The following is a 461,373-nucleotide window of genomic DNA, read 5'->3' as shown; positions in this document are numbered from 1 at the left end:
AAGGACCATTTTTTGCTCAAAGGCATTGAGGTTTTAGAGTCAAAAAGCGAAGTTATACCCAATAGGCATCCAGAAAAAATAAAATTGCTATTTACAAAACTGTTTAGAGATTACATCGACTTTAAAAGGGCCTATGTTTTGTCTGCAAACAAGTTTGATTTTTTGTTTAATAATGAAAAATTTAAGGATGTAAAAAGAATTCTTAAAGAGATTGGCCTGTTGGATAAATTTAATAAAGTTGAAAATTTTAACCAAGTTATATTGGGCGATCCGCTGGAATATTATGTTTATATCTTAGCAAAGGAGCTTGGCTTTGACGATGTTAGGGTGGGTTTAAGAATAGAAAACGAGGGTGTTGAAAATGAGTTTGATGTTTTACTAATGAAGGATAATCATTTGCATGTTATAGAGTGCAAGAATAGAAGACCGACAAGTTGGCGTAACCAATATGGCGTGAATTTAGAAAGCCTGCTTTTTAAGTATGCGACGCTTAAATCTATTATAGACGATGAGGGTAGGGGGGCCGTCGTTATAACAGGTAGATTAAGCGATATAAGATACGAAACCATAAAAAGGGGCTCGATTCACAACATAACCTTTATGAGCACCAATAGGTATTTAAAGGACAACATGAAGAGATTTTTCCTTGAGGGTGTGAATGATATTTACCAGGGAGAATTTAAAAAGAGTTTCTTTAAAAAGAGAAATACATTTACCAGAAAAGGAAATAGAGAACCTATTTAGAGCTCTCCAAAATTCTACTTATATACCAGAACCCCCTCAAAAAATAGAGTTAAAAAAACACGATAAGATAAGACCCATAACAATAGCCTCAAAAAAGGATAAAATCGTACAGGCATTGCTTCACGAATATCTAACAGAACTGTTTGATTCTTCATTTTCAGATAAATCCTATGCTTACAGGCCAAACAAAGGACCACTAAAGGCGGTTAATAGAACCTTTGACTACATAAAAAGGGGCGAAAAATATGTGCTTAAAACAGATATAAAAGATTTCTTTGAGACAATTGACCACTCCCTTTTGATTTGCATGCTTAAAGAGAAAATAAAAGATGATAGTCTGATAGATTTGATTATGATGTATATAAAAATTGGAACTGTTAAGAATTTGGAATATGAGGATCATAATCTTGGTGTTCATCAGGGCAATATAATATCTCCCATACTTTCAAATATATATCTTGATAGGATGGACAAGTTTTTAGAGAGACACGGATTTAATTTTGTTAGATTTGCCGATGATTTTGTTGTTTTTGCAAAGACGCACGATAGAATTGAACTCATCCACAGAAACCTAAAGAGATTTCTAAAGGTTTATAAACTGGGTCTGAATGAGGAAAAGACATATATAACCACAACCGACTCCGGCTTTGCTTTTTTAGGAGCCTATTTTACAAACAGATTCAGGACAATTGATAAAGAAAGAGTAAAAAGAATCCAACAGAAACTTCAAGACTACTCCCGTTTACCGTTTGATGAGTATGTAGAGAAGATGAACACATACTTTACAGCTTTAAAAAATTATTACCTAAGAATCTCACCAGATAACAAATTCATTAAATCTGCCGTTATTGAGTCTCTTACAAACGCTATGATTATTTCAAAAACGAAAGGGTTTGTAGCATCAAAGAGCAAACTCAGAGAGAAATCTAAAAATATTCTATTTTTGAACATGTTTACAAATAAACAAGGCGTAATAAATCTATGTTTGAAAAAAGCCCACAATAAACTCATAACGGTAGATCAGAAGATAAAAAAGAAGAAGGTTGAAACCCAGAAAAGGCTCCTTGCCTCATCCGTAATCCATGTCAATAGATTTGGCGTTATGCTGGGTGTTAGTAGGAATAAGCTTGTTTTGAAGAAAAACAGGAGAGTGGTAAAATCCTTTCCTATTAAAAAGGTCGAAAGGATAATTTTTGAAGGAAGGGGTTTTCTTTTAAGTAGCGATGTCATTTATCGATGTGCAAAAGAGAAGATTTTTTTGGATTTTATTGATAAAAAGCACTTTCCTTATGCAAGTATTAGCTACTACAAGGCTTCAACGCATCAAAATATACACAAGCAAGCAATTATTTTAGGAACACCGAAGCAACTTGAGATTGCAAAATCCTTTGTTTTAGGAAAACTCAAAAATCAGAAAAACTATTTGAAGTACCTAAACAAATACCACGATATATTGGACATAGAAATAAATGGGCTCAGCCAATCTATAAAAAAGGCTGAAAAAGCAAGAGATATAAACTCTTTAATGGGTATAGAAGGCGGCGGCTCAAATCTTTATTGGAAGGCCATCTCAAAAGTCATAAAAAGGGATTTCTCAAGGATAACAAAGGATGCGAAGGATGAAATTAACTCAGCCTTAAATTACGGCTATGCCATACTATACGGCAAAATAAGGCAGGCTTTAATCTATGCTGGCCTTTCTCTTCATATTTCATACCTACATACTCTTGATTCTACCAAACCAACGCTGGTATTCGATTTGATTGAGGAATTTAGAACTTACATAGTTGATAGAACCATTTTTTCCATGATTAATAAAAACGAAAAAATAGAGGTTGATTTGGAGGGTAAGCTTACACTGGAGTCAAAAAAGAACATCTCAAAAAACATTTACGAACGCCTTGCAAGTTATACTATCTACAGAAAGGAGCAAAGAAAGTTGGAAAATGTCATATTTATGCAGGCTTTAAGGCTCAAGGATGCTATTTTAAAAGATAAAAAATACAGGCCCTTTATTGGAAGGTATTGATGTTTTTTCTTATTGCTTACGATATAGACGATGACAAAAGAAGAAAAAAGGTCGCTTCAATACTTGAAGGCTATGGTATCAGGGTAAACTTCTCTGTTTTTGAGGTTGAGCTTAACAAGACGCAACTAAAAGAGCTTGTGAGGGAGCTAAAAAGCGTTAGCAAAAGAAGAGATAATATTAGGTTTTACCACATCTGCAAAAGCTGTGTTGAAAAATCATTTTTACTTCATTCTAATGGCGGTGTTTTCTGTGGTTTTGATGGTTTTGTATAACGGTTTCGATTCTCCAACTTTTTTACCCCTTATTTTTTACATAATTTCGTTATCGCTTCAAAAAAGTTGGAGAATCCCATATTTTTGTCTTTCTGAAAATCGATTCTCCAACTTTTTGATTTTTGCGATTTTTGGATGTTGATTTGACGCCATTTTCTAAGGGGTGTTTTTGCAAAAGTTGGAGAATCGAGGGTTATTTTGTATCTTACAAGGTGATTCTCTAACTTTTTCAAAAGTTAATTTGTTGTCAAAACGCCAATATCTGAAAATGACATGCCCAGAATGCAGGGTTTGAAAATGAATTTAGGCATACATTCTCCAACTTTTTTCTATCACTGCATAGAAACAACAAGAACCATTGATTTGAAAAAATCGGCAATTTGCATTATGCTTAGTTATAACACCAGTCGACTGGGGAGTATGTTAAATGGTGATTTCGAGACTTTTTTAATAAAATCAATAAATCTTTGTCTCGAGATCTCGTCGACTGGGGAGTATGTTAAATGGTGATTTCGAGACGTCTAACGGCCTCATTCAAAACACCTCCTTTAGTTTATTTTGTCGACTGGGGAGTATGTTAAATGGTGATTTCGAGACGGATTGTTGTTATAGCAGTACCCACGTAGAATCCATATTGTCGACTGGGGAGTATGTTAAATGGTGATTTCGAGACTTCGTTTCCTCGTCCAGCTCTGTGGATCCAATAATGGCTCCGAACAGTCGACTGGGGAGTATGTTAAATGGTGATTTCGAGACAATACAACAATTTGTTTAATAACATTACAACATCATCAACTTTTGTCGACTGGGGAGTATGTTAAATGGTGATTTCGAGACTCGATCCTACGAAGCAAATATTTCAACTCTATCAAGATTGTTGGTCGACTGGGGAGTATGTTAAATGGTGATTTCGAGACTTGCTATAATCCCGTAAGGGACTTCACCAAGTGTTTTCTTCGTCGACTGGGGAGTATGTTAAATGGTGATTTCGAGACACTTGGGTGATTTTAGGGATAATATACATAGCAATCATTGTCGACTGGGGAGTATGTTAAATGGTGATTTCGAGACACCACGTCTGTATAGTGTTCCTCTTTGACTTTTTGCAGTTGACCCGTCGACTGGGGAGTATGTTAAATGGTGATTTCGAGACAGATGTAACAACTCCTACATAGAACCCTGTCTTGAACCATTTCTGTCGACTGGGGAGTATGTTAAATGGTGATTTCGAGACTTGATATGCTCTCTCCCAATCCATATTGAGGAATCCGTTAGAGTCGACTGGGGAGTATGTTAAATGGTGATTTCGAGACATATCAGGAGGCAATTTGTCAGTGGTAACAAGAACTTTGTCGACTGAGGAGTATGTTGAATGGTGATTTCGAGACAAGTTGACCAAATCCCCCAGATGCTCAAACTCCTTGCTCCAGGTCGACTGAGGAGTATGTTGAATGGTGATTTCGAGACAAGTCTCAGCATCCGTAAACTGTGGAGCAGTTCTTCGAATGAAAGTCGACTGAGGAGTATGTTAAATGGTGATTTCGAGACCTCAATCCTATCCCCGAGAAGGCTTGAGTCCTTCTCAAGGGTTTGTCGACTGAGGAGTATGTTGAATGGTGAATTCGAGACAGTTTTTGAAGTCCAAGTAAGAAATCCTCTGCTCTAGAAGTCGACTGAGGAGTATGTTGAATGGTGATTTCGAGACGTGTCTGGACGGTCGATATTTGTCAACTCGTCCAGAAAGAGCAGTCGACTGAGGAGTATGTTGAATGGTGATTTCGAGACTTTTCTCAAACTAAGTAAGAAATCCTCTGGTCCAGAATACATGTCGACTGGGGAGTATGTTAAATGGTGATTTCGAGACGAATTCACCATTCTGACACCTCCTCTAAAATTTTATTCGAGTCGACTGGGGAGTATGTTAAATGGTGATTTCGAGACATAAAACCTATTTTTATAAAGAGGAGCCTCAAAGAAGACAGCGGGTCGACTGGGGAGTATGTTAAATGGTGATTTCGAGATGGTTGAAGCAATGTGCTGTTCAGCCACAAGTATTCATAGGAGGTGCAAAATGAAGACTGCTGTGAAGATAGCAATTATTGTGACTGGTGTTGCCGGTCTGATACTTTTTAGAATTAAATATCCTGGTGCAAAATCACCAATTATGATGTAGCGTAGACTAAAGAGTACATTGAATGGTGGTTTATCAGCTATACCCCAATTTTCACATACGGAAAGAAATTAGAATACTTGAGTGTTTTGTTATATTGATTGAGGGAGAAATAATAAAAAAGGAAGGAGTGGAAAACAATGGGCTATCCCGTGTTTTCCACCTATTTTATCGAGGTAACTCTGACTATTTGAATTTTATTTCGAGCTCTATTTGAGTTTCTCCTTTTCTGCCGATAATAGATTCAACATTAGTTATAACCCTACACTTTTAAGACAATCTATTCTACTTGTTACTTCGTTCTTTTCACTTTTTAGTGATAAAATTTCAGTCTCGAGCTGCTCTTCTATAGGTCCGTAAGATTCATTTATAGCTTCCTCAATAAACGACTTCAAATTATTTTCAATCTCATTGGTTATCTCTCTTGCTAAACTATTAGCTCTAATCATATTTTCTCTTAATTCTTTCTCCATGTCCATTTGCTTTTTGATTGAAATACCAATTTCCACAATAGAAAAAATTACTACCAAGCGCTGGGCCCATTTTCCTGCCCATTTAGTAAGCGTTCTTTTCCACCTTCCTTTAATTCCAGGTACTTTAAATTCTCTTAGTTTTAAAAGAAGAGAATATAGGCCTTTTTGGGTTACTTCTTTGTTTTTTAGCACTTTCAAGCCACTCTCAATGTACTCTCCTATTCCAGAGTCTTCTCCACCTAATTGGTTTTCTAATTCCTCTAATTTTTTAATGGTTAGATTTACCTCGCCCAGAATAAATTCGGATGATTGTTGTAATTTATTGGAAATTTCATTCTGTATTTCCAATATTTCTTTTCTAATGTAGTTTTCTAAAGTGTAAGAATCCGTATTTTCTAACAACAAGCTTCTAATCTTTTCCCTCATATCTATGATTTTCTTCTCAATTAAAGCAAAAGCCTCGTATTTCACCCTTTCCTTTCCTTTTCTTATGCTTAATGGCACCCTTTCTTTTTCTTTTAATACTGCATCTTCTATTTGATTGCTTAGAGATTCTATCTTATCACTAATAAAATTAGAAATGAGGTTTTCTACGGTCGTCAATATATTTTCTTTAGATTGCATAGCTGCCTTTACTATGGCTTGTTCAAGGGTCCTTATCCCGCTTTTCTCTAATAATAATTCCTTGTTCTCTTTTTTTGCTTTTAAAGCGCTTTTTAGGTTAACAAAATAACTTTCTATATTATCAGACTTAAAACCCGTTTCGTTCATTACTTTAATTAAGTTTCCCTCGATTCTATTAAGCATTCTTTGTCCTTCTTTGTTATCAACACCACTTTTGTTGTTTAGAACAATTATGACCTTCTTATTCATCTTTAAAATTTCTATTATTTTCTCATAAACTTTTCTCTCTTCAAAAGAGGCATCACTGCTCATCACAAAAAGCACTACTTCGCATTTTTTTAGATGTTCTTCTGTTACCCTCTCATGTTCTATAGGTGCATCGATTCCTGGCGTATCATAAATGATAACACCGTTAATTTCATATTTCTGCACCTTATCAGTTTTTGGCACATCATCTACCTCGGCCACATCTCTTCCAAAAAGGGCGTTTATTAATGTGCTTTTTCCAGAATTATATATGCCGTAGACCATTAAATAAGGTCTGAATTCCTCAAGTTTCTCTCTAACCTTTTTTTCTAATTCGAGAACATCAGAATCTCCTGGCAAACATTTTTTTATACTTTCGATTTTTTCAAGATAGTAGTTTTTGTTTATCAAGCCATTTTCCATACTTCACCCCCTTATTTCTTGCAATAACCTATTCATTTCATTTTCAAAATTCTCTATCAACTCATGTATTTTGAGTGTCGCTTTATCAATTTCGTACAAAAAGCTCTCCAAAATATAGTCATAAGCACCTTGAACCTCTTCAGTTTTGGTTTTGATAAGATCCTCTCTTAGTTTTGCCAGCGTTTCTTCTTTTGTATCACCGATTTTTATTGTTTCTACCTTTGTTGTGGAAACAGCTTTACCAGCTTGCATTCCCATGATTAAACCTACTACGCCACCAATTATTGTGCCTATTGGCCCTGCTTCTGATCCCACAATAGCTCCTTCTATGGCTCCACCAATAACTCCACCAATAGCTCCACCAATAACTCCACCTACATCCTTGTATACTTTTTCTCTTGAAATCTCTATCTTCTCATGCTTTTCTTTTATCTTGTATTTTTCTGGATCGAGATTGATACTAAAATTGAGCAATGCTTGATCGAACTCATCAAAAACACTTTTTAAATTATCTATCGTAAAACCTTTAATTTCATCGTTAACCTCTTTAACTATCTCTTTTACCTTTAACTTGATATTCGTAGATTCTATTTCTCCTCTCTTTTTAGCTACAACAAAGTTTACAATTTGATAAACATCGTTTACCGAATCGCTCTTTAGTCTCTCAAGTTTTTTTCTTATTTCCGCCTTTTTCTCATCGAGAAAAGTGAGCTGTTTTTTTAGATTGCTTATGTTTTCAAGTACGGTATTTTCTATAAATCCTCCTATTCTTTCTTCTCTTGAGCTTTTTTTAACAAATTCGGCCTTTTTAACCAGTTTTTCATTCATAAGATGATAGAATTCTTTTATATTGCTCCCCTCGAACAACTCTTCGTTGTTTTCTTCAAGCCCTTTCTTTGCAGTTAAAACAGAGATAGATATTATATTTTTCAATATCTCATCCTTTACATCATTTATCTCTTCCTTAAGCCTTTTTCTTACATCTTCTTCTTGGGCCTTGCGTGTGCTTGGACTTTTGTTGACGATTATCTTAACAATTTCACCATCCTTTTCGTCTTCTTCAAATGTGTCTGATTTTGTAATCACAATATAGAAGACCTTGTTGTACTCTATTAGCTCGCCTATTTCTTTCATTTCTGTTCTTTGCATAGGCGAATCAGAAGAAGTAGGAAAGATTATAAAATCGGCTGCGTTTATATACTGTTTGGCCAGTTCGCCGTTTTCCTTATTCATAGACGCTAAACCAGGCGTATCAATCCAAGCTAACCCATCAAGCTTAAAACCCTGTATTTCCGAAGTACATTCCAAAGTGTCCGTCTTAAATCCTGAGTCATCCTTTATTTCCTGTAGCTCTTCTATACTTTGTTTATTACCCGCTTTGTCGTAAACAAAAAAGAACGGCTTTTTATTAAGTTTTTTGCTGATTGGGTTTTTGGCTACAAAATTGCCAAGCGTGCTTTTCCCTGCTTTCACTTTACCATAGATTATAACAACAAATTCATTTCTAAGCTCCTCCCTGAGCTTTTCCTCTTTGATTAATTTGTTTATTTCTGCATTCCAAGCATTTACACCGTTTTTTATATTCTCTAAAACATTGGTTGCCAGTTCGTACATGTCCCTATTTTTTCTTAAACTGCGCGCTATATCAGTTGCTTCCACTTTTTTGGAGAAACCTTCCAGTATCTTATTTATCCTCTCAAGAAATGCCTGGGAATCCTTTGAATGAACACTTATTTCCTCTATTCCCCTATAAAATTTCTCCATTACCTCAGTGTTCATCCCTGCATACTCCTTTTAATTTTTTCTAATTCATTAATCGCTTCAACTATCCTCTTTAACTCGCTTTCCTTTTGTTCTATCTCATAACAAAGGTTTTTATATTGTTCTCCTGCAGACACCAGAAAAACATTTTTAAAGTCTATACGTTTAGAGCCTAACTCATGGATATCCGACCCACTGGGCTCAAAGTTTATTGTAACTCCATATTTGTTTTTCATGAATATAGCAGATTGGCTTTTGTATGAGTTCAACTCCCTGCTTAATATATATCTTCGCCTCTCCTCTTCCTGTTTTTTTCTTTTTAAATACTCGCTCTCGTCTTTCTTTCTATAGGCATGAGATGGCGGTGTTGGCGTTGGCTCAGGGTCAACTAATTCTTTTATTTGATTATAAATGTATTCAACTAAATCATATATAATAAACATACGATCCTCCACTTATAAAGCTTTCTTGTACTCTTCTATTGTAGAATTTATTAGCCACAATTCCTCAAAAATGTCTGACTCAAATTTTTGCTTTTCTTGTGTTAGAATATTTACTTCTTTATACAGTTTTTTAGCTCTTCTGTTTAAATTAGATATTATAGAATCTATGGTTTTTATAACTTTCTCTTTTTTAGAAGCCATCATTTTGTCAGCATTTAATCTAATTATAGTAAAAATCGCATCCATCAAGGAAACTATACCACTTTTTTCAATAAAAATATTTTTGTTTTCCTTTACACCCTTAAAATACCTTTTGGCCGACACCTCTTTTATGTAAATATCAGCTCCTAAGTATTCCTTTATTTGGCTTTTTATTTTATTTTTTACCCTTTCAACCTCACCCTCTTCCAATTCATCTATACGAGACAACACAAAAATCGTTCTATCTGCAAATTCTCTAACATCCTTAAAACTCTTTCTAATCAGATGTAAAAACTCCACTTCTTTGCTTGCAAGCTCACCTGTTGAAGGGTTATGAACAAAAAGTATAGCATCAATATCCATGACAGCGTCTAAAACCCTTCTGTCGTCGTCTTCCCTTGCATCTATACCAGGTGTATCCATGTATACAAAATCATCCATATCTTTTATTTCTATTCTCTTTGTTTCTCTTTTGTCGGCTACTTTGAAAGTTCTGTTATCTAAATCGTCAATCAAAGCGTTTAATATTGAGCTCTTGCCGTGGTTATATAAACCTATAGCGGCAACTACAGGCTTTCTGTTTTTTTCCATATTCTCCAACAAATGTTTCAGTTTTTTTAGGTCTTCCGATGCTATTGGGACAAGTCTTTCTATTTCTATGATTTTTTCCATTGCATCCATTTCTTCACTCCTCTAAAGTGTTATTAGAGTTTCACCTTGAATATAGAGTGAAACATAAGCTTTAGAAAAATTATAAAGCAAAATTAATAGCTTTGGGTCTATTTCAAAATAATTAATAACTTTTTTCAACAGTTCATTCTCTTCAATACTCATATAATCATCAATTAAAGCAAGGCTAAACAGCTCAACAACTACAATGTTTTTAGAAATTTTCCTTTTAAAATTAGACAGAACATCATATAAATCAAACTCTTCCTCGTTAAAACCAGGGTCTTCCATATTCATTTCTCTCAAAAAAGAAGAGACAATATCCTTTTCTTCCTTTGAAAACCTTTTGTCTATTTTCGCCAGGTAATAAGCAAGTTTAATAAAAGCTTTTTTTTCGTCATCAGTGAGTTTATTCAGAAACACATTACACCTCCTAAAATTGTGTTTTTACTAAATTCTAATCCCATAAACTAACCCTGTCAAATACTATCCCCACCTCTGTTGATTCTCCAACTTTTTTACCCCTTATTTTTTACATAATTTCGTTATCGCTTCAAAAAAGTTGGAGAATCCCATATTTTTGTCTTTCTGAAAATCGATTCTCCAACTTTTCGATTTTTGCGATTTTTGGATGTTAATTTGACGCCATTTTCTAAGGGGTGTTTTTGCAAAAGTTGGAGAATCGAGGGTTGTTTTGTATTTTACAAGGTGATTCTCTAACTTTTTCAAAAGTTAATTTGTTGTCATGACGCCAATATATGGAAATGACATGCCCAGAATGCAAGGTTTGAAAATGAATTTAGGCATACATTCTCCAACTTTTTTGCATCACTGCATAGAAACAACAAGAGATATTGATTTGAAAAAATCGGTAATTTGCATTATGCTTAGTTATAACATCAGTCGACTGAGGAGTATGTTAAATGGTGATTTCGAGACTTTTGCAGTTGACCCTCGAATGTCATCATAACTCACCTGTCGACTGAGGAGTATGTTAAATGGTGATTTCGAGACATAAAATGTATGTTTCCAGCTTTCGCTCTGACATTCTGATAAGTCGACTGAGGAGTATGTTAAATGGTGATTTCGAGACATTAGATACAAAATAAAACCGAATGAAATGATTATAATAAGTCGACTGAGGAGTATGTTAAATGGTGATTTCGAGACTCCATCCAGTCCTCTACTTTCGGAGCGTCTACTTCAAATGTGGTCGACTGAGGAGTATGTTAAATGGTGATTTCGAGACATTCTTTTTTAAGTTCCTATAGAGTGTGAGAATAGAAGTTGTCGACTGAGGAGTATGTTAAATGGTGATTTCGAGACATAATCAAGCCGCTGCAGAACCCATATTTGAACCAGTCGACTGAGGAGTATGTTAAATGGTGATTTCGAGACCTTTCTCTATATAGTTATCTGGTTTGTCTTTCAGTAGTAGTGTCGACTGAGGAGTATGTTAAATGGTGATTTCGAGACGAAATACTCGTTGGGTTTATCTTTTAGCAATAACTTCGACAGAACGTCGACTGAGGAGTATGTTAAATGGTGATTTCGAGACCTGCGTTGCTATACATCGGAGCTGTTCGCTTAATAAAATTGACAAGTCGACTGAGGAGTATGTTAAATGGTGATTTCGAGACGAGATATTTCGCCTCAACGAGCAGTGTTCCGACGATTAGACCGGAGTCGACTGGGGAGTATGTTAAATGGTGATTTCGAGACGAATGCCACATAATCTAGATGATGTCCATTCAACTCGTATTCAACTGTCGACTGAGGAGTATGTTGAATGGTGATTTCGAGACGTGTACTGAGGAGCAGACCTTTTTATGAAATTGATTAGTCTCGTCGACTGAGGAGTATGTTGAATGGTGATTTCGAGACATCTTTAAACCATTTCCTTAGCTGTTGCGCAACAAACTGTCGACTGAGGAGTATGTTGAATGGTGATTTCGAGACATTCCATCATCCCAGAAATATACGTTAATCTTAGTCTTGTCGACTGGGGAGTATGTTGAATGGTGATTTAATTACTCCCCGATTTTGATATTTGTGAGATCTATTGACTATTGGGATTGAGTATGCAAAATAGTGATATGGTTTTCCTATTAGGTGGCAGAGATTTGGAGATGTGCGCCATAAAGAGGATACTAAAAAAGCATGGCGTTAAGTTTATCGACAAAAACCTTGAGTGGGGCGCAAAGATTAGTGCATACAAGTCAGAGCTTGAGCAGTTCAAAAACCAAACAATTTATGCCGTAGAGCTTGAAAACGACCTTAACATAAAAAACGGCAATGTTGTTTTTATAGACCACCACAACGATAATTCAGATAAACCCTCAAGTATTGAGCAGGTAGCAGTGATTTTAAATCATAAATTAAGCAGATTTGAATATGCAGTTGCGTTGAATGATAAGGCTTATATTAAGGCCTTAATGAACGAGGGATTTGGCATGGCTGATATAGAAAGAATAAGAAGGCTGGATAGACTGTGCCAGGGTGTGTCAGAGCAAGAAGAAGAAGCGTCAAAGAGTGTGGAATTAAAGAGAATTATTTACTTTAACTATGAGCGCTTCTCCCCGCTTTGCGATAGGATTTTCTTTGAAAAGCCGTGGATGGAGTTTATTGTCTATAATGATAGGCTTGCGATGTTTTATGGCTTTGATGTGGAGGATTTACAAAACTATCTTGAAAAAATTGGGATTAAGGCCGATTTTTGGGGAGGCGGCGAAAGAGGGTTTTTGGGCGTTAATAAAAAAATAGATAAAAATGTGCTAAAGAGGGTTCTAATGGCTGTTGGTAGACCTGTTAGTACACATACCTTTATGTTTCCTTTTGTGATCAAGGATTACGATAAATTCAGAGATGCGCTCAATAAATGTGAATTTGGAGAGTGGCGGGAAGCTAAAACAGAATTGAACTCTGCTGGGCTTTATAACGAGTTTTCTTATTTTTATCCGCATATAAGAAAAGTGCTTTTTCCAAGAACTGGTGAAAATTCTCTAAGTGAGACAAAAGAGTTAATCGCTGAAGAAGGATCTGTTTATAAAATCAAAATCAAAATGAAAAAAGAAGAGAATGAGTTTTCTTTGATTTTAGAGAAGCTTACGCTTTATGTGTTCGATAAAAGTATTGGCATTTTATCGTTTCATCTTAAAAACTACGAATACAACGAAAATGAGATACTCAAGATAAACGACTTTGGAAGAAGGATATATCCGCAATTTTTGAAAAAAAATAATGATTTTGTGGAAGCAGCGAAAGATGCTTTTTTGGCGGATAGGATAGAACTTAAGATAAACGGTCATACTGTTGTTGAAGACTTTTCTAATTTTAAAAGCTTGGATGGTGAGATTGCCAAGTTGGATAGGGTTGAATCAAAGATGATACCGTCGTTTATCAAAAAGATAGTCGGAGATGCGGTTCTGCCTATAATTGACGATAGGATGTTTGTTGTCAGCTTTCATTTGGATGAGAAGAAAAGGGTTTTAAATAGGCTTATGAAGTTCGATAGTGGTGAGTATGGTTATGTTGATGACGATTGGTGGTATAAGTTTCTGTTTGTTGATGGAAAAGATAAATCATGTGCCAATAGGGTTTTTTGTAAGGAGGTCGTGAAAGAGTCAACTTACGATAGATGGATTGATTGGGGCACTTTATGGGGTATAACGAGATATTCGTTTGTGGGCATAAGCAGCGCGGATTTTATCATGGAGCATGCAAATAGCATGTATTTCGATATGGTTATTCTTCTATTGTCTTATAAGGCCTATCTTGTTTATCTGAATACACAGGTGCAAAAAATGGTGCAATTGATAAGCGAAAAAGAGAGTTTTGATAATATATCAGAAGAGGCAAAGGGGATTTATGAAAAATACTTAAGTTTTCTAAACGGCATATATTTCAAGGAAATAACACCCCAGGATCAGGGTATTGAAATTTACAGGAAGGCCTTTGCTGTGATGGGCATAGAGGGTTTGCTAAAGGATTTTGATAGGGAGATTGAAGAGCTGAACAACTATATCAATTTCAGGGTTGAGAGTAAAAGGAATATGGAGCTGGATAGCCTGAATAAGCTGGGCTATCTTTTGCTGCCTCCATCTTTAATTGCAGGAATCTTGGGTATGAATGTGGGTAATTTCGATAAATGCAACAATTTTTTAGGAATAGTGTTAGGTATCTTCGCCCTTGTTTTATCGTTTGTTGCGGGCTTTCTTGGACTTAAACAAGGCAAATACACAAAACTTTCTGGCCTAATACTATTTCTTATCTCCTTTGCAATTGTAATATTATTGAGTTTCGGATGTTTTTATTTTTCCGGGTAATACTAATTCAGCTTTATAGAGGTGCAAAACCAGCACCCCAACTCACCATTCCCAACCCAAAATCCAAAATCCTTCATTCCCCGCCCCCCCTTTTTTGCACCTCGTAGATGGAAAAAAGGGAATTCCCCATCCACCCATTTACCCATCTACTCATTCACCCATCCACCCTCTCAACTTCCCACTGGCTAATATTCCTCTCCTTTGAGTCAAACACCATACCAATGAGGTATATCTCTTTGTTCTCATTCAGGTATTTCTCGTAGTATCTTCTCTCTTTTATCTGCTTTATCGGCTGCTCTTTTGCATCAACCTTGAACTCAACAATCAGTATCTTATCCTCTGTCTTAACTGCTAAATCAATCCTTCCCCTGTTTGTTATATCCTCAGGTATCACATCATAGCCCAAAGCCATCAGGTAGACAAAAACAACGCTGCTGTAATAACCCTCGTAGTTTGATATTACATTGTTTACATAGTTTGTGTATGGAATAGAGGCAAAGATCTTCTTAAACAGTTCAACAAAACCGTTGATGTCGTTTCTGTTTAAATAGTTGAACATATCAAGGCGGTATCTGGCCTTCTGTTGTCTTTGGTTGGTTAGATAATCTATGAGGAGCTGGTTTAGTGAGATTCTCACCTCTGTGTTTGGTACCCTGAGTGTGTAGGTGTATCCCCCAAGGTTGTCTGCTATCCTTTTGTCAAATGTCAAATAACCTGTTTGCCAAAGAAGTGCCCTTAGGTCAATGTAGTCAACATCAAACGCATTCAGTATCTCTTCTGTAACCTCTGAGTATTCAAGCTCAGGGATATAGTAATCATCCTCTTTTAGTAATTCTATCAGAAACGATGGGTTTCCTGTCTGCCACCAGTAGTTGCGGAATGTGCCGTTGTTTGAGAGAAACAGAAGTATGTCAAATGGGTTGTATAGGGGTTTGCCAAAGTAGTTGTAGCCATTATACCACCTCTTGACCAACTCTAAGTCTATACCCTCTATTCTGTCTTTGAAGACGGTCAACAGATCATCATGTGTATAACCACAGATCTCTGCAAACTCTTCATTGAGGGTGATGTCCTCTAAGTTGTTCAAACCACTGAAGAGGTTGAGCTTTGAGAACTTGCTTACTCCAGTGATAAAGACAAACCTGATATATCTGTCGCTGTCCTTTATCACAGAGTAGAAGTTCTTTAGAATGTTTCTTGCCCTTTTTGCCATATCCTTGTTTGTGATGTTGTCAAGGATGGGTTTGTCGTATTCGTCTATGAGGATGACGACTCGTTGGGAGTGTTTAAGATAGGCTTCTTTTATGAGTTGTCTGAAACAGTCTTTGAAGTCATTTAGGTCTTTACACTCTAAACCCAGAGTCTCCAAGTTGTCCTCTAATATGTACTTTATCTCATTGATCGTCTGGCTCTCATCCAAAGAGTAATCCCCGCTGCCAAATGATATCCTTATAACAGGGTGGGGCTTGAAGTCATACTTGTCATAGATGTATAGTCCTTTGAATAGCTCCTTGTGTCCTAAGAATATCTCTGCCAATGTGTCAAGGAAGAGTGATTTGCCGAAGCGTCTGGGGCGGGAGAGGAAGTAATACTTGCCCTTTGTCAAGAGCTTGTATGCAAACTCTGTTTTGTCAACATAGTAATAACCTTCTTGTATGATCTCGCTAAAGGTCTGGATGCCTATTGGGAGTTTTTTCATAGCACTTGCACTCTAATAGGTGTAAGATTTAAATACAGGGTTAAAATTTAGCCCTCCCGTTGAGCTTTTCGAAATTTTATTACCGTAAGGCGATGTTGTCAATTGTTAATTCTTTTGGTCTGTTATTTTTCCTCTTGACTAATCGGGGTAAGATGAGTATATTCATTGGCGAGTGGGCCGCTAGCTCAGCTGGTAGAGCAACGGACTCTTAATCCGTCGGTCGTAGGTTCGATCCCTACGCGGCTCACCATTTTTCTTTTTTTATTTTCCTTATGGTGAGTATAGCTCAGTTGGCAGAGCACCAGGTTGTGGCCCTGGTGGCCGTGGGTTCAAGTCCCACTACTCACCCCATCTTTTTTAAAGGTAATCGCTGAATGATAATCATAAGCGAGAAAGAAGCAAATCCTGCTATAGCGCTCCTTAAAGCCGGCGGTGTGATAGTTTGCCCTGCTTTTACGATTTACGGTTTTAGCGCTTTTCTGTTCAGTGGAGCGGCAAACAAGAAGATCTATCTTTTCAAGAAAAGGAGCATGCATAAACCCTTTATTGTCATAGCCCATAAGGAATTCATATGGGATGTGGCAGGTGATGTCGATAAGGATAAGCTAAACTTCCTTTTGGATAGCGGCTTTAGCGTTGTGATTAAAACAAGGATTGATCTGCCGTGGTGGGCATCCTTTCTTCATAAGACCGCCTTCAGGCTTGCCAATACGGAGTTTCTTAAAAAGGTATGCTCTATTGAACCTATCACATCAACAAGTGCTAATATCTCCAATGCAAAGGAGGTAAACCTGCCCATTCAACTTATAAGGCTTTACAAAAATCGAGTGGATGGTATAGTTCTCGGTAAGGTTAAGGGCGTAAGCTCAACAATTGTAGAGCTTGAAGGGGGGAGGGTTAATATTCTAAGAAAAGGCTTTAATATAGAAAAGCTGAGAATGATGGGAGGTTGATTATGGTTAAGTTAGCAGATAGGATAAAACAACTGCCGCCTTATCTGTTTGCAGAAATCGATAGGCTCAAGGAAGAGGTAGCAAAAAGGGGCGTGGATATTATCGATCTTGGTGTAGGCGATCCGGATATACCCACACCAAAGGAAATTGTTGAGGTTGCAAAGAAGGCTATAGAGGATCCAGCAAACCATCAATACCCCAGCTATGTGGGTATGTTGAAATTCAGGGAGGCTGTTGCTAATTGGTATAAAAGGAGGTTTGGCGTTGAGCTTGACCCCGAAAGCGAGGTGGTAAGCCTTATAGGTTCTAAGGAGGGTATCGCCCATCTCCCCTTGGCCTATATAAATCCTTCCGATTATGCGCTTGTTCCTGATCCGGGGTATCCTGTATATCCGGTGGCGGTGATGTTTGCCGGCGGAGAGGTTTATAAGATGCCCTTAAAGGAGGAGAACGGCTTTTTAATTGACCTTGATAGCATCGATGAGGATGTTCTTAAAAAGACAAAGTTGATGTTTTTGGGCTATCCCAATAATCCCACTTCAGCCGTTGCCGATGAGGGTTTTTATAAAAGGGTTGTTGAGCTTGCAAAGGAGTATGATTTTATTGTTGCAAGCGACAATGCCTATTCTGAGATCTGCTATGACGGCTATAAACCCATCAGCTTTTTAGAGGTCGAAGGGGCAAAGGATGTGGGCATAGAGTTTCACTCGCTTTCAAAGACATTCAACATGACCGGCTGGAGGATAGGCTTTGCTGTGGGCAATAGGGATGTCATTGCTGCCCTGGGTAAGGTGAAAACCAATATAGACTCAGGCATATTTCAGGCCATTCAGGTTGCAGGTGCGTATGCGCTGGATAATGCAGAGCGCCTGAACTCTGAGATAATAAAGATATTCCAGAAAAGAAGGGATCAGATGGCAGAGGCCCTAAACAAGGCCGGTTTTGAGTTTAACACACCAAAGGCGACATTCTATTTCTGGGTTAAGGTGCCAGAGGGCTTTAGCTCTGCTGAATTCACCAAGAAGCTTCTGCAGGAAAAAGGCATCGTTGTAACGCCTGGAAACGGCTTCGGCGATGCGGGTGAGGGCTATTTTAGGATAAGCATAACCAATCCAAGGATAGAAGAGGCCGTTGAGAGGATAAGGAGTGCGGCCGTTTAATCGGTGGGTCTATCTGTCGATAGGGAGTAATGTGGGCAACAGAAAGAAAAACTTAAGATTGGCCGTTGCCTATTTGAAAAGGCGCCTCTCAGTGGTGGCCTGCTCTAAATTTTACAATAGCGAACCGTGGGGGTATGAGAGGCAAAAGAATTTTTGCAACATGGCGTTAAAGGTTAATACACATTTAAAACCTTATGAATTACTTAGGCTTGCTAAACAGATAGAAAAGAAATTAGGCAGAAATAAGAAATTTAAATGGGGACCGCGCACCGTTGATGTTGACATAGTTGCCTATCGCAATATAATGCTAAAAACCAAGCAGCTGTGGCTTCCCCATAGGTGGGCGGCCGAGAGGCTTTTTGTGATCGTGCCTCTTTTGGATTTGGGGGCGCATCTAAGGCTTAACGGTTTGAGCTTGGAAGAACTCAAGGGCAGGCTTGAAGGCAATCAGCACCTCAAGACCTGCTAAAAGGGGTATCTTATTTGTTGTTAATAGGCAGAAGACCCCAGATCGGGGCTTTGAGCCACCATAAAAGCGATTCAAATGGCCTGAAGATGCACCGGGTGGGTGTATTTTCAGGCTTTTTTTATTTGTAAAAAGGGGGTTTTTTTATGGCTATTACCGTTCCTAAGATTAAGGAGATGAAGGCAAAAGAGAAGATCACCATGATAACGGCATACGATTATACATCTGCTCGAATTGCAGATGAGGCCGGTATCGATATTATACTGGTGGGCGATTCCCTGGCTATGGTTATGCAGGGTAAGAACTCAACCATACCTGTGACGGTTGATGAGATGATTTACCATGCAAAGATGGTGCGCCAGGGGGTAAGGAATGCGTTAATCGTTGTGGATATGCCGTTTATGAGTTATCAGGCTGACTATGTTGAGGCTGTAAGGAACGCTGGCAGAATATTAAAGGAGACCGGCTGCGATGCGGTTAAGCTTGAAGGTGGAAGGGAGTTTGTGCCTACAATAAACAGCATTGTGGCAGCAGGTATACCCGTGATGGGTCATCTGGGATTGACACCGCAGTCGATAAACATTTTTGGTTCATACAAGGCCAGGGGCAAGGATGAGGCTGAAGCAAATAAGATCAAGGAGGATGCAAGGTTCTTGCAAGAGGCCGGCGTCTTTTCGATAGTGCTTGAGTCTGTTCCAAAACAGCTTGCCAGAGAGATTACAGAATCCGTCAAGGTGCCAACCATTGGCATAGGCGCGGGCGTTCATACAGATGGGCAGGTGCTGGTATTCCACGATATGCTGGGCCTGTTTGATGATTTCAAGCCGAAGTTCGTAAAGAGGTATGCCCATCTCAAAAAGGACGCTGTTGATGGTATAAAAGAATACATAAAAGAGGTCAAAAACGGAGAGTTTCCGACCGATGAACATTCTTACCTATGAGGTGCTAATATGAGGGTGGTTCATTCTGCCTTAGAGATGCAGGCCATTGCCAATAAATACAGGGAATGGGGCAAAAGGATAGGCTTTGTGCCTACGATGGGCTATCTGCATGAGGGCCATTTGTCGCTTGTTAGGAGGGCCAAAGAGGACAACGATGTGGTGTTTGTCAGTATATTTGTAAATCCGCTTCAGTTTGCGCCCAATGAGGATCTGGATAGGTATCCGAGGGATATAGAAAGGGATGAGGCTCTGCTGGAGGGGGAAGGGGTTGATTTTGTCTTTTATCCTTCCGTGGAGGATATGTATCCCGATGGATTCCAGACCTATGTGGAGGTCGATAAGCTAACCAGGGTGCTTGAGGGCAAGAGCAGGCCGACGCACTTTAGGGGGGTTACGACCGTCGTTGCAAAGCTGTTTAATATAACAAAACCCCACAGGGCGTATTTCGGCAAAAAGGATGCCCAGCAGTTGATAGTCATAAAGAGGATGGTCAAGGACCTCAATATGGATATAGAGATAGTGGGTATGCCCATTGTAAGGGAGAGCGATGGGCTTGCGTTGAGTTCCCGTAATAAATACCTCAATGAAGAGGAAAGAAGGCAGGCGGTGTGTTTGTATAGAGCCCTGTTGAGGGCCAAAGAGCTTATAGAGAATGGAGAAAAGGATGCGCAGGCAATCAAAAATGAGATGGAAAGGGTTATAAAAGAGTATCCGCTTGCGAGGATAGATTACATAAGCGTAAATAGCTTAAGCAGTCTTGAGCCTATAAATGAGGTCAAGGATGGCGATACGCTTGTCTCTTTGGCTGTATTTTTGGGTTCAACAAGACTCATTGATAACATGTGGTTTTGAAAAAAGTGTTTGGAGGTTTGAATAGATGTTGAGGGAAGTTTTGATTGGTAAGATTCACAGGGCAACGGTGACAGAGGCCGATTTAAACTATGTTGGCAGCATAACGATCGATGAGGATCTGATGGAAGCTGCCAATATGAGGGAGTTTGAGCTGGTTCATATCTGGAACATAGACAACGGTGAGCGCTTTCAGACCTATACGATAAAGGGCAAGCGCGGCAGCGGTGTTATATGTCTAAACGGTGCGGCTGCAAGGAAGGTGGCCGTGGGTGACAAGATAATCATAGCCGCCTTTGGCATGATGGAGGAAGAAAAGCTTGATGGGTATCAGCCACACATTGTTATAGTGGATGACAACAACAGGATAGTTGAGCAACATAGAGGTATGTAAATGCTGAAAGCGCTCTCTTTGATGGGGCAGTTGGGTTATGGCTATAACAAGGAGTCCTTTGATAGGGCTATAGCAGAGGATATCGATTATATCGGTGTGGATGCAGGTTCTATCGATTCAGGTCCGTTCTTTCTGGGTTCTGGGAGCATGAAGGCCAACTATCAGGCAACCCGCAACGATTTAGAGTATCCATTGATTGAGGCTTCAAAAAGGGGAATCCCCTTTATTGTTGGTTCTGCTGGCTATGCAGGGGCCGATGTTCACCTTGATGGGTTTATGGAGGTTGTTAGGGACATAGCAAGGGACAACAATCTCCATCTTAAGGTGGCAGTAATACATTCTGAGCTTGATAAGGAGTATGTGCTATCACTTTTAAGAGAGGGTAAGATTAAAAGCTATGAGGGCAATCCAGAACTCAATGAGGAGGATATACTCTCCTCAACACACATAGTTGCCCAGATGGGTGTTTCTAAGTTTATTGAGGCCTTGAAGATGGGGGCGGATTTGATTGTTGCAGGCAGGGCGACGGATGCATCCATCTATGCTGCATATCCACTCCTTAAGGGTTATGATCCTGCTTTGGTGTGGCATATGTCAAAGATTATCGAATGTGGGGCTTTATGCGCAAAACCGGCAAGCCCGTCTGATGCCCTTTTAGGTTTTGTTGATGATGATGCCTTCTATTTAAGGCCGCCCAATCCAGTTAGGAGATGCACACCGTCGTCGGCTTTAGCACATTCGCTTTATGAAAACACAGACCCGTATGTTATAGAGGAGCCAGATGGGACGCTATTTTTGAACAATGCCGTTTATGAGGAGTATGACCAAAGGACGGTTAGGATTTACGGTGCAGAATGGAAGGAAAAGAGCAAAAAGAGCTTTAAGCTTGAGGGTGCCAGGTTCTCTGGATATAGAACGATAGCCATAATGGGCATAAGAAACCCCGATATGATAGCTCAGCTTGATGGTATACTTGATGATGTTAGGGATAGGGCGGCAAGTGAGTTTGGTGATGGATTTAGCTTAACCTTTAGGCAATACGGCAAAAACGGCGTCTTGGGGAGCTTTGAGTTTGATAGTAATCTTCATGAGGTAGGCTTGATTGTGGATGTTGTTGCTGAGGATCAGAGGTTTGCCCATAGGGTCTGTTCCGTTGTGAAGGCCCATCTGCAGCATTATGATTACAAGGGCAGGATAGCAACAGGCGCCAATGTGGCTTTTCCGTATTCGCCGGCTGAGATAGATGTGGGCGGTGTGTATGAATTTAGTGTGTATCATATAGCAGAGGATGAGAAGATTGAGGATAGGTTTTATATAGAGGAGATAGAGCTTTGAGGTTGAAAGAGGCTGTAAGTGTTTTAAGGAGCAAGAATGCCGGTGTTTGGCATATAACGATAGATATTGTATTTAAGGACGAAGAGGTTTACAAAAAGGCCAAACTCAAGCTGAATGAGGATTTCTTCAAAAGGCTTTACAATAGGGATGATTTGAGGTATTTTGAGTGCGACGGTATTAATACCCTAAAGGTGTCGTTCTTGAGGGATTCGGCTGCAGGTTCTTTGACGGATACGGATTGTTTGGGCGCTAATTTCTATATACCCCTATTGGATGTAGAGATATGAGGTTTTTGGTTATAGGCAGCGGCGGTGTGGGATTGGGTCTTTCTGCATTCCTGTTGAATGCAGGTCAGGATGTGTGCCTGTTTTCCACAAAAAGGAGTTTTGATTACCTGCAAAGGGGCTTTAAGGTAAACGGCATATTCGGCGAGTTTGCCTTTGGGCGTGGTCAATACGATTTAATTAAGGGATTTGATGAGATAGATGATTCGTTCGATTGGGTTTTGATAACGACAAAAACCTATGTAAACGATAGGGTGGCTTTTGAGCTGTGCAGGGTTAAGGATAGGCTTAAAAATACCCGCCTGCTCGTTGTTCAAAATGGATGGGGCAATGCCGAGCGATTTGAGGGGTGTTTTTTTAAGGAGAGGGTTTTTTCAGCTCGTATAATCACCGGTTTTTACAGGAAATCGCCCAATGAGGTTGAAATTACAGTGCATGCAGATAAGATGGTTTTGGGCAACATCTTTAAAAAAGAGCTATCAAGTCAGACCCAGGGGGTTGTTGATGCCCTGAATAGGGGCGGATTCGATGCTGTGGTTTCTGAGGAGGTGGATAAGCATCTGTGGGCAAAACTCCTTTACAACTGTGCCTTAAACCCGTTGGGTGCTATCTTGAGGACAGAATATGGAAAATTGGCCGAAAAGCCCCAGACAAAGAGGATCATGGACAGAATCATCGATGAGATATTTGATGTTATGCATGCTTACGGCTATGAGACATTCTTCAAAAGCGCTGCCGAATATAAGGATGTGTTTTACTCAAAGCTGATACCCTTAACATACACCCATCGTTCATCCATGTTGCAGGATATAGAGAATTTGCAAAAGACCGAGATAGATTCGCTAAACGGTATTGTGGTTAGACTTGGAAAGGATAAGGGCATTCCAACGCCTTATAATGAGTTTATTGTTGAGCTTATCAAGGCTATAGAGCCTTAGCTTTTCTTGTAAATTAAACCGTTTGGTTATATATTCTCTTCGATGAAGAAGTTTAGATGGTCTGTTTTTTTATCTATAGCGTTTTCCGTTTTTCTCCATGCCGCTTTGTTTTTTGTTTTATTTATGCTTTTAAAACCGAAAGAACTCCCGATTCCAAAGCCGCCTGAGCAGGTGTTTGTTGATGTTGTTAGCCTGCCAGAGCCCAAAAAGGCAGTAAAACAGAAGAGTCAGAGCCAAGAAAAACACAAGATAGCGGCGAATATACAACGCAAGGGTGTGGCGCGGGTCTATTCGAAACAGGAGAAAATACCGCTTGGCCAGGCAAAGTCCCGATCCGTAAAACCCAGGGTATCAAAAAATAGGATAGAACATAAGACAGTTTTTAAGAAACCATCAAGGCAAAAAAAGGAATCCTCTGGCATAAATAGGCAGAAAAAGAGCAATATCGTAAAGATAAAGGGCGGCCTGTTTAGAGAGGGTGTATTAAACAAGAAGAGTGGTTTTGCTTCGGGCACATCCAGCCAGTATGAATACAAAAACGCCAAAAGAGAGGCCACAATAAGTATAGGAACGCAACAGCTAAAGTATGCATCCTATATGGCAAAGCTGAAAAACAAGATACAGGCTGTCTGGGTGTATCCCAATAAAGCCATTCAGACAGGCCAGCAGGGCGCCTTATTGATTCTGTTTAGCATAGATAAAAACGGTCGGTTGGTTAGATTAAAGCTTATACGCTCAAGCGGCTATCCCGTGCTTGATGATGCCGCATTGCAGGCTGTTAGGGATGCATCGCCGTTTGCGCCTTTGCCAAAACGGTTGGGCATAGATGTCTTAAACATCTATGCCACCTTTGAATACAAACTGAGCAACTATTTCATCTATTGATCTCTGAGTATGTGGCTTTTGCCTTGAGGGATTCGTATACAGAGACCCTTGATGGCTTGCAGTCTTTGCCAGTTAGGGCTTTCTTTAACTCATCGAATATGTATTTTGCTATCATCTCCGATGTCGGGTTTGTGCTTTTGAATGGTTCTAATTCGTTTAGGTATCTGTGGTCTAATTTAGACAGTATCCCTTTTGTAATGGCCTTTAGTTCTTTGAAATCTATGGCTATGTAGGCCTTGTCGAGTTTGTCGCATACAACACTTACCTCAACAATGAAGTTGTGGCCATGCAGATTCTCGCAGGCCCCGTTGTAATTGTTTAACCTGTGCGCCGCTGCAAAATCGTCTGTTATGGTGATTTCAAACATCAAGGCACCCCTCAATGCTTCTAAAGTGATACCCCACAAGGCCTGAGGGTATCTTTGGATAGAAGAATGTCGATTTCTGCGGGACGGTCAGGCCTTCTTCTGTGATTTTTACGAGCTGTTCGAAACTCATGGGTTTTAGAATAAAACCCACCTTTGCCTTCTGTTTGTCCACAAGCTCTATGAGTTCTTCCTCTGAATGGGCATAGCCGGATACGGTTTGATTCTTTATATCCTCATCGGTCAGTTTCAGTATGCCCTTATAGACTACATCCTCAAAGACCTTTGAATCGAGGCTGTTTAGTATCCCCTTTTGTCTTTTGCCCTTCAGTGTCAGGGAATAGAACCTCTTGTCTGTATACATGATGAAATCGGCAGAGGGGTTTCTGCCTTCTTCTATCTGGAAATACTCCTTAAGTTTCCCTATAAACGAGTCTAAATCGTTTAGTTTCTTTATCAATCTGTGTATAGCCCCGAGGCTCAATCCGCCATCCTCTGCCTCAACAAGCAGTATCATTATGTAATCAAATCCGCCCTCCTTGATGCCCTGCTCGTTGTAATGCTTTTTGATCATCAACGCCGTTTCGTATCTGTGGTGCCCGTCTGCGATGATAACTATCTTGTTGGAGAAGTCCTCTTCTATGGCCTTTATTGCCTCTTTGTCTGTAATCTTGAACAACCTGTGGAGCTGGCCTTCAAATGTGGCTTCAAATATAGGCTTTTTGCTTGAGGCCTTGCTTAGATGCTCCCTTATGGTATGGCTTTTGTCATACAAACCCATAATAGGGCAGAAGCTCGCATTTGTGGTTGTTATGAGGTTGAATCTGTCGATCTTGGGCCCTTTAAGCGTTTTCTCGTGTGGCCTTATGTGTTTTCCAAACTCCTCAAGCTTGAGTGCTGCAAGTATGCCTTTAAGCTGCCTCTTTTTGCCGTCAAATTCATAATCGCAGGTATAGCCGTAAAAGCAACAGTCGCTGTCAAACTTAAGTATCCCCTCATCGAGCCAATTATCTAAATACTCTTTTGCCTTGTCGTATACCTCAGGAAGCGTCAATCTAACCACATTGTATGGATTGTTTTTGTTAAGCTTGGCTCTGTACTCATCGCTTATAACATCGTAAGGCGGCGCCATTACGGATGCCTTTCTTAAGTCTTCCTTGTATAGAATACCCTTAAACGGATAGATATTTGCCATACAAACTCCTTCAATAGATGGGGTTTAGGTTTATCAGGTCAACTTCTTCGGCATAATCCTTTATACTGTGAATATATCTTGTCTTTGGTGTTAACCTCTCGTCGTTTGTCCTTACAACGGGCAGGTCTGTTTTATAGGCCTCCTCTTCCCTTATCCGTTGTTTTTGGCAGTTGAGTCTTACGGGCTTTCCATCTTCCCGAACATAATCGCAAAAGTAAAGGAGTGATGAGAATGTCTCGCTTACAACCCTGAATCTTGAGCCTTCGTATGCGGCTGCTGTAAGGTCCATGGCGTTTATTCTGTATGCTTTTACATTCTTTGAAAAGAACAGCCCTTTTAGGGTCGAGATAACCACACGCAATGAGGTGTGTCTGCCCGGGCCTGCAACGCAGTAAACCTCTCCAACATCATCGAGTGTGTTGTTAGTATAATACAGGGCATCATCCACAAGCTTTATCAATATGCGGGAGAAGGTCTTACCTCCTTTTAAGAAAGAGGTGTATAGCAATTCCCCACTCTCAAATATGGAGAGGTCTAAGAAGGTATTGCTTCCATCTATTATCAGGTTTATCATCCCTTAATTTTGCTGCTGCGGTGGTGTGAACTGAATCGGCGGTATAATCACCGGTGCAAGACCCATCCTCAAAAGCGAATTCTGAACAAGCTCCCTGAAGTAAGGCCAGCTATCTATCAGAACGGTTGATTCTGAGAATATGTTGAATATCTCATCGTCTATCGGACCGCCAACCTGAAAATCGAGCAAAAAGGTCGTTTCTATCTTTACAAACACATCGTTCTCGTCCTCTTTGTTGGCGATCTTTAGCGTATAATCCTGAAATACCCTTACGAAGTTATCTGCAAGAACCTGATAATAGGAATTCTTGTTGATATAGACCTTTTGCGTCTCGGGCGGTACATCCAACTTTTCATCGTCAAACTCACAACTCAGCTTTTTCATCCTTATGTTTACCAATGCCAGGCCGTTGTTAAACTGATTGTACCTTTCCTCTAAAGTAGCCATTCCTTACCTCCATTTAGATTGCACTTAGATTTCTATCCTTTTCTAAGATCTTCTTTATTCCGTTTTTTAGGAAATTAACCACAAGCAACTGACCGTCCTTGCTTAAAACCACGCCCTCGCCGTATACGGCATGCTTTATTCTATCGCCCCTTTTTAAAGAGGTGGGTTTTTGGGCTTGTTTTATCTCTAACAGGAATCTCGATGGTTTTGATGGCTGATACTCCATGCCCCTTTTTCTTGCCGATGCGTGGGTTATAAAGAGGTTGGTTTTGGCCCTTGTTATGGCCACATAGAACAGCCTGCGTTCCTCTTCTATATCCATCTCATCCCTTTTTAGGTTTTCGTTGGGGAAAAGCCCCTCCTCAACCCCCACTATAAAGACCGTGTTGAACTCCAGACCCTTCGATGCGTGTATTGTCATCAGCCTTACGCTTTCCTTCTGCTCTTCTAATTCGTTTGAGTAATCCAGAAGGGAGAGATCCTCCAAAAAGGCCTCTAAGCTGTCTAAATTACCCGCATTCTTAAGCTCCATGATGTTGGCTATTCTATCAAAATCGCCCGTTTGTTCAAGATGATTTTTAAAGCCGCTTCTGTCTATGATTGCATCTATGATCCTATCCACGCTCTGCTTGGTGTCTATTGTGAATATCTCTAAGAACTGTTTTAGTGCGTTTGTCTGCCTTGGGGTTAGCCTGTTATTTTCCAATAGCCACTGCGATGCCTCAAACATCGAGGTATCGAGGTCATCGCTTGTTTTTGAGATGGTTTGTATGAGCTTTGCCCCTATACCACGGGGGTGGGAGCCTATGGCCCTTAAGAATGCCAGATTGTCGCTTGGGTTAATCAAAAGCTTCAGATAGGCGATTACATCCTTAATCTCTTTTCTTTCCAAAAACCTCTTTGAGCCTATGATGTTGTATGGTATGCCGTATCTTATTAAGGCCTCCTCGATCGTTCTTGATTGGAAGTTTGTTCTGTACAATACGGCAATATCGGATAGGCTCTCGCCGTTGTATTGGAGCTTTTGTATTTGTTCTGCCACAAATGAGGCCTCTTCGTTTTCGTTTGCCAAATTTACTATGCTTATTCTGCCACCGATCTTGTCCGAATAGAGCCTCTTTTCCTTTCTGAGGCTGTTTTTTGATATCAATGTGTTTGCTATGTTGAGTATCTCCTGTGCCGAGCGGTAATTCTTCTCAAGCTTTATGACCTTGCAGTTATCGTATTCCTTGTCGAACTTGAGTATATTGTCTATCTGCGCTCCCCTGAAGCCGTATATGGACTGATCCTCATCCCCCACGGCGCAGACTATATTGGATTTGTTGTACAGCAGGCGGACAAATAGGTATTGTGGATAGTTTGTATCCTGGTATTCGTCTATGAATATGTATTTAAACCTGTTTGAGTATTTCTCTCTGATTCGCTGGTTTTCTTCTAAAAGCTCGATTGCTTTGAGGATTATGTTGTCAAAGTCAACGGCGTTTGCCTTGTTTAGCTCCTCCTCATACAGCTTATAGACGCTTTTTAGGTATTTTTCAAAGGGTGAACTTACCTTTAGGCCATCGGGTTTTGTTAGTTTGAGTTTCAATGATGAGATGGAGGCACAAAAAGACTTAGGTGTGTATTTTTTGGGATCTATGTTGAGCTTTTTTAGTATCTCCTTTATGAGGTTTTCCTGATCCTTTGAGTCATAAATGGTGGGCCTAAAGCCCTCATGTCTTAGTATTCTCAGCGCTATGGAGTGGAATGTGCCGATCCACATATCGGATGCCTGGCTGCCTATGAGCTTTTCGATCCTTTCCCTCATCTCGCCTGCTGCTTTGTTGGTGAAGGTTAAGGCTAAAATCTGGTGGGGCTTTGCCAGGCCTTCGTTGAGTATGAAGGCTATCTTATGCGTGATGGTCTTTGTTTTTCCGCTGCCTGCCCCTGCCAATATGAGCAGGTTGCAGCTGTTTTCCAATACCGCCTGCTTCTGCTGCGGATTGAGTTCATCTATTATGTAATTTTTCTGTTGCATCGTTATACGCCTTTATAATGTCCTTTCTTGTTATTATGCCTATAACCTTACCCTCATCATCAACAACGGGTATGGTGTTTATCTCCCTAAAGCCTATCTTGTGCATAAGCGTGTTGAGGTTCTCTTCTTTTGTTGTTGTTATGACATCTTTGTTGGCCACATCCTCAGCCACAAGGAAATCGGCCAGCTCGCCCTCGCCCAGTATGGATTTAAGCACATGCAGGGTTACTATGCCCTGAAGCTTGTTTGAGTTGTCTATGATGGGTATATCTGTCTGCTTTGCCTCTGAGAGTATCTCGAATATCTTTGCAAGGCTCGTTGAGTTTGAAACGCTTACGAAGTCCTTTTTCATTAGTTCTTTTACCTTTATGCCCTCCAATACATCCCTGACAAACTCGTACTTGTGTATGGGGGAGTGCGCCCTGTTTTTGACCTGGTGTTTCTCTATGCTGTATCTGGTTGTTAAAAGGAAGCTTATGGCAACGACCCACATGGAGGGCACTATAAGCTCATAGTTCCCCGTAATCTCTGCAACGACTATTATAATGGAAAGCGGCGTCTTGTTTGTAGCGGCAAAGAAGCCGGCCATTCCCACTATGGCAAATGATGCGGGGTTGTCAACCATCATGGGGAATATGCTTTTTATTAGTCCACCTATGCCGCCACCGATTGCCGTCCCTATAACGAGTGTTGGTGCAAATAGACCAACGGAGTTGCCGCTGCCCAATGTTATGGATGTTGTAAACATCCTGACAAGCCCCAACATCAGAAGCATCTGAAAGCCCGTTTCGTTTAAGAATGCACTCTGCATTATGCCGTATCCCATGCCGGCGCTGTCGGGTATGAACATGGCGAATAAACCAACCAGGAATCCGCCCAGGGCTGTTTTTATGTAAAGCGGTGATTTTATCCTTGAGAACATGTTGGATGAGGCGTTGAATATGTTTATAAACGCTATGGCGCTTAAGGCACAGACAACAGCTAAGACTGTGTATGATGCAAACTCCCTTAGGTTGTGAAAGGCCAGTGGTGGTGTTGAGAACATATGAACCCAGCCGAATTTTGCTGAGAATATGGAGTATGCGATAATGGATGATATGGCAGCAGGAAGAAGCGCCTCGTATTCGAAGTCTATATCCTTATACAACACCTCAACGGCGTATATAGCAGCCCCCATGGGGCTTCTGAATATAGCACCCACACCCCCGGCAAGACCGGCTATCATCAATATCCTCTTCTCTTTATCCGTTAATTTTAAGAAGTTTCCAAACTGATAGCCAAAACCCGCACCGATCTGGGCTGCAGGGCCCTCTCTACCGCCTGCACCGCCTACGCCTAACGATATGACAGATACGATGAGCTTTACAAACGGCACCCTTTTCCTTATTGGCTGGTTGTTATGATAGGCCTTTACAACCTCACCGGTGCCGCCGCCCTTTGTTTCCTCAGCCAACAGGTGTATGAGCAGTCCGCTTATAAAGCCACCAATTGTGATGATTATGAGAAATGCTATGCGGTTGAATGGTTTGTGTATAAGCGGTATGAGCGGTTCTTCGTTTGTCGGGTGGCTTATGGGGAATCCTGCTATGTGGTTTAGCAGGGTCACCGATGTCAAATCCAATAACACAAAGAACACAATTGCACCCACGCCGGCCAGCACGCCCACAATGGATGCGTATATCAACATCTTGCTGGTCTGGGAATGTTTTAGGCTTTTTATGATAAACATCAACTCTGAGATTGGTGATACCTTCATTCTACCGTTACACTCTTTGCAAGGTTTCTGGGTTGATCTATGTCATAACCCAAAAATAGGGCCATGTAATAGGCAAACAGCTGCAGTGGAATCACATAGATAAAGGGCAAAAACTCATAATCCACAATCGGCACCTCTATTGTTTGATCAACTATGGATGCGGGTTTGTCGCTTATTAGTATGATTTTTCCGTCTCTTGATTTTATCTCCTCGCAGTTCGATAGGCTTTTGGAATAAAGCGGTTCTTTTTGGTGTGCGATAACCACCGTTGGCGTGTTTTCGTCGATTAACGCTATAGGGCCGTGCTTCATCTCACCGGCTGGATAGCCTTCAGCATGTATGTATGAGATCTCCTTAAGCTTTAATGCCCCCTCCAAAGCCAAAGGGTAGCAAAGCCCCCTGCCTAAATAGAGGAAGTTTCTGTATCTATGGTATGTCTCTGCCAGCTCTTTTGTCGTTTGGTTTGTGGCGTTGAATGTCTCCTTTATGAGTTTTGGCATGCTTAGGAGTATCCTTGAGCGCTCTGTATTGTCTTTACCCTTTTTTTGGCCGATATAGAAGGCCAGCATGTACAAAACGGCCAGCTGACTTACAAAGGCTTTGGTTGATGCCACGCTGATCTCTGGACCTGCTAAGGTGTATATGCATGAGTCTGCCATGCGTGCAATGGCCGATTCCTTAACATTAACGATGGAAAGCGTCTTTATGCCCTTGTTCTTTGCCATGCGGAGGGGTTCTTTTGTATCTGCTGTCTCGCCGGATTGTGATATGGCGACAAAGAGGTTGTTTTTAGAATATGGATAGTCGTAATACCTAAACTCGCTGCCTATCTCGACATCCACCTTGACGCCTGTGTATTTTTCCAATATTGGTTTTGCGGTTAGTCCTGCATAGAAACTTGTGCCGCATGCCACAATGGTTATCCTGTCTATGTTCTTTATAAACTTCTCATCTATTGTTATCTCATCATCCAGCAGTATCCTTCCATCCTCTGATATCCTTGACTGTATGGTGTTTCTAACGGCCTCGTCCTCTTCTGCGATCTCCTTTAGCATGAAGTGTTTGTATCCGCCCTTCTGGGCTGTCTGTTTAGACCAATTTATGGTGGTTGGCTGCCTGTTTACTATTTTGCCATTTTTATCCCAGATAACTATCTTTTCATTAGATATTTTGGCTATATCTCCATCCTCTAAGAATATGAAGCTGTTTGTGTGCTCTATCATGGCGGATACATCGCTTGCTATGAATGTCTGGTTTTTGGATAAACCTATAACAAGCGGGCTTTCGTGTTTTGCCGCCATGATGAAGTTCTCATCCTTTGATATGGCTGCAATGGCGAAGCTGCCCTTTAGTAGTTTTACGGCCTCCTTAAACGCCTCCTCGAATGGCTTGTCTTTTAAAAAGAAGTCTATGAGTAAGGCTATGATCTCCGTATCCGTCTGGGTCTTTCTCTTTATGCCGTTTTGGTTTAGAAGCGCCTCTAATTCCCTGTAGTTCTCTATTATGCCGTTGTGGACAACCGATACCCTCTCTGTAAAGTGCGGATGGGCGTTCTCTGAGCTGGGTATACCGTGTGTTGCCCATCTGGTATGACCTATCCCTATTGAGGCCTGCGTGTTTATGGAACTGTTGGCTATCAATGTTATCAGGTCAATTACCTTGCCTTTGGTTTTAACCGTCTCTATGGTATTGCCCGATTTGAGCGATATGCCTGCCGAATCGTATCCCCTGTATTCTAAGGCCTGAAGCCCAGAAAGCAGCACCTTTAAGGCTTCCTGTTTGCCGCAATAACCAACGATACCGCACATAACCTACCTCTTATAGCACCTATTTTATTTTTTTTCAAACACTCCTGTTTATCTTTTGTGTTATTTCGTTGTATATCCTTATGATGTCGCTTCTTTTTACGACACCCAATACCCTTGTCGGATCGTTTTCATCTACCACCGGTATGAGGTTTATATCCTTAAGCCCTATCTTGTGCATGAGGTTGTGGAGGTTTTCGTTGGGTGTTGTTGTTATGAGTTTTGTGTTGGCCACATCGTCTGCAATCAAGATGGGTGGGAGTTGCTTTTCTGCAAGGAGCGATTTTAAGACCCTTAGCGTAATAATACCCTTCAATTTGCCGTTTGTGTCCAGCACCAATATATCGTCGTCGTTGATTGTTGAGAATATTCTAAATATCTCCTGAAGGGATGTAAACGGACTGACGCTTGCAAAGTCCTTTTTCATTATGTCCTTTATAAGGATCTCCTCAAGCAGATCCCGTTTGTATTCCAGCAGATGGGCCGGTGAGTTTTTCCTGTTTTTTACCTGTTTTTCGTATATCGTCCACTTCTGGGCCACTATATAGCTAATGGTTGCCGTCCAGATAGCAGGCACTATTAGATGATAGCTGCCCGTCATCTCTGTAACCATAACGATTGTCGATAGGGGCGTGTTGGCCGCAGCACTGAAGAAACCCACCATACCCACCAACACAAACGAGGCCGGCTGACTGACCAGCGATGGTGATATGTTGTGCAAAAGCAGGCCTATAGCACCCCCCAACGATCCGCCTATGACCATAGACGGTCCGAATACACCGGCCGAGCCGCCGCTGGATATGGTGAAGGATGTTGCCAGAACCTTCAATACAGCCACAAGCAGGAGGAGCTTTATGGGTGCTGTCCCATCGATAGCCCTCTGAAGCAGACCGTATCCGCTTGAGATGGCATCCGGTATGAATATGCCGATTAGGCCAACTATAAACCCGCCGATGGCCGGTTTTATGTGTGGTATGAGCCTTATCCTTTTGAATAGATCCCTGATACCGTAAAAGACCTTTATATAGAATACGGAAAATAAGCCGACGCTAAAGGCCAATACGGTGTACGATAATAACTCGATGGGGTTTGTAAACCGAAATACAGGCGTATAGAACAACGGTTTCCATCCAAAAAACAGGGAGAATGTGGAGTATGCGACGATGGATGCCACAACCGTGTATATAAAAACCTCCCCCTCCATCTCAGGTTCTTTGTATAGCACCTCGCTTGCAAAAATAGCACCAGCCATAGGGGCATGGAATATAGCCCCCACGCCTGCCCCCATACCGCTTGCAAGGAGTATCCTCCTCTGTCTGGGCGTTAGGTTGAGTTTTGTTGCAAAGAAGGAGCCAAAACCCGCACCGATCTGCGCTATAGGGCCTTCCCTGCCGCCTGAGCCGCCGCTGCCCAGCGTAATGGCGCTTGCTATCATTTTTACTATTGGAACGGTTGGCCTTATGAGACCATCTTTTCTGTGGTATGCGTCGATAGCCCCGTCTGTGCCGTGGCCTTCTGCCTCTGGTGCAAATGTATAGACCAATATTCCAGACAATAGGCCACCTATGGTTGTTATCACAACTAACAAGACGGGATTGAACTGCTTGTTTAGCTTTTCAAATAGCTCTGGCTCGCCCCTGGGTTCGACTAAGGGATAGCCTGCTATGTTGTGGAGGATATAGACGCTGAAGAAGTGCGTTGCCACAAGGAACGCCACAGCGCCCAATCCGGTTATTACACCGACCACACCTGCATAGGATAGCAGTTTGCCCTCTTCTATGACATCGTCGGTCGGCTTAAAGATAGCCATTAATTACTTGGCCTTTTTCTCCTCTTTGAGCTTTTTCTCCATCGATTGCCTGTATTTTTTTACCCATCCTTCCTTGTTAACCTGTGGCACCCTCGATATGGCCAGGGAGAAATCCTCAACATCCTTGGTAACGGTTGTGCCTGCGGCTATCAATACATCGTTTCCTATCCTTACAGGTGCAACAAGCTGGACATCAGAGCCTATAAAGACCCTGTCGCCTATAATGGTTTCATTCTTTCTGTATCCATCGTAATTGCATGTTATTGTGCCGCATCCCACATTGACATCGCTGCCTAATGTTGCATCGCCTAAGTATGTCAGGTGGCTTGCTTTGGTGTTTCTGCCGATTCTAACCTTCTTTGTCTCGACAAAGTTGCCTATCCTTACATTCTCAGACAGCTCGCTGTGGGGCCTTAGGTGGGCAAATGGACCGATCTCGCAGTTGTTCTTTATGGTGCTTTCCTCTATGACGCAGTACGGTTTTATATGGACATTGTCCTTGATGACGGAGTTTTCTATGACCGAGCCGTTTTCTATTATGCAGTTTCTGCCTATGGTGGTTTTGCCCCTTAGATGGACATTGGGATATATAACCGTATCCTCGCCAATCTCGACATCATAGTTGATATAGGTGTTTTCGGAGTCTATGAATGTGACATCGTCAAATTTATCAATTATCCTCCTCTGCATAATGTTTCTTACCTCTGAAAGCTGCTTGCGTGTATTTACACCGAGTATGTGCTGCGGATTGACCCTCACAGCCTCAACGCCCTTGAGTAGGGGTATGATGTCTGTTAGGTAATACTCGTTGCTTACAGCATCCCTTTCAATCTTAGGGAGTGCCTCTTTTACAGACTCCGTTTTGAATATATAGATGCCGGAGTTGATCTCCTTTATCTTTCTTGTATTCTCGTCGGCGTTTTTTTCCTCTATTATCCTTATGCAGCCATTATCCCTGATGATCCTGCCGTATCCTTTGGGGTCATCCAACTCTGCTGTCAAAAGAACGCAATCCAACCCCCTGCTTTTTAGTATGCCGTATGCACTCTCTATGTCATTTGGGTCTATCAATGGCATATCCGCATTTACAACGATGAATGTGTCCTCTTTTATATAGTCGATGGCACAGGCCACAGCATCGGCTGTTCCTTTTTGCTCTTTCTGTATGTGTATAGTGGCCTGGGGGAATAGCTCTTTTAGTGTATCATTTGTCTGTGTGTTTGATACTATATGGATCTTGTATCGCCTTAGCGCCTCGACCACATAGAAAATCATCGGTTTTCCACAGATATTGTGGAAGATCTTGCTGGTTTTTGATTTCATCCTTGTGGATTTGCCGGCAGCCAGTATTACAGCTTCCATGCTTGACTCCTTTTAATGTCTAAAGTGTCTTATGTGTGTAAACAGAAGTGGTATGCCGTATTCATCTGCAGCCTCTATGACCTCCTTATCCCTTATGGAACCCCCCGGCTCGACAATGGCCTTAACACCCGCCTTAGCCGCCTCATCGACGCTATCCCTGAAAGGGAAGAAGCCGTCTGATGCCATTACGCAACCGTTTAGATCTATGTTCAGTTCATTTGCCCTTGCTATGGCGAATTTAGCCGAGTCCACTCTCGATGTTTGCCCCCCACCGATGGCAAGGGTCTTGCCGCCTTTTGCATAGACGATGGCATTGGACTTTACGAATTTTGCCACCTTGAATGCAAATGCCAAATCTTTCAGCTGCTCTTGCGTTGGCTTTGATTTGGAGACAACCTCATACCTAAACTCACTCTCATAGTCGTTTTGTTGTATCAAATATCCGCCCAATACAGTTTTTATCTCAAAGAAGCTGTAATTGGTCTTTGGCAGTTTTATAACCCTTAGATTCTTCTTACTCTTTAGGATTTCAACTGCTTCATCCTCAAAATCAAAGGCGACGACAACCTCATAGAACCTCTCGGCTATAGCCTCAGCAACATCCTTTTTCAGTGTGGAATTTATACCTATTATGCCGCCGAATGCACTGATTGGGTCACACTCCAAGGCCCCCTGGTAGGCTTCTAACTGGTCATCGGATATAGCAGCACCGCACGGTGTGTTGTGTTTTACTATAACGCATAAACCCTCATCAAACTCAACCATCATGCGGTAAACCACATCTATGTCCAGTATGTTGTTGTATGAAAGCTCCTTGCCGTTTAGCTGAACAAGATCGGATATACCCATCTTAAATGGGGATCTTGCAAAGTATGCCTCCTGATGCGGATTTTCACCATATCTGAGCTTGCTGTGTATCTTGAGCGATACGGCCTTCTCCTTTAGCGCCCATTCGTTGGATAGTTTTTCGACGATCAAACCGTCATAATACGATGTCTTTGCAAACGCCTTTAGGGCATACTCCTTTCTCTTGTTTTCGTCGATTGAGTCGAATTCATCCATTACGCTTCTGTAATCATCCGGATCGCAGACTATCAATACATCCTTGTAATTCTTGGCTGCAGCCCTGATAAGGGTTGGCCCACCTATGTCTATATTTTCTATCAATTCCTCCTCGTTATCTGTCTTTAGGGCTGTTTGCTCAAAGGGATAGAGGTTAACCACCACTATGTCTATGGAGTATATGCCTAACTGTTTTATAGTATCTAAATGGCTTTTTAGGTCTCTTCTGTATAGGATTCCACCGTGGATTTTGGGATGAAGCGTCTTTACCCTGCCATCAAGCATCTCTTTGGCGTTTGTGTAATCCTCCACAAATTCCACATCAATGCCGTTTTCCTTCAATAGTTTACCTGTTGAGCCTGTGGATAGTATTCTATAACCCTTATCCACAAGGAACCTTGAGAACTCAACAATCCCCCTTTTGTCTGAAACGCTAATTAAAGCGGCTTTTTCCATCTTACCTCCCCAGCTTATGTTTAACTGTAATGTATTTTAATTAAACTTCTTTGTCAAGTCGGCGGCTATGTGGTAAAATTCGGCATGCGTTTGGTGTTGACTGTATTATTGTTGTGTGTGGCCGTTGCCTCTTACGCCCTTGATATAGACTCAATTGCTTACAAGCTGAACAAGCAATACTCTATCCCCATAGATTACACAAGGGGCATACTTTCAAGGGCCAGGGTTGTGGAGGATGTTAGATCGTTTATCTATAGGGTTGAGAACTCGCCTGAGAAGACCTATCCGTTTGGTGAGTTTGTTAAGCTTTTTGTAAACAAAAGGCGCATCGAAGACGGCGTTGATTACTATCTTAAACATAGGGAACTGCTTGAAAGGATTTACAAAAGATTTGGCGTAAATCCGTGTATCGTTGTGGCCATCTTGAGTATAGAGACCGATCTGGGCAGGATAAAACCCAAAACCAACGCCCTAAATGCGCTCTATACGCTTTCTATCTATTCAAGAAGAAGGTCTTATTTTCTCTCTGAGCTTGAAAGCTTCATAGTCTATACCTATCGTCATAAATTGAACCCATTTACCATTAAGGGCTCGCTCACCGCAGCCATGGGTATGCCGCAATTTATGCCGTCCAACATAGATAGATACGGTGTCGATTTCAACGGCAACGGCCTGAATTTAGACGAAGAACCTGACGCCTTTGCCAGTATTGCCAACTATCTGATTAAGCACGGATGGAAGAGATCTGAAAGGGTCGTTGAGTATCTCTCATCTGATAAAGGCTACTGCCTCAAGATGAAGGGTAAAAGGCTCAAGGGTGGAAGGGTTGTTGTGTTTTCGTATAAACAGGGGGTTAAGTGTTTCTTGGCCTTTAAGAACTTCTGGGCATTGAAGAGATATAACGGAACAAAGAACTATGCAATGGCGGCCTATAGATTGTCTGAAGAGATATGTAAAAGAATTCGCTAATTAAATCTTTATTTGTTGTTGCAATATGATTAAATTCTTTTTAAAATGTGTAATGATAATAAGATAATTGTTAAGGAGGTTCCCGATGGAGTTTAAAAAGGTTACCAAGGAGCAGTGGGAAGAATTGGCAAAAAAGGAATTAAAGGGTCGGGATATAGGTGATTTGGTATGGCATTCACCAGAAGGAATAGATGTTTATCCGCTCTATACAGCAGAGGATATAGAAAAGCTTGAATATTTAGATACATTCCCCGGTTTTCCACCGTTTATCAGGGGTCCAAGGGCCACAATGTACACGGTGAAACCGTGGACGATCAGGCAGTATGCGGGTTTTTCAACGGCTGAGGAGTCCAACGCTTTTTATAGAAAGGCTTTGGCTCTTGGTCAGCAGGGATTGTCCGTGGCCTTCGACCTTGCAACGCACAGGGGATACGATTCGGATCATCCGCGCGTTGTGGGTGATGTGGGTAAGGCTGGCGTTGCCATAGATACCGTTGAGGATATGAAGATATTGTTCGATGACATTCCTCTGGATAAGGTCTCTGTTTCGATGACGATGAACGGTGCTGTAATTCCCGTCATGGCGTTTTATATCGTTGCTGCAGAGGAGCAGGGTGTAAAACAGGAGCAGCTCTCTGGCACGATCCAGAACGATATTCTGAAGGAGTTTATGGTTAGAAATACATACATCTATCCGCCTCAGCCGTCCATGCGCATTGTGGCTGATATTATCGAATACACAAGCAAATACATGCCCAAGTTCAACTCAATCAGTATCAGCGGTTATCACATTCAAGAGGCGGGCGCCAACGCCGTTTTGGAGCTTGCATTTACACTGGCCGATGGCCTTGAGTATGTGAAGACCGCTTTGGCGCGGGGTTTGGATATAGACTCATTTGCCCCGAGGTTGTCGTTCTTCTTTGGCATCGGCATGAACTTCTTTACAGAGGTTGCAAAGCTCAGGGCTGCAAGGTTCTTGTGGGCAAAGCTTATGAGTCAGTTCAACCCGAAAAATCCACGCTCCATGGCCTTAAGAACCCACTGCCAGACATCCGGTTGGAGCTTAACGGCTCAGCAGCCTTACAACAACATCATAAGGACAACCATTGAGGCTTTAGCTGCTGTTTTGGGTGGCACACAGTCCTTGCATACAAACGCTTTGGATGAGGCTATAGCCCTGCCGACTGAGTTTTCTGCACGCATTGCAAGGAATACGCAGCTGATATTACAGGAGGAGAGTAATGTCTGCAGGACTGTTGATCCACTGGCCGGCTCCTATTTTATAGAGTCCCTGACACACGCCCTGATTAGGGAGGCAGAAAAGATCATAAACGAGATAGAAGAGATGGGTGGCATGACCAAGGCCATCGAAACCGGCATGCCTAAGTTGAGGATTGAGGAGTCTGCAGCCAAAAGACAGGCCATGATCGACAAGGGCGAGTATGTGATAGTGGGTGTGAACAAGTATGTAATACCAGAGGAGGAGGATGAGCCGGTTGAGGTGCTGGATATAGACAATACGGCCGTCAGGAATAAACAGATCGAAAGGATCAAAAAGATAAAGGAGACCAGGGATAACGATAAGGTTCAGAAGGCTTTAGATAAAATAACCAAGGTTGCAGAAGAGGGTGGAAACCTATTGGAGGCTGCCGTTGAGGCTGCAAGGTTGAGGGCCACCCTGGGTGAGATTTCTTATGCAATGGAGAAGGTATTTGGCAGATACCAGCCCGAGATCAAGCTTGTCAGCGGTGCATACGGAAGCCTCTTTGAGGATGACGATGAGTTTAAAGAAATCCAGAAGGAGATAGAGGAGTTTGAAAAGCAAGAGGGCAGAAGGCCGAGGATCTTGATTGTTAAGATGGGTCAGGATGGCCACGACAGGGGCGCAAAGGTTGTGGCCACAGGCTATGCCGATATGGGCTTTGATGTGGATGTTGGGCCTATGTTCCAGACGCCTGAGGAGGCCGCCAAGATGGCCGTTGAGAACGATGTTCATGCAATAGGCGCATCGAGCCTTGCAGCAGGGCACAACACATTGGTGCCACAGCTTATAGAGGAGCTTAAAAGGTTAGAAGCCGATGATGATATAGTGGTCACTGTTGGTGGCGTCATACCGAAGAAGGATTACGAATTCCTCTATTCCAAGGGTGTTGCGGCTGTCTTTGGCCCGGGCACATCACTGCTTAAATCGGCCAAAGAACTGCTTAAGGCTATAAAAGAAAAAAGAACACCAAGAAGGATTTTAGAGGGTAAATAGTGGATATACAAAAACTAAAGGAAGACCTGTTAAAGGGGAAAAGAAGGGCTTTGGCCAAAGCCATTACGCTTATTGAGAGCAAAAATCCCCACCATAAGGAGCTTGCCAGAAAGCTTTTAGAGGGCATACTCCCCTATACGGGCAATTCTGTTAGGATTGGTATAAGCGGCGTTCCTGGGGTGGGTAAGAGCACCTTCATAGAGGTTTTTGGCCTTTATCTGATTGAGAGGGGGCATAGGGTGGCCGTTTTGGCCGTCGACCCTTCATCACAGATAACGGGTGGCTCGGTTTTGGGTGATAAGACCAGGATGGAGGAGCTCTCACGGAGGGAGGAGGCGTTTATCAGGCCTTCCCCTTCGGGTGATTCACTCGGCGGTGTGGCAAGGAGAACCAGGGAGAGCATATTTTTATGCGAGGCTGCGGGTTATGATATGATTATCATCGAGACGGTTGGTGTGGGGCAGTCTGAGATAAGTGTTGCCTCTATGGTTGATATGTTCTTGTTGATGCAACTGCCCAATGCCGGCGATGAACTGCAGGGTATCAAGCGCGGCGTAATGGAGGTTGCCGACGCCATCATAATAAATAAAGCCGATTCAGATAACATCAAACGGGCGGAGCTGGCAAAGAAACAGCTTGAGAATGCCCTTGGTATCTTAAAGAGGCAGGATAAGGATTGGCAGACACCTGTGATACTTGTCAGTGCAAGAGAGAAGAGGGGTATAGATGAGGTCTTTTCAACGATAGATAGATATGTTAAAATGAGAAAATCAAGCGGTGCGTTTGAGAAAAAGAGAAAGAAGCAGTCTGTGGATTGGATGTGGTCTGTTGTTATGGAGGGTTTAAAGTCACTTTTGGAGAGCAATGAGAAGATATCGTCCATTGCCAGGGATATGGAGAATGCTGTCATCAACCAGATGACAACGCCTTCTCTTGCTGCTGAATATATACTGTCCCGTTTTAAAGAGAGTTTGTGTGAAGGGGGTGCTCCATGGAGAGGTTGAGGGGTTTTGTTGTTTTGATTTTACTATTTGCGTTTTTGGGTATGTCTGTTTCTTCCTGTACAACAGAGAGTGAGAGTGTGGCTTTAGGGACGGCCGTTGGTGCCGGTATAGGTGCAGCAACAACAAAGAACAAATGGAAGGGTGTCGTTATCGGAGGGATATTGGGTGCTGTTGCCGGTGAGGCTATGTATCAGATTCAACAGAGGGCTATAAATGAGGCTATAGCCAATCAAAAGCCTGTAGCCTATCAGAGGCAGACATCAAACGGCGGTTGGGAGAGGGTTGAGGCCACGCCTGTCGGTGAGCCGGTTGTGAATCCCAATGAGCATACCAAATGCCAGAAGGTTCATGTAAGGGAATACAGAAACGGAAAGATAATAAAAGACACGATAAAAGAGGTCTGCAAGGGTTATAAAGAAACAAACACATATTAGGGGTGGGTTATGATTAAAAGGATAGATCACATAGGCGTTGCCGTTAAGGATCTAAATAAGGCTATATCGCTTTATAGGGATGTATTGGGTTTTGAGCTTTTGGAGATAGAGGAGGTCGAATCACAAGGCGTTAGGGTTGCCAAGTTTGATATAAACGGTGTTCATATAGAGTTTTTAGAGCCCACATCGCAGGATAGCCCGATTTATAAATACATCGAAAAGAAGGGGGAGGGGCTCCACCATATAGCCTATTTTACCGACGATATAGATGGTGAGCTGGATAGATTGAAGGAAAATGGGATTCAACTGATAAACCAGCAACCCGTTGAGGGTTCGTCCAACACAAGAATAGCCTTTATTCATCCAAAATCCTCTATAGTGTTAACAGAGCTTGTATCTAAGGGGGAGTAAATGGAAAGACCGCTTAAGGTTGTTGTTATCGGTGGTGATGCTGCTGGTATGAGTGCGGCCAGCCAGATAAAGAGGAGGATAAAAACCGCAGAGGTCATAGTGGTTGAAAAGGGCAGGGATGTTTCATATGGAGCTTGTGGCATGCCCTATAATATCGGCTATAAGGGGGATATTGATGACCTTGTTGTGTTGACCGCCGATGAGTTTAAAAGCAAAAGGGGAATAGATGTCAGGTTGTTGAGTGAGGCGATAGGCGTCGATTTTAACTCTAAAAAGGTTAAGGTTAAAAGCATTGCAAGCGATAGGGAGTATGAGCTTGTTTATGATAAGCTGTTTATAGGCAGTGGTGCTGAGGCCTTTTTGCCCCCTATAAAGGGCATAACCAACGAGGGTGTGTTTAAGCTTAAGGTGCTGGATGATGCCAGAAGGATAAAGGCTTATATTGATGATAAAAAACCCAAAAAGGCCGTTTTGATAGGTGCAGGTTTTATAAACCTTGAACTTGCAGAAAACCTAAAAAGGCTCGGCATGGATGTGGTGATTTTAGAGAAGCTTGACGGAATACTGCTAAACTTTGAGGATGAGCTTGTTGATAGCGTTAAAGAGGAGCTATCAAGAAACGGCGTTGAGCTTGTTGTTGGTGTTGATGTGAAAAGGATAGATGAATCCTTAAGGGTTGAAACGGATAAGGGCGTATTTGAGGCAGACTTTGTTAATGTAGCTGCCGGTGTTAAACCCAATACCGATTTTTTGAAAAACACACCCATTGAGCTTGAAAACGGAGCTATTGTCGTTGATAGGTATTTTAGAACAAACATGGATGGTGTCTATGCCGGTGGCGATTGTGCCTTGATATACCACAGGATACTGGATAGGAATGTTTACATGCCGCTTGGCACAAACGCAAATAAGGCAGGCAGGATCGGCGGTGCCAATATGGCAGGGGCCAATGAGGAATTTGCCGGTATTGTTGGTACTATCCTGTTTAGGGTTTTTGATAAGGGTGTTGCCAAGACCGGTCTATCGTTGAAAGAGGCTCAGGATAACGGTTTTGATGCCTTTAAGACAACTATAGAGGCGCCAACAACAGCACACGGTTTCCACCATCAGGGTAAGGTTAAGGTCTGCCTGGTGGCTGAGAAGGGTTCAGGCAGGTTGTTGGGCGGTCAGATCGTGGGCGATGCCGAGGGTGTATGGAGGGTGGATGTATTGGCTGCAGCCCTGTATGCCAATATGACCATAAAGGATATTCAGGGCCTTGATTTGGCATATTCCCCACCGTTTGCTCCTGTGTGGGATCCGATATTGGTATGCGCAAATCAGGCGATAAAGAGGGTATAGCCATGAGATACAAAAGCACCAGAGGGGGTGTTGGGGATCTCAGCTTTATAGATGCTTTTCTTATGGGGCTTGCGACGGATGGTGGTTTGATTGTGCCTTGCCATATACCCTCCGTTGACCTGGATGCACTTAAGGATTTGAGCTATAAAGAGCTTGCGTTTGAGATATTTAAGCTGTTTGTTGATGATATACCCGATGGCGACCTTAAAGGCCTTATAGAGAAGAGCTATTCCACATTCGACACAGACCAGATAACACCGCTTGTAAGAAGGGACGGTGTGTTTGTTTTAGAGTTGTTCCACGGCCCGACATTTGCCTTTAAGGATGTGGCTTTGCAGTTTTTGGGCAATCTGTTTGAGTATGTGTTGAAAAAGAGGCATACTTATGTCAATGTGCTTGGGGCAACAAGCGGTGATACGGGAAGCGCTGCTATATATGGCCTAAAGGGCAAGGAGAATGTCAATATATTCATCCTCCATCCCCACAACAAGGTTAGCCCAGTTCAGGAGTTGCAGATGACGACGGTGGAGGATGGTAATGTTTTCAATCTGGCCGTGGAGGGGACATTTGACGACTGTCAGGCCATCGTCAAGACCATATTCAACGATCTGGAGTTTAAGGAGAGGTATCATCTGGCGGCCGTGAACTCCATCAATTGGGCGAGGATATTGGCTCAGATTGTCTATTACTTCTATGCTTACTTTAGAAGCGGTCTCGATGAGGTCTATTTCAGTGTTCCAACAGGCAATTTTGGTGATATATTTGCCGGTTATATGGCAAAGCGGATGGGCTTGCCCATAAAAAGGCTTATACTTGCAACAAACTCCAACGATATACTGTATAGGTTTGTAAACTTCGGTGATTATTCAACAGGTGAGGTGGTCAAGACACTTTCTCCGTCGATGGATATACAGGTGGCAAGCAACTTTGAGCGGTATCTGTATTATCTGTTTGGCAGCGAAGAGAGGGTAAAGCAGTTGATGGATGAGTTTTCAAGAAAGAAGAAGCTGAGCTTCGATGGGGATATTCTTAAAAAGGTTAGGGAGGATTTTGAGTCCTATAAGGCCGATGAGGAGAATACGCTTAACACCATTAAGTCGTTTTATGAGAAGACGGGCTATATCATTGACCCTCATACGGCGGCGGGTGTCTTTGCAGCAGAGCAGTCTGGCCATGAGGATGTTATATGTCTTTCGACAGCGCACCCTGCTAAGTTCCCCGAGGCCATAAAGATGGCTATAGGGATTTATCCGCCTCAGCCTGAGGCTATAGCCAATCTGAAGAACAAAAAGAAGCGCATGTGGGTGGTTGACAACAGCGTTGAAGAGGTTAAAAATTTTATAGAGAAAAATTTGGAAAAGGGTTAAAATTTTGTTGACAAGCAAGACTTAAATGTGTATTATCACTCTCGCAAATTTGAGGCTGCCTTAAAAAGAGGTACCTCAAGAGGCGTGGGTCGTTAGCTCAGTCGGTAGAGCAGTAGCCTTTTAAGCTATTGGCCGCAGGTTCGATTCCTGCACGACCCACCATGTTTTAAAAGTCCCCATCGTCTAGTAGGCCAAGGACACCGCCCTTTCACGGCGGTAACGTGGGTTCAAATCCCGCTGGGGACGCCATTTTAAAAATGGAGGGAGTTTATGACAAAGGCTGAGCTAATAGAAAAGGTAGCAGAGAAGACAGGGGCTACCAAGAGCCAGACAAAGAAGATCATTGATGCAGCCTTGGAAACCATCATGGAAGCTGTGGCAGCAGGTGAGAAGGTTGGTTTTGCGGGATTTGGTACTTTCTATGTAAGTAAGAGATCAGCAAGGATGGGCAGGAACCCCAGAACGGGTGAGAAGCTTCAGATAGAGGCTTTCAACTTGCCGAGCTTTAAGTGCGGCAGGATCTTTAAGGAAAAGGTCAACAAGTAATAGCTTAAGGATAGGGCGCATAGCTCAGCTGGAAGAGCACCTGCCTTACAAGCAGGGGGTCGTAGGTTCAAGTCCTGCTGCGCCCACCATTGAGACCCTTGCGGAGCCGTAGTTCAGCTGGTTAGAACGCTGGCCTGTCACGCCAGAGGTCGCGAGTTCAAGTCTCGTCGGCTCCGCCATTTCTTTTTTAGATGCTTAAATCAGCGGTAATAGCCATAGGCAAGGAGATTATCTCAGGGATAACCCAGGATAGCAATTCTTTCTATATAGCCTCGAATCTATCCAGGATTGGTATATACAACCGCTTTATAATGGCTTGTGATGATAAGGCCCAGGATATAGTCGATGTTGTAAACTTTTGCCTTGAAAGGGTGGATGTTGTCATTACCACCGGGGGGCTTGGCCCCACATTCGACGATATAACCATAGAGTCGGTAGCTATTGCCTTAAACAGGAAGCTGTATTTAGATACCGATGCCTTGAGGTTTATACACGATTTCTATAGCCGACTGCATAAGGAGGGCAAGATAGAAAGTGGCGGTATAAACCAGAAGAGAATGAAGATGGCCTATCTCATAGAGGGGTGCAAACCCCTAAAAAACAGCGTGGGGGCTGCCTGGGGCGTCTATGTTGAGCAGAATGGTAAGCATGTATTTTGCCTGCCTGGTGTCCCTAAAGAGATGAAGCCGATGTTCGAAGGTGAGGTTTTGCCGATTTTGAAGGATTTAAGCGACTCTTCAATGGTGGTTGAGAATTTTGAGGTCGATATAAACGATGAGAGCGTGTTGGGCGAGCTAATCGATAGGGTTATGGGTAAATATCCCGTTTATATAAAATCACTTCCTGTCGGTTTTGACTCATCCAGGATGGGTGTGAGGATAACGGCGTATGCCCAGACGCAAGAGCAGGCCAAGCAGAGGATAGAAGAGGCCAAAAGGGAGCTGATTAATCTTCTAAACAATCTCTGATATTTTAGCTGTCTATTTGTTTTATAAAGTTATCCTTTATTATCTATAACATTAACAAATGGTATTGATAAATGCGGCGGAGTTTTGTATAGTTGCTATAACTTTTGATGGGTAGAAGGAGAGTGTTATGACTCAGATAGAAGCCGCAAGAAAGGGTATTATAACGCCCGAGATGGAAGAGGTGGCCAAAGCGGAAAACAGACCCGTTGAGTTCATAATGGAGGGGCTGAAGAAGGGAACAATAGTAATCCCCAAAAACAAGAATCACGATATAAAGGCTGTAGGTATAGGCGAGGGTTTAAGAACGAAGGTTAATGCCAACATAGGCACATCCTCCGATATAGCCCAGCTGGAGAATGAGCTTAAAAAATTGGATGCGGCTGTTGAGGCAAAGGCCGATTCTGTAATGGATCTATCCACAGGGGGCGATCTGGATTACATAAGGAGGGAGATCTTAAAGCGGTCCCCTATTGTTGTAGGTAATGTTCCGATATACCAGACGGCTGTTGAGGTTGCCCAGAAGAAGGGCTCTATCGTCTATATGAGTGAGGATGATATATTCAGGACAATAGAAAAGCAGGCAGAGGATGGCATAGATTACATGACGCTCCATTGCGGTGTCACGCTTGAGAGCCTGGAGAGGCTGATAAGACAGGGCAGGGTGGAGGATATTGTATCAAGGGGCGGCTCATTTTTGAGTGTGTGGATGCTCCATAACAAAAAACAAAACCCCCTGTTTGAGCATTTTGATAGGATTTTGGAGATAGCTAAAGAGTATGATGTTACGCTATCGTTGGGCGATGGCTTTAGGCCCGGTGCTATTGTTGATGCAACCGATAGGGCCCAGATCCATGAGCTGATACTGCTTGGCGAGTTGCACAAGAGGGCTTTGGATGCCGGCGTCCAGTCGATGATAGAGGGGCCTGGACATGTGCCTATAGATGAGGTGATTACCAATGCGAAGATAGAGAAGAGCTTGTGCGACGGGGCTCCCTTCTATGTATTGGGGCCTGTTGTTACCGACATCGCTCCGGGTTATGATCATATAACAAGTGCCATAGGCGGGGCGTTGATGGCCGCATACGGGGCAGATTTTCTATGTTATGTGACCAGGGCTGAGCATGTCAGGCTGCCCACACCTGAGGATGTGAGGGAGGGTGTAATCGTTACACGCATTGCAGCCCATGCCGCAGACATAGCCAAAAAGATCCCCGGGGCCATTGAGTGGGATTTGAAGATGAGTAAGGCCAGAAAGGCCTTGAATTGGGAGGAGATGATAAACCTCTCAATCGATCCTGAGTTTACAAGAAGGGAAAGGGAATCCTCACCCCCGGATGAGGATGATGTCTGTACTATGTGTGGGAAGTTCTGTGCAATCAAACTATTAAATAAAGCGTTAAGGAATCAGAGATGAACAGTATAATATTGGATGAGTTGTATAAGAATTTGGGTAAGTATGTAACCAGCGATAAGATGTGCAAGAGGCTGGGTATCAGCAGGATAGCTGTGTGGAACAGGATTAAGAACCTGCAGAAGTTAGGTTATAAGATTGAGGGTAAGCGCAGCGTGGGTTATATCTTAAAGGAGGAAGCTAAGGATATACTCATACCGTATGAGATCAAGCGCAGGCTGAATACGGAGATGTTCGGCAAGCGAATAGAGTACTTCAGGCTTACATCATCGACGATGGATGAGGCTGAATACCTGATAGAGAGGGATGAGAATGTAGATGGGACGATAATCGTGGCGGAGGAGCAGACATCCGGCAGGGGCAGACAGAAGAGGAAGTGGCTCTCTCCGCAGGGTGAGAACATCTATGTTTCTTTGATCTTTAAGCCGAACAACATGAATGTGTCCGATTCTATTGCCTTGATGTTTGCCATATCAATAGCCATAAGGGAGGCCTTGAGCGATTTCGGTGTTGAGGATGCTAAGATAAAATGGCCAAACGATGTAATGGTTGGTGATAAGAAGATTGCAGGTGTCTTGGTGGAGACAAAGAGCGAATCGGGCGTTTTGAATTATGCTATCATAGGCTTTGGCATAAATGTTAATATGAGCCAGATGCCTGAGGAGCTAAAAGATAAGGCAACAAGCATAAAGATAGAGACCAATACCCATATAGACAGGGCAACGCTTTTGTCCAATATACTTTACTATTTTGAAAACCTGGTGAAGATGTTGACCAAACAGGGCAGGAGGTCTATTTTTGATCTGTGGAGGAAATACAACAACACCCTGGGCAGGAGGGTTGAGGTTATAACCGATAAGGATAAGTTTGAGGGTGTTGCCAAGGACATAGATGAGAACGGCTTTTTGCTGGTCGATACGGGGGATGATGTGAAAAAGGTTATAACGGCAAATAGCGTGAGGTTCCTTCAATGAGCATGAAAAACGAATCCGAAAAACTGTCGGCTATCATAAAGGAGGCGCTTTACAGGGCGACCAAGAGGAACATGGTATTAACCCCGTTTAACTATTACAAGGTCTTTACCGAGGTGGCATTGGAATATGGCCTCGATGAGGCAGAGATCCATAAGATGCTATACGGCATGGCGGATGTATCTGCTGCAGAACTTGAGGAACTCAAAAAGAGGGTATTGGAGATCGCCACCAATGTCAAGGATGTTACGGTTAATGTCGAAAAGTCCATTACAGAAAGTGAAAATACATACGATATGACCATAAGGAATATCGATGAATACAAAAGCAGGATAGATGACAGCATAGCGTCCGAGCTTGAAAAGATCAAATACATAAACGCATCCCTGAAGGCTGAGCTTGAGGCTGCAAGGCAGGTATTAGAGAAACAGAAGATGGCCATTGAAAACATTAAGGAGCTTTCGCTTAAAGACCATCTGACAGGGTTGTATTTAAGAAAATACATGAACGAGGTATTGGACACAGCTCTTTACAATTACAACAGGTATTCAAAGGTGTTCAGTATAATAATGCTTGATTTAGACGACTTTAAGAAGATAAACGATACATACGGCCATTTAGCGGGCGATGAGGTGTTGAAGGTTATAGGTTCTATATTGAAGAGGATTACAAGGAGGAGCGATATACCCATCAGATACGGCGGCGATGAGTTTATAGTCGTATTGCCAGAGACAAAGCTTGAGGATGCCATTACCGTTGCCAAGAAGATCCGTGATAAGATAGCATCGGTAACCTTTAAGAAGGATAAGATGGAGTTTAAATGCACCGCCTCGATAGGTGTAACCCAGGTGAAGGATGGGGATACGGTGGAATCGCTGCTTGAGAGGGTGGATAAGGCCCTTTATCAGACCAAACACAGCCAGAAAGGCGAAATAAGCGTTGTGGAGTGAGATCTATGTTTGTTGAGGAGTATATAGAAAGGCTGAAGCCCTATGAGGGCGGCAAGCCGATAGAGGAGTTGAAGAGGCAGTTGGGTATTAAGGGTGAGATAATAAAGCTCGCTTCGAATGAGAATCCGCTTGGCCCATCAAGAAGGGCTGTAGAGGCTATAAGGAGCGTGGCGGAAAGCGTCAACTTCTATCCGGATGGTGATTGTTATTATTTAAAGGAGAGGTTGGCGGATAAGCTTGGTGTGTCAAGGGATAACCTCATATTCGGTAACGGCTCGGATGAGTTGCTTGAGCTGATCTTTAGGACATTTGCAACCAGGGATGAGGATGAGATCCTATACTGCTATCCGTCTTTTGTTGAGTATAAGATCATAGGCAGTTCGTTTAACAAGAGGCTTGTTGAGATACCGCTTAAGGGGTTTGAATACGATATAGATGCCCTGATTGATGCAATAAACGGCAATACGAGGGTTATCTTTCTCAACACACCCAACAACCCCACAGGGACGATTATAAAAAGGAGTGATATAGAGAGGGTAATAGAGGCTTCAGATAAGGATAAAACGCTTGTTGTTATAGATGAGGCATATTATGAGTATGCCATCGCTGAGGATGATTATGAGGAGCTGTTGGATCTGTATAAAAACGACAATGTCATAATACTAAGAACATTCTCCAAAGCCTATGGTCTTGCGGGTTTAAGGATCGGCTATGGGATTGCAAGCCCGCAGATAGTGGATTATCTAAACAGGGTGCGCCCGCCGTTCAATGTCAATATAGTTGCTCAACATGCCGCTTTGGCTGCATTGGATGACGATGAGCATATAAAAAGGAGCGTTGAGACCAACAGGATTGGCAAGGAGTATCTCTATTCAGAATTTGACAGGATGGGGATAACATATATAAAAACCTATGCGAATTTTATTCTATTCGATGCCAAAAGGGATGCCTCTTATGTGTATGAGGAACTGCTAAAAAGGGGCATCATAATACGATCAATGGCCGGCTATGGTTATAAAACCATGTTGAGGGTGACAATCGGAACCAAGAGGCAGAATGAGATATTTATCAAGAACTTAAAAGAAGTGCTGAATGTTTAATACCATAGGAATAGTAGGCGTTGGCCTGATCGGCGGAAGCATCGCCTTAGATGCAAAATCACTTGGCTTAACCGATAGGGTTTTGGGTTTTGATAGGGATGGGGCTGCTCTTGATAAAGCCCTGCAGCTTGGCGTTATTGATAAGAAGGGTGCAGGCCTTGATGTGGGTGAGTGCGACCTTGTGGTTGTTTCCACCCCTGTAAGGAGCATACCCGATGTTTTGAGGGGGGTCTTTGAGAGGGCAAAAGACGGTGCTATAGTCATAGATGTGGGCAGCGTTAAGGGTGCAATTGTTGAAGGCGTTATGGATTTTTTAAGGGATGGCGTCTATTATGTGCCTGTTCACCCTATAGCTGGCATTGAAAAATTCGGGGTTGATGCCGCCGTTAAAGGTCTGTTTAGGAATGCCTATTGCATAATAACCCCCTATGATGGAATGGATCAAAACAAGGCGGGGGCGGTTTGCCGCTTTTTAGAGGGTTTGGGCATGAGGATTAAGTTTATGGATCCTGGGCTGCACGATGAGGTGTTTGGTTTTGTCAGCCACCTGCCGCATGCCATAGCGTATGCTTTGGTTGGTTTGGCTTCAAGGAAGGGGGATAATTACAGATTCATAGGCGGGGGGTTTAGGGATTATACCCGCATTGCGGCATCCTCTGAGAAGATGTGGAGCGACATATTCTTGATGAATAGAACAAACCTGATATCCTCCATAGACGGTTTTGTGGATGAATTGTTGAGGCTTAAAGGGATGATAGAAGAGGGGGATTACGACGGTTTAATGGATTATTTGAAGAAAGCCCGCCTGTTTAAGGAGAGCTTGGATGGGTAGGTTTATTATAACCATAGACGGGCCTGCAGGTAGCGGCAAAAGCTCTATAGCTGAACTCTTAAGCAAAAGAGACGGTTTTATCCACATAAACAGCGGGGCATTTTATCGAAGCATTGCCTTTATTCTGGGTGATGAGCCCAAAAAGGAGGAGCTTGAGAGACTTAAGCTGGATGTTAGGGTCAAAGATGGCAGAATGCTCATATTTCACAACAGTGAGAGGATAGACGATAAACTGCAGGCTGAGGCTATAGGAAGGATTGCTTCCAGGATTGCAAGGATAGGCTTTGTAAGGGATTTTGTCAACTCCACAATAAGAAGCGCTGCAAAAGAGGGTAGGTTTGTGGTGGATGGCAGGGATTGCGGCAGTGTGATGTTTAAGGATGCAGACCTTAAGATATACCTCACAGCGTCTGCTGAGGAGAGGGCAAGAAGGAGGTCAAAACAGACCGGTGAGGATTTTGCGTTTGTTTTTAAAGAGATAAAGGAGAGGGATGAGCAGGATAGAAACAGGGATATTGCACCCCTTATAAAGCCTGAGGGTGCTTTTGAGATAGATTCAAGCAATATGGATATAGAAGGTGTCTATAAAAAGATAAAGTCTTTAATGGAGAGTAGGTGATGAAGATAGAAATAGCCGAGAATGCCGGTTTTTGTTATGGCGTTATGAGGGCTATAGAGATAGCCGATAAAGCGCTTAGGGAGTATAAGAGCTTATGCTCGTTTGGGCCTATAATTCACAACCCCCAGGTGGTTGAGGAGTATCAGAAGAAGGGTCTAAAGGTGATTGAGAGCCTCGATGAGGCGGATGGGCCTGTTCTTGTCAGATCGCACGGTGTTCCACCGAAGGTTTATGAGGAGATAGAGAAGAGGGGCTTGAAGGTTATAGATGCGACATGCCCGTTTGTAAAGGAAGCGCAGCGGTATGCAAGGCAATTGTATGAGGAGGGCTATAAGGTTGTTATATTTGGTGATAATGAGCATCCTGAGGTTAAGGCGCATTTGGGGTATACCGATTATACGGCCTCTGTCATAAACTCACCCGAATCTGCAAGCTCCATCAAGGCATCAAGGGTCGGCGTTGTGTGCCAGACCACACAGTCCGTTGAAAGGTTTGGCCTAACGATAGGCGAGCTTGCAAAGAGGATCAGGGAACTTAAGGTATTCAATACCATCTGTGATGCAACGGAGAAGAGGCAGAAGGCCGCAAGGGAGCTTGCTCGTCGTTCGGATGTGATGATAGTGATAGGCGGTAAGAACTCAGCAAACACCAGGAAGCTGTATGAGATATGTAAGGAAAACTCAAAGAGGGCATACCATATCGAAACGGAAAGGGAGTTAGAAAGGGATTGGTTTGAGAATGCCGAAAATATAGGCATTACAGCAGGGGCATCCACACCGTCCTACATTATAGAAAGGGTGTATGAATCGATAAGGGATATGGTAAATGGATGAGTGGATAGAGATATTTAGATTTATAGGCAAGCAGGTTTTGGATCAAATAAGGGGCATTGTAGGAACATCAAAGGCCAAAAGGAGACTGGGCAAGGGTGAGTTTGGTGATAATACGGTCTTTATAGATAAACTTGCAGAGGATATAGTGATAGATGCCCTGTGCAATACCAAGAGGAGTTGTTCTATTTTGACAGAAGAGAAGGGCTGGGTCAGGCTGGGCGATAGGTTTCCTCTGATAATAGTTGATCCGATTGACGGCAGTCTCAACGCCAAAAGGGGCATTCCATATTATGCCTTATCCATTGGCCTTGCTGAAGGGGATTCTGTGAATGACCTTGTATGCGGCTATGTGGTGAATTTAGCCAACGGTGATGAGTTCTGGGCCTTGAGGGGTAAGGGTGCGTTTTTTAACGGAAGAAGGATTAAAAACACCGCTTCAGAGGCCAATGTTGTGGCTGTTGAGGGCATAAAAAGGGAAAGCAGCGGTGATGAAATTTTAAAGATAGCCAGATCTTTTTACAGGGTCAGGCAGAACGGTTCGACGGCTCTGGATATGTGCTATACGGCAACAGGCGGGTTCGATGCGTTTCTGCATTTAGATGATGCCAGGGTTATTGATTATGCGGCTGGTAAGGTTATATTAGAAGAAGCGGGCGGTGGCCTGTTTGAGTGGCTTGAGGATAAGCCGTTTGGGTGTGGTATATCCACACAAAAGACCCGAAGGTTTATAGGGGTTGGTAATAGGGATGTGCTAAAGGTTGTTATTGAGAGGTTGGGATAGATGAAAAGGATTGCACTCTTTGTTTTGGTTTTGGTTTTTGTCGGTATAGATGCGTTTGCCGATTTAAATGTCTCAACCAGCATTTATATTCTCTCCTCTTTGGTTAAGCAGATAGGAGGGGATAGGGTGCATGTTTCGTATGTTATACCCTCATCTTCCAATCCGCATGTCTTCTCTCCAAAGCCCAAGGATCTTATAGATTTTGAGAAGGCGGATCTGTTTATTGGCGTCGGATTTGGTTTTGAAAGCTGGTATGACAGGGTGGCTTTTTTAAGGGGCAAGAAAAGGAGCATCTTTTTAAGCGATGTCTATATCCATCCGTTGAATGCAAAGAAGGTAGGCAAAAAAACCATAGCCAATCCCCATATCTGGCTGGATGTGGATTTTATGAGAAATCGTGGCATACCGTATATAGTTCAAACCATGTGCGGTCTGGATAAGAAGAATTGCGACTTTTATAGATCCAATGCATCTTTGTTGATGGAATCGCTAAAGGGCTTTAGCAATGCATTGGCCGACCTTAGGGGCAACTGCATAGTCGATGTAAAACCGGCCTTTGAGTATTTCTTTAAAAGCTTGGGCCTTGAAAGCTGCAGTGTTGTTATAGAAAAGGGCAATCGCTCACCGACGGTTGGCGATCTTAAGAGGTTGTTTAGAAACTGCAGGTGTAAGAAGGGTGTTGTTGTGTATGTATCCAATGGGCAGCTTGCAAAGAGCCTATCCGACAGGTTGGGTTATTCAACGGTTTGTTTGAACCCATTGGGGTCTTCAAAGAATCCAGAGACGAACACATACATAAAACTCATAAAACACAATATAGACCTGCTTAGGCAGTCGCTTAAATGATAGAGGTTAAGGATTTAACGATAAGGATAGGTGATAAGTCCATACTGGACCGTGTCTGCTTCAATGTTGAAAGGGGCGAGTTTGTTGCCATAATAGGCCCCAATGGTGCTGGTAAGACCACGCTTGTTAAGACGATATTGGGATTGATCAGGCCGACCGAGGGTTTTGTTAAGATAGACGGATTAAATCCCCTTGAATATATCAAATTCAGAAGGAACATAGGGTATCTGCCGCAGAAGGCCATAGTGAACTGGAGCATGCCCCTAAGGGTTTTAGATGTTGTGTTAATTGAAAGGGTTAGGTTGTTTGGCCTGTTTAGGGGGTGGAGTGAGGATGAGCTTAAAAAGGCCCACTATTGGCTCGATAGATTTGGCGTTGATGATAGGGCTTATTCATATATAAAGGACCTGTCGGGCGGACAGCAGCAGAGGGTATCGCTTGCAAGGTGCATGATGAGCGATCCAGAGATTCTAATCCTGGATGAACCAAATACGGCCATAGATGCCGTTTACAACTCCATGATATACGAGCTTCTAAGGGAGTTAAGCAGTAAGGATAACATCACAATAATCATGGTAACGCACGATATAGGGGCTGTGAGCCGATATGTGGATGAGGTTATGTGCTTGAATGTAAAACTGCACTGCCACGGTAAGCCGTCCACTATAGATTATGCCGAGATGCTCAGAAGCGTTTACGGTGAGGGTATGAATATAATGTTGCACTCTGAGGCGTGCAGGAATTGCAAGTGGGGTGGCAATGGTTGAGGAGATCCTGATTAGGGCTGCGGCCGTTGGTATCTTGATAGCTATACCCTTATCTGTTATGTCCTATTTTGTTGTGATGAGGAAGATGACATTTGCCGGTGTCGGCATTGCCCATTCTGCTTTTGGTGGTGTTGCTTTGAATTTCCTGTTTGGCCTTAGCAGTTTTGTCTTTCCCGTTGTGTTTTGCCTTGTGGCATCCCTTTTTATCGGTTTTATGTATAGAAAGGGTGGATTCAGTGAGGATAGCGTGATCGATGTTATATTTGTTTTTTCTATGGCCTTTGGTGTCTTTGTCTTGAGTCTATCTGAGGGGTATTCTGCAAACATATTGGGTATTCTCTTTGGCGATATACTCTCAGTGGGAAGGAATGACCTATTTGCCGCTGTTGGTGTCTTTCTGCTTGGTGTTGCGTTTGTTTCGCTGTTCTTCTCCCATCTGCAGCTATCCACATACAACGAGGAGCTGGCAAGGATTAGGGGTATAAACACATCCCTGCTTTACTATGCTTTTTTGGCCGTTTTATCGCTAACGGTGGTCTTTTCCATAAAGCTAATAGGCATAATCCTGGTTAACGCCTTTTTGGTCTTGCCGACCCTGGTGGGTTTGAATCTATCGAGGAATTACAGAGGGATAATCGCCATTGCGGTTATCTCATCGATTGTAAGCATAAGTGGGGGCGTTCTGCTCTCCTATTTCTTCAACGCCCCCACCGGTGCCACCATTGTCCTTGTTTATGTCTTTCTATGGATGGTTAGCTTTGCTTTTCGGGTGGTTAGATAGTGTTAGCACTTCATCTCGATGTATTTCTGTGCGCAGGAGGCGGCTATCGCACCGTCTGCAGCAGCCGTTAGAACCTGCCTCAGCGGTGTTACCCTGATATCGCCTGCTGCAAAGATCCCCGGTATGTTCGTCTCCATCCTGTCGTTGGTGATAATATAGCCCTCTTCGTCCAGCTTTATCAGATCCGATACAAACTCCGTGTTGGGTGTTAGGCCGACATAGATGAAGACGCCGTCCACCTCAACCCTGGACAACTCACCCGTCTTTACATTTTCTATGAGTATGCCGTTTACGAATTTATCGCCCTGAATCTCCTTTACCACATGGTTGAATATAAATTCGATCTTTTTATTCTCAAACGCCCTATCCTGGAGTATCTTGACGGCCCTGAGTTGATCCCTTCTGTGAATGATATACACCTTTGATGCTAAATTGGCCAGATAGAGGGCCTCTTCTATGGCGGAATCTCCGCCACCTATGACGGCAACGGGCTTTCCTCTAAAGAACGCACCGTCGCATGTTGCGCAATAGGAAACACCCCTGCCTGTAAACTTCTTCTCGCCGGGGCAGTTTAGTTTGTTTGGTGATGCCCCTGCTGCTATTATGATTGTTTTTGTGGAGAGTTTTGTGCCGTTTGAGAGTGTTACACACTTGGTTTTGCCTTCATCCTCTATGCTCTTTACGCCGTCATAGTTCATCTCAACGCCGAATTTTTCGGCCTGCTTGATGAACTGATCCATCAATTCCATACCGCTGATGCCCTTAGGAAAGCCCGGATAGTTTTCCACCTCATACGACATTACTATCTGGCCGCCAAAGACCTTCTCTTCACAGATTATGGTCTTTAGGCCACCCCTGGCGGCGTATATGCCTGCAGCCAATCCAGCCGGACCCCCACCTATTATAACGACATCGTACATCTATTCCTCCAGTTTCTATTTGGGTTATGGTGAAGCTGCTTTGGAATTATAAAACCTGTTGCAACTTCTCTACTATATACTCCTTTGGCACTGCGCCGATGATCTGGTCAACAACCTCACCGTCTTTAAAGATCATAAGGGTGGGTATGCTCATGATGCCGTATCTAACGGCTATATTTGGCTCATCATCGGTGTTGAGCTTTCCTACCTTTAGTTTTCCTGCATATTCCTCTGCAATCTCGGCAACTACCGGTGCAACCATTCTGCAGGGTCCGCACCACGGAGCCCAGAAGTCAACTAAAACAGGGACATCGGAATTCAAAACCTCGCTTTCCCAATTGGCTTCGGTCAACTGTATTTCTGCCATTGTTCCCTCCCTTTTACATCTTAAATTTGCCTTTGAATAATAGGTATGTTTGAGGGTTTTGTCAAGAATAAGAAAGTAAGAGGGAGCTAAATTACCTCTTCCATGCCATCTTCAGCATCAAGCTGCTCCAATGCAAACAGTACAGCCTTCTTGACATCCTCTTTGTTGGTGGCGTTTATCCTTATTACGGGTATATCCTCGGGCAACTCCTGCAGGATCTCCTTTATTGTCTCTTCAGGCACCTTGTTGTCTAAATCGTTTTTTGTAAGGGCAACCACCGTAGGTATGCGCTTTAGCGTGATGAATTTTTTAAAGTAATGGGGGATGGCCCTTAACGATTTTTCATCTGTAATGTCGCCCAAAATGATCAAGGCCAAGGCGTTTTTTACCAGCAACGGATAGATGAAATCGAAGCGCTCCTGACCGGGGGTTGCATACAGATGTATTACAAGGTCGTTATCGATTGTGAGCCTTCCAAAATCCATTGCCACCGTTGTGAAGGCCTTGATTTCCTTTAGCTCCTTCTCGCTTACAGGTTTATCCGTCGTGATTGGGTCTATCTCGCTGATCTGTTTTATGAATTCCGTTTTTCCTGCATTAAAGCTCCCGGTAATTATGATTTTGAATATCATCACAAACCCCTTATTTTATCTATAATTTTTTTCAGAAAACTCTTTTTTATCTTTACATCGAATTTCTTATTTGCTGAAGGTTCTTTTAACTCTATCATGTTCAAAAGATACATACAGACGACAGCCTTTGCCTTTGAGAGGTTTGAACCGTTCTCTGTTATCTCCCTTACGCTTACAGAATCCTCCTTGGATGCTATTCTGTCTATGTCTAAGTTGTCCGTTATGAGGTCTATCTGTTTTAGTATGTATGCCGGCGCTTTTAGCCTTATGTGGTGGTCTAAATCGGGCAGAAAAGACAGAAGTAAATCTTTGTCGTTTATCTTGTCGATCGCCTTGACCACAAACTCCCTTAGGTTTGTTTTGAATACCTTGTTGGATAAGGGCATCGATAGGAATTCATTGAGGTTTAAGGGTTCCGATGCTATCTCCACATTTTTGAGGCCTATTATGTCATACGGTTCTTCTAAATCAGATGAGACAATATAGAGGTCTGTCCCCATGGTTAGGCCGTATAGTTTGGATTCACCGTTTTTTATTATGAATTTGGTGTTGCCCTTTAGACTCTTCAGGAAGTTGAATATGTCGCATTCCCTATATATCGGGTTGCCTATGAAGCTGTCTAAGTCGATCTCGTCTAAGTTGTAATTGGTCTGTATCTCTATGCCTTCTTTGTTTAGCGTTCTTATGATCTCCTCGGCGAATGTGGGTTTCGGTATGGGGGTCATGTAAAACTCTTTAGGAACCACCTCGCCGGGTTCTTTGAATATTATGATGTGGGGTTTCTGCATGGCCTTGGAGTATAGGATCTCGGCCAATTTGGGCTTAACAATAGTGCCTTTGTTTTTTCCTATGACGACAACAGGGAAGTTTGAGTTTTCGATCTTTGTCACCGCATCCTTGGGGTTGTCCACCACCTCGGCCCTGTATGAGAGTTTTTCAAAGAAGAACCGAATGATGTCGTTCAAAATAGGATCATCACATACGACTAACGCTCTTTTTTCCATTGGCACTCCATAACTAACCAAAAGATTTAATTGTAATATACTAATCTTAGTTAGATAGTCAAGAAAAAAATCACTGTTGTAGACAAGCGGGGCTTGCTAAATTTTACCTTTTTAAGTTTTTTGCTTGACATCCGATATAGTAATTAGGTAAAAGTGGGTAATTGTGGGTGAAAGTGGATGTTCAGGGGAAGATTTGAATACGCTCTGGATGATAAGGGAAGGGTAAAGATACCCCCCAAATTTAAGGATATCCTCAAGGATAAGCACCAAAACAGCCTGGTATTAACCGTCTTCGATGAGTGTATATACGCATACCCATACGATGTATGGGAGGAGCTTGAAAGAAAGGCGGTGAACTTGCCGTTAACGAACAAGGCCGCAAGAAGGTTTAAGAGGATGTTTTTCTCATCGGCTCAGGATGTCTCCATAGATAAACAGGGCAGGATACTAATCCCCTCTGTGCTGAGGGAGGATGCTGCCATAGAGAAGGATGTGGTGATATTGGGCAATTTAGACCACATAGAGATATGGTCTAAACAGAAGTGGGATGAGGAATCGAAGGCCTTGAGGGAATCTGAAGAGGAATTGGCAGAAGAGATCGAGAAGTTGGGGATATTCTAAATGAAGCACAAAAGCGTCCTTTTGAATAGGATAATTGAAATCATACAACCAAAAAGCGGCGGGGTGTATGTGGATATGACCTTAGGCGCTGCAGGGCATACACAGGAGTTGCTCAAATTATCCTCGCCGGATGGTATTGTTGTGGCCTTTGATAAGGATATTGAGGCTATTAATCACGCACAGGAAAAGCTAAAGGAGACCTATGGAGAGAGGTTGATTCTGATAAACGACGATTATGCCAGAATCTCTGAATACCTCAAGGATCTGGGTATTGATGGAGTTGACGGTGTGGTTATGGATTTGGGCGTTTCGCTTGATCAGCTAAAATCCGATAGGGGTTTTTCCTTTAGTATAGATGCGCCGTTGGATATGAGGATGGACAAAAGAAAACCCTTAACGGCAGAAAAGATCGTAAACCACTGGGATCTTGAGGAGATAGAGAAAATCTTAAGGTTGTATGGGGAGGAGAACTTCTCAAGAAGGATTGCAAAGGCCATAGTGAAAAACAGACCCATCCAGACAACAAGGCAGTTGGCCGAGATTGTGGAGTTGGCCGTTCCAAAGAACATCTCAAGGAGGATACACCCGGCCACAAGGACATTCCAGGCCTTAAGGATCGTGGTAAACGATGAGCTTGAGAGTCTGCAGATAGGGTTGAAATCGGCCATTGAGGCGCTAAAGCCCGGTGGCATTATTTGTGCTATATCCTTTCACTCCTTGGAAGACAGGATTGTAAAGAACATCTTTAGGGAGAATAAGCAGAACGGTGTTTTGAGGCTGATAAACAAAAAACCCATCAGGCCGACGCCCCAGGAGGTTAAAGGCAACAAGCAGGCAAGGTCTGCCAAGTTAAGGTGCGCCCAGAAATTGAATAAGGAGGGGGACGATGCTTGATTATGCCGATGTGAGGGCTGTAGATTCTAAAGAGGTTTTAGTCAAACAGAAAGAGACCTTATACCCCTTAAGGATAAATCTCCTATATCTGTTTGTGTCCATTATGGTTGGCATGTTGATATATATGGTGGGGTATCAAAATATCAGCATTGCCCAGCTAAATCACGACATAAGCCTTAAACAGGCCAAGATAAGAGACTTAAAGCTTAAAGAGCAGCAACTAATGAAGAAGCAGCAGCAGATCTTTAATTACTATTCCGTTATCAGGGATGGCAAACTCCAATACGCCACGGGCAATAGCATTAAGATAATCCATTGAACAGGGTTCGATTTAGTTTTGTTGTATCCCTTATATTCGCCTCCTTCCTTATCGTTGTAATAAAATCGTTCTATATACAGCTTATAAAGGGCAAGGCCTATAAAGAGGAGTATGTAAAAAAGCTTGTTAAAACTATTACGGTTTCAGGCAGAAGGGGATTGATTTACGATGAAAAGGGCAGGCCGCTTGCCCTGAATTACCCCGTTTTTGATCTGTTTGTTGACCCGTATTATCTGTTTCAGTTGCGTAAGGTATACAAAACCGACGAGTATTACAGGCAGCGTGAGGAGTTGTTTGTTGAGGATTTGAGCAACATCCTCCATATAAGCAAGAATCGGCTCTGGTCGTTGATAAATAGCAATAGAAGCAGGCGGTATGTGGTGATTAAAAAGAACCTATCCTTGGATGATTACAATAGAATCAGAAACGACGATAACTTCATAAGGGCGTTTGGTTTTATCAAGAGGTTTAGGAGGTTTTATCCGGATGGTGAGTTTTCTGCCCATGTGGTCGGTTTCTGTTATTCGAATAACAGGGGGGCTGAGGGGCTTGAGAGGTATTACGATAAATACCTGTCGGGTTTGAGTATAAAGGAGGATATCGCATACGATATATACAAAAGACGCACGGCAGCCAACCCGATTGACGGTGTAAATCTAAAGATCTCTTTAAATAGGGATATTCAGGATTTTGTGCATGAGCAACTGAGGAATACGGTTTTGAAGCATGAAGCGGATAAGGGCGTTGTGGTTGTTATGGATCCATACACAGGCGAGGTTGTAGCGATGGATTCCTATCCCTTCTATGACAACAACCACTTCTGGCATTACAGTTATGTTTATGTGAAGAATAGGGCTGTTAGCGATGCCTTTGAACCGGGCAGTGTCTTTAAACTTTTAACCATGGCGGCTGCCTTAGATAGCGGTATATTTAAGGGCAATGAGAGGATTTATTGTCAGAACGGCAGATGGAGGCTGCACGGTAAGGTGATACACGATGTTCATAGGTTCAAGATGCTAAGGTTTAGGGATGTGTTTGTTTATTCCAGCAATATAGGGAGTGCAAAGATCGCCCTGAAGCTTGGCAAAAAAGTGTTTTATAGCTATTTGAATAGATTTGGTTTGGGCAGAAAAACAGGTATTGATACCATCTCGGAGACAAAAGGCATAGTGAAGGATATATTCAATGTGGGCGATGTGGATTTAGCCAATATGGCCTTCGGTCAGGGTATCAGTGTTAGCGAGATTCAGCTGTCTGTTATGTATAGTGTCATAGCAAACGGGGGATACTGGGTTAGACCGCATTTTATGGTTAAAACATTTAAGGATAATTCAACACAGGGCTATACCGTTTTTAAAAAGCGAATACTAAAGCCCTCAACGGTTGAAAAGATAAAGGGTATTTTGAGGGATGTTGTTGTCTATGGCACAGGCAAGAATGCCGCTTTGGATGATTATGCTGTGGCGGGCAAGACCGGAACAGCCCAGATAGCAAAGCACGGTAAGTATCAGAAGCAGTATGTAGCCTCTTTTGTCGGATTCGCTCCGTTCTCACATCCTAAGTTTGTGGTTGCCGTTTCTATATTCAACCCCAAAAAAGGGGGGTTCTATGGCGGAGAGGTGGCAGCCCCCCTATTTGCCAGGGTTATGGAGTTTGTTTTGCACTATTACGGTGTAATGCCGGATAAAGATTAACTAAAAAATGAAGTAGCACTTGATATTTCACGCCGTTGAATATATTATTGTTTTAGTCTAATAAAAAATTAAGGGAGGTGCCTATGCCGAAGGTAACATGGATAGGTCAGGCTGCAGTGTTGGTTGAAGGAAATAACACTAAGTTTATTATCGATCCTTTCATTACAGGGAATCCTGATGTAAAAGAGGGGACATTCAAACCTGAGGATGTTAATGTGGATTATATCCTTTTAACACACGGCCACTGGGATCATTTAGGTGATGCCATAGATATAGCAAAAAGAACGAAGGCCACAATCGTTGCCCCCTTTGAGCTTGTGGATTACTGCTCCAAAAAGGGTGTTGAGAATGTTCACCCCATGCACATAGGAGGGGCTCACAGGTTCAGCGATGATTTTTGGGTAAAGCTCACCATAGCACACCACGGAAGCGCCGTTATAAACGATGAGGACGGTGTTGTATATACGGGCAATCCGTGCGGATTCTTGGTAGAGATCGATGGCAAGGTGATATACCATGCGGGTGATACGGGTCTGTTTTTGGATATGCAGCTTATAGGTCAGATGAGGGATATCGATTTGGCCATCCTGCCGATAGGTGATAACTTCACTATGGGGCCTGAGGATGCGGCCAAGGCGGTTGAGTTCTTGAAGCCGAAGATGGTTATGCCCATACACTATCTGGCCTGGGATTTGATAAAACAGGATCCAAACGAATTTGCTAAGCTTGTGGGCGACAAGGCAGCTGTTAAGGCCATAATGCCGGGCGAAAGCTTGGATATTTAGACCCAAGGGGCTTTTGCCCCTTTTTTCTTGTTAAAAACGCATAGAGATGGTAAAGTTCCACCTGTTATGGTGGAGCTTTTAAGTCCTGCCGGGAATTTAGAGAAACTCAAGTTTGCCATTGAATACGGTGCTGATGCCGTGTATACGGCGCTTAAGAGCTTCTCTTTGCGCTCCCGTGCCTCCAATTTGAGCCCTGATGAGTACAAAGAGGCGATAGAGTTTGTAAAGTCCCGCTCAAAGAGGCTCTATCTGACGCTGAATTCATATATCTTCGATAGAGAGTTAGACGATCTAAAAAGGGTGCTGGATTTTCTAAACAGATACCCACCCGATGCCGTTATAGTTTCCGATTTGGGTGTTTTGTCTTTGGTTAATAGGTATACCGATATACCCGTGCATATAAGCACACAGGCCAATATAACCAATTCGGCCGCCGCAAACCTTCTGAAAGATTTTAATGTGGAGAGGGTTGTGCTTGCAAGGGAGTTAACGCTTGAGGATATAAAGGAGTTTAAGAAGAACAGCAATGTGGAGCTTGAGGCCTTTGTTCACGGTGCTATGTGTATGTCGTATTCTGGCAGGTGTTTTTTAAGCGCCTATCTTACAGGAAGAAGCGCAAATCGTGGGGATTGTGCGCAAAGCTGCAGGTGGAGGTATAAGATCATTGAGCAGAAAAGACCCAATGAGGTGTTTGAGGTTGAGGAGCATCCCGAGGGCAGCTTTATATTCAACTCATACGATATGTGCGCCCTGCCCATATTGGATAGGTTGATAGATGCCGGTGTTAGCTCTTTTAAGATTGAGGGGAGAATGAAGAGTCTCTATTATGTGGCCGTAACCACCGCCGTTTACAGGGATGCTATAGATACGATATTAAGCGGAGGGGATTTTAAATCGAAGATACCGTTCTATATGGAGGAGCTTAAAAAGGTTAGCCACAGGCCCTATTCGTTTGGCTTCTATCTTGCCCATCCCAAGCAGTATATAGAAAGCTCAGGATACATAAGGAAGTGTAGATTTTCTGCTGTGGTGCTAAAAAGGGATAAAGACAGCTATCTCATAGGCGTAAGGGATAGGATGGAGAGTGGATACTATGAGGTTTTTTCGTCCAGCTTACAGATAAAGAGGGTTTACATAGACGGTTTTATGGATGAGAATGGTTGCAAAAAAAAGTGTGGAAATCCCAATGAAATTTTGTATATTAGGATACCTGAAGATTTAGAGGAGCTTAGTCTATTGAGAAGGTGCGATGAGGATAATAGCCGGTAAGTTAAAATATAAGAAACTTTATTATAAGAAGAACCAATTCCTGAGACCCACAAGGAGCATAGTCAGGAAATCTTTTTTTGATACGATGAGGGATGTGATAGAGGGCAGCGTATTTGTCGATCTGTTTGCAGGCAGCGGTTCTATAGGCATGGAGGCCCTCTCAAGGGGTGCAAAAAGGGTTATTTTTGTGGATAGTGCCAAAGAGAGCGTTGATTTGATAAGAAAAAACACCAGGGATATGGACAATGTCGATGTGCTTAAAATGGATGCGTTTAGATTCTTAGATGAACCCATCTTAAAAAGGGCCGATGTCATCTATGTGGATCCGCCTTATTCGTTTGAGATCGACGGTTTCTTGATGGGATTGTTCGATATGGTTAATAGGGATGCAATAGTGTGCGTTGAGCACGATAAGAAATCGCCCATAAACAGTGAGTTTGGGCAGTTTAGGCGTTTTAAGAGCAGGAGTTTTGGCAAGAATACTTTAGATTATTTTGGGGTGATAGATGAGTGAGGTTATAGCTTTGGTGCCTGGAACCTTTGATCCTATCACAAACGGACATATCGACATAATCAAAAGGGCCAAGAAGATATTTGATAAGATCATAGTGGCGGTGGCCACCAATGCCGGTAAAATGCCGTTGTTTAGCTTTGAGGAGAGGGTTGAGCTTACAAAGAAGGTCGTTGAGACCGATAGGGAGCTATGGGGTGTTGAGGTTGAGGGTGTAAAGGGTCTGCTTGTGGATTTTGCCAAAAGGGAGAATGCAAAGGTTGTGGTAAGGGGCTTGAGGGCTGTTTCTGATTTTGAGTATGAGCTGCAGATGGCCTTTATGAATAGGCGCTTAAATGAAGAGGTTGAGATGATTTACATGATGCCATATATAAAGTACTCCTTCTTGAGTTCATCCATAGTTAAGGATGTCTTTTTTAATGGCGGCGATATATCAAAGTTTGTGCCTGAGGTTGTAATAGAGGCTATGAGAAAAAAATTATCCGAAAGGAGAGGTTAGATGAGTAAAGCAAAGCTTAATGCAAGGATCAACAGGATTGAGCCTTCCATGACCATTGGTATCAGCGCAAAGGCAAAGGAGCTGTGCGCTGCTGGGCTGGATGTCTTGAGCTTTTCTGCGGGGGAGCCGGATTTTGATACGCCCGACAACATAAAGATTGCCGCCATCAAAGCAACGGTCGATGGGTTTACCAAGTATACTGCAGCAGGTGGAATAAACGAACTCAGGGATGCTGTGGTTGAGAAGCAGAAAAGGAGAAACGGCCTGGATTACAAAAGGGAGAATGTCTGTATATCCGTTGGCGCAAAACATGCACTATTCAACATAGCCGCTGTTATGCTTGAGGAAGGCGATGAGATAATCATACCTGCGCCTTACTGGGTTACCTATGAGGCGATAGCAAAGTATGTTGGTGCAAAGCCTGTTATTATAGAGACAAAAGAGGAGAATGGGTTTATACCGACACCTGAGGATTGGGAGAAGGCCATTACACCAAATACAAAGATGATCCTTTTGAACAACCCGTCCAATCCGACCGGGGCAACATACGAAAAGGAGGATCTGGAGTTTATTGCCAAGCTGGCCGAAAAACACGATCTCTGGATAATTTCTGATGAGATCTATGAGGATATTGTTTTTGATGGATACGATCCTATCAGTATAGCAAGACTCTCCGATTACGCATACGAGAGAACGCTGGTTGTAAACGGTATAAGCAAAACATACTCCATGACAGGTTGGAGAATCGGATATACCTGCGGCGATAAGGATGTTATAGCGGCTATGATAAAGTTGCAATCCCAGAGCACCTCAAATCCCACATCTATAGCCCAGATGGCCGCCTTAGAGGCTTTAAGGGGTCCTCAGGATAGCGTCGAGAAGATGAGGGTTAAGTTTGAGGAGAGGAGAAACTTTATAGTTGAGGCCTTAAACAACATAGATGGTATAACCTGCTTCAAACCCAAGGGCGCCTTCTATGTATTCCCCAACATCTCGGCCTTCTTTGGAAGGGAGTATGAGGGTGAAAAGATTACGGGTTCTATGAAGTTTGCAGAGCTTCTGTTGGAGCATGCTCTAATAGCCGTTGTGCCGGGTATTGCCTTCGGTGATGATAGGTTTATGAGGTTCTCTTTTGCCACAAGTCTGGACAACCTCAAAGAGGGCGTAAAGAGGTTGGAGGAGTTTGTTAAGAAGATTAAATAATTATGGCTGATGAAGACAAGCTAAAGGAAGAGAACCAGACAGATAGTGATGAAGAGGTTATAATAATTGAGGATGAGGAAGAGAGTCAGGAGACTGAGCAGCCGCCTCAAGAGGAAGAGGTTGAACAGGATTTAGAAGGGGAAGAACAAGAGCAACAAGAGGAAGAGCAAGGGCCTAAGAAGAGTAAACTTCTGCTTTATGGGGGTGCTATAGCGGCCGTTGTGGTTGTGGTCGCTTTAGCACTCTTTTTTGTTTTTCACAAAAAGAGCCCGCCAAAACAGAAAAAAATAGAAAAAAAGATAGAACAACCAAAACCCAAACCAAAGCCTAAGCCCAAACCCAAGCCCAAGGGCCCTGTTGCATACAACCCCATCGTTGATGTCCATTTCATCAATGCAATGAGGCTGCAACAGGAGGGTAAATACAAAGAAGCCTTGAAACAGCTAAAGCAGGCGACGGTTGATTTGTATATATCGTATTACGGCATGGCTTACATATATCTGCAGATGGGTGAGGTTGAAAAGGCGAAGGAGTATCTGTTTGATAAAACCAGAAACTATCTAATATTGGCCATACACAACAATCCCAATTACATAAACGGTTATGTAAACCTGTTCAGGATCTATATGGCGCAGAAGGAATACGATAAGGCCTTGGATATGATAAACACCCTAAAGAGCAAAGGGCTCGATGATGAAGATGTGGTTCTTATGAAGGCCTATTACGACTTTGTAAAGAACAACGATGCAACGGCGGCTTTGGGTTTATTAAACAGGTATCCAGATTCGCCCCTGCTTTTATCCTTAGCAGGCGACTATTACCTAAAAAACAATCAGCCCGAAAAGGCCCTGATGTACTTTTCTAAAGCCTTAAGGCTCTATCCAATGGGCAGTGTATATTACAACACATCGCTAATCTATACACAGAATAGTCAATACAAATCAGCCCTAAAGCTCATACCCAAGATGTATTACATGGACATAGAGCGGATACCGTGTAAGAACTATCTGGCGTTCTTTCTTTTATTTAGGGATTCGAAGTTTGATGCGGCAAGCAGGTTTTTATCGCTCAATAAGGATTATTTTGAGGCCTGCTATAGGCGTTTTGAGATAATCCCATCCATATCTTCACCGCTAAATATAAAGAGCTTCTCTATCCGATCGAACTTCAACTTTATGATGGCTGCAGAGGTTCTCAATATGTATCTAAAGCCTGTGGGGCTTCTGCCTGAGAAGGCAAATCCAAATATAAAGCTGGGATTGGTATATCAGAGCCTCGGTCTGACTGAGGATGCAGCCAAGGAGTTCTCCAAGGCCGCCTCGTTCTCTGAGGCTGTGCTTTTAAGTCAGTATGCGAGTAAGTATTACGCTGTAGGTGATTATGCAAAATCCCTTAAGTATTACAAGATGGCCTTAAAAAAATCCCCGACAAACCCCCTGCTTATATACGATGTTGCCATAATGAGCCTAAAAAACCACGATTTGGCCACAGCCAAGGATATGCTGATTCAGCTGACATCGGGCTATCCGATGTTCCCATTGCCCTATTTGGGTATGTTCATAATTAAGCAGATGGAAGGCAAACATATGGATGCAATGAAGTATCTCAACAGCTTCTCACAGAGGCTTAAGTCGCTGGACTATCAGGCGCAGGATAAGTTGAAAGACCTTTCGCTGTTTGCCGACTATATCATAGACAGACTGAATTTCAATAGGGAGAGGCTTAAGCAGCTGAGCGAGTCTCAGAAGAGGGTCTTTTTGTTGTTTGAGGCCTCCTTAAATGAGGATCTGGATTACCTGTCCATAGAAAAGCCCTTTGAAAGGAGTATACACCTAAACTGGGATACCGACAGCCTGGTTGGCGTATGCGAGTATTTCTTTAAGCATTACGACAATGATTACATGAAGAGGCTTATGGCCACCATGTATCTTTTGAACAACGAGCCGTCTAAGGCCTATAAGGCGATGTATAACATAAAGGTGTATACGGCTGAGGATTATTACAAATTGGGCATAGCCTATCTTTTGAGTGGCTATCCGGAGATTGCCGACAACTTCTTTACCAAATCGATTCTAAAAGGGGCCAACTTCTATAACGCTTATGTGGCCAAGGCTATCATACAGGCCTTTAAGGGGAGCCTGGTTGGTGTAAAATACTACCTGAAGATAATACTCAAAAAGAAGGCCAAGCTTGCCTGGTTTAATACGGATGTGTTCTTATCTTACGATATAAGGTTGAAAAGATGAGGGGATTCTTTAAAGCCGTCTTTAAGCTGTTTTTGGGTTTGATATCTGCGGTCATACTTATAGGTCTGGTTGCGGGTTTTGTCTATTTCGGGTCGGTCTATATGAGCGTTAAAAAGGATTTCAATAAGGCCATTAGTGTAAAGATGCTGCCCTTGCCTACCAAGGTTTACTCTGCCGATGGTAAGCTCATAGCCAAGTTTGGACTGCAAAACAGGATTCCCGTGAAGCTTAAGGATGTTTCCCCCTGGATGAGGTATGCCATTTTAGCTGCAGAGGATGCAAGGTTCTATGAGCATGGAGCAATAGATTTGGTTGGTATTGCAAGGGCTTTGATTGTTGATGTGGTAAAGGGCAAAATAGTTCAGGGTGGAAGCACCATAACGCAGCAGCTTGTCAAGAATGTATATTTGACGCCAGCAAGAACCATTGATAGAAAGGTTAAGGAGATAATATTGGCATACAGGATAGAAAAGGAGATGAGTAAAGATGAGATTCTTCAGCTTTATCTAAATACGGTCTATTTTGGCGATGGCGCCTGGGGCGTTGAGGCAGCAGCACGAACATACTTCGATAAGCACGCAAAGGATTTAACAATAAGCGAATCTGCCATGCTTGCAGGCCTTGTGGCTGCACCGAGTTATTACAATCCATACAAACACCCCAAAAGGGCAAGAAAAAGAACGATATATGTTCTAAGAAGGATGTATGAGAACCATTTTATAAACCTCTCTCAATATAAAAGGGCTATGAATGCGAAGATAGTCTTAAGGAAGCCCTCTGCCAATCTGTTTGGTCTTATCGTTGCCCCGTATTTTACCGATTACATCAGGAGTTGGTTGATAGATAAATACGGTGAGGAGATCGTTTACAAAAGCGGACTGAATGTGTATACAACCCTGGATACAAATCTGCAGCGTTTTGCGTTCATAGCCGTAAAGAGCGGTATATTATCCATAAAGAAGAGATACGACGGCCTGCAGGCGGCCTTGATCGCTATGGATCCTAAAACCGGATACATTAAGGCGTTAATTGGCGGTTTTGATTACTCAAAGAGTCAATTCAACAGGGCGTTGCAGGCAAGAAGGCAGCCCGGCAGTTCCTTTAAACCGATAATTTACCTGACCGCTTTGACCGAAGGGTATCTGCCCGATGATACCATTGCCGATATGCCTATTGTATTCAGGTTTAATGGTAAGGAGTGGAGGCCGCAGAACTATGAGAGGGTTTTCCATGGCACCGTAACGCTTAAGTATGCATTGGCGCATTCGGTTAATGTGGCAACCATAAACCTATTGAATAGTGTCGGGATAGGTAATGTCATAAGCATGGCGCATCAGCTGGGCATAAGAGAGAAGATACCGCACAATTTATCCATAGCGTTGGGCTCTTTGAGTGTAAAACCCATAGAGATGGTAAGGGCCTATGCTGCTTTTGATAATTACGGCCTCCTTCCAGAGCCTATATTTATAACCAAGATAGTTGATAAATACGGAAGGGTTATATACAGGGCAAAGCCCAGGCTGAGAAGGGTTTTTGACGATGTGGATGGGTATATCCTAACCGGCATGCTTAGAAATGTTATACTCTATGGCACAGGCAGGGCGGCAAGGGTGATAAAAAGGCCGTTAGCTGGCAAAACCGGCACAACGAACAATTACAGGGATGCGTGGTTTATAGGTTATTCCCCCGATCTTGTCTGTGGTGTTTGGGTGGGTTATGACGATAATCGCATGATATTTAAGGGTGCCACCGGAGCCAGGGCGGCTCTGCCTATATGGATAAAGTTTATGTCCAATGCCTTAGAGGGAGAGCCCGTTAAGGATTTCCCTATACCTAAAGGCATAACAAAGGATATTGTCGATATGGTTAACTCACCGCCAGAAAATCCCGAAGAACTACAGACCACCAAACCAACCATTCAACAGCTCTATGAAAATGCAATCCAATGAGATATACATCGAAAGAATCGAAGGGGTTTACCTCAATCAGAGGATAGATAAGGTTATCTCGGATATTTTAGACATACCCAGAAACCAGATACAGAATTACATAAAGGAAGGGCTAATAAGGGTATGTGATAGGGTTGTTCCTAAAAGCTATAGGTTGAAGGCAAACGATTGTCTGAGCATAACCATACCCCCGCCAAGGGATAATAGAATAGAGCCCAAGGATGCCCCTATAAACATCTTGTTCGAGGATGACGATATCGTTGTGGTTGAAAAACCCGCAGGTATCGTTGTGCATCCGGGGGCTGGGTGTGAGGATGTTAGCGTTGTCTCTGCTTTGAGGTATAAGGGGGTGGGTCTGTCCAATATAGGTGCACCGTTGAGGGGTGGTGTGGTGCACAGGATAGATAAGGACACAAGCGGTGTTATAGTGCTTGCCAAAAACGATAAGGCGCACTTCTTCCTTGCCAGGCAGTTCTTTGAGCACTACATCGAAAGGAGGTATATAGGCGTTGTGAGTTGCCACTTAAAAGAGGGCAGTGGCAGGATAGAAAAGCCCATAGGCAGGCACCCTAAGAATAGAAAGCTGTTTGCTGTGGTTGAGAAGGGTAAAGAGGCGATTACATTTTACAAGCTCTTAAAAAGACTTGAAAACTATGATGTGGTTATGTTTAAATTACAAACAGGCAGGACACATCAGATAAGGGTTCATATGAAATACTTGGCTTGTCCGCTTGTGGGAGATGCCGTTTATGGTGGAGCTTTAAGGGGAATCAAAAGACAGGCCCTCCATGCTTTTGTTTTGGGCTTTAGACATCCAAAAAGCGGTAAGTTTTTGAGGTTTTATTCTAAACTGCCCGAAGACATGAGGGCTTTGATTGGAGGTTAGTATGAAAAGGGTGTTGTTGTTCTTGTTGGTTTTCGTTTTTATGTGGGGGTGTATACCTAAAACCAAACAGACCGTTATAACATCGCTTCCGATGGTTGAGGGGCTTAAAACCCACAGCGGCATCAGGAGCATCGGCTTGAGCTGGAAGCCCGTTTTGGATAAGAGGGTGAAGGGCTATGTTATATTCAGGTCATCCTCAAGCTCGGGTGGGTTTGAAGAGATAGCCAAGATACCCAACAGACTCAAAAGCAGCTATGAGGATACGGGTGGATTTCTAAAACACCTTGAGGATAACGCCGTTTACTATTACAAGATTGCTGTCTATTCCGATAACGGCATAGGCCCATCGAGTCAAATTGTTCAGGGGAAAACGCTGCCTCCACCTCAATCACCAACGCAGATCGAGGCAACATCATTCCTTCCACGAATGGTGGTTATAAAGTGGCAACCTCCAAAGGATGAGACGGTTGTGGCATACAACATATACAGATCCCAAAACCCCAAGGGCCCATTTAAGAAGGTCGGCAGGGCAAATGGATATGTCAATACCATTTACATAGACAGGGGTCTGAAGGATGGAACGACCTATTACTATTCGGTTGTTTCTGTCAATTACAAGGGTGTTGAGGGGGATATTCTGGCCGTTGCAAAGGCGACCACAAAATTCAAGCCGGCACCACCAAGGAGCTTGACGGCCAAGCCCAGCGGTGCGGGTAAGCTTACCATCTATTGGTGGCCAAGCATTACGGCCGATGTGGTAAAATACAGGATATACAGGGGCTCTTCGAAGGATTCGTTGGGTCTTGTTGGTGAGGTTCCATCGGATAATTTGAGCTATACCGACTCCGGTTTGAGTCCGGGTAAGACATATTACTATTACCTAACCAGCGTCGACAAAGACGGCATAGAGAGTCTTCCAACAAAGGTCTATGCCTTTAAGACAAAGCCCCTGCCAAGACCACCCACCGGTATATCTGTAAAGCAGGTGGGGCATGCGGTTGTTATAAGTTGGTCAAAGGCATCGCCCGATACTGTTAAGTATGAGGTTTTTAGAAGGCATTTTGTCATACTTACACGCAAGATAGCAGAGACAGAGAATACATACTACACCGATAACGATGTATCGCCCAATACCACATATTACTATTATATCAAGGCCGTTGATAAATACGGCCAGGAAAGCCCTGCATCACCCGAGGTGAAGATAAAGGTTCGCTGATGTTTGTTAAGCTAAAAGGCGCCCTTGTTGTGGGGATTGAAGCAAGACCCATTACCGTTGAGATAGACGCAACAAGGGGGCTGCCTTCCTTAAACATCATAGGTCTTGCCCAAGGTGCAGCAAAGGAGAGTAAGGATAGGGCGATACATGCACTCTCAAACAGCGACATAAAGCTTCCGCCAAAGAAGATTACCATCAACCTGGCGCCTGCGGATCTGAAAAAAGAGGGTTCCGGGTTTGATTTGCCCATAGCCGTTGGCCTTTCGGCAATATCTTTAGGGCTTAAGCTTCCTGTGGATAATTATCTATTTGCTGCTGAGCTTTCTTTGGATGGCAGGCTTAAGGGTATAAACGGCATATTCCCCATAGGCGTATTTGCCAGGAAGATGGGTTTGAAGCTTGTTGTTAGTAGAAAGAATGCGAAGGAGGCGGCCCTCACGAAGGCCTCCGTTTTTGGATTTGACCATCTGCTTGAGGTTTTATCCTTTCTAAAGGGTGAGATAGAAAAGGAGCCCGAAAGGGCTGATATAGATTTTGTCGATAGCTATGATGATGGTCTTGATTTCTCGTCGGTTAAGGGTCAATTGAAGGTCAAAAGGGCTGTTGTTATAGCTGTAAGCGGTTTTCATAACATACTGCTTGTTGGCCCACCGGGTGTGGGAAAGAGTATGATAGCCAAGAGAATCCCATCTATAATGCCAAGGATGAATGAAAAGGAGATATTGGAGACCACCAAGATCTATAGCGTCTGTGGCCTGCTGGATAGGGATAGACCGCTGATGTTGAAGCGCCCTTTTAGATCGCCCCATACAGGCGCAAGCGATGTCAGTCTAATTGGTGGTGGGGCAAAGGCCACCCCCGGCGAGATAACGCTTGCGCACAACGGCGTTCTGTTTTTGGATGAGTTTGCCGAATTTAAGCGTAATGTTATAGAGTCGTTAAGGCAGCCACTTGAGGATGGCAAGATAACCGTCTCAAGGGCAACGGCAAAGGTCACATATCCTGCCCGATTTTTGCTTGTTGCCGCCATGAATCCCTGCCCGTGCGGGTATTACGGTTCAAAGAGAAAAACCTGCTCATGCACCATTAATCAGATAAAGAAATACAGATCAAAGCTCTCGGGCCCTATCTTGGATAGGATAGACCTTCAGGTAAATGTGCCTGAGGTGGATTACGATAAGCTGGTCTTTAAAAGCGATGATATGGACTCTGCATCCATGAGGGAGATAGTCGAGCGGGTTGTGGATATTCAAAAGGATAGGTTTAAGGATGAGCCGATAGATTACAACTCCCAGATGGAGCAGAATCATTTGGAGAGGTTTTGCCGATTGGATGATGAGTCCCACCGTATATTGAATGTGGCCTTGCAGCGGTTTGGCTTTTCTGCAAGGAGCTATTCGAAGATATTGAAGATTGCAAGGACAATAGCCGATATTGAGCAGGAGGATAAGATAAAGCCGTCGCATATCAAGGAGGCCATCTCCTATCGCATACTCGACTGGGATGTCTAATGCTTGTAATGAGCTTATCTTTATGCTAAAAATAGGGTTAGTTTTTATTTTGGGGGTAGAAGGTGAGATACGGAGAAGAGGAGATTGAAAAGGCGCAGCTTGAGGTTTGGCCTAACAACCATCCTGAAAATGATTACAGTATAAGCATTGAGTTTCCTGAGTTTACCTGTAAATGTCCACGCAGCGGTTATCCAGACTTTGCAACGATCAAGATAGAGTATGTGCCGGATAAGTATGTAATTGAGCTTAAGTCTTTAAAGCTGTTCTTAAACAAATACAGGGATAGATACATTTCGCATGAAGATGCGACGAATGAGATATTCAACGCCTTGAAAGAGGCCTTGAAACCTAAGCACCTTGAGGTTGTAGGCGATTTTACGCCCCGTGGCAATGTAAAGACGGTAATAAGAATAGCGTTTTAGGAGTTTGTTATGGACTTGAAGCTAATAAAGAAGATGGTAAGCGGTAATGAGGCTATTTCCATAGGTGCCTATAAGGGTAATGCCCGTTTTGCAAGCGGCTATCCAGGCACCCCATCCAGTGAGATACTCGAGCATTTCAAGAACTATCCCGATGTTATAGCCCAGTGGGCACCCAATGAGAAGGCTGGTTTTGAAGCAGCCCTTGGTGCATCCATTGCGGGTGTAAGAAGCTTTGCAACCATGAAGCATGTGGGCTTGAATGTGGCAGCAGACCCGCTAATGACGGCATCCTATACCGGTGTTAATGCCGGTTTTGTTGTTGTTAGTGCTGACGATCCTGGCATGCATTCATCCCAGAACGAGCAGGACAACAGGCGCTATGCCAAGTTTGCAAAGATACCTTTAATAGAGCCCACAGACCCGTTTGAGGCTATGGGCTATATGCAGTATGCCTTTGTGGTTAGCGAGAAGTTCGACACACCGGTTTTGTTTAGGTCCACCACCAGAATTTCCCATTCATTGGGCGTTGTTCAATTTGACCCCAGGACATTGGACAACGAAAGAGAGCTTTCTTTAGACAAAAACTTCAGAAAGTATGTAATGTTACCTGCAAACGCCATACAGAGGCATAAAACCGTTTTGGAGAGGCTTGAAAGACTAAAGGCGTTTAGCGAGGAGACGCCTATCAATAGAATAGAGAAGGGCTCTATAAATGTTGGTATAATTACAGCCGGCATGGCTTACAACTATGTTAAGGAGCTTTTGCCCGAGGCACATTTCTTTAAAATCGGCTTTAGCTATCCCCTGCCCATAAACAAGCTTAGGGAGTTTGTGAAGGACTTTGATAGGGTTTTGGTTGTCGAGGAGCTTGAGCCGTTTATGGAGGAGGAGCTAAAGATAGCAGGCATTAGCGTTGAGGGTAAAAAGTATTTCCCTTACGATGGTGAATTCAACCTTGATGTGGTGGAAGAGGGGCTTTACAAGGCAGGGGTTTTGAAGGATAAGACGGCGGCTATCTTTACAGAGGAGTTTGAGCTGCCCAAAAGGCCACCGGCTTTATGTCCTGGTTGTCCGCACAGGCCAATCTTTGACATACTGCATTCAAGAAAGGATGTGTTTATCACGGGTGATATAGGTTGCTATACGCTGGGTGCCTTGCCACCGCTTTCTGCTATGCATACAACCATCTGTATGGGTGCAAGCATATCCGTTGCTGTTGGTATGGCAAAGGCTCAAGATAAGGAGAAGATCGTGGCCGTTATAGGCGATTCGACCTTTTTCCATACGGGTATCCAGCCGCTTATAGATGCCTATGTTAACAAGGCCAATATGACGGTGATTATACTGGATAACAGAATCACGGCTATGACCGGCGGTCAGCCAGACCCATCCACCGGGTTCTCTTTATCCGGCGATGAATTTGAACCTGTGGATATTGTAAGATTTGCAAAGGCTCTGGGTATAGAGCGTGTCTTTGAGGTTGACCAATACGACTATAATGCCACAAAGGAGATTATAAACCAGCAAATCGATACAGATGGTCTGAGTGTTATTGTGGCAAAGAGACCCTGTGTTCTTGCACCCAAGAAGATCAAGGATACGCCGCTTGTGGTTGTGCCTGATAAGTGCATCGGTTGTAAGAGGTGTTTGCGCATAGCCTGTCCAGCTATAGACTTTAAGGATAACAAGGCTATCATAAATGAGGTATTGTGCACGGGCTGTGAGGTGTGCAAGAATGTCTGCCCCGTTGAGGGTGCTATCGTGGTTAAGGAGGAGAAATGAACATTCAAAGCGTGCTGTTTGTTGGTGTTGGAGGAGACGGTATAATCACAGCTTCCAATATAGTGGCGCAGGCGTGCATGCTTGCCGGTTTTGATGTTAAAAAAAGTGAGATTCACGGCATGAGCCAGAGGGGCGGATCTGTTAGCGCCTCGGTAAGGTTTGGTGAGAGGGTTTACTCACCAACGGATAAAAGGGGTCAGGTGCCCTTTATGTTTGCAACCGAAAAGGTGGAGATGTTAAGATGGGTTGGTTATCTAAATCCATCCTCTGTTGTGATAGTGAACGACAGGATTATGCCCATAATAAATCAGGTGATTGATGAGGAAAAGATAGACAGCATGATGGAGACGGTTAAGGTAAAGAAGCTCATAAAGAGAAGGTTTTTGGATGATGCTATAAAACTTGGCAACGATAAGATCACAAATACCGTGATGTTGGGTGTTTTGTCTGTATTTTTGGATGTGGATGAGAAGTATTTTTTGCAGGCCATAGATGATGTTTTGCCGGAAAAACTCAGAACGATAAACGCCATGGCTTTTAACTATGGAAGAAAACTATCAGAAGAATTAGCATAAGAAGGGGTGAGGCAATGGATGAAACGAAGTATTCGCCGTCATTTGAGACAAAGTGGTATGAATTTTGGGAGAAGAACGGTTATTTTCAACCCACCGATAGGGAAGGTAAAGAGAATTTTAGCATAGTTATACCTCCACCGAATGTCACGGGGGCTTTGCATATAGGCCATGCACTAAACGGCACCCTGCAGGATATCGTGGTCAGGTATAAGAGGATGAAGGGTTATAATGTGCTGTGGGTGCCAGGAACGGATCATGCCGGCATTGCCACCCAGAATATGGTGGAGAAGGATTTAGCAAGCAAGGGCATAAAGAAAGAGGAGTTAGGAAGGGAGAAGTTTGTTGAAAAGGTCTGGGAATGGAAAGAAAAATACGGCAATAGGATTGTTAATCAGATAAAGAGGCTCGGTTTGAGTTGCGACTGGTCTCGATTGCGTTTTACGATGGATGAGCAGCTTTCAAAGGCCGTTAGGAAGGTTTTTGTTCAGTTTTACAAAGAGGGCTTGATCTATAAAGACAAATACATCATTAATTGGTGTCCCAGATGCCATACGGCACTAAGCGACCTGGAGGTTGAGCACAAAGACGAAACGGGAAAGCTCTATTACATAGAGTATCCGTTTGAGGATGGATCGGGCGGTGTTGTGGTTGCAACAACAAGGCCTGAGACGATGTTTGGTGATACGGCTGTGGCGGTCAATCCGAACGATGACAGATATAAGGATGTTATTGGCAAGAATGTTGTTTTGCCCATCAAAAACAAGGTCATTCCCATTATAGCCGATGAATATGTCGATATGGAGTTTGGAACGGGTGTTGTAAAGATTACACCGGCACACGATCCAAATGACTTTGAGGTTGGTAGAAGGCACAATTTAGATTTGGTTGTGGCGATCGATGATTACGGAAGGATGACCGAAGAGGCCCTGCACTATAAGGGTATGGATAGATTTGAATGCCGCTCAAAGCTTGTGGCTGAGCTTGAGAGTAAGGGTTTCATTAAGAATGTTGCAGAGATAAAGCACGCTGTGGGTCAGTGCTATAGATGCCATACGACTATTGAGCCTTATGTCTCTGAGCAGTGGTTTGTTAAAACCAAACCTTTGGCAGAGCCTGCGATAGAGGCAGTAAAGAGCGGTAATACACGCTTTGTGCCCAAGAATTGGGAGAAGACCTATTTTGAGTGGATGTATAACATTAAGGATTGGTGCATATCGAGGCAGCTGTGGTGGGGTCATAGGATACCCGTATGGAAGTGTGAGGATTGCGGTGAGTATACGGTGTCTGAGGATGAGCCTAAGGTTTGTGAGCATTGCGGAAGTGCACGATTGATTCAGGAAGAGGATGTTTTGGATACATGGTTTTCATCTGCCCTTTGGCCCATGTCCACACTGGGATGGCCCAACCAGACGGATGATTTGAAGCGCTTTTATCCGACGAGCCTGCTTGTTACCGGATTTGATATCATCTTTTTCTGGGTTGCCCGCATGATGATGATGGGGCTGCATTTTATGAAGGATGTGCCGTTTAGGGATGTCTATATACACGCCCTTGTCAGGGATCAGTATGGTCAAAAGATGAGTAAGACAAAGGGAAATGTTATTGACCCGTTAGAGGTTGTTGAAAAGTATGGTGCCGATTCGTTGAGATTCACGCTTGCGATTCTGGCAGCCCAAGGTAGGGATATTAAGCTCTCTGAGGATAAAATCGAGGGCTATAAGCGTTTCATGAATAAGATCTGGAATGCATACAGGTTTATAAAAATAAACACCGAGGGTATGGAGTTTGAAGAAAAGCCCAAAAAGCTCTCACCGGCCTCCATCTGGATAAAATCCAGACTGGCCAAGGCCATAAAGAGGGTTGAGCAGGGGCTGGCTGAGTATAAGTTTAACGAGGCTGCAAGCGCCATCTATCAGTTTATCTGGCATGAGTTCTGTGATTACTATATAGAGATGAGTAAGGTTCACATGGATGATGAGTTTTCATACTCCATAAAGTATACACTGCTGGAGGTTTTTGAGACGATTTTGAGACTGTTGCACCCATTCAGCCCGTTTATAACGGAGGAGTTGTGGCAGAGGCTGCCCAATAAGAAGGGTGAATCTATAATGATAGCCGAGTATCCTGAATATAAGGAATCGATGATTTCTGAGGATATAGAGGCCTCAATGGATGTTGTTCTGGATACAATTCGCTCTATAAGGAATCTAAGGAGCGAGAATAACATTCCACCGTCAAAGAAGATAAAGGTCTATATGAAGGTTGAGGATGAGAAGACCCAATCGATAATCATAAACTTTAAGAATTACATCTATGCGTTAGCCGGTGTGGATAATCTCATAATAACGCACAAGCCGGACGAGGAATGCATTGTGCAGTCGACTATTTACGGCGATATATTCTTGCCTGTTGAGGGTAATATAGATGTTAAAAAGGAGATAGAGAGGCTTACAAAGCTTCTAAAGAAACAGGAAAAATCGCTGTCGTTTTTGAATAGCAAGCTAAACAACCAGGCGTTTCTTGAGAAGGCCCCGAAGGAGTTGATAGAGCAAAAGAAGGCCGAGTTTGAGGATGTTAGCAGGTTGTATCAAAAAACCAAGAGCAGGTTAGAACAGTTAAAGGGGTTGGTTTAATGAAGAAGATAGCCGTTGCGTTGATTTTGATGTTCTTTGCCATAAATAGCTATGCCTTTGAGGTTTTTAATCAGCTGAGCAGGGATATTCTCTCATCTTCTGAGGGTGTAATAAAGGGCAGGATTATAGGGATAAATGAGAAGACCAATACGGTCGTTCTTGATAAGGGTCTAAACGATGGCCTTTTGAAGGGGAGTTTTGTTTACATATACAGAAACGAGGGGGTGTTTGTGTCCCCTTCGGGCAAAAGCGTCTCTTTGAAAAAGGGCATAGCTTACGCAACGGTTTTTAGGGTGTTTCCCCATAAGGCTGAAGCTAAAATAACCCAGGGGGTTGAGAGGCAGAAGAAGTATCTTATAGGTCTGGGTATCATACCAAACGGTGAAAGGGAGATATTTGGCAAGCCGAGGATGGGTGATAACTGGGTTTGCGGCAAGGCTTCATACAGGATAGCCGTTATAGTCAGGAATCCATTTTTGTATGAGCAGATTAAGAAGGCTTTGGAAGAGACGGGAAGGTTCTATGTCATAAACCCCGATGTTATCCAGACGGCTATTGTCGATAACAGGATCAACTCCTTGTATGAGAGGGAGGCTGTAAAGAGGCTGGCCAATGTTATAGATGCCGATTATGTGTTATTTGTCTCCACTATAAAGCACAAGCAGCTTAAGTATAGGCTTCTAAACGGTTATGGCGGTGTGGTTATAAAAAGCGGTCTTCTGCAAATGGATTCCAAAACCATAGCAGCCATCAACTCATCACCGTCGTATGATATACCGCCAAACAACATCGTTGCATCCAATCTGAGGTTATCAGAAAGGCTTACCTTCTGGGAGTCTATATTGAACAAGGTCGGGCTTTACAGCCCATACACCAATGTTGATATGTCTTCTAACTCTTACAAGGTTGTGCTGTATAAGGATATTGGCCACGATACGACGGCGTTCTATTACGGAGATTTAGATGGCAAGGATAGGATAGCCATAGCACAAGGGTCGAATGTTTTGGTGTTTAGATTCGACATAGATAGCTTTGAGAAGCTTTATGAATTCTCATACGGCGATACGATTATAAACATCGACTCTGCAAAGGTTAATGGAAAGACGCTTGTTTTGATCACCAATATCAACAGATACGGAGCCTTATCGTCGGCCATTGGATACATAAAGAACAAGAAATTTCATATCATAAAGGGTGATTTGCCTTATCATCTGAGGTTTTACGATAAGTTGAGTTCCCATCCTGTTATTTTGGCTCAGAAGGCCAGCATAAGCAGACTCTTTTATGGTGATATATATCAGCTAAATCTTGATACATTTAGGGTATCTAAGTTTAGATTACCCGTAAGGCCACACAGCTTCTATGAGTTCTTTAAGGTGGGGGATAGGATAGTCTATTTAGATGATGCCTCTCAGCTAAAGGTTTATAACCTCGCAACGGGTAAGGTTAAACAGATCACATCATACGGCTTTGGTGGCGGTGAAAGGCTTATACAAAGATATCCCATTATGGATAACAACAAAGAGGCCGATATAAAGGAGCTAATAGAGAAGAACAGTGTTGTTGTTCCAAAGGCCATAAGTGTGTTTGAAGAAAACGGCAAGGTCTATCTGCTTGGCATAAGGAACTATATGTCCCATCATATAACAATAGCAAAACAACACTACAACGCTTACAACATAAAGCTGTTTGATATAGGCAATACAGGGATAAAGATGGTTTACAGCTCAGGCGATGTGAAGGGAAGGGTTGTCGGCGCAGCAAAAGAGGGCGAATTCATAATATCTGTTATAGGTCTGCCAACAGGCTTCTTTGATAGGTTCATCAGGGGCATATATGAGGCAGACAGATTAACAGCAGCAAGAATGGAATATTGAAGCCGTTAATAGCTCTTTTGTCTTAAAATATAAAAGGGGTGATATACAATGAGGGTTTTAAAAGAATTAAGGATTAACGATAAGGTCGTGAAGGTTGTTCAGGGCGATATAACGGAAGAGGATACAGAGGCGATTGTAAATGCGGCCAATTCTCATCTAAAGCACGGCGGTGGTGTTGCTGGTGCTATTGTAAGAAAGGGTGGTTATGAGATACAGGAAGAGAGTGATAAAATTGGCTATGTTCCAACAGGATCTGCTGCCATTACAGGCGCTGGTAGGCTGAAGGCTAAATATGTGATACATGCCGTTGGCCCTGTTTGGGGTGAAGGTGATGAAGATAACAAGCTTAAGAGTGCCGTCTTGAGTGCATTGAAGTTGGCTGAGGAGAAGGGAATAAAAAGTGTATCTTTACCAGCCATAAGCTCAGGTATCTTCGGCTTTCCAAAGGAGAGGGCTGCGCATATCATCTTTACCACTGCCGTTGAGTTTTTAAGGGATGCTAAAAATATAGAGGAGATCCATTTTTGCAACATAGACGATTTGACCGCTGAACTGTTTAAGAAAGAGGCGGAAGATTTGGAGGATACGCTATAGAAACCTTTATTCAATACACGATAAACGGCATAATAACGGGTTTAATATACGCCCTTGTTGCCATAGGTTTTAACATAATTTACTCATCGGTAAAGATAGTGAACTTTGCCCAGGGCGAATTTATAATGCTGGGCGGTGTTGTTGAATTCTATCTTTTGGGCCTGGGGTGGCCTGTTGTTTTATCCTTAATAGCTTCATCGGTGTTTGTCGGTATTGTTGGTATTTTAATCTATTTTATTTTCATAAAGAACACAAGGAAGCCCACTGAGCTTTCCTTGATAATATTGACCATAGGCATATCGGTTCTCATCAGGGGCATAACGATGGTGGTTTTTGGTAAAAACGCCTATCCTGTTAAGAACTTCCTACCCTTCGAAAGCGTAAGTGTTGCTGGTTTGACATTCTCAAGCCAGTATGTAATTGTTTTGTCTGTCGTTGTTGTATTGGTTGGGTTGTTGTTCTGGTTTTTTTCTAAAACCTTAACGGGCAAGCTGTTTGTGGCAAGCTCGCTCAACCCACTGGCCTGCAGGCTATTTGGCGTCAATGTATCGAATTTAGGTGGCATGAGTTTTTTTATAAGCGGCCTGGTTGGTGCCATTGGCGGGGCTGTGGTTGCCCCTATTAGCTTTGTTAAATACGACATGGGTTTGATGTTTGGTCTTAAGGGTTTTGCAGCCAGCGTGGTTGGCGGTTTTGGGAACAACATAGGAGCTGTGGTCGGAGGTCTGGTTATAGGGATCAGTGAATCATTGGCAGCCGGGTATGTCTCATCCTCCTATAAGGACATGGTTGCCTTTGTGGTTATGATAGCCGTGCTTTTTGTTGCACCTGAAGGTATATTTGGTTCTAAGGATGTTGAGAGGGTGTAATGAAGGAGTTTAGCGCCATCTGTGTCTTTGTGGCAGTAATGTTGCTTATTGGGGTTGTTGAGAGCAATCCGTTTGTCCTGAATATGCTTTCGGTTGCAGCCATAAGCTCTATAGTTGTTATGGGTTTGAATATACTCTCAGGTTTTGCCGGTCAGATATCGTTGGGTCATGCGGGCTTTGTGGGGCTTGGTGCATACATATCGGCCATTATCTCTATCAAGTTTGGCATATCACCATGGATTTCTATGTTTATAACGGCTTTTGTTGTGGGTTTGATTTCCCTATTTGTGGCCTATCCCACACTGAAGCTAAAGGGGCATTATCTGGCTATGGCCACACTGGCTATAGGCGAGATTATCTATATGCTTGCCAATAATTTGAATTGGATAACCGGTGGGCATCAGGGTTTGGTTGGCATACCGATGCTTTCTGTTGGCGATTTTGTATTCGATAGCGAGAAGAAGTTTTACTTCTTTATCTGGATTTTGGTATTTGTGTTTGCCTTTATTGCCAAGAATATCACATCATCGGCCTTCGGCAGGGCGCTTAAGAGCACAAGCCTGGCAGAGCAGGCTGCCCTCTCATTTGGCATAAATACGCATAAATACAAGATCATAGCCTTTGTTATAAGCTGTATCTATGCCTCATTTGCAGGTTCGCTTTTTGCATTTTACATAGGCTTTATCTCGCCCACATCGTTTAGTCTTTTGAAGTCGATAAACTATGTGGTCATGATGTTTGTTGGCGGAATGGGCAGTATATTTGGCGGGCTTGTTATGGCTGTATTCTTGGAGGTGATTCCCAACCTGATCACCTCGCTTCAGGATTACTGGCCGATATTCAACGGTCTTCTGCTTATTGTTATGGTTATGTTTATGCCTAAGGGTTTAGGTGGTTTTATTCGATGGAAAAAGCACCAATACTAAGTGTTTTGAATGTATCCAAATCTTTTGGCGGCATAAGGGCTGTTGATGGTGTCAGCTTCGATGTTAAGCAAAAGCAGATAAAGGCCTTAATCGGGCCAAACGGGGCGGGCAAGACAACGCTTTTTAATATAATTACCGGTCTGTATAAGCCAGACAGCGGAAAGATTCGGTTTTTGAATAAGGAGCTGACCAGACTAAAACCGTTTGAACTTGCCCCTTTGGGTATAACCAGAACATTTCAGAATATTAGGCTCGTTGATAGCCTGACTATTGCTGAGAATATAGCGGTGGGTTTGCATATAGAGGGTGAGTTTAATCCTTTTAAGGTTATGCTTGGTATAACAGGAAAAAGGGAGAAGGCCATATTTGAGAAGGTTGAGCGCTCCATGCGTTTCTTAAAGATAGAGGATTATGCTTACAAGATGCCCTCTGAGGTTCCTTTTGGCATAAAGCGGCTCGTTGAGCTTGCAAGGGCTATGGTGGCACAGCCAAAACTCATCCTGCTTGATGAGCCTGCTGCAGGCCTCAATGAGAGCGAGACCGATAAGCTGCTCAATGCCATATTCAGGATTTGGGAAGGGGGCGTGTCGATCCTCCTTATTGAGCATGACATTGAATTTGTGGCCAACTGTTCTCACTCTGTTGTGGTGATGGATAGTGGTAAAAAGATTGCAGAGGGGTTGCCGAGTGAGATAACCAACGACGATAGGGTGATTAAGGCGTATTTGGGTGGGTAATGCTAAAGGCTGAGGATATTCGGGTTTCATACGGAAAGGCTCAAGCGTTAAAGGGCGTCTCTATAGAGGTTAAAGAGGGTGAGGCTGTTGCCGTGATAGGCTCAAACGGCAGCGGCAAGACAACGCTCTTGAATGCAATTGTAAATATTGTGAGCAAAAGCGGCAGGGTTGTATTCTTGGGTGAGGATATAACCCATTCAAAGACATATAAGATAATGAGGATGGGTATGGCCTATCTTCCCGATAAACGCACGGTCTTTGCCGATTTGAGTGTTTATGATAACCTTGCCATAGCGGCATTCAATAGGATAAAGAGGGAATCGTGGGACTATTTTAAAAGGGAGAGTGATAAGGTTTTTGATATTTTCCCCAATCTTAAGAATAAGCTTTATTTAAAGGCCGGTCTGTTAAGCGGTGGGGAGCAGCAGATGCTGTCTATAGCTCAACTGCTTCTGAGGAGGCCCAAGTTTGTTATGCTGGATGAGCCTTCGGCCGGTTTGTCGCCCAAGCTTGTTAAGGAGCTGTTTAATATCATAGTGTTTATGAAGGAGAGCGGCTTTACCGTTTTGGTGGTTGAACAGAATGTGAACAAAACCATAAAGGTGGCAGATAGGGTGTATGTTTTGAAAAACGGTGTTATAACAGATGAGGGAAGGGCTTGCGATTTTCAGGATGAGCTGAGAATAAAAAGGGCTTATTTTGGAGGATAGATGCTTAAAAAGATTGGTGTTATAGCCAAGACCAAGGTTGAGAATATAGACAAGATAATAAAGCAGCTTGTCGATTACCTGAATGGTTTGGGTGTTAATGTATTGTTGGGGCAGGAGGCCGCCTCTGTGTTGAATAAGGAGGGTATAGAAAGGCATAAGCTTGCCGCCTATGTTGATATGATCCTGGTTTTGGGTGGAGATGGCACATTTATCTCTGCTGCACGCTCTGTAAATGAATCCAAGAGGGATATACCGATTTTAGGTGTCAATTTAGGCAGAATGGGCTTTTTGACCGAGGTGCCCTTATCTGAAATGTATGCCGTTTTGGATAATGTGTTCATTAAGGGCGAGTATCACATAGAAGAGAGGATGATGTTGGATGTGGAGCTATACGATGGCGGTGATTTGATAACAAAGAAAACCGTCTTTAACGATGCTGTCGTAAACAAAGGGGCTTTGGCCAGGATAGTGCCGTTGAGGGTTGAAGCAAGGATAGGCTCAAACATTTACCATGTGGCTGTCTATCATGCCGATGGTCTAATCATATCGACGCCCTCTGGCTCAACGGCTTACAATTTGGCTGCCGGTGGCCCCATTGTCTATCCGACGATGGATTGTATTATCATAACGCCCATTTGCCCCCATACACTTTCAAACAGGCCGCTTGTTCTGCCTGTTGATGTTGAGTTGACGGTGATGATGGATGAGGAGATAGACGATGTTATGGCCACACTGGATGGGCAGATTGGCTATAAGATAACAAAGAACCACAGGATGGTCGTGGGTAAATCCAAAAGAAAGATAAAGATAATAACCCAGAAGGGCAAGAATTACTTTGATGTCTTAAGAACAAAACTCAACTGGGAGGAGAGGAAGGTCAGAAGCCTGAAATGCTAAAGAGCATAGAGATAGAGAACTTTCTGACCATAGAGAGATGCACGATTGAGCCATCCGAGGGCTTAACCGCCATAGTGGGTGAGTCGGGAAGCGGCAAATCGTTGATCTTAAAGGCTATAGATAGTGTATTTTCGAACAGGGTTGATACAGGTCTTATCGGTAATTTTAGCGATAATGCTGTGGTTAAGCTGCTGTTTAAGTTGAACAGTGCTCAAAAGACCCAATTGGAGGTGTTTGGTATCGATGATGATGAGATCCTGCTCACCAGAACGATAAAGAGAGGTAAATCCAGACTGCTTTTAAATCATGAGCCTATAACATCCAGGGTGGTCTCAACGATTAAGGATCTCCTGATTGGCGTTGTTTCATACGATTACAGGGCTGAGGCCTTTTCATCAAAATCGCTGCTTGAGGTCATTGATAGCCTGATTGATAGCAAAATCAAGGAGGCATTTAGATCGGATTTCAGGCAGTTTGTGGATTTTTCTGAAAAGATAAAGGCTATAAGGGATAGAATTGATGAAATAGAGAGGCTCCATCCTGAAGTCCTGCTTGATGCCATAGAGAGGGTTGACCCCAAAGAGGGGGAGTATGAAAAGCTTTTAAACCTCTCCAGACAGATAAAGGCCATATCCATGGCTAAAGACTATGTATCGAGCATCATAGATGGGGTTTATGCAGCCGACAATGGCGTGGTGGATATATTGAGCAGAAGCGTTAATATGCTTGAAAAGCTAAGAAACAACGGTTTTGAGATTGAATCTGTTGATCTGTTCAGTGAAGCCTTAGAAAAGCTCAATGTCGCACGGTATGAACTTGAGGAGATCCTGCAGAGGAGCTATCAGGATGAGGATATAGACAGGGTTCAATCGAGGCTATTCGAGCTTGAAAAGCTGCAGAGGAAGTTTTCAAAACCGCTGAATGAGATTATAAGGCAGGCAGAAAGCCTTAGAGGTCTGTTGAGGGAGAAAGAGGAGCTTCTGTATGAGCTTGAGACTGCTCAAAAGAGGATGGATGAGATAGAAAGACAGGTTTTAAACAGTGCTGAGGTTTTAAGCAGGGAAAGGGCAAAGGAGGCTAAGAGGCTGAAACAGCTAATAGGAAAGTATTTGGGTGAGCTTTTGCTTGATAAGGCCGTTGTGTCTATAGATTTTGATAGGGTTAAGCTATCCTCGCAGGGGTTTGATAGCGTCTCTATAGCCTTTAGCGCAAACCCAGACCTAAAACCTGCCCCGATAGACAAGGTGGCAAGCGGCGGTGAGCGGTCCCGTTTTATCTTGGCGCTTAAAAGGGCGATTGCCGATATAAAATCCACACACCAGTCTTTGCTTTTGGATGAGATAGAAACGGGTGTTAGTGGCAAAACCCTAAGGGCCGTTCTCAGACTGATTAGGGATTATGCAGACAGGAATCAGGTTATAATGATAACCCATAGCGATGAGGCCAAATCGATAGCCGATAAGGTCTATAGGGTTGAAAAGGTCTTTGATAGCCAGAGAACCAAGAGTATTGTTGGTGAAGAATGAAGAATGTGGTTTTAACCGGTGGCGGAACGGGCGGCCATCTATTTGCAGCTTTGGAGTTTGCCTATTTTTTGAAGAAAAGGGGCTATAATCCAATCATTATAGGGTCTGTTTACGGTATAGAGAATAGGGTTTTAAAGAAATACCCGTTTGAATATGTGCTTTTAAGATCCAAAGGTATGATGGGCAAGGGTTTGAAGGAAAAGCTGTTAAACAGTTTTGCCAATGCAGGAGCCCTTCTTCGCTCGATAGGTATAGTAAAAAGGGTCAAACCTGATTTTTGCGTGGGTTTTGGTGGCTATGTGAGCCTGCCGGTTATGCTGGCCTGTGTGGTTTTGAAGAAAAGGAGTGCAATACTTGAGCAGAACTCCATACCCGGCAAGGCCAACAGGCTATTGTCCAGATTGGTTGATTTGGTGTTTGTGAATTTTGATTATACGCAGCGGTTTTTGATGAATTCTATAGTGGTGGGCAACCCCACAAGAATAAAAACAAAGAGGATAGAAAGGTCGTTTGAAGGCAGGCTGAGGATAGGTGTTGTAGGCGGCAGCAGGGGCTCAAGGAGTATTAATAATGCCATGATTGAGCTATCCAAGTTTGATATAGATATAGATGTTATCCACCAGACGGGCATTGAGGATTACAAAAGGGTTAAAGAGGCTTATGGTAAAAATGGCAAGGATTGGAGGGTTGTGGATTTTATAGAAGATATGGAATCCTTCTATAGCAACATAGATTTTATTATCTGCAGGGCGGGGGCATCAACCTTGAGTGAGATCGCCTGCGCCGGTTTGGGGTCTATTCTGGTTCCGTATCCCTATGCGATCTATGACCACCAATACCATAACGCTAAGTATTTTTTAGATAATAAAGCGTCAATTATAATTAAGGACGAAGATTTAAGTGGAAAAACGCTCCACACTTTTATATCATCTTTAACGGCTGACAGATTAAAGGCTATGTCTGAGAACGCTTTTGGGTTGTGTAGAAGGGATGCTTGTGAAAAAATGCTTGGCTATCTTGAGATGGTGAGAAGATGAGAACTATAGCTATTACCAATCAGAAGGGTGGGGTGGGCAAAACCACAACGGCTATTAATCTGGGCGCATCGCTGGCCGTTTTTGGCAAGAAGGTCTTGATAATAGACATGGATCCCCAGGGCAATGCCACAAGTGGCTTGGGTATTGAGAAGGATATATGTGTTTATCATGCACTTATTGGTAAGAGAACACTTAAATCGCTGATTACGCCCACCGAGATGGAGAATCTCTTTATAGTGCCGTCAAACATATCGCTGATAGGCGCTGAGGTGGAGTTGTCGCATAAGAAGAACAAGGAGCGAATACTTAAGGAGTTGATCAGGGATATCAAGGACTTTGATTACATCCTGATAGACTGCCCCCCTTCTTTGGGCTTTTTAACGATAAACGCTTTGGTTGCTGCCAATTCTGTGTTGGTGCCTGTTCAGTGTGAGTATTTTGCCATGGAGGGGCTTGCTCAGCTTTTGCATACGATAAACCTGGTGAAAAAGACCTTTAATCCGTCGTTAAGGATCGAGGGTATACTGCTTACGATGCACGATAAGAGGAATAATCTGTCCAAACAGGTTGAGATGGAGCTCAAAAGGCATTTCCCCAAATACATATTCAAGACACTTATTCCAAGGAATGTGAGGCTGTCTGAGGCTCCAAGCTTCGGTAAATCTGCCATTACATACGATATAAAGTGCCCAGGCAGCAAAAGCTATCTATCTTTGGCTAAAGAGGTTTTGAGGTATGCCTAAAAAGACGGGACTTGGAAGGGGAATTGAGGCTATATTTGGCGATGTCAGCATAGACGATGAGGATAGGATCTCTATTTTGGAGCTGGATCTAATCCAAAAGAGCCCTTTTCAGCCGAGGGAGGAGTTTGACCAGGAAAAACTCAAGGAGCTTGCAGACTCTATAAAAGAGAAGGGCGTCATACAGCCGATAATAGTCAGAGAGATAGAGGGCAGATACCAGATAGTTGCCGGTGAGCGCAGGTTCTTGGCGGCCAAGATGGCGGGGTTAAGCTCTATTCCGGCTATAGTTAGAGAGCTATCCGATGAAGAGGCTGCAGAGATCGCCCTTATAGAGAACATCCAGAGAAAGGATCTCAATCCGATTGAGGAGGCTTTGGCCTATAAGCGGTTGATGGATAGCTTTGGCTATACACAAGAGGAGCTTTCGAGGAGGATAGGCAAGGATAGAACAACGATTGCCAACACGCTGAGACTTTTAAAACTCCCCGAAAGGGTAATAGAGATGATAAAAAACTCCCAGATCAGCGCAGGGCATGCCAGGGCGCTGTTGGCATTGAAGGATGAAGATGAGCAGGTACGCTTGGCAGAAAGGATAAAGAAAGAAAAGCTAAGTGTCAGGGATACCGAGAAGGCGGTTTACGATTCCAAACAGATAGAGCAGCTAAGGGAGATAGAAGAGAGGCTGAAGGGTGCTGTTGGTCATTCTGTTAAGGTGAGGTTTAAGAACAATAGATACAAGGTGGAGTTTGTCCTGAATGATTTGAATGAGCTGGATGAATTTTTAAGGAGGGTAGGCGGGTGAAAAGACTCCTTTTGTTTGCTGTATTGTTTGTTTTTGTCGGTTTGGCTGTAGCTGATGCTGCCACACTCAGGGTGGGGGGTATACTCAAAAACGAACACGGTGTCGGTATAGACGGTGTGGATGTTGAGATTATTTACAACCACAAGGTTATAGCAAAGACAGAAACAACGGATAAGGGCACATACTTTGTTGAGACCGAGATAGGAAACAGGATCAACCCCAAGGATGTGTATATAAGGTTTGATAAGACCACATACAAGACCGTTGAAAAACCGATAGAGAACATACTCCATTCGAAGCTCAAAGACGGCAGCGATATATACATATCCTCGGTAAATGAGACCCTATACAGGGCTATAACGCCGGCTTTCTGGATAGCCCTGGGCGTGCTGGTTATGACATTTGTTCTGATTTCACTTGAGATACTCCACAGAACCGTTGCGGCCCTATTTGGTGCGAGCTTGCTTTTGTTTGTCTCATACACCCTTGGAACCTTCAATGAAAACTATTTTATTTTGTCGTTTGAGGAGGCTGTTAAGGGTATTGACTTCAATGTTATCCTGCTTCTTATGAGCATGATGATAATAGTAGGCGTTATGAAGAAGACCGGTGTTTTTCAATGGCTGGCCTACAAATCATATGCATTGAGCAAGGGCAATGTGTTTAAGTTGTCCGTTATATTGATGTTCGTTACCGCCGTGGTCTCTGCTTTTTTGGACAATGTTACAACGATGCTTTTAATTGCGCCGGTTTCTATTGAGATAGCGTTGATGTTGAATATAAACCCCTTAAGCCTGTTGATACCAGAGGTTATAGCCTCCAACATGGGCGGCACTGCAACATTGATAGGCGACCCTCCGAATATCATGATAGGTTCTTATGCCCACCTTACATTCAATCAGTTCCTTATAAACCTTGCCGATGTTATTGCGATTATACTTGTTGTAAATGTGTTTGTTATGAAGTTTTTTTACGGCAAGGAGTATAAAAAGGGCAAGATAGACAATGTTGATGAGTTGCTGGAGAAGCTCAAAGAGGAATACAGGATTACCGATGCAAAGCTTTTGAGGTATTGCCTGTTTGTTTTGGGTCTTGTTATATTGCTGTTTATAACCCACGGATTTTTGCATATGGAGCCATCCATTGCAGCCATGATAGGTGCATCGTTGATACTGTTGTTTAGCGGTGTGGATATTACAGAGATGATGGAGCATGAGGTTGAATGGACCACCCTTGTTTTCTTTATGATGCTGTTTGTTATTGTTGAGGCAAGCGTTCAAACCGGTGTTATAATGATGGTTGCCAACTGGGTTAAGGATTTGGCCGGCAACAGCCTGCCTTTGGCTATTATCTTGATAATCTGGGTGGCTGCCATAGCATCCGCCATTGTGGATAATATACCGTTTACCGCCACTATGTTGCCTGTGGTTGCTTACCTTACAAAGACCATACCGGATGCAGGTAATACACTGTGGTGGGCTTTGGCTTTGGGTGCGTGTTTGGGCGGAAACGGAACGCTTATTGGTGCCAGTGCCAATGTTGTGACGGCTGGAATCTCAGAGAGGGCAGGTTACCCCATAACATTTAAGGAATTTTTGAAAGTCGGAGTTCCAGCAACGGCCATATCTGTTGCTATAGGTATGGTCTGGTTGTTGTTAGGAGGTTGATAGATGGCTAAATACGGGCTTGTTGTTGTGGCAAAAGGGTCGGAAAAAGGCGTTGAGGCTGCAAGGAGTGCAGCCAGGATAGCCCGCAAGAACAACAAAGACAAAGTACATTTGTTGTTTATTAACGATACCGATTTCTATTCAGGCGAGGGTTTGGGTTTTGTTAAGGATGATTTAAGAAAGAGCATGGAGAATATAGGCGATGCCATAATGAGAAAGCTTGAACATGAGATCAAAAAGGAGTACCCCGAGGTTGAGGTTGAACGAATCGAGCTGGAGGGGAAGACAGCAGAAGAGCTGATGAGGTTTCTAAAGGAGCATGATATTGAGGTTTTAATAATACCAAAAGAGGAGAGAGGGCCTATAGAGAGATCTTTAACAGGTGGTGATATTGAACCATTTTTTAATGAAATACAACAGAGGGTTAAGTGTATCCTTATAGAATAGCCATCTATTAGTTGACATCAAATCTTGCTTATGGTATTTTAAGCCGAAAATTTTTTACACACTGGGTTGGTTGGAGGTTTGGAAATGATAAATATCGATTCTACGCTCTTTATGCAGATGGTGGCTTTTGGGGTTGTTCTGGTTTTGCTTAATGCCATTCTCTATAAGCCACTATTGGAGAAGATCAGGGAGAGGCTTTCTGTTATTGATGAGTTTACCAAAACGGCTGAGAGTTTAAGACAGCAGGCCGAAAAGAACGAGCAGGAATACTCCTCAAGACTCGATGAGGCGGAAAAACAGGCCAAGGCCTCATACAGCAAAATCGTAAACGAGGCCTTAAAGGAGAAGGAGGAGACCTTAAGCTCAGAGAGCAGGAAGGCCTTTGAGGAGATAGGTAAGTTCGAGGAAGAGGTTAAAAAGGAGATCGAGATCGAGCTTGCATCCTCAAAGGATTATAGTATAGAGTTGTCCAATAAGATTTACAAACAACTTGTAGGGTAGGGGGTTGGAATGGTTAACGGATTATTAAGATGGGCATTTGGTTTTGTTTTGGTTTTGGTTCTGCCTGCTTTGGGTTTTGCCTCCGAAGAGGGTGCGGCTATGGAGCCACATATGTTGTGGAGGGTTATAGACTTTGTTCTATTTGCCGCTATTCTCTATTACTTCTTAAGAAAGCCTATAGCTGAATTCTTCAGAAACAGAAAAGAGTCCATAGTAGGCGAGTTTGAGCAGGCGAAGAGGGCAAAGGAGGACGCAGAGAGAATCTTAAAGGAGACAGAGGAGAAGCTCAAGGCCTTAGAGGATGAGATTAAGAGGATCATAGAGACATTTGAGTCCATGGCGGAGAACGAGAAGCAGAGGATTTTAGCTGAGCTTGAGCTGGCTATCAAAAGAATAAGGGCCTCCATAGAGGAGGAGAAGACCTCCATCCTCTCAAAGGCCAAGATGGAGCTTTTAAAGAACTTGAGTGAGGAAACAATCAAGAACTTAAGGGAGAGGTTCTCAAACCTAACCCCTGAGGAGCATGCCAAGATCAACGACAAATTTATAAGGAGTTTGCAGCAATGATTGATAGAAAGGTTTCCATTAGATACGCAAGGGCCCTGTTGGGTATCTGTATTGACAAAGGGCTTGATGAGGATGAGGTTTTGAGGGCATTGAAGGAGCTTGATGCCTTCTTTGGTGAAAATCCTCAAACCCTTCAATATCTGGCCACCTATGTTGTTCCTTTTGAAAACAAGGAGAGGGTTATAGATCAGCTGTTGGATGATGATACCTTGAGGGAATTTTTGAAGTATGTTGTTAAGAAGGGAAGATTCGCCCTATTTAGGCAGATAGTGGAGATATTCGAAGAGCTTGTCGATGAGAGGAAGGGTAGGGTTAAGGCTATAGTTAAGAGCGCTGTTGAGCTTAACCAGCAGCAGAAGGAGGCATTAAAGGAACAACTGAGCAAGAAGCTCAACAAGGATGTGGAATTTGAGTTCTTCATCGATAGGGATTTGATTGCCGGGGTTATTGTTCAGGTTAAGGATGTGGTCTATGATGGCAGTATGAAGACCTATCTTTCCAATTTAGAACAGAGATTATTAAGACTTTCAGTTTAGATAAAGGAGGAAGGGGTAGATGCAGATCAAGGCAAGTGAAGTCAGTGAAGTCATCAAAAAAGAGATAGAGAACGCCAAAGAGTTTATCGATATAAGCGAAACCGGCACCGTTCTGAGTGTGGGTGATGGTATTGCAAGGGTTTACGGTCTTTCCAATGTCATGGCTAACGAGCTTGTTCAATTCGAAAACGGTGTCATAGGTATGGCATTGAACCTTGAGGAAGACAATGTCGGTGTTGTTGTTCTGGGTGATGATAAGGATATAAAAGAGGGCGATAAGGTTAAAAGGACAAAGAGGATCTCCCAGGTTCCTGTGGGTAAGGCCCTTGTTGGAAGGGTTGTCAACGCCTTGGGTGAGCCTATAGACGGAAAGGGCCCTATAGAGAGTGAGCATCACAGAAGGATAGAGGTTAAAGCCCCTGGAATCGTTCAGAGGCAATCGGTTAAGGAGCCTCTCCAGACGGGTATTAAGGCAATAGACGCCATGATCCCGATCGGAAGGGGCCAGAGGGAGCTTATCATCGGCGATAGGCAGATTGGTAAGACGCAGATTGCCTTAGATACGATAATCAACCAGAAGGATACCGATGTTTACTGCATCTATGTTGCTATAGGTCAGAAAAGGTCAACGGTTGCAAGGATCTGGAAGAAGCTCGAAGAGATGGGAGCTATGGAATACACAACGATTGTTGCTGCAACGGCATCGGATCCTGCACCGCTTCAGTACATAGCCCCTTATGCTGGCGTTGCTATGGGTGAATATTTCAGGGATAACGGAATGCATGCACTTATAATATACGACGATTTGACAAAGCACGCCCAGGCTTACAGGCAGGTTTCACTCCTTCTGAGGAGGCCACCCGGCAGGGAGGCATACCCAGGAGATGTTTTCTATCTCCACTCAAGACTGCTTGAGCGTGCAGCAAAACTCTCAGATGAACTGGGCGGTGGTTCTTTAACCGCTTTGCCTATTATTGAAACACAGGCTGGAGATGTCTCTGCCTACATACCGACCAATGTTATCTCCATTACGGATGGTCAGATATACTTAGAAAGCGACCTGTTCTACGGCGGAATCAGGCCTGCAGTTAACGCCGGTATCTCGGTTTCGAGGGTCGGTGGTGCAGCCCAGATCAAGGCAATGAAGCAGGTTGCAGGAATGTTGAGACTTGCTTTGGCTCAGTATAGGGAGTTGGCTGCGTTTGCCCAGTTCGGTTCGGATTTGGATAAGGTTACGCAGCAGCAGCTAAACAGAGGAGCAAGGCTGACAGAGATCCTAAAACAGCCACCCTATGAGCCGTTGCCCGTTGAGAAGCAGATCTTGATAATCTATGCCGGAAACAACGGTTATCTGGATGATGTTGCAGTTGAGGATGTCCAGAAGTTTGAGGCCGAGTTGTATAAATTCGTTGAGGCCAAGCATCCAGATGTATTGAGCGACATAAAGGAGAAGAAGAAGATAGATGATGATTTGAAGGCCAAAATGGATAAGGCTTTAGAGGAATTCAAGAAGGTTTTTAAACCCTAAGAGGGGAGCAGAACTATGGCTGTTAGCATGCGAGATATAAAAAGAAAGATAACCAGCATTCAGAAGACGCAACAGATAACAAAGGCCATGAAGATGGTCGCCGCCGCAAAGTTGAGAAAAACGCAAGAGGCGGCGTTGATGTTTAGGCCATACAGGAATAGGCTTGAGCAGATGATTGGATCATTGGTCAGCTCTTCATCGCACCTGGATAACAAGCTGTTGCGCTTCAGGGATGTCAAAAGCGTCGATCTGATCGTCCTTACATCCGATAGGGGGTTGTGCGGCGCCTTTAACCACAATGTTCTTAAGGAGACCGAAAAACTTATAAAAACCAAGTTTGCCTCAAAGAATGTTAACCTGATATTGGTAGGCAGATTTGCCCATACATACTTTAAGTTCAGGGGGATACAGCCCAAAGAGGCATACAGCGACATCTTAAAGGATAAAGCCGATTTTTCCGTTGCAAGCGATATAATGGAGAAGGTCATTGCCGATTTTACCGATGAGAAGAGCGACGAGGTTTATATTGTTTACAACAGGTTTGTCAATGTATTGGTTCAAAAGGTTACGGTAAAGAGGGTGTTGCCTGTTTACATAGGCGATAAGGTGCCGACAAGCGAACAGATGGTTGAGAAATTCTCCTTTGAGCCGGATAAGGAGACCGTATTAAACGAGCTTCTGCCTAAATATGTGAAGATGGAGCTATACGGCAGTATGCTTGAGTCTTTGGCGGGTGAGTATGCTGCAAGGATGACTGCTATGGATGCTGCAACGAACAACGCCGGTGAGATGATTAAGAATCTGACACTTGAATTCAACAAGGCAAGGCAGGCATCGATTACAAAAGAGCTTATTGAGATAACAACAAGTATTGAAGCTATGAAACAATAAAAGGAGAAGGAGAGAAGACTATGGCAGAAAAGGGTAGGATAGTTCAGGTAATTGGACCTGTGGTGGATGTTGAGTTTGAGAGTAGTGAGTTGCCACCTATATATACGGCTTTAAAGATAAAGAAGGAAGACATTGAAGGGGCCACGGCCGATTTGATCTTAGAGGTTCAGCAGCATTTGGGCGAAAAGAGGGTTAGAACCATAGCTATGGACTCAACCGACGGACTCGTTAGGGGCACTGAGGTTGAAAATACAGGCGATTACATAACAACACCTGTCGGTGAGCCTGTGCTTGGAAGGATAATGAATGTTGTTGGTGAGCCTGTGGATGAGATGGGGCCGATAGAGTCTTCTGTCAGATGGCCTATACACAGGGATGCGCCGCCTTTGGATGAGCAGTCCACAAGCTCTGAGATGTTTGAAACGGGCATTAAGGTTATTGATCTTCTGTGTCCGTATGCCAAGGGTGGTAAGACGGGTCTGTTTGGCGGTGCTGGTGTCGGTAAAACGGTTCTCATTATGGAGCTTATACACAATGTTGCTATGCACCACGGTGGATACTCCGTCTTCTGCGGTGTTGGTGAGAGGACAAGGGAAGGAAACGACCTGTGGAACGAGATGAAGGAATCTGGCGTTTTGGATAAGGCTGCCTTGATATATGGTCAGATGAATGAGCCGCCCGGAGCAAGGGCAAGGGTCGGTTTAACAGGCCTTACCGTTGCTGAATACTTCAGGGATGAGAAACACTTGGATGTGTTGATCTTTATCGATAACATATTCCGCTTCACCCAGGCCGGTTCTGAGGTTTCCGCACTGCTGGGAAGGATTCCATCTGCTGTTGGTTATCAGCCAACATTGGGAACGGATATGGGCGAGCTGCAGGAGAGGATTACCTCAACAAAGAAGGGTTCTATTACATCTGTTCAGGCCATTTATGTGCCTGCAGACGACCTGACAGACCCTGCACCTGCAACAACATTCTCTCACTTAGATGCCACAACGGTTCTTTCAAGGAAGCTTGCAGAGCTTGGAATCTATCCTGCTGTTGACCCGCTTGATTCAACATCGAGGATCTTGGATCCTGCTGTTGTTGGCAAGGAGCATTACGAAACGGCAAGGCAGGTTCAGGAGATTCTACAGAGATACAAAGAGCTTCAAGACATAATCGCCATATTGGGTATGGAGGAGCTTTCTGAGGAGGATAAGGTTATAGTCAGCAGGGCAAGGAAGATACAGAGATTCTTGTCCCAGCCGTTCTTCGTTGCAGAGCAGTTTACTGGAATGAGTGGTAAATATGTGCCGATTCAGGAGACCATAAAGGGCTTTAGAGAGATAATAGATGGTAAGCACGACGACATACCGGAGCAGGCGTTCTATATGGTTGGCACTATTGAGGAGGCGTTAGAAAAGGCTAAAACACTTGTATAGGAGGATGAAGTGCCGTTGAACTGCAGTATCGTTACGCCGTCTAAGAGTGTATATGAGGGGGAGATTGAATACATATCCGCACCGGGTAAAGAGGGTGAGTTCGGCGTATTGCCGGGTCATGAGAGTTTTATTACGGTGTTGGATGTGGGTTTGGTGGATGTCCATATCAATGACAACAACAAGAAGAGGTTTCTCATCGTAGGCGGGTATTTTGAGATAACCGAGGATAATATAGTTGTGATAGCCGATGAGGTTTTATCGAAAGAGGAGATAGATGAGGCTGAGGCTAAAGAAAAGCTGCAGAAATACAAAAGCGAGCTTGCCTCGATGAAGCCGGATAGTGCCAATTATGAGCTAATAAAGAGAAAGGTTAAAACATACGAAAAAATGGTGGAGTTGGTATCTAAATGAATAGCGTTTACTTTGGGTTTTCCCATGTGGGCGGGATTGCCATAGCGGTAATTGTTGTCCTTGCGGTGATGTCTTTGTTTTCGTGGGCTTTTATGTTTTACAAATGGCTGCAACTGAAGGGTATAGACAAAAAAAATAGGGTCTTTCTGTCTAAATTTATAGAGACCAGGGATAAGGCCTCTTTGGAGGCCTTTGCCAAGGCTTCCGATTCGGTGGCGGGGAAGCTATACCTGCTCTATAAGGAGTCTTCCTCGTCCGCCTTCACCTTCTTTGAGGTTCTATCCAGGCAGCTTGAGGGTGGTTTTTCGTGGTTGGCCTCTGTCGGTTCAACAGCACCGTTTGTGGGCCTGTTTGGAACCGTATGGGGTATAATCAACGCCTTTAACAACATAGGCAATGTTCAGAGCGTAACCATAGCCACGGTTGCACCTGGCATATCTGAGGCCTTGATTACGACGGCCGCGGGTATATTTGTGGCTGTTCCTGCCGTTATAGGATACAACATCCTCCATAACAGGCTAACCGCTATACTCAACGAGCTGGATGGCTTTTTAGAGGCTTTGTCTAAAAGATGAGAAAGAGGCTCAATAGAGGCACATTTAGCGATATCAATATTACACCCTTAGTGGATGTTATGTTGGTATTGCTTGTTATATTCATGGTGACAACACCCATGCTTGTTAAAGGCATAAAAGTAAACTTACCCAAGACCAAATCCGGCGCAACAAAGATAGAGAAGAAGAATATAATTATCTCTATTGATAAGCAGGGGCGTTATTTTTTGGATAAGCTCCCTATTACCATGGATGCCCTGGCCGATTTTTTGAAGGCTCACAAGGATAGAAGCGTTATCATTAAGGCCGATAGAGATGTCAGTTATGGTCTTGTGGTTCACTTGATAGATCTCATCAAGACTGTTGGTATATCAAGGATAGGGCTTGCCACTCAACCTCGACAATGAAGTTTTTTAGTTTTCTTTTTTCCGTTGTCATTCACCTGATTTTCATCCTTATCTTCGTTCTGTTTATAAAAAACCATCCTGTGGTTGTAAAAAAGACAAGGATTTATACGGTTGATATTGTCAAGATAAAAAAGGAGACACATAGATCGAATAAGGCCAATGCGCCAAAAACCAAGCCTCAAAAGCCAAAGCCCAAGCCAAAGCCAAAACCTAAACCTAAATCTAAGCCTAAGCCTAAACCTAAACCCAGGCCCAAGCCCAAACCAAAACCTAAACCAGAAAAGAAACAACCGGCAATTGATATTGAAAAGAAGGTTAGGATATTGAGGCAACAGGCCAGGGTGGAGCAGTTGAGGGAGAGGCTTTTGAGGATGAAGATTGAAAATCTCAAGAAGCGCATACTGACTCAGCAGCAGGCCCAGATGGAATACAAAAAGGCCCTCTCGCAGGGGTATAGGGATATAATCACAAGCTCCATTTATAACCATTGGGGGGTTTCAAAGGCCATTATAGGCGATAGGGTTTTTGAGGCTGTGGTAAAAATAAAACTTGATTACATGGGAAATTTGATTAACCTAAAGATGATAAAGAGTTCGGGTAATGCTTACTTTGATTCGACGGTGATTGATGCTATCAAGTCGGCAGAACCCTTTGCAAAGCCGCCAAAGGATATACTAACAGATGGCGTTGTGGTGTTTGAAATAACATTTAACAGTAAGGAGAAGCAATGAGAAGGATTATAGGTATTGTTGTGATAATGGGCTTTTTGTTGAGTTTTACAGCCAGAGCGGATCTGTTCAAGATAGAGATCTCCAATCCGAAGCACAAGCCCATAGGTATAGGCCTGTGGGGTTTTGTGAAGAACACAGAGCCTGATATCTCTGGTAGGTTTTTAACAGCACTGAAGAGGGATTTGAGGATCTCCGGGTTGTTTAGCTGGGATGAAAGCCAACATTTTTCCTATGATGCGCCTTTTAATGTTGTAAACGGTATAGCCAAGATGGATAATCTCAACTATGTTATATACGGTGATGCGCATGCAGAAGGAAGGAGCATATATGTCAATATAAGAATCACCGATGTGATGAGGGGGTCTGTTGTTCTGGATAAGACATACACCACAAATAGCTATTCTTTGGGCTGGCTTGCCAACAGGGTGGTGGATGAGCTTATAGGGTATATAACGGGGGAGTATGGCCCGTTTGAGAGTAAGATTGCTTTTGCTATGGGGAATGGGAGGATAAGCGATATATATGTGTGCGATTTCAATGGCAAGAATCTGGTTAGGATAACCAACTGGCATAGCTTTAACATATTGCCAAAATGGGTCTCTGAGGATGCCCTAACATTCCTTTCTTACAGATACGGCAAACCGGCTCTGTTTTTATTCAATGTCTTTAGCGGCAGGCTGACCAAGCTTTTTAGCAACTCCAATCTCAGCATATCAGCTGTCAGGTATATGGGTTATTTTGCTATTCCTTTTAATAGATATGGCAGTGTTAACATATATGTGGTAAACGGTAGAGGAAGGGTTTTAAAGAAACTGACAAACGACCCCAGTATAAATGTTTCACCCTCCTTTACTCCAGATTTCTCCAAGATGGTTTTTGTCTCAAATAGGGACGGCAATCCGCAGATATACATAAAGGGTCTAAACCCACAGACGCAGCCTCAAAGATTGACCTTTAGTGGTAAGTATAACTCAAGCCCTTCTGTATCACCGGATGGTAAAAAGATTGCATACATATCTATAGACAATGGAACGACCTATCTTAAGGTTATGAACATAGACGGCAGTAATGACAGGGTTATTATGAAGGGTAATAGCTTAGATTCGCCCAGCTGGGCTTACGATTCCAGGTATGTGGCCTTAACAGGCAGGATAGGTAATAAGAATGCCATATTTATAGTTAATACCATAAACGGTAATTACGCTGTTGCAATAGAGAGTAAGTTAATATATAATGGGCTGAGCGTGAGCTCTAAATTGCAGTAAAGAGGTGTAAAATGAGGCGAGTTTTAACCGTTTTGATTGTGATGGTGGGTCTGTTTATCTATGGCTGTTCCTCATCGCCTAAGTATGTAAAAGGGCAGGGGGGTTCTGCCAATCAGGTAAAAAACCCAGAGGTTAAATCGACAACACTGAAATACCCATCATTAAACACCATAGAGGGTGAGTTTGGTTCCTTTGAGCAGGCCAAAAAGAGCTTTGAAAGGATCGCCTCCGATATTCACTTTAAGTTCAATAGCTTTGAGATTGAGCCGATAAATCAGTTTGGTATAGATGAAGACCCAACCGTTATCCTGGATAGGATCGCCGATTTTATGCTCAAGCACCCCAGCGTAAGGATCAGGATAGAGGGCAACTGCGATGAGAGGGGCACTGTTGAGTACAACCTGGCATTGGGTCAGAAGAGGGCATTGGCTGCAAAGAAATACCTGATTTCAAAGGGTGTAAGCCCAGACAGGATAGATATCATCTCTTACGGTGAGAGCAGGCCTCTTGACCCTGCACACAACGAGTATGCCTGGGCTAAAAACAGAAGGGATCACTTTGTTATATTAGAAAAATAAATGTTGGAGGTGAAGAAAATGAAGGGAAAGGCAAAACTTGCAGGCGCTTCTTTGATAGGTGTGGCATTCTTGATGAGTGGTTGTATGTGTATGAATAAGGGCGTGCAGAATGCACCCAAGAAGGTCGTTGTGGAGAAACCGGCTACATCCACAAAAGAGGCCAAACAGGTGGATGTAAAATCCATTTTCACAGATATCCATTTCAACTTTGACAAGTATGATCTGACCTATATCAACAAGTGGGGCATTAAACAGAATGTTCCTGCTGTATTGGACGGTATTGCCCAGTACATGCTCAAGCACCCCAGCGTAAGGATCAGGATAGAGGGCAACTGCGATGAGAGGGGCACTGTTGAGTACAACCTGGCATTGGGTCAGAAGAGGGCATTGGCTGCAAAGAAATACCTGATTTCAAAGGGTGTAAGCCCAGACAGGATAGATATCATCTCTTACGGTGAGAGCAGGCCTCTTGACCCTGCACACAACGAGTATGCCTGGGCTAAAAACAGAAGGGATCACTTTGTTATCCTTTCTAAGTAAGGGATGAGGGAATGAAAAGGGTATTGTTGGCGATACTTACCGTATGCCTTTTGTGGGGTGGTTCTGCCTTGGGGCAGAACGAGAACCCCTATTCTTTGGAGGTTAGGGTCATAAAGAACGAGCAGGCTATAAAGTTGTTGCAGCAGCAGCAGGCACAACTCTATCTTAAGATGGAAAACCTGTTGGTTAAATACGGTGAGATAAAGGGGCAGTTGGATACGGTTGTTCATCAATTGCAGACGCTGCAGAACCAGATAAACCAACTGATGCTTAAACAATCCAGCCAACAACAGATAGCTCTCCCCAAGCCCCCGACTGAGCCTGCAAAGCCCAGTGTGCCTGAGGCTGAACAACCCAAACCGCCAGTTCAAAAGGATGTTTCAACCCAAAGCCAGGCAGAGCAGGGCAAGCCAAAGGTTCAACTTAAAGAGGACGAGGTGGCCTTTAAAGGGGCGTTGGATCTGTTTAAGAAGAAGAAATACGATGCGGCTATTGATGCCTTTAAGGCATTCAAGAACAAATACAAGCAATCCAAATGGATTGATGATGCTGTGTTCTATCTGGCAGAGTGCTATTTTAATAAGGGTCAGTACGATAGGGCTATAATCAATTACGACTATCTTGTAAATACATACCCAAAGAGCGATAAGGTGGCTGCTGCAACGCTTAAAGAGGGTATAGCCTTCATAAGGATGGGCGATAAGGTTGACGGCAACTACCTGCTTCAGAAGGTTATAAAGCAGTTCCCCAATACGCCCGAGGCTAAAGAGGCTAAGAAAATCCTGAAGAAGGGTGGGAAATAATCTTGTTGTTGGAAAAGGTTAATTATCCATCTGATATTAGGAAGTTTTCGATTAATGAACTTAAGGTTTTAGCTGAGGAGATAAGGGAATATATAATAAAGACGGTATCACAAACGGGGGGGCATCTGGCCTCCTCTTTGGGTGCTGTTGAGTTGACGCTGGCTCTCCATTATGTATTTGAGACGCCAGAGGATAAGCTTGTCTGGGATGTTGGGCATCAGACCTATGCCCATAAGATAATCACAGGCAGGAAGGATAGGTTTCCCACCTTAAGGCAGTATAGGGGTTTAAGCGGTTTCCCAAAAAGGGAGGAGAGCTCTTACGATGTCTTCAATGTAGGGCATGCCGGCACATCCATCTCGGCCGCTTTGGGTATTGCATTGGCAAGGGATCTGCTGTCTCAAGATGAGGATGTCGTTGCCATTATAGGTGATGGTTCGCTATCCTGCGGTATAGCCTATGAGGGGCTGGATAATGCCGGTTATATAGATACGGATTTGATTGTGATTGTCAACGATAACAACATGTCTATCTCTCCCTCGTTGGGGTCTCTGTCTGCCTATTTGTCGAAAAAGATGAGCGGCCCCATCTACAACAAGTTGAGGGATGAGATTGAGAAGATCATAAACACACTGCCATTGCCCAGCGAGCCTACATTGAGGCTGGCAAGGAAGATCGAGGAGTCGTTTAAGTTTTTCTCGCCCGGTTTGTTGTTTGAGGAGCTGGGTTTTAAATACTTTGGGCCCTTGAACGGCCACAATCTTGAGGATCTGATAAAGATATTCCGCAATGTAAAAAAACTCAAAGGCCCCATTCTTATCCATGTGTTAACCACAAAGGGTAAGGGATATGCCCCTGCAGAGAAGGATCCGTCGCTATTTCATGGTATCGGTAGGTTTAATATAGAAACAGGAGAGCCGATAAAGTCCAAAACAGCTAAGAAAAGCTGCTCGTCGGTCTTTGGGGATAAGGTTGTTGATATAATGAGAAAGAGAAAGGATGTCGTTGCCATAACGGCTGCTATGCTTTTGGGCACGGGTCTTCAGAAGGCCAAGGATGAGTTTCCAGATAGGGTCTTCGATGTGGGCATAGCAGAGCAACACGCCGTTACCATGGCTGGCGGTCTGACGATAAAGGGCATAAAGCCGATTGTTGCCATATATTCAACATTCTTGCAGAGGGCCTATGATCAGATAATCCACGATATAGCCCTGCAGAATCTGCCCGTGGTTTTTGCCATTGATAGGGCCGGCATTGTTGGTGATGACGGTGAGACGCATCAGGGTGTGTTCGACATATCCTATTTGAGGGCAGTGCCCAACATGACCATAATGGCGCCAAAGGATGCCTATGAATTGGAGAGGGCTTTGGAGTTTGCTGTCGATTATGATAAAGGGCCTATCGCTATCAGATACCCCAGGGGCGTGTGCGCTGTTGTAGGCGATGAATATAGGATAGACAGGATAGAGTTGGGTAAGTGGCAGACGCTAAAGGAGTCATCCTCCAGGGATGTTGCGATTTTGGCTGTGGGTAATTGCAATGAGACGGCCCTTAAGGTCGGTGCTGAGTTAGAAAAAAGCGGTGTTGGTTCAACCCTGATTAACGCCTTGTTTGTTAAGCCTATGGATTATGACCTTCTTCAGAGCCTCTCTGAGTATAGGGCTGTTATAACGATCGAGGAGAATGTGAAGCTTGGTGGTTTTGGTGAGGCTGTTGCTTCCTTCTTTATGGAAAATGGCATGGGTGTTAGGTTTAAGTCCTTTGCTCTGCCGGATCTATTTATAGAACACGGCAGCCAGGAGATCCTGAGAGATAAATACGGCCTGTCTGTAGAGGAGATCTCAAAAGGGGTATTGGATATACTCTCTTAAAATTTAAATCGACGGCTCTAATTCCTTTAAAACGATAGGCGGTTTGAACTCTATATAGTCTTTTGATGCGAGCTTGGCCTCTATTAATATAAAGGGTGAATCTTTGCTGAGTTTTCCATAAACGGGCTGGATTGCCTTTAGGCCGAAATTGTTGGAGTTTAGTGTATATACCAGCTCAACAAGGGCTGATGGGTGGAATGTAAACCTCAATGTGCCTTTGTTTTTCAATAGCCGCCTTGCCTCGGCCACAAACATATTTGACCCGCCTGTTTCGAACTTCTCGTTAGGGTATTTTACAGATGGTCTGAACTTCCCTTTTTTAAAATAAGGTGGATTGCTTATAAAGTAATCTATGGTGTTGGGTGGAATGCTCTTTGCATCTTCTAAGACCACTACATTGCTTATGTTGTTTATTCTGAGGTTTTTCTCTATTATCTTTATGTATTCTGGGTTTTTCTCAATTGCATAGATAAACGAATCTGGGTTTTTTAAGGCTGTTATGATGGCTATTATGCCGCAACCGCTGCCAAAATCGACAACCTTTTTAGGTGTTTTGAACTCCAATCCGTTGGTTAGGACAAAGGGTTCTGCCGAGAAACGGTAGCCGTATTTTGGTTGATATATATCAAATCCCTTGAATCTATTGAGGGTTAATTCCATATGTATTTGGGTGTTTTAGATTGGTTCCGATAAGTTATATTATGTAAACTTTTTTACATTCCCTCATTGGCAGTCCAGACTAAAGACCCAACAACCCTTTCCCTGTATGGGTTGCCTACAACCTCGTATGCCTCTTTGTCTGCAATCAGCTTTCTTATCAATCTATTGTTGAGGTCGTGTCCGGATTTAAACGCCAGGTATTTGCCCTTGATGTCATATCCCAATATGGACAGATCGCCTATAGCATCGAGTATCTTATGCCTGACAAACTCATCCTTATATCTTAATGGATCCTCGTTTACAATCCCGTATTCATCAACTACTATGGCGTTGTCTAAACTTCCACCCAATGCAAGGTTTTGTGATTGTAAAAACTCTATATCCTTTAACAAGCCGAATGTCCTGGCCTTGCTTATATCCCTTATGAATGTGCGCTCGTTTATCGTCAGGCTTAGCTTTTGCTTGCCTATAAAGGCATTATCGAAGTGGATTGAGTAATGAATCTCAAACTCCTTAGATGGTATAAGGGCTACGAATTTGCCCTTCTCCTTAATGGTTATGGGTTTTTTGATTATTATCTCTTTCTTGTATGCCTTCTGCTCCACTATGCCTGCGGTCTTTATCAGATAGACCCAGGGTGCCGCAGAGCCGTCCATTATGGGCACTTCCTCGCCCCAAAGCCTGATAAAGACATTATCTATGTGAAGACCAAACAGCGTGGCAAGTAAGTGCTCAACGGTTTTTATGAATACACCGTTTTTGCCCAGCGTCGTTGCAAGTGTCGTATCAACGACATTCTCCTGCTTAACCTCTATGGTCTGCCCCTTATCCTCTCTATAAAATACAATACCGCTGTTTTCCTCTGCAGGATTAAGTTCTATCTCCACCTTTTTGCCTGTATGCAAACCTATTCCCGATGCCTTTATGGCCTGCTTAATTGTTCTCTGTTTTCTCACTTAAACACCTCTCTTTTTAAGAGAATTCTTTAACCATCTCGGCGAATTCCTCGAAGATCCCTTCAGCATCGTGCGGACCTGGAGAAGCCTCAGGATGAAACTGCACCGACATTATGGGCAGCTCTGTGTGTTTCATACCCTCCACACTGCCGTCGTTAAGGTTTTTATATGTTATTTTGAATCCTTTTTCAAGTAAACTCTTCTCATTTGCTGCATAATTGTGGTTTTGAGCCGTTACGAATATCCTATCCTTTTCTATCTGTTTAACCGGATGGTTGCCGCCGTGATGGCCAAACTTCATCTTATATATATCGATGCCAAACGATCGTGCAATGATTTGATGCCCAAAGCATATACCAAAGCTGGGGTATTCAGCTAACATCTTTCTATATTCAGCTATCCATTTCTCATCTATACCCCTTGGGTCGCCAGGCCCATTTGATAGAAAGATGGCATCCGGATTGTGGGATTTTACCTTCTCAAACGAGGAATAGGCGCTTACAACAACCACCTCGAATCCCACTTCCACTAAATATCTTAGTATGTTCTTCTTTGTGCCAAAATCCAAAACCACAACCCTTTTGTTGTCAACTACCCTGTTTGTTCTTTTTTTCTCATATCCCAACCTGAACAAACCCTCGTTGAATATATATGGCTCCTTTGTGCTTACAAACTGCACCAGATCCCTGTTTACAATCTGAAACTCCTCGATGGCTTTTTTGAGCGAATCCACATCGGATTCCGTTGTTATACCACCTTTTAGGGAGCCCTTTACCCTTAAGAGTTTTGTTAGCCTTCTTGTGTCTATCTGGGAGATGCCTACTATCGAGTATCTCCTTAGGTATTCATTTAGCGTCTCTTTGGCTCTGAAATTTGAGTGTATGGCCGACGCCTCTTTTACTATGAATCCCTCAACCCACGGCCTGTCTGACTCATTATCGTCATCGTTTAGTCCATAGTTGCCTATCTGCGTATAGGTCATGTTTACGATTTGCCCTTTGTATGAGGGGTCTGTCAATATCTCCTGATATCCGCTCATGGCCGTGTTAAAGATCACCTCACCTATCGTGGTGCCTTCTGAGCCTATACTAACACCCTCGAATATATCGCCCGTCTCTAAAACCAAAACGGCCCTTTTCATTTCAACAACCTTCTGCTCATTTCCTCTTCATAGGCTTTGTTAAAAGCCACCTTCCACTCCATGCTGCCGGGTATCAGCTTCTTGCTTCTCTTTTGCAACTCCTCCACGACCTTGTTGTAAACCTCATCCTCTATGGAAAAGTATTTCTCCATCGTCTCTGAGATGGTGTTTATTACGAGTTTTTCTGTTGTTGTAATCTCTATGATGCCCTCCTCTGTTGCCCTTTTTACTATCTTTTTTGCCAGATGCCTTATCCTTGCGCTGCTGTATCTCATAGCAAGAACCCTTCCTGTTTTGCTACCTTCTTCTTGGCCATTATGAAGAGCTTGGATGTATCGGCCCCTTCTTTTTCGATCTCTGAGGAGTATTCCTTTAAGAGTTCTTTGGTTTTTAGGTCGATCTCCCTCTCCTTTTGTGCGTCTTCCTCTAATACTTCCTTTGCTATGGTTTTTAGGAGGGATATATCCTTGTTTAGCTTTATGTTGCCGTCTTTGATGAGGTTTACCGTTATCTTGTCTGCCAAAAGCTCAATCTCTCTCTTGTTTAACGCCATAAGCCACGACCTTTATACACAATTATTTGTAAAAACTCAAATATTTATCTTACTCTCCTGTCTGGAAAATAGCCTTGCGATGTTTTCCCTATGTCTAATTAACATTAGACCATACAACACTATAAAGAGAATCCTAACCAAATAGTCGTTGCTGCTTATTGCAACAAGCGTTGAAATCCCAAATGACACTATGGCTGCCAAGGATGAGTATTTGCTCAACAGTAATATGGCAATCCATATGGCCATACCGGAAACTGAGGCTAAGGGATATATTATCAGGGTGGCGCCATAGGTTGTTGCCACGCCCTTGCCTCCCTTGAATTTAAGAAATACGCTGAAATCATGGCCTAAAACAACGCCAAGAGCACTAAGATAGGGGATGTATGCGTTGTTTTTATAGACTAAGGAGAAGACCGTTACAGCCAAAGTGCCCTTCAGAAGGTCAAGCAGAAGGGTTAAGGCCCCTTCCTTTTTTCCAACGACCCTATAGACATTCGTTGCGCCTATGTTGCCGCTGCCCTTCTTTTTTACATCAATGCCCTTAAGCTTGGCAATGATCCATCCAAACGGTATGCTGCCCAGGAGGAATGAACCCAGCAGAGCGATAGCATACTCTATCAATTTTCGACCCTTTTCCTTCTTATGTATGCCGGTATATCCCTCTCATCATCTATCGGGATAGCCGTCTCCTTCTTAATCTCGTTTAGTGTTTTGGAATCCAGCTTTCTATACCCCGGCCTGTTTATTATATTTCTGCTCTGCTGCTGAGCTGTTGCTTCGCTGAAACCGGTTGCTATGATGGTTATCCTTACCCTTTCTCCCATGCTTTCATCCAGAACAAATCCGTGCTTGAATAGGGCTTTTGGGTTCATGTTCTGCTCGATTATAGAGGTTGCCTCGTTAAACTCATCCAGGCCGAAGTTCTTTCCGGCTGTTATGTTCATTAAGATACCCTTTGCGCCCTTGATGGATGTATTTTCCAGTAGCGGGTTGGATATGGCCATCTCTGTGGCCCTTTTTACCCTGTTTTCACCGTTTTCTGAGGATGCCTCACCAACGCCCATCAAGGCGACGCCCTTTTCTTTCATTACAGAAACAACATCTGCAAAGTCTATGTTCATGATGATCTGTGAATTCGGCTGTTTGTATATAAGCTCCACGATGCTCTGCACGGCCTGCCTGAGTATATCGTCTGCCTTTTTGAAGGCCTCAAGCAGTGGCAGGTTCTTGTATATGTCCATAAGCTTCTGGTTGGGTATGACGATTATACTATCAACAATGCCTTTGAGCTCCTCAATGCCCTTTAGGGCTATTTCCTTCTTTATCTTGCCTTCCATGTCAAATGGCTTGGTTACAACGGCTATGGTAAGAGCGCCTATATCCTTTGCAACCTTGGCTATAACGGGTGATGCCCCCGTGCCTGTGCCGCCACCCATACCGGCTGCTATAAAGACCATATCGGAGCCGGCCAGTGCGTTTTCTATCTCCTCTATACTCTCTTCTGCCGCCCTTCTGCCCTTCTCTGGGTCGCTTCCAGCACCCAGGCCCCTTGTTAGCTTTTTACCCAATTGGAGCTTTGTTTGGGCAAGCGATACGCCCAATGCCTGTATATCGGTGTTTGCGCTGATAAACTCCACATTCTTTATACCGTGGGTAATCATGGTATTAACGGCATTGCTGCCGCCGCCGCCAACGCCCACAACCTTTATTATCGCACCTATAGAATAGTCCAACTTTTCCTGCTTAGCCATTTATGCCTCCATTAAAACATTTCTTTAACCCAGCTTTTCATCTTTTTGAGGATAACCGAAAAGAGGCTATCGTCATCCCTGCCCTTGCCTATCTCTAAATTCAGATCCTCTTCCTCTTCTTCCTTTGTAAATCCGTAAATTACAAGCCCAACGCCTGTTGCATACATCGGGTTGTCAACGGCGTCTTTTAATCCAACTATACCTCGGGGCTTACCCAGCCTTATCGGGAGCTCAAATTGCCTTTCGGCCAACTCCAAAGCCCCGCTCATTAAGGCAGAGCCCCCTGTTATGACAATACCGCCGGCAAGAAGCGGCATGAGGTTTCTCTTTTCTAAATCTTCCCTGACTAAGGAGTATATCTCCTCCATTCTCGGTTCTATAATTTCGCTTAGGAGTTTTTTGGGTATCTGCCTGGATTTTCTGTCGCCTATACCCGGTATCTCTATGATTTCATCCTCAGACACCATATCCGATAAGGCGCAGCCGTATTTTTTCTTTATCTCCTCAGCCTCTTTAAACGGGGTTCTTAGGCCTATGGCTATGTCGTTTGTCACATGGTCGCCACCTATGGCTAAAACCGATGTGTGTTTTATGGCATTGGAGGCGAATATAGCCACATCCGTTGTTCCTCCACCAATATCTATCAAACCTACACCAAGGTCTTTCTCCTCTGGAAGGAGAATGGAATAGCTCGATGCGATGGGTTGTAAGACGATGTTTTTTACCCTAAGCCCGCTCCTGTTGCAGCACTTGATTATGTTCTGCACATTTGTGACAGATCCGGTTACTATGTGGACCTTAACCTCTAACCTTGTTCCGTTCATCCCTCTGGGGTCTCTGATGCCGCTTTGGTCGTCCACTATAAATTCCTGCGGTATGATATGGATTATCTCCTTATCGGGTGGTATCGCAACGGCTTTGGCCGCATCTATAACCCTTCTTATGTCGGATTCAGATACCTCCATGTTCTTTATGGCGACCACGCCGTTTGAGTTGTATGAGCGGATATGACCGCCTGCGATGCCTGTCCATACGCTGTCTATTTTTATGCCACTCATTCTTTCTGCATAGGCCACAGCCCTCTTTATGGATAGGACAGCCTCGTCTATGTTGATAACCACTCCCTTTCTAAGGCCCTTTGACGGTGTCTGACCTATGCCTATGATCTTTATCTGACCCTCAGGGGTCTTCTTGCCAACAATAGCGCATACCTTTGTTGTGCCTATGTCTAACCCTACAACAATATCCCTCTGGTTTACCTCGTTCACCTTTTAACTCCTTTTTTCCACCTTAAAACGAATTTGTTGTCGAAACAAATACTGACACTGTCCAATCTATCTTTTAAAGAATACAGATAACTCCACTTTTCCTTCAATCTCACTATGGCTTTTTCAGGACAATCAAAGCTGTTAACGGCGACATTCAAACCACCTTTAAAGTGAACCAGCTGATAGCTATTAGACACTATTTCAATATAATTTATTTTTTCCACTTTGTCTAATTTTTCATATATATTCATTACGGATCTTAGCAGGGTTTTGTTGTTTAAGAACGACTTTTTGTCTATGGTGATCTTCTTCAAAGACGGCAGCCTTAAATACGGTTTGTATGTGTCTATAACAGAGCCGTTTTCGTCTATGATGTATGTGGTTTTGTTAAAGATCAGCATGCCTTTGGGCTCTTTTTCTTTGATTTTTATATACATCGTATCGGGGAATATCTTGGCCAGGTGGGCCTCTTTTATCCATGGATTGGATATGAGGTTTAGGTATATTAAATCCTCTCTGTATTCTTTAAGCTTGAGGGATTTTCCCTTTGTTGTCAGGCTGCTTATTAGTTTTTTGGGCAATACACTATTGCCCTCTATGACGATGTATCTGAGTTTTGCGAACCTGGATGAGTATTGGTTGTATCCATAAGCCAACAGAACAAAAAAGCCCCCTAATGCGACAAGGCTTACGGTTAGTTTTGCTATGTTGATAAGGAATTTTATGTCTATGCCCCTTTTTTGCTTTGTTGTTTCGTTTTTAAGGTCTTTGTAATCTAACATGCCCCTTCCACAATCAGTTTTACCAGCTCCTCAAATGTTATGCCTGAAGCCTGAGCCGCCTTGGGAAGCAGGCTTGTGGGTGTCATACCGGGTATGGTGTTTATCTCAAGCACATACGGCACATTCCCTTCCAATATCATATCAACCCTGGCATACCCTTTGCAACCTATTGCATAAAACGCCCTTTTTGCTATCTGCTTTGTTAGGTTTGTGATGTTCTCAGGCAGGGGTGCAGGCACTATATAGTCTGTTGCTCCTTGAGTGTATTTGTTTTTGTAATCATAAAAACCCTTCTTGGGTCTTATCTCTATAACCTCTAACGGTTTGCCAAATAGAATGCCTACGGTTAGCTCCTTACCGTTGAGTTTCTTCTCCACCAAAATCTCGCCGTATTTGTTGAGCAGCTTTTCTGCTATTGTTGTTGCTTGTTCCCTTGTATCTGCAAAATTCACATCCACGCTTGAGCCCTCTGCATTGGGCTTTAAGCAGATGGGATAGAAATCGACCTGCTGGAGTTCCTCTAAGCTTCTTACCAGCTTAAAGGGTGATGTGGGGATGTTCATGCTTTTGAGTATGGATTTTGTGGCAAACTTGTTCATGGCTATGTTGCTTTCGCTAAAGGAGCAGCCGGTGTATTTTATGCCCAACGATTCAAATGTGGCCTGAATCTGGCCGTTTTCTCCAAATCCACCGTGAAGGGCAACAAAAACCACAGATGCGTTGCTCTTTAGCACCTTATTTATGCAATCCTTGGCTGTATCGCATACGATACACTCCGCCTCGAAGTTCTTAAGCAGGCCGTTATAGACGGCATTGCCCGTGATTATGGATACTTCCCTCTCTGAGGAGTTTCCCCCACAAATTACAGCCACCTTCATAGTATTACCACCTCTTCTGAGAGTTCAATGCCAAAGGTTTTCAAAACCCTCTCTTTGGCCATATCTATCAAATAGAGTATATCATCTATCCTTGCCCTGCCCAACCCCAGGATATAATTTGCATGCTTTGGCGATATCATGGCGGTGTTTTTCTTAAAACCCTTTAGCCCTACCCTTTCGATTAGCCACCCTGCCGGTTTTTCCTGCGGGTTTTTGAATACGCTGCCAAAGGTGTTTTTTATGTGAGCGGATTTTAACCTTCTTTTTATAACATTCTCCATTTTGCTCTTTATCAGGCCCCTATCTTTGCGTTTTAGCTTTAAGGCCGCCTCAAGTATGATGCCGTCTATGTTGGTGTTTCTGTAAGAAAAGCGTATGCCGTTGACAAGTTTAGAAGCTTTCTCTTTTAAATCAAATACCCTTATATAATCAACAATATCGCCCATCTGGTCGCCAAAGGCCCCTGCGTTCATATACACAACACCCCCCAAGGAGGCAGGGACACCCGTTAAGAACTCCATACCGGTTAATCCGTTTGCAAGGCAGTATCTAAGTATTTGCCTTATCGGCGTTGCCCCGCCGACGAGTAATCTGTCGCCCTGTTGTTTTATGTAATTAAACCGCTCTGAGAGCTTATACACCTCCCTGGCCTGCTTAATGAGCAGGTTGCTTCCATGGCCAATCACCATTTCGGCCATCTTGCAATCGTCCTCTGTTTCTATATGGTGCACCCAAATAGAACCGTCTTGTCTTATTGTCGTTATCTTCTCAAGCGGCAGAAGTTTTGTAATCATCGGTTATTTTTCTTATTATCTTGCTCACGCTGCCGGCACCCAAAGCCACCAAAACGCCCTCTTCGTCTATTTGATTCAAATGTTTCTTTAGCATCTCCTCGTTTGTTATATAGACGGCATTTGCCGATATCTCGTTTACCTTCTGGGTTAGCACCTGCGAGTCTATACCGTCCATTGGCGGCTCGGCTGCTGCGTATATGTCCAGGATGAAGACCCTCTTTACATTCTTAAAGCTATTTGCAAACTCATCCATCAGATAAGCCGTTCGTGAAAACCGATGTGGTTGAAAAACGGCATAGATGTTCTTGCTTATGAGGTTTGCTGCTTTCAGGGTCGCCTTTATCTCTGTTGGATGGTGGGCATAGTCATCGAACACCTTTAGCTTATTATAATCGCCTATATAGGTAAACCTTCTATCCACGCCCTCAAACTGCATCAGCGTGTGTCTTACTATCTCCTCATCAATACCCAAAATCTCTGCAAGGCCGATAACCGCTAAGGCATTGGATATGTTGTGCTGGCCTATGATCTTTAGGTTCAGATCCTCTATTCTCTTTGATGGTGTCTTTACGCTGAATCTGCTCCCCAATGCTGTGGCTTCTATGTCGTATGCATACACGCAGGCCTTTTTTGATTTTATGCTATAGGTTATAAGATCGCTCTTCTTCTGCGGATTTTTCCACTGTTTTATGATGGGGTCATCTAAGTTTATTATGAGTTTCTCCGAATTCTCCATAAAGTCGAAGAACGCCAGTTTTTCGTTGTCAAAATTTCCATAAAATCCCAGATGGTCGTTGTCTATGTTGGTGACTATGCCTATTCTTGGATTCAGAAGTAAAAACCCGCCGTCGCTTTCGTCTGCCTCAACGATTAGATGATCGCCGTTTCCTATTATGACATTGTTGTTTATGTTTCTTAGCTTGCCGCCTATTATGGCCGTTGGGTCTAAGCCTGCATTCTTTAGAAGCGATGCGCAGAGCGATGTTGTGGTGGTCTTGCCGTGAGACCCTGCAACGGCTATGGAGTTTGAGTTGTTTACAAGATACGCCAGCAGCTGATACCTCTTTACGGTGGGTATGTTGAGCTTGTCGGCCTGAACGAGCTCTATGTTGTCGTTTTTTACGGCTGAGGATGCAACAACTAAATCCACATCCTCTTCTATATTGCTCAGTGAGTGTCCGATATAGATTTTTACGCCCTGGCTTTTTAGCTTCTCCACATAGGAATTTTCCTCTATATCCGAGCCCGTTATGGTATATCCCTTGGACAGAAGGTATTGTGCGATTGAGCTCATGCCCACACCACCAATACCGACGAAGTGGATCTTCTTTGCGTTATCTATTGCCTCTTTAAACACCTTACTATCTCCTTTTCAAGATCTATGGAAAGCAGGAGCTTATCCGTATCCATATCTGATTCGTTAGTGGCCAATACATCAACGAATGACATCTCTTTTATCTTTGATAGCTCATCAAGGCTCTCTATGAACGGTATCGGCAATATGCCCATCGAATTGGCGATGAATATTATCTTTTCGGCGGTTTTCTCATTCAGCGGTTTTAAGGGGAATACTATCGCATCGGTTTGGTATATCCTGTGGAGGTAAACCTGATATTCCTCAAGTATTATGTCATAGACGATGACGCCCAACTCTGGCTTTATGGATTTATTTGAGGCTATGGTGTCCAATTCTGAGGAGTAAGGCATATCCCTGATGTCTATCAATACGGTATCTGCTTTTGAATTTTCCAGGTTGTCCAATTTTATTAGCTCTATCTGCTTGCCCTCTTCTATTCTATCTATGATCTCTTTGGGCTCTATAAAGAGCATATTCAACCCCATCTCCAAGACATGGGGAGGCACTTCGTCTTTTTTCTGTTTTATTAATCTTTTCTTCTCATCTATGCTTATCATAATTCCACCTTCTATATAGTTCTATAGCAGAAACAACAATCATGGACAGACACAGCCACTGCCCCATCGTTAGCTTCCATATGAAGCCTATCTGTGGGTCGGGTTCTCTTGTGAACTCTATAAAAAACCTGAAAAAACCATACAAAAAGACAAACAGCCAGAACATTACCCCCTTTTTCTCAATAAGCCTATCCCTGAAAAATATCATGATAGAGAATAGAACAACCCCTTCAAAGAACGCCTCATACAGCTGAGAGGGATGGCGTGGTATAAACCCACCCGATGGGAATGCCACACCCCAGGGCAGATCGGTCGGTCTCCCCCATAACTCATCGTTTATGAAGTTTGCTATCCTTCCTAAAAACAACCCTATCGGCGCCACAACGACAGCCTCATCGGCCAGTGTATAGAAGTCTATGTTGTATTTCTTCGATAGAAGAAGACCTGCTATTGCCACACCCACCAGGCCACCATGAAAGCTCATGCCTCCATGCCATATATAGAGGATCTCCTGCGGGTGTTTTATGTAATACCCGAGGTTGTAAATCAACACATAACCCAATCTTCCCCCAAGTATGACGCCCAAAACGGCATACAAAAGGACATCGTCCATCAAACCCTTTATGTTTAGCTTCTTAAGCCTTCTGTTTAAGTAAGCGTATCCTGCAACAAAACCCAATGCATAGGCCAGTCCATACCACCTTAGGTGAAGCCCGCCAATGGTGATTATGTTGGGGTTTATATTAGGATACTTTATCATACTTCTTGATTATCGGCGTATAGTTCAGATGGAGCTGTTTCTTTATCTGTTTGGCCTCAACTTTGGCCGCCTCATACCCCTCTATGGGCCCAACCATTACCCTTGTGTATTTCTTGCCGTTTACCTCTATCTCCTTTGTAAAGGCCTTATAGCCACACTTTCTTAGCTTTATAACCGTTAACAGCGCAAGCTTTCTGTTGCTGTTTGATGAGACCTGGAGTATGTATTTTTTTAGATGCTTTTTGCTATGGGTGTGTTTTGTTTTGGTGTGTGCTATGACTGTTTTGTGGGGTTTGGTCTTTTTGGGTATAGAGCGTTCTGTTTTGGGTTTGTTGTGGCTTACCTGGGTCTGTTTTGTTTGCTTTTGTATGGTTTCTGTTTGTGGTTTTGATTGCTTGTTGGCTGTTTGTTGTTGGGTTTTTGTTGTGTTTATGATTTGTGGACCTTCCTCCTGCTGAGGTATTGACTCTGTCTGGGCTGCCTTCTCTGATGGGCTTTCTGTTTGTATGGGCTCCTGTATTGCTTCTGGTTGCTGCTGTTCGGCCTCTTGTTGCGGTTGGTTTTGCGTGTATGTGGGTTCGACCTGCGATGGTATGTTCTCCTCTATGTGGGCATACTCAGGCTGTGATGGTGGAGAGAGTATCTTAAAAAGCGCATAACCCACGCCTGCACCGATAACCAGGATTACAGCAATCCCAACTATCAACTCAACGGCTGAGAACTTCTTGCTATGCCCCTCCAATATCTCTTTGATTTTATCCTTATCGGGCTCTGGCATCTCTTCCTCCTGTCTTTACATCTTGTTTTTGGCTTCAACACCAATTAGGTTTAGACCTGTTCTCAATACCTCCCTTACAACCCATACCAGCAATACCCTTGCTCTTTTTAGGTTTTCGTCCTCTATTATTACCCTATGTTTGTTGTAAAACCTGTGGAGTTTTTCTGCTAAATCCAAAAGCCCCTTTACAACAAAATAGGGCTCTGTCTGTATGCAGGCTTTCTCCAATAGCTCCTTGAATCTGATTATGGATTTGATCAGGTCGATCTCCTCTTTTTCCTTCAGAAGTGATGTATCTGCGTTCTTGTCCACCCCTTCATTTAGCTGTTCGAGGATGGAGCTTATCCTTGCATGCGCATACTGCACATAATAGACGGGGTTTTCGTTGCTCTGTTTCTTTGCCAGATCCAGATCGAAGTCTAAATGGGAGTCTATGCTCCTGGATAGAAACATAAACCTTGCTGCATCAACGCCCACCTCTTTCATCACATCCCTGAGTTCTACGAATTGAGCTTTTCTTGTTGACATGGAGATCTTCTCTCCACCTTTTAGAAGGTTTACTATCTGAACCAAAACCACCTTAAGCCTTTCTGGGTCTATACCCATTGCCTCAATGGCGGCCTTGACCCGTTTTACATAGCCGTGGTGGTCAGAACCCCAAACATCTATTACCTCGGAGAAGTTCCTCTTTAAAAACTTATTTCTATGGTATGCCACATCGCTTGCAAAGTATGTATATGCGCCGTTGCTGCGCCTTATGACCCTATCCTTGTCATCCCCAAATTGACTGCTTCTAAACCATAGCGCCCCGCCCTCTTCATACAAGGCACCCTTTTGCTTTAGAAGGGATATGCTTTCCTCTATCTCCTTGTTTTCGTATAGCTTCTTCTCGTTGAAGACCTTATCGTATTCCACCCTGAATTCCCTTAGTGTTTCCATGATGTCGTTTAGTATTGTATCGCCTGCCTTTTTTGCACATATCTGGATGGCCTCATCCTCATCCTTGTTGAGCAGGTTTTCGCCGTATTCCACGATAAGCTGTTTTGCTATATCTATAAGGTATTCGCCCTTGTATCCCTCTTCTGGTAACGCCTCATCAATGCCGAGCAGTTGTTTGTATCTGACCAGGGTGGAAAGCCCAAGCAGCTGCATCTGAAGACCCGCATCGTTTATGTAATACTCCTTTTCAACCTTGTATCCGCAGAAGGAGAGTATCCTTGCTATGGAATCACCAATTGCAGCCCCCCTGCCGTGTCCAACATGGAGAGGGCCTGTTGGGTTGGCACTGACAAATTCGACCTGAATCTTTTTTGTTGATTTCAGCTGTGGCTTAAGATAGGCTTCGACATCGCAGGCTATGTTTCTTAACTGTTGGCTGAATGCCGATCTGTTTATATAGAAGTTTATAAAGCCTGGCCCTGCTATCTCTATCTTCTCAAATAGACCATCTGATTTGTTTAGGGCAAAATCGACGAACTCTTTGGCTATCTCTTTGGGGTTTCTCTTCAGCTTTGAGGCCAGTATCATGGCCATATTTGTGGAATAGTCCCCGAATTTTTCTTCCTTTGGGTATTCTATGGTGTAATTTACCTCTTGCTTGTGTTCTTTTAGGAAATCCTCAACAATCTCAACTATTCTTTCCTTCATAGCCGTTTTATTCCTTATCCTGCGGTTTTTCCTCTTCGATCTCCTTCTTTGAATCGTTCTCGTCGATATCCTTCATGGATTTTTTGAATTCCTTTATTCCCTTACCCAGACCGGCACCTATCTCCGGCAGCTTCCTGGCTCCGAATATGATTATAAGCAGTATTAAAATAGGCGCAAGCTCCTGCATACTTGGCAACACCTTAACCACCTCCAACTCTTTTGCCACAGTGTATTTATAAAGCCTTAAAAAGTCAACATATAAGAGGTGTTGATTGGTGTAGGTTTTTGGTAAAACAGCCTTTATGCACATCTCACCTGATATATCCACTAAGTTTGTCTTTAAAGGCAATGGCAATATAACACAAGTAATTTTACCTGCCCTTTCTCTTGATTTTTTGTGCATTTTGAACATATACTCTTCGTATGAGTGGAGACCTAAAACAGCTCAACTGCTGTTGCACTGGCTTTGAGTGGAATGAGGGCAATATGAAAAGCATTGAGGAAGCCATTGAGTTTATAGAATCTTTGCCAAAAGAAGACTTTTACAAGCTGAGAGACTGGATACTTGAAAGAGACTGGGAGAAGTGGGATAGAGAGATTGAAGAAGACAGTAAAAGCGGGAGGCTTGATTTTTTGATTAAACAGGCTTTAGATGAGAAGAAAAAAGGTTTCTGAGCTAAAATACCCTACTCCTATCCCTTCCCTCATTCTTAGCCTCATACAGGGCTTTATCCGCCTTCTTCAAAGCACTGTCTAATGTATCGTCCTCTTCTATTTCTGCTATGCCGAAGCTTACGGTTATATTAAAGCCCTCCTCAAATACATAGCTTTTTATATCTTTCCTTATTTCTTCTGCTATGTGGTATGCCTTGTTCTTATCGGCCCCGGCAAGCATTATTACAAATTCCTCTCCTCCTATCCTAAACAGAAAATCCTCTTTCCTTATGTGTTTTTCTGCTATCTCCACGACCTTCTTTAGCACCTTATCCCCAACATCATGCCCGTATGTGTCGTTTACCTTTTTGAAAAAGTCTATATCAAACATTATCAGCGATATTTTATACTTCTTGTCTTTGGCTTTTTTGAGCTCTGCAGAGAATAGGCTCTTTAGGTATCTTCTGTTAAAGGCCCCCGTTAACTCATCCTTTATGGATTGGTTGTATAGTTTCTCCTGGTTCTCTTTCTTCTCTGTTATGTCTATTATAATGCAGACATAACCCGATAGCTCGTTTTTGTATTGTAGGGGTGATATATACATCTCAAAGGATTTGATGCCGTCTTCAAGCTGTAGTTCTATCTCTATGTTCTCCGGTATCTCTGTATGCTCTTTCTTTGATTTCTTGAGTATTTCTTTAAGTTTATCCTCAATTCTTCTTAGGCTATCTTGAGGGATGTTGCAGTTGTCTTTTTCGTCTAAACCAAACAGCTCCTTAAAATCCTCGTTGCATTCTAATATATTGCCCTGCTCATCTGAGAAGAACATGGGATTGGGTATCATGTATATAAGTTTCTGTTTGAATCTATCGTCTTCTTCTATCCTCTTTATGTATTGATTTATTCTATTTAAGAAAAGCAATATCAAGTAAATGAATATGGATATTATAAGGCCAAAGGACAGGATGAGGGCAGCTAAAAACCACTTATTCCTTTTAGATACTATTGCCATTAACTCTTTATCTTTGCTTTTTAGTTTATTCTCAAAAACCGTTATATAGAAGCCTGTTCCTATCATCCAGTGCCAGGGCTTGTAATACCTGACAAAGGATATCTTCTTTGCTATCTTGTTTGTTCCTATGATTTTAAAATAATACTCTGGACCTGCTACAATCCTGTATACACCAAGTTAGTGCATATGATACACTAACTTAAGGAGGTAGTTTTTATGAAACCAAGGAGAAGGTTTTCAAATGAATTCAAGTTGGATGCAGTCCTCCTTACTCTTCAAGGAGACAGGACTGTCAAAGAGGTATCAGAGGAGATGGATATCCCCTATGCTCTCCTTTGCAAATGGAGAACAAAATACAAAAAGTTGGGAGAGAAGGCCTTTGTTGGCAAAGGAAACATCTCAGAGGATAGAAAAGACATAAAGGCTTTAGAAAGAGAGTTGAGAATTGTGAGGCAGGAGAGAGACATATTAAAAAAAGCACTCGCCATCTTCTCAACTCATCAGAACAAAAATACAGATTTATAGAGATGTTCAGAAATGAATTTCCAGTTGAGAGGATGGCAAAAGTACTGGATATTACAAGGGATAGCTACTACAAATGGCTAAGAAGAAGACAAAGCAAAAGAAAACAGGAAAATGAGTTTCTACTTTCGAGAATACGACACATATTCTATCTCCACAAGAAAAGGTACGGCTCAAGCAGAATCCATGCAGAACTTAAAAAAGAAAACATAACCTGCTCAAGAAGAAGAGTAGCGAAGCTAATGAAGTCAGCCAATCTTATCAGCATAAGATACAAAAGACACAGATACCCAGAAAATAAAAACAGTGAAAAAATAGATAAATATCCGCCCAATCTGTTGAATCAGGACTTTACTGTTGACTCACCCAACAAGGTCTGGGTATCTGATATAACCTATATCCCAACCAAAGAGGGTTGGCTCTATTTAACCACAATAATAGACCTGTTCAACAGAGAGGTAGTGGGTGAGAGCAGGTCATACAACCTAAAAACGGAGAATACCGTCATAAAAGCCCTATATGAGGCAATGAGAAAGAGGAAACCAAAAGAAAAACTCATATTCCACTCAGACAAAGGCGTTCAATACCACTCCAAAGAATTCAGAAACATACTCAAAGCTTTCAATATCACACAAAGCACAAGCGGAAAGGGCAACTGCTATGATAATGCTGTCGCTGAGAGCTTCTTTAAAACCCTAAAGAGTGAGCTTCTATCAAATGGGGCTTTCAAAACAAAAAGAGAAGCTAAAATCAAGGTTTTTGAGTATATAGAGTTGTACTACAACAAGAAAAGGATCCACTCCTCACTGAATTGGTGTACTCCTGAGGAGTATTTGGAGAACTACTACAGAAATACTGACAAAAGAGAAGAAGAAACACAACAAGTAGAGCAGAAAGAGGCAGTGTGATTAAAAAAGAGGGGGGGTTTTTTAAAAAACATGACTAATTGGGTGTATAAAAAAAGGTTGACAGACCACATCTTTTTAAATCGTTTTCAAATTTCTCATAGTCTGCAACTGCTCCTATTATCCATCCCTTTGGTTTGTATAGCCTGTGTATTGAGATGAATCTTGGATTATCTCCCTTCAATAAGGCCTTTTCAGTTATGCCTAAGCATGGCTTCACTATAAATTTCTTTGTTTTCTCATCAATCACGAATATCCTTATATGCCTTCCGCAGAGTCCCTTGTTTATGCTGTCTAAGACGGCAACTATCTTTTTATTATTGCTGTTGCCCCTTAGGCTGTCTATAATATCTTCGGTGATCTTCATATAGTTTTCTATCTCTGCTTTTATTTTAACTTTTAGATTCTTTCTCTTTAAATCTATGTCGTTATACACATGATTCACCAAATCCATTAAATGATCCTTTCGTGTGTCTATGTATACCGATAGGTATTCGTTAAGGATTTCGTCTTTTAACATGTAAATATTCCGCTCATATGTAAAGTAAACCACTATGATAAGTATTACTGGAAACAAGATGGAGACAGCAACGATGCTTCTCTTGAAGTTGTTTTCCATTCTAAAATTTTACATATTTAAATCCTAAAGTAAAGTTTATTTTTTAATTCAACTTCCTGTTAACTGCATATACAAGATGTATCTTATATTAACTATCTTTTAAATAATATACTGAGTATGTAAAAAATGTAAATATAGAGTAAATAAATAATACATTGCATTTAAAAATAAATAGTGATATTAAAATTAAAAGCAAGGTAAATGCTGGTGAAGCTTGAGCTTCTATTTTTAAAGAAAGGAGATTTTGTGCGTAAAACCTCAAAATTCCGTTCCCCCCCCCCAACACATTATCTGTAAAATTATATAAAAATTTTTTAGGAGGTTGATATGAAAGATATACCGCTTCGTAAACTGTTTTTTTATTCTATCCTAATAGTTGTTTTGGTTTCTTTAGCCTCTTTGGTTTTTAATTTCTTCTTCTCTTTGGACAACTCAAGGAGAATAGAAGGGTTAGAAAAACAAGAGATGACACTCCTTATATCCTTAGAGAGCGTGAAGTATGATATATCACAGATGGTGTCATACTTCAAAAAGGCTGCCCTTACTTTTAATCAAAGAGATTTCTCAAAGGCAGACATGTATATGGCCAAAGCAGAGAACGGTATAAAAAAGAGTTTGTCCATTACCAGTGCAAATTCCAATCTCGCAAAACAGCTAACAGGCCTAAAACAGCAATTAAGGGATACATACAACACAAGCAAAGACATGGCTAATGGGCATAAGAGCGGATTAAGCAAAGAGAAATTAAAGAATCTACTTGAAATGAGTGATGAAAAGGTAAGAGAAATAACAAGACAGATGGATGACATAATCAGACAACAAAGGAATATAGTAAAAGATGTTGCTAAAAAGATTAAAAAGCACAACAAAGCCATTATAATAATTGCCTTGTTGTCTCAGCTCTTTATCATAGCACTCATGATAGTTTTGTATTTTGTTATAAGCTCATACATCATTAGCCCACTTATAAATGCAGTAAAGAAAACCGAATACTTAGCCCAGGGGGATCTTACAAAGAAGTTTGAGGTTATTACAGGCAACGAGATAGGGATACTAAAAAGCGGTATAAACAGGGTAATAGACGGCATACGCAATATTGTATTGCAGCTTAGGCAGAATGCAGAGGAATTAAGCGGACAGTCCACCACACTTGCCTCCACTGCTACACAGATTTCTGCAACAACAGAGCAAACCACACGCAACATGGAAGAAATGGCCAATGCCGTTAAGGACACGGTGGAGGCTATACACAATGTTGCCCAGGCTGCTGAGAATGTAAACATGCTTGCTCAGGAGGTTGGAGAGGTCAACAACTATATGCTTGAGGATATAGAGGAAAGAGTCAAAAGAATGAGAGAAAACGCCAAACTTGCAAAAGAGGCGATAGAACAGATATCTCAAGTTGGCCAGGCAAGTAAAGAGATAGGGCAAATAGTAGGAGTAATTAACGAAATAGCAGACCAGACCAACCTGCTTGCGCTAAATGCTGCCATTGAGGCGGCAAGGGCTGGAGAGGCAGGACGGGGCTTTGCCGTTGTTGCCGATGAGGTTAGAAAGCTGGCTGAGAAGACTCAGAGGGCAACAGAAGAGATAAGAAACATGATCTCTAAGGTGCAGACTAATACTAAACTTGCCGTGGAAAAGACCAACCTTGCAAGCGAGATGATTTTAGAAGAAGAAAGAAAAGCAGAAGAGGACAAAAGGCATGTGGAAGAGGTGGTTGGCAAGGCAAATAGCGTAATAGATGAGTTGAATACAACATCGGCTGCAACAGAAGAGCTTTCAGCCACGGTAGCCCAGATTGAAGCACAAGTTAAAGATGTAGTAGAGGCAGCAAAAGAGAATGCAAGAGCAGTTGAAGATATAGCAAGGATATCGGAAGAGATAAAGGATATGTCTGATAAGGTTACAGAGCTTGTAAGGGTATTTAAGGTTTAAAACTATTATTATGGAGGATTATCGGTATATGGCTGATACAATACTGAAATCCTTAAACAAGGAAGATTTATATAGACTTGGAAAAGCCATAATAGACTCCAAGAAAATAGGCTTTGCTTTATACAGAGAAAAGATAATTTATGCTAACGATCACTTATGCGAGCTCTTTGGCTATAAAAAGGAAGAGCTTGAAGGCATGCCTATAGTAAGCTTGGTTCACAAAAACCTAAGGGATAAGTTCAAAAAGATCCTATCCGAAAGAATATCAGGCAAAAGAGGTCAAAGTCATTACAGGAATGTGATGTGTATTAGAAAGGATGGCAGTTATCTGTTTCTAAACTTCACCGCAGATACCGTAATGTATGAAGGAAAGCCTACAGGCTTTATGATTATAGCAGATAGCACAATGGAAAAACGAATGCTTGTGTTCTATTCTGCCTTGAAAGACATTAATCACATAATAACGGAGTCTGTAGATGTTTTTAGTCTTTATAGCAATGTGTGCAAGACATTCGTTGACAAATACGGAATGAAGCTTGCATGGGTAGGAGAGGTGGATGATAAAGGCTCTTTAAGACCTGTTTTTGTGTATGGGGATGAGAAAGAATATGTGGATGAGCTTTTTGTCATCAATGCTCAGGATTATGAGATTTCATCTATGTGCATAAAAAGCAATGAGCTAAAAATAGTAGAAGATGTCAATAAGTGTCCATTTATCAATGAGGTTGTAAGAAACCTGATGCAGAAACACTCCCTTGTTTCTGCCTGCTCCATGCCTCTTGAGAAGAAAACTAAAAGCAAAGCTGTGCTTTCTCTATACACAGACAAAAATTTTATAAACAACAGTGCTTATGATGTATTGAAAGAAATACAGGGGGATCTTTCTTTCTCTTTGGGAAGAGTAGATGAGGTTCAAAAGAGTATAACCTTCTATGAAGCCGCTAAATCATCAGACTGGTGGTTTCTAATGACTGATATCGACGGAAAGATACTCTTTATCAATGAGGCTGTTGAAAAGATAAGCGGTTATAGCAGGGATGAGATTATAGGTCAGAATCCAAGGATATTCAAATCCGGGCTGCATGATAAAGGCTTTTACAAAGACCTATGGGATAGGCTCCTAAAGGGAGAGACGGTAGAGGTGGTAATAGCAAACAGAAGAAAAGACGGAACTATATTCCATATACAGGATAAGATAATACCGGTCGTATTACCAGGCAACATAAAGAGGTTTATAGCCATAGGAAGGGATATAACCAAAGAAAAGGAACTATCAAGAGAAGCCCAGAAGCTTAAGTTTGAGGATGCATTAACGGGTCTTTTAAATCTTAACGGCTTTATATATACGGTGGAGGGGAAACTCAGAAGCACAGATCTGGGTGCTCTTATATTGGTCGACATCTCCAACTTTAGCTATATAAACAGGGCTCACGGATTTGAGTTTGGGGATAAACTCCTGAAAGCTGTTGCAAAACGACTTAAAGAGGAATTCCCCCTGGTCAGCTGCGTAGCGAGGATAGGAGGAGACGATTTTGGATTATTTGTGGATGCGTTTGATGAGAAAAACAACATAGCTGTTCTGCCTGCTAAATTAATGGAAACATTCGAGAGTCCATTTAAGATAAACAGCACTGAAATATCTTTGTCTGCCAATGCAGGCATTGCCATATATCCTACAGACGGAAGAGACATTAGAGAACTAATGGAGAAAGCATCCATCACGCTTAACAGGTCATCCAAAAAAGGCAAGAACATTGCTTTATTCTATAGCCCTATAGCTGATGAGAATGTGCAAAGATATATATTTGCCGAATCACTTGTCGATAGAGCCGTTAGGAACTCTCTCTTTTTCCTTCATTATCAACCTTACTTTGACTCATGGGACAATAGCATATTTGGTGCAGAGGCATTAGTGAGAATAAAAGATGAAGATGGAAATATTTACTATCCTAACTCTTTTATAGACTATCTCGAAACAAGCAGGTTCTTAAGACCATTTGAGATGTGGCTTCTCCATGAGGTAAAAGAGAAGATAAAGGAATGGAAAAAACATGTATCCATAAACATATCTGCATCAAGCTTTAAGGATGAGGAGTTTATAAATGAGATAATAAGGGTATGTTCTGAGACGGGGAGTTATTTGACTATAGAGATAACGGAAAGAACTCTAATGAGCGATGTGAAAAAAAGCAGAAAGATTATAGACAAGCTAAAGAACATCGAGCATCCTCCAATGATATCTATAGATGATTTCGGAACGGGATACGCCTCCTTGAGCATGCTTAAAGAATTTCCTATAGACATAGTTAAGATAGATATGTCTTTTGTAAGAAACATACACAACAATAGAAAGAATATGTCTATAGTCATAGCAATAATACAACTCACAAAATCCTTAGAAATAAAAACTATAGCAGAGGGAGTGGAAACGGAAGAGGAATACAACGCTCTTAGAACCATGGGAGCAGATTACATACAGGGGTATTACTTTGCAAAACCCATGCCTGAGGTGATGTTTGAGGAAAAGCTCAAAGATCACCTTAAATAACATCTTAAAAACTAATCTTAGGAGATATAGCGTGGATTTTAAGAATATTTTTTGTCCGGTCAATGCATCCAGTATTGTTAGAGAGGCCCTTTATAGGGCAGCTCAAAAAAATGTATTGCTTACACCATTCAATTACTACAAAATATTCATAAAAACAGCCCTTGATATGGGTGCAAGTGAAAAAGAGATACGCAGATGTATATACGGCTATGATAGCGTTAGCATAGATCAGAAAAAATTAGAAAAACTCAAGTCTGCCGTATTGGACATTACCAAAAAAATAGAAGATGCAATAAAGAAGGCAGAAAACAGCGTAGAAGAGGGAAACGAGGCCTACAAAGAAGCCTTGGAATCTCTGGACTCCCATAAAAACAATACACCGCCTGAAATAATAGAAGATCTAAAAAACACATTACACACAAACATTAAACTGCTAAATGAACTTGAAGAGGCTATAAAGAAACTTAAAAAGCAAGAAGAAATCCTAAAAACCACCAAAGAGCTCTCAAACATAGATCAGCTTACAGGCCTTTACACAAGAAGATACATGGAGAAGGTTTTAAACAACGCAATCTATGAGTTTTACAGATACTCAAGGATCTTTAGTGTGATAATGGTAGACATAAATGGCTTTAAAAAGATAAACGATACATACAGCCACATCATGGGGGATGTAATACTTCAGGCTATAGCAAGGAGCATACTCGATGATGTAAGAAAATCAGACACAGCTGTTAGGTATGGAGGGGATGAATTTATAATAATACTTCCAGATACAAAAGCAGAGCAGGCAAAAAACATAGCCAAAAGGATGATAGAAAAAATAGAGGCTTTGACATTCGATAAAGATGGCATTACAGACCTATCATGCTCTGCTTCTGTTGGAATAACACAAATAAGAAAGGACGATGATATAAACAGCATATTATCAAGAGTAGATAGGGCTCTGTATAAGGCTAAGGAAAAAGGTAGAGGAGAAGTAGTTATATTGTAAGTCTTTAGCCCAAGAAAAGATTAGATTGCCGGTCGCCTTACCTTCTTGACAACTCCCGTAAAAGGTGTATTCTGATATATAATACCAAAAAATAAAGAGGTATGCTATGCAAGAAATGAAAGCCGTTGTTATGGCAGGTGGATTTGGAACAAGGATGCAACCCTTAACCCATTCCATACCAAAGCCCATGCTCCCTGTGGTCAATCGGCCCATGATGGAGTATGTAATCAGGGCGTTGGCCTCTGTTGGTATAACGGATATAGTGGTTTTGCTGTACTTCAAGCCCGATGTCATAAGGGATTATTTTAAAGACGGCTCAAAGTGGCATGTCAACATACACTATGTATTGCCCGATGGTGATTACGGCACTGCGGGTGCTGTAAAGCAGGCAAGGGAGTTTTTGGATACGCCGTTTATAGTGATGAGTGGGGATGTGGTGAGCGATTTTGATTTAAGGGGTATGGTTGAGTTTCATAAAAGCAGAGACTCAAAGATAACCATAGGCCTGACATCGGTGGATAACCCCTTGCAATTTGGCGTTGTTATTGCCGATGAGGATGGAAAGATAGAGAGATTTGTTGAGAAACCCAGCTGGGGTGAGGTTATAAGCGATACTATAAACACCGGCATATATGTCATAGAGCCTGAGATTTTGGATTATATCCCCTCAAAGAGCGCCTTTGATTTTGCCAAGAATCTGTTTCCGCTGCTTATGAGGGAAGGTGTGGATATTATGGGGTATAACTTTGATGGGTATTGGAGGGATGTGGGCAATCCAGACAGCTATAGGTTTGTCCATAGGGACATCTTCTCAAAGAAACTCAATTTTCCATTCCTATTTGAGCAGATACCCCAGAAAGAGGGCGTTTTGTATATAGATGGTGATGTGGAGTTAGAAGATGGTGTTAGGATTTTAGAGACTGCCGTTTTGGCTGATGGTGTTAAGGTAGGCAAAGGGAGCCTGCTTAGCAATGTGGCTGTTGGCAAGAATACCAGGATTGGCCCTGATTGTGTTATAAGGAATTCGATAATCTGGGATAATGTCGAGATAGACAGGGGTGTTTTTTTAGATAATGCGGTGGTATGCAACGGCGTTGTTGTTGGTAAAAATGTCGTGGCCAAGGCCGGCGTGATACTCTCTGAGGGGTGTGAGGTTGGGCCATTTAGTGTTTTTGAGCAGGATGTGGTTGTATGGCCCGATAAAAAGATAGATGCCGCATCGATTGTTAACAACAATGTCATCTGGGGTGATAGATACAGAAATACGCTATTTGAGAACGGAGTCATCTCGGGCAAGGTCAATGTCGAGATTAGCTGTGATGTGGCGTGCAAGATCGGTGAGGCCTTCGGTTCTCAGCTGCCCGTGGGTTCTAAAGTTATCGTCGGAAGGGATTACGATAAGGCCCCCAGGATGATAAAGAGGGCGTTTGTTGGAGGCCTGTTGTCTGTGGGGATTCAGGTGATTGACTTAAGGGTTGTGCCCCCAACGGTTTTGAGGTATGCCATAGCCTCGGATAGCTCTATCATGGGGGGTGTTTATTTTAAGAGGAATCCGTCGGATCCTGCCGGTATGGAGATACTCCTGTTTAACGAGCACGGCTTAAAGCTTGAATCCTCAAGCAGTAAGGCTGTGGATAAATCCTTTTTCAAAGAGGATTTCAGGCGGGTTGACCACACCCAGATAGGCAGTATCACCGACAACGAGATGATAATAGAGGAGCGTTATAACAGGTATGTAAGCAGGGTAAGTCAGCTGATAGACAGCAAGGCCATAAACGACTCCGGCATAAGGGCGGTGTTTGATTTGATGTATGGCATAGGCAAAGAGATTGTGCCCAAGGTGTTATCTGCGCTCCAGATAGAAAACATCATCCTCAATGCCCACTTTGACGAGATTAAGCTGTCCAATTTGGAGTATTATGAGAAAAAATCGAAAGAGGATGTTTCTAAGATTGTCTCATCCTTAGGGTTGGATGTGGGTTTTTTGATATATCCCCATACCCAGAGGAGGCTATTGATTGATGATAAGGGAAGGGTTCTGGACAGGATGGAGAGTATAAATGCAGTGTTGGAGCTTATGGATATACAGGCAGGCAGACTGAACAAGAGGTTTAATGTGCTCCTTCCGAGCTGGTCGCCCGATTTAAATGACGGCTATTTTAAGCATCTCAATATCAGAAGGGGTAAATACAACGACTTTACCATAGAGGAGCTAAAAGGTTTTGACCTCATATCAAAGGTCGACGGAAACTGCTCGTTTCCTGAGTTTTCCCTATACAGGGATGCCCTCTTTGCCTCTTTGAAACTGCTTGAGTTGCTGGCTAAAAACGGCGTTAAATTGTCCCAGCTTGGTGGTGGTATACGCCATTTCTTTTACAGCGAGTTTTACATCCCATGCCCTCAGCTTAAAAAAGGCAGGATAATGAAGCGGTTTTTGGAGCTTGCAAAGACCAAGCGGTATTCCACCGTGGATGGCATAAAGATGTGGGAGGATAGCATAAACTGGATATTCATCATGCCCAACCCGTATAAGGAGCAGTTAGATGTCTGCATACAGGCAAACGACGAGAAGACGGGCATGAGTATGTTTAAGTACTATTCCGACCTGATTAAGGAATGGATAGAGGAAGTATGAAGCGTATAGGTTTTTTGTGGCACATGCATCAGCCGTGCTATCAGACTACTGATGGCGTATTCAGGATGCCGTGGGTGTTTCTTCATACCATAAAGGATTACTTTGATATGCCCTATTTGGCTGCACAACACAACATAAAGGCAACATTCAATATCACACCAACCCTGATAAACCAGATCAATACATACCAGAAAAAGAAGGAAAAGGCCGATCTGTTCTTGGGTCTATGGATGAAGGAGCCTATATACCTATCCGAGGATGAAAGAAGATTTGTTGTGAAGATATGCAAAAGCCCACCGTATAAAACGATGGTGAAACCATTGAAAAGATTTGATGAGCTGTATGGGCAGGCATCTTACACAGACAGCGAGCTGTTGGATTTAGAAGTCGTTTTTATGCTTGCCTTCTGCGGCAACTATTTAAGGGAAAACGATGCCGTTGTGGCTGAGCTGCTTCAGAAAGGAAGGGGTTTTAGTCAGACGGATAAGTATAGGTTGATGGGCAGTCTTTTGGCCTTTCTGCCGAAGGTGCTTAATATTTACTCCGATCTTGCTAAGCAGAAGAAGATAGGGCTATCCACAACGCCGTTTGCCCATCCCATACTGCCTCTGCTTATTGATGCCTCTGTTGCAAGAAAGGCGGATGAGTCTATTGAGCTGCCCAAGAACATCCTTTCACTTAAAGACGATGCAAGGCTCCATGTGGAGAGGGCTATTGGCCTGTTTGAGGAGACATTTGGCTTTAAGCCCAAGGGGCTGTGGCCTGCAGAGGGTGCTATCTGCAAGGATAGCCTTATGATGTATAGGGATTTTTCTGTCGAGTGGGTTGCAACAGATGAGGATATACTAAAGAGGAGTTTGGGTATACAGGATAGGGATTGTATCTATAAGGCCTATGAGTATAACGGTGTTAGGATATTCTTCAGAGACAGGTATTTAAGCGACGGTATTGGCTTTAGGTATCATTCCATGGATATTGATGCTGCTCTATCTGATTTCTTAAGTGGTTTAAAATCTGATGGTATTGCCTTTGTTATCCTCGATGGTGAAAACGCCTGGGAGTATTACGACAAAAACGGCAAACCGTTCCTTGAGGCCCTCTATGATAAAATAAACGAAAGCGGCATACAGACCGTATTGCTCGATGATGTTGAGGCTTTGGATTCGCTTGATGATATAAAGCCCGGATCGTGGATATTCTCAAACTTCAACACCTGGATAGGCGATAAGCAGAAGAACAGGGCTTGGGAGCTTTTATTCAATACGAAGAGGGATTATTTGAGGCATAAGGATAAACTAAAAGAAGAGACAATAAAGCAGGCGGAGTCTCTATTTTTGAGGTCTGAAGCCTCGGATTGGTTTTGGTGGTATGGCAAGGGGCATCACAGTGAGCACGAGGCCGAGTTTGATAGCCTGTTTAGGGAAAATCTCATAGAGATTTATAGGCTTATGGGCATACAGCCGCCCCCTGCCCTATTGGAGCCTATAGTTGATGAATCCTCCCTTGATGCATTGGTTGTTGAGCCTAAAAACTTTATCTGTCCCGTCATAGATGGCAAGATCACATCCTTCTTTGAATGGCTCGGCAGCGGTATGATCAACGAAACAGCCACATTCAGCGTTATGGATACATCCCTAAAGCCGATACATAAGCTCTTTTACGGTCAGAACGATGAATGGGTCTTTTTTAGGTTTGATGGCAATATCGATTGGCTGAAGAGGGTGGCTGTGATTAAGGTTTATTGCAGCTGCTTAAAAAAGCCCATAAAATTGAGGATTTCTAAGGCTATATTCAATAAATACATCCAGCTTGCAACCTATGAGATTGTCGAGCTTGCCGTATCCAAGACATTAATGGCCGATAGCGAGGTCTATTTCCGTTTTGAGTTTGAGATAGATGGAAGGGTTATACAGATTCTGCCAGGCCTTGTTGAGCTTAAGGTGAGGCTCGATAGGGACTTTTCCTACAACTGGTTCGTATAAAAAAGGGGGATTTTTATGTTGCTTTTTGGCTTTCATATGCACCAGCCGGTGGATAACTTTTCAGAAGCCGTAGATGAAGCCTGCAGGCTTTGCTATATGCCGTTTTTTGAGATGGTGGAGGGGTTTGATTACTTTAGGTTTTCGCTTCACTGCAGTGGCTGGCTTTTGGAGAAGATAAGAAACGACTATCCTGAGATGTATGAAATCATACAGAGGCTTGTTTTGAAAGGACAGGTTGAGCTGTTTAGCGGTGGCTTTTATGAGCCCGTATTGCCCGCCATTCCTTCGGATGATAGGGTATCCCAGATAAAGAAACTAAACTCCACCCTGAAGAGATACTTCAACTTCGACCCAAAGGGCCTGTGGTTGGCCGAAAGGGTTTGGGATGATGCAATTATCGGGGATCTAAAAAAATGCGGCATTGAGTATTTGGCCTTAGATGATTATCATTTTATCCTGGCCGGACTGGATAGCAGCAGGCTTAATGGGTACTATTTAACGGAGTTTAACGGTGAGAGCATAGGCGTCTTTCCCATATCGAGAAAGCTGAGGTATGCCCTGCCCTTCTTTGAACCCGATAAGGCGCTGGATTTGATTGAGTCTTTGGATGTTGGTGTTGTTTTTGATGATCTTGAGAAGTTTGGATTGTGGCCTAAAACCCATCAATGGGTCTATGAAAGCGGCTGGCTTGAGGCCTTTTTAGAGGGTATAGGCGAAAGGAACATAAAGATGCTCCATTTCGGCGAATTCTTCAATAACAATAGACCAAAAGGGCTTGTATATCTGCCGACTGCCTCGTATGTGGAGATGGGTCAGTGGAGCCTTCTTTATGAGGAATCGCTTGAGGTGGAAGGGATTAGAAGATTGCTTAATGAAAATGGTTTTAATCCAGATAGGTTTATAAAGAGCGGCTTATGGAAGAACTTTTTTGTGAAGTATTACGAATCGAACAGGCTTCATAAGAGGATGATAGAGGCCTCAAGGAACAAGAAACGCACAAGGTCTTATCTTGAAAACCTTTATAAACTGCAGACAAACGATGTGTATTGGCACGGCATCTTTGGCGGTCTTTATCTGCCCAACCTCAGGGATAATGCCTATAGGTATCTGATTGGCTGCGAGAACATAAGATACAACAGGGATACCGTTGAGGTTGGCGATATAAATTTGGATGGCTATGAAGAGGTAAAGGTCGTAAGAAGCGATATTGTGGCTGTTTTTGATAGCAGATACGGCGGTCAGTTAGTGGAGCTTGACGATAAGAGGTCTATGTTTAACTTTCAGAATGCCCTGACAAGATACAGAGAGGTCTATCACCATACGGTCAATGTTCAAAACCATGAGGGTGCTATCGATACGATACACTCAAGGCATGATGAGCTTAACGAGGAGCTAAAAGGCGTGCTGTTTTACGATTGGTATATAAAAAACTCATTTATTGACCATATATCGGATGATACATTCAATTCCGATACGCTGTTTCAATGCAGCTTCAGGGAGTATGGCGATTTTGCCAACCAGCCTTTTGAATGCTTTGTGGATGGCGATACGGTGGTTTTTGAAAGAAGGGGCGGCATATACGATAAAGAAAAATACGAAACGACGCTTAAAAAGGTCTATTATACTGCTGATAACGGGTTTGACTTTGAGATAGAGCTCAACAGCGAAGCCCCCAGGCCCTATCTTTACGCCCTTGAGCTTAATCTCCATTTTGCACAGCCAGAGAACATCAAGATAAACGGCCACGATTTTGAGAAAAGATTTGAGGATAAGATGTTGAAGGCGTTTGTTATTGAGGATGGTTATACAGAGAGGTTTTTGAGGTTTAATTTAGATACATTCTTTGGTCTTTATGGTGTTCCTTTGTATACCGTATCCAAAAGCGAAAGGGGGTTTGATTTAACTATTCAGGGTATCAGTTTTGCCGTGGTTGTGGGATTCGAAAGGCAGTTAAAATTAACAGGAAGATTCAGGGTGGAAGATGTCTGAGATAAGGTATGATTTGATACACGATGAGTATGCCTTGATAGCGCCTGAGAGGTTGCACAGACCAAACTATTACGCAGGTGTTGTGGAGACAAAGATAAACCAGACTATGGAGTCCTGCCCTTTTTGTGAGGGCAAGGAGCATTTGACGCCGCCTGAGATATTCGCCATCAGGAACAACAAACCCAATATGCCGGGGTGGAAGGTAAGGGTTATACCAAACCTCTATAAGGCCGTTCAGATTGAGACGCCTTACGGCACAAAGGAGGCCGGCCTGTATGAGTTGCATAACGGTTTTGGCGCCCACGAGGTTGTAATAGACACACCGAGGCATCTGCTTAGGCTTGATAAGATGAGCAAGGATGAGTATTTCAACTGGCTTTATACATTGAGATTGAGGCTGGCCGATTTAAGAAACGATAAGCGAATGGTCTATTTCTCCATCTTTAAGAATCAGGGCTTTTCTGCATCGGCGACACAGGTTCATCCGCATACCCAGCTTATAGCCTTGCCTGTTGTGCCAAAGAGTAAGCTTGAGGATTACAACAGGGCTTTTGAGTATTACTTAAAGAACAACAGGTCGTTGTTTGACAGTGTTATACAGAGGGAGCAGGAGGAAGGCAGGAGGGTCATTTGCAGCGATGAGGATTTCTTGGTGTTTGCGCCGTTTGCATCCCGCTTTGCCTTTGAGGTCTCCATAATAAGCAAACAGCCCCATATTGTTAGCCTTATAGATTTAAGCGATAAAAAGCTCAATACCCTTGCAAGGCTTCTTATGAGGGTGCTCAATGCTATGTATAAGCAGCTGGGCAACTTTGACTTCAATTTAATATTCAATACACCTCCCATGCAGAAGATTTATTCAACCGAGCGGTTCTTTGATAGATTGGGGGAGTTCTGGCGATTTCAGATTAGCATCACACCGAGACTATTCGGGCTTGGCGGTTTTGAGATAGATAGCTGTGTCTATATCAATCCCGTATTGCCTGAGGATGCAGCAGAATTTTTAAGGAGGGTGTTTGAATAATGAAGGTGCTGTTGGCCTCTGCAGAGCTGCTTGGTTATGCCAAAGCGGGCGGTCTTGCCGATATTACTTACGGTTTGGCAGCTGCATTAAGCAGAATGGGCGTTAAATTATCGGTGGTTGTGCCGTTGTATGGTTTTGCTAAAAACATAGAGGCCTTTGAGGAGATTAGTCTTGGCGGTATCACATTTCTGCATGCTGAATTCGATGGGCTGGATGTGTATTTTGTAAAGGATGAGGTGTTTAACGGAGACTGCATTTATTGTTCTGCCTCTGGAGTTTTTGAGGGTGTACACCTTAGATTTGCCTTTTTTAGCAGGGCTATTCTTCATCTTGCGCAGAGTATGGGGTTTGATGTTGTTCATCTGAATGATTGGCATACGGCGCTTGCTGCCTATTATCTTAAGGCTAATGGTTTTGGTGGCAGGGTCGTTCTTAGCATACACAACCTATCGTATCAGGGCATATTCGATGTTTCACCTGAGGAGGTGGGTATACCAAAGGAGTATTTCAACCCCGATTATTTTGAGTTTTACGGCAAGTTGAATATCCTAAAAGGTGGCATAGCCTTTGCCGACAGGATTGTTTTTGTTAGCGATGCTTATCTAAAGGAGGCCCTTGCCGGCGTGTTTGATTTTGGTTTAGCCGGTTTTCTGAATAGACATAAGGATAAGCTGAGTGCAATCTTAAACGGTATAGACTATGGTAAGTTTGATCCGAAAAATGACATATACATCTATGAACCGTATACAGCAGGCAATCTAAGGGGTAAATTTCGCAACAAACAGCGTTTTACAAAGGAGTTGGGTTTAAGCTGCTCAAAGGGCGCCCTCTTCTCCTTCATTGGCAGGTTGGTTGAGCAGAAGGGTGTCGATTTGATTTTAGAGAGCCTGCAGGATATATTGAGCAGGGATCTAAACTTCGTTGTTTTGGGCGATGGAGATAGGGACATTTGCAATAGGTTTGAGTCGTTTAATGCCTTTAATTTTAAGATTTTGTGCGGATACAATGAGCAGATGGCAAGGAGAATCTATGCCGCAAGCGATTTTATAGTCGTTCCGTCTGTCTTTGAGCCGTGCGGACTTGTGCAGTTGATAGGGTTTAGATACGGGTGCATACCAGTTGTTCACGGCGTTGGAGGGCTGAAGCAGACGGTTCACGACATCAATGATAAGGAGTGCGGGTTGGGTTTTGTGTATGAGAGTCAGACAAAAGATGGATTGTTGAGCCGAATCGATGCCGCATTGGATTTATACAAAAACAAACAGAGGCTTGGTAAGATCAGGCGGTTCAATATGTCCTGCGATTTTGGCGTTGAAAGGACAGCAAGGGAGTATCTGTCTGTTTATGGCTTTGTTGGCGGTTGATATTGGTGGCAGCTATCTTAGATACATAGTAATCGACAATGAAGATACATTTGAAGGCAAGACGGCCGCATCGGGGCTTGATATAGTGGGTTTTCTGTCTGTCTTGATAGAAAGATACGGCATTGAGAGGATGGCTGTATCGCTTGCGGGTCAGGTTTTGAACGGTGTTGTTGTTGCATCGCCCAATATAGACTTACCCGACGGTTTTGATTTAGGGGGTTATTTTTATTCCAAATACGGCTTGGATGTTTTGCTTGAGAATGACTTAAATTGCGCTGCCATTGCCGAGGCTAAATACTTCAGTTCAAAGAACCTCGCAGCGGTGTATTCTGGCAGCGGTCTTGGAGCCGGTGTAATTGACAACGGTAGAATAGTAAGGGGTTTTAGGAATATGGCCTCAGAGCTTGGTCATATACCGTATAAGAAGGCACCGTTTAGGTGTGGCTGTGGCAAGGACAACTGCTTGGAGCTTTTTGCATCATCAAGCGGTATAAAGAAGTGGTTGAGGCTAAAGGGGGCGGATGAGGATCTTTCGCTTGATGAGATTTCATCAAACCCCGAGCTTGAATGGATAGCAACACAATACAAAGAGGCTTTGGTTTTTGGTGTTTCCGTTGTTATAACGCTGTTTAACCCGGAGATTGTTGTTCTTGGAGGAGGGGTTATCAAATCAAACATATGGCTTGTTGATTACATAAGGAATGGGTTGAGGGGATCTGCGCTTGATGTTAGTCTTGAGTCTGCAAGGATAGAGCCATCGCTGCTTCAAAACGGCTCACTTGAGGGTGCTGTTATTCTGCTAAAAGGTGGGTTTGATGGGGTTTGATGTTCTGTTTTTGATAAGCGAGGTTGCTGGATTTGCAAAGACCGGTGGCCTTGCCGATGTAGGCTATGCTTTTCCTAAGGCTTTGGCTGAATATGGCCATAATGTCGTTGTGGTTATGCCACGCTATTATGTGATAGATAGGAATAACCTTGAGCATATACCAAGGAGCCTGTCTGTTCGTCTCGGTAAGGATACCTTATGGTTTGGTGTTTTTAGGTCAAAATTGCCAGGAAGCGAGGTTGATATATACTTTGTGGACTATGAGGCCTTTTTCGGCAGAAAGGGTCTGTATGATGACGGTTTTGTGCCTTACAACGACAACGCCGAGCGGTTTATATTCTTCTCTAAAGCTGCGCTTGAGGTCTCAAGGTCTATAGGCTTTAGACCCGATGTGGTGCACCTAAACGATTGGCAGACATCGCCAGCAAGCATCGTTCTTAAATATAATGATTACTTTAGGGATTCTGTTGTTGTTTTAACCATACACAACCTGCAGCACCAGGGTTTTTTTGGTAAAGAGAAGTTTGAGCTTTTAAATGTCGATTCTAAACATTTCAATCCGTTCGAATTTGAGGCCTTAGGCGGGTTGAATCTTCTAAAGGGTGCTATAGCCGTATCGGATGCAATAACAACGGTGAGCAGAAGGTATGCTAAGGAGATAGAAACACCCGAGTATGGCTTCGGCCTGCATGAGCATATAAAGGCTCATAGTTTTAAGCTTTTTGGCATATTAAACGGTGTCGATTACAATCAATGGAATCCCCAGACAGATAGGTTTATAAAGTGCCGTTACGATATTGACTCATTGGAGAATAAAAAGGAATGCAGAGAGGAGTTGATTTCTCTATTTGGTTTAAAGATAGGGGACGATGAGCCGTTGATAGGTTTCATCGGCAGATTGGTAAAGCAAAAGGGTATTGAATTGCTTGCTGCCTCGATAGAGGGCATGCTTAAGGATTTGAGAGTGGGGTTTGTTTTACTTGGGTCTGGAGAGCGGTGGGCTGAGAATTTTTTTTCAAGTCTTGCCTCTAAATACCCCGATAGATTTGGCTGTTTCATTGGGTATTCCGATGAGCTTGCCCATAAGATCGAGGCCGGATGCGATATGTTTTTAATGCCCTCTCTGTTTGAGCCGTGTGGTCTGAATCAGATATATTCGCTTAGGTATGGCACGCTACCCATCGTCAGGGCTGTTGGCGGACTCGACGATACGGTGAGAAATTACGACCCAGAAACAAAGGAGGGGTGGGGTTTTAAGTTCTGGGATGCCAACCCCGAGGCGCTGTTTAATACGATAGCCTGGGCGATAGATGTCTTTAGAAACGACAAGGAGGGATTTAGGGTTATGCAGAAAAGGGCCATGCGGTTGAGGTTTGATTGGTCTGCCTCATCAAAAGACTATTCGGATGTATACACCTGGGCAAGGATATACAAGAGGTTGAAGGGTGGCTAAAACATCGCTGTTTACCGATTACGATATATACCTGTTCAAGGAAGGGACACACGCCAAGATATACGAAAAGCTGGGTTGTCATCTGTTTGAGGATGGGGCATACTTTGCCGTCTGGGCACCCAATGCCGAATATGTCAGCGTTGTTGGTGATTTTAACGGTTATGATAAGGGTAAGGATCCGCTTTCTCTAAGGGGTGATGGCTCTGGTATCTGGGAAGGGTTTGTAAAGGGGGTGAAAAAGGGGCAAACCTATAAGTTTTACATAGGCTCTAAATTTGGCGGTGGGTTTTTAAAGGCAGATCCTGTGGCCTTTTATTATGAGACTCCACCAAAGTCCGCCTCGGTTGTCTGGGATCTTGAATACCGCTGGCATGATGATGATTGGATGAAAAGCAGGTCGTCGAAGAATAGATTTGACTCTCCCATATCTATATACGAGGTCCATTTGGGCTCGTTTATGCGCAAGGTTGAGGAGAACAACAGGTGGCTCACCTATAAGGAATTGGCAGGCGTTCTCTTGGATTATGTTAAGGATATGGGTTTTACGCATATTGAGCTGTTGCCCATAACGGAACACCCGTTTGACGGATCTTGGGGGTATCAAACCATAGGCTATTTTGCACCGACATCACGATACGGCTGCCCTCAAGACTTTATGGAATTTGTCGATACTATGCATCAAGGGGGCATAGGCGTAATTTTGGACTGGGTGCCATCACATTTTGCCACAGACGGCCACGGCCTTTTGAGCTTTGACGGGACATGCCTGTATGAGCATGAAGACCCCCGTCTTGGCTATCATCCTCAATGGAGGAGCGCTATATTCAATTACGGGCGCAATGAGGTTAGGGAGTTTCTCATAAGCAGTGCGGTTTTCTGGTTTGATAAATACCATATAGACGGCCTGAGGGTTGATGGCGTTGCAAGCATGCTCTATAGGGATTTTGCCAGGAAAGACGGTGAGTGGATACCCAACAAATACGGCGGCAGGGAGAACCTTGAGGCCATAGATTTCCTGAAGCAGTTGAATAGGACTGTCTATTCCATGTTCGACGGTGTTATGACCATAGCCGAGGAGTCAACCTCTTTTCCTAAGGTTAGCTGGCCTGTCCATGAGGGAGGCCTGGGTTTTGGCTTTAAATGGAATATGGGGTGGATGCACGACACATTAAATTACTTTAAAACAGACCCTATATTCAGGCAATACCACCACAACGAGCTGACATTTAGCATCTGGTATGCCTTTAGTGAAAACTTTGTCTTGCCATTGAGCCACGATGAGGTGGTTCACATGAAGGGTTCGCTAATCAACAAGATGCCCGGTGGATATGAGGAAAAATTTGCAAACCTTAGGGCTTTGTTTGCCTATATGATGGCGCATCCGGGTAAAAAGCTGTTGTTTATGGGTGGTGAGTTTGCCCAGTTTAGCGAGTGGAATTACGCCCAGAGTTTGGATTGGCATCTGCTTGACTATCCGCACCATAAGGGGGTTCAGGATTTAATACGGGATCTCAATAAAATCTATAAGAATAACCCGGCTTTCTGGAAATACGACAACGAGAATAGGGGTTTTAAGTGGATAGATGTCAACAATGCCCCGCAGAACATCATAGCCTTTCTAAGGAAGGCATCCAATAGGGAGCAAACCGTTGTTGTGGTATGTAATTTTTCGGGCAGGATGTGGGATAACTACCCCTTGAGGGTGCCCTTTGGCGGCAGATGGGTTGAGATATTCAACAGCCAGGATAGAAAATACAACGGCTTTGGCAGAGGAGATGGCTCAGATTACAATGCCCAGCCTTGTAATGATTGCTCAGGTTTTAACTATTTCATATCCGTGGATTTATCCCCTTTGAGTGTTTCGTTTTTTGTGCCTGAATCAAGCCCGAACTTATAAAGCTTTTCGTAATACTCATCCACCATTCTTGATGAGTCAAAATACGCCATCACATCGGTCATGCTGGTTTTTACTATATTGAGCCACTGCTTTTCGTCGTTGTAATACATGGGCAGTATGATATTCTCTAACTTCTCCATCATGCTTAGATAGTCCTGTCTATCCTGCTCTTCTGTGGGCAGGTTGGGGTCTGCATGGAAGATCGTGAAGCAGTTTATGCCGTCTTTCTGGAATTCCGCATGCCAGCCGTCATCCACGGAGAAATGAATCGCCGCATTTGCCGCAGCCGTCATGCCGCTTGTTCCGCTTGCCTCCCTACCCCACCTGGGCGTGTTTAACCATACATCGGCACCCTGCTTCAAAAGCTTTGATAGTTTCAACTCATATCCCGTTAAAACGGCAACATTCTTAAACTCCTTACTCATCATGACTATCTCGTTGAACATGCTTATGCCTCTATAGTCGTTGGGATGGGGTTTGCCGGCCCATATTATCTGAATGGGGTAATCCTTGTTGTTTATAAGCCTTCTGAATCTTTCCATGTCATAAATCAAAAGCCACGGCCGTTTGTATTCAACGAATCTGCGTGCCCATACGACCGTTAATATGTTGGGGTCAAATATCTTGCCCGTTTGGTCGGCTACCTCTTCAAAGAGTATGTGTTTTAGGTGTTTCTTATACGCAGTAAGCTGATAATCCTCATGCTCCTGCAGGTATGTAAGCAGGTGTTTATCTGCCCAATAGTGCATGTTCTGGGCGTTTGTTATGCTTATTATCTGGCACCTATCCTCGACAAACGACCACATCTTGTTCGATACGCCGTGGTGTATCTTTGATACTGCATTGGCCCTTTTGGATAGCTTTAGGGCTGCCACAGTTAACGAGAAGTTTTCATCGTAATAGTTTAGCTTTTCCTGAATTTGCCTTGCATCAAAATCGCCAAAAAAGCCCATCTCGTTTAATAAATTTATGTTGTGTTCCTCATTGCCCGCCTTTTCTGGTGTGTGGGTTGTAAAGACTATGTGTTTTTTAAGCTCCTCTAAATCGGGGTAATCCTTCATTAGCTCAAAGGCCAAAGGCAGGGCGTGGCCTTCGTTTAGATGATACACATCTATATCGATGCCCAACTCCTTCAAGACTCTAACACCGCCAATACCTAAAACAATCTCCTGTGCTATCCGTGTTTTCTCGTTTGCATCGTATAGCTTATAGCTTATGGTTCTTGAGAGGAAATCGTTTTCCAGCGTGTCGGTTGTAAGAAGCAAAATGGGTGCTGTCTCAAACACATTGGCGGGCAACAGATATGCCTTTACGGTGATGGGCTTTCCGTTTATGTTGACCTTAACCCTTACGCCCGTATCCTCAATAAAATAGTAAAACTTCCTTCTAAATTCCACCTTCATGGTGTTGTCTTCGTTTCTGGTTTGGTCGTAATAACCGAAACTCCAGAGCATCCCAACGCCTATGGTTGCCTGCTTTTTGTGGTTGGCGCTTCTCATGTGAGAGCCTGCTAAAAAACCCAGACCCCCTGAGTATGTCTTAAGCGCCTGATCGATGGCAAATTCCATGGAAAAGTATGCGACCCTTAGGGAGTATTTTTCGTCTATTAAATATGGAAACAGCCCTTCCATCTATTAACCTCCGTTTTGGTTTTATTGAAATATATTGCCTCCATCCCGGGCAGTCAAGTTATTTGCACGGCTTGTTTAGCCTGCATGCGCTGCCGTTTTGTTGTATGAGGTCTTCTGTGTTGAATATGTCTACGCTTTGTTTTTTGGTCTCAAGATTGAGTTTTTCCTCTATCGGTTTGTCGCCTATGGTTATAGATAGACCGTCTTTTTCTCTTTCTATCAATACTGGAACCTCGTTGATATTCAACGACTTCAGGATGTTTGAGAGCTTTGATGCCTCTATCATCTTGATCTTTAAGTTACTCAAGTTTAGCGTCTTTATAAGTCTCATGCAGTGTGGGCAGTGGCTTGAGTATATGAGGATTTTGTCTTCTTTGGGCAGGATAGGCAACTGCTGGTTGGGTTTTACCATCCAGAGCATCATCAATAGGGCTAAAAAGGATAGAAAGCCTGCAGTTATTCTTAAGCTCTGCTGTATCCTTATTAAAGAGAGTATGATGATTGTTATAAAGACACCGAAGCAGAAATAGCATATATCGCCTATCCAGAATAGCTGATACCCCACAAGGAAGCCCTCGCATGCAAGTGCAGCAATTAGCATAGCATCCAGAAGAAGCCCCTTTGTCTTCTCATTCTTTACAAAGCTAACGATTAATAGGATTAGAAAGAAAGCCTCACCGATAAAGAGCATGACTATCTCGCCGAATCTAACATGCCTTGCAACCAACAGGCAACCTGAGGAGTGGCAGATGGTATAGTTAAACAGCAGTCTCAATGCTATCTCAAGGCCGACACCCAAAATAGCAACCGCATTGAAAAACCTGAACAACCCCATCTTTACCACCTATTTAAATTTGTTTCTCAGCGGCAGCTATTATTCATTTTCCTTGCATTTTGTCAACTTTTATGAGATAATCCAAAACTTTAAGTTTTTTGGAGGATTTTTGATGAAGGTTGAGACTGGTAGGACAGTGCAGATGCACTATGTCGGAAAGCTTGAGGACGGTACGGTTTTTGACTCAAGCGAGAACAGGGAGCCGTTGAGCTTCGTGTTTGGAGAGGGTAGTATTATTCCTGCCTTAGAGGCCGAATTGGAAGGTATGGAAGAGGGTCAGAAGAAGACCGTTAAGGTAAAAGCCGATGATGCTTACGGTCAGAGGGATCCCAACGCCATACAGAAAGTGCCGAGAACTCAATTGCCCGAAAACATAGAGCCGAAGGTGGGTATGCAGCTATTGGCCCAGATGCAAAACGGCAGTATTCCTGTAACTATAGTTGAGGTGGATGAGGAAAGCGTAACCATAGATTTCAACCATCCACTTGCCGGTAGGGATCTCATCTTTGATGTTGAGATTGTGAAGGTAAGCTAACACTGAAGAAAAGCAAACAGGCGGGGCGGAAGCCCTGCCCTTCTTTTTTATCCGAGGTTATGCAAGAATATATCATCCTTCGTTATGTATTTACCCTCGCATAGAACAACAGCCCTTTCGATGACATTCTGCAACTCCCTGATGTTGCCTGGCCACGGATAGTTGTTGAGAATCTTTAAAGCCTCCTCCTCTATCCCCTCTATCTGTTTATCAAATTGAGCAGAAAACCTCTCTATGAAGAAATCTATTAGATGCGGTATTTCGTCCTTTCTTTCCCTTAAGGGTGGTATTCTTATAGGAAAGACGCTAATCCTGTAATACAGATCCTCCCTGAATTTACCCTCTTTTACCTCTTCTTCTATGTTTCTGTTGGTGGTGCATATAATCCTTACATCAACCTTAATGGACGATGTAGAGCCTATTCTGTCAACCGTTTTCTCCTGAATAACCCGAAGGAGCTTTGCCTGAAGCTCTAAAGGCATCTCGCTTATCTCATCCAAGAGTATTGTTCCGCCGTTTGCCTGCTCAAACTTGCCCGGATGTGCCTTCGTTGCCCCGCTGAATGCGCCCTTTTCGTACCCAAACATCTCGCTTTCTAATAAATTCTGGGGGATTGCAGCGCAGTTTACAGCCACAAAGCTTCCCTTTGACCTGTTGCTTATTGAGTGTATATAGCGTGCCAGAACCTCTTTACCCGTCCCGCTTTCACCAATCAGCAGAACCGTTGCATCCGTCTGGGCCACCTTTTGTGCAAGGGTTATGATATTCTCCATAGCCTTGCTTTTGAATACGAAACCCTCTTTTTGCTTTGTAGTTGCTGGCTTGTTCTGGATGGTCTGTTTTATGGATGTATGCGATATGGCCATCTCTATAATCTTTTTTAGTGCATCCTGGGAAAACGGCTTTAGTATAAAGTCAAATGCCCCCAATTTCATCGTCTCAACAGCCGTTTTTATATCGCCAAAGGCCGTTATCATAACAAACGGTATATGGGGCTTTAGGTCTTTTACCTCTTTTAGGAATTCAACGCCGTCCATCTTTGGCATCTTCAAATCACTCAATATCAAATCGTAATCGTGTTTTTTTAGTAGTTTTAAGGCCTCTTTGGCGTCCTTTGATAGCGTTGGCTGATATCCCAGATGCTCTAATGTGGCCCTTAAGGCCACCCTCATCTGCTCATCGTCATCAACAACCAATACCCTATACATTTTCCTTTGCCAACCTCACAGCCTCTATTGCATCCTTCGCATACATATCGGCGCCTATCTTCTTGGCAAAATCCTCACTAACAGCGGCGCCACCCACCATTATCTTCACATTTAAGCCCTTCATCTTGATCTTATCTATAACATTCTTCATGTTGACCATCGTTGTGGTCATCAAGGCCGATAATCCAACGGCGTCTGCGTGGTGCTCCTCTATGGCTTTTAGAATGGTCTCATCATCCACATTCTTACCCAAATCCACAACCTCAAATCCGTTTGTCTCAAGCAATAGCGAGACGATGTTTTTGCCTATATCGTGTATGTCGCCCTTGACCGTTGCCATTATGATGGTTTTGCCTGTTTTTTGCTTTGTTGCCCTTTTTTTTATCTCTTCCTTTAGTATGTTAAAGGCCTTTTTCATGGCGTTTGCCGATTTTATCATCTGTGGTAAGAAGTATATCCCCTTATCATAGAGTTTGCCCACCACATCGAGTGCAGGTATGAGTATTTCGTTGCTAATCTGGAGCGGTTCTTTGCTTTTTAGGGCATCCTGTGTTAGGGGGACTATCTCCTCCTCGTTGCCCTCTATCACGCACATAAATAATCTATCCTCTAAGCTACCCTTTTCAAACGGTGATTTTATCAGTTCTAATTTTGCCTTTGATGTTGATCTGTTTTCCAGCGTGATGTCGTTTGAATTGTTTATGTAGATTGAGGCGTCCTTATCCCTGTCCACGATCAGGTCACTTGCATACTTTATCTGCCATAGCAGTTCATCATACGGGTTGACTATGGCGCTATCCAGACCGTTGTATATGGCCATAGCCATGAAGGATGAGTTGATGAGCTTTCTATTTGGCAGGCCAAACGATACATTGCTCAAACCCAAGATGGTTGTTATGCCGTATTTCTCCTTTATGAGTTTTATGGTTCTCAGGGTTTCAAGCGCCCTCTCTTTGTCGCTGCCTATGGTTAAGGCCAATGCATCGGCCACTATGTCTTCTTCTCTTATGCCGAATCTTTTGGCGTTCTCAACGATCCTGTCGAGTATCTTCAACCTCTCTTCTGCTGTGTCTGGAATACCGGTCTCATCTAACAGTAGCGCCAGTATGGCTGCCCCGTATTTTTTAGCAAGCGGTAAGACCGCCTCCATGCTCTCTTTGGAGCCGTTCACGGAGTTGATTAAAACCTTTCCGTCTGCAGCCTTCAGGCCGGCCTCTATGGCCTCTATGTTTGATGAGTCTATAACCAAAGGCACAGAAACCACGCTCTCCACGGCCAGTACGCATTTCTTCATCATGGCGGGCTCATCTATCATCGGAACGCCCACATTTATATCCAGTGCCATCGCCCCGTGCTCTGTCTGTTCTATGGCCTCTTTTCTGTATAGGCCGGTTTTGCCCTCTTTTAGCTGTTCTTTTAAGTGTTTCTTGCCTGTGGGGTTGAGTCTTTCGCCTATGAATACCACAGGTCTTGAATACCCTATCTCGATAAGCTGGCTTCTGCTTGTTAGGACGGTGGCCTTCTCTGGCGTCCTTTTTTTCGCAGGCTGGCCCTTGAGTTTTTTGGCAAGGAGCCTTATGTGGTCTGGGCCTGTGCCGCAGCATCCAGCGACGATTGCTGCATACTCCTTGAAATCATCCGCATAACTTGCAAACTCCTCAGGCCCAACGGGGAATATCGTCTTGCCGTCCACAAGCCTCGGAATGCCTGCATTTGGCTGTATGATAAGCGGCATATCGCTAACCTTTGCCATCTTCTTTACAAATTCGTTCAGTAAATCTGGGCCTACAGAGCAGTTTGCGCCTATTACATCAACATCCATAACCTCTATAGTTTTTGCAAATACCTCAGGCGATGTGCCGAGTATGGTTCTTCCGTCTTCTGCGAAGGTCATCATGGCTATTATGGGCTTGTCTGTTATCTCCCTTATGGCTATTATGGCGGCCTTTAGCTCCTTTATATCCATGAATGTTTCCAATGAGAATAGATCCACATCGGCATCGACCGCAGGTTGAACCTGTTTTTTGAATACCTCCTTTATGTAATCAAAATCCGCCTCTCCGACGGGTTCTAAGAATTTGCCGGTTGGCCCTATGGATAGGGAGACAAACCCCTTATCACCAACAACATCCTTTGCTATTCTTACGGCCTCGTAATTGATTTTATAAACCTCTTCTTGTAAGCCAAACTCTTCGAGTTTTATGGGATTTGCACCAAATGTGTTGGTTACTATTATGTCTGCACCGGCATCTAAATACGATTTATGTATCTCGGCTATCTCTTTAGGATGTGTTACATTCAGATAATCCGGGCATGTGCCGGTTGCAAGGATACCTTTTTCCTGAAGCTGGGTGCCCATAGCACCGTCCAATATCAAAATCCCTTTTCCCAATTCTTCCCTAAAATTTCTCATCTATTTCACCCCAAAAATGCCCAGTGGCAACATGATCGTCCTTTTTAGCACATCGGCTATTCCCTTTGCAAGGCTTTTAAAGGGAATAGGTTTTATCGAGGGATTATTTATATCCCCTTTTACATGAAAACTCAAGCCTGTAAAGCTCTTCTCCTTGCCCCCTATGATCCACCCCACAACGGGAATCTTGGAAACCAGCTTGTTTATGGTGGAGAATGTTATGAAGGTTATATAGGCATCGATATTCTTCGATATTATATTGTATTTACCGTATCCGAATATCTCTATGTTGCCATCTAATATTATGGGATTTTTATCGGTTGCCTTCAATATACCGTTATTTAAGGATAACTCGCCCTTTATGTATTTGTAATCTATCCTGTCCTGGGTGTTTAGCTTTGTGGTTAGGTTTTTAAATGGGTTTAGAATTATGCTGAATAGATTTAGGGATGATGAGCCCATCTTGATACAGCCGTTTCGTGATGTAAGGTTGATCTTGCCCCTGAGTGTTTTTATGTTTAATTCGTTGTCTTTTGGTGATGTTAAGGCGGCTTTTATGTTTATGGATGAGTGCTTTGCTTTGCATTGGGTAAAGAATTCCCATAGCGCACTGTCTGATATGTTGATTTTCAGTCGTTTTTTTCTGAATGTGGCTGTTATCTTGGTTGGAAGGCTGAATATGTTTATATCGAGACTTTTGGGTGTTATGGCGCAGTTTAGCGTTGTTGCACCGATATCCTTTGTTTGCTTGTTGTCCTTTAGGTTGAGCTTTAGTATGTTTGCCTTTATCTTTAGGCTAAAATGGGGAAGCTTAACAGTTGTGTTGTTTTGCGTCTTTTTGGGTTTTATCAGCTGCTTTACATTTAGGTTTACAACATCGCCAAAAATACTCAAATCCCCGCTTTTGGTGTTTAGGTTGTATCTGCCATAGGACAATAGTTGATTGTTTAAGAGGTTGAAGCTGCAATTTGTCATATACAGCATACTACCGTCTGAGTTTATGTCTGCCGATATGTTGTCTATCGCCTTGAATTTGCCGTCTGTTATGGATATGCTGCCCTTGTTTAGGAAGAATTTACCGTTTTGTTTGTTTAGGCTGATTTTGCCGTCTATTGTTCCCTTGATGTCCGGTATTGTGTTGATTATTGAGGCAATGGTTTCTATTTTTAGCTTTTTGAATGTTGCAGAGAGGCTTGTTATATTTAGCCTCTTCATATCTATGTTGCCGCTGAATGAGATGTTGCCTATGCTTTTTAGGGTTAATGCTTCTATCTTTAGCAGGGGGGCGTTGAATATACCCTTTGCCTTTAGGTTTAGCGGTATGTTGTTTATGGATGAGGCCGTTGAGATATCTGTGTTGAATGAGAACCTCGATGGACTTCCGTTGATAGTGGCCTTTATGTGTGCCTTTTTTATGTTGAATGGGAGATTTTTGTGGCTGAATTTGGTCAGGAAGAAGTTTAGATCTTCTTTGGATATGTTTAGATTGAAGCTACCATTCAGGAGCAGTTTGGGTTTTATATCCAGAACAAACAGACCAGTCTTTAGGTTGGAGGTTTTTGTTGTGGCATTTAAATCTTTGAAGGTTAACATGAGCCTTTTTACCACTCCGCCGTCTGTAATTCTTTGAATCCTTAAAAAGCCCCTTACCTTGACCCATCCGCCGGGGATATTTGAGTTTTCAAACTCCACTGTTTTTGGGTATAGCTTAACATCAAAATCGAAATACGGCCTGGGTCTCCTTTTGTATTCGTATATGTCTATGTCTGCCCTTATCAGGCCTTTTAGGTTCTTTGTTTTGCCCAATACATCCAGATCGTCCTTTGAGAAGATGTTTTCCTCTAAAAACACCCTGACATATTCATTGGCATTACCCTGCAGATGCAGGTGCATCTCCATGGGATAGTCCTTCTTTCGATACACTATAAACTCAGAGCCGTCCGTTGTTATCCCTTCAAAATTGCCCTTGGCAAGAGCAATCAATTTGTTTTCCTCTATCTCTATATTTGCGCTTTTTATGTGGAATATGGAGCTTTTTAGGTCTATTCTAAAGGCAGCCTCTTTGATGTCGATCTTACCTGTTTTTATCGATGCGGGGTTTAGCAGATTGCCGTCTATTTCTATGTTTTTTAGCTTGATGAAGCCCGATAGTATGAATCGTTTAAGATGGGGGCTCAAAAGAGACCTAAACGGGGTTATGTCTAAATACGGTGTTGTTATGTTTGCTCTGATATTTGGTGTTTCTCCCTTTAGGCTGATCTTTGAGTCTATGTCGAATCCAGAGGGGTTTTTTACCTGTAGGGTTAAGGTTTTGTTTGTTTTGTCTATCTCTGCTTTGGCGGTCAGGTTGTTGAGTGTTAGGTATGGTGTTGTAAGAGAATGGGTTTTTAGAGATAACCTTATATCCTTGTTTAGAAACAACTCGATTGTGGGTTTTTTCAGTTTTAGTTTGATATTGCCTGCGTTTATGGATATGAGGCTTGCATTTATTACACCTGCGTATGTTCCGTATACCAGCTTGGATATTAAAGCCTTTGGTATGGATATGGTGTCTTTAACATTGAAGCCATAGGCTTCTAACCCATTCTGGCTAAAGGCAACCGTCTTTGCCTCTATGGTGATGTATGGAAAGTGTTTCCTTACATTTAGACCCTTTAGCCTTACCTCTATGCCACTTTTTTTGAGTTTTTGGGTTTGTGATTTTATCAGTGAATAGAAAAAGGCGGCATCCAGCTTTTTCCAGATGACGAACGATGCCGCCGATGTCAGAAGAACTGCTATTACAACAATAAAGAAAAGATAGCTTAGCAGTCTTCTCATTCTTACTTAATGTATTCCTCTATGTTGGATAGGCCAACGATTACATAACCTTTCTGTTTTGTTTTGGGTATAACTATTCCAGGCGTTCCCTCTATACCGTTTTTGAATGCGGCCTTGGCTATTTTGTCCATTACAGAGCCGTATTTTTTGAGGAGTTTGTCTATATCTTTTTCCTTTTTGACCATATCCTTGACCTGGTTAAACTCCGCACCCTCTATCTTGTCGATTGCCGCCTTTAGGCCGTCTTTCTCCACTATGTTTAAAAAGATGGCGCTGGCCTTCTTGGCCTCTTCCCCATGGACATTAAACGGCAATACATAGAGCTTTATCTTGTTTTCTTCTGCCAGCTTTATAAGCTTGGATAGCTCCCTTTTGCAGAATGGACATAGCGGATCGCTGAATAGGTAAACCTCGGTTTTGCCATTGCCGATAGATTTTAGTATGCTCTTGGGCAGCTCTTTCTTTAAGTTATAAAACCAGCTTATGTCTGTTTCTATCCTCTCCATTACCTTCTGGGGGGTTGCCCTTTTGAGTTGACCGTCTTTTAGCTTCAGTATAACCGGCACTATTGTTGTTTTATCCTTTGATATCCAGATGTATCTGTGATAAATCGTGCCTGTCTTTTTATTTTCTATGCCCACATTTATCTGGTCAAAACCCTTAAGAATGCTATCCTTCTCAACGGTTGCTGTGTAATTGATTCTTGATGGGATGATTTTTTTTAAGACATCGTCGTATTTTGTCTTGGCCGATGCCGACATAGAACCTATAAGCACAAAAGACGATACTATAGCCAAACCCTTAAGAGCCTTCATTAAACACCTCCAAAATCCAATTTATTTGTTGATTATATACTTTTGGTGGGAAAATACAATAACTCTTTTCTATAAGTTGACAAGGCAGGGGATATCATTTAAAATTCTCACACTGGGAGGTAAAATGTTCCGTTTTGTTTTCATAATTGCACTTGCGGCTTTTGTTTTAAGCTCGTGTGGCTTTGATAACAACTCCATTATAATGAAACGGCTGAATCTAATAGAAAGCAGGGTGGATTTTAACTCAAAAAGGATAGAGGAAAACTCAAAAAAGATCGATGAGATAGAATTAAAGCTTCAACAGATCAAGCAGAGATTGGCAAAGGAGAGGCAGGAGGATATTCTGGCCAACATCCCACCGGCTTCTGTGGTGGATAATCTAAGTTCTACTGAATCTTTTTCGGATTCTCATCAGGCTAAGGATAACCCGCAGCCACAGAAAGACAGTGAGATAGAAAAGAAGGCAAACCGCATACTCAGCTATATAACCCAATCCACAAAAAAAGAAGAAAGGGATAATGCCTCTTTGGGTTTCATACCACCGCCCCCCAAGACTAAGACCATAATAAAAAAGCCATCTAATAAGCCACAGGTTGATACAAAAGACTATAAGGCCCTTTATAGGGAGGCGTTGGGCTATTACAAAAAAGGTGATTACTCAAAGGCAAAAGAGCTGTTTGAGCGGTTTATAGGTGAGTATAAGAACACAGACCTGTTTGATAATGCCCTCTTCTGGCTTGCCTATACGCACATACACTTGGGCAATATAGATAAAGCGACGCAGTTGTTGAAAAGAATAATAGAGGAATTTCCCCAAGCATCCGTTGATAAGGGTGGTAAGACCGATGCGGCCATATTTGCCCTGATAAAGATATACAAAAAGCAGAACGATAAAAAGCTTGAGGTGTATTATAGGGATCTGTTGATCAAGAGGTTTCCCTATAGCAATTATGTAAACCTCATAAAGAGAAGGAGGAAGGGATGAGAAGATGGTTATTGGCCTTGTTTTTTATTTTTGTTTCCCTAAATGTTGCTTATGGATACGGTGAGCTTTACATCGTTAAGCCTCACGATACGCTGTGGAGTATATCAAAGAGGTTTTATAAAAATCCATTCCTCTGGGGTAAATTGTGGTACAACAACACATACATCAATGACCCCAATCTCATATTCCCAGGTGAGATACTGAAGATCACAGAACACGGGCTTGAGATTGCAACGCTCTCTAAAAAGAAACCCGATCACAAACAGCCGGAAAAGGTTAGATACCTGTCTGCTATATGGTATGACGGTGCTAAGTTTTACTCAACATGTCAACAGGGTGAGTGTGTATGGCATAAGGATGAGTTCAGGATTGCCACCATAAGCTTTGATACCTATACCAACATAGAACCAAGGCAGGGCGATGTTGTCTATCTGCATACGAGCAAACCGAAACTGCCAAAAAAACTATACATATACAGAAACCTTAAGAATTATCTGGATTTGAAGCTATGCGACCACGATTTTGAGGCCTATATGCCTATAGGAGAGATAGATGTTGAGAGCAAAATAAAGGATGGGGTCTATAAGGGCAGGATAGCTAAATGCTCAACGGAGGTTGCAGAAGACGATGTTATAAGTACTGTGTATCCGTATCAACAGATAAGCTCAAAACCGCAAGAGGTTAAATTGGGTGGTATAGGCATCAGGCAGCTGTTTGTTGCCCAGAATGAACTCCAGAGCGGTCTTGGATTTTTCTTCTTCTTTAAGGCCGACAAACCCATTCAGAAAGACATTGTTGGTAAGGCTGTTGTTATCGAGAGGCTAAATAAGGGTTCAGCAGAGCCTATACCCATCGGCCGTGGTATTGTTAGCAGTCAATACAAGTATTACTTAAGCATATTCTTTCCATCAAGCGAGGGCTTGGAGGAGATTCCAGACAGAACACAAAAATATATCTTGAGGTGATGGATAGATGTTGAAGATTTACAACACTATGGGCAGGAAGCTTGAGGAATTTAAGCCCTTAAGAGAGGGCAAGGTTGGTATGTATGTCTGCGGGGTTACCGTGTATGATAATTGCCACATAGGACATGCCCGCAGCGCTGTTGCCTTTGATATCATCTATAGATACCTGAAGTATAAGGGTTATGATGTGGTCTTTGTTAAAAACTTCACCGATGTTGATGATAAGATCATAAACAGGGCCAACGAGGAGGGTTTAGGCTTTAGTGAGGTGGCGAATAAATACATAGACGAATATTACAAGGACATGTCAAAACTCAACATAGCAAAACCGGAGTTTGAACCCAAAGCCACAGAGCATATAAAAGAGATTATAGATTTGGTTAAGAGATTGCAGCAGAAGGGCTATGCTTATGAGGTTGACGGCGATGTTTACTATAGGGTGGATAGGTTTAAAGAATACGGCAAGCTTTCCGGTAAGAATATCGATGAACTTAAGAGTGGCGCCAGGGTTGATGTAAATGACAAAAAGGAAAACCCGCTTGATTTTGCCCTCTGGAAGAAGTCAAAGGAGAACGAACCCAAATGGGACTCTCCGTGGGGTGAGGGAAGACCCGGGTGGCATATAGAGTGTTCTGCTATGAGTATGAAGTATTTAGGCGAATCCTTCGATATACACGGGGGCGGTGAGGATCTGATTTTCCCACATCATGAGAATGAGATAGCCCAGTCTGAGGCAGCAACAGGCAAGCCGTTTGCTAAGTATTGGATTCACAACGGTTTTGTAAGGATAAACAAGGAGAAGATGAGCAAATCGCTCGGCAACTTCTTTACCATAAAGGATATACTAAAGAAATACGATGGTCAGACATTGAGGTATTTCTTGCTTCTTACGCATTACAGAAGTCCCATTGATTTTTCCTTTGAGGGCTTGGATGCAGCCAAAGAGGCGCTAAACAGGTATTACAACTTCATCCAGAGGCTTGAAGAGACAGATTTTGATAAAAAGGGCAAGCTGGATGAGCAGCTTAAGCAGAGGTTGGATAGCCTGCTTGAGAGGTTTGAGGAGGCTATGGATGATGATTTCAATGCGCCAAAGGCCATTGGTGAGGTTTTCTCCACGATAAAGGCGTTTAATCAGTATCTGGATAGTATAAAGGGCGATGAGAAACCCAATAAGGCCTATAAAGAGGGCTTTTTGGAGTCTATGAATAAGATAAAATCCGTTTTGGGTGTGTTTGATACATCCTCTGCAAGCTGGTTTATCCCCGATGGCATAGATGTTGAGTGGGTGGAGGAGAAGATAAAGGAAAGGGCTTTGGCAAGGAAGAAAAAGGACTATGCAACTGCCGATAGAATAAGGGATGAGCTCAGCCAGAAGGGCATTATACTTGAAGATGCAAAGGAATATACCAGATGGAAAGTGAAAAGATAGATAAAAACGATCAGTTTCTGCTCGATGAGGAAGCCGATTTAGCAGAAAGCAGCGCCTTATCGAGCTATCTAAAAGAGATATCCCAAATACCTGTTTTGTCCCAAGAAGAGGAGAAGGAGTTAGGTTATAGGATAAGAAAGGGGGATAAAGAAGCCTTAAAGAAGCTGGTTAAACACAACTTGAGGTTTGTTGTCAGTGTTGCAAAGAGATATAAGAATTTAGGCATTCCCCTGTTGGATTTGATCAATGAGGGCAATTTAGGCCTGATAAAGGCAGCAAAGAAGTTCGATCCAGATAGAAACACAAAGTTTATATCCTATGCAGCATGGTGGATAAAACAGTCCATTATGAAGTATATAACCGAGCAGAGCACCCCTATAAGGATACCGTTAAAGGCAAAAAGCAGGATCAGCAAAATAGACTCGATCAAGGAGGATTATAAACAGAAGTTCGATGAGGAGCCGTTGGACGATGAGCTTTCCGAGATCTCTGAGCTTAGCGAGAAGGAGATAAAGAACGCAGAGATGGCCAGATTTTACTTTGATTCGCTGGACGACTATGTGAACGATGATAAGGATATTGTAAAGGGGGATCTGATTAGTTTGGAGGAGCAGTCGGTTGAGGAGGAGCACATACAGAAATCCCTAATTGAGGAGGTTAATAAGTTTCTGTCTGAGCTTCCGCAAAGGGAGCAGGATATCATAAAGTTGAGGTATGGTTTGTATGATGGCAAGCCGAGAACATTGAGGGAGATAGGTGAAAAATACGGTATCAGCAAGGAGAGGGTCAGACAGCTTGAGAATAACATAATAAACAAACTCAAGAGGCGGTTTAAGGAGTATAGGTGAATGGATCCTTATGAGGTTTTGGGTGTTGATTCCAATATAAGCGAGAACGAGCTGAGAAGGGTGTTTTTAAGGCTTGCCAAGGAGTATCATCCCGATACGGCAACAACTGAGGAGGAGAGGATCCAGAAGGAGAGTAGATTCAAAGAATTAACCTATGCCTATAATCTGATAAAGTCTAAGGAATTCTCCAAGGGCGCAAGCGATCAGAAAACAACAAAAACCACCACAGGCAGGGATATATTGATCAAAAAGGCGCATGCCTATATATCGCAGAACAACTTTAATGCGGCTATTGAGGCCTTAAACCAGATTAAGGGTAATGTGGATGACGATTATGAGGTTAACCTGTTGTATGGCATAGCCTTCCTCAGGAAAAAGAGGTTTCATCAGGCGATTAAATACTTCCAGAAGGCCGTTAAGCTAAACCCGTGGAAGTTGGAGGGGTATCTTTATTTGGGGGAGGTCTATGAAGCCATATCCCTTAAGGAGTCTGCAAGAAAATTCTATCAAGAGGCATTAAAGATAGACCCGTCAAGCAAAAAGGCTCAAGAGGCCCTTGATCGGCTGAGTTCAAATTCTGTGGCCATTGGTTCTTTGTTCAGAAAATTCCTGAAAAGGTAAATAGATTTGAAGAAGGTTTCTTACAGGCAGCTTTTACGCAATCTCATCTCCCTTGATGATAGCCCCCATAAGATAGCAATGTCCTTTGCCGTTGGCGTGTTTATATCCATATCACCGTTTTTTGGTCTTCACACGGTATTGGCTGTTGTTTTGTCTGTGTTGTTTAAGCTTAATAAGCTTGCGGCCATTACCGGCTCATGGATAAACAATCCCTGGACGACGCCGCTTGTCTATTACCTTGATTACAAGATAGGGGCGTTCATTCTAAACGATAAAACAAACTTCAATCTAAAACCCTTCACCTTTGAGCACTATATACACGATGGGAAAAATGCCTTCTGGGATATATTGATAGGCAGCGTGGTGTTTGGATTAGCCGCTTCTGTTGTCTGTTATTTTTTGATAAAATACGCCGTTGGAAAATATAGAGGCAAAAAAGGAGTAATGGATGTTTCCACTTAAGGACAATAACCCGTCCTATACAAGGCCTGTTGTCAACATATTCTTGATAGTTGTGAATGTCTTGGTGTTCTTCTATGAGCTGTCTCAGCCGAATATAATGAGGTTTATGTATAACCATGCGTTTATACCCGCCATGCTATTTGACTATCATTACATATTTTCATCCCTCATAAGGGCCTTTAATTCCATGTTTCTTCACGGCGGTTTTATGCACATAATCGGGAACATGTGGTTTTTGTGGGTTTTTGGCGACAATGTGGAGGATAGGCTGGGTCATGTGAATTATCTGCTTTTCTATCTTGCCGGCGGTTATGCCTCTATGATCGTTCAGGGAGCCATAACGCCTCATTCCACCGTGCCGCTAATCGGTGCAAGCGGAGCTGTATCTGCCGTGCTTGGGGCTTATTTGGTTTTCTTTCCCCATGCTTCGGTGCTTACGCTTCTGCCCATTTTGATATTCATAACATTTGTTTGGATTCCAGCCTGGCTTTACATAATCTTGTGGTTCTTCATGCAGTATTTAAACGGCATGTTCTCCATTGTATCAAAATCCATGGGGGGTGTTGCCTGGTTTGCCCATATCGGCGGTTTTATCTTTGGGTTGATCGTGGCAAGGATTAAGATAAAAAAAGAATACCTATGAAGTGTTTGTTCGTCTCTGATGTCCACTATCCAAAGAGCCGTGCTATAGTGGATTTTCTATACGATACACATGCAAATTACGATGCCATATACATATTGGGGGATCTGTTTGAGTTTTACTATGGGTATGGTGGTTTTGTCTATCCTCACCACTTTAGTTTGATTAACCTGCTTGCCTGTATAGGCAGAAGCAGAAGGCTTGTGCTGTTTGAGGGCAATCACGAATACAGGCTTGAGGCTATAAAGAGGTATGTAAATGCAGAGATTGTTAAGGGTTTTCTGTATGAGAATATCGATAATCTTAGGGTTATACTCTCCCACGGCGATACGATAGACAAAAAGGATCTCTTCTATAGGCTGTTTAGGGGGTTTTTGAAGAGCCGCCCTACCCTTTCGTTTATAAACGCCTTGCCGGCTGGCCTTCTGCTTGAGCTATCCAAGAAGGCCTCAAGCTTTAGCAAAAAAAGGATAAAGTCCAAAAGATACAGGGGGACGGAGGCAGCGTGTCTTGAGTATGCTGAAGGTATGCTAAGGCAGGATGCAGATGTTGTTATTTTAGCCCATACCCACACACCCGTATTTAAAAAAATCAATAATGGATTATACATAAATACAGGCGATTTCTTTGAAAACTTTACCTATGTCGAATACGAAACGGATAGAGGGTTTTCTTTGAAGAGGTGGAACGATGGATAAAAAAGAGGCAAAAAAGAGGATAGAGGAGTTAAGAAAACAGCTCCACTATCACAATTACCGCTATTATGTATTGGACGATCCTGTAATCTCCGATTCAGAATACGATAAGCTAATGTATGAACTGAAGCAGCTTGAAAAGGCCTATCCTGAGTTTTACGATGAGAATTCGCCCACTGTAAAGGTCGGCGGTGCTCCGCTTAATAGGTTTGAGAAGGTTGAGCATAGAATACCGATGCTGTCGCTTGAGGATGGCTTTGATGATAACGACATAAGGGAGTTTGATAGAAGGGTTAAAAGGTTTTTAAAGTTGCCTGAGGATGAGAAGATAGCATACAGCGTTGAGCCTAAATTTGACGGGTTGTCTATAGATTTGATCTATGAGAATGGAAGGCTTACAGTTGCATCAACCAGGGGCGATGGCTATGTCGGTGAGAATGTGACCCAAAACATAAAGACCATACGCAATGTTCCCCTTGTTTTGCCTGTTGATGACCCACCTGAATACCTCGATGTGCAGGGGGAGGTTCTTTTAACCAAGGAGGAGTTTGAAAGGATCAACAAGGAACGGCTAAAGAATGGCTTGAGCGTATTTGCCAATCCCAGGAATGCCGCTGCAGGCTCAGTTAGGCAACTCGACCCGAAAGAGACGGCAAAGAGGAACCTCATAATGGTGATGTATTACATCAGGCAGATAGAGGGATACAAAAAAGACATTAACTCACAGCATGAGGCTTTGGAGAGCCTTAAAAAGATGGGTTTTCCCACAAGTGATTTAAATAGGCTGGTTGTTGGCATAGAGGATGCCATTGAATACAAAAGGAAGCTTGAATCGATGAGGGATAGCCTGCCCTATGAGTTGGACGGTGTCGTCATAAAGGTGGACGATTTTGGGCTTCAGAAGGCCTTGGGTGCAACGACGAAGTCTCCCCGTTGGGCCATAGCCTTCAAATTCCCTGCACAACAGGCCACCACCAGGATAAAGGATATTCAGGTGAATGTGGGAAGGACCGGTATCTTGACACCGGTGGCTATATTGGAGCCTGTAAATATAGGCGGGGTTGTTGTATCGAGGGCAAGCCTCCATACCATGGATGAGATAGAGAAGAAGGATATAAGGATTGGCGATGTTGTGTTTGTTCAGAGGGCTGGTGATGTAATACCGGAGGTGGTAAAGCCGGTTAAGGATTTGAGGGATGGGAGTGAAAGAAGGTTTGTAATGCCCAAACAGTGCCCCGTATGCGGTTCCAAGGTGGTAAAGGACGGGGCTTACTATCGCTGCTCAAACATAAACTGCCCCAAGGTGCTGAAGGAGTCCATAAAACACTTCGTCTCAAGGAAGGCCATGAATATAGATGGATTTGGCGATAAATTGATTGAGCAGCTGGTGGATAGGGGTATAGTTAGGGATATTTCAGACATCTATAGGCTTGATAAAGAGACCCTTATGGGGTTGGATAGGGTTGGCGAGAAGTTGGCAGAAAACCTCATCTCATCCATTCAACGCTCAAAAGGCACGACATTTGCTAAATTCATTTATGCATTGGGGATTCGACATGTGGGTGAGTTTGTTGCAAGACTGCTAACGGAGAGGTTTAGGAATTTGGATGCTTTAAAGAACGCCACAAAGGACGAGCTTTTGGGTATCGATGGAATAGGTGAAGAGATAGCAGAAAGCGTTGTCTCTTTCTTTTCTGAGCCTAAAAACATCCAGACCATACAGAGGCTGTTGGATTACGGCATACACTTTGAGGATGAGAAGAAGAAGCAGTCTAAGATTGCAGGCAAGAGCTTTGTGTTTACAGGAACGCTGTCAAGACCGAGGGAGTATTTCAAGCAGCTTATAGAAGAGAATGGCGGCATAGTGAGAAATAGCGTTAGTAAGAATCTGGATTATCTGGTTGTGGGTGAAAACCCTGGATCGAAGCTAAAGAAGGCTCAAGAGGCAGGGGTGTCTATCATAAACGAGGAAGAGTTGATGCGTTTGTTGGAGGGGTAATTGGAAAAGAGCGAGTTTTTGCTTGACCCTAAGTGGATTTCCTCTTTCTATGCCATAGTTGCAACCGCTGTCTGCACCCTGTTTTTTACCTATAAGGGGTTGGATTTCTTTGATGCATTTGTTAAGACATTCTTCACCGCTATTTCATTTTATCTGTTTGGTGTTGCCACTGCTGCTGCTGTTAACTTCTATTACCTTGAGTTTATAAAACCCAAAGAAGAGGAGCAGCAAGAAGAGGAAGAGGAAGGGGAAGAGACAGAAGAGGAAGAAGGGGAATCCTTGAAGGCCGATGAGGGTGAGAATCAACAGGATACAAATGCCGAAGAGGCAAACGCATAGTTAACCCATGATCGATAGGGATGAGATAATACAGGCTTACTATCCCATAGTCAGAAGGATCGTTAAAAAAACAGTGGTCAGGATGCCTGAAGGGTATGATGAGGAGGATTTTGTTCAAATAGGCATGATGGGGCTGCTTAAGGCTTTGGACAACTGGGATGAAAAAAGGAGCCTGTCTGAGTTTAAATCATATGCAAATACAAAGATCAGGGGATACATACTCGATAAACTCAGAAGCATAGATCCGGTGTCTCGCTATGCCAGGGACAAGCTCAAAAGGATAAACGCTGCTTATAGGGAATTGATGGGTGAGGGTAAATACAACCCCTCAGACGATGAGGTGGCAAAGAGGGCCAATATGGATATAGACGAGTTCAATGAGCTTCTGTATAAGCAGTCCAACTCCACGATGCTTAGCATAGACGAGGCCGTTAGCGGTGAAGATGGAGACATGGTGTTACTTGAGTCCATTGAAAACAAGGCATCCAAAAGTCCCATTGCCATTTTAGAGGAAGAGGAGCTTCAAGATTTGGTGAAGGAGGCCTTAAGCAGCATCTTAAATGAAGTTGAGCTAACCGTTTTGAGTCTGTATTATTATGAGGATTTAAACATGAAAGAGATAGCATCCATCATAGGCAAGACCGAATCCAGGGTGTCTCAGATCAAGACAAAGGCGCTTATGAAGATTAGAGCTTATGTGGAGAGTAAAACAGAGGTGAGGTGAGGTTTATGGATGTCGTAAGAGAGGCTTTGGGCGTGGTTTCGAAGCTGTTGCTTGTTGATGCCATAACGGCGCCAAAGAGCGTTGGAAGGGACGATTTGGTGATTGACCTTATCGATGATAGCAAAACCAAATCGAAGATATTGGAGAGAATGAAGCAGATCACAGACAGAGGCGGCAAGAGCTTCTATAAAAGGGACGCCATTAATATCGAAAACATAGACTTTATCATACTCATAGGTTTTAAGCTGTTCTATCACGGCTTTGATTGCGGTTTTTGCGGCTTTTCGGGGTGTGCTGAGTGCGAAAGCAAGGGCGGAGTCTGCGCTGTAAGTGCCACGGATTGTGGTATTGCAATAGGCAGTGTTGTAAAGCTTGCATCGGTTTTTGGTATTGACAACCGTATTATGATATCCATCGGCCAGGCGGCCAAAGAGGTGGGCTATTTTAAGGAAAGGATTGGTGGCGCCTACGGTATACCACTTTCAGCAACCACCAAGAATCCGTTTTTCGATAGGAAGATAAAGGTTTAGTGAACGGCTTTTACCACCTTGTTGGATTTTAGGCACTGGGTGCATACATTCATTCTCTTTACCTTGCCATCCACATAGACCTTAACCCTCTGTATGTTGGGGTTCCACTTCTTCTTTGTCCTGATGTGGGAGTGGCTTATCTTATATCCCACCTGCGCCCTCTTTCCACATATTTCACATCTTCTTGCCATTTCTAACCTCCGTTTTCTTTAATGCCAAATGCTTATACCAAAAAATCGACCGATTCTCAAGTATTTGTGTTTATACCTAAAAGGTCATAGAAGATGCACTTCTTTGATATGCCCGTTATGAGCAGAATGCAGCCTGCGGCCTTTATCCAGTGGTTTTTTGTTAAGCACCCAATGGTCGTTAAGGCTGCACCGGATAGAAGCCTGATCTCCCTGTCTTTTCCGCCGATATTTGCCTCTTTTGTGATTTTCATACAAGCCCCTCCTTTATTCGATTTCTATATTTGTTTATGTAATCAAACAGAGCAATTATTACTAAGAATGCGGTTATAAAAACGCTTATTCTAAAAACAGCATGGTTTCTGTAAATACCGAACAGATCCAGAAATACCAGCACGACAACGACAACCTGAAAGAATGTGGACACCTTGCCCCAGATGGAAGCCTTTATTTTTAAGTTCTTTATGCTCTTTGCGCTTAGAACCTCTATCACGCTGCCCGTTATCAGGGTTAGGTCTTTAAATAGAACCACAGAAAGCAGAAACAGCGGTATTAACCCCTTGATGGATAAAACCAGGAAGGTATAGTTGAGCAGAAGCTTATCCGCCAGTGGATCCAGAATAGCACCGAGCTTGGTTGCCTGATTGAAGCGTCTTGCTATAAAGCCGTCTATTATATCGCTTGCTGCTGCAACACCAAACAGCCACACAGCCCAGCCAAACAGCCCCTCTATCAGAAGCAGTGTTATTGGCAGAACCAGTATGATCCTGAATATGGTTATTGCGTTTGCCGTGTTTATTGGCATATCAGTGAATAAGCCTAAAGAACCTGTTGAGCCTTACCTCAAACGGGGAGAATGTCCACGAACCGTAAATTATGAAGGCCTTGCCCACTATGTTTCTCTCAGGCACAAAACCCCAATACCGTGAATCGTAAGAGTTGTCCCTGTTGTCCCCCATCATGAAGTATTCACCCTTCGGCACCTTAATGGGCCCCCAGTTGTCTCGAGACCCCCACAGCGTCTTGAATGTCGATATGTCTGTATCCTTTGGATATATGTTTGGATCCCTGTGAACGACATAGGGTTCGTTAACCCTTTTACCGTTTCTGTATAGTATCTTGTTTTTCATCTGAAGCGTATCACCCGGAATGCCAACGCACCGCTTGATAAAATAGATAGACCTATCCTTTGGCCACCTAAAGATTACAACATCCCCTCTCTGGGGGTGCTTTATCGGTATTATCATCTTGCCCGTTATAGGCACCTTTATACCGTATATCAGCCTGTTTGCCAGCACATGGTCACCAACAAGGAGCGTTGGCTCCATAGACGATGATGGAATCTTAAACGCCTCAACAAAAAACGCCCTTATAAATAGGGCGATTATGAGGGCTATGATTATGGATTTTACCCATTCACCCAATTTGCTCTGGTTCTTTTCCTTCATCAATCCCCCTTGATTTCAACAAGCTTAATAAAGGCCTCCTTGGATATGCTGACATTGCCCAGTTGTTTTAGTCTCTTTTTGCCCTCTTTCTGTTTCTCCAATAGCTTCTTTTTCCTTGTTATATCACCACCATAACATTTTGCAAGAACATCCTTCCTCAACGCCCCTATGGTCTCCTTTGCGATTATCTTGCCGCCAACCTTGGCCTGAAGCCTCACCTCAAACAACTGCTTCGGTATGTATTGCTTTAGGTTTTTCAAGACCTCCCTTGCAATCCTGTAAGCCTTTTGTTTTGGCACGATCAACGAAAATGAATCGACCTCTTTGGAGTTGATCAAAACAATGAGCTTGGTTAGATCCGATGCCTCAAAGCCTATAAACTCATAGTCGAATGAGGCATAACCCCTCGATAGGGATTTAAGCTTATCATAGAAGTCCACAAGGATCTCTGCAAGCGGCACCTTGTATTTTATCAATACCCTATCTGTTGCTATATAAAGGATCTCCTTCTGCTGCCCCCTTTTGTCCTGAAGCAGCTTTATGATGTTGCCCACAAATTCAGCCGGCGTTATTATCTCCGTTTCGACCATCGGTTCGTAGATAGCCTTGATCTTTGTGGGCTGGGGCAGTTCGGATGGATTGGATATCTCTATTGTCTCACCGTTTGTCAACTCGACCTTGTAAAGAACGCTGGGGGTTGTCATAACAACATCCAGACCAAACTCACCCTCTATCCTTTCCCGGGTTATATTCATGCTCAAGACCCCCAAAAAGCCGCATCTGAAGCCAAACCCCAGGCTTTCGGATTTCTCCTTCTCCACTGTTAAGGATGCATCGTTTAACTGAAGCTTATCCAGTGCCTCAGCCAGATCATCATAATCCTCTGGGTTTAGCGGATATAACCCTGCAAACACGAACGGCTTGGGCTTTTGAAACCCCTCAAAGGGTTTGTCCGTTGGATTGCTGGCCAGTGTTATTGTATCACCGACGGTTGCATCTTGAATGTTCTTTATGTTTGCTATGACATACCCAACCTCTCCCGTTGAAAGCTTGTCGGTTTTTTTGGATTTTGGGGTAAAGAAGCCCAACTCCTCAACCTCGTATTCCTTTTTTGTTGAATAGACTAAAATCCTATCACCCACATTGAGCTCACCATCAAACACCCTAACAATAAAGACCACGCCCCTGTAATTGTCATACCACGAATCAACAACAAGCGCCCTTAGGGGGCTATCCTTTTTGCCGTTTGGCGGGGGAATCCTCTCTATTATCGCATCAATTACCTTATCCACATTAAATCCGGTCTTTGCCGATATCTCTATGGCGTCTTTTGCATCGATACCCAATGCGTCTTCTATCTCGGATTTGGTTTTTTCGACATCTGCGCTGGGCAGGTCTATCTTGTTGATTACCGGTATTATCTCAAGGTCGTTATCAATAGCCAGGTATGCGTTTGCTATGGTCTGGGCCTCCACCCCCTGGGTTGCATCGACCACAAGCAGGCATCCCTCGCACGCCTTCAGGCTCTTTGATACCTCATAGCCAAAATCCACATGCCCGGGTGTATCTATCATGTTTAGCGTGTATTTCTGGCCGTTTTTTTCGTATTCCAGGCGGGCTGTTTGGGCCTTAACCGTAATTCCGTGTTTTCTTTCCACCTCTAAGCTGTCCAGTATCTGCTCCTTCATCTCCCGCTTGTCTAAAGCCCCGGTAAGCTCTATCAACCTATCGGCCAATGTGCTCTTTCCGTGGTCTATGTGTGCTATTATGGAGAAGTTTCTTATGTATCTTTGCTCATTCATTGTTCTTTAGTCTCTCCAATAGGATTTTTTCGATCTCATAGCTTCTGTATCGTAAGGCTTTGATCCTCAACGATGTTTCTGGGTCTATAATTTTAAAGGCCTCCTCAAGCACCCTTAAGGACTCCTCTGCCCTCTTCATATTGGCTTTGGCAATATCCTTGATGCTGTTCCTTGAAAGCTCAATCTCGCTGTTTAGCTTCTTGCCTTTATCGTTTTCTGTGTCCCTTAGATGGGTAAAGTCAAACCGCGATTCTATTTTACCTATATCAGACCTTAGGTTTTTTAGCCCTTCCGTTAATCCCCCATCGTTTAACACAAACCGTGCTATATCCTCAACGACCCTGACACCCTCCCTCAATCGGTTGAAGTTGGCATCTATCATCCGTTTTATCTTAGCATGCTCCTCTTCCATAGATATTCAAACTCCTTCTCATAGACATTTGCAATATCTCTCCTGTTTATGATTATTACATTCTCATCGTTCATCCTGAAGGCGCTTGCCGTCCAGTTGGCAGAACCGGTAATAACCATCCTTTTGTCGATGATGGCAAACTTGTTGTGCATAAGCCCTTCCCTATCCCAGGCTATGTGTGGTATGGCAAGCCTGACATCTATGCCTGCGCTCCTTAAAAAATCCTTCTTGCTGTATTTATTTTGGTTTGCCTTTCTATCGAGCAATACCCTTATCTTAACGCCCCTTTCTTTGGCCTTGACTATAGCCCTTGCAAGCGGGCGTGATGTGAAATCATACACAGCCACATCGATGGAGCTTTTAGCCGAATTTATCGCAGAAATTATGGCATCCAGCGCTGCGTATGATGGTGTGAAGTATACATATATCTGGCGGCCAAATGAAGGTATGGCGATAGTAATGAGTATTATCGCAACAATTATTCTCCTAAACATTGTAATTGGGCGGCTCCTTTGTCATGACAATATCGTGAACATGGCTTTCCCTCAATGAGGCCTCTGTAATTTGTATAAATGTTGCCTTCTTCTGAAGCTCATCTATCGTTCTTGCACCCAAGTATCCCATACCGGACTTCAGTCCACCTATAAGCTGATACAACACATCGCCAACCTCACCCTTATAGGGCACCCTGCCCTCCACGCCTTCTGGCACCAATTTTTCAGGCTCGACCTCATCCTGGAAGTATCTATCCTTGCTGCCCTTCTTCATAGCCTCGATTGAGCCCATGCCCCTGTAAATCTTATACTTTCTGCCCTGATAGATGATGCTCTCTCCGGGTGATTCCTCTGTTCCTGCAAGGAGGTTTCCTATCATTACGGCAGCAGCACCGGCAGCTAAGGCCTTGACGATGTCGCCTGAGAATTTTATTCCGCCGTCTGCTATGATTTTTCTATCGTTTAGGGCCGCTTCCTCTGAGCATTCACTGATGGCTGTAATCTGCGGCACGCCCACGCCTGCAACGACCCTCGTTGTGCAGATTGAGCCTGGCCCGATACCGACCTTAACAACATCGGCTCCAGCGTTTATTAAATCCTTTGTGCCCTCTTTTGTTGCGACATTTCCGCCTATAACAACAACATTGGGGAATGCGCTCTTTATCTTCTCGACGGTATTTAGCACATAAATGGAATGCCCGTGGGCCGAATCGACCACTATCACATCTGCTCCTGCCTCTATTAAGGCCTTTGCTCGCTCAAAGCCATCCCTCACACCAACTGCAGCACCCACCATGAGCCTTCCGTGTATGTCTTTGCTTGCTTTGGGGTATTCCTTCTTCTTTCTTATATCCTTTATTGTTATCAGGCCCTTGATTTTGAAGTCCTTATCCACTATAGGGAGTTTTTCCACCTTGAACTGCTTTAGGTATTCCTCTGCCTCATGCAGCGTTATGCCCTCTTTAGCCGTTATGAGGTTGTCTTTTGTCATGACCTCTTTTACCGGTTTTGTGTAATCCTTTTCAAACTGAACATCCCTGTTTGTTATTATGCCCACAAGCGTGCCATCCTCAAGCGTTACGGGAATGCCCGATATGTGGAATTGCTTCATCAGGGATAGGGCCTCGTTTATGGTGGCATCCGGCCTTATAGTAATTGGGTCTATTATCATACCGCTTTCGGACTTCTTAACACGCCTAACCTGCCTAACCTGCTCTTCGATAGACATGTTCTTATGGATTATCCCCAATCCACCGTGTCGTGCCATTGCTATGGCCATTCTGTATTCTGTAACTGTATCCATAGCTGCAGAGATGATGGGGGTTTTGAGTATAAGCCTTTCTGTTAGGGATGCTGAAACATCGACATCCTTTGGCAGGATCTCCGATTTGTTGGGCAAAAGCAATACATCGTCAAATGTTAAACCATAACCACTCTTCAATCTCATAGTTAAATCTCCAAAAATTTAAAGTTTGCTATGTTTAGAACAATCCTTCTCAATCTATTTAGAAGCGAAAGCCTGTTGTTCTTTATCCTCTCATCCTTATCCATAACCATGACCTTATCAAAGAAGTTGTCTATGGCATCCTTATTGGACGCTATCCTGTCAAGCAGGCCTGAATAGTCCTTCTTTGATATGTATTCTTCCTCAACAGCCTCCAGCTGCTTTATCCTATCAAAAAGCACCCTCTCCTCATCCTGAGTAAATAGCGATTCATCGACGCTATTGCCTTCAAAATCCTTTAATATGTTGAAGACCCTCTTGATGGCAAACTGCTTCTCTTTGCTGTTGTCCGATTTTACAAACGCATTTAAAGCCTTAAGCCTTAGGTATGCATCATACACATCGTCAAACTTGAAGGTTATTGCCTCAACGACATCGTGGGGATAGCTATCAAAGTAATTCTTAAACCTTACTATGAAGAACTCTATGATCTGATCAAAATCGACTCTCCTTTGGTATAGTTGAGCGGATTTTTCTAATGCCTCCTTAAGGTTTAAAAACAGCTCGTTTTCTATGAGCGTTCTTATTATGCCCAATGCCGCCCTTCTTAGTCCGTATGGGTCTTTTGCCCCTGTGGGTTTTAGGCCTGCAAAGAACCCTCCCACTATGATGTCTAACTTATCGGCTATGGATAGGCAGATGCCTGATGGGGTTTTGGGTATCTCATCCTCTTTGGGCAGATACTGCTCATATATGGCGGTTGCAACCTCTTCATCCTCCGAACTCAACAGGGCATACTCCCTGCCCATTACGCCCTGAAGCTCGGGGAACTCATAAACCATCTGCGTTAAAAGGTCGGCCTTTGATAGGTATGCGGCCCTCTTTGCCTTGGCCTTGTCAAAACCCAGCCTTTCTGCCAAAAACCCGGCTAATTCTTCCAATCTTTCTGTTCTTTCCAGCTGACTGCCAAGTTTTTCATGGAACATCATCTGGCTGAGCTTTGGCACAAACTCCTCGAGCTTATGCTTTTTATCCTCTTCGAAGAAGAACTCAGCATCAGAGAACCTTGCCCTTAGCACCCTTTCGTATCCCTCTCTGATTAGATCCATGTTGTCCGTCTTTATGTTGGATATGGCTGCAAACTCGTTTAGGAGTTTATCGCCCTTTGTGAACGCAAAATACCTTTGGTGGTCCTTCATCGATGTTATCAAGACCTCCTTAGGCAGCTTTAAGAATTTTTCCTCAAACCTGCCTATAACCATAACGGGATATTCGACTAAGTTTACCACCTCGTTTAGCAGATCCTCATCGTAAACCAGCTCAGCATCCCTGTTTTTGGCATGTTCTTTCAGTTGATTTAGTATAAGGTCCTTCCTTTTGTTCTGATCAACGATTACAAAGTTCTCTTCAAGCACATCTTCATAGCTGTTATAGCCGACCCTTAAGCTGCCCGATGATAAAAATCTATGCCCGTATGTTGTATTGGAGGCCTTCTTGCCCATAAACTCAAAATCGACGATTTCATCATCTATCAAAAAAACAACACTGTGAACGGGCCTTATGAACTCAAATTCACCATTGCCCCACCGCATCTGTTTGTTGAAGTGGATGTTCTTTAGGATCTGCTCTATAGCCTCTATGACAACAGGCTTTGCCTGTATCTTTTTGCCCTTTATGATGACGGCTATGTATTCTCCCTTTTTTGTCTTTTCCTCAACGATGTCGTCCATTGTTGCGTTGTTTTTCTTTAAGAAACCCTCCAATGCCTTTGTGGGTTTGCCGTCTTTGAAGCAGACGCTCTTTGGCGGTCCCAAAACCTTTCTATCCTCAACCTTTATGAATTCATCAAACTCAAACTTAAGCGCCATCCTGCGGGGCGAGAGATAGAATGTCAAATCTTTAAATTCTATGTTTTTATCTTTAAGTATTCTATTTGCCGTTTCTAAGAAATCCCCCTCCAAATGCTCCATTTCGCTTGTTGGGAGCTCTTCTGTAAATAGCTCAAATAACAGCCTCATACCTCACCCTCCACATAGAGACGGGCAACCTTTGCCACCATCTCCCTGACTTTTTTGATAAAGGATGCCCTTTCGGTCACGCTTATGGCGTTTCTTGCATCGAGCAGGTTAAACACATGGGAGCACTTCATGCAGTAATCGTAAGCCGGTCTAACCAGTTTTGCCCTTAAGCAGTTTTCCACCTCTTCCTCGAACATCTCAAACAACTTAAACAGCATCTGCGTATTTGCCACCTCGAAGTTGTAAACCGAGTATTCGTATTCGTCGTGCTGATGGATATAGCCGTATGTATATCTGTCGTTCCATTTCATATCAAACACATTATCGACGCCCTGAATATACATCCCCAATCTTTCTGTGCCGTAGGTTATTTCGACCGGTATAGGTTTTAGGTCGTATCCGCCAACCTGCTGAAAGTATGTAAACTGCGTAATCTCCATGCCGTCAAGCCAGACCTCCCAGCCCAATCCCCAAGCGCCAAGCGTCGGGGATTCCCAGTTATCCTCCACAAACCTTATATCGTGTTCCTTTAGATTGATGCCTAAAAACTCAAGGCTTTCTAAGTATAGATCCTGAATGTTCTCAGGTGAGGGTTTGATGAGAACCTGATATTGATAGTAATGTTGCAGCCTGTTGGGGTTTTCTCCGTATCTTCCATCTGTGGGTCTCCTTGATGGTGCAGGATAGGCAACAGCCCAATCGTCCTTGTCTAAGGATTTAAGCGTTGTTGCCCAGTGGAATGTTCCGGCTCCAGCCTCAACATCGTATGGCTGCAAGATTATACAACCCTTCTCTTTCCAGAATTCATTTAATTTGAGTATTACATCCTGATAGTTCATCCTATCCCTCCAGTTCAAAAACCGCCACAACGGGTGCGTGGTCTGACGGTTTCTTTTTTCTTCTATAGCTTTTATCTATAAAACAATCCCTGCATCTGTTTGCCAGTGCTGGCGTTGACCAGATGTAATCTATCCTTAGCCCCCTATCCTTCCAGAACGACGCTGCCCTGTAATCCCACCAGCTGAAGGCCTTTTGGGTGTTGAATTTTCTGAACAGATCCACAAAACCCCAGCTGTATAGGTCCTTTAGCGCCCTTCTTTCATCTGGGTGGAAGCCGATTTTTCCCTCCATCTGTTCAACATCGTATACATCGATCTCTTCCATAGCAACATTAAAATCGCCCAATATTATGAGGTTGTCTTCCTTTGAATAGTGGTTCGACAGAAAGCTTTTTAGCTCGTATATGAAGTTTAGCTTGTATCGGAACTGCTCTGTATCTGGTGCCTGGCCGTTTGGAAAATAGAGATTTATTATTGTTATGCCGTTTATTTTTGTCATGATGCTTCTTTTGTGGTCTTTTTCAGCATCGAAGAAGTCGGTCTTTATCTCCTCTAAGTCTATCTTTGATACGGTCGCCACACCGTTAAACCTCTTCTGTCCGGCTATTGCAACATTATAACCCAGCTCTTCGAAGGCCTCTTTCGGGAATAGCTCATCCTCCACCTTGGTCTCCTGCATGCATAGCACATCCGGTTGAGCGGATTTTAAGAAGTCAAGGACAAGCTCAAGCCTTGCCCTGATGGAGTTTACATTCCAGCTTGCTATCTTAAACATCATCTCGATTCACCTTAAAATAGATAATTATTGTGGCCATAACAATAACAAAACCCACCGTGTTGGCGCTTATAAGGACAATATCTCTACGCAGCAGGCCGTAGGTTATCCACAGCAACAACCCAACTGCTATCTGAATCATCATAACCAGACTAAGCCCCTCGGTCCTTTTCGTCTTTAGGAGTTTGATGAATTGTGGAACAAAGCTAAATGTCGTAAGCGTCGCAGCGCTAAATCCGATGACATTAATCCAAATGTCTGCCATTTAGAAGTCCATCTTCTCTATATACAACCTTTCAAAGTCGGCCTCGTTCGCTATCTCTATGTATTCTATCCTTTTGCTTAGCTCTTCCACCCTTTCCCTTTCCTCTAAGCAGAATAGCCTCAAGCCCCCAGCTAAAGAACTGTTGTGTAGCATAACAAATTCACCCTCAAAAGACAACAGCCCGGAGTCGATTATCTCGTTTCTGCTTAAGCTTTTTGAAAAACCCCCGCCTATAAAGATTTTATCGGGCATGCTCTGGCCGACCCTCTTTAGGAGCAGTTCCACGCCTGCGTTTAGGGATGCCTTGACAAGCTGAAAATTCCTAACGGAGTTTTGCGTTAAATAGATGCCCTCTGATAGCTTAAAGCCTTCATCCTTTATGCGGCTTATGATGCTAAATGGTGCCTCTGCCTCCCACGGCTCTAAAAGCCTGCCGCTTTTGTCTATGATGTCCAATCTGCGCAGGAGGGCTATGGCGCTGATTAGGCCTGAGCCTGTTATGCCTATCGGTTTTTTGCTGTTGATGGTGTAAACCCTTAATCCATTCTCTAAGCCTACTTTATAGATTGCACCATCCTGGGCGATGCTGCCGTAATCTATATTTGCCCCCTCAAGCGCAGGGCCTGCAGGGACACTGGATGAGTAATAGCTATCCCTTACTTTTAAGATGAATTCGCAATTTGTGCCAATGTCGATAAACAAAAAATCCTCATCCTGCGGCAGAATGCTTAAGGCCGATGTTATATCAGAGCCGACAAATGCGCCGATAACGGGTGGTATATAGGTTTGGATGCCGTCAAATTCCATCGATAGGCTCCCTGTAAACGGTGGTGTGTATGGAAACTCGCCTATGGGTTTTGGGTCTATTCCCAAGAAAAACGAAAGCATAGTGGGGTTTGCGCATACCACCAATGAAGCAGGTTTTGTTGTGGCTATAATGTCTCTGATGCTGCTTTTTAGAATGTCTCTAAGTATGTCGAAGTTGCCCTCGTTGGAGGATGCGATTCTGCTTATTACATCACCGCCAAAGGCTATCTGCGGATTTATGAGGTTTATACTCTTTGTGATCTGTTTGCTTTCAACCACTGCTGATGCTATCGTGGTTGTGCCTATATCAATGGCTATGTGCGTTTTGTCATCATCACAACACACACTGGATGAGAAGTCTGAGAATACGGGCTTTAGGGTTTCTATCTCGATTGTTGCACCGTTTTCTATGTTGTGCAGACATGCAAGCCTATAGCCTTCATCTATTTTGTCTTTTAAAGCTTCCCTCTCTATCTTTAATGGTTCTGGTGCACCTTCTAAGAACCTGACGATGCATTTTTTGCATATACCCTTGCCACCGCAGTATGCGTTTATAAACAGGCCGTTTGAGTGGAGTATTTTTAATAGGTTGTCGTTTTTGTTTGCCTGAATGGACTTTAGGTGGCCATCAGCCCTTACAGTAAGCTTCATGGCTCAAAATTTACAAAAAACCGCTGATTAAATCAAAGTTTTTTGGTATAAATACCAAAGGAGGTGAGATGTTTCCCCATGTCTTTCAGATTTGGTATTCAGATGGGGATGAGATCCCCAAAAAGTACGATGTGTTTATAGAGCATAACAGGAGGATTTTTGAGAAGATCCCCACATATAGGCTATACAGAACAAGCCAAATAAAAGCATTTTTAAAGGGATTTGGTTATGATTTGTCGAGGTTTAGGGGTTTTCACTATAGATTTCAATCGGATATAGTGAGGTTTTTGTTGCTTTACCACTTTGGCGGTCTTTATCTGGATTTGGACATAAAGGTCAATGACAACTTCTTCGAGCTTTTAGAACTGCTTAATACAAGATACAAACATGTCGATGCAATGCCTCAAAATAAGCGCATATACTTTCTCTGGTTTAGGAAGGATTCGAAGAATTTAAAGAGGATCATAAATTACTATATGGGGTTGGATTATCTTGATTATGATTACAATGTTTTCTCCTTTGCCAATCTGAGTTTTGAAGACCTGGTTTATTTGCCGCTTGAGGAATTGGATCGTTATTTTAGACATTTCGTCATGTCTGGGTAATTAATAGAAGATGGGAGATTTTTGGAATCCATTGATGCATGTTTTTATGTGATAGGGGTGTGAGGCGAATGTTCAAAAAGGGGCTTGGTGTTGTATTTTTTATAGCTGTTTTGTTACCATTTAACTTTATTTGTTATGGAGCAAACATCGATCAAAGCCTCTTTAAGGGCAATAAAAGTGAGCTTTTAAAGAGATACCAGGAACTCCTCAATAATACGCCAAAGACGGCAGAGTTTTTAACCCAAAGGACACTTCTTTCTGCCTTGATTAACATTGTTTCAAACACCAACAGCGAGGAGATACAAAAACTCAAACCAGAAACTACAAACATAAAAAACCAATACGATTTTCTTAAGCTTTTGAAGAGTATAGCCAGACTGGAGTTAAAATACAGGGAGTTAAATAAAAAACTGGATCAGATCGATAAGAAGTTGGAGCTTTTGAAAGAGAATATAAGCCAATCACAAGACAACGATAAGGGTTTGGTTGTTTATCAGCTTCAGTACGCCATGTATGAACTTACAAAAAGAAAGTTAGAAGAAAAGAATAGGTTTTTGATAAGTAATTTTGATAAATGGAAGGAGCTTTTATATAAATCGTTTTTGACGGTTAACTTTGATATTGAGCCACTGAATAAAGAGATAAAGAGGCTAAAATCTGAATACCATAGATTGGAGAATCTACTACAGCAGCTAAACATAAAGAACGATAGATTTGCACTTACCAATGATATAGAGAACATGCAAAGGATTCAAAAGTCAATAGAGGATACCGTGGAGATGAAGGATAAGATTGCTCTAAAGGTATTTGATGATTATTTATTGGTTTATTTGGCTGGTATAAAAAGCGGCAAAACAAACCTCGGAAAGAATTTGAATAAATGGATGAAGAGAATAAATAGTTATCAATTGTTGAGTTTGGCAGAGGCAGAAAACGATCTTGCGTTTTATATAGAAAAAAGAAAGATTGGCACACTTAGAATGATTATAAAGCAAATAAAAGCCGAAGGTTTTCGTATTGTTGTGAATGTATGGGAATTTGTTAACAGGCCTTTGTTTAGCATTGGTTTGAGTAAGGTTAGCATACTGGGCTTGTTCCTCTCTTTGGTGATATTTATCCTGGGCATAAAGATAGGGAGGGTTTATAAAATCAAGGTAAGAAATGCCCAAATATCTAAAAGCATGGCCGAATCGACCAAGATAGTGTTATCCAATGTTGGTTATTATATAATAGTTTTACTGACATTCTTCATAGCTTTAAGGGTTATAGGTATAAATCTATCATCGTTTACCGTTATACTGGGTGCACTCTCTGTTGGTGTGGGTTTTGGACTCCAAAACATCGTATCCAACTTTATTGCGGGTATTATATTGATGCTTGAGAACAGTATAAGGGTTGGGGATTACATTGAAATATCGGACGATATAAAGGGCGTTGTTGAGGATATACAGATACGCTCCACAACAATTTTGACCAACGACCATATCGAGGTTGTTGTCCCAAATCAGACGCTCTTTCAAAGCAATGTTGTCAACTGGACACTTACAGAGAGGGTGAGAAGATTTAAAATACCCTTCAGTGTGGCTTACGGCACGGATCTTGATAAGGTAGAAAGGGTTGTATTGGAGGCTTTGGAAAAGAGCGATTTGAACTATGTAAGGGACAATCCACTAAAGAGACCCATGGTCATCATGGTGGCAATGAATAGCAGTAGTGTGGATTTTAACTTGGATGTTTGGGTAAGCGGCATAGATTTGATACATCCAAGAAGAACGGTGTCTAAATTTTTAAAATTGATTTACAAAACACTTTATGAGAATGATATTGTCATACCGTTTCCCCAAATGGATATCCACATCAAAGAGATGCCTCGCACTTGAGGTTATTTATAAAGGTTAAAAATAATAAAATACTTGTTTATTTTTAAATAATTTCGTATAAAGTTGAAAACTAAAAAAACAGAACATAGGGGGTGCTTTATGAGTGAGAAGGATAAACAGGAGAGGCTTAAAAAGCTCGACGGGGCTCATCTTTTGTGGGCAAGCACCATGGGTGCCACATTCGATTTGGGCATAATGAGCAAGGCCATGTTGGTTCCTTCTATGAAGACGGCCTCTCAGAGGCTTGTAAGACACAAGATGCAAATGGGCACTTTTCCGTTCATAGACGGCAGGCAGCTAAATACCCAGCTCTATAAGGAGTTGCTTGATGACCTAAACGAGTTTATGTTCTTTGCCGATGGGTATGAGATCGAAGGGGACGATAAGCATATAATCTTTAAGGTGCATAAGGATAAGTGCATGTATTGCCCCACCGGTGTGGGCGGTGCCTTGTTGGGAACAACCATCTGTCCATATCCGGTGCTTTTTAGCGTATATTTAGATATGGTATTAAAAAACGGCTTTTTTTACAAAAGCGTCAATATGATTAAACAGCCGGACGGCTCATACATGAAAAGGGAAGGCGATTTTGATATTATAGAGTTTGACCTGGTGGATGATAACGACTTCTTGAGCATAGTGAAACTGTTGGAGGAGGGTGTTGCAAAGATTGAGGATGCGTTTAAAAAGGCCATCGAAAGCGGTGATATAACAGAGGAGGATCTGTGGGATAGGAACTATATAGAGGTCCCCAATACCAACCCTCAAAAATACAGAACCAAATTTACGGACTTTGCAAAGAAGTATATACAACCCATAGAGGATGAGATACTCGAAAAACACAGGAAATTTGTGTTTGTTGTATTGGTTGATGATAACGGTTATCTGCCCTCGCACAACTCCAAATACGACAAACCCTTAACCGGCGATTATAAGAAGGATCTTTTGGGCAACCGCTCCATGAGGATATTCAACGACTTTACAGGTCTAACAGCAGCAAGAAATACCAGAAAATACATCCTTCAACCCTATCCTCGTGATGTAGGCGTTTTAATGTTTGACATTTCGTCCGAAGTAAAATTAAGCGGTAAGCATTGGGGAGCCTTGAGGATAGGATTTAAGCTGTAAAGATTTGTCTTGATAAAAGATTTAAATTGTGTATTTTAGAATGAGGATAAGTTAGGGAGGTATATCGATGAAAGAGGAGCTTATAAACAAAACGCTTCAAGAGTTGGTTGGTGGAACGCAGAGTATTGAGGGCGCCGCTTTGGTTACATCGGACGGATTGATGATCAGCAGCTATCTGCCCGGCGATATGGACGAGGATAGGGTCTCTGCTATGTCTGCAGCACTCCTGTCCTTATCGGAAAGGGCCGTTGAGGAGTTGGAAAAGGGCGTGCCGCAGCAGGTTACCATCAGGGGGGATAAGGGCTATATCGTTATTACCTCAGCAGGGGAAGAGGCCGTTTTGATGGTAATTACAGACGATAAGGTCAAGTTAGGTCTTCTGTATATGGAGATAAAGACGGCGGCAGAGAAGATAAAATCGGCCTTTTAGGCCATATGAAGCATAGAACCTATCTGCTGCTTATAGCAGCGACCTGCTTCTGGGGAGTGGGGTTTCCCATTGCAAAAATAGGGGTGGAGTACATCCACCCTTTCTGCTTTGCATTCATACGGTTTCTGTTGGTTTCCGTTCTATTTGCTGCCCTTTTTAGGCTTAATCCTGCCGTCTTATTTGAAAAGTTGAGGAGAAACCTAAGGGTTCTTATTCTCATGGCCCTAAGCGGCATATTCCTATATGGCGTTTTCTTTCTCTATGCCCTTAGGTTTGCCAAGGCCTCCGATGTATCGTTGATCTCTGGGGCAAATCCCATAATAACAGCCATAATAGCGTGGTTTGTGCTCAAGGAAAGGTTAACGGCTTTGGGTGTTTTGGGTATTGTGCTGTCGTTTTTGGGTATAGTGTTTATCGTCTCAAAAGGCAATTTGGGGATTCTGCTTAGAATGGATTTCAACGCCGGTGATCTTTTGATGCTTTTTGCCACGACCATGTGGGCGATCTATACGGTTATAACAAAGAGGAGCTCAAAGGAGCTTACAACATCTGAGGCGGTCTGTCTGGTCAGTTTCTTAGGGGCCTTGATGTTTCTGCCCCTTGCTTTGTTTAAGTGCAATCCTCAAATGAGCTATCCTTTGAAGGCGTGGGGCAGCCTGGCTTATATGGTGCTGTTTTCAACGGTCTTTGCCTTCAGCGCTTGGTATAAAGGGATTGCCGAGATCGGGGCAAGCAGGGCCAGCGTGTTTGTGAACCTGGTGCCTGTCTTTGGTGTAATCACATCTGTGCTCCTTTTGAATGAGAGGTTGTCTTTGTATGAATTACTCGGCGGGCTTTTGGTTATAACAGGCGTCATCATGACCAACAAGAGGGCTCACAATGCATATAGAGTGCGCAAATAGAAGGCTAATCGCAAAGGGCAGCCTGACCTATCAAAACCTTTCAGATTTTATTAAGGCCGTTGAAAGATGCAATCCCGATGTTATTGACCTTTCCCGGATAGATAAAATCGATACAAGCTGCATTGTTTTTGTATCCTCCCTGGATGTTGAGCTTGTTCTTAATGATAAGGGCAGGCGGCTTTTGGATATAGTCTCATCCCACAAACCCAGGCAGCACTTTGAGCATAAGAAATACGGCTTCTTTTACCGCCTGGGAGAGGGTTTCTTGCAGAGGCTTTCTGAATTCTATGCCTTTCTGTCGTTTTTGGGCGAGATCTTTGTGGGTTTTTTGGGTTTTTTTCACCCAAAGAGGTTTAGATTAAAGGCTGCACTGAACGATATAGAGATAATGGGGTTTAATGCCATGCCCATATTGGCAACCATATCGTTTCTGATAGGGGCTGTTATTGCCTATCACGGTTCGGTCAGGCTTAAGCAGTTTGGGGCAAATATATTTGTCGTTGACCTTGTCAGCATATCGGTTTTGAGGGAGTTAGGGCCTTTGATTGTGGCAATCCTGCTTGCAGGGCGAAGCAGTAGCTCCTATACCGCCCAGATCGGCATAATGAAGGTGACAGAAGAGGTGGATGTCATAAAGACGATGGGTGTTAACCCTTACGACATATTGGTTTTTCCTAAAATTATATCCATGCTTATCTCTGTGCCTCTGCTAATTGTATTGGCCGATGTTATGGGGGTGTTGGGCGGGATGTTGGTGGCGCATCTGTCTCTGGGTATAACACCGAGGGATTTTATCCTAAGGCTTCATCATGCTATAGGCATAAAGACATTCCTATCGGGCATACTTAAAGCCCCTGCTTTTGCGTTTTTGATTGCCACCATAGGCGCCTTTAAAGGGTTTCAAACTAAAAGGAATGTGGAAAGCATCGGAAAGAGCATAACAATCAGCGTTGTTGATTGCATATTTGGCGTTATAATAGCCGATGCGGTGTTCTCTGTTTTGTTTAGATGGATGGGAATATAATAGAGGTTAGAGACCTCACGGTCAGTTTTGGCGATAAGGTTGTATTAAAGAATGTCAACATAAATGTAAAAAAGGGCGATATCTATGCGATTATCGGCAAAAGCGGTTCGGGTAAGACAACCCTTATGAGGTCTATATTGATGCTTCAGCCCTCAAGGGGCAGGATAGTTGTAAACGGTGTTGATTTAAACAGTGCAGATGAGGATGAAAGGAATCGGATAAAGAAGACCTATGGCGTCATGTTTCAGGCTGCAAGCCTGTTTACATCCTTAAGCGTGGGCGAAAACATAGCTGTTCCACTTAAAGAGAATACAAAACTGCCGCAGGGTGTTATAGATGATATTGTTCGGTTTAAGCTATCCCTGGTTGGGCTGGACGATGATGTCTATTTTCTCTATCCCTATGAGCTCTCTGGCGGTATGAGGAAGAAGGCTGCGCTTGCAAGGGCTTTGGCGCTGGACCCTGATATTATCTTTTTGGATGAGCCCACAAGTGGCCTGGATCCTGCAAGTGCGGATGATTTTGATATTACAATAAAGAAGCTCAATGAGATATTGGGCATAACGGTGATTATGATAACGCACGATTTGGATAGCTTTTTTGGTATAGCCACAAAAGCCTGCGTTGTTAGGGATAAAACGGTGATTGCCGAGGGTGAGCCTGAAAAGATAAAAGGGATTGACGATGAATGGCTTAAAAGGATATTCTTTGGTCAAAGGGGAAGGAAGTTTGAGCAATGGAACCAAAGGTAAATTATGCGTTGGTTGGTATATTTGTCGTTGTTTTTGGTGTTGTGGGTGTCGGTATAGTTCTATGGCTGCTTGGCGGAAGTGGCTATAGCAATTACAAGCGGTGCGTTGTATATACAAATTCAAACATCTCGGGATTGCATACCGACTCCGATGTTAGATATAAGGGTTTTTCGGTTGGCAAGGTTGAATCCATAGAGATAGAGAAGAAGCACCCCGATTTTTTTAGAATAAACATACTCGTTGATAAGAACCTTCCAGTGGATGGAAACACCGTTGCCCAGATCTCCTCAAACGGTTTAACCGGCATATCATACATTAACCTGTTTTTTGAAAAGAACCCACCCAGGTTGCCCTTTAAACCCGATACGCCCTATCCTACAATACCGTCTATTCCTTCAAAGATTGAGCAGCTGACCGATGTAGTAATGGATGCTTTAGATTCGATAAACAGGGTGGCAGAAAGCATTGATAGGCTTATGGATAACTCGACCATCTCCAACTTCCAAAGTCTCATTAAAAACTCCAATAACGCAGCCCACAACATAGCAGAGGCTGCAAAACACACAAATAGGCTAATGAGTGGGCTTGAGGAGGATGTAAGGCTCTTTAGGGGGGTTATCGTTAAGCTGGATAATCTGACTGTTTCTGCGGGCAGGCTCATAGATACCTCAAATAGAACGATAGATGAATTCAGGGGTGGCACTCTTGTTGAGGGCTATTATGCCATAAAGAAGCTCAAAAGGTTGATTGATGATACCCGTCAGCTGATAGATGAGCTTAGATACAATCCATCCCTGCTGATAAACGGAAGAAGGGAAGGTAATAGATAATGAAAAGGCTTGTGTTTGTTGTTTTGTTGTTTGCTATGGGGTGCAGTTTTTCAAAGCTTCCGCCTCTAAAGGAGTATGCCTTAAATCCAAAACCCGTCATTGCTAAAAAACACACTAACTATAAAAAAACAGTCGCTGTGTCCGATATAGATTGCACACCGCCCTTCGATAGCAGTTTTATCTTTTTCAAAAAGGGAGAGTTTGAGTTTAACAGATACGGCAATGTAAGATGGATAGAGCCTGTCTGTTTGATGTATAAGGCATCTATAGAGCGCATATTGAATGCCACAGGTGCATTTGTAAGCGGTGATATATTAAGGCCGGATTACAGGCTAAGCTATGTTATCCGTGATTTTGAGCCTGTTTTTTTGCCCGATGGGGCTTTTGTCGTTTGTGATATTGAATTCAGGCTTAGGGATGAGGTAAGCGGCAAAATCTATCTCCATACATTCAAAAAAAGGATAAGAATAAAAAAAGACTCCTTTGATGATGCCATATCGTCTCTGAATAGGCTTTTGAATCTGTCTTTGGTTGATCTTGTTGATTGGCTTGAAAAGGTATGCCCCTCCTAAAAAGGAGGGGCTTTTTATTTAAACCTTGAATCTCCTTACAAGCTCTGTAAGTCTTTCTGAGCTTGCCTTCAGCTGCTCTGAGAGGTTTGCAATCTGCTCTGCCACGGTGGAGTTGTCCTTGGCTGCCTGTCTGATCTCCTGAGCCTGAACATTTATCTCTGCCACGGTTGATGATAGCTCCTCTGTTGCCGCAGATGTGGCGTTTATCTCCTCAACGGTCTTTGAGATCTGCTCAACCATGGCCTTTATGTTGTTCTCATCCTCTAAGGCCTTCTCCCTTTCGTTGAGTATGCCCTCCTCTGCCTTTTTGGTCATCTCTATAGATGTCTGGGCATCCTTCTGCATTCTCGTTATCATATCCCTGATTTCTTCGGTTGCCCTCTGGGTCTTTTCAGCAAGCTTCCTCACCTCATCGGCAACAACGGCAAAGCCTCTTCCTGCCTCTCCAGCCCTTGCCGCCTCAATGGCAGCATTCAATGCAAGCAGGTTGGTCTGGTCTGCTATCTCGTTTATGACATTGACGATCTGGCCTATCTGTTTTGAGGATTCACCCACCGTGTTGATCTGCTCCATTGCCTTTCTTGCCAGCTTGGCGTTTTCGTTCATCCTCTGGACTCTTTCCTCTATATCTTTTAGCATCTGTTGATTTATCTGGCTGACCGTTTCTGCCTGCATGTTTATGCCCTCGGTGGATTGGGCAACATTATGCACAGCCTCACTCATATCGTTTACGGCCTGGGTCATCTCCTCTAAGTTCCTCGTTGTCTCCTCAACGGTTGATGCCATCTCTATAGCCGACGATGCTGTTGTTTCACTTTTTTTCATGACCTCTTCAGCAGAAAGTCTCACATCTTTAACCAATTGTTGGATTGTATCCAAGAAATTGTTGAGCTTGTTTGCTAAGTTTTCAAATTCGTCATGGGTTTCTATCTTTACCCTCTTGGTCAGATCACCCTCTCCTGATTCTAAATCCTCAAGCTCTTTGGCCATCTGGTTGATGGGTTTAACAAGCTTGTTTGCCAACGCTATGCCCACAAATACGACTATGATCAATGCTGCTAATGCAACACCCGCTGCCGTTACAACGGAGGATATGATATGTTTTTGGATCTGTTTTTTATAAGCCATCGCCTCTCGTGCCACATCGTCAAGATAGACGCCTGTGCCTATTATCCAGTTTAGTTTTGGTATGGTGTCTATGTATGATATCTTCGGGGCGATGCCGCCACCCGGCTTCTTCCACCAGTATTTTACAAAACCGCTGCCCCGGGTTTTGGATATCTGAATCATCTTCTGAAACAGGTAATTACCCTTCTTATCCCTTACATTGTATACACTTTTGCCGTTTAGCTGTGGCTTTGGCGGGTCAAGTATCATAACGCCGTTTTGATCCAATACGAAGAAGTAATTGCCGTTGTCGTATCTGATTCTTGTTAGGTCTTTTACAATCTCTTTCTTTACAACATCCAGCGGCTTGTTGTCTTCCAGGATGCAGTATTTATATTTGGATGTTATGCTTCTTATCAGGGCTTTTGTTTTGGTTTCTTTAAGCCTCAGTAGTGTGTTATACATGTTCTGATAGCGCTCGTTGATCTGGTTTACATTCCAGAATATCGCATAGACTCCAAAAATAACCAAAAACACAAGAACCGAGCCGACGCCGTATGCGATGAGCTTTGATTTAAATGACATCCTTAGACCTCCTAAACTTTAATTTTTCTCCTTTTTCTTCAAGATTTCTATTGTTTCCCTGTCAAACAGTTTAAAATACGGGTCGTACTTCATAAGATTCTCAAGTGTATCTAAAAAATCCTTTCCCAAGAAACCGTCCTCAAAACCGATTTTTACACCCTCCTCTCCTAATTTAATGGACTCAAGAGCCATTTTGGCCGAGCTTAAAGCCTTCATGGCACAGCCCCTCTTGGCTCCATCACAAAATACACCTCCAACCCCTTCTATATAAATTTTGTATATAGTATCGAATAAGTCAAGTCTCTTCTTCAAATAAAGTATTCCAGCAATTAAACCCACTGAGGCTGCATGCACCACCCCACAGGTGGACGATACAAAGCCGAACTTGGATGTAATAAGCGATGTTATAAGGCAGGACATCATAACGGCCTTCAGCGTCTCTTCCTCCTGGGCCTGAATGGTTTTTGCATAGCCAACAACCGGTATGGTGGCGGTTAGCCCTTTATTGCCGCTTCCTGCACAGCTTGCCACCTCTATGTTATCACCGCCCATCCTGGCATAGACCGCACCAAACACACCCAACCCTTCATCTGAATACCTCTTGCCAAATTCCATCGCCTTCATGTTGATCTCTATGGCCTTTTTAAACCTATCCCTTAGGCTCTGGTTAAGATAGAGCTCGTCTATCAAATCTTCCCATATATTTGGGTTGTAATAGGCCTTATCGAACTCAACCTCTTCCTCTTCCTCCGGTTTTTTGTAAAAGATGACCTTCCCGTTTTTTGTTATCCTTGATATGCCCGTGTGGGTTTTTAGGCTTACAACCTCTGCTGTCTGATTTGCCTTCTTTGCTGAGCTTTTTATGTATAGATGTTTCTTCTCAACGACATTTATCTTTATCTTGATATTGCTTGATACTGCTTTTTTTAGGATTTCGTCGTTGAGCAGCTGGAATATCTCAAGCCCTTTAGATGTATCAGATATTAGATATCCCAAAAGGGCTGCCCATTTTGTGCCTGTTAAGCCCTTTGAGTTGGGTATGCCTGCGTTAAACGCATTCTTGAAGGTCATCCTGTCTATTTCTATCTCTATGGATTCTGCACCTTCTAAATATTTGCTTAGGTGTGCGGTGTTGAATGCAATAGCTGCGGGTTCTGTGCAACCTAAAGAGAATTCGACCATCTCGTATAACCGTTCAGCCAGTGTTTTCATGTTATATCTCCACATTCAAGATTTTTCGGGCAAAATAGCCTATTATGAACGATACTATGCTTACCGAGAAGCTGATAAAGAACATCTCAAGGAAGCTTCTTTTAAACGGCGTTTCTTTGACAACCGACATAAAGAAGCTGAAGATGAGTATCACAACAGTGGCATCTATAAACATAAGGATAAGGGCATTGTAAAAGCTATTGAATACAAAAAACGGCACAACCAGCATCAAAACGGTGAAGAAATAAGCGGCCGTTGTGTATAGGGCTGCCTTTAGTGGATGGTCGTGCTTGTCGGCCTTTTGCGATAGATATTCGCTTGAGCCCATACTCAATGATGCAGATATACCTGTTACGACTCCAACGATACCTATGAGCTTTGCGTTTTGCAATGCCAGCGATACGCCGGCTAAAGCCCCGGTTAGCTCAACGATTGCATCGCTTATACCCAGCACCATCGAGCTTATGTATTCTATGCGTTCCTCTTTTAGCATATCCACCAATAGTCTTTCATGCCTTTCCTCATCCTCTAAAACCCTTTTTGCCTCGGGGATCTTGTTTACGATTTCTTTGTATCCCTCCTGCGCATCGCCCTCTAACGATTCCATCATCTTTACGCAGAAGACCACACCGAATATCTTTGCCATTACAATAAAAAACAGGACGGTTAATGGGTTGGGCTTTATCTGTTTTGATGTGTATTTCTTCCATGTGTTGTAATGGTTCAGCTCATCCTCTGCTATCTTTGAGAGTATCTTTTTGTTTTTTGGGCTTACACCCTTTAGCTTCGAGAGTGCGGAGTATATTGCATGGCCGTTGATCTCCTCTTTCTGAAACCGCAACAGCTTCGACGCTATCTTTTGATCCATCTTTTCTCCCCCGCCTTCATTATAAGTCTATTTAGCCCTTGATTGCAAGATAAAAAATGTGGTATAACAAAGCCAAAGGGGAGCAGCCAAAAAATGACCGGGCAGAACAGAAAATGCGTGGATATAGATAGGTTTGATAATTTTTTAAGTAAAAAAGGGACATATGTTTTAATATTGCATGTTGGTGTCGGTGTGAGCATAAGGATAGGCGCTATAGGCGATATTTACTTTGAGAGTGGTTTTTATGCCTATGTGGGCTCTGCTTTGGGCGGGCTTAAAAAGAGGGTTAAGAGGTATCTTTCAGGGTCTTTTGCCAGGCGTTGGCATATCGATTACCTCCTTGAGTATGCCGATATAGACGGGCTTGTTGTATGGATTTCACCTAAAAGGCTTGAGCAGCCTATAGCCAAAAAGCTATCAAAGAAACTAACCCCTATACCCGGATTCGGAAGCAGCGATTCGGCCTGTTTAAGCCACCTTTTTTACGCAAGAACAAAGGATAAGCTCATCGATGCCATCTTTAGGGCCTCAAAGGCCAAAAGGATGATTCTATTTGAGTTTTAACAGAACAAGCGTCTCTATGTGGTGCGTCTGGGGAAACATATCAAACAACTCCACCGATTCGATGGTGTATGACTCCTTCAACATAAATAGATCCCTGGCCAGTGTCGAGGGCTCGCACGAGACATAAATAATCCAGTTTACCTTTCTTCTCCTTAGCCACTCTGCGACATACCTTGCCCCCTCCCTGGGAGGGTCTAATATGGCCAGGTCGAATTCTGTGTTTATTCTAAAGGGTTGCATGAGATTAGCCCTCTGGATGGCTATGTTTTTAATACCGAAGGCCTTTATGTTGTCTTTTAGCGATAAAACGGCGTTTTTGTCCCATTCGAGGGCCGTGATGCTTATTTGATTCAGGCTTAGGGGTATGGTGAAGTTTCCGATGCCGCAGAAGAACTCTATGGCCGTCTTTGAGTTTGTCTGTTTTGCGATGGATGTGATCCTTTCTATCAGCTTTATGTTGATGTTTCTATTTATCTGGCTGAATGCACCCAATCTGTATGTTAGGGGTTTTCCAACTCCTATGTCTAAATACATCTGTTTTTGGTTTATTCTGCCTTTATCGTCGATTTCTATCCTGGTTTTTCTCATGCAGCTATTGTTTTTTATGTAATCGTTTATGGCATCATCGGCTAAAAGACACCTATCTATCCCTATAAATTCGCTTGAGCCCTTCTTTAGAAACCCCCATCTGCCCTTTAGGCAGCTAAAATCGACCCTTTTTCTGTATCCGAACTGCATATTTGACGGATGGATGCCTGCTATTTGCACATCTATCTTTGCTATCCTCTTTATGGTGTTTTTTACTATTCCCTTTTTTATTTCCAATTGGTGGTCGTATCTTATGTGTTGAAGATCACACCCCCCGCAGAGCGTATAGTAAGGGCATGGTGGTTCTATTCTGTGTGGTGATGGCTCTATAATGGATTTTATCCTGCCTTTGGAATAACCCTTCTTTTTCTGGGTTATCTCTATCTCTATCAATTCTTTGTCTATTGCATAATCAACAAAGACCACCTCACCGTCTATTCTTGCAAGCCCCAGCCCACCGTTTACGATTGCCTCTATTCTTGCCCGCATGTTTTGCCCCTCTTTCTTGGTTGTGTTATTATGGCGTTGAGATGTTTACATTAAAGTGTGCAAAATGTAAAGCAAAACTCATGCGATACCGCAAGATAGGAAAAGGTAAGCTGATTAGGTGCTATAAGGAGAGGATCGTCGAGGATTACACAGCAAAAGAGGGTATCAATGTTTTATGTCCACGATGCGGCAATGTATTCGGCACCGATGAGGGAAGCTTCATAAAGGTCAAAAGCAATAGCTTTACAGTAAGGGGCAGTTATGAATAGCGACATATACTTCTATTTCCATATCCCGTTTTGCTATAGAAAATGCCAGTATTGCAGTTTCGTCTCTTATGAGAAAAGACTTGGCTATCTTGATAGGTATGTGGATGCGTTGATTGAGGAGATCGATAGCTTCTATACAGACAAAACGGTAAAAACCATCTATTTTGGTGGCGGGACGCCTTCGGTTTTGAAGCCTAAGCATATAGAGAGGATATTAAATAGGGTGCATAAGGAATTTAGTTGCAAGATAGAGGAGATGACATTTGAGATAATACCGCTTGTTAGGCTGGAATATTTAAAGGCCTTAAAGTGCATGGGTATAAATAGATTAAGTATCGGTGTTCAGTCATTTTTGGATAACAAACTCAGGCTTTTGGGTCGCATACACAAAAAAGAGGATAGCTTAAGGGTTATTGATGATGCCCTATCTGCTGGTTTTGAGAACATCAGTATAGATTTGATTTACGGGGTGAATGAGACAATGGATGAACTGCTGAATGATCTGGCTATCACCTGCAGGCTCGATATACACCATGTCTCTGCATATATGCTCAGTGTCGATAAGGGCAGTGAGTTTTACAGAATGGGTTTTAGGCCGTCCCCTGATGAGGATGTTGAGGCGTTTTATCTTAAATTGTGCGAGGTTTTAACAGGATGTGGTCTTGAACAGTATGAGATATCGAATTTTGCTAAGAGGGGTTTTGAAAGCAGGCACAATAGCGCCTATTGGCTTGGGTATGATTATAGGGGATTTGGTGTGTCTGCAAGCTCGTTTGTATCGAATATGCGCACAAAGAACACTAACAATTTGATAGAGTATTTAGAAAATCCCAAAGGGAGCTGGGTGGTTGAGGAAAGGCTCAGTGAAATTGAGCTTGCCAGGGAGATGTTTGTTTTAGCCTTAAGGCTAAAAAAAGGGGTTGAGCTTGAAAGCTTCAGGCATAGATACGGTGTTGATGTAATGGATTTGTTTGGGGAGAGGATAAGGTATTTTTTGGAATTGGGGCTTTTGAAGAAAGACGGCGGACGGCTGTTTTTGGCAAGTCCCAAAGCCATGTTGGTATCAAATGCCATCTTTAGTGAATTTATATGATTGACACAGGCGATGTTTTGATTATAATCTCAAGCGGAGTGCCGAAGTGGCGGAACTGGCAGACGCGCTAGATTCAGGGTCTAGTGGGCTTTAACGCCCGTAGGGGTTCGACCCCCCTCTTCGGCACCATTTTTCTTTTTGGAAAGGAGTAAACCCATGAACAATAACGAAACCTTCCTTTTTACATCCGAATCCGTTACAGAGGGGCATCCAGATAAGGTAGCCGATCAGATTTCGGATGCCATCTTGGATGCCATAATAAAGGAGGATAAGAACTGCCGCGTTGCATGCGAAACCCTGCTTACAACCGGCATTGTCTTTGTGGCAGGGGAAATATCCACAAACACATATGTTGAGATTCCAGAAGTTGTAAGGGAAACCGTAAAGCAGATAGGCTATACCAATGCCGATTACGGTTTGGATTATAAATCGTGCGCCGTCGTTACATCGATAGACAGACAGTCCCCCGATATAGCTATGGGTGTGGATAAAGGGGAGAAGCTCGGTGCTGGCGATCAGGGTATGATGTTTGGCTATGCAACCGATGAGACGGATGAGTATCTGCCTTTAACGATAGTATTGGCGCACAAGCTCTCAAAGAGGCTTGCGGATGTAAGAAAACAGGGTCTTTTACCGTATTTAAGGCCAGACGGCAAAACGCAGGTCACCATAAGGTATAACGGCTTCAATCCAGACAAGGTAACGGCTGTTGTTGTATCGGCTCAACACGATCCCAACATAGAGCTTGAGCAGTTGAGGAAGGATCTGGTTCAATATGTCATTCGCTATGTCATACCGCAGGAGTTGTGGGATCCAGACATAAAGCTCTATATAAACCCCACAGGCAGGTTCGTTCTTGGGGGGCCTCATGCCGATACAGGCCTAACCGGAAGGAAGATAATCGTGGATACATACGGTGGTGTTGCCGCACACGGCGGTGGTGCATTCTCCGGTAAAGACCCGACGAAGGTCGATAGATCCGGTGCTTATATGGCAAGGTATATCGCCAAGAACATTGTTGCTGCGGGTATTGCTAAAAGGTGCGAGGTTCAGCTGGCCTATGCTATAGGCGTTGAGGAGCCGGTCAGCATAATGCTCCATACATACGGCACAGGCAAGTTGCCGAAAGAGGATATAAAGAAACTCATCGTTGATACATTCGACATGACACCCAAAGGCATCATAGAAAGCCTGGATCTTTTAAGGCCTATATACAAAAAGACGGCCGCATATGGCCATTTTGGCAGGGATGATGAGGACTTCACCTGGGAGAGAACCGATAAGGCAGAAGAATTAAGAAGAAAGGCGGGGCTGTAAGATGGATTACGATGTAAAGGATCTCTCTTTGGCCGATAGCGGTAAGGATAGGATAGAATGGGCATTCCAGACGATGGATGTTCTAAAAAGCATCCAGGATGATTTTGAGAAGAATAAGCCCTTAAAGGGCAAAACGATAGGTGCGTGTCTCCATGTTACAACGGAGACTGCAAATTTAGTCATAACGCTGAAAAAGGGCGGTGCGGATGTCTATCTGTGCGCGTCAAATCCTTTGTCAACGCAGGATGATGTGGCAGCTGCACTGGTGAAGCATTACGATATACCTGTATTTGCCATAAAGGGCGAGGATAGGGATACATACTATAAGCATTTGAATGCCGTCTTGGATAGAAAACCCAACATAACGATGGACGATGGTGCTGATCTGGTTTCTCTTTTGCACTCTGAAAGGAAAGAGCTTGCGGGTAATGTCATAGGCTCAACGGAGGAGACAACCACCGGTGTTATAAGGCTTAAGAGCATGGAGAAAAACGGCGTTTTAGCCTTCCCTGTTATAGCGGTTAATGATGCCAATACAAAGCACATGTTTGATAATAGATACGGCACGGGTCAATCAACAATAGATGGAATCCTGAGGGCCACAAATAGGCTCATAGCGGGCAGCGTCTTTGTTGTATGTGGCTATGGATGGTGCGGCAAGGGTCTTGCAGCAAGGGCAAAGGGCATGGGCGCCAATGTCGTGGTTACAGAGACCGATGCCTTGAGGGCGCTTGAGGCCGTAATGGATGGCTTTAGGGTCATGCCGATTAAAGAGGCAGCCAAGATCGGCGATTTCTTCTGCACCGTAACGGGCGATATACATGTTATAAGAAAAGAACATTTCGAATTGATGAAAGACGGGGCAATTGTTGCCAATTCTGGCCATTTCGATGTTGAGATAGATGTTAAAGGATTAAAGGAGATAGCCGTATCCCAGAGGGATGTTAGGCCTTTTGTCAGGGAGTATAAACTAAAGGACGGAAGAAGGATATACCTGTTGGCCGAGGGCAGACTGGTTAACCTATCGGCAGCAGAGGGCCATCCCTCATCGGTTATGGATATGAGCTTTGCCAATCAGGCGCTGAGTGCAAAGTATTTAATAGAGCACGGCAGTGAACTTCAAAGGAAGGTGTATAAGGTGCCGGATGAGCTGGATTCAATGATAGCCTCCCTTAAGCTGAAATCCTTGGGCATTGAGCATGATGAATTGACCGAGGAGCAAAAAGAATATTTGGCAAGCTGGACAATAGGAACTTAATAGTTTTTAAAAGGAGATATAGCCATGAAGGATAGGGTTATAGGTGAGCTTAACCGGGTATTTTATCCTGGTAAGACGCATAGCATAGTAAAAGAGGGTGTGCTTGAGGATGTGGAGGTTGAAGGCTCTAAGGTTATTGTCAAGCTTAAGCTTAAGCATGAGGAGAACGACTCGGTAATAGAACTGCTTAAGAAAAGCATACCCATGGCCGTCAAAAAGATTGACGGCGTTGAGGATGTGGAGTTGGTTATAGAGAAGGTGGTGGATGAATCCAAGAAGCTCTCAAAGATCAAGCATGTCATAGCAACAACATCGGGTAAAGGTGGTGTGGGTAAATCCACGGTTAGCGTAAATACGGCATTGGCTTTGGCTAAATTCGGATACAAGGTCGGGCTTTTGGATGCCGACATCTATGGGCCTAACATACCAACAATGATGGGTATTGAGGGTGTCCCTGTTACGATAGACCCAAAATACAAGGATAAGATACTCCCCATAGAGAAATACGGCATAAAGATTCTATCTATAGGCAATCTGGTTCCGAAGGATGCTGCGGTTATCTGGAGAGGGGCTTTAATACATCAGGCCATCAAGCAGTTTTTAGACGATGTTGTCTGGGGCGATTTGGACTTTTTGGTTGTGGATCTGCCGCCAGGCACCGGCGATGCCCAGTTGTCTTTGGCCCAGCTTACCAAGGTTAGCGGTGGTATCATAGTCATAACGCCTCAAAATGTGGCTATGAGTGATGCTATGAGGGCCCATGATTTCTTCAAGCGACTCAACATACCGACCATCGGCGTTATTGAGAATATGAGCTATTTTATCTGCCCGCACTGCGGCGCAAGAACAGATATATTCGATCACGGTGGAGCAAAGAAGTTTGCCAATGAGACCGGCCTGGACTTTTTGGGTGAGATACCCATAGATGTCGAGGTAAGAGAGGGTGGCGATAAGGGTAAGCCAATTGTGGTTTCCAACCCGACATCGCCGGTGGCACAGGCCTTTGAGGATGTGGCAAGGAGTATAATTGAAAAGCTAAAGAGTTAGGGGGAGAGTTATGGGTATTTTCGATTTATTTAGGAAGTCTCCCTTCATAGCCATTATGGAGATGATGAAAGAGGTTATGGAGTGCACCGGCAGGATACCCCAGTTGTATGAGGCGTTTTTGAATTCGGATGAGGAGAGCATACAGCGTATCGCCAAGGAGATCTCTGATCATGAATACAAGACCGATACGATAAAGAATACAATAAGACAGAGCCTGCCAAAGAGTATATTCATGCCCGTTGCCAGGGGTGATATACTCCAGATAATTACATCAATGGACGCTATAGCGGACAAGACCGAGGATTTGGGCGTCTTGATGACATTCAAAACCATCAAGGTGCCTGAGGAGTTGAAGAACAAGATAAACGGTTTTGTTAAGAGCGTTCTTGAGGTTGTTGAGCTTTCGAAACATGTGATAGAGGAGCTTGAGACGCTAAGGGAAGCGGGTTTTGCAGGGCCTGAGGCCAAGGAGGTTTTGGAGCTGCTCGATAAGATAAATGAAAAAGAGCACGAAACCGATGTATTCCAGTATGACCTAACAAAGATAGTCGTAAACAGCTCAGAGGAGCTTGATTGCGCCTCCTTGATATTGTGGATGAAGATAATTGAGGCAACAGGCGATATAGCAAACGCTGCCGAGAAGATGGCAAATAGGATAAGGTTGATAATATCCCAATGAGCCCCGTATTGATTATACTTTTGGCTGCTGCATTTGGCTTCTATATGGCCTGGAATATCGGCGCCAATGATGTGGCCAACGCCATGGGCACGAGCGTTGGCGCACGCAGTTTAAGCTTTAAGCAGGCCATTATCGTGGCGGCTATCTTTGAGTTTTCAGGCGCCATGCTTGTGGGCAATCATGTTAGCTTAACGGTTGCAAAGGGTATTGTTAACCCGTTTTCCTATGAGAGCCAGGCCATTGTATTTGCATACGGTATGCTTGCCACACTGCTTGCTGCAGCCTTATGGGTGAATATGGCAACCAAACTTGGAATGCCTGTATCGACCACACACTCCATAGTCGGTGGCGTAATGGGTTTTGGTATCGTCACGCAGGGCTTAAGCTCTATTGAGTGGGGTAAGGTCGTAACGATTGTTTTAAGCTGGATAGTTTCACCCATCAGCGGCGGCATAATCTCGTTTTTTATCTTCCTGTTCATTTCAAAGAAGATACTTACAAACGATAAACCCGTTGTGGCTGCAAAGAAGTATGCACCGTTTTTGGCGTTTATGGTTTCTATGGTGCTGGTTTTCTCTATGCTTTATAAGGGGCTGAAGAACCTTCATCTGAACTTCTCCTTCACAAACTCACTCCTCATAGCGATAGGCGTTAGTGTTGTATTCTATGGCGTTATATACAAGATAGTTTCGGGCATACCCGTTGATACCACCCTGCCCTATAAGAGGAGGTATCCGCAGGTTGAAAGGATATTTGCCATACTCCAGGTGATTACAGCATCGTATATGGCGTTTTCTCATGGTGCAAACGATGTTGCTAATGCCGTCGGACCTTTAATGGGTGCGGTTTATGCCAAGGCCTTAACGGCCCATCAGCAGCTTTCGATGCCTATCTGGGTGTTGAGTGTTGGTGCTGTGGGTATAGTGGCCGGGCTTTCGATGTATGGTTATAAGGTTATATTGGTTGTGGGCAGGAAGATTACGGATATGACACCCTCAAGGGGTTTTGCCGCAGAGTTTGGCGCTGCAACCACGGTTTTGGTCTGCTCCAAGATGGGGTTGCCCATCTCCACGACCCATACGCTTGTGGGTTCTGTTATAGGCGTTGGTCTTGCAAGGGGTATAGGTGCATTGAACCTTAAGGTATTGAAGGATATAGTGGTTTCATGGCTGTTAACCCTGCCTATAGCTGCTGCTCTATCGGCTGCCATATTCCTTGTTCTAAAGGGCTTGTTTTTGAGTTAGATGATTGTCGCATCCATTGATATAGGAACAAACACCATACGACTGCTCATAGCAAAGAAAGAGGAGCCGTGCAGGTTTGATTTTTTGGTTCAAAAGAGCAGAATAGCCCGTCTGGGTGAGGGTTTTCTGCCGCAAAAACTGCTCAAGGCCGAGGCCATAGAACGGGCTGTATCGATATTGAAGGACTATTTGAGAATCATAGATGACTTTAGGGTTGATAGAACCATTGCTGTTGCAACAAGCGCCACACGGGAGGCCTTAAACAGGGATGAGTTTTTAGAAAGAGCGAGGTCTTTGGGTCTTGATATAAGGGTTATAGACGGCGTTGAGGAGGCTGTCCTTACCCATTTGGGTATAGTGTATTTCCTAAACGGCAGAATCAGGAATAAAAGCTGGGTGGCTTTTGATTTGGGTGGTGGCAGCACCGAGTTTATGTTCTCTTTTGATGATAGGCTTAAGGAGGCCTTTAGTCTGCCCACTGGCGTTGTGAAGCTATTGGAAAAACACATCTTGAACGATCCGCCCAGTAAGGATGAGCTTTTAAGGATAGGTGATGAGTTTATTGGCTTTTTGGGTGAGAAGGTTAAAGACAGGCGAGTCGATGAGATTGTGGCCAATGCAGGCACCACAACCACCCTGGCTGCCATAGATTTAAAGCTTAAGGAATACAGGCACGATATAGTTGAGGGGCATCTGCTTAAGAAGTCGACGGTTGAGTCTATACTGAAGGATATGATGTCGATGAGTTCTGAGGATAGGCTAAGGCGATACCCCATCTTGGAAAAAGGCAGGGAGGATGTTATAGTAATAGGTGCTTATATCATAAAGAGGGTGCTTGAGTTTTTTGGCAAGGATTATCTTATAACCACGAATGGAAGCTTAAGAGAAGGCGTTATAATAAGGGAGTTTTGCGGTGGATGAAAAAAGAAAAGACATATACGACAAGCTCTTTGAGAATAGCAAGGAAATAGAAAAGGAGATTTCTAAAAAGGATTTCAACCTTGCAGAAGTTGATAGATTATTCAGAAAGAGGAATGAGCTGTTTGATAGGCTAAAGTCAAACGGTGAGCCGCCCGAGGATGAATTGGAGCTTGCAAAAAAATTGATAGATGATAATAATAGATTGATAGATATGGTTATTGAGAAGAAGGAGCAGCTGTTGGGTGAGTTTAAATCCAAAGAAAGCGATGCAAAGAAGATATCACAATACCTGAAAAAATAAGGGGGTGCCTATGTTTTCCAAGAACAACGCTGTTTTGGTTGTAATCGATATGCAGGAGAAACTCTGCAAGGTTATGAAGAATCTGGATAGAACCACAAAGAACATCAGGCTATTGATTGAGGCTGCCAACGAATTCAATATGCCCATAATATACACAGAGCAATACCCCAAGGGCTTGGGAGAAACAATAGAGCCGCTTAAGTCTCTGCTTGAAAAATACAATGCCGAAAGGTTCGATAAGATGTCGTTTTCTGCCCTGAAGATAGATGAGATAGCAAAAAGGATAGAGGAGTTGGGCAGAAAGACCGTTGTTCTTACGGGTATAGAATCACATATATGCGTTCTGTCAACAGCTGTGGATTTGAAGGCGAAAGGGTACAATGTCGTAATAGCAAAGGATGCAACAACATCGAGGGAGGATGAGTTCTATTCAACGGCAATGGATTTTTACAACGGATACGGCATAAGCGTTGTTCCTGCCGAGACATTGGTGTTTTACTGGCTTGAGTTTGCAGGCACAGAATCATTCAAAAAACTCCAGAGGATAATTTTGGGTAAAGACTAATTGCTGGATAGACTCACAAAGAACAAGGCATCGATTTTTATATATCTGTTTGTATTCTTTTCGATAGGCAGCTTTTATATCTCATTTTTCCCGCCGGATGAGCCTAAATATGTGGATGCTGCCCTAAGGATGATAGAAAATGGCAACTATATAGTGCCGTTTTTCAACTGCCATGTTAGGTTTGATAAGCCTATACTGTTCTATTGGGAATTGGTGGCGTTTTTTAAGCTGTTTTTCATTGATGAGTTGATCAAAAGCGGCCACGATTTCTTTGGCATCATAGAGTATGCTGCCAGATTGCCGGCTATAATCTCTGCATCCCTAAGCGGTATCTATGTGTATGAGTTAAGCAAAAGACTCTTCAATGATGAGTATTCAGCCCGATTGTCAATAGTAGGCTTTGTTTCTGTATTGTTCTTTTTTTACTTGGGCAGGGCCGTATATCCGGATATGAGCCTGATTTTGTTCGAACTTGCCGGTGTCTATTATTTTATAGCAGGCAGGTATGTTTTGGGCTGGTTGTTTGTGGCCTTAGCGTTCTTAACCAAGGGCCCTATAGGCATCGTAAGTGTTGGATTTACCTATTTTTTGTATCTGTGGATAGTAAAGAAAGAGAGTGGCATTAGGGAGTTTTTCTCTTCAAAGAACGGCATTGGATTTTTGGTTTTTTTAATTGTTAGCATGCCCTGGTATGTGGCCGTTTATAAGCTCTATGGGATGGAGTTTATCAATAAGTTTCTGATATACCATAACATAGAGCGGTTTACCGGTGCGGCTGATCAGCACCCACGCTCATTTTTCTATTTCTTTCCTATAGCCATAGCCGCTGTTTACCTGTGGTGGCCATTTCTCTATGATTTCTATAGGGCCTTGGATTTTAAAGACAGAAGGGTGATGTTTTTGTTTGCCTGGTTTTTTTGGGTTTTTCTCTTTTTCTCGATATCCAAAAACAAGCTTGCGCATTACATAGCATTCGGCTTTATACCGCTAACCGTTTTATTCGGACTTGTCATAGAGAAGGCAAAGAACAGTAAGTTTAAGTTTTTGTCTATGTTTACGCTGGAGTTTGCCCTGGGTGTGGCTCTGAGTGTGTATCTATACAAAGACGGTATAATAGGCCTATTGCCGACGGTTTTATTTGGGTTTTTCTTTGTGGCTTTGACCAATATGATAAAGAAACCGGCAAACCTTGTTTTCTATAAGGCGTTGATGCTTAGCCTTGTTGGCTTTGTTTTATTGCTCCAGTTTGAGCAGTTGAGACCGGAAAAACATATCTGGAGGGCTGTGTTGTCAGAGGGTTTGCCGCTTTATGAGTATAGGATAAAAAACCAGTCTCTGACCGCATATACGCGATGTTGCCTAAATGAGATCAGGGATCCGAATTACTTTAATTCACTGAAGGGCAAGTTCTTTGTCTATACGAAGGAGAAATACATAAAACAGCTAAAGGGACATTTTAAGTTGATTGGCAGGTATCAAGATACAGGCACGAAGACCGCTCTTCTGCTTATGGATAATGGATAGGGTGCTGGAAGAGGCAAGGCAAAAAATCATAGACTTTATGGAGAATGAGTATAGGGGCGAGGATATACGATTCTGTTCTGCTTATCTGTTCGGTGATTCCAAATTTATCGAAAAAAACAGGGTGTTGGCCGATACATTCAACGGCCTTGCGGTTGTTGAAAGACCCAACATTATTTATATAAAAACCGACACGGAGCTTAAGATAAACGGTGTCAGTATAAGGGAGTTGACAGAAAAGCTCCACCTTGCGGCCTTTTTTGGTGGGGATATAAAAAGCATCGAAAACAGCGCTAACAATGTGATTATCTCTGAGAATCTATCGTTTTTTATGAGCGCAAAGCCAAAAAACAGCGTCTTTCTATACAACAAGGGGTTTCATTTAACAAAGCAGATAAGCCACTTTGTAAAGAAACTTACATTCGATAGGGTTATCTTTTTTGGTGATGTCGACTTAGAGGGACTGGCCATATACGATGCCTTTAGGGAACATTTCGATGGGATTGAGTTTTACCCTGATCCTGAAACGATAAGGTTTGTTATATCTGTCTATGGCGATGCGCTGCCGCCACTGAAACAGCAAGATAGAAAGATAACCTTTCTAAAGGGTATTGCTGAAATGCTAAAAGAAAAGAATGTGAGGATAGAGCAGGAGTTTTTGCAGGTTCTATTTGCCAGGGGGAGGTTGAAAAGACCAGAATGGATGGATATGTGAAGCTGTTTTGTTCGAAGGATTGCCCGGATGCCTGCTCGTTTTCTGCCCGTTTCGATGGAAAGAAGCTCGATATAAAACCGGATGGGTTTTTAGGCAAAAGCTTTGTTTGCTCAAAGCTAAAGGGTTTCTTCAACAGAGAGGTTAAATACAACAAATCAGAAAGCAGGCTGTTTTTTAGGCCTGCCCCTGTTGAGGATGTTATAAAAGAGGCCGCAGGGCTTATAAGGTCGGGAAAGAGGATTCTCTATTACAGGGGTTCTGGCAATCTTGGCTATTCCATGTTTGCCTGGGATGTTGTTGCATCCGCCTTTGATAATGTCTATTTTGTGGATGGAAGCCCGTGTGATGAGACGGGTATTGAGGCACATATAGAGGATTTTGGTGTATGCACAAACCCCGATATAGAGAATTTGGAAAAAGCCGATACTATTCTGGTCTTCGGCAGAAACGCATTTGCCGCATCGCCCCACTTCTATTCATACCTGCTTAAGCTATCGAAAGATAAGAAGGTGTTTTATATAGACCCCGTAAGGTCAGAAACATCAAGGATAGCAACCAGATTTATTCGTATAAATCCAGCATCAGACGGTGCTTTGGCCTATTGTCTAATAGATTCTTTGGGATACGATAGGCTTTCAAATACCGATGAAGCCTTCAGATGCACAGGCATAAGCGTAAGCGATTTTGAGCTTTTAAGGGATAGCTTTATTCAAGGTAGGGTTGCAATAGTTGAGGGATACGGCCTGCAGAGATACAGAAACGGCAAGAACAATATACAATGGCTCAACAGGCTTGCCTATTTAAGCGGAAACCTGAATATGCTGTATTACTCTCGCTCATCTAAGGAGGGCTTTATCAAGCCCACGATAGAACCCAAGAACAGAATACCCATAAGCGAGATTGTGAAATACCTAAAAGATGGTTTCTTTGATGGGTTTTTTGTTGTTGCAGCAAACCCCATCATGAGCCTGCCGGATAACCACATCTGGGAGAGGGAGTTTAGGGATAAGCCGCTTATATCCGTCGATACGAATCTGACACAGACCTCCTCCCTTGCCGAGTATTTCATAAGGGTTGGAGGCATGTTCTCATCGCCCGATGCCCAGGGGAGCTATTTTTTCAACAAGACCCATTTCAGGGATAGGCTTGTTGAGGGTCTATCCGATTACGGTGCGGCGTTAATGCTTGCAAAACAACTGGGTGTTGGCCTTGATTTGAACCCAAGCTCAGCATACAAGGGACTAAAGAGCTCAAGGCGGGTGGATTTTAAGGATATTCAGCTTAAAAAACCCTATTATGAGGATGGCAAAATCAGATTGATGAGCCTCTCCCATATGGATTATTTAAACTCACAAACAGACGAAAAGCCCATTGATCAGGTTTACCTAAACAGAGGGCTTGCAGAGGGCTTATCTTTAGGTGAGGGTTCTTTGGTTTTGTTAAGAAATGGCTCAAAGGAGGCCGAATTTAGGGTAAGCCTCACAGACAAAACAGAAGGCGATGTGGCGTTTGTTTACAAAAGCGCCTGCAAAAAGACCAATTACATCTTTTCAACCATACCAACAGATACAAAAAACGGCATAGCGTATAATGACACCTTTGTCCAGATAAGGGGGCTTTAGCCCCCTGCCCTATTCAAGACCCTTGATTTTGTAATATCCCTCTATCATCCTTTTGACTGAGGCTGGCAGCGGTATATAGCCGAGCTGTTCTGCGTATTTATCGCCGTGTTTGAATGCCCATCTAAAAAATTCAACGGATGCCTTGCTCGATTTTGGTCTGTCATCTGCTAATAGTATCATCGTTGCCACGGTCAACGGCCAGCTATCTTTGCCCTTTGCGAGTAAGAGGTTGGATGGTATGTAAAACGAGGTCTTTAAAGACCAGTTTGCCTGCTTTGCGGCATTTTCGAACGATTCCCTTGTCGGTTTCACAAAATTACCCTCTTTAGATTGCAACTGTGAACTCTTTAGTCTGTTTTGCAGCTTGTATGCATACTCAACATAGCCTATTGAGCCTTTTATCTGCTTGATATAGTTTGTGACGCCCTGGTTGCCCTTGGCGCCCTTTCCCGTGGGCCAGTTAACCACCTTGCCGAAGCCGACCTCTTTATTCCATGCAGGGCATACCCGAGATAACCAATAGGTGAAATTCCATGTTGTGCCTGAACCTTCGGCTCTGTGTATCACCGTTATAGCCTCATGCGGCAGATTCAAGGATGGGTTATCCTTCTTGATTTCTGCATCGTCCCAATATCTTAGCTTACCCATAAATATGTCGCAGATGGTTCTATTGGAGAGTTTAAGCTGCATATCGTCTATTCCGTCTAAGTTGTAAACAACGACGATTGAGCCTATAACGGCCGGGAATTGATAGAGGCCCCTCTTTTTGAGCTCTTCTGGTGAGAGCATCTTGTCTGAGCCACCAAAATCGACGATCCTCTTTGTGATCTGCCTTATGCCTCCGCCAGAACCAATACCCTGATAGTTTACCCTTATGCCGGTTGCCTTGTAATATGCATAGCTCCAGGTTGTGTAAACCGGATAGGGGAATGTTGCACCGGCTCCATTGATAAGCTTGGCCGAATAGGCCGATAGAGCCGATACGATAATAAATGCTGCTGATAAAACCATACTTAAGAAACCCCTCATAAACACACCTCCATACAAAGATTTTCGCCTGTTGTTTATCGATGATTTGTAAAGATTCCTTTTAAAAGATGTTAAGAAGGTGTTAAAAGTGCCTTTAAAGGTTTCTTAATGTCGCCTTAACATTTTCTTAACATCTTTTTCTGACAATGCACGGCAATGAAAAGGGATGGCTTTGTTGAAAGAGTTGCTTTTGCCTTAACCTTCTTTGGTGCTATATTTGTTGTGCTTATACTGGTTTTGATGTTTGTTGTTTTGCTTTATGCCTCGCTGGATGCCATTGAGCATTTTGGTGTGTTTAGGTTTGTCTTCTCTGTTAAGTGGGATCCCTCAAAAAGCATATTCGGCGGTGCAGGCCCTATCTATGGAACCGTTATAACCACCATCATAGCCTTAATCATTGCTGTGCCTGTTTCTTTGGGTATAGCCGTATTTATCAGTCAGTTGTGCCCTGAGTTTTTAAAGGATATATTTTCCTATTCGATAGAGATGCTTGCCACCATACCCAGCATAGTCTATGGAATGTGGGGCTTATTTAGTCTGGCGCCGATTATGAGGAATTACATAGAGCCGTTTCTGCAAAGGGTGTTTCTGCCCATACCGGGTTTGAGGCTTCTGTTTGAAGGCACACCGTTAGGCATAGACCTTCTAACCTCAGGGGTTGTTTTAAGCATTATGATAATACCCTTTATTGGCTCTATAGCAAGGGACAACTTTGAGCTTGTGCCTAAGGAGCTTATAGAGTCGGCTTATGCAATGGGGGCAACCAGGTGGGAGGTTATAAGGGATGTAATTATTCCTTATTCTAAGCTGGGCATCTTTGGCGGTATCATCATAGCCACAGGGAGGGCTTTGGGTGAGACGATGGCTGTGGCCTTTGTTTTGGGTAATGACCACTCAATTCACCTATCGCTGCTTAAATCATCGACCACAATCTCTGTGACCTTGGCAAATGAGTTTACGGAGGCCGATTTTAATTTGTATTCATCATCTTTGTTCTATCTGGCCTTTATACTGCTGTTTTTGAGTTTTCTTTTGCTTGGATTGGCGAAGTTTATCGTCAAGAGGAGGTTTTCAAGATGAGATACATGCTCCGCAGAAGAATAAATAACACGATCTTTTTGGGTTTGAGCGTTATGGCCGCCCTGTTTGGGGCGTTTTGGCTGTTGTTCATAATTGTAAGCATACTGAAAAACGGTTTTCAGGCCATAAATTGGGATCTGTTTTTTAAGGATCCTGCACCACCCGGATTTAGCGGTGGCGGTTTGCGTTCTGCTTTTGTTGGTCAGTTGATTATAACGGTGTTGGCCTCTGCAATAGGTGTCCCTATAGGTATTCTTGGTGGCACATTCCTATCCGAATACGGAAGGGGAACAAGGCTATCAAGGATTGTAAGCGATATAGCGGATATTATGATAAGTCTGCCCTCGATCGTTGTTGGAACCTTCGTCTATACGGTTGTCGTAAGGCCTATGGGGCATTTTAGTGGATATGCAGGCGCTATTTCCTTAGCCATCATAATGATACCGGTTATCTTAAGAAGCACAGAAGAGGTGCTTAGGCTTGTGCCGTGGGACTTAAGGGAGGCGGCCTTTGCCCTGGGTGCACCATACCACAGGGTTATAATGGATGTTGTATACAGGTCTGCAGCAGGCGGTTTGTTTACGGGTGTTATACTGGGCATTGCAAGGGTGGCGACAGAGACAGCCCCCCTGTTGTTTACCTCTTTCAACAACCCTTTCTTTAGCCTAAACCCCAACGAGGCCATGCCCTCTTTGACCGTTACTATATACCAGTACGCTATGGGGCCGTATGACGATTGGCATAGATTGGCCTGGGGCGCCTCGTTTGTCATTGTGGTGTTTGTGTTGATTGTGAATATAAGCGGCAGGCTCTTTATCAGAAGGAGGTTTGGCAGGTGAGTCTTGAGGCTTTGATAAGGGTTAACCATTTGAGTTTTTATTATGGGGATGTCAGGGTTTTGAATGATATAAATATGGTTATATACAAAAACAGAATCACCGCCCTCATCGGGCCCTCTGGATGCGGCAAGACGACATTCTTGAGGTGTTTTAACCGCATGCACGACCTCTATAAAAACACAAGGTATGAGGGCGAGATCATATACAAGGGCAAGGATCTGTTAAAAGAGAGGGATCTTATCAGCTTAAGGAGTCACATAGGTATGGTTTTTCAAAAACCCACCCCGTTTCCCATGTCTATCTTTGACAATGTTGCATACGGGCTGAAGCTAAAGGGTATAAGGGATAAGACCCGGATAGAGGAGATTGTTGAAAGGTCTCTAAGGGGCGCTGCACTATGGGATGAGGTTAAGGATAAGCTCAACACATCGGCTTTGGCCTTAAGCGGTGGCCAGCAGCAGAGAATAGTTATAGCAAGGGCTTTAGCCGTTGAGCCGGATATTATTCTGTTTGATGAGCCCACAAGCGCTTTGGATCCAATAGCAACATCGAAGATAGAGGAGCTTATATCACAGCTTAAGAGCCTCACAACGATCCTTATAGTTACGCACAATATGCAACAGGCTGCAAGAATATCGGATTTTACGGCGTTTTTATACAAAGGGAAGCTCATAGAGTTCAATAGAACGGATAAACTGTTTACAAATCCGTCTGAGGAGTTGACGGAGCGTTATATAACTGGTAGGTTTGGTTAACAGAGGGGTGTGTAATGGTTATGATAGAAGATGATTTAAGGGACCTAAGGGTTAAAATCTCAAAAATGGCGGATGTCTCCATTGATATGGTCGATAAGGCCACTTATGGTTTGTTTAATTCAGACCCAACGCCGCTTGCCGATGTTATAGCCATGGACAATGTGGTGGATAGGATGGATAACCAGATAGATGAGATGGTGGTTAGGATATGCGCAATAAGGCAACCTGAGGCCACCGATTTGAGGTTTATTCTGTCTGCCGTTAAGATCAATGTGTTTTTAGAAAGGGTCGCAGATAATGCCGTCAATATAGCCGAATGGGCATACAAGATAATAAAGCATCCGCCTATAAAACCATACATAGACCTGCCCAAAATGAAGGATGAGGCCCTGGGCATGGTGAAGGATGCGATAGAGGCGTTCTTTTCTAAGGATGTGCAGAAAAGCAAGGGTATAATAGAAAGGGATGATATTGTCGATAATTACGAGATACAGATAATAAGAGAATTGTTCACATATATATTTGAGAATCCGTCTGTTATAAAGAACGCCTTGAGGTTGATGTATGTTGCAAGGGCGCTTGAGAGGATAGCTGATCAGGCCACAAACATAGCAGAATTGGCCATATTTGTTGCAAACGGAGAGGTCTATAAGCACAGAAGGAAGAAGGAATGAGGGGTAATGTCCTGGTTATTGAGGATGATAGGTATATAGCCGAGTTGATAGAGTTTAATCTAACCAAAGAGGGTTATAATGTGTTGATGGCGCTAAATGCCAACGAAGGCTTGGTTTATCTAAATAAAAGAGACATCGATGTGATACTGTTGGATTTGATGTTGCCCGGTCTTCAGGGTGAGGAGTTTTTGAGGCTTATAAAGTCCAGGGACAATCTAAGGGATATTCCCGTGATAATCATAACAGCCAAATCACAGGAGGATCTGTTTGTTAAGCTTCTGAATGAGGGTGCCGATGATTTTTTGATAAAACCGTTCAGTATAAAGGTGCTCCTGGCAAAGATAGGCGTTTTGTTTAGGAGGGTTTATAAGCAGGGCAATACTATATCTTTGGGCGGCATTGAGATGAGCCTCGATGAGTATTCCGTTGCTGTTGATGGTAAACCGGTCTCTTTTACAAAAACGGAGTTTGATATATTGAAGTTCTTTTTGCTAAACCCCAACAAGGTTTTGACCAGGGATGCCATAATCGATGAGGTGTGGGGCAGTGATGGTAATATCAGCGATAGAACCATAGATGTGCACATATCCAAAATCAGAAAGAAGATAGGCTCAAAGGCCAATTTGATCAAATCCATACCCCGTGTTGGATATAAGTTTAGTGTATGAGGCAGAGCGTAAGGCTGTTTGGCTTTTTGCTGATACTGGAGCTTGTTGTTATAGTTGTTGTAGGCTGGATCTATTACTATCAGCTAAAGGCCCTAAACAACATGGTCGCAAGGGATGTGCTTAAGGCGTTTAGCGGCGTTGTTCTTTCTAAAGGTGTGGATAATCTGACCTATGAAGGGCGTTATTTGAAGCTTACCATAGAGGCAAACCCGAAGAGTCCGTGCGTTGAGCCTTATTGTGTAAGACTAAAGAGCAAGGATAAGACAATAGCGTTTGAATATAAACCGCTCGGTTTTGAGGATCTGTTTGGGAGGTTTTTGGATAAACTCTCTTTGCTTTTTATCTCACTTAGCGGGATCTCGTTTGTTTTCAGTATGCTCATAACAAAAAAGGAAGAGGATATGGTAAGGCTTCTAAACAGCATAATAGATGATGTAAAACAGATGAGGGAGCCGGTTTTCCCCCATCTTGAGGATAAATCCTATGCCAGGCTGTTTTATGGGATAAAGAAGATTTACAGGATACAGAAGAGGCAGCAGGAGGATTTAAAGAAGGAAAAGGGTCGCATAGATTTTATAATCTCATCCATGGGAGAGGGACTGATGCTTCTATCATCAACAGGCGTTATAGAGCTTGTTAATCCTAAGGCAAAGGAGTTGATTTTCAGCGATATTGAGGCTAATAAAAACATCCTCGATGTCATATCACACTACCCTCTGCTTAACTATTTTAGCAAGCTGTTGGAGGGCGGTTCTTCTGAGGAGGAGATCAAGATAGACAACAGATGGCTTTTGATCAAAGGCAAAAGGATTCAGGATAAGATTATAGTGATCATTAGTGATATAACGCAGAAGAAGGAGTATGCACAGATGAAGGCTCAGTTCTTTGCCGATGCTTCGCACGAATTAAAAACGCCCATAACCTCCATTCTGGGTTATTCGGAAACACTGATGGAGAACCCGGATATGGATACAGAGCTGAGGCTTAAGTTTATCAGATACATAAACGAAAATGCGAAAGAGTTAACCGAACTAATAGAGGATATACTGACGCTTCACAGGATAGAATCCATAAAGAACCCCAAAAGTGGCAGATGCGATTTAAAAAGAATCAAGGATGAGCTTGAGTTCTCCTTCGGTGGGCTTGCCAAGGATAAATCCCTAAAATTTGAGATTGAATGCCCGCCTGTGGCTGTCGATATACCCTGTGAGTATGTTAAGTCTATCCTGTGGAACTTAACGGACAACGCCATTAAGTATACAGAAAGCGGCTTTGTGAGTGTTTCGTGTTTCCTGAAGAATTCCGGTTTAACCATAGAGGTTAGGGATAGCGGCATAGGTATAGCTAAAGAGCATTTGGGGAATATCTTTCAGCGGTTCTATACTACACAGAAAAGCAGAAGCAGAAGACTCTCCGGGACGGGTTTGGGGCTGGCTATTGTTAAGCATATAGTTGATCTATACTCTGGAAGAATTGAGGTTTACAGCAAGCCGCAAAAGGGCAGCACCTTCAGGGTATTTATTCCAAAAAGGAATACAGAAGACCTATCTCATAAGGCCATTTAGACGGGTTGGGTGTCTCAAGTATCAGTGGCATATTGCAGAACCTTTTGTCTTTTATTATAAACCTGAAGGCGTCTATGCCTATCTGGCCCTCACCGAGGCTTTGGTGTCTGTCAACCCTTGAGCCTAAGGCTGTTTTTGAATCGTTTAGGTGCATGCCTTTTAGGTATGAAAAACCCACTATCCTTTCAAACTCCTCAAATGTTTTACAGAAACCGTCGTATCTTCTTATATCGTATCCTGCAGCAAACAGATGGCATGTGTCTATGCAAACGCCTATACGGGTTTTGTCTTCTATACGGTCTATTATTGTCCTCAGATGCTCAAACCTAAATCCCAGGACGCTCCCCTCGCCTGCTGTATTCTCTAAAACCACCTCAACGCCTTCTGTTCTGTCTAATGCTATGTTGATGCTTTCTGCTATGCGTTTTAGGCAGTCTTGAGTTGTTATTCTATTTAGCGATGCGCCGGGATGGACATTGAGCCTTAAAAGCCCCAATTGCCTGCACCTTTTTAGCTCATCGATCAAGGCCTCCCTTGATTTTGTTAGTTTCTCTTTTTCCGGTGAGCCCAAATTTATCAGATAGCTTGCATGCGGCAATATGTATTTTTTGTCAAACCCAAACGCCCCACAGTTTTTGTTGAAGCCTTCTATACTTTCTTCACTCAGCGGTTTTGCCTGCCACTGCCTCTGGTTTTTTAAAAACAGGGCAAACGCCTTTGCGCCTATCCTATGGGCGTTGATCGGGGCATTCTGAATGCCTCCTGCTATGCTTACATGAGCGCCGATGAATTTCATGCCCTCAAATTACCACAAACCGTTTGCCTTTTAAAGCCTGTTTTTATAGAATTCCACCATGAAAATAGTGATTTTCTATAAATACTTCAGAACCTACGGCGGACAGGAGAAGGTGATATACAACTTAGTGCATTACCTTGCTGATATGGGATATGAGATAGATGTTTATGCCATCAAGATAGATGATTTGCCAAGAAAAGAAAATATTAGATTGCATAGGGTTTTTTTACCGTCCAATGGTTGGCCATCCTTGTTGGGTTTTGCTATTTATTCTTATGTTAAGGGCAAGGTATTAAAGAAAAAGGAACCTTCTGTTTGTATAATGGGTTTTGGAAAGACATTTTACAACGACATCTACAGATCTGGTGGTGGGGTTCATAGGTATTATTTCAAAAGGGCTGTTTTTAAATACGAAAGCAAACTCGGGCGGTTTTTTTATAAGCTCAAGAAGTATCTTACCTTGTCTCACTGGATAACAATATGGATTGAGGATTTAACATACAGATCGGGCCAAAAAACATTTATTGTTCCTTCTTTGTTTGTGAAAAAGCAGATCGAATCGTTTGGTATTGAAAAAAATAGAATAGCGATCATAAGAAACGGCGTCGATATAAATAGATTTAAACCAGACAATCAGCTTAGATACGCAGAGAGAAAAAAACTGGGCATAGCAATGGATGAATTTGTGTTCTCCTTTGTCTCAACAAATCATAGACTTAAAGGATTGCAATATCTTTTAAAAGCCGTTAGGATTTTGAAAGAAGAGGGTTATAGGTTTAAACTATTGATAGCAGGGGAAGATATAAACAGCTTCTTTAAAAAAAGAATGAAAGGCATTGAAGATTATGTTGTGTGGCTTGGCAGAAGAAAGGACATAGAAAATGTATACAATGCCAGTGATGTTTTTATATACCCCACACTTTTTGATACATCGGCTTTGGTTATATTAGAGGCCATGGCTTGCGGAAATGTTCCTATTGTTAGCATCTATGCTGGAAGCAGTGAGTTAATAAAAGAGGGATACAATGGCTTTTTGATATCGGAGCCGTCGAACCCTTTAAAGATAGCCAGTTCTATGAAACTGGTTTTAGATAACCCGGAGATTATTAAAAGTTTAAGATTAAATGCTATTGAAACTGTAAGAAAACAACCCCAAGGGGATGTTTTCTTACAGATAGAAATGCTAATAAGAGACAAATGTGGCTCTTAAGTTTTTTTAGTTTTGCTGGCTGAACTTCTCCATTACCTCATCGGATATGTCGAAGTTGGCATATACATGCGATACATCATCATCGTCTTCCAATGCCTCCATGAGTTTCAGCATGCTAATGGCCTTCTCGCCCTCGAGTTTTACCGTGTTCTGTGGAATCCTTGTTAGCTCGGCTGTTTGCGGCTTAAAGCCCTGGCTTTCTAAGGTCTCCTTTACAGCCATAAATTCCTTCGGCTCTGTTATAACCTCAAAAACACCATCTTCTTGATTCTCTCTGACATCGCTTGCGCCGGCTTCTAAGGCCGCCTCAAATAGGGCATCCTCATCGGTTGAGTTTTTATCAAATGTCATATAACCCACATAATCAAACATCCAGGAGACGCAGCCGTTCTCACCCAGGCTGCCACCAAATTTATTCAAAAGGTGTCTTACACTGGCCGTCGTTCTCTGCCTGTTATCGGTTGTGGCCTCTATTATCATAGCCACTCCGCCAGGCCCATATCCTTCGTATATAACATCCTCATAGGTGGTTCCTGGCAACTCACCTGTGCCCTTCTTTATGGCCTTTTCTATGTTTTGCTTGGGCATGTTGGCTTCTTTGGCCTTTTCTATAGCCATCCTGAGTCTGGGGTTGTTTTCAGGGTCTCCCCCACCCAATTTAGCGGCAATGGTGATCTCCTTTATCAGTTTGGTGAAGATAGCCCCCCTTTTTGCATCCTCTTTGGCCTTTTTGTGTTTTATGGTGCTCCATTTATTATGACCAGACATACATACCTCCCTTTAGAGTTTTGGCGGCGTTAACCCCATCTGTTTCTGGTATTTACCCTTTTTATCGGCATAGCTTACAAGGCACTCCTCGTCTGCTTCAAAGAACAGCACCTGAGCTATACCCTCCCAGGCGTAAACCTTGGCTGGAATGGGCGTTGAATTGGATATCTCTATCGTGACATAACCCTCCCATTCCGGCTCAAACGGTGTGACATTCACTATAAGCCCGCATCTTGCATATGTGGATTTACCGACGCACACCGTCAAGATGTTCCTTGGAATCCTAAAATACTCCACGCTCCTTGCCAGAACAAAGCTATTGGGTGGTATAATGCAGACATCGCCCTTAAAATCCACATAGTTCTTTTCTGTAAAGTCCTTCGGGTCAACTATGGTGTTGTTTACATTGGTGAATATCTTAAATTCATCGGCTATGCGCATGTCGTATCCGTATGAGCTAACACCGTAGCTTATGACCCCTTCCCTGACCTGTCTGTCTGCAAAGGGCTCTATCATGCCCTTTTTAGCCATCTCTATAATCCAGCGGTCGTTTTTTATACTCATACCACAGCACCCTCTTTTCTGACTATCTTACCCGAGAAGTGAAGCAAAAACAGCCTTTTCTGATCGTCCACCTCGGCCTGATTGAGTATCTTTTTCTCCTTTAACACCTCATCGCTGAAATCTATGCCGTTTTCCTCTAACAGCTTCTCCAGCAAAACAACATATTCAGCCACATTCTCAAGCTCTTCAACCACGGCATAGTGGGGTGCTTTATCCAACACGGTTTCCACAAACTGTTTTACCTCTTCGTATCCAGCTTTTGGCTGGTCAAAGGGATCTGTAAATATTGCATCGAGTTGATTTTTGGACATTGTACTCCTCCTGTTTTTAATAACCCCCGTTGGGGTTTGTCCCTGAAAATATTACTTATTTGGCCTCTATTTTCAAGATTTATTCTTGACTTTGCCGTTGTTTGTTGTAATTATTTACAAAAGGAGGTGATGCCATGGCTATAAAGGTTGACAACTATTTGAATGAATATGTGGTTAATCAGCTGTTTAAAAACGATAACAATAAAAACAACTCCAGCGATATAGTAGGAACACTTCAGACATTGGGCCAGAAGTATGCCACCATATCGGCTTTTGGAAAGAAATTAAACGATATATACACCACCCTATCACAGCAAGAGGGCATCTCAGAGCAGGCTTTAGCAGGGGCAAGGGATGTTATTGTCAGTCTGGCCAACAGTGATTCCGATAAGTGGATGGAGACCACACAGGCCCTGGATGAGTTCAAAAACAGCGATAAGTTTAGTGAGCTATTTGAGGCTGCACATACCATCAAAACGAGGAATTACGATTTAAATGAATGGCTCAACGGTTTTGTCAATACCAATAAATACGGTTTTGCCGATGAGTTTATAACAGAAACAAACACCATTTTGGGCTATGGCAACACCACAGAAGCGGCCTCCCTCTTTGAGGATTATGTAAATATGGTTAATGATATTGCCAAGAATGCGCCCAACGAGGATATTGTTGCTAATACCTATTCAACATTCTTCAAGGGGATGGCATCCTACTCTTCAATCGAAGAGAAGAATGCCTTTATGGATACATTCAAGGCTCAAACGGGGTGATTTAGTCAGCCTTGTTCATTACCTCTGTGGTCCATATGTGGTGCATCTGGGCGAGGTATCTGACCACTATGGAGAACTCCTCTTCAGAGAAGGCACCCTCTGAGAATAACTCGATGGCCTTTATGGATTTCTCAAGCAGAAAGTTGTAAAGTGCTGTCAGATAATCCACGGTCTCTTTGTCTGCATTCGGATCTAATGAATCCCTCAGGGCCAATATGATGCCAATAACCCTGTTCATGTTGTCTATGAAGGCCTCCTCGTCGTTTTCCTTTGCCGACTCAATGGCGTTCTTAGCAAAGCCAAGGGCTCCCTCATACAACATGGCAACGATCTGCAGCTTGTCCACGGTTGTATTTATCATCATGTTCTTATAGGTATTATAAGCCTCGTTAGCCGTCATTTTTCTACCTCCTTACTATCAAAAATTATACCAACCACCTCTGACAGTTTCTTTTGCAGGTTTATTACCTCCTGCGGCGGTATCTCTCTTATAACCTTACCCGTCTTTGCGTCCACAACCTTAACGACAAGCGATTTTATCGTATCGCTATAGGTGAACTTTACATCCTTGTTGAGTTTGCTGACATTCTCGTTTATCTTGTTTATAACCCTCTTTATGTCCTCCTCAGTTAAAGACTTCTTATGATACCCACCCGTTGAGCCCTTCTGCACATCCTTGATGTCCACCTTCTGTGCCTGAGCCTGCGGGTTAACCTGGGCTGGTTGCTTGTGTGTGTTGTTTATCTGATTTTGCATAGCAGCCTCTGAACCTGTAATCTTATTGATGCCGGTAGACATTTTAGGCCTCCTTACTTCTTGTTTGAACTGTCAAATATTTTTTCCATGTAATCGCTCTGGTTTTTCAAAGACCCTATATACTCATCCATTTGAGACAGTGTTAAAGTTAGCATGGTTCTTTCTTGATCCAGTTGCTTCTGCAGTGTTTCTATCTGGTCGTTTAGGTTGTCTATCCTTGTGTTTATGTAATCCTTCTGCAGCTCTATAGAACCGTTGGTTGATGTCATGTTGTTTATGGTGTCGTGTAATCTGCTTAAGAACCCATCTGCCGCTGCTGTATCTGTCTCCACCAAAGCCTTCTTTACCTCCTTAAAATTGCTCTGAAGGGCAGAGAGAAACTTCGATGAGTCAAACTCCAATGTGCCGTCTTTATTTAGGTTTAATCCCAAATCCACCAGCGATGTGAAGTTTGAGTTTTTATCACCGTATGAATCCAAAAGCAGGTTGCTTATCTTGTTCTCTGTGTTTTCTATGGTGCTATTGCAGAAGAAGGCATCGGCGACATTGGTCTTGTCATCAAAGTCTTGATTGTCCTTTATGTATTTGATCATGTCGTTGTAATCGTTAACTATATTGTTCATGTCCTCAACGAGTTTGGAGTAGTCTGTCTGTATATATAGATTGAATGAACCGGTTTTTTTAATGGTTAGGCTTACACCCGGTATGTAATCGCTTAGCGTGTTGGATTTTGATGTTATGTCTATGCCGTCTATAGTTAGGCTCGCATCAGAGGACTCAATAGCGGGTCCGCTGCCACCCTCACCATCACCAAAGTCTATCTTTGTGTCATTTTGAACGATCGTTAGGTTGTTATCTGTGCCTTCTGGGGTTTTTAATATCACCTTGTATTCAGAGCCTGTGTATAAGAGGCTTGCCTGAAGTCCTGAATCGTTCTTGTTTATGGCGTTGACGAACTCCTCAAGCGTTGTAGGTGTTGATGAGAGCACATTGTTGTCTATGTCTATGGAATACTCCTTATCGCCTATCTTGTAGACGAACTTACCGCTGCCGTTTGCGATGCTATCCGATTTGGAAGTAAACCCCGTATCACCCGTATTGTTTGATATCCATGTTTGACCTTGAGCAAGACTGTTTACTGTGATGTTGTGCATACCCGATGTGGGGTTGCCACTAATCTGGGCCTCTGCTATATCCTCATCGCTAACGCTTGCCGTCTGGAAGGTGAAGTCATTTATCATCTGGGAGGCGTCCGTTGCAAGCTTCTGAAGCTTACTCTCGAATGTGTTGAATGTTTTATAGTATGTCTGATACTGGAGTTTTTTGGCCTGAGCCATGAGAAGCGGCTGGCTGTCGGCCTTTATCAATTTATCTATAAGACCCTGAAGGTCCATTCCGCTTCCTAAACCCAATACGGTAAAACCACCCAGATCCATACGGCACCTCCTTCTGTCTATTATCTCGGATTAAAACGGAAAAACTTTAGCCTGCTGATTGCTGTTTTAGTTTGAATACATAGGCCAGAATCTCGGCCACAGCCTGATAGAGCTCCTCGGGAATCTCAGCGTCTAATTTAACCTTTTCGTATAAAGCCCTTGCCAGCTCCGGTTTCTCAACTATCGGCACATCGTTTTCTTCTGCTATCTCCTTGATCTTTTTTGCTATGAGGTTTATACCCTTTGCTACAACCTTGGGTGCATTCATGCTGGCTGCATCGTATTTTAAGGCCACGGCGTAATGTGTGGGGTTGGTGATTACAACATCGGCCTTCTTTACCTCTTCCATCATCCTCTTTCTTGCTATCTCCATCTGCATACTTCTGATTTTTTGTTTTATCTTTGGATCGCCCTCCATCTGCTTATACTCGTCTTTAACCTCCTGTTTTGTCATCATTATGCTCTTTTCAAATGTGTATCTTTGAAACAGATAATCCAAAACAGCCACAAATACGATAAAGATGAGAAGGTATACAACAATGGAAAACATGCTCTTAAGCATAAACAGAAACACGGTTATCTGATTGGTATCCGACAGGGATGTCCAGTTGTTGATGTTGTGCTTTATGAATATCCAGAGGATATAGCCCATAACAGAGGCCTTCAGGATGGATTTAACCAACTCGCCAAACGACCTTAAGGAAAACATATTCTTAAAGCCGTTTATCGGATTGATTTTGTCGAATTTAATCTCAAGAACCTTGGGGGTTATGTGAAAGCCCACCTGAACGACATTGATAAGGAAGGCTATAATCGCCATGACGATAAAAAACGGCAGCAGTATGGATAATAGCTGTTTGTTTATGCTTTTTATTATGAAACCTATAGAGTCCGGGTTTATCTCAAAGTAGGACGATAGGTTAAAGAAGTATGCAAGCATATCGGTGATCTTTTCAGAGAAGTTGCTGGCATTGAAATAGAAGAATATAACAGCGGCCAATAGGAGAAAGGCGCTGTTTAGCTCGACGGATTTTGCTACCTTGCCCTCTTCCCTTGCCTCTTGTCTGCGTTTCGGGGTCGCCGGTTCGGTTTTATCCTCATCAGGCATCATCCACCCCTTATGATTGCATAGATATAGTTAAACGCCTGCTGATAGTAATGTATTAGCGATTCAGCAGCAAACATAAACGAAGCCCCCAGCGTAATGAACCCTATGGCTATACTCAGCGGAAAGGCCACAATCATTATATTCATCTGGGGCATTGTTCTTGCAATTACACCGAAAACTACCTGTGTTATAAATAGGGCTATTATCACCGGAGCAAGCACGGTAAAGGCCACATCAAAGAGCGTGATTATGAGTTTGTTGAATATGGTAAATATGTTGTGGTTTAGCGCAAAACTGCCCACCTTTACCGCCTCAAAGCTCATAGCAAGCGCCTGAAGGAAGACATAATGGCCGTTTATGATTAGGAATACCAATATGGCAAATATACTCTCAAATTCTGCAAGAACCGATATCTGTATATTCTCCTCAGGGCTCAATACATTGGCAATGGAAAAACCCATGTTGAACCCAACCAACTGCGCCCCAAGCTCAAGCCCGCTCCATACGAAGTGTATTGTCAGGGATAGGAGTATGGCAAACACCAACTCTCTAAGCGTAACGGCAAATAGATACATCGAGTTTAGGCTCTCTATGTTTATGTATTGCCTTACCGTCGGGAATAGCGCAGCGGCAAAAACAAGGCTGAAGGCCGCCTTAAGTTGAGGCGGGACGGATGAGGATGAAAAGATGGGTGCAAACACCACAACGCTTGAAACCCTCAATAAAACAAATAGAAAAGCTATAAAATTGGCATAAAAGTGGGTCGAATAAAACAACAAATCGTTCATTTAATAAAAGTTGGTATCGACGAATACAACTGTATAACATAGTTTACTAAAAGTTTTGTCATCCACGGAGCCAAAAAGATCACCGTAATCGCCGTTGCAAGTATCTTGGGTATGAATGTCAATGTCATCTCTTGAATCTGCGTTACGGCCTGGAATATGCTAACAAGAAGACCTGCAAGCAGGCTGACCAATAGTATGGGCATCGAAATCAGCATGGTGACCTTCATGGCCTCCTTGCCTACGGCCACAACCGTTGCAATATCCATAAATCACCTCGCAAAGCTTTTAAACAGCGACATCACCACCAGATTCCATCCGTCGGCCAATACGAATATAAGCAGTTTGAAGGGCAGTGATATCATTATAGGCGGCAACATCATCATACCCATACTCATAAGTATGCTGGATACGACCATGTCGATTATCAAAAACGGTATGTATATGATAAATCCCATCTCGAAGGCGGTTTTTAGCTCACTAATGATAAATGCAGGGATTACTATGTCCATAGTTAAATCGGCCGGGTTTTTGGGATTGGGTTTTTTGGCTATCCTTAAAAACAACGCTAAATCCTTCTGCCTGGTCTGTTTTAGCATAAACGCCTTTAGCGGTTCTGTTGCGTTCTTATATGCCTCCTCAAGTGTTATCTGGTTTTTCTGAAGCGGAAGATAAGCCGTCTGGTATATGGTTTTGATCTGTGGAGACATTATAAACAGCGTCAAAAACAGGGCTATGCCTATGAGTATCTGGTTTGGCGGCATCTGTTGGGTTCCTAAGGCCTGCCTTAGTATGGCTAAAACAATTATGATCCTTGTGAATGAGGTCATCATTATCAGGATGGAGGGAGCCAGCGCCAATACCGTTAATATTATAAGCAGTTTTATGGATTCGGCGACGGTTGTGGGGTTGTTGGTGGCAGGGAGCGTTATGTTTAGTGATGGAGTCACAACATCGGCGCCATAGCTGCCCAAGGCAACAAGTATAAAGATAATGGATAGAAAACTAATCCTCTTTATCATCGTTTTTCAGTTCCATAAGTATATTTATCGAATCGGATGCACCTATTAAGAATTCCCTTCCGTCCACCTCTATCACCGCCAGATAGCGCTTGTTGTCCAAATACAGCCTGTTTTTTATCTTTATTCTGGATGAGGATACACCGCCACCCCTGCTGATCTTCTTGATGATGTAAAAAAACAATACTATGACCCCCAAAACCAGAATAAGGCTTCCCAAAGACCTCAGTGTATAGCCCCAATAGTCGGGCGCCTCAGATGCATAGCATGTTGATGAGATAAAAAAGAAGGCAAACACAAGGGGAATCATTTTACATTGAGTTCCATCAGGTCATCTTTGGTGTATATGCTTGTTATCCTTATGGCGAATTTGTTATCCAATACTATAACCTCTCCCATACCCAACGGCTTGTTCTCTATGTCTATGCTTATATATTCTCCGGCCATCTTGTTGGTCTCTATTACATCACCCTCTTTCCACTTTAGCAGGTCCCTAACCTTCACCCGTGTTGTTGCAAGGTCAAATATCAACTTCAGAGGTATATCGAAGTAATCCTTGAATTCCTCTTTTATCTGTTTGTTTGATATCATTGTATTATGAATGTAAGAAAGTATATTTTCTTAACAAGATTTCTGTGCAGAGCTTGATTGATTGCGCTGACCAGTTCGTTTTTTAGCTCTTCTTTTCCCGACACAGATAAGAGATCATCCGATGTCTTTGCCGATAATACAGAGATGATCGTATCCCTTACAACCGCATCCTCCAGTGAAATACCGGTTTTTTCACCCTCTTCCTTCTCTTTCTTTGCGGCCTTTTTAGCCTCTAACAACACAAGCTTAACCTTCAGGTATCTATCGCCACCCACATCGGCTAAGTTGACTATTATAGGCCCTATAACAACGGGCGTTAGGTGGGATTCGTTTATCGGTGCATCCTCAACAACGGGCCCGGGTTCTGGCTCTGGCTCTTCCTTGGCCTGTTCATGGGCAGCCTGGGCTTTATGAGCCTCCTTGGGTTTTTCCTTACCCTTTGAGCCGCCAAGCACAAACATCTTTACAACAACGCCCACGACAACCAAAACAACAACCGCTATGATAATTATTAACAGCTTGCCTTTACCCTTCTTTTTGCCGCCTTCCTGATTCTCGGCCTGGGCCTCTTTCTCCTTTGCCATGTTATCCTCCGTTTTTATTATTAACTAACACAAAATTGGCTTAAAGTAAATAGTTTTCTTCCTTTAGCGGCCTTGACATTAAATCGTTCAATGCTTTCAGGGGGTCTTTGTCTTTGTAGAGTATCTCATAAACCTCAGCGGTTATGGGCATATCTATGCCTTCTTTCTGCGATAGGTTGTAAACCGATCTTGCCGTGTTTACTCCCTCGGGGATCATCTTCATGCTTTGGAGTATGTCGCTTAGCTTCTCACCCTTTGCTATTCTCAAGCCGACGGTTCTGTTTCTGCTTAGATTGCCTGTTGCCGTTAGAAGGAGGTCTCCAATCCCTGCAAGCCCCATAAATGTTTGACTCTTTGCCCCTAACTTTAAACCCAACCTCGATATCTCACTCAAGCCCCTTGTTATTAGGCTTGCCCTGGCGTTATCGCCTAAGTTTAACCCGTCGCTTATGCCGCTTGCTATTGCCATTATGTTCTTCAAGGCTCCACATACCTCAACACCCACAACATCGTCTGATGTGTAAACCCTAAAGAAGCTATTGCTAAATGCCTCCTGTATCAATCTTGCCGACGGCCTGGATGTCGAGGCCACCACAGTGGCTGTGGGCAGACCCTTTGCCACCTCTTTGGCGAAGTTGGGTCCGCTTAGCACCACAACCCTGTCGTTTGGTATTTTCAAGCTATTCTGTATGATCTCTGAAGGCCTGCAGAATGTTTCATTCTCCATGCCCTTGCTTAAAGAGACCACCAGCCCCTCAACAGGCAAGCTTATAAGCTTCAGTGTTTCTCTTAGGTATTTGACCGGTATTGCCGAGACAACCACATCCTTATCTTCTGCCGCCTCGGTTATATTGTTTGTGAATTTTAATCTTTCATTCAAAACCACACCGTCTAAGTATACGGTGTTTATCCTTCTTGCCTTTAGCTGCTCAAAGAGATCCCTCTCCCTTACATACAAAAGCACATCGTGCCCGTTTATGGCAAGCAGATTGGCTATAGCACTACCCCAGCTGCCAGCACCCAATACACCTATTTTAAGTGTTCTTCTCATAGATAGCCTTCAATCCAAAAAGGGTCAAATACGGTCTAAAATGGTCTATCTCCTTTAGATGTTTATAAAACAGGGCGCTATCCCCTCCTGTTATAACCACAGTGCAGTCATGACCCAGTTCTTCCTTGATCCTTTTTATCATCCCCTCTATCATGGATAGGTATCCGTAAAACAGGCCGGATTGTATGCTGTTCATGGTTGTCTTTCCTATAACCTCAGGCGGCATCTGCAACGGCACCCTCGGCAACTTTGCCGTTTTTAGCGCCAATGCGTCTGCTGAGATGTGTATGCCGGGGGCTATTGCACCACCTATATACTCGCCCTTTTTGTTTATCACATCAAAGGTTATGGCTGTTCCTGAGTCTATCACTATTAAGGCGTCTTTGAATTCCTCATAGGCACCTACGGCATTGACGATCCTGTCTGCGCCAACCTCTGAAGGGTTGTGGTATTTTATAGGCATACCCGTCTTTATGCCAGGCCCGACCTCCAACGGCTGTATGTTGAATACGGTTTTTATGGCGTTGGTCATCCTGGGCGTTATTTGGGGCACAACCGAGGAGACGACCGCTCCCCTGGCCTTTTCGTTCAATCCATACAGGTTGAATAGGTTGTATAGGTTTATGCAGTATTCATCCTGCGTTAGTTTTAGGCTTGTGCTGAGCCTGAAATTTAGAAACCTGTCCCTTAAAAACACGCCTATTACTATATTCGTATTGCCTATATCAACCGCAATCAACATTATTTTACACTCACCCTTGCAATTTTTTTCTTACCCACCTTTATAACATAGTCGCCCTTTTGGAGTTTTAGGTTCTCATCTGTTATCTTCTTTGAGTCTATAGAAACGGCATTGGATTTTATCATTCTCCTTGCCTCTGATGAGCTTTTAACAAAGCCTATTCCCTTAAGCAGGTGGCATATCCACACCTCTTGCTCTTCTGTATCAAACTCTATCTTCTCTATCTCTTCAGGTATCTCTTTCTTTTTAAACAGCTCCTCAAAGAACGCAGCTGCCTCCTCGGCCTTTTTTTGTCCGTGGAAGCGCCTGGTTATCTCAAATGCCAGCATCTCTTTGGCTTTTTTTGGATGCAGCCTGCCGGATTTTGCATCCTCCTTCATCTGGTTGATTTCCTCAAGATCCCTGTCGCTTAATAGCTCGTAATATCTCCACATCAAATCATCCGATATGGACATGATCTTACCATACATGTCGTTTGGTTGATCCGTAATGCCGACATAATTGCCCAACGATTTACTCATCTTCTGAACGCCATCAAGGCCCTCCAGTATGGGCATCATGATAACCGTTTGCGGCCTCTGACCCTGGAGTTTTTGCAAATGCCTTCCAACCAAGAGGTTAAACTTTTGATCTGTTCCGCCAAGCTCAACATCGGCCTCTAAGGCCACAGAGTCATACCCCTGAAGCAGGGGGTATAGGAATTCGTGTATGGATATGGGTTTGTTTGAATTGAACCTCTTTGAGAAGTCGTCCCTTTCGAGCATTCTGGCAACAGTCATGGTCGATGCCAGCTTTATCATATCGACTGCGTTGAGTTTTGAACACCATTGGGAGTTGTATACGACCTTGGTCTTGTCCTTATCGAGTATCTTGAATATCTGCTCCTTGTATGTTTGTGCGTTTTTTTCAACCTCTTCCTTACTTAGGGCTTTTCTTGTTTCGCTTTTTCCCGTTGGATCCCCTATCATTCCGGTAAAATCACCGATTAGGAAATAGACCTCATGACCCAAATCCTGAAACTGCTTAAGCTTCTGAATCAAGACGGTATGACCAAGATGCAGATCCGGTGCAGTGGGGTCAAAACCGGCCTTTACCTTCAAAGGTTTGTTGTTCTTTATGCTGTCCCTAAGCTTCTCTTTCAATTCCTCTTCGTCTATGATTTCAGCTGTTCCTCTCTTTATAACCTCAAATTGCCTTTGGACTTCCTTTTCTAAATCCATAACCCCTCCTTAGCCGCACCTTGAGTATCCGCAGTTCCTGCAGACAGCACATCCTTCGACTATCTCCAAGGGTGAGCCGCACTCAGGACACTCTTCACCGACGATTACCTTGGGCTCCTCCTTCTGCTTACCGTTTCTTAAGAAGTGATCCCTCAAAACCTGAGCTATGGCATCGGGCACCGATTTAATGAGCCTGCCGTTGCTCCATATGGGTTGTGCGCCTGTGATGCTTATTAGCGTGTTTACGATGTTTTTAACGGGAACGCCGTTTTGAAGCGCTATGGAAATCAACCTTCCTATGGCTTCACTTAAGGCGGATATATCACCGCCGGATTTGCCTATATTTGCAAAGACCTCTATCGGGTCGTCGTTTACCGTGTTTATCGTTACATAGAGGGTTCCCCTGGATGTTTTGACTTTCTCTGTAAATCCGTTTAATACGACGGGCCTTGTAAAGCCTGTTGCTGGCTTTTTGTCCTCTTTTTTGGCCACAACCAAAACCTGCTCCTGTCTTGAACCGTCCCTGTAAACCGTTATGCCCTTAAGGCCGTTTTTGTATGCATAGTTGTATGCCTCTTTTACATCGCCAACCGTGGCTGAGTTTGGCATGTTGATTGTTTTTGAGACGGCATTGTCTGTATATTTCTGGAAAGCCGCCTGTATGTCTATGTGGGCTTTATATGATATGTCCATAGCCGTGACAAATATCCTTCTTATTTCTTCTGGTATATCGTCTATTCCCTTCAGGCTTCCCCTGTTGTCGATTATCCTCTCTGCAAGCTTATCTGTATAGATGCCCTTCTCCTTTAGGATATTGAACAACCTCTCATAGACATACGGAAGCCTTTTTCCATCTAACACCTGCTTGTAATAGGCCAGTGCAAATATGGGTTCTATACCGCTTGAGGCGTCGGCTATCATGGAGATTGAGCCTGTGGGTGCGATGGTCGTTGTTGTGGCATTCCTCATCGGTATACCTTCTTTTGCATATACGCTGTATTTGTAATTGGGGAAATTGCCCCTCTTTTTGGCCAGCTCGCTGGATGCCTCCTTGGATGTTTTCTGTATAAAGTCCATGACCTCCTCTGCCAGCTTTACGGCATCCTCTGAATCATACGGTATGCCTAAGTCTATGAGCATATCTGCAAAGCCCATTACGCCAAGGCCAATCTTCCTGTTCTTCTTTGTATTCTCCTCTATCTTGTCCAAGGGGTATTTATTTACATCTATTACATTGTCAAGAAAATGCACAGCCGTTATAACGGTTTCTTTTAGATCGTCCCAGTCGATCTTTTTACCCTTTACGAATTTACCCAAGTTTATAGAGCCCAAATTGCAGCTCTCATAAGGCAGGAGCGGCTGCTCACCGCAGGGGTTGGTGCTTTCTATCTCTCCCACCTCGCTGGATAGGGGGTGTTTCTGATTTATCCTGTCAATGAATATAATGCCCGGCTCACCGCTTTTGTGTGCGCTTTTTGCTATCTCATCCCAGACAAACGAGGCCTTTAGCCTGCCCGCAATCTCGTTGTTTCTGGGGTTTATGAGGTCATACTCCTCGTCGTTTTCCAAGGCCTTTAGGAACTTATCCGTAATGGCAACGGATATGTTGAAATTGGAAAACTCCCCTTCCCTATCCTTACAGTGTATAAAATCCAGTATGTCGGGGTGGTCAACCCTTAGTATGCCCATGTTTGCCCCTCGCCTTACACCACCCTGCTTAATAGCTTCGGTTGCGCAGTCAAACACCTTCATGAAGGATACAGGACCGCTGGAGACGCCCATTGTCGATGAGACTATGTCGTTTTTCGGCCTGAGTCTTGAGAAAGAAAAACCCGTGCCGCCACCGGATTTATGTATCAAGGCTGTGGCCTTTACGGCATCGAATATGCTTTCCATGCTGTCATCTATAGGCAGAACAAAACAGGCCGAAAGCTGACCAAGCGGCCTGCCTGCATTAACCAGTGTGGGCGTGTTGGGCAGAAATTTCAACTCAGACATAATCTGGATAAAACCGTCCCTGGTTTTGGATACCTCATCCTTGCTTGAACCGTAATTCTCATCGGCTTTTGCTATGGCAGAGGCCACCCTCTCGATTAGCTGTTCTGGTGTCTCTATAATGTTGCCGTCTGTGTCTTTTTGCAGGTATCTGCTCTTTAAAACCACCAAAGCATTCTCTGATAATCTCACCGTTTCCTCCTTAGTATACATAAAAGGCGTCTTTTAAACTAAACGACATATAACCGTTCTTCATGTAAGCAGAAAACACCACATCGTATATATTGCCCACCTTTAGCCTTACATCGTCAAAGCTAACCATCCACAGGTATGATGTTCCATCATCAAGGAGGTATTTGGGGTATTTGCCCAGGATGGTTGTCTCCTCTTTAACCAAAACATTCCTGGCTAAAAATAGCGGTTCCTCATTTAGCGGCCCGTAAGGCTCAAGTAAAGAAAGCTCCTCAACAAACTTCCTGTTGAATATGGATAGAAGCACCTCACAATCGACATCGTATTTGGCTAATGTTGCATCGCTTGAATACCTCGTTGATATGATCTCATCCAGCCTTTTGGAAAACTCCTCTATCCTGTTGTTCTTTATGGTGATGCCTACAGCCATCTTATGGCCACCAAACCTCTCCAGTATATCCGATGTCTCCTTTATAGCCGAAAACAGGTCTATTTCGCCAACGCTCCTTCCACTGCCTATGCTGACATGCTCCTCCTTGCTTATGATGATGGTGGGTTTTTTGAATTTGTATGCTATGGCGTTTGCCACTATACCTATTACACCCTTGTGCCACCCCTTTTTGGCTGCAACAATGACGCTATTTTCTAAGTCCCTTGCGTATTTTTCCACCTCGTTTATGATTTTAAGCTGGAGCTTCCTCCGCTGGTTGTTTATCTCTTCAAGCTTCAGCGCTATAGCCTCTGCCTCCTTCTCATCGTCCTTTAAAAACATATCCACCACTATAGAGGCATCAGATAGCCTGCCTGCCGCATTAATGCGTGGAGCTATAACAAAACCCACATGTCTGGATGTTAAAGACCCCTCTATTCCTGAGACCTTCTTCAACAACTCAAGCCCCACGGTGGAGTGGTTTTTGTTAAACAACCCTATCTTTACGCACACCCTATTCTCATCCAAGAGCGGAACTATGTCGGCCAGCGTGCCAAGCGCCACAAGATCCAGATACTTCTTTAGGTTTGGCTCTTTCCTTGTCTTAAAGAAACCGTCTTTTCTTAGTTTGTTTCTTAAAGCCATGATGAGATTGAATGCAACGCCGACGCCTGAAAGCTCCTTGAAGGGGAATTTTGAATCCCTCCTCTTTGGATCGATCACGGCAAATGCGTTGGGCAATATATCCTGCGGCTCGTGGTGGTCTGTTATAATAACATCTATGCCAACGGTCTTTGCAAACTCCACCTCATCTATGCTGGTTATGCCGTTATCGACCGTTATTATTAATTTCGCCTTCTCCTTTATCGCCTTCTTTATGGCCTCTAAACTCAAACCGTATCCGTCATCCCTGGTTGGTATGTAAAAGTTGGCCTCAACGCCAATCTCTTTGAAAAACCTCAATAACAGACTTGTTGATGTCACACCGTCTGTATCGTAATCGCCCACGATGAATATCTTTTCGGATCTATACACAGCTTTTGCAATTCTGTTTATTGCAATATCCATATCCTTTAGAAGAAACGGATTGTACAGCTGGGAAAGCGACGGGTATAGAAAATTTTTTATCTGGCTTTCGGTTAGTATGTTTCTATTTTTCAGTATCTGGCGGGTTGCTTCAAAGAGTTTTATGCTTCCTACGCTTATTATGTCGTTGGATAGGCATTTGCTCTTTAGGTGAACTTTTTTTTTAATACCGCTTACGCTTTCTAATTCAAAGGTTTCAGGCATTATGTTTCTCAAAGAAGTCTTTAAGTATTTTCTTATGGTCAAACGCTATGGGCTCTGGCAGATTATTACTATCAAACAGGCCCACGCCCTCTGCATCATCACCGGCCCTCGGTTTTCCTGATGCGGTGGCTATAAACACCGTTGTTATGGTGTGCTGCCTGGGATCCCTGTTCGGATCTGAATAGACACCTAAGATACCCTCCAATTTAACATCCAACCCCGTCTCCTCTTTGGCCTCCCTTACGGCAGCCTCCTCGGCGGACTCACCGTAATCTATAAAACCGCCCGGTATGGCCCATCCGTATGGGGGATTCTTCCTCTTTATAAGAACAACCTTGCCTTCCACCTTTATGATAACATCAACCGTTGGAATCGGATTTCTGTAAACCTTAACCGGATAGCCGCATCTCTGGCATTCAACCGTATTACCATCACTCCTAACGGTAAGCTCCTTTTTTATCTCCTCTATAACCCTGATCACATTCTCCCTTGCCGTTCCACCATAACTCGTTCTTGAGTTTACGGCCTTTTTGTAATGGAGCACATCAAGCACATCGTTTTCTATTAAATCCGAGAACGACTTTAGCTCCTCTATGGATATATCGTTTAATTCTTTATTGTTCTGTTCAGCATAGGCCACGATTTGACCAACGATCTTATGCGCCTCCCTGAACGGCATACCCTTTTTTGCCAAATAATCCGCTAAATCGGTTGCTGTTATAAAGCCTTTATCCAGCGCCTTCTGTAATGAGTCTACTTTGGGTTTAATCCTGGGTATAACGCCGTTTAGCACATCCAATATGCCCATTATTGTGTCAATCGAGTCAAAGAGAGACTCCTTATCCTCCTGCATATCCCTGTTGTATGTTAATGGCAGAGCCTTCATTAAAACCAGCATCTGTATTAGATTGCCGTAAGTTCTTGCCGTTTTACCCCTGATCAGCTCCATAGCATCCGGGTTTTTCTTCTGCGGCATTATGCTTGAGCCTGTGCAGAACTCATCGGGCAGTTCGACAAAATCAAACTCCTGGGAGGAGAATATCACCATCTCCTCGGCAAACCTTGAGGCGTGCATGGCGCATATAGCAACATCTGATAGAAACTCTATGGCAAAGTCCCTATCCGATACGGCATCCATGGAGTTTCTCGATATGGTTGAAAAACCCAGCTGTTCTGCCACATACTTTCTATCTATGGGAAAGCTTGTGCCTGCTAACGCCCCGCTGCCAAGCGGCAACACATCGATCCTTTTGAGTGTATCCCTGAATCTGTCCCTGTCCCTTTTGAACTTCTCATAATAGGCGAGTATGTAATGCGAGAATAAGACCGGTTGTGCGTGCTGAAGATGGGTAAAGCCGGGCATAACAACATCTATATGCTTTTCTGCAAGCTCAACTAAGTGTTTTAGAATCCCTGTAAGCTTGTCTATTATCTCTATGGTGGCATCCCTTAAGAATAGCCTTATATCCAACGCTATCTGGTCGTTTCTACTCCTTGCCGTATGGAGCTTACCGCCCACCTTACCTATAAGCTCTATGAGCTTGCGCTCTATATTCATGTGGATATCTTCGTCTTCTATCCTAAACTCAAACTCCCCCTCATCTATCATCCGCTTTATCTTTCTCAAGCCCTCGATGATTTTATCGGCCTCTTCATCCTTTATTATGCCATGTTTTGCAAGCATCTGCGCATGTGCTATCGAGCCTGCTATATCGTATTCATAAAGCCTCTTATCAAAACTGATAGATTCTGAGAATGCCTCCATTACGCTATCGGTTGATGAGGAGAACCTACCGCCCCACAGTTTTTTATTCTTCATCATCCACTCTCACCAAAAGCACCTTTTCTTTTATTATATCGAGCTTCTCTATGATTGTTAACGCCTGTTTTATGTCTTTTTCTTTGGCCTTGTGTGTAAATACAATCAACGGCACCCATTCCTCGTTTTTACCCAATTGGACAACGCTTTTGATGCTTATGTTGTATTCACCCAAGATGCCTGAGATTTTAGATAAAACACCGGCCTGATCCTTCACCGTGAACCTTAAGTAATAGCTCATGGTTAAATCGTCTATGTTGATAATATCCCTTTTTTTCACATAATTAAAAGGGAATGCCATCAAAGGAACCCTGAGATTTGTTTTGTTTTTGATGTTTCTTGCTATATCCATGATATCTGCCACAACGGCGCTTGCCGTAGGCAGGCTCCCTGCCCCTTTTCCTATATAGACAGTTTCATCGTTCATATCTGTCTTTACCTTGATGGCGTTAAACTCACCGTCTGTCTTTGCCAGTATGTCGTCTTTCTTTATCAGTGTTGGATGCACCCTTACATCTATCCTTCCGTTCAACAGATTGGTTATGCCGATGAGCTTTATTCTATAGCCGAACTCATCTGCAAACTTTATATCCAGAAGGTCTATGTTGGTTATACCTTCTGTGTAAACATCCTTGGCCTTGACATTATCGCCAAACGATATGGAGCTTAATATGGCCATTTTATGCGCTGAATCGATGCCCTCTATGTCGAATGTAGGGTCTGCCTCGGCAAATCCCTTTTCCTGGGCATCCTTTAGGGCCTCCTCGAATGAGATCTCCTTATAGAACATCTCCGACAATATGTAATTGCAGGTGCCGTTTACTATGGCTTTGATGGATTTTATATGGTTGGCAGCCAGTGATTCTTTTATGGCTTTGATTATGGGGATTCCACCTGCAACAGCAGCCTCATAGCCTATATCCACCCTGTTCTTGAAGGCCTCTGAGAATATCTCGTATCCGTATTCTGCAAGCAGTGCCTTGTTTGCCGTTGCCACGCTTTTTTTGGCCTGTATCGCCTTTAATATAAACTCCTTTGCAAAGCTCGTCCCGCCAATAAGCTCAACGACTATATCGATGTCGTCTGCAAGCAACTCCTCATAACCCGATGCTATCTTGCCCTCAAGGAGCGGCCTAACATCGTCCTTTATCTGTTTGGCATAGACCCTTTTTAGGTTTAACTCAAAGCCGAGCCTCTTTTTTATTATGTCAGCGTTGTTGGTTAGAATCTTTACAACGCCGCTGCCAACGGTTCCAACACCCAACAAACCCACATTTACACTTTCCATAGCCCTTCCCTTACTTCTCAAAAGTTAAGTCTAATATAGAAAACTCTTTACTTACTGTCAAAATTTATTTTACTGGATCTTTTTGCCCACCACCTCACCGATCCTTCTTAGCTCTTCAACCAATTCACAGAACTCCTCAACGGTTAGCTGCTGGGCTGCATCGGAGACGGCAATCTGGGGGTTGTAATGAACCTCAATCAAAAGACCGTCGGCACCTGCGGCTATGGCTGCCCTTGAGAGTGCAGGCACATAATCCCTTTTGCCTGCGGCATGGGATGGGTCTATTAAAACGGGCAGATGGGTCTCCTTTTTCAAAACAGGAACAGCCGAGATGTCCAATGTGTTCCTTGTTGCTGTTTCGAATGTCCTTATGCCCCTCTCACAGAGAATAACATCGGCATTGCCTTCACTCATTACATACTCAGCGCTCATTAAGAACTCCTGAATCGTTGTTGCCATACCCCTCTTTAGGAGAACGGGCTTATCCGTCTGACCGACCAGCTTGAGTAAGGAGAAGTTCTGTATGTTTCTGGCCCCTATCTGGAGCACATCGGCGTATTTAAGCACAACATCCAGATCCTTTGGATTCATCACCTCCGTAACAACCGGCAGGCCTGTCTCCTCCGATGCCTCTTTTAACAACCTCAAGCCCTCTTCTCCAAGACCCTGGAAGCTGTAAGGTGAAGTCCTCGGCTTGAATGCACCACCCCTCAACATGTGGGCTGAACACTTCTTTATGCCCCTTGCCGTGGTTAATATCTGCTCCCTGTTTTCCACAGAACAGGGGCCTGCAATGAGCGTGAATGTATCACCGCCGATCTTTACCCCCTTCACATCGATGATGGTATCGTCGTTTCTGCTCTCCCTCGATGCCAATTTATAGGGTTTTGAGACCCTCTGGACACTCTCAACGGCCTTATCTAAGGATAAGGTGGCCACTGGATCGTACTCCTTTATCTTGCTGTCTATATCACCTATGACACCTATAACGGTTTTGCGACTGCCCTTGGATATATGGGTTTTTAGACCCATCCTCTCAACCTTCTTGCTGACCCTTTCAATGTCTTCGTCTGTCGCCGAACGCTTCATAACGATAATCATCTAAACACCTCCCAAAAAATTTTCGGCCAATAAAAAAAGCCGTTTGAATCGACCATCCCTGGGGATAGCCCATTCAAACGGCTCGGTGAATCTACAAAACAGCCGCTAAGCTGGACTATCCCCCTCCCCCAAAAAACCAGTAATAGTTAAAGTTAAAGTATGTAAAGTATGTGAAATACACCGAATATCCCTTCTCAAACAGATCCAGCTTTTTCATAGTGAGGAGTTTATACCAAAGAAATCTCCGTTTTGCAAGTTTTTTATTTTCTTGATTGAAGAAATACGATATAGTTTATCAGGTAATATTTTTAGAAAGGGAGGATGGGATGAGAACAAAATCCGTTATTGGTGTTGTTTTTGTTGTATTCTTTCTGTTTTTCAATGCTCAAGCCCAAATCACAGCTGAGGATTTTAATAAAATAGAGAAACAATATTACATTCAAGAGTTGCACGATATGCTTGAGGATGTCCTTGAGACAGACCTTCCTGTTGAAAGCATAACACAGGCTATAGACCAATTCGCCCACGGTGAATTTGATAAGGCTAAAAACACAATAAGCGAGGAGGCGGCCAAGCAGATCGCTGGATTTTTGTTGGGCTCAACAGGGGGCAGTATAGTTGGTTATGCCTGGGATTTTGCCAAATACTCACTTCAGTCGGTGCAAAGCTGGGGAAAGAATGTTGAAAGAAGGCTATTTTTGAAGGATTTTCTACTGCCTTGCATGGAAAGATGGAAGGCATCCAGAAGGGTTGACGATATAAGAACGCTTAGAACTATGTTTGACCAATGGTTTGACGATAATCGCATGAGGCTTGGCAGAACCGAGTTTTTTAAGGATAGGGATAAGTGGATAGAGCAGTTGAAGTTTGAGATGTGGTCAAAGACCTTAGAGGTAAACACTAAATACAGGAAATACTTTTTGGCCTTAAGGAGGCTTCAGGCCGCTGCCAAACAGAAGCAGCAAGAGATCAGGTATTTGAAATGGAAGGCAAGGTATATGGTCAGGGCGGCAGTGAAGAAATTGAGATGTGCAAACGAGGCTATAACCATCAACAACATAAGACGGTTTATGGAGGAAAAGGATTACAAGACAACCGTTTTGAAGGTATGCGCAATAAATAAGGCCTCCAACTCCAACCTAACCATAGCCGACTATGAGCGTTTTATCTCTTTGCTTGAGCGGCTTACCTATAAGGATGTGGTGGAGATTATGAAAAAACTAAGCCTTGCAGGGTATGAGGCCAATCTGGATTATTTAAGGCTGTTTGTGCTGGATGGGGATTTTAGAAGAAACATCGAGAAGGCTTCCAAAAAGGCCACACCTAAAAAGAGTGTCTCGGTGCCGCCTAAGGGGGATTTTCAAAAGCTCAAGAAGGAGATATCCGATGTGCCGGTATATGTGGTTGTTAATGTGATAACTCAAAGGAACTTTGGAAGATTCAGGGATGAGATAGTAAGCAGCATCAATAGGGATATTCAAAGCATCAAAAAACAGCTAAATAGCGGCAGTAAGACAGCAAGGATAGATTTAGGCAGGTATGTCTCCTATCTAAGAAGACTAAAAGATGCTTTTATCGATAAAAACATAAATTACAGGCAATACCTGTCGGCCAATAACTTTTTATTTGGCGCAATGAAGAACAATATACTGCCTTATGTTGAAAGAAAAGAAGCAGAATCTTTCATAAGCAAGGCTCAAGATTTTTATAATCAGGCAAAAGCAACAAGAGAGAAGGCAGAGGAGGATCTAAAAAGGCTAAACAAAAGCATATGTGAAAAGGACGACATGTTGAGTCGCATTAAGAAGGCAAAAAGGGAAATAGATACATTCAGCAAAAACAACCGGTGTAAATACAACCATTATCTAATAAACGAGCTTTTTAGGCTTTCCAATCAGGGCAAGCTGTCGGGCGGGTATTTTGAGAGGGTGTTTTATGAGTCTATGGACTGCCTTGAAAAGACATACAGTATTGCCTCTTTTATCGCAGAAAAAGAGGATAGGCTCAATGCTGAATTCTCCGATTACTTGAGGAATTTTGGCGTATTAGAGGGGGAGTTTGAGGACAAGATAGAGGAGTATTTAACATATGAGGTCTATTCAAAGTACAACATGCACTGCATCGACGATTACAAAAGCCACATACCGAAGGCTGCATCTGCCATAAACAAATTGGAGGATTTGCAGAATTACTATTTAAACGACTACGACACAATTATGGGCGACAGGGATTTTCTCTCTCAGCAGTTAAACTATTACAAAACCCTATCCATATTGGTGTTTGAGGCATCCAAAAAACAAAAAGGGTCTGCTGATTTTAGTGATGTTGAAAAATTCGTTGGATATATGAAGAAACTCAACTACCTTATTACAAGGGCATTGCCTTCTAACTTAGATGGCGATAGAGGGGTGGATGAGTCCCAAATTGAATGGATAAAGAGACAGGCCCTATCGGAGAAGGTCTATCATAAATTGTCTTACTATGAATCCTTAAAGCAGAAGGCCTACCAACAGCTTAATCAGTGCAAGCATATAAAGGAGCGAAACCTTGAGGATGACCGATTTATAGAGCAGATGAGGAGGGTTGCATCGAAACTAAAGCTGTGGCCATCCGATTTAAGGAATGCATACAACTCCTTCATGAATAACTATCGAGGAATAGAGACCCCTTACTGTTCCAATTCGTTTAAATCCGATTTCGAAAGTGCCGTTTCAACCCTGGAAAAACTCAAATTTATCGAGATAAAGATAAAAAACAGGCTCGATGAGTGCATAGCAAAAAACAACGCATGGGCGTGTAATAAGTATCTGGGTTTTGCCAAGGCCTTACCATTTAAACCATCCTTTAACATATCGGATTATGAGGAAAGGATAGTTAGAATGGAAAATAAGCAGAGATACTTTGCCCCGCCCAAGATTACGACGATAAAGATAAACGGCCATGCGATAAAGAAGTGGTCTGCAGCCTTATATCCATACCCCATCAACATCGAGGCATACCTAAAGCCTGCCTGCAACCTTAAGAAGTGCTATCCTAAAAAGGCCTATATAAATTGCGGCGCTGTGAAGTCAAATTGTACTGTAAATGGCAACCTGGCAAGATGCACTATTAAATCAAATCCGTTTGTTTCCTATTGCAGCCTTACGATAGAGAACTACTCAAACCAAAAAACGCAAATGGGTTTTACGATAGATTATGAGGATTTTCTTCTCAAAGCCGAGTTGTTCTTAAGAAGGTTTGCCAGATACTATTCCGAAGGAAGGGATATTAGGGGTTTTTTAAAGGATTCCGACTTGGCCTCTGCCTGGGTCGATATATGCTCAAAAAACAGGGCCAACGGCGTAAGTGTTTTGAGTTTTGGCAAGCCAGCCTTGGTATCATTTAGGAGTTTTGAGGATGATCCAAACTTCATAAGGTATTCAATAAAGCTGTCTATACCGTGGAGGGTTGACGGTAAGATCAAAAAAAGCGGCACTGCAACGGTTACTATCATCAACAAGTTCACACCATCCAAGAGCAAGACATATTCTTACATAGCAAATGTTGAAGGCGACAGCTTCTTTATGGTGTTTGAGGCTCAAAACAGTAAAAACAAAGCAACCAATAAGGTCAAGACCGGCTATTTGACCCATGCACCAAACCCGAAATTTGGCGGCTATTCCTTGGATTTTGAGACGGGAAGATACAAAAACAGCGAGGAGGATATTGCATCTGGCTATGTAAACCCCAAGGTTCCCCAGGCCAACAAACCCTACTTCAATGTCGGACAGGTCAGGGATATGGGCGCCGTTCCCTTGGAAAGTGTAAAGGCCTGTCCAAAAACAGGCTATACTGAATACTATGCCATGACCAAGGTAAAGATTGGCCATACATACTGCATCAGAACAAAGGAGGGGCATTTTGCTAAGGTTTATATAACAAATGCCGGCGGGGTTGGTCTGAATGCTTATATAGAATTCCGCTGGGTCTATTCACCGGATGGTAAGTTTTAGGATATATGAGTTTAGAGGGAAGCTGGATTTTTTATGCTATTTTACAACAAAGGGGCGCAAAATAGGCATAAAATGGGCATAAATAGATGCTTCATGCAGGTAATAAAAATAATTAGCTAACAGAGATAATTCAGTTTATTGGCGATTTTGTGTTTCTGGATTCCTTATCGTTTCAAGGAAAATCAGGAGAGATTTTCTTTGACTTCAACCATCCTCTTTGCTATAAAAGCAGGCGGAGAGGTGGCCGAGTGGTCGAAGGCGGCTGACTCGAAATCAGCTGTACGCATTAGGCGTACCGCGGGTTCGAATCCCGCCCTCTCCGCCATCAACTTAAGCTCTCTTTAAAATCCTCAAGCGTCGGGTATATCTCTAAGAATCTCAAGGTATCCTGAGGTATAAAATCGCAATTCTTTAAGGATAGGTATTTTTTACCAATTAAACAGACCCTGAATGTTTCTTTTAAGGAGTATTTAAGCGCCCAGACCAAAAACAGCTCATTCAGCGTGCCTATACTGCCCTGCTGCACAACGAATAGCTCACTATCCTTAACCAGAAGCCTCAACCTTTCGAATAGATCACCTGCAACTATCTTTTTGGTTAGATAAGGGTTATTCTCCCTTAAAGGCTCAAACGCCTCAAGCCCTATACCAACAACCACACCGCCTGACTCTTTTACACCCTTACTAACAGCCTCCATGAGCCCTTGGTATCCGCCACACTTGACAGCATATCCCTTCTGGGCAAGAAACCTCCCCAGCTCAACACCCTCCTGATATAATCCCTTATCGTTTAGCCTGCTTGCACCAAATGTCGTAGCCCACCTCATATCGACTCCAAAAAAAGAGGGGCATCCCCCCTCTTAGTTTAGATTTATCATCACCATCTTGATATTGGTCATTTCCTCTATTGCAAACCTTACGCCTTCCCTTCCTATTCCGCTCATCTTATTGCCACCATAGGGCATGTGATCGACCCTGAAAATGGAGGTATCGTTTATCATCACACCGCCAACATCAAGGTTGTCTATGGCGTATTGGATTTTCCTTATGTCGTTTGTGTAAATACCGGCCTGTAAGCCGTAATCGGAATCGTTTACATGTTGAATAGCCTCTTCAAAATCGTTGTATTCAACGATAGAAACGATAGGTGCAAAGACCTCCATGCACATAACACGCATATCCTTTGTCGTATTCCTCAAAACAGTGGGACGCAGCACCCTGCCTTCTCTTTCACCACCCACAATCAACTGAGCACCCTGGCTTATGGCCTCCTTGATCCACTCCTCTGCCCTCTTTGCTTCACTCTCATCGATCATAGGCCCCAAATCCACATCCTTCTCAACGGGATTACCCACCTTCAGCCTCTTTGTGGCCTCTGCAAACTTCTTGGTGAACTCATCGGCAATGTCTTTATGTACATAGATCCTCTGTAACGATATGCAGACCTGGCCTGAGTTTGCAAAGGCGCTATCCACACACCTTGGTATGGCTTTATCAATATCTGCATCCTTCTCGATTATTGTTGCGGAGTTGTTGCCAAGCTCAAGTGTGACCCTCTTTATGCCCGCTATGCGCATGATCCTGTCTCCAACCTTGGGAGAGCCTGTGAATGTCACCTTTCTGACCTTATCATTTGTAATAAGCGGCTCACCAACCTCTCCACCAGGCCCTATAACCACATTGAAGGCACCCTTTGGCAATCCCGCCTCTTCCAAAATCTCAGCCAATATCAAAGCGGTTATTGGCGTGGATGATGCAGGCTTTAGAACAACCGTATTGCCGCTTGCAATGGCAGGGGCAACCTTGTGAGCCACCAGGTTCAATGGAAAGTTAAACGGTGTTATGGCTCCAATTACACCCATGGGGACTCTAATGTAATAACCAACCCTGCCTACACCGCCTGAGCTTGCATCCATAGGCACGGTCTCGCCATGTATGCGCTTTGCTTCCTCTGATGCAAACTTGAATGTTTCATATCCCCTGCTAACTTCACCCATTGAGTATTTCCAGGCCTTGCCGGCCTCTCTGCAAATGGTGGTTGCAATCTCCTCTGACCTTTCCTTTATAAGGTTGGCAGCCTTCTCCAAAATCTCGGACCTTCTGTATGCAGGCATCTTCCTCATAACCTCAAAAGCCTCATGGGCTGCATCCACGGCCATATCGACGGTTTTTTTGTCTGCCTTTGGAACTGTGGCTATGGTCTCGCCTGTGTATTTGTCGATGACATTGATGGTTTGACCTGTTTCAATCCATTCACCGCCGATATAGGTCTTATACTGCTTCATGGGACACCTCCAAACCCTATTTTTCTCTAATTTGCTCACGGTTCTTTTGAAAAATAGCAGGTTTTTGTAAACAAATCAATACTTAAACCTTAAAGTATCTGCACAAGAATCTTGAAAAAAAGCTAAAAATAGTTATAACAGTAAGGCTTAAACAGGAGGTCAAAATGTCCAAACAACTAAGCAAGGTCGAGATTGATGGATGGGAAGCCTTAGCCTATGATGCCATAATGCAGCTGATAAGCGGTTTTAGCTATGATGGGTTTATTAAAAAGGTTGTAGGCGATATGAACATCAAGCTTAACGACAGAATATTGGATCTCGGCTGTGGAACAGGCAAAAATCTATGCCTTATGACTAATTACACAACCGCCCCGTGTGTGGGTTTTGATACAAGCAGAAACATGCTAAAGCAGGCCAAAAAACGCTGCAGGGGCAGAAATGTAAAGGTATTCTATCACGACATAAGGAAGCCGCATCCGTTCTATGAGTCGTTTGATATGGTCTTTATATCGTTCGTTCTGCACGGATTTATCGATAACGAGAGGGGCTTAATAATAAAAAACGCTTACGATAGCCTAAAAAAGGGCGGCCGTTTTTGCATATTGGACTATAATGAGTTTGATTTGCAAAACCAGAATCCACTTATAAAGGCCGTCTTTAAATACGGCGAATGCCCTTTGGCCAGCGAGTTTATAGGTTTAAATTTGAAAGATAAGCTCTCCTTGTTCGGCTTTGGTAATTTTGAACAACACAATTACTATTCAGGCTATGTGAGGTTGCTGATTGGAGAAAAATAGGCTAAAGCTTTTGTTAAGTGGAATCAACATAAAAGATCCGCTTAAGTTTGAAAGCTTAGAATCCCTATATGAGGCTGTAAAGCCAAAGCTAAAACCAAAAAATGTAAACAAAGAGCTTGAGTATTTAGAAAGGCACAATATACGGCTTATAAGCATATTCGATGATGAATACCCGGATAGATTAAAAACCATTGAATATCCGCCCGTTGTTTTATACATAAAAGGCCAATTGAAGGAAATGGTCTTGCCCATAGCGGTTGTGGGCAGCAGATACCCTTCAGGATACGGGGAAAGAGTAGTAAAACACCTCCTGCCTCAACTTGTTGAGAGTGGTTTTGAGGTTATAAGCGGCCTTGCAAGGGGTATAGATGCCTTAGCGCACAGGATTACATTGGGATGCGGCGGATATACTGTTGGGGTTTTGGGGTGCGGTATTGATGTGATATATCCGAAAGAAAACAAGACCTTATTCGATAAAATGGCCGATAAGGGTTGCATAATCAGCGAGTTTCCCCTAAATACGCCCCCAACAAAGTACAACTTCCCTGCAAGAAACAGGATCATAGCCGGTCTGGCTGAGGCCGTATTGGTTGTTGAAGCAGACATCAAAAGCGGTTCTCTGATTACAGCAAGGCTTGCCGCAGAGCAGTCAAAGGCGGTTTTTGCCGTTCCTGGTGAGATATTCTCAAAAAGAAGCAGAGGAACGAATAAATTAATCGCAGAGGGGGCCATACCGGTATTGGATGTAAACACCATCCTGGGGCATTTTTACCTAAAGCTAAAGGAAGAGATGGAAAAGGCCGAAGGCGAGATTGACCTAAGCCTGCAGGAGAAAGAGGTATTGGATGCCATAGAGGGCGAGACTACAGAGGATGAGATAGCCTTAAAACTCAATAAAGATATTGGTTATGTTAGCGAGATCCTATTCGATTTACAGCTAAAGGGTGTTGTTAAGCTTACACCAGGCGGTGGTTATCAGAAAAACTAATGTGGGGTGGAGTGAATGAATCTTGTTGTAGTTGAATCTCCGGCCAAAGCAAAGACCATAAGCAAGTTCTTGGGTAAGGATTACAATGTCGTTGCCTCATACGGCCACATAAGGGATTTACCCAAAAGCTCTTTCGGTGTTGATATAGAAAACGATTTCAAACCCAAGTATGTCATACCAAAGGATAAGCAGCCCATAGTAAAACAGCTAAAAAAGCTAACCCAGGACTCCGATGTTGTTTATATCGCCACGGATGAGGACAGAGAGGGTGAGGCCATAGGCTGGCACATAACGCAGGCGACAAAGCTCGATGAGGGTAAGATTAAGCGCATAGCCTTTCATGAGATAACCAAAAAGGCGATTTTGGATGCTATAAAGTCTCCCCGCTCAATAGATATGGACATGGTGAACTCCCAGGAAGCCCGAAGGATACTTGATAGGATTGTGGGCTATAAGCTTTCTCCCCTGCTGGCCAAAAAGATAAGAAAGGGGTTGTCGGCCGGTAGGGTTCAATCGGTGGCGCTAAAACTCATTGTTGACAGAGAAGAGGAGATTCAAAACTTCAAACCCGAGGAGTATTGGACTATACACCTCATATTTGAGGATTCAATTCAGGCCGATTTAACCAAAGCCTATGGTGAAAAATTCGATAAACTGTTCATCAAAGAAGAAAAGGATAAAGCAAGGGTATCTGAGTTAAAAGAAGAGATAGAGAAGGAGTCTTTTAAGGTATATTCAATCACAAAGACCAGGTCTTTGAGAAAGCCTGAGCCACCATTTATAACAAGCACCATGCAGATGGCAGCATCCACATATCTGGGCTTTTCAGCCCAAAGAACCATGCGAATAGCCCAGAGCCTCTATGAAGGCGTGGATATGGGCAAAGAGCGTATCGGTCTTATAACATACATGAGAACAGACTCACTCAATATAGCCAAAGAGGCACTAACAAAGGTCAGAAAGACGATTAAGGAGCTTTTAGGGGATGATTATTTGCCAGATAAAGCCGTTGTATATAAAACAAAGTCAAAATTGGCACAGGAGGCGCATGAGGCTATAAGGCCCACAAACCCTGCCCTGTTGCCTGAGATGGTTAAACCGTATCTAACGGATGAGCAGTTTAAGCTTTACGATTTGATCTGGCGCAGGTTTGTTGCTTCTCAGATGAAGCCTGCTGAGTTTAGAAACACCAAGATAACATTTACATCGGACAACTTTGAGGCCAGGGCTTCATACAAAGAGCTTGTGTTTGACGGCTTTTTAAGGATCTGGACATTCTCAAAGCTAAACGAAGACTCAATACCCACCTTGAAAAAGAATCAAACCGTGGAATTGAGTCAGGTAAAGCCAAAGCAACACTTCACCGAACCGCCACCACGATACACAGAGGCAAGCCTCATAAAGGAATTAGAAAAACACGGTATCGGAAGGCCATCCACCTATGCCACAATTATCGACACCATAATCAAGCGGGGCTATGTCGTTTTGAAGGATAAGAAGTTTTATCCGGAGGAGATAGGCATAATAACAAGCAAGATGCTGGATAAGTTCTTCTCAGATATCATAAATGTTAAATTTACAGCCCAGATGGAGGATGGTCTGGATAAAATAGCAAACAGGGAATTAACAAAGCTTGAGCTTTTAAAAAGATTCTATGACAAGTTTAAGGTGCTTCTGCAAAACGCATACGAGAACATGGAGAGAATAAAACCAGAAGATGAACCAACAGATGAAGTCTGCCCTCTATGTGGGGCAAATTTAGTCATAAGGCACGGCAGGTTTGGTAAGTTTCTGGCCTGCTCAAATTACCCCAAATGCAAATACACAAAGCCTTTGGAAGAGGAAATCACGGATATGAAGTGCGACAAATGCGGCGCGCCAATGGTGGTCAAATACTCAAGAAAAGGAAGCAAATTCTTAGCCTGCTCAAATTACCCCAAATGCAAAAACACCAAACCCTACCCTACAGGCTTGAAGTGCCCCCAGTGTGGCGGTGATTTGATAGAATATTCCTCAAAGAGGGGTAAGTTTTACGGATGCTCCAACTATCCAGAGTGCAAGTTTACCATAAGGGGTGAGTTGAAGAATCAAGAATGCCCCAAATGTGGCTATACGCTGTTTGTTAAGAAGAAAGATAAATGGTGCTGCGCAAATAAAAAATGCAACTATTGCCAGGAGTGAGCTGGTTTATTGTGTTGGTTAGTGATTAGACTAAAGGAGGTGTCCATGAAAAGGTTTCTTGCTTTTGTGGTGGCGGTGATTGGATTGGGGATGATGATGAGCGGGTGTACATTTGGAAGCCATTATATAAAAGAGGGTTATATACAGAAAAATTACATAGATAAGGTAAAAGTCGATAAGAAAAAGGTTGTAGGGGATAGGAACATAAAGTTCTATGTAGGAAAAGTGGAAGACAAGAGAAAGGATAAGTATGTATGGATGAAAAGAACTTACTTTTGGATTCCTGTTGGAGCTATACATTTCAAAGATATTTGCGGAACCGTTAGACATCTAACAGAAAGAGCCTTAGAACAGACAGGTTGGGGTGTTGTGGATAGTGGGAATAGTGCTGATTTTGTGGTGGATACGGTGATAAGGGATTTTACAAATCATATGGGGTTACTGAACAGCTGGTATATAACCGAAAGTGATATATGTATATATAATAATTATGAAAAGAGAATTATAAGTAAACATTTACATAAAAAGAAGTTTGGATTCGTTTTTCATCCTGACCTAACAGGTAAATTTAAATTTATCGTTGGCGATATGTCCGTCCAATACTACAAAGCCCTCCTTGACTATTTCTCCTCTCCCGAGTTTGTGAAGGCTATAAAAGAGGCTTATGCGAAGGAAAACGATAACCTAACCGAGACGAACAACTGATAACTAATTTTGGATTTTGAATTTTGGATTTTGGCTTAAAGGATAAGGCGGGAGGCTGAGCGCCTCCCTTTGGTTTGGGAGGTTAGTTGGGATTCTGCCGTTGCATTTCCTTGATTCTCTGCCTTTCGTCGTCTGTTAAGCCCTTGAAGATTGGTAAACCGCCGTGTTTGATTTGATTGATTACAGCTTGCCTTGTTTGCAAAAACCTGTGGATTTTTAAGAATAGTTATATTGTTTGCATACTTTCTGAAATTCGGTATAATTTCAAAAAAGGGGTGAAGCGATGAATACCGTAATTGTTGGAGATAGGGGACAGATAACTATACCCAAACAGATAAGGAAAAAATACGGAATAAAGAAAAAACAACCGTTGATAATAGAAGATAAAGACGGTGAGATTGTAATAAAGCCAGCCGTGGCTGTTCCTATCAAGGAACTCAAGAAGCTTGCAAGAAAGTTCGATGACGATTTTATTAAAGAGATCACAGAGGAAGACTTACTCAAGGATTCAGAAGAGGAGAAGATACTGAGTAAGTGGGAAAAGTAAGCGTTTTTCTGGATAGCAATGTATTGTTTTCTGCCGCCTATTCTGGTGAAAAATCCACATCTTATATCCTTTTCAAACTCCAAGAGAGAGAGAGTTTATAAGTATATTCATATCAAATCTTGTGGTTTTTGAAACCGTTAATAATTTAGGGGATAAAAAACCGGAAAAGCTCTGTTTGCTGAGGAAGTTAATGGAGAGGGTTAATATCCTTGATGATGTTATAGTTGATTTACCTGTTTTAGATTTTCTCCCTAAGGCTGATAGGATTATACTCTCTACAGCTATAGCCAACGGCATAAAGTATTTTCTTACGGGAAATACAAGGGATTTTAAGGACTTATACGGTAAGACAATAGGTAAAACGATTATTTTGAAACCGAGGGATTTCTTATACAAAACACAAAACCTTTAAAAACCGTCTAATATATTTGTGAGCTGTGCGAGGTGTTTAGGCAGTCGGTATTTGCTTTGGAGAAGATGGTGGATGGTCGTTAGTCATTGGTCATTGGTCGTTAGTCGTTGGTCAGGGGGGAACTGGAGACCAAAGACTATCGAACCAGAGACTATCGAATTAAAGAAAAGGAGGTATCCATGAAAAGGTTTCTTGCTTTTGTGGTGGCGGTGATTGGATTGGGGATGATGATGAGCGGGTGCGTGGCTAATGTATTTAAGACGACGAAAGTGGAAGATAGCTATATACAGAAGAACTATATAGACAAGGTGAAAGTGCCCGAGAGTAAGAGGGTTGGGGATAAAGAGATAAAGTTTTATGTGGGGAAGGTGGAGGATAAGAGAGAGGATAAGGCGGTAGTTATAAAAAGAGGTCCTTTCCTAATTAGAACTGCTAGTACTAAGTTTGCTAACCCTGAACTAAGTATAAGGCATATAACCGAGAAAGCCCTCTTTAATACCGGTTGGGGGGTGGTTGAGAATAGGGATAGGGCGGATTTTGTGGTGGAGACTAAGTTAAAAGATTTTGGACAACATTGGGGTTTTTTCTCTACTCCTAAAAGAACAGAGAGCGAAATTTGCTTATACGATAAGAATAATAAAAGGTTTTTGAGTAAAAATATAGCTAGAGTAACGGCAGTGTAAAATTACTTGTGTCACCCTTTGAAGGGAGAGGGGTTATATGTTATAACCCCTCTTTGACACTAACCCTTCAAAGGAGGAAAAACACATGTATGATTTGATTTTTACACAATTGAAGGAAGAATTCAAGTCAATGATTGAAAAGATCATGAAAGAGGAAAGAGACAGGTACTTAGAAGAGAATAAATCAACAAGGGCAAATGGATATTACACAAGGTCACCAAAAACAATATTAGGTCAGATGGAGCTTTCCATCCCCAGAACAAGGGACGGCAAGTTCAAAAGCGATGTATTGCCTGAGAGAAAGAGGGTGATGTTTCTCCTTGATGACATAATAAGGGCAATGTTCGTGTCTGGAGTCTCATCAAGGAAGGCAGGCAAGGTTTTAGAAAATCTCATTGGATGTTCCATATCATCCCAGTTTGCAAGCTATATTTCCGACATACCAAAAGAGGTCATAGAGGAGTTCAAAAACAGAAGGTTGGATGATGAGTATCCAGTCCTATACATAGATGCAACATACCTGCCTCTGAAGAGGGACAGTGTAGAAAAAGAGGCAGTTTATGCTGTTCTGGTATTGAGATACGACGGCAGAAGAAACATACTTGCATACTTCCTGCCAGGAGGCAATGAGAATACACAGATGTGGAGAGAGATATTTGAGGACCTAAAATCAAGGGGACTAAAGAATGTCAGAATGATAATCAGCGATGATCTAAAAGGGCTCTCAAGATCAATAGAGGAGGCATTCCCCAAAGCAAAGCATCAGCTATGCTGGTTTCATCTGAAGAAGAACATAAAAAGCAAGGTGAGAAAGAGACACTGGGATGAGATGCTGAAAGAGCTAAACCAGATAATGGAGGCTAAGACCCAAGAGGAGGCAGAACTCTTGATGAATGAGTTCATCGACAAATGGAGTAGGCTCTATAAATCCCTAAACAGCCTAAAAAGTAAAGTCAAGAACTATACACACTTCTCAAACCTCAATGAAAAGATAAAGGTATACTTTTCAACAACAAACTGGATGGAGAGGTGTTTCAAGGAACTAAAGGATTCTTTAAGAATTAGGGGTTATCTCCATTCTGAGGACAGTGCTGAAAAGTTCCTTTACCTTTTCTTCAAAGATAAGGATGAGAAGTATTCATCAAGAAAGCTCAGATACTCTGAATACCTGATGGAGGCTTTTGGATAGATGGGGAAACTAAGTGAACCAAACAGGAAGAGGGGTGACACAAAAAAGTTGACATTGCCAGAGTAACTCATGTATTGTTTGCGACTGATCTAACAGGTAAATTTAAGTTTATCGTCGGTGATATGTCCGTCCAATACTATAAAGCCCTCCTTGACTATTTCTCCTCTCCCGAGTTTGTGAAGGCTATAAAAGAGGCTTACTCTAAGGAGAACGATAACTTAACCGAGATGAACAACTAATAACTAATTTTGGATGTTGGATTTTGGATTTTAGATTTTAGATTTTGTATTAAAAGAGTAAAGGCGGGAGGCTGAGCGCCTCTCGCCTTGCTTGGGTTTTTTAGATTTTTTTTGGGTGATTTAGATGTGGAATGGGTTTGTGTAAAGGATAATCAGAACGATAACGAGCATGTAAATAACCAAAGACTCGATCATAGCAAGACCGATCATCATAACGGTGAGAAGTTTACCGGACATGCTCGGATTCCTTGCTGTTCCTAATGCAGTTCCATTAACTGCGTGTCCCTGACCGATTCCACCACCCAAGGCTGCCAAACCCAGACCGATTGCGCCACCCATTGCGACGAACATGTAATACTTCTTCAGCACCAGGTTTGCAGCTGCTTCGGCGCTCTGGGCATCACCTGCAGCCAATGCTGGCAATCCCACTGCCAAAGCCAACAGTGCCAATAAAACAACCTTACCCCTCATAACTCCACCTCCTCACAATAAATCTAAAAACATTCAAATCTCATTAATGCGCCTCGTTTATAGCATCTGCTATATAGAGCGTGCTGAGCAAGAAGAATATAAACGCCTGGATACTTGCTGCCAGCAAGACCAAAGCCATAACGGGCAACGGAACAAGCCACGGAGCTAAGAAGAAAACAACGGCCAAAAGCAGATCGTCTCCGAAGATATTACCAAACAACCTGACCGATAACGATACGATCCTTGCAAAATGACCTATTATCTCTATAGGCAGAATTAAAGGCACAAGCCACCAAACAGGCCCCATAAAGTGCTTTATGTATTTTATACCATGCCTTTTGAAGCCCAAAAACTGATAATAGAAGAAAACGATTAAGGCCATGGATAGCGTTGTGTTTAGGCTGGATGTGGGCGGTATGAAGCCTGGAATTAGCTCCACTATGTTGTAAAAGAATATAACTATGGCAAGGGTTGCAAGCAATGGAAAATGCTTGGGCGTCTCCTCTTTGCCCAATATATCCTCCACAAAGCTGTAAATGCCATAAACAACACTCTCTGCAACATTCTGAATGCCCTCTGGCATCAACTTAAGCGATGATCTGACAACCAAAGCCAGACCAACGATAACCAAAATCATAAACCAACTAAAGACAAGATAACCTGGTAAACCAGTGGCATGAATTATAAAGTCTAAAAAACTTGGTGCTTCCATGCTACCCCCTCAAACCGTAATTTTTCTAAATAGAGCCACCACTCCTAACATCATTAGCGATGCTGGAATTACAGATACGCCAACAACTATTCCAACAGGGCTAAACCCCGCTTTAAGCAAAATCAGTATGCTGATGGCCACGATGGCAAACCTTAAACCGTAATCAATAAACGAATATCCGCCCTTTTTTAGCCATCTTTTGGCCATAATTTTTAAAAGAAACCAGTCTCCTATTGAGACCAACCAACCAACAAAACTGCCCAATAGGCAGCTTTTACTTCTGAATAAGAAGAAACATAAAAGTGCTGCTAAAAAATACACTATTACGAAGGTTATTTCAAGTCTTTTTATCGTTATCTTCATCTAAGCTCTTATCAACCTTTCTTATGCCATAGAACATATTTTTAAAGCCCGCTATTATGCCAAAAGCCAAAAAAAGAAAGAACAGCCAATGGTGGGATGAGTTGAACTTCTTATCCAGCCAATAGCCCAGGCCACCACCAAACAGGATGGATAAAACCACGCTAAAGCCTATGGTGGTGGCATCGTATAGCTCTAAATAAAACCTTACCTTCTGTTGCCTTTTCTTGCGATCGTTCATACATAAAACTTGCCGCTTGCAATCTCGCTAAAGACCTCTTCCAAGGCAACAAGCGTATTTTCTATATCCTCAAGCGAATGTTTTATTGTTATAAAGTTGGACTCAAACTGGGATGGTGGTATGTAAATACCCCGCTCAAGCAACCCTATGAAGTAATTGGTAAAAAGTCTTAAGTCGCTCTTTTGAACACCTTTATAGTTTACAGGTTTCTCCTCTGTGAAGAATATGCTAAACATCGACCCTATAGACTCCCCGCTTGCCGGTATGCCGTATTGGCTGGCAAGACCCAAAATCCTCGACACTAATTTGCTTGTGTTTTTGTCCAGATCCCTATAGGGGTTTTTCCTCTTTAATATGTCCAATGTGGCTATTCCGCAGGCCATTGCAACGGGGTTTCCGCTTAAGGTCCCTGCCTGATACACAGGGCCTTCAGGGGCTAAATACTCCATGATTTCCCTCTTTGCCCCAAAACAGGCCACAGGAAAACCCCCACCAACAACCTTTCCCAGTATCGTAATGTCGGGTGTTATGTTGTATATATGTTGCGCTCCACCGTATGTTAGCCTGAAGCCTGTCATCACCTCATCAAATATCAACAGAGTGCCGTATTTGTCGCATACGCTTCTAAGTCCTTCTAAGAAACCCTCTATAGGCCTAATCAAGCCCATATTGCCTGCAACGGGCTCTATCACTATTGCGGCTATTGAATCGCCGTATCTTTTGAATATATCCTCAACCATATCTAAATCGTTAAACTCAGCAAGCAGCGTATGCTTGGCAAAGTCTGCAGGAACCCCTTTACTTGATGGTATGCCGAATGTGCTTGAGCCTGAGCCTGCACCAACCAGCAGGCTATCGGAATGGCCGTGATAGCAGCCGCTGAATTTAAGTATATTATCCCTGCCGGTAAAGCCCCTTGCAAGCCTGATGGCACTCATGGCGGCTTCTGTGCCTGAGTTCACAAACCTCACAACCTCTATTGAATCAAACGCCCTGACTATTCTTTTGGCAAGCTCCGTCTCAAGTATTGTGGGTGCACCAAAGCTAAAACCCCTATCCAGAGCATCCTTGGTTTTGTTTATGACCTCATCATCGGCATGGCCTAAGATTGTAGGACCCCAGCTGTTTACATAGTCGATAAACTCATTTCCATCCTCATCGTAAATCTTAGAACCCTTAGCCCTGTTTATAAAAAGCGGATGCCTTCCCACATTCTTAAAAGCCCTGACGGGGCTGTTGACACCTCCGGCTATGTATTTTTTGGCCTCCTCAAAAAGCTCCCTGCTCTTATCAAACATAACTAACCCCCAAGGAGTCTTGCCCAGATATATTCACCATCGCTCCCCAGATCCCCCACAGCCCTTTCGGGATGGGGCATCAATCCAAATACATTACCGCTTTCATTGCAAATACCGGCTATGTTGTATATCGAGCCGTTTGGATTACATTCATCGGAGGGGTTGCCGTCTTTTGATGCGTATCTTAAAACTATCATCTCATTATCTTGAAGGTATTTTAGGTAATCCTCGCTGCAGAAGTAATTGCCGTCGCCGTGAGCTATAGGCATCTTGAGCGTTTTGCCTTCAAGGCCTTTTGTAAAATAGCACCTGCTGTTTTCAACCCTCAAATGGACATCCTTATGGATAAACCTGAGGTTTTTATTCCTAAGGAGCGAACCCTTCAAAAGCCCACTCTCCAGAAGTATCTGAAAACCGTTGCAGATGCCCATGACATAGCCGCCTTTTTTTGCAAACTCCCTTATGGCCTTCATAACGGGTGAGAACTTTGCTAAAGCTCCGCATCTTAGGTAATCCCCGTATGAAAAGCCACCGGGCAAAATCACAACATCAAAGCCATCTATCTTTTGCTCTTCATGCCAGATAAAATCCGACTCAACACCCAAAACATCACAGGCGTATTTACAATCAAAATCGCAATTCGTTCCAAGAAATCTAACTATTCCAATCCTCACGCCTTTCTTACCTCGTAATCCTCGATTACCTCATTTGATAGGATGTTCTTTGCTAATTTTTCTATCAACTCGTCGTTTTCCTCATTAAGCTCGACCTCGAAGTATTTACCCACCCTGATGTCTTTGATCTTAGCCTGCAGATAGTCCTCTGCCACCTTCTTTATAGCCTTGCCTTGAGGATCCAGTATGGCCTTCTTAGGCTTGACTATGACGATGTATTTCATAGCTAAACCCTTGATATCTTCATCATTATCTTCTCATACCCCTCAATGAGATCGCCTAAATCCTTTCTGAATCGGTCTTTATCCAAAACCTCACCGGTCTCTTTATCCCACAACCTCGAACCGTCCGGCGTAAACTCATCGCCCACAAGCAGATTGCCGTCGTTGTCAAAGCCAAACTCCAATTTGAAGTCCACAAGCTCTATACCTGCCTTGTCAAACCTCTCCCTTAAGCAGTCGTTAACCTTTAGGGCCATCTCCTTCATCTTCTTGATTGTCTCCTCATCCGCCCATCCAAATGCCGTTATATGGTCTTCGTTTATCATCGGGTCATCCAACTCGTCGCTTTTGTAATAGAATTCTATGATGGGTCTTGGAAGCTTCTGACCCTGCTTTAAGCCGAGCCTTTTTGCGATAGAACCGGCTGCAATGTTTCTTACGACAACCTCAACGGGTATCATCTTAAGCCTTTTTACCACTATCTCCCTGCCGGAGTTCTCCTCAACAAAGTGGTTGGTTATGCCGCACTCATTCATCCATCCAAAGGCCTTAACCGTTATGGCTTTATTCAGAGCACCCTTTTCGTCTATAATGGCGTGTTTCTTTCCGTTAAATGCCGTTGCGTCGTCTTTGAAGTATATTATCAGAAGATTAGGATCATCAGTCTCATAGACCTTCTTGGCCTTACCCTCATACAACAGATTCGTCTCTTCAACCATCTCCACACCCCTCTTAAATAAAGATTTCTCTGCTGTGCCCTCGAAAAACGCCGAAGGCACAACAAAAAAGGGGGCAAGCCCCCTTATTTCTTACATACTTGTCAGAACAATCAGGATAGCAATGATGTTTATGATCTTAATCATCGGGTTAATAGCCGGGCCTGCTGTATCCTTAAGCGGATCACCAACCGTATCACCCGTTACTGCAGCTTTATGGGCTTCAGAACCCTTGCCGCCGAAGTTTCCATCCTCGATGTATTTTTTAGCATTATCCCAGGCACCGCCACCGCTTGTCATTGCAACAGCCAAGAAGAATCCCGTTATGATAGAACCCATAGAAAGCGCACCCAAAGCCGTCCTTCCAAATATGGCATACACGATAATCGGGCCCAAAACCGGTATCAATCCCGGTGCTATCATCTTTTTCAGTGATTCCCTTGTGACTATATCAACACAGGCGGCATAATCCGGCTTTGCCTTACCCTCAAGTATGCCTTTAATCGTTTTAAACTGCCTTCTAACCTCTTCAACCATCATACCGCCAGCAATACCCACTGCCTCCATACTCATAGCGCCGAAATAGAACGGCAGAAGACCGCCTAACAGCAGTCCGACCAATACCAAAGGATCGCTCAAATCGAATGCCGTTTTGCCGCCTATGGCCCTTGTGTATTCGGCAAACAGAACAAGTGCAGCCAAAGCAGCAGAACCTATGGCAAATCCCTTTGTAACGGCCTTTGTTGTATTTCCAACGGCATCCAAGGGATCGGTAACTGCCCTAACAGACTCATCAAGCTCGGCCATCTCTGCAATACCGCCAGCGTTGTCTGTGATTGGTCCGTATGAATCGATGGATATAACCATACCCGTTAGAGAAAGCATAGAGGCTGCAGCTATAGCAATACCGTAAAGTCCTGCAAGCTTGTATGAGAAGAAGATGCCTAAAGCGATGACTATAGCAGGGGCAGCAGGTGCCTTAAGCATTACAGCCATACCCTGAATGATATTGGTTGCATGACCCGTTACGGATGATTTTGCGATTGATTTTACCGGTGGATACTCATAGGATGTGTAATACTCTGTTATGAACATAAGCAGTGCCGTTATTGCCATACCTATCAAGGCGGTCATGAATACGGCATTCGGCGTTACAACACCCCAACTATACTTTATGCCGCCAGCAAAGAACTTCTGTGCTGCAAAATAGATGATTACAAGGGCTATAACGGCCGTTGCCAACATACCCTTATAGAATGCACCCATGATGTTGTTGGATCTTCCCAATTTAACAAAGAATGTTCCTATAATAGCCGAAACTGAAGCTATGGCTCCAATAAGCAGAGGAAACATCGTTGCCACGCCAACGCTGCCTGTTGCCTTATCAAACAGGCTATATCCCAAAACCATTGAAGCAACGGTTGTAACGGTGAATGTCTCAAAGACATCGGCTGCCATTCCAGCGCAATCGCCAACATTATCACCCACATTGTCTGCAATAACAGCAGGGTTTCTTGGGTCGTCCTCCGGTATTCCTGCCTCCACCTTACCGACAAGGTCTGCACCCACATCGGCAGCTTTGGTATAGATACCACCTCCAAGACGGGCAAACACACTGATCAAGCTTGTTCCGAAGGCAAGACCTATTAAGGCCTTTATTGTATGTTCAACGGACTGTTTAAAGACATAAACCGAGATGTAATAGAATCCGGCTATGGCCAAAAGACCAAAACCCGTAACCAAAAAGCCCGTAACGGAGCCTCCCCTGAAAGCCAAATTCAAGGCCTTGGCAAGCCCGTTTTTAGCCATTTGGGCCGTTTTAACATTGGTCTTTACCGCCACGACCATACCGATATAACCGGCCAATCCTGAAAGTATGGCACCCGTTAGATAGCCCAATGCCGTCAACAGACCAAAGTGCTCACTCTTTGCACCCAAAGCCCATAGAATGGCAAATATCACCACAGCAACGATGGCGATGCTCTTGTATTCCCTCGATAGGAAAGCAAAAGCACCCTCCTGGATGGCTTTGGCGATCTCTCGCATCCTCTCGTTGCCATCTTCCTTCGATAGAACATAGTATGCAGCAAAAATAGCATATCCTATCGAAAGGAAGGAAGCCAAAAATGTCAGATACAACGCTGTTGTTGAGCTAATCATATAAAACCTCCTCTCCCCTCAAAAATTTAATACACCTTTTATCTCTTCGGTAAACTCATCTATGTCTATATCCCATAGCGAGCAGAGCCACTGCAGGGCCTCTCTGTCGTATTCTGTCACCTTTGAGTTGCTTAGAAATTCCGTGTTAACTATTATGCCTGCAGCCAATAGCATCGATGTGGTCTTGGAGGGTTTAACCTTATGTTTTACAAATTCATCGACAACAATAGCTGAGGTTGAGCCCCAAGGTTCAATCCTGTATCGTGTTCTATAACCGGTCTGTATATCGCCGAGTCTATGGTGGTCGATTATCTCAAGCACATTGCACTCAAATATGCCGTCTGGGGCGTTGGCGCTTGATGAGTGGTCTATGAGTATAACATTCCTTTTGTCGTATTTTATTATATCGGTTCGGGTTATTATGCCCTTAACCCTGTTGTTTTTGTCAACCACAGCCACAGCCCTGTTGCTTGAATGATACACCTTCTCCTTTATTTCGTTTATGAGATCCGATGGGCTAACCACCGTTGTGGACTTCTCACAAACATTATCAACGGGTATGCCCCACTCTATCAATCCCACCGTGGCAAATGCATCGTATTCCGATTTTATTACAAAAACACCCCTATCTTCTGCAAGGCCCTTCAACTCCTCATCCAAGTCGCAGCCGTAGGATAGTATGATGCATTTAACACCCAACTCTATAGCTGCCTTTTGAAGATCCCTTCTGTTGCCCACCACTATTATGGCGCTTTCTGGATCGACCCTGTCTATAATCTCAAACAGATATTCTGAATCCATAACGCCCATCATGGTTGTGGCAACAAACGGTTTTGTTTCATCCTCGTCTATCTTTACAATAACCTCTCCGTTGACGGCCTTCTTTATAACGGATATGCTGGTCTTTATTTTTCTGAATATGTCGGGCATTACAGAGGAGATGCTTTTTCTTGCTATATCGATCATGCCGAAATAGCCGACAAACCTCTCATCATCGTCAACCACAGGCACCACCATTAGGTCGTTTCTCAGCATTAGCTTAAATATCTCGGTTACAGGGTCGTTTTTGTTAACCACTATGGTGTTGGGCGTCATTACATCCTCAACCCTTAAGCTTAAGTCGGATATGTATTTGGGAAACGGTATATTCATATGCCCAAACAGCTTCTGCGTTGTAGAATCTATCATGCCGCAAACGGCAGCCACATAGTTTGTCTCCCTGTCTATTGTGTTCTTTAGCTCTGCATAGGCTATGCTGCTAACAACACTATCCAAATCAGGGTTTTTTCTCCCCACCACATAGATATTCTTTATTCCTCTCATCTCACCCCTCCAAAAGTGTGCAACTTATACAACATTGCGCATAATTTTTCAATAGGCTTGACAAATAAATTACCTTAAATAAAATCTCCAAGCGTGAGCCAGCGTAGCTCAGGGGTAGAGCAGCTGATTCGTAATCAGCAGGTCGTAGGTTCGAATCCTATCGCTGGCTCCATTTTTTAATTATAACCCCCTAAAGAACCCTTAGCAACATGTAAAAAGGAGATGTGTTATGTCTATTTTAGTGCTTTTAAGACACGGAAAGTCCATGTGGAATAAGTTGAATCTCTTTACCGGTTGGGTCGATGTGCCGTTAGCAGAGGAAGGGATCGATGAGGCTTTGAGGGCTGGCGAGATATTGAAGGATTACTGCTTTGATGAGGTATATACATCTGTATTGATCCGCTCCATCCAGACGGCAATGATAGCCCTTTCAAAAAACGGATGCGGTAAAACCCCTATAATCCAGCACAACGAGGGCAGAATGAAGGATTGGGCCAATATGCCAGAAAACATACCCGTTTTGCCTGTGTATGAGATAGAGGAACTCAACGAGAGGTATTACGGCAATCTGCAGGGGCTAAATAAGCAGGAGATGGCCGAGAAATTCGGTGCAGAGATGGTTCATAAATGGAGAAGGAGTTATGACATCAACCCTCCAGGGGGTGAATCCCTAAAGGACAATTACGAAAGGACAATACCGTTCTTCAAGGCCACCATAATCCCCAGGCTTGAGGAGGGTAAAAACATATTGATAAGCGCCCACGGAAACAGCCTGAGGGCTATAGTAAAGTTCATTGAGAACATATCAGACAACGACATACCGAAATTTGAGATACCAACGGGCAAACCCTTGATTTACGATTACAAAGACGGCAATTTTATAAAGAAGTCCGAAGATGAAAACGATTGAGCAGTTCAAAAGGACGGCAAACCTAAACGGCGTCGATGTTATAGATTTAAAAGAAATAGAGCAAAAAATAAACGAATTGGGCTATGATGGCAAAACCCACTTCTCAAAAGATGGCATCGGCGTTGTTTTGGCCATCTCAGCTGCTGCAAGCGAGGGGAACGCCTTAGTTGAAGCAAACACAAAAGAGGCATTAAGCTGCATAATCGACAGCAAGGAGCTATACATAATCATAGATAGGGATAAGATCTATCCGTCGATGTATGAGGCGTATGAAAAAGCCAGAGATACCCAATGGAATTACCTTATGTTCATCGGAGCAGAAAGCAAAACCGCTGATATAGAAAAACAACTGGTAAGCGGCGTTCAAGCAGCCGAAAAGGTCGTATTTGTTATAAGATGAATTGGGCGTTTGTCTATAGAGATGGGAAGCTCAAGCCGGTCATAAATTTTAGCAATATAAGCACATCTCAACTTATAGGCCTTGATGCTCAAATACTCCTGATCAGAAAAAACATAGAGGCCTTTATTGCCAACAAACCCTTCTTAAATATGCTCCTTTGGGGCGAAAGGGGCTGTGGCAAATCATCCCTAATTAAGGCCTTTGCCAATGAATATCACAAAGACGGACTGAAGATTGTGCAGGTAAAATACGACAATTCTGACCTGTATGAGTTGTATGAGTATGTATCCTCAGAGCCGTTTAAGTTTATCCTGTTCTTTGATGATATATCATTTGACCATAGGGATGATAATTACAGGCAATTCAAATCGATGCTTGAAGGCGGGCTTGAGGAAAAACCGGATAATGTGATGTTTGTTGCAACATCCAACAAGAGGCATCTTGTTAAAGACAGTGTGGCCACAACAGACACAATCTATGATTTGGATGAGATAAACGAGCAGATGTCCCTATACGGCAGGTTTGGCCTCGTTGTCTCGTTTCGCTCACCCGATAAAGAGACATACCTAAAAATCGTCAAATTCTATATGGACAAATACGAGGTGGAAGAGTTTAAAGACTGGCAGAAACAGGCCTGTGCCTTTGCCACATCAAAAGGAGCAAGGAACGGCCGCATAGCAAAACAGTTTGTTATCTCCCACCTCTTAGGTCTATAGGACAGACATAAACTTCGTATAGGAATAATAGAGCAGCTCGACAGAGAAGAAAAAGAAGATCAGCGACGATGCCGTATTTATGGCAACTGCCACTTTTGGGTTTAGAAAGTTCTTTCTAAGGAGCTCTGTTAGGGTTATTGCAAAAATGAAAGCCAAAACTATACCACTAAACAGGAACAGAAGCGTCGAAAGGAGTCTGCCATTTTCAAGAAACGGCGCTATGAGTGCGCTAAAGAAGATAATGGCCTTGGGGTTTGATAGATTGACCGTTAGTCCCTTTAGATAGAATGTCTTGGCCTTGGGTTGCCTAACCCTTACCTCATCCCTCCTGTGTTTGAATATCTCATAGGCCACATATAATAGATAGATTCCACCCAAAAGCGATATGGTCATCTGAAAATACGCACTCCTGCCAACGGACGAAAGACCAACCACCAGGATGGCAATAACTATGAAATTCCCGGTTAAAACACCGCTTAAGGCCTTTAGCGCCTCTTTAAATGAATGGTTTAGCGTGGTTTGCACAATAAACAGTATATCTGGCCCGGGCGTTAAGGCGGCCACAAAACCAATAACGGAAAGCTCAATAAGGCTCATACAACCCCCTAAACATTACCAAACAGCAAATCGGATATATCATATCTGTCTATTCTTGTTCTATCCCTTACAAGTCGCACCAGGCCGCCGTAATTTATAGGCCTGCCGACCATACAGAAGCCCCTCAAGATGCCATCCTTAACAACAACCATCCTGAAGCCGTCATCGTTCGAAACAACCGCATCACCATCGAGTGCAACACTGTCGCCTCCGCTGAATATATCCATATCAAAGATGGGCAGGATGTTTCTCGATACTTCCGGTTGGGTTTCTATGTTTAAACCAGCTGCATTTTTGGCTGCAACCTTTGCCTGGGCAATAGCCACAGGCCAAATCGCATGGAGTCTTTTATCACCCCAGACAGCATCTGTGCTTTCTGCTATATCGCCAACGGCAAACACATCGTCTGTTGCCCTCAAATAATCATCGACAACTATACCGCTGTTTGTCTGTATAGCCCCATCTAAGAATTCTATGTTGGGTTTTACACCCTTACCAACAACAACAAAATCCGCATCCAGATGTTCACCGTTTTTTAGCCTGATATTAACGCCGTCGTTGGTCTTGTAAATTACCTCCACATCGTTGGATGTGTAAAATTTAACCGGATAGAGTGATTCTATCTGCCTCTGAACAACAACAGAGGCCTCTTTGGGCAAAATCTGGGACAGTATCCTATTAGAAGATGCAATGACGCTAACAGAAAAACCCAATTTTACAAAGGCATGAGCCATCTCAAGGCTTACAAGCCCAGCCCCCAGGATAACGATATGCCTAAGCCCTGCCCTTCTAAGTTTCTCCCTCATTGCCTCTATGTCCTTAAGATACCTCACACCAAACAAAAATCCATCGTAATCGCCCTCATACTGCGGGATATAGGCATCGGCCCCTGCAGCTATGATGAGCCTTTCATAGGAGTATAAGCCCATAGGGGTTGTTATGGTCTTTGCTTTGGTATCTATGGCTTTTACTTCACAGTTCATAAGTATATCGTCTTCTTCTATCTCAAAAAACGCATCCCTGTTGCCAGAAATCAGATACGGCAATACCATCTTTGCATACGGCTGCCTATCCTCTTTGGAGAAGACCTTAACATCTATCGTTTTGTCCAACTCTTTAATCGTTTTATAGGCATAGAAGGCGGCTATGCTGCCGCCTATGATAGCTATCATAGCAGCCCCTCAAGGCCCAATTCTTTTAGCTTTTTATCAGTGGGAATGCCGTTTTTATCCCACCCCCTTAAGCTGTAATACTCGCTCAACATCTCAGAAACGTTAGCAACCTCACCCTTTGAGGGGCCACTCTTTATCGGTTCCTTCTCCATACGCTCAGGCAATCTATCATCGTCGGCCGAAAAACCGGCCTTTATGTTGAAAATCCTCTCTAAATTCCAGATTCTCTCACCCTTCTTAACAAACTCATCCTTATCGCAGTCAAAACCCGTGGCTGCTGCAAATAGTTCGGCAATCTCTTTGGCCTTCAAACCAAATGTCGTAAACAGGCAGATCCCCGAAGAATCCAAAGCAGCGGTCAAATCCTGAAGTTTTTTGGTTAGCTTTGCCTTACCCTCATAGCTGCTTTTATCCAACCCGCCTAACACCTCAGCACCGATCGTGTACCCCCTAACATGACAGGCCCCCCTGTTGCTTGTGGCATACTCAAGGCCTATGCCCTTGATGGCCCTCGGATCGTATGCGGGAAACTCCTGCTTCTTAACGCTCATAGAAAACTCCAAATGGCCGTAATGTTCGGCAAGTCTATATGAACCTTTGGCCAAAAGCCTTCCAAAGTCTGTATTCTGCTCACACATCAGCTTCACAGCCTCGACCATTGCATCGGCATCACCAAATCTCAAATCAAACCCTATATCGCTTTTTGGTATATAGCCGGCCTCAAACAGATCCATAGCACATGCCACGGTTGCACCAGCCGATATGGTATCCAGCCCGTATTCATTGCATAGATAATTAGCCATAACGATGGCATCTAAATCATCCACTCCGCATGCTGCACCAAATGCCCATATCGTCTCATACTCAGGCCCAACGCCCTTGTTGTTGGCATATTTGCCACTGGTTATCTGGGTAACCCTCCCGCAGGCTATGGAGCAGCTATCGCAAGCCTCGGCCTTTATAAGGTGATCCTTTGTCAATCTCTCACCGCTAATCGAGGCAGCATTATCAAAATAGGCATCGTGGGCGTTTCTTGTAGGCAGACCTCCAGCTTTGTTTATTACATTGACCAATACGGCCGTTCCGTATTTTGCGCCCCCCTTGCCTGAGAAGGCATCCTTACTCAATATATCCCTTGCTTGGTAAACGGCCTTTGCAAACCTCTCTTTATCGGCAACCCTTATGCTCAAATGGCCCTTAACGGCCACGCCCTTTAGGTTTTTACTGCCCATAACAGCACCGATACCCGTCCTTCCTGCCATCCTGCGACCGTCGAATGTTATATTGGAAATTAAAGAGAGCTTCTCTGCGGCCGGGCCTATCTGAAGCGTGCTGGCCTCAGGGTGCGTAAACCTCTTTAGCAGTTTATCCGTCTCTTTGGTGTTCTTGCCCCATAGCTTTGAGGCATCCCTTATCTGCACCTGGCCCTTGTATATCCACAGATAAACGGGTTTTTCAGCCTTCCCTTCAATAACAATCATATCATAGCCGGCCCTTTTTAGCTCACCCGCAAAATGGCCTCCTGAGTTTGAGCAGGCCATAGTTCCGTTTAGTGCACCCTTTGTAATCACCATAACCCTGCCGGATGATGGGGCGGTCGTTGAACCCAAAGGACCTGTCGCTATAATCAGCTTATTCTCTTCACTTAAAGGATCAATCCTGGGGTCTATCTCATCAAACAACAGCCTCTCACCATAACCCCTTCCACCTATAAAATCCTCAGCCCATTTCAGGTTTATATCCTCAGTCGATATTGTCTGCTCAGTTAAGTTTACCCTTAAAATCTTACCTGCATATCCGCCAACCATATCACACCCCCGCCACAGCAGATCTCTTTATGTTTGCCGCAGCCCTTATCTGTTTGCCTAAAACCGCATCCTCAACATCGACAAACTCAAGCGCCCCTGCATGGCAAACCCTTACACATTCAGGCTCTCCACCGCATAAATCGCACTTTATAACCCTCTTTGCATCACTGCTTAGCTTGATGTTGCCCCATGGGCAGGCTATTACGCACTGCTTGCATCCGATGCATTTATCATAGTCAAGCTCGACAACACCGCTTTGTGATCTGGTTAAGGCCTTTGTTGGACAGACATCCATACAATACGCCTCATCGCATTGGGTGCAATATGTGGGGACAAAGACAAAATCATCCAGAAACTCGCTGATGTGGATCCTTGAATTTAAGGGGTTGAATTCTCCATCGTGAGCAAAAGAACACGCATATTCACAAGCCCTGCAACCCGTGCATTTGTCTATATCGACCATCAAAACCTTCATAAAAACCCCCTTAACCCTTCAAAACCAGGCCTGCAAAGCCCACAAGCCCTCTTTTTACAATGAACGATAAACCACCCACAACAAAACCCACAACCATCTCCATTATAAGGATCGGCATGCTTATTTCAAACATATCAAACAGATGGTGGATGAATTCAAGCTTATGCAAATATATGCCACCACAGACCAAAAACATGGCCAGCGTTCCAATTACAGAGAGGGTCTTCACCACATAGGGCATGGCCTCTATTAATAAGATGCCTATTGTTCTCAGGAGTTTACCCTTTTTATCGCTGATCTGTATCAGTTTTATACCCATATCGTCCATTCTGATTATCAAAGCCACAAATCCGTACACGCCGGCAGTGGCAATAACCGAAACCAGAGCAACGGTGGGTATCTGAACATACATAGGCTTGCCCAAGACATTACTCATTGCAATCACAACAATCTCGATGGATAGCACAAAGTCTGTCTTTATGGCGGATTTTATCTTTTCCTCATCCGTCATTTTTATATCCTGCGCCTTTTTATGGTTTTTCAAGAAGAAAAACTCATAAACCTTTTCGAATGCCTCATAGGATATATAGATGCCCCCAAACAAAAGTATGGGCACTATAAGCCATTCCGCCAAGGTTTCCAGAATAAACACTATCGGCAAAAGAATGGCCTTGTTTATCAGAGAACCCTTTATTATGGCAACAAGGATTGGGATTTCTTTTGACGATTCAAGCCCTGAGGCCTTCTTGGCATTTACCGCTATGTCATCACCAAGCAGGCTTACGGTGTTCTTTGTTGCTATCTTTGTGGCTGAGGCAATATCATCCATTAGGGTGGATATATCGTCCAATAAAGCAAAGAAACCGCCTGCCAAGCTCCACCTTAGGCCGGTATTTGTCTTTGGATTCTATCAGAACGGTTTGGGGTTTTCAAGGGATGCATAAATGGCGGAGAGGGCGGGATTCGAACCCGCGGTGCAGGTTTTAGCCCACACACTCGCTTAGCAGGCGAGCGCCTTCAGCCAGCTCGGCCACCTCTCCAAATAACAAATGGCGGAGGAGGTAGGATTCGAACCCACGGAGCCCTTGCGAGCTCAGCGGTTTTCAAGACCGCCGCCTTAAGCCAGACTCGGCCACTCCTCCGCTTTTGCGGTTAAATAAATAACACATTTCAATTGTATTTTCAAGAGTAAAGTTGGCCAGCATAAGAAACTTTGAATAACTCATAGATAGTTTACTATCCTGTAATCCGTGCTCCTTAAGGCCGGTTTAAAGCCGGCTTTTCTTATGATCTCGGCTATCTCCTCAACACTTGCCAGGGCCCTAAAGCCTGCCTGCCTCATCACATTCTCCTCAACAAGCATACTCCCCATATCATTTGCGCCAAAATGCAGCGCCACCTCACCAATATCCTTACCCTGAGAGGCCCACGATGCCTGTATGTTGTCAAAATTGTCAAGGTAAATCCTTGAGATGGCCACTATCTTCAGATAGTCTATACCGCTTACGCTTCTGTTTACCTGCCTGCCAAGCTCGTTGTTCTCCTTCTTAAAATCCCAGGCTATGAATGCACTAAAACCGCCTGTTTCATCCTGAACAGCCCTTACCCTATCCAAATGCTCTATGATATCTTCCTCTGTCTCAATATGACCAAACATCATCGTGGCCGTTGTCCTTATGCCGTGTTTATGCGCCGTTTTCATAATCTCAAGCCATCTATCGGTGCTGATTTTTTTAGGGGATATTTTACTTCTTACCCTCTCTGTCAATATCTCAGCCCCTCCGCCGGGCATGGTGGTTAAGCCAGCCCCTTTTAAATCCTCAAACACCTCATCAACGGTTTTGTTTGATACCTTGCACATGAGGTCTATCTCGGGTGGTGAGAATGCATGCACATGCACCCTGCTCTTTGATAGTTCTCTAACCATGTCTATATAGTATGAGTAAGGAAGCTCAGGATTTAGGCCGCCCTGTATCAGGGCCGTTTCAATCCCCTTGCTTTCTGCCTCCTCTATCTTTTTGATTAAATCATCAATACTCAAGGTGTATGCATCAGGGTCGGTTTTCTTTCTATAGAAGGCGCAAAAAGCACAGCCCACATAGCAGATATTGGTGTAATTTATGTTGGTATCGAGTATAAATGTCACTATCCTTTGCGGGTGCTTCTTAAACCTTATCAAGCCTGCAAGCTCACCAAGAACAAGAAAATCGCCCTCCTTTAGAAGCCTAACACCCTCATCCTTGCTAATTCTTTCAAAGTTTCTTATTTTATCGTAAATCTTTTCCATTATTCATACACCCCTATCTCGTTATACAATGCATCACGCTCAACAGGTATAAACCCGGCATTCTTTATCATCTCCACCATGTTGTCCCTTGCAAGCCCTAACGGGCTCTTTGCCCCTGCTGCGTGGGTTACCCTCTCCTGTCCTATAGTTCCATCTATATCATCTGCACCAAAGTGCAGTCCAATCTGACCGATTTTGGGCGATAGCATCACCCAATAGGCCTTTATGTGGGGGAAATTATCGAGGATGATCCTTGATAGTGCCAAAACCTTCAATTCCTTAACCGCATCGACCTTTTGAACCTTTCCCTCAAGCGGCGTATTTGCCGGATGAAAACTCAACGGTATAAAACACAAAAAACCCGGATGTTCCTCTTGGAGCTTTCTGAGTTTAAACAGATGGTCGATTATCTCATCATCTGTTTCAATGTGACCAAAAAGCAGTGTTGCATTTGTTGGAATATTCAACCTATGGGCTATTGCATGCACCTCAGCCCACTTCTCATACGGAATCTTGTTGGGATAAAGCTTCTTTCTGACCCTCTCTGAAAAGACCTCAGCCCCTCCGCCGGGCATAGAATCAAGACCCGCTTTTTTTAGCTCCTTCAAGACACCTTCATAATCCAGACCAGACAGCCTTGAAAAATAATCTATCTCAACAGCCGTGAAGGCCTTGACATTAACCGAAGGGAAGTTCCTCTTTATTGCAGAAACCATATCCAGATAGTAAGAGAACGGCTTTGTTGGATGCAGGCCACCAACTATATGAACCTCCTTGATGCCCTCAGGCATCCTGGCAATCTCATCGATTATCTCATCTATTTCCATGGTATAGGCATCCGGTTCATCGCCAATTCTATAAAATGCGCAGAATTTGCATTTAGACACACAGAGATTGGTATAGTTTATGTGCTTATTGAAGACAAAATACACCTTCTTGCCACTCTTTTTCAGTTTTATAGACCTGGCTATCTTGCCTATCCTTATCAAGTCATACGATGAGAGTATGAACCTTGCATCCTCAACATCTATGGGTTGTTGGTTCTTTAACTTCTCCTCTATCACTTCAAAATTACTCATTGATAATCCTCTCAACGGCACCGATTATTTTATCCTTCAGCCAATTTAGCCTATCCTCAGAATCAGCCTCAAACCTCAAAACCAATACCGGCTGGGTATTGCTCGATCTTACAAGCCCCCAACCGTAATCGGTCTTAAACCTCACACCGTCTATCGTATTGACCTCCACAATCCCAATCTCATCCTTGTTTCTGTTCAGGTAAGCCCTTACTTTATCAATAGCCTCTTTCTTTTTACTATCGGGGCAGTCGATTCTTATCTCTGGTGTGTTGTAAACCTTAGGAAGGCTATCCCTCCATTTGATTAGATCCACACCCTCAACTGTTAGAATCTCAACAAGCCTCAAGGATACATAGATGGCATCGTCGTATCCGAAATACCTATCACCGATGAATATATGGCCGCTCATCTCACCGGCTAAAACCGCACCCTCCTGCTTCATCTTTGATTTTATCAATGAATGGCCGGTTTTATACATAATGGGCTCTGCACCACGCTCCTTCATCTTTTGAAAGACCACATCGGAGCATTTAACATCGGCCACAACCTTTATGCCGGGTTTTTTCTTTGCTATGTGCTGGGCAAACAGAAGCAGGAGTTGATCGCCCCACAAAATCGAACCATCCTTCAACACCACACCTATCCTATCGCCATCGCCGTCATAGCCTATACCCACATCGAGGTTTTTTTCTTCTATAACCCTTCGCAAATCGGTCAGGTTCTTTTCAACCGTCGGGTCTGGATGGTGATTGGGGAAGTTGCCATCCGGCTCAATAAACAGGCCCTCAACCTCATATCCGAGCTCTTTGAATATCTCATAACCCACAAATCCGGCTGTTCCGTTTCCACCGTCTAAGGCAATCGCCGGCTTGTTTTTATAATCCTTTAGATAGCCAAACTGCTCAAGCATAAACCCTTTATACTCAGAAAGCACATCCATCTTTTGTGTCTTGGCCGACCTTATATCGCATGTTGGGCTTAACTTCTCCATTATATCGGCTATCCTTTGAATCTCTTTCCCAAACAGAGTCTCCTTCTTAAGCGACAGTTTAAAGCCATTGTATTCTTTGGGATTGTGCGATGCCGTTATCATGATGCCGCCATCGACATCCATCCTAAACAGAGAAAAATACTGAACAGGTGTCGGCACAAGCCCTATATCAACAACACCAACATTCTCACAACTCAATCCATCACGCAAAGCCTCAAAGGCGTCTTTCGATGACAGACGGGCATCATAACCAACACTTACAACACCGCCTATTTTTTTAAGGTTTTCCTTAAGGTATATGCCAAATGCCCTACCCAAAAGAAAACAGAAATCCCTATCTATATCCCTACCCCAGATGCCCCTTATGTCGTATTCCCTAAAAACACCCCTCTGCATTCCAACCTCCGATTAACAGATTGAAAAAAATAATAGAAAAAAAGTTCAGAATTTTCAAAAAATTTAGGGTTTCATAGAAGAATTTTCGATATATAAAACAACATAACATCATACTTAATGCTTAACATTCATTGTTAATATGCTAAATACCACGCTTAACTCTACTTAAATTTGCTGGATTTTATTAGTTCACTTGTTTCTATATTTAGAAACTATGGGTATAGAATTAATAAAAATTACATATGTTTATTGACATTTTATTTAGTTTTTTGTATATTTGGGGCTGAAAATAGGTTAGAGGAGGTTATACAATGCGCGATAAGTTGGAGGAGCTGAAGAAGTTAGAGGCTCAAGCAGAATTAGGCGGCGGTGAAAAGAGGATTGAAAAACAGCATGCACAGGGTAAGCTGACCGCCAGAGAGAGAATCAAGCTTCTATTGGATGAAGGCAGCTTTGTTGAGTTTGACAAATTCGTCGTCCATAGATGCAACGACTTCGGCATGGGAAAGCAAAAAATCTTAGGCGATAGCGTCGTCACAGGATACGGAACGATAGATGGAAGGCTTGTTTATGTATTCAGTCAGGATTTCACCGTATTTGGTGGTTCACTGTCTGGCGCACATGCAAAGAAGATCTGCAAAATCATGGATTTAGCAGCAAAGACAGGCGCTCCGGTTATTGGTTTGAACGACTCAGGCGGTGCAAGGATTCAGGAGGGTGTTGAATCCTTAGCCGGCTATGCCGACATATTCTTAAGGAATGTCCTCTTTTCAGGCGTTATTCCGCAGATTTCGGTAATAATGGGCCCAACGGCCGGTGGAGCCGTTTACTCTCCAGCCGTTACGGACTTCACCATAATGGTTAAAAAAACAAGCTTCATGTTCATTACAGGACCGGATGTAATCGAGGCCGTCACGGGCGAAAAGATAACCAAAGAGGATTTGGGTGGTGCTGAGGTTCATACAACCAAGACCAATGTTGCCCACTTCGCAGCTGAAAACGATGAGGATGCATTGATGTTGGTCAGGGAGCTGTTGCAGTTCATTCCTCAGAACAATATGGAGGATCCTCCATATAAACCAACCGATGATCCGCCAAATAGAAGAGAGGAGTCTATCTATGATTTAGTGCCCTCTGATCCGAACAAGCCATACAACATGAAGGATCTAATCAAGAAGGTTGTTGACGATGGATACTTCTTTGAGGTTCAAGAGAACTATGCAAAGAACATGATAATCGGCTTTGCAAGGCTCGGTGGAAGGAGCGTTGGAATCGTCGCCAACCAGCCGATGTTCTTTGCTGGAGCCTTGGATTACAAGGCTGCAATAAAGGCTGCAAGGTTCATAAGATTCTGTGATGCATTCAACATTCCAATAGTTACATTTGAGGATCAGCCAGGATACATGCCGGGTGTTGCTCAGGAGCACAACGGCGTTATCGTTCACGGTGCAAAACTCCTCTATGCTTACGCTGAAGCCACAGTTCCAAAGATTACATTGATCGTGAGAAAGGCCTACGGTGGTGCATACGATGTTATGGCATCGAAGCACTTTAGAGCCGATGTAAACTACGCATACCCGATAGCAGAGATCGCTGTTATGGGTCCTGACGGTGCGGTTAACATACTCTACAGAAAAGAGCTTGCAGAGGCTGAGGATCCTGTCGCCAAGAAGGCAGAACTGGTTAAGATGTACAGGGATAAGTTTGCCAATCCTTATGTCGCTGCGGGCCTGGGTTATATTGATGAGATTATCGATCCTGCCGATACAAGACTAAAGCTCATCCAGGCATTGGAGTTAACAAAGAACAAGAGGGAGTCCAATCCTCAAAAGAAACATGGAAATATTCCTCTATAATTAAGGGAGGCCAATAATGACTGTAAAGAATTTTAAAAAGGTTTTGGTTGCCAACAGGGGCGAGATAGCCATCAGGGTTATGCGTGCCTGCAGGAAGATGGGAATAGAGACGGTTGCCGTCTATTCCGAGGCAGACAGGGATGCCCTGCATGTCAGATATGCAGATGAGGCCTATTTTATAGGACCTCCAGCTCCTGCTGACTCCTATCTGAGAATAGATAAAATAGTTGAGGTTGCCGTTAAATCGGGCTGTGATGCAGTCCATCCAGGATACGGATTTCTGGCAGAAAACTCCGAGTTCGTCAAGGCCTGTGAGGCTGCAGGCATAACATTCATAGGTCCTAATACGGAGTCTATGTACATCCTGGGTGATAAGACAAGATCACGCCAGAAGATGATAGAGGCCGGTGTTCCTGTTGTTCCTGGAACGAAGGATCCAGTTGAAAGCTTAGAAGAGGCCTTAAAGGTGGCCGAGGAGATCGGCTATCCCATAATGTTCAAAGCCTCAGCCGGCGGTGGCGGTAAGGGAATGAGGCTTATAAGCTCGGCTGAGGAGTTTAAGCAGGTTTACGATCTGGCCAAGGGTGAGGCCCTAAGCGCCTTCGGCGATGATAGGATGTATATAGAAAAGGCCATAATCAAACCCAGACATGTTGAGATTCAGATAGCTGTTGACAAGCACGGAAACGCCGTTCACTTCTATGAGAGGGAGTGCTCCATACAAAGGAGGCATCAGAAGGTTATAGAGGAATCCCCATCGATGGCGATAAACGACGAGGTAAGGCATAAGATGGGCGAGGCGGCAATCAAGGCTGTAAAGGCCGCCAACTATGACAGTGTAGGAACGGTTGAGTTCCTGGTTGATAAGGATATGAACTTCTATTTCTTGGAGGTCAACACAAGGATCCAGGTTGAGCATCCCGTTACGGAGATGGTTACGGGAATCGACTTGATCAAACTTCAGATAGAGATAGCAGAGGGTAAACCCATTCCGTTTAAACAGGAAGACATCAAGCAGGTTGGCCATGCTATAGAGTGCAGGATCTATGCAGAGGATCCAGACAACAACTTTATGCCATCACCCGGTGAGGTTACGGGTCTCAGGCTGCCTGGAGGTCCGGGTGTCAGGGTTGACAGCGGTATATACTCAAGGGGCAATGTTCCACTTTACTATGACCCGATTGTTGCAAAGCTCATCGTCTGGGATGTAAACAGGGAGTGTGCTATAAACAGGATGCAGAGGGCCTTGAGCGAGTTTGTGGTTAAGGGCATCAAGACCACAATACCGTTCCACCAGAGGGTTTTAAGAAACGAAAACTTCAGAAAGGGCAACATTAGCACCGACTTTATCGATAAAGAGGTATTGCCAGAGAAACCCACAAGGGAAGGTTCAGCTGAGGCTGCATTGGCTGCTGCGGCAATCAAGGAATACCTAAGAGAGCAAGAGCTGAGGAATCAGTATCAGAGGTTCGTTGAGACATGCGCAGGCGGCAGTCCATGGAAAGAGGCCGGAAGAAGGGCAGCTATGTTCGGGGTTAGCTTTGGTGATGTTTATAAATACTCAACATAAAAAGGAAGGAGTGGGGTATGTATATAGCTACACTTGACAATGTGGAATACAAAATAAGCGTAAAAGAGATAGAGCCCGATAAGTTTGAGGTCGTAATAGACGATAAATCCTACATAGTCGATGCGCAGCTAACGGAAAGCTCTGTCTATTCATTGATAATCAACGGTAAATCCTATGAGGTTAACTTAGATTACAAAGACGGCATCTACCATGTTTACAACGAGGGCGACCTGTTCAAGATAGAGGTAATGGATGAACTTAAGAAGAGGATGCTTGAAAAACGCGGCGGTGCAGGTGGCCTTGAGGGTGCATACACAATTAAATCCGAGATGCCGGGCAAGATCGTTGATGTGAAGGTAAAAGAGGGTGATGAGGTCAAGGAAGGCGATGTCGTTATCATACTTGAGGCCATGAAGATGCAAAACGAGATTAAATCACCCAAGGATGGTAAGATCACGGAAGTATTCGTCCAGAAGGACGATGTAATAGAGGCTGACGCAAAACTCGTAACGGTCGAATAAAAAGGGCGGGCTTTATGCCCGCTTCTTCTTTTATGCCCGCTTTTTTATGGTTCAAAAACCGCTATCGGCCTAAAGGCCGAGTTTCTTATCTCTCTTAAAACAATAGTCCTTCTAACCAGGCCGTTCTTGATTGTGATTTTTCCTGTTATGCCGTGAAATGTCCTGTTTCTTGCTATATCTGCAACCTCTTTAGGGTCCATGTTTTTGGACTTCTCTATAGAATCGACAAGCAACAGATAGGCATCGGCTGCTAAGGCCTCAGGCGAATCCGGCAATCTATTGTATCTTTCCTTGAAAAGCTTAACAAAACGCTCCGACAGGCTTCCTTGAGGTATAAGCGGATCGAAATCATCTGTAAAAATCAACCCCTCAGCCGCATCCTGGGCTATCTCTATTAACGCATGGGATGAGGCTGCAGAGCCAGCAAAAAGACCACCCTTATACCCCAATGTCTTTAGATCCCTCAACATCAAAGCAATGGAGTTGTAATAGGTTGTAAAGTATATAAATTCGGGGTTATCCCTTTTTAGCTGTGCAGCAATTGCCGAAAAATCCGTATCGCTGCTGGAAATGCGGTAAATCCTCTTAATCTTGCCGCCCCTCTTTTTAAACTCAACCAGGAAGTTCTTGGCCAGATCGACCGAATAGTCCATTGATATATCCTCTATTATCACACCGCTTTTATATCCTGACGATATTATGTAATTGGCCATTACCTCCGCCTGCTCCTTGTTGTTGAAGCAGACCCTTGAAACAAGCGAATTGTTCTCAGATAGACCCTTCTCGTTGGCCGTTGGTATAACATCCACCACACCGTTCCTTTTGAAAACATTAACGGCAGCCAAGGCCGCAAAGCTCGCAACAGGGCCAACCACAAACCTAACACCGCTCTCAACCAACTTCTCAGCAGCCAAAGCCGCACCCTCAGGCCTGCTTGCCACATCCTCCACCACAAGCCTTATCTTTTTTCCTTTAACTGTGTTTTTCAACAGATAGGCGGTTTTTATACCCTCAAGCTCGGGCCTGCCCCATGCTGCAACAGGGCCTGTTGTCGATAGATAAACACCAACCTTAACAACATCGCTTGCAAATGAAACAAAGGAAAATAGCACCATCGTAAAGATCACAAGCAAGGTTCTCATAACCCCTCCACATTGTTAAGATACTTGTTTAGCAACTTTAACAATCATATGATATATTGTCAAGAAAAATCTAAATATCCTCTAACTTTTCCTTTATGATCGAAGCTATCTTCTTGCTTATGCCCTTTATTGAGGCTATATCATCAACCGATGCGTTTTTTATATTCTCTATGCTGCCGAATCTTTCAAAGAGCGCCTTCTTCCTCTTAGGCCCTATAAACTCAATCCTGTCTAATGCACTTGCGATTACATATTCCTTTCTCTTTTTCCTGTGATACTCAACGGCAAATCTGTGCGCCTCATCCCTCAACCTTTGCAGGAAGGACAAAACCTCCCCGCCAATCTCAATAATGCCGTTTTCTGTGTATACCCTATCCCTAACATCACCCAGGCTTCTTATTGTCTTTCCCTCTATCTTCTCCTTAGATATGCCAACAACAGGCAGACCCGAAAACACCTCTTTTGCGGCGTTTACCTGAATCATACCACCATCAACAACAACCAGATCGGCCAGTTTGTGTGATGAGTTGAGCAATAGCTTTTTGTGTCTGGATAACATCTCAATCATTGCGTCTTTCTCAAAGCTGGATTTTAGGCTATATCGCCTATACATCGCTTTATCAAAACCCGAAACGGTGTATCTTACAACCCCGCCCACAACATTCTCAAACCCTATATGCGATATGTCTGCAACATCGATTGTGTAAGGTGTCTTTACAAGATTCAAGGCATCCTTAAGCCTCTCCAATATCTTAATGTTATGCTCAAACTGTTTTAGGTGAATATCCAGATTCAGCCTGGCGTTCTTTTTGGCAAGCTCAAGCAACCTCCTCCTTGAACCCCTCTTTGGAATCACCACCTCAACGCTCTTTTGTCTTTTTAAGACATCCCTCAAAACGGAGGCGTTTAAGCCACCCTCCAGTATCAAAACATCCGGTATCACCTGCTGTTGATTCAGATAATACTGCACTATGAAGCTTTCCTTGAATCCGTCATCTATATTATCGGTATAGAAGAAATAAGTCCTATTGCCCACTATATTGGAAAACCGCACGCTCATAATATAGACACAAACCACAACATCCCGCCTCTCAAAGGCAATTACATCGCAGAAATCCTCTCCGATCTCAGAAACGCTCTGCTTATTCTCAAGCAACTCGATGGCCTTAAGCTTATCCCTGACCTGTATGGCCTTCTCAAATTCAAGCCTCTCAACATAACCGTTTAACTCATCCTGAAGCTGTTTCTTTATCTGTCTTGGATTTGTAAGTATGCGTTTTATCTGCTCTATGATCTTAAGGTAATCCTCCCTGGAGATATTGCCAATACAGGGAGCCAAACACTTGCCCATTTGATAGTAAATGCAAGCTGATGATGCACCCTGACACTGCTTATCGTTCTTCTGTGCAATCTTAAAGGAGTTTTTTAGAAGTTTTATCAGGGTTCTGAGTCTATCAACAGGCGTTATGGGCCCAAAGTAGAAGTCCCCCTTGTTCTTTATTCGCCTTGCTATCCACAATCTGGGGAACCTTTCGCTGAAGCTTATCCTCAAATACGGATAACTCTTGTCATCCCTCAAAACTATGTTATACGGCGGGCGGTATTCTTTTATGAGGTTGGACTCAAGCAGGAGCGCCTCAAGCTCTGAGTTGACCGTAATAACCTCAACGGTATGGGCCTCGCCCACCAATGAGGTCTTGAATATATCCATCTCCCTGGGGTTTAGGTAAGATTTTAGCCTGTTCTTTAAGGATTTTGCCTTTCCCACATAGAGTATTTCATCATCGGATGAACGGATTATGTAAACACCCGGGAGTTTCGGTATGTCATTTATCAAGGAGGGGTTCTTAAACAGCTCTATCTTTTGACTCATCTATAAAAGACGCACAGCCAGATTGCAGGTTTTGAGGTGTATTCCACCCTATGCTTTCTGTGTGGCTCTATTATTAGATAATCGCCCTCTTTTAATCTTACACTGCCTGAATCGTCAAAGGAAAGCACAGCCTCACCCTTAAGCAGAAGAACAAACTCATATTCATCCTGATCATAGTAAAAACCCTCAGGTGAGGCCTGCCCGTTGGATATAATCCTTTCTATTCTAACCGACTCGGAGCTTGCAATGGTCTGGAATATCTCTTCATCTGCAAGCCGTATATCATCAAATACATTCATCAGACCAGCCAAAAATCTCTCCAAAGAACCGCTCGTTTTCCCTCTTTAGCCTAATAACATCTATATCAATTACATCGTTAACCTTCAGCCTATCGCCCCTTACTGTGCCGATTTTAGATATAGGCAGACCCAACCCTTCAGCCAAAGGCACAACATCGCCATCTGCCTCAATCACTATGGCACCCTGGGATTCACTGAACAGGTAAAAGTCCTTCCTGCCCTCTATGTCAAGCTCAACAACGGCTCCCTTCAAAGATGAAACGCACATCTCGGCAAGGCAGATCAATACACCGCCTTCTGATACATCGTGGGCTGCCCTGATTAAACCCTTTTCAACAGCCTCAACCATAAAATCCAACAGTTTTTTGTGCAAACTATAATCCAGATCAGGCAGCTTACCAGCTGTTTTGTTAAAAATCCACTTTAGATAAGCACTGCCGCCCAACTCCTTAGGCTTTATCCTACCTACAAGATAAATATCTGAGCCTTCATTCTTGAAGGCTATAGTTGGGGCATTCAAGGGATTAGAGATAACCCCAACCATACCCACCGCAGGTGTTGGATGGATGTTTTTGCCGCTTGTTTCGTTATAGAAGCTTACATTACCGCTAACCACAGCAACCCCTAAATTTTCACAGGCCACCTTCAACCCTTCCGTCGACTGCTCAAACTGCCACATGATCTCAGGATTCTCAGGGTTTCCGAAGTTTAAACAATCCGTCAATGCCAAAGGCTGAGCACCGACTGTTATCAGGTTTCTAAACGATTCTGCCACGGCCAGCTCACTCCCCTTTTTGGGGTTTATGTAAACATAGCGTGGGTTTACATCCAGGCTTGCAGCAATCCCCCTGCCCGTCTCTTTTATCCTTATCACTGCCGCATCGCTGCCCGGTCTTAAAATCGTATTATCCTGAACGGTCGAATCATACTGCTCATATAGGGGTTTTTTGCTTGCAAACTCAGGGGATGAAAAAAGCTTAATAAGCGTTTCGTTGTAATCGGTAGGCTCATCAAGCCCATCAAAATCAAAATCCTCTATCGCTTCAATATAGGCTGGCTTTTTGGTTGGCCTTCTATAGACGGGGGAGTTTGACACCATCAACCCAACATCTATATCGGCTATAAGCTCACCCTTCCAAAACAACCTTATGCTTTTTTCCTCTATTACCCTGCCTATAACCTCAGCATCCAGGCTCCACTTCCTAAAGACCTCCTTTACCTCTTCCTCTTTACCCTTCTTTGCAATGATGAGCATCCTCTCCTGAGATTCAGACAGCATTATCTCGCTGGGGGTTAGTTTTTCCCTGGTTGGCACCTTATCCAGGTGCAGCTCAAGCCCCACACCGCCTCTATCTGCCATCTCAAAGGAGCTCGATGTCAGACCGGCAGCCCCCATATCCTGTATGCCTTCTATTATGTCCTTATCCATCAACTCCAGGCAGGCCTCAAGCAATAGCTTCTCTGTAAATGGGTCACCCACCTGAACAGCCGGCCTTTCATCCTCAAAGTTCTCATCAAACGAGGCAGAGGCCATCGTGGCGCCGTGTATTCCATCTTTACCGGTTTTTGAGCCCACATAGAATACAGGATTACCAACGCCTCTTGCAACGCCTAAGAAGATCCTATCCCTCTTTCCCAAACCCAGACAAAAGGCGTTAACCAGGTTGTTGGTGTTATAGCACTCATCAAAGAATGTCATACCGCCTATGGTCGGCACGCCAACGCAGTTGCCGTAATCGCCAATACCCCGCACAACACCGTCTATCAAAAACTTCGTTCTTGGAAACCCTATATCACCGAAGAACAACCCATCCATATTCATCACAGGCCTTGCGCCCATCGTAAACACATCCCTCAAGATGCCGCCAACGCCTGTGGCTGCACCCTGGTATGGTTCAATAAAGCTTGGATGGTTGTGGGATTCCATCTTAAATACAGCCACATACCCATCACCGACATCTATAACCCCGGCATTCTCGCCAGGCCCTATAACAACACGCTCCCCTTTTGTTGGCAGTTTCTTAAGATGAACCTTTGAGGATTTATAGCTGCAATGCTCACTCCACATGGCCGAGGCTATCTCAAGCTCTATATCCAGCGGCTCCCTGTTTAGCTTTTCCTTTAAAAGCTCATACTCCTCCTTTTTCAAACCGATAGCGGCAAGCTTATCCTCTAAATTCATTCAATCCCCCTTTTTAAAAAGCAGTGTTGTGTATTCGTTCAAAAATCTATTCCTAAGGAGTGTATAACCCATCTGAGTAAACCTCTTCTTCAGCGTAAAGTTCTCCTCAGGCAAGACACCGGATAGCACCAAAAGGCCACCCCTCTTTGTAAGCCTGTCGATCTCTGCCGACATGGCGAGTATTATGTCATCGAAGATATTGGCAAATACCACATCAAAGCTGCCCTTAATCGGCGAAGGTGAATCCGAAACAAAACAACTCAGGCCACCTAAAACGCCGTTTAGCCTTCCGTTTTCTATGCACTCCTCTATCGCCGTTTTTTCTATATCGAAACCAACGGCCTCCCTTGCCCCCAATTTTAAGGCTGCAATGGAGAGTATACCGCTGCCTATACCCACATCCAAAACCCTCTTGTCTTTAAAGTCAATATCCTCTGCTATCTCCATGCAGCTTACGGTGGTTTCATGGATACCGGTCCCAAAAGAGCTGCCCTCAACCAGCGATATCTTTATCTTATCCGTTTCAAACCAGGGGGGTGCTATACAGAAATTCCTTCCTATCTCTATAACCTTATCTTCATCCTTCCAGCGCCACCTCATTAACCACCTCAAGTTCGTTAGTGGTCTATATATTATCGAAACCAGGCGCAATTACAATAATTTTTTACCCCTTCTTGACGATTTTATTAATTGACATAACTTATTTTCTGGCAAAAAACTTTTGGAGGTATTCTATGTCTTACAAGAAAACGGTTAGGGAGTTGAGCGTAAAACACCAAAGGATGTTAAACACATTCGTCAGGGAAAGCTGGGGCGTGTTGCCCGACCAGTTAGAGGTTAAGCTAAAGAGCCTTAAGGCGTGGGGTTTTGATTTGTTGTTTGGATTGAGGGGAGGTGTTGAGAGCGTATTTGTCAGCGAAGTCGAAAACAAAAGAAGTGTTGGCGACAAATACGAAGAAAACGGAGAGGAGTTTGAGGTAAAGAGCATACCTGCAAACCTCAAGGAGGGTGCCAAACTCATCATAAAGGTGGATTTAGAAGACAGAAGGGGCACAATCAGGGCATATTACAGCGATCAGGAGCATGACGATACGCTGCTGTTTAGCCTTCCTGCAGCAGAGCTCTTACTGGTCTATTTTAAGAAAAACGGATTCGACAGGCTGCTTTCTGCATTCAGATCATCCGGCCTAACAACGGAATTCATACAGAAGAACACCGAAGAGGGTAAGGCTTACGATTTTGACCAGCTGCCACTGAACATGAGAAGGGCCCTGAGGGAGGCCAAGGATCTAATAAGAAAACACCTAAAGTCTGGCAGATTTAGCCTTGCTTACTTCGGTCAAAACAAAGACAAAAAAAACAGATACATGGTGAGCTGGATTGTGCCGACCATCTGTTTATTCGATGTCGACATTGCCGAAAAGCTCAACAGAATGCTGGACTCTTTAGACTAAGGAGGTGATGGTATGGTAATAGGAAAACCACATGCATTGGCATTGAGGGAGCTATTAAAAGAATACAGATCCGATTCCTATACACCGTCAAGAGATATAGATAACGAGGTTATGGCCGAATTGGAGGTGGCAGGCCTTGTTAGACAGAAAACCCCGCTTAAGTGGACTCTGACCTATTCGGGCCTATCCATAGCCGAGCTGCTTGAGGATCTGTACAATCAGGGTCCAAAACCCTATTCGGAGGACGAAAACGAGGTTAAAGGCGAGATCGTCATCAAAGAAGGCAGGGGACTGCCGGAGCCTGAGGATTGGCCTGATGATTTCAGGTTCATAGGCAGCGAGATCATGGCCATGATAGATGCTGCGGATAAGGCAGAAAGGGTCGGCCCAAAGTCTGAAAAACACCTCATAGAAAGGGGACTTGCAATAAGGGTATGGGATACAGACAAAAAGAAGGAGATGGTCATACTCAGTGAGGCTGCAAGCAACATACTAAAGATATACAAAAACGCCCATCCAAGGCTCATCATAGACGATGAGCTGGCCGAGTTTATCAGGAAGGTGCCGATGGGGCCTACAACATCCGACAGATTGCCATTGGGCAGCCACTATGAACACATGCTGGAAGGCATGAGGCTTATTGCATACAGCGCACCGATATCCGATGTTTACATATTCACAGCCCTGGGTCAGGCGATCAAAAACACACTCCTAAACGGCGGCTTCTCAAGCGGCACAGTAATAAGTGAAGACATCATGTGGTCGCTGGCCAACCATGTTGATGGCGTTCAAATCCCACAGGAGGCCTTATCAAGGCTTAAAGAGCTTGCCTATATAGACAACAACGGCGAACTGCTCAAAGCCGGCGAATGGCTCCTTGAGGCCTTTAGGGTCTGGCATGATGGCCCAAGGAAGGATATATGGACCATAGCAATAGAAAAGGAAGAGGTTGAGGTATTAGAGACGATCGATAAACTAAATCAGCGCTATGCCGAAACAAAAAGCGAATCCGACATGCCCACATTCGAAAACCTAAGAAACAGGATGATAGACAAAAGGATAGAGGAATACAAAGCCCTCATAGAGCGATACGGAAAGAAGATAAAGGATATACCGCAAAAATACAGAAAGATAGCCGAGGCATTTCAGCAGGCAAAGGATTTAAAGAGATGGTATGATGATAATTTTATGTTGAGGGAGGAGCTGTTTAGCTTAGAATCATTTGACCTGATAGAGAGCACAGAGGAGAAAAACAGGGAGATATTCAGGCTAACCGAATTCGGTAGAATGATAATAGAGGATCAGAAGGACAACAAAAGAAGCATAAGCTCAACGGCCGTAAAGGCCATAACGATGACCAAAAAGACATTCTCAAGCCCCTCAATTGAGTGGCTCAATGAGGCAAAAGAGGCCGGCTTAATTGGAAACTTCGAGGCCACATCCAGCGGGCAGTTGTATGCTAAACTGTCTGAAACCATCAACAGAAAACCCCACCTGACCAACTTTGAGGCCAAGATACTCAAATTAATACCCGCAAAGGGGATAACAATAGATGAGGTATACAACCTAAAGGAGCTTAAGGATTATGAGAAGGATAAGATAAAATGGGCTATAGAGAAGCTTGAGGCAAGAAGGATTATTGAGGTATTACCCGACGGAAACATAATCGAAACACCAATAGGCCAGAAGATAGATTCTGCCGTATCGGGCGTGCCGGATAGCTTTGCAAACCCAGTAAACCCTGTTTTAATGAGGATGCTAATCTCTTTAAGAAGCGCAGGAACGCTCTATGTAAAGGAGAGAAAAATCAGGGTTCTGCCCAAAAACATCAAGAAGGCCCAAAAAATCAGCAACCTTAGCGAAGAGGCCTTCTATGAGGCGCTAAAGATAGCAAGGACTGCAGGCTTTGTCGGCAGCAACTCCATTACAACATCGGGCGTGGAGTTGCTTGAGGCGTTCGATATGATGAAGGCAACCGTCGATGACGGTCTGTTCAGCTTCACAGAATAGGGAGGCACCCCTCCCTTCTTCTCTTGACTTGTTAGGGCTTCAGTCTATACTAATTGCATGGGTTTTGCACAGAAGCTGCTGTTTTGGTTATCCTTATGGATTTCAGTATACTTAGTAAACCTTCTAATCCCAAAGCCTAAACTGAACCCCACCATACAGCTATGCCTTTTGGTGGTGGGCATAATCTTAATCTCATACGGTTTAGCCTTAAACATCATAGCTGGCAAGAGCCTAAAAAAATTTGGCCACAAACAGCCGCAAGATGGATTTAGCCGACCCGATAGGTTGGTTAAGGAGGGCATCTTCTCATGCATGAGACACCCTGCGATCTTCGGCAATATCTTTATAGCCATAGGCCTTGCCTTCACAACACAAAACGCCATTGTGATCCTGTTTAGCGGATGGCTATCGGCAGCCGGCCTGTATTTTATCATGAATATAGAAGAGAGGGAGACATTGGCATATTTCAAGGATGAGTATTGTCAATTCATGAAGATGCGACCGCCGTTTAGCTTCTCTTTAAAATGCCTGATTGAGGGTATAAGGGCCCTAAGAAGATGAAACTGCTGTTCTGTATCTTGGCAGGCGGAAGAAGCAAAAGATTCAACAAAGACAAAAGAAGAATAAACCTATTGGGCAAAAGACTGATCGACTATCCAATAGAAAGCATCGAATCCTTGAAGCAGAAGCCCATACTCTCACTGAGGTTCGATGATGATTTCAAAACAAACCATCCAGCTATCAAAGACCAAAGGCCCTTTTTAGGCCCCTTATGCGGCATCCTCAATGTTATGGAACACTTTGAGGCCGATTTTTACATATTCCTAACAGCCGATATGCCTTTTATAACGCCCGAGTTGTTAAAAACAATGACAGAAAGATTAACGGACGAATTCGATGCGTATGTATTTGAGTGCAACGGCATAAGACTATTTCCCCTATCCCTATCAAAGAGAGCAAAAGAGTCGCTAAAGAATCAAGGGTGCGCAAACAGAAGCATCAGATCATTTATAGAAAAACTCCACCTGAAAACCATACCCTGGAGAAACTGCATGGATTTCTTCAACATAAATACCGAGGAAGACCTAAAGAGGGCCTTAAGCTATCTTGATTCCAAAGCAGAGTAATGCCTAAATCCGTAAAGGGCAAACCCTCCATAAAACACCAAGGCAGCCAAAAAGCCAAAATTAAGCCTCACAAGGGCAACAGAGACAACAAGCAGGACAACAAACTCAACAAGACAGAGACTATCGACAATATCTGCTATCCTCATCCTGCCTATAGATCTGTCGGCATAAAACCACAAGACAGAAGCATTTACAAGGCCGCTTAGGCTCATAGAAATGGCAAGACCCACAAAACCCAAAGAAAAGCCTAAAGCAACAGAGGCAACGATAGCAACAAAAGAGGAGAAGACCGAAGCCCTAAGGGGTGTTTTTGCATCCTCAAACGAATAGAAGGCGTTGGATAGGATCTTGGCAATAGAGAAAAACAGAAAGCCTGCAATCATAATCTTAAGCGTCAGGGCTGTATTGGATGTATCAAGGTCTGAAAACCTGCCGTGCCTAAACAATAGACCCACAACATCTTCTGAGAAGAAGAAGAAATACATCTCAACGGCAATAGAAACAAAGACGACAAACCTCAACAGCAGGGTAATGGCCTTGATCAATTCAGTCTTCTTTAGCTTGGATAGATCGGGTAAGGAGCTCTGGGTAATGGCAATGGAAAAAACGGCAAACGGCAATTGAAATAGCCTATTGGCATAGAAGATGTATGAGAAGCTGCCGTATGGTAAGAAGCTTGCCACAAAGCTGTCCACCATAGAGGATATCTGCATAACACCACTCCCCAGGGCCGTTATGCCCATAAGGGAAAAAATCTGCCTCGTTGAGTCCTCTATCCTAAAGCTAATCTTGGGTGGAATCCTCAACGATAAAAAATCAAAGAAGGAAACGATAAGCTGCAGAAGACCCCCAACTATAACACCCACACAAAGGGCATACACCGGGTTTGAGAATCTATCGGCAAAAAAAACAAAGGCTATGAGGCTGATGTTTAACAAAGAAGGCGCAAATGCAGCAACGGCAAAGTGCTTATAGGTGTTCAGGATACCCATAAGAAGGACCGTCAAGCCTATGAAGAAGATATACGGAAAGGTGATCCTGACCATGCTATTCATAAGAGAGGAATGCTCACCCCTCAAATAGCCACCGGCAAAGACGGCCACTAACGCTTTAGAAAAGACAACACCCAAGACAGAAACCACAAGCAGAACAAAACCAAACACCACAATCACATTCCAGATGGCAACAGGCTTATCCTTCTCATCAATTCTTGACAGAACAGGCACAACCGATGAGTTAACAGCCCCCTCACCCAAAAATCTCCTTAAGGAGTTTGGAATCCTAAAGGCAATAAAGAACATATCGGTATATATGCTAACGCCAAAATGTGAGGCTATAAGGACATCCCTGATGTATCCCAAAACCCTGCTTATGAGTGTAAAGAAAGCTATAACTTTAGCGTTTTTAAACATGTTTTCTTACAAGGACGACAAACTCGCCTTTGATGGAGGGCTTTGCTTTGAGCTTATCTATGACCTCATCAACACCGCCTGTTATGAACTCCTCATAGACCTTAGTCAGCTCCCTGGCAATCACAACCTCTCTGTCCCCCAACGCCTCCTTTACAGAAAGGAGCGATTTTATGATTCTGTTGGGGGATTCATAGAATATAATCGTTGCGTCGATGTCGGCCGATCTTAAAACATTCACCCTCCTGCCTGAGGTTTTTGGAAGAAAACCCAGAAAAACAAACTTATCCGTTGGAAGACCGCTTGCACTCAAAGCCGCAATCAAGGCTGAAGCACCCGGTATCGGTTCGACCCTCAAGCCCTCATCCCTGAAGCGTTTTACGATCCTATAGCCCGGATCGGATATGGTCGGTGTGCCTGCATCGCTTATTAGCGATATCTCAAGCCCACCCTTTACATCCTCAACAGCCCTATCGATTATATCCTCAACCCTGTAATCGTCGTTGTATTTAACAAGCGGTGTATCTATCGAATAGGCCTCAAACAACCTCTTTGAATGGTGCGGTGATTCGGCCAGGACATAGGCTGAACGTTTCAGGGTTTCAACAGCCCTGAATGTTATATCCGACAGGTTGCCTATCGGCGTTGCAACAACAAACAAAGCCCCGCTCATAGTTCTTTAAAAAACCGCCTGATCTGCTGTATATCCGTGCAGGGATTCTCCTCAGGACATCTGCCCCTGACACAGGCAGGGCCGGCATTCTCAAATATCACAGGAGCTTTGGACTTTGCTATTTTCAACATCTCTATTGCCGCCTCCCTTATCTCCCATTGAGCCCTAACACAGCACCTTAAGCTAAAGAAGTGCAAAAGCTCCCTTGCATTCATCGACACAACGATATTGGAGCTTACAGCCTGGGGTATAACAAATCGGGCATCCTCCTTCTTTATACCCAACTCAATCAACTTCTCATAGAACTCCAGCGAATTTTTAATAAACTCATCGTATAGCTTTTTTATCTGCGGCATCCCTTCTATCGACGGCGGTATTACAAAGCTCTCCCTCTCTACCTTTGTATATCTGTGGCTCTGTTGCGAATAGCTTGCAATCCTGTGTCGGACAAGCTGGTGTGTTGCAACCCTGCTTATCCCCTCTATAAGAAATGTAAAGCTTACATGCTCCAATACAGAATGATGGCCGGATTTTATAACCCTGCGCAGAATCCTCCTTATGCCCTCTTCATCCAACTTCAGCTCATCTGGATTTGTGCTATAACACACCCTTGCAGAGAAGGCCGCAACATAATCCGGATTGGGTGTATGTTCAACCAAACTGACTTTCATACTCTTCTCTCCAGATTCTGGTATTCTCAATGGCCGTTTTAGCCTGCACTTCCCTCTTCTTTTTCTTTGGTCTAACATTGCCCACATCGATAAAGCCGAAATTCTCACTTATAGGCTGAAACTGCCCCTCTTTTTCTGTGATGTGGTAAATAAGACCGCCAAACATGGTGTTCCTTGGGGGCTTCATCATCTTACCCCTCTTCATCTTTAGGGCTATGTTCATACCGACATAGATGCCGCTTACAGCCGATGCCATATACCCCTCAACGCCTGTTATCTGGCCGGCAAAGAAGATGTGTCCTGCTCCTTTTAGCTGCAAAAACTCATTCAACAGGCGCGGCGAATCTATAAAGGTATTCCTGTGGAGGCTGCCGAGCTTGGCAAACTCGGCGTTCCTAAGTGCCGGTATAAGCCTAAACACCCTCTTTTGCTCAGGGTATGTCAATTTTGTCTGAAAGCCCACAATGGAAAGGAGTGTGCCTTCTTTATTCTCCTTTCTCAGCTGAACAACAGCAAAGGGTTGCTTGCCGTTGTAAGTCAAACCGACCGGCTTAAGTGGGCCAAAAAGGAGCGTCTGTTTGCCCCTTTCTGCTATCTCCTCAATAGGCAGGCAGGCTTCAAAATAGTTCTTCTCAAACTCCTTAAACTCAACCTTCTGCGCCTTGATAAGCTCCTCATAAAAGCGATCATACTCCTGCTGGCTTAAAACACAGTTGAAGTAATCCTTCTTATCACTGTATCGTGAACCCCAAAAGCCCTTTGAATAATCAACGGTATCTGCATAAACAATGGGCGCTATGGCATCAAAGAAATGCAAAAGATCGCCACGAATGTATCTTTCCTTTAAAAAGCCTATAAGTTCTCTATCGCACAACGGCCCGCAGGCCACAACCCAGATGCTTTTATCATCTATTTGACTTACCCTTTCTCTTAAAAGGTGTATTCTGGGGTGCTGAGAAACCCACAGGGTAATGAGGTCTGAGAATTTAGCCCTATCAACGGCCAGTGCATCGCCAGCCTCAACGCTTACGGTATAGGCCGCCTTCAGAAGGACAGAGTCTAAAATCTCCATCTCCTTCTTTAACACACCGCTTGCCGTCGATAGCTTCTTGCTGCCAAAGGAATTGCTGCATACGATCTCGGCTAAGTTCTCACTTTTGTGAACCTCGCTAAATACATGGGGCTTCATCTCAAATAGATTAACATCAAAGCCCCTATTTGCTATGGCAAAGGCGGCCTCAACACCCGCAAGGCCGCCACCTATTATGTTTATTGCTGGATTATCTGCCATCTTCGAAAATGATTATGGACTCGTCCTTGTTTATCATGAGGTATCTATCCGAGGCCTTCTGCTTCAGGTAATAGGGGTCGCTTTTTGCTATCTTTATCTGCCTTTTGATTCTGTGGATGTTGTCGTTTAGCTGCTCTATCTTTTTATCCAGCATAGAGCTTTTATGTCTTAACTCCTTAAGCTGCATCTGTTTATCGTAAATCCCCCTACCCACCAAGCCTGCGCAGATAATGGCCGATATCAGTATAATCGCATCGAAAACCCTATTTCCATGTTGGGTATTCGCCATAAGGGAACAACTCTTCCTCTATCTCAATGAGCCTGTTGTATTTGGCAATCCTCTCACCCCTGCAGGCCGAGCCTGTCTTAATCCATCCGGCGTTGGTCGCAACGGCCAAGTCGGCAATGAATGTATCGGATGTCTCACCGGATCTGTGCGATATAACAAAGTTATAAGCCGCATCCTCGGCCAGCCTAATGGCATCCAATGTCTCACTCACCGTCCCGATCTGGTTTAGTTTAATCAACACCGCATTAGCAATAGCATTTTCTATTCCCTTTTCAATAAGCTCGGTATTGGTCACGAATATATCATCACCAACAAGCATCACATACTCGCCCAGCTCATCGGTCAACTTCTCCCATCCATCCCAGTCGTTCTCTGCCAATCCATCCTCTATGGACACGATCGGGTATTTCTTAACAAGCTCTTTGTATAATGCAACCATATCGTCGCTTGTTAGGGCCTCACCACCCACAATGTATTTGCCGTCTTTGTAAAACTCGCTGCTTGCAGGATCCAAAGCCAGGGCTATATCGTCCATTGGCCTGTATCCGGCCTTCTCTATAGCTTCCATAATCAACTGAAGCGGCTCTTCGTTTGAATTTAAATTGGGTGCAAAACCGCCCTCATCACCAACACCCGTTGAAAGCCCTCTATCCTTCAAAATGCCCTTCAATGCCCAGAATGTATCCGAAGCCATCCTCATGGCGTCTTTAAATGTCTCTGCGCCTACAGGCACGATCATGTATTCCTGAAAGTCCACATTGTTGTCTGCATGTTTTCCGCCGTTTAGTATATTCAACATGGGCAGGGGCAGAAGGTTTGCGTGTAATCCGCCCAAATACCTATAAAGCGGCATACCAAGCTCTATCGATGCAGCCCTGGCTGCAGCCATAGAAACAGCCAAAATGGCATTGGCCCCCAAATTGGATTTATTCTTGGTTCCATCAAGCTCTATCATGGTGTTGTCTATCTCTTCCTGCTCAAACACATCTATGCCTATTATCTCGTTTGCTATCTTATCGTTTACATTGTTTACGGCATTGAGAACGCCCTTGCCCCTGTATCTTTCATCCTTATCCCTCAGCTCAACGGCCTCGTTATCACCGGTCGATGCTCCGCTTGGCACCTCTGATACACCAACAACACCGTTCTCTGTTGTTATCTTGCACTTTATTGTTGGATTTCCCCTTGAGTCCAAAATCTCAAATGCATAAACATCTACAATAACACTCATATTTCACCTCCAATATTTATGGCACAAATACAGACTCCACGAAGTCCCTCGCATTAAAGACCTTCAAATCCTCCAACGCCTCGCCTATTCCTATGTATCTTATGGGTATCTTAAACTCCTCGCTTATAGCCACAATTATGCCGCCCTTGGCCGTTCCATCCATCTTGGTTAAAACGATACCGGTTATGCCTAAGGCCTTATTAAACTCCCTGGCCTGATTTATGGCGTTTTGACCTATGGTGGCATCCAAAACCAACAGCGTCTCATGCGGCGCCTCGGGATAGGCCTTTTGTACAGCCTTTTTTATCTTTATGACCTCGTTCATGAGGTTCTTCTGCGTATGGAGTCTGCCTGCCGTATCGACGAATATAACATCGTAATTCTTGGCTATACCACTTGAAACACCGTCAAATGCAACGGCAGCAGGGTCTGCCCCTTCGTTCTGCTTAACAATGGATGCAGAAGCCCTCTTGGCCCACTCCTCAAGCTGCTCAATAGCTGCGGCCCTGAAGGTGTCTGCCGCAACGAGCATAACCCTTTTGCCCTTATCCGTGTTCAGGCTGGCAAGCTTGCCTATCGTTGTGGTCTTTCCACTGCCATTTATGCCGACAACCAGCACAACAAACTTCTTATGCCTGATTTCAAGGGGTTTTTCCACCTGTTTCAAGACATCCAGTATGACCTCTCTTATCTTCAGCTCAACATCCTGGCGGGTCTTCACAGAACCATCGCTCATGCCCTCATTTATGGCATCCATGATTCGCATGGTTGTTTTAACGCCAAAATCAGACTCTATCAAAAGCTCCTCAATGAAGTCCAAATACTCCTCGGTTATGGGTTCATCCTTTTTTGATTCCTCATGTATCTTTTCGGTAAAACCCTTTTTTGTCTTAAAAAGCTTATCGGCTATGTTCTTTAAAAACCCCATACCTTACACCCTTTTTGCAATAAATTTTTTCATCTGCTCTTCCCTTTTGCCAAACATCCAGCTGTCTGAGAAAAGTTCCCTTTCAAGCTGCATCCCCTCATCCCTGTTTAAAAACTGCGACTCCTTCGCAAGCCTCTTTATGTATTTAATCAATCTGACATCGTCGTCTTTTAGGTTATGGCAAAACTCCACCGCCTTGTCCAAAAGCACGCTCTCTTCGTATATCTCATCCACAAGCCCTATATCCTTGGCGGTCTTGGCATCAATCTTTTCGGCAGACAAGAGCACCTTCAAGGCCTTAGAATAACCCACCAACCTAACAAGCCTATATGTGCCGCCCCAGCCGGTTGTAACGCCCATGGCCTTCTCTTTAAACTGAATGAATATATTGCTCCTTGCGAATCTTATATCAAAGGCCAAGATGATCTCAGCACCGCCCCCTATGGCAGAACCATTAATGGCGCAAACCGTGGGGTATTCCAAATCCTCAAAACGGGCTAAAATATTATGCATCTGAAGGGCCATGCTGAAGGCGTCCTCTTTGCTTGTAAGCTTTAGAAAATACTCTATATCGCCACCTGCAGCAAAGACATCCTTACCCGATGAGGTTATAAGAAGGGCCTTCAACTGTTCCTTCTCTGCAAAACTCAAAAAATTCAAGAGTTCATCCATATACTCCCTGTTTATCGCATTGTGCTTATCGGCCCTATTCAAGGTCAAAATGCCTATATCGCTATCCCTCTCAAACAGTATAAACTCAGAGTTAAAATCCATAAGGATACCTATAGACCCCCTTTTCTGTGATTATGGCATCTATAAGCTCTGAATCGGTTATATCAAACGAGAAGTTTAAAGCCTCCGAACCATCTGGGGCAACCCTAACACCGCCGCAGTTTAAAACCTCATCCTGTGAGCGCTCTTCAATAGGTATATCGCCTGCTGAGGATATGCTCCTGTCTATGGTTGATTCAGGCGCTGCCACAACAAAGGTTATATTGTGCCTTCTGCTCATATTCGCAAGGCAGTATGTGCCTATCTTGTTGGCCGTATCGCCGTTTCTTGCTATCCTGTCGGCTCCAACAATCACAGCATCCATAAGCTTAGCTCTTGCAAGCATACCGCATGAGTTGTCGGTGACTATCTTAAAGGGTATGCCTTCCTCCTTCAATTCAAAGGCTGTAAGGCGGGCACCCTGCAAATACGGCCTTGTCTCATCCACATAAACAATATCTAAAAGCCCCATTCTGTGCATTGTTTTTATTATACCCAATGCCGTGCCAATGCCGCCTGTTGCCAAACTCCCCGTGTTGCAGTGCGTCAATATGCGCCTCTTTCCCTTCAAAAACTCAGCACCAAACAGACCAATCCTCTCATCCTGCCCCTTTTGCTCCTCCCATATGGTAAAGGCGGTGGCCCTTAATTTATTGATGAGCTTATACAGGGGCAATATGTCTATCTTTTCCTCAACCACCGATTTCATTCTATCCAAGGCATAGAACAGATTAACGGCCGTGGGCCTGGTTTTGGATAAACACCCAACAGAGCTTTCAAACCTATCTAAAAACTCATCCTTCGTCTGGCTATCCTTTATGCCCAAATACAGGCCAAATGCCGCCGTTATACCAATCAAGGGTGCGCCCCTTATGACCATATCCTTTATGGCCTTACACACCTCTTCAACGGTTTTTGCTTTGATATATTGCTTTTCTTTTGGGAGGAGGAGTTGATTCAACATCAACAGCTCATCATTCTCATTGAAGACTATGGGGCTATATCCATCCATGCTCTTCATACCATCTAAAGGTTATATCAAATCCTGTGAATATATCAATAGTGGGGCGAAATTTTATCTCTTTATTCAATTTTTCAGGATCACATGTCCAGGCCCTGGGTCTTATCTCCCTTATTTTATCCCTGCTAAAAGGAGACCTGCTTGTGCTAAACAACAGACCCAGCATGGCTATCTTATCGTTAAGTGGCAAATAGAGGGCCCTTTTTCTGCCAGATGCCTTCAACAACGCCTCGTTTATGTCCCTGCAGTGGTATACGCCTGAGGATATGCAGTAAACCTCAGGGGCGTTTGAATCCCTTTTAGCAAGTTCAACAACAGAGGAAACCAAATCATCTATAAAGATAAGGCTGTAATACTTGTCCATCCTTGGCAAGATGCCCAATTTGGCCATCTTAAACAACTCAAGCATGCCCCTATCATAAGGTCCATAAACTATAGGCGGTCTTATGATCTTCAGGTTGGTATCAAATAGGTTGTGTATAAACTCAAGCTCACCTAACCGTTTGGAATAGCCGTAATGGGAGACAACGCCCCCTGCCCCATCAGGCCCCCTTGCAGCCAAAGATGATACATAAACTATACTCTTTATGCCGAGTCTTCTTGATGCTATAGCCACATTCCTTGAGCCAATCCTGTTGGTATTGTAAAGGCTGTTGAGGTTGTGGGCCTTTATCTGGCCTGCTATGTGTATTACCGTATCGCACCCGTTTAGCCCTTCAACGATGGCATCGGTATCCTCTATGCTACCAACAACAATCTCAACCCTTCTGCCTAAGAGCTCTTCTGCTGCTTGCCTGTTCCTGACAAAGGCAACAACCTCATGCCCCTCGCTTATGAGCCTCTTTGCCGTATTTATACCAACAAACCCCGTCGCACCGGTTAAAAACACCCTCATTCTGATTCTTCCTTCATGGCCTCCCTTAATGCCTCAAACTTGGTCTGTATATCCTCAATCATCAAGGCCAAATCGGTCTGGTTAAAACCGATAACCTTTGCCGCACCAAGTTCAAACAGGGCGCCAAAGTCATCAATCTTCTGCGCCTTCCCTATAGCCAGATAGTTATTGACGACAAAATCGGCCACATTAACCAATGCCGCCTTCTTTAGAAAATCGGAGGTCTTTTTCAGCGTAAAGTTCAAATGGTGAAAGGATACGGCATCTATAATCTCCTGATCAAAGTTCCACTCCTGCAGAAGATAACCGCCCACATCGGCATGGTTGTATCCGTATCTCTCCTCCTCTAACTCCTTTGCCTGCTTGCCCTCATAGTATGCCTCATTTAGAAGCGGTGCATACTCCATATCCTCGTTCTTCTTAAAGACTATCTTGCCTATATCGTGAAGCAGGCCTGCAATGTATGCAACCCCGTCGTCTGTGATCCTGGTCTGCTGGTTTATAACGGAGCTGGCCACTGCCACGGCCAATGAATGCTCCCAGAGTATCCTGTCCATCTCGTCGCTAACCTTAAAGGCGTTCTTGGCAGAAACCATGATAACGATCTTCTTTACCTCTTCAAATCCTATAAGGGTTATGGCATCGGAAAGCGTCTTGACCTTACCGGAGAAGTTGTAAAAGGCGGAGTTTGCCACCTTCAGTATATAGGCAGCCAGAATGGGGTCTAATGAGACTATCTTTGCCAATTGATAGACGCTTATGTCATCTTCCTCAAACAGCCTCAAGATGCGCATGGCAATCTTGGGAAAAGCCAGTTTCTCCTTTACGCTCTCCACCAAATCCTTGATAGAAATCTTCATAGCCCTTCTCCAAACAGTTTTTTTTCAATCTCGGCAACGGTGATGTCTTTATCTTTATCCGCATCCACTATAAAATGAGCCTTCTTATAACAACCAACCCTTTTATCATACAAATCTTTTGCCCTCTTTTCATTCTTAAACAGCGGCCTATCCTTAGATAGCATCGCTCTCTTTTTGCTAACCTCAAAGCTCGTCTTCAGATAAACCACCCACCCTATCGATTTCAACCGATCCATATTGTTAAAAAAACAGGGCATCCCGCCGCCTGTGGCAATCACACAATTATCACAATACTTAAGTTGCTCCTGGATCAGTTGCTTTTCTATCTCTCTAAAGTAATTCTCACCCTTTTTATCGAAAATTTCCGGTATAGTCAACCCCTCTTTCCTCTCTATCAGCTTATCGGTGTCTATAAACCTAAGGGAATGCCTCCTGCTGAGTATCCTAGCAATGGTTGTCTTACCACTGCCCATAAAGCCAACAAGGATTATATTCATTTCTTTATTAGATACGACTTATATGCAGCAACCCTTTCCTTTAGCTCATCCATCGTATCCGAACCAAATTTTTCCAGATAGGCCTTAAATATCTCAAAGGCAACGGCAGATTTGGCCACAATGCTCAAGGCGGGAACTGCGCAGACATCGCTTCTTTCAAATGCCGACAATTCCTCCTTATGTGTATCGATATCAACAGACCTAAGCCCCTTTTTAAGTGTGGGTATCGGCTTCATATAGGCCCTGACGATGATGTCCTCCCCGTTGGACATACCGCCTTCTATGCCGCCTGCCCTGTTGGTTAGCCTCCTATATCCATCCTCATAGACGATCTCGTCATGAACCTCACTGCCGAATTTAGATGCATTCTCAAAGCCATCACCAATCTCAACGGCCTTAACGGCCTGAATACCAACAAGACAGGAGGCTATCCTTGCATCCAATCTCCTATCGTAAAACGAATAGCTGCCAAGACCGCAAACCACACCCCTTGCAACCACCTCAACACTGCCGCCTATGCTATCACCCTCGGCCTTGGCCTTTTCTATCTCTGCTATCATCAGGTCTGTTGTTCTCTCATCGGGGCAGAACACCGGAGATTTTTCTATCTTATCTATCAGGTTATCGTCGTTGTAATCAACATCGCTTAGCCTAACCCTTCCAATAGACCTGACAAAGGCAAACATATTGACGCCTATCTCTTCAAGTGCCGCCTCGCACAGCGCACCAACCGCAACCCTGATCGCCGTCTCCCTGGCGCTTGAGCGCTCCAGCACATCACGAATATCGCTGCGGTTGTATTTAAGATAACCCACCAAATCGGCATGACCCGGCCGCGGCCTTGACACCCTCTTCTGGTCTGTTGGCCTGCCAAGGGGACTCATTACATCTTTCCAATTCTCAAAATCCCTGTTGTATATAACCATGGTTATGGGCGAGCCTATGGTTTGACCAAATCTGACACCGCTTATAAACTCAACCCTATCCTTTTCTATCTTCTGCCTGCCGCCCCTGCCATAGCCGGACTGCCTCAACAGAAGCCGTTTGTTTATATAGTTTTCATCTATATTGAAACCGGCCGGGAATCCCTCAATAATGGCAACCAGTGCCTTACCGTGGGATTCACCACCATCAAGAAACCGTATCATTCTTCCTGATTTTCCCTTCTCAACATATCGTTGATTCTTTTGAGTTTTCTATCCACCAAATAGTGGAAACTCCCCTTCTCAAATCCGTTATTTACCCTTTTGCCGGCCTTTAAGTCGGTGAATATCTCTATGGCATCGTCAATCGTATCTATGGCATAGAGATGGAAGATGCCCTTCTTGATAGCATCCTCAACCTCATCGTCCAGCACCAAATTATCTAAGTTCTTAGACGGTATAACCACGCCAGCACCCTCAAGATTGCCCGTTATCTTGCAGACCTCATAAAAGCCCTCAACCTTCTCATTTACACCGCCAATCGGCTGCACCGTGCCGTTTTGATCCATCGAGCCTGTAATGGCCAAATTCTGCTTAAGCTCAACACCGGACAGGGCGGACAAAACGGCCAACACCTCTGCAACAGATGCACTATCCCCATCTATCATGGAATAGGACTGCTCAAATGAGAGGGTTGCAGAAAAGCTCAATGTCTTGTTAAAACCGTATGTGCCGTTGATATAACCTGTTATTATGAACGAGGATTTATCGAAGATCCTGCCTGAGAGCTTACTCTCCCTCTCAACACTAACAACGCCCTCCTTGCCTAAGTATGTCCTTGCCACTATCTTGTTGGGTCTTCCGAAGGAGAAATCACCCAAATCCAAAACGGAGAGCCCGTTTATCTGGCCAACCCTCTTACCCTTTAGGTCTATGATAATCTGACCCCTCTGGATCATCTCATAGATCTTTTCCTTCCACAGGCTCTTTAGAAACTTCCTCTCCTCTATAGCAAGCTTAATCTCGTTATACCCTAAGTGGTCGTTTTTGCTTAAGGTCTGGGCTTCCCTAACAATATCCAAAACATCGTCTGTATATGCCCACAGCCTCTTTCTATCCTCCACAATCCTGGATGAATACTTAAATAGCGCCTCAAACCCCTCTTTTGAGGGTATCTTTAGGTTGTTTTTCTTGCAATATTCTATGATCTTGGCTGCATATTTAGCCGCTATGTTTTTCTCCTTGGGTATGGAATAGTCAAAATTGGTCTTTATTTTAAATAGCTTCTTAAACTCCTCATCATAGCTAAACAGTATATCGTAAATGTATTCAGGCCCAAACAGCACAACCTTTATGTCTAAGTCTATAGGTTCGGGCTTTAGGGTCTCAGAGGCTATTATGCCGTATTTCTCGCTCCACTCCTCAATCACGCTCTTTTTAGATAATAGAGCCTTCTTCAGCGTATCCCACACACCGGGATTAACCAAAACACTAAAGGCATCAAGCAGAAGATAGCCGCCGTTGGCCTTATGGATCGAACCGGATATTATGTGGGTAAAGTCCGTTATGAACGCACCAAAATAGGCCTGCTTCTCCAGCTTGCCGAATACATTGTAATATGTCGGATTCTCCTCATACACCACAGGCACATCCCTGGTCTGACTGTTATCCACAAACAGATTAACCTTGTATTCGGTGTATTTCATGGGCATATTGAAGAAGGGAAACTGCTGATTCTTCTGAGGCAGGAATATGGATATGTTTTTCAGCGTGTAATCCTCAACCTCATCTAAATACTCCTCAATATCCGGGTTGTCCTTGAATTTGTTTCTAATCTCGTCTATCTTGGGCGATACAACAAACAGAGACATCTCATCGTTGATCTTTTTGAGCTTTTCCTGCTTTTCCTTCTCAAGCTCCTTTGTCTTATCTAAAAACTCGTCTATATGCTTTTCTAATTCCTTCCGCTTCTCTTCTATGCTTTTTTTTATATCATCCGACAGACCGGCATACTCCCTTTCTGTGATGATCCTTCCTGCAATTACGGGGTTTACAACTATGCCCATCTGGGAGAATTTTACGGTAAAATCCAGCTCATTGGCCTTCTTTTGCAAATCCTCATAGAGTTTTTTGTTTATCTCATCGTAATGCCTTATAACATCCTGAACCTTCTCCTCATACTCCTTGCTGTCGAATATCCTCGGCACGCTCTTTATGAGGTAATCGACCAGATCATCCATACACTTTACAAATTCCTTGCCCTGCGACGGTTTGAGTTTGATGATCTTCGGCTCTTTGGGGTTTTTGAAGTTATTGACATAGCAGTAATCGTAAAGTTGGGTCTTGCTGTTTTGGGCAAACCTGTTAAGCATCTCTATAACTGTGTATTTATCGTCCCTTGACAGTTCACCCGATATGTAAAGATTGTGGTCAAAGCTTGCTATACTGCTGAGCTTTTCTAAGGCCAGCTCAATCCTCTTCTGATATACCAAAAAACCATCACTATCTATATTCTCAACATCAAAATCGAATTCCACCTTCACATCATCGTAATTAAGCTTGCGTATGGCCATAGCTACTCCTTGACAAGGTATTCACAAACCAGCCGATAGAACCTCTCAAAATCGTCCTTAAACGGATTAACCTTTGTCCCGTTGGGCAGTATTATCCTTGTGCCTGTCGGGGCATCCTTTAAAAACTCAAACAACCTCTTTAGCACCTCTTCCTGGGTCTTGTTGATTTCAAAACTTATTATGGAGCGGTCGTTTGTGAATTCAACAAACCACTCCTTAAAGGAAAACCCCTCCTCTATCAACATCTCCTTTAAGTTCCACCTGCGCTTTCTATCGATGATAATATCTATCTCAAAACTCACCTAATCCTCCAGTTTATTTGAGGTATTCAGCCTTGGCGTTAAGCCTCTGCCACTTTATCTGGATTGCCTCCTCAATCGACCTTATCTGCTCCTTTGACATGTTCTTAAACCTACCCTGAAGGCTCAAATACTCCTCAACAGGCCTGAACTTGGGCTTCTTGTTTATCTTATAGATACCATCCTCTATCTCATAAAGGGGGAAGATGCCGGTCTCAACGGCCAGCTTTGAGACATCTATGGTCTTGTTCTCCGCAAACTTATGCCCGGGCGGACATGGGCTAAAGATGTGAATAAGCTTAAAGCCCCTCTTGCTCTTGGCCTTTTCAAACTTCTTTATAAAATCCGTCGGATAGGCTATTGTGGCCGATGCTATGTAAGGAACGGAGTGTGCTGCAACGATCTCCATTAAATCCTTCTTAGGTCTATCCTTCAAAAGCGGAGCCGGTGTTGTGGTCGTCTCTGCACCAACAGGCGTTGCAGAACTCCTCTGAATGCCTGTATTCATGTAAGCCTCGTTATCATAACAGACATAGATGATGTCGTCGTTTCTCTCTGCCGCACCGCTTAGGGCCTGCAATCCTATATCGAATGTGCCGCCATCGCCAGCCCAACCCATAACAGTGATATCATCCTTACCCTGGGCTGCAAGCGATGTCCTTATGCCGGCTGCAACGGCTGCGGTTGTCTCAAATGCCGTATGGAATACAGGCACACCGGCGTAATTCTTACCCCACGGACCGTTTATAACCGTCCAGCAACAGGCGGGAATCACAACAATGGTCTTTCTGCCCAAAGCCTTCAAGGCATATCTCATAGCCAAAGCAGCACCACACCCCGGACACGCCAGGTGGTTGGTCTGCATTATCTCTTCTGTTGGTATTATCATCTTTCACCCCACAGGATAGTGTCTTGTTTTATCTTACCTTCAAATACAGCTTTTGCTGCCTCCTTGATGTCAACATCGTTGACATCGTATCCGCCAAGGCCGCAAACCACACCTATTACATTATCCAAACCAAGCGCTCCAACTATCTCATCCTTAAATATTCCACCCTTACCCATGGAGATGTTTCTGTCAAAAACAACGATTTTATCCACACCCTCAAAGGCCTCTTTTAGATCCTCTTTGGGAAACGGCCTAAACATCGTCATCTTAACAAGCTTTGAGGGTATCCCCTCCTTGTTCAGGGCATCGACAGACAGATGCGCCGTCTCTGCTATAGAGCCAGAAACCACAATGGCAAGCTTGGCATTCTCATCGCCGTATTGATAGACGGGTTTGTAATACCTGTTTGAGATTGAGCCAAACTCCTCTGCGATCGATTTAAATTTATCTATAGAGCCCAATATTCTTTCATGCTGTTTCAGTCTTATGGGCATGTAATCCTTGGGAAATGCTAAAGCGCCAAATGCCTTTGGATTATCAACATCGAGTATCTCCCTTTCGGGCTTATACGATATAAATTCGTCTATTTCGTTATCAAAAACCTCCACAGGCTCCTTCGTATGGGTCAGCAAGAATCCATCCATACATATCATTACAGGGGTCAAAGAGGACTCAGCAAGCCTAAATGCAATAAACACAAGGTCATAGACCTCCTGGGAGTTGGAGGCATACAGCTGAATCCAGCCCGTATCCCTCTGGGATAGCGAATCGGTCTGCTCAGCCCATATGCTCCAGGGGGGAGCCACAGCCCTGTTGGCGTTGGCCATAACAATGGGAAGGTTAGCACCAGCCGCCCAATGCAAAACCTCATGCATTAAAAGCAAGCCCTGGGCGCTTGTGGCCGTAAACACCCTGCTGCCCGAAGCGGATGCACCCATCGCTGCAGCCATTGCCGAATGCTCACTCTCAACCCTTATAAACTTGGTATTAATCTCACCGCTTGCTATGAATGATGCCACCTTCTCTATTATGGATGTCTGCGGTGTTATGGGGTATGCACTTACAACATCCACCTTGCTCTGCTTTACTGCATAAGCAACCGCATCGTTTCCACCTAAAACCAGCTTTTTCATATCTCCCTCACACTTTCATAGGCTTTTTCTGCAGCTTCTATATTAAAACGGGCCCTTTTGCCCATTTTATCCTCATAAACCCTCTTCAGTGTATCAAACGAAAACTCACCCGAGGCCTTGCAGTAAGCACCAAGCAGGGCCGTGTTGACAAGTGGCATAGCGGGTGTGCCAAGACCACTTTCAAGCGCTATGCTATTGGCATCAACCACAAACACCCTTGCATTGGCATCCGCTTTTTTGTCTATCCCTTCTGCTGTATTAATCAAGGCCAGGCCGCCCTCCTTTAAGGCAACATTGGAAAGCAGTGTAAGGTTAAAGACCACAACGGCATCGGGCATCGTTATGGAGTATCGGGTCAGAATCTTCCTCTCTTTGTCTATCCTAACATAGGCATTCGAAGGAGAGCCCCTTCTTTCTGCGCCGTATGAAGGCATAAACTGAACATTATACCCCTCCAAAAAGTATATATTGGCAAGAAGATCACCGGCCATTACCACGCCCTGGCCTCCCCTGCCGTGCAAACCAATCTCCTTCATCTACAACACCCCTTCAAAAAAGTTTTGTTATTATAACAAATAGCTTAACTTTGTAAATAATTACCGGGTCATCCTTTCGCCCAACTGCAGTAAGAATGGGTTTATTGTGTATTTATGAGACACCACATCATCGATAGATAACAGGTAAAACGACTCATCCTTAAAGCCGACCATGTGGTGTATATCGCTGTTTAGGTTCTCCAAAGCAAACTCAACAAACTTATAGGCCATCAATCTATCAAAGACCGTCGGATTTCCACCCCTCTGCACATGGCCAAATGTTGTTATCCTTGTCTCCATTCCAAGCTCGTTCTTTAAAAAATCAGCAACCTCCTGCGTTTTAGAAGCACCTTCGGCAACAACGGCCAACACATAGCCCCTGCCGGCTTTTATCTGTTCAGATAACCTTTTCTTTATCGATGGGAAATCCACCTCCATCTCGGGTATTACGCAGATCTCGGCTCCGCTTGTAATGGCACTCACCAGGGCCAGATAACCGCACTCCCTGCCCATCGTCTCAACCACAAATGCCCTGCCAAACGAGGATGCAGTATCCCTTATGTTGTCAAGAAGCGTCCTTATAACATTCAAGGCCGTATCAACGCCCAAACAGTAATCGGTTCCGTATATGTCGTTATCGATGGTGACGGGTATGCCGGCAAAGTTTATGCCAAACTCGTTATAAAAAACATCCATAGCCCTGAACGAGCCATCACCACCAAGCACGATAAGCCTCTCTATGTTGGCCGCCTTGAGATTCTCAAAGGCCTTCTTTCTAAAGCCGTAATCGTAAAACCTCTTTGACCTGGAAGACCTGATAATCGTGCCGCCTTTGTGGAGGATGCCGCCAACATCCCTGTATGTCGCCTTCTTTATCCTTCCATCGATCAAGCCCTCAAGCCCGTCATAGATAAAATACGGCTCCCAACCCTTCTGTATGGATAGCTCCACAAAGGCCTTAAGCGCCGGATTCATGCCGGCAGCATCACCGCCTGATGTAAATATGGCCACCCTCATTGCGCTCTCCTCATCTTTACTATCCTTATGTGCTGTTTCTTAAATTCCACCTCTTCAACAACCTCCACCCCTTCAAATAGATCCATCTCCCTATTCAGGCCACCAAAGGCGTTTTTGTCTGTAATCCTCAGCGTGGTCTCAAAAAACACGCTCCCAGACAGATAACACACGCAATATATATACCCATCATCCTTAAGATAATCAATAACCCTATCTATATCGTCCTTTTTCATATAGTATGTGCTTATGAAGAAGACAACCTTATCGACCTTTTGCGGTGGTTGCAAGAAGGCCTCTTCCACATTCCAGGAGAAGTAATCGTCCTTATCCATAAACTCAACCGCTAAAGACTTAAAGTAATCCACCTCTCTATAGACGACAAACAGGCTCTCCCCCTTCTTAGGCTCTATGTATTCGACGGACTTTATAATATACGGCTCATACTGGAACCGTCTTGCAAATCGGGATTTCTGGAGTTTTAAGATGAGATTTGTTATAGAACCCATTTATTCCTTGCTCTCTGATGCGTTGTCTTCGACCTTTTTACCCTTAACAGGTTTGGTTATGTTAATCCTATAACCCTCCTCGGCAAACTTATAACCCGCATAAGCCCCACCAGCGGCAGCACCACCCACAAGCAGCGGTGTGCACGAATACAAAGGCAAGCCCAACAGCAAAAAACCCACAAACCAGACAACTATCCTTCTCATCATCCCTCCAGGGCTTCGTAATAGATCTGCCTTATATCGTCCTTTGTGAAATTACAAGGGCTGTTTTTAATGCCGTGATCCATAGTCCAAAAGGTTATATCAACAAGCTCATCGATTGTCCTTTTATCAAAGCCAAAATCCCTTAATGTCTTATTAAGGCCAATAGCCTCCTTAATCTTAATAACACCGTCCACGCAGCGCTTAGCCGCATCGTCTATATTCATGTTGGATATATCCTCTCCTAACAGGTATGCAATATCTGCAAACCTCTCCTTATTACACTCAACGGCCCTTTTTAAGAAGGGTATCATAACCATAGACAAACCCAAACCGTGCGGCAGGTCGGGCCTGAAGGCGCTCAAAGAATGCTCAAGCGCATGGGGAAGCGATGCCCTTCCCACATTCAGAGCCATACCCGCAAACATGGCAGCCAGGCTCATATTATCCATAGCGTTCTTATCCCTTGATCTATAAGCCTTGACCAAATTAACACCTATCAACGATATAGCCTCCCTGCAGTAAACATCGGTTATGGGACATGCCGACTTTGAGGTATAGGCTTCTATTGCATGGGATAGCGCATCAAAGCCCGTGTTTGCCACTACACCCTGGGGCATCGAATAGGTCAGCGTCGGGTCAATCAACGATACCGTCGGGTATATGGATAGGCTCGAAAATGCAACCTTAACCCTCTTTTTGTTATCGTTAAACACGGCATAGCGGGTAACCTCGCTGCCAGAACCGCTTGTTGTGGGCGAGCATATTATTGGATAAGCATCAAGCACATTTAAAGCAGGATCCTCCCTTAACTCCCAGACGCCCCTATTCTGCTTTGCACATATCGATGCAATCTTGGCCAGATCCATTGCGCTGCCGCCGCCAACGGCAACAACGACATTAAGCCTATTTTCAAGAATCTCCCTTTTGGCCTCCTCAATGGCCTCAACATCGGGATTCTGCGGCGTTTTATCGAATACAACAACCTCCTCTATCTTCGGACTCCTTTTGAAGCTCTCCAAAATCACATCCAGCTTCTTAGACTCCCTTAAATGCCTTCTGCCTATTACCAGCAAAACCCTGTTGCCGTTTCGAGCCGTATAACCGGCTATGTTCTTTATCTCATTCGGTTTAAAAATTATCCTCAAGGGCGAGTAAAAATTAAACTCTATCATCTTAAACCCTCCCAAAAGGGGTTTGCTTGAATATACCCTCTGGATTGAAAAAAATCAATTACCTAAAGGCGCTCGGATAGGATTTTATCGATCTGCTTGCGCCATTTGTTGAAAAAACAGGCCCTGCCCGAAAAATCATAGTATTGTTTATAGTGCTTGGGGTATTTTTCAAAATAACGCTGATGGTAATCCTCGGCATCATAAAAGCCCTCAAACGGCAGAATCAGCGTGGCAATAGGGCGTTCAAACAGGCAAGCCTCCTCCAAAATCTCCTTAGACCTAAAAGCAAGCCTCTTCTGCTCATCCGTCGTATAGAAAATGGCGCTTCTGTATTGACTGCCCACATCGCAGAATTGACCATCCGGATCTCCAGGGTCTATATTCAACCAGAAAATCCTAAGCAGTACTTTATAATCAACAACATCCTCTTCAAACAAAACCTTTACCGCTTCAAAATGCCCCGTTAGTCCTGTTGAGACCTTCTGATATGTGGGGTTTTTCAACCTACCACCCGTATATCCAGCTTTTACATCAACCACACCGTCCAAACCGCTATAGGCCTTCTGCAGACACCAAAAACAACCACCGGCAAATACAGCAACGGCACACATAACACCCCTGTGGCAAGTTATTGCTTAACGACCATAAATCAACAAATCTAAATCACCATTCAACATACTCCTCAGTCGACTTGATACCGCTTTTGTAAAGATATTCCATGAAAAGTCTCGAAATCACCATTCAACATACTCCTCAGTCGACTGATGTTATAACTAAGCATAATGCAAATTGCCGATTTTTTCAAATCAATGGTTCTTGTTGTTTCTATGCAGTGATAGAAAAAAGTTGGAGAATGTATGCCTAAATTCATTTTCAAACCCTGCATTCTGGGCATGTCATTTTCAGATATTGGCGTTTTGACAAAAAATTAACTTTTGAAAAAGTTAGAGAATCACCTTGTAAAATACAAAATAACCCTGATACACAAAAAACAATAAACCAAACATTCAACTTTAAATTTCAACAAAAGTTGGGTATATTTTTACCAAATGGGATTCAACGAGTCGGCATTAAACTATTTCTATAGCTCAGACCATAAACAGGGCAAAGATTTAGACTTCTGTAGGGCTTACTTTAAGGATTACAGCTTCAATAGACTATTAGACATAGCCTCAGCAGCGGGGCATTTTGCCAAAATCTTCAATGCAAAAACAACCATACTGTGCGATTTAAGCCTCAACATGCTCAAGGTTGCCAAAGAGAAAAACAACTTCAACAGGCTCGTTCTGTGCGATGCCCACGCATTGCCGTTTAAGAGTTCTGCATTCGACATAACAGGCTGCAGGATCGCACTCCACCATTTCAAAAACCCTCAGATGTTCTTCTCAGAGGTAAGGAGGGTCTTAATAGACGGGGGTTTCTTTGTGCTGATAGACAGCATTGTCGACATAGACGATGCACATCTAAACAGGATCGAGCTTTTAAGGGATAAAACCCACATAAAAAGCTATACAATCAAGGAGATTATCAACTTCTCAGACGGCTTCAGACTGTTGAGTTTCCATACGATATTTAAAGAGCACAACTTCGATGAGTGGGCAAGCAGGCTATCACCATCAAAGAAGCAGCTTGAGGCAATAAAAGAGGCGTTCTTGAATCTGCCTGAAAATATAAAAAGACACCTAAGGCTAAAGATAGAAAACGGCCGTATCGTATCATACACAGATAAAAAAGGTGTATTTATATTCCAGAAGGAGGTTTACTTATGAGACTGTTTTTTGTTCTGTTGTTTTTGGTTTTACTATCACCGCAGGTGCTGGCTAAACAACCCATTGTCGTATTCCATGCAGGAAGCCTGTCTGTGCCGCTAAACAAGATCGCAGCTGCCTTTGAGAAGGAGTATCCCCAATACAAAGTGGTGCTTGAGGCAAGCGGCTCAAGGATGGCAGCAAGGAAGATATCGGATCTGCACAGGCCAGCCGATGTTATGGCATCGGCCGACTATTCGGTTATAGACAACCTCTTAATCGACACAGGAAATGCAAGATTCAACGCACTATTTGCAACAAACGAGATGGTCATAGCCTTTACCGACAAATCCCGATTTGCAAACAAGATAAACCCCAACAACTGGGTCGATATACTGCTTAGAAAGGGTGTTGTGGTAGGTCATTCCAACCCAAACGATGACCCCTGCGGATACAGGGCAATGCTTGTGGCCAAGCTGGCAGAGAAATATTACAACAAAAAGGGCTTCTTCAAAGAGCTGTTTGGCTATCCCGATTACTATCAAAACGGATTTGAAAAGAAGGGCAAGGTAATAGTCAGACCCAAAGAGACAGACCTATTGGCGCTGCTTAACATGCACTATATAGATTACATTTTCATCTATAAATCGGTCGCTATACAGCACAACCTGAGGTTTATTGAATTACCCAAAGAGGTCTGCCTGTGTTGTAAACAGTTTAACAAGATTTATAATACGGTCTCATTCAAGGTAAGTGGTAAGAAGCCCAACGAATTCATCACAAAGAGGGGATCTGCCATGATATACGGTCTTACCATACCGGAAAACGACAACTCCCCCGTAAACAGAAAGGGTGCTGTATTGTTTGTAAAGTTCATCCTATCGAAAAAGGGGCAACAGATCATAAAATCCTGCGGTCAGGGCGTAATATCACCGCCTATAATCAAGGGCAACGATGAGATACTTAAAGAACAATAGCCTCTTTCTTATTTTAGGCATTCTATTATCAACAATCCTGCTGGTATTTTTGTTCATACCAATCTTTAAGATACTCTTTGCCGTTCCACCATCAAAGCTCATGGCCTCCTTCAAAGACCCCCGCATCACATCATCGGTAATCCTGACGCTAAAGGTTTCGGCAATGGCAACGGCAACAACGGTGGTGCTCGGCCTGCCGCTATCATACATACTTGCCCGATACGAATTTCCGCTAAAAAGAACCATCGAGGGCTTAATCGATGCACCGGTTATGATACCCCATGTGGCGGCGGGCATAGCGCTGCTTATGGTCTTTGGCAGAGAGGGCATTCTGGGCGGGGCTTTTCAAAAGATAGGCGTAGTCTTTTTAGACACAAAGGCGGGCATACTCATAGCAATGATGTTTGTCTCTGCTCCGTTTTTCATAAACTCAGCAAAGGAGGGATTCAAAAAGATAGACAGACGTTTAGAGCTTGCCGCCAAAACCCTCGGGGCAAGCAACCTCGATGTGTTCTTCAAAATAAGCCTACCGCTGGCAAAAAAGGAGATACTAAACGGCGCCCTGATGATGTGGGGAAGGGGCTTGGGTGAGTTTGGGGCTGTGGTCATCATAGCCTATCACCCCATAACCGCCCCTGTTATGATATACGAAAGATTCACATCCTTTGGCCTGGAGTATGCCCTGCCCATAAGCAGCCTGCTTGTTGGTATATCCATCTTGATCTTCATCATCGTAAGATTCCTATCAAGATAACAAAATCAAAACTTTGAAAAAGCCACAATTTTTTTGGTATTATTTGAGGATGTCTGGTCGTTATCTGATTATTCAAACGGCTTTTTTGGGCGATGCCATATTGACAGAACCCATAATAGAGACAATAAAAACGAACGAGCCGGGCTCGTTTGTCGGTATCATGGTAATACCCCAAAACATCGATGTATTCACGCTAAACCCCAGGATAGATGTAATCATACCGTATGATAAACACGGCAAGGACAACGGCATAATCGGCTTTAAGAAGATCATAAACGCCATACGGGAGTATAAGTTCGACTGCCTGATCTCACCGCACATGAGCTTCAGAAGCAGCCTTATAGCGCTATTCTCAAAAATACCCAAAAGGATAGGGTTTAAGGATGCCGATGCAAGCTTCTTTTACACCCACAGGATAAAAAAGCCAAAAGGCATACACGAGATAGACAAAAACCTCAGATTACTGGACCCTTTGGGCTTTAAAAAGATAGTCAGAGAGATCAGGCTATATTGGGCTGAGGAGAACAAGCGTTTTATAGAAGGGATATTCGAGGCATACTCCATATCCTCCCAGGACAAGGTCGTGGTGGTCAACCCATCGTCTGTCTGGCCAACAAAGAGGTGGCCTAAGGAGCATTACAGAGAGCTGGTAAAAATGCTTTTAGATGAGGGTTTAAGGGTCGTTCTAATAGGAACACAGAACGACATACAAATATCGGATTTTGTTAAGGATTCAGACCCGAGGGTTGTCGATTTAACGGGAAAAACGAGGATAAAAGACCTGTTTTACCTAATAGCCTGGGCAAGGCTTCTAATAAGCAACGATTCAGCCCCCATACACATAGCCAGCGCATTCAATACGCCCACCATCGACATATACGGGCCAACGGTGCCTGAATTCGGCTTTTACCCTTTAAGCGAAAAAAACAAGATTATCCAGATAGAGAACCTATCGTGCAGGCCTTGCGGTAAACACGGCAGTATCTCGTGTGCAGCAAAGCACTTCAGGTGCATGATGGATATAAAACCAGAAGAGGTCTTTAAGGCAGCTATGGAACTGCTATGAGATTCCTTATCATCAGATTCTCCTCACTCGGCGACATAATCCAGACAACGGCCCTGGCATATACCCTAAAAAAACTATATCCCCCGTCCCGTATCATCTATGCCACAAGACCTGAGTTTGAGGATCTCTTAAAAAGCCAGCCGTATATAGATGAGGTTTACAGCCTAAACTCAAACATAAGCCAGCTTGCAGAAAGGATAAAGGATGTTGACTGCATACTGGATCTGCACAAAAATCCAAAGAGTATCGCACTAAGCAGCCTATTAAAGACAAGATGTATAAAGAGGGTCAACAAGCACACCTTATACAGAAGGGCTCTGGTTTACAAGATAAGGCATCCGCTCTTGAGGAGAAAAACCAAAGACAACATAGAGGATCAGCTTGCACTATTGAACATCAAAGACAACGGCCTAATAAAGCCCAAACTCATTATACAGCCAAACAAACAAGACAACGCCGTCGGCATGGCCGTTGGGGCAAAGTGGGAAACCAAGATGTGGCCAAAGGAGCACTTCAGAAGATTAATAGAGCTCATAATGGAGAAAACCGACAAAAGCGTCTATCTGTTTGGCTCAAAGGAGGAAGAACCGATAGCAGATTTCATTACCGATGGCTTTGGCAAAAGGGTAAAATCATTTGTCGGGAAGCTAACGATATACCAGACCATCCAGCAGATGACATCATGCAGCGTGTTTGTATCCAACGATTCAGCTCTGATGCATGCCGCTGTAGCCTTGGATATACCCCTTGTTGCCATATTCGGCCCAACGGTTAAGGGGTTTGGCTTCTTCCCAAGGGGTAAATCGATTGTCTTGCAAAAGGAGCTATCCTGCAGGCCCTGCTCTCTTCACGGCTCAAACTCTTGCCCTAAGGGTGATTTAGAATGTATGATGAGCATATTGCCGAATGAGGTATTTGAGGCTATATTAAGATTGGAGCATGATAAAGAAGGTTATAAAAAAGGGCAGGATACCCATAAAACTGTGGACAGACCAGATAGAGGAAGGGGCACTTAAGCAGGCTGAAAACCTATCCAATTTAGAGTTTGCCTTCAGCCATATAGCCATAATGCCCGATGTCCATGAGGGTTTCGGTATGCCGATTGGTGCAATTGCGGCCTTTGAGGATGTTGTTATACCCCATGCCGTCGGTGTGGATATAGGCTGTGGAATGCACGCAATCAAAACCAGGCTCTCTCAAATCGACAAAAAGCACCTGCAGGCCATCGTAAAACTCATAAGAGGCACCATACCGCTGGGCTTTGAGAAACACAAGCTGCCTCAAGATAAAAAACTCATGCCGTCTCCTATCTCAAAACTAAACAAAAACTCAGTGGTTTATAGGGAATACGACAACGCCCTTCATTCACTTGGGACACTGGGCGGCGGTAACCACTTCATAGAGATACAGGAGGGCAGCGACGGATTTATCTGGGTTATGATCCACTCAGGCAGCAGAAACTTAGGCAAGCAGGTGGCCGACCATTACCACAGGCTTGCAAGGAAACTAAACCAGAGCATGGGATACCCGGTGCCTGAAAGCTATGGACTCTTCTTCTTAAGCACAAAATCCCAGGAAGGGCAGATGTATCTTGATGAGATGCACTTCTGTATCGAGTATGCAAAGGCAAACAGAAGGCTTATGGCAGAAAGGATTATAGGCATAATGGAGGCCGTCCTATCAAAAAGGGACATAGTAATAGAAGAACACGATGTAATCCACAACTATGCAAGCTTAGAAAAACACTTCTCAAAAAGGGTATGGGTGCACAGAAAGGGTGCAACAAGGGCGTTTGAAGGGGATATATGCATAATACCCGGTTCTCAGGGCTCAAAATCATACATAGCCATAGGATTGGGCAACAGCGAAAGCTTTAAATCCTGTTCACACGGCGCAGGCAGAACGCTAAGCAGGCATAAGGCAAGAAAAACCCTATCTCTGTCTGAGGAGGTAAAAAGACTCAACAAATTGGGAATCATACACTCCTTGCACTCCAAAAGGGATTTGGATGAGGCACCAAGCGCCTACAAAGACATCAATACGGTTATCAACAACCAGACCGATCTGATAAAGCCTATTGTTGAGCTAAAGCCGCTTGCGGTAATAAAGGGTTAGAAGTTAAAGCCCTCCCCTAAGGCACCGATAATGGGCAGGGGCTTGATCTTTCCCGAGGCGGCGTTATATATGCCAATGATGTTAAGCACAAACAGAACAACCGAGGCAACCCACCCTAAAATAACACCAATCAACGGAACAAACCACAGAAAGCTGGCCAATATGCTGCATATCAGAAGGGCAAGCCCCTGTTTTACATGGTAAACCGTATATGGATTATCCTTCTGTAAAGCAGCGGGTATGATGATCAAAAGGCCCAGATAGGCCAACCAGGCCAGGGCCCTGCCCCGCCTTATGTAATCATCCATGCTGTTTGACCCGTTCATCTAAACCTAACAACACCCCTTCTTGAGCAATAATCCCTTATGGTGCATTTAGAACAAAACGGTGATACAGGCCTGCAGATGTTCTGACCAAATGGCACAAGCAGATCGTTAAACTCTATCCAGTATTTTTTAGGCAGTATCCTTCTTAAGGCAAATTCGGTCTCTTCAGGTGTCTTTGTATCGACCAAACCGAGCCTGTTGGATATACGATGCACATGAATATCAACGCAGATTGCCGGTATATTAAACCCCTTGGCCAGCACAAGATTGGCCGTCTTTCTGCCTACATTGGGCAACTTAAGCAGCTCATCCAAATCCTCGGGTATCTGGCCGCCGTATTTATCTATAATGATTCGGGCTATCTTTTTTAGGTTTTTGGCCTTTGTTTTGTAAAAACCGACAGGATAGATGAGCCTTGCTATCTCATCCTCATCAAGCTCTGATAACCTGTGTATGTTATCTGCAACATCAAACAGCCTCATGGAGGCCTTAAGGGTTGTCTCGTCTTTTGTTCTTAGGCTTAAAATAGTCGAGACCAGAACCCTATAGGGGTCTTTGTCCTTTGCAACCTGCGTCACGACAGGCTCGACAAAGCCCCTATAGGCCTCCCTTAACAGCTCAATAACCTCATCAATCTGGTCTATTCTCATAGCTTGGGGTTTATCTTGATCTTGGTCTTCTTCTTCAACTGCTCAACGAACCTATCAAGCACCTCGTTTTCCTTCTCCGATAACAACTCGTTTCTTATGCTATCCTTTAGCTTATTAAACTCCTTCTTATCAAAGATCTTATCCACAACCTCAAATACATAAACCCTCTTACCCTCTTCACACTTATCAAAATAACCCTTGCCCTTCTCAAATATCCTATCCATCACCTTCTCGTTCAACGAACAGGGAAACTCATCCGTCGGCATGAGTTTTGTCAAGCCCTTTACGAGTTTGGCCTTCAAGCCGAACGATTTAGCAACACTATCAAACGGCTTGGATGATTTAAGCTCCTTCAAGGCCTTATCGGCATAAGACCTTGCAAGCATAAGGGCCTTCTGCTCTATGTAATCCTTCTTAACCTTATCCTTTACCTTCTCAAACGGTGGTATGTATGATGGCTTCTTATCGACCATCTTATAAATAACATAACCCGACTCAGATAGATCGGGCCCAAGCAAGGCGTTCTTATTAGACAGCAAGGCCTGCTGAACCATTTTCGAGGTAAATGGGCTTTCGGTCTTCTTTAGGCTCATGTAATCGCTCTGTTTTGTCTTTAGACCGAACTCTTTTGCAACCTCATCCATAGTCTTTTTAGAATCCCTGATCTTAACGAATATCTTATCCGCCTCAATGAACCAGATCTTCTTGGCCTTGAGTGTCTTTAAGTAATCCTCTATCTGCCCTTTAACATCCTTAAACTGCCTGACAAAGGGCTTCTTTATGTCCTCAACCAGCGCTATATGATAGCCAAACTTCGTCTTGAACGGCTTTGAGATCTCGCCCTTTTTGAGTTTTACTATGTTATTCCAAAAATCATCCACAACCATATTCTTGGTAACATAGCCAAGCTCACCGCCCACATTCTTGGTGTATGTATCCTTTGAATACTTCTTGGCAGCCTCCTTGAAGGATATCTTCTTATCCTTCAATAGCTCATAGACCTTCTCTGCCTCCTCTTTTAGCTGACTGTCGGTCTTGTTATCGCCTGCGATCAAGATGTGAGCCACCTTTATTCTCAAAGGCACCCTAAAGTAATCCTGGTGGGCCTTGTAAAATGCCTTTGTCTGGTTGTCTGTTATCTTTATCTTGCCCTTAACATAGTCCAAAGGCACAACGATGTATTTAAACTTCACCATCGTCGGTATGCGGTAATCGTTCTTGTGCTTTTGAAAAAACTCCTTAAGCGCCTTATCGTCAACCTTAACCTTGTTCTTAAAGGCTTCAGCATCAAAAACCATAAACTTCAGATTTACCTTTGAGTAATTCTTATCAAAGAACGATTTAACCTCATCGTCGCTTACCTTCAAATCCTTAAACAGCTTCTTCTTTAGCTTATCTATATACAAAACAACCCTTAAGGAATCCTCATAATCCTTCGGGTTTATGTTGTTGGCCTTAAGCAGGGCCAAATACTTCTCCTTCGAGAACTTGCCGTTGTAAAAGAAGGCTTTATTGGACTCTATAGCCTTAAGCACATCCTCATCTGTGACCTTTATCCCCTCCCTTTTGGCCTCTTGCAAAAGCAGGGCCCTCTCAATAAGCATGTCGATGGTTTTCTGCTTTATATTCAACTTCCTTATGTCTTCATCGCTAAAATTGCCCCCCTTAAGCTGGGTAAGCATCTGGACATAGAAGTTGTAAATGTTGTTATAGGTCTTTTGATAGTCCTGAAAGCTTATCTTGGTATCGCCCACCTCGATGGCGGTGTTGCTGCCCATGGTAAACGGCCCCCTGACAAACAGATACGCTCCACCTATAATGAAGGCCGCAGCAGCGATCCAGAGCAAAATGGCAAACCTCTTTATGTTATTCCTCAAAAAGTCAAGCATAAACAAACCCCCTTTTTAAAAAGTATGCCCATTATACACTCGATTTTAGAAGCCTGCAAAGCCTTTTCATGGGAAGCCCTATAACGGTTGTCTTATCGCCCTCTATTACCCTCATAAAACCTGAGGCCTTACCCTGAATGGCATACCCTGCAGCCCTGCCCTTATACTCCCCTGTATCCAAATACGCCTCGATCTGATAATCGCTCAATCGATCCACTTTAACCAAAGCCCTCTCAACAAAGCTAACGCTGCCCTTATCGCTCACTATGCTAACACCGCTAAAACACTCATGGATCCTGCCGGATAGTCGCCTAAGCATATAGAACGCCTCAAGCCTATCCTTGGGCTTACCAAACACCTCATCATCGAGCACTATAACCGTATCGGCACCTATCACAATCAATCCCTCTTTATAAACCGAGACGGCCTTCAGATAACTCAACCTCAACACATACTCATAAACAGCCTCACCACTCAACCTGCTCTCATCTATGTTCGATACACCAAAAACCACATTCCGCTTACACTTTCTTATAAGCTTCCTTCTTGCCTTAGAAGAACTTGAAAGCACTATCATTCAAAGAACTCCAGGCTCTTCTTCTTAACAAAAGACATAGCAGAGGCTACCTTACTAAGCAGATCGTCCTCATCCAGCAAAAAACCTGCAATCAAGGCGCCTTCATCATCAAGCTTTGTTGAGTTGCCAGAAAGCCTTAAGGCGTTTAACACCTTCAAAAGAAAGAGATAAACCTCCTTTAGATTAGAAACATCAAATATTACCCTCTTTTCTATCTCATCGATTAAATCAGGTATACTGCTGCCCAGCTTCATACACCCATTCTCAAAGCAAATAGCCTGAACCAAAAACTCAATATTGGTCAGACCGCCCCAGGAGCTTTTAAGATCCAATCCACTGCCCTTGTTCTTCTCTATCTTCTTAAACATCTCATAGATGGATGCCCTGCTGGGCGGGTCTTTAAGAACAAAATCCCTATAGATGGTCTCTACCTTATCCTTATCAAAGCCGCAGTATATAACCGTGGATTTCTGAGCCGCCTGCTTCTCCCAATCCTGGGCATCCTTAGAAAAATAGCTCTTCAGATAATCAAGATCAACCACCAACGAACCCTTATCACCAAACGGCCTCAACCTCAGATCCACATCATAGAGCCTCTTAAGCTCCCTGGTTATCTTAACAACATTTGTCTGCTCCTGCCATGCATCCCTATGGCAGACAAACACCAGATCCAGATCGCTGCCTACAAACAACTCAGAGGTGGCCAACTTTCCATAACCTATAACACATAGATTGTTGTTTTTGTCCCATTTCTTGACCACATCGTATATGAATCTTTTTGCAAACTCGCTCGACACAGCCAAATCCTCATGCCTAAACGAGCCACTGAACAACCTCAAAGCTATCTCAAACTCTATCCTTTCCTTCTCCCTCTCGCTTATAGCCTCAACGCTCAGGCTGCCAGGCGAAAGGAGTGTATCCAAAAGGAAGGGATACTTGGCAAACCGATCGCCGTAATCTATGCTTAAAAACTTAACCAACACCCTAAACAAGTTCCTGTTTGAGTATATGGAGGCCGTATATGCGGGGTTTAGCTTATCGAAACCCAGCACCACATTCTCAAACCTGCCTATATCCCTGCTTAACTCAAAGGCGTTGTTGAATATACCCTCAATAACAGACGGCTTAACATCGCTGGCCAAAAACTTCTTTACCACACCCGCCATAACCGTGGCTATCCTCTCTGCATCAGACCAGCTATAGCCAAACTCACACAGATAGGCCTCTATATCCTCAGGATTGGACAAAACGGGAAGCGATCTGTCCTCTATGAATATCCGTCTGAATATCCTATGGACGATATTTGTTATCCTGTTGTATCTATCGACAAAATCATTGATATCTTTACAGTCAAGCTTTTCGGCCAGTTTCTTCAGCTCTACCTCATCCTCGGGCAATCTCTGCTTTTGTTGCTCATTCAACAGCTGTATCTTATGCTCGATCCTCCTTAAAAACAGGTATGCCTCTCTTAAAATCCGGGTATGGCTTAAAAGATTCAACTTGTCTAAAAGCTCAAGGCCCCCTGTCGTTGATACATGCCTAAGTTCCTCTATCTTGCCTCCGTAAATCAGCTGAAAATAGTTGACTATAAACTCAACCTCCCTTATACCGCCCTCACCTTTTTTTACATCCAACTTGTTTGGAGCGATGAATCGGCTCACGCTTTTTATCGAATGCTTCTTTATTTTAAATAGAAGCCTCCTTATCTCCTCTATGTATTCCACATCAATGGAGCGCCTATACACAAACGGCTCAATAACAGCTAAAAACTCCTTACCCAACTCAAAATCACCGGCAACCGGCCTTGCCTTTACCAAAGCAAGCCTCTCCCACGGCTGACCGAATGTCTCATAATAGGACTCATACTCATCAAGGCTCATGGAGAGTGGATACGCATTGCCGCCCGGCCTCAGTCTGACATCGACCCTATAAACAAACCCGCCCTCCTTGTTCTGGTTGAGTATAGAAACAACATTGGAGGCTATTCTGTTGAAAAACTCACCATCACCCCTGTGCACAAACATCAAATCTATATCTGATGAGAAATTAAGCTCCCTGTTGCCTAACTTCCCAAGACCAATAACACAAAAATCCCTCTTTGTATATTCCTTCTTAAGCTTTCTAAATGCTATCTCTATTGCCACCTCTATCAAGGCATCGGCCAGATTCGACATCTCCTCCATTACCTGTTCAAACGGAGCAGCACCTATGATCTCCCTTGTTGCAATACGCAGATACTCCCTTTTTCTGTAATGCCTCAGGAGGTATTCCATCCTATCGACGGTAGAGGCAGACAAAACAAATTCCCTTGCCTCTTTCAGATAGCTATCCTTGCCTTTCTTGTTGGCCAGCGTATCGTTCTCAATAAGCCAGAAGATATACTCCGGGTTGTTTATCAAAAAAACGGAGAGCGTGTTGGATTGGCAGAATATACCAAACAACACCTCACCCACAACCCTGAAGGACATTATAAGCTCAAATATGGTCGATTTGGCTGTGGAGTTGGCTAAGAAATCGGCAAAATAGGAAAATGCTGTATCCCTGTCTTCACAATTGGCAATAACCGCCTCTAAATTAGGCAGAGCCGCTTTGAATTCGCTAAGCAGCTTATACTGCGAGGTTATGTGCAGGATGATATTATAGGCCCTCTTCTTATCCTCAAAGAGGGCCACGAAGCGCTCAAGCAAAGCCCTATATAAACCCACCTACATTTTCATGTTATCGAATTCAAACTTCTGCTTGAACTTCTCTGTCGAATCGACTTCCTTCTTTTGCGGTATCAACTCACCCTTAAACATAAGGAGTGTTGGTGATGCTATGAATATAGAGGAGTAAGTTCCAGAGATTATGCCAACCAGCAAGGCAAAAGACATGCCCTTTAAGGCGTGTCCGCCAAACAGATACAACGACAATACAACAAACAGCGTCGTTCCTGCTGTCAATATCGTCCTTGAGAGCGTCTCACTGACACCCATATTGATCGCCTCTGTATTGCTTAACTTCCTGTTGGTCTTTACCTTCTCCCTTATCCTGTCAAATATGACGATGGTGTCGTTTACAGAGTATCCCACGATGGTCAGGATGGCTGCAACCACATCAAGCGTAAACTCATACCCAAATATGGATAAAAACCCAACGGTTATCAATACATCATGCACAAGGGCTAATATAGCGCCTATGGCAAACCTGTATTGGAACCTCAAGCTTATGTAAATCAGAATGGCGATCAGGGATAGAACAATGGCTATTATGCCCTTATCCCTGAACTCCTTGCCCACCTTCGGGCCTACCATATCCACCTCTAAAATCTTATAGCCACCCTTAAACTGCTTATCCAATAGCTCCTTAAGTTTCGATTCTATAGAGGTTGTCGTGGACGATGTGGACACCTTTGTGTATATGATGTATCTCTTATTGCTTCCGCCTATATTCTGAATCCTTGAGTCGGCAAAGAATTTGGAGTTCTTTATGGCATCCCTCAGCGCAGAAACATTTACGGGCTTGTCAAACTCCACCTGTATAGATGTTCCTCCCTTGAACTCTATACCGAGCTTCGGGCCCTTCCATATCAAATGGCCTACGCCTATTAAAATCAAAATCAAAGACAGCGAAATGGCTATCTTAAACTTCGAGACAAAATCGATCAAAATCCCTGGCTTGATAAACTGAACCATACCCCACCCCGCATCAAATACTTAACTTTGACGGCTTGAACTTATCTAAAACAATCTCAAATACCGTCTTGGTGAATGTGATAGCCGTAAACATATTCGCTAAAAGACCTATAGCCATGGTAATGGCAAAACCCTTAACCGGACCGCTGCCAAACTGATACAGAATCAAGGCAATTATCAGTGTTGTAATATTGGCATCCAAAATCGTTATAAACGCCCTTGAATACCCCGTGTTGACAGCATCGTGTATGCTTCTTCCTATGAGCAATTCCTCCCTTATCCTTTCGTATATCAAGACATTGGCATCGACCGCCATTCCAACGGTCAGGGCAATACCTGCAATACCGGGCAAGGTCAATGTGGCATGCAACATCACCATCGTCCCAAAGATAATAACGATGTTCAATATCAATGCCAGATCCGCCAAAACCCCCGATAATCTGTAATAGAATATCATAAAGAGGATAACGGCCAAAGCGCCGAATATCATGGCCTTCTTACCCTTCTCTATGGAGATCTTACCCAGCGATGGGCCTATGGTTACCTTCTGAAGAACCTTAACCGGGGCAGGCAGAGAACCGCTCCTTAGAACCAAGGCCAGATCATGCGCCTCTTCAAGCGTAAAATTACCGGTGATCTGACCCCTTCCACCGCCTATCCTGCTCTGGATGACCGGTGCAGAGTATATTACATTATCCAAAACAATGGCAAGCCTCTTGCCTATGTGTGTGGCCGTAAACTTGGCAAAGATCTTAGCCCCCTCAGAATTCAATTCAAAGGCCACATACGGCTGGTTGAGTGTGCCGCCAAACCTTACGGTGGCATTGGTTATCATATCACCCGTGATTACAGGCTCCTTCTTAACCACAAAGGGTATCTTGCTAATCTCACCGGTTGTTGGATCCCTCTGAATCTGATACAACACCTCATCATCGGGAGGCAGATTGCCATTCAACGCATCGGACACATCAACCTTATCATCAACTAAATGCAGCTCAAGTCTGGCTGTCTCACCCAGCAACCTGACAGCCCTATTGGCGTTCTTTATACCGGGTAAGTCAACAACGATGTGGTCATCGCCAGCCTTTACAACCGTTGGCTCCGTAACACCGAACTGATTGACCCTATTCCTTATAACGCTTATGGCCTGCTCAATGGCCCTCTTCTTTATCTTGTCGGCTATCTCCTTCTTCAGCTGGATAACAATGGGGTTGCCATCATTTATCACCCTGTAATTGGGAAGGCTTTTAATGATAAGATCCACGGCGCGGTTTATGTCTTTATTATCGACCAAGTGTATCTTGATTCTATACCCTTCTGCCTCGGGTATAACGCTGTCTGCAGCTATCTTGGCATTGATAAGCTGCTGCTGTATATTCTCAGCCGCCCTTGAGATAACCACAAAAACGGCTTTATCCGTATCAACACCCAGAACAAGATGCATTCCGCCCTTTAAATCCAATCCCAGGTTTATGGTATCTGTAGGCAGAAGGCCGTTAAAAAGCGAGGATATCTCCTTGGCTTTTTGTTTACCTATAAGGCTTGGAAGCGTGTATGCCCCAAAAATGGCAACAATAACGATAATTATAACCAGTTTTATCCATGTGGAAGTTTTCATGGCTCACCCTTCTATTGTTTTGATACTATGCTATGCTTGCTGACCTTAATCTGAACACCGTCGGCTATCTCAATAACAAAATTATCCTCGTTTACCTTTACTATGGTGCCGTATATGCCGCTTGATGTGATTATCTTATCACCCCTCTTCAGGGAGTTTATGAACTCCTGGTGTTTCTTCCTCTGCTTCTGCTGGGGCAGTATCAAAAACACATAGAAAACCACGACAATGAGAATCAACGGAATAATCTGAGCCCACATGCTCGGTTGTGGTGCGGCAGAACCGGTTGCAAATGCTTCGGGAACTAAAGAAAACATACACCCTCCTTACTTCAGTTTTCCCAGAAAATAAAAAATAACCGTTAGGATTATACTTAAAATGATACTGCTTGCAAGGGGAAAGTAAAAAGTGAAGTTATCCTTCTTTATGATAATATCCCCAGGCAACCTGCCAAACGGAATTTTGGTTATCTGGGGCAGATAGCTAAACAAGAGCCCTATAACGATAAAGATAATCCCAATCACTATAAAAAGCTTACCAAATCCGCTCATTTTTCCCCCTCAACATAGCCACAGCATATGCACTAACACCTTCACCCCTGCCTTCAAACCCCAACAGCTCCGTTGTTGTGGCCTTTATGTTGACTATCCCTTTATCTATCCTTAAGGCCTTTGCTATATTCGATGCCATCGCCTCCTTATACGGCTTCAACTTAGGCTTCTGCATAACAATTGTTGCATCTATGTTGCCAACCTCAAAGCCCGCCTCATCAATAATCTCCCTTATCCTCTGCAAGAAGAACAAACTCTTTATGTCTTTGTATTTAGGGTCGCTATCGGGAAACATCTCCCCTATATCACCAATACCCAAAGCCCCGATCAAGGCATCACAGATGGCATGTGTTAAGCAATCCGCATCCGAATGCCCTAAAAGCCCGTAATCGTATTCTATGTTAACACCACCCAATATCAACGGCCTGCCCTTTATCAGCCTATGCACATCAAATCCAAAACCTACCCTAAAAGACATCCAACTATCCTCAAATCGTCTTTTGTGGTTATTTTAATATTTTTCCTCGACCCTTCAACTATTTTGACCCTGCCGTAATACCTCTCCCACAACGCCGCCTCATCGGTAAAGACCTCATTCATGGCCAATGCCCTCTTAAGAGCTTCAAGCAACCTATCCCTCTTAAAGGCCTGGGGCGTCTGTGATATATAGACCCTCTCCCTGTTTAGTGTATCAACACTAAAGCCGTCCTCAGAAAGCTTCAGCGTCTCATACGCCTTAATAGCCAAAATAGCAGCATCAAAATCCCTAACCGCCAAGATTAGCCTTCTGACCATATCATTATCTATAGCAGGCCTTGCAGCATCGTGAATCAAAACAAATTCACCATCGGAGGCCAAAACACCGTTGTAAACCGAATGCATCCTCTCCTTGCCACCCTCAACAATCCTTGCAAAGTTGAACCTATCGGATAGAAAATCCATATCCTCCCTTCTTGCAACTATCACTATCTTACCAAAATCACTTAAAACCTCCACGCTGTAATCGATAACCAGCTTACCATTCAAGGGTTCAAACTGCTTCTTTGAACCAAACCTCTTACCGCTGCCTGCTGCCACAATGACGCTTGTAAGGTTCATTTCAATATCTCCAGCTTATGGAATGCATCCTCCACAGTTTTATCCGTTATGTCTGTGTAAATTTGGGTTGTTGTTATACTGCTATGTCCCAGCATCTCCTGCACAGCCCTTATATTTGCCCCGTTCTCTATCATGTGCGTGGCAAACATATGCCTCAACAGATGGGGGTGAACATCGTATCCTTCTTCCTTAAAGGCCTTCTTTATCAACTTCCACAAACCCTGCCTGGTGTAAGGCCTACCCCAGCCAGACAGAAACAGATAGTCGCCTGCTCCGTTGCCCTTTATCTTTGATCTGTTGTTCTGTATGTAATCCTTTAGCCTTTCAATCGTTCTTTTGCTTACAGGGACAAACCTCTCCTTTGAGCCCTTACCCTTTATGCGCAAAAATCCGGCATCAAAGGCTATATCCGATATTCTAAGGTTGGCAATCTCACTAACCCTCAAACCGGACGAATACATAAGCTCCACAATAATACCCACCCTCTTGTTATCCATCACCCTCTTTATGACATCAAACGGTATGTATTGCGGCAGCTTCCTGTGTTGCTTTTTGTTCTTTATCGTATTCAGATCAAAGCTCAACAACCCCTGCTTGATCAAGAAACGCAGGAATGACCTGAAACTTGAAAGTTTCCTGTTGTATGTTGAGGGCTTATATCCCTTCTTTGACAGCCACAACACAAACTCGCCAATATTGTCGTTATTTAGCTGCCTATCTTTAAAAAACTCCGCAACGGTTTTTAGGTCGTTAGCATAACTGTCTATTGTGTGTTGCGAGGCCGCATGGAGTTTAAGGCTATAGATAAATCTATCGATTAGCCTATCTATATCCATACCTGTTGGCCAATTCTCTTATCTCATTCTTAAAATCCCTAAACGAGACAACACCAATCGAAAGGCTGCCGCCAAATATAGACTTGGCTGCATCCCTCACATCAGCAATAGTTATAGATCTTATCATCCTCTTATCAAAAACCCACGGCTCATCTCCTAAGCCATTCATCTCACCAAACGCCAATCTGGATGATATGCTTTGAGGCGTTTGAAGGCCTATCAACATAGAGCCAACAAGATACTCCTTTGCAGCTGTAATGTTCTTTTTGGTTATGTATCCATCAAAATTGCCTATATCCTCAAACACCCTCTTTATGGCATCCAAGGTAAACCTATTCTGTGTCTGCAATCCTATAACAAAGACGCTCCTTTTAGGAAGCCTGTAATTAAAAGCAAAGATAGAGTATGCATATCCGTGTTTTGTTCGTATATCCTTGGTTAAGAACGAATTGAGCTTACCACCCAATATATTGGCCAAAATCAGGCTCGCATAGTACTTCTTGCTCGGATAATCAAACGACGGAAAGGCAAAATAGATATAGCTCTGCTTGGTGGCGGGTTTTACAATGTTTGTTATATTAAGACCGCTTCTGAACGATACATCCTTAAACCTCTTCAAGCCGCTTGTGTTTTTAACAGAAGAGAATGTCTTTTCAAGCTTAATCTTTAATTGGTCTGTATCGGACAGACCGCCTGCTAAGGCAACAACCATATTGCCTGATGAGAAGTATTTTTTAAAGAAGCCCTTTACATCGCCTCTTGTGATGCTCTTCAGTCCATCGAGCGTTCCTATGCTTGTATGCGAATACTCACTCTGGGCTATGAGGCCTTCAAAGGCCGCATGTATGGCAAGATAGTCCTTGTCGTTCTTTAGCATCTTAAGCCTATCGATAACCTGCCTCTTTACTATGCTAAAGTTCTTCTTATCAAACCTGCTCTTTAGAATCTCACCCACCAAATAGAACATCTTATCCATATTCTCTTTCAGGCAAACGGCAGATATGGTTATATAACCCTTTGATACAGAAACAGAGCTAATAATACCGTATTTATCAAAGAGGAATCTGAGCTTTTTTGATTTTAGATGGGCTGTATCGCAATTCTCCAAAGTGGTGGCCAAGACCTTAGCCTCACCGTATTTGCCCTTCTCATCAAAGACACTGCCGGCTCTAACCATTACGGTCATACTAACTATAGGCACATCGGTGGTCCTTGCTATAACATACCTTAGGCCGTTGGTCAGCCTGCCCTTTTGAATCTGAAAACCGTAAGCGTTGACGACAAGAACAAAAGACAAAACAATCGCTATTAGATACCTCATCTTAGAACACCTCTAAAGGAGGAGCTTTTTGTCAACACTGCCCCTTTCTGTGGAATCAGAAACACATCCGTTTCGTTTTCTTGCGTAAAATACTTCCTTGCAACCCTGACAACATCGCTCTTTTTCACGCTATCGATGAGTTTTATATAGTTGTTGTAATAGTTCAAAAGCCCAAAGGCCGCATAAAAGGCCATGTTTCTGTTCCTGCTGCCCAATGTCTGTTGAGATAGATAGTAATCCATCCTTGCCTTCTGCTTTGCCAGCCTCAACAGCTCATCGTCAAACTTACCAGCCTTAATCAGGCTTATCTGGTTCAACACAGCAGCCCTTGCTGGGTCAAATTTGGTTTTCTTTGATAGATCGGCGAATATCTCAAACAACCCCTTATCGTATATCCTTCCCTCATTACCGCCGTCTATATCCACAAGCACATTCTTTTTTCTCACCAAATTATCGTAAGCCAAAGCCGTTTTGCCATCAAAGAGCATATAGCTTATAAGATCCAAAACCACCGTATCGTTATCGGATGCAGGCGGTATCTTAAATGCTATGGCCATCTTTTTAAACTCCGAGGGTTTTTCTATATACGCAATGCGCCTACCCATCTGTTTTGGTTCTTTGGTTATGTGCCTGTCTATGGTTTTTGGTCTCTTCTTACCAAACAGCCTTTTAATTAACCTTAAAACCCTTTTCTCTTCAATATCACCACTTACAACAATCACCGCATTGTTGGGCGAGTAATACCTTTTGTAATAATCCCTCAACATCCCTATAGTGTAATGCCTTATGTCATAGGCAAAACCTATGGGCGTCCACCTATAGGGCGATGCCTTATAGGCTAAATTATGGAGGGTAAAATACAGGAATCCATCGGCATTGTTGTCTATCCTCCACAATCTTTCCTGATACACCACGCTCCTTTCTTTTAGGAACCTGTCCCTCTTAAGCAACAGGTTGTCCATGTTATCTGCATAGAAGGACAACACATCCTTCAAGGCCTTTTTGGAGATTGTGCAGAAATAGAGCGTATAGTCAAACGATGTCTGGGCGTTATCAACACCGCCAAATCTCGATGTCAACTCGTCGATGTATCCATCCTTAAAGTGTTTTGATCCCCGAAAGTTCATATGCTCAAGCATGTGCGATATGCCGGTTATAGAGTTATACTCATCCACACAGCCGACCCTATAGAGGATGGTGACATTTACTATCGGAAGCGTGTTGTTCTTTTCAAGGTAAACCTCAAGGCCGTTGCTTAACACATAACGGTTATACTTCGCATGGGCATTAAGCCCTATCAAAACAAGGAACAGCGCCAACAACAGCCTCTTATGCATAGACAAAAACCCCCACAAGGCCGGATTCCTTATTGAAGTTTACCTTCGGCACCTCTTTATCCTTGGGATTTTCAACCTTGAAGTAAACAGCAGGCTTAAAGCCCAACTTTGATGCTATCAGGTTGGCAGGAAACATCTTAATGGCGGAATTATACGCCTTTACTGCATCGTTATACCTCTTTCTGGCAACGGCTATCCTGTTTTCAGTACCTTCTAAGTTGTCCATGAGTCTGGTAAACTCCTCATTGGCCTTAAGCTCGGGGTATTTCTCGACTATCAGAAGCAGCCTTCCTATAGCACCCTCAAGCTGATTGCTCGCCTTTATCTCATCCTTAGGGCTTTTGGCATTCAAAATATTGGCCCTTGCCTTTGCAACATACTCAAAAACCTCCTTTTCGTGCTGGGCATAACCCTTCACGGTATTAACCAGATTCGGTATGAGATCGGCCCTCCTTTTAAGCTGCACATCCACATCGCTCCATGCAGCATCCACGCCCTCTTTAAGCTTAATAAGCTTGTTGTAAGTGGAGTAATAGTAAATCCCCGCTGCTATAACCAAAAACAACAAGAAAGCAATTACACCCAAAACGCCCTTCATCTATCACCACCTCCACACTTTTTTACCAGCTTCCGCCGACACCTCCGCCGCCTGTTGAGCCACCACCAAAACCACCAAAGCCGCCGCCCAAACCGCCGCCGAATCCAGAGCCCATGCCAGAATCCCAATCGCTTCTGTATCCGCCAAAGACCCCTCCAACAAACAGGGGAAATAGATACGGCGACACAAAGAACAGCAAGGCCAATATCAAGACTATATCGACAAGACTAATTGACCGTTTTGCCTTTTTGGGTTTTGCATAACCTGTAATCTTGACATTATACGCTTTGGCTATAACGCCAACTATGGCCATCGTGCCGTTCAGGATACCCTCATCGTATTTACCCTTTTTAAAATAGGGGATTATGTATCTATCCCTGATTCTGCCCAAAAGACCATCGGGCAGTATGCCTTCAAGGCCGTATCCGGTATTTATCCTGAGTTTTCTATCGCCAACATCAATCAAAAACAAAAGTCCGTTATCCTTACCCTTCTGACCAATACCCCATTTTTGAAACAGCTCCACAGAATAATCAAATATATCTCCTTCGTTCAATTTCTTTATCGTGACAATGGCAAACTCAACACCCGTTTTCTCTTTTAGCTGCCTCAATACACCCTCAAGTTTTTTCTTTGTCTGGGGCTTAAGCACCGATGCATAATCATTAACAAATCCAGAGGGTCTTGGTATGTCATAGGCATAAGACGGTATGGCAACAAGCAGTATGAACGCCAAAAGGCTAATCCAGTATCTTATCGGCAATCTTAACAAGCCCATCGACCTCTTCTAAATACCCCTTGAATACCTCAAGCAGCTTCTCAAACGGCATCTTTGGCGTATCCCTCAATGTCTTAAAGGCATCGAGTTTTATGCCAAACTCCTCCTCAAACACCTCGATCAATGTTGCATCGTTGATTAGCTTCCCCTTAAGTCTCAAAAGATTTCTCAATATGAGCAGAAAGTTGTACATAGAACGGTATGCAATATCGTCTATAACCTTCCTATCCAAGGGCAGATCGATAAATGCACCCTTTAGTATCAACAACTTGCTCCTAAGCTCGTATTCTATCTGCCTCCTTAGGTTTTCATCATCAACCTCTATGTCCTTGATGAGGTCTTCACCGTATACAACCTCGCCGTTTTCTTTAAGCTCCAACATCTCCATACAGAACACATCGGACGACCTATCAAAGAACTCCCTATCAACCACAAGCGGCGTTGAGAATCTCTTTTTGAACTTTACATAAATCCTCTTTACCTTAAACAGATCATCGGCCGACACCCTATCCAGCACAACAAACACACCGTTTTTATTCAAAAAGGATGTAACGCCTATGTTATGCCTACCCACACTTATCAGTCTGTCGCCAAAGGCCTCCTTTAGCATCTTCACAAACTCATCCATTGGCCTCTCCCTCTTTTAACAAACCGTAAAACTCATCCTTAAAGCTACCAAACCTTCCGTTTAGTATAGCTTTACGGGCCGATTTTACAAGGTTAATGTAATAGTAAAGGTTATGGATACTTGCAAGCGTATAAAACGAAAGCTCCTTGGCCTTATACAGATGCCTTAAGTATCCCCGTGAGAAGTTTCTGCATGTATAGCACCCGCAACCCTCCTCAATAGGCCTATCATCATCCCTGTATTGCTGCCTTTTTATGTTGACCACCCCAAATCTCGTAAAGAGTGTGCCGTTCCTTGCATTTCTTGTAGGCATGACACAGTCGAACATATCAACACCCATGCCTATCAACTCCACAATATTTTCAGGCCTGCCTATACCCATTGCATATCGGGGCTTGTGTCTGGGTAAAAATTCATTTACTATCGGCACAACTCTATACATATCCTCCGTTGGCTCACCGACACTCAATCCGCCTATGGCAAAACCGTCAAAATCCAGATCCTTCATAGCAATGGCGGCCTCTTTTCTTAAATCATCAAACACACCGCCCTGAACGATGCCAAAAAGGGCGTTTACAGGAAAGCTCTCCCTTGCTTTTATGGAGCGTTTTGCCCAATTTATGGTTATATCGAGCGATTTTTTAACATAGGCCTTGTCCTTGGTATAGGGAGGGCATTCATCTAATACCATTGCTATATCGCTGCCCCACCTATACTGTAATTCAACCACATACTCCGGTGTAAAAAAGTGGTTCGAACCGTCTATGTGGGATTTAAAGTAAACCCCTTTAGGGTTTATATCCCTAAGCTCGCTAAGGCTAAAGACCTGAAAGCCACCGCTATCGGTCAGGATGCCCCTCTTCCACCCCATAAACCTGTGCAGGCCGCCGAGCTTCTCTATCGTTTCAATGCCCGGCCTCAGATAAAGGTGATAGGTATTTGAAAGCACGATCTTGGCACCTACGGCCTTCAGCATGCACGGCAGGATGGCCTTAACCGACGCATTTGTCCCAACGGGCATGAATATGGGCGTCTCCACCCTGCTGTGGCCCAAGTCAATTACGCCCGCCCTGGCAGCACCGTCTTCTGCTATAAGTTCAAAGGAGAAACTCATCTTATTCGCCCTATGAGCAGCTTGTTCTTCTCTATAAGCGGCGCAAACAGCTCATCGTCAAAGACACACAGGTCTGCAACGGGGGTCTTAAACGACCTGATGAGGGTATAGCTATCAAAAGAGGTATCCGTCTGTATAACCTCGCCCCTTGTGTAATCGGACACAAAGACTTTGCCGTTTGCAACGCATATGCCATCAAAACCCGTTAAGCCTTTAAGCTTAAAGCTCTTTAAGGGCTTACCGCTTCTGCTTATCATCTCTATGGTTGGACTATTGAAGGATACAACAAAGAAGACGCCTTTTGATTTCAAAAACACTATGCCGTTTGGGGCAAAATCATAATCCCATCTATAGAAAACATCTACCCTCCCCTTTTTATCAACCCTGTATATGAGGTTGTTTTCTGTGTCGGTTATATAGGCATCACCATCAACAACACAGATATCGTTTAAAAAGCGTGATGACTCTATGGGCCTGCAGCTTAAGCTCTTCTTCTTCAAATCGTATATACACAACCTATCAAGGTCTGCTATATACAACTTACCATCGTAAGCAAATATACCCTTTGGCGCCTTTAGTTTGTCTATAAACTTATACTCCAATATATTGCCGTATTCATCAAGCTTTGTTATGAAGCCATCCTCGTTCTGGCTAATGGGAGATGAACCGATATTGGAAACATAGAGATAACCGTTGTAAAAGAAGGCGCTCTCTGGATGCTTTAGGCCTATAACCTCGTTCTCCTTTACCAACTTAAAGCCGCTTATGAGAACGAAGCTAAAGATAGCAACCGCTATAAATAGCTTTTTATCCTTTAAAAATGACACCTTACAAACCTCCCGTCAACCTCCTTTAGAGGAGGTCTCTTGCTTTTGCATATATCCGATGATTTCGGGCATGATGAATAAAACGGACAACCCAACGATTCGTCTATCTTAAGCCCGTCAAACCTATCCCTGGAGTAATGCATATTCAATCTTGGCGTGGCCTTTAGCAAGAACTGCGTATACGGATGATACGGGTTTTCCTTTATACTTCTTATTCTGCCCTTCTCCACAACAAGGCCAGAAAACATAACCATCATCTCGCCGTCGAAGTCCAACAACTCCATATCGTGGGTTATAAAAATCACCGTTATTCCATCCTCTTTATTGAGTCTTTCTATGAGCCTTACTATCTTCAGCTTTGTTATGGAATCCAAGGCGGAGGTAAACTCATCGGCAACGACTATATTGGCCCGCAAAAGCGCCATTGCAATCAATACCCTCTGCCTCATACCACCGCTTAGGTTGTGGGGATAGGCCTTCAATATCCTCTCTATATCGTCAAAACCCACCCTCTTCAATATATCCTGTATGGCGTTTATGTCGTTGTTTAGCTCAAGCAGCTGATCCTCTATCCTAAAGAGTGGATCTAATGAATCCGTTATATTCTGGGGAATCATGTCCACAACGCCGTTTAGCTCAACACGGCCGTCGTATTCAAGCCCGTAAAAGACATTCAAGCCGGTGATGATCCTGGCAACGGTCGTCTTACCGCTGCCAGACTCCCCCACAATAGCCAGAATATCCCCTTTATCTAAAGAAAAATCCACCTCTTCGACCACAACATGTGGGCCGTATGAGGCTGAATGTATGGAGACATCACATATCATTGAGCTTTCTTAGCTCTTCTTCTTCCTTTTCTGCCCTATCCTTTAGCTTCTTAAGCAGGTCGGGGTTCTTTAAAGAGAGAATCCTTAAGGCAAACAGGGCTGCGTTTTTTGCCCCCTTCTTGCCTATGCCAAATGTGGCCACCGGAATACCCCGAGGCATCTGGGCTATGGAAAAGAGGGCATCAAGCCCCAACAGATCGCTTGCCACAGGCACACCCAAAACGGGCTTGTGTGTGTATGCAGCTATCACGCCGGGCAGGGCAGCTGAAAGACCGGCTATTACTATCGCCGCATCAAACTCTCTATCTATGATTTGAGCCACCTCTTTGGTCAGGTTTGGAGACCTGTGTGCAGAGGTTATAAACTCCTTATGGTCTATCCCAAATTCATCAAGCACCTCTTTGGCAGCATCCATAATCTCCTTATCGCTCTTGCTACCGGCAACTATAGCAATCCTCATAACACCACCCTTACAACTTAATGAGTTTTTCTATCTTCACATTTGCATCTTGCAGTGTATTTATGATCTTGATTATACTGCTTAAAAGCTCATAGATTCGCACAATCCTGTTTGTCAAATCGTCTATCACCTCGGCATGCTCGTTGATTGCCAGGCTGTTTTCATTTAAAGACTCGGCTATCTCGTTAGAGCTTTCGTTGATTTTTACAAAGGTGTCGGCAAATTCATTGAAGTCGCTGCGCAGTTGATCCAGAAACTCCTTTACAGACTCAACCCTCTCCACCGTGCTGGTCAGCTTATAGTTAAACTCATAGAGTATCTCCTGAATGTTGTTGGTTATGCTATCGGTCTTGTTCGCCAATTTCTTGATCTCATCAGCAACAACGGCAAAGCCCTTGCCCTTCTCACCGACCCTTGCAGCCTCTATTGCTGCATTCAGGGCAAGAAGATTGGTCTGCTTGGCTATATCGGATATACTGCCTGCGGCCTTGTTTATGTCTTCTGTAACGGTTGTTAGGTTCTTTATGCTGTTTACAAAATCATCGATCTCACTCTTTCTGCCCTCTATCTCCTCGTTTCTTTGTGTCACCTTATCGGAGATGGAGTTGATGTTTAGATTGAACTCCTCAAAATCGCTATTGATCTTAGAGACATTGTTTGCCATACCCTTGAGGTTGCCCTCCATCTCCTCAAGTGAGGCGGAAAATGTCTTCATCTGGTCTTCCAGATACTCTATGTTGTTGGATATGATCTTAAAGCTCTCAATCGTCGCCGTTGAGACAAAAGAGCTTTTGACAACACCCTTTGAGAGCTTTCGTATTGCATTCATAGACTTAACATTATCTCTGGCTGCCATGGCTATCACCTACTCAACTCATCGATTATATCTGCACCACATTTAAGATTGCCCAGCCAATTCAGGAACATATCCACAGCCTCACCCCTGAATATGCCACCGTGCTGGGGTGCTATCATCTTGGGAGAGAGCGATCTCACTTTATTTATGTAATAACGGCAGGCGTTGGATGAGGCGATATAGCGCTTATGGAATGTCTCCATCAAGGCCACATGGGAGTTGAAGTTATCCCTATCAACAAACAGATACTCACTCCCCTCGTTAAACACCGCAGCACCGATGTCGCCGTTGAAAAGGATCTTTGCCTTTGAATCAAAGACTATGTGGTTGCCGGGTGAGTGCATAAAATGGGCTGGTATAACCTCAAGCTCACCGATCCTCTCTCCACCGTCCGGTATACCCTTTATCCTTGAGAAATCGGTTATACCAAAGTGGGGCAAGAACCTAACCCACAGGGCAGATATATGCACCACTGCATTGGTTACAGAAAGCCACATCGGTATGCCTGAGCTGACATCCGGGTCTTGATGGGAGAAGAATATTACCTCTATGTCGTCCAAATCGATATATTTGGTAACATTGGCCACAACCTTGGGGAATATGTGTATGCCACCCGGATCAAGGAGGATACCCTTTGTCCCGTTTATGATTAGATATTGATTGGTCTGGATTAAGCCGCTCTCTAACTTTCCCCACCCAAGCCAGATAAATTTATGGTCTCCATCGTCGTATAAAACCTCACCGTTTTCCACATCGACTTCGCTATTGGGTTTATTGTTATACTCTCCCATATCAACCTCCCTTTTCCACAACCAAACTTTTAAAATTAGATAACACACGGGTATTAAAAAGTCAACCAAAAGCTTTTAAGGCATTTTCCCTCTCTTTTCAATTTCTTCTAAATTTTTATGAAAAGAATTAGTATGCGCAATAATACCCTAAACCATCCAAAGGCTTCAATAACTCTATGGCTTTTCTAAACATTTCTCCCCCGTTTTTTGTCCATTTCTCTATATCGCCGACTATTACTAACTCCTCTTTTGACCTTGTAACGGCCACATTTAAGAGGTTGGGTTTTCTTGTTGCCCATTTTATCGCTCCATCTTTATCACCACCCAAGAGAATAATCACAACCTTATTCTCCTTGCCTTGAAAAGTATGAACTGTCCCTATGTTTCCTTTTGGCACGCCCTTAAACTTGCGCTTTACATCATCAAAGGTAATACCCACAAACGGCGATATTATATATACATCCTTAAGCCTATCTTTATACATTTTTAGCAGTATTTCGTTGACTGTGTTAATCTCAATATTGGAAACATTTTTCGTCCAGTTTGCTTGGCTTGTGTCCACATCAACAAAATACCCCCTGCCCGTATTTTTATTACTCTCATTGCCATGTATCATTGTATTGCTGTAAGCAATGGTATTGGCAATGCTGAATGCAGGGTCTTTACACCTAAAATGAACCCTTAACGGTATTCCTATTGGTATCTTAAAGCCATCTCTTTCTATAACCGCCTGAATACTTGAAGCTCTGTCTGCAAGCACCTGAACGGAAGTATCTATAAAGCCGTCTTCGGATTCTGAGATTTGCACCGCTTTTTCAAGTCCAGGAACAATTAAACCAATACCGACGCCCAATTCGCCTGCTATCTGCTCAGCTTTTAGTGTTTTTATAAGCACATCTCTCAAGCTTTCTGGTATGGTAATAACAGGCTCAATCTGGAGTGGGTCACCCACTATGATGGCCCTTTTAGCCCTCATGAGTAACCCAACTGCATAATAAGGTATTCCCTGCCCTGCTTCATCTATAATCACAAAGCCGATGGAGTTGGGTTTTGTTAGAGTGGCAAACATGTTCGTTACTGAGTGAAAGGTCGTGGATATGACGGGCGTTATAAACGCAAAAGCCGTCCAGAAGTGCACAATAGCCCCAATGTCTTTATCCGTTATTTCCTGGGTCGCCCCACCCCCATTTAAGACACCAAAAAATAAGTCTATGTTATGCTTGAACTCCTGGCGGTGCTTTAAAACAAATGCGTAGTGCAGTCTTAAGGCTTTAAAAAACAACTCTTTGCGCTTTCTTTCCAATGCTTCGGCTGCATACGGCGTGAATAGCTGCTTTTCTTTATCTGAAGAATTATAAACGGCGTTAAGAATGGATAAAAACTCAAGCTCTTTGCTGTCTGCATTCTCGATTCCAAGTTTTTCAAATAGGCTCAATAGCTTGTTCATCGTATTTGTTTTTAGATTAAATATTCTTTCTTTAACAGAGAATTGGCTCTTTAGTTTGCTTAAGCTTTCTTCTAACTGTTGTTTTTGGCTTGTTAGAGAGTTTAAAGATTTCTGCATTTGTTGATACTCTTTTATCGTATTCCTAACAAAAGAGAGGCTTTTAAGAAGGGGTATCTTAGAAAATCTAAAGGCCGTTTTATTCTTCTGCTTGTAATTTGCCATGTCTTCGGTCTTATCGTCTATTAGCGTTGTTGTTTCCTTTATCTCCCTGTCAAGCATGCTTATTTTGCTGCTTAGGCGCATATACTCATCCTTGATGGCGGTGTATTGAGTGCTTTCGGTCTCAAAGTAATCTTTAACCGTAAGGACATTGTTTTCTGCCATTTCATCAAAAGGAATTAATCTTTTTATCTCTTCAATCTCGTTATAGAGGTCAAGGAAGTCTTTGGCATATTGTTTTAGGTTTATGTTGTTTATAAGCTGTCTTAAGTTTTCCCCTTTCTCTCCTGCTTCTTGTCTTTCTTTTTCTGATGGATAGTTTATTTTCCAGAGATATTTAAGCATTATGCCAAGCTCTCTAATATAATCGGCAATAACTGCCCTCAGGTTGTCCTTCTTGCCCAATGCCACCGATATAGGACTCCAACATTCATCGTTGGACATGTTTTTAAAGCATTCCGCAAAATGCGTGAAGATTGGCTCATTTAGAATCTCGTTTCTGTATTCGCTCACCTTATCCATTAGCGGAAGTTCTTTTGAAACATTCTCGACTGCTTTGTTATTACTTGAGGCGACGACTATATTGTAATCGCAAAGCCTATCATCGGTAAATCTGTAGAATTTGCCAAAAACAGAATCGCTCTCAGTAAGTATGTTCTGCTCATTGATGATGTCATTTGCAAGGTGATATGCCCTCTGGGTTACTATATTGGCCACTATGTCTCTTAAAATTGTTGTCTTTCCTGTCCCTGGTGGGCCATTGACGCTAATAATACCGCTTCCATCGTTCTTTAAAAATCTCCTGTATGCTTCTGAAAGGGCTAAAGCCTGATTAAAAAACGGCTTTGCCCATGTTTCTGTAAGCCACCTTGCTGGCGGTATGTTTTCTGGCTTAAGGGTTTCGATTTCTGTTTCTGGGTTAAGCATTTTTCTATTTGGGTTGCCAAAGATGTATTGTTGTAGGGTTTTGCTTTTATCAAAGTGCAGCTTAGCAAGGTCAAGTTCGCTAACAAAGAAGGAAGGTGGCTCGTTAATTTCTTTTGCAACCTCCTTAAAGAAGTCTTTATTCTCAACACTTTTCCCTGTTGAAACAATAGGGTAATCAAAATCATCTGGAGAGAAAAACTTTTCTAAACCTAACCAGTTGAGAAAGTGCTCCACCATTTCTTTTGCCACTCTCCTGTTTAATCCCTTTTGCTTTCTTTCGTAGACATCAGGAAAGAGCCCTGTTGATAATACACCAACCTCAGAAGCAAATAGCTTCATAGTGGTGTCGGTAGTAAGCAAAACAACATTGTCAGGTGAATTATATTCGGCCATATACTTTGCGTATCTTACAACTGCTTTGTCCACATCATCGAATTTGCTGCCTGGTTTGAGTTTTCTATGTAACCCATCGAAATCCACTTTACTTAATTCGCTCTTAAATAACTCATGAGAAAACGATACTCGTTTTACATGTTTACCGCTAATCCTTTCGCCGTTTGGTGTATATTCATTAGTTCTTATTATCTCGTTAAGCCACCCCAATCCTCGTTTTATAAGGTCTTTCCTTTTTTCCTTTTGCTCTTCATTACCCTGACCACCTTTATCTTTCAATGTATCGAGTTCCCTAAGAACGCCATCGTATATGCCTATTATAAAGCTATAATTGCTTTGTTTCAGATAATACAGGAATGGATTTTCTCTTTTCTTCCAAAACTCTGCAAGTTTTATAACGAAGGAACTATCAATTATCCAATAAGAATAAGTATTATAGTATGTCTTAAATCTCTCTGCGAATCGATCGTTAAATAATTCTATTTGATCCATTATTTCATTGGCTGAGAGTAAGGTTCTTTTCCTATTTAGAATCCTCGACAAATAAAACCAGAAAGGCTTAATTCTTACAGCCAATCGGGGCGTTTTCTCGTTGTTTTCATCTTCAGCGATATCGTCATCTAAATCTATCGGTAGACCCACTATCTTATTATCGGAATTTGCCACAACAGAAAATAAATACAACCACTCGTTCTCAATTCTATCGTTCTTTTCTTGGTCAAAGTTTTCATTGTCCATACCGAAAAAACTTAAAACTCTATTAAGGACCTTTTCTTTCTTAATAATTCCTATATGACTTCGGCAAAAGAAGGTTCTTTTTCTGTCAGCAGTATTTAATTTTCCTTTAAACGATTTAAAAGCCTGATGCGGCTCTGTATATATACCATTGCCAATCTCCAACCTTCTGTTTACCAGTCTAACTCTTTCTTCTTCTCCTTGTTCGTTAAACAGGTCGACCTCTGGTAAATTTTGGAACACTTCAAAAATTTGCCAGAAATTGAATAACTCCGTGACCGAATTAAGCACTTTCCGCCCCCCTCTTAGGCAAAAGCTATTTAAAAACTTTCTTTTTCAATTTTACCATTTTTTATAATAAATGTAAATTTTCACGGTCGTGTCAAGATTTTTGTGTAATCCACCTATGAGTACCTCCCAAGGAACATCTCTCTGATTTCTTCCCTTGCTTCCAAGAAGCCATTTACTATTCTGTTAGACCACCTGTCATTGAGCATTGCCACCCTCAGATAAACGAACTTTTCAACAGATTTAACAGAAGGTAGAGCGCCTATCACCTTAACTCTTCTTCTGATTTCTTTTATTGTTCTCTCTATTAAATTTGTCGTATATACAACCCTCTGGATAGGCTCAGGATACTTAAGAAATGCAAGGAGTTTATAAAGCTCCCTCTCCCAAGATTTGACTACATTGGGGTATTTGGAGCTCCACTTCTTCTTGAATATCTCAAATCCTTTTAAAGCCTCTTTTTTGTTTGATGTCATCCGCCGTGCTAAAATACACCACCAACACCTACTAAAAGTGCACCACTTTTAGTAATTGGTTATACTCTCCTTGGGTAACTTTTTTGAAAGGAGAGTATCAGAATGATTAGTAAGGAGGAGTTTGTTGTGATTCACACACTTTATTCTCAGGGATTCTCAATCAGGCAGATATCAAAGATTCTGGGCTTAAACAGAAGAACAGTGTCAAGAAGATTAAAAGAGGAGGATTTAAAACTGTACCCCAAAAGGAGCTATCCTTCAAAGCTTAATGATTACAAAGGCTACATAGAAGAAAGGATCAACCAAGCTTACCCGGATAGAATCCCATCTACTGTCATATTAAGAGAGATAAACGATATGGGATACACAGGTAGTCTAAGGACACTTCAGAAATACACAAAGGTAATCTACGATAGGATTGGCTCAAAAAGAGGAAAAGACAGTGAAGAGATAATCAGGTTTGAAACCGAAAAAGGCTTTCAGGCTCAGGCAGATTGGACAACTATCAGAGCAGGCAGAAAGCCCATTTATGCATTTGTTATGGTCTTGGGTTATTCAAGAACAGCCTTCGTCTATTTTACAAACAATAGCGATGAGGACATATTTCAGTCCTGCCACATAAAAGCTTTCGACTACTTTGGCGGAATACCAAAGACCATACTCTATGATAACCTAAAATCCGTCATAATACAAAGGGATAAATACGGCAAAAACAGGCATGGAATAAACAATGATTTTCTTGACTTCTCCAAAGGCTTGTTTATTCCAAAGCCCTGCAAACCATACAGGGCTAAAACAAAGGGAAAGGTAGAAAGATTTAACTCATACCTAAAGAACAACTTCTACAAGCCCTTAAGGGCAAAGCTAAAGAACTCTGGCTTAGAGATAACACCTGAGCTTCTAAACTCATACATCTTCTCATGGCTTGAGATGGCAAATAACAGGATACATGGGACAACGAAGAGGAAACCCTTTGACATGCTGAATATATTGCCCCCACTTGTCAAGTCAATTCTTCCCATTTCCCTTTTCCTTCTCTCTCCTTAACTCTCAGTTAATAGGACTACTCACCTCCTTTTCAAGCAACTATGTTTTCTTTTGTTTCTGACATACACCCATATACCTCAAAAGGCGTCTTATATCCAATAGCAGAGTGTAATCTCTTGCTATTGTAGGTGTGTATGTATTCATCTATTCCAGTTTTTGCGTCTTTGAATCTCTCATAGCAGCTTGGATAGATATTCTCCTGTTTTAAGCTTCTGAAGAACCTCTCCATGTGTATGTTGTCAAAACACCTGCCCTTGGCATCCATGGATATGGATATGTTGTGTTTCTTTAGAAGCTCTATTGTCCTGTTTGAGGTGTATTGGCTCCCCTGGTCAGAGTTGAAGATATCGGGTCTTCCGTATTTTTCTATAGCAGATTCTATAGTCCTTACAACAAGTTCATCATCCATTGTTGGTGATAGTTTGTGTGATAATACAGCCCTTGATTTTAGGTCCATTATGACGCACAGATAGGCAAAGCCCTTACAGAGCCTGATGTATGTGATATCTGAGACCCATACCTGATTGGGCTTTGTGGGTATTATGTCGTTTAGCAGATATGGATAGGCCTTTGTGTTCTTATCCAATTCTGTTGTTTTAAATCTCTTCCTTTTGGGATATAAAGCCCTTATGCCCATAATCTTCATGAACCTTGTTATTCTTCTCTTTCCCACATTATCAAAGCCTTTTCTTCTCAACTGGTGGTATATCCTTCTGTATCCGTAGTATGGAAACTCTGTGTATATCTCATCAATGGCATTCATGATTTCTATGTCTTCTTCTGAAATCTCTGGCTTGTTCTTGTAATACAGTGTAGACCTGTTCATCCCTAAAAGCTCTGTTTGCCTGGTGATTGAAAGGTTTTTGAGCTTGGGCTCCACCAGGCTCTTCTTAGTCTTCAAGCCCAAGCTCTTTAATTTTTTTAATACCCAGTCCCTTTCTATGGTAGCCTGACCCAATGCTTTGGATAGAGCCTCAATTTGGGATTCCTTCTCTCTTATCTCTTCCTTATACTTCTTTGCCGGGACAGCATTCTCAAAGGCTAAGGATGCATTCTCCAAAAACTGCTTCTTCCACTGATGTATGGATTTAGGTAATATGCCGTATTTGGATGCAATCTCACTTACACTCTTGTCACCTTCCAACAACTCTAAGACCACTTTGGCCTTAAACTCAGAAGAAAACTTTCTGTGTTTCTTTGACACAACAACCTCCTCAAATCAATCAAACTTTTAAGACTAAATCAGATTTAAGAACATCTGATTACCTCTCAAATCTTATCAGATTTGAGAAGAGAAGTGTTCAAAAATCTGATGAAGTTTACGGGGCATTATAGTAGAGAGAAGGAAAAAGGGAATAGGAAGAATTGATTTGACAAGTGAGGGCAGCATAACCGTAATATATTAGAGTGGTCAATATTGATAAATTACAACCAAAACCATTAACAAACATTTATTATCTTTGAAGTTGTTTTTTTGTATCTTTTTCAGTAAAATATACAAACGAAAGGGGGAATATGAAAAAGAAGATCAGCCTATCCAAGCTGCTAATCTCAACCATAGTTGCCAGTATAATAACCACATCGCTCATTATGAGCGTTTTGTGGTTTTTTGACATACACTCAGAGATCAAATCAAACTTCAAAATCATGCAAAAACTATACATGGAAGACAAAAAACAGCTCCTAAAGCACAGGGTTCAATCGATAATCAGCTATATAAACAGCATAAGAGAAGAAAACCTTGTAAAATTCAAGGAGAATCTAAAGCAACAAACCGGCCTGACAACAAATATAATGGAGTCTTTATACCTATTCCACAAAAACAAAGAGCCTGATGAGATAATAAAAAGGGAGCTTATAAAAATACTAAAAGACCACGACTCATCCTTAGAGGGGAACTTTGTCGTATACTCCAAAGATAAAAAAAAGATATACGGCAACATAAACTGCAAAGGCCTATCCTTCAAAACAGGATACACAGAAGCCGTATGCAACAACCAGAGATCGATAGGCTATGGCAGGCTCTTTAAGCCATTCAACTGGTATGTGGTATATCTTGATACGGAAAAATCATTAAAAGAGAAGACAACCAAAGCAATCCTTGAATACCTAAACAGGTATAGATACGGCAGAGAGGGGCACGGATATATCTTTGTCTCTAAGCTCTTAAACATAAACGGCGGCGACTGTTTTGCCATCGCTTTAGTAAATCCCAACAAGCCACAAATGATCGGCAAATGCCTATCGGATAAATACAAAGACCCAGACGGCAAACCCTTCAGAAAAATATTCCTAAAAGAACTAAAACAAAAAGGGTATGCCCTGCTTACATACAAATACAAGATACCCAATTCCGACGCATACGGCCTAAAGCTATCCTATATGGTTCTTTATAAGCCGTATAACTGGATCATAGGAACGGGTTATTATCTAAAAGACCTCAAGAAGGCCTATCTAAACATCGTTGAAAAGGACTTTAAAAACAGTCTTTCAAAGAAAATAACCGTTATCATCATAATCACATCCGTTGTAATACTCATACTTCTGTTGCTCTATGCAATACTGTCAAGAACCATCCGAAGGGACATATCCACGCTTGAAAATTTCTTCAACACATATTCAGAATCAAAAAGGATAAACACCGAAAACATAAAAATTAAGGACATAGAAAAGATAGCCGAACAGATAAACAACATAACATCACGGATAGAGACATACTCCCAAAGGGTAAAAAGGCTTCTGAAGAGTTATCAAAACTTGGTAAAATACATGCCCGACTGTCTCATACTCTATGAAAAGAGGGATAAACAATTAATCGTAAAGGATGCCAACAGGTGTGTTGAGGAGCACTTCTCAAACAGGGAAAGCATTGTAGGCAAAAATATCCAGGAAGCACTCTCAGACATACCCCATATAGCCCAGAAGATAGAGGATGTGCTAAACACAGGCTCAATTATAGAAACAGACTATTACATAGAGGTGGATGGCCAGAAGAGGTATTTCTCATGCACCGCATATCCACTAAACGAGAATGAGTGCGTATCAATAGCAAAAGACATAACAGACAGTGTCCTCCTTTACAGGAAAACAGAAGAAGAAAGGGAGAAACTCAAAAAGTTCATCAACATCATAAACGCAGGGGTCCTGGTCTTAAACTCAGACGGCAAGGTGGTTTATATAAACGAGGTGGCAAAGCGGATACTTGAAATAGACGATAACTTCGATTTAGAGGATATATACACAGTCTTGGGGCTAAAGAACTGGGGCATAATAAAGGGCAACATAAAGATTATGACAGAGGGCAAAGAGGGCTGTAAAAATTGCAATGTAAGCATCATAACCAAAACCGATAAGGAAAAATGGCTGGATATGTCCGTTGGCTTTATAGAGCTAAACAAGGAGCAGCTGTTCGTTGTATCCTTCTATGACACAACAGAGAGATACAAAAAGGAGAAAGAGGTGGAATATGTGGCCTTCCACGACTCCCTGACAGGCCTATACAACAGGCGGTTCTTTGAGGAGGAGACAAAGAGGTTGTTCAACAGGAGAAACTATCCGCTCACCCTGATCATATACGACCTAAACGGCCTAAAGATAATCAACGATGCCATGGGTCATCAGAAAGGGGATTATGTAATAAAATCACTGGCAAGGATATTGAGCTCTCAGGCGAGGGCAAGCGATATAGTGGCCAGGATAGGCGGGGATGAGTTTGCCATCATAATGCCAAACACCAGCGAAAGTGGAGCCTTAAAGTATATAGAAAGGGTCAACAAACAGATAGAGGAATTCAACGCAAATAACGATGTCTTTCTGTCTGCATCATGCGGTTATGCGGTTCAGGAAGGCCAGTTCTCCACGCTAAAGGACTTCTTCTCAACGGCCGATGCCAATATGTATAAAAACAAATACTCAGACAGAAGAAAAGAGACATTAAGCAAGATCATGGATTCGGTAAAGTCAGAGAAGATCAGACTGCCGAAGGAGATCTTGGAGCGCTATCAATAGAAATCTTTTGTTTGAATTTATATCAACTTTTTATATAATGTTAATGAAAAATTCGGGAATATAAGGGGGTGTTTGTATGTGGGAGATTATCGGCAAATCATTTGAAATGATGTTTAAGCGTCCTATATTCTTTGTGCCTGCCCTGTTGCCTGCGGTTATCTCTTTGGTTTTAGCCTTGCTTGGTATAGGCTTTATGTATAACCAGACGGACACATCAATGGCTATAGGGTTTGTTATAGTATTTATAGGCATAGCGCTTTCATTCACGGCAATGCTCATAGCCAACTCCGTTATTATACACATGGCATACGAATATGAAGCATACAACAGACTGAACCTATCCGAAAGCTTCAACATCGTAATGAACAAACTTGGTATTATCTTTTTGGTTTCAACGATTATCGGTATAGCATCGGCTATAGGCATAGTGCTATTTGTATTACCCGGCATAGTCGTAATCCTGTTTACGCTATTCTCCATGCAGGAGGTTGTGCTTCTAAATAAGGATGTTAAGGAAGCCATCATGGGCAGCTATGAGCTGGTAAAGCAAAAATTCGGCAGCGTTATTGTGTTTTTATTGATCATGTTTATCATATCACTGCCCATCTCCATAATCTTAAAATTCATACCGATTATAGGCCCTGCCGCAGCATCGCTGATAATAGGCACACTATCACCAATAGCCACCACCCTGTTCTATATGCAACTTAGAGAAGACCAGTTATGATATGCGCCTGTTTGTGTATGGGACGCTAAAGAGCAGATACAAAAACAACGCCCTGCTTGTAAAATTAAAGGTTAGATATTGCGGCAAGAGCACAACAAGGGGGCGTTTCTGCCTGGGTTTTCATCTATACCCATACCTTACAGAGAGATGCCCACCGTATCTTAAAGGAAGGGTTGTAATAGAGTGCTATTCAATAAGAAGGGATAAAATCGCCGCAATAGACAGATATGAGGATATGCGCATATACAGACAAGAAACTGTGAAGGACTCATCAAATAAGAAAGGCGTGGTATACATGATGCGCAAGAGAAACCCCACAAAGCCGATTAAGTTTAAAAAACCCATAAGGGGCAAGCTGTGTTTTTAATGGAGGCTGAAGCAAACCTCTTTGGGGTTAAATCAAAGGGATTGTTTCAGGTAAGGGGAAACGGCAAACTCATATTGACAGAAAAAGCTTTAATCTTCAGACCGTATGATTTTAAAAAGGACATATTCATCAATGTAAAGGAAATCAAAACCGTTCAATTGAGGCTATCGTTTTTGGGCAAAACGGTCTTTAGAAAAATACTCACAATCTCAACTGCAACAGATGAAGTAGGATGGTTGGTTAAGGATCCCCAAAAATGGAAAGCGGCTATAGAAAAACTGATGGCATAATCACCAACTGCTGCCGCCACCACCACCAAAGCCGCCGCCTGAGAATCCGCCACCCCCGAAACCGCTCGAGCCAGAGGCCGCAGATGATCCGCTGGATGAGGGCTGGGATGTAAATGTCTGTCCCATCATGGTTATATCCCTATCCATCATGGTCGCAAAGGTATATGCAGAGAATGCTCCGTGTCTGTCTGTTCTATACCAATTGGGCGGCTGACTAACCAGATCATCAAATTTCCTCGCCCACTTCTTTAGTTCACCGAATGCAATGGCAAACGATAGCGTATTGTAAAAGTAATCAGGGTCCTCATCCAACAACCTCTTCAAGCGGTCCTTTTCTGCCCTTTCCATAAACTCCTTAAAGCCCCTGATGGCAAAGTATCTATCCGTGCCCTTGCTTGATTTTTTCGGCATGATCTTGCCAAACACAAAGAATATAACGCCGGTAAGGACAAATGCTGTAAAATACTTCATCTCAAATTGAATAAAGAAGACAAAAGACAAACCAAAAAAGCCCATAGCAACCATCTTTAATATCAAACCCAGCTTCCTTGTGCCTTTCTCATAAAGCCTTAATTCCTTTATATAGCTATCCAGGCTGGATTTGGCATCGTTCATCGTTTGATAAAACCCATTCCTCAAAGAGCTAACCCTAACAACATCGCGGTTATCAAACAACCCGTAAAATATTATCTTCTCAAACTCCTTTGCCGTCTCAGGTAAATCCTTGAGTTTTCTAAGCAAAAGGTCTCTTTTTCTAAACAGGGCCTTCTTGTTCTCAACCTCCTCTATCTCTATATAACCCTTGCTTGCCCAATAGAATATAAGGGCTATCAAATCATCGTTGTCTATCGTATCATCTATAAGCATACCGGCCTCAGCCGGTGTCATATCCTCAGGTGGCTTATAGTAAACGGCTATAGGCCTCTTTCTATCCCTTCCCACCACATACCACAGGCCAAAGAGCGCTATAAACACAAAAAACGGCAGGGCAAATATGGAATTATTCAACATAAACAGCTTAAGCCTCAACCACAGCCCACCGCTGCCTATATACCCTTTGGGGAAGGCAACAACGACGGTCAAGCCGTTATGGGGAGCAAGGGGATGGTCAACATAGCAGCTGACAGTTCCGCCAAAATAGGTGGCAGGCTCCTGATGCTTGCTGCCAAACGGTCCGCTAAAAACCCTGTATTTGATTTTATCCTTTGAAAGCTCTGTTGGCAGATTTAGATTAAAGGACGACCTCAGAATCCTAACAGGCCATTTAGTGCCAATCACATTGTAATAAAACTCATCGTGTTTTGAGAACCTATTGATAACGCCAAACATACTGAATCTAATCTTATAGACCACATCACCCTTAACATACCTATCGGGGGAGCCTATCCGTATTCTTACATTTCCATCGGCTTTTCTAACGCTATACTCAAACCCATCAACCTTTATGTTGAATATGGATATCTTATAAACCCTTCCAAAAGCCCCTCTGCCGCTTAAGGAATTATCCACTTTATAGCGGTAAGGTATGATCCTTATGATGCCGTGCCTTTTGGTTGTAAAATACACCTTAATCGTTTCAACCACATCCACAACGCCGTTTTTGTTTATGTAAATATCGGAATGGTAATCCTTTATATAGAAGGATTCGGATTTAGCGTATCCAGGCAGTGCAAGAAAAAGAAGTATTAGCAGCCTAAAAGCTAACCTTAACATTCTCCCTCTCTGATTCTGCTATCTCAAAGAACTCCCTCTTGGTAAAGCCAAACTGCTTTGCTATCAAAACAGAGGGAAACGACTCACAAAGAACATTGTAATCCCTGACAACGGCGTTGTAATACCTCCTTGCCATCTGTATATCATCCTCAAGCTTTGATAGTGTGTTTTGAAGGTCCAAGAAGTTCTGATTGGCCTTTAGATCCGGATAGCTCTCAGCCAAAGCAAAGATGGTCTTCAAGGCATTGGTCAACATATTCTCGCCCTCTGCCTTCTCCTGAACACTCTTTGCATTCATGGCCATATTCCTGGCCTTTATGACATTTTCCAATGTCTCCTTCTCATGCTTTGCATAACCCTTTACCGTTTCAACTAAATTGGGTATGAGGTCGTATCTCCTCTTTAGTTGAACATCGATGTCGCTCCATGCATTGTCTATCTGGTTCTTCAGCTTTACAAATCTGTTGTAATAGTAAACAACCAAAAGGAGTATCGATAAAACGACAATTAGTAAAACTAAACCAAACATAGAAAAACCCCTGCTTTTTTTAAACTTATATCAACAATTTATATATTATTCAATAAAAAAATACGGGGACAGCTTAATGCTGCCCCCGCACAGGGAAAAGGTGGGCAAATTTGGGCTTTATGAGAGGAGTTCCTCAATCGTTACATAGTCCCCTACCCTACCGGTCATCTTCTCGATGTCTGTATTCACCGGAAGCGTTTTCTTGCCTGGTCTCCAGTTTGCCGGACAAACCTCTCCAGTTTTATATACATGCTGCCATGCCTGAATCTGTCTTATAAACTCATTGACATTCCTGCCTACGCTTGGGCCCTGAACCTCTTCTGCAACAACAACGCCGTCTGGGTTTATCAAGAACCTGCCCCTTAAAGCCAGTCCTTCCTCTTCTATCAATACGCCAAACTTCCTTGATACCTCACCGGTTGGATCTGCGCCTATTGTCAGTTTTAGATCCTTCAACAGCGGCTCTGTCTCAGCAAACCTCTTGTGGGAGAACTTTGTATCTGTGGATACGGCCAAAACCTCAACACCCATCTTCTGTAACTCATCGTATTTTGCGTTCATTGCAGCGATCTCTGTTGGGCATACGAATGTAAAATCGGCCGGATAGAAGCAAACAACCAGCCACTTGCCTTTATAATCCTCGCTCGATACCCTTACATATTTTCCTGTTTTTGCATCATAGGCATCCATCTCAAACTCTGGAACCTTCCTCATTACCAATACGCCTGCCTGTGTCCTTTCCATCTTTTCTACCTCCTCAATCTCAATTTTTTCTTCTTGCTTTTCTTCGATTGCCTTAATCTCTTTCTCGCAAGCCATCTTTCCACCTCCTAAAAGCTTCGGTTAAGAATATACATCAAAGATAATTTTTTATCAAGGAAAAAAATTACAATTTGGGAAAAGAATAATCGAATAAAAATAAATATTCACACCAACTTTTTATCTTTAGAAAATAAAAGGGGAAAAATGGTGCCGAGGGCGGGATTTGAACCCGCACGGGATTGCTCCCACCACCCCCTCAAGATGGCGTGTCTACCTATTCCACCACCTCGGCAGATGAGCACATATTCAATATATTATTTCTTATAAGTTGTCAAGTTTAACTTTGAATGGTAAAATGGCAGCCATGTTAGCCGAACAGACCGTTATCTTTATCATCTCCCTATTTGTGGTTGTTAAATCCGCAGACTATTTCACAGAATCGGCAGAAAGGGTTGGCCTGTTTTTTGGACTATCGCCCTTTATAGTTGGCGCTGTAATTCTATCCATAGGCACAAGTCTGCCTGAGCTGGTTACAAGCATAGCGGCCGTTTTACAGAAGCATTCAGAGATAGTTATTGCAGATGTTGTGGGTTCAAACATAACCAACATACTGCTTGTATTGGGTGTTTCAATCCTATTCACAAAAAACAAAACGCTAAAACACAACGCCGCCTTGGTTGACCTTCCTATACTAATATTAAGCGCATTCTTCATCTATCTTGCATTCAAGAATTCCAATTTTGGGTTTACAGAAGGGGTATTCTCCCTCCTTGCGCTGTTTATATACATACTCTATGCAACAAGCTCCAAAAAGATAGACATAGAAGAAGAGAGCAAAAAACTTACACCAAAAGAGCCGATTATACTCATAATCAGCTTGATTTTGCTGAATTTTGGGTCAAAATACACAATAAAGAGCGTAATAGAGATCTCAAAAATACTAAACATAAGCACAGGCGTTATCGCATCGACGGTTATAGCCTTAGGAACGAGCCTGCCGGAGTTGTTGGTGAGCGCAACCGCGGCAAGAAAGGGCAAATTGGAGATTGCCATAGGTAATGTTATAGGCTCAAATATATTCAACGCATTCGGGGTTGTTGGTCTTGCATCGTTGTTTGGATCACTAAAATTAGACGCATCGACAGCCGAATACGGCATACCGTTTATGATTGCATCGAGCATATTGTTGGGTTTCATAGTGCAAAATAAGGAGACATCGAGGTGGGTTGGGGCAGCCCTTTTGGTTTTTTACTGTTTCTTTGTGTATAAGCTGTTTTTATAAAGGGGGATAAGATGAGGTGGATAAAGGTTGCCGTTGCCATTGTGATGGTGTTATCCTTAACAGTTAGGGCTGAGCTTATCTTTAGTCAGTTTCCCGGCTCAAAACTCATATACCACACAAAGAAAAACTTTGATGAGATAGCGATTCTAAAGTCTAACAATGCCAAATGCAAAAGACCAAACGATTGCTCAAAGGAAACAATAGATGGAAAAATAGAAAGATTCGTCTATAGACTGCCGCAAAACAGGACGGCGTTAGAGGTGTATAAAAACTTTGAGATGGCCATAAAAAGGGCCGATTTCCAAATCCTTGCCCAACTCAGAACCAAGCAGATTCGATACTTCATTGAGAAGGATTGCGGGTTTCCCGATATAAACGGCTTTGGCAGCGAAAACGACAGGGATCACTTCTATATATCGGCACAATCCAAAGACAAAAGCGAGTATGTAATGGTGTATGTCGGTGAGGGATACAGGGGGCGACCGGGCAAGGCAGCAATAGCCGTAATCAAACCAAAACAGATGGAAACGGGCCTTGTCAGAATAATAGATGCAAAAACAATGAAAAGACAGATAGAGGCAAACGGCCACATACCCATCTATGGCATATACTTTGACTTCAATAAAGCAACCCTGAAACCATCCTCAGAGCCCACCATTAAGGAAATCGCCAAGCTCTTAAAGGAAAACCCGTCTTTGAAACTGTATGTTGTTGGACACACAGATAACATTGGGAATTTGAACTACAACATGGAATTATCGAAAAGAAGGGCAAAGGCCGTCGTTGATGAGCTAATCAACAAATACAACATAGACCCAAGCAGGCTAAAGGCCTTTGGCGTCGGGCCATTGGCTCCAGTGTCCACAAATAAAACAGAAGAAGGAAGGGCCAAAAACAGAAGGGTTGAACTGATAGAGCAGTAAAACAAGGAGGCACCATGAAAAAACTCCCAATAGGCATCCAGACCTTTAGCAAGATCATAGAGGAAAACTGCTACTATGTGGATAAAACCCACTTTGCATTAAAACTCTTGCAGGGCGGTGGATACTACTTCCTCTCACGCCCCAGACGCTTCGGCAAATCACTCTTCCTTGACACATTGGCAGAGATATTCTTAGGGCACAAGGAACTATTCAAAGGGCTATACATCTATGACAAGTATGACTTCAAACCCCACCCTGTCATAAGGATATCATTTGGCAGTGGGGATTACTCTTTGGATGAGAATCGAATCCATAAAAGACTAAAATGGGTTTTAAAGGAAAACCAGGAAGACTTAGGGATTGACTGCGGTGATCTATCCAACGAGGAGTGTTTTGCCACATTGATTAAGGAGTCTTATAAAAAATACAACGAAAATGTCGCCATCCTCATAGACGAATACGACAAACCCATCCTTGACAACATCACAAACAAGGATATGGCAAAAAGGGCAAGAAACATACTAAAGAACTTCTACTCTGTGATAAAGGACAGCGACAGATACATCAGGTTTGTCTTTATCACTGGAGTAAGCAAGTTCTCAAAGCTCAACCTATTCAGTGGTTTGAATAACTTAGAGGATATTACAATTGATGAGAACTATGCAGAAATCTGCGGCTATACACATGATGACCTGTTGACTGTCTTCAAAGACAGAATAGAGGGAATAGACTTAGAGTTGGTCAAGAGATGGTATAACGGCTACAACTACTTTGGCAAACCACTATACAACCCATTTGACATACTGCTCTTTCTTTCCAAAAACCATGAGTTTAGAAACTACTGGTGGCAGACAGGAAACCCATCTTTCTTGATAGAGAAGCTAAAGGAAGAAAACCACTACATACCAGAGATTGAGAATGCACTCATATCAGAAGAGGCATTAGAGGCCTTTGATGTGGAATACATTGACTTTAGGGCACTCCTGTGGCAGACGGGGTATTTGACGATAGATGAGAGGATAACGGACGAAAGAGGAAGACTAAAGTATAAGCTTAAGATACCAAACTTAGAGATCCAATACTCCCTGAATGAACTTTTTATACTCTACCTCACAAACCAGAGACAGGAGATGTACAGATACGAGGACAACCTCTATGAGGCCCTAAAGACCAACGACTTTCCCTCCTTCATCAACCACCTAAAGACCATCTTTGCAACCATTCCCTATCAGAACTATGCAAACAACATCATATCCAGGTATGAGGGATACTATAGCAGTGTTATCTTTGTCTACCTAATGGCTTTGGGCTATGATGTGATACCTGAGGATATAACAAACAAGGGAAGGATTGATTTAACAGTTAAGATGAAGGATAAGATCCTCATCTTAGAGTTCAAAGTGGATCAAGAGAAAGACAAACCGATAAAGCAGATAAAAGAGAGAAGATACTATGAGAAATACTTGGATGAGAACAAAGAGATATACCTCATTGGGATGGTGTTTGACTCAAGAGAGAGGAATATTAGTCAGTGGGAAGTTGAAAAAGTAGATGAGTAGATGAGTGGATGGGAGGATGGGAAGATGGGATTTTAGAATGCCCCTTTTTTGCACTTGCGAGGTGCAAAAAAGGGATGGGGGTTAGAATCCTCTGCTAATTAAAGATCCTTCCATTTAGAATATCAGATCGTCCATACTGCAACCCTGATTGGAACATACTTTGCTATAAACAGCTACAAGGAGGTGGAGTTATGTTCAGTGGGGTTTACACTGCTGCCGGTGGCATGGTGATTGAGATGCAGCGGGTTAATAACATAACAAACAACATCGCCAACCTGAACACACCGGGCTTTAAGAAAGAAGGCATCAATGTAAAGAGCTGGTCAAGGATCTGGGGGCTTGCAAATGCATCCCTGCCGATACCACCCAATACAAAAGCCGCAGCCGATTTCATTAACGAGACGAAAAACTCCATACCACATTTAGATGTCGATTACATAGACTTCTCATCGGGGCCTTTAAGACACACAGGAAACAAGCTCGATTTCGCTTTGGAGGGAAAGGGGTTCTTTCTAATCCTAACCCCCAACGGTATTCAATATACAAGAAATGGACAGTTCGAAATCAACAAAGACGGTATTTTGGTTCAAAGGGGCACTGGGTATCCGGTTGTGGGCGAGGATTACTTTAGAACCAACAAACCCATAAAAATAACAGGCAAAAGCTTGATTATAAGAAGCGACGGTGAGGTTTATTCAGACGGAGTCAAGCTGGATAAGATAGCAATAAGGGACTTCAACAACTATGCAAACCTCAAAAAGGCACCAAACAGCATGTTTATTCCCATAAACGGCGAAACGCCCATACCAGCCCCCAATACATACCTCAAAGAGGGCTATTTAGAATTAAGCAATGTAAGCATAGTAAAAGAAATGGTAAATCTGATCGAATCTCAAAGGAATTTCGAAAGATACCAGAAAATCATAGACTCATTGGGCAACGAACTGTTATCGGATATTACAAGAAACCTGAGCAAGGTGGGATAATTTGGAGGTAAGCGATGATTAGATCCCTATGGACGGCTGCAACGGGAATGGAGGCCCAGCAGCTCAATGTCGATACCATAGCCAACAACTTAGCAAATGTAAATACGGTGGGATTCAAACGAAGCAGGGCAGATTTTGAGGATCTGCTCTATCAGATGGTAAGACAACCCGGTGTTTCATCGACGGCCAACACAGTGGAGCCAACAGGCATACAGATAGGCCTGGGTGTAAAGCCTGCTGCTGTCGTTAAGAACTTCTCCCAGGGAAACTTCAAAGAGACAGGCAACCCCTTAGATGTGGCCATAGCAGGACATGGATTCTTCCAGATCCAGATGCCAGACGGAACAACGGCATACACAAGGAGCGGTGCATTCAAGATAGACAACAATGGACGAATAGTAAACAGCGAGGGTTATCCGCTTGTGCCTCAGATTACCATACCCAACGACACGGTCGCCATAAACATAGGAAACGACGGAACCGTTTCGGTTTTGGAGGCAGGTCAGCAGACGCCAACCCAGATAGGCCAAATACAGCTGGCTTACTTTGTAAATCCAGCCGGCTTAAAAGCCATAGGACACAACCTCTATCAGGAAACGACAGCCTCAGGAACGGCAACAATAGGAAATCCGGGTTCTAACGGTCTTGGCACGCTTGAGCAGGGTGTGCTTGAGATGAGTAATGTAAGCGTAGTCCAAGAGATGGTTGAAATGATAGCTGCTCAGAGGGCTTATGAAACCAATGCAAAGGCTATACAGACATCCGATGAGATGCTTCAAACAGCTAATAATGTTAAGCGTTAGCCTGATACTTCTGCTATCAGGCTTAAGCCAGGCCTGTGATGTCGTTCTAAAGAAAAGTGCAACCGTATCAAAAGAGCAGGTCAGGCTTTCGGATATAGCCAAAAGCTATCCCTCTAAGTATGCCAATCTAATACTATGCCCCTCGCCCTATGTAAACAACTCCATAACCCTAACACGCAGATACATTGAATCCATACTAAAAAGAAGGGGTATAAACCTAAAACTGTGCGGGTCAGACACCGTAAAGGTAATATCAAAACCCTATCTGCTTACTCAAGAGAAACTCATCGATCTCATAAAAGACAGAGACATTGTATTCATTACGGCCCTTCCTATAAGGTTTAAGTTCTATCCCTATAAACTAAAGCTGCTATCCACCTCATCAAGTGGCAACCTGCGCCTTTATAAGATAGCATTAATCAAAAACAACAAGATATACAAAACACTAACCATAACGGCAAAATCCAACAGAAGAGAAAGGCTCATTCCCGTCGCAAGCAGGGATATACCGTTGGGCGAAAGGATAAGCCAGGGGGATATAACATTCAAAAAGGTCAAACGCATTCTGCCTACATTCATACTCAGCAGTTCATCCATCACAGGCCGTATAACCACATCGTTTATAAAGAAGGGCTCTCCGTTCACGCTATCCAACACAAAGCGATTTAAACCGGTCAGGTTGGGTGATATAGTAAAGGTGGAGGTTGTATCGGGCAACATAGTAATCAGAACGATAGCAAAAGCCCTAAAAGGGGGATACAACGGCGACATCATACCCATAATGTATATTAGTTCAAAAAGGGTGTTGCCGGCAAAGATCATAGGAAACAAGGAAGTGCTCGTGCAATGAGGATAGCCATTGGAATAAGCGGGGCAAGCGGTGCGATATACGCAAAAAGATTGATAGAGGAGTTATCTGACGACCATGAGCTGTTCTTGGTTATATCAAAGAACGCAAGGTTTATATTCAAGCAGGAGATAGGCATCGGATTTGATGATTTCATAAAGGGGTTTTCTGTGCGATTGTTTGAGGAGAACGACTTTACATCACCCATAGCCAGCGGCTCTTACAAGTTAGACGCCTGCATAATTACCCCCTGCAGCGTAAAAACCCTCTCGGCTATAGCAAACGGGTATGCCGATAACCTTATCAGCCGATGTGCCGATGTCAGTTTAAAGGAAAAAAGAAAGCTATTACTCCTTGTGCGTGAGATGCCACTATCTGCCATACATTTGGAGAACATGCTAAAATTATCAAGGATGGGGGCCGTGATCATGCCGCCCTGCCCTGCGTTTTACCATAAACCACAAACAATAGAGGATATGGTAAACTTCGTCATCAGCAGGGTGCTGGATCATTTAAATATAGAAAACAACCTAACTAAGCGCTGGGGATGATTAGAAGAAAAACGGCCATTAGAGGCCTAAAGAGACTCAATCAGATAGGCTTTATTCTTGCCAAATACGGACTATCCGAGCTGCTTGAATGGACACACCTTAAAAAGACAAAGAAGATCGACGAGCAGACCGTCGCACAGAGGTTTAGAAAGCTCCTTGAGGATCTGGGGCCAACATTCGTAAAGTTCGGCCAATTGATGAGCACACAGGAGGGCATACTTCCCCTATCGTTCATAGAGGAGTTAAAAAAACTCCAGGATGATGTTGAGCCCTTCGGATTTGAAGAGGTAAAATCCATAATAGAATCACAATTAGGCAAAAGCATAGATGATATATTCGACGAATTCGACGAAAAACCTGAGGCCAGCGCATCATTGGGACAGGTTCATAAAGCAAGACTCAAAAACGGCGAATATGTGGCCGTAAAGATACAAAGGCCAAATATCGAGGAGATAATTTCATCCGACATGTTCCTTCTAAGGCAACTGGGCCTGCTCATATCCAAACGGATAAAACAATTCTTCCACTTCGATATAATGCCATTGATCGATGAGTTCGATAAGACCATACACAGGGAGATGGATTACGAAGTGGAGGCGCATTACATAGAGGTCTTCAAAAAGAACTTCTCACGGTTCGATTATGTGTATGTGCCCAAGGTTTACTGGGAATATACAACACAAAAGATCATCACCATGGAATACATATTCGGCTATAAAGCAACAAACAAGAAGCTATTGGAAGAAAAAGGCTTTGACCTTAAGGATTTAGCCGTAAAGGGGGCAAAGGTCTTCTGGTATCAGATATTCGATGTAGGGCTATTCCATGCAGATCCACACCCGGGCAACATAATAATAATGGAGGATGGAAGGATATGTTATATCGATTACGGCATGGTGGGTAAAATCAACGACGACGACAGGATGTCGCTCATTGAGATGATCTCAGGCTTCATAGAAAAAGACGCAGACAGGATAATATACTCGATCGACAACTTCACAAGCTCAAGGCAAAACACAAACCAGGAGGAGCTAAAAAACGACATAGATGAGCTCATAGAGATGTATCACTCCCTGCCGCTTAAGAGGATGAATCTATCGAGAATGCTGAGGGAGATCTTCTCCATATTAAGGAAACACGACATATTGATAAAGAGGAGCTCATCAAGGCTATTGAGGGCCATAATCATAGCAGACGGTGTCGGCAGGGATTTCAACCCCGATTTCAACTTCACAGAGATAGCAGCCCCGTATTTCAAGCGGTTTGCAAAGAAGTTCTACTCACCCATCCGAATCCTGAGCATTCTTCTAAAGCCCAGCCCCGATTACATACTGGCGGCAAAGAAGCTCCCATCAACAACCAAACACCTCATAGACACACTCCAGAAGGGCTCCTTAAGGGTTGAGGTCGGTGTGGATGAATTCCCTCGAATGATCGATACATTCAGATATGTGGCAAGGCAAATTGGCATAAGCCTCATCATCAGTTCCATCATCATAGGCGTATCCATACTGCTGGCATTCAGAACAGGCCCAAGCATACACTCCATACCCCTATCGCTGGTAATTGGCATCATCATTATCGTCGTATTATCCATCGGTATAATAAAAGCGGAAAAGAAGCTCTAAATAATTATACCGCTTATGTTGATATGCGGATTGGCAGACAGATCTATCTCAAAGGGTTCTATTCTCTTGCGTCTATCGTTAAACAGCACCCTGATTACCGGCCTTGATAGATTGTCTTCGTTTATCTTTGAAACAACTCCTATATAATTCTTAAACCTGCCGGTCGATATGATAACCGTCGTGCCAAGGGGATATGCCGGTATAATGTCGAACATCATCTTTAAAACTTCCTTGTTTATGTGGGTGCCTGCCATCCTCTTCATAATAAAGAACGCCTGATCCGGCGTATAAGCGCTCCTATAAGCCCTCGGCGAAACCAAGGCATCATACACATTGGCCGCATAGACAATCTCTGCAAGGGGCATTATATAGCCCTTCTTTATCTCCTTCTTGGGCAGGGGCATGGTATTATCACCCTTTAAGCCCCTCGGATATCCCTGACCGTTTTGTTGTTCGTGGTGCTGATAGACTATATGGGCAGCAATAATGCCTATTTCTGCTATATCCTTCAATGTTATATAACCCAGTGTGGGATGGGTCTTTATTAATTCAAACTCCTCTTTTGTGAGCTTTCTGGGCTCCTCATACAGGCTCTTGTTTATCAACACCCTGCCGATATCATGCAAAAGCGTGCCTTTGGCAAGTTCAACCAACTTATTCTTATCATAGAGAAACTTATCTGCTATGGCCACCGACAGAACGGTAACATCGACGCAGTGCTTGTATGTAAAATCGCTATGCCTTTTAAAGCTAACAAGGCCACTCAACATCTTGTTATCCAAAACCTCATCCACAATCTGATAAGAGACGGCTGCGATGTTTTTGGTTAGTCTTGAATTAACCAGCTTATCCTTGATTCTGCCCCTCTCTATCTCCCTCTTAATCTCGCTGACCGTGGTCTTTTTAAGACCCTTCATCTCGCTGACAGGCACGCTGAAGAGCGCCCTGATATGCTGTATGGCCTTTCTGCGGGTTTTTTCGTTGATGTCGTCCTCAACAACGATGTCCGATGTGTCTGCATCTTCAATGAAAACCGTATCATAGCCCAACTTCTTAAGCTGATCTATGTAAAATTGGGTAAGCTTAACCCCTCTATTAAGGAGCACCGTTCCGCTATCGCTGATTATGGCCCTGCCCAACACCATGCCGGGCTTTAGGGAATCAACGCTGAGCCTATACATTATCCGTCTTTTTCCTCTTTTATCTTATTGTAAGCCCTAAGAAAGCTGTTTATGCTCTCCTTTATATTGGCCAGCACCCTCGCCCATTCATCTAAATTTGACATGCCCTTATCGGTAATTCTGTAAATCCTCTTTGCCGCACCCTTCTCCTTGACATTCCACCTTGAGCTAAGCAACCCCTCCTTTTCCATATTCCTCAATGTCTTGTAAACATAACCAAACTCGTGCGTCTCGTATTTTACACCCATCTCCTTCAGTTTTTCAATAAGTTCATAACCGTGAGCCTCACCCTCTGCCAAAAACAGCAGCAAAAAGGCCCTTAAGAACCTTGGAGGCCTATCGCCGGGGTAATTCTTGCACCAACCCTTTATCTTAACATTGACCTCGCTCATACAGCACCCCCTCTCTTTTTTATTTACAATAATCCCTTATGGTCGTAAAGTCAATAGGTAATTATCAAACAAGTTTTTGAAATTAACTTAAGTAAATATCGCTCTATAGAGGTAATTACCCCCGCTTCTTTCTATTAAAGCCAGGGTTTCATCCGAAGGACCAACAATGCGGTAAAATCTATCCTTTAATTCAAAACACCTCAATATCTTGCAGATAGGCACACCGTTGCTTATCTTTTTTACGGCATTCAACTCAACAACGATCTGTGGTATAAACGATAAGGCTTCAGATACAGACAATATCTTAGGATTGGATATATCGCCCGCATCATCCACACTAAAGGGGTGGATATACACCCTTCTTAGATTACTGACAACGCCCCCAACACCGAGACGCTCACCTATATCATGCGCCAAAGACCTTATATATGTGCCCTTTGAACAGGTAATCTTAAAAACAGCCTTGTTCTTAGAAAAAGACAATATCTCCATGGCGTATATGTGAACATCCCTCTCTTTAGGCTGCACAACCTCTCCCTTTAAGGCATACCTGTATAGCCTCTTACCCCTGACCCTAACATTGGAGAATGGCGGAGGGGTTTGCTTTATCTTTCCTATGAAATCAGACATTACGACCTTTAACCTATCGTATTCAACCTCAACCGCCTCATTATTCTCAATAATATTGCCCCAGATGTCGTATGTGTCGCTTTTTATACCAAAGCTAAACTCAGCGATATAAACCTTATAACCATCCTCGAACAGGCTCAAAAGCTTTGTCGCCTTATTCGTGGCACACACAAGAAGACCGCTTGCCATCTTATCCAAAACGCCCGCATGGCCAATCTTCTTTATACCCGTTATCTTTCTGAGCTTCCTTATGACATCAAACGATGTCAAACCACCGGGTTTATCAACAAGTATTATACTATTTTCCATTTTCAAGGAAAGAAAACGCCTCTATTATTCTTCTCTTTGCATCGTTTAGGCTTGCCTCTATCATACCGCCTGCTGCGTTCTTATGCCCACCGCCGTTGAAATGCCCGGCAACCTCACTGACATCCACATTACCCTTAGACCTTATGCTTATCTTAAACCTATTAGGCTCATCCTCCCTCAACAAAACGCCAACCTCAACACCCCTAATGCTGCGTGCATAATTCACAAAACCCTCGGTATTATCGGCATTTGTGTTGGTTTTCTCAAACATCTCCTTCGTTACATAGACTAAAGCCAGCCTGCCGTTGTAAAACAGCTCAAGCGTATCCAAAACCAGGCTCAAAAGCTTGAATGTCTCGGGCTTTTCAGATTCATAGATGTTGGATGAAATAAACCATGGTTCAACGCCCCTCTCCAAAAGGTCTGCAGCTATCCTGAATGTCTTTGGACTCGTTGATGAATACCTGAACGAGCCTGTATCGGTCAATATGCTCAAATAGAGATACTCAGCCGTTGTCTTCGATATGGGTATACCCGACACCGTAAATATATCCCAAATAATACAACCAACCGCCGAGGCATCGGGCTCAATCAGGTTTATATCCCCAAACCCCGGGTTGGTTTTATGGTGGTCTATGTTTATAAAGAGCTTACCCTTTAAATAATCCCTATCCAATCCGCAGCGGGATAACTCCGCTGTATCGACGCTGATTACCACCTCAACATCCTTACAATTACTGATCGACTCTATAACCCTATAATCCTTCAAGAAATCATAGGTGTATGCCGGTTTTGTTGGATTCTCCACATACACCTCCTTGCCCATCTCCTTAAGCACACTATAGAGGGCAAGCGATGAGCCTATGGCATCACCATCCGGATTTTTATGCGATACAATCAAAAAAGAATCCCTATCCTTCAATATCTGACCGATCTTCTTTTTTATCTCCATCTTCTTCCTCTTTTATCTGTTTCAAGATAGCATCAATTCTAAAACCGTAATCAATGGAATCATCATACTCAAAAACGATCTTGGGCATGTATTTAAGCCTGACCTTCAAAGCCAAACTCCTTTTAATGAAACCCTTGGCATTCTCCAAAACCGCCAATGTGTCCTTCTGCGTCATGCTGCTTAAGTTAGAGCTGACAAAAATCTTTGCAAGCCTCAAATCGTCTGTCATCTCCACATCTGTAAGCGTTATGCTCCTCAATTTTTCGTTGCCGCTTTCGAACTCAAGTATCTCAGAGATGGCCTTTTTAATCTGGCTTGCAACCCTATCCTTTCTCTTGAAGCCGCTATTTTTGCCGATCATAGCACTTCCCTTCTGACATCTATTATTTCACAGTCAAAACCATACTCCCAAAAATCCAGCATCTTATTGAATACGGCATCCACAAACTTAGAGCTATTACTGACAACCGCAACACCTATAGTCGCCATATTCAACACATCGTTGTTGTCAACTTCGGCAACAGATGCATTGAAGTTGTTTTTCGTTTTCTCAATAAGGCTTCTAATTAGTCGCCTCTTCTCCTTTAGCGAAAAACTCCTATCTATCCTGAAGTCCACTTCCATTATACCTACAATCACAGCTCCCTTTGAACCTTGACTATCTGATAAACCTCTATAACATCACCCTCTTTTATGTCGTTAAAGCCCTCAATGCCAACGCCGCACTCATACCCCTGCTGAACCTCACTGACATCATCCTTAAACCTCTTAAGCGACGATATATCGCCCTCGTGGATGATGACACCGTCCCTTAACACCCTAACCTTCGCATTCCTTGCTATCTTGCCGTATGTCACATAGCAGCCGGCCACGACACCGACCTTTGGCACCTTAAAGGTCTGTCTAACCTCAACCCTTCCAAGGATCTCCTCTTTTTCTTCAGGCGATAACAGACCGGAGAGGGATTTCTTAACATCATCGACTATCTCATAGATAACCTTATAGGTTCTAACCTCAACCTTCAGATCACTGGCAAGCTTTAACGCCTCCTGGGTCGGCCTGACATTAAACCCTATCACTATAGCACCTGAGGCCTTGGCCAAGTTGATGTCGGTCTTGGTTATGGCTCCAACGGCTGAATGTATAACCTTAACCGTGACTTCTTCTGTTGAGAGCTTGGATAATGCATTGGTTATAGCCTCAACAGAGCCATACACATCGGTTTTGAGGATGATGGGAAGCTCCTTGATCTCTCCACCCTCTATCTGCTCAAATATATTCTCAAGGCTTACCGTCTTCTGAGACAGCATGGTCTGCTTGAGCTCTTCCTGTCTCTTTTCGGCGATCTCTTTAGCCTTCTTCTCATCGCTTACAACGATCAAAGTATCGCCCGGTTCTGGAACACCGTGAAGACCCAAAATCTCAGCCGCAAACGACGGGCCAACCTCTTTGACTTTTTTACCCTTATCATCTATAAGAGCCCTGACCTTACCGTATTGGACACCGACGATGAACGCATCGGATTGCCTTAGCGTCCCTTCCTTTACAACAACCGTTGCCACAGGCCCCCTGTTCTTATCCAATTTGGCCTCAACCACAACAGCCTTTGCCCTCTTGTCTGGATTGGCCTTAAGCTCCATCATCTCAGCCTGCAATAGAATCGCCTCAAGCAGCTCATCAATGCCTATCCTCTTTTTGGCGCTGACATTGACAAAGAGGTTGTTGCCGCCCCACTCCTCAGGCACAACGCCGTAATTGGAAAGCTCCTGCTTTACCCTTTCGGGGTTTGCATTGGGTTTATCTATCTTGTTGACGGCAACCACTATAGGCACACCTGCAGCCTTTGCGTGGTTTATAGCCTCAACGGTCTGCGGCATAACACCGTCATCGGCTGCAACCACCAATACAACTATGTCGGTGATCTGGGCTCCCCTTGCCCTCATCTCGGTGAATGCCTCATGCCCCGGCGTATCCAAGAATGTTATGAACCTGCCGTCAACTTTTACAGAATAGGCGGCTATATGCTGCGTTATACCACCGGCTTCCCTTGCTGCAATATTCGTCTTCTTTATGGCATCAAGAATGGAGGTCTTTCCGTGATCGACATGGCCCATAACGGTGACTATCGGGGGCCTCTCCTTTAAATCCTCAGGCCTATCCTCAATCTCTAACAACTCCTCTTCAAGCTCGCTGGAGGCGGCCTCTTCCTTAAGCTCAAAGCCATACTCCTCGGCTATGAGTTTTGCCGCATCCTCTTCAATAATGTCGTTCTTTCTGGCTAAAATCCCAAGTTCAAACAGCTTGGATAGAACCTCAGAAAAATCGACGCCAAGCTCGTTTGCAAACTCAAAGACCGTCATGCCCTTGCGGAATTCAATCTCGTTGGACTCCTCTTTGGGCTCTTCTTCCTTTGTCGTCTTTTTATATTTCTTTCTCTTTTTGAACTTCTGAGGGAGCACATCCTCTATAAATTCCTTCTTCTTGAACTTCTCCTCTTTCTTCTTATGTGGCCTGGATTTAGGCTGCTCCTGCTTTGTTTGCTCCTCTTTCTTCTTTTTCTTCTTATCCTCTTTCTTCTTCGATTTGAGCTCCTTTATGGCCTCTTTTCTTGCCTTATTCCACTCCTCAATAAACTTCTCCGCCTTATCCTCTTCCACACCGCTGAAGTTGCTCTTTACCTCAATACCCATATCGTTGAGTTTCTTTATTACAATATTACTCTTGGTATTCAGCCTTCTTGCTATCTCATAAACCCTTATCTTCTTCATTGATTACCTCCATCCTCTAAGGTGGCATCGCCATCGCTGCTATCCTCTCTCTCTGAAATCTTGGCTATATCTATATTGTATCCTGTAAGTTTGGCCGCCAACTTTGCGTTAACGCCACCCTTACCTATTGCCATTGAGTATTCAGCATCATCCACATAAACCTTAGCCTTCTTAAGCTCCTCGTCAATCTCAACCGATATGACCTTTGCAGGCGACATGGCGTTCCTGATATAGATAGACGGATCTGCACTCCACTTTATTACATCTATCTTTTCATCGCCCAATTCCCTAACGATAGCGGCTATCCTGACACCCTTTGAGCCGACGCAGGTGCCTATCGGGTCTATTCGGGAGTCTTTCGAATAGACGGCAACCTTCGTCCTCCTTGAAGGCTCCCTGGCCACAGCCTTGATCTCAACGCTGCCCTCCCTAACCTCAGGCACCTCTTTCTTGAATAGCTCCTTAACAAAGCCTGGATGGGTTCTTGAGAGTATCAGCTTAACCTGTTTAGGCTCCTCAATTACATCCAAAACATAGGCCTTAATATGCTCACCAACCACATATTTATCGTTGATGCCCTGCTCCCTTTTGGGCAGGATTCCAATGGCGTTTTTAAAATCTATGATAACATTGTTATTAGCCCCTATGCTCCAGACCTCTCCCACTATGATCTTGCCTATGTATTCCTTATACTCCTCATACGCCTTATGTTTCTCAATATCCCTCAAAAGCTTCGTTATTACATTCTTTATCGTCGTTACGGCTATCCTTCCCAAACTCTTTGCATCGACCTTTTCCTCAACATACTCACCCGGCTTTACATCCGGCTTTATCTTTCTTGCCTCCTCTATGCTTATCTGGCTATCGAGCATAGGCCTTTCTGTGACCTTCTTCTTAACATAAACATCAAATATCTCATTATCCACATCCGTTTCTATCCTGACATCCGCCTCATCCCCATACTTCTTCTGTATGGCTATCTTTAAAGCCTCAGCCAAGTATTCAACGACCTTGCTCAACTCTATTTCGTGTTCTTCGGATATCTTCTTTGCTATCTGCAGTATCTCGCTCACCACTTACCTCCTAAATCTCATCGATCCTCGCCTTTTTTATGTTATCAAATTCAATCCTCACTCCACCTATAACAATACCCTCATCATCGCATTCTGTTAGTACGCCCTTGAACATCTTTGAATCATTCACAGGAAAATGGGTATGCACAAGGCACCTTTTGCCCCTTGCCGCATCAAAATGCTCTCTGGTCTTAAGTTTCCTGTTTATACCCGGGCTTGAAACCTCAAGAACATAACTATTGCTAAATGGATCCTTCACATCCAATAGGGCTGATATATTCCTGCTTGCAAGTTCGCAGTCGTCTATAGAAACACCGCCGGGCTTATCTATGTAAATTGTCAGCTTCTTCTGGCTAACCTCTATGTCATAAACACTAAACCCTAAGGATTCAACAACCACAAAAATATCCTCTTTCAGTTCATCGCTCAGCATGGTTTGCACCTTTTATTAGTAATTTTGCAACAAAAATTATTTTTCTTTTAACTTAACCGACAGAAGGGTGTTGTAAAGCAGCATGGCTATGGTCATAGGGCCAACACCGCCGGGCACAGGGGTTATATAGGAGGCCTTTTTGGAGACATTCTCAAAATCCACATCACCGACAACCTTCCCATTAACCCTGCTTATGCCCACATCTATGACAATAGCACCCTCTTTTACCATATCCTCCGTAATCAACGATGGTTTACCCACGGCCGATATGACTATGTCGGCCTGCCTGGTTTTCTCCTTTAAATCCTTTGTATAGATATGACACACCTCAACGGTGGCATTGGCATTAAGCAACATCAAGGCCATGGGCTTCCCCGTTATGTTTCCAGCCCCCACCATTACCACATCCTTACCCTCAAGGTCTATGTGGTATTCCTCAAACATCTTCATTATTCCAAGGGGCGTGCATGAGCTAAAGAGTGGATTACCCCTGGCCAACCTCCCCATATTATACGGATGAAAACCGTCCACATCCTTGGTGTAATCTATAGCCTCTATTATGCGCTCCTCCCTGATGTGTTTGGGAAGCGGCAATTGGACTAATATGCCGTGAACCATCGGGTTATCGTTGAGCATCTTTATAACATCAATGAGTTCCTTTTCTGTAATCTCGGCCGGCATCCTGTGGTTGATCGAGTATATACCCACCTCCTCGCAGGCCTTTGTCTTCATGTTGACATAAACCTGGCTTGCCGGATTATCACCCACCAATATCACGGCCAGACCGGGTATAATGCCCTTTTCCTTAAGCAGCCTGACTTCCTCTTTTATGTTCTCCTTTATCTTTTTGGATAACGCCTTACCATCCAATATTACCATCAGCTCACCTTTTCAATCCTTGTTATTATAGAACCGTTCCTGAAGATCGTAACATCACCTGTCGATTCCGATACCACTATGCTAACTGCGTTGGTTACGGCTGTTATAGAGGCTGCTGCTATATGCCTTGCACCCAACCCCTTGGGCAGATCCTCAGGCGATGCAGATACAGAGATATAAGCACCAGCAGTCTCCACAACGCCATTACAATCTATCACAATAGCACCATCAAGTAAACTATATTCTTTTAATGTATCGTCAAGGTTGGCCTTTAGTATATTCCTCTCATCCGGGTCATACCCTTTAAATGGATTAAAGATCATCTGCTTAACATTCTCAAGCACCTTCTCCTTATCGCCCAAGACAAATATCGCCCCAACGCTTTTGCCCTCCCTACCCTGATTGGCAAGCTCAAGGGCAATCCTCAAGACCCTCTCAAATACCTCAGGCTTTACGGACTTTTCAAGGTCTATATCCCCTTTAAAGCTCAACAGTTCCTTCTCCTTCGATATATCTATAAACATAAGCGTATCCACACCGCCTGAGGTGCCTGATAGGGCTATAACATCGTCCTCTTTTGAGAGTATGCCAGAGGATGTGCACATCATCAATGCAATCTTGATTTTGTTGACCCTATTGAAACTTATGGACGGAACCTTGATTATCTGACCTATACCCTCTATATGCTCAACTATGTCGCTGTTTTCCTCATACTCATCCTCTTTCATCACTATGATCTTCTTCACACCGTTTTCAGCGGCAAACAGCTCATCTTCCTCTAAATAATCGGCAATATCCTGGTAATAGGCAATAAGCGTCATCTTCTGCAGGCTTTTTGCAATCTCAAGAGCCTTGCTTAGAATCGTCTTTCTCGCCTCTGGCGTTATCATCCTTCTCCTCTTTCTCCTTCAAGGTAATATCGTATGTAAAATCGGGGCAGTGGAGGGCAACGCTATCGCCCGAGGAAAACCTCTTGGCGCATGTTGCCCTCCATGCACACACACTGCAGGATACTATTTTATCTTCCGGCATCTTACATTCTCATCAAAGCCTTATTTATTGCATCCAGATAGGCCTTGGCTGAGGCCTCTATGATGTCTGTTGATGTACCCCTTCCGATTATGGTCGTATCGATGCTGGGGAAGTAAACCTTAACAACAACCTCTCCGATAGCGTCCTTACCCTCCGTTAAGGCCTGTATGTCATAGCTAATCAGCCTGCCCTTAACATAAGTGATCCTCTCAAGCGCCTTGAATGTGGCATCAACAGGGCCATCACCCAATGCTGCATCCTCAAACTCCTCACCGTTCTTTACAAGCTTGAGCGTTGCTGTGGGTGATGCAGCATTGCCGGCAACAACCTGCAGCGATACAAGCTCATACACTTGCGGCGTAAGCTTGAATTTATCCTCAACGAGGGCTATTAGATCCTCATCATAGATCTCCTTCTTCTTATCGGCAAGCTTCTTAAACTCAACAAACAACTCATCAATCTGCTCCTTGTTTAAGCTATACCCAAGCTCCTTAAGCCTCTCCTCAAGCCCGTGTCTTCCTGAGTGCTTACCCAAAACGAGTTTGCTTGTATCTATGCCCACATCCTCAGGCTTCATTATCTCATAGGTGCTCTTCTCCTTGATCACGCCGTCCTGATGGATACCGGCCTCATGGGCAAAGGCGTTCTTTCCAACAACGGCCTTATTCCTTTGAACCTTCAAGCCAGTCAGCTTGCTAACCAGCCTGCTTGTTGTATAGATCTCCCTGGTGTTGACATCGGTATAGCAATCCTTATAGAAATCAGCCCTAACCTTTAAGGCCATAACAATCTCTTCCAGCGCCGCATTACCAGCACGCTCGCCTATGCCGTTTATCGTGCACTCCACCTGATTGGCGCCGGCCAATACAGCAGACAAGGAGTTTGCAACCGCCATACCCAGATCGTTGTGGCAGTGAACACTGACAACGGCCTTGTCTATATTGGGCACCTTGTTTAGTATATAGCTAATCAGATCATAATACTCCTGAGGCGTTGTATAACCAACCGTATCGGGTATATTTATGGTGCTTGCACCCGCCTTGATTACCTCCTCAAATATCTCGCACAGATAGTCCCAATCGCTCCTTGTTGCATCCTCTGCGGAAAATTCCACATCATCGGCAAAGTTTCTTGCATACTTTACGGCATCTATCGCCGCCTCCTTCACCGCCTCATAACTCATGCCCAGCTTCTTCTCCACATGTATGGGGCTTGTTGCTATAAAGGTGTGAATCCTCTTTCTTTTGGCGTCTTTTAAAGCCTCTGCGGCAGCCTCAATGTCTTTTTTAACAGCCCTGGCAAGCGATGCTATTATCGGTTTTTCCAGCGATTTTGAAACCTCAGATATGGCCTCCATATCACCCGGGCTTGCCGCAGCAAAACCGGCCTCTATAACATCCACGCCGAGTTTTTCAAGCTGTTTGGCTATCGCCACCTTCTCATGTATATTCATGCTTGCGCCGGGCGATTGCTCACCGTCCCTTAAAGTGGTATCAAATATTATTATCTTCCTGCTCATAAGCCACCCCCCTCTTTGGTTTTATTAATTTATATGCATACTCCAAAGGCCCAGAAAGCATATACCCAATAGCAACCGCGGGTATGAATATATACGGCTTAAACACCATAAGGGAAATTACAAGCACTATCAAGGCAAAAACCCTGATGGATATGGTCTTGTTGGTGCTCGCCTTCTTCATGCTCCTATACTTCAGCGGGCTGATCATCAAAAAAGCCAATATATACATCACAACAAGAAATAGCACATTATACTTATGCGAATTTATGCCAAATCTAACAAATATCAGCACAAAGGCGGCAACAACACTTGCACCACCCGGTATGGGCAGGCCTATAAAGCTATCCCTGTGGGTCGTCTGCACATTGAAGCGGGCAAGCCTTAATGCACCACATATCAAAAACAGAAAAGATGCAATAATGCCCAACCGCCCAAAATCCCTCAAAACAAACACATACATCAGAAAGGCCGGTGCAACACCGAAGCTTACAAGATCGCTTAACGAATCATACTCCACACCGAACTGGCTTTCTGTATGTGTAAGCCTGGCCACCTTGCCGTCTAAATTATCAAATAAAACGGCAAACATAATAACCCATCCGGCAAGCAGATACCTACCCGAATGGGCAAGCAGTATGCTATAAAAACCGGCAGCCAGATTTATGCTTGTAAAGAGATTTGGCAATATATAAACAGCCTTATTGCGCCTCATTTGAACAGCCCTAAAACCGTTTTACCCGCCTTGACCTTCTCCGATAAATAAACAACCTCTTCAAACTCATCCTCGATGTATATATCAACCCTGGAGCCAAACCGTATAAGGCCTATAATCTCGCCCCTCTTTATGGCATCCTTGGGTTTTTTGTATACAGCAATCCTTCTTGCCACAAGACCCGCAATCTGAACAAGCACTATCCTTTTGCCGCATGCGGTCTCTATCAAAAAGGCATTCTGCTCATTATCCGTTGATGCCTTATCCACATTTGCAGGCAAAAACTTACCCTTGTTGTAAACCGTATCCAAAACAACCCCATCCGCTGGAGCCCTGTTTATGTGCACATCAAACAGAGACATAAACACACTTATGCGCTTTGTTTCCTTTTTAAAAAAATAGCGCTCATAGGCATTGCCTATAAAAATCACCTTACCGTCTGCAGCGCTTATCAATGCGTTCTTCAAAACAGGAGGCTGCCTCTTTGGGTTTCTGAAAAAATAGAGGCTAAATCCCCCAAACAGAGCACCAGCAGCAGCCAAAGGCTTCAAGCCCATCTTATAGAACAACAGGGATGAGGCTATACCGGAAGCGATAAACGGATAGCCCTCCCTTGCTATAACATCACCCTCTTTAGTTCTTAGACTCATCAATGGCCTTATTCTCCTCAATCCACGGCATCATCTTTCTTAAGCGCTGACCAACCTTCTCAATCGGATGGTCTTTGTCCTTCTCAAGCAGGGCATTAAAGACCGTCCTGCCGCTTTTGTTTTCAAGCACCCACTCCCTGGCAAAGCTGCCGTTCTGTATCTCTGCCAAAATCTCCTTCATCCGCTGCTTTACACTGTCGTCTATAACCCTCGGACCCCTTGTAATATCACCGTATTTGGCTGTATTGGATACAGAATACCTCATGCCCTGAATACCGCTTTCATACATCAAATCGACGATAAGCTTAAGCTCATGGAATGTCTCAAAATAGGCCATCTCCTCCGGGTATCCGGCCTCAACAAGCGTCTCAAAACCGGCCTTGACCAAAGCAGTAACGCCTCCGCACAGAACCGTCTGCTCGCCGAATAGATCGGTTTCTGTCTCATCCTTGAATGTGGTCTCGATAACACCGGCCCTCGCACCGCCTATGGCGGCTGCATAGCTTAGAGCCAACTCCTTTGTATTACCGGAGTAATCCTGAGCAACGGCAATAAGCATCGGCACACCCATGCCCCTTTCATACTCCCTCCTGACAAGGTGTCCAGGGCCTTTGGGTGCTATCATCATAACATTTATCGTCGGTTTTGGGACGATCTGGCCGAAGTGGATATTGAAACCGTGACCAAAGGCGATTGTATCACCATCCTTTAGGTATGGCTCTATAGACTCCTTGTATATATCGGGTTGCAACTCATCCGGTGCCAAAATCATAATGACATCGGCCCATTCAGCCGCCTCGTGGGTCTGCAAAACCCTTAAACCGGCCTTTTCCGCCTTCTGCCACGACTTTGAACCCTTCCTCAGGCCCACAACCACATCGCATCCGGAATCCTTCAGGTTATTTGAATGGGCATAACCCTGTGAACCGTATCCTATTACAGCCACCTTCTTGGACTTTATCAGCGATAGATCTGCATCCTTTTCATAGTAAACATTCAAAGCCATTACACTTCCTCCTTATCTCTTCTTCTCTCTAATCATAGACACTTTTCCCGTTCTTGCAAGCTCTTTTATGCCCAAAGGCTCAAGCAGGCTCAAGATGGCATCGATCTTCTCAGAATCCCCTGTAACCTCTATCGTATAGGAGTTATGGGAGACATCAACCACCTTACCCCTGAATATATCGACTATCCTTAAGACCTCTGCCCTGCTGCTCATATCTGTATGCATCTTAATCAGTGCCATCTCACGCTCAACAAACGGTTCATCACCGTATTCGATAACCTTTATGACATCTATAAGCTTGTTCAGTTGCTTGCCTATCTGCTCAAGTATCTGCTCATCCCCTTCCGTTACTATGGTCATCCTCGAAAGCCCCTTCTCATTGATAGGAGCAACGGTCAGGGACTCTATGTTATAACCCCTTGCTGCAAAGAGGTTTGCTATCCTTGAAAGCACTCCGGATTGGTTTTCAACTATAACGGAAAATATTCTCTTCATCGCCCCACCCCTTTAAGTTAATAGCATATTGTTAAGTGGTGCTCCAGCAGGCACCATCGGATAAACATTCTCTTCCCTGGCTATGATAACATCCAAGATATACGGCCCGTTGTGGTTTTTAAGCTCCAAAAGGGCATCCTCGACCTCTTCCTTCTTTCTAATCCTCTTTGCCTTAATGCCATAGCTCTCTGCAAGCTTGACAAAATCGGGCTGAACCTCTATATCGGTGTTTGCATACCTCCTGCCGTAAAACAGCTGCTGCCACTGCCTGACCATACCCAGATAGCCGTTGTTCAAGATTATAACCTTAACCGGCTTGTTGTATGCCACAATCGTTGCAAGCTCCTGCTCGTTCATCTGAAAAGACCCATCACCGGCAAAGACATAGACCGGTTTATCGGTTGCAAATGTCGCACCGATTCCAGCAGGAAAACCATATCCCATCGTGCCGAGTCCGCCCGATGTCAGAAGCCTTCTGGGTTTTTTAAATGTATAGAACTGGGCAACCCACATCTGGTGCTGACCCACCTCTGTGGATATTATAGGATCGTCATCCTTAGTCATCTCTGCGAGCAACTCTATGACATATTGAGGCAAGATCTCCTCGGTTTCTGTGTTGTATGCAAGTCTGTGTTCGCTCTTCCATTTCTCTATCTGCTCAAGCCACGGCTTTCTAACCTCTCTCCAATCAACAGAGGAATACTCATCAAACAACGGAAGCATCTCTTTCAGAACCAGCTTGGCATCGCCCACCAACGGATAGTCAACCTTTATGTTTTTACTGATACTGGTCGGGTCTATATCTATGTGAACGATCTTGGCATGAGGAGCAAACTCACTAACCTTGCCCGTAACCCTATCATCAAACCTCGCACCAACCGATATTAAAAGATCGCAGTATTGAATGGCCATATTTGCCCTGTATGTGCCGTGCATTCCGGCCATACCCAAGCTCAATTCATCATCCTCAGGATATGCGCCTATACCCATAAGCGTTGTAAAGACGGGTATCTGCAGCTTTTTGGCCAGCTTGTAAATCTCCTCATGAGCCTCTGACATGATGGCTCCACCGCCCACATAGAGAAGCGGCTTCTTGGCCTGCGCTATGGCCTTTACCACCTTCCTTATCTGCTTGGGATTGCCGTGATATGTGGGGTTGTATCCCCTTATATGGACGCTCTCTGGATATTCAAAGTTGGTCGTTGCAACCTGAACATCCTTGGGGAAATCGATCAAAACAGGCCCAGGCCTGCCCGTTGTTGCTATATAAAACGCCTTCTTTATGGTGTATGCCAGATCCTTAACATCCTTAACCAAAAAGTTGTATTTGGTGCATGAGCGGGTCATTCCAACAATGTCTGCCTCCTGAAACGCATCATTGCCAATCAGATGCGTCGGTACCTGACCTGTAAAAACCACCAGTGGAATGGAATCCATGTAAGCCGTTGCAATACCCGTTACGGTATTGGTTGCTCCAGGACCGCTTGTCACCAAAACAACACCCGGTTTGCCCGTAACCCTTGCATAACCGTCTGCCATATGGACAGCCGCCTGCTCATGCCTTGTCAAAACAAACTTAACATCGTTCTGCTTATACAACTCATCATGCAAATCTATTATCGCTCCACCGGGAATGCCAAATAGGTATTCCACGCCTTCCCTTTTAAGGCTTTCTATAAAAATTTGAGACCCTGTAAGTTTCATCACCCCTCCTTAAAAATTTGAGTTATGGATTAAGAATAAACTCCCCCCTTAAACTTTGAAGGGATATTATAGAAAAATTAATCTGTTTATCAAGAGAAAAATTGCTAAATCAGCCTGTTTAGCCTCTTTAGTGCCCTTAATTTATCGTAATGGCCTATCCTGGCTTTGGATACGATGCTTTTTAGTGTCTCTATGCTCTCTGAGTATGTCCTCAAATCAACCGGATAGGGATGACCGTCCTTGCCGCCGTGGGCAAACGAAAATCGAGCTGGATCTTTAAAAGACGGCTTATCGCCGTAAACCACCTCAGAGATCAAGCTCAGCGCCCGCAATGTCTTCTCGCCCACTCCTTTAATACCCAAAAGCCCCTCGAATGTATCAGGCGAGGAAGAAGAGACCTTAAGCAGGGTTTTCTTAAGCCTTTTAACATCAAAATCCATCTTGGTTATGTAATGCCGCCTGGGCATGTTCAGGCAAGCTATCCTTTCAAGTTCACTCTCTATGCTATTTGGCGGCATATTCACAAATTCAACACTGTGGTTCTGCGTGCTTAGGCTCTCCTGTGCCGTTAAATCCAGAACAAGCCTCTCCCTTGTGGGTGAACATATGGCCCTATGGGGCTTTAGCGTAAACCCCTCTATATCCCACAACCAGTGATACCGCCTGGCAAATGAGTTTTTTTCGTTAAGCCCCTGCTGTATAATGCACCATTTGTTATCCCTGCTAAAAAACATAACATGGTGATAGAGTCTATAGCCATCCTGCACGGCGGCGTTATCGACCTTTGCAGCCATCCTGCTTGCATACTTAAGCCTATCGCCGTCTAATGAGAACCTATCCGAGACGGTATCTATCTCCTGCGGCGTATTAAGGGCCACTTTACCCTTGCCTCCTGCAACAAACAGACCCAACTCGTTCGACATATCCCTAAGCGCCACCTTCAAAGCCCCGCAGACGGTTGTGGTAAGGCCGCTTGAATGCCAATCAAAACCAAGCAGACAGCCAAAAGACTGAAACCAGAAGGGATCGGAGAGCCTCTCTAAAAATCCATCGGTCGAATACTCAAGCACCAAAAGATATACAAGCTGCTTTGATAGCTCCACCATCTTATCAAATAACCACCGCGGAGCCCTGCCACCGTGCAGGGGCAGATTCGCAACACCCGTTCTCATGCCAAAAAGGATAGCATAAAATGCCACAGCCTCAAAGGTAAAATGTATATGAAATTAAACATTATCGGTAATATTTAACATTAACGGTTGACAAGGCATGCTGTATAGGAATAGAATTTCGCAAGGGGGGATGGAATGCTTAATGAGCAATTCGTATTTGAGCTGCTCAACAGCATAGGCAATGCAGGCATTGCGCTATATCAAGAAGAGGGTCGCATAGTATTTGCCAACGAGGCGCTTAAGCAACTTACAGGCTTTGAATTAGAAGAGCTAAGAAAGACCCATATCTGCGAGCTCATAAGAGAACCATACAGGGAAATATGTTATGAAAATGCAAGAAAGAGGCTAAACGGGCAGAAGTTCTCAGCATCATACACCAATATAGAACTCATCACAAAAACGGGCAACGCCATAAAATTAAACATACACACAAACACCATACTCTTGGATTTTAAGCCAACGGGAATAGTCATATGCATAGACAAAACGGAAGAGGAAAACCTAAAGCGCATCTATACAGCCCTAAAGGACATCAATCAGCTAATCATAAAAGAGCCGAAAGAGGATAACCTATTCAGGAAGGTGTGCTCTATTCTTGCAAATATTGGATACCAGGCAGCCGTAATTGCGCATATAGATGAGAATAAAAGGGTTAACATACAATACCACTCAGGGAAGGCAAAGGAGTTCTTTGATAGGGTCATGGCCACCGTCGATGGGGAAAAGGCCTATGGAAAGGGCACTGCAGCACTGGCCTTTCAAAAGGATGAGATAATCATCAACCCCGATACGCAAACCAATCCTATAATGGAGTTCTGGAGAGAGGATCTGCTTAAATACAACTTCCTATCGAACTGCGCCATACCCATTAAGAAACACAACCGCATAGAGTATGTGCTTTTAATCTTTTCGGATAAGAAAAACGCCTTCAGGAGGGAGGATTTAGAGCTTCTAAAGGAGCTAAAGTGCGATCTTGAGTTTGCCCTTGAAAAGATAGAGAAGGATTTTTACCTAAACCTCATAGAAAGCGTGTTAAACAAGATAGATGAAGGTGTTATAATAACAAACAACGACTGCAAGATAGAATACATAAACAAGGCCACAGAACGCATAACCGGATACACAGCAGAGGAGATCAAGGGCAGGATACCCTCCTTCTTAACAGACAGAAAAGACGAATGCACTGAAGAGAACCTAAGGGCAAAACAAGAGGCCTTGAAAAATGGTAAATTCAGCACCGAGGCCTATATCACAAGGAAGGACTCAACGAGGGTACCGGTTGAATTAAACCTTGTGCCTATAAACAAAAACGGCAATGAGACCAAGTTTGTCGCATTCATTAAAGACATCACGATAAAAAAGAAACACCTGGCCAAGATCGAGCAGCTAAGCAGCCTGTATAAGGCCCTTTACAGGATCAACGAGGTATTGATAGAAGCAAAGGAGGAGGCAGAAGTCCTTGCAAAGCTGTGCGGCGTATTGGTTGAAAACCTAAAGGCATCGGTTTCATTTTCCATCGTGCTTAATGAAAACAGGATAATCCTAACACATGCAGCCTTTGAAAATGATAGTTTTGAGCAGTTCATAAACACCCTAAAAGGCGGCATAGACAACAAAGAGGTCGAATACCTAAGAGGGTTAAAACCACCGTTTTTAAGGGCAATAGAGAAGAATTACATCAAGATATCCAAAAACATAAAAGACGACGGCAACATATCGGAGATCTTCAAGCAGATGGCAGAGCAGTTCAACCTAAAAAGCTGTTTTGCCATACCCGTAAGCATAGAATCAAAAACCATAGGTGCTCTTGTGGCCATCTTTGACTCACCCCTAAACATAGACAAGCATACCTACAACCTTCTGGTTCAAATGAAGTATGATATATCAGCAGCCCTAAGCAGCATCAGGCAGAAGAAGTGGAATAAAATCATATCCATCGCTCTAAATTCAGGCTTCTCCTATGTCGTCATAATGGACAGATACTTTAGGATTGTTTACATGAACGAAGAAGCGTTAAAGATGCACGGATATTCTTTAAAGGAGATCATGGGCAAGAGACATTCGGTCTTTTCATCAAAAACCCACGATAGGGAGTTTCTCATAAAGCTTGCCAAAACACTAAAAGAGGGAAACATATTCAGCGACATATTCACATACAGAACAAAAGACGGCAGGCTCGTTGAGGGATACACAACGATCATACCCTATAAAGAAAAAGGCAAGATACAATACTATATCGCCGTGGGTAAAGACATCACAAAGGAAAAAGAGCTTCAGGCAAAACTCATCTTCCTATCAAAATACGACAGCCTAACGCACTTACCCAAAAAGGACGAATTTCTCAAGCTATCAAATACAATACTCAAGCAAAACAAGGAAAACGCCATCTGTTGCATGGCCATTATAGACATAAACAACTGCTCATACATAAACCAAGTTTATGGATACAAAAGCGGTGATGCCATCATACAGCAAACAGCCATAAGGCTAACGAGTCTTTTAAAAAACAACGATGCAGCAGGGAGGCTGGAGGGCGATAAGTTCTCCGTTTTGATAGAAAACCTACCCTCAGAGGAGGATGCACTAATCAGACTCAACAACATACTAAACGAGATAACAAAGCCCATAAAGCTAAACACAACCACCATAACACCATCGTTTTATATAGGGGCAAGCTTCTTCCCGCTGGATGGAGAAAACGCCGAGGAACTCCTCATAAAGGCAGAATCGGCGCTTATGAATGCCAAACGGGCAGGAGAAAACGAGATAGATTTCTTCAGAGAGAAAACCCAACAAAAGGCCGTAAAGATGGTAAAGCTGAGAAATCAACTACAACAGGCCTTAAACAACAACGAGTTCACACTGTTCTATCAACCGTATTACGATACTAAAACATTGGCGATATCCGGGGCAGAAAGCCTCCTAAGATGGATTCACAACGGCAAAATCATACCGCCGCTTGAATTCATAGATGTTTTAGAAAACTCCAATCTCATAGTCGATGTGGAGGAACGCATAATAAGGGAAGCCATAAGAACGGCGGCCTCCTTGAAGAAAAAGATACCGATATCGGTCAACATATCACCCAAAAGCTTCAAAAGGGACTATCTTGTGCCTTTCATAAAGGAAACGCTGGCCGAATACAATACAGACGGCAGCCTTCTGACCATAGAGATCATAGAAAGGGTGTTTTTAGAGAACGCCGAATACACAAAGGTCATAATGGAAAGCCTAAGGGATTTAGGCATAAAGATAGCCGTTGATGACTTCGGCACCGGTTATTCATCGCTGACATACATCAAGGAGCTGCCTATAGACATCATAAAGATAGACATATCATTTATCAGGAGCATGCTAAACAGCGAAAAAGACATGGGGCTTGTCAAGCTCATTATCGATATAGCCAAACAGTTCAACCTAAAAACCGTCGCCGAGGGTGTCGAGACAAAACAGCAGTTAGAGATCCTTAAGCAGATGGGTTGTGATTTCGTTCAGGGATACCTCTTCTCAAAGCCCTTAGACAAAGAGACATTCCAGGAATTGTTAAGATAGGCAATTATAGGTTAAAATTTTAATATAATTTGAAACCGATGGCCGTTTTTGGTATATTTTTCACGATTATGAAACGGGAGGTTTTGTCATGGATTTGAAGTCCTTAAAGGAACTCATGCGCTTCGTTGAAAAAAGCCAGTTTGTTGAATTCGAATACAAAGACGAAGAGGTTCAAATTATCCTAAAAAAGAAAGAGGCCTTTGTGGCTGAAAATGTCATACCGCAGCCACAGGCTATAGTTGTTGAGCAGGAAAAACCAAAGGAGGAGCCAAAAGCAGAGGAAAAACAACCACAACAGACAGAGGATAGATCGGATCTTGTTGAGATTAGATCCCCGATGGTTGCAACATTTTACAGGGCTCCGTCCCCAACATCCCCTCCATATGTCGAGGTGGGTGATGAGGTCAAAAAGGGCGATGTGTTGTGCATATTGGAGGCTATGAAGATAATGAACGAGCTTGAGGCAGAATTCCCCTGCAGAATCGAGAAGATATTGGTTGAAAACGCCCAGAAGGTCGAATACGATCAACCACTATTCCTTGTCAAGAGGTTGGATTGATGTTTAAAAAGATCCTCATAGCAAACAGGGGAGAGATAGCTGTAAGGATAATAAGGGCGGCAAAGGAGTTGGGCATAAAGACCGTTGCCGTATACTCAACAGAGGATAGAGACTCCATGCATGTCAAATTGGCCGATGAGGCCATATGCATAGGGCCTGCAGAGGCTTCCAAAAGCTATCTCCATCTATTCAATTTAGCCCAGGCCATAGCAAACTCCAAATGCGACGCCGTTCATCCAGGATACGGATTCCTATCGGAAAACCCGGCCTTTGTTAGGGTGTGCAACGATTTAGGCGTTACATTCATAGGCCCAGATGCAGAGACGATGGAGAGGCTTGCCGATAAATCGATCGTAAAATCGATCTTGGAGGATAACGGCATACCGACAGTCCCGGGCAGCAGGGGCTCGATAAAGGATGAGGAAACCCTCATTCAGACAGCAGAAAGAATCGGCTATCCCGTTTTGCTTAAGGCTGCATGGGGCGGTGGCGGCAAGGGCATGAGGGTTGTAAGGAACAAAGAAGAGCTTATCGGGGCATATTCGGCCGCCAGGATGGAAGCCAAGGCATCGTTCGGTAAGGAGGATATATACTTAGAAAAGTTCATCGAGCATCCAAGACACATAGAGGTTCAGGTGCTGGCCGATGAGTATGGAAATGTAATCCATGTTGGTGAGAGGGACTGCACACTCCAAAGGAGGCACCAAAAGCTATTGGAGGAGGCACCCTCCGTTGTTCTAAAAGAAGAAACAAGGAAGAAGCTCCTATCGGTTGCCGTTGAGGCGGCAAGGGTATTGAATTACAAAAACGCAGGAACGCTTGAGTTTCTGTTTGATGGTGAAAACTTCTACTTTATCGAGATAAACACCCGCATACAGGTTGAACACCCCGTCACGGAGATGGCATACGGCGTTGACCTAATCAAGGAGCAGATAAAGATAGCAGCAAAAGAGGAGATAGGCTTTACCCAATCGGCCATCAAACCCAAGTTCCATGTTATAGAGTGCAGGATAAACGCAGAAGACCCGATCAAGTTCTATCCATCACCGGGCAGGATAACCTCCTTGTTCATCCCGGGAGGGCCAGGTGTAAGGGTGGATACGGCAATAAGGTGCAACTCAAACATATCGCCGTTTTACGATTCTATGATAGCAAAGCTCATAGTCAGGGGCAATTCAAGGGAAGAGGCACGCAAGAGGATGCTCAGGTGCCTCGATGAGTTTGTGATAGAGGGCGTAAAGACCAGCATCGATTTTTTCAAAAAACTCCTCATCAGCGAGGAGTTCATCAACAATAATTACGACACCAACTTTATAGACAAGAAGTTCCTAAATAAAAACTAAACCTTGACTATAACCTTTTCAGAGACTCCCTTGGCCTTCTTAAGAGCCTCAAAGGCCCGTTGAGAGAAACTCTCAACGGTGTCCTTATCCTTTGAGAATGTTATGCCGAACTTTAAATCCAAGTTGATTTTGCAATCATCATCATAATTGAGGCTCGAGAGGTTTTTATCTATCTTTTTGCAGAACATTATGGTGTCATCACCCTCAAAAACCCTCGTTAATATACAAAAGAAACCATCAGAACAGTGAAACAACACATCGCTCTTCCTGCAGATGGATCTTAATTTATCCGCAACAAGCCCATCCAGCCTTTTTTGATTTAGCTCAGAGCATTTAGAGTCCACATTCTCCCCAACTTTGCACTCAAACATGATGAGGCTGTAATTCTCCTCATACCTCTGGTGCTGGGTTAAGATGTGGTTTATGAGAAAATAGAGGGCACTTTTATTGTTTAAGCCATTTTCGCTCTTCAGGTCTTTCTCTATCTTATCCAAGTCTTGAGTTTGAAAAAATTGCATCTCTCACCTCTTCCATCGTTTCTTTGGCCTTCTGGGAGGCCTTCTTTGATCCATCGATTAATATCTGCTTAACGGTATCCTTATCGTTCAAAAGCCTATTCCTGTTTTCCCTTATGGGCGATAGGGCTTCGTTTAGGTTCTTGACAAGAAGTCTCTTGCATTCAACACAGCCTATCTGCGCCTTTGAACAGGCATCCTTTATCTCCTCCTGCTTATCCTTTGGTGTGAATATCTTATGGAGCATAAATACACCGCACTCTTCGGCAACGCCGGGGTCTGTCTTTCTCTTCCTTCGAGGGTCGGTAAACATCACCCTTATCTTTTTTTGCGTCTCCTCTTCACTATCAGACAGATAGATGGCGTTGTCGTAAGATTTACTCATCTTCCTGCCATCAAGCCCCAATATCTTCGGCACCTCGGTCAACAACGGTTGAGGCTCAATAAACACATCCCTGCCGACCAAGTGGTTGAAGTGCCTGACCAGTTCCCTGGTGAACTCAAGGTGTGCAACCTGATCCAGACCAACAGGCACAAGATGGGCTTTATAGATGATAATGTCGGCTGCCATGAGCACGGGATAACCCAAAAATCCGTAATTCGAAGTCTTGGCCTTCCCAAGCTGTGCAATCTGATCCTTATACGAAGGCACCCTTTCAAGCCAGCCCACGGGTGTTATCATAGACAACAGCAAGAATAATTCTGCATGCTCTTTAACCAATGACTGCACAAATATGGTGTTCTTTTCCTCATCAAGACCAAAGGCAAGCCAGTCTATAACCATGTTTAATGTCTTTTGGGGGATCTCCTCTGATGCATCAAAACCTGTTGTCAGGGCATGCCAATCGGCAACAAAATAAAACCTCTCATAGCTATCGTCCTGCTGAAGCTTAACCCAGTTCTTCAAAGCCCCATATAGATTACCCAAATGCAGCTCTCCTGTGGGTCTCATACCGCTTAAGATCGTTTTCTTCATATCCTCCCTCACATCGGCAGTAGTATTTTAAAGGTCGTTCCTTTACCTATTTCACTTTCTATATACAACTCACCACCTATTATCTCAACGGAATGCTTGGCTATGGGCAGGCCAACACCCTTCTTTACCGTGCCGCCAGACTCAAACGGCTTAAAGATGTTTTTAAGCACACTCCTTGGTATGCCGGGGCCTGTATCGCTTATGGTTATCTCGATGGTGTTTCTTAGGTTTTTGGATTGCACAATGCTTATAGAGAGCTCACCTCCGTTCTTCATTACCTTTATGCAGTTGTCTATTATGTTGTGAATGGCGATCTTTAGCTTCTTTTCATCCGTTCTTATGGGGGGCATGCTCTCTATATTCAGATTGACCTTTATGTTGTTTTTCTTAATATCACCGTCAAACTCGCTCAACACGGCGTCTATTAAAACATCCAATTTAACAAATTTCAACTCCACTTCCCTGTCGCTCATCTCAAGCAGGTTGTTTATGATCTCGCTTATGTTTTTACTCTCGCTCTTTATGTATTCCACATACTTCATTAACTCCTCGCCCTTTGCACCCTTTTTGAGTTTTTTCTCCAAAATCGAAGACATACCGCCTAAACTCATCAAGGGGTTCCTTAGCCTGTGTGCAACGCTCTCTGTAAGCTCAAGCAGGGCGTTTTCCTTCTCCCTTTTTATCAGCTGCCTCTGCATCCTCTCTATCTTAAACAAAGAGTCGCCCAATTTCTTATTCTTATCCTTAAGCTCCTCATTGAGGCTTTTGATTTCCTCCAAGTTCTTCTCTGCAAGATCACTCAACACGCCCGTAGGAAACGCTATAACAAAGAACGGAATTATCCTGTAAAGCACCTCAACGATATTGTAAAAACCTATTCCATAGCTGTAATTAAACAGCACATAAAAAACCGCACCAAACAAAGCAACAAGCAAAGAGAGTCTTGTTCCAAGCACAAACGCCGATAGGGTTATAACAACAAAGTATCCCGAATAAAACGGACTTGAGAAACCGCCTGTGTTGTATGTGAAATAGGATATTACAATCTGGTCGAATACAAAGCTAAAAAAACAGAATATCTCCGACTTTGTGGTGTGTTTGGGAATAAAAAACCGTATGATAAACAGGGCTGTATAGATGTATATGATGATATTGTAAACATATATAATTTGCAGCTTATTCAGGTTGGCTATATACAAATTTGGATAGGTAACCCATATAACCGCACCGGATACGGATAAGAGCCTAACAAAAAGGATCAGCAGATTCGTCTTGAGCGTCTCTGCGAAGTAATCGGTTTTAACCATTAAATAACACCTAAAAATTGGACAAAAAATGACATTTTGCTATAGTATAAGTTAGTTGGATTTTTTTGTTTTGTCAAATTAATTGTTAAAGGGTAAAAGGACTTTTTGATGCTTAGAAAACTCAAACAGGCAAAAAACAAAACCCACTGCTCCACATACATAGAAAACCTCTCAACCGCCATTGTCCACCTGCTTATAGCGCTAAAAACAAACGACCTTATAATCGATGCGCAGATAGATGAGTTAAAAAAACAGGTAAAAAAGATCAAATTCGAAGAGGACATATCCAAGGTTGTATCGCTGAGGGATAACATAGCAAACTTCGTAATCAAATACGACGAATACCTGCAGCAGAAAAAAGATGAATTCAACAGGCTCATCCTAAACAACATAAGCATCCTAACCACGCTGGCCAAATCCTCAGAGGCTGATGCCCGCTGGAAAAAGAACTTAGACGCCGTAAAGGAGCTTCTAAAAAAGAAAATCGACATAGATCAGCTTAAAAAAACCAAAGAGATACTATTTCAGTTAGGCACAGCCACCAAAGACTCAAAGGATGTCGTCTATAGGGATATCATAGAGATACTATTTGAGCTGTTGGGTTTAGAGACAGACAATCCCGAGGCCAAGCAATACTTAGAGAAGGTAAAGCAGCTTCAAACCAAGCTATCCTCAAGTCCATACAGGCTGGATGAGAAGGAAATCAGAGACCAGATAAAACAGATCATAGAACAGAAGATTAGGCTTGAGGAGGAATACATAGAGGGCCTGCAGAAGAAGCTGGATAAGGCCCTTAAGGCCTTGATCTACACCATAACGACATTCACCACATCATCAAACAGCTATGTCAACACATTTGAGGGGCATATAGAAGAGATAAACAACGCCATGAAGAGCGACAACATAGATGTCGATGAGTTAAGCAAAAGGCTCATAGGCATAGCCATAAAAATAAAAGATACAACAATAAACATGAAAAACGAGTTAGAGGAATACTCCAAAAAGATGGAGGAGGCCAAAAAAACGATAGAGGAGCTTAAGGATAAGCTCAAAAAGGCGGAGGAGAACCTCATCATAGATCCGCTAACCGGTGTATACAACAGGCGTGGCCTGCTCCATTTCTTAAACATAGAGGTAAACAGGGCAAATAGATACAAGCAGCCCATGTCCATAATCATGGCAGACTTAGACCACTTCAGCAGGGTAAACAACACATACGGCCACCTGGCAGGTGATATAGTGCTTAAGGGCTTCTGCAAAATGGTAAAATCGCTCATAAGGGCCACAGACATAGCCGCACGATACGGCGGTGAGGAGTTTATAATCATACTGCCTAATACGGATTTGGATAGCGCCTATGAAGTGGCAGAGAAAATCAGAAACGCCATATCAAAGCTAAAGTTCAAATACAAAAATGAAACCTTCTCCATAACATCGAGCTTCGGCGTTGCCCAATACAGGGAAAACGAAAAGATAGAAACGCTCATCAAAAGGGTCGATGCAGCCCTTTACAAGGCAAAGGAAAAAAGGAACATTACGGTTAAGGAGACGCAATTATGAGAACAGACAGGATAGAAAACCTAAGAAAAAGGATGGATGAGGCACAGATCGACTGCGTGGTGTTGTTTTCCAACTCAGACATCCGATACTTCTGCGATGTGGATATAGAAGGCGCTTTGGTTATAACAAGGGATGAATGCAGGCTATTTGTGAGCAGCCTATACTTTCAAAAAGCTGAGGAGGAGTTAGAAGAAAACACCGTACTCTCAAAAAGCTTAGACGATATAATCGAATACCTAAAGACAAATAAGCTAAAAAGCGTGGGTTTTGATTTTGCAAAGACAACCGTAAAGCAGTTAAGGGCCTTTGACATGTTTGACATAGTCGATTTTTCCAACCAAACCCTATTGCTTAGGGCTATAAAAGAAAGGGAAGAGATAAACAAGATAAAGAGGGCGGCCTTTGCTGCAAGGAACGCCATGCTTAAGGTCTATCCCACCATTAAGGCAGGAATCACAGAAAAGGAATTGGCCGATGAGCTGGTCTATCAATTGAGGAAAAACGGGGCAGAGAAAGAAGCCTTTGATACGATAGTGGCAAGCGGGCCAAATGCGGCTTACCCACACCACAGGCCAACAGACAGAAGGATTCAGGAGGGTGAGTTTGTCGTAATAGACTTCGGTGCACACATAGACGGATACAATTCAGACACCACATACACCTTTTTGATAGGCAAAAAAACAGATGAACTGAAGGAGCTATTTAACGCCGTATTTTACGCACAGCTCTTTGCAACGGAGATGATAGCACCAGGCAGAACCACAGCAAAACAGATCGATGAAAGGGTAAGAAAGGAGCTTGCCAAATACAACTTAGACAAATACTTTATCCACTCCACAGGGCACGGTGTCGGATTAGATGTGCACGAATTCCCCTTTATCAATCCAACAAACGACATGATAATCCAACCCAATATGATTTTCACCATAGAACCGGGTATTTACATACCAAACAAGTTGGGTATAAGGCTTGAACATATGGTTTTGACCCACGAGAACGATACAGAAGTGCTGGCCTTTGCACCTTTTATAGAGGCCATGTAAGAGTGGTCGGGGCGGGCGGACTCGAACCGCCGACCCCCAGTACCCGAAACTGGTGCGCTACCAAACTGCGCTACGCCCCGAAAACCACCCCCCCATTATATACGACTTTTTAAGCTTTTCAAGTCTATTTAAGCTTCCAATTTGGCTGCCTCTTTTCTAAAAAGGCATCAATACCCTCTTTTGCATCCTCGAGTGCACATATTTGCGCAAAGGCGTAATTTGCCACCTCTATTGCCCTCTCAAGCGGCAAATCGGACATCTTATAAAACGCCTCCCTTGTTATCTGAAGGGCAAGTGGGCTTTTTTGAGCCAACTCTTCAGCCAGCTTCATCGTCTCCTCATCCAACCTACCCTTCTGAGCAATCCTGTTTATCAAGCCCCACTGCAAGGCCTCCTCAGCCATTATAATCCTGCCGGTTAAAAGCAACTCAAGCGTTCTCTTTCTGCCTATAATCCTTGATAGAGCAACGGCAGGCCCGATGCAGGATAAACCCACATTGATAGCTGTCGCACCAAATTTAGTGCCCTCCTCTGCCACGGCCAAATCACACAGAGCCACAAGGCCGAAACCGTTTGCAACGGCAAAGCCTTTAACAGAGGCTATTGTTGGTGTCTTCATCGAGGTCAGCGTTATATTCATCTCCTCCATCAGGCGGGTGGTCTCTAAAAGCTCCGTATGGGTCTTATCCTTTAGCTCAGAAACATCTATACCGGCCGAAAAACCCTTGCCTTTAGCTTTGATAACAATAACCCTAACATCGGCATCATTATCCAGTTTCTTCAAGGCATCGTTAAGCTCCCTGGCGAGTTGGCTTGTGAAGACATTTAGGCTCTCCGGTTTTGCAAGGGTTATAGTGCCAATATGGTTATCAATCGCAACCTCTATCGTTTCATACATTCCAAAAACCTCCCTTAATTTTTGAAAATTATATTAACTTTTGCTAAATTAATCAAAACAAAAAGGGGAAGCAAATGGAGAGAATCGCTATTTTTGGCGCCGGCGCCTTAGGGCTTTGGTTTGGCTTTAAGCTTCATGATAGATACGATGTGGTCTGTGTATCCAAAAAGAGGTTCGTTGATGCAATAAAGGATAAAGGGCTAACGCTCCTATTAAACAAAAAAACCAAAACAAAAAACATAAACATAACAGACCAGGTAAAGGCCATCTCAGCCTGCAAAACAATTATATTGGCTTCAAAAAGCTTCGATAGCAAGGAAAACCTCACCACCATAAAAAACATCAACCCTCAAGCCGACATAATAACGATTCAAAACGGCATATACACAGAGGAGGTGGCCAAAGAGCTATTCAATAAAAGCCAGCTATTTCCAGCATCCGTAATGATAGGCTCGAGATTTATAAACGATTCCACCATAGAGGAGTTCTTAAACGAGGGTATGGTGTTGGGCAGCCTGAACAGTTCAAATAAAACACAAGACATTGCCCATATGTTCGAAAGCGTGGGCATAAAGGTTAGAATCTCAGACAATATCGAGAGGGATAAGTGGAAGAAGTTTATGTTTTACTGCTCATCGGCCACGCTCAACAGCTTAACGGCAACCTTAAGCCTCTATGAAAAAGACGAAAGATGGATAGTAAAAAACTCCCTGGATGAGATAGAGCAAGTGGGTAAACATCTGGATTTGAGTTTTGACATAGAGAGGCTTAAGGAAGAGGTGTTTGAGTATGCAATGAACTTTAGGCCCAAACAGTGGAATGCAAGCGTCGGCGAGGATCTAAAAAAGGGTAAAAAGACCGAGATAGATTACCTAAACGGATATGTAGTCAAGCTGGCCGATCGGTTTAATATAGATGTGCCGATAAATGAAACGCTGTATAGGCTAACAAGGATACTTCAAAGGACACGGAGGTTGAAAGAGAAATAACCACAAGGAGGGTTCTCATTCTCAGGCATATATATTACCTCTCTTAGGTGGTAAGTATGTTGAGACCTATCTGGTTAGGTAATAATCGTGCTTGATTTTCATAATCAAAAGCTTTAGTATATTAATACAGACAAGGAGGTGTATTATGAATACAGCAAAGAGACTTAATATAACTGTCCCTGAAGATGTAGCGGACATACTAAAAGGCGTGAAAAACAAATCTGCTTTTATCGCTGAAGCTGTAAGGGAATATAAAAGACAAAAAGATAAAGAAAAACTTATTGCTGAACTCAAAGAAGGATATATGTCAACAACAAAAGAGGATTTGGAACTCTCAGAAGAGTGGGAAGTAGCCATAAATGACGGAATCTAATAAGATTAAAAGAGGTTTTGTCTATCTTGTAAACTTGAATCCTACAATAGGCGCTGAAATCAATAAGGTGCGTCCTGCTGTTGTTGTGTCAAATGACATAAACAACCAATATGCAGAAACTATAACTGTGGTTCCAATAACATCGTCAAAGATAGATAAAGTTTATCCCTTTGAGATTTTTATACCGAAAGGCACAGCAAATTTAGATAAGGACTCAAAAGCCAAAGCAAATCAAATAAGGACAATCGATAAAAAACGCATAGTTTCAGAGCTTGGAGAATTGCCAAAAGATTTAATGAAAAAGTTAGACACAGCCATTAAAATTCATTTAGATTTAGAATGATACAAAGCCTTCTTTACAGCTCTTTTCTGTTAAGTAGGCATAATTACACTAATCAATTTTTTAAAACAAAAAGGAAACATAGTTGCTTTGAAAAGGAGGTGGAGTAATCCTGTTAACTGAGGGTTAGAAAGAGGGAAAAGAGAAATGGGAAATGGGGAGAATTGACTTGACAAGCGGGGGCATTATATGATTAAAAAGTGGGTTTTAAAAACATGACTAATTGGATGTATAAAAAAGGTTGACAGACCAGTATTTTTGAAGTAAATGTGGTAGATAAACGGATTTTAGTGAGAAAGGTGGTAGTTATGGAGATTTTAGAAGAAACTTATTTACCCTTTACTGAAAGTGATCTTTTGGAGCATTGTGCAAAGGTAAAAAACAATAAGGGAAAATGCGAGAAAAACAAAAAATTTCTGGATTACTACAGAAAAAGTTTAAAAAGATACAAGGAGTTTAAACAGAGGAATTTACAACATATTGGACTCCCAATAAGTAAAGTAAGATATCCTTGTCAAATCGAAAAAGACGAAAGATTTTGGACGGCGGCGACCTTTATGACAATTTTTCATAGTCCTTATACAAATACCATAGATGAACTGTCCAAAATTCTGACAAAGGCTTATGGAAAAGTTCCACCAATCGATACAGTACAATCTTGGGAAGAATGTTTAGAAGGAGAACTACACCTTTATTTTGAAGCGAATTTACCATCGTCTCAGAGTTACAAAAAATGGCTACAGGAACAATATTCATATTGCTATAATATATCTCGTAGGTACGCAGATTGCCCTGTACACTTAATTCCGTACGTTATAAACAGCTCGGGTAAGCTACATAAAAAAGATGGGTTTGTCATAAAGAACACATTAGAGGGAGCCTCGGTGATAGACGCTTTAATTGTAAACCCTTCTAACGGTTTCTCTGTTTTAATTGAGGCTAAAGTTTTATCTGACATTTCTTGTGATATAACTTACGATATAAGTCGCAACCAAATCGCAAGATTGCTTGATGTAATGTTGGAAAGAAATGATTCCTTATGTTATCCCTTGAGTAAACGGGATCCAGAAAAAACCTTGTTTTTGCTTGTAACCCCAAAGATTTTTAAAGATAATCCTCATTACAGATTTTATGGATATAAATTCCTTGAGTATAAGAACAACCCTAAGTCAATAAGTAGGGATTTACCCTACAGAAACTATGATTTTACAAGTCTATCAAGTAGAATGGGATGGGTTTCATGGGAAGAGATAAAGGATATAAACCAAAAATGTTGTAAATGGTTTGAAAGGCAAATAAGCATTTGAACAAAGCTATTTTAAGTTAATTTTACGCAATGGCAGTATGGCTACTTACACAGCCCAAATACTTATAGGTAGGTCACATATTTACCAGGGCGGGATAACTCCAAATCATGTATTGTTTCTTTCTGAAAATAGTAGATCAGCATGGATTTTACGTTCCCTCTCAAGACCAGATTTTCAAAAGGTTTTTGTGTGTGATCCTAATACATTAATAAAAGATGCTGTTCTTATTACAGCTATTTTCATTTTAAAAAGCGAAAAACTCCTTGAGCGATTACCAGATACAATTAAAAAAACGCTAAAAAGTAATTATTTAGAGCTTTACAGGGTTATTCATCCTAAAATATTAGATGATCTATACGGGATCCTTAAAGATATTTCTTTTAATCATATTAAACTTTCAATCTCCATTTTTGACGAGTCATCTATCAAAGGCGTAGGGATACTTGAGAAATATAAAGATTTAGAGTTCGAAGTGTGCACTACATTTTACAGTAGAACCTATAATCCTTTCAATGATTTCTTTTTAACTGATGATAAAATATCTAACGAGACCTCGATTAAGCAGCACATAAATTACCTCAGATATATTAAAGATGACATGTATTGAAACAACCCTAAGTAAATAGCGGTTAAAGTAGCTTTTACTACTACCCTATTCTCTTATTTAACGGCGGCAATCCACCGTGCATCGAGCACCAAATATGAAGATATACCTCCACTAGAGATACGAATTCCTTTGGCCAAATAACAACAGCTGCAATTAAAACTTGGCCATCCACAATTTGTTTACGATAAGCATCGTCTGGTGACCATTTAGCAAGAGGACTATTTACAAATTTACCTTCCTTATTCGGTGCACGAAATTTACTCCATATCTCTGCCCCAAGATTATCAGCTCCAGCTTTGCCAATATACAAAGTATTTTCTTCTAAGTCCGCTATGAAATATACTCCACTTCGTTTTGATGCTGTCTCTCCCGGAACTTCCATCTTATACCAATCTTTAAACGGGGCATTTCTTTTTTTGACTATATTAAAATTAAAACTCATATCTGGGACATTGCTTTGCAAGATTTCGCTAAGATTTTTAATTATTTCAAACCCTTTACTGATTTTTATCATGTTACTTACCTCCAAAATTAGATATCAAATTGTGTAACTTTTACAAATCTACAATACTGATAATTACATAGAATCAACAACCTTTATGGCTCTTTCAAACTGCTCACGATAATGCGCCTTTAAATACGCCGTCTGATAGGCAATATAGGCATAGGCAGCAGAGTGGGATTTGTTGAAGCCATATTCTGCAAACTTGGCCATAAGGTCAAAGATGTATTCTGCTTTATCCTTTGGTATGCCTCTTTCTACTGCCCTTTCAACAAATATAACCCGTTGCTCGTCCATGACCTCTTTCTTCTTTTTACCCATTGCCCTTCGCAATATGTCTGCTTCACCAAGTGAATATCCTGCAAGTTTACTTGCTATCTGCATGACCTGCTCTTGGTATAGGATTATGCCGTATGTGTCTTTGAGTATATCCTCAAGCTCTGGCAGCGGGTATTCAATGGGCTTTTTGCCGTGCTTTCTGTCTATGAAGTCCTGAACCATGCCACTGCCCAAGGGACCAGGTCTATAAAGTGCAACAAGGGCTATTAGGTCTTCAAATACTGTGGGCTTTAAATCCATTATAAGCCTCTGCATACCGGATGACTCAAGCTGAAACACGCCCAATGTATCGCCCCTTTGCAGAAGTTTATAGGTCTTTTCATCATCAAGGGGGATTTTGGATATATCAAAGCCGTTGCCTATGAGTTTGACAGTTGTGTCGATGATGGTCAATATTTTTAAGGATAAAAAATAAAATTTTGGCAAACCTAAATCCTCGATAAATTTTTTGTCGTACTGGATAGCCACTACTTCTCTGTCGGGTACTTTATACAATGGGCATTTTTTATACAGAGGATCCGTCGTTGAAACAATCAAACCAGCAGAGTGTATTGCAGGGCTAAATTTTATTTTTTCCAATTTTTTTGATATATCAAAAAGCATCTTCACTTTACTGTTTTTTTCTATTTTTTCCTTTAGAGTGGGATTTTTTTCTATTGCTTCACTTAAGCTGTACTCCATTGGTACCATTTGAAGTATTTCTTCTCTTTCTTTTTCAGAAAAGTTCAGAACTTTAGATGCGCTGCTTACAACATGTTTCGGATACATACTATAAAATGATGTCAACCAAGCCACATTATACTCCCCATACTTTTCCCTCACATAGTGTATGACCTCATCACGCCTTTCTGCACAAAAGTCCACATCTATATCAGGCATTGTTACCCTTTCTGGGTTCAGGAAGCGCTCAAAGAGCAGGTTGTATTTTATGGGGTCTATGTCTGTTATGCCAATGGAGTATGAGACAAGGCTGCCTGCTGCAGAGCCCCTGCCAGGACCAACGGGTATTCCGTTTCTTTTTGCATAGTTGACAAAGTCCCAAACGATGAGGAAATAGCCTGAGAAGCCCATCTGCTCTATTATGGCAAGCTCATGCTCAAGTCTCTTCTTGTAAAGCTCTTTTTTGTCTTTATCAAAGCCTTGTGTTCTTTTCTCCAATCCCTCATAGGCAAGTCTTCTTAAGAATTCCTTTTCATCTGAGCCGTCTGGTGTCTGATAGTGGGGCGGAGCAAGCTTGCCAAGCTCTAATTCAACATTGCAAATGTCAGCTATTGTCTTGGAGTTATAGACAAACTCGGGGTTGTCTTTGAAAAGCTCAAGCATCTCCTCTTCGGTTTTGAAGTAGAACTCATTTGAGCCCATTCTCATCCTGTCTTCATCGTCTAAGTGCTTGTTTGTCTGAACACACAGGAGCGCATCCTGTGCTATAGCGTCTTCCTTGTTTAGATAGTGGCAGTCGTTTGTTGCAACAATGGGTGTGTCTGTTTCCAAACCCAGCCTTATTATGTCTTTGTCTATCCTTTCTTGGTCTTCAAGGCCGTGTCTCATGATTTCAAGGAAGAAGTTGTCTTTGCCGAATATCTCCTTGTATTCCTGAACAACCTTTTTTGCACCTTCAAAGTCGTTATCCAATAGCCTAAGCTGCACCTCTCCATGCAGGCAGGCACTGCCAGCTATAATGCCCTCTGAGTGCTCCCTCAGTAGGTTTTTGTCTATTCTTGGCTTGTAATAGAAGCCTTTTAAGAAACCCATGCTGCAAAGATACATGAGGTTTTCATAGCCCTTCTTGTTCTTGGCAAGGAGTGTTATGTGATAGTTGCCTTTTACATCTCTATCATCCAAAGTTGTGGGTGATATGTAGCCCTCAAAGCCAAGGATGGGTTTAATGCCATTTGATTTTGCCGTTTTGTAAAACTCCAATGCCCCGAACATGTTGCCGTGGTCTGTGAGGGCAAGGGAGGGCATTGACAGAGATTTGGCTTTATTTATAAGATCTGGTATCCTTATCGTGTTCTCAAAGAAACTGTATTCAGAGCATACATTTAGATGAACGAAAGACATTTTTACCTCCTTCAAACATTTTCAACTCGCTTTTTTCAAATAAATTCAACAACTTCCTAATAAAAACCCATCTATCGGATTTATTAACCCCTCTCTATTTTTTAAACTTATACCATTTATGCTGTTGCTTCTCAAGTTTTTGCGGTTGGCTTTTTTATTCTTTCTGCGTTCTATTTATACAGGAGTTGTTCGATGGTATCTCAAGATCATTTAAACCAACCCCAAAGAAAACTCAGACAAAAGCTCTTTTTCTGGATAGTGCCTTACATTTCGAGTTATGATTTTTAGATTCTTTTCCTTTGCCGTGGCCATTATGAGGCAGTCAACAGTCGATAGCGTTATACCCTTCTTTCTGTAGTTTCTATAAAACTTAGCACCGGTTTTTATTATGAGTTCATCAAGGTTTATTACATCTATCAGACTTACAAACTCTTGAATTATCTCTTCCTGCTTTCTATTCTGGGCTCCTTTGAGTAGTTCAAAGTGGGTTAGGATACTAATATAGCACTTGTCGCTTTTGAGTATATCTTCAAAAAGCCTTACAGCAAAATCTCTGCCATTTAGAAAATCAATACAGACATCGGTGTCTATTATGTATCCCAATTTGCTTCCTTTTCTTTCTCAAGTTTCAAGTCTTCGTTTCTTATTTTATCGACAAATTCTTTACCATCTTCTCCATTATTCAAAACTCCAGCGAGACTTAAGAGCCTCTCTTTCTTTCTCCTCTTTATGTATTCATCCAAAGCCTCGCTTATAATTTTGCTGAAGTTGTTGGAGAATTCTTTGCTCTCTTTGTATAAATCCTCTGGTATGGACACGGTTTTTTTAACAACAGGCATTGCACACCTCCAACTTAAGGGTAATACCAAAAGATAGGTTTGTCAAATAAGAATCAAAGCAGTGCTCTGCAACTGAGCAGTTGATTCTAAAAAATACGCATATTCCGTTTATCTGATGGTTATGTTTTATCTGAGTCTAAGAGGCTATCAGTTCTATTTTTTGCGGACTAATTGAGAGAAACTAAAAAAGCCAATCTTGAGGTCACTCTCAAGATTGGCTTCATTACAGGCTTTAAATGGTGCCCCGAGCAGGATTCGAACCTGCGGCACCAGGATTAGGAATCCTGTGCTCTATCCTACTGAGCTATCGGGGCAAGCCCAGCCGCAAACGGCAACGATTTTTATAACATTTAGCCATTTTTGTCAAGCTCAAAATTACCCCCCTCCTTAGGTTAAGGAGTAATACTGCAATATGTATTTCTTCTGAACCTCAAACGACCAATGGACATTCTTCAAGAACAACCCCGCCGCAACATAATCGCCCTTTTCAAAAAGCTCAATCAATATGTCATGCTCCTTCAACGATTTATACTCCCATGCTGGCAAATACTCATCCTTTGGCGGAAAATCATACAATCTCTGTCTTATAATGGAGATCATCCTCAACATCTCGTTGTTATCAGACAGATTCAGATAAATATTATGAAACTCCACATTCAGACTGTAATAATCCTCAAAGCTCTTCCTATCCAGGGCAAGCCTCATATCCTTGTTCAACCTCTTCATCCTAACCAAATCTTCCTTATCCAAATACCTGCCCACATCGACCGCTATACCAAATTCCAGCGTTCCAATGGTCTGATAACACTTCCTGATGTCCTCAAGCGTCAAAGGGGAAACCCTCACCCCCTTCCTGGGTTTAATCTCAACAAACCCATCGCTTTCAAGCTTCAAAAGGGCATCCCTCAGCGGGGTCTTGCTTATACCCAGGCTTCTGCTTATGGCGTTAAGATCCAAAAAATCGCCCCTTTTGAGTGCACCCGACTTGATCTGCTCCTTCAAATACTCATAAACCTGTTCTCTCAAAGACTTTGTGTTAATTGACATTTTTTTACCCTTGTAATGTATTTTGATATTTAGTATATCAGAACTTAGACTATTATGGAAGTGGTTTTATGGAAAAAATTCTAAAAGGGAGTCTTTTTTCTGTTCTATCGGCAGCTTCATTTGCAAGCCTGGTGGTGCTTGTAAAAATTGGCTACAATAGCGGTCTGTCCACACTAAACATGCTGCTTTTAAGGTTTGGCTTTGCCGTGTTGTTAATGGGTGGCTTTTTCTTCATATTCAAAAGAAATCTATTAAAAGCCGAAAAAAGCACACTGAAAAAGGCCTTCTTTACCGGCAGCATCCTTTATACAGCCCAGGCGTTCAGCTTCTTTAGTGGTGTAAAATACACATCACCCAATGTCGTTGAGCTTGTTCTATACCTATACCCGGCAGCCGTCTCCATACTCTCCCACTTCTTCTTTAAAGACAAACTCAACCTATTCAAGCTATTCTACATAGCCGTTATACTGTCTGGCTTCGGTTTTATATTCCAAGAGGCCTTTTACAGCAAGCTAAACCTCTTGGGCATTCTATTCTCCGTATTGGCCATGTCTATCTACAGCTTCTACCTCATAAGCATAGAGTTCTTTGTTAGGGACGAAAACGCCATAACCTTCAGCTTCTATACGATTGTGTTCGCCTTCTTAAGCTTTTTTGTTATAAACCTATTCACAGGCCTGCCACAATTAAATGCAAACAGGCTCTTTATAGGTGCACTGCTTGGTCTCATACCCACATTCATGGCCATAATGTTTTTATTTATGGCAATCGAAAACATAGGTTCAGCCTTGACAAGCGTTTTTTCTTCGATAGAGCCTCTAATTACAATAGCCCTAAGCTATATAGCTTTAGGCATAACACTAACAGAAAACCAACTCATTGGTGGGGCGCTGATAATCATCGGTGTATTCCTTGCAAACGCCTATCACCTAAAAAGGAGCAGCGATGTTTAAGATACCCAAAGAATACATTGCAGACCTATTGCTTCTATCGGTTACGATCTTCTGGGGGAGCACATTCATTGTCGTCAAAAGATCCATCGAGATCATGCCGACATTTGCCTTTCTATCTATAAGGTTCTGGATATCCACCCTGCTTCTGGTTCTCATATTCCACAGAAAACTCAAATTACTAAACAAAAAAACACTAAGAGACGGCATCATATTGGGCGTGGTGCTGTTTTTGGCCTATGCATTCCAAACGGTGGCGCTTGAGTATTCAAAGGCCACCATTGTTGGCTTCCTAACGGGTCTTAATGTGATTTTTACACCTATTCTATCGGCCATCATCATCAGAAAGATACCAACCATATACTCCCAAATCGGTGCCGTTTTGGCCTTTGTTGGAATGGCCATGATGTCGTTTAACAACTTCACACCCTCGTTTGGCGATATACTGGCAATTATCTGCGCTATTTTTGTTGCCATACAGATTGTTCTGACCGATAAATACTCACGGAGAAACGATACATATCTATTAACGGTAATAGAGATCGCCGTGCTTGCCGTGCTGTCAACCGTCGTATCAGTCTTAAGAGAGCCTTACATCATACCGCACAAAATATCCGGGTATTTAATATTTTCCTTCCTCATAACGGCTGTATTTGCAACGGTGTATGCATTCGTCGTTCAAAATACAGCCCAAAAATACACAACACCCACAAAAACGGCTATAATATTCATTATGGAGCCGGTGTTTGCGGCCATATTCGGCTATCTGCTTGGCAATGAGGTATTAACAGCCAAAGCGTATGCAGGCGCTTTCATCATGTTTATAGGGCTGTTTATCAGTGAATTAGGGCCTCTGGTGATAAAAAGATGATGAGGGTTTATTTGGTTCTGCTTGTGGGCATACTCTCGGTTTCTTTAGCCAGCGTCATAATAAAACTAACAAGCGATGTGCCAAGCGTCATAATGAGCGCATACAGGCTTGGCATATCCTCCCTCATCCTGCTTGGCTTATCGTTTGCAAAATCGGCAAAGATACTCCCAAAAACAAAATCGGAACTGTTTATCGCCTCGATCAGCGGACTGTTTCTAAGCATACACTTCATAAGCTGGATAGCATCCATAAAGCTTACATCCATAGCAAGTTCCGTCACCTTAGTATCCACAAGCCCCATCTTTGTTTTGCTCATATCCTTCTTTATTTTTAAAGAAAAGCAGGATGCAAAAACCGTTCTGGCAACTGTCGGGGCTGTGGCAGGCAGCGCCATTATAGCCTTCTCAGACAGCGGCTTTGCTATGGGCAAGCTGGATAAGACATCCCTGCTTGGGGATCTATTTGCAACCATAGGCGCCATTGCTGTGGCTGTATATTTCCTGGCAGGCTCTTTTTTGAGAAAAAACATCAATACATTCCAATACATCACACTGGTCTATGGTTTTTCGGCTATATTCACCCTGATATTTGCCATATTGAGCGGAGAACGATTTACAGGATACAGGCCTATATCCTATTTTTATATGCTGCTTTTGGCCTTAATACCGCAGCTTTTGGGGCATACATCGTTTAATTGGGCACTAAAACACCTAAAGGCAAACGCCGTGGCCATATCCACGCTGGGGGAGCCAATCGGCGCATCTATCCTGGCCTATATCTTTTTTGGTCAGACAGTGGGTTTTTTAAAACTTACGGGCATGGCTGTGGTTTTGGTTAGTATAGCCGTTGCCTTAAAAAACAGCAAAAAGGGGGAGAAATGACAGAGGAAAAGGCCAGTTTTGTGCACCTGATAGTATCGATGGCCGAGGCGGCCTATAGCTATCTTGGGGTAATAGAAGACCCGTTCACAAAGAAGAAAGCAGTTGACCTAAAACAGGCCAAATACACCATCGATATGCTTAATATGATAGAGGAAAAAACGAGGGGCAACCTGACAAAGGAAGAGAAGGACCTATTGGATGAGGTGCTTTACGATTTAAAAATTAAGTATTTAGAGAAAACAAAAAATAGCAAAAAGTAAAGCTTATAAAAAGCATTGACTATAACCTAAAAAGGGATAACTTAACCATTCGGAGATGATGAAACACAATTTTTCGATGGTATCGCTGCTTCTTGGTATACCCTTATTCATAGCGTTTGTGCTGATCATAACCATAGGCGCATACTGGTATAGGTATGCCGAGAAATCCTATAACAAAAACCTAAAAACCATAAGGGAGATTTACATAACAAACGCCGAAAACTATTCAAAATACACAATAGAAAACCTCATAAAGCAGATAAAGGAGGACGAAAAGGGCACAATAGAAAACAAAAAGACCATCTTAGCAAACAATGTAAATAGGGCTTTCAACTATCTTTATCAGCTATACCGCAACGACAAGGGCGCTTTTGAGAAATTGGCCTTCTTTTACCTATCAGAGGCGACCTTCAAAAGCAACAACATTAGTTTCTATGTAATAGACAAAAGCGGCAGGATGGTCTTTAACCCCTTTTATAACAAACCGCTAAATGTAAAATTGACAAAGCTGACATCAACGGATAATAAAAAGCCCTTCTTAAAACTCATCGAGGCCTCAAAAGACAAGGACTTCGGCATGTACAGGCAAAAGTGGCCATACAACTGGAACTTTTTATCGAAACAGGATCTGGGCAGGGACGGTTTAACCTGTTTTGTAAAATTCAGACCCATGCACTGGTTGATAATAGGAAGGTATGAGCTTGAGCCTGTCATATACCAACTAAAACAGAAATGGGTCAGGCAGCTATCGTTATATAGATACGGAAAACACAACCACGGATACATATTTGTAATAGAGCTATCCAAAGAACCATCCAACGACTGCTTCGGCATTGAGCTTGTAAATCCAAATATGCCGAACAATGTTAACAAATGCCTGAATCTAAACAAATCGGATTATGTTGGCTTCTTTTACAGGAAAAAATACCTAAACGACATAATGAACAAGGGATACTCCTTTGTTAAGTATTACTACAAACTCCCCCAGACAGACAAAAAGGTTATGAAAATTAGCTATATAAAGCTCTTTAAGGAGTGGAATTGGCTCATAGGCACAGGAATTTATATAAGCGATATGAACTTTACACTGGCGGCAAAAAGACAGGAGGCGCTTGAGGAATTTAACTCAATCAAAAGGACAATAGCAGGCATAATGCTCTTTACGCTGGGTCTTTTAGGGCTCGCCTATGTGCTGTTGTCCAACTTTGTTGAGAGAAAGATCTCCCATGTATTCAAAAGCTTCGAACAGGCCCTAAATAGATCCGAATACCTCGATGAGTCCAAACTTAAGATAAAACAGTTAAGATGGGTTACGAAAAACCTCAACAAGGCCATCAAGCGGTTTAAGGAATACGAAAAGGGATTCCTGGTTTCGTTTGTTAGCGTTTTAGAGGCAAGAGACATATACACAAAGGGGCATTCCCAGAGGGTTGCATATTATGCAAAAAGGATAGCAAAAGCCATAGGCCTTGATGAGAAGATGCAGGAGAAGATATACAAAGCGGGCCTCCTTCACGATATAGGCAAAATCGGCATACCCGACAACATACTCCTAAAACCCGGGAGGCTCACCCAAAACGAATACAACATCATAAAATACCACTCCCTGCTCTCCTATGAAATACTAAAACGCCTTGAACACTTCAAGGATCTTGCAGAACCCGTGAAGCACCACCACGAAAAATGCGACGGCAGTGGTTATCCGGATGGCTTAACCTGCAAAGAGCTATGCATTGAGGCTCGCATATTGGCTATAGCGGACATATTCGATGCACTAACCACAACAAGACCATACAGAAAGGCATTCAGCCCCCACGAGGCGATAGAGATCCTGAAAAAAGAAAAGATCGATCAGGAGTTGTTAGAGAAGGTTGAGGATGTTTTAATAGAGTCGTTCAAAACCAAACACAAAACCATTGCTGAGTTTATGTCTGAGCAGATCGACAACATCCGTTCGGAGATCTTCAAAACCGATTACATGACGGGTCTGCTATATATAACGGCATTTATAAACAAGATCAGGGAGTTTATATCCAAGAATGAGCCGTTTGTAATAATCGGCATAAACATCAAGGGCATAAGCAAAATCAACTATCTATTCTCCACAGAAGCAGGCAATACACTCATAACAGAGACGGCTGAGGTTATAAAGACACTATCCAAAGACAAATGCATCTCCTCAAGGGCATATGCCGATGTATTCTATGTGGCATGCAGCCTGAAGGAAAACCAAAAAATAGACTGCATGGACCGTTTTTCAAAAGAAAAGCTAAAAAACGCAATCAAGGAGAGGTTGGCGCCAAACAATAAGTGTAAATTTACATCTAAAAACAACGAATGCATAACCGAATACATAGACTTCAAGATTTACTGCGTCGAATACCCGAAGGATGGTTCAACGGCGGAGGAGTTGATATACCTGATAGAGGAGAATCTGTAATCACACACATTAGCAAAACAACAGATTGTTGAATTTTCTGGATTTTTTGATAAATTTAGCCTATGGAATGGTCAACCCTCAACCAAATCAAATTCCAGATAATCGAAGAGGAAAAGAGAAAGGCTGAGGAGAATTCATACATCAACACCATCTGGCTTGCCGATGTAAAAAGCTCTATGAGAGATACAACCTGAATCTGGGATACCAGAGGAAAAACAATGCACCGGCCAGAAAGCACAGGCCAGCCATAATCCTGGATAAGATCGGCGAGAATTACAAGGTTATATTCTTAACGACATCCCAGTGGGGCGGCAATCTGCTTTTTGATATAGAATACTGCAATTACAAATCGTGTCCTAAGTATTTTGATTGGAACGGCACATCAAAGGTTTTAGCACTCCATAAGAAAAAGGGCAAAAAATCAAGAAGGGTCTTTACCATAAAAGAGGAAGACTTACATGAGATGATGACATTCTGCGGTATCTGCTCATGCGTTTATATGGAAAACATCAGAGATAAGCTGTTGAGGAAAAAGAAGTGGTGGAAGAGATACTAAAAAGGTATTTAACAGGGGAAGCATTAAAACCCAACGAGGAAGAGATGCTTATAAAAACAATAAAAACCCAGGCAGCCTGCGCAATCAGAGACCTAAAAGACAGTCCATTTGCAGATGTTATGGATATAGACGATCTGGTAAATGAAACGGTAATGACCATAATCAAAAAGAGGCAGACAATCATAAAGGCCATAAACAACAGGGCAAGAATCGAAGCCTATATAAAATCAATAGCAAAAAACCACCTAATAGACCAATTAAGGAAAAAAACGCTCATAAAAAACAGATTGAAGTTTGAAAACACACAGAAGCCCCACCCCAAGAACGAATTAATCAGCATAGAAGCTGAAGAATTTGCAAAACTCTGCAAAAAGGAGCTAACAAAGACAGAAAAAGAGGCCCTATGCCTGGAGCTTCTGCAAAAAGGCTCAGAAAACAGAACGGCTGCCTCGTTTGAGAAGGCAAAAAGCAGGGCTCACAAAAGAATAAAGGAGTTTATTGAAAAAGAAAGGTTTTCTATAGACATAGTCGATGCGGCAATAAAGAGTTTCTTTTTGTCGGAAATATGCTCAGAATTCGTTAATCTTTATGAGGGAAGAGGATGAGATGGCTAAAATTCGTATATGAGCAATACCTAAAAGACTTAGAATTCAGACAAAAAAACATAGACACAGAAATCAACAAAAACAACATACAACACTTAAAAAAAGCGCAGGCTCTAATAGAGGGTAAATCCAAAGAATCGGAAGAGGCAATGGTCGGGGATGTGTATCAATTTGAAAGCCTCTATTTTGTCATATCGGACACAGAAGAATGCCCCTATGAGGTCTTTATAGCCTCACCCTATTGGGAGCTTGCCTCGGATAAGGACTTGATAGTCGACGGCAAGGAGCATAGATGGGTTATCGAAAGCCTGATCAGATATGTGGAAGAAGATGTATTAGACAGATCCATAAAAATAGACCAGGTAAGCGAAGATGATGTAAGGATAATGCAGAGGTTTATAAACGAAGGAGATAGGCTGCCCAAAGAAAGAACGGGGCTTTCGTATATCAAAGGAAGCGGGTCGTATCAAGAACTCTTCAAAGAAAACGAACGAAAGCGAAGCCTATTCCTCATGCCCGATCTGGGATATGAGCCAGAGATTGCAGAAGAGGCCACCGTTAATTTAAGCCAATACATAGAGGGGTTAGAAAAAACCCTAAACCAAAGGCTTGCCGCTGCATCATTTGACGCCTTGATAGTTTCAGAATACGGCGACATAACAAAAGAGAATGACAACTTCGTTATCTATTTCAACGAGAAGTATGCAGGGACACTTTCAAGGGTCTATGCAAAAGACGCAGTTGTATTTGAGGGCTTCCTGCCCAAAAAATTAATCCTAAAATCAACATTAGAACACCCCCAAACCCTGTTAGAGATCCTAAAAATAGAACCCTTATGAATCAAAGCTTAATAGAAAAATACATTTCAACAACCACTCAGCCGCTTGATGAATACCACAAAAGACTTCTACTAAACACCCTATCGGATGACAACACACCACACACACTAAAAAGCAAGATAGTGATTTTCTTAAGGGAACACAGGCACCAAATAAACCCTAAAGATTTGGCAGAGGCTTTAGGCATGGACTCTCAAGCTGCAGAGGAACTGTTGAATAACGACATTAAAGAGGCGTTCTTTCCTGCTGTAAGCCCAAACAACAACGATAAACAAGAATTGATAAAACTATTCGTCATAGAGCTAAAAAATTTGACCCTCTCATTCAAAAAGGGCATTGAAAATGAGCTTAAAGTGGTCGAAAAATTAACGGGAAAACACTTTTTTGTCGGATTCTACGGCGATTTTACAGGAAAATCCTTCTTACTTGCCTTATCTTCAGCGCTTATTTGTAAAAATGACGAAAAACTAAAAGATTACGCATTCACGGGGGATTTAAATTTTGAGGGCAAGGTAATAGAGGTGGATTTTTTAAAAGAAAAAATAAAAGCCGCTTACCCAAAAAAGCTCATCCATCCAGAAATCATAAAAAACCTAAAAGAGCTCGATATACTCTTAAACTCAGACACAATAAATATCCCCTTTAGCATTGCCTTAAAGCAATCGAAAAAGGATACAACACCAAAACAGGCGGCTTTGACAAACCTCTATCAAATCGCACAAAACACGGATTTTGAGCTTGCCAAACGGCTATACGATTTAAAAGACGACGATTTCACCTTTTATATAGATGGTAAATTCTTACCCAATAGAGACTGGGAAGGCATATTACGAACGGCTTATGGAAAAATCGTGCATCTAAAAGAAAAACTAAAGGACAAAACCTGCATATTGCATTTATGCCTGCTTGGGCCTGCTACATTCGCCTTTGGCCTTGGGGCAATGGTTGGCTGTAAAGAACCTTTTGTTGTTTACCATTACACATCAGGAGAGTTCAAAGTCGTTTTAGACTTCTCCAAAAGGAACTTAAGACTCTTGAAATCGCCTAATAAAAACCCAGAACATATAGAATGCGAAAAGGACACAGATACCCAGGAAACCGACATCCTTGCCATTTCCATTTACGCTGCATCACACAATCCAAAGGGCGACATAAGAAAATTCTTGAAAAATAACTTTGAAAATTACATCCTGGCATCGTGCGAGGCCAAAGATAGGGGCAATTTAGAGGAAAGCGACTGGGCTATCTATGTAAATGAGATCTACTCGCATTACAACAAGCTAAAGGAAATAACAACTAAAAAGAGGTTAATGTTTTTCGCCTGCCCTGTCCTGTTGGCGTTCGGATTGGGTGTTGCTGTTGAAACCTTCGACGATATCGAGGTTTACAATTTCGAACCTTTAGAGACTTCTTACTTCAAGGTCTTTAACTTAGCCAGTCTGAAGGTTTAGTCTAACCTGACCAAAACCCATCGAAGCGTTTGTGCCGATATTGAGCAAGCTTGCAAGGTAAAGATAGGGGTAAATAGCAAATTGATAGTGTGCAATATCTTTGACATGTTTTATTGTTTAACAAAAATTTTTGTATAGCTTGGTTTTCATTATTTTTTCCTTGACTTTCTAACATAAATGGCATAAAGATGGGAATAAGCGCAAATAGGCAGGTTTTTTATATTGTTAAAAAGCCTGTCAAAAAGTGGTCTTTTACAATAAAATGATGGCTTTTTCTCATACAGCGGGAAAGGCTGTTTTTATAAGGCTTTACAAAAAGTTGACAATATGACTATAAAGTCTTATCCTTATTCAAATAGGCTTCTTGGAAGTCCTGTTGCACTACTCCCGCTTCTGAAGGGAATTACGACTCTGAGTCCTCATCATTCATTCTCATCCGTGCAGCCGTTGCACTACTCCCGCTTCTGAAGGGAATTACGACTAGTTTAACCATTTCTTATCCTCCTTTTATATTTTGTTGCACTACTCCCGCTTCTGAAGGGAATTACGACTCTCATTTTTACCTCCTTTAACCTAATCAAGATATAAGGAAGTTGCACTACTCCCGCTTCTGAAGGGAATTACGACCATGTTTTACGCCTTTGTAAACCTTGTGTATGGCTTTACCAACAGGTTGCACTACTCCCGCTTCTGAAGGGAATTACGACTTCACACCCGGGATTGTCTCTTTTGCCTCTCTAAGCCATTTCCTGACAAGGTTGCACTACTCCCGCTTCTGAAGGGAATTACGACAAAACAAAATTAACTCAAGAACCCCAAGAATGGTAATCAGTTGCACTACTCCCGCTTTTGAAGGGAAAATTTCTTTAAATTTTGGATTATAAATTTTGGATTTTGGATTTACGGTTAAATTAGTTTTATCCTTGCACAAACGACCAATCTAAAATCTACAATTTAGAATTCAAAATTTTTAGTTGCTCCCGCTTTTGAAGGGAAAATTTCTTTAAATTTTGGATTATATCCCCCCTTCCGCACCCAAACCTCCATTTTAACCAAACCCAAATGCACAGTAAACGCACAGAGCGAAAAATAATGAAAAGGGTTGTAAAACAAATGGAACAGAAAATGCTTTCACCTACCCCTAAAAAGAGGGGGTATTCAAATGACACAGCAAAAGGCAGTTATCAAGAACATGGATCACTTAGGACTGATAGCCGGTATGATAGATGAACTGAAGATTAAAGAAACCATAGATGAAGCAATACCATCATCAAGTAAATCAAAGAACCCAAGCTACGGTGAAGCAACAAAGGCAATGATCCTTAACGGTCTTGGTTATGTCAACAAACAGCTCTATCTAACACCACTCTTTTTCAAGGATAAACCGCTAAAGAGGTTATTCGGAAGGGATGTTGATTCTTCGTGGTTCAACGATGATGCACTGGGCAGAACATTAGATAAACTCTTTGAATACGGTGTAAGTGAGCTATATGAGAAAATAGCAGCCAAAGCAGTTAAGATACTGAACCTTAAACCGTCAACCATACACTTAGACAGCACAAGCTTTCATCTTGATGGCAAATATCCTAACCAAAAGATGAAGGGAAGAGAAGAAAAAGACTATGAACCAACCCCAGTCTTTATCACCCAGGGTTACAGCAGAGACCACCACCCAGAGCTCAACCAGGTGGTGCTTAACCTAATAGTGGAACACAAAGCAGGCATTCCTGTGTGGATGAAACCAGCAGATGGCAATCAAATAGATGCAGAGACATTTGCCAATATAGTAAAGGAGCATATCAACTCTTTAAGAAGTGCAAACGATACAAAAACAAAGGTAATAGCCGATGCTGCTCTCTTTAGCTCTAAAACAATGGAGGAGTTTAAAAAGAACGGTATGCTTTTTATCTCAAGGGTTCCATCTAAACTAAAGAAGGCAAAAGAGATACTCAGAAACCACAATGAAGGGGAATTTATCCAGCTTGATGAGAACTATCAAGCTATCCCATATATAGTAGATTATGAGGGAATGAGACAGAAATGGGTTCTGTATAAAAGCAGCTATGCTAAATCAAAAATGGATAAAACGATAAAGAGAGAGTATCAAGAAAAAGAAAAACAGGAAATGAAACTCATTGAGAAACTGCAGAGGAGAAGATTTTTCTGCGAAGCTGACGCAAAAGAGGTACTTAAAGAAAAAACAAGTAAGTTAGAGTGCCTAACCATAACAGAAGCTAAACTCATATCAAAGCCCAAATACAAGACAAAAGGAAGACCAAAATCGGATGCCAAACCGGATTACTATGAATACTACTGGGTTATAGATACCAAACCAAACAAAGGGTACATAGAACAGAAGCAGAACCAAAAGAGTGGTCTTTTTATCCTTGCAACCAATGACATGAAACTATCAGAAAAAGAACTGCTTGATGAGTACAAATCACAACAGAGGATAGAAAGGGGCTTTAGGTTTCTAAAATCACCGGAGTTTCTAAGTGATGCCATGTTTTTGAAAAATCCAAAACGCATTGAAGCAATGCTTATGATAATGACTATATCCTTACTTGTATATGCTGCCTTGGAATACAGAATAAGAAGTGAGCTTAAGAATAAAAACAAGACCTTTCCCAATCAGCTTGGGAAACCCATTCAGAACCCAACAGCAAGGTGGGTGTTTGAGAACTTCTTTGCCATACACCTACTTATTCTAAACAACCAAGAACAAATTGTTGGGTTGGAAGATAAGCATAGGCTAATACTGGAGCTGTTGGGTGGAACTTATATGGGGTTTTATGGTATAAATGGAGGGAGAGGTGCGGAATGAGGGTTATAAATTTTGGATTTTGAATTTACGGTTAAATTAGTTTTATCTTGTACAAACGACCAATCTAAAATCTATAATTTAGAATTCAAAATTCTTATGTCGCTCCCGCTTTTGAAGGGAAAATTTCTTTAAATTTTGGATTATAAATTTTGGATTTTGGATTTACGGTTAAATTAGTTTTATCCTTGCACAAACGACCAATCTAAAATCTATAATTTAGAATTCAAAATTCTTATGTCGCTCCCGCTTTTGAAGGGAAAATTTCTTCAAATTTTGGATTATGAATTATGAATTTTGGATTACTTGAGGAGGATAGCCAACGACTGGCGGCTAATTGCTAAATTCAAAATCGACGCTTACACAAGAAACCAAGAGCCGATTACCAATCAAAATTTCACAGCATCATTAATACAGCAGACCCAACATCCAAAGAGGGATTTTGTTTCTCACAGGAAAATCAATCTCATCACTGACCACAAAATCCGCATCTTTACTTTTTTTGCTTCTGCCGCCAACTTCTATCTTTATACCATTCACAACAAAATCGCACTCTTTCTCATACTTACATGCAAAAACTTCGTATTTCTCTTTTAAACACATAACCACAAATGCCTCTCTTGCGCTCCCCAAATTGCCTTTAAAACAGCTGTATATAGAAGGGTCCGAAAGAAAGATCTTCGCTCCCTTTGTATAAGTAAATTTACCCGGTTTTCTGACGATATTTATCAGTTCGGAGCGCTCCATAACATAGAGCAGACTGTAAAGCTTCTCTTTCCCTAAATCCCATTCATTACACATATTAGAAACACTTATCGTTGGAATGGGTGCGTTTATCAGGTGTCCTATAATTGCGCTCATTACCCTTAAATGATTATCCTGTATGGATGAAACATAGAACGGTATATCGTAGTAGATGGACTTCTCTAAAAGCCCTTTCAATCTGGAACAATACTCACCCTCTGTAAAAATAGGCCTAATGCCACCGTTAATGTAATCGGCAAACAGTTTTAAGATGTTCATGTCTTTTAGCTTTATAAGCACACTCCTATCCATATCAAATGGATCTGTTGGATCGATAAGTATATCCTGTGTAAGAAAAATATATTCCCTGAAAGACATAAGGGGTATGCGGAATTGCACAAATCTTCTGGATAGGTCTGCCACAGATTTCTTCAATATCAAATTACTGCTATCACTAATCCAGACTGTTTTATTGGGATAGTCATCATAAATAGCCTTTACATGCTCGCTCCATTTGTTTGCATGGTGAATTTCGTCAATAACTACACCGTCATATCCTTTTTTAAAAATCGCACTCACAATGTCGTAAAGCGGCAGTGATGAGATTAATGGATGATCGGCGCTAAAATATAAAAAGTTTTTCTTAGAGCTTGTGATTTTATCAATTAAAAAAGTCGTTTTGCCTACACCCCTTAAACCGTAAACAAGCGCTCCCCTAATCTCGTCTATTTGAATGCTCTTATAAAACGGGCGTTTCTTCTCTGGAAGATAGGTCTTTAGCCTTTCTAAAGTTAGTTCAAACTGTTCGATAACTTTATCCATCATTTTCCCGCACCACAAAAAATTATGGTTCTATACTAAAACCATTTTTACAAAAAGTCAATAAAAAAGTTCTATATCAGAACGAAAAGCTAAGTATTTAGTTCTATAGTAGAACTTTTATTGGTAATTGCTTATTGGTAATTGTTTGCCAAAAAACTCACGGATCTATCCTTCTCACTCCCAACCTTTCTATTTTTCTATCAAAACTATAAATTTCACTTGCCCCTTCTTCCTCCATTCTGGCCACTATGTAGCAGTCAACAATATCATCCTGGTGTTTCTCCCAAAGATCAAGGGTTCTTTCTATTGTTTGTTTGTCTTTCATTTTTAATCCCTTAAAACAGAGCAACTTTCTCATTACATCAATTATCTTGCCCTTTTCTATTTTGTAAAAACTCTTCAACACAAAAACCACCTGAAAAAACACCATATCAATGCATCTGACCTCTTCTTCGCCCCTTTCTATCCTTGCAAATAAATCAACAAGCCTTTTATTTGGATTTTTATCAGTGAGAAATCTCAATATTACATTCGTATCAATATACCTCATCTTTTACAGACTCCACCAGATATTCCTCTGTGGCTTCGTTTATACCTTTTTTATCAATCTCTCTGTCTGCATAGTCGCTAAAAACACCAGCAAGTTCTTCCGCCACATTATCAAAGGATTCAACAGGAACTATCTTTATACCATCATCTTCCTCGATTATATTCACCTTATCGCCTATGTTTATTTTGTATTTCCTTCTCAATCTTGCAGGTATCACCACCTGCCCTTTATTAAACACCTTTGCAAGCATGAAAACCTCCCTTTTGCTAAAGTTATACTAAATTGTATAACCTTTGTATGCATAAGTCAAAAGGTTTAGACCACCAAAACCATAGGAAAGCTTTATAGATTTTGAATTTTGGATTATGAATTTTGGATTACTTGAGAACGATAGCCAACGACCAGCGGCTAATTGCTAAATTTAAAATCGGCGCTTACACAAGAAACCAAGAGCCAATGACTAACGACTAAATTTAAAATCCAACACTTTTTGTGAGCAACTGCTTATAAAAACTTGACCCAACAAACGGGGATTGCATAAAATGCATTCAAAAAGAGGAAAGTTAAATGAACAAAAGAAACACGCTTATCTGCACCGTCGGCACAAGCCTTATAACAAATATCGAAGGACTAAAGAAATCGGAAAACAACACAGAAACCAAAGCAGAAATCTATAAGGCTTACCAATCGGAAAATTACGAGAAACTAACCGACCTATTGCTGAGCCTAAATCCAACAGAGAGAATCTGCGGCGCTGAAATAAATACAATAGAAGAAGCACAAAAGAAAAAGTGGTTGGACATCGAGAATATCGTTTTCCTTGTATCGGACACAAAAGAAGGTGAAAAAACAGGCAATATACTTAAAAAATACTTCAGCAAAAGAAAAATCAATGTCAAGGTCGAAAAAATAGAGAAACTCAAGCCCAACAACCCAAAGGATTTTAAAAAACACGGATTAAGGAACCTAATAAGGAAAATAGGAAACATAACACGCCTTTACGGTTCAAAAAATATAGCGATTGATGCGACAGGGGGGTATAAGGCACAGATTGCATTGGCGGTTCTGTTCGGACAATCCCTGGGAATACCGGTATTTTACAAACACGAAAGCTTTGGAGAGATAATAGACTTCCCTCCAATGCCCGTTTCGTTGGATTACACCTTGATAGGGAATTATTCCCATCTATTCCACAAACTAAACAAAGGCGAAACACTCGATTCTAAAGAGATTGAAGAAATAGAAAGCTACGATAGAGAAAAAATCCTTATATTCTTAGACTCGATAGAAGAAAACGGCGAATCGCTGTATGAATTAAACGCAATGGGGACGCTATACCTTGAAACATTCTATCTGTCTTTAAAAGAGAAGAAAACATTAAAAGATTTGCCTGAAAGCAAGAGAAAGGCGCCCTCTTTAAGCCAACACCACTATCCAAGGGGTTTTAAGGAGTTTGTTGATAAGGTTTGGGCAGAAAACAGATGGATAATAACATGCAAAGACACACATTACAACAAGCAAAAATCGATAAGAAAGGGCATAAAGTTCTTTGTTGTTCAAGAAAAAGAAAGCCACCTTCTCATTGGAACTTACCGCTACAAGAATGAAGATTTCGGGGCAAGATTTGCAATTATATTAGAAGAAAAAGACATCGACCTGCTCTCGTTGGCGGCAAACATCCTAAACGACAAATACGGGATATAATCCTTACTGAGCAGCAAAACATTGCAACCCCTGCAGATTTTTTGTAAAATCCCGGTTAATTGTTAATTATGAAGTTTTAGATGCTTAACAATTTGGTAAATAAGGCAATAAAGAAAGCCCCATTAAGCCGCAGTGAGATAGATTTTCTAATAAGCTGCCCCATAGATGAGCTATGCAAGGCCGCACTCAAAATAAAGGAAAATTTCTTCGGCAACAAGATCGAGTTCTGCTCAATAATCAACGCCAAAAGTGGCTTATGCCCAGAAGATTGCAAATTCTGCGCCCAATCGGCACATTACAAAACAAACATCAAGGAGTATCCGTTTATAGACATTAAAGGAATAGAACAGCAGGCCAAAAAGCTAAAATCAAACGGCGTAAAGAGATTATCAATAGTAATAAGCGGAAAAAGCCCAACAAAAAGCGACCTGCTAAAGATAGAAAGCAGCCTAAAAATAATAGAAAAATCAGGCTTAATCGGCGACGCCTCAGTCGGAATCCTAAACAAAGACGACCTTTTAAGGCTCAAAAAAGCTTCCCTTAATGGTTTTCACCGCAATTTAGAGGTCTCGGAAGGCTTCTTTAGGAACATCTGCACAACGCACAAATACAAAGAAGATATAGAAACGGTAAAAACCGCTATGCAGTTGGGCTTTTATGTATGCAGTGGAGGCATATTTGGGGTGGGAGAAGGCTGGAAGGATAGAATCGAGCTTGCCTTAACACTAAAGAAACTCAAAGTTCATTCAATACCACTGAACTTCTTAACACCCATCAAAGGGACTCCACTTGAGAACATGCCAATCTTAAAGGAAGAAGAAGCCTTAAGGATTATAGCCGTTTATAGGTTCTTGCTTGCGGATAAGCAGATAAGGGTCTGTGGCGGCAGAAACACCGTATTCAGCCCAAAAACAAAAAGAAGGGTATTACTATGCGGTGCCTCTGGCCTAATGGTTGGGAATTATCTTACAACAAAGGGCTTTGATATTACATCGGATCTAAAGGACTTAAAAGAGCTAAACATGCAACTATTGCAATAAGAGCCTATTCAAGATGCGGGCAACAAAAAGGCCACTGGAGAAGGCAAATTGCAGGTTAAAGCCGCCTATGGGGCCTTGAATATCCAAAACCTCACCGCAAAAGAACACCCCATCAACAATCTTAGACTTCAGGGTTTTGGGGTCAACATGTTTAAGGTTTACACCACCGGATGTCAGGAAAGCCCTATTAAAACCACACTTTTTAACCTTTACCCTAAAATCAAATAGAAAATCCAAAACCTCCTCAAGTTCCTCCTTTTTTAAATCCGAACACCGTTTGTTTGAAAACGGCGCCATCTGCGCAATCCTTTTAGGCAAAAAACCATCCAAAAAGTTCACCAGCTTGCCCTTAAAAAGATGTATCCTTTCCTTCAATCTATGCCTATCCCCATCTATGAACGATATTCCAAGCTCCCCTTCATCAAAATCGTGAGCGGATAATTCAAAAATAGCAGGCCCGCTAAGGCCAAAGTGGGTAAAGATAAAATCGCCCCTGACCTTAAACCTCTTTTTGCCAATATTCAGCCTGAGCTGTCTATCCTTGAAAGATATGCCCTTCAAATGCCCATAACCCTTACAGCAAAACGGCGTCTCATATGGTTTAGGAGGAACAATATCATGCCCTAAAGATTGGGCAAGCCTAAAACACGAACCGTCAGAACCTGTATGAGGAAAGCTCTTTCCGCCGCACGATAGAACCACAAATTTAGAATAATAGCTGCCTCTATTGGTTGTTATCCTGAATATTCCATCTGTCTTCTTTAATAACTCAACAGGCTCAAATCTCTTAAAAACAACATTTTTAGCCAACCTGTTAACCAATATCCCTGCAAGCTCCCTCGATGTTATACCATCAAGATAAACCCTGCCCTCTTCCTGTTTTGTGAAAACCCCAAGCCCATTAAGCCACACAATCAGCTCATCCCTAAAACAGCACCCAAACACATCCCTTAAAAATTTACCATTCCTGCCATACGAGGATAGAAATTCGTCAAACGGAAGCGTGTTTGTTATATTGCACCTGTTATTCCCCGTAATCGAGAGCTTCTTAGCGCCCGACTTTTTATCGAAAATGATTATATTGTCTGTTTTGAGGTTTAGGGCGCAAGCAAGACCGCAAGCGCCTGCGCCCACTATAGCAACATCAAAGATTCTTCTAAACAAGGTCTATTTCTGGCAGCCTATCAATCAAGCCTTTGTCGTAGGCCTCACTGAGCAAAAGCCTGCAAGCCTTAAGACCGTCCTCACCCATATCAACCGTAAGGTCGTTTACATACATACCGACAAATCTATCCGCCAAGCCCTTATCCATCCCCCTTGCGAAGTTCAATGCATATTCAACAGCCTCATCCCTGTTGTTCAAGGAAAATAGAATACTGTTTTTAAGGATTTGGGAGATCTTCTTCATATCCTCTCCGTGCTTTCTATGGATAGCGTTAACCCCCAAGGGTAAGGGCAGATGGGTTTTATCAAACCACCACTCGCCCAAATCGATAATCTTTTTCAAATCGTAATTGGAATATGTCAGCTGGCCTTCATGGATAATCAATCCTGCATCCACATCGCCCCTAACCACAGCATCGAATATCTTATCAAATGGCATAACCTCAACGGCTATATCCTTACCCAAAAGCAGCCTCAATTCAAGATAGGCGCTGGTTAGCCTGCCGGGGATAGCGATAAGCTTCTTTTTAAGCTCATCCAGGTCAAACTGCTCTTTTGCAACAACAAGCGGGCCGTATTTATAGCCCATACTTGCACCACTTGAAAGGATGGCGTATTTATCGGAGATTGTCGGATAGGCAGCCAAGGATATGGCCGTTATATCCAGCTTTTCATCAATGGCCATCTCGTTTAATGTTTGTATATCCTTTAGAATTTGCTCAAACTCAAAACCGTTTGTATCCACCCCGTTTTCTATATTCAAACCATAAAACATAAAAGCGTCGTCCGGGTCAGGACTGTGGCCAAGCGTCAACAACTTCTTCTCCATTACTTCACCCCTCAGATTCAAATTTCTGCCCCCATTATACGAAAATAAACAAAACTGTCCAAACAATTTGACAAAGGTGGTGCATTGTGGTATAAAGCTTCAACTCCGTTGGCTTACAACCATAGGTTAATGGAGAGCTAAATGCCACAGGTGTTTAGCAATAGATTTTTTGTTGAGGTGTGTTTTTATGGTTAAGACGCTTTATGTGGGTAATCTGCCCTACTCCACTACGGAGGATGAGCTGAAGGAACTGTTTGGGGAGTATGGAGAGGTAAGCTCCACAAAGATCATTACAGACAGAGAGACCGGCAGGTCCAGGGGTTTTGGTTTTGTTGAGATGAACAGTGATGATGCTCAGAAAGCCATCGATTCTCTGAACGGTGTTAACTTTGGAGGAAGAAACCTGAAGGTAAACGAGGCAAGGGAAAGAAAACCCCGCAGATTCTAAAACAATCCTAACCTAAAAGAAGGGCAGCTGGCCTGCCCTTTCTATACATTTTTCATTGTTTTTTTATATTTTTATACTATCTGGGTTATGAAAGCTCGAATAGTTATTATTCGTTAAAGTTTAAAAAATAAAAAAGGAGAGCTTAAGCCCTCCTGTTAATCTTCAACCTTCAAAACTTCCTTAATAGCCTGCTTGAAGGCCTCCTTCGGTATAGCCCCAACGGCCATCTGAGGCTGATCGTCTTTGGGTATAAACAGCAAAGAAGGAATGCTCCTTATACCAAATACGCCTGCAAGCTCCTGTTCGTTATCGGTATTAACCCTGTAAAACTTAACCTTACCCTCGTATTCCTTTGATAATTCCTCAAGAATAGGCTCAACCATCTTACAAGGACCGCACCAGTCGGCATAGAAATCGATGATGCACGGGAGATCCCCTTCATACTTCCAGTCCTTGTTGACTTCATAGTTAAAGATCTTCTCCTTAAAATCCTGCGTGGTTAAATTTTCAACCATCAAAACTCCTCCATAACAAAAAATTATACGCCCAAAGCCTAACATAAAGACTCTCGGATTGTCAATTTTTGTTGCATGTGCCCCTTTAAGAAGTAAAATGGATATATGGACATTGCTCAAGGCGCACTTGTTCTGCTTATAGGCTGCATTGTCGGCTTTATCAATGTATTAGCAGCCGGGGGCTCCTTCCTTACGCTTGCCTTTTTAATGGCCATAGGGTTGCCACCCAACATCGCAAACGGAACCAACAGGGTTGGTCTTCTGCTTCAAAACACATTCGCTTCGGCTAAATTTTACAGGCTAAAAATACTCAAAACCAAATTTGCCCTTATCGTTTCTCTGCCTGCGGTCTTAGGTGCACTCTCAGGCAGCTATATAGCTGTTCATACACCAAATAGCCTATTAAAAAAGATAATAGCCATATTGATGGTTCTAATAAGCCTCATAACCGTTTACAATCCCGATAAGTTTTCAAAAGCCAAACAATACTCATCAAAAAAGTGGCTTTTTTTGATTATCGCCTTCTTTCTAATAGGCGTATACGGCGGATTCATACAGGCAGGCGTCGGTTTCTTCATTATTGCAGCCTCTCTGTGGGGTGGCTTTAGCATGGTGGAGGCAAACGCCATAAAGGTCTTCATCATAACACTTTATACGCTGACGGTTCTGCCCATATTCATACTCTCCCATCAGGTAAACTTCACAATAGGCATACTCCTTGGATTGGGCAGCATGTTGGGAGCAAGGCTTGCAATAGCCTTGTCCATAAAGAAAGGCGATAGGTTCATCAGGTATGCGGTGCTTGCACTGCTTGTTGTATTTGCATTAAAACTGTTGATTATAGGGTGAAGAAGATGAGGATATTTATTGTTTCCATTGGTAATGAGATATTAGAGGGCTCAATAGTCGATACAAACTCAAACTTCATAGCCACAAGGCTAAATCAGGAGGGTTTGAGGGTTGATGGCATATTCTCTGTAGGTGATGATACAGAAAAGATCGTATCGCTGTTTAAATACCTAACAAAAGACCCGTCTATCGTCATTACAACCGGCGGCTTAGGGCCAACATTCGACGATAAAACCACAGAAGCCCTATCCAGACACTGCAGAAGACGGCTAAAACTCAACAAAAAAGCCTATTTTGATATAATAAGCAAGGTAAAGGTCAAAGGCGTTAAACTAAAGATAAGTCATACAAGGCAGGCCTATCTGCCAGAAGGGGCCAAGCCCTTGCCCAACCATAACGGCACAGCAGCGGGTATCCTGCTTAGCTGCGAACACTCCCATTTCATCTGCATGCCCGGGGTGCCAAGCGAAATGAAACCCATGTTTGAAAATTACGCTCTGAAGAGCATAAAGGAGATAGTAAACCCAACAAAGCTGTATCGATACGATTTTAAATTAACCGGCGTGCCTGAATCAGACGCCGATGAATTCATAAAAAAACTCAACCCCAAAGATGTCAGGATCATACTAAACGCCATGGAGGGGGAACTCGCTATAAGGGCGTTATCTGAGGATCTAAACTCACTCCAAAACCTAAAAGAGATATTGACCAACGAATTTGGATATAGGTTATATTCAACAAAAAACCAAACCATAGAGGATGTGCTTGCAGAAGAGCTTGAGAAGGAGGATTTAACAATAGCGTTTTTAGAGAGCATAACGGCCGGATATTTAGCCCTTTTGATGTTCGATAAGGCGCCGTTTGTGGGCAGTTTTGTAAGCGATTCAAACACAAATATAGACAATGCCTTTGAGAAGGCCGACATAGTGGCCTGCCCGTGCAACTTAGTGGGTAATGAATTCGACCTTAAGCTGCGCATAAATTCACACACCACAACCCACACGCTTAGATATATGGGCAATATAAACTTTATGAGGAAGTCCGTATCAAAGAGAACGCTCGGGTTTATCTATGAGATGCTTAAGAGTTCTTGATTTTTAAACAGATAAATTTTATCATTCAGCGGGAGGTTGAAATGGAGATAAGGGTTTATCCAGATAAAATACTGAGAAAAAAGGCCAGGGATGTGGAGAAGATCGACGATAGGATCATAAGCCTGCTTGAGCAGATGAGAGAGGTTATGTATAAATTCAACGGCATAGGTCTTGCAGCCGAACAGGTTGGATTGGAAGAAAAACTGGTGGTAATCGACCTAAGGCCTGATGGCAAAAACCAGCCCATAGAGCTTATAAACCCCGTTATCATAGCATCGGAGGGTGTCTTTGAGGAGCATGAAGAGGGGTGTTTAAGTGTCCCGGGCTATTACGATGTCGTTAAGGACAGAAAGAAGTGGATAAAGGTGAAATACTTAGACAGAAACGAAAACGAACAGATCTTGGAAACCGACGAGTTCTTAAGCGTGGTAATACAGCACGAAATAGACCACCTAAACGGAAAGCTCTTCATAGACCACCTATCACCAACAAGAAGGGAGCTATTTAAAAAACAATGGAAAAAAAGACAGAGGGAAGAAAGGCAATGAGAATACTGTTCTTCGGCACAAGCGACTTTGCAAAGAAACCGTTAGAGGCACTCATAAAATCCAATCAATTCGAGGTCGTTGGGCTTGTAAGCACCCCCGATGCAAAGGGTAAAAGGGGCAAAAAGCTTATTCAACCACCGACCAAGGAATTAGCCCTAAAATACGGATTGGAGGTTTTTCAGCCTGAAAAGCTAAAAACGGAAGAAACCCTGAATAAGATAAAGGCGTTTGGCGCCGATCTGTTTGTCGTTGTATCATACGGCAAATTCATACCCAACGAGATGCTCAAGCTGCCAAAAATGTCCATAAACATCCATCCGTCTATTTTACCCAAATACAGGGGACCTTCACCAATAAATTACGCCTTACTAAACGGGGATGAATACACAGGCGTATCTTTGATCGATGTTATAGATAGGATGGATGCAGGCGATGTCTATATGCAATGGATAGAAAGGATAGACCCAAACGACAATTATGAAACGCTACATAATAGGCTATCAGAGATAGGCGCAAGGATGATCCTGTGTGCCTTAGAAAACATTGACAGTCTAAAACCCAGACCGCAGGACGAAAGCCTTGCAACATACACAAAAATCATAAAAAAGGAAGACGGTAAAATAGACTTCGAAAACGAAACGGCCAGAGAAATTGTAAACAAAATAAGGGCATTCTATGTCTGGCCAACGGCCTATTTTTACCTTGACGGCAAGCTGTTTAAGATATTTGAGGCAGAAGAGGTAAAAACCGATATAAAAAAACCGGCTCAGGTCATAAAGGTATCGAAAAAAGAACTCATAATCGGCTGCAGGGAAAACGCCATATCCATAAAAACCATCCAACCGCAGTCAAAAAAAGCCATGCCCATTGAGGCCTTCTTGGCCGGATATAAACTGAATGTCGGACAGGTTATACAATAGGCTTATCTATTTCATATCCCTGCCGCTCATTGCGGCGTTCTTCTTTTCCTGGTTGAGCTTCATAGGGCTTGTTCCGTATCTGTATTTTTTTAAGAAAAACCCGATAAAATCAACAATAGCGGCGTTCTTACCGTTTGTTGTGTTCATATATAGCGGCATATACAAAAGCACCCATGTCTATTACGGCCTAAATTCGGCCATTGCCGTCTTGTTGGTTTTGGGCCTGTCGATATACCATTTACTCTATCTGATAGCCAGCGCCTATACATTCAAAAAACTCAAGGTAAGCTTATGGCTCTTTCCACCCATCTTTGTTGCATTTGAGGTCTTAAAAAACAAGGCACTCTATGGGTTGCCGCTTGGAAACCTCAACATCTTAACATACAACATGCCCATCTTCTTAAAAGACGCATCGATCTTCGGCTGCATGTTCATAGACCTAAAGATACTCTACATCAACATGGCCATACTGTATGCCCTAAAGAAGAACCTCAAACCATCGCTCATCATAGCATCCATAATCGCACTGACGCTTTTTATACCAATCGGTAAACCCAAAACCTCCAAACACATAAGCATATCGCTAATTCAGGGCAACATACCTCAAAATGAGAAGTGGGAGGTTGATCTTCTAAGCAGGAATTTAGACATATACCTGTCGATGTCCGATCAACTAAAAAGCGACATCGTATTCTGGCCCGAATCTGCATATCCATACCTGTTTAGCAAACAATACTCAAAAAGGGTGAAAGAGCTTTTGTATTCAAACGACTTTACGCTCATCTTTGGCGCTGTAAGAAAGAAACAGAACAACTATTACAACTCAGTGGTGATGTATTCCAAAGACAAGATAGCCTATTACAACAAACAAAAACTCGTCCCCTTTGCAGAGTTCATACCACTCTTGGGCATGCTCAACATGGGAGATGATTACAGCCTAACAGAAGGAAAAAGGAATGTTATCTTCAAAACAAAGGGCATCAGCATAGGGCCCATGGTATGCTATGAGGAAAACTTCCCCTCCATTTCTAAGTCTTACAAAAAGCTCAACGCAGAGATGCTGGCGGTGTTTACAAACGATGCGTGGTTTGACAAAACACCCACATTCTATCTATTCCCACGAAGCGATATCTACAGGGCGATAGAGAACAAAACAACCCTTATAAGGGTCGCAAACACAGGCCTAAGCTTCATCGTAAGTCCATCTGGAAAGATCATTCGAAGATTGATGCCAGACAAAAGGGGCATCTTAACGGCCGAGCTAAACATACCCATCTATGAAAAAACCATATACGATAGGTTCGGATGGATTTTCGATTATTTAATAGTGCTATTTATTACATTTTTACCTTTTTATAGAAGATATACGCTCCGAAGGCGAACATGACCACATTGGGCAAATAGATAAAATAAGGATTGGATGTCGTCTCACACAAAGACTCACCCAGCATCAAAACAACATAGAACATAAAAAAGAGAAAAAGGCTTGCAACGATACCGGCGCTTTTGCCACTTCGAGAGAATGTTATACCAAAGCTAAAGGCTATAAGGGACAAAACAAATACGCTAACAGACATGGAGATGGTCTTGTTTATCCTGTAAAGCGCCTCCTTATCGTGGGATTTTAGATAATACTTAAACAATTGCCTAAAATCCATAAACCGCGTATCGTTCTTGTCGGGTTTAAAATAACCCTTTCCGGTCAAAAACGCCACCTCGTATTTGTTGAACCTGCCGTATTCCCAACCATCCTTTGTTGAACTATACATATTCACAGAATTAAACTCGGCAAGTATGCCTGAGGGTATGTCCTTAAACTGCCCCTTCTTTGCCAAAAACACCTTATCCTTCTGGGCAAAGAAGACATTTGCGAGGTGTTTTTTGTCGGGTGATATGTTCTCTATCCACAACACACCACCTATCTTATCATAGAACATCTTGGGCTTTAGCGCCGCATAGACCTTGTTTCTAAAGGTCTTTGCAAGCTCAACCCTATAGGAAAGCTTAGCCTGGGGTGCAAGGAAAGCAGTAGAATAGAACAACAAGACAAAGACAATCAGGCTAAAAATAAACGCCGGCAGATAGACCCTAAACAGTGAGATACCGCAACTGCGCATAGCGGTTATCTCAGAGTTATTGGAAAGCTCAGAATAGACATAATTGATCGCCACGGTAAGCGCCATAGGCACGATAAAGACCAAAAGAAAAACGACCGTATAGCCCAAAACCTTAATCAACACCATCAAGCTTGAACCCTTGCCGAACAACAGATCGTAAAGCTTTATCAAATCGCCTATGAGCATAACTATGGTTATAACAAAGAAAGAGATAACAAACGATGTAATCAAACCCTTGAATATGTAAACATCTATCTTTTTAAACATGCCATTACCCGTAAATGTAATGAATGATCTGATTACCCACAAAGATAAAGACTATAGCGCCTAAGGACAGATAGGGCCCAAATGGGAGTTTGTCAGCATAAGAGCGCCTCTTCAAAGCAATCAAACCCAAACCGACAACACTGCCGAAGAAGGATGCAGAAAACAGACTAAACAACACCCCCTTAACGCCAACAAAAGAGCCTATGGCAGATAGAAGCTTTATATCACCACCGCCCATCGCCTCCTTCTTGAATGCAATCCTGCCCAAGAAAGCCACAGCATACAGGATTACAAAACCCGCTATAGCTCCATAGAGTGAAAACAGAAACTCCCCTTTGATATAGCCATAGACAAGCCCTATTGGTATTAAGCCCAAGCTTATCGTATCGGGTATTATCATGTGCTTAAAATCGACAAAGCTTGCCACAATCAAACCGTAAACCAACACGGCAAGAAAAACCGTATCCACAGAAAGGCCAAATCTATCCACCAAAAGAAGGCTCAAAACCCCGCTCAACAGCTCAACGGTTGGGTATATCAAGGATATCCTTTCGCCGCAATACCTGCATCTCCCCTTCAAAAGTATATAGCTTACAATCGGGATATTATCAAACCATCTGATCCTGTGCTTGCAGTTTGGGCAAAACGAGGCAGGCCAGACGATGGATTTGCCCAAAGGCATCCTGTATATACAAACATTCAAAAAACTGCCTATAATCAAGCCAAACAGAAAGGCTATTAAATCAAGAACTATCTTTTGTTGAAAATACATACGCTATGATAATACTCAAAACATAGAGCAGTGTCAAAGGTGCAGCCATCAAAAATTGGGTAAACACATCGGGGGGCGTCAGGATAGCCGCAACAAAAAATATAACAAGCAATGCATAGTCAAATCGCTTTAGCAGATCCCTGCCGTTTATGATGCCCATGCGGGCTAAAATAAACGATATAATAGGCAATTCAAAGACAAGGCCAAACGATGTAACCATCTTCAAAAACAAAGACATATACTGCTTTATGCTGGGCATGGCAGACAGATCCTTGCCGCCGTATTTAAGCAGAAACTTAAAACCAAGTGGCAAAACCACATAATAGGCAAACAAAACACCGCCTATGAAGAGGATGCTAAACACAACAACAAATGGTATGGCAAAACGCTTCTCGTTCTCCTTTAAACCCGGTTTGACAAACAACCATATCTGATAGAAGGTGAAAGGAATACTGATGACTATCGCAGCAGCCAGGGCAGCCTCTATCCTTACCCAAAAAGCCTCGGTGACGCCTGTAAAAATGATCTTACTGCCCTCTGGTAGGGCCTCCTTTAGGGGCTTCACAGCTATCTCTATAACCCTCTCCGAATAGGACAGCGTCCCCGCCATAGCCACTAAAATTCCACCTATAATCCACAATAGCCTTACTCTTAACTCCTCGATATGCTCAAGGATCGTCATGTTATTTGGATCTTTTCTTATCCTCTTGCCCATCCTTCAAAAACTCTTCCCACTTCTTCTCTATCTGCTTTTTCGGATTAACCTCTTCAATCTCCTCCAAATCCTCCTCAAGCTCCCTCTTTAGCTCATCCATCGCCTTGGATATGCTCTTATACAGGTAAGCCACACCCCTTAGGATCTCTGGCAATCTCTTTGGGCCCACTATAAACAGCGCAATAACGGCAATTACTATAAGCTCCGGTGTTCCGATCAAGTCAACCTCCCAAACGCTAAAAAGCCTATTAAAAGTTGACCTCTTTGTCAAAAAATAATAACCTTTTTCAAAAAGGAGGTGTTTATGAGGTGCCATGAGGTTGACTATCAGATCTACGGCGATGATATGCAGATAGTCGAGGTTGAATTAGACCCGAACGAGACGGTAATTGCAGAAGCAGGCGCAATGAACTATATGGAAGACGGCATAACCTTCGAGGCAAAGTTGGGAGACGGCTCGGATGCAGACAGCGGCCTTTTGGGCAAGCTATTCAAGGCCGGAAAAAGGATGTTAGCACAGGAATCCCTCTTCATTACGCACTTCACAAACAGGGATACGCAAAAGCGCAGGGTTGCATTTTCGGCTCCATATCCGGGAAAGATAATCCCCGTTGACATGAGCAAACTCCAAGGGGATCTTATTTGTCAAAAAGATGCATTTCTATGTGCAGCATACGGCACAAGCATAGATATAGCCTTTACAAAACGCTTCGGAACAGGCCTGTTTGGCGGAGAGGGGTTTATTTTGGAAAGGTTATCCGGTGATGGCATGGTATTCATCCATGCAGGAGGAACGGTTATAAAGAAACAGCTAAACGGAGAGAGGCTAAGGGTTGATACAGGTTGCATCGTGGCGTTTGACGAATCGATCGACTATTCAATAGAGATGGTAAAGGGGCTAAAATCGATGTTCTTTGGGGGCGAAGGGTTGTTCTTGGCAACGCTTCAAGGCCACGGCACCGTATACCTGCAGAGCTTGCCGTTCTCAAGGCTGGCAGACAGGATAATAGAAAACGCACCGACAGCAGGTGGTTCACAAAAGGGCGAAGGCTCGATCTTAGGCGGACTGGGAAGGCTGCTTGATGGGGATAACGACTAAATGGGAAGCCTGATTTTGTGCTATCACAACATAGACTACGGCAAAAGGATAGACCCGGATACATTCGAAAAAAACCTTATAACACTTAAGGAAAACGGCTTCAAACCCATAAGGTTGAGTGAGATTTACAGCTATATAGAAAACAACAAACCGCTGCCCAACAAGACCGTTCACATAACATTCGATGATGGATATGCAGACAATTACATCTATGCATACCCGATACTCAAAAAACACGGATTTTTTGCAACCATATTCATCATAGCAAACAAGGTCTCAGACGGCATAAAGAGGGCCACCTATGAGGAGCTTGCAGGCATGAACATAGCCAACAAGGCTAAGGAGCTAATAGAGAGATCAACCTATGTAAGTTGGAGCGAGCTTGTCTTGATGCTCGACAGCGGAGTATTTGAGGTGGGCAGCCACTCCCTAAACCACAGGGCGTGTTTTTGCTGTCCAAAGATACACACATTCAACAAGGACAATTCATACGATTGGTTTTTAGAGCTAACCAACGACAGGAGGCTGGGGCTGCCCATTTATCACAAAAAATGGGAATGCACCACCCTCTGCATGAGGGATGATCCAAGATTAAGGGATTACCTTGCCGAGTTTGTAAAAAACGAAGGGGGCGTTCTGTTCTTCAAAAGGAAGGACGCCCTATCCGTTTTAAGGAAAAAGGCCAGGACATTTATAAGAAAAAACGGCCTTAAGGTGCTTTTTGACACACAGAAGGAGAAAGAGGAGCGCATAGAGCGTGAGATTTACCAATCAAAGAGAATAATAGAGGAAAGATTAAACCGCAAGATAGATTTCTTCTGCTATCCCTGGGGACATTACGACGAGGATGTCATATACCACCTGCAAAAGGCCGGCTATAAGGCCGCCCTCACCCTAAATGTCGGTCTTGTGGAGAAAAACACCTATCCCTATCTATTGCCCAGGGTGGAGGTCAGAAAGAACCCCGCCTGGCTTAGAAAGAGGTTAAGGATATACTCAAACCCAACGATAGCAAAAATCTATTCTAAGGTGTATCATTTAGTATGAGATCTGCGTTTATAGGCTTCTTTTTGATAATAGTGGCCATAGCGTTCTTTGCCATAATGCTTCCGTTCTGGAAGGCGTTTGTCTGGGGCATAACCATAGCAATCGTCTTCTATCCGCTATTTGAGAGGTTCAAACAAAGGCTCAAAAGCAAAAACTTAGCATCGCTTCTTACCATAATCGTCGTTTTGATAATTATAGCCCTACCCATAACACTGGGTATATACATCATGGTGGACGAATCGGAAAAGTTCATAGGCAACATAGAAAACATAAAGGGCTCATTCAACACCATCATCGCAAAGCTCCAGACATTCTCAAAGCTCAAGGTCTTTGCACCCTATATAGACAAATTGGACGATGCCATATTCAGCCTATTGAAGAACACAGGCATAATAATAACAAAGAATGTGGGCGCAATATTCTCCCAGACCTACACGATCGTGGCAGAGTTTCTGTTTTCATTCATAATAGCCTTCTATCTCATCAGGGATTCTGAGGACTTCTTAAGATACATATCATCCATGATAGACGATAAGGAGAGCTTTTATAAGATCCTAAAATCCATAAGGGATAGCATAAACGCCACGGTTTTGGGCGGCGTATTAACAGCATTCATTCAGGGCGTCATTGGCGCTATCGGCTTTTTAATAGTTGGCCTGAATGCATTTTTTCTGTGGATGTTTTTGATTGCCATGTTCTCCTTTGTACCGCTTGTCGGCACAGCGATCATATGGGTGCCCGTATCGATTTACCTTCTCATCAACGGGCTATATTTCAAGGGCATATTCATCTTTGTGTGGGGGAGCTTAGCCATAGGCACAGTGGACAACTACATAAGGCCCATCATCATCAGCAGCAAGATCAACATCCACTCGATGATTCTATTCTTCGGCATACTCGGCTCCATAATCGTATTTGGCCCCATCGGTATAATATTGGGCCCTGTGATTATATCGGTGGGCGATGTGCTGGTTAAAACATATGTTTCCAACAAGTCTAAAAAACACGCTTAAAAACTGCAAACAGGCGATAAAATGCACACACTTCAACTGGGTCGAGATAGCAACCTATGCACTCAAGTGGATTCCATTTTCTGCGATATGTGGTATTATTATAGGCGTTATAGCAAGCGTTTTTGATTATCTGGTTGTTCAGGTCAACGCACACCTGCCAAACAGAACGCCTTATATAATACTCTTTAGCCTATTTGTTGCAGCAATAACCGGCCTATTTATAAGAAAAGACCCATCCATAGCAGGCCCGGGCATAAACTATGTCTTAAACAACATGGAAAAACCCCAGCCTGCAAGGGCTCTAATCAAGAAGTTTACAATCAGCGTATTGGCACTTTCGGGGGTCTTTACAGCAGGAAGGGAGGGCCCGTCGTTCTTTATGGGTTCATCCATATCGCTCTATCTATCCAAAACCTTAAGGCTTAACAAAACAGACAAAAGGAAGATAGCCCTGATTGGCGCTGCTGCCTTTACCTCGGCCCTTCTGAAGGCCCCGTTAGGCGGTGCTATCTTCGCATTGGAGATCTCATACATATCGGATATGGAATACGACTCATTCCCGCAGGTATTAATCGCATCGGTGTTCAGCTATATAGTCTTTTCGTTTCTGAGGGGTAAACACAGCCTTATGGACATACCCACGCAGAACATACCATGGTCTATACACAGCATACCGCTTCTGATGCTTCTTGGTATAGCAACAGCCCTTCTGATATACATATTCTTAACATCATTCCACTTTGCAAGGTGCATATCGCTAACCATAAACCCTATTGCAAGGCCAATTGTTGGGGTTGTGCTGGCAATGCCGTTTCTTATAAGCCTACTGAGCAACGACTATTTAAACCTGTTGAATGCCAGCGTAAACTATCAGGCCCTGACAAATATAGCCACCATCCAGATGCCACCCTTCGACGCTATCAAATACCTATTGCTCCTTCTTATCATCATACCCCTAACCATCGGCTTTGGCATATCGGGCGGTCTGATACTGCCAAGTCTGTTGATGGGGGCAATCCTTGGCAACATAGTGGGGGGTATGTTTTCAGAAAACGCCGTCCTTTTTACCTTAAGCGGTATGGCAGCGTTCCTTGCAGCAACGGCAAAAACACCCCTGGCGGCCATTGTATTGGTTTTGGAGATCAGCCAGACAGACCTCATCATACCACTAACCGCCTCCGTTATAGCCAGCTATGTCTTCTCATACGGACTAAACGCCTATACATCCCAAAAGCAGTGCAAGCTAAACTAAAATAGGTATTGGAAAAAACTATCTAAGTTAGTTATAATGGATAGGATATGGAGAAGGAGTTGAATTTAAGGGGCATAAAGCTTAGCGACTTCAGTGTAGTTCTAACCGTCATCATCATATTTGCCGTTTTGGTCATACCCCTGCCGGGTTTTATAATAGACTTCCTTGTTTCCACATCTTTTGCCTTGGCGCTTCTTATATTCTTCATAAGCGTGTATGTTCCAAGGCCTTTAGACTTTTCAACATTTCCATCTATTCTGCTTGCCATCACCCTGTTTAGGCTCTCCTTGAATGTGGCAACCACACGGGCAATACTTTTGCACGGGAGTCAATCGCCAGAGGCTGCCGGTAAAATGATAGAGACATTTGGATACTTCGTTGTCGGTGGAAACTATGTCGTGGGCTTGATCGTATTCATAATACTGGTAATTATAAACTTCGTTGTCATCACCAAGGGTGCTGGCAGGGTTGCCGAGGTCGCAGCAAGGTTCACACTCGATGCAATGCCGGGTAAACAGATGAGTATAGATGCAGATCTCAATGCAGGACTGATAGACGAGAAAGAGGCAAGACGGAGAAGGGAAGAGATTTCAAAGCAGGCCGATTTCTATGGAGCTATGGACGGTGCCAGTAAGTTCGTTCGTGGAGACGCCATCGCAGGCCTTCTAATTACGGCAATCAACATAATCGGCGGCATCATCATAGGTGTTTTGCAACACCACATGAGCCTATCGGCCGCAGCAAGCAGATACACCGTTTTAACCATCGGCGATGGCCTTGTAAGCCAGCTTCCCGCCTTAACCGTATCAACGGCAGCAGGTATCATAATCACAAGAAGCTCAGAGGAGGCCAACCTTTCAACAAATATCGTAAACCAACTGATAAACCAATACCAGACGCTCTATATAGCCTCTGTTGTTTTGGTTATTATGTCGTTTGTGCCTGGCATGCCGACACTCCATTTAATCCTGCTTGCGGCCATACTTGCGGCCATAGCATACTCCATCTCATCAAGCAAGAAGAAAGAGGAGGAGGAAAAGCAGCTTGAGGAGGAGGCAGCAGAAGAGCCACAAGAGGAGATAACCATAGAGGACATAGAGGAAGCCATAAAGGTTGATCTATTGGAGCTTAAAATCGGATACGGCCTGATAAGTTTTGTTGAGGAGAAAAACGGCGGAGGGCTTATAAAGCGCATAAAGCTAATGAGAAAGCAGATAGCCACAGAATTAGGCGTTATAATACCCTCTATCAGGATCAGGGACGATTTAAACTTAGACAGGAATGAATATGTATTCTTGATAAAGGGCGTTGAGGTGGCAAGATACACCGTCTATCCGGATAAGTTTTTGGCTATGAAACCAGGGGGCGGTAAGGACATAGAGGGCATACCAACAAAGGAGCCGGCATTCGGCCTGGATGCCATCTGGATTGACGCAAAAGACAAAAGCAACGCCATAGTTAAGGGCTATACGGTGGTTGACCCGATAACGGTAATCATAACCCACCTTACAGAGCTGATAAAAACCCACATCTCGGAGATCTTTACAAGGCAGGATGCAAGCAAACTGTTGGATTCCATAAAGGGCGATTACCCAAAGATCATAGAGGAGCTAAACAACCAGCTCTCATTAGGCGTAATACACAAGATACTGAAAAACCTTTTAAGCGAGGGGATACCCGTAAGGGATATGATAACCATTGCAGAAACCCTGTCCGATTACGGCTCATACACAAAAGACCCAGACATTTTAACCGAATATGTAAGGGCAGCATTGGCCAAACACATAACAAACAAATACAAAGACGAAAACAACACCATTCATGTAATAACACTGGGCAACAATGTCGATGGCATACTCAATGCAAACCTAAAGGAGCAGGGAGGCATGACATACCTGGATCTGCCGCCCAATATATCGGAAAAGCTCCTTGAAAAGGTGCAGGAAGCCATCAGCAATGCCATAGAAAACGGAATAGAGCCAATTATCTTGACATCTCCAAAGATAAGAAGATACTTTAGGGGATTCATTGAGAGGTTCTTCCCCAAGGTGCCTGTAATCTCTTATGCTGAAATAGCCGAGGGGGTTCAGATAAAAAGCATAGGTAGTATAGAGCTATGATCGTAAAAACATACAGAGCGCCAACCATGCCAGAGGCCATAAAGAAGATAAAGGAGGACTTAGGTGAGGAGGCTGTAATACTCTCATACAAGAAGGTCAAGCAGGGTTCGTTCTTCTCGTTTTTCAAGAAAGAGGTGTATGAGGTTACAGCAGCAATAGACGACAAACCCCCGCAGCCAGACAAGAAATTCAAGAATGTGGTTGAGAAATACACAGGCAATAAGATATCCACAAACAAAACAAGTAATGAGACGGAAAAATTAGAAGAAAGAATAAAAAAGCTTGAGCAGCTAATACTATCGGCAGGCAAAGAGAGCATAGAGAGGCTTGTAAGCGACATAAAAAACGACATAAACGACTTAAAAACGGCAATCAACTATGTCAAAAAGACCGAAGAGATAGACATCTCAAAGATACCACTGGGCATGAACAAATACTTCACATACATGTGCGACATAGGCATAAAGAAAAAATACGCATACAAGATCGCCATAGGCCTATACAGAAACATAAACAAGTCAAAGCTCAACGATGAGGAGTATGTAAAGGAATACCTATCGGTGGTAATATCGCAGTTCTTCAAACAGAGCAAACCCACCAAAAAGAACATCGTATTGCTTGGACCAACAGGCGTCGGCAAGACCACAACATTGGCCAAATTAGCCGCCATATACAAGCTAAAACAGGATAAGAAGGTGGGCATAATAACCACAGACACATACCGTATAGGGGCCGTTGATCAACTCCTGAATTATGCAAAGATAATGGACATACCGGCCATTGTCAGCATCACAAAGGAGGACTTCAAAAACGCCTTGGGTGAGTTAAAAGACATGGATGTGGTTTTAGTGGACACGGTGGGAAGGAGTCCTCAGGACATCAAAAGGCTTAATGAGATCTTCGGCATATTCAAAGGCGAAAACAGGCTTCACCTATCGCTTGTAATGGCCATCAACACAAAGGAGGAGGATTGCCTGAATATCTATAAAAGATTCAGCGTCCTGCCTATAGACGATCTCATATTTACCAAGGTGGACGAGACAAAAACACCCGGAAGCATGTTGAATCTGGTGGTGAAGCTAAAAAAACCCGTATCGTATGTCTCCTTCGGTCAGGATGTCCCAGACGACATAATGGAAGCCCAACCTTTGAAAATCTCCTCTTTAATAGTAAAAGGAGAGGTAAAAAATGGCTGATCAGGCTGAGAAGTTGAGAAAGATGGTTAGTGAAAAGAACAAAGACAAAAAGAAAAGCAGGGTTATAGCATTTACCAGCGGCAAAGGTGGGGTTGGCAAGACAAACATAGTGGCCAATGTAGCCTATCTGTTGAGCAGCATAGGAAAGAAGGTAATAGTCTTTGACGCCGATTTAGGCTTGGCAAACATAGACATACTGCTTGGCCTAAAGAGCAAATATTCCCTAATCGATGTCATAAAGAACGGCAAAAAGATGAAAGACATCATGATAAAGGTCAACGACAACTTTCAAGTCATACCGGCAGGCAGCGGGGTTGAGGAAATCGCCAACATAAACGAGCCGGTCTTTTCGAAGATAAAGGATGAGATGTTAGAGATCACAAAGGACACAGACATCCTGCTTATAGACACAGGGGCCGGCATCTCAAGAAAGGTGACATTTTTTCTAAAAAGCGCCGAGGAGATCGTGGTCATAGCCACACCAGAACCCACATCGATAGCGGATGCCTATGCCATATTAAAGATAGCATACACCAATTACAAAAAGGAAAACCTAAGTATATTCGTAAACATGGCAAAAACACCCCAGGAGGCAGAAAACACGCTCAACAACTTAAACAAGATATGCAAAAACTTCCTAAAAAAGGAGTTTAAGAATGCCGGCTTTGCGCTAATCGATAAAAATCTGCCCAATGCCGTTAAGCAGCAAAAGCCCATCGCACAGCTTCACCCCAACTCCACCTTTACAATATCGATGAAAAAGTTTATAAACAAGATGTTCAAGGAGAACATCAAGGTAAAGGAAAATCCCATTGCACGCTTCTTTGCGTCGCTGTTTGGAGGAGGTTGAAATAGATGAGTTTAAATCTTATCTGGGGGTCGTTCTTTGCTGGAATCTTGAGCTTCTTCTCTCCATGCATCTTTCCCTTGATACCGGTTTACATCTCGTTTGTCACAGGCCACAGCCTTGAGGAGCTAAAAAGCAAAAATCAAACAAACCCGCTGCTCATATTTGCAAAGACAACGGCATTCATTTTCGGTTTTGCACTCATATTCATAACGATGGGGGCAGCCTCAAGCAGTATAGGGGCTTTTCTTCTAACAAATAAGGTGTTGTTTGCCAAGATATCCGGAGCCATACTGATATTCTTCGGCCTGCAACTATCGGGCATAATAAACATCAAGCTCTTAACACAAACCAAACGGTTCACAGCCTGCATGCCCTCACACGGCTTTGTATCATCCTTTGTGTTCGGCATAATATTTGCATTCGGGTGGAGTCCATGCGTCGGGCCGATGCTTTCATCCATCCTGATCCTCGCTGCCGATTCAAACAGCGTAAGGGAGGGTATCATACTCCTGTCGCTTTACTCATTGGGCATAGGTTTGCCGTTTCTTATCTTCTCACTCTCAATAAATTACTTCTTCAAGGTATCAAAGGCGCTAAAGAGGCTGGATCTGCTCCAGAAGGCAAGCGGAATAATGTTGATACTGGCGGGTGTATACCTAATCTATAACGGTGGTTTTTAGTCTTGAAAAGAAGATGATTTAACTTAAATTTAGAATCAAAAACGATGCGGGGGGTGGGTTATGAAGAATATTTCGGTTAAGAATCTAACGCGTGGCAGCTTCGGATTGATACTGATAGGGTTTATTTTTGCCACTATATACACATTCTCCGTGATAAACAAAAACAAAAACCAGATAGACGGTATCTATTACAGGGATCTTACACAGATTCAACTATACCACCAGATAGAGCAGAACTTCTCAAAGGGGGAAAAACTCCTGCTTAAGGCCTATACGCTCCATGACAGGAACCTCCTTAAAGAGGCCAAGGTCTATTTCAACAACATAAACCGCTTAATCGATACCGACACAAGCAAATACTCGGCCATTCTGTCTGAAGAGGAAAAATCAAGACTAAGAAACCTCAAAGAGGCCATACAAAAACAGCTATCCATAGCCATTGAGCAGATAGAAAAATCGATAGCAAGCGGTCAGATAATAGCCGATGAGATACACAGGGTGGATAAGATGACCATGTCTATTGACTCACAGATAACGCAGTTGACAAACACAAGGATAAGCACCATGAGGAATACGATGAGCAACTTAAAATCCAGCCTAAACACAACAAATACGGTGCTTTTGATCATATACATAATCCTGGCAGGCCTATTGCTGTTTGGATACATAGCCATAAACAATTACCTGCTTGTGCCGCTTCTGGATGTCTCTGTAATCATAGACCAGTTCAGGCAGGGTAAACTCAATGTCAGATTCAAGATAGACTCAAACAACGAGATAGGCAAGCTAAAGCAAGACCTAAACGATATGGCAAAAGAGCTTGAGGCTATGGTGAAGAACATAAAAGAGGCCAGCGATGTTATGGTTAGCCATTCTGCAAGCCTATCCTCGGCTGCCGTTGAGATGTCTGCAACAAATGAACAGACGACAAGGAGCATGGAGGAGATTGTGCATGCCATTAACGACACAACAAAAGCCATAGACGATATAGCCAAGTCTGCTGAGAATGTCGCACACCTGGCAAACACAATAGGTGAGGTCAACCACAAGATGATAGACGACATAGAAGAGCGCGTAAGAAACATGGATATAAACGCCAAATTGGCCGAAGAGACCATGCATCAGATAAATGTCGTGGGTGAATCCTCCAAAAACATCGGCAAGATCGTCGATGTAATTAGCGATATAGCAGACCAGACCAACCTGCTTGCGCTAAATGCTGCCATAGAGGCGGCGCGGGCTGGAGAGGCAGGACGGGGCTTTGCCGTTGTTGCCGATGAGGTTAGAAAGCTTGCTGAGAAGACCCAATCCTCAACAGAAGAGATCAGGAATATGATTGTTCAGATGCAGGCTGATGTCGAAAAGGCCATAGAGAAAACAAAGAACACCCAAGACAGCATACTGGCCGAGGCTGAGGCCATACAGAAGAACAAGGATCACATAAACGAGGTTGTCGAAAGGACAAACCAAACCATAGAGGAGATAAACTCAACAAGCGCCGCCATAGAGGAGATATCTGCAACGGTTGCCGAGATAGATTCACAGGTTCAAGAGGTAACCAACGCAGCCAAAGAGAATGCAAAGGCGGCAGAGGATGTATCAAGGGCCTCTGTTGAGCTAAAGGAGATAGCCCAGAGGGTATCAGAAGCCGTAAATAAGTTTGAGGTATAGGAGGAAAGATGAGGATAGCCGTAATAGGTGGTGGTGGAAGAGAGCATGCAATAGCATGGAAGATAAAGCAATCCCCTTTGTGCGATGAGTTGTTCTGCTTACCCGGCAACGCAGGAACGGCAGAGATCGCAACAAATATAGACATATCCGCAGAGGACTTAGACGGTGTGGTTAAGTTCTGCAGGGAAAATTCCATAGATCTTGTGGCTGTGGGGCCTGAAAACCCACTGGCCGACGGTATAGTGGATAGGCTATCTGAGGCAGGTATAAAGGCGTTTGGCCCATCTAAGAAGGCAGCCCAGCTTGAAGCAAGCAAGTCCTTTACAAAGAACTTCCTAAAGAAATACAACATACCCACAGCAGAATATGAAACATTCACAGACTTCAATGAAGCCAAGGCATACATAGAAAGAAAGGGAGCGCCTATTGTCGTAAAGGCAGATGGGCTTGCAGCCGGCAAGGGTGTCACTGTTGCCAAAACCAAGGAAGAGGCAATAGGAGCATTGGAGGCTATTTTTATAGAAAAGAGATTCGGCGAGGCGGGCAATAGGGTTGTTATAGAGGAATTTTTAGAGGGGGAAGAGGCATCGTTTTTAGTATTCAGCGACGGTGAGAATATACTGCCGATGATAGCAGCTCAGGACCACAAACCGGTATACAACAACGACGAAGGGCCAAACACAGGCGGTATGGGCTCATACGCCCCAGCACCCATAGTGGATGAGGCGCTTAAGCAATACATAATAGACAACATAATGAAGAGGACCATTGATGGTATGAAAAAGGAATGGGCTCCCTATAAAGGCGTGCTCTATGCTGGATTAATGATAAAAGACAAAAAGCCCTATGTGCTTGAGTTCAACTGCCGCTTCGGGGATCCTGAAACCCAGGCCATACTGCCCCTTTTGCAAACCGATATAGTCCAGATCATGTTAGCAACAATTGAGGGCAATCTAAACCAATACTCGCTAAAGTGGAAGGAAGGCTATGCGGTTGGTGTTGTTTTAGCAAGTGGCGGGTATCCTGCAAAATACGAAAAAGGCAAGCCGATAAAAGGTCTGGACAAGGTAAAAGATTTAGAGGATGTCATAGTATTCCATGCAGGCACAAAGCTAAAGGATGGAGAGGTTATAACAAACGGCGGCAGGGTGTTGAATATCGTAGGTATGGATAAGGAGTTCAAAACGGCACAAGAGAAAGCCTATAACGCAATAAAATACATACACTTCGATAAGATGCATTACAGAACCGATATTGGAAACAAGGCTTATAGACATCTGTGAAAAAAGAGAAACGGATAAAGAAGGACGAAAGGATACTAAGAAAATTCATAGAGGTGTATTGCAAACAAAACCACCTAAAGAAGGGGGTTGAAGAATACAAAGACGGGTATTGCAAGGAGTGTTATGAGCTGCTTCAATACTCCTTAGAGAGGCTTTACAACTGCCCACTTGAGAAGAAACCGCAGTGTAAACATTGCAAGATACACTGCTATAAACCCCAGATGAGACAGAAGATCAAGGAGGTAATGAAGTTTAGCGGCATGTATTTCCTAAAGAGGGGGAGGCTCGATTGGATTTTTCACTATTTCTTCTAACATTTGACTTTGGCGCTTGATTGTGTAAAAATGTTCTTAAGGGGGAATGAATTGCTAAAGAGATTTTTTGTCTTTCTGGCTTTTACGATTTTGATTCTCACATACGCTTGCTCAAAAAAACCCGGCAAAACCATCAATATAGAAAGCAACAACAAACCGATGGTTATCGTCTTTGACTCAACAACCTGCCCTTACTGCATAAAGCTAAAAAAGGATCTTGAAAACAACCCCGATATAAAAGAACAGCTAAAGGGGTTTGAGTTATACTTTGTGCACATAAACGAGGATAATTACTATACGATACAGACAGCCAAAGGAAGGCTTAAGCTCGATACGGCAAGCCTGGCAAGGCTGTTCGGATTCAGGGGTTCAACGCCGTTTATAGTATTGACAGACAAAGACGGAAAAGTGATTCTAACCATACCGGGATACATAAAACCCAAAACCATGGTGAGGGTTTTAAAATACATAACAACAAGGGCATATCAAACCATGTCGATAAACGAATATCTATCGACGCCTTGAGGTGTAAGGATGGATTTCCTTATCGGCAGGCAGGCTATATTGGACAGAAACGGCAATACATTTGGATATGAGTTGCTTTACAGGGAGGAGTTCTCATCACTGACATCCAGATCAAACATAGACGGCAATACGGCCACAAGCAGGGTAATCATAAATGCATTCATAAATATGGGATTGGACAAGATAGCAAAGCAGGGAAGGATATTCATAAACTTCACAAAAGACCTCATCCTGGATCGCATATACGAGGCCTTGCCGAAAGAAAAGATCGTAATAGAGGTGCTTGAGGATGTAATAGCCGAAGAAAACATAATAGAGTCTTTAAAGGATGCAAAGAAACTGGGATACACAATCGCTCTGGACGATTTTGTGTTTTTGGAGCATCAAAAACAGCTCGTTGAACTTGCAGACATCATAAAGATAGACTTCCTTGAGCTATCAAAAAAAGAGATTGAAGAGCAGTTAAAACTATACAGACCTTACAACCTTAAACTTTTGGCAGAAAAGGTCGAAACCAGGGAGGATTTTGAGTTTGCCTTAAACCTGGGATTCCATTACTTCCAGGGCTTCTTCTTCCAGAAACCCACCATAGAGGCCAAAAGGGATATATCCCCCTATCAGGCGACCTTGATAAAGGCCCTAAGAACAATAAACGACCCCAACAGCACAATGGACGATTTGGTTGAGTTGATAAGCGGGGATATGTATATGCACACAAAGCTCCTATCCCTTGTAAACTCCCCGTTTTTTGGCCTAAAGACAAAGGTAAACTCAATAAAAAAGGCCGTATCCATACTGGGTGAGAAGAAGACCAAGGAATGGCTCAACCTATTGTATGTCTCAAAATTGGCAGAGAGTAAACCACAAGAGCTTATAGTGCTTTCCACCGTTAGGGGTAAATTTGCCTCTCTGCTTGCTGAGCACTTCAACCTAAACAAGGACAAAGCCTACATAATGGGCATGTTCTCCTTAATTGATTCCATATTGGACAAACCCATGGAGAATATTCTAAAGGAATTCGATTACATCGACAGCCAGATAAAAGGCGCACTCCTTGGAAAAAACAACACATACAAAAAGCTCTTGGACTTCATAAGGGCATACGAAAACGGGGATTTTGAAACCGCACAGGGTATTGCAGAAAAAACCAACCTGATAAACGAAAACATCAATCAATACTATTTCGAAGCCATAGAGTTCTCAGACAGCATCTATCTAATATAACTTGACAAAACACCACATAGGATAATAATAAACCAAAAGGCAGGGGGAACTATTGTTAACCAAACAAAATTAAACCCAAGGAGGCGTATTTAGGATAAGGGCTCTCTTGTTGTTGGCAGCTTTTATCTTTGTGTTTAACGGTGTTGCTATGGCGGGCAGTGGGTGGTTTTATTACCATTCACATTTCAAAGGAAAAAAATTAAGGGTTGCTCAAGATAAAGAGTATGCCCACATGCCCAAAGGGTGGAACGACAAGATCTCCTCATACATCATCGATCCCGATACAGAATGTGTCGTTACAAAGAATTCAAAGTTTGGCGGTGGCTCGATGATACTTGAGGCTGGCACATCGGCAGAAGAGATGCCGTCCGGGTGGAATGACAAGTTCTCCTCTATAAAATGCGCCAAAGAGGGCTATTTTACAACAGCATATGAGAGTGCCGCCTATGAACATGCACATTATGCCGGCAAAAGCTTAACACTAACCCACAAAACCTATATAAAGAAGCTATCCAGTGCGTTCAATGATAAGATATCCTCCGTCAGGATTAAGAGCGATGCGGAGTTTGCATGTGATTTTTACAAAGACAAGGACTTCAAGCACCAATTATTTCAGCTTACTCCTGGCAGATCTTACGAAAGGCTAAGCGAATACGGATACGACAACAAGATATCCTCGATTAAGTGCTATTCTTACGATCAATAAGGGGGCTTAAAACCCTCTTATTCTAAAAAATCCCCCTCAACATGAGCAGAATCGCTCTCTTGACATTTTAGAAAAATACTGTTAGTATCAATCCCGCAAGCGGAGAGGTGTCCGAGCCTGGCTGAAGGAGCACGATTGGAAATCGTGTGTAGGGCGAAAAGCTCTACCGCGGGTTCGAATCCCGCCCTCTCCGCCATTTTAATTTAAACGCAAACGGGCGCCCATAGCTCAGTTGGATAGAGCACAAGATTGCGGTTCTTGGGGTCAGAGGTTCGAATCCTCTTGGGCGCGCCATGTTTCTTTTAGCGATGTCCAGCCCGGTGGGCTTGTGCGACACACGCCCTGCTGAACCCCGCCAGGCCCGGAAGGGAGCAACGGTAGGTAGGGTTGTGTGAGCGTGCAATGTCCTGCCAGGTTGGGCATCGCTAAGGGAGATGCGATGTATAAGGTTTTAGCAAGGAAATACAGGCCCTCCAAGCTTTCAGAGGTAATAGGCCAGCCAATAGCCACAACAATCCTGAAAAACGCCATAGAGACAGGCAAGCTTCACCACGCTATACTCTTAGCAGGCCCCATGGGGACGGGTAAAACATCCTTAGCAAGGATCATAGCCAAATCCCTAAACTGCCAAAACGGCCCAACAACAGAACCGTGCGGTGAATGCGAAGCCTGCAGGGCAATAGCCTTGGGCAAGGATGTGGATGTAATAGAGATAGATGGGGCATCAAACAGAAAGATAGAGAATGCGCGCAACATAATAGAAAGCGTTAAATACCCTCCCCTGAAGAGAAGATTTAAGGTTTACATAATAGATGAGGTTCACATGTTTACGCTTGAGGCGTTCAACGCCATGCTAAAAACCATCGAAGAGCCTCCTGAGTATGTAAAATTCATATTCGCAACAACAGCCATAGAGAAGATTCCAGAAACCATACTATCACGATGCCAGATACTAACACTCAACAGAATCCCCCAAAGGGATATTGAGAAAAAACTGAGGTTCATAGCAGAAAAGGAAAAGATAGAGATAGACGATGAGGCAGTTGAACTCATAGCCTATGCAAGTGCAGGAAGCCTAAGGGTTGCAGAGGGCTTCTTAGACAGATGCATGGCGTTCAAGCCCAAAGAGACCATCACAAAGGAAGACGCCTCAATGGTTGTCGGCATACCCACAAGGGATATGGCGGACAATTACCTTGAGGCTGTCTTGAAAAACGAAATAGACAAAGCGCTGGGTGTTGTTGATGATTTGAGCGCAAAATCGTCCAACCTTCAGGTGTTTGTAAGACAGATCATAGATAGCCTATTGCAAAAGAACCTATCAAAAACACACAAAACAGCCCTTATAAACATATTTTACAACGCATTGAAGGATATAAAACAGAAGATTGAGCCCCTCGATGCCGTAATCGTTGCAACGCACAAGGCAGTTGCCGTAAATGATTTAGAAAGCATTGAAAACATAATAAATAAACTCTCAAATATCCCGCAGGCCGCATCTTTAACGCCATCCAACAAAAACACATCCTCAACAGAAGAGAACATCTCTATGAAGCTGCAAAAAACGGATTCCAAACCCCAAGCAAATGAGTTAGTAATAGATAATCAACCAATTGATGAAGAAAAGCCGTCAAAAATAGATATAATTTTGAAAACCTTTGGCGGCAAAATAGTAAATATTGAAAAATTAAAAAAATAATATATAATTAATTAAGCTTTAGAAAGGGGTGATACAATGGCAAAGGGTTTTGGCGGAATGGACCTAAATTCATTAATGGCACAGGCAAAGAAGATCCAGAAACAGATAGCTAAAGCTCAGGAAGAGGCTGCAAAGGAGACGGTTGAGGTAAGCGTCGGTGGTGGTATGGTTTCGGTTTCGGCCAACGGTTTGGGCGAGATAGTCAACATAAAGATATCCAAAGAGATCGTGGATCCAGACGATATAGAAACACTGGAGGATTTAATCCTATCAGGCGTAAATGAGGCTATAAGGAAGGCAAAACAGAATATGGAGGAAAAGATCTCGGCCTTAACGGGCGGGCTTAATATTCCAGGCATGTTTTGATGGCTAATGTTCGTTTGAAGTTGTTGGATGAGCTGGTATCATACCTAAAAAATATACCCGGCATAGGAGAGAAAAACGCATTAAAGTATGCCTTCTGGCTTGCAGAACACAAGGATAAAGCCAGGGCCATCTCAACGCTTCTTAATGAAATATCCACAAGCGTCAAACCGTGCAAATTGTGTTATAACCTAACAATCAACGAAGACGGCATATGCGATATATGCGCAGACAGCTCCCGTAATCGGGGTTTAGTATGCGTCGTTGAATCCATAGAAAATATACTTGAAATCGAGTTGGCAAATGTGTATAATGGGCTCTACTTTATACTGGGGGGAGTAATTTCACCTATATACGGGATAGATAGCATAATAAAGCGCATCGACCATTTAGCACAAAGGATAATAGAAGAGCACATCGAAGAGGTAATTTTACTAATAAGCCCTACGACGGAGGGGGAGTTGACGATTCAGTATATAAAAGAAAAACTAAAACAATCCAGCATAAAGATAACAAAGGTCGCAATAGGCGTGCCTGCAGGGGCAGACATAAACTATATAAACAGGAAAACATTAATCGAAGCCTTCAAAATGAGGACTGTTGCATAAAACAAATTTTGGTGGGGGTCTAAAGATGTCTAAGAAGATGGATATCAGATGGCACGGAAGGGCCGGACAGGGAGCCGTTACGGCAGCCAAAACACTGGCAGAGCTAATCTCTCAAGAGGAGGGAATTTACGCTCAGGGTTTTGCCGTATACGGTGCAGAGAAAAGAGGAGCTCCTGTTGTAGCTTTCACAAGGGTTAATGACAAACCGATCAGGGATCATTCGGAGTATATGGAGCCGGACATTGTCCTGATCCTGGATCCGACATTGATGGGCTTAATCGATGTAAAAGAGGGATTAAAGAAAGACGGTAAGGTAATAGTAAACACGGCATTCGACAAGGAAGAGGTCGTAAAGGAGTTAGGACTTGAGGATTACGAGGTCTATGTGGTCGATGCAAACAAGATAAGCATAGACACCTTGGGCAGGGCCATTCCAAACACACCCATGATCGGTGCTTTAGCAAAGGTGACCGGTCTTTTCAGCAAAGAGGATGTATCAAAGGGTGTTGTCGAGCTATTGGAAGAGGCGGGTAAATTCCCAGAGAAGATAATGGAAGGCAATAGAAAGGCTATAGAGATAGCCTACGAGGAGGTAAAGTAAATGGCTGAAAAGTTGTTAAAGTGGGATGAGGTGCTGATTGGTGCAGCTATAAAGGATCCAGGCAACTCCAAAAGCTATGAAACCGGTTCCTGGAGGGTTGAGCGCCCGGTCTGGAATCCAGACACATGTATTCAATGTATGTTCTGCTGGGTTTACTGCCCGGACAGCTCCATTCTTGTGGATGAAAACGGAAAGATGGTTGGTATAGATTACGACCACTGCAAGGGTTGCGGAATCTGCGTTGAGCAGTGTCCAAGCAAGCCAAAATCGCTGCAGATGATCTTAGAGGCTCAGGCAAAGGGTAAAACAGAGGAAGAGTTAAGAAAAGAAGTCTTTTCCAAGTAAAGCTTAGGAGGAAATAAATGGGTAAAAAAGTAGCATTGACGGGAAACGAGGCTGCCGCCCATGCAATGAGGCAGATCAATCCCGATGTTATAGCAGCCTTTCCAATAACGCCTTCAACACCAATTCCTCAGGCCGTGGCCCAGTTTATAGCCGACGGCGAGATGGATACAGAATTGGTCACCGTTGAGAGCGAACACTCCGCAATGAGTGCCTGCATCGGCGCTGCTGCAGCAGGTGCAAGGGTTATGACGGCAACAAGCGCAAACGGATATGCACTCATGTGGGAGATGCTCTATATAGCAAGCGGCATGAGGCTTCCCATTGTTATGGCCGTTGCAGCAAGGGCGCTCTCTGCTCCGTTGAATATCCACGGAGACCATTCAGACATAATGGGCGGAAGGGATACAGGCTGGATTCAGCTAATCTCTGAAAACTCCCAGGAGGCATACGATAATTTGATTCAGGCCATAAAGATAGCCGAAAATAAGGATGTAATGACGCCTGCGCTGGCTGCATTTGACGGCTTCAACATATCGCACGCCATTGAGATTTGGGAGATGGAAGACGATGCAGCTGTTAAGGAGTTCATAGGCGATTATGAGCCACTATTCCCATTGCTCAACACAGACGAACCGATAACGCACGGCGCCTGGGCTCCACCGGATTGGTATTTTGAGCATAAGATGAGCCAGCTTAAGGGACTTCTAAATGCAAAGGATGTCGTGGAAAAGGTAGGAAAGGAGTTTGGTGAGGCATTTGGAAGGGAATACGGTCTGTATGAGGCATACAAGTTGGACGATGCAGACTTTGTCATCGTTGCTGCAGGTTCTGTTTGCGGCACAACAAAGGATGTCGTGGATAGCCTAAGGGATAACGGCATAAAGGCCGGCCTGTTGAAGATAAGGCTATTCAGGCCATTCCCGTTCAAGGAGATTGCAGACGCCCTGCAGTCTGCCAAAGCCATAGCTATTCTGGATAGGGTATCACCAGCCGGCGCTCAGGGTGGACCTCTATTTAGCGAGATAAGGAGTGCTTTGTATGATACACCCACAAGGGCTCCGATAATCAACTATACATACGGACTCGGTGGAAGGGATACCCAACCCAAACATATAAACTCCGTATATGAGACGCTAAAGAAAATCGTTGAGACGGGTAAGGTTGAAAAACAGTTTGATTGTCTAAACCTAAGAGGAGCATGGGGGTAAGATATGGCTCTGTTAAATGATTTAGCAAAGAAAAAAGAGGGCCTTGTAAGTGGCCATAGATTGTGTCCGGGCTGTACACACTCGGTTATAGCAAGACAGGTGTTTGCTGCAGCCGAAACCGATAAATACGACATAGTCATTGCAGCAGCCACCGGTTGTTTTGAGGTCTCCACGGGTCTTTACCCATACACAAGCTGGAATGTGCCGTGGATACATACGGCTTTTGAGAACGCCGCAAGCACAATAGCCGGTGTTGAGACTGCATACAGGGCGCTAAAGAAAAAGGGTAAAATCAACAAAGACATAAGGTTTATAGCGTTCGCAAGCGACGGAGGCACATACGACATAGGATTGCAGGCGCTCTCTGGTGCCATTGAGAGGGGACATCAATTCCTCTATATCTGCAACGACAACAATGCATACCAGAACACGGGAAACCAGCGCTCAAGCGCAACGCCGTTTGGCGGAACAACAACGACATCGCCAAACGGTAAGGTGAAATTCGGAAAAGAACAGCCAAGGAAGGATATTGTAAGCGTTTTGGAAGGGCATCATATGGAATACATAGCACAGGCCTCACCCTCCAACTGGAGGGATTTGATGAACAAGGTCAAAAAGGCCTTAGATGTCAACGGCCCGACATACATAAATGTCATTGAGCCCTGCACAACCGGATGGGGTTTCCCGCCAAACAAGGCCATCGAGATAGCACAACTGGCCGTTGATACATGCGTATGGCCGCTATATGAGGTAATCAAAGGAAAGGTTGTAATAAATTACAAGCCTCAGAAGAAATTACCCGTTGTGGAATACCTAAAACCGCAAAGGAGATTCGCCCACCTGTTCAAGAAGGGCAACGAATACCTAATTGAAGAGTTCCAAAAACAGGTTGATGCCCATTGGGAGTGGCTGCTTAAAAGAGAGGAGTGCGGCATCTCCTATTTCGAAGACTAAAAAACCATCGGGGAGGTTATGGCATAAAGCCGCCCTCCCCTTCTTCTATCAAACTGCACGCCAAAGCCTCACCAACCAGATAGAGCGAACCGCACAGGAGTATTGTTTTGTAATCTGAATCCAAAAGGCTATTGATACATGCATTTACAGAGTTGAACACCTCAACCGTGCATCCTCTGTTTTTAAGCAAGAACGACTCTATCTGGTGCGGCTCAACGGCAAGAGATGATTTAAGCCTTGGTATTTTTATATTATCCGAAACAGTGCATAATTTAGCTAAATTTCCCTGCCAGTCCTTTGTCTTTAGTGTTGCAAAGACCAAGGCATCAACACAAAAACCAAACCTCTTAATAAGCCCGATCAGGTTTTCAACGGCCGATGCATTATGCGCACCATCGAGTATAAACAGCCTACCCTTCGATTCTATAACCTCAAACCTTCCAGGCCAGAAGACCCTCTTTATGCTAAAGGGATCCAGTCCAAAACCATACCTCTGGTTCAGGATGTCTATGGCAAGCAGGGCAACTGCAACATTGTCTAAGCTAACATTAAAAAAACCCAACCCTTCTGCCCTTTTCACATAACTATCATCGACAAAGAACACCTCAGCATCAACGCTATCCTTGATGGTCTTTATAACAACATCGGGGTTTTTGCAAACAACCCCTAAATTTTTGATGATCTTGCTTTTGGTTAGGGTTATCTTCTCAAGCGTATCGCCCAAATGCTGTGTATGATCAAACGATATGGAGGTTATAATACTCAAGATGGGATTAACCACATTCGTGGCATCAAATTCACCGCCCATGCCAACCTCTAAAACGGCCACATCCACACCGAAATCCTTAAACAGCAGAAAGGCCATCACCGTTAAGAACTCAAAATAGGTCAGACGCTCAAAATTTATACTCTGGATGAAGCGGGCATAATCAAGCAGCACATAAAAAGGGACAACCTTACCGTTAATCCTGAAACGCTCGTTTAACTGAATAAGATGGGGTGATGTGTATGTGCCAACATTGTAATCGGCTTGTTCAAAGGCCAAAGAAAGCATACTGACCACGCTGCCCTTGCCATTTGTCCCACCCACTAAGATGGATTTAAAGCTATCCTGCGGATTGCCTATCTTGTTTAAAAACGATTTGATTCTATCAAGCGATAGATCCATTGCATATGGGTTTAGACTGTTGAGTATGCGGTTTAGCTCTAAAAACGCCTCAATCTCGTTCATGGCTTAACGGCAATGGCTGTGGCATAAAGCCTCGAATGGCTTATAGAGATGGCTATATCGGATGGTGCATCGTGGATAAAAACCACAGGCTTACCACTCTCTTTAGTGATTATCTTTACATCCGAGATTCCAATAGCGCCACCATACACCTTCACAACGGCCTCTTTTGCGCAAAACCTCCCACACAGCGACGGATAGGGGTTCTTCTTAGAAAAACAGTAATCTATCTCTTCCTTACAAAAAATCTTCCTTAAAAACCTATCACCAAACCGCTTATGGGCCCTCTCTATCCTTTCGATTTCCTCTATATCTATGCCGACTTCCATCGCGCCTCTTGTATCAACTGCCTCATCAGCCTTACGGCCTCCTTTATACCGACAAAGACGCTCTTTGCTATTATGCTGTGGCCTATGTTTAACTCCTCTATCTCCTCAATCGCAGCAACCGGTTTTACATTCTCATAGGTAAGGCCGTGCCCTGCATGGACATGCAAACCCAGAGATTTGGCATACTTGGCAGCATCGATTAGTTTTTCAAGCTCCATGCGCCTTTCCACATCGTGTTTTGCATTTGCATAATTGCCCGTGTGGAGCTCTATCGCATCCGCACCCAGGCTCTTTGCCTGCTCGATTTGCCACTCCTGCGGATCTATAAACAGGCTTACGAGGATACCCTTATCTTGTAGCCTCTTTATAACCTCAGATACCCTATCGCTATTTGCCACAACATCTAAGCCGCCCTCTGTTGTAATCTCCTGCCTATTCTCCGGCACAAGCGTCGCCTGGTGTGGTTTTACATCCAGGGCTATCTTAACTATCTCTTCATTCAGACTCATCTCAAGATTCAACGGGATCTTTACAATCTCCTTTACCTGATAAACATCCCTATCTTGAATGTGGCGCCTATCCTCCCTTAAATGCATTGTTATACCGTCGGCTAAGGCCTCCTGAACAAGCAGGGCTGCATATATCGGCTCTGGCTCGTTGGTCTTTCTGGCTTCCCTTATGGTGGCCACATGGTCTATATTAACACCAAGCCTCATCTTAAAAACCCTCCTAAAACCCTTAAATTATCCTCAATATCGGCCTTGCCAGATAAGATAATCGCATCATCGGGTTTTTCAAGCAACTCCTTCTGTTTCAGGTAAATCTCATACCTTCCATCCGATGCACTCCTTTCGCTCTGCCTCTTTTTGAAATGCTCCATTGCCGTTTTATCGTCTATATCAACAAAAACAACCTTAGGCTTTATGCCGAGCCTTATAAACCTTTCAAAAACAGCATCTCTCTGGCTTTTTTTCAAAAAGGTGGCATCCAGAATAACGCTTTTGCCCAACCTTGCAAGCTGATAGGCATCCTCTATCATCTTTTCATAGACCCTCTCTGTCATCTGAGCCGAATAGATGCCGCCACCGAAATCTGCAAGATCCTTCTTGCTTATATCCATACCTGCCAATCTCTTCCTGATTACATCGCTTGAGAGAACCACAAAGCCGTATCTTCTGGACAGCTCAAGTGCCAGCGTGGTCTTTCCAGAGCCACTTAAGCCGCAAAAGATGAGCACCTTAGGCTTGTAATAAGCCGGCAGATAACCAAATGCCAGATCGAAATAGCCGTTGGCCTCCTCGGTGTTGTTCTGAAAGAAGGCTATCTTACCCCTAACATAGGCCCTATAGATCTTATAGAAATCAAGCACCTCCATCATGGTGGCATCCGAGGAATAGTCAAGATAGCTCTTCAAAAACAGCTCAGACAAATCCCATCTATTCTTATTCTCAAGATCCATCAACATAAAGGCGACATCGCTTGCAACATCGGAATACCTGAAGCGCTCATTAAACTCAATGCAATCGTATATATAGATGTGATCCTCATCAACTATACAGACATTCTTGGAATACATATCGCCGTGGCAATCCCTGACCTTGCCCTCATCTATACGCTTTTGGAATACTCCACCGTTTTGGAGATAAAACCTATCCGTATAGTCCTTAATGGCGTCATACTGAAACTGGGTTATAAACGTTCCTATGCCGTTTTTTGTCTGCTCGAAATTCTCATCCGTATTGAATCTATTTGTCTTTAGGCTGCCGAAGGAGGATATGTAATCGTTGGTTGCTGCGGTTTTGTGGAAATCCGCCACCTTTTTTGCCAAAGCATCAATCTGTTTGGGTGTTATCCTATCCTCATCAAGCAAAACATCCATCATCCTATCCTGCGGCATTCTTCTCATCCTTACCGCATAATCGATAACATCACCATCACCGTCTATCGATATATCGCCGTTTTTGATTGTAATCTTGCTAACACCTAAGTATATCTCCTCAGCAAGCCTTTTATTTAGCTCAACCTCCTTCTGGCAAAAATTCAGCCTCTTTTCAATTGTCGTATAATCTAAAAAACCAAAATCCACAGGTTTTTTTATCTTATAGACAAACCCACCCCCAAGCAAAACCCACGATATGTGGGTCTCAATCATCTCAAACCCATACCTATCTATCAATGCATCAATCTGAACCTTTTCCATGTAAAACACCCCTCTTTCTCTTCTGCTCGATGTTGGAATAGACGCATCCGCAGTAAGTCTGCCTGTAAAAACCAAACTCCTTGGACAACTCCACGGAACGCTTGAACCCGTCCTTCTTTTTAAAATCCGTATCCTCAAAATCTATGCCGTATCTTGCAGCAAGCACATCACCTATCGACTTTATCTTCCTATAATCCTTAAGAGGGCTAACCGATAGCGTTGTGGTAAAGTAATCAAAGCCAAGCTCTTCTGCCAACTTAACCGTCTGTTTCATCCTATCCGCATAGCACAAAACGCATCGCTTGCCACCCTCAGGCTCATTCTTGTACACCTTAACCATATCAACCCATCTTTTTGGGTTGTATTCGCCCACATGGAGTTTTATGTCATGGTGCTGACAGAGCCTCTTGATCTCCTCCAACCTTATCTCATACTCCCTTTTGGGGTGTATGTTGGGGTTGTAAAAAAAGACCTCAACATCGTAATCACCCTTTAGCCTCTCTATTACACTTGTCGCACAAGGGGCGCAGCAGGCATGCAGAAGCAATCTCGGCTTTTTGCTCCTTTCTTTTAAAATCCTCTGAATCGGCTTAAAGCTAAACCTGTGAATCGGACACGGCCCGTATTTTTCAAGTGCAACGCTATGCGCCTTTGTGCCATAACCCTTATGTTTCTCAAAGCCATACCTCGGGTATATGTCGGCTGCAAGCTCCATATACCTATCACGCCAAACCTTGGCCAATATGCTTGCCGCTGCTATCGATTTTACCTTCTCATCACCATCGACTATGGTTTTGTACTTTATGGGCAAATCGAATCTATCCTTGCCATCGATAAGCAAAAACGATGGCTTCTCATCCATCACCTCTATCGCCCTCTTTATGGCAAGCTCAACGGCTTTTACTATGCCCAATCTATCGATCTCCTTATTTGAGGCAACGCCTATGCCGTAGATGGAGTTTTCCTTTATGATTTTGTAAAGCTCTTCCCTCTTTTTGGCCGAAAGCTTCTTGGAATCGTCTATATCGTCCAGATGGGGAATGTCTTTTTTCAGTATTACGCAGGCCGCAACAACCGGGCCAGCCCACGGCCCCCTTCCAGCCTCATCTACGCCCGCAGTCTTGCCCATCGCTCGTCGTTTCTTATGAATATCTTGGAGAGCTTCTTAAGACCCAAGTATTGGGCAACGACACCGCATTTTATCAAAAAGAGGAAATAGATTCGCCTATCCTCAAACTCGCTTAAGGTCTCGAAGTTGCCCTGCCCCTTCGATATGATAATATCGGCACTCTCATAAACGGCCTTGCACTCGCCTTTTGCAAAATCAGGCCAGAATCCCGGAATGAGCTGGCCAGAATCTATCACCCTTGCGATTTTATCCATTCCCACATAGATAGCATCCTCTAAGCCGACATCGTTTATTATAGGACCGCCCCTGACAATAACAAACAGTTCTTTTTCGGGATACAGACCCCTTATCGTTTCAAGCAGGATCTTATCAAACACTATCTCACCGGCGTTGTCTGCAAGCAGAACTATCCTTTTGGATTTTTCCAAATCCCCCTTGAATAGCTCAAAATCGGTCAAATCAAGCGGGTTTCTTACAACCTCATCTATGGTATTTTCAAGGCTAAAACTCCCGATTTGGGAACCAAAATCGATTATATTGCCGGCCAGGGCGAGTCTTACAGCATAAAGAAGGGGATCGTCTGCCTGTTCTATCTGTTTTTTGGCAAATTCTTCATACTTCAATGCTATGTCGTTGTATTTCTTCTTTATCTGCTTGTAAGGGTCATCTATGCCCAGGCTCCTTCTAATTGTGCCATAGACCTCCTCGCTAATCAAAGGAGGGGGGAGTTCAACATCTATATCCTGCAAAACCCTTACCACCTCTTGAGCAGGCTTTAGCAGATGGTCTCTATCCGAATAAAACAGTCTGCTTGAGCGTATGGCCTGAGATATAAAACATTGATAACATTCAGCATGCACCCTCATGACAGGTTGATTATATTATTTTGTCTAAAACTTTCAATTAAAAATGGGTTTGTGTATAATTGGAATGTGGTGGATAGGAACAAAAAGATAGACATATACAAAACCTTTTACGGCACATCGCTATCGGCCAAAATCTACAGATTCTCGATGCAGATCATAACGGCGTTATCCCTTGTTGCTATCGTGGGATACGACAACGCCATACCCATATACATAGGCTCACCGAAGGTTTACAAGGTGATAGAGTTAACAACCATATTTGCCTTTGGGTTCGACTTCATCATAAGAACGATCCTCTTCCTTGAACGGCTAAACACAAAAAACGAACCAACCGGTCTGGGCTTCCCTAAGATATTAACACCCAAAAACACAGCCGCATCAAGGATCAGATGCATAATAGCCTATGCCGTATCACCGGGCACCCTGATAAACCTCCTATCGATGGTTCCTTACGGATACCTCCCATACCCATATAGAATCGCCGTCCTGATAGCAAGGATATTTAAGGGTGCAAGCTTCAGCAAGAGCGTGCAGGAGTTGGCCGAAGGCCTAAAGGAGAAGACCTTTGAGATATCCATAGTTTTCGTCATATTCTTCTTTGTAATCACCGGCTCATCCATAGTTATGTTGATAGCAGAGGGGCATAAAAACCCCCACATACAAAACCTATTCGACGCCATTTGGTGGAGTATAGTAACATTTACAACGGTGGGCTATGGAGATATCACACCCATCACCCCAATAGGAAGAACGATTGCCTCATTCTTGATGGTAATGGGCATTTCTGGCATCGCACTCCTAACAGGTATAATCTCAAGCGCCTTTACCGATAGAATACTAAAACTCAAGCTCAATACGGAGGAGATCATGGAAAGGAAGATAGAAAAACTCTCAAACCACTTTATCATCTGCGGATACGGCAGGGTTGGCAAGGTTGTGGCCAAGGAGATGGAGCGTTTCAAGAAGCCGTTTGTCGTAATCGAGGAAAACCAGGAGGCGGCAAGGGAGGCGATAGAAAACGGCTATCTGGTCATAACAGGCAGCGCAACGGATGAGGAGATCCTAAAAAAAGCGAGGGTAAAACAGGCTCAGGGTATAGCCCTTGTTATGGATTCAGATGCAGATAACATATACACACTGATTACAGCAAAGGATGAAAACAAAGACATCCTGGCCGTTGCCAGAGCCAACTCTGAGGATTCGGTAAAGAAGTTTGTAAAATTGGGTGCAAAAACCATCTCGCCATACCAATCCAGCGGATACGACATCTCCAGAATGCTCATATCACCAAAAACCGCAGAGCTGGTATCCATCGTCATGCAATCCGACAAAACCATAGAGATGGGTGAGTTTTACATAACAAAGGACTCACCCTATGCCGGCAAGAAGATAAAAGAAACGGATATCAGAAGCAGATACAACCTCATAATCATCGCCATGGTTGGTAAGGACAAATCTACCCGCTTCAACCCGAAAGCAGAGGATATAATCGATGTCGGTTCAACCCTTATATGCGTTGGAACAAAGGAGGATATGGAAAGGTTTGAGAAGGCTATATCTTAGGCCTCTTGCTTGAAAAAATAAACCTGATTATCAAAACACACACCATCGCAAAGACCACAACAAGCAGGCTGGCTGCAAAACCACTCTTGAAGTTGCCTTCTGCAATCTTCAAATAGATATTGATGGGTATGTTTTCAGTCTTGTATGCTATCCCGCCGCCAACAAGCAGCGTGGCACCAAACTCACCAAGACTCCTGAGCCAGCTTAAAATCAAGCCGCTGAATATGCCATAAAACGACAGCCTGAATGTGGTATCAAAAAAAGACCTAAAAGGCGATGCCCCAAGCGTCATGGCTATCCTCTCATATACAGGCGGTATAAGCTCAAAAGCCGATTTAGAGGCCTTAACCGTAAAGGGAAAAGAGATGAAAAACTGTGCAATAGCAGCACCCCAGAAGGTAAAGACAAACGAATAGACCTTCCCTATCAAGGGACTATTGAATAGATTTAGCAGGAGGGCGCCGACAACCAAAGGCGGGATAACCAAAGGCACATCAAAAATCACATCGGCCAGCTTGGACACCCATCCAATATTCCTGGCAAGGAAAAACCCGGTGGGTATACCCAAAACGGCAGAGAGAAACACAGAAAAAAGCGAAGTCTCAAGCCCAAAAACAACGGCAGAGATAAACTCACCATCCCTAAAAAGCCCGAACAATTCATCCACAGACACATCCCAGAATCCATACACAAGAAGAACGGTCAAAAACAGAACAAGCAAACCAAGCGGTATAAGGGCAATTCTGGTTAGCTTCATCTGTCCCCCTCGCAGGATGAACACCCAATTAAGCTATCCTTTTTTAGCGATACAAAAACCCTCTTTTTGCTTTTTAGGTCCATCTTACCGGCAGCATGGTTCGGTAAATGGACAATAAAAAAAAGACCCTTGCTTTTCAATCTAACCACACTGAACCCACCCATGCAGGTGATGGATAGTATCTCTGCCTCTATCCTATTCTCCTTATCCGATGTATCCACATCGTCCCTCAAAATTATTATCTCATCTGGCCTAATGCAGAAAAACTCCGAGCATCCATCCTCTATATCAAACCAGAATTCACCTATCCTAACCCTGCCACTTGTGCACTCATCGGCCTTAAAGATGTTTCTAAAACCCACAGCTATAGCCGTCTCAACACATCTGGGTCTTAAAAACACATCAAGCTTATCGGATAACTCTAAAACCCTGCCATCCTTAATGAAGGCCATCTGTTGGGCAAACATAAAGGCCTCCTCCAGATTATGGCTAACGAATATGGATGGCAAACCTATCTCGTCTATAATCCTTATAAGGAAATAGCCCAACTCCTCAGCAACAGGCCTATCCAGGGCGCTAAAGGGCTCATCAAGCAGAAGCAGCTTCGGCTTAGACAGGATAGCCCTGATTATGGCAACCCTCTGCTTCTGACCACCGCTTAGCTGATGAGGATACGAATACAGATGCTCTTTTATGTTGGATTTTTCAATAAGGGCATCAAAAAGCCCCCTATCAACCTCAATACCCTTAACCCTTGCAGGATACAATAGGTTTTCCATAACATTTAGATGGGGAAAGAGCGTATATTCCTGCGGCACATAACCGATGCCCCTTTTATGCACAGGAATAGATAAACCCTCCCTCTTATCAAAAAGCTTCTCCCCTTTCAATGCAATAACGCCATCATCCGGATCGTAAAAGCCGGCTATCATCTTCAGAATAGAGGATTTACCGCTTCCAGATGGGCCAAAGATTACATTCTTCAGCCCCTTAAACTCCATGCAAACATCTATATGGAGCTTCTCAAAGCGCTTTTTTATCTCTATCTTTATCATCAATGGGCTTTGAAGCAGAGTCTGTTTAGGTTTAGAAGGGAAGCCACTCCTGCAATGGTCGTCCCGTAAAATATAACGATTCTATTTTTATTGTTCCTCTTTGATGCCTCCAAAAGCCCATCTATCGTTCCGTTTACAACAGAAGAGCCTGTAATCAAGCCCAAAAAGCTCCTCTCAACAACCTCAATGGAATGTATCCTGCCGTCCAATATCTCAACACCCTCGAATTTCTTACCGATATTATCCTCATCCATATCGGATATGAGCACATTATCCTTGCCAAAGACCCGTATGGCGGCCTCTGCAAGCGCAGGCTGCAGCCCCACAAGACCCAATGTGGTGTTTTCACCCCACCTTCTAAAAAAGCGCTCCATCATCTCCTCTGCGCACTCCTCAGGCTCGGTATCCTTGCAATGAACCGTCCCCCATGTCATATCCAAGTGTCTCAAGACGGCGTTGATACTTGCAACAACCACAGCCCTATTCCTGCTTCTATCCAACGGAAGCGATATGACATCCTCTATAGTGCCTTCAAAATCGCTGGGTTCATCGGTAAAGGCCTGCCCCTTTGAGTTGAGGAATGTCGCCTCAACCAACACCTCCTTGCCCTTAAGCAGGGGATAATCATCCCTGGAGGGTTTACCTATAGCCTCTTCTGGCTTCAATGGCCTCATCTTTATCTTCACATATTCATCGAGCAAACCCTTATCCTTGACAATCTGCACAAACCTCTCCACAGCCGTCTGCAATACACCCATTATAAGCCCCCTTTTATGTCTCTAAGGAAAAATAGAAAAGTGAACAAAATACCTCCTTTCCAAATACGGGAGGCGCAAGCGTTTCCACTTACACCCTATCGGCGGAAAAACCATAGGCGGCCAAACAATGCCCTTAGGTTTAACCGCTCGGAGATGGCTATTTTTTATTAAATTTTAAGGATAAAGTCAAGAAAAGGGCCGGCTTGGGCAGCCGGCTTTTTGGGTGTTTACTTCTTTGAATCCCCGTTCTTATTCATCTCCTCTTCAAGCTTCTCCCTAAGCTCGGTAAGCTTATCCAAGACAGAGGCATCCTCTAAAGTGGATATATCTTGATTGATCTTCTTGCCAGCTGCTATATCCTTAAGCAGCCTCCTCATGATCTTCCCGGAGCGTGTCTTTGGTAATGTATCTGTAAAGATTATCTCCTGCGGTTTTGCGATAGGGCCAATCTCCTTCTGGACATGCTCCCTCAATTCCCTCACAAGCTCGTCGTGATGCGTCCTGTCGACACCGTCCTTAAGCACCACGAACGCCACAATGGCCTCGCCGGTAATCTCATCCGGCCTTCCAACAACAGCGGCCTCGGCCACATACCTGTGCGATACAAGGGCACTCTCAACCTCCATCGTTCCGATCCTGTGGCCTGAGACATTCAAGACATCATCGACCCTTCCCATGATCCAGAAATAGCCATCGCTATCCTTCCTTGCTCCATCGCCTGCAAAGTAATAACCCTTATCCTTAAACTTCTTCCAATATGTCTCTATAAACCTATTATCATCGCCCCATACTGTTCTCAACATAGAGGGCCACGGCTTTGTGATAACCAACAGGCCTCCTTTATCCGCATCCCTTATAGGATTACCCTCCATATCAACAACCTCTGCAAATATACCGGGCAGAGGCATACCGGCTGAACCGGGCTTTGCAGGCTGAGCCCCTGGCACAGTTGTAATCATGTGGCCGCCGGTCTCTGTCTGCCACCATGTATCCACGATGGGGGCCCTTTCGTTGCCAACGGTTTGATAATACCACACCCATGCCTCGGGGTTTATCGGCTCACCCACAGTGCCGAGCAGTCTCAACGACGATAGATCGTGCTTCAACACCCACTCGTTGCCCAACCTCATCAATGCCCTGATGGCCGTCGGTGCTGTATAGAGTATGTTTATTGAGTGCTTCTCCACAAGCTCCCACCACTTTGCAGGTGTCGGATATGTTGGGACACCCTCATACATAACGGTCGTGGCACCCATAGCCAAAGGCCCATAAACTCCGTAAGAGTGCCCTGTAATCCAGCCAATATCGGCCGTGCACCAGAAAGTATCCTCATCCTTTATGTCGAATACCCACTTCATCGTGAGCATAGTCCACAACAGATAGCCGGCTGTCGAATGGACAACGCCCTTGGGTTTGCCTGTTGAGCCGGATGTGTAAAGTATGAACAGTGGATCCTCAGAATCCATCGTCTCGGGTTGGCAGTAAATCTGCGCATAGTCCGGATCGCCCATTAAATCCTGATACCAGAAATCCCTCAGCGGCTTCATGTGTATATCCCTGTCTATATGCCTTACAACAACGACATAATCGACCTTATGCTCAAGCCCTACCATGGCCTCATCAACCTTGCTCTTCAGCGGAATGGCCTTGCCGTTTCTAAAACCACCATCGGCCGTGATTACAACCTTAGGCTTTGCATCCTCTATTCTATCCCTCAAGGCTTCCGATGAAAAACCACCAAAGACAACGCTGTGTATTGCACCGATCCTGGCGCTTGCAAGCATTGCAACGGCAGCCTCGGGTATCATGGGCATATAGATCAAAACCCTATCACCCTTCTTTACACCGAGGGTTTTCAGAACGCTTGCAAATTTGTTGACCTCTATGTAAAGCTCCTGATAGGTCATAACCCTCGTATCGCCGTTTTCACTCTCCCAGATGATTGCCGCCTTGTTCTTTCTCCAGCTCTTTATATGTCTATCCAGGCAGTTATAAGAGACATTGAGCTTACCACCAATGAAAAACTTATAAAACGGCGGATTGGAATCATCCAATACCTCATCAAACCTCTTAAACCAATCTATCTTTTTTATTGCAAAATATCTCCAGAAGCCCTCCCAATCACTCTCTGCCCATTTTTTGAGCCTTTCATATTCATCTGAGTCTATGTTCGCCTTTTGAGCAAAATCAATGGAAGGATAAAAAACCCTGTTCTCCTTGAGCTTGGATTCGATAACACCCTTTTGCTTGCCCATAATCTCCCCCTTTATGAAAAAATTTATTAAACCCTTTTTTAATTTTATACAAGAAATGGACAATAGTGTCAAGAATTATATGGCTTTAACTAATTGACGGAAAATGTATTAAGGCATTGTTAATATATAAGTTGTATTTATCTAAAGCTTCTTCACAAGGATCACGATACGCCTGTTTATGGGGTCTTCAGGGTTGGTTCCAGGCACCGGTCTGGTATCACCATATCCCACAATACTATCGAACCTATCGGCCGAAACACCTACAGCCTCTATCTCCCTCCTTGCTGCATTGGCCCTCATCGTGGAAAGATCCCAATTGCTCAAACCACCAACCACATAGGGATGGGCATCCGTATGCCCCTCGATAGTGATCTTATTCGATATATCGGCAAGCTGCTGAGCCACTATGTCCAACACCTCTTTAGCCCACGGCTCAAGCTTATCCGATCCAGGATAAAACATAGGCCTTTTGTTTTTGTCAAATATCACTATACGCAGCCCCTCTTCTGTTATCTCCATCTTGATCTGGTTTCTGTATTGCAACAGCTCTTTTCTGCTTGCTATAACCTGCTGGATCTTCTTCATTATGTTATAGAGGTTCATCGTCTGCTTGCTCTGGCCAATTCCGCCACCGCTCTTTCTCAAAACCTTAGGTATAAGCCCCCTGCCCTTCAGCGTCTTTTGGGGCTGAATGGACGGAAGCGGCATCTCGGGTATTCGTTGAGAAACGGTCAGGCTTCTTGAGCCTATATCGAACACGCCCTTGGATGGGAGCATTGAGGAGCCCTCTGTCAGCGATGTGGCACCTGGCTGGGTAAAATAGGTGGATAGCACCTTTCTCTGCTTAACATTGGTGGCGGCAATCAGCCACATGACCAAAAAGAAGGCCATCATGGAGGTCATGAAGTCCCCGTATGCAACCTCCCAGGCGCTGCCTCCACCCTCTTCACACTTACATTTCTTGCATTTTTTGACTATTCCACCCTCTTGGTTCTCTTCAGCCATATCACTTACCCTTTACAAAGGATTCGGCCTCATCAAACTCAGGCCTTGCAAGTGGTGGAATACTCTCCCTTACAGCCTCCATGGCTATAATCGGTGCATCACCCTTGGCTATGTATATTATGCCTGTCTTTAAGGCGTTGAGATAGGCAACCATATCTTCTGTTTTGAATTCGGCATACTTGGCCATAGGACCGAATATTCCATAACACATAAGCAAACCCAGGAATGTTCCTGTAAGGGCTGCTGCGATATGCTCACCAATTACAAGAATAGAACCACCCAAGGCGCCCATCGTCAGGATAACACCCATAACAGCTGCAACGATACCCATACCAGGCATCGACTCAGCCAATACTCCCACCATCTTTGCAGGCGCCATGGCCTCCTTCTCTATACTCTCTATGTTGGTATCCAGCATCTCCTCTAATTTTTCCACCTCAATACCGGTAACGATATTCCTTAAGGCGTCGATCAAGAGGCTTCTTGCCTCCTTGTTCTTTAAAAAGAAGGTTGCATCCTGCAAAATCGGGGATGATTCCGGATCATCGACAACGGCCTCTAACGATAGAATACCGTCTTTTCTGACCTTTGTGGATAGATCATAGACGATCTTCAACAACTCTAAATAGTTCTTCTTGTTGTATGGATCGGGCTTTGCAATACCCAAGATAACACCAAATGAGCCCTTCAATGCGCTGGGTGAGGCGTTGGAGAGCAACATGCCAAAAAAAGCACCGAACAAGACTATATACTCACCGATCTGGATTAGAACAGCAGGATTACCACCCTCATAGACAAATGCTCCGACAACTGCCAACAGCGTTAGAACTATACCACCAGCGTTCATTTAACCTCCTGCCCAAAAAGCAGTCTCATATTACATATTCGGCTGCTTTTTAAATCTATTTAGCCCTTTTATCGATGACCCTCACAGCTTTACCCTGCGGCCTTTCCAGCGTGCCTTCAGGGACTATCTGTATATGGCAGTGGAAACCCAAAAAGTCGTAAAGCTCGTTGGAGAGTTTTTCAAGCTGCTCTGAGCTGAAGCCGTTTCTCCTTTCTGCCACAATCGTCATACTCCCCTTGCCCTTAACCTTCTCTATCACTATGTTGTAATAAGGTGAAAGCTGCTCATACTTCATCAAAATGCTCTCAATCTGGGAAGGATAGAAGTTAACACCCTTTACCTTGAGCATATCGTCCGTTCTGCCCTTGAGCCTATCCACCCTTAGATGCGTCCTGCCGCAGTCACAAACATCCCTTGAGATGATCCTGGTTATATCTCTGGTTCTGTATCTTAAAAGCGGCAAACCCTCCCTTGTCAGGGTTGTTATTACCATTTCACCCTCTTCCCCGTCGGGTAAAACCTCTCCGGTTTTTGGGTCTATTATCTCAACTATATAGTGATCCTCCCATATGTGAATACCATTTTTGGCCTCACAATCTATGCCCATACCCACGCCGCCTGTCTCGGTCATGCCTATTATGTCGTATGTATCCACACCCATTTCATCCTCTATCCTCTTCCTTAAACTGTCAGACCATACCTCAGCACCCAGGATGGCAACCCTAAGTCTGGTTTCTTTAAAATCAAAACCGATCTCTTTTGCCACCTCCATCAATCTCAAAGGGTACGAGGCGATTGCTGTAATCGTCGTCGTCCCAAGCTCCTTTATAAACTTAAGCTGCAGGCGGGTTCTTCCAGCGCCAATGGGTATAACAAAGGCGCCTATCCTCTCTGCTCCATAGTGAAAGCCGAATCCGCCGTTGAACAGACCAAAGGATGGCGTTATCTGAATCCTATCATCAGGCCCGACACCCGCCGCATAATAGCAGCGTGCCATTATCTCCTTCCACTGCTCTATATCGTTTCTTGTCATAACATTGATAACGGGCGTCCCGGTTGTGCCCGAACTCATGTGCATCCTCATCCATTCACCATCATCGACGCTGATATGCTCAAACGGATACGCCCTCCTGAGCTCATCCTTCTCAAGCAGGGGCAACCCCTTCAAATCATCCAGGCTCTTTATATCCTCAGGCTCTATGTCTTTATACTTTTCTTTGAAGACAGAGCTTGAATTCTTTATAAGCCTTAAGGTCTTCTTCAGCCTCTCAAGCTGGAGTTTTCTAATCTCCTCCTGCGGCAGAGTCTCCATCTCTTTGTTAAAAATCATATCAAACCCCTCTTAAAAGCCTCTATGTTTTTTTCGCCCTCCTTGAGCTTTTCAAGCACATTCAGGGCATCATCTTCTCTAAAGACATCCTGATAGCCTATGAATCTGGCAAGTAAGAATGAACCGACAAACCTAACATCACCCAAATCCCTCACTATACCCTCAACCGTATCCCTATCGGCCATTATGAGCCTTCCATCTCTTTTGAGAAAGGCCTGGCCGTAATCTGTGTAATCCTTGTTCATAACGAAGGAGAAATCGGCCTCGCCCTGCAATACAACACCGCTTAAGCCCTCGTCGATCTTCATTTGAATCTCAACAAGGCCGCCCTTTTTTGCCATACCGTGTATCTCACTGGATTTTACGGCCAATCCCCTGTTTATGGCCATTGATGCTATGGTTTTTGAAAGGGATATAGACCCCATTCCACCAACACCCAAAATAACAAGCTTCATTTCTTCACCTTTATAGCGTTGTAAGGGCATGAATAGATGCACTGCCCGCATTTTATACATGTGGACAGGTCGATAGTGACCTTCTTTGTATCCTCATCAAACAGAAGCGATGGACACTCAAACCTGTTTATGCAAATCTTACAACCGGTGCATTTGGCCTCATCAACATATACATCCTCAAATGCGGGGTTCAAAGAGAGCCCCTCTTTCGTATAGACGCACGGATGCCTAAATATCAAAACGGCCGGTTTGCTGTGGGTTTCTATGTATTGTTTGGCCTCTTTTAGGTCTGTCTTTAGGCCTTCTATATCGTATGCATCCCTAACCCTCAAAAACTCAACGCCCAACGACCTAACGGTTGATTCTATGGATATGGGGTTTGCTCCATCGAAAGCAGCGTTAAACGGATTTGCGGGCGTCGGTTGGTTGCCCGTCATGGCCGTGGTTGCATTATCTAAAATAACCAGGATGAATCTTGATTTGTTGTGCATTGCATCTATCAGCGGGGTTATACCTGAGTGGAAGAATGTCGAATCGCCTATTGTCGCCACTATGTATTTAAAATCACCGGCTATAGAGAATGCCTTATCAAAACCAAAGGCGAAGGAGACCGATGCCCCCATACAGTGAACCGTATCAACAGCCTTTAGATTCAACCCTAAGGTATAGCAGCCTATATCACCGGTATAGATGGCCTGGTTCTTAAAAACCTCCCTGATGGCAAAAAAGGCGCTCCTGTGGCCACATCCGGGGCATAACGAAGGCCTCTTGAAAGGGGGCTTTACAGCCACTGTGTTTTCTTTGAATTCTAAAACACCAAAATCCCTCAAAAGCCCCTTGATCACATCGATCGTTAACTCCCCCTCAGAAGGCACAAAGCCGTTCCACCTGCCCTTTATCCTTCTTCTGTCTATGATCTGATTCTCAATGACCGGATAACCCTCCTCAATCACCAACACATCGTTGTATCTATCCACATACTCCTGCAGCTTTAGCTCATCTATTGGAAAGGGCATGTCTATCTTCAAGATTCGAACCTTATCATGAAGGCCAAACTCCTCCACTATATCGCACAGATAGGCAAAACTAATACCGCTTGTTATCAAAAGCCTATTCCCATTATAGAAGATTCTAAACCCGGGCTTGCCCTTTATAGCCCTTATCTTGTTGTTAAGCTCCTTATGGAGCAAAAACCTGAAATGGGGGGTTGCAGCGAACCTATCCGTATTCTTCTTAAATTCAGGTTTTAGTTTTACATCCTCAATTCTGCCAACGGCTATATCCTCACGGGAGTGCGAAACCCTCGTTGTGGTTCTAAGCATTACAGGCAGGGAGTATTTTTTGCTTAAATCCACAGCCCTCTTTGCAAACTCATACGCCTCCTTGGGTGTTGATGGCTCCAATACGGGAATCTTGGCAAACTGAGCCAAAAACCTCGAATCCTGCTCCGTCTGGGATGAGTGAGGGCCAGGATCGTCTGCTACCACGACAACAAAGCCGCCAATGCTGCCCACAATAGCTGTATTCATGTATGGATCCATAGCAACATTCAAGCCAACCTGCTTCATAACCACGGCAACAGACAGGCCGCTGAAATTGGCGGCTGTGGCCTCCTCAAAGGCAGCCTTCTCATTAACCGACCATTCAAAATAACCGCCTATGCCGAACTGCTGTTTTATCTTAACGGCCGTGGGCAAAACCTCACTCGATGGTGTGCCTGGATAGGCGCTGATAAACCTAACGCCCGCTTCAATCAAACCAAAGGCTATCGCCTCATTGCCAGAAAGGAATAGTTTCATAGAAAAACCTCCGTTCAAGTCAAGCCAATTATCGCAAAACTGAATTTTTTTTCAAGCAATAATGTATTCAAAAACTTGACAAAACCTCTCATTTAAAATATTTTGTTTTCAAATGGATAAAGAGCTATTTGATAAAATCCAGCAGATAAAAGACGAGGAAAACATAACCGTTCTATATGTCGAGGACGATGATAGCATAAGGCTGGAAACCATCCAGCTTCTAAGCCACTTCTTCAATAACATAGAGGAAGCCAAAGACGGCTTAGAGGGGCTTGAGAAGTTTAAGAAGAATCGGCACGACATCGTAATAACAGACATCAACATGCCAAAAATGGACGGCATAACGATGGTCAAAAAGATTAAAGAGATAGACAGAAAGGTGCCCATACTCATCATAACCGCCTTCAACAACATGGAGTATCTCTTAGAAAGCATAAAGATAGGCGTCTATGGATACATAATAAAGCCCATAGACATTGACCAGCTTATGGATTCAGTCTATAGGGTCATAGAAAAAACCATTCTAAGGAAGGAAAGGGATAGGGCTATAGCCCTGCTTGAGCAATACAGGCACATAATAGATGAAAGCTTTACCGTTACAAAGACCGACCCCAAGGGCATCATAACATATGTAAACGAGAAGTTCTGCCAATCCAGCGGATACTCAAAAGAGGAGCTTCTGGGCAAGCCGCACAATATAGTAAGACACCCGGATATGCCGTCTGAGGCCTTTAAAGACCTATGGGATACCATACAATCCAAAAGGATATGGAAGGGGCTTGTAAAAAACAGAACAAAGGACGGCAAGGCCATCTATATGAGGGCCCACATAGCCCCCATACTTGACGAAAAAGGCAACATAAAAGAATACATAGCCGTAAGGGAGAATGTAACAGACCTCATCAACCCCAAAAAGGTCTTACAGGATAAGATAAACGAGTTGAAAAACCCGTTGCTGGTTCTGTGCAAAATCGAGGATTATGAGGATCTTGAAAACCTATACAGCCAGGAGATGCTTGAGCAATTGCAGGATAGATTCTTAGAAGAGGCGAAGAGGTTTACATTCAACGGATTCTCGTTTGACTTTTCATACAAGTTAGACAACGGCGAGTTTGCCTTCTTAAAGGAATATAGAATCTCTGAGGAGAACATAAATGAGTTTTTGGAAAACATAAAATACTTTCAAGAGTGGGTCAGAAACAGGCCGATAAAGATCGGTGAATACGAATACGAGATAGAGCTCCTTTTAAGCTTCACCCAGCAGAAGGAATACATGCTAAAAAACGCAACCTTAGGCATAAAGAAGGCCGAAAGGGAAAAGCTCGACATAGTCAAGGCAGACGGTCTATATCAGCAGATACAACAGAAGGCAAAAGACAACATAAAGATGCTAAAGACCATAAGGGATGCCATAAAACACAAAAGGATTGTTTCATACTATCAACCAATATTCAACAACAAGACGGGAAAGATAGAGAAATACGAATCCCTGGTCAGGCTTATCGACTCAAACGGCAACATACTAACGCCGTTTACATTCCTCAATATAGCCAAGATAGGCAAGTATTACAAACAGATAACCCACATAGTGATAGAAAACACCTTAAGCACCATAGAAAAGACCAAAAAAGAGGTCTCTATAAACCTATCATCCATAGATATAGAGGACAAAATCACAAGGGAAAAGCTAATCGTTAGATTGAGGGAAAATCCAGAGATAGCAAAGAGGCTCGTTATAGAGCTTTTGGAGGATGAGGGCATCCACCATGAGCATTTAGTAAAAAACTTCATAAAGAATATGAAAAAGGTCGGCGCCAAGATAGCCATAGACGATTTTGGCAGCGGCTATTCAAACTTCTCCAGGCTCATAGAATACGAACCGGATTACATAAAGATAGACGCATCGCTCATAAAAAACATAAAGGACAACAAAAGCAATTTAGACATTGTTGAGGCCATAAAGATGTTTGCAGATAGACAGGGGTATAAAACCATTGCCGAGTTTGTCTCAGATGAGGAGATATTCAAGATAGTAAAATCCTTGGGCATAGACTATTCGCAGGGGTTCTATATAGGCAAACCGCAACCCTCAATAGAGCAATGAAACGATTTTTAATAGCCCTCTTTATCATCCTTATAGCTCAACTATCCGCTGCAAAACCCATAAAGGTGAGGCTAAAGCTAAACTGGAAGTATCAATTCGAGTTTGCAGGATACATAGCCGCCAAGGAGAAGGGCTTTTATAAAGATGCAGGCCTGGATGTGGATATTATAGAATACGACCACGGTGCGGTGGTCGATGATGTCTTAAACGGGAAGGTTGAGTTCGGTGTTGCAGGCAGCGATATATTCACATCCATCATAAACAGAAAACCCATAGTTATTGTCGCAAACTTTTTTAAGAAATCACCATTGGTTTTGGCAGTTAAACCCTCCATACTTTTCCCCAAGCAGCTAAACAACAAGGTGTTGTATTGCGGCGGCACCGACATAACACTTACCAGCGTCGGACTTCTAATAAAGAAGTTCAACATACACTTCAAAAAGATCATCAAGAAGAAGGGCTCATACACAATAAAACCCTTTATCGATGGCAAGGTCGATGCGATACCCATATACATAACCAACCAGACATACATGCTCAACGAGTTAGGCATACCATACAACATCATCGACCCGTCCAATTACGGCATATTTGCATACTCAGGCAACCTCTTCACATCAAGGGAATTTTTAGAAAAACACCCAGACATAGTAAAGAGATTCACAGAGGCATCAATAAAGGGGTGGCAATACGCCCTTTCTCACAAAGACGAGATCGCACATATCATATACAACAAATACTCATCAAAAAAATCCCTAAAAGCCTTAATATTTGAGGCAAACATGATAGAGGATGTGATCATGCCCGATGTGTTTAGCTTAGGCTTTATAGACAAAAACATCATAAAGAAGATAACATCAAAGTTTGCAAAGATACTAAACAAAGAGCCACCGCTAAACATTGATGAATACATAAAAACACCGCATAAATCGGCCCTGTTTACCAAAAGGGAGATGGAGTTTATAAAAAAACACCCATCAATAACATACTGTATAAGGCCAAATCTAAGGCCTGTTGAATTCATAGACAAAGACGGCGGCGCAAAAGGCATATCCATAGAGTTGCTAAAGAAGATCTCAAACATCACACACATCAAATTCAAACTCTTAAAAACCCGCAACTTCAATGAATCGCTGAGGTTCTTCAGGGAGGGCAAATGTCAGCTTTTGCCCACTATGGGCAACAAAAAACTTCTAAAAAAACAGGCCATCTTCACCAAACCGTATGCAAAGCAGGAGCTATTCATCTTCTCAAAGAGCAATATAAGCTTTGTAAACTCCCTATGCGAGCTTAAAAACAAGATATTCTTAGAGGCAAAATACACATCCCCGACATTGATTATAAAGGAGCAGTGCCCGCAGATTACCATCAAGGAATTCAACACATTTGATGAGGTGTTTAAAAGGCTGGAGGAAGACCCCAATTACTTCTGCGTGATAAGCCCACTAATAGCAAGCTATTACATAAAGAGATACCGCCTAAAAAACATAAAGATCGTTGGAACAACAAACAGATATATAGAGATATCCATGGCAATAAACAAAAACCTGCCCACACTTGCAAGCATAATCAACAAGGCTCTATCCAAAATCGGAAAAAGCGGTATAGAGAAAATCAGCTCATACCAGCTTTCAAAACAATCCCAAGAGATATACAAAAAGCGCATAATTCAGATTGTTTCTATCTCGATTATAGTCATCCTGTTTCTATTCTGGGTAATAAGGGTATTTTACAGGAAAAACGAAGAGTTACTAAAGACAAAAAAGAGGCTTGAGGAATCGCTAAAGAACTTTGAGGCCATAATGGAGAACTCCATCCAGATGACAATACTCATCAAAACAGACGGAAGATGTCTGCAATTTAACGATATGGCGCTCCATTCGCTTAAATATTCAGAAAGCGAGTTAAAGGATAAGAACATATCAGACCTGGTGCCGCAAGGAGAAACAGAGAAGATCAAAGAGGCGATAGAAAACAGGGATACATTTGAACTAAACCTGATAAAAAAGGACAACACCATCTTGAACACGCTGGCCAAGGCCACAAGGATAAAGATAAAAAACGAAGAGATCACGCTCATCACAGCCGTCGATATAACACCTATAAAGAGGTTGCAACAACAGCTGAACAACCTAAATAGGCAGCTAAGCAAAAGGGTAAAGGAAGAAACAGAGAAAAACATAAAAAAAGACAGGATGATTATGCAACAATCCAAAGCAGCAGCATTGGGCGAGATGATGGGCATGATAGCCCATCAATGGAGGCAACCCATAAACGCCATATCGGCCACCGTTAACAACCTCTTAATACAGATTCAGATGGACAGGCTCGATAGCAAGACCCTGACAAATAAGCTGTCCAACATATTGCAGTACATTCAGCACCTAAACGCAACCATAGAGGACTTCAGGAATTTCTACAAACCTCAAACAGTCAAGGAACCAACGAACATTGATGAGCTTTTAGAAACGCTCCTAAAGATCGTCAAGGACCACTTTGTAAGCAAAAATATAACCATAAAGACCGATTTTAACTGCTCATGCATGATCAACCTATACGGCAACGAGCTAAAGCATGTCATACTAAACATACTAAACAACGCCCGGGATGTGCTAATTGAAAGAAACATAGAGAAACCGACCATAACAATAACCACCAGGGCCGAAGGCAACCATGCGGTTATAATCATTACAGACAACGGCGGCGGTATTGATGAGAATGTCATAGAACACATATTCGACGCCTATTTTACAACAAAGGGCAAAAAAGGGACGGGGCTTGGCCTTTATATGAGCAAAATCATTATAGAGGAGCACCTAAACGGCAGGATAGAGGCATACAACACAGAAGACGGCGCGGCATTCAAGATATACCTGCCTATGAAATAGACCTCCTGTATTCCTGCAGGAAGTTGTGGGCAAGTCTTGTTGGCTCAGGGAGCCTATAGCCATTCAAGCACATAAGCGTAAGCTTTAGGGCGCTCTGGGCTGTGATGTTGTTTCCCGGTGAGATAAAGATGGGGTTGGCGTTCTTCTTAGACTTCAATACATACCCCACAACCTCACCGTCTATCAAAACGGCATTGTATTCACCCACACTATCTGGCAGTTTGTATTCGCCTATCAGGTGGGATTTGGCACATCCCAAAGAGACAGCATCGCAAACGATGCCGAAGTGAGCAGCAATACCCATCCTTCTTGGGTGCATTATACCCATACCGTCGAGCATAAAAGCATCGACACCACGGGTGCATCTATTGTAAACACCAAGTATCAAGGGCAGTTCCCTGTAAGCCAAAAATGTGGGTATGTATGGAAAATCGACCCTGCCCTCATAGAAGAACACATCATCAACGCTTCTGTTAACAACATCCCATACAACTAAAGAGGCAATGCCAATGGTGGAGGCCTTCCATATATCCAGATAGGTTAGATCGATACCGGCCACATACCTAACCTTGTCTGGTTTAATTCTATCTTTAAGGTTTAGGCTCTTCAGCAGGGATAGCTGTTGAAGCTTAAGTTTCTCCAAATCCATTATTTTTTTACAATAACGACAACGGGATCTGAGAAGTTAAAGCCCTTGTTGGACTTCAAAGAGATCTCAACGGGCAACACATCGCCGTTATTACAAACACTGAAGACATCTATGTCGCCCAACTTCTCTATCTTGCCCAATGTTTCTGCCTTTGTGGCTATATCCCTAAGTTTAACGATCTGCCCAACCCTCAGATACTCAGTATCATCAACATCGACAAACGCCTTAACATAGAGGGTTTTGGGTTTATACAGATACGCTATTACCGTTGATGGAGAAACGCTATCGCCTACATGGACAACATCCTTTGCCACCACACCGTCAATGGGGCTTACAACCCTGGTGTATGAAAGCATAAGCTGGGATAGCTTTACATCCTTCTTTAGAACATCGATCTCGTTCTTTAAGCTCATATAGGCATAGCCGTTCGTATTGTTATCAAACCTCTTAAGCTCAAACGACATGCTATTCAGCCTGCTGAGCTTTTTGTCCACCTCGGCCTTATAGAGCGTATCATCGATTAGAGCGATCATCTGCCCCTTCTTGACCGTATCCCCCCGCCTAACATACATCTTAACAACCATACCCGACACATAGGAAGGGGAAACGCCGATAACCTCGGCAGAAACAAAGGCCCTTCTGATTGTCAGCTCTTTAAACTTCCTATAGACGCCCCTGTAAAATAATGGCACCGAAACAATCGCTATAATAGAGGCAAGAATCAGAAAGAAATCCAGCTTCTTATTCATATTCAAAAAACCGCCAATTAGATTCAGCAAATAATATAGCGATTAAGCACGATTTTTTCAAATCCTTAACACCTTGGCCAAAACAACGCCAAACAGTATAACATTCCACAACAAGAACAACCATAAAAGCAGCGACGGCACTATTGCAACAGCACCATAAACCTTATTATAAGAAAACACAGAAAAATAGGCCGATAGGGCTCCTTTAAGCAGAAAAACAGCCACCGTTGTTATAAACGATGCGACCAATACATTCAAAAACCTCAAATCCTTGGGCTTTGTAATATAAAACAGGGCAAATAGGAAGATAAACCATATAAGAAAAGGCAAAAGCTTAACATAAGCAGCATCGGCTATCTTAGGCATAAAAAGCGGTATAACAATCCTCAAAGCCACGGCGATTGTAATGACAACGCCCACACCGATAATACCCAACAGAACAAAGCCAAAGGTTTTCAGGATATTGAGCTTATCCCTTGTCTGCAATATATACCTTATAGCCTTAAAGAAACCCAAAACCAAGCTCATCATGGATAAGGAGAAGATGATGGAGTTTATCAGCTCCATGGAGGACAACTTACTCAAAAACACATCAAAATAGACACTGACCTTATCCGCATAGGCCGGCACTATATTGACAATCGCCTTTTTGAAGTAAGGGATCTTCTTATCGACAAAGGGCAGATGGGATAGCACAAACAAGGAAAAATAGACAAAAGGCACTATGTTTAGAACGGTAAGATAGGTCAAAAAAGCGCTCCACAACAGCACCTGCCTCTCTTTGTAAATGCGGAGCGCCTCCTTGATGTTAAAAAACGACATTCAGGAATCTTTCCAGGCGTCTTATGGTTTCATCTTTGCCCAAAACCATAAGCATTTCGTATATACCAGGCCCAATACCCCTGCCCGTTAGGGCTATCCTCACAGGCTGGGCAAGCTTGACCATCTTTATATCGAACCTCTTAAGCACATCCTCAAAAATACCCTCAAGCGCCTGCTCAGAGGAAAAATCCGCATCCTTTAGCTTCTCCAACAGAAGGGCTAAATATTCCTTTGTGCTTGCCTTTACATACTTCTTTATTGCTTTTTTATCGTAATCCTCAGGCGGTTTGCAATAGAACCTAATCTCATCGGCAAGCTCAACAAGTGTTTGCGCTTTGGTCTGCCTTGTCTTTATGGCCTCAATCAAATAGCCATCATCAAAGCTTAAGCAGGCCTCATCCAAAAACGGCCTTAAATACCCAAGGAGTTTATCAGGCGGCATCATCTTCATATGCTCAAAGTTTACCCAGATGAGCTTATCGGGATTGAAGACGGCAGCAGACTTATTGAGCCTGTCAAGGGAAAAATATCTAATCATCTCATCGAAGCTAAATATCTCCTTATCGCCGTATGAAAAACCCAGCCTCAGTAGGTAATTAACCAAGGCCACAGGCAGAATACCCATTTGCCTGTATTCCAAAACGCTTTTTGCACCGTGCCGCTTTGACAATCTCGTTTTATCCTCACCCAAAATCATCGGAACATGGGCATACTCAGGAGGCTTTTTACCAAAAAGCCGATAAAGGACAATCTGCTTTGCCGTATTCGTCAAATGGTCATCGCCCCTTATTACATGCGTTATGCCGCACTCTATATCATCCACCACATTCGTGAAGTTATACATAAACGAACCGTCGGACCGCCTTATGATAAAATCATCAAACTCCTTATAAGAGAAGTGCATATCGCCGTGGAGATGGTCAAAAAAATCTATATCCTCCTCAGGCAGCTTAATCCTAACCACATACGGCTTATCTTTAGGGTAATCCTTCAGGTTTCTGCAGTGGCCATCGTAATGCGGATTCTCACCCCTCTTCAGCTGCTCCTCCTTTAGCTTTTCAAGCCTCTCTTTGGAGCAATAACACCTATAGGCCTTACCCTCTTTTATGAGTTTGTCTAAGTATCTTTCGTATATCTCGTTCCTCTCGCTCTGATAGCATATCTCATCCCACTCTATATTGCACCACTTAAGCCCCTCTAAGATGGCCTGGGTAAACTCCTCCCTTGAGCGCTCCTTGTCCGTATCCTCAATCCTCAGAATAAACTCGCCACTATTGGCCTTTGCAAACAGATAATTAAAGATCGCCGTCCTCAGGCCGCCTATGTGCAGATGACCCGTTGGAGATGGAGCAAAGCGTGTTCTAACCATCTATTGACTCCCCTTCTTCTGATTTGGATATATGGTAACCTCAACCCTCTTTGTCTTGTTATCCGACTGAGACACAACATAATCCCTATCGAGATAATAAACAACCCTATCTGAAGTTATGTTGTTTTTTCCCGAGATCACCTTAGCATGACCAATTAAGACCACCTTGGAATCGGATGCCGTATATATGGCCTTATCGCCCATGGCCTTCTTATCCTGCTTCGTTATAACGACATGTCCAATACACACAACCTTGCCGATATCGCCGGTTTTTTTATCCTTATAGACCTCCATTCTATCCGATGTTAACCTAACATCACCCCTTGTTGCAATTACATTACCCTCAAAGATATAGAGCCCCTTTTTATCAAAAGCCGTAAGCTTATCGGCCGTTATGTGGAGCGGCTGGTTGCCTTTTTTTATGTATTCCTTAGGATTGACGGCTGAAGCCTTAAGGCTCACCATTAAAATGGCCAAAACCACAAGAATCCTTTTAACCATAAATCTTCTCCAACTCCTCTTTTATCATTGCCAAAGCCCTTCTTCTGTGTGATATGGCGTTTTTCTGATCCTGGCTCATCTGGGCAAATGTCATATCATAACCATCAGGCACAAAGATCGGATCATAGCCAAAACCGTTATCGCCTATAGGTTTATCTATTATCACACCGTAAACATAACCCTCCTTCTGGATTATGCACCCCCCCACGATGAGACTCATGCAGCAGCTAAACCGGGCCCTCCTGTCAACCTCACCCTTTAGCCTCTCAAGGAGCTTTTTTATGTTATCCTCATCGAGCCCGCTTGAGGAGTACCGCGAGGAGTAAACCCCCGGCTCTCCGCCCAACGAAAACACCTCAAGGCCAGAATCATCGGCCAATACGGGATATTGGCTAAATTCGGCCAGGGCTTTAGCCTTTATGAGCGAGTTCTCACAGAATGTCTTGCCGTCTTCAGAAGGATTGAACCCCTCCACAACATCAGAGGCCGACAGAACCTTAAAACCCTCAAGGATCTGTCTTATCTCTTTAAGCTTGTGCTTGTTGTTTGTCGCCACAACAATAACTCTATCGCTTTGCAAAGGCATTCTCCCAATCCTTCAAAAACCTCTCAAGACCTATATCGGTTAAGGGGTGATTGAACAGCTTATCCATAACATCGGGCGGTATGGTGGCTATATCAACACCCATCTTGGCAACCCCTATTACATGTAAAGGATGCCTGATGCTTGCAGCTATAATCTCGCACTCAAAGTCGTAATTATCAAGAATTGCCCTAATCTGTGCCACCATATCAAGCCCATCGGTCGATATATCATCAAGCCTGCCAATAAATGGGCTTACATACCTCGCACCGGCCTTGGCAGCAAGCAACGCCTGGGCAGGTGAAAAGACAAGGGTCATGTTAACCCTTATGCCCTTCGATGCAAGTTGATGTGTGGCCTTTATACCCTCCCTTGTCATCGGTATCTTTATTACGATGTTTTCATGTATTGCTGCAAGCTCCCTGGCCTCCTCGATCATGCCGACGGCCTCTGTTGAGACGACCTCAGCCGATATGGGCCCATCGACGATCTCTGTTATCTGGCTTATTACCTCCTTGAAGTCCCTGCCCTCTTTGGCAATGAGACTCGGGTTTGTTGTAATGCCGTCCACAAGCCCCATCTCGGCAAAATACCTTATCCTTTCCACATTTGCAGTATCCAAAAAGAACTTCATCCTGCCTCCCCCAACGAATCAAGAATATTCTTGTCCAATCCAAGAAGAAACATTACGCTTATTATAACCTCTGCATCACCGACATTATGCTCAAAAAAACCACCCACCAAAAAGGCAATAAAGCCCATCGTCAGGCCTATAGCAACCCCTCGGTAAAAATCACTATCCGTTTTTCTTATAAAAACAACATTCCTATACAGCACATAGCCCCATAAATAAAGCCACACAACAAGACCCACAACGCCCCACTTAAGCAAAATTTGCAGATATTCGTTGTGAACAGAACTATACACATAAGGCATAATATCCTTTTTATGGGGAAAAGCCATTCTAACCCTTTTTATCATATAAGGTTTAACATAATGAAACAGATTACCGCTTCCGCAACCTATGAGCTTGTTCTTTATGTTATAATCCTTATACAAATCAATCCCCGCCTGCCAGAGGGCTATCCTATTTATAGCCGATTCGCTCTTGCTGTAATGAATTACAGCCTGAAAGCTATTATGAACTGGCTTAATAAAGAAGTAAGAAAGCACAGAGACGGTTAGAATAGTCAAGACTATTGCCCTAAACGATTTGGATCTAAAATATATAAAAGGGGAAAGAAGCAGGGCAACCAAAAAACCCAGCCAATATGTGCGCTTCAGAGTAAGCAGCAACGCAACAAAAAGAAGAAAAGACACAAGTAAATAGTAAAACCTCAATTTAACATCCTTCTCGAATACAGAAACAGAGATAAACAAAAGAGAAATAGGAGCCAGTATTCCCGCTGTTGTCAGAGAGTTGCTAAATAACCCTATGTCGACATAATAATGAGGTTTTTTAAAAAAGTGTATATTCATAAAATCGCTTAAGTGGGCATGATTTATTTTTATCCCCGTAAAAGCCTGAAAGATGACGGCAAATGCGCTAACTATGGCAGCAATACCCAGCAATATCAACACCAACCTTATCTTCTTTCTATCGACCCTCGATGAGATAAAATACGGCAAAAAGTGCCACAGATAGTGTGCATTGTTTAGGCTATGAATGGGTCTATACGACAGAATAGACGATACAAACCCGACACCCGAAACACCCAACACCCTGTAATCTATATCCGAAAGCCTTAGCCTTTTGTAAGATAATATCAAACCCAACAGACCGACGCCTATGGCAACATTATCCAAGGCTATGGATGTGGGCGTTGACAAACTCAAAAGAACAACAGCAATGGTTAAAAAAATCATCTCTTACCATACTCCTTTTTGCATTGCTCTGAACAAAAATAGACCACACCACCTGTTAGTTTTATCTTCTTGACGGCCTCGGATTTTGGCAAATACACACCGCAGTTTGCACACTTCACAAGCTGCTCAGGCCGATTATTTCTGTTGTTATTCTGTTTTGCTTTATCCCTTGGCGGAAATATAGCATCGAGTATATTATCAACACGCTTTTTAAACGAATATATCGTCACAAACAAAAAAAGCAGAAAGAGAAAAAATAAAATCTTAAGCATCAGCTCAACAGACCGTTAACTATAAACTCCGCAGCCTCATCCTCTGTTAAACCCTTTGCCATAAGGGTTTCAAGCTGCGCCTGGTTAATTCTACCCACACTGGCCTCATGGGTCAGCTCAGCCTTATCGTTTAAAACCTTCAGAAGCGGCAGGGTTGAAACCTCAACCTCGTTGCCCTTCACTATCTCATTACACTCTATATGACCCCTTGCATGGGCAGCATTACCGTAAGCCTCATTCACAACATGGGCCTTTGTTCTATCCGTTGCAAATATGGTGGATGCAGCGATACCGGAGGAATACTCACCGTTTAGCCGTAAAACCTCTCTTATGTCGATTATATCATCCTCCCTGCCGTATATCTTGCTTTCTAAGTTGGCTTTCGCATTCTTCAGAAGCTCTATATCCATAACCACATTGATCCTTCCGACCCTCGTTTTGGTCTCATAGAACTTGCTTGCAAAGTAAGAATTCTCATCGACCTTCATCTTTGTTATCGTCTCAACAAACACACCGCCGTTTTCATCGTGAAAGTGCTCATCCTCATAGACAACAAAGGAGTTTTTACCTATATACATGTCGCTCTCCATATAGTGGTGCAGCTTTTCCACCTTTGTAAGTATGCAATGCGACTTAAACTTCACCTTAACATTGTCGCCTATTATATAGTTAAACTTCAATATCTGCTCACCCCTCTTTTTCAGAAAGCCCGTGCAGAGGTGAACAGGCACAGGGATTATCGTGTTATCTTCTATTTCCACATCTATCATCACAAGTCCGTCGGCCCTCTCCTTCGATGTAATCCTCATGCCCTTGACGCTGTTTAGGCCCACAACCTTATTGCCACTGACTATTATCGTTGCAACACCAGGGCTTCTTAGGCTTTTATCATTTGTATTCTTCTCATACATCTCAACAAGCTGCTCAAACTCCTTCTCGTATCCCTTAACTATATCCATTCTAATCTTCCTCCAGATAGTTTATGTGGCCGCATGTATCGCAGGTTTTCTCATAGTACTCCACTATCTTTTCACTTGAGCCTTCCAAAAAAACCTTACCAGCGCATATAAGATAAGAATAGGAGCAACTCAAGGCTATCTCCTTTCTGTGGGTTATAACAATAACGGCGCTCCCCATCTCTTTAAAGCGATTTATGACCTTTATTATCATATCCAGGCTCATTATATCGATACCGCTATCCGGTTCATCCATTATTATATACCTTGGCTTTAAAAGCAGGCAGCTTGCAAGTTCAACCTTCTTTCTCTCACCCCCGGATAACTTCTTATCCACAAAGCGCTTTAGGTATTTATTGGGCTCAAGATTAACAAACTCCAATGCCTCTTCTATCTCCTTTTTTGGTATATTCCGATTGAGCTTTAGATAGTTTTCAACCGTTATACCCTCAAACCTTGCAGGCTCCTGCCACAGAAGCGATATACCCCTTTTTGCCCTTTCTGTGACATCCAGCGCGGTTATATCCTCACCATCAAGTACAATCCTACCCTCATTCGGTTTATAATCAGAAAGCCCCATAATGATATAACCTATTGTTGATTTACCAACGCCGTTATTACCCACTATACCGTAAACCTTGCCCTCTTCAAACTCCATGTTTATGCCTTTGATGATCTCGTTTGAATTCTTGGAATACTTTATATTCTCAAGCTTAAGCATCTTACCTCCCATACAAAGAGTTGACTAAATAATAACGCTTTATACCTCAAGGTCAAGCTTTTTGAGCTTCTCTATTTCGTCTCTGTATTTTATAGCAGACTCAAAATCCATCTTCTTAACCGCATCCTTAAGAAGCCTTTGAAGCTGTTTTATCCTTTTGGGTATATCCTTAGGCTTTAGCTGAAGATCAAACCCCTCCAGCGTATCCATGTAATCCAGATTGCACATCTGAAGCATCTTGTTATCCTTGGATTTTACTATGGTTTTGGGCTCTATGCCGTGTTTTTTGTTGTATTCTGCCTGAATCCTGCGCCTTCTTTCTATCTCATCAATGGCTTTCTTCATCGAGTCGGTCATTTTGTTGGCATAGAATATCACTTTGGATTCTGCATTCCTGGCCGCCCTTCCGGATGTCTGAATCAGGCTTGTGGTTGAACGCAAAAAACCCTCCTTATCAGCATCCAGTATAGCCACGAGGTTTACCTCTGGTATATCAAGCCCCTCCCTCAACAGGTTAACGCCGATGATGCAATCGAATTTATCATTCCTTAAATCGCTTATGATCTTTGCCCGCTCTATGGCGTTTAGTTCAGAATGCATATATTTCGTTTTTAATCCCAATTCATTGTAATACTCACTCAGATCCTCAGCCATCCTCTTGCTCAGCGTGGTTATCAGAACCTTGCCACCCTTTTCAGTTGCCTTTTTTATTTCAGAGTATAGATCATCCACGGCATTATCCATAGGTCTTACCTCAACGGGCGGTTCCATAAGCCCCGTTGGCCTTATGATCTGCTCAACAACAACCCCATTGGATAGATTAATCTCAAATTCATCAGGGGT

Annotated in this window: 457 protein-coding genes, 16 tRNA genes, 1 other RNA gene, 1 pseudogene, 2 CRISPR repeat arrays and 1 riboswitch (2 of these 478 running past the window's edge); of the genes and pseudogenes, 242 read left to right on the top strand and 233 right to left on the bottom strand. The window is 43.2% G+C overall.

Features of this window, described 5'->3' with window-relative positions:
• The 3 genes in view from D891_RS0105930 to cas2 are tightly spaced (each overlapping or abutting the next) and all read left to right on the top strand, a layout consistent with a single transcriptional unit that may run on beyond the window.
• Positions 1 to 744: the 3' portion of a Card1-like endonuclease domain-containing protein gene (locus D891_RS0105930; protein ID WP_025270210.1), read on the top strand. It extends 435 nt beyond the left edge of the window; 744 of the gene's 1,179 nt are visible here — the last part of the coding sequence; its start codon lies off the left edge, out of view; its stop codon occupies positions 742 to 744.
• Positions 659 to 2,773 carry a CRISPR-associated endonuclease Cas1 gene (gene cas1, locus D891_RS0105925; RefSeq protein ID WP_025270209.1) on the top strand — a complete coding sequence of 705 codons (2,115 nt, stop codon included), beginning with the start codon at positions 659 to 661 and terminating at the stop codon, positions 2,771 to 2,773. The genes D891_RS0105930 and cas1 overlap by 86 nt, the downstream gene beginning before the upstream one ends.
• Positions 2,773 to 3,045 (top strand): CRISPR-associated endonuclease Cas2, encoded by a 273-nt coding sequence (cas2, locus tag D891_RS0105920; RefSeq protein WP_051453566.1) that lies wholly within the window; start codon positions 2,773 to 2,775, stop codon positions 3,043 to 3,045. The genes cas1 and cas2 overlap by 1 nt, the downstream gene beginning before the upstream one ends.
• A 406-nt stretch (positions 3,046 to 3,451) precedes the next feature.
• Positions 3,452 to 5,067: a CRISPR direct-repeat array (repeat unit 37 nt; unit sequence GTCGACTGGGGAGTATGTTAAATGGTGATTTCGAGAC).
• 402 nt (positions 5,068 to 5,469) lie between these two features.
• Here cas2 and D891_RS0105910 read toward each other — a convergent pair.
• The 5 genes from D891_RS0105910 to D891_RS0105890 are packed head-to-tail and all read right to left on the bottom strand — an operon-like array spanning position 5,470 to position 10,478.
• Complete coding sequence (locus D891_RS0105910; RefSeq protein ID WP_025270207.1) at positions 5,470 to 6,981, bottom strand: GTPase; 1,512 nt, start codon at positions 6,979 to 6,981, stop codon at positions 5,470 to 5,472.
• A gap of 3 nt (positions 6,982 to 6,984) precedes the next feature.
• On the bottom strand, positions 6,985 to 8,760 hold the full coding sequence (locus D891_RS09195) for a dynamin family protein (protein ID WP_025270206.1): 1,776 nt from the start codon (positions 8,758 to 8,760) through the stop codon (positions 6,985 to 6,987).
• Positions 8,757 to 9,185: a hypothetical protein gene (locus D891_RS0105900; protein ID WP_025270205.1), complete on the bottom strand. Its 429-nt coding sequence runs from the start codon at positions 9,183 to 9,185 to the stop codon at positions 8,757 to 8,759. The genes D891_RS09195 and D891_RS0105900 overlap by 4 nt, the downstream gene beginning before the upstream one ends.
• A 12-nt stretch (positions 9,186 to 9,197) precedes the next feature.
• Positions 9,198 to 10,067: a GTPase gene (locus tag D891_RS0105895; RefSeq protein WP_025270204.1), complete on the bottom strand. Its 870-nt coding sequence runs from the start codon at positions 10,065 to 10,067 to the stop codon at positions 9,198 to 9,200.
• Positions 10,068 to 10,079: 12 nt separating this feature from the next.
• Positions 10,080 to 10,478: a hypothetical protein gene (locus tag D891_RS0105890; RefSeq protein ID WP_025270203.1), complete on the bottom strand. Its 399-nt coding sequence runs from the start codon at positions 10,476 to 10,478 to the stop codon at positions 10,080 to 10,082.
• Positions 10,479 to 10,957: 479 nt separating this feature from the next.
• Positions 10,958 to 12,089: direct repeats of the CRISPR family, unit length 37 nt; unit sequence GTCGACTGAGGAGTATGTTAAATGGTGATTTCGAGAC.
• Positions 12,090 to 12,151: 62 nt separating this feature from the next.
• On the opposite strand from D891_RS0105890, the gene D891_RS0105885 reads away from it, so the two are divergent.
• Complete coding sequence (locus tag D891_RS0105885) at positions 12,152 to 14,380, top strand: hypothetical protein (protein WP_156919074.1); 2,229 nt, start codon at positions 12,152 to 12,154, stop codon at positions 14,378 to 14,380.
• 154 nt (positions 14,381 to 14,534) lie between these two features.
• Here D891_RS0105885 and D891_RS0105875 read toward each other — a convergent pair whose 3' ends face one another.
• Positions 14,535 to 16,079 carry an ATP-binding protein gene (locus D891_RS0105875; RefSeq protein ID WP_025270201.1) on the bottom strand — a complete coding sequence of 515 codons (1,545 nt, stop codon included), beginning with the start codon at positions 16,077 to 16,079 and terminating at the stop codon, positions 14,535 to 14,537.
• 174 nt (positions 16,080 to 16,253) lie between these two features.
• Here D891_RS0105875 and D891_RS0105870 point away from each other — a divergent pair.
• From D891_RS0105870 to D891_RS0105815, 12 genes are all read left to right on the top strand, one after another.
• Positions 16,254 to 16,329: transfer RNA gene (locus tag D891_RS0105870), tRNA-Lys, on the top strand.
• A 25-nt stretch (positions 16,330 to 16,354) separates the two neighbouring features.
• A tRNA-His gene (locus tag D891_RS0105865) sits at positions 16,355 to 16,430 on the top strand.
• Positions 16,431 to 16,453: 23 nt separating this feature from the next.
• Entirely contained in the window at positions 16,454 to 17,032 is a 579-nt protein-coding gene (locus tag D891_RS0105860; RefSeq protein WP_025270200.1) for an L-threonylcarbamoyladenylate synthase, read from the top strand.
• A 2-nt stretch (positions 17,033 to 17,034) separates the two neighbouring features.
• On the top strand, positions 17,035 to 18,192 hold the full coding sequence (locus D891_RS0105855) for an LL-diaminopimelate aminotransferase (RefSeq protein ID WP_025270199.1): 1,158 nt from the start codon (positions 17,035 to 17,037) through the stop codon (positions 18,190 to 18,192).
• Entirely contained in the window at positions 18,179 to 18,661 is a 483-nt protein-coding gene (gene folK / locus D891_RS0105850; protein ID WP_025270198.1) for a 2-amino-4-hydroxy-6-hydroxymethyldihydropteridine diphosphokinase, read from the top strand. The genes D891_RS0105855 and folK overlap by 14 nt, the downstream gene beginning before the upstream one ends.
• Before the next feature lie 143 nt (positions 18,662 to 18,804).
• Positions 18,805 to 19,599, top strand: coding sequence for a 3-methyl-2-oxobutanoate hydroxymethyltransferase (gene panB, locus D891_RS0105845; protein WP_025270197.1), 795 nt, complete (start codon positions 18,805 to 18,807; stop codon positions 19,597 to 19,599).
• 9 nt (positions 19,600 to 19,608) lie between these two features.
• On the top strand, positions 19,609 to 20,451 hold the full coding sequence (panC, locus tag D891_RS0105840; RefSeq protein WP_025270196.1) for a pantoate--beta-alanine ligase: 843 nt from the start codon (positions 19,609 to 19,611) through the stop codon (positions 20,449 to 20,451).
• A 25-nt stretch (positions 20,452 to 20,476) separates the two neighbouring features.
• Positions 20,477 to 20,842 carry an aspartate 1-decarboxylase gene (gene panD / locus D891_RS0105835; protein ID WP_025270195.1) on the top strand — a complete coding sequence of 122 codons (366 nt, stop codon included), beginning with the start codon at positions 20,477 to 20,479 and terminating at the stop codon, positions 20,840 to 20,842.
• Positions 20,843 to 22,177 carry an acyclic terpene utilization AtuA family protein gene (locus tag D891_RS0105830; protein WP_025270194.1) on the top strand — a complete coding sequence of 445 codons (1,335 nt, stop codon included), beginning with the start codon at positions 20,843 to 20,845 and terminating at the stop codon, positions 22,175 to 22,177. It begins immediately after the preceding gene.
• Positions 22,174 to 22,464 carry a DUF4387 domain-containing protein gene (locus D891_RS0105825; RefSeq protein ID WP_025270193.1) on the top strand — a complete coding sequence of 97 codons (291 nt, stop codon included), beginning with the start codon at positions 22,174 to 22,176 and terminating at the stop codon, positions 22,462 to 22,464. The genes D891_RS0105830 and D891_RS0105825 overlap by 4 nt, the downstream gene beginning before the upstream one ends.
• The gene (locus D891_RS0105820) at positions 22,461 to 23,399 is read left to right on the top strand and encodes a ketopantoate reductase family protein (RefSeq protein ID WP_025270192.1); all 939 of its coding nucleotides are present in this window, start codon (positions 22,461 to 22,463) and stop codon (positions 23,397 to 23,399) included. Before D891_RS0105825 ends, D891_RS0105820 begins: the two co-directional genes overlap by 4 nt.
• Positions 23,400 to 23,441: 42 nt before the next feature.
• Positions 23,442 to 24,284, top strand: a complete 843-nt coding sequence (locus D891_RS0105815) for an energy transducer TonB family protein (protein ID WP_025270191.1) — start codon at positions 23,442 to 23,444, stop codon at positions 24,282 to 24,284.
• On the opposite strand, the gene queD is transcribed toward D891_RS0105815, so the two are convergent.
• Genes queD through purH form a run of 10 tightly spaced genes read right to left on the bottom strand, consistent with a single transcriptional unit; the run spans position 24,274 to position 37,132 of the window.
• The gene (queD, locus tag D891_RS0105810) at positions 24,274 to 24,651 is read right to left on the bottom strand and encodes a 6-carboxytetrahydropterin synthase QueD (protein ID WP_025270190.1); all 378 of its coding nucleotides are present in this window, start codon (positions 24,649 to 24,651) and stop codon (positions 24,274 to 24,276) included. The two genes, D891_RS0105815 and queD, sit on opposite strands and share 11 nt — an antisense overlap.
• Positions 24,644 to 25,843, bottom strand: coding sequence for a DUF1015 domain-containing protein (locus D891_RS0105805; protein ID WP_025270189.1), 1,200 nt, complete (start codon positions 25,841 to 25,843; stop codon positions 24,644 to 24,646). The genes queD and D891_RS0105805 overlap by 8 nt, the downstream gene beginning before the upstream one ends.
• A 10-nt stretch (positions 25,844 to 25,853) precedes the next feature.
• Positions 25,854 to 26,417, bottom strand: a complete 564-nt coding sequence (locus tag D891_RS0105800) for a hypothetical protein (RefSeq protein ID WP_025270188.1) — start codon at positions 26,415 to 26,417, stop codon at positions 25,854 to 25,856.
• Between the two features lie 3 nt (positions 26,418 to 26,420).
• Positions 26,421 to 26,864 carry a hypothetical protein gene (locus tag D891_RS0105795; protein ID WP_025270187.1) on the bottom strand — a complete coding sequence of 148 codons (444 nt, stop codon included), beginning with the start codon at positions 26,862 to 26,864 and terminating at the stop codon, positions 26,421 to 26,423.
• 13 nt (positions 26,865 to 26,877) lie between these two features.
• The gene (locus D891_RS0105790; protein ID WP_025270186.1) at positions 26,878 to 28,881 is read right to left on the bottom strand and encodes an ATP-dependent helicase; all 2,004 of its coding nucleotides are present in this window, start codon (positions 28,879 to 28,881) and stop codon (positions 26,878 to 26,880) included.
• Positions 28,853 to 30,637: a chloride channel protein gene (locus tag D891_RS0105785; RefSeq protein WP_025270185.1), complete on the bottom strand. Its 1,785-nt coding sequence runs from the start codon at positions 30,635 to 30,637 to the stop codon at positions 28,853 to 28,855. The genes D891_RS0105790 and D891_RS0105785 overlap by 29 nt, the downstream gene beginning before the upstream one ends.
• On the bottom strand, positions 30,634 to 32,445 hold the full coding sequence (gene glmS, locus D891_RS0105780; protein ID WP_025270184.1) for a glutamine--fructose-6-phosphate transaminase (isomerizing): 1,812 nt from the start codon (positions 32,443 to 32,445) through the stop codon (positions 30,634 to 30,636). Before glmS ends, D891_RS0105785 begins: the two co-directional genes overlap by 4 nt.
• 34 nt (positions 32,446 to 32,479) lie before the next feature.
• Positions 32,480 to 34,252, bottom strand: coding sequence for a chloride channel protein (locus D891_RS0105775; protein ID WP_025270183.1), 1,773 nt, complete (start codon positions 34,250 to 34,252; stop codon positions 32,480 to 32,482).
• Between the two features lie 3 nt (positions 34,253 to 34,255).
• Positions 34,256 to 35,614, bottom strand: a complete 1,359-nt coding sequence (glmU, locus tag D891_RS0105770) for a bifunctional UDP-N-acetylglucosamine diphosphorylase/glucosamine-1-phosphate N-acetyltransferase GlmU (RefSeq protein ID WP_025270182.1) — start codon at positions 35,612 to 35,614, stop codon at positions 34,256 to 34,258.
• A gap of 12 nt (positions 35,615 to 35,626) precedes the next feature.
• Complete coding sequence (gene purH / locus D891_RS0105765; RefSeq protein ID WP_025270181.1) at positions 35,627 to 37,132, bottom strand: bifunctional phosphoribosylaminoimidazolecarboxamide formyltransferase/IMP cyclohydrolase; 1,506 nt, start codon at positions 37,130 to 37,132, stop codon at positions 35,627 to 35,629.
• Positions 37,133 to 37,225: 93 nt separating this feature from the next.
• Here purH and D891_RS0105760 point away from each other — a divergent pair, with 93 nt between their 5' ends.
• From D891_RS0105760 to D891_RS0105645, 24 genes are all read left to right on the top strand, one after another.
• Positions 37,226 to 38,101, top strand: a complete 876-nt coding sequence (locus D891_RS0105760) for a lytic murein transglycosylase (protein ID WP_198014796.1) — start codon at positions 37,226 to 37,228, stop codon at positions 38,099 to 38,101.
• Positions 38,102 to 38,186: 85 nt separating this feature from the next.
• The gene (gene scpA / locus D891_RS0105755) at positions 38,187 to 40,358 is read left to right on the top strand and encodes a methylmalonyl-CoA mutase (RefSeq protein WP_025270179.1); all 2,172 of its coding nucleotides are present in this window, start codon (positions 38,187 to 38,189) and stop codon (positions 40,356 to 40,358) included.
• A complete protein-coding gene (meaB, locus tag D891_RS0105750; protein ID WP_025270178.1) occupies positions 40,358 to 41,362 on the top strand; it encodes a methylmalonyl Co-A mutase-associated GTPase MeaB in 1,005 nt (334 codons plus the stop codon). Before scpA ends, meaB begins: the two co-directional genes overlap by 1 nt.
• Positions 41,350 to 41,796: a glycine zipper family protein gene (locus D891_RS09190; protein ID WP_025270177.1), complete on the top strand. Its 447-nt coding sequence runs from the start codon at positions 41,350 to 41,352 to the stop codon at positions 41,794 to 41,796. Before meaB ends, D891_RS09190 begins: the two co-directional genes overlap by 13 nt.
• A 9-nt stretch (positions 41,797 to 41,805) precedes the next feature.
• Entirely contained in the window at positions 41,806 to 42,207 is a 402-nt protein-coding gene (gene mce, locus D891_RS0105740) for a methylmalonyl-CoA epimerase (protein ID WP_025270176.1), read from the top strand.
• The gene (locus D891_RS0105735; protein WP_025270175.1) at positions 42,208 to 43,548 is read left to right on the top strand and encodes an FAD-dependent oxidoreductase; all 1,341 of its coding nucleotides are present in this window, start codon (positions 42,208 to 42,210) and stop codon (positions 43,546 to 43,548) included.
• 2 nt (positions 43,549 to 43,550) lie between these two features.
• On the top strand, positions 43,551 to 44,915 hold the full coding sequence (thrC, locus tag D891_RS0105730; protein WP_025270174.1) for a threonine synthase: 1,365 nt from the start codon (positions 43,551 to 43,553) through the stop codon (positions 44,913 to 44,915).
• An 86-nt stretch (positions 44,916 to 45,001) separates the two neighbouring features.
• Positions 45,002 to 45,077, top strand: a tRNA-Lys gene (locus D891_RS0105725).
• Positions 45,078 to 45,087: 10 nt separating this feature from the next.
• Positions 45,088 to 45,164: transfer RNA gene (locus D891_RS0105720), tRNA-Glu, on the top strand.
• A gap of 21 nt (positions 45,165 to 45,185) precedes the next feature.
• On the top strand, positions 45,186 to 45,461 hold the full coding sequence (locus D891_RS0105715) for an HU family DNA-binding protein (protein WP_025270173.1): 276 nt from the start codon (positions 45,186 to 45,188) through the stop codon (positions 45,459 to 45,461).
• A gap of 13 nt (positions 45,462 to 45,474) precedes the next feature.
• Positions 45,475 to 45,550: transfer RNA gene (locus tag D891_RS0105710), tRNA-Val, on the top strand.
• Between the two features lie 13 nt (positions 45,551 to 45,563).
• A tRNA-Asp gene (locus D891_RS0105705) sits at positions 45,564 to 45,640 on the top strand.
• 12 nt (positions 45,641 to 45,652) lie between these two features.
• On the top strand, positions 45,653 to 46,429 hold the full coding sequence (locus D891_RS0105700) for a competence/damage-inducible protein A (RefSeq protein WP_025270172.1): 777 nt from the start codon (positions 45,653 to 45,655) through the stop codon (positions 46,427 to 46,429).
• Between the two features lie 127 nt (positions 46,430 to 46,556).
• Positions 46,557 to 47,843: a phosphomethylpyrimidine synthase ThiC gene (gene thiC, locus D891_RS0105695; protein ID WP_025270171.1), complete on the top strand. Its 1,287-nt coding sequence runs from the start codon at positions 46,557 to 46,559 to the stop codon at positions 47,841 to 47,843.
• A complete protein-coding gene (locus D891_RS0105690) occupies positions 47,840 to 48,814 on the top strand; it encodes a biotin--[acetyl-CoA-carboxylase] ligase (protein ID WP_025270170.1) in 975 nt (324 codons plus the stop codon). The genes thiC and D891_RS0105690 overlap by 4 nt, the downstream gene beginning before the upstream one ends.
• On the top strand, positions 48,811 to 49,761 hold the full coding sequence (locus D891_RS09525; RefSeq protein ID WP_025270169.1) for a diguanylate cyclase: 951 nt from the start codon (positions 48,811 to 48,813) through the stop codon (positions 49,759 to 49,761). Before D891_RS0105690 ends, D891_RS09525 begins: the two co-directional genes overlap by 4 nt.
• Before the next feature lie 5 nt (positions 49,762 to 49,766).
• Positions 49,767 to 50,861 carry a histidinol-phosphate transaminase gene (gene hisC, locus D891_RS0105680; protein WP_029952060.1) on the top strand — a complete coding sequence of 365 codons (1,095 nt, stop codon included), beginning with the start codon at positions 49,767 to 49,769 and terminating at the stop codon, positions 50,859 to 50,861.
• The gene (locus tag D891_RS0105675; protein WP_025270167.1) at positions 50,854 to 51,693 is read left to right on the top strand and encodes a prephenate dehydrogenase; all 840 of its coding nucleotides are present in this window, start codon (positions 50,854 to 50,856) and stop codon (positions 51,691 to 51,693) included. Before hisC ends, D891_RS0105675 begins: the two co-directional genes overlap by 8 nt.
• On the top strand, positions 51,686 to 52,312 hold the full coding sequence (gene cmk / locus D891_RS0105670; protein WP_025270166.1) for a (d)CMP kinase: 627 nt from the start codon (positions 51,686 to 51,688) through the stop codon (positions 52,310 to 52,312). The genes D891_RS0105675 and cmk overlap by 8 nt, the downstream gene beginning before the upstream one ends.
• The gene (locus D891_RS0105665) at positions 52,312 to 53,145 is read left to right on the top strand and encodes a 4-hydroxy-3-methylbut-2-enyl diphosphate reductase (RefSeq protein ID WP_025270165.1); all 834 of its coding nucleotides are present in this window, start codon (positions 52,312 to 52,314) and stop codon (positions 53,143 to 53,145) included. The genes cmk and D891_RS0105665 overlap by 1 nt, the downstream gene beginning before the upstream one ends.
• Positions 53,138 to 53,926 (top strand): inositol monophosphatase family protein, encoded by a 789-nt coding sequence (locus D891_RS0105660; RefSeq protein WP_025270164.1) that lies wholly within the window; start codon positions 53,138 to 53,140, stop codon positions 53,924 to 53,926. Before D891_RS0105665 ends, D891_RS0105660 begins: the two co-directional genes overlap by 8 nt.
• Complete coding sequence (locus D891_RS0105655) at positions 53,927 to 54,772, top strand: metal ABC transporter substrate-binding protein (protein WP_025270163.1); 846 nt, start codon at positions 53,927 to 53,929, stop codon at positions 54,770 to 54,772.
• On the top strand, positions 54,769 to 55,539 hold the full coding sequence (locus D891_RS0105650; RefSeq protein ID WP_025270162.1) for a metal ABC transporter ATP-binding protein: 771 nt from the start codon (positions 54,769 to 54,771) through the stop codon (positions 55,537 to 55,539). The genes D891_RS0105655 and D891_RS0105650 overlap by 4 nt, the downstream gene beginning before the upstream one ends.
• On the top strand, positions 55,532 to 56,320 hold the full coding sequence (locus D891_RS0105645) for a metal ABC transporter permease (RefSeq protein WP_025270161.1): 789 nt from the start codon (positions 55,532 to 55,534) through the stop codon (positions 56,318 to 56,320). Before D891_RS0105650 ends, D891_RS0105645 begins: the two co-directional genes overlap by 8 nt.
• A 2-nt stretch (positions 56,321 to 56,322) precedes the next feature.
• On the opposite strand, the gene trxB is transcribed toward D891_RS0105645, so the two are convergent.
• From trxB to D891_RS0105625, 4 genes are all read right to left on the bottom strand, one after another.
• A complete protein-coding gene (gene trxB, locus D891_RS0105640; protein ID WP_025270160.1) occupies positions 56,323 to 57,240 on the bottom strand; it encodes a thioredoxin-disulfide reductase in 918 nt (305 codons plus the stop codon).
• Positions 57,241 to 57,286: 46 nt separating this feature from the next.
• On the bottom strand, positions 57,287 to 57,607 hold the full coding sequence (gene trxA / locus D891_RS0105635; RefSeq protein WP_025270159.1) for a thioredoxin: 321 nt from the start codon (positions 57,605 to 57,607) through the stop codon (positions 57,287 to 57,289).
• Between the two features lie 86 nt (positions 57,608 to 57,693).
• The gene (locus tag D891_RS0105630) at positions 57,694 to 58,239 is read right to left on the bottom strand and encodes a GTP-binding protein (protein WP_025270158.1); all 546 of its coding nucleotides are present in this window, start codon (positions 58,237 to 58,239) and stop codon (positions 57,694 to 57,696) included.
• On the bottom strand, positions 58,239 to 59,243 hold the full coding sequence (locus D891_RS0105625; protein WP_025270157.1) for a response regulator: 1,005 nt from the start codon (positions 59,241 to 59,243) through the stop codon (positions 58,239 to 58,241). The genes D891_RS0105630 and D891_RS0105625 overlap by 1 nt, the downstream gene beginning before the upstream one ends.
• Positions 59,244 to 59,420: 177 nt before the next feature.
• Here D891_RS0105625 and mraZ point away from each other — a divergent pair, with 177 nt between their 5' ends.
• From mraZ to dxs, 46 genes are all read left to right on the top strand, one after another.
• Complete coding sequence (mraZ, locus tag D891_RS0105620) at positions 59,421 to 59,864, top strand: division/cell wall cluster transcriptional repressor MraZ (protein WP_025270156.1); 444 nt, start codon at positions 59,421 to 59,423, stop codon at positions 59,862 to 59,864.
• Positions 59,865 to 60,758, top strand: a complete 894-nt coding sequence (gene rsmH / locus D891_RS0105615) for a 16S rRNA (cytosine(1402)-N(4))-methyltransferase RsmH (protein WP_025270155.1) — start codon at positions 59,865 to 59,867, stop codon at positions 60,756 to 60,758.
• Positions 60,751 to 61,077: a hypothetical protein gene (locus tag D891_RS0105610; protein ID WP_025270154.1), complete on the top strand. Its 327-nt coding sequence runs from the start codon at positions 60,751 to 60,753 to the stop codon at positions 61,075 to 61,077. The genes rsmH and D891_RS0105610 overlap by 8 nt, the downstream gene beginning before the upstream one ends.
• The gene (locus tag D891_RS0105605) at positions 61,074 to 62,771 is read left to right on the top strand and encodes a peptidoglycan D,D-transpeptidase FtsI family protein (RefSeq protein WP_025270153.1); all 1,698 of its coding nucleotides are present in this window, start codon (positions 61,074 to 61,076) and stop codon (positions 62,769 to 62,771) included. Before D891_RS0105610 ends, D891_RS0105605 begins: the two co-directional genes overlap by 4 nt.
• 83 nt (positions 62,772 to 62,854) lie before the next feature.
• A complete protein-coding gene (locus D891_RS0105600) occupies positions 62,855 to 63,556 on the top strand; it encodes a metal-dependent hydrolase (protein ID WP_025270152.1) in 702 nt (233 codons plus the stop codon).
• Between the two features lie 66 nt (positions 63,557 to 63,622).
• Positions 63,623 to 64,825 carry a U32 family peptidase gene (locus D891_RS0105595; protein ID WP_025270151.1) on the top strand — a complete coding sequence of 401 codons (1,203 nt, stop codon included), beginning with the start codon at positions 63,623 to 63,625 and terminating at the stop codon, positions 64,823 to 64,825.
• Complete coding sequence (gene rsmD / locus D891_RS0105590; RefSeq protein ID WP_025270150.1) at positions 64,806 to 65,339, top strand: 16S rRNA (guanine(966)-N(2))-methyltransferase RsmD; 534 nt, start codon at positions 64,806 to 64,808, stop codon at positions 65,337 to 65,339. Before D891_RS0105595 ends, rsmD begins: the two co-directional genes overlap by 20 nt.
• Entirely contained in the window at positions 65,332 to 65,835 is a 504-nt protein-coding gene (gene coaD / locus D891_RS0105585; protein WP_025270149.1) for a pantetheine-phosphate adenylyltransferase, read from the top strand. The genes rsmD and coaD overlap by 8 nt, the downstream gene beginning before the upstream one ends.
• Positions 65,836 to 67,038 (top strand): pyridoxal phosphate-dependent aminotransferase, encoded by a 1,203-nt coding sequence (locus D891_RS0105580; protein WP_025270148.1) that lies wholly within the window; start codon positions 65,836 to 65,838, stop codon positions 67,036 to 67,038. It begins immediately after the preceding gene.
• Positions 67,039 to 67,040: 2 nt separating this feature from the next.
• Positions 67,041 to 69,284: a tetratricopeptide repeat protein gene (locus D891_RS0105575; protein ID WP_025270147.1), complete on the top strand. Its 2,244-nt coding sequence runs from the start codon at positions 67,041 to 67,043 to the stop codon at positions 69,282 to 69,284.
• Positions 69,281 to 71,233 carry a penicillin-binding protein 1A gene (locus tag D891_RS0105570; protein ID WP_025270146.1) on the top strand — a complete coding sequence of 651 codons (1,953 nt, stop codon included), beginning with the start codon at positions 69,281 to 69,283 and terminating at the stop codon, positions 71,231 to 71,233. The genes D891_RS0105575 and D891_RS0105570 overlap by 4 nt, the downstream gene beginning before the upstream one ends.
• Positions 71,214 to 72,119: an RluA family pseudouridine synthase gene (locus D891_RS0105565; RefSeq protein WP_084042324.1), complete on the top strand. Its 906-nt coding sequence runs from the start codon at positions 71,214 to 71,216 to the stop codon at positions 72,117 to 72,119. The genes D891_RS0105570 and D891_RS0105565 overlap by 20 nt, the downstream gene beginning before the upstream one ends.
• A 1-nt stretch (position 72,120) precedes the next feature.
• Positions 72,121 to 73,338, top strand: coding sequence for a fibronectin type III domain-containing protein (locus D891_RS0105560; RefSeq protein WP_025270144.1), 1,218 nt, complete (start codon positions 72,121 to 72,123; stop codon positions 73,336 to 73,338).
• Positions 73,338 to 74,849 (top strand): YifB family Mg chelatase-like AAA ATPase, encoded by a 1,512-nt coding sequence (locus D891_RS0105555; RefSeq protein ID WP_025270143.1) that lies wholly within the window; start codon positions 73,338 to 73,340, stop codon positions 74,847 to 74,849. The genes D891_RS0105560 and D891_RS0105555 overlap by 1 nt, the downstream gene beginning before the upstream one ends.
• 62 nt (positions 74,850 to 74,911) lie before the next feature.
• Complete coding sequence (queF, locus tag D891_RS0105550) at positions 74,912 to 75,271, top strand: preQ(1) synthase (RefSeq protein WP_025270142.1); 360 nt, start codon at positions 74,912 to 74,914, stop codon at positions 75,269 to 75,271.
• 9 nt (positions 75,272 to 75,280) lie between these two features.
• Complete coding sequence (gene iorA / locus D891_RS0105545; protein WP_084042323.1) at positions 75,281 to 77,053, top strand: indolepyruvate ferredoxin oxidoreductase subunit alpha; 1,773 nt, start codon at positions 75,281 to 75,283, stop codon at positions 77,051 to 77,053.
• Positions 77,050 to 77,628, top strand: coding sequence for an indolepyruvate oxidoreductase subunit beta (locus D891_RS0105540; protein WP_025270140.1), 579 nt, complete (start codon positions 77,050 to 77,052; stop codon positions 77,626 to 77,628). Before iorA ends, D891_RS0105540 begins: the two co-directional genes overlap by 4 nt.
• Before the next feature lie 14 nt (positions 77,629 to 77,642).
• Positions 77,643 to 80,261 carry a valine--tRNA ligase gene (locus tag D891_RS0105535; RefSeq protein ID WP_025270139.1) on the top strand — a complete coding sequence of 873 codons (2,619 nt, stop codon included), beginning with the start codon at positions 77,643 to 77,645 and terminating at the stop codon, positions 80,259 to 80,261.
• Complete coding sequence (locus D891_RS0105530; RefSeq protein WP_025270138.1) at positions 80,261 to 82,138, top strand: hypothetical protein; 1,878 nt, start codon at positions 80,261 to 80,263, stop codon at positions 82,136 to 82,138. The genes D891_RS0105535 and D891_RS0105530 overlap by 1 nt, the downstream gene beginning before the upstream one ends.
• Before the next feature lie 48 nt (positions 82,139 to 82,186).
• Positions 82,187 to 82,732: a macro domain-containing protein gene (locus D891_RS0105525; protein WP_025270137.1), complete on the top strand. Its 546-nt coding sequence runs from the start codon at positions 82,187 to 82,189 to the stop codon at positions 82,730 to 82,732.
• Positions 82,729 to 83,601, top strand: coding sequence for a branched-chain amino acid ABC transporter permease (locus tag D891_RS0105520; protein ID WP_029952053.1), 873 nt, complete (start codon positions 82,729 to 82,731; stop codon positions 83,599 to 83,601). Before D891_RS0105525 ends, D891_RS0105520 begins: the two co-directional genes overlap by 4 nt.
• Positions 83,601 to 84,527 (top strand): branched-chain amino acid ABC transporter permease, encoded by a 927-nt coding sequence (locus D891_RS0105515; protein ID WP_025270135.1) that lies wholly within the window; start codon positions 83,601 to 83,603, stop codon positions 84,525 to 84,527. Before D891_RS0105520 ends, D891_RS0105515 begins: the two co-directional genes overlap by 1 nt.
• Complete coding sequence (locus D891_RS0105510; RefSeq protein WP_029952052.1) at positions 84,506 to 85,264, top strand: ABC transporter ATP-binding protein; 759 nt, start codon at positions 84,506 to 84,508, stop codon at positions 85,262 to 85,264. Before D891_RS0105515 ends, D891_RS0105510 begins: the two co-directional genes overlap by 22 nt.
• Positions 85,264 to 85,974, top strand: coding sequence for an ABC transporter ATP-binding protein (locus tag D891_RS0105505; RefSeq protein WP_025270133.1), 711 nt, complete (start codon positions 85,264 to 85,266; stop codon positions 85,972 to 85,974). The genes D891_RS0105510 and D891_RS0105505 overlap by 1 nt, the downstream gene beginning before the upstream one ends.
• Positions 85,975 to 86,871, top strand: a complete 897-nt coding sequence (locus tag D891_RS0105500; protein ID WP_025270132.1) for an NAD(+)/NADH kinase — start codon at positions 85,975 to 85,977, stop codon at positions 86,869 to 86,871.
• Entirely contained in the window at positions 86,865 to 88,397 is a 1,533-nt protein-coding gene (locus tag D891_RS0105495) for an AAA family ATPase (protein WP_025270131.1), read from the top strand. Before D891_RS0105500 ends, D891_RS0105495 begins: the two co-directional genes overlap by 7 nt.
• Positions 88,394 to 89,434 (top strand): undecaprenyldiphospho-muramoylpentapeptide beta-N-acetylglucosaminyltransferase, encoded by a 1,041-nt coding sequence (gene murG, locus D891_RS0105490; protein WP_025270130.1) that lies wholly within the window; start codon positions 88,394 to 88,396, stop codon positions 89,432 to 89,434. The genes D891_RS0105495 and murG overlap by 4 nt, the downstream gene beginning before the upstream one ends.
• Positions 89,431 to 90,177 (top strand): ParA family protein, encoded by a 747-nt coding sequence (locus D891_RS0105485; protein ID WP_025270129.1) that lies wholly within the window; start codon positions 89,431 to 89,433, stop codon positions 90,175 to 90,177. The genes murG and D891_RS0105485 overlap by 4 nt, the downstream gene beginning before the upstream one ends.
• Positions 90,170 to 90,979: a ParB/RepB/Spo0J family partition protein gene (locus D891_RS0105480; protein WP_025270128.1), complete on the top strand. Its 810-nt coding sequence runs from the start codon at positions 90,170 to 90,172 to the stop codon at positions 90,977 to 90,979. Before D891_RS0105485 ends, D891_RS0105480 begins: the two co-directional genes overlap by 8 nt.
• Entirely contained in the window at positions 90,976 to 92,646 is a 1,671-nt protein-coding gene (locus D891_RS0105475; RefSeq protein WP_025270127.1) for an SLC13 family permease, read from the top strand. The genes D891_RS0105480 and D891_RS0105475 overlap by 4 nt, the downstream gene beginning before the upstream one ends.
• A 3-nt stretch (positions 92,647 to 92,649) precedes the next feature.
• Positions 92,650 to 93,093 carry a universal stress protein gene (locus tag D891_RS0105470; protein WP_025270126.1) on the top strand — a complete coding sequence of 148 codons (444 nt, stop codon included), beginning with the start codon at positions 92,650 to 92,652 and terminating at the stop codon, positions 93,091 to 93,093.
• A gap of 84 nt (positions 93,094 to 93,177) precedes the next feature.
• A complete protein-coding gene (locus D891_RS0105465; protein ID WP_025270125.1) occupies positions 93,178 to 93,594 on the top strand; it encodes an ATP synthase F0 subunit B in 417 nt (138 codons plus the stop codon).
• Between the two features lie 9 nt (positions 93,595 to 93,603).
• Positions 93,604 to 94,161, top strand: coding sequence for a F0F1 ATP synthase subunit B family protein (locus tag D891_RS0105460; RefSeq protein ID WP_025270124.1), 558 nt, complete (start codon positions 93,604 to 93,606; stop codon positions 94,159 to 94,161).
• Positions 94,158 to 94,697 (top strand): ATP synthase F1 subunit delta, encoded by a 540-nt coding sequence (atpH, locus tag D891_RS0105455; RefSeq protein ID WP_025270123.1) that lies wholly within the window; start codon positions 94,158 to 94,160, stop codon positions 94,695 to 94,697. Before D891_RS0105460 ends, atpH begins: the two co-directional genes overlap by 4 nt.
• 19 nt (positions 94,698 to 94,716) lie before the next feature.
• Entirely contained in the window at positions 94,717 to 96,225 is a 1,509-nt protein-coding gene (atpA, locus tag D891_RS0105450; RefSeq protein WP_025270122.1) for a F0F1 ATP synthase subunit alpha, read from the top strand.
• 15 nt (positions 96,226 to 96,240) lie between these two features.
• Positions 96,241 to 97,116, top strand: a complete 876-nt coding sequence (atpG, locus tag D891_RS0105445; RefSeq protein ID WP_025270121.1) for an ATP synthase F1 subunit gamma — start codon at positions 96,241 to 96,243, stop codon at positions 97,114 to 97,116.
• A 20-nt stretch (positions 97,117 to 97,136) separates the two neighbouring features.
• Positions 97,137 to 98,543 (top strand): F0F1 ATP synthase subunit beta, encoded by a 1,407-nt coding sequence (gene atpD / locus D891_RS0105440; RefSeq protein ID WP_025270120.1) that lies wholly within the window; start codon positions 97,137 to 97,139, stop codon positions 98,541 to 98,543.
• Between the two features lie 9 nt (positions 98,544 to 98,552).
• Positions 98,553 to 98,954 (top strand): ATP synthase F1 subunit epsilon, encoded by a 402-nt coding sequence (gene atpC / locus D891_RS0105435; RefSeq protein ID WP_025270119.1) that lies wholly within the window; start codon positions 98,553 to 98,555, stop codon positions 98,952 to 98,954.
• Positions 98,951 to 99,529, top strand: a complete 579-nt coding sequence (locus tag D891_RS0105430; protein WP_025270118.1) for a MotA/TolQ/ExbB proton channel family protein — start codon at positions 98,951 to 98,953, stop codon at positions 99,527 to 99,529. The genes atpC and D891_RS0105430 overlap by 4 nt, the downstream gene beginning before the upstream one ends.
• A complete protein-coding gene (locus D891_RS0105425) occupies positions 99,526 to 99,915 on the top strand; it encodes an ExbD/TolR family protein (RefSeq protein ID WP_025270117.1) in 390 nt (129 codons plus the stop codon). Before D891_RS0105430 ends, D891_RS0105425 begins: the two co-directional genes overlap by 4 nt.
• A complete protein-coding gene (locus D891_RS09860; protein ID WP_025270116.1) occupies positions 99,912 to 100,646 on the top strand; it encodes an energy transducer TonB in 735 nt (244 codons plus the stop codon). The genes D891_RS0105425 and D891_RS09860 overlap by 4 nt, the downstream gene beginning before the upstream one ends.
• Entirely contained in the window at positions 100,643 to 101,911 is a 1,269-nt protein-coding gene (locus D891_RS0105415; RefSeq protein WP_025270115.1) for a TolB family protein, read from the top strand. The genes D891_RS09860 and D891_RS0105415 overlap by 4 nt, the downstream gene beginning before the upstream one ends.
• Positions 101,912 to 101,922: 11 nt before the next feature.
• A complete protein-coding gene (locus tag D891_RS0105410) occupies positions 101,923 to 102,489 on the top strand; it encodes an OmpA family protein (protein WP_025270114.1) in 567 nt (188 codons plus the stop codon).
• 18 nt (positions 102,490 to 102,507) lie between these two features.
• On the top strand, positions 102,508 to 103,029 hold the full coding sequence (locus D891_RS0105405; protein ID WP_025270113.1) for a peptidoglycan-associated lipoprotein: 522 nt from the start codon (positions 102,508 to 102,510) through the stop codon (positions 103,027 to 103,029).
• 11 nt (positions 103,030 to 103,040) lie between these two features.
• Positions 103,041 to 103,832 carry a tol-pal system protein YbgF gene (gene ybgF, locus D891_RS09515; protein ID WP_025270112.1) on the top strand — a complete coding sequence of 264 codons (792 nt, stop codon included), beginning with the start codon at positions 103,041 to 103,043 and terminating at the stop codon, positions 103,830 to 103,832.
• A gap of 8 nt (positions 103,833 to 103,840) precedes the next feature.
• The gene (gene dxs / locus D891_RS0105395) at positions 103,841 to 105,703 is read left to right on the top strand and encodes a 1-deoxy-D-xylulose-5-phosphate synthase (protein ID WP_232227881.1); all 1,863 of its coding nucleotides are present in this window, start codon (positions 103,841 to 103,843) and stop codon (positions 105,701 to 105,703) included.
• 3 nt (positions 105,704 to 105,706) lie between these two features.
• On the opposite strand, the gene D891_RS0105390 is transcribed toward dxs, so the two are convergent.
• From D891_RS0105390 to D891_RS0105310, 17 genes are read right to left on the bottom strand one after another with little or no spacing between them, the layout of a single operon-like run.
• Positions 105,707 to 106,363 carry a tRNA1(Val) (adenine(37)-N6)-methyltransferase gene (locus D891_RS0105390; RefSeq protein ID WP_025270110.1) on the bottom strand — a complete coding sequence of 219 codons (657 nt, stop codon included), beginning with the start codon at positions 106,361 to 106,363 and terminating at the stop codon, positions 105,707 to 105,709.
• Between the two features lie 53 nt (positions 106,364 to 106,416).
• Entirely contained in the window at positions 106,417 to 107,319 is a 903-nt protein-coding gene (gene lpxC / locus D891_RS0105385) for a UDP-3-O-acyl-N-acetylglucosamine deacetylase (protein WP_025270109.1), read from the bottom strand.
• Positions 107,320 to 107,335: 16 nt separating this feature from the next.
• On the bottom strand, positions 107,336 to 108,460 hold the full coding sequence (carA, locus tag D891_RS0105380) for a glutamine-hydrolyzing carbamoyl-phosphate synthase small subunit (RefSeq protein ID WP_025270108.1): 1,125 nt from the start codon (positions 108,458 to 108,460) through the stop codon (positions 107,336 to 107,338).
• Positions 108,457 to 108,735 (bottom strand): DUF507 family protein, encoded by a 279-nt coding sequence (locus tag D891_RS10050; protein ID WP_025270107.1) that lies wholly within the window; start codon positions 108,733 to 108,735, stop codon positions 108,457 to 108,459. Before D891_RS10050 ends, carA begins: the two co-directional genes overlap by 4 nt.
• Complete coding sequence (locus tag D891_RS10045; protein WP_025270106.1) at positions 108,732 to 109,013, bottom strand: DUF507 family protein; 282 nt, start codon at positions 109,011 to 109,013, stop codon at positions 108,732 to 108,734. The genes D891_RS10050 and D891_RS10045 overlap by 4 nt, the downstream gene beginning before the upstream one ends.
• Positions 109,014 to 109,049: 36 nt before the next feature.
• A complete protein-coding gene (plsY, locus tag D891_RS0105365) occupies positions 109,050 to 109,634 on the bottom strand; it encodes a glycerol-3-phosphate 1-O-acyltransferase PlsY (RefSeq protein ID WP_035556478.1) in 585 nt (194 codons plus the stop codon).
• On the bottom strand, positions 109,631 to 110,764 hold the full coding sequence (ftsZ, locus tag D891_RS0105360; RefSeq protein WP_025270104.1) for a cell division protein FtsZ: 1,134 nt from the start codon (positions 110,762 to 110,764) through the stop codon (positions 109,631 to 109,633). The genes plsY and ftsZ overlap by 4 nt, the downstream gene beginning before the upstream one ends.
• A gap of 11 nt (positions 110,765 to 110,775) precedes the next feature.
• Entirely contained in the window at positions 110,776 to 112,032 is a 1,257-nt protein-coding gene (ftsA, locus tag D891_RS0105355) for a cell division protein FtsA (protein WP_025270103.1), read from the bottom strand.
• Entirely contained in the window at positions 112,029 to 112,814 is a 786-nt protein-coding gene (locus D891_RS0105350; RefSeq protein ID WP_025270102.1) for a cell division protein FtsQ/DivIB, read from the bottom strand. Before D891_RS0105350 ends, ftsA begins: the two co-directional genes overlap by 4 nt.
• Positions 112,808 to 113,692, bottom strand: a complete 885-nt coding sequence (locus D891_RS0105345; RefSeq protein ID WP_029952042.1) for a D-alanine--D-alanine ligase — start codon at positions 113,690 to 113,692, stop codon at positions 112,808 to 112,810. Before D891_RS0105345 ends, D891_RS0105350 begins: the two co-directional genes overlap by 7 nt.
• Positions 113,689 to 114,486, bottom strand: coding sequence for a UDP-N-acetylmuramate dehydrogenase (murB, locus tag D891_RS0105340; RefSeq protein ID WP_025270101.1), 798 nt, complete (start codon positions 114,484 to 114,486; stop codon positions 113,689 to 113,691). The genes D891_RS0105345 and murB overlap by 4 nt, the downstream gene beginning before the upstream one ends.
• Entirely contained in the window at positions 114,461 to 115,843 is a 1,383-nt protein-coding gene (gene murC, locus D891_RS0105335; protein ID WP_025270100.1) for a UDP-N-acetylmuramate--L-alanine ligase, read from the bottom strand. The genes murB and murC overlap by 26 nt, the downstream gene beginning before the upstream one ends.
• A complete protein-coding gene (locus tag D891_RS0105330; RefSeq protein WP_025270099.1) occupies positions 115,825 to 116,400 on the bottom strand; it encodes a hypothetical protein in 576 nt (191 codons plus the stop codon). The genes murC and D891_RS0105330 overlap by 19 nt, the downstream gene beginning before the upstream one ends.
• On the bottom strand, positions 116,384 to 117,160 hold the full coding sequence (gene lgt, locus D891_RS0105325) for a prolipoprotein diacylglyceryl transferase (protein ID WP_025270098.1): 777 nt from the start codon (positions 117,158 to 117,160) through the stop codon (positions 116,384 to 116,386). The genes D891_RS0105330 and lgt overlap by 17 nt, the downstream gene beginning before the upstream one ends.
• The gene (locus tag D891_RS0105320; RefSeq protein WP_025270097.1) at positions 117,144 to 117,938 is read right to left on the bottom strand and encodes an SPOR domain-containing protein; all 795 of its coding nucleotides are present in this window, start codon (positions 117,936 to 117,938) and stop codon (positions 117,144 to 117,146) included. Before D891_RS0105320 ends, lgt begins: the two co-directional genes overlap by 17 nt.
• A 15-nt stretch (positions 117,939 to 117,953) precedes the next feature.
• Positions 117,954 to 119,585: an arginine--tRNA ligase gene (argS, locus tag D891_RS0105315; protein ID WP_025270096.1), complete on the bottom strand. Its 1,632-nt coding sequence runs from the start codon at positions 119,583 to 119,585 to the stop codon at positions 117,954 to 117,956.
• Between the two features lie 7 nt (positions 119,586 to 119,592).
• Positions 119,593 to 119,811 carry a twin-arginine translocase TatA/TatE family subunit gene (locus D891_RS0105310; RefSeq protein WP_198014795.1) on the bottom strand — a complete coding sequence of 73 codons (219 nt, stop codon included), beginning with the start codon at positions 119,809 to 119,811 and terminating at the stop codon, positions 119,593 to 119,595.
• 260 nt (positions 119,812 to 120,071) lie between these two features.
• Between D891_RS0105310 and D891_RS0105305 the strand changes: the two genes are divergently transcribed.
• Entirely contained in the window at positions 120,072 to 120,260 is a 189-nt protein-coding gene (locus D891_RS0105305) for a hypothetical protein (RefSeq protein ID WP_029952038.1), read from the top strand.
• 1 nt (position 120,261) lies between these two features.
• Here D891_RS0105305 and D891_RS09510 read toward each other — a convergent pair whose 3' ends face one another.
• Complete coding sequence (locus tag D891_RS09510; protein ID WP_269563752.1) at positions 120,262 to 121,413, bottom strand: diguanylate cyclase; 1,152 nt, start codon at positions 121,411 to 121,413, stop codon at positions 120,262 to 120,264.
• Between the two features lie 54 nt (positions 121,414 to 121,467).
• Here D891_RS09510 and D891_RS0105295 point away from each other — a divergent pair, with 54 nt between their 5' ends.
• Together D891_RS0105295 and D891_RS0105290 are read left to right on the top strand one after the other, a co-directional pair.
• Complete coding sequence (locus tag D891_RS0105295) at positions 121,468 to 121,776, top strand: transposase (RefSeq protein WP_025209007.1); 309 nt, start codon at positions 121,468 to 121,470, stop codon at positions 121,774 to 121,776.
• Complete coding sequence (locus tag D891_RS0105290) at positions 121,719 to 122,681, top strand: IS3 family transposase (protein WP_156919040.1); 963 nt, start codon at positions 121,719 to 121,721, stop codon at positions 122,679 to 122,681. Before D891_RS0105295 ends, D891_RS0105290 begins: the two co-directional genes overlap by 58 nt.
• Before the next feature lie 34 nt (positions 122,682 to 122,715).
• Here D891_RS0105290 and D891_RS0105285 read toward each other — a convergent pair whose 3' ends face one another.
• On the bottom strand, positions 122,716 to 123,297 hold the full coding sequence (locus tag D891_RS0105285) for a hypothetical protein (RefSeq protein ID WP_025270093.1): 582 nt from the start codon (positions 123,295 to 123,297) through the stop codon (positions 122,716 to 122,718).
• A gap of 327 nt (positions 123,298 to 123,624) precedes the next feature.
• Between D891_RS0105285 and D891_RS0105280 the strand changes: the two genes are divergently transcribed.
• The 11 genes from D891_RS0105280 to glgB all read left to right on the top strand — a co-directional run bounded on the left by D891_RS0105280 (position 123,625) and on the right by glgB (position 141,947).
• Positions 123,625 to 125,235: a methyl-accepting chemotaxis protein gene (locus D891_RS0105280; protein WP_025270092.1), complete on the top strand. Its 1,611-nt coding sequence runs from the start codon at positions 123,625 to 123,627 to the stop codon at positions 125,233 to 125,235.
• Positions 125,236 to 125,263: 28 nt separating this feature from the next.
• Positions 125,264 to 127,783 carry an EAL domain-containing protein gene (locus tag D891_RS0105275; RefSeq protein WP_025270091.1) on the top strand — a complete coding sequence of 840 codons (2,520 nt, stop codon included), beginning with the start codon at positions 125,264 to 125,266 and terminating at the stop codon, positions 127,781 to 127,783.
• A gap of 31 nt (positions 127,784 to 127,814) precedes the next feature.
• On the top strand, positions 127,815 to 128,777 hold the full coding sequence (locus tag D891_RS09505) for a GGDEF domain-containing protein (protein ID WP_156919072.1): 963 nt from the start codon (positions 127,815 to 127,817) through the stop codon (positions 128,775 to 128,777).
• Positions 128,778 to 128,883: 106 nt separating this feature from the next.
• The gene (locus D891_RS0105265; RefSeq protein WP_051453563.1) at positions 128,884 to 131,412 is read left to right on the top strand and encodes a sugar phosphate nucleotidyltransferase; all 2,529 of its coding nucleotides are present in this window, start codon (positions 128,884 to 128,886) and stop codon (positions 131,410 to 131,412) included.
• A complete protein-coding gene (locus D891_RS0105260) occupies positions 131,409 to 133,394 on the top strand; it encodes a glycoside hydrolase family 57 protein (protein WP_025270088.1) in 1,986 nt (661 codons plus the stop codon). Before D891_RS0105265 ends, D891_RS0105260 begins: the two co-directional genes overlap by 4 nt.
• A 15-nt stretch (positions 133,395 to 133,409) precedes the next feature.
• The gene (locus D891_RS0105255; protein ID WP_025270087.1) at positions 133,410 to 135,383 is read left to right on the top strand and encodes an alpha-amylase/4-alpha-glucanotransferase domain-containing protein; all 1,974 of its coding nucleotides are present in this window, start codon (positions 133,410 to 133,412) and stop codon (positions 135,381 to 135,383) included.
• On the top strand, positions 135,376 to 136,407 hold the full coding sequence (locus D891_RS0105250) for a galactose-1-phosphate uridylyltransferase (RefSeq protein WP_025270086.1): 1,032 nt from the start codon (positions 135,376 to 135,378) through the stop codon (positions 136,405 to 136,407). The genes D891_RS0105255 and D891_RS0105250 overlap by 8 nt, the downstream gene beginning before the upstream one ends.
• Entirely contained in the window at positions 136,407 to 137,771 is a 1,365-nt protein-coding gene (locus D891_RS0105245; RefSeq protein WP_025270085.1) for a glycogen synthase, read from the top strand. Before D891_RS0105250 ends, D891_RS0105245 begins: the two co-directional genes overlap by 1 nt.
• On the top strand, positions 137,752 to 138,597 hold the full coding sequence (locus D891_RS0105240; protein ID WP_025270084.1) for an ROK family protein: 846 nt from the start codon (positions 137,752 to 137,754) through the stop codon (positions 138,595 to 138,597). The genes D891_RS0105245 and D891_RS0105240 overlap by 20 nt, the downstream gene beginning before the upstream one ends.
• A complete protein-coding gene (locus D891_RS0105235; RefSeq protein WP_025270083.1) occupies positions 138,587 to 140,050 on the top strand; it encodes a glycogen synthase in 1,464 nt (487 codons plus the stop codon). Before D891_RS0105240 ends, D891_RS0105235 begins: the two co-directional genes overlap by 11 nt.
• A complete protein-coding gene (gene glgB, locus D891_RS0105230) occupies positions 140,043 to 141,947 on the top strand; it encodes a 1,4-alpha-glucan branching protein GlgB (RefSeq protein ID WP_025270082.1) in 1,905 nt (634 codons plus the stop codon). The genes D891_RS0105235 and glgB overlap by 8 nt, the downstream gene beginning before the upstream one ends.
• On the opposite strand, the gene glgP is transcribed toward glgB, so the two are convergent.
• Together glgP and D891_RS0105220 are read right to left on the bottom strand one after the other, a co-directional pair.
• Entirely contained in the window at positions 141,875 to 143,578 is a 1,704-nt protein-coding gene (gene glgP, locus D891_RS0105225) for an alpha-glucan family phosphorylase (RefSeq protein WP_025270081.1), read from the bottom strand. The two genes, glgB and glgP, sit on opposite strands and share 73 nt — an antisense overlap.
• Before the next feature lie 58 nt (positions 143,579 to 143,636).
• On the bottom strand, positions 143,637 to 144,413 hold the full coding sequence (locus D891_RS0105220; RefSeq protein WP_025270080.1) for a hypothetical protein: 777 nt from the start codon (positions 144,411 to 144,413) through the stop codon (positions 143,637 to 143,639).
• 112 nt (positions 144,414 to 144,525) lie between these two features.
• On the opposite strand from D891_RS0105220, the gene D891_RS0105215 reads away from it, so the two are divergent.
• A complete protein-coding gene (locus tag D891_RS0105215) occupies positions 144,526 to 144,948 on the top strand; it encodes an FKBP-type peptidyl-prolyl cis-trans isomerase (protein WP_084042317.1) in 423 nt (140 codons plus the stop codon).
• A 47-nt stretch (positions 144,949 to 144,995) separates the two neighbouring features.
• Here D891_RS0105215 and D891_RS0105210 read toward each other — a convergent pair whose 3' ends face one another.
• From D891_RS0105210 to D891_RS0105195, 4 genes are read right to left on the bottom strand one after another with little or no spacing between them, the layout of a single operon-like run.
• Positions 144,996 to 146,156: a sigma-54-dependent transcriptional regulator gene (locus D891_RS0105210; protein ID WP_025270078.1), complete on the bottom strand. Its 1,161-nt coding sequence runs from the start codon at positions 146,154 to 146,156 to the stop codon at positions 144,996 to 144,998.
• Complete coding sequence (locus D891_RS0105205; RefSeq protein WP_025270077.1) at positions 146,149 to 148,569, bottom strand: homocysteine S-methyltransferase family protein; 2,421 nt, start codon at positions 148,567 to 148,569, stop codon at positions 146,149 to 146,151. The genes D891_RS0105210 and D891_RS0105205 overlap by 8 nt, the downstream gene beginning before the upstream one ends.
• On the bottom strand, positions 148,570 to 151,389 hold the full coding sequence (locus D891_RS0105200) for an AsmA-like C-terminal domain-containing protein (protein WP_025270076.1): 2,820 nt from the start codon (positions 151,387 to 151,389) through the stop codon (positions 148,570 to 148,572).
• A gap of 2 nt (positions 151,390 to 151,391) precedes the next feature.
• Positions 151,392 to 152,204, bottom strand: a complete 813-nt coding sequence (locus D891_RS0105195; RefSeq protein ID WP_025270075.1) for a DsbA family protein — start codon at positions 152,202 to 152,204, stop codon at positions 151,392 to 151,394.
• 124 nt (positions 152,205 to 152,328) lie between these two features.
• On the opposite strand from D891_RS0105195, the gene D891_RS0105190 reads away from it, so the two are divergent.
• The 12 genes from D891_RS0105190 to D891_RS0105135 are packed head-to-tail and all read left to right on the top strand — an operon-like array spanning position 152,329 to position 162,444.
• Positions 152,329 to 153,189: a tetratricopeptide repeat protein gene (locus tag D891_RS0105190; RefSeq protein ID WP_025270074.1), complete on the top strand. Its 861-nt coding sequence runs from the start codon at positions 152,329 to 152,331 to the stop codon at positions 153,187 to 153,189.
• Complete coding sequence (locus D891_RS0105185; RefSeq protein WP_025270073.1) at positions 153,186 to 154,154, top strand: LysM peptidoglycan-binding domain-containing protein; 969 nt, start codon at positions 153,186 to 153,188, stop codon at positions 154,152 to 154,154. Before D891_RS0105190 ends, D891_RS0105185 begins: the two co-directional genes overlap by 4 nt.
• Before the next feature lie 7 nt (positions 154,155 to 154,161).
• Entirely contained in the window at positions 154,162 to 155,586 is a 1,425-nt protein-coding gene (gene cysS / locus D891_RS0105180) for a cysteine--tRNA ligase (RefSeq protein ID WP_025270072.1), read from the top strand.
• The gene (locus D891_RS0105175) at positions 155,568 to 156,434 is read left to right on the top strand and encodes a sigma-70 family RNA polymerase sigma factor (RefSeq protein ID WP_025270071.1); all 867 of its coding nucleotides are present in this window, start codon (positions 155,568 to 155,570) and stop codon (positions 156,432 to 156,434) included. The genes cysS and D891_RS0105175 overlap by 19 nt, the downstream gene beginning before the upstream one ends.
• Positions 156,435 to 157,055 (top strand): J domain-containing protein, encoded by a 621-nt coding sequence (locus D891_RS0105170; RefSeq protein WP_025270070.1) that lies wholly within the window; start codon positions 156,435 to 156,437, stop codon positions 157,053 to 157,055. It begins immediately after the preceding gene.
• Between the two features lie 6 nt (positions 157,056 to 157,061).
• Positions 157,062 to 157,517: a DUF2062 domain-containing protein gene (locus D891_RS0105165; protein ID WP_025270069.1), complete on the top strand. Its 456-nt coding sequence runs from the start codon at positions 157,062 to 157,064 to the stop codon at positions 157,515 to 157,517.
• Positions 157,504 to 158,160, top strand: a complete 657-nt coding sequence (locus D891_RS0105160) for a rhomboid family intramembrane serine protease (RefSeq protein ID WP_025270068.1) — start codon at positions 157,504 to 157,506, stop codon at positions 158,158 to 158,160. The genes D891_RS0105165 and D891_RS0105160 overlap by 14 nt, the downstream gene beginning before the upstream one ends.
• Positions 158,157 to 158,855 (top strand): UDP-2,3-diacylglucosamine diphosphatase, encoded by a 699-nt coding sequence (locus tag D891_RS0105155; protein WP_084042314.1) that lies wholly within the window; start codon positions 158,157 to 158,159, stop codon positions 158,853 to 158,855. The genes D891_RS0105160 and D891_RS0105155 overlap by 4 nt, the downstream gene beginning before the upstream one ends.
• Entirely contained in the window at positions 158,848 to 160,851 is a 2,004-nt protein-coding gene (gene ligA / locus D891_RS0105150; RefSeq protein ID WP_029952030.1) for an NAD-dependent DNA ligase LigA, read from the top strand. Before D891_RS0105155 ends, ligA begins: the two co-directional genes overlap by 8 nt.
• Complete coding sequence (locus D891_RS0105145) at positions 160,852 to 161,190, top strand: hypothetical protein (RefSeq protein WP_025270066.1); 339 nt, start codon at positions 160,852 to 160,854, stop codon at positions 161,188 to 161,190.
• Between the two features lie 7 nt (positions 161,191 to 161,197).
• Positions 161,198 to 161,914 (top strand): sigma-70 family RNA polymerase sigma factor, encoded by a 717-nt coding sequence (locus D891_RS0105140; protein ID WP_025270065.1) that lies wholly within the window; start codon positions 161,198 to 161,200, stop codon positions 161,912 to 161,914.
• A 5-nt stretch (positions 161,915 to 161,919) separates the two neighbouring features.
• On the top strand, positions 161,920 to 162,444 hold the full coding sequence (locus tag D891_RS0105135; protein ID WP_029952029.1) for a ferredoxin domain-containing protein: 525 nt from the start codon (positions 161,920 to 161,922) through the stop codon (positions 162,442 to 162,444).
• Here D891_RS0105135 and rpmB read toward each other — a convergent pair.
• From rpmB to D891_RS0105070, 13 genes are read right to left on the bottom strand one after another with little or no spacing between them, the layout of a single operon-like run.
• Positions 162,441 to 162,635 (bottom strand): 50S ribosomal protein L28, encoded by a 195-nt coding sequence (gene rpmB, locus D891_RS0105130; protein ID WP_025270063.1) that lies wholly within the window; start codon positions 162,633 to 162,635, stop codon positions 162,441 to 162,443. The genes D891_RS0105135 and rpmB overlap by 4 nt on opposite strands.
• Before the next feature lie 56 nt (positions 162,636 to 162,691).
• Positions 162,692 to 162,886, bottom strand: coding sequence for a YgaP family membrane protein (locus D891_RS0105125; RefSeq protein ID WP_025270062.1), 195 nt, complete (start codon positions 162,884 to 162,886; stop codon positions 162,692 to 162,694).
• On the bottom strand, positions 162,883 to 163,437 hold the full coding sequence (locus D891_RS0105120) for a CDP-alcohol phosphatidyltransferase family protein (protein ID WP_025270061.1): 555 nt from the start codon (positions 163,435 to 163,437) through the stop codon (positions 162,883 to 162,885). Before D891_RS0105120 ends, D891_RS0105125 begins: the two co-directional genes overlap by 4 nt.
• Position 163,438: 1 nt before the next feature.
• Positions 163,439 to 164,080, bottom strand: coding sequence for a signal peptidase I (gene lepB / locus D891_RS0105115; RefSeq protein WP_025270060.1), 642 nt, complete (start codon positions 164,078 to 164,080; stop codon positions 163,439 to 163,441).
• Positions 164,080 to 165,882: a translation elongation factor 4 gene (gene lepA / locus D891_RS0105110; protein WP_025209956.1), complete on the bottom strand. Its 1,803-nt coding sequence runs from the start codon at positions 165,880 to 165,882 to the stop codon at positions 164,080 to 164,082. The genes lepB and lepA overlap by 1 nt, the downstream gene beginning before the upstream one ends.
• Positions 165,875 to 166,294 (bottom strand): hypothetical protein, encoded by a 420-nt coding sequence (locus D891_RS0105105; RefSeq protein ID WP_029952026.1) that lies wholly within the window; start codon positions 166,292 to 166,294, stop codon positions 165,875 to 165,877. The genes lepA and D891_RS0105105 overlap by 8 nt, the downstream gene beginning before the upstream one ends.
• Entirely contained in the window at positions 166,270 to 166,788 is a 519-nt protein-coding gene (locus tag D891_RS0105100; protein ID WP_025209954.1) for a phospholipase D family nuclease, read from the bottom strand. Before D891_RS0105100 ends, D891_RS0105105 begins: the two co-directional genes overlap by 25 nt.
• A complete protein-coding gene (gene guaB, locus D891_RS0105095) occupies positions 166,781 to 168,235 on the bottom strand; it encodes an IMP dehydrogenase (RefSeq protein ID WP_025209953.1) in 1,455 nt (484 codons plus the stop codon). The genes D891_RS0105100 and guaB overlap by 8 nt, the downstream gene beginning before the upstream one ends.
• 2 nt (positions 168,236 to 168,237) lie before the next feature.
• Positions 168,238 to 170,250: a glycine--tRNA ligase subunit beta gene (gene glyS / locus D891_RS0105090; protein WP_025209952.1), complete on the bottom strand. Its 2,013-nt coding sequence runs from the start codon at positions 170,248 to 170,250 to the stop codon at positions 168,238 to 168,240.
• Positions 170,247 to 171,089 carry a glycine--tRNA ligase subunit alpha gene (locus D891_RS0105085; protein WP_025209951.1) on the bottom strand — a complete coding sequence of 281 codons (843 nt, stop codon included), beginning with the start codon at positions 171,087 to 171,089 and terminating at the stop codon, positions 170,247 to 170,249. The genes glyS and D891_RS0105085 overlap by 4 nt, the downstream gene beginning before the upstream one ends.
• Before the next feature lies 1 nt (position 171,090).
• On the bottom strand, positions 171,091 to 171,867 hold the full coding sequence (xth, locus tag D891_RS0105080; protein WP_051453562.1) for an exodeoxyribonuclease III: 777 nt from the start codon (positions 171,865 to 171,867) through the stop codon (positions 171,091 to 171,093).
• Complete coding sequence (locus tag D891_RS0105075) at positions 171,857 to 172,129, bottom strand: SemiSWEET family sugar transporter (protein ID WP_025209949.1); 273 nt, start codon at positions 172,127 to 172,129, stop codon at positions 171,857 to 171,859. The genes xth and D891_RS0105075 overlap by 11 nt, the downstream gene beginning before the upstream one ends.
• Positions 172,130 to 173,587 (bottom strand): ASKHA domain-containing protein, encoded by a 1,458-nt coding sequence (locus D891_RS0105070; protein WP_025209948.1) that lies wholly within the window; start codon positions 173,585 to 173,587, stop codon positions 172,130 to 172,132. It lies immediately after the preceding gene.
• 68 nt (positions 173,588 to 173,655) lie between these two features.
• Here D891_RS0105070 and D891_RS0105065 point away from each other — a divergent pair, with 68 nt between their 5' ends.
• The 9 genes from D891_RS0105065 to D891_RS0105025 all read left to right on the top strand — a co-directional run bounded on the left by D891_RS0105065 (position 173,656) and on the right by D891_RS0105025 (position 181,710).
• Positions 173,656 to 174,192, top strand: a complete 537-nt coding sequence (locus D891_RS0105065) for a glycosyltransferase (protein WP_025209947.1) — start codon at positions 173,656 to 173,658, stop codon at positions 174,190 to 174,192.
• Positions 174,193 to 174,260: 68 nt separating this feature from the next.
• Positions 174,261 to 176,072, top strand: a complete 1,812-nt coding sequence (locus D891_RS09500) for a mechanosensitive ion channel domain-containing protein (protein WP_025209946.1) — start codon at positions 174,261 to 174,263, stop codon at positions 176,070 to 176,072.
• Between the two features lie 99 nt (positions 176,073 to 176,171).
• Positions 176,172 to 177,200 (top strand): hypothetical protein, encoded by a 1,029-nt coding sequence (locus D891_RS09495; protein ID WP_025209945.1) that lies wholly within the window; start codon positions 176,172 to 176,174, stop codon positions 177,198 to 177,200.
• A gap of 67 nt (positions 177,201 to 177,267) precedes the next feature.
• On the top strand, positions 177,268 to 177,630 hold the full coding sequence (locus tag D891_RS0105050) for a roadblock/LC7 domain-containing protein (protein WP_025209944.1): 363 nt from the start codon (positions 177,268 to 177,270) through the stop codon (positions 177,628 to 177,630).
• A gap of 5 nt (positions 177,631 to 177,635) precedes the next feature.
• Complete coding sequence (locus D891_RS0105045; protein WP_025209943.1) at positions 177,636 to 178,532, top strand: DMT family transporter; 897 nt, start codon at positions 177,636 to 177,638, stop codon at positions 178,530 to 178,532.
• On the top strand, positions 178,510 to 179,556 hold the full coding sequence (locus D891_RS0105040) for an MlaE family ABC transporter permease (RefSeq protein ID WP_025209942.1): 1,047 nt from the start codon (positions 178,510 to 178,512) through the stop codon (positions 179,554 to 179,556). Before D891_RS0105045 ends, D891_RS0105040 begins: the two co-directional genes overlap by 23 nt.
• Positions 179,541 to 180,308 (top strand): ABC transporter ATP-binding protein, encoded by a 768-nt coding sequence (locus D891_RS0105035; RefSeq protein ID WP_025209941.1) that lies wholly within the window; start codon positions 179,541 to 179,543, stop codon positions 180,306 to 180,308. Before D891_RS0105040 ends, D891_RS0105035 begins: the two co-directional genes overlap by 16 nt.
• Positions 180,293 to 181,138 carry an MlaD family protein gene (locus D891_RS0105030; protein WP_025209940.1) on the top strand — a complete coding sequence of 282 codons (846 nt, stop codon included), beginning with the start codon at positions 180,293 to 180,295 and terminating at the stop codon, positions 181,136 to 181,138. Before D891_RS0105035 ends, D891_RS0105030 begins: the two co-directional genes overlap by 16 nt.
• Entirely contained in the window at positions 181,138 to 181,710 is a 573-nt protein-coding gene (locus D891_RS0105025; protein ID WP_025209939.1) for an ABC-type transport auxiliary lipoprotein family protein, read from the top strand. The genes D891_RS0105030 and D891_RS0105025 overlap by 1 nt, the downstream gene beginning before the upstream one ends.
• 18 nt (positions 181,711 to 181,728) lie before the next feature.
• On the opposite strand, the gene D891_RS09180 is transcribed toward D891_RS0105025, so the two are convergent.
• Genes D891_RS09180 through D891_RS0105010 form a run of 3 tightly spaced genes read right to left on the bottom strand, consistent with a single transcriptional unit; the run spans position 181,729 to position 185,482 of the window.
• Positions 181,729 to 183,402 carry a methyl-accepting chemotaxis protein gene (locus D891_RS09180; protein ID WP_025209938.1) on the bottom strand — a complete coding sequence of 558 codons (1,674 nt, stop codon included), beginning with the start codon at positions 183,400 to 183,402 and terminating at the stop codon, positions 181,729 to 181,731.
• 18 nt (positions 183,403 to 183,420) lie between these two features.
• Entirely contained in the window at positions 183,421 to 184,614 is a 1,194-nt protein-coding gene (locus D891_RS0105015) for an L-serine ammonia-lyase, iron-sulfur-dependent, subunit alpha (RefSeq protein ID WP_025209937.1), read from the bottom strand.
• Position 184,615: 1 nt separating this feature from the next.
• Positions 184,616 to 185,482 carry a VIT1/CCC1 transporter family protein gene (locus D891_RS0105010; protein ID WP_025209936.1) on the bottom strand — a complete coding sequence of 289 codons (867 nt, stop codon included), beginning with the start codon at positions 185,480 to 185,482 and terminating at the stop codon, positions 184,616 to 184,618.
• A 93-nt stretch (positions 185,483 to 185,575) separates the two neighbouring features.
• Here D891_RS0105010 and D891_RS0105005 point away from each other — a divergent pair, with 93 nt between their 5' ends.
• The gene (locus D891_RS0105005; protein ID WP_025209935.1) at positions 185,576 to 186,046 is read left to right on the top strand and encodes a GIY-YIG nuclease family protein; all 471 of its coding nucleotides are present in this window, start codon (positions 185,576 to 185,578) and stop codon (positions 186,044 to 186,046) included.
• Here D891_RS0105005 and D891_RS10040 read toward each other — a convergent pair.
• Positions 186,032 to 186,814 carry a class I SAM-dependent RNA methyltransferase gene (locus tag D891_RS10040; RefSeq protein WP_442905304.1) on the bottom strand — a complete coding sequence of 261 codons (783 nt, stop codon included), beginning with the start codon at positions 186,812 to 186,814 and terminating at the stop codon, positions 186,032 to 186,034. The genes D891_RS0105005 and D891_RS10040 overlap by 15 nt on opposite strands.
• A 171-nt stretch (positions 186,815 to 186,985) precedes the next feature.
• Positions 186,986 to 187,129 (bottom strand): annotated as a pseudogene (locus tag D891_RS10035) (TRAM domain-containing protein); the annotation flags it as partial.
• A 35-nt stretch (positions 187,130 to 187,164) separates the two neighbouring features.
• Here D891_RS10035 and D891_RS0104995 point away from each other — a divergent pair.
• The 14 genes from D891_RS0104995 to D891_RS0104930 all read left to right on the top strand — a co-directional run bounded on the left by D891_RS0104995 (position 187,165) and on the right by D891_RS0104930 (position 199,675).
• Positions 187,165 to 187,392, top strand: coding sequence for a hypothetical protein (locus D891_RS0104995; protein ID WP_025209933.1), 228 nt, complete (start codon positions 187,165 to 187,167; stop codon positions 187,390 to 187,392).
• Positions 187,385 to 188,485: a radical SAM family heme chaperone HemW gene (hemW, locus tag D891_RS0104990; protein ID WP_025209932.1), complete on the top strand. Its 1,101-nt coding sequence runs from the start codon at positions 187,385 to 187,387 to the stop codon at positions 188,483 to 188,485. Before D891_RS0104995 ends, hemW begins: the two co-directional genes overlap by 8 nt.
• A gap of 40 nt (positions 188,486 to 188,525) precedes the next feature.
• A tRNA-Leu gene (locus D891_RS0104985) sits at positions 188,526 to 188,614 on the top strand.
• Between the two features lie 27 nt (positions 188,615 to 188,641).
• Positions 188,642 to 189,802 carry a methionine adenosyltransferase gene (gene metK / locus D891_RS0104980; protein WP_025209931.1) on the top strand — a complete coding sequence of 387 codons (1,161 nt, stop codon included), beginning with the start codon at positions 188,642 to 188,644 and terminating at the stop codon, positions 189,800 to 189,802.
• 1 nt (position 189,803) lies between these two features.
• Complete coding sequence (gene ahcY, locus D891_RS0104975) at positions 189,804 to 191,060, top strand: adenosylhomocysteinase (RefSeq protein WP_025209930.1); 1,257 nt, start codon at positions 189,804 to 189,806, stop codon at positions 191,058 to 191,060.
• A 24-nt stretch (positions 191,061 to 191,084) separates the two neighbouring features.
• Positions 191,085 to 192,107, top strand: coding sequence for an Mrp/NBP35 family ATP-binding protein (locus D891_RS0104970; RefSeq protein WP_051453561.1), 1,023 nt, complete (start codon positions 191,085 to 191,087; stop codon positions 192,105 to 192,107).
• A 10-nt stretch (positions 192,108 to 192,117) separates the two neighbouring features.
• Positions 192,118 to 192,786: a TIGR00153 family protein gene (locus tag D891_RS0104965; RefSeq protein ID WP_025209928.1), complete on the top strand. Its 669-nt coding sequence runs from the start codon at positions 192,118 to 192,120 to the stop codon at positions 192,784 to 192,786.
• Positions 192,783 to 194,030, top strand: a complete 1,248-nt coding sequence (locus D891_RS0104960) for an inorganic phosphate transporter (RefSeq protein WP_025209927.1) — start codon at positions 192,783 to 192,785, stop codon at positions 194,028 to 194,030. Before D891_RS0104965 ends, D891_RS0104960 begins: the two co-directional genes overlap by 4 nt.
• On the top strand, positions 194,031 to 194,951 hold the full coding sequence (locus D891_RS0104955) for a Ppx/GppA phosphatase family protein (protein WP_025209926.1): 921 nt from the start codon (positions 194,031 to 194,033) through the stop codon (positions 194,949 to 194,951).
• On the top strand, positions 194,944 to 195,252 hold the full coding sequence (locus D891_RS0104950; protein ID WP_025209925.1) for a hypothetical protein: 309 nt from the start codon (positions 194,944 to 194,946) through the stop codon (positions 195,250 to 195,252). Before D891_RS0104955 ends, D891_RS0104950 begins: the two co-directional genes overlap by 8 nt.
• A 10-nt stretch (positions 195,253 to 195,262) precedes the next feature.
• Complete coding sequence (locus tag D891_RS0104945; protein ID WP_025209924.1) at positions 195,263 to 195,817, top strand: isochorismatase family protein; 555 nt, start codon at positions 195,263 to 195,265, stop codon at positions 195,815 to 195,817.
• Positions 195,818 to 197,341, top strand: coding sequence for an ArnT family glycosyltransferase (locus D891_RS0104940; RefSeq protein WP_025209923.1), 1,524 nt, complete (start codon positions 195,818 to 195,820; stop codon positions 197,339 to 197,341).
• On the top strand, positions 197,334 to 198,053 hold the full coding sequence (locus D891_RS0104935; protein WP_025209922.1) for a Wadjet anti-phage system protein JetD domain-containing protein: 720 nt from the start codon (positions 197,334 to 197,336) through the stop codon (positions 198,051 to 198,053). The genes D891_RS0104940 and D891_RS0104935 overlap by 8 nt, the downstream gene beginning before the upstream one ends.
• Positions 198,038 to 199,675, top strand: a complete 1,638-nt coding sequence (locus D891_RS0104930) for a molybdopterin-dependent oxidoreductase (RefSeq protein WP_025209921.1) — start codon at positions 198,038 to 198,040, stop codon at positions 199,673 to 199,675. Before D891_RS0104935 ends, D891_RS0104930 begins: the two co-directional genes overlap by 16 nt.
• 9 nt (positions 199,676 to 199,684) lie before the next feature.
• Here D891_RS0104930 and pstS read toward each other — a convergent pair whose 3' ends face one another.
• A complete protein-coding gene (gene pstS / locus D891_RS0104925; RefSeq protein WP_035556460.1) occupies positions 199,685 to 200,710 on the bottom strand; it encodes a phosphate ABC transporter substrate-binding protein PstS in 1,026 nt (341 codons plus the stop codon).
• A gap of 150 nt (positions 200,711 to 200,860) precedes the next feature.
• Between pstS and pstC the strand changes: the two genes are divergently transcribed.
• From pstC to D891_RS09490, 6 genes are read left to right on the top strand one after another with little or no spacing between them, the layout of a single operon-like run.
• The gene (gene pstC / locus D891_RS0104920) at positions 200,861 to 201,784 is read left to right on the top strand and encodes a phosphate ABC transporter permease subunit PstC (RefSeq protein ID WP_025209919.1); all 924 of its coding nucleotides are present in this window, start codon (positions 200,861 to 200,863) and stop codon (positions 201,782 to 201,784) included.
• Positions 201,781 to 202,623: a phosphate ABC transporter permease PstA gene (gene pstA, locus D891_RS0104915; RefSeq protein ID WP_025209918.1), complete on the top strand. Its 843-nt coding sequence runs from the start codon at positions 201,781 to 201,783 to the stop codon at positions 202,621 to 202,623. The genes pstC and pstA overlap by 4 nt, the downstream gene beginning before the upstream one ends.
• A complete protein-coding gene (pstB, locus tag D891_RS0104910; protein ID WP_025209917.1) occupies positions 202,620 to 203,378 on the top strand; it encodes a phosphate ABC transporter ATP-binding protein PstB in 759 nt (252 codons plus the stop codon). Before pstA ends, pstB begins: the two co-directional genes overlap by 4 nt.
• A 14-nt stretch (positions 203,379 to 203,392) precedes the next feature.
• On the top strand, positions 203,393 to 204,052 hold the full coding sequence (phoU, locus tag D891_RS0104905; protein ID WP_025209916.1) for a phosphate signaling complex protein PhoU: 660 nt from the start codon (positions 203,393 to 203,395) through the stop codon (positions 204,050 to 204,052).
• The gene (locus D891_RS0104900) at positions 204,049 to 204,720 is read left to right on the top strand and encodes a response regulator transcription factor (protein ID WP_025209915.1); all 672 of its coding nucleotides are present in this window, start codon (positions 204,049 to 204,051) and stop codon (positions 204,718 to 204,720) included. The genes phoU and D891_RS0104900 overlap by 4 nt, the downstream gene beginning before the upstream one ends.
• Positions 204,717 to 206,285, top strand: a complete 1,569-nt coding sequence (locus D891_RS09490) for a sensor histidine kinase (protein ID WP_025209914.1) — start codon at positions 204,717 to 204,719, stop codon at positions 206,283 to 206,285. Before D891_RS0104900 ends, D891_RS09490 begins: the two co-directional genes overlap by 4 nt.
• Here the strand turns inward: D891_RS09490 and nfo are convergent.
• Positions 206,239 to 207,081 carry a deoxyribonuclease IV gene (nfo, locus tag D891_RS0104890; RefSeq protein WP_025209913.1) on the bottom strand — a complete coding sequence of 281 codons (843 nt, stop codon included), beginning with the start codon at positions 207,079 to 207,081 and terminating at the stop codon, positions 206,239 to 206,241. The two genes, D891_RS09490 and nfo, sit on opposite strands and share 47 nt — an antisense overlap.
• 58 nt (positions 207,082 to 207,139) lie before the next feature.
• Here nfo and D891_RS0104885 point away from each other — a divergent pair, with 58 nt between their 5' ends.
• The gene (locus D891_RS0104885) at positions 207,140 to 208,291 is read left to right on the top strand and encodes a glycosyltransferase family 4 protein (RefSeq protein ID WP_025209912.1); all 1,152 of its coding nucleotides are present in this window, start codon (positions 207,140 to 207,142) and stop codon (positions 208,289 to 208,291) included.
• Between the two features lie 6 nt (positions 208,292 to 208,297).
• On the opposite strand, the gene D891_RS0104880 is transcribed toward D891_RS0104885, so the two are convergent.
• From D891_RS0104880 to D891_RS0104870, 3 genes are read right to left on the bottom strand one after another with little or no spacing between them, the layout of a single operon-like run.
• Complete coding sequence (locus tag D891_RS0104880) at positions 208,298 to 209,059, bottom strand: YebC/PmpR family DNA-binding transcriptional regulator (protein ID WP_025209911.1); 762 nt, start codon at positions 209,057 to 209,059, stop codon at positions 208,298 to 208,300.
• Between the two features lie 12 nt (positions 209,060 to 209,071).
• Positions 209,072 to 209,623, bottom strand: coding sequence for a dCTP deaminase (gene dcd / locus D891_RS0104875; RefSeq protein ID WP_025209910.1), 552 nt, complete (start codon positions 209,621 to 209,623; stop codon positions 209,072 to 209,074).
• Entirely contained in the window at positions 209,620 to 209,934 is a 315-nt protein-coding gene (locus tag D891_RS0104870) for a DUF2018 family protein (RefSeq protein ID WP_025209909.1), read from the bottom strand. Before D891_RS0104870 ends, dcd begins: the two co-directional genes overlap by 4 nt.
• A gap of 134 nt (positions 209,935 to 210,068) precedes the next feature.
• Between D891_RS0104870 and D891_RS0104865 the strand changes: the two genes are divergently transcribed.
• A complete protein-coding gene (locus D891_RS0104865) occupies positions 210,069 to 210,704 on the top strand; it encodes a hypothetical protein (protein WP_025209908.1) in 636 nt (211 codons plus the stop codon).
• A 1-nt stretch (position 210,705) separates the two neighbouring features.
• Here the strand turns inward: D891_RS0104865 and fliS are convergent, their stop codons facing one another.
• The 18 genes from fliS to aroF all read right to left on the bottom strand — a co-directional run bounded on the left by fliS (position 210,706) and on the right by aroF (position 228,111).
• Positions 210,706 to 211,104, bottom strand: a complete 399-nt coding sequence (gene fliS, locus D891_RS0104860) for a flagellar export chaperone FliS (protein ID WP_025209907.1) — start codon at positions 211,102 to 211,104, stop codon at positions 210,706 to 210,708.
• Positions 211,101 to 211,502, bottom strand: a complete 402-nt coding sequence (locus D891_RS09485; protein WP_025209906.1) for a flagellar protein FlaG — start codon at positions 211,500 to 211,502, stop codon at positions 211,101 to 211,103. Before D891_RS09485 ends, fliS begins: the two co-directional genes overlap by 4 nt.
• A gap of 11 nt (positions 211,503 to 211,513) precedes the next feature.
• Positions 211,514 to 212,896 (bottom strand): flagellar filament capping protein FliD, encoded by a 1,383-nt coding sequence (fliD, locus tag D891_RS0104850; protein ID WP_025209905.1) that lies wholly within the window; start codon positions 212,894 to 212,896, stop codon positions 211,514 to 211,516.
• Between the two features lie 46 nt (positions 212,897 to 212,942).
• On the bottom strand, positions 212,943 to 214,004 hold the full coding sequence (gene flhB, locus D891_RS0104845) for a flagellar biosynthesis protein FlhB (protein ID WP_025209904.1): 1,062 nt from the start codon (positions 214,002 to 214,004) through the stop codon (positions 212,943 to 212,945).
• Positions 214,004 to 214,792 carry a flagellar biosynthetic protein FliR gene (locus tag D891_RS0104840; RefSeq protein ID WP_025209903.1) on the bottom strand — a complete coding sequence of 263 codons (789 nt, stop codon included), beginning with the start codon at positions 214,790 to 214,792 and terminating at the stop codon, positions 214,004 to 214,006. Before D891_RS0104840 ends, flhB begins: the two co-directional genes overlap by 1 nt.
• The gene (gene fliQ, locus D891_RS0104835) at positions 214,789 to 215,058 is read right to left on the bottom strand and encodes a flagellar biosynthesis protein FliQ (RefSeq protein WP_025209902.1); all 270 of its coding nucleotides are present in this window, start codon (positions 215,056 to 215,058) and stop codon (positions 214,789 to 214,791) included. The genes D891_RS0104840 and fliQ overlap by 4 nt, the downstream gene beginning before the upstream one ends.
• Before the next feature lie 3 nt (positions 215,059 to 215,061).
• Positions 215,062 to 215,811, bottom strand: a complete 750-nt coding sequence (gene fliP / locus D891_RS0104830) for a flagellar type III secretion system pore protein FliP (RefSeq protein ID WP_025209901.1) — start codon at positions 215,809 to 215,811, stop codon at positions 215,062 to 215,064.
• Positions 215,795 to 216,106, bottom strand: a complete 312-nt coding sequence (locus D891_RS0104825; RefSeq protein ID WP_198014793.1) for a FliO/MopB family protein — start codon at positions 216,104 to 216,106, stop codon at positions 215,795 to 215,797. Before D891_RS0104825 ends, fliP begins: the two co-directional genes overlap by 17 nt.
• Positions 216,107 to 216,114: 8 nt before the next feature.
• Positions 216,115 to 216,399 (bottom strand): FliM/FliN family flagellar motor switch protein, encoded by a 285-nt coding sequence (locus D891_RS0104820; protein ID WP_025209899.1) that lies wholly within the window; start codon positions 216,397 to 216,399, stop codon positions 216,115 to 216,117.
• Entirely contained in the window at positions 216,396 to 216,983 is a 588-nt protein-coding gene (locus D891_RS0104815) for a flagellar basal body-associated FliL family protein (RefSeq protein ID WP_025209898.1), read from the bottom strand. Before D891_RS0104815 ends, D891_RS0104820 begins: the two co-directional genes overlap by 4 nt.
• 40 nt (positions 216,984 to 217,023) lie before the next feature.
• Positions 217,024 to 218,034 (bottom strand): NAD(P)H-dependent glycerol-3-phosphate dehydrogenase, encoded by a 1,011-nt coding sequence (locus tag D891_RS0104810; RefSeq protein WP_025209897.1) that lies wholly within the window; start codon positions 218,032 to 218,034, stop codon positions 217,024 to 217,026.
• The gene (locus D891_RS0104805) at positions 218,018 to 218,776 is read right to left on the bottom strand and encodes a type III pantothenate kinase (RefSeq protein ID WP_025209896.1); all 759 of its coding nucleotides are present in this window, start codon (positions 218,774 to 218,776) and stop codon (positions 218,018 to 218,020) included. Before D891_RS0104805 ends, D891_RS0104810 begins: the two co-directional genes overlap by 17 nt.
• The gene (gene tyrS / locus D891_RS0104800; protein ID WP_025209895.1) at positions 218,776 to 219,996 is read right to left on the bottom strand and encodes a tyrosine--tRNA ligase; all 1,221 of its coding nucleotides are present in this window, start codon (positions 219,994 to 219,996) and stop codon (positions 218,776 to 218,778) included. Before tyrS ends, D891_RS0104805 begins: the two co-directional genes overlap by 1 nt.
• Positions 219,997 to 220,005: 9 nt before the next feature.
• Positions 220,006 to 222,204 (bottom strand): vitamin B12-dependent ribonucleotide reductase, encoded by a 2,199-nt coding sequence (locus D891_RS0104795; protein ID WP_029952015.1) that lies wholly within the window; start codon positions 222,202 to 222,204, stop codon positions 220,006 to 220,008.
• On the bottom strand, positions 222,194 to 223,903 hold the full coding sequence (recJ, locus tag D891_RS0104790; RefSeq protein WP_156919070.1) for a single-stranded-DNA-specific exonuclease RecJ: 1,710 nt from the start codon (positions 223,901 to 223,903) through the stop codon (positions 222,194 to 222,196). Before recJ ends, D891_RS0104795 begins: the two co-directional genes overlap by 11 nt.
• Complete coding sequence (gene argH, locus D891_RS09175) at positions 223,896 to 225,722, bottom strand: argininosuccinate lyase (RefSeq protein WP_025209892.1); 1,827 nt, start codon at positions 225,720 to 225,722, stop codon at positions 223,896 to 223,898. Before argH ends, recJ begins: the two co-directional genes overlap by 8 nt.
• Complete coding sequence (locus D891_RS0104780) at positions 225,712 to 227,010, bottom strand: homoserine dehydrogenase (RefSeq protein WP_025209891.1); 1,299 nt, start codon at positions 227,008 to 227,010, stop codon at positions 225,712 to 225,714. The genes argH and D891_RS0104780 overlap by 11 nt, the downstream gene beginning before the upstream one ends.
• Positions 227,011 to 227,079: 69 nt before the next feature.
• Entirely contained in the window at positions 227,080 to 228,111 is a 1,032-nt protein-coding gene (gene aroF / locus D891_RS0104775; protein WP_025209890.1) for a 3-deoxy-7-phosphoheptulonate synthase, read from the bottom strand.
• Between the two features lie 272 nt (positions 228,112 to 228,383).
• On the opposite strand from aroF, the gene D891_RS0104770 reads away from it, so the two are divergent.
• Positions 228,384 to 232,103: a hypothetical protein gene (locus tag D891_RS0104770; protein ID WP_156919069.1), complete on the top strand. Its 3,720-nt coding sequence runs from the start codon at positions 228,384 to 228,386 to the stop codon at positions 232,101 to 232,103.
• A 234-nt stretch (positions 232,104 to 232,337) separates the two neighbouring features.
• Positions 232,338 to 232,428: transfer RNA gene (locus D891_RS0104765), tRNA-Ser, on the top strand.
• Here the strand turns inward: D891_RS0104765 and D891_RS0104760 are convergent.
• Positions 232,429 to 232,929, bottom strand: a complete 501-nt coding sequence (locus tag D891_RS0104760; protein WP_025209888.1) for an LOG family protein — start codon at positions 232,927 to 232,929, stop codon at positions 232,429 to 232,431.
• Positions 232,930 to 232,962: 33 nt separating this feature from the next.
• A complete protein-coding gene (locus D891_RS0104755) occupies positions 232,963 to 234,387 on the bottom strand; it encodes an aldehyde dehydrogenase family protein (protein WP_025209887.1) in 1,425 nt (474 codons plus the stop codon).
• A 164-nt stretch (positions 234,388 to 234,551) separates the two neighbouring features.
• On the opposite strand from D891_RS0104755, the gene D891_RS0104750 reads away from it, so the two are divergent.
• From D891_RS0104750 to D891_RS09855, 9 genes are all read left to right on the top strand, one after another.
• Positions 234,552 to 235,184: a class I SAM-dependent methyltransferase gene (locus D891_RS0104750; RefSeq protein ID WP_025209886.1), complete on the top strand. Its 633-nt coding sequence runs from the start codon at positions 234,552 to 234,554 to the stop codon at positions 235,182 to 235,184.
• On the top strand, positions 235,171 to 236,172 hold the full coding sequence (gene dprA, locus D891_RS0104745) for a DNA-processing protein DprA (protein ID WP_025209885.1): 1,002 nt from the start codon (positions 235,171 to 235,173) through the stop codon (positions 236,170 to 236,172). Before D891_RS0104750 ends, dprA begins: the two co-directional genes overlap by 14 nt.
• A gap of 15 nt (positions 236,173 to 236,187) precedes the next feature.
• A complete protein-coding gene (gene topA / locus D891_RS0104740) occupies positions 236,188 to 238,353 on the top strand; it encodes a type I DNA topoisomerase (RefSeq protein WP_025209884.1) in 2,166 nt (721 codons plus the stop codon).
• Between the two features lie 45 nt (positions 238,354 to 238,398).
• Positions 238,399 to 239,058: a hypothetical protein gene (locus D891_RS0104735; protein ID WP_025209883.1), complete on the top strand. Its 660-nt coding sequence runs from the start codon at positions 238,399 to 238,401 to the stop codon at positions 239,056 to 239,058.
• A 283-nt stretch (positions 239,059 to 239,341) separates the two neighbouring features.
• A complete protein-coding gene (locus tag D891_RS09170; RefSeq protein ID WP_025209882.1) occupies positions 239,342 to 239,605 on the top strand; it encodes an AbrB/MazE/SpoVT family DNA-binding domain-containing protein in 264 nt (87 codons plus the stop codon).
• Positions 239,606 to 239,795: 190 nt separating this feature from the next.
• Positions 239,796 to 240,017, top strand: a complete 222-nt coding sequence (locus D891_RS0104725; protein WP_025209881.1) for a hypothetical protein — start codon at positions 239,796 to 239,798, stop codon at positions 240,015 to 240,017.
• 179 nt (positions 240,018 to 240,196) lie between these two features.
• Positions 240,197 to 240,700, top strand: a complete 504-nt coding sequence (locus D891_RS0104720; protein WP_025209880.1) for a hypothetical protein — start codon at positions 240,197 to 240,199, stop codon at positions 240,698 to 240,700.
• An 85-nt stretch (positions 240,701 to 240,785) separates the two neighbouring features.
• Positions 240,786 to 241,889: an IS256 family transposase gene (locus tag D891_RS0104715; RefSeq protein ID WP_025209879.1), complete on the top strand. Its 1,104-nt coding sequence runs from the start codon at positions 240,786 to 240,788 to the stop codon at positions 241,887 to 241,889.
• 74 nt (positions 241,890 to 241,963) lie between these two features.
• Positions 241,964 to 242,128 carry a hypothetical protein gene (locus D891_RS09855; protein WP_156919068.1) on the top strand — a complete coding sequence of 55 codons (165 nt, stop codon included), beginning with the start codon at positions 241,964 to 241,966 and terminating at the stop codon, positions 242,126 to 242,128.
• A 120-nt stretch (positions 242,129 to 242,248) separates the two neighbouring features.
• Here D891_RS09855 and D891_RS0104705 read toward each other — a convergent pair whose 3' ends face one another.
• The 10 genes from D891_RS0104705 to D891_RS0104660 all read right to left on the bottom strand — a co-directional run bounded on the left by D891_RS0104705 (position 242,249) and on the right by D891_RS0104660 (position 250,304).
• Positions 242,249 to 242,599 (bottom strand): ATP synthase subunit C, encoded by a 351-nt coding sequence (locus tag D891_RS0104705; RefSeq protein ID WP_029952011.1) that lies wholly within the window; start codon positions 242,597 to 242,599, stop codon positions 242,249 to 242,251.
• A gap of 43 nt (positions 242,600 to 242,642) precedes the next feature.
• Complete coding sequence (gene atpB, locus D891_RS0104700; RefSeq protein ID WP_025209877.1) at positions 242,643 to 243,311, bottom strand: F0F1 ATP synthase subunit A; 669 nt, start codon at positions 243,309 to 243,311, stop codon at positions 242,643 to 242,645.
• A 9-nt stretch (positions 243,312 to 243,320) separates the two neighbouring features.
• Positions 243,321 to 243,674 carry a hypothetical protein gene (locus tag D891_RS0104695; RefSeq protein WP_025209876.1) on the bottom strand — a complete coding sequence of 118 codons (354 nt, stop codon included), beginning with the start codon at positions 243,672 to 243,674 and terminating at the stop codon, positions 243,321 to 243,323.
• The gene (locus D891_RS0104690; protein ID WP_025209875.1) at positions 243,649 to 243,912 is read right to left on the bottom strand and encodes an AtpZ/AtpI family protein; all 264 of its coding nucleotides are present in this window, start codon (positions 243,910 to 243,912) and stop codon (positions 243,649 to 243,651) included. Before D891_RS0104690 ends, D891_RS0104695 begins: the two co-directional genes overlap by 26 nt.
• Positions 243,909 to 245,210, bottom strand: a complete 1,302-nt coding sequence (gene hemL / locus D891_RS0104685) for a glutamate-1-semialdehyde 2,1-aminomutase (protein ID WP_025209874.1) — start codon at positions 245,208 to 245,210, stop codon at positions 243,909 to 243,911. Before hemL ends, D891_RS0104690 begins: the two co-directional genes overlap by 4 nt.
• A gap of 2 nt (positions 245,211 to 245,212) precedes the next feature.
• Entirely contained in the window at positions 245,213 to 245,884 is a 672-nt protein-coding gene (purQ, locus tag D891_RS0104680) for a phosphoribosylformylglycinamidine synthase I (protein ID WP_025209873.1), read from the bottom strand.
• The gene (gene purS / locus D891_RS0104675; RefSeq protein ID WP_025209872.1) at positions 245,881 to 246,108 is read right to left on the bottom strand and encodes a phosphoribosylformylglycinamidine synthase subunit PurS; all 228 of its coding nucleotides are present in this window, start codon (positions 246,106 to 246,108) and stop codon (positions 245,881 to 245,883) included. Before purS ends, purQ begins: the two co-directional genes overlap by 4 nt.
• A 2-nt stretch (positions 246,109 to 246,110) precedes the next feature.
• Entirely contained in the window at positions 246,111 to 246,824 is a 714-nt protein-coding gene (gene purC / locus D891_RS0104670; protein ID WP_025209871.1) for a phosphoribosylaminoimidazolesuccinocarboxamide synthase, read from the bottom strand.
• 90 nt (positions 246,825 to 246,914) lie between these two features.
• Positions 246,915 to 248,981, bottom strand: coding sequence for a sodium-translocating pyrophosphatase (locus D891_RS0104665; protein ID WP_025209870.1), 2,067 nt, complete (start codon positions 248,979 to 248,981; stop codon positions 246,915 to 246,917).
• An 18-nt stretch (positions 248,982 to 248,999) separates the two neighbouring features.
• Positions 249,000 to 250,304 carry a CBS domain-containing protein gene (locus D891_RS0104660; RefSeq protein ID WP_025209869.1) on the bottom strand — a complete coding sequence of 435 codons (1,305 nt, stop codon included), beginning with the start codon at positions 250,302 to 250,304 and terminating at the stop codon, positions 249,000 to 249,002.
• A 97-nt stretch (positions 250,305 to 250,401) separates the two neighbouring features.
• Between D891_RS0104660 and D891_RS0104655 the strand changes: the two genes are divergently transcribed.
• The 4 genes from D891_RS0104655 (at position 250,402) to D891_RS0104640 (ending at position 252,330) form a co-directional block, all read left to right on the top strand.
• A tRNA-Thr gene (locus D891_RS0104655) sits at positions 250,402 to 250,476 on the top strand.
• A 57-nt stretch (positions 250,477 to 250,533) separates the two neighbouring features.
• Positions 250,534 to 251,214 carry a 2,3-bisphosphoglycerate-dependent phosphoglycerate mutase gene (locus tag D891_RS0104650; RefSeq protein WP_025209868.1) on the top strand — a complete coding sequence of 227 codons (681 nt, stop codon included), beginning with the start codon at positions 250,534 to 250,536 and terminating at the stop codon, positions 251,212 to 251,214.
• On the top strand, positions 251,201 to 251,614 hold the full coding sequence (locus D891_RS09480; protein ID WP_025209867.1) for an LUD domain-containing protein: 414 nt from the start codon (positions 251,201 to 251,203) through the stop codon (positions 251,612 to 251,614). Before D891_RS0104650 ends, D891_RS09480 begins: the two co-directional genes overlap by 14 nt.
• Positions 251,611 to 252,330 (top strand): DUF815 domain-containing protein, encoded by a 720-nt coding sequence (locus D891_RS0104640; protein ID WP_025209866.1) that lies wholly within the window; start codon positions 251,611 to 251,613, stop codon positions 252,328 to 252,330. The genes D891_RS09480 and D891_RS0104640 overlap by 4 nt, the downstream gene beginning before the upstream one ends.
• Here D891_RS0104640 and D891_RS0104635 read toward each other — a convergent pair.
• Genes D891_RS0104635 through D891_RS0104615 form a run of 5 tightly spaced genes read right to left on the bottom strand, consistent with a single transcriptional unit; the run spans position 252,325 to position 257,211 of the window.
• A complete protein-coding gene (locus D891_RS0104635) occupies positions 252,325 to 252,927 on the bottom strand; it encodes a LysE family translocator (protein WP_025209865.1) in 603 nt (200 codons plus the stop codon). The genes D891_RS0104640 and D891_RS0104635 overlap by 6 nt on opposite strands.
• Before the next feature lie 8 nt (positions 252,928 to 252,935).
• Complete coding sequence (locus tag D891_RS0104630; protein ID WP_025209864.1) at positions 252,936 to 254,099, bottom strand: NAD(P)/FAD-dependent oxidoreductase; 1,164 nt, start codon at positions 254,097 to 254,099, stop codon at positions 252,936 to 252,938.
• On the bottom strand, positions 254,096 to 255,907 hold the full coding sequence (locus tag D891_RS0104625; protein WP_025209863.1) for an aldehyde ferredoxin oxidoreductase family protein: 1,812 nt from the start codon (positions 255,905 to 255,907) through the stop codon (positions 254,096 to 254,098). Before D891_RS0104625 ends, D891_RS0104630 begins: the two co-directional genes overlap by 4 nt.
• Before the next feature lies 1 nt (position 255,908).
• Positions 255,909 to 256,382, bottom strand: coding sequence for a 4Fe-4S dicluster domain-containing protein (locus tag D891_RS0104620; RefSeq protein ID WP_025209862.1), 474 nt, complete (start codon positions 256,380 to 256,382; stop codon positions 255,909 to 255,911).
• A gap of 10 nt (positions 256,383 to 256,392) precedes the next feature.
• A complete protein-coding gene (locus tag D891_RS0104615) occupies positions 256,393 to 257,211 on the bottom strand; it encodes a DUF808 family protein (protein ID WP_232227879.1) in 819 nt (272 codons plus the stop codon).
• Here D891_RS0104615 and D891_RS09915 point away from each other — a divergent pair.
• Positions 257,189 to 257,326 carry a hypothetical protein gene (locus tag D891_RS09915; RefSeq protein WP_198014848.1) on the top strand — a complete coding sequence of 46 codons (138 nt, stop codon included), beginning with the start codon at positions 257,189 to 257,191 and terminating at the stop codon, positions 257,324 to 257,326. The two genes, D891_RS0104615 and D891_RS09915, sit on opposite strands and share 23 nt — an antisense overlap.
• 1 nt (position 257,327) lies before the next feature.
• On the opposite strand, the gene D891_RS0104610 is transcribed toward D891_RS09915, so the two are convergent.
• From D891_RS0104610 to D891_RS0104590, 5 genes are all read right to left on the bottom strand, one after another.
• Positions 257,328 to 257,422: transfer RNA gene (locus D891_RS0104610), tRNA-Ser, on the bottom strand.
• Between the two features lie 10 nt (positions 257,423 to 257,432).
• Positions 257,433 to 257,524 (bottom strand) — tRNA-Ser (locus tag D891_RS0104605).
• A gap of 80 nt (positions 257,525 to 257,604) precedes the next feature.
• Complete coding sequence (gene mqnC / locus D891_RS0104600; protein WP_025209860.1) at positions 257,605 to 258,669, bottom strand: cyclic dehypoxanthinyl futalosine synthase; 1,065 nt, start codon at positions 258,667 to 258,669, stop codon at positions 257,605 to 257,607.
• Positions 258,669 to 259,748: an aminofutalosine synthase MqnE gene (gene mqnE, locus D891_RS0104595; RefSeq protein WP_025209859.1), complete on the bottom strand. Its 1,080-nt coding sequence runs from the start codon at positions 259,746 to 259,748 to the stop codon at positions 258,669 to 258,671. Before mqnE ends, mqnC begins: the two co-directional genes overlap by 1 nt.
• Entirely contained in the window at positions 259,741 to 261,135 is a 1,395-nt protein-coding gene (locus D891_RS0104590; protein ID WP_025209858.1) for a phosphomannomutase/phosphoglucomutase, read from the bottom strand. Before D891_RS0104590 ends, mqnE begins: the two co-directional genes overlap by 8 nt.
• Positions 261,136 to 261,446: 311 nt before the next feature.
• On the opposite strand from D891_RS0104590, the gene D891_RS0104585 reads away from it, so the two are divergent.
• Genes D891_RS0104585 through D891_RS0104575 form a run of 3 tightly spaced genes read left to right on the top strand, consistent with a single transcriptional unit; the run spans position 261,447 to position 265,082 of the window.
• Entirely contained in the window at positions 261,447 to 262,991 is a 1,545-nt protein-coding gene (locus D891_RS0104585) for an acyl-CoA carboxylase subunit beta (protein WP_025209857.1), read from the top strand.
• Between the two features lie 16 nt (positions 262,992 to 263,007).
• Complete coding sequence (gene accC / locus D891_RS0104580) at positions 263,008 to 264,561, top strand: acetyl-CoA carboxylase biotin carboxylase subunit (protein WP_025209856.1); 1,554 nt, start codon at positions 263,008 to 263,010, stop codon at positions 264,559 to 264,561.
• A gap of 17 nt (positions 264,562 to 264,578) precedes the next feature.
• A complete protein-coding gene (locus D891_RS0104575; RefSeq protein ID WP_025209855.1) occupies positions 264,579 to 265,082 on the top strand; it encodes a biotin/lipoyl-containing protein in 504 nt (167 codons plus the stop codon).
• A gap of 44 nt (positions 265,083 to 265,126) precedes the next feature.
• Here the strand turns inward: D891_RS0104575 and D891_RS0104570 are convergent, their stop codons facing one another.
• The 5 genes from D891_RS0104570 to D891_RS0104550 all read right to left on the bottom strand — a co-directional run bounded on the left by D891_RS0104570 (position 265,127) and on the right by D891_RS0104550 (position 271,178).
• Positions 265,127 to 266,224 (bottom strand): ABC transporter substrate-binding protein, encoded by a 1,098-nt coding sequence (locus D891_RS0104570; RefSeq protein ID WP_025209854.1) that lies wholly within the window; start codon positions 266,222 to 266,224, stop codon positions 265,127 to 265,129.
• Between the two features lie 70 nt (positions 266,225 to 266,294).
• Positions 266,295 to 268,097 (bottom strand): excinuclease ABC subunit UvrC, encoded by a 1,803-nt coding sequence (uvrC, locus tag D891_RS0104565; RefSeq protein ID WP_025209853.1) that lies wholly within the window; start codon positions 268,095 to 268,097, stop codon positions 266,295 to 266,297.
• Positions 268,094 to 268,408, bottom strand: coding sequence for a cupin domain-containing protein (locus D891_RS0104560; RefSeq protein WP_025209852.1), 315 nt, complete (start codon positions 268,406 to 268,408; stop codon positions 268,094 to 268,096). Before D891_RS0104560 ends, uvrC begins: the two co-directional genes overlap by 4 nt.
• The gene (purL, locus tag D891_RS0104555) at positions 268,383 to 270,578 is read right to left on the bottom strand and encodes a phosphoribosylformylglycinamidine synthase subunit PurL (RefSeq protein WP_025209851.1); all 2,196 of its coding nucleotides are present in this window, start codon (positions 270,576 to 270,578) and stop codon (positions 268,383 to 268,385) included. The genes D891_RS0104560 and purL overlap by 26 nt, the downstream gene beginning before the upstream one ends.
• A complete protein-coding gene (locus tag D891_RS0104550; protein ID WP_025209850.1) occupies positions 270,579 to 271,178 on the bottom strand; it encodes a 50S ribosomal protein L11 methyltransferase in 600 nt (199 codons plus the stop codon).
• 134 nt (positions 271,179 to 271,312) lie between these two features.
• Between D891_RS0104550 and D891_RS0104545 the strand changes: the two genes are divergently transcribed.
• From D891_RS0104545 to mobA, 4 genes are read left to right on the top strand one after another with little or no spacing between them, the layout of a single operon-like run.
• Positions 271,313 to 272,032, top strand: a complete 720-nt coding sequence (locus D891_RS0104545; RefSeq protein ID WP_025209849.1) for a TIGR00703 family protein — start codon at positions 271,313 to 271,315, stop codon at positions 272,030 to 272,032.
• Positions 272,033 to 272,044: 12 nt separating this feature from the next.
• Entirely contained in the window at positions 272,045 to 274,042 is a 1,998-nt protein-coding gene (locus tag D891_RS0104540; protein ID WP_025209848.1) for a DUF505 domain-containing protein, read from the top strand.
• Between the two features lie 57 nt (positions 274,043 to 274,099).
• Entirely contained in the window at positions 274,100 to 274,603 is a 504-nt protein-coding gene (locus tag D891_RS0104535; protein WP_025209847.1) for a methyltransferase family protein, read from the top strand.
• Positions 274,600 to 275,169, top strand: a complete 570-nt coding sequence (gene mobA, locus D891_RS0104530) for a molybdenum cofactor guanylyltransferase (RefSeq protein WP_025209846.1) — start codon at positions 274,600 to 274,602, stop codon at positions 275,167 to 275,169. The genes D891_RS0104535 and mobA overlap by 4 nt, the downstream gene beginning before the upstream one ends.
• Here the strand turns inward: mobA and murJ are convergent.
• From murJ to msrA, 23 genes are all read right to left on the bottom strand, one after another.
• A complete protein-coding gene (gene murJ / locus D891_RS0104525) occupies positions 275,145 to 276,581 on the bottom strand; it encodes a murein biosynthesis integral membrane protein MurJ (RefSeq protein WP_025209845.1) in 1,437 nt (478 codons plus the stop codon). The two genes, mobA and murJ, sit on opposite strands and share 25 nt — an antisense overlap.
• Positions 276,574 to 277,251, bottom strand: a complete 678-nt coding sequence (gene rsmI, locus D891_RS0104520; RefSeq protein ID WP_025209844.1) for a 16S rRNA (cytidine(1402)-2'-O)-methyltransferase — start codon at positions 277,249 to 277,251, stop codon at positions 276,574 to 276,576. Before rsmI ends, murJ begins: the two co-directional genes overlap by 8 nt.
• Positions 277,248 to 277,922 carry an FAD-dependent thymidylate synthase gene (gene thyX / locus D891_RS0104515; RefSeq protein ID WP_025209843.1) on the bottom strand — a complete coding sequence of 225 codons (675 nt, stop codon included), beginning with the start codon at positions 277,920 to 277,922 and terminating at the stop codon, positions 277,248 to 277,250. The genes rsmI and thyX overlap by 4 nt, the downstream gene beginning before the upstream one ends.
• Positions 277,903 to 279,213: a methylenetetrahydrofolate--tRNA-(uracil(54)-C(5))-methyltransferase (FADH(2)-oxidizing) TrmFO gene (trmFO, locus tag D891_RS0104510; RefSeq protein ID WP_025209842.1), complete on the bottom strand. Its 1,311-nt coding sequence runs from the start codon at positions 279,211 to 279,213 to the stop codon at positions 277,903 to 277,905. Before trmFO ends, thyX begins: the two co-directional genes overlap by 20 nt.
• Positions 279,203 to 279,502 carry a septum formation initiator family protein gene (locus tag D891_RS0104505; RefSeq protein WP_025209841.1) on the bottom strand — a complete coding sequence of 100 codons (300 nt, stop codon included), beginning with the start codon at positions 279,500 to 279,502 and terminating at the stop codon, positions 279,203 to 279,205. Before D891_RS0104505 ends, trmFO begins: the two co-directional genes overlap by 11 nt.
• Positions 279,477 to 280,733: a phosphopyruvate hydratase gene (gene eno, locus D891_RS0104500; RefSeq protein ID WP_025209840.1), complete on the bottom strand. Its 1,257-nt coding sequence runs from the start codon at positions 280,731 to 280,733 to the stop codon at positions 279,477 to 279,479. Before eno ends, D891_RS0104505 begins: the two co-directional genes overlap by 26 nt.
• Before the next feature lie 16 nt (positions 280,734 to 280,749).
• The gene (gene ftsY, locus D891_RS0104495) at positions 280,750 to 281,661 is read right to left on the bottom strand and encodes a signal recognition particle-docking protein FtsY (RefSeq protein WP_025209839.1); all 912 of its coding nucleotides are present in this window, start codon (positions 281,659 to 281,661) and stop codon (positions 280,750 to 280,752) included.
• A gap of 3 nt (positions 281,662 to 281,664) precedes the next feature.
• Positions 281,665 to 282,435: an enoyl-CoA hydratase/isomerase family protein gene (locus tag D891_RS0104490; RefSeq protein ID WP_025209838.1), complete on the bottom strand. Its 771-nt coding sequence runs from the start codon at positions 282,433 to 282,435 to the stop codon at positions 281,665 to 281,667.
• Complete coding sequence (mtnA, locus tag D891_RS0104485) at positions 282,425 to 283,453, bottom strand: S-methyl-5-thioribose-1-phosphate isomerase (RefSeq protein WP_025209837.1); 1,029 nt, start codon at positions 283,451 to 283,453, stop codon at positions 282,425 to 282,427. Before mtnA ends, D891_RS0104490 begins: the two co-directional genes overlap by 11 nt.
• Positions 283,431 to 284,348 (bottom strand): NAD-dependent epimerase/dehydratase family protein, encoded by a 918-nt coding sequence (locus D891_RS0104480; protein WP_025209836.1) that lies wholly within the window; start codon positions 284,346 to 284,348, stop codon positions 283,431 to 283,433. Before D891_RS0104480 ends, mtnA begins: the two co-directional genes overlap by 23 nt.
• Positions 284,345 to 285,208, bottom strand: a complete 864-nt coding sequence (locus D891_RS0104475) for an HDOD domain-containing protein (protein WP_025209835.1) — start codon at positions 285,206 to 285,208, stop codon at positions 284,345 to 284,347. Before D891_RS0104475 ends, D891_RS0104480 begins: the two co-directional genes overlap by 4 nt.
• Complete coding sequence (locus D891_RS0104470) at positions 285,205 to 285,705, bottom strand: shikimate kinase (protein WP_025209834.1); 501 nt, start codon at positions 285,703 to 285,705, stop codon at positions 285,205 to 285,207. The genes D891_RS0104475 and D891_RS0104470 overlap by 4 nt, the downstream gene beginning before the upstream one ends.
• Complete coding sequence (gene aroC, locus D891_RS0104465; RefSeq protein ID WP_025209833.1) at positions 285,702 to 286,853, bottom strand: chorismate synthase; 1,152 nt, start codon at positions 286,851 to 286,853, stop codon at positions 285,702 to 285,704. The genes D891_RS0104470 and aroC overlap by 4 nt, the downstream gene beginning before the upstream one ends.
• Positions 286,850 to 289,201 (bottom strand): ATP-binding protein, encoded by a 2,352-nt coding sequence (locus tag D891_RS0104460; RefSeq protein ID WP_025209832.1) that lies wholly within the window; start codon positions 289,199 to 289,201, stop codon positions 286,850 to 286,852. Before D891_RS0104460 ends, aroC begins: the two co-directional genes overlap by 4 nt.
• 2 nt (positions 289,202 to 289,203) lie before the next feature.
• Positions 289,204 to 289,503: a hypothetical protein gene (locus D891_RS0104455; RefSeq protein ID WP_025209831.1), complete on the bottom strand. Its 300-nt coding sequence runs from the start codon at positions 289,501 to 289,503 to the stop codon at positions 289,204 to 289,206.
• 13 nt (positions 289,504 to 289,516) lie between these two features.
• Entirely contained in the window at positions 289,517 to 290,389 is an 873-nt protein-coding gene (locus D891_RS0104450; protein WP_025209830.1) for a 3-methyl-2-oxobutanoate dehydrogenase subunit beta, read from the bottom strand.
• Complete coding sequence (porA, locus tag D891_RS0104445) at positions 290,386 to 291,522, bottom strand: hypothetical protein (protein WP_025209829.1); 1,137 nt, start codon at positions 291,520 to 291,522, stop codon at positions 290,386 to 290,388. The genes D891_RS0104450 and porA (D891_RS0104445) overlap by 4 nt, the downstream gene beginning before the upstream one ends.
• A complete protein-coding gene (locus D891_RS0104440; protein ID WP_025209828.1) occupies positions 291,519 to 292,058 on the bottom strand; it encodes a 2-oxoacid:acceptor oxidoreductase family protein in 540 nt (179 codons plus the stop codon). The genes porA (D891_RS0104445) and D891_RS0104440 overlap by 4 nt, the downstream gene beginning before the upstream one ends.
• A gap of 60 nt (positions 292,059 to 292,118) precedes the next feature.
• A complete protein-coding gene (locus D891_RS0104435; RefSeq protein ID WP_025209827.1) occupies positions 292,119 to 293,075 on the bottom strand; it encodes a 6-phosphofructokinase in 957 nt (318 codons plus the stop codon).
• The gene (locus D891_RS0104430) at positions 293,072 to 293,581 is read right to left on the bottom strand and encodes a hypothetical protein (protein ID WP_025209826.1); all 510 of its coding nucleotides are present in this window, start codon (positions 293,579 to 293,581) and stop codon (positions 293,072 to 293,074) included. Before D891_RS0104430 ends, D891_RS0104435 begins: the two co-directional genes overlap by 4 nt.
• Positions 293,582 to 293,785 (bottom strand): hypothetical protein, encoded by a 204-nt coding sequence (locus tag D891_RS0104425; RefSeq protein ID WP_025209825.1) that lies wholly within the window; start codon positions 293,783 to 293,785, stop codon positions 293,582 to 293,584. It abuts the gene before it with no gap.
• Entirely contained in the window at positions 293,785 to 294,957 is a 1,173-nt protein-coding gene (locus D891_RS0104420; RefSeq protein ID WP_025209824.1) for an iron-containing alcohol dehydrogenase, read from the bottom strand. Before D891_RS0104420 ends, D891_RS0104425 begins: the two co-directional genes overlap by 1 nt.
• A gap of 62 nt (positions 294,958 to 295,019) precedes the next feature.
• Positions 295,020 to 295,568 (bottom strand): peptide-methionine (S)-S-oxide reductase MsrA, encoded by a 549-nt coding sequence (gene msrA, locus D891_RS0104415; protein ID WP_025209823.1) that lies wholly within the window; start codon positions 295,566 to 295,568, stop codon positions 295,020 to 295,022.
• Between the two features lie 438 nt (positions 295,569 to 296,006).
• On the opposite strand from msrA, the gene D891_RS0104410 reads away from it, so the two are divergent.
• From D891_RS0104410 to D891_RS0104385, 6 genes are read left to right on the top strand one after another with little or no spacing between them, the layout of a single operon-like run.
• Positions 296,007 to 296,726 carry a methyltransferase domain-containing protein gene (locus tag D891_RS0104410; protein WP_025209822.1) on the top strand — a complete coding sequence of 240 codons (720 nt, stop codon included), beginning with the start codon at positions 296,007 to 296,009 and terminating at the stop codon, positions 296,724 to 296,726.
• Entirely contained in the window at positions 296,723 to 297,682 is a 960-nt protein-coding gene (wtpA, locus tag D891_RS0104405; RefSeq protein ID WP_025209821.1) for a tungstate ABC transporter substrate-binding protein WtpA, read from the top strand. The genes D891_RS0104410 and wtpA overlap by 4 nt, the downstream gene beginning before the upstream one ends.
• Positions 297,660 to 298,436, top strand: coding sequence for an ABC transporter permease (locus D891_RS0104400; RefSeq protein ID WP_025209820.1), 777 nt, complete (start codon positions 297,660 to 297,662; stop codon positions 298,434 to 298,436). Before wtpA ends, D891_RS0104400 begins: the two co-directional genes overlap by 23 nt.
• A gap of 49 nt (positions 298,437 to 298,485) precedes the next feature.
• The gene (gene waaF / locus D891_RS0104395) at positions 298,486 to 299,502 is read left to right on the top strand and encodes a lipopolysaccharide heptosyltransferase II (protein ID WP_025209819.1); all 1,017 of its coding nucleotides are present in this window, start codon (positions 298,486 to 298,488) and stop codon (positions 299,500 to 299,502) included.
• Positions 299,499 to 300,518 carry a glycosyltransferase family 9 protein gene (locus D891_RS0104390; protein ID WP_025209818.1) on the top strand — a complete coding sequence of 340 codons (1,020 nt, stop codon included), beginning with the start codon at positions 299,499 to 299,501 and terminating at the stop codon, positions 300,516 to 300,518. Before waaF ends, D891_RS0104390 begins: the two co-directional genes overlap by 4 nt.
• Positions 300,445 to 301,617 carry an RtcB family protein gene (locus tag D891_RS0104385; RefSeq protein WP_025209817.1) on the top strand — a complete coding sequence of 391 codons (1,173 nt, stop codon included), beginning with the start codon at positions 300,445 to 300,447 and terminating at the stop codon, positions 301,615 to 301,617. The genes D891_RS0104390 and D891_RS0104385 overlap by 74 nt, the downstream gene beginning before the upstream one ends.
• Here the strand turns inward: D891_RS0104385 and D891_RS0104380 are convergent.
• The 25 genes from D891_RS0104380 to D891_RS0104260 all read right to left on the bottom strand — a co-directional run bounded on the left by D891_RS0104380 (position 301,614) and on the right by D891_RS0104260 (position 326,858).
• The gene (locus tag D891_RS0104380) at positions 301,614 to 301,943 is read right to left on the bottom strand and encodes a hypothetical protein (protein WP_025209816.1); all 330 of its coding nucleotides are present in this window, start codon (positions 301,941 to 301,943) and stop codon (positions 301,614 to 301,616) included. The two genes, D891_RS0104385 and D891_RS0104380, sit on opposite strands and share 4 nt — an antisense overlap.
• Entirely contained in the window at positions 301,940 to 302,593 is a 654-nt protein-coding gene (locus D891_RS0104375) for an endonuclease III domain-containing protein (protein WP_025209815.1), read from the bottom strand. The genes D891_RS0104380 and D891_RS0104375 overlap by 4 nt, the downstream gene beginning before the upstream one ends.
• Positions 302,590 to 304,482 (bottom strand): SurA N-terminal domain-containing protein, encoded by a 1,893-nt coding sequence (locus tag D891_RS0104370; RefSeq protein WP_025209814.1) that lies wholly within the window; start codon positions 304,480 to 304,482, stop codon positions 302,590 to 302,592. Before D891_RS0104370 ends, D891_RS0104375 begins: the two co-directional genes overlap by 4 nt.
• Positions 304,483 to 304,513: 31 nt before the next feature.
• Positions 304,514 to 305,059: a Maf family protein gene (locus D891_RS0104365; protein WP_025209813.1), complete on the bottom strand. Its 546-nt coding sequence runs from the start codon at positions 305,057 to 305,059 to the stop codon at positions 304,514 to 304,516.
• The gene (locus D891_RS0104360) at positions 305,056 to 307,764 is read right to left on the bottom strand and encodes a hypothetical protein (protein WP_025209812.1); all 2,709 of its coding nucleotides are present in this window, start codon (positions 307,762 to 307,764) and stop codon (positions 305,056 to 305,058) included. Before D891_RS0104360 ends, D891_RS0104365 begins: the two co-directional genes overlap by 4 nt.
• Positions 307,765 to 308,733, bottom strand: coding sequence for a protein translocase subunit SecF (gene secF, locus D891_RS0104355; protein WP_025209811.1), 969 nt, complete (start codon positions 308,731 to 308,733; stop codon positions 307,765 to 307,767).
• Positions 308,734 to 308,746: 13 nt separating this feature from the next.
• Positions 308,747 to 310,351: a protein translocase subunit SecD gene (gene secD / locus D891_RS0104350; protein WP_025209810.1), complete on the bottom strand. Its 1,605-nt coding sequence runs from the start codon at positions 310,349 to 310,351 to the stop codon at positions 308,747 to 308,749.
• 11 nt (positions 310,352 to 310,362) lie between these two features.
• The gene (gene yajC / locus D891_RS0104345; RefSeq protein ID WP_025209809.1) at positions 310,363 to 310,668 is read right to left on the bottom strand and encodes a preprotein translocase subunit YajC; all 306 of its coding nucleotides are present in this window, start codon (positions 310,666 to 310,668) and stop codon (positions 310,363 to 310,365) included.
• A gap of 9 nt (positions 310,669 to 310,677) precedes the next feature.
• Positions 310,678 to 310,902, bottom strand: coding sequence for a DUF2905 domain-containing protein (locus tag D891_RS0104340; RefSeq protein ID WP_025209808.1), 225 nt, complete (start codon positions 310,900 to 310,902; stop codon positions 310,678 to 310,680).
• Positions 310,886 to 311,380: a 2-C-methyl-D-erythritol 2,4-cyclodiphosphate synthase gene (gene ispF, locus D891_RS0104335; protein ID WP_025209807.1), complete on the bottom strand. Its 495-nt coding sequence runs from the start codon at positions 311,378 to 311,380 to the stop codon at positions 310,886 to 310,888. The genes D891_RS0104340 and ispF overlap by 17 nt, the downstream gene beginning before the upstream one ends.
• The gene (ispD, locus tag D891_RS0104330) at positions 311,365 to 312,000 is read right to left on the bottom strand and encodes a 2-C-methyl-D-erythritol 4-phosphate cytidylyltransferase (protein WP_025209806.1); all 636 of its coding nucleotides are present in this window, start codon (positions 311,998 to 312,000) and stop codon (positions 311,365 to 311,367) included. The genes ispF and ispD overlap by 16 nt, the downstream gene beginning before the upstream one ends.
• On the bottom strand, positions 311,997 to 312,836 hold the full coding sequence (xerA, locus tag D891_RS0104325; protein ID WP_025209805.1) for a site-specific tyrosine recombinase/integron integrase: 840 nt from the start codon (positions 312,834 to 312,836) through the stop codon (positions 311,997 to 311,999). The genes ispD and xerA overlap by 4 nt, the downstream gene beginning before the upstream one ends.
• Positions 312,823 to 314,157 (bottom strand): M16 family metallopeptidase, encoded by a 1,335-nt coding sequence (locus D891_RS0104320; protein ID WP_025209804.1) that lies wholly within the window; start codon positions 314,155 to 314,157, stop codon positions 312,823 to 312,825. The genes xerA and D891_RS0104320 overlap by 14 nt, the downstream gene beginning before the upstream one ends.
• Positions 314,154 to 315,494 (bottom strand): M16 family metallopeptidase, encoded by a 1,341-nt coding sequence (locus tag D891_RS0104315; protein ID WP_025209803.1) that lies wholly within the window; start codon positions 315,492 to 315,494, stop codon positions 314,154 to 314,156. The genes D891_RS0104320 and D891_RS0104315 overlap by 4 nt, the downstream gene beginning before the upstream one ends.
• Entirely contained in the window at positions 315,487 to 316,092 is a 606-nt protein-coding gene (locus D891_RS0104310) for a LemA family protein (protein WP_025209802.1), read from the bottom strand. The genes D891_RS0104315 and D891_RS0104310 overlap by 8 nt, the downstream gene beginning before the upstream one ends.
• 22 nt (positions 316,093 to 316,114) lie before the next feature.
• Complete coding sequence (locus D891_RS0104305) at positions 316,115 to 316,870, bottom strand: TPM domain-containing protein (RefSeq protein ID WP_051453559.1); 756 nt, start codon at positions 316,868 to 316,870, stop codon at positions 316,115 to 316,117.
• Positions 316,833 to 317,498, bottom strand: coding sequence for a hypothetical protein (locus tag D891_RS0104300; RefSeq protein ID WP_025209800.1), 666 nt, complete (start codon positions 317,496 to 317,498; stop codon positions 316,833 to 316,835). Before D891_RS0104300 ends, D891_RS0104305 begins: the two co-directional genes overlap by 38 nt.
• Entirely contained in the window at positions 317,491 to 318,612 is a 1,122-nt protein-coding gene (gene tgt, locus D891_RS0104295) for a tRNA guanosine(34) transglycosylase Tgt (protein ID WP_025209799.1), read from the bottom strand. The genes D891_RS0104300 and tgt overlap by 8 nt, the downstream gene beginning before the upstream one ends.
• The gene (locus D891_RS09475; RefSeq protein WP_025209798.1) at positions 318,609 to 319,439 is read right to left on the bottom strand and encodes a hypothetical protein; all 831 of its coding nucleotides are present in this window, start codon (positions 319,437 to 319,439) and stop codon (positions 318,609 to 318,611) included. The genes tgt and D891_RS09475 overlap by 4 nt, the downstream gene beginning before the upstream one ends.
• Positions 319,427 to 320,266, bottom strand: a complete 840-nt coding sequence (locus D891_RS0104285) for an oligopeptide/dipeptide ABC transporter ATP-binding protein (RefSeq protein ID WP_025209797.1) — start codon at positions 320,264 to 320,266, stop codon at positions 319,427 to 319,429. The genes D891_RS09475 and D891_RS0104285 overlap by 13 nt, the downstream gene beginning before the upstream one ends.
• Positions 320,256 to 320,726 carry a 5-(carboxyamino)imidazole ribonucleotide mutase gene (gene purE, locus D891_RS0104280; RefSeq protein WP_025209796.1) on the bottom strand — a complete coding sequence of 157 codons (471 nt, stop codon included), beginning with the start codon at positions 320,724 to 320,726 and terminating at the stop codon, positions 320,256 to 320,258. Before purE ends, D891_RS0104285 begins: the two co-directional genes overlap by 11 nt.
• 10 nt (positions 320,727 to 320,736) lie before the next feature.
• On the bottom strand, positions 320,737 to 321,582 hold the full coding sequence (locus D891_RS0104275; protein WP_156919067.1) for a methyl-accepting chemotaxis protein: 846 nt from the start codon (positions 321,580 to 321,582) through the stop codon (positions 320,737 to 320,739).
• 5 nt (positions 321,583 to 321,587) lie between these two features.
• Positions 321,588 to 322,373: an MBL fold metallo-hydrolase gene (locus D891_RS0104270; protein WP_051453558.1), complete on the bottom strand. Its 786-nt coding sequence runs from the start codon at positions 322,371 to 322,373 to the stop codon at positions 321,588 to 321,590.
• Between the two features lie 127 nt (positions 322,374 to 322,500).
• Positions 322,501 to 326,097 (bottom strand): AAA domain-containing protein, encoded by a 3,597-nt coding sequence (locus D891_RS0104265; protein ID WP_156919066.1) that lies wholly within the window; start codon positions 326,095 to 326,097, stop codon positions 322,501 to 322,503.
• A gap of 401 nt (positions 326,098 to 326,498) precedes the next feature.
• On the bottom strand, positions 326,499 to 326,858 hold the full coding sequence (locus tag D891_RS0104260) for a transposase (RefSeq protein ID WP_025209792.1): 360 nt from the start codon (positions 326,856 to 326,858) through the stop codon (positions 326,499 to 326,501).
• A 102-nt stretch (positions 326,859 to 326,960) separates the two neighbouring features.
• On the opposite strand from D891_RS0104260, the gene istA reads away from it, so the two are divergent.
• The gene (gene istA / locus D891_RS0104255; protein ID WP_025209791.1) at positions 326,961 to 327,905 is read left to right on the top strand and encodes an IS21 family transposase; all 945 of its coding nucleotides are present in this window, start codon (positions 326,961 to 326,963) and stop codon (positions 327,903 to 327,905) included.
• Positions 327,906 to 327,936: 31 nt separating this feature from the next.
• Here the strand turns inward: istA and D891_RS0104250 are convergent, their stop codons facing one another.
• A complete protein-coding gene (locus tag D891_RS0104250; protein ID WP_025209023.1) occupies positions 327,937 to 329,109 on the bottom strand; it encodes an IS3 family transposase in 1,173 nt (390 codons plus the stop codon).
• A 311-nt stretch (positions 329,110 to 329,420) separates the two neighbouring features.
• Here D891_RS0104250 and D891_RS09470 point away from each other — a divergent pair, with 311 nt between their 5' ends.
• The 4 genes from D891_RS09470 (at position 329,421) to D891_RS0104230 (ending at position 333,297) form a co-directional block, all read left to right on the top strand.
• Positions 329,421 to 331,913: a diguanylate cyclase gene (locus tag D891_RS09470; protein ID WP_025209790.1), complete on the top strand. Its 2,493-nt coding sequence runs from the start codon at positions 329,421 to 329,423 to the stop codon at positions 331,911 to 331,913.
• A gap of 76 nt (positions 331,914 to 331,989) precedes the next feature.
• Positions 331,990 to 332,640: a hypothetical protein gene (locus tag D891_RS0104240; protein ID WP_025209789.1), complete on the top strand. Its 651-nt coding sequence runs from the start codon at positions 331,990 to 331,992 to the stop codon at positions 332,638 to 332,640.
• A 1-nt stretch (position 332,641) separates the two neighbouring features.
• Positions 332,642 to 333,007, top strand: a complete 366-nt coding sequence (locus D891_RS0104235) for a gamma-glutamylcyclotransferase family protein (protein WP_025209788.1) — start codon at positions 332,642 to 332,644, stop codon at positions 333,005 to 333,007.
• The gene (locus tag D891_RS0104230; protein WP_198014792.1) at positions 333,007 to 333,297 is read left to right on the top strand and encodes a hypothetical protein; all 291 of its coding nucleotides are present in this window, start codon (positions 333,007 to 333,009) and stop codon (positions 333,295 to 333,297) included. Before D891_RS0104235 ends, D891_RS0104230 begins: the two co-directional genes overlap by 1 nt.
• Here the strand turns inward: D891_RS0104230 and D891_RS0104225 are convergent, their stop codons facing one another.
• From D891_RS0104225 to D891_RS0104210, 4 genes are all read right to left on the bottom strand, one after another.
• The gene (locus tag D891_RS0104225) at positions 333,298 to 335,010 is read right to left on the bottom strand and encodes a DUF2207 domain-containing protein (protein WP_025209786.1); all 1,713 of its coding nucleotides are present in this window, start codon (positions 335,008 to 335,010) and stop codon (positions 333,298 to 333,300) included.
• The gene (locus tag D891_RS0104220; RefSeq protein WP_025209785.1) at positions 334,991 to 335,539 is read right to left on the bottom strand and encodes a LemA family protein; all 549 of its coding nucleotides are present in this window, start codon (positions 335,537 to 335,539) and stop codon (positions 334,991 to 334,993) included. The genes D891_RS0104225 and D891_RS0104220 overlap by 20 nt, the downstream gene beginning before the upstream one ends.
• 117 nt (positions 335,540 to 335,656) lie before the next feature.
• Positions 335,657 to 336,229 (bottom strand): peroxiredoxin, encoded by a 573-nt coding sequence (locus D891_RS0104215; RefSeq protein WP_442905303.1) that lies wholly within the window; start codon positions 336,227 to 336,229, stop codon positions 335,657 to 335,659.
• A gap of 277 nt (positions 336,230 to 336,506) precedes the next feature.
• Positions 336,507 to 336,593 (bottom strand) — tRNA-Leu (locus tag D891_RS0104210).
• A gap of 63 nt (positions 336,594 to 336,656) precedes the next feature.
• On the opposite strand from D891_RS0104210, the gene D891_RS0104205 reads away from it, so the two are divergent.
• From D891_RS0104205 to D891_RS0104170, 8 genes are all read left to right on the top strand, one after another.
• Positions 336,657 to 337,583, top strand: a complete 927-nt coding sequence (locus D891_RS0104205) for a calcium/sodium antiporter (protein ID WP_025209783.1) — start codon at positions 336,657 to 336,659, stop codon at positions 337,581 to 337,583.
• 11 nt (positions 337,584 to 337,594) lie between these two features.
• On the top strand, positions 337,595 to 338,506 hold the full coding sequence (locus D891_RS09465; RefSeq protein ID WP_025209782.1) for an OmpA family protein: 912 nt from the start codon (positions 337,595 to 337,597) through the stop codon (positions 338,504 to 338,506).
• 14 nt (positions 338,507 to 338,520) lie between these two features.
• Positions 338,521 to 340,065, top strand: coding sequence for an ATP-binding protein (locus tag D891_RS0104195; protein ID WP_025209781.1), 1,545 nt, complete (start codon positions 338,521 to 338,523; stop codon positions 340,063 to 340,065).
• Positions 340,066 to 340,256: 191 nt separating this feature from the next.
• Positions 340,257 to 341,051 (top strand): flagellar hook-basal body protein, encoded by a 795-nt coding sequence (locus D891_RS0104190; protein ID WP_025209780.1) that lies wholly within the window; start codon positions 340,257 to 340,259, stop codon positions 341,049 to 341,051.
• Between the two features lie 14 nt (positions 341,052 to 341,065).
• Positions 341,066 to 341,854 (top strand): flagellar basal-body rod protein FlgG, encoded by a 789-nt coding sequence (gene flgG, locus D891_RS0104185; RefSeq protein ID WP_025209779.1) that lies wholly within the window; start codon positions 341,066 to 341,068, stop codon positions 341,852 to 341,854.
• Entirely contained in the window at positions 341,784 to 342,704 is a 921-nt protein-coding gene (gene flgA, locus D891_RS0104180; RefSeq protein WP_084042311.1) for a flagellar basal body P-ring formation chaperone FlgA, read from the top strand. Before flgG ends, flgA begins: the two co-directional genes overlap by 71 nt.
• Positions 342,701 to 343,252, top strand: a complete 552-nt coding sequence (locus D891_RS0104175) for a UbiX family flavin prenyltransferase (RefSeq protein WP_025209777.1) — start codon at positions 342,701 to 342,703, stop codon at positions 343,250 to 343,252. Before flgA ends, D891_RS0104175 begins: the two co-directional genes overlap by 4 nt.
• Entirely contained in the window at positions 343,249 to 344,880 is a 1,632-nt protein-coding gene (locus tag D891_RS0104170) for an ABC1 kinase family protein (RefSeq protein WP_025209776.1), read from the top strand. The genes D891_RS0104175 and D891_RS0104170 overlap by 4 nt, the downstream gene beginning before the upstream one ends.
• On the opposite strand, the gene D891_RS0104165 is transcribed toward D891_RS0104170, so the two are convergent.
• The 19 genes from D891_RS0104165 to D891_RS0104075 form a co-directional block, all read right to left on the bottom strand.
• The gene (locus D891_RS0104165; RefSeq protein WP_025209775.1) at positions 344,877 to 346,061 is read right to left on the bottom strand and encodes an HD-GYP domain-containing protein; all 1,185 of its coding nucleotides are present in this window, start codon (positions 346,059 to 346,061) and stop codon (positions 344,877 to 344,879) included. The two genes, D891_RS0104170 and D891_RS0104165, sit on opposite strands and share 4 nt — an antisense overlap.
• Entirely contained in the window at positions 346,061 to 346,453 is a 393-nt protein-coding gene (locus D891_RS0104160; RefSeq protein ID WP_025209774.1) for a PadR family transcriptional regulator, read from the bottom strand. Before D891_RS0104160 ends, D891_RS0104165 begins: the two co-directional genes overlap by 1 nt.
• 87 nt (positions 346,454 to 346,540) lie before the next feature.
• Positions 346,541 to 347,392: a tRNA pseudouridine(55) synthase TruB gene (gene truB / locus D891_RS0104155; RefSeq protein ID WP_025209773.1), complete on the bottom strand. Its 852-nt coding sequence runs from the start codon at positions 347,390 to 347,392 to the stop codon at positions 346,541 to 346,543.
• Positions 347,382 to 348,344: a DHH family phosphoesterase gene (locus D891_RS0104150; protein WP_051453557.1), complete on the bottom strand. Its 963-nt coding sequence runs from the start codon at positions 348,342 to 348,344 to the stop codon at positions 347,382 to 347,384. The genes truB and D891_RS0104150 overlap by 11 nt, the downstream gene beginning before the upstream one ends.
• Positions 348,304 to 348,705, bottom strand: a complete 402-nt coding sequence (gene rbfA / locus D891_RS0104145) for a 30S ribosome-binding factor RbfA (protein ID WP_025209771.1) — start codon at positions 348,703 to 348,705, stop codon at positions 348,304 to 348,306. Before rbfA ends, D891_RS0104150 begins: the two co-directional genes overlap by 41 nt.
• Positions 348,702 to 348,983, bottom strand: coding sequence for a DUF503 domain-containing protein (locus D891_RS0104140; RefSeq protein ID WP_025209770.1), 282 nt, complete (start codon positions 348,981 to 348,983; stop codon positions 348,702 to 348,704). Before D891_RS0104140 ends, rbfA begins: the two co-directional genes overlap by 4 nt.
• Positions 348,980 to 351,112: a translation initiation factor IF-2 gene (infB, locus tag D891_RS0104135; RefSeq protein WP_025209769.1), complete on the bottom strand. Its 2,133-nt coding sequence runs from the start codon at positions 351,110 to 351,112 to the stop codon at positions 348,980 to 348,982. Before infB ends, D891_RS0104140 begins: the two co-directional genes overlap by 4 nt.
• Complete coding sequence (gene nusA, locus D891_RS0104130) at positions 351,109 to 352,185, bottom strand: transcription termination factor NusA (protein ID WP_051453556.1); 1,077 nt, start codon at positions 352,183 to 352,185, stop codon at positions 351,109 to 351,111. Before nusA ends, infB begins: the two co-directional genes overlap by 4 nt.
• Positions 352,186 to 352,195: 10 nt before the next feature.
• Entirely contained in the window at positions 352,196 to 352,618 is a 423-nt protein-coding gene (gene rimP, locus D891_RS0104125; protein WP_025209767.1) for a ribosome maturation factor RimP, read from the bottom strand.
• Between the two features lie 36 nt (positions 352,619 to 352,654).
• The gene (folD, locus tag D891_RS0104120; protein WP_025209766.1) at positions 352,655 to 353,497 is read right to left on the bottom strand and encodes a bifunctional methylenetetrahydrofolate dehydrogenase/methenyltetrahydrofolate cyclohydrolase FolD; all 843 of its coding nucleotides are present in this window, start codon (positions 353,495 to 353,497) and stop codon (positions 352,655 to 352,657) included.
• Positions 353,497 to 354,387, bottom strand: coding sequence for a DNA integrity scanning protein DisA nucleotide-binding domain protein (locus D891_RS0104115; protein ID WP_025209765.1), 891 nt, complete (start codon positions 354,385 to 354,387; stop codon positions 353,497 to 353,499). Before D891_RS0104115 ends, folD begins: the two co-directional genes overlap by 1 nt.
• The gene (locus D891_RS0104110; protein ID WP_025209764.1) at positions 354,341 to 354,529 is read right to left on the bottom strand and encodes a hypothetical protein; all 189 of its coding nucleotides are present in this window, start codon (positions 354,527 to 354,529) and stop codon (positions 354,341 to 354,343) included. Before D891_RS0104110 ends, D891_RS0104115 begins: the two co-directional genes overlap by 47 nt.
• Position 354,530: 1 nt before the next feature.
• A complete protein-coding gene (locus D891_RS0104105) occupies positions 354,531 to 356,048 on the bottom strand; it encodes a 2-isopropylmalate synthase (protein ID WP_025209763.1) in 1,518 nt (505 codons plus the stop codon).
• Positions 356,023 to 356,760, bottom strand: coding sequence for a CDP-diacylglycerol--serine O-phosphatidyltransferase (gene pssA / locus D891_RS0104100; RefSeq protein ID WP_025209762.1), 738 nt, complete (start codon positions 356,758 to 356,760; stop codon positions 356,023 to 356,025). The genes D891_RS0104105 and pssA overlap by 26 nt, the downstream gene beginning before the upstream one ends.
• Positions 356,757 to 357,410: a phosphatidylserine decarboxylase family protein gene (locus D891_RS0104095; RefSeq protein ID WP_025209761.1), complete on the bottom strand. Its 654-nt coding sequence runs from the start codon at positions 357,408 to 357,410 to the stop codon at positions 356,757 to 356,759. Before D891_RS0104095 ends, pssA begins: the two co-directional genes overlap by 4 nt.
• Entirely contained in the window at positions 357,394 to 358,410 is a 1,017-nt protein-coding gene (gene ilvC, locus D891_RS0104090; protein ID WP_025209760.1) for a ketol-acid reductoisomerase, read from the bottom strand. Before ilvC ends, D891_RS0104095 begins: the two co-directional genes overlap by 17 nt.
• Before the next feature lie 18 nt (positions 358,411 to 358,428).
• Positions 358,429 to 358,911, bottom strand: coding sequence for an acetolactate synthase small subunit (ilvN, locus tag D891_RS0104085; RefSeq protein WP_025209759.1), 483 nt, complete (start codon positions 358,909 to 358,911; stop codon positions 358,429 to 358,431).
• Positions 358,912 to 358,923: 12 nt separating this feature from the next.
• A complete protein-coding gene (gene ilvB, locus D891_RS0104080) occupies positions 358,924 to 360,615 on the bottom strand; it encodes a biosynthetic-type acetolactate synthase large subunit (protein WP_025209757.1) in 1,692 nt (563 codons plus the stop codon).
• Positions 360,616 to 360,719: 104 nt separating this feature from the next.
• Positions 360,720 to 361,766 carry a DUF763 domain-containing protein gene (locus D891_RS0104075; RefSeq protein ID WP_442905302.1) on the bottom strand — a complete coding sequence of 349 codons (1,047 nt, stop codon included), beginning with the start codon at positions 361,764 to 361,766 and terminating at the stop codon, positions 360,720 to 360,722.
• Positions 361,767 to 361,922: 156 nt separating this feature from the next.
• Here D891_RS0104075 and D891_RS0104070 point away from each other — a divergent pair, with 156 nt between their 5' ends.
• The 3 genes from D891_RS0104070 to accC (D891_RS0104060) all read left to right on the top strand — a co-directional run bounded on the left by D891_RS0104070 (position 361,923) and on the right by accC (D891_RS0104060) (position 367,241).
• Positions 361,923 to 365,339 (top strand): bifunctional diguanylate cyclase/phosphodiesterase, encoded by a 3,417-nt coding sequence (locus tag D891_RS0104070; RefSeq protein WP_025209755.1) that lies wholly within the window; start codon positions 361,923 to 361,925, stop codon positions 365,337 to 365,339.
• 88 nt (positions 365,340 to 365,427) lie between these two features.
• Positions 365,428 to 365,898: an acetyl-CoA carboxylase biotin carboxyl carrier protein gene (accB, locus tag D891_RS0104065; protein ID WP_025209754.1), complete on the top strand. Its 471-nt coding sequence runs from the start codon at positions 365,428 to 365,430 to the stop codon at positions 365,896 to 365,898.
• Positions 365,898 to 367,241, top strand: a complete 1,344-nt coding sequence (gene accC, locus D891_RS0104060; RefSeq protein WP_025209753.1) for an acetyl-CoA carboxylase biotin carboxylase subunit — start codon at positions 365,898 to 365,900, stop codon at positions 367,239 to 367,241. The genes accB and accC (D891_RS0104060) overlap by 1 nt, the downstream gene beginning before the upstream one ends.
• Here accC (D891_RS0104060) and D891_RS0104055 read toward each other — a convergent pair.
• The 3 genes from D891_RS0104055 to D891_RS0104045 are packed head-to-tail and all read right to left on the bottom strand — an operon-like array spanning position 367,238 to position 370,039.
• Complete coding sequence (locus D891_RS0104055; RefSeq protein ID WP_025209752.1) at positions 367,238 to 367,759, bottom strand: GGDEF domain-containing protein; 522 nt, start codon at positions 367,757 to 367,759, stop codon at positions 367,238 to 367,240. The genes accC (D891_RS0104060) and D891_RS0104055 overlap by 4 nt on opposite strands.
• The gene (gene trpS, locus D891_RS0104050; RefSeq protein ID WP_025209751.1) at positions 367,728 to 368,732 is read right to left on the bottom strand and encodes a tryptophan--tRNA ligase; all 1,005 of its coding nucleotides are present in this window, start codon (positions 368,730 to 368,732) and stop codon (positions 367,728 to 367,730) included. The genes D891_RS0104055 and trpS overlap by 32 nt, the downstream gene beginning before the upstream one ends.
• 8 nt (positions 368,733 to 368,740) lie before the next feature.
• A complete protein-coding gene (locus tag D891_RS0104045; protein WP_025209750.1) occupies positions 368,741 to 370,039 on the bottom strand; it encodes a sensor histidine kinase in 1,299 nt (432 codons plus the stop codon).
• Positions 370,040 to 370,147: 108 nt separating this feature from the next.
• On the opposite strand from D891_RS0104045, the gene D891_RS0104040 reads away from it, so the two are divergent.
• Together D891_RS0104040 and D891_RS0104035 are read left to right on the top strand one after the other, a co-directional pair.
• Complete coding sequence (locus D891_RS0104040) at positions 370,148 to 371,599, top strand: GGDEF domain-containing protein (protein ID WP_025209749.1); 1,452 nt, start codon at positions 370,148 to 370,150, stop codon at positions 371,597 to 371,599.
• Positions 371,596 to 372,642: a M24 family metallopeptidase gene (locus D891_RS0104035; protein WP_025209748.1), complete on the top strand. Its 1,047-nt coding sequence runs from the start codon at positions 371,596 to 371,598 to the stop codon at positions 372,640 to 372,642. The genes D891_RS0104040 and D891_RS0104035 overlap by 4 nt, the downstream gene beginning before the upstream one ends.
• 3 nt (positions 372,643 to 372,645) lie before the next feature.
• Here D891_RS0104035 and D891_RS0104030 read toward each other — a convergent pair.
• Together D891_RS0104030 and D891_RS0104025 are read right to left on the bottom strand one after the other, a co-directional pair.
• Positions 372,646 to 372,722: transfer RNA gene (locus D891_RS0104030), tRNA-Pro, on the bottom strand.
• Between the two features lie 44 nt (positions 372,723 to 372,766).
• Positions 372,767 to 373,540 (bottom strand): enoyl-CoA hydratase/isomerase family protein, encoded by a 774-nt coding sequence (locus D891_RS0104025; protein WP_025209747.1) that lies wholly within the window; start codon positions 373,538 to 373,540, stop codon positions 372,767 to 372,769.
• A gap of 74 nt (positions 373,541 to 373,614) precedes the next feature.
• On the opposite strand from D891_RS0104025, the gene D891_RS0104020 reads away from it, so the two are divergent.
• The 5 genes from D891_RS0104020 (at position 373,615) to D891_RS0104000 (ending at position 377,156) form a co-directional block, all read left to right on the top strand.
• Positions 373,615 to 374,529: a ketopantoate reductase family protein gene (locus D891_RS0104020; protein ID WP_025209746.1), complete on the top strand. Its 915-nt coding sequence runs from the start codon at positions 373,615 to 373,617 to the stop codon at positions 374,527 to 374,529.
• Positions 374,530 to 374,674: 145 nt separating this feature from the next.
• Positions 374,675 to 374,902 (top strand): hypothetical protein, encoded by a 228-nt coding sequence (locus D891_RS0104015; RefSeq protein ID WP_025209745.1) that lies wholly within the window; start codon positions 374,675 to 374,677, stop codon positions 374,900 to 374,902.
• Complete coding sequence (locus D891_RS0104010; RefSeq protein WP_198014791.1) at positions 374,889 to 375,245, top strand: type II toxin-antitoxin system PemK/MazF family toxin; 357 nt, start codon at positions 374,889 to 374,891, stop codon at positions 375,243 to 375,245. Before D891_RS0104015 ends, D891_RS0104010 begins: the two co-directional genes overlap by 14 nt.
• Before the next feature lie 305 nt (positions 375,246 to 375,550).
• Positions 375,551 to 376,549, top strand: a complete 999-nt coding sequence (locus D891_RS0104005; RefSeq protein ID WP_025209743.1) for a hypothetical protein — start codon at positions 375,551 to 375,553, stop codon at positions 376,547 to 376,549.
• A 37-nt stretch (positions 376,550 to 376,586) separates the two neighbouring features.
• Positions 376,587 to 377,156 carry a hypothetical protein gene (locus tag D891_RS0104000; RefSeq protein ID WP_156919064.1) on the top strand — a complete coding sequence of 190 codons (570 nt, stop codon included), beginning with the start codon at positions 376,587 to 376,589 and terminating at the stop codon, positions 377,154 to 377,156.
• Positions 377,157 to 377,196: 40 nt separating this feature from the next.
• Here the strand turns inward: D891_RS0104000 and D891_RS0103995 are convergent, their stop codons facing one another.
• The 6 genes from D891_RS0103995 to D891_RS0103970 form a co-directional block, all read right to left on the bottom strand.
• Positions 377,197 to 377,670, bottom strand: coding sequence for a hypothetical protein (locus D891_RS0103995; RefSeq protein WP_025209741.1), 474 nt, complete (start codon positions 377,668 to 377,670; stop codon positions 377,197 to 377,199).
• 63 nt (positions 377,671 to 377,733) lie between these two features.
• Positions 377,734 to 380,058 (bottom strand): DNA polymerase III subunit alpha, encoded by a 2,325-nt coding sequence (gene dnaE / locus D891_RS0103990; RefSeq protein WP_025209740.1) that lies wholly within the window; start codon positions 380,056 to 380,058, stop codon positions 377,734 to 377,736.
• 210 nt (positions 380,059 to 380,268) lie between these two features.
• Entirely contained in the window at positions 380,269 to 380,661 is a 393-nt protein-coding gene (locus D891_RS0103985) for a type II toxin-antitoxin system VapC family toxin (RefSeq protein ID WP_025209739.1), read from the bottom strand.
• A complete protein-coding gene (locus D891_RS0103980; protein WP_025209738.1) occupies positions 380,649 to 380,897 on the bottom strand; it encodes a type II toxin-antitoxin system CcdA family antitoxin in 249 nt (82 codons plus the stop codon). The genes D891_RS0103985 and D891_RS0103980 overlap by 13 nt, the downstream gene beginning before the upstream one ends.
• A 237-nt stretch (positions 380,898 to 381,134) precedes the next feature.
• Positions 381,135 to 381,211: transfer RNA gene (locus D891_RS0103975), tRNA-Arg, on the bottom strand.
• 73 nt (positions 381,212 to 381,284) lie between these two features.
• Positions 381,285 to 381,944, bottom strand: coding sequence for a GntR family transcriptional regulator (locus D891_RS0103970; RefSeq protein WP_025209737.1), 660 nt, complete (start codon positions 381,942 to 381,944; stop codon positions 381,285 to 381,287).
• A gap of 68 nt (positions 381,945 to 382,012) precedes the next feature.
• On the opposite strand from D891_RS0103970, the gene D891_RS0103965 reads away from it, so the two are divergent.
• The 10 genes from D891_RS0103965 (at position 382,013) to D891_RS0103920 (ending at position 393,621) form a co-directional block, all read left to right on the top strand.
• Entirely contained in the window at positions 382,013 to 382,897 is an 885-nt protein-coding gene (locus D891_RS0103965) for a DMT family transporter (protein ID WP_025209736.1), read from the top strand.
• Complete coding sequence (locus D891_RS0103960; protein ID WP_051453555.1) at positions 382,890 to 383,765, top strand: DMT family transporter; 876 nt, start codon at positions 382,890 to 382,892, stop codon at positions 383,763 to 383,765. Before D891_RS0103965 ends, D891_RS0103960 begins: the two co-directional genes overlap by 8 nt.
• Positions 383,762 to 384,646, top strand: coding sequence for a DMT family transporter (locus D891_RS0103955; RefSeq protein ID WP_025209734.1), 885 nt, complete (start codon positions 383,762 to 383,764; stop codon positions 384,644 to 384,646). Before D891_RS0103960 ends, D891_RS0103955 begins: the two co-directional genes overlap by 4 nt.
• Positions 384,643 to 384,906, top strand: coding sequence for a DUF1844 domain-containing protein (locus tag D891_RS0103950; RefSeq protein WP_025209733.1), 264 nt, complete (start codon positions 384,643 to 384,645; stop codon positions 384,904 to 384,906). Before D891_RS0103955 ends, D891_RS0103950 begins: the two co-directional genes overlap by 4 nt.
• Before the next feature lie 58 nt (positions 384,907 to 384,964).
• Positions 384,965 to 387,346: an HD domain-containing phosphohydrolase gene (locus tag D891_RS09460; RefSeq protein ID WP_198014781.1), complete on the top strand. Its 2,382-nt coding sequence runs from the start codon at positions 384,965 to 384,967 to the stop codon at positions 387,344 to 387,346.
• Positions 387,347 to 387,408: 62 nt separating this feature from the next.
• On the top strand, positions 387,409 to 387,540 hold the full coding sequence (locus D891_RS10030) for a hypothetical protein (RefSeq protein ID WP_269563643.1): 132 nt from the start codon (positions 387,409 to 387,411) through the stop codon (positions 387,538 to 387,540).
• A gap of 343 nt (positions 387,541 to 387,883) precedes the next feature.
• Positions 387,884 to 388,507, top strand: a complete 624-nt coding sequence (locus D891_RS0103935; protein WP_025209731.1) for an RNA polymerase sigma factor — start codon at positions 387,884 to 387,886, stop codon at positions 388,505 to 388,507.
• Positions 388,504 to 389,346 carry a hypothetical protein gene (locus D891_RS0103930; RefSeq protein ID WP_025209730.1) on the top strand — a complete coding sequence of 281 codons (843 nt, stop codon included), beginning with the start codon at positions 388,504 to 388,506 and terminating at the stop codon, positions 389,344 to 389,346. The genes D891_RS0103935 and D891_RS0103930 overlap by 4 nt, the downstream gene beginning before the upstream one ends.
• Complete coding sequence (locus tag D891_RS0103925; RefSeq protein WP_025209729.1) at positions 389,343 to 390,797, top strand: SAVED domain-containing protein; 1,455 nt, start codon at positions 389,343 to 389,345, stop codon at positions 390,795 to 390,797. Before D891_RS0103930 ends, D891_RS0103925 begins: the two co-directional genes overlap by 4 nt.
• A 1,162-nt stretch (positions 390,798 to 391,959) precedes the next feature.
• Positions 391,960 to 393,621 (top strand): IS1634 family transposase, encoded by a 1,662-nt coding sequence (locus D891_RS0103920; protein WP_025209728.1) that lies wholly within the window; start codon positions 391,960 to 391,962, stop codon positions 393,619 to 393,621.
• A gap of 405 nt (positions 393,622 to 394,026) precedes the next feature.
• Here D891_RS0103920 and D891_RS0103915 read toward each other — a convergent pair whose 3' ends face one another.
• From D891_RS0103915 to D891_RS0103905, 3 genes are all read right to left on the bottom strand, one after another.
• Complete coding sequence (locus D891_RS0103915) at positions 394,027 to 395,184, bottom strand: ATP-binding protein (RefSeq protein ID WP_084042310.1); 1,158 nt, start codon at positions 395,182 to 395,184, stop codon at positions 394,027 to 394,029.
• 157 nt (positions 395,185 to 395,341) lie between these two features.
• Positions 395,342 to 395,734 (bottom strand): PIN domain-containing protein, encoded by a 393-nt coding sequence (locus D891_RS0103910; protein WP_025209726.1) that lies wholly within the window; start codon positions 395,732 to 395,734, stop codon positions 395,342 to 395,344.
• Positions 395,721 to 395,984, bottom strand: coding sequence for an AbrB/MazE/SpoVT family DNA-binding domain-containing protein (locus tag D891_RS0103905; protein ID WP_025209725.1), 264 nt, complete (start codon positions 395,982 to 395,984; stop codon positions 395,721 to 395,723). Before D891_RS0103905 ends, D891_RS0103910 begins: the two co-directional genes overlap by 14 nt.
• A 317-nt stretch (positions 395,985 to 396,301) precedes the next feature.
• On the opposite strand from D891_RS0103905, the gene D891_RS09455 reads away from it, so the two are divergent.
• Together D891_RS09455 and bioB are read left to right on the top strand one after the other, a co-directional pair.
• Positions 396,302 to 397,438, top strand: a complete 1,137-nt coding sequence (locus D891_RS09455) for a putative CRISPR-associated protein (RefSeq protein WP_025209724.1) — start codon at positions 396,302 to 396,304, stop codon at positions 397,436 to 397,438.
• Between the two features lie 80 nt (positions 397,439 to 397,518).
• Positions 397,519 to 398,478: a biotin synthase BioB gene (gene bioB, locus D891_RS0103895; RefSeq protein ID WP_025209723.1), complete on the top strand. Its 960-nt coding sequence runs from the start codon at positions 397,519 to 397,521 to the stop codon at positions 398,476 to 398,478.
• Here bioB and D891_RS0103890 read toward each other — a convergent pair.
• Entirely contained in the window at positions 398,467 to 399,642 is a 1,176-nt protein-coding gene (locus D891_RS0103890) for an NAD(P)/FAD-dependent oxidoreductase (RefSeq protein ID WP_025209722.1), read from the bottom strand. The two genes, bioB and D891_RS0103890, sit on opposite strands and share 12 nt — an antisense overlap.
• The gene (locus D891_RS0103885; protein WP_025209721.1) at positions 399,635 to 400,471 is read right to left on the bottom strand and encodes an MqnA/MqnD/SBP family protein; all 837 of its coding nucleotides are present in this window, start codon (positions 400,469 to 400,471) and stop codon (positions 399,635 to 399,637) included. Before D891_RS0103885 ends, D891_RS0103890 begins: the two co-directional genes overlap by 8 nt.
• 187 nt (positions 400,472 to 400,658) lie before the next feature.
• Between D891_RS0103885 and D891_RS0103880 the strand changes: the two genes are divergently transcribed.
• Complete coding sequence (locus D891_RS0103880) at positions 400,659 to 400,919, top strand: RNA recognition motif domain-containing protein (RefSeq protein WP_025209720.1); 261 nt, start codon at positions 400,659 to 400,661, stop codon at positions 400,917 to 400,919.
• 155 nt (positions 400,920 to 401,074) lie between these two features.
• Here D891_RS0103880 and trxA (D891_RS0103875) read toward each other — a convergent pair whose 3' ends face one another.
• Entirely contained in the window at positions 401,075 to 401,434 is a 360-nt protein-coding gene (gene trxA / locus D891_RS0103875; protein ID WP_025209719.1) for a thioredoxin, read from the bottom strand.
• Positions 401,435 to 401,539: 105 nt separating this feature from the next.
• On the opposite strand from trxA (D891_RS0103875), the gene D891_RS0103870 reads away from it, so the two are divergent.
• The 5 genes from D891_RS0103870 to lnt are packed head-to-tail and all read left to right on the top strand — an operon-like array spanning position 401,540 to position 406,232.
• Positions 401,540 to 402,283: a sulfite exporter TauE/SafE family protein gene (locus tag D891_RS0103870; RefSeq protein ID WP_025209718.1), complete on the top strand. Its 744-nt coding sequence runs from the start codon at positions 401,540 to 401,542 to the stop codon at positions 402,281 to 402,283.
• A gap of 5 nt (positions 402,284 to 402,288) precedes the next feature.
• Positions 402,289 to 403,377, top strand: coding sequence for a molybdopterin-binding protein (locus tag D891_RS09450; RefSeq protein WP_025209717.1), 1,089 nt, complete (start codon positions 402,289 to 402,291; stop codon positions 403,375 to 403,377).
• A 41-nt stretch (positions 403,378 to 403,418) separates the two neighbouring features.
• Positions 403,419 to 403,925, top strand: coding sequence for a peptide deformylase (gene def / locus D891_RS0103860; RefSeq protein WP_025209716.1), 507 nt, complete (start codon positions 403,419 to 403,421; stop codon positions 403,923 to 403,925).
• Positions 403,892 to 404,845 carry a methionyl-tRNA formyltransferase gene (gene fmt, locus D891_RS0103855; protein WP_051453554.1) on the top strand — a complete coding sequence of 318 codons (954 nt, stop codon included), beginning with the start codon at positions 403,892 to 403,894 and terminating at the stop codon, positions 404,843 to 404,845. The genes def and fmt overlap by 34 nt, the downstream gene beginning before the upstream one ends.
• The gene (gene lnt, locus D891_RS0103850; RefSeq protein WP_025209714.1) at positions 404,823 to 406,232 is read left to right on the top strand and encodes an apolipoprotein N-acyltransferase; all 1,410 of its coding nucleotides are present in this window, start codon (positions 404,823 to 404,825) and stop codon (positions 406,230 to 406,232) included. Before fmt ends, lnt begins: the two co-directional genes overlap by 23 nt.
• Here the strand turns inward: lnt and D891_RS0103845 are convergent.
• From D891_RS0103845 to D891_RS0103830, 4 genes are read right to left on the bottom strand one after another with little or no spacing between them, the layout of a single operon-like run.
• A complete protein-coding gene (locus D891_RS0103845) occupies positions 406,183 to 407,229 on the bottom strand; it encodes an LptF/LptG family permease (RefSeq protein WP_025209713.1) in 1,047 nt (348 codons plus the stop codon). The two genes, lnt and D891_RS0103845, sit on opposite strands and share 50 nt — an antisense overlap.
• Before the next feature lie 4 nt (positions 407,230 to 407,233).
• Positions 407,234 to 408,001, bottom strand: a complete 768-nt coding sequence (locus tag D891_RS0103840; RefSeq protein ID WP_025209712.1) for a prepilin peptidase — start codon at positions 407,999 to 408,001, stop codon at positions 407,234 to 407,236.
• Positions 407,973 to 408,716, bottom strand: a complete 744-nt coding sequence (gene tatC, locus D891_RS0103835) for a twin-arginine translocase subunit TatC (protein ID WP_029951988.1) — start codon at positions 408,714 to 408,716, stop codon at positions 407,973 to 407,975. Before tatC ends, D891_RS0103840 begins: the two co-directional genes overlap by 29 nt.
• A complete protein-coding gene (locus tag D891_RS0103830) occupies positions 408,685 to 408,936 on the bottom strand; it encodes a Sec-independent protein translocase subunit TatA/TatB (protein ID WP_029951987.1) in 252 nt (83 codons plus the stop codon). Before D891_RS0103830 ends, tatC begins: the two co-directional genes overlap by 32 nt.
• Positions 408,937 to 409,020: 84 nt before the next feature.
• Between D891_RS0103830 and D891_RS0103825 the strand changes: the two genes are divergently transcribed.
• The 24 genes from D891_RS0103825 to D891_RS0103715 all read left to right on the top strand — a co-directional run bounded on the left by D891_RS0103825 (position 409,021) and on the right by D891_RS0103715 (position 429,474).
• Positions 409,021 to 409,815, top strand: a complete 795-nt coding sequence (locus D891_RS0103825) for a TIGR00266 family protein (RefSeq protein ID WP_025209709.1) — start codon at positions 409,021 to 409,023, stop codon at positions 409,813 to 409,815.
• Positions 409,816 to 410,862: a polysaccharide deacetylase family protein gene (locus D891_RS0103820; protein ID WP_025209708.1), complete on the top strand. Its 1,047-nt coding sequence runs from the start codon at positions 409,816 to 409,818 to the stop codon at positions 410,860 to 410,862. It begins immediately after the preceding gene.
• The gene (locus tag D891_RS0103815) at positions 410,859 to 411,875 is read left to right on the top strand and encodes an AI-2E family transporter (protein ID WP_025209707.1); all 1,017 of its coding nucleotides are present in this window, start codon (positions 410,859 to 410,861) and stop codon (positions 411,873 to 411,875) included. The genes D891_RS0103820 and D891_RS0103815 overlap by 4 nt, the downstream gene beginning before the upstream one ends.
• Positions 411,844 to 413,127, top strand: coding sequence for a chloride channel protein (locus tag D891_RS0103810; RefSeq protein WP_025209706.1), 1,284 nt, complete (start codon positions 411,844 to 411,846; stop codon positions 413,125 to 413,127). Before D891_RS0103815 ends, D891_RS0103810 begins: the two co-directional genes overlap by 32 nt.
• A 47-nt stretch (positions 413,128 to 413,174) precedes the next feature.
• On the top strand, positions 413,175 to 415,247 hold the full coding sequence (gene flhA, locus D891_RS0103805; RefSeq protein WP_025209705.1) for a flagellar biosynthesis protein FlhA: 2,073 nt from the start codon (positions 413,175 to 413,177) through the stop codon (positions 415,245 to 415,247).
• Complete coding sequence (gene flhF / locus D891_RS0103800) at positions 415,244 to 416,443, top strand: flagellar biosynthesis protein FlhF (protein ID WP_025209704.1); 1,200 nt, start codon at positions 415,244 to 415,246, stop codon at positions 416,441 to 416,443. The genes flhA and flhF overlap by 4 nt, the downstream gene beginning before the upstream one ends.
• Entirely contained in the window at positions 416,436 to 417,293 is an 858-nt protein-coding gene (locus tag D891_RS0103795) for a MinD/ParA family protein (protein ID WP_025209703.1), read from the top strand. The genes flhF and D891_RS0103795 overlap by 8 nt, the downstream gene beginning before the upstream one ends.
• A gap of 5 nt (positions 417,294 to 417,298) precedes the next feature.
• On the top strand, positions 417,299 to 417,973 hold the full coding sequence (locus tag D891_RS0103790) for a cytochrome c biogenesis CcdA family protein (RefSeq protein ID WP_025209702.1): 675 nt from the start codon (positions 417,299 to 417,301) through the stop codon (positions 417,971 to 417,973).
• Positions 417,974 to 418,033: 60 nt separating this feature from the next.
• Positions 418,034 to 419,644, top strand: coding sequence for a methyl-accepting chemotaxis protein (locus tag D891_RS0103785; protein ID WP_025209701.1), 1,611 nt, complete (start codon positions 418,034 to 418,036; stop codon positions 419,642 to 419,644).
• A gap of 8 nt (positions 419,645 to 419,652) precedes the next feature.
• Positions 419,653 to 420,927 carry a phosphoribosylamine--glycine ligase gene (gene purD / locus D891_RS0103780; RefSeq protein ID WP_025209700.1) on the top strand — a complete coding sequence of 425 codons (1,275 nt, stop codon included), beginning with the start codon at positions 419,653 to 419,655 and terminating at the stop codon, positions 420,925 to 420,927.
• Positions 420,924 to 421,241 carry a nitrous oxide-stimulated promoter family protein gene (locus tag D891_RS0103775; RefSeq protein ID WP_025209699.1) on the top strand — a complete coding sequence of 106 codons (318 nt, stop codon included), beginning with the start codon at positions 420,924 to 420,926 and terminating at the stop codon, positions 421,239 to 421,241. The genes purD and D891_RS0103775 overlap by 4 nt, the downstream gene beginning before the upstream one ends.
• Before the next feature lie 51 nt (positions 421,242 to 421,292).
• The gene (locus tag D891_RS0103770) at positions 421,293 to 421,766 is read left to right on the top strand and encodes a thioredoxin family protein (RefSeq protein ID WP_025209698.1); all 474 of its coding nucleotides are present in this window, start codon (positions 421,293 to 421,295) and stop codon (positions 421,764 to 421,766) included.
• A gap of 9 nt (positions 421,767 to 421,775) precedes the next feature.
• Positions 421,776 to 422,990 carry an EAL and HDOD domain-containing protein gene (locus D891_RS0103765; protein WP_025209697.1) on the top strand — a complete coding sequence of 405 codons (1,215 nt, stop codon included), beginning with the start codon at positions 421,776 to 421,778 and terminating at the stop codon, positions 422,988 to 422,990.
• A gap of 109 nt (positions 422,991 to 423,099) precedes the next feature.
• A complete protein-coding gene (locus D891_RS0103760) occupies positions 423,100 to 423,696 on the top strand; it encodes a beta/gamma crystallin-related protein (RefSeq protein WP_156919061.1) in 597 nt (198 codons plus the stop codon).
• Positions 423,697 to 423,797: 101 nt separating this feature from the next.
• Positions 423,798 to 423,892 (top strand) — tRNA-Ser (locus D891_RS0103755).
• A 21-nt stretch (positions 423,893 to 423,913) separates the two neighbouring features.
• Positions 423,914 to 423,990, top strand: a tRNA-Arg gene (locus tag D891_RS0103750).
• A 23-nt stretch (positions 423,991 to 424,013) separates the two neighbouring features.
• Positions 424,014 to 424,113, top strand: an RNA gene (gene ffs / locus D891_RS09710) — signal recognition particle sRNA small type.
• A 22-nt stretch (positions 424,114 to 424,135) separates the two neighbouring features.
• Positions 424,136 to 425,395, top strand: coding sequence for a DNA polymerase III subunit gamma/tau (gene dnaX, locus D891_RS0103745; RefSeq protein WP_025209695.1), 1,260 nt, complete (start codon positions 424,136 to 424,138; stop codon positions 425,393 to 425,395).
• Between the two features lie 36 nt (positions 425,396 to 425,431).
• A complete protein-coding gene (locus D891_RS0103740) occupies positions 425,432 to 425,761 on the top strand; it encodes a YbaB/EbfC family nucleoid-associated protein (RefSeq protein WP_025209694.1) in 330 nt (109 codons plus the stop codon).
• Positions 425,761 to 426,366 (top strand): recombination mediator RecR, encoded by a 606-nt coding sequence (gene recR, locus D891_RS0103735; RefSeq protein ID WP_029951981.1) that lies wholly within the window; start codon positions 425,761 to 425,763, stop codon positions 426,364 to 426,366. Before D891_RS0103740 ends, recR begins: the two co-directional genes overlap by 1 nt.
• Before the next feature lie 25 nt (positions 426,367 to 426,391).
• A complete protein-coding gene (locus D891_RS09850; RefSeq protein WP_025209692.1) occupies positions 426,392 to 426,967 on the top strand; it encodes a 2-oxoacid:acceptor oxidoreductase family protein in 576 nt (191 codons plus the stop codon).
• A complete protein-coding gene (locus D891_RS09845) occupies positions 426,968 to 427,312 on the top strand; it encodes a 4Fe-4S dicluster domain-containing protein (protein WP_025209691.1) in 345 nt (114 codons plus the stop codon). It begins immediately after the preceding gene.
• Between the two features lie 17 nt (positions 427,313 to 427,329).
• A complete protein-coding gene (porA, locus tag D891_RS0103720; protein ID WP_025209690.1) occupies positions 427,330 to 428,520 on the top strand; it encodes a pyruvate ferredoxin oxidoreductase in 1,191 nt (396 codons plus the stop codon).
• A gap of 3 nt (positions 428,521 to 428,523) precedes the next feature.
• A complete protein-coding gene (locus D891_RS0103715) occupies positions 428,524 to 429,474 on the top strand; it encodes a thiamine pyrophosphate-dependent enzyme (protein WP_025209689.1) in 951 nt (316 codons plus the stop codon).
• 16 nt (positions 429,475 to 429,490) lie between these two features.
• On the opposite strand, the gene D891_RS0103710 is transcribed toward D891_RS0103715, so the two are convergent.
• Genes D891_RS0103710 through D891_RS0103680 form a run of 6 tightly spaced genes read right to left on the bottom strand, consistent with a single transcriptional unit; the run spans position 429,491 to position 435,226 of the window.
• Entirely contained in the window at positions 429,491 to 430,705 is a 1,215-nt protein-coding gene (locus D891_RS0103710) for a bifunctional folylpolyglutamate synthase/dihydrofolate synthase (protein WP_025209688.1), read from the bottom strand.
• Positions 430,702 to 431,031: a holo-ACP synthase gene (gene acpS / locus D891_RS0103705; protein ID WP_025209687.1), complete on the bottom strand. Its 330-nt coding sequence runs from the start codon at positions 431,029 to 431,031 to the stop codon at positions 430,702 to 430,704. The genes D891_RS0103710 and acpS overlap by 4 nt, the downstream gene beginning before the upstream one ends.
• The gene (locus tag D891_RS0103700; protein ID WP_025209686.1) at positions 431,016 to 431,747 is read right to left on the bottom strand and encodes a pyridoxine 5'-phosphate synthase; all 732 of its coding nucleotides are present in this window, start codon (positions 431,745 to 431,747) and stop codon (positions 431,016 to 431,018) included. Before D891_RS0103700 ends, acpS begins: the two co-directional genes overlap by 16 nt.
• Positions 431,744 to 433,231 carry a bifunctional aminoglycoside phosphotransferase/ATP-binding protein gene (locus D891_RS0103695; protein ID WP_025209685.1) on the bottom strand — a complete coding sequence of 496 codons (1,488 nt, stop codon included), beginning with the start codon at positions 433,229 to 433,231 and terminating at the stop codon, positions 431,744 to 431,746. Before D891_RS0103695 ends, D891_RS0103700 begins: the two co-directional genes overlap by 4 nt.
• The gene (locus tag D891_RS09700) at positions 433,212 to 434,360 is read right to left on the bottom strand and encodes a ribonuclease HII (RefSeq protein WP_084042306.1); all 1,149 of its coding nucleotides are present in this window, start codon (positions 434,358 to 434,360) and stop codon (positions 433,212 to 433,214) included. Before D891_RS09700 ends, D891_RS0103695 begins: the two co-directional genes overlap by 20 nt.
• Positions 434,339 to 435,226 carry a damage-control phosphatase ARMT1 family protein gene (locus tag D891_RS0103680; protein ID WP_084042305.1) on the bottom strand — a complete coding sequence of 296 codons (888 nt, stop codon included), beginning with the start codon at positions 435,224 to 435,226 and terminating at the stop codon, positions 434,339 to 434,341. The genes D891_RS09700 and D891_RS0103680 overlap by 22 nt, the downstream gene beginning before the upstream one ends.
• Positions 435,227 to 435,295: 69 nt before the next feature.
• Here D891_RS0103680 and D891_RS0103675 point away from each other — a divergent pair, with 69 nt between their 5' ends.
• On the top strand, positions 435,296 to 436,789 hold the full coding sequence (locus tag D891_RS0103675) for a potassium channel family protein (protein ID WP_198014780.1): 1,494 nt from the start codon (positions 435,296 to 435,298) through the stop codon (positions 436,787 to 436,789).
• On the opposite strand, the gene D891_RS0103670 is transcribed toward D891_RS0103675, so the two are convergent.
• From D891_RS0103670 to D891_RS0103630, 9 genes are all read right to left on the bottom strand, one after another.
• Positions 436,779 to 437,546: a molybdate ABC transporter permease subunit gene (locus D891_RS0103670; protein ID WP_025209683.1), complete on the bottom strand. Its 768-nt coding sequence runs from the start codon at positions 437,544 to 437,546 to the stop codon at positions 436,779 to 436,781. The two genes, D891_RS0103675 and D891_RS0103670, sit on opposite strands and share 11 nt — an antisense overlap.
• The gene (locus D891_RS09445) at positions 437,543 to 438,601 is read right to left on the bottom strand and encodes an ABC transporter ATP-binding protein (protein WP_025209682.1); all 1,059 of its coding nucleotides are present in this window, start codon (positions 438,599 to 438,601) and stop codon (positions 437,543 to 437,545) included. The genes D891_RS0103670 and D891_RS09445 overlap by 4 nt, the downstream gene beginning before the upstream one ends.
• The gene (locus D891_RS0103660; RefSeq protein ID WP_025209681.1) at positions 438,601 to 439,359 is read right to left on the bottom strand and encodes a Rossmann-like domain-containing protein; all 759 of its coding nucleotides are present in this window, start codon (positions 439,357 to 439,359) and stop codon (positions 438,601 to 438,603) included. Before D891_RS0103660 ends, D891_RS09445 begins: the two co-directional genes overlap by 1 nt.
• A gap of 36 nt (positions 439,360 to 439,395) precedes the next feature.
• A riboswitch (molybdenum cofactor riboswitch) is annotated at positions 439,396 to 439,524 on the bottom strand.
• Positions 439,525 to 439,586: 62 nt separating this feature from the next.
• Positions 439,587 to 441,614 carry an acetate--CoA ligase gene (gene acs / locus D891_RS0103655; RefSeq protein ID WP_025209680.1) on the bottom strand — a complete coding sequence of 676 codons (2,028 nt, stop codon included), beginning with the start codon at positions 441,612 to 441,614 and terminating at the stop codon, positions 439,587 to 439,589.
• 141 nt (positions 441,615 to 441,755) lie between these two features.
• Positions 441,756 to 442,619, bottom strand: a complete 864-nt coding sequence (locus D891_RS0103650) for a flagellar motor protein MotB (RefSeq protein ID WP_025209679.1) — start codon at positions 442,617 to 442,619, stop codon at positions 441,756 to 441,758.
• 1 nt (position 442,620) lies between these two features.
• Positions 442,621 to 443,466 carry a motility-associated protein gene (locus tag D891_RS0103645; RefSeq protein WP_025209678.1) on the bottom strand — a complete coding sequence of 282 codons (846 nt, stop codon included), beginning with the start codon at positions 443,464 to 443,466 and terminating at the stop codon, positions 442,621 to 442,623.
• A gap of 55 nt (positions 443,467 to 443,521) precedes the next feature.
• On the bottom strand, positions 443,522 to 444,796 hold the full coding sequence (locus tag D891_RS0103640; RefSeq protein ID WP_029951973.1) for a phenylacetate--CoA ligase family protein: 1,275 nt from the start codon (positions 444,794 to 444,796) through the stop codon (positions 443,522 to 443,524).
• Positions 444,793 to 445,251 (bottom strand): 2-oxoacid:acceptor oxidoreductase family protein, encoded by a 459-nt coding sequence (locus D891_RS09440; protein ID WP_025209676.1) that lies wholly within the window; start codon positions 445,249 to 445,251, stop codon positions 444,793 to 444,795. The genes D891_RS0103640 and D891_RS09440 overlap by 4 nt, the downstream gene beginning before the upstream one ends.
• Positions 445,248 to 447,050: a thiamine pyrophosphate-dependent enzyme gene (locus D891_RS0103630; protein ID WP_025209675.1), complete on the bottom strand. Its 1,803-nt coding sequence runs from the start codon at positions 447,048 to 447,050 to the stop codon at positions 445,248 to 445,250. The genes D891_RS09440 and D891_RS0103630 overlap by 4 nt, the downstream gene beginning before the upstream one ends.
• Positions 447,051 to 447,162: 112 nt before the next feature.
• Between D891_RS0103630 and D891_RS09145 the strand changes: the two genes are divergently transcribed.
• Both D891_RS09145 and D891_RS0103620 read left to right on the top strand, forming a co-directional pair.
• Entirely contained in the window at positions 447,163 to 449,154 is a 1,992-nt protein-coding gene (locus D891_RS09145; protein WP_025209674.1) for an EAL domain-containing protein, read from the top strand.
• A complete protein-coding gene (locus tag D891_RS0103620) occupies positions 449,151 to 452,042 on the top strand; it encodes an ABC transporter substrate-binding protein (protein ID WP_025209673.1) in 2,892 nt (963 codons plus the stop codon). The genes D891_RS09145 and D891_RS0103620 overlap by 4 nt, the downstream gene beginning before the upstream one ends.
• On the opposite strand, the gene D891_RS0103615 is transcribed toward D891_RS0103620, so the two are convergent.
• The 12 genes in view from D891_RS0103615 to uvrB are tightly spaced (at most 57 nt apart) and all read right to left on the bottom strand, a layout consistent with a single transcriptional unit that may run on beyond the window.
• Positions 452,032 to 452,691 (bottom strand): endonuclease V, encoded by a 660-nt coding sequence (locus tag D891_RS0103615; protein WP_025209672.1) that lies wholly within the window; start codon positions 452,689 to 452,691, stop codon positions 452,032 to 452,034. The two genes, D891_RS0103620 and D891_RS0103615, sit on opposite strands and share 11 nt — an antisense overlap.
• The gene (locus D891_RS0103610) at positions 452,691 to 453,440 is read right to left on the bottom strand and encodes an efflux RND transporter periplasmic adaptor subunit (RefSeq protein ID WP_025209671.1); all 750 of its coding nucleotides are present in this window, start codon (positions 453,438 to 453,440) and stop codon (positions 452,691 to 452,693) included. The genes D891_RS0103615 and D891_RS0103610 overlap by 1 nt, the downstream gene beginning before the upstream one ends.
• Positions 453,441 to 453,497: 57 nt before the next feature.
• Positions 453,498 to 454,262 carry a YhjD/YihY/BrkB family envelope integrity protein gene (locus tag D891_RS0103605; RefSeq protein ID WP_025209670.1) on the bottom strand — a complete coding sequence of 255 codons (765 nt, stop codon included), beginning with the start codon at positions 454,260 to 454,262 and terminating at the stop codon, positions 453,498 to 453,500.
• Positions 454,249 to 455,631 carry a glutamate--tRNA ligase gene (gene gltX, locus D891_RS0103600; protein ID WP_025209669.1) on the bottom strand — a complete coding sequence of 461 codons (1,383 nt, stop codon included), beginning with the start codon at positions 455,629 to 455,631 and terminating at the stop codon, positions 454,249 to 454,251. The genes D891_RS0103605 and gltX overlap by 14 nt, the downstream gene beginning before the upstream one ends.
• Complete coding sequence (gene lptA / locus D891_RS0103595; RefSeq protein WP_025209668.1) at positions 455,632 to 456,132, bottom strand: lipopolysaccharide transport periplasmic protein LptA; 501 nt, start codon at positions 456,130 to 456,132, stop codon at positions 455,632 to 455,634.
• The gene (gene rdgB / locus D891_RS0103590) at positions 456,125 to 456,712 is read right to left on the bottom strand and encodes an RdgB/HAM1 family non-canonical purine NTP pyrophosphatase (protein WP_198014779.1); all 588 of its coding nucleotides are present in this window, start codon (positions 456,710 to 456,712) and stop codon (positions 456,125 to 456,127) included. Before rdgB ends, lptA begins: the two co-directional genes overlap by 8 nt.
• The gene (fsa, locus tag D891_RS0103585; protein WP_025209666.1) at positions 456,699 to 457,349 is read right to left on the bottom strand and encodes a fructose-6-phosphate aldolase; all 651 of its coding nucleotides are present in this window, start codon (positions 457,347 to 457,349) and stop codon (positions 456,699 to 456,701) included. The genes rdgB and fsa overlap by 14 nt, the downstream gene beginning before the upstream one ends.
• On the bottom strand, positions 457,346 to 458,581 hold the full coding sequence (locus tag D891_RS0103580; RefSeq protein ID WP_025209665.1) for an O-antigen ligase family protein: 1,236 nt from the start codon (positions 458,579 to 458,581) through the stop codon (positions 457,346 to 457,348). The genes fsa and D891_RS0103580 overlap by 4 nt, the downstream gene beginning before the upstream one ends.
• Complete coding sequence (locus D891_RS0103575) at positions 458,578 to 458,853, bottom strand: PP0621 family protein (RefSeq protein WP_025209664.1); 276 nt, start codon at positions 458,851 to 458,853, stop codon at positions 458,578 to 458,580. The genes D891_RS0103580 and D891_RS0103575 overlap by 4 nt, the downstream gene beginning before the upstream one ends.
• Entirely contained in the window at positions 458,853 to 459,812 is a 960-nt protein-coding gene (locus D891_RS0103570) for a SufB/SufD family protein (RefSeq protein WP_025209663.1), read from the bottom strand. The genes D891_RS0103575 and D891_RS0103570 overlap by 1 nt, the downstream gene beginning before the upstream one ends.
• A gap of 1 nt (position 459,813) precedes the next feature.
• Positions 459,814 to 460,530 carry an ATP-binding cassette domain-containing protein gene (locus tag D891_RS0103565; RefSeq protein WP_025209662.1) on the bottom strand — a complete coding sequence of 239 codons (717 nt, stop codon included), beginning with the start codon at positions 460,528 to 460,530 and terminating at the stop codon, positions 459,814 to 459,816.
• 39 nt (positions 460,531 to 460,569) lie between these two features.
• Positions 460,570 to 461,373, bottom strand: the final stretch of a protein-coding gene (gene uvrB, locus D891_RS0103560; RefSeq protein WP_025209661.1) for an excinuclease ABC subunit UvrB. The gene runs 1,179 nt beyond the window's last position; the window shows 804 of its 1,983 coding nt (coding positions 1,180–1,983); the start codon falls outside the window, past its right edge; it ends in the stop codon at positions 460,570 to 460,572.

The organism is Hippea sp. KM1, from assembly GCF_000526195.1.
Taxonomy (GTDB): Bacteria; Campylobacterota_A; Desulfurellia; order Desulfurellales; family Hippeaceae; genus Hippea.
This window is presented reverse-complemented; position numbering and strand designations above follow the sequence as displayed.

What these genes read in the sequence shown, in the direction of transcription:
- cas1 (WP_025270209.1), top strand. Translation starts at nt 659, where the DNA reads ATGATATTTACCAGGGAGAATTTAAAAAGAGTTTCTTTAAAAAGAGAA.
- cas2 (WP_051453566.1), top strand. Translation starts at nt 2,773, where the DNA reads ATGTTTTTTCTTATTGCTTACGATATAGACGATGACAAAAGAAGAAAA.
- D891_RS0105910 (WP_025270207.1), bottom strand. Translation starts at nt 6,981, where the DNA reads ATGGAAAATGGCTTGATAAACAAAAACTACTATCTTGAAAAAATCGAA.
- D891_RS09195 (WP_025270206.1), bottom strand. Translation starts at nt 8,760, where the DNA reads ATGAACACTGAGGTAATGGAGAAATTTTATAGGGGAATAGAGGAAATA.
- D891_RS0105900 (WP_025270205.1), bottom strand. Translation starts at nt 9,185, where the DNA reads ATGTTTATTATATATGATTTAGTTGAATACATTTATAATCAAATAAAA.
- D891_RS0105895 (WP_025270204.1), bottom strand. Translation starts at nt 10,067, where the DNA reads ATGGATGCAATGGAAAAAATCATAGAAATAGAAAGACTTGTCCCAATA.
- D891_RS0105885 (WP_156919074.1), top strand. Translation starts at nt 12,152, where the DNA reads ATGGTTTTCCTATTAGGTGGCAGAGATTTGGAGATGTGCGCCATAAAG.
- D891_RS0105875 (WP_025270201.1), bottom strand. Translation starts at nt 16,079, where the DNA reads ATGAAAAAACTCCCAATAGGCATCCAGACCTTTAGCGAGATCATACAA.
- D891_RS0105860 (WP_025270200.1), top strand. Translation starts at nt 16,454, where the DNA reads ATGATAATCATAAGCGAGAAAGAAGCAAATCCTGCTATAGCGCTCCTT.
- D891_RS0105855 (WP_025270199.1), top strand. Translation starts at nt 17,035, where the DNA reads ATGGTTAAGTTAGCAGATAGGATAAAACAACTGCCGCCTTATCTGTTT.
- panB (WP_025270197.1), top strand. Translation starts at nt 18,805, where the DNA reads ATGGCTATTACCGTTCCTAAGATTAAGGAGATGAAGGCAAAAGAGAAG.
- panC (WP_025270196.1), top strand. Translation starts at nt 19,609, where the DNA reads ATGAGGGTGGTTCATTCTGCCTTAGAGATGCAGGCCATTGCCAATAAA.
- panD (WP_025270195.1), top strand. Translation starts at nt 20,477, where the DNA reads ATGTTGAGGGAAGTTTTGATTGGTAAGATTCACAGGGCAACGGTGACA.
- D891_RS0105830 (WP_025270194.1), top strand. Translation starts at nt 20,843, where the DNA reads ATGCTGAAAGCGCTCTCTTTGATGGGGCAGTTGGGTTATGGCTATAAC.
- D891_RS0105820 (WP_025270192.1), top strand. Translation starts at nt 22,461, where the DNA reads ATGAGGTTTTTGGTTATAGGCAGCGGCGGTGTGGGATTGGGTCTTTCT.
- D891_RS0105815 (WP_025270191.1), top strand. Translation starts at nt 23,442, where the DNA reads ATGAAGAAGTTTAGATGGTCTGTTTTTTTATCTATAGCGTTTTCCGTT.
- queD (WP_025270190.1), bottom strand. Translation starts at nt 24,651, where the DNA reads ATGTTTGAAATCACCATAACAGACGATTTTGCAGCGGCGCACAGGTTA.
- D891_RS0105805 (WP_025270189.1), bottom strand. Translation starts at nt 25,843, where the DNA reads ATGGCAAATATCTATCCGTTTAAGGGTATTCTATACAAGGAAGACTTA.
- D891_RS0105800 (WP_025270188.1), bottom strand. Translation starts at nt 26,417, where the DNA reads ATGATAAACCTGATAATAGATGGAAGCAATACCTTCTTAGACCTCTCC.
- D891_RS0105795 (WP_025270187.1), bottom strand. Translation starts at nt 26,864, where the DNA reads ATGGCTACTTTAGAGGAAAGGTACAATCAGTTTAACAACGGCCTGGCA.
- D891_RS0105790 (WP_025270186.1), bottom strand. Translation starts at nt 28,881, where the DNA reads ATGCAACAGAAAAATTACATAATAGATGAACTCAATCCGCAGCAGAAG.
- D891_RS0105785 (WP_025270185.1), bottom strand. Translation starts at nt 30,637, where the DNA reads ATGAAGGTATCACCAATCTCAGAGTTGATGTTTATCATAAAAAGCCTA.
- glmS (WP_025270184.1), bottom strand. Translation starts at nt 32,445, where the DNA reads ATGTGCGGTATCGTTGGTTATTGCGGCAAACAGGAAGCCTTAAAGGTG.
- D891_RS0105775 (WP_025270183.1), bottom strand. Translation starts at nt 34,252, where the DNA reads ATGGCTATCTTTAAGCCGACCGACGATGTCATAGAAGAGGGCAAACTG.
- glmU (WP_025270182.1), bottom strand. Translation starts at nt 35,614, where the DNA reads ATGGAAGCTGTAATACTGGCTGCCGGCAAATCCACAAGGATGAAATCA.
- purH (WP_025270181.1), bottom strand. Translation starts at nt 37,132, where the DNA reads ATGGAAAAAGCCGCTTTAATTAGCGTTTCAGACAAAAGGGGGATTGTT.
- scpA (WP_025270179.1), top strand. Translation starts at nt 38,187, where the DNA reads ATGGAGTTTAAAAAGGTTACCAAGGAGCAGTGGGAAGAATTGGCAAAA.
- D891_RS09190 (WP_025270177.1), top strand. Translation starts at nt 41,350, where the DNA reads ATGGAGAGGTTGAGGGGTTTTGTTGTTTTGATTTTACTATTTGCGTTT.
- mce (WP_025270176.1), top strand. Translation starts at nt 41,806, where the DNA reads ATGATTAAAAGGATAGATCACATAGGCGTTGCCGTTAAGGATCTAAAT.
- D891_RS0105735 (WP_025270175.1), top strand. Translation starts at nt 42,208, where the DNA reads ATGGAAAGACCGCTTAAGGTTGTTGTTATCGGTGGTGATGCTGCTGGT.
- thrC (WP_025270174.1), top strand. Translation starts at nt 43,551, where the DNA reads ATGAGATACAAAAGCACCAGAGGGGGTGTTGGGGATCTCAGCTTTATA.
- D891_RS0105715 (WP_025270173.1), top strand. Translation starts at nt 45,186, where the DNA reads ATGACAAAGGCTGAGCTAATAGAAAAGGTAGCAGAGAAGACAGGGGCT.
- D891_RS0105700 (WP_025270172.1), top strand. Translation starts at nt 45,653, where the DNA reads ATGCTTAAATCAGCGGTAATAGCCATAGGCAAGGAGATTATCTCAGGG.
- thiC (WP_025270171.1), top strand. Translation starts at nt 46,557, where the DNA reads ATGACTCAGATAGAAGCCGCAAGAAAGGGTATTATAACGCCCGAGATG.
- D891_RS0105690 (WP_025270170.1), top strand. Translation starts at nt 47,840, where the DNA reads ATGAACAGTATAATATTGGATGAGTTGTATAAGAATTTGGGTAAGTAT.
- D891_RS09525 (WP_025270169.1), top strand. Translation starts at nt 48,811, where the DNA reads ATGAGCATGAAAAACGAATCCGAAAAACTGTCGGCTATCATAAAGGAG.
- hisC (WP_029952060.1), top strand. Translation starts at nt 49,767, where the DNA reads ATGTTTGTTGAGGAGTATATAGAAAGGCTGAAGCCCTATGAGGGCGGC.
- D891_RS0105675 (WP_025270167.1), top strand. Translation starts at nt 50,854, where the DNA reads ATGTTTAATACCATAGGAATAGTAGGCGTTGGCCTGATCGGCGGAAGC.
- cmk (WP_025270166.1), top strand. Translation starts at nt 51,686, where the DNA reads ATGGGTAGGTTTATTATAACCATAGACGGGCCTGCAGGTAGCGGCAAA.
- D891_RS0105665 (WP_025270165.1), top strand. Translation starts at nt 52,312, where the DNA reads ATGAAGATAGAAATAGCCGAGAATGCCGGTTTTTGTTATGGCGTTATG.
- D891_RS0105660 (WP_025270164.1), top strand. Translation starts at nt 53,138, where the DNA reads ATGGATGAGTGGATAGAGATATTTAGATTTATAGGCAAGCAGGTTTTG.
- D891_RS0105655 (WP_025270163.1), top strand. Translation starts at nt 53,927, where the DNA reads ATGAAAAGGATTGCACTCTTTGTTTTGGTTTTGGTTTTTGTCGGTATA.
- D891_RS0105650 (WP_025270162.1), top strand. Translation starts at nt 54,769, where the DNA reads ATGATAGAGGTTAAGGATTTAACGATAAGGATAGGTGATAAGTCCATA.
- D891_RS0105645 (WP_025270161.1), top strand. Translation starts at nt 55,532, where the DNA reads ATGGTTGAGGAGATCCTGATTAGGGCTGCGGCCGTTGGTATCTTGATA.
- trxB (WP_025270160.1), bottom strand. Translation starts at nt 57,240, where the DNA reads ATGTACGATGTCGTTATAATAGGTGGGGGTCCGGCTGGATTGGCTGCA.
- trxA (WP_025270159.1), bottom strand. Translation starts at nt 57,607, where the DNA reads ATGGCAGAAATACAGTTGACCGAAGCCAATTGGGAAAGCGAGGTTTTG.
- D891_RS0105630 (WP_025270158.1), bottom strand. Translation starts at nt 58,239, where the DNA reads ATGATATTCAAAATCATAATTACCGGGAGCTTTAATGCAGGAAAAACG.
- D891_RS0105625 (WP_025270157.1), bottom strand. Translation starts at nt 59,243, where the DNA reads ATGGAAAAAAGAGCGTTAGTCGTATGTGATGATCCTATTTTGAACGAC.
- mraZ (WP_025270156.1), top strand. Translation starts at nt 59,421, where the DNA reads ATGTTCAGGGGAAGATTTGAATACGCTCTGGATGATAAGGGAAGGGTA.
- rsmH (WP_025270155.1), top strand. Translation starts at nt 59,865, where the DNA reads ATGAAGCACAAAAGCGTCCTTTTGAATAGGATAATTGAAATCATACAA.
- D891_RS0105610 (WP_025270154.1), top strand. Translation starts at nt 60,751, where the DNA reads ATGCTTGATTATGCCGATGTGAGGGCTGTAGATTCTAAAGAGGTTTTA.
- D891_RS0105600 (WP_025270152.1), top strand. Translation starts at nt 62,855, where the DNA reads ATGCCGAAGGTAACATGGATAGGTCAGGCTGCAGTGTTGGTTGAAGGA.
- D891_RS0105595 (WP_025270151.1), top strand. Translation starts at nt 63,623, where the DNA reads ATGGTGGAGCTTTTAAGTCCTGCCGGGAATTTAGAGAAACTCAAGTTT.
- rsmD (WP_025270150.1), top strand. Translation starts at nt 64,806, where the DNA reads ATGAGGATAATAGCCGGTAAGTTAAAATATAAGAAACTTTATTATAAG.
- coaD (WP_025270149.1), top strand. Translation starts at nt 65,332, where the DNA reads ATGAGTGAGGTTATAGCTTTGGTGCCTGGAACCTTTGATCCTATCACA.
- D891_RS0105580 (WP_025270148.1), top strand. Translation starts at nt 65,836, where the DNA reads ATGAGTAAAGCAAAGCTTAATGCAAGGATCAACAGGATTGAGCCTTCC.
- D891_RS0105575 (WP_025270147.1), top strand. Translation starts at nt 67,041, where the DNA reads ATGGCTGATGAAGACAAGCTAAAGGAAGAGAACCAGACAGATAGTGAT.
- D891_RS0105570 (WP_025270146.1), top strand. Translation starts at nt 69,281, where the DNA reads ATGAGGGGATTCTTTAAAGCCGTCTTTAAGCTGTTTTTGGGTTTGATA.
- D891_RS0105565 (WP_084042324.1), top strand. Translation starts at nt 71,214, where the DNA reads ATGAAAATGCAATCCAATGAGATATACATCGAAAGAATCGAAGGGGTT.
- D891_RS0105560 (WP_025270144.1), top strand. Translation starts at nt 72,121, where the DNA reads ATGAAAAGGGTGTTGTTGTTCTTGTTGGTTTTCGTTTTTATGTGGGGG.
- D891_RS0105555 (WP_025270143.1), top strand. Translation starts at nt 73,338, where the DNA reads ATGTTTGTTAAGCTAAAAGGCGCCCTTGTTGTGGGGATTGAAGCAAGA.
- iorA (WP_084042323.1), top strand. Translation starts at nt 75,281, where the DNA reads ATGGACTTGAAGCTAATAAAGAAGATGGTAAGCGGTAATGAGGCTATT.
- D891_RS0105540 (WP_025270140.1), top strand. Translation starts at nt 77,050, where the DNA reads ATGAACATTCAAAGCGTGCTGTTTGTTGGTGTTGGAGGAGACGGTATA.
- D891_RS0105535 (WP_025270139.1), top strand. Translation starts at nt 77,643, where the DNA reads ATGGATGAAACGAAGTATTCGCCGTCATTTGAGACAAAGTGGTATGAA.
- D891_RS0105530 (WP_025270138.1), top strand. Translation starts at nt 80,261, where the DNA reads ATGAAGAAGATAGCCGTTGCGTTGATTTTGATGTTCTTTGCCATAAAT.
- D891_RS0105525 (WP_025270137.1), top strand. Translation starts at nt 82,187, where the DNA reads ATGAGGGTTTTAAAAGAATTAAGGATTAACGATAAGGTCGTGAAGGTT.
- D891_RS0105515 (WP_025270135.1), top strand. Translation starts at nt 83,601, where the DNA reads ATGAAGGAGTTTAGCGCCATCTGTGTCTTTGTGGCAGTAATGTTGCTT.
- D891_RS0105510 (WP_029952052.1), top strand. Translation starts at nt 84,506, where the DNA reads ATGGAAAAAGCACCAATACTAAGTGTTTTGAATGTATCCAAATCTTTT.
- D891_RS0105505 (WP_025270133.1), top strand. Translation starts at nt 85,264, where the DNA reads ATGCTAAAGGCTGAGGATATTCGGGTTTCATACGGAAAGGCTCAAGCG.
- D891_RS0105500 (WP_025270132.1), top strand. Translation starts at nt 85,975, where the DNA reads ATGCTTAAAAAGATTGGTGTTATAGCCAAGACCAAGGTTGAGAATATA.
- D891_RS0105495 (WP_025270131.1), top strand. Translation starts at nt 86,865, where the DNA reads ATGCTAAAGAGCATAGAGATAGAGAACTTTCTGACCATAGAGAGATGC.
- murG (WP_025270130.1), top strand. Translation starts at nt 88,394, where the DNA reads ATGAAGAATGTGGTTTTAACCGGTGGCGGAACGGGCGGCCATCTATTT.
- D891_RS0105485 (WP_025270129.1), top strand. Translation starts at nt 89,431, where the DNA reads ATGAGAACTATAGCTATTACCAATCAGAAGGGTGGGGTGGGCAAAACC.
- D891_RS0105480 (WP_025270128.1), top strand. Translation starts at nt 90,170, where the DNA reads ATGCCTAAAAAGACGGGACTTGGAAGGGGAATTGAGGCTATATTTGGC.
- D891_RS0105470 (WP_025270126.1), top strand. Translation starts at nt 92,650, where the DNA reads ATGGCTAAATACGGGCTTGTTGTTGTGGCAAAAGGGTCGGAAAAAGGC.
- D891_RS0105465 (WP_025270125.1), top strand. Translation starts at nt 93,178, where the DNA reads ATGATAAATATCGATTCTACGCTCTTTATGCAGATGGTGGCTTTTGGG.
- D891_RS0105460 (WP_025270124.1), top strand. Translation starts at nt 93,604, where the DNA reads ATGGTTAACGGATTATTAAGATGGGCATTTGGTTTTGTTTTGGTTTTG.
- atpH (WP_025270123.1), top strand. Translation starts at nt 94,158, where the DNA reads ATGATTGATAGAAAGGTTTCCATTAGATACGCAAGGGCCCTGTTGGGT.
- atpA (WP_025270122.1), top strand. Translation starts at nt 94,717, where the DNA reads ATGCAGATCAAGGCAAGTGAAGTCAGTGAAGTCATCAAAAAAGAGATA.
- atpG (WP_025270121.1), top strand. Translation starts at nt 96,241, where the DNA reads ATGGCTGTTAGCATGCGAGATATAAAAAGAAAGATAACCAGCATTCAG.
- atpD (WP_025270120.1), top strand. Translation starts at nt 97,137, where the DNA reads ATGGCAGAAAAGGGTAGGATAGTTCAGGTAATTGGACCTGTGGTGGAT.
- D891_RS0105430 (WP_025270118.1), top strand. Translation starts at nt 98,951, where the DNA reads ATGAATAGCGTTTACTTTGGGTTTTCCCATGTGGGCGGGATTGCCATA.
- D891_RS0105425 (WP_025270117.1), top strand. Translation starts at nt 99,526, where the DNA reads ATGAGAAAGAGGCTCAATAGAGGCACATTTAGCGATATCAATATTACA.
- D891_RS09860 (WP_025270116.1), top strand. Translation starts at nt 99,912, where the DNA reads ATGAAGTTTTTTAGTTTTCTTTTTTCCGTTGTCATTCACCTGATTTTC.
- D891_RS0105415 (WP_025270115.1), top strand. Translation starts at nt 100,643, where the DNA reads ATGAGAAGGATTATAGGTATTGTTGTGATAATGGGCTTTTTGTTGAGT.
- D891_RS0105410 (WP_025270114.1), top strand. Translation starts at nt 101,923, where the DNA reads ATGAGGCGAGTTTTAACCGTTTTGATTGTGATGGTGGGTCTGTTTATC.
- D891_RS0105405 (WP_025270113.1), top strand. Translation starts at nt 102,508, where the DNA reads ATGAAGGGAAAGGCAAAACTTGCAGGCGCTTCTTTGATAGGTGTGGCA.
- ybgF (WP_025270112.1), top strand. Translation starts at nt 103,041, where the DNA reads ATGAAAAGGGTATTGTTGGCGATACTTACCGTATGCCTTTTGTGGGGT.
- D891_RS0105390 (WP_025270110.1), bottom strand. Translation starts at nt 106,363, where the DNA reads ATGGAATTAACCCTCAATAGATTCAAGGGATTTGATATATATCAACCA.
- carA (WP_025270108.1), bottom strand. Translation starts at nt 108,460, where the DNA reads ATGAAAAGGGCCGTTTTGGTTTTAGAGACGGGCGATATATTCGAGGGT.
- D891_RS10050 (WP_025270107.1), bottom strand. Translation starts at nt 108,735, where the DNA reads ATGAGATACAGCAGCGCAAGGATAAGGCATCTGGCAAAAAAGATAGTA.
- D891_RS10045 (WP_025270106.1), bottom strand. Translation starts at nt 109,013, where the DNA reads ATGGCGTTAAACAAGAGAGAGATTGAGCTTTTGGCAGACAAGATAACG.
- ftsZ (WP_025270104.1), bottom strand. Translation starts at nt 110,764, where the DNA reads ATGGCTAAGCAGGAAAAGTTGGACTATTCTATAGGTGCGATAATAAAG.
- D891_RS0105350 (WP_025270102.1), bottom strand. Translation starts at nt 112,814, where the DNA reads ATGTTAGATTACAAAGACCTTAAAAACGAAACAACAAAGCAAAAAAGG.
- D891_RS0105345 (WP_029952042.1), bottom strand. Translation starts at nt 113,692, where the DNA reads ATGAAGGTGGCTGTAATTTGTGGGGGAAACTCCTCAGAGAGGGAAGTA.
- murB (WP_025270101.1), bottom strand. Translation starts at nt 114,486, where the DNA reads ATGATTACAAAACTTCTGCCGCTTGAGAAGATAACGACAATAAGACAA.
- D891_RS0105330 (WP_025270099.1), bottom strand. Translation starts at nt 116,400, where the DNA reads ATGATAAGCATAGATGAGAAGAAAAGATTAATAAAACAGAAAAAAGAC.
- lgt (WP_025270098.1), bottom strand. Translation starts at nt 117,160, where the DNA reads ATGATAAAGTATCCTAATATAAACCCCAACATAATCACCATTGGCGGG.
- D891_RS0105320 (WP_025270097.1), bottom strand. Translation starts at nt 117,938, where the DNA reads ATGCCAGAGCCCGATAAGGATAAAATCAAAGAGATATTGGAGGGGCAT.
- argS (WP_025270096.1), bottom strand. Translation starts at nt 119,585, where the DNA reads ATGAAGGAAAGAATAGTTGAGATTGTTGAGGATTTCCTAAAAGAACAC.
- D891_RS0105305 (WP_029952038.1), top strand. Translation starts at nt 120,072, where the DNA reads ATGAAAAGCATTGAGGAAGCCATTGAGTTTATAGAATCTTTGCCAAAA.
- D891_RS0105295 (WP_025209007.1), top strand. Translation starts at nt 121,468, where the DNA reads ATGAAACCAAGGAGAAGGTTTTCAAATGAATTCAAGTTGGATGCAGTC.
- D891_RS0105285 (WP_025270093.1), bottom strand. Translation starts at nt 123,297, where the DNA reads ATGGAAAACAACTTCAAGAGAAGCATCGTTGCTGTCTCCATCTTGTTT.
- D891_RS0105280 (WP_025270092.1), top strand. Translation starts at nt 123,625, where the DNA reads ATGAAAGATATACCGCTTCGTAAACTGTTTTTTTATTCTATCCTAATA.
- D891_RS0105275 (WP_025270091.1), top strand. Translation starts at nt 125,264, where the DNA reads ATGGCTGATACAATACTGAAATCCTTAAACAAGGAAGATTTATATAGA.
- D891_RS0105265 (WP_051453563.1), top strand. Translation starts at nt 128,884, where the DNA reads ATGCAAGAAATGAAAGCCGTTGTTATGGCAGGTGGATTTGGAACAAGG.
- D891_RS0105260 (WP_025270088.1), top strand. Translation starts at nt 131,409, where the DNA reads ATGAAGCGTATAGGTTTTTTGTGGCACATGCATCAGCCGTGCTATCAG.
- D891_RS0105255 (WP_025270087.1), top strand. Translation starts at nt 133,410, where the DNA reads ATGTTGCTTTTTGGCTTTCATATGCACCAGCCGGTGGATAACTTTTCA.
- D891_RS0105250 (WP_025270086.1), top strand. Translation starts at nt 135,376, where the DNA reads ATGTCTGAGATAAGGTATGATTTGATACACGATGAGTATGCCTTGATA.
- D891_RS0105245 (WP_025270085.1), top strand. Translation starts at nt 136,407, where the DNA reads ATGAAGGTGCTGTTGGCCTCTGCAGAGCTGCTTGGTTATGCCAAAGCG.
- D891_RS0105240 (WP_025270084.1), top strand. Translation starts at nt 137,752, where the DNA reads ATGGCTTTGTTGGCGGTTGATATTGGTGGCAGCTATCTTAGATACATA.
- D891_RS0105235 (WP_025270083.1), top strand. Translation starts at nt 138,587, where the DNA reads ATGGGGTTTGATGTTCTGTTTTTGATAAGCGAGGTTGCTGGATTTGCA.
- glgP (WP_025270081.1), bottom strand. Translation starts at nt 143,578, where the DNA reads ATGGAAGGGCTGTTTCCATATTTAATAGACGAAAAATACTCCCTAAGG.
- D891_RS0105220 (WP_025270080.1), bottom strand. Translation starts at nt 144,413, where the DNA reads ATGGGGTTGTTCAGGTTTTTCAATGCGGTTGCTATTTTGGGTGTCGGC.
- D891_RS0105215 (WP_084042317.1), top strand. Translation starts at nt 144,526, where the DNA reads ATGAAGGTTGAGACTGGTAGGACAGTGCAGATGCACTATGTCGGAAAG.
- D891_RS0105210 (WP_025270078.1), bottom strand. Translation starts at nt 146,156, where the DNA reads ATGTATAGGGTATTGGTTGTTGATGACGATGAGCAGATGAGGGTGGCC.
- D891_RS0105205 (WP_025270077.1), bottom strand. Translation starts at nt 148,569, where the DNA reads ATGAGAAATTTTAGGGAAGAATTGGGAAAAGGGATTTTGATATTGGAC.
- D891_RS0105200 (WP_025270076.1), bottom strand. Translation starts at nt 151,389, where the DNA reads ATGAGAAGACTGCTAAGCTATCTTTTCTTTATTGTTGTAATAGCAGTT.
- D891_RS0105195 (WP_025270075.1), bottom strand. Translation starts at nt 152,204, where the DNA reads ATGAAGGCTCTTAAGGGTTTGGCTATAGTATCGTCTTTTGTGCTTATA.
- D891_RS0105190 (WP_025270074.1), top strand. Translation starts at nt 152,329, where the DNA reads ATGTTCCGTTTTGTTTTCATAATTGCACTTGCGGCTTTTGTTTTAAGC.
- D891_RS0105185 (WP_025270073.1), top strand. Translation starts at nt 153,186, where the DNA reads ATGAGAAGATGGTTATTGGCCTTGTTTTTTATTTTTGTTTCCCTAAAT.
- cysS (WP_025270072.1), top strand. Translation starts at nt 154,162, where the DNA reads ATGTTGAAGATTTACAACACTATGGGCAGGAAGCTTGAGGAATTTAAG.
- D891_RS0105175 (WP_025270071.1), top strand. Translation starts at nt 155,568, where the DNA reads ATGGAAAGTGAAAAGATAGATAAAAACGATCAGTTTCTGCTCGATGAG.
- D891_RS0105170 (WP_025270070.1), top strand. Translation starts at nt 156,435, where the DNA reads ATGGATCCTTATGAGGTTTTGGGTGTTGATTCCAATATAAGCGAGAAC.
- D891_RS0105160 (WP_025270068.1), top strand. Translation starts at nt 157,504, where the DNA reads ATGTTTCCACTTAAGGACAATAACCCGTCCTATACAAGGCCTGTTGTC.
- D891_RS0105155 (WP_084042314.1), top strand. Translation starts at nt 158,157, where the DNA reads ATGAAGTGTTTGTTCGTCTCTGATGTCCACTATCCAAAGAGCCGTGCT.
- ligA (WP_029952030.1), top strand. Translation starts at nt 158,848, where the DNA reads ATGGATAAAAAAGAGGCAAAAAAGAGGATAGAGGAGTTAAGAAAACAG.
- D891_RS0105140 (WP_025270065.1), top strand. Translation starts at nt 161,198, where the DNA reads ATGATCGATAGGGATGAGATAATACAGGCTTACTATCCCATAGTCAGA.
- D891_RS0105135 (WP_029952029.1), top strand. Translation starts at nt 161,920, where the DNA reads ATGGATGTCGTAAGAGAGGCTTTGGGCGTGGTTTCGAAGCTGTTGCTT.
- rpmB (WP_025270063.1), bottom strand. Translation starts at nt 162,635, where the DNA reads ATGGCAAGAAGATGTGAAATATGTGGAAAGAGGGCGCAGGTGGGATAT.
- D891_RS0105125 (WP_025270062.1), bottom strand. Translation starts at nt 162,886, where the DNA reads ATGAAAATCACAAAAGAGGCAAATATCGGCGGAAAAGACAGGGAGATC.
- D891_RS0105120 (WP_025270061.1), bottom strand. Translation starts at nt 163,437, where the DNA reads ATGCCAATAAACACGGCAAACGCAATAACCATATTCAGGATCATACTG.
- lepB (WP_025270060.1), bottom strand. Translation starts at nt 164,080, where the DNA reads ATGAAGGAAAAGAACCAGAGCAAATTGGGTGAATGGGTAAAATCCATA.
- lepA (WP_025209956.1), bottom strand. Translation starts at nt 165,882, where the DNA reads ATGAATGAGCAAAGATACATAAGAAACTTCTCCATAATAGCACACATA.
- D891_RS0105105 (WP_029952026.1), bottom strand. Translation starts at nt 166,294, where the DNA reads ATGGAAGAGGAGCATGCTAAGATAAAACGGATGATAGATGCCAACTTC.
- D891_RS0105100 (WP_025209954.1), bottom strand. Translation starts at nt 166,788, where the DNA reads ATGTTTAGGAGAATAATTGTTGCGATAATACTCATTACTATCGCCATA.
- guaB (WP_025209953.1), bottom strand. Translation starts at nt 168,235, where the DNA reads ATGAGATTGAAGAGTGGTTATGGTTTAACATTTGACGATGTATTGCTT.
- glyS (WP_025209952.1), bottom strand. Translation starts at nt 170,250, where the DNA reads ATGAGGCTGTTATTTGAGCTATTTACAGAAGAGCTCCCAACAAGCGAA.
- D891_RS0105085 (WP_025209951.1), bottom strand. Translation starts at nt 171,089, where the DNA reads ATGAACTATCAGGATGTAATACTCAAATTAAATGAATTCTGGAAAGAG.
- xth (WP_051453562.1), bottom strand. Translation starts at nt 171,867, where the DNA reads ATGATGTTTAAGATAGCAAGCTGGAATGTAAACTCCATCAGGGCAAGG.
- D891_RS0105075 (WP_025209949.1), bottom strand. Translation starts at nt 172,129, where the DNA reads ATGGCAGACATTTGGATTAATGTCATCGGATTTAGCGCTGCGACGCTT.
- D891_RS0105070 (WP_025209948.1), bottom strand. Translation starts at nt 173,587, where the DNA reads ATGAAGCTTACTGTAAGGGCTGATGGCCACCTAAAGTCCATTCAGGCA.
- D891_RS0105065 (WP_025209947.1), top strand. Translation starts at nt 173,656, where the DNA reads ATGTTTCCCCATGTCTTTCAGATTTGGTATTCAGATGGGGATGAGATC.
- D891_RS09500 (WP_025209946.1), top strand. Translation starts at nt 174,261, where the DNA reads ATGTTCAAAAAGGGGCTTGGTGTTGTATTTTTTATAGCTGTTTTGTTA.
- D891_RS09495 (WP_025209945.1), top strand. Translation starts at nt 176,172, where the DNA reads ATGAGTGAGAAGGATAAACAGGAGAGGCTTAAAAAGCTCGACGGGGCT.
- D891_RS0105050 (WP_025209944.1), top strand. Translation starts at nt 177,268, where the DNA reads ATGAAAGAGGAGCTTATAAACAAAACGCTTCAAGAGTTGGTTGGTGGA.
- D891_RS0105045 (WP_025209943.1), top strand. Translation starts at nt 177,636, where the DNA reads ATGAAGCATAGAACCTATCTGCTGCTTATAGCAGCGACCTGCTTCTGG.
- D891_RS0105040 (WP_025209942.1), top strand. Translation starts at nt 178,510, where the DNA reads ATGCATATAGAGTGCGCAAATAGAAGGCTAATCGCAAAGGGCAGCCTG.
- D891_RS0105035 (WP_025209941.1), top strand. Translation starts at nt 179,541, where the DNA reads ATGGATGGGAATATAATAGAGGTTAGAGACCTCACGGTCAGTTTTGGC.
- D891_RS0105030 (WP_025209940.1), top strand. Translation starts at nt 180,293, where the DNA reads ATGGAACCAAAGGTAAATTATGCGTTGGTTGGTATATTTGTCGTTGTT.
- D891_RS0105025 (WP_025209939.1), top strand. Translation starts at nt 181,138, where the DNA reads ATGAAAAGGCTTGTGTTTGTTGTTTTGTTGTTTGCTATGGGGTGCAGT.
- D891_RS09180 (WP_025209938.1), bottom strand. Translation starts at nt 183,402, where the DNA reads ATGTCATTTAAATCAAAGCTCATCGCATACGGCGTCGGCTCGGTTCTT.
- D891_RS0105015 (WP_025209937.1), bottom strand. Translation starts at nt 184,614, where the DNA reads ATGAAAACACTGGCTGAACGGTTATACGAGATGGTCGAATTCTCTTTA.
- D891_RS0105010 (WP_025209936.1), bottom strand. Translation starts at nt 185,482, where the DNA reads ATGGATCAAAAGATAGCGTCGAAGCTGTTGCGGTTTCAGAAAGAGGAG.
- D891_RS0105005 (WP_025209935.1), top strand. Translation starts at nt 185,576, where the DNA reads ATGACCGGGCAGAACAGAAAATGCGTGGATATAGATAGGTTTGATAAT.
- D891_RS0104995 (WP_025209933.1), top strand. Translation starts at nt 187,165, where the DNA reads ATGTTTACATTAAAGTGTGCAAAATGTAAAGCAAAACTCATGCGATAC.
- hemW (WP_025209932.1), top strand. Translation starts at nt 187,385, where the DNA reads ATGAATAGCGACATATACTTCTATTTCCATATCCCGTTTTGCTATAGA.
- metK (WP_025209931.1), top strand. Translation starts at nt 188,642, where the DNA reads ATGAACAATAACGAAACCTTCCTTTTTACATCCGAATCCGTTACAGAG.
- ahcY (WP_025209930.1), top strand. Translation starts at nt 189,804, where the DNA reads ATGGATTACGATGTAAAGGATCTCTCTTTGGCCGATAGCGGTAAGGAT.
- D891_RS0104970 (WP_051453561.1), top strand. Translation starts at nt 191,085, where the DNA reads ATGAAGGATAGGGTTATAGGTGAGCTTAACCGGGTATTTTATCCTGGT.
- D891_RS0104965 (WP_025209928.1), top strand. Translation starts at nt 192,118, where the DNA reads ATGGGTATTTTCGATTTATTTAGGAAGTCTCCCTTCATAGCCATTATG.
- D891_RS0104960 (WP_025209927.1), top strand. Translation starts at nt 192,783, where the DNA reads ATGAGCCCCGTATTGATTATACTTTTGGCTGCTGCATTTGGCTTCTAT.
- D891_RS0104955 (WP_025209926.1), top strand. Translation starts at nt 194,031, where the DNA reads ATGATTGTCGCATCCATTGATATAGGAACAAACACCATACGACTGCTC.
- D891_RS0104945 (WP_025209924.1), top strand. Translation starts at nt 195,263, where the DNA reads ATGTTTTCCAAGAACAACGCTGTTTTGGTTGTAATCGATATGCAGGAG.
- D891_RS0104935 (WP_025209922.1), top strand. Translation starts at nt 197,334, where the DNA reads ATGGATAGGGTGCTGGAAGAGGCAAGGCAAAAAATCATAGACTTTATG.
- D891_RS0104930 (WP_025209921.1), top strand. Translation starts at nt 198,038, where the DNA reads ATGGATGGATATGTGAAGCTGTTTTGTTCGAAGGATTGCCCGGATGCC.
- pstC (WP_025209919.1), top strand. Translation starts at nt 200,861, where the DNA reads ATGAAAAGGGATGGCTTTGTTGAAAGAGTTGCTTTTGCCTTAACCTTC.
- pstA (WP_025209918.1), top strand. Translation starts at nt 201,781, where the DNA reads ATGAGATACATGCTCCGCAGAAGAATAAATAACACGATCTTTTTGGGT.
- phoU (WP_025209916.1), top strand. Translation starts at nt 203,393, where the DNA reads ATGGTTATGATAGAAGATGATTTAAGGGACCTAAGGGTTAAAATCTCA.
- D891_RS0104900 (WP_025209915.1), top strand. Translation starts at nt 204,049, where the DNA reads ATGAGGGGTAATGTCCTGGTTATTGAGGATGATAGGTATATAGCCGAG.
- D891_RS09490 (WP_025209914.1), top strand. Translation starts at nt 204,717, where the DNA reads ATGAGGCAGAGCGTAAGGCTGTTTGGCTTTTTGCTGATACTGGAGCTT.
- nfo (WP_025209913.1), bottom strand. Translation starts at nt 207,081, where the DNA reads ATGAAATTCATCGGCGCTCATGTAAGCATAGCAGGAGGCATTCAGAAT.
- D891_RS0104885 (WP_025209912.1), top strand. Translation starts at nt 207,140, where the DNA reads ATGAAAATAGTGATTTTCTATAAATACTTCAGAACCTACGGCGGACAG.
- D891_RS0104880 (WP_025209911.1), bottom strand. Translation starts at nt 209,059, where the DNA reads ATGTCTGGTCATAATAAATGGAGCACCATAAAACACAAAAAGGCCAAA.
- dcd (WP_025209910.1), bottom strand. Translation starts at nt 209,623, where the DNA reads ATGAGTATAAAAAACGACCGCTGGATTATAGAGATGGCTAAAAAGGGC.
- D891_RS0104870 (WP_025209909.1), bottom strand. Translation starts at nt 209,934, where the DNA reads ATGTCCAAAAATCAACTCGATGCAATATTTACAGATCCCTTTGACCAG.
- D891_RS0104865 (WP_025209908.1), top strand. Translation starts at nt 210,069, where the DNA reads ATGGCTATAAAGGTTGACAACTATTTGAATGAATATGTGGTTAATCAG.
- fliS (WP_025209907.1), bottom strand. Translation starts at nt 211,104, where the DNA reads ATGACGGCTAACGAGGCTTATAATACCTATAAGAACATGATGATAAAT.
- D891_RS09485 (WP_025209906.1), bottom strand. Translation starts at nt 211,502, where the DNA reads ATGTCTACCGGCATCAATAAGATTACAGGTTCAGAGGCTGCTATGCAA.
- fliD (WP_025209905.1), bottom strand. Translation starts at nt 212,896, where the DNA reads ATGGATCTGGGTGGTTTTACCGTATTGGGTTTAGGAAGCGGAATGGAC.
- flhB (WP_025209904.1), bottom strand. Translation starts at nt 214,004, where the DNA reads ATGCCTGATGAGGATAAAACCGAACCGGCGACCCCGAAACGCAGACAA.
- D891_RS0104840 (WP_025209903.1), bottom strand. Translation starts at nt 214,792, where the DNA reads ATGAACGATTTGTTGTTTTATTCGACCCACTTTTATGCCAATTTTATA.
- fliQ (WP_025209902.1), bottom strand. Translation starts at nt 215,058, where the DNA reads ATGGATATTGCAACGGTTGTGGCCGTAGGCAAGGAGGCCATGAAGGTC.
- fliP (WP_025209901.1), bottom strand. Translation starts at nt 215,811, where the DNA reads ATGATAAAGAGGATTAGTTTTCTATCCATTATCTTTATACTTGTTGCC.
- D891_RS0104820 (WP_025209899.1), bottom strand. Translation starts at nt 216,399, where the DNA reads ATGATATCAAACAAACAGATAAAAGAGGAATTCAAGGATTACTTCGAT.
- D891_RS0104815 (WP_025209898.1), bottom strand. Translation starts at nt 216,983, where the DNA reads ATGGCAAAGGAGAAAGAGGCCCAGGCCGAGAATCAGGAAGGCGGCAAA.
- D891_RS0104810 (WP_025209897.1), bottom strand. Translation starts at nt 218,034, where the DNA reads ATGAGAAGAACACTTAAAATAGGTGTATTGGGTGCTGGCAGCTGGGGT.
- D891_RS0104805 (WP_025209896.1), bottom strand. Translation starts at nt 218,776, where the DNA reads ATGTTGATTGCGGTTGATATAGGCAATACGAATATAGTAATAGGCGTG.
- tyrS (WP_025209895.1), bottom strand. Translation starts at nt 219,996, where the DNA reads ATGGATTTAGAAAAGGAAGTCCAAAGGCAATTTGAGGTTATAAAGAGA.
- D891_RS0104795 (WP_029952015.1), bottom strand. Translation starts at nt 222,204, where the DNA reads ATGTATACTAAGGAGGAAACGGTGAGATTATCAGAGAATGCTTTGGTG.
- recJ (WP_156919070.1), bottom strand. Translation starts at nt 223,903, where the DNA reads ATGCCTGAAACCTTTGAATTAGAAAGCGTAAGCGGTATTAAAAAAAAA.
- argH (WP_025209892.1), bottom strand. Translation starts at nt 225,722, where the DNA reads ATGAAGAATAAAAAACTGTGGGGCGGTAGGTTCTCCTCATCAACCGAT.
- D891_RS0104780 (WP_025209891.1), bottom strand. Translation starts at nt 227,010, where the DNA reads ATGGAAAGTGTAAATGTGGGTTTGTTGGGTGTTGGAACCGTTGGCAGC.
- aroF (WP_025209890.1), bottom strand. Translation starts at nt 228,111, where the DNA reads ATGATTATCGTTATGAAGCGTTCGGCGACAGACGAAGACATTGAAAGG.
- D891_RS0104760 (WP_025209888.1), bottom strand. Translation starts at nt 232,929, where the DNA reads ATGAGGTGGGCTACGACATTTGGTGCAAGCAGGCTAAACGATAAGGGA.
- D891_RS0104755 (WP_025209887.1), bottom strand. Translation starts at nt 234,387, where the DNA reads ATGAAGCAGTATAAGACCTATATCGGCGGTGAATGGATTGAAACAGGT.
- D891_RS0104750 (WP_025209886.1), top strand. Translation starts at nt 234,552, where the DNA reads ATGTCCAAACAACTAAGCAAGGTCGAGATTGATGGATGGGAAGCCTTA.
- topA (WP_025209884.1), top strand. Translation starts at nt 236,188, where the DNA reads ATGAATCTTGTTGTAGTTGAATCTCCGGCCAAAGCAAAGACCATAAGC.
- D891_RS0104735 (WP_025209883.1), top strand. Translation starts at nt 238,399, where the DNA reads ATGAAAAGGTTTCTTGCTTTTGTGGTGGCGGTGATTGGATTGGGGATG.
- D891_RS09170 (WP_025209882.1), top strand. Translation starts at nt 239,342, where the DNA reads ATGAATACCGTAATTGTTGGAGATAGGGGACAGATAACTATACCCAAA.
- D891_RS0104725 (WP_025209881.1), top strand. Translation starts at nt 239,796, where the DNA reads ATGGAGAGGGTTAATATCCTTGATGATGTTATAGTTGATTTACCTGTT.
- D891_RS0104720 (WP_025209880.1), top strand. Translation starts at nt 240,197, where the DNA reads ATGAAAAGGTTTCTTGCTTTTGTGGTGGCGGTGATTGGATTGGGGATG.
- D891_RS0104715 (WP_025209879.1), top strand. Translation starts at nt 240,786, where the DNA reads ATGTATGATTTGATTTTTACACAATTGAAGGAAGAATTCAAGTCAATG.
- D891_RS0104705 (WP_029952011.1), bottom strand. Translation starts at nt 242,599, where the DNA reads ATGAGGGGTAAGGTTGTTTTATTGGCACTGTTGGCTTTGGCAGTGGGA.
- atpB (WP_025209877.1), bottom strand. Translation starts at nt 243,311, where the DNA reads ATGGAAGCACCAAGTTTTTTAGACTTTATAATTCATGCCACTGGTTTA.
- D891_RS0104695 (WP_025209876.1), bottom strand. Translation starts at nt 243,674, where the DNA reads ATGAAGATAACGATAAAAAGACTTGAAATAACCTTCGTAATAGTGTAT.
- D891_RS0104690 (WP_025209875.1), bottom strand. Translation starts at nt 243,912, where the DNA reads ATGAACGATCGCAAGAAAAGGCAACAGAAGGTAAGGTTTTATTTAGAG.
- hemL (WP_025209874.1), bottom strand. Translation starts at nt 245,210, where the DNA reads ATGTTTGATAAGAGCAGGGAGCTTTTTGAGGAGGCCAAAAAATACATA.
- purS (WP_025209872.1), bottom strand. Translation starts at nt 246,108, where the DNA reads ATGAAATACATCGTCATAGTCAAGCCTAAGAAGGCCATACTGGATCCT.
- purC (WP_025209871.1), bottom strand. Translation starts at nt 246,824, where the DNA reads ATGGTTGAAGAGACGAATCTGTTGTATGAGGGTAAGGCCAAGAAGGTC.
- D891_RS0104665 (WP_025209870.1), bottom strand. Translation starts at nt 248,981, where the DNA reads ATGATTAGCTCAACAACAGCGTTGTATCTGACATTTTTGGCTTCCTTC.
- D891_RS0104660 (WP_025209869.1), bottom strand. Translation starts at nt 250,304, where the DNA reads ATGAGAGGAATAAAGAATATCTATGTGGTGGGGAGAAAAAACCCTGAT.
- D891_RS0104650 (WP_025209868.1), top strand. Translation starts at nt 250,534, where the DNA reads ATGTCTATTTTAGTGCTTTTAAGACACGGAAAGTCCATGTGGAATAAG.
- D891_RS09480 (WP_025209867.1), top strand. Translation starts at nt 251,201, where the DNA reads ATGAAAACGATTGAGCAGTTCAAAAGGACGGCAAACCTAAACGGCGTC.
- D891_RS0104640 (WP_025209866.1), top strand. Translation starts at nt 251,611, where the DNA reads ATGAATTGGGCGTTTGTCTATAGAGATGGGAAGCTCAAGCCGGTCATA.
- D891_RS0104635 (WP_025209865.1), bottom strand. Translation starts at nt 252,927, where the DNA reads ATGAGCCTTATTGAGCTTTCCGTTATTGGTTTTGTGGCCGCCTTAACG.
- D891_RS0104630 (WP_025209864.1), bottom strand. Translation starts at nt 254,099, where the DNA reads ATGATAGCTATCATAGGCGGCAGCATAGCCGCCTTCTATGCCTATAAA.
- D891_RS0104625 (WP_025209863.1), bottom strand. Translation starts at nt 255,907, where the DNA reads ATGGTTGGCGGATATGCAGGTAAGATTTTAAGGGTAAACTTAACTGAG.
- D891_RS0104620 (WP_025209862.1), bottom strand. Translation starts at nt 256,382, where the DNA reads ATGAAGGTTTTGATGGTCGATATAGACAAATGCACGGGTTGCAGGGCT.
- D891_RS0104615 (WP_232227879.1), bottom strand. Translation starts at nt 257,211, where the DNA reads ATGGATGATATTGCCTCAGCCACAAAGATAGCAACAAAGAACACCGTA.
- mqnC (WP_025209860.1), bottom strand. Translation starts at nt 258,669, where the DNA reads ATGGAAAAGATTTACGATAAAATAAGAAACTTTGAAAGAATTAGCAAG.
- mqnE (WP_025209859.1), bottom strand. Translation starts at nt 259,748, where the DNA reads ATGAGTAATTTTGAAGTGATAGAGGAGAAGTTAAAGAACCAACAACCC.
- D891_RS0104590 (WP_025209858.1), bottom strand. Translation starts at nt 261,135, where the DNA reads ATGCAGAGGGGTGTTTTTAGGGAATACGACATAAGGGGCATCTGGGGT.
- D891_RS0104585 (WP_025209857.1), top strand. Translation starts at nt 261,447, where the DNA reads ATGCGCGATAAGTTGGAGGAGCTGAAGAAGTTAGAGGCTCAAGCAGAA.
- accC (WP_025209856.1), top strand. Translation starts at nt 263,008, where the DNA reads ATGACTGTAAAGAATTTTAAAAAGGTTTTGGTTGCCAACAGGGGCGAG.
- D891_RS0104575 (WP_025209855.1), top strand. Translation starts at nt 264,579, where the DNA reads ATGTATATAGCTACACTTGACAATGTGGAATACAAAATAAGCGTAAAA.
- D891_RS0104570 (WP_025209854.1), bottom strand. Translation starts at nt 266,224, where the DNA reads ATGAGAACCTTGCTTGTGATCTTTACGATGGTGCTATTTTCCTTTGTT.
- uvrC (WP_025209853.1), bottom strand. Translation starts at nt 268,097, where the DNA reads ATGAGTCAAAAGATAGAGCTGTTTAAGAACCCCTCCTTGATAAATGAC.
- purL (WP_025209851.1), bottom strand. Translation starts at nt 270,578, where the DNA reads ATGAATTTAGAGGATAAGCTTGCCGCTATCGGTTTGAAAAAGGAGGAG.
- D891_RS0104550 (WP_025209850.1), bottom strand. Translation starts at nt 271,178, where the DNA reads ATGAGGTGGCGCTGGAAGGATGAAGATAAGGTTATAGAGATAGGAAGG.
- D891_RS0104545 (WP_025209849.1), top strand. Translation starts at nt 271,313, where the DNA reads ATGTCTTACAAGAAAACGGTTAGGGAGTTGAGCGTAAAACACCAAAGG.
- D891_RS0104540 (WP_025209848.1), top strand. Translation starts at nt 272,045, where the DNA reads ATGGTAATAGGAAAACCACATGCATTGGCATTGAGGGAGCTATTAAAA.
- D891_RS0104535 (WP_025209847.1), top strand. Translation starts at nt 274,100, where the DNA reads ATGGGTTTTGCACAGAAGCTGCTGTTTTGGTTATCCTTATGGATTTCA.
- mobA (WP_025209846.1), top strand. Translation starts at nt 274,600, where the DNA reads ATGAAACTGCTGTTCTGTATCTTGGCAGGCGGAAGAAGCAAAAGATTC.
- murJ (WP_025209845.1), bottom strand. Translation starts at nt 276,581, where the DNA reads ATGTTTAAAAACGCTAAAGTTATAGCTTTCTTTACACTCATAAGCAGG.
- rsmI (WP_025209844.1), bottom strand. Translation starts at nt 277,251, where the DNA reads ATGAGCGGGGCTTTGTTTGTTGTTGCAACGCCGATAGGCAACCTGTCG.
- thyX (WP_025209843.1), bottom strand. Translation starts at nt 277,922, where the DNA reads ATGAAAGTCAGTTTGGTTGAACATACACCCAATCCGGATTATGTTGCG.
- trmFO (WP_025209842.1), bottom strand. Translation starts at nt 279,213, where the DNA reads ATGGCAGATAATCCAGCAATAAACATAATAGGTGGCGGCCTTGCGGGT.
- D891_RS0104505 (WP_025209841.1), bottom strand. Translation starts at nt 279,502, where the DNA reads ATGGCGAATACCCAACATGGAAATAGGGTTTTCGATGCGATTATACTG.
- eno (WP_025209840.1), bottom strand. Translation starts at nt 280,733, where the DNA reads ATGAGTGTTATTGTAGATGTTTATGCATTTGAGATTTTGGACTCAAGG.
- ftsY (WP_025209839.1), bottom strand. Translation starts at nt 281,661, where the DNA reads ATGGGGTTTTTAAAGAACATAGCCGATAAGCTTTTTAAGACAAAAAAG.
- D891_RS0104490 (WP_025209838.1), bottom strand. Translation starts at nt 282,435, where the DNA reads ATGGATTTTAACTCTGAGTTTATACTGTTTGAGAGGGATAGCGATATA.
- mtnA (WP_025209837.1), bottom strand. Translation starts at nt 283,453, where the DNA reads ATGAAGAGCATGGATGGATATAGCCCCATAGTCTTCAATGAGAATGAT.
- D891_RS0104480 (WP_025209836.1), bottom strand. Translation starts at nt 284,348, where the DNA reads ATGAGGGTGTTTTTAACCGGTGCGACGGGGTTTGTTGGTATAAATACG.
- D891_RS0104475 (WP_025209835.1), bottom strand. Translation starts at nt 285,208, where the DNA reads ATGAAGATTTCTATCAAGGATTTGGTGGAGAGCGTAAAGGAGAAACTG.
- D891_RS0104470 (WP_025209834.1), bottom strand. Translation starts at nt 285,705, where the DNA reads ATGAATATAATCCTTGTTGGCTTTATGGGCAGTGGTAAGACAACCATT.
- aroC (WP_025209833.1), bottom strand. Translation starts at nt 286,853, where the DNA reads ATGATACGGTTTCTTGATGGTGGTGAATCCCACGGTAAGGCACTGGTT.
- D891_RS0104460 (WP_025209832.1), bottom strand. Translation starts at nt 289,201, where the DNA reads ATGGCCATACGCAAGCTTAATTACGATGATGTGAAGGTGGAATTCGAT.
- D891_RS0104450 (WP_025209830.1), bottom strand. Translation starts at nt 290,389, where the DNA reads ATGATAATACCAACAGAAGAGATAATGCAGACCAACCACCTGGCGTGT.
- porA (WP_025209829.1), bottom strand. Translation starts at nt 291,522, where the DNA reads ATGAAAAAGCTGGTTTTAGGTGGAAACGATGCGGTTGCTTATGCAGTA.
- D891_RS0104440 (WP_025209828.1), bottom strand. Translation starts at nt 292,058, where the DNA reads ATGAAGGAGATTGGTTTGCACGGCAGGGGAGGCCAGGGCGTGGTAATG.
- D891_RS0104435 (WP_025209827.1), bottom strand. Translation starts at nt 293,075, where the DNA reads ATGAGGGTGGCCATATTTACATCAGGCGGTGATGCTGCCGGCATGAAT.
- D891_RS0104430 (WP_025209826.1), bottom strand. Translation starts at nt 293,581, where the DNA reads ATGGGTTCTATAACAAATCTCATCTTAAAACTCCAGAAATCCCGATTT.
- D891_RS0104425 (WP_025209825.1), bottom strand. Translation starts at nt 293,785, where the DNA reads ATGAGAAGGATAGTTGTCTGGTTTGTGGGTTTTTTGCTGTTGGGCTTG.
- D891_RS0104420 (WP_025209824.1), bottom strand. Translation starts at nt 294,957, where the DNA reads ATGATAGAGTTTAATTTTTACTCGCCCTTGAGGATAATTTTTAAACCG.
- msrA (WP_025209823.1), bottom strand. Translation starts at nt 295,568, where the DNA reads ATGTGTGCCGTTGCTGTATTTGCCGGTGGTTGTTTTTGGTGTCTGCAG.
- D891_RS0104410 (WP_025209822.1), top strand. Translation starts at nt 296,007, where the DNA reads ATGGGATTCAACGAGTCGGCATTAAACTATTTCTATAGCTCAGACCAT.
- wtpA (WP_025209821.1), top strand. Translation starts at nt 296,723, where the DNA reads ATGAGACTGTTTTTTGTTCTGTTGTTTTTGGTTTTACTATCACCGCAG.
- D891_RS0104400 (WP_025209820.1), top strand. Translation starts at nt 297,660, where the DNA reads ATGAGATACTTAAAGAACAATAGCCTCTTTCTTATTTTAGGCATTCTA.
- waaF (WP_025209819.1), top strand. Translation starts at nt 298,486, where the DNA reads ATGTCTGGTCGTTATCTGATTATTCAAACGGCTTTTTTGGGCGATGCC.
- D891_RS0104390 (WP_025209818.1), top strand. Translation starts at nt 299,499, where the DNA reads ATGAGATTCCTTATCATCAGATTCTCCTCACTCGGCGACATAATCCAG.
- D891_RS0104380 (WP_025209816.1), bottom strand. Translation starts at nt 301,943, where the DNA reads ATGAACGGGTCAAACAGCATGGATGATTACATAAGGCGGGGCAGGGCC.
- D891_RS0104375 (WP_025209815.1), bottom strand. Translation starts at nt 302,593, where the DNA reads ATGAGAATAGACCAGATTGATGAGGTTATTGAGCTGTTAAGGGAGGCC.
- D891_RS0104370 (WP_025209814.1), bottom strand. Translation starts at nt 304,482, where the DNA reads ATGCTTGACTTTTTGAGGAATAACATAAAGAGGTTTGCCATTTTGCTC.
- D891_RS0104365 (WP_025209813.1), bottom strand. Translation starts at nt 305,059, where the DNA reads ATGATAGTGCTTTCAAGTTCTTCTAAGGCAAGAAGGAAGCTTATAAGA.
- secF (WP_025209811.1), bottom strand. Translation starts at nt 308,733, where the DNA reads ATGGTTCAGTTTATCAAGCCAGGGATTTTGATCGATTTTGTCTCGAAG.
- secD (WP_025209810.1), bottom strand. Translation starts at nt 310,351, where the DNA reads ATGAAAACTTCCACATGGATAAAACTGGTTATAATTATCGTTATTGTT.
- yajC (WP_025209809.1), bottom strand. Translation starts at nt 310,668, where the DNA reads ATGTTTTCTTTAGTTCCCGAAGCATTTGCAACCGGTTCTGCCGCACCA.
- D891_RS0104340 (WP_025209808.1), bottom strand. Translation starts at nt 310,902, where the DNA reads ATGAGCGGATTTGGTAAGCTTTTTATAGTGATTGGGATTATCTTTATC.
- ispF (WP_025209807.1), bottom strand. Translation starts at nt 311,380, where the DNA reads ATGTCTTTTAGGGTAGGTTTTGGATTTGATGTGCATAGGCTGATAAAG.
- ispD (WP_025209806.1), bottom strand. Translation starts at nt 312,000, where the DNA reads ATGAACCTTACAAGCGTCATTGTGGCAGCAGGCAGCGGTAAGAGGTTT.
- xerA (WP_025209805.1), bottom strand. Translation starts at nt 312,836, where the DNA reads ATGGATATAGATAGGCTAATCGATAGATTTATCTATAGCCTTAAACTC.
- D891_RS0104320 (WP_025209804.1), bottom strand. Translation starts at nt 314,157, where the DNA reads ATGAGGTATCTAATAGCGATTGTTTTGTCTTTTGTTCTTGTCGTCAAC.
- D891_RS0104315 (WP_025209803.1), bottom strand. Translation starts at nt 315,494, where the DNA reads ATGCATAAGAGGCTGTTGTTGGCGCTGTTCCTTGTTTTGATAGGGCTT.
- D891_RS0104310 (WP_025209802.1), bottom strand. Translation starts at nt 316,092, where the DNA reads ATGAAGGGCGTTTTGGGTGTAATTGCTTTCTTGTTGTTTTTGGTTATA.
- D891_RS0104305 (WP_051453559.1), bottom strand. Translation starts at nt 316,870, where the DNA reads ATGGGCTTGTTAAGATTGCCGATAAGATACTGGATTAGCCTTTTGGCG.
- D891_RS0104300 (WP_025209800.1), bottom strand. Translation starts at nt 317,498, where the DNA reads ATGGATGAGTTTGTGAAGATGCTAAAGGAGGCCTTTGGCGACAGACTG.
- tgt (WP_025209799.1), bottom strand. Translation starts at nt 318,612, where the DNA reads ATGAGTTTCTCCTTTGAACTTATAGCAGAAGACGGTGCTGCCAGGGCG.
- D891_RS0104285 (WP_025209797.1), bottom strand. Translation starts at nt 320,266, where the DNA reads ATGATATGTGATGTCTCCATACATTCAGCCTCATACGGCCCACATGTT.
- purE (WP_025209796.1), bottom strand. Translation starts at nt 320,726, where the DNA reads ATGAGGATTGCTATAGTTGCCGGTAGCAAGAGCGATAAGGAGATTATG.
- D891_RS0104275 (WP_156919067.1), bottom strand. Translation starts at nt 321,582, where the DNA reads ATGGCAGCCAGAGATAATGTTAAGTCTATGAATGCAATACGAAAGCTC.
- D891_RS0104270 (WP_051453558.1), bottom strand. Translation starts at nt 322,373, where the DNA reads ATGGGAGAGTATAACAATAAACCCAATAGCGAAGTCGATGTGGAAAAC.
- D891_RS0104265 (WP_156919066.1), bottom strand. Translation starts at nt 326,097, where the DNA reads ATGGACAATGAAAACTTTGACCAAGAAAAGAACGATAGAATTGAGAAC.
- D891_RS0104260 (WP_025209792.1), bottom strand. Translation starts at nt 326,858, where the DNA reads ATGACATCAAACAAAAAAGAGGCTTTAAAAGGATTTGAGATATTCAAG.
- istA (WP_025209791.1), top strand. Translation starts at nt 326,961, where the DNA reads ATGATTAGTAAGGAGGAGTTTGTTGTGATTCACACACTTTATTCTCAG.
- D891_RS09470 (WP_025209790.1), top strand. Translation starts at nt 329,421, where the DNA reads ATGAAAAAGAAGATCAGCCTATCCAAGCTGCTAATCTCAACCATAGTT.
- D891_RS0104240 (WP_025209789.1), top strand. Translation starts at nt 331,990, where the DNA reads ATGTGGGAGATTATCGGCAAATCATTTGAAATGATGTTTAAGCGTCCT.
- D891_RS0104235 (WP_025209788.1), top strand. Translation starts at nt 332,642, where the DNA reads ATGCGCCTGTTTGTGTATGGGACGCTAAAGAGCAGATACAAAAACAAC.
- D891_RS0104230 (WP_198014792.1), top strand. Translation starts at nt 333,007, where the DNA reads ATGGAGGCTGAAGCAAACCTCTTTGGGGTTAAATCAAAGGGATTGTTT.
- D891_RS0104225 (WP_025209786.1), bottom strand. Translation starts at nt 335,010, where the DNA reads ATGTTAAGGTTAGCTTTTAGGCTGCTAATACTTCTTTTTCTTGCACTG.
- D891_RS0104220 (WP_025209785.1), bottom strand. Translation starts at nt 335,539, where the DNA reads ATGTTTGGTTTAGTTTTACTAATTGTCGTTTTATCGATACTCCTTTTG.
- D891_RS0104215 (WP_442905303.1), bottom strand. Translation starts at nt 336,229, where the DNA reads ATGGATGCCTATGATGCAAAAACAGGAAAATATGTAAGGGTATCGAGC.
- D891_RS0104205 (WP_025209783.1), top strand. Translation starts at nt 336,657, where the DNA reads ATGGCAGCCATGTTAGCCGAACAGACCGTTATCTTTATCATCTCCCTA.
- D891_RS09465 (WP_025209782.1), top strand. Translation starts at nt 337,595, where the DNA reads ATGAGGTGGATAAAGGTTGCCGTTGCCATTGTGATGGTGTTATCCTTA.
- D891_RS0104195 (WP_025209781.1), top strand. Translation starts at nt 338,521, where the DNA reads ATGAAAAAACTCCCAATAGGCATCCAGACCTTTAGCAAGATCATAGAG.
- D891_RS0104190 (WP_025209780.1), top strand. Translation starts at nt 340,257, where the DNA reads ATGTTCAGTGGGGTTTACACTGCTGCCGGTGGCATGGTGATTGAGATG.
- flgG (WP_025209779.1), top strand. Translation starts at nt 341,066, where the DNA reads ATGATTAGATCCCTATGGACGGCTGCAACGGGAATGGAGGCCCAGCAG.
- flgA (WP_084042311.1), top strand. Translation starts at nt 341,784, where the DNA reads ATGAAACCAATGCAAAGGCTATACAGACATCCGATGAGATGCTTCAAA.
- D891_RS0104175 (WP_025209777.1), top strand. Translation starts at nt 342,701, where the DNA reads ATGAGGATAGCCATTGGAATAAGCGGGGCAAGCGGTGCGATATACGCA.
- D891_RS0104170 (WP_025209776.1), top strand. Translation starts at nt 343,249, where the DNA reads ATGATTAGAAGAAAAACGGCCATTAGAGGCCTAAAGAGACTCAATCAG.
- D891_RS0104165 (WP_025209775.1), bottom strand. Translation starts at nt 346,061, where the DNA reads ATGTATAGGCTCAGCGTTGATTCCCTAAAGCCCGGCATGGTGTTGGGC.
- D891_RS0104160 (WP_025209774.1), bottom strand. Translation starts at nt 346,453, where the DNA reads ATGAGCGAGGTCAATGTTAAGATAAAGGGTTGGTGCAAGAATTACCCC.
- truB (WP_025209773.1), bottom strand. Translation starts at nt 347,392, where the DNA reads ATGGAAAATAGTATAATACTTGTTGATAAACCCGGTGGTTTGACATCG.
- D891_RS0104150 (WP_051453557.1), bottom strand. Translation starts at nt 348,344, where the DNA reads ATGGAGATAAAAAAGAAGATCGGTCAGATATTGAAGGATAGGGATTCT.
- rbfA (WP_025209771.1), bottom strand. Translation starts at nt 348,705, where the DNA reads ATGATCGGCAAAAATAGCGGCTTCAAGAGAAAGGATAGGGTTGCAAGC.
- infB (WP_025209769.1), bottom strand. Translation starts at nt 351,112, where the DNA reads ATGAAGAAGATAAGGGTTTATGAGATAGCAAGAAGGCTGAATACCAAG.
- rimP (WP_025209767.1), bottom strand. Translation starts at nt 352,618, where the DNA reads ATGCTGAGCGATGAACTGAAAGAGGATATTTTTGTGGTTGTTGAATCC.
- folD (WP_025209766.1), bottom strand. Translation starts at nt 353,497, where the DNA reads ATGGTAATATTGGATGGTAAGGCGTTATCCAAAAAGATAAAGGAGAAC.
- D891_RS0104115 (WP_025209765.1), bottom strand. Translation starts at nt 354,387, where the DNA reads ATGATAACGCCAGAGGCGAGAAAGACGATTCTAAGCAAGGCTCTTGAG.
- D891_RS0104110 (WP_025209764.1), bottom strand. Translation starts at nt 354,529, where the DNA reads ATGCCGGAAGATAAAATAGTATCCTGCAGTGTGTGTGCATGGAGGGCA.
- D891_RS0104105 (WP_025209763.1), bottom strand. Translation starts at nt 356,048, where the DNA reads ATGAGCAGGAAGATAATAATATTTGATACCACTTTAAGGGACGGTGAG.
- pssA (WP_025209762.1), bottom strand. Translation starts at nt 356,760, where the DNA reads ATGAGGCGCAATAAGGCTGTTTATATATTGCCAAATCTCTTTACAAGC.
- D891_RS0104095 (WP_025209761.1), bottom strand. Translation starts at nt 357,410, where the DNA reads ATGAGTCTAAGAACTAAAGAGGGTGATGTTATAGCAAGGGAGGGCTAT.
- ilvN (WP_025209759.1), bottom strand. Translation starts at nt 358,911, where the DNA reads ATGAAGAGAATATTTTCCGTTATAGTTGAAAACCAATCCGGAGTGCTT.
- ilvB (WP_025209757.1), bottom strand. Translation starts at nt 360,615, where the DNA reads ATGAAACTTACAGGGTCTCAAATTTTTATAGAAAGCCTTAAAAGGGAA.
- D891_RS0104070 (WP_025209755.1), top strand. Translation starts at nt 361,923, where the DNA reads ATGCTTAATGAGCAATTCGTATTTGAGCTGCTCAACAGCATAGGCAAT.
- accB (WP_025209754.1), top strand. Translation starts at nt 365,428, where the DNA reads ATGGATTTGAAGTCCTTAAAGGAACTCATGCGCTTCGTTGAAAAAAGC.
- accC (WP_025209753.1), top strand. Translation starts at nt 365,898, where the DNA reads ATGTTTAAAAAGATCCTCATAGCAAACAGGGGAGAGATAGCTGTAAGG.
- D891_RS0104055 (WP_025209752.1), bottom strand. Translation starts at nt 367,759, where the DNA reads ATGCAATTTTTTCAAACTCAAGACTTGGATAAGATAGAGAAAGACCTG.
- trpS (WP_025209751.1), bottom strand. Translation starts at nt 368,732, where the DNA reads ATGAAGAAAACGATCTTAAGCGGTATGAGACCCACAGGAGAGCTGCAT.
- D891_RS0104045 (WP_025209750.1), bottom strand. Translation starts at nt 370,039, where the DNA reads ATGGTTAAAACCGATTACTTCGCAGAGACGCTCAAGACGAATCTGCTG.
- D891_RS0104040 (WP_025209749.1), top strand. Translation starts at nt 370,148, where the DNA reads ATGCTTAGAAAACTCAAACAGGCAAAAAACAAAACCCACTGCTCCACA.
- D891_RS0104035 (WP_025209748.1), top strand. Translation starts at nt 371,596, where the DNA reads ATGAGAACAGACAGGATAGAAAACCTAAGAAAAAGGATGGATGAGGCA.
- D891_RS0104025 (WP_025209747.1), bottom strand. Translation starts at nt 373,540, where the DNA reads ATGTATGAAACGATAGAGGTTGCGATTGATAACCATATTGGCACTATA.
- D891_RS0104020 (WP_025209746.1), top strand. Translation starts at nt 373,615, where the DNA reads ATGGAGAGAATCGCTATTTTTGGCGCCGGCGCCTTAGGGCTTTGGTTT.
- D891_RS0104015 (WP_025209745.1), top strand. Translation starts at nt 374,675, where the DNA reads ATGAATACAGCAAAGAGACTTAATATAACTGTCCCTGAAGATGTAGCG.
- D891_RS0104010 (WP_198014791.1), top strand. Translation starts at nt 374,889, where the DNA reads ATGACGGAATCTAATAAGATTAAAAGAGGTTTTGTCTATCTTGTAAAC.
- D891_RS0104005 (WP_025209743.1), top strand. Translation starts at nt 375,551, where the DNA reads ATGGAGATTTTAGAAGAAACTTATTTACCCTTTACTGAAAGTGATCTT.
- D891_RS0104000 (WP_156919064.1), top strand. Translation starts at nt 376,587, where the DNA reads ATGGCTACTTACACAGCCCAAATACTTATAGGTAGGTCACATATTTAC.
- D891_RS0103995 (WP_025209741.1), bottom strand. Translation starts at nt 377,670, where the DNA reads ATGATAAAAATCAGTAAAGGGTTTGAAATAATTAAAAATCTTAGCGAA.
- dnaE (WP_025209740.1), bottom strand. Translation starts at nt 380,058, where the DNA reads ATGTCTTTCGTTCATCTAAATGTATGCTCTGAATACAGTTTCTTTGAG.
- D891_RS0103980 (WP_025209738.1), bottom strand. Translation starts at nt 380,897, where the DNA reads ATGCCTGTTGTTAAAAAAACCGTGTCCATACCAGAGGATTTATACAAA.
- D891_RS0103970 (WP_025209737.1), bottom strand. Translation starts at nt 381,944, where the DNA reads ATGTCAATTAACACAAAGTCTTTGAGAGAACAGGTTTATGAGTATTTG.
- D891_RS0103965 (WP_025209736.1), top strand. Translation starts at nt 382,013, where the DNA reads ATGGAAAAAATTCTAAAAGGGAGTCTTTTTTCTGTTCTATCGGCAGCT.
- D891_RS0103960 (WP_051453555.1), top strand. Translation starts at nt 382,890, where the DNA reads ATGTTTAAGATACCCAAAGAATACATTGCAGACCTATTGCTTCTATCG.
- D891_RS0103955 (WP_025209734.1), top strand. Translation starts at nt 383,762, where the DNA reads ATGATGAGGGTTTATTTGGTTCTGCTTGTGGGCATACTCTCGGTTTCT.
- D891_RS0103950 (WP_025209733.1), top strand. Translation starts at nt 384,643, where the DNA reads ATGACAGAGGAAAAGGCCAGTTTTGTGCACCTGATAGTATCGATGGCC.
- D891_RS09460 (WP_198014781.1), top strand. Translation starts at nt 384,965, where the DNA reads ATGAAACACAATTTTTCGATGGTATCGCTGCTTCTTGGTATACCCTTA.
- D891_RS10030 (WP_269563643.1), top strand. Translation starts at nt 387,409, where the DNA reads ATGGAATGGTCAACCCTCAACCAAATCAAATTCCAGATAATCGAAGAG.
- D891_RS0103930 (WP_025209730.1), top strand. Translation starts at nt 388,504, where the DNA reads ATGAGATGGCTAAAATTCGTATATGAGCAATACCTAAAAGACTTAGAA.
- D891_RS0103925 (WP_025209729.1), top strand. Translation starts at nt 389,343, where the DNA reads ATGAATCAAAGCTTAATAGAAAAATACATTTCAACAACCACTCAGCCG.
- D891_RS0103920 (WP_025209728.1), top strand. Translation starts at nt 391,960, where the DNA reads ATGACACAGCAAAAGGCAGTTATCAAGAACATGGATCACTTAGGACTG.
- D891_RS0103915 (WP_084042310.1), bottom strand. Translation starts at nt 395,184, where the DNA reads ATGGATAAAGTTATCGAACAGTTTGAACTAACTTTAGAAAGGCTAAAG.
- D891_RS0103910 (WP_025209726.1), bottom strand. Translation starts at nt 395,734, where the DNA reads ATGAGGTATATTGATACGAATGTAATATTGAGATTTCTCACTGATAAA.
- D891_RS0103905 (WP_025209725.1), bottom strand. Translation starts at nt 395,984, where the DNA reads ATGCTTGCAAAGGTGTTTAATAAAGGGCAGGTGGTGATACCTGCAAGA.
- D891_RS09455 (WP_025209724.1), top strand. Translation starts at nt 396,302, where the DNA reads ATGAACAAAAGAAACACGCTTATCTGCACCGTCGGCACAAGCCTTATA.
- bioB (WP_025209723.1), top strand. Translation starts at nt 397,519, where the DNA reads ATGCTTAACAATTTGGTAAATAAGGCAATAAAGAAAGCCCCATTAAGC.
- D891_RS0103885 (WP_025209721.1), bottom strand. Translation starts at nt 400,471, where the DNA reads ATGGAGAAGAAGTTGTTGACGCTTGGCCACAGTCCTGACCCGGACGAC.
- D891_RS0103880 (WP_025209720.1), top strand. Translation starts at nt 400,659, where the DNA reads ATGGTTAAGACGCTTTATGTGGGTAATCTGCCCTACTCCACTACGGAG.
- trxA (WP_025209719.1), bottom strand. Translation starts at nt 401,434, where the DNA reads ATGGTTGAAAATTTAACCACGCAGGATTTTAAGGAGAAGATCTTTAAC.
- D891_RS0103870 (WP_025209718.1), top strand. Translation starts at nt 401,540, where the DNA reads ATGGACATTGCTCAAGGCGCACTTGTTCTGCTTATAGGCTGCATTGTC.
- D891_RS09450 (WP_025209717.1), top strand. Translation starts at nt 402,289, where the DNA reads ATGAGGATATTTATTGTTTCCATTGGTAATGAGATATTAGAGGGCTCA.
- def (WP_025209716.1), top strand. Translation starts at nt 403,419, where the DNA reads ATGGAGATAAGGGTTTATCCAGATAAAATACTGAGAAAAAAGGCCAGG.
- fmt (WP_051453554.1), top strand. Translation starts at nt 403,892, where the DNA reads ATGGAAAAAAAGACAGAGGGAAGAAAGGCAATGAGAATACTGTTCTTC.
- lnt (WP_025209714.1), top strand. Translation starts at nt 404,823, where the DNA reads ATGTCGGACAGGTTATACAATAGGCTTATCTATTTCATATCCCTGCCG.
- D891_RS0103845 (WP_025209713.1), bottom strand. Translation starts at nt 407,229, where the DNA reads ATGTTTAAAAAGATAGATGTTTACATATTCAAGGGTTTGATTACATCG.
- D891_RS0103840 (WP_025209712.1), bottom strand. Translation starts at nt 408,001, where the DNA reads ATGTATTTTCAACAAAAGATAGTTCTTGATTTAATAGCCTTTCTGTTT.
- tatC (WP_029951988.1), bottom strand. Translation starts at nt 408,716, where the DNA reads ATGGGCAAGAGGATAAGAAAAGATCCAAATAACATGACGATCCTTGAG.
- D891_RS0103825 (WP_025209709.1), top strand. Translation starts at nt 409,021, where the DNA reads ATGAGGTGCCATGAGGTTGACTATCAGATCTACGGCGATGATATGCAG.
- D891_RS0103820 (WP_025209708.1), top strand. Translation starts at nt 409,816, where the DNA reads ATGGGAAGCCTGATTTTGTGCTATCACAACATAGACTACGGCAAAAGG.
- D891_RS0103815 (WP_025209707.1), top strand. Translation starts at nt 410,859, where the DNA reads ATGAGATCTGCGTTTATAGGCTTCTTTTTGATAATAGTGGCCATAGCG.
- D891_RS0103810 (WP_025209706.1), top strand. Translation starts at nt 411,844, where the DNA reads ATGTTTCCAACAAGTCTAAAAAACACGCTTAAAAACTGCAAACAGGCG.
- flhA (WP_025209705.1), top strand. Translation starts at nt 413,175, where the DNA reads ATGGAGAAGGAGTTGAATTTAAGGGGCATAAAGCTTAGCGACTTCAGT.
- flhF (WP_025209704.1), top strand. Translation starts at nt 415,244, where the DNA reads ATGATCGTAAAAACATACAGAGCGCCAACCATGCCAGAGGCCATAAAG.
- D891_RS0103795 (WP_025209703.1), top strand. Translation starts at nt 416,436, where the DNA reads ATGGCTGATCAGGCTGAGAAGTTGAGAAAGATGGTTAGTGAAAAGAAC.
- D891_RS0103790 (WP_025209702.1), top strand. Translation starts at nt 417,299, where the DNA reads ATGAGTTTAAATCTTATCTGGGGGTCGTTCTTTGCTGGAATCTTGAGC.
- D891_RS0103785 (WP_025209701.1), top strand. Translation starts at nt 418,034, where the DNA reads ATGAAGAATATTTCGGTTAAGAATCTAACGCGTGGCAGCTTCGGATTG.
- purD (WP_025209700.1), top strand. Translation starts at nt 419,653, where the DNA reads ATGAGGATAGCCGTAATAGGTGGTGGTGGAAGAGAGCATGCAATAGCA.
- D891_RS0103765 (WP_025209697.1), top strand. Translation starts at nt 421,776, where the DNA reads ATGGATTTCCTTATCGGCAGGCAGGCTATATTGGACAGAAACGGCAAT.
- dnaX (WP_025209695.1), top strand. Translation starts at nt 424,136, where the DNA reads ATGTATAAGGTTTTAGCAAGGAAATACAGGCCCTCCAAGCTTTCAGAG.
- D891_RS0103740 (WP_025209694.1), top strand. Translation starts at nt 425,432, where the DNA reads ATGGCAAAGGGTTTTGGCGGAATGGACCTAAATTCATTAATGGCACAG.
- recR (WP_029951981.1), top strand. Translation starts at nt 425,761, where the DNA reads ATGGCTAATGTTCGTTTGAAGTTGTTGGATGAGCTGGTATCATACCTA.
- D891_RS09850 (WP_025209692.1), top strand. Translation starts at nt 426,392, where the DNA reads ATGTCTAAGAAGATGGATATCAGATGGCACGGAAGGGCCGGACAGGGA.
- D891_RS09845 (WP_025209691.1), top strand. Translation starts at nt 426,968, where the DNA reads ATGGCTGAAAAGTTGTTAAAGTGGGATGAGGTGCTGATTGGTGCAGCT.
- porA (WP_025209690.1), top strand. Translation starts at nt 427,330, where the DNA reads ATGGGTAAAAAAGTAGCATTGACGGGAAACGAGGCTGCCGCCCATGCA.
- D891_RS0103715 (WP_025209689.1), top strand. Translation starts at nt 428,524, where the DNA reads ATGGCTCTGTTAAATGATTTAGCAAAGAAAAAAGAGGGCCTTGTAAGT.
- D891_RS0103710 (WP_025209688.1), bottom strand. Translation starts at nt 430,705, where the DNA reads ATGAACGAGATTGAGGCGTTTTTAGAGCTAAACCGCATACTCAACAGT.
- acpS (WP_025209687.1), bottom strand. Translation starts at nt 431,031, where the DNA reads ATGGAAGTCGGCATAGATATAGAGGAAATCGAAAGGATAGAGAGGGCC.
- D891_RS0103700 (WP_025209686.1), bottom strand. Translation starts at nt 431,747, where the DNA reads ATGAGGCTTGGTGTTAATATAGACCATGTGGCCACCATAAGGGAAGCC.
- D891_RS0103695 (WP_025209685.1), bottom strand. Translation starts at nt 433,231, where the DNA reads ATGGAAAAGGTTCAGATTGATGCATTGATAGATAGGTATGGGTTTGAG.
- D891_RS09700 (WP_084042306.1), bottom strand. Translation starts at nt 434,360, where the DNA reads ATGGGCAAGACTGCGGGCGTAGATGAGGCTGGAAGGGGGCCGTGGGCT.
- D891_RS0103680 (WP_084042305.1), bottom strand. Translation starts at nt 435,226, where the DNA reads ATGAGGGTGCATGCTGAATGTTATCAATGTTTTATATCTCAGGCCATA.
- D891_RS0103670 (WP_025209683.1), bottom strand. Translation starts at nt 437,546, where the DNA reads ATGAAGCTAACCAGAATTGCCCTTATACCGCTTGGTTTGCTTGTTCTG.
- D891_RS09445 (WP_025209682.1), bottom strand. Translation starts at nt 438,601, where the DNA reads ATGATAAAGATAGAGATAAAAAAGCGCTTTGAGAAGCTCCATATAGAT.
- D891_RS0103660 (WP_025209681.1), bottom strand. Translation starts at nt 439,359, where the DNA reads ATGGGTGTATTGCAGACGGCTGTGGAGAGGTTTGTGCAGATTGTCAAG.
- acs (WP_025209680.1), bottom strand. Translation starts at nt 441,614, where the DNA reads ATGGGCAAGCAAAAGGGTGTTATCGAATCCAAGCTCAAGGAGAACAGG.
- D891_RS0103650 (WP_025209679.1), bottom strand. Translation starts at nt 442,619, where the DNA reads ATGGCTGAAGAGAACCAAGAGGGTGGAATAGTCAAAAAATGCAAGAAA.
- D891_RS0103645 (WP_025209678.1), bottom strand. Translation starts at nt 443,466, where the DNA reads ATGAACGCTGGTGGTATAGTTCTAACGCTGTTGGCAGTTGTCGGAGCA.
- D891_RS0103640 (WP_029951973.1), bottom strand. Translation starts at nt 444,796, where the DNA reads ATGATTTTTAACAAAGAGATGGAGACTCTGCCGCAGGAGGAGATTAGA.
- D891_RS09440 (WP_025209676.1), bottom strand. Translation starts at nt 445,251, where the DNA reads ATGAAGCTTGTTATTTTGGGTGTTGGTGGAATGGGGTCTATATCCCTT.
- D891_RS0103630 (WP_025209675.1), bottom strand. Translation starts at nt 447,050, where the DNA reads ATGAAACTATTCCTTTCTGGCAATGAGGCGATAGCCTTTGGTTTGATT.
- D891_RS09145 (WP_025209674.1), top strand. Translation starts at nt 447,163, where the DNA reads ATGGATAAAGAGCTATTTGATAAAATCCAGCAGATAAAAGACGAGGAA.
- D891_RS0103620 (WP_025209673.1), top strand. Translation starts at nt 449,151, where the DNA reads ATGAAACGATTTTTAATAGCCCTCTTTATCATCCTTATAGCTCAACTA.
- D891_RS0103615 (WP_025209672.1), bottom strand. Translation starts at nt 452,691, where the DNA reads ATGGATTTGGAGAAACTTAAGCTTCAACAGCTATCCCTGCTGAAGAGC.
- D891_RS0103610 (WP_025209671.1), bottom strand. Translation starts at nt 453,440, where the DNA reads ATGAATAAGAAGCTGGATTTCTTTCTGATTCTTGCCTCTATTATAGCG.
- D891_RS0103605 (WP_025209670.1), bottom strand. Translation starts at nt 454,262, where the DNA reads ATGTCGTTTTTTAACATCAAGGAGGCGCTCCGCATTTACAAAGAGAGG.
- gltX (WP_025209669.1), bottom strand. Translation starts at nt 455,631, where the DNA reads ATGGTTAGAACACGCTTTGCTCCATCTCCAACGGGTCATCTGCACATA.
- lptA (WP_025209668.1), bottom strand. Translation starts at nt 456,132, where the DNA reads ATGGTTAAAAGGATTCTTGTGGTTTTGGCCATTTTAATGGTGAGCCTT.
- fsa (WP_025209666.1), bottom strand. Translation starts at nt 457,349, where the DNA reads ATGAAGTTCTTTTTGGATACTGCAAATGTGGAAAGGATAAGGTATTTT.
- D891_RS0103580 (WP_025209665.1), bottom strand. Translation starts at nt 458,581, where the DNA reads ATGATTTTTTTAACCATTGCTGTTGTTCTTTTGAGTTTGTCAACGCCC.
- D891_RS0103575 (WP_025209664.1), bottom strand. Translation starts at nt 458,853, where the DNA reads ATGCTTAAGATTTTATTTTTTCTCTTTCTGCTTTTTTTGTTTGTGACG.
- D891_RS0103570 (WP_025209663.1), bottom strand. Translation starts at nt 459,812, where the DNA reads ATGGATATAGTTAAGGGATACGAGAAGGAGTTTGAGCAGCTTGTTGAG.
- D891_RS0103565 (WP_025209662.1), bottom strand. Translation starts at nt 460,530, where the DNA reads ATGCTTAAGCTTGAGAATATAAAGTATTCCAAGAATTCAAACGAGATC.